At 52.1% G+C, this 461,373-nt stretch carries 450 protein-coding genes, 5 tRNA genes, 5 pseudogenes and 1 riboswitch (1 of these 461 running past the window's edge); of the genes and pseudogenes, 182 read left to right on the forward strand and 278 right to left on the reverse strand.

Annotation, left to right across the window (positions count from 1 at the left end; translation table 11 throughout):
* On the reverse strand, positions 1–193 hold the 5' portion of the coding sequence (locus tag RAL91_RS16490) for a hypothetical protein (RefSeq protein WP_306257348.1). 425 nt of this gene lie to the left of the window's left edge; the window shows 193 of its 618 coding nt (coding positions 1–193); it begins with the start codon at positions 191–193; its stop codon lies beyond the left edge, outside the window.
* A gap of 22 nt (positions 194–215) precedes the next feature.
* Complete coding sequence (locus RAL91_RS16495; RefSeq protein ID WP_306257349.1) at positions 216–722, reverse strand: hypothetical protein; 507 nt, start codon at positions 720–722, stop codon at positions 216–218.
* A gap of 63 nt (positions 723–785) precedes the next feature.
* Between RAL91_RS16495 and RAL91_RS16500 the strand changes: the two genes are divergently transcribed.
* Positions 786–1,046 carry a hypothetical protein gene (locus tag RAL91_RS16500; protein WP_306257350.1) on the forward strand — a complete coding sequence of 87 codons (261 nt, stop codon included), beginning with the start codon at positions 786–788 and terminating at the stop codon, positions 1,044–1,046.
* On the opposite strand, the gene RAL91_RS16505 is transcribed toward RAL91_RS16500, so the two are convergent.
* Genes RAL91_RS16505 through RAL91_RS16535 form a run of 7 tightly spaced genes read right to left on the reverse strand, consistent with a single transcriptional unit; the run spans position 1,043 to position 5,857 of the window.
* Positions 1,043–1,288: a hypothetical protein gene (locus RAL91_RS16505; protein ID WP_306257351.1), complete on the reverse strand. Its 246-nt coding sequence runs from the start codon at positions 1,286–1,288 to the stop codon at positions 1,043–1,045. The two genes, RAL91_RS16500 and RAL91_RS16505, sit on opposite strands and share 4 nt — an antisense overlap.
* Positions 1,285–2,754, reverse strand: coding sequence for a type IV secretory system conjugative DNA transfer family protein (locus RAL91_RS16510; RefSeq protein ID WP_306257352.1), 1,470 nt, complete (start codon positions 2,752–2,754; stop codon positions 1,285–1,287). The genes RAL91_RS16505 and RAL91_RS16510 overlap by 4 nt, the downstream gene beginning before the upstream one ends.
* On the reverse strand, positions 2,754–3,053 hold the full coding sequence (locus tag RAL91_RS16515) for a hypothetical protein (RefSeq protein WP_306257353.1): 300 nt from the start codon (positions 3,051–3,053) through the stop codon (positions 2,754–2,756). The genes RAL91_RS16510 and RAL91_RS16515 overlap by 1 nt, the downstream gene beginning before the upstream one ends.
* Positions 3,037–3,423 (reverse strand): hypothetical protein, encoded by a 387-nt coding sequence (locus RAL91_RS16520; protein WP_306257354.1) that lies wholly within the window; start codon positions 3,421–3,423, stop codon positions 3,037–3,039. The genes RAL91_RS16515 and RAL91_RS16520 overlap by 17 nt, the downstream gene beginning before the upstream one ends.
* Entirely contained in the window at positions 3,420–3,953 is a 534-nt protein-coding gene (locus RAL91_RS16525; protein WP_306257355.1) for a hypothetical protein, read from the reverse strand. The genes RAL91_RS16520 and RAL91_RS16525 overlap by 4 nt, the downstream gene beginning before the upstream one ends.
* Positions 3,954–4,541 carry a hypothetical protein gene (locus RAL91_RS16530; RefSeq protein ID WP_306257356.1) on the reverse strand — a complete coding sequence of 196 codons (588 nt, stop codon included), beginning with the start codon at positions 4,539–4,541 and terminating at the stop codon, positions 3,954–3,956.
* Positions 4,541–5,857, reverse strand: coding sequence for a hypothetical protein (locus RAL91_RS16535; RefSeq protein ID WP_306257357.1), 1,317 nt, complete (start codon positions 5,855–5,857; stop codon positions 4,541–4,543). Before RAL91_RS16535 ends, RAL91_RS16530 begins: the two co-directional genes overlap by 1 nt.
* Positions 5,858–6,360: 503 nt before the next feature.
* Here RAL91_RS16535 and RAL91_RS16540 point away from each other — a divergent pair.
* From RAL91_RS16540 to RAL91_RS16570, 7 genes are all read left to right on the forward strand, one after another.
* Entirely contained in the window at positions 6,361–7,173 is an 813-nt protein-coding gene (locus RAL91_RS16540) for a hypothetical protein (protein ID WP_306257358.1), read from the forward strand.
* A gap of 583 nt (positions 7,174–7,756) precedes the next feature.
* Positions 7,757–8,221 carry a hypothetical protein gene (locus tag RAL91_RS16545; protein ID WP_306257359.1) on the forward strand — a complete coding sequence of 155 codons (465 nt, stop codon included), beginning with the start codon at positions 7,757–7,759 and terminating at the stop codon, positions 8,219–8,221.
* Positions 8,222–8,790: 569 nt separating this feature from the next.
* A complete protein-coding gene (locus RAL91_RS16550) occupies positions 8,791–9,393 on the forward strand; it encodes an antirestriction protein ArdA (RefSeq protein ID WP_306257360.1) in 603 nt (200 codons plus the stop codon).
* Positions 9,393–9,710, forward strand: coding sequence for a hypothetical protein (locus RAL91_RS16555; protein WP_306257361.1), 318 nt, complete (start codon positions 9,393–9,395; stop codon positions 9,708–9,710). The genes RAL91_RS16550 and RAL91_RS16555 overlap by 1 nt, the downstream gene beginning before the upstream one ends.
* A 95-nt stretch (positions 9,711–9,805) precedes the next feature.
* Positions 9,806–11,509, forward strand: a complete 1,704-nt coding sequence (locus RAL91_RS16560) for a ParB N-terminal domain-containing protein (protein WP_306257362.1) — start codon at positions 9,806–9,808, stop codon at positions 11,507–11,509.
* Between the two features lie 114 nt (positions 11,510–11,623).
* The gene (locus tag RAL91_RS16565; RefSeq protein WP_306257363.1) at positions 11,624–11,806 is read left to right on the forward strand and encodes a hypothetical protein; all 183 of its coding nucleotides are present in this window, start codon (positions 11,624–11,626) and stop codon (positions 11,804–11,806) included.
* On the forward strand, positions 11,796–12,092 hold the full coding sequence (locus RAL91_RS16570; RefSeq protein ID WP_306257364.1) for a type II toxin-antitoxin system RelE/ParE family toxin: 297 nt from the start codon (positions 11,796–11,798) through the stop codon (positions 12,090–12,092). The genes RAL91_RS16565 and RAL91_RS16570 overlap by 11 nt, the downstream gene beginning before the upstream one ends.
* 6 nt (positions 12,093–12,098) lie before the next feature.
* On the opposite strand, the gene RAL91_RS16575 is transcribed toward RAL91_RS16570, so the two are convergent.
* Positions 12,099–12,671 (reverse strand): recombinase family protein, encoded by a 573-nt coding sequence (locus tag RAL91_RS16575; protein ID WP_306257365.1) that lies wholly within the window; start codon positions 12,669–12,671, stop codon positions 12,099–12,101.
* 564 nt (positions 12,672–13,235) lie between these two features.
* Here RAL91_RS16575 and RAL91_RS16580 point away from each other — a divergent pair.
* Positions 13,236–14,009, forward strand: a complete 774-nt coding sequence (locus RAL91_RS16580; protein ID WP_306257366.1) for a hypothetical protein — start codon at positions 13,236–13,238, stop codon at positions 14,007–14,009.
* 6 nt (positions 14,010–14,015) lie between these two features.
* Here the strand turns inward: RAL91_RS16580 and RAL91_RS16585 are convergent, their stop codons facing one another.
* A complete protein-coding gene (locus tag RAL91_RS16585) occupies positions 14,016–14,396 on the reverse strand; it encodes a helix-turn-helix domain-containing protein (RefSeq protein ID WP_306257367.1) in 381 nt (126 codons plus the stop codon).
* A 19-nt stretch (positions 14,397–14,415) separates the two neighbouring features.
* Positions 14,416–14,856 carry a hypothetical protein gene (locus RAL91_RS16590; RefSeq protein WP_306257368.1) on the reverse strand — a complete coding sequence of 147 codons (441 nt, stop codon included), beginning with the start codon at positions 14,854–14,856 and terminating at the stop codon, positions 14,416–14,418.
* A gap of 126 nt (positions 14,857–14,982) precedes the next feature.
* On the opposite strand from RAL91_RS16590, the gene RAL91_RS16595 reads away from it, so the two are divergent.
* The 3 genes from RAL91_RS16595 to RAL91_RS16605 all read left to right on the forward strand — a co-directional run bounded on the left by RAL91_RS16595 (position 14,983) and on the right by RAL91_RS16605 (position 16,902).
* A complete protein-coding gene (locus RAL91_RS16595) occupies positions 14,983–15,639 on the forward strand; it encodes a helix-turn-helix transcriptional regulator (RefSeq protein WP_306257369.1) in 657 nt (218 codons plus the stop codon).
* Positions 15,639–16,202 carry an N-acetyltransferase gene (locus RAL91_RS16600; protein WP_306257370.1) on the forward strand — a complete coding sequence of 188 codons (564 nt, stop codon included), beginning with the start codon at positions 15,639–15,641 and terminating at the stop codon, positions 16,200–16,202. The genes RAL91_RS16595 and RAL91_RS16600 overlap by 1 nt, the downstream gene beginning before the upstream one ends.
* Before the next feature lie 310 nt (positions 16,203–16,512).
* Positions 16,513–16,902, forward strand: coding sequence for a helix-turn-helix domain-containing protein (locus RAL91_RS16605; RefSeq protein ID WP_306257371.1), 390 nt, complete (start codon positions 16,513–16,515; stop codon positions 16,900–16,902).
* 108 nt (positions 16,903–17,010) lie between these two features.
* On the opposite strand, the gene RAL91_RS16610 is transcribed toward RAL91_RS16605, so the two are convergent.
* A complete protein-coding gene (locus RAL91_RS16610; RefSeq protein ID WP_306257372.1) occupies positions 17,011–17,427 on the reverse strand; it encodes a hypothetical protein in 417 nt (138 codons plus the stop codon).
* A 166-nt stretch (positions 17,428–17,593) separates the two neighbouring features.
* Between RAL91_RS16610 and RAL91_RS16615 the strand changes: the two genes are divergently transcribed.
* From RAL91_RS16615 to RAL91_RS16625, 3 genes are all read left to right on the forward strand, one after another.
* The gene (locus RAL91_RS16615) at positions 17,594–19,237 is read left to right on the forward strand and encodes a winged helix-turn-helix domain-containing protein (protein ID WP_306257373.1); all 1,644 of its coding nucleotides are present in this window, start codon (positions 17,594–17,596) and stop codon (positions 19,235–19,237) included.
* Between the two features lie 334 nt (positions 19,238–19,571).
* A complete protein-coding gene (locus RAL91_RS16620) occupies positions 19,572–20,465 on the forward strand; it encodes a hypothetical protein (RefSeq protein WP_306257374.1) in 894 nt (297 codons plus the stop codon).
* 407 nt (positions 20,466–20,872) lie between these two features.
* Positions 20,873–22,312 carry a P-loop ATPase, Sll1717 family gene (locus tag RAL91_RS16625; RefSeq protein ID WP_306257375.1) on the forward strand — a complete coding sequence of 480 codons (1,440 nt, stop codon included), beginning with the start codon at positions 20,873–20,875 and terminating at the stop codon, positions 22,310–22,312.
* A gap of 241 nt (positions 22,313–22,553) precedes the next feature.
* Here the strand turns inward: RAL91_RS16625 and RAL91_RS16630 are convergent, their stop codons facing one another.
* Positions 22,554–23,063, reverse strand: coding sequence for a recombinase family protein (locus RAL91_RS16630; protein WP_306257376.1), 510 nt, complete (start codon positions 23,061–23,063; stop codon positions 22,554–22,556).
* 15 nt (positions 23,064–23,078) lie between these two features.
* Positions 23,079–23,618 carry a hypothetical protein gene (locus RAL91_RS16635; RefSeq protein WP_306257377.1) on the reverse strand — a complete coding sequence of 180 codons (540 nt, stop codon included), beginning with the start codon at positions 23,616–23,618 and terminating at the stop codon, positions 23,079–23,081.
* Positions 23,619–23,944: 326 nt separating this feature from the next.
* On the opposite strand from RAL91_RS16635, the gene RAL91_RS16640 reads away from it, so the two are divergent.
* The 5 genes and pseudogenes from RAL91_RS16640 (at position 23,945) to RAL91_RS16660 (ending at position 26,704) form a co-directional block, all read left to right on the forward strand.
* Positions 23,945–24,757: a ParA family protein gene (locus RAL91_RS16640; protein ID WP_306257378.1), complete on the forward strand. Its 813-nt coding sequence runs from the start codon at positions 23,945–23,947 to the stop codon at positions 24,755–24,757.
* Positions 24,754–25,134 carry a hypothetical protein gene (locus RAL91_RS16645; protein WP_306257379.1) on the forward strand — a complete coding sequence of 127 codons (381 nt, stop codon included), beginning with the start codon at positions 24,754–24,756 and terminating at the stop codon, positions 25,132–25,134. Before RAL91_RS16640 ends, RAL91_RS16645 begins: the two co-directional genes overlap by 4 nt.
* The gene (locus tag RAL91_RS16650) at positions 25,127–25,873 is read left to right on the forward strand and encodes a hypothetical protein (RefSeq protein ID WP_306257380.1); all 747 of its coding nucleotides are present in this window, start codon (positions 25,127–25,129) and stop codon (positions 25,871–25,873) included. Before RAL91_RS16645 ends, RAL91_RS16650 begins: the two co-directional genes overlap by 8 nt.
* A 192-nt stretch (positions 25,874–26,065) precedes the next feature.
* Positions 26,066–26,477 (forward strand): annotated as a pseudogene (locus RAL91_RS16655) (VOC family protein).
* Positions 26,474–26,704 (forward strand): YdeI/OmpD-associated family protein, encoded by a 231-nt coding sequence (locus tag RAL91_RS16660; protein ID WP_306257381.1) that lies wholly within the window; start codon positions 26,474–26,476, stop codon positions 26,702–26,704. Before RAL91_RS16655 ends, RAL91_RS16660 begins: the two are co-directional and overlap by 4 nt.
* 207 nt (positions 26,705–26,911) lie before the next feature.
* Here the strand turns inward: RAL91_RS16660 and RAL91_RS16665 are convergent, their stop codons facing one another.
* The 4 genes from RAL91_RS16665 to RAL91_RS16680 all read right to left on the reverse strand — a co-directional run bounded on the left by RAL91_RS16665 (position 26,912) and on the right by RAL91_RS16680 (position 32,271).
* The gene (locus RAL91_RS16665) at positions 26,912–28,354 is read right to left on the reverse strand and encodes an IS1182 family transposase (RefSeq protein ID WP_306257382.1); all 1,443 of its coding nucleotides are present in this window, start codon (positions 28,352–28,354) and stop codon (positions 26,912–26,914) included.
* Between the two features lie 286 nt (positions 28,355–28,640).
* A complete protein-coding gene (locus tag RAL91_RS16670; RefSeq protein WP_306257383.1) occupies positions 28,641–31,442 on the reverse strand; it encodes an AAA family ATPase in 2,802 nt (933 codons plus the stop codon).
* Positions 31,439–31,888 carry a plasmid mobilization relaxosome protein MobC gene (gene mobC / locus RAL91_RS16675; RefSeq protein WP_306257384.1) on the reverse strand — a complete coding sequence of 150 codons (450 nt, stop codon included), beginning with the start codon at positions 31,886–31,888 and terminating at the stop codon, positions 31,439–31,441. Before mobC ends, RAL91_RS16670 begins: the two co-directional genes overlap by 4 nt.
* Complete coding sequence (locus RAL91_RS16680; RefSeq protein WP_306257385.1) at positions 31,885–32,271, reverse strand: hypothetical protein; 387 nt, start codon at positions 32,269–32,271, stop codon at positions 31,885–31,887. Before RAL91_RS16680 ends, mobC begins: the two co-directional genes overlap by 4 nt.
* Before the next feature lie 467 nt (positions 32,272–32,738).
* Between RAL91_RS16680 and RAL91_RS16685 the strand changes: the two genes are divergently transcribed.
* The 9 genes from RAL91_RS16685 to RAL91_RS16725 all read left to right on the forward strand — a co-directional run bounded on the left by RAL91_RS16685 (position 32,739) and on the right by RAL91_RS16725 (position 41,343).
* On the forward strand, positions 32,739–33,761 hold the full coding sequence (locus RAL91_RS16685) for a LacI family DNA-binding transcriptional regulator (protein ID WP_306257386.1): 1,023 nt from the start codon (positions 32,739–32,741) through the stop codon (positions 33,759–33,761).
* Positions 33,762–33,929: 168 nt separating this feature from the next.
* Complete coding sequence (locus RAL91_RS16690; RefSeq protein ID WP_306257387.1) at positions 33,930–35,276, forward strand: extracellular solute-binding protein; 1,347 nt, start codon at positions 33,930–33,932, stop codon at positions 35,274–35,276.
* A gap of 129 nt (positions 35,277–35,405) precedes the next feature.
* Positions 35,406–36,320, forward strand: a complete 915-nt coding sequence (locus tag RAL91_RS16695) for a carbohydrate ABC transporter permease (RefSeq protein WP_306257388.1) — start codon at positions 35,406–35,408, stop codon at positions 36,318–36,320.
* A complete protein-coding gene (locus RAL91_RS16700) occupies positions 36,317–37,132 on the forward strand; it encodes a carbohydrate ABC transporter permease (RefSeq protein WP_306257389.1) in 816 nt (271 codons plus the stop codon). The genes RAL91_RS16695 and RAL91_RS16700 overlap by 4 nt, the downstream gene beginning before the upstream one ends.
* Positions 37,133–37,213: 81 nt before the next feature.
* The gene (locus RAL91_RS16705; RefSeq protein WP_306257390.1) at positions 37,214–38,284 is read left to right on the forward strand and encodes an ABC transporter ATP-binding protein; all 1,071 of its coding nucleotides are present in this window, start codon (positions 37,214–37,216) and stop codon (positions 38,282–38,284) included.
* Between the two features lie 57 nt (positions 38,285–38,341).
* On the forward strand, positions 38,342–39,070 hold the full coding sequence (locus RAL91_RS16710) for an SDR family oxidoreductase (RefSeq protein WP_306257391.1): 729 nt from the start codon (positions 38,342–38,344) through the stop codon (positions 39,068–39,070).
* Between the two features lie 99 nt (positions 39,071–39,169).
* A complete protein-coding gene (locus tag RAL91_RS16715; protein ID WP_306262974.1) occupies positions 39,170–39,370 on the forward strand; it encodes an FGGY-family carbohydrate kinase in 201 nt (66 codons plus the stop codon).
* Positions 39,371–39,656: 286 nt separating this feature from the next.
* Positions 39,657–40,505, forward strand: a complete 849-nt coding sequence (locus RAL91_RS16720) for a sugar phosphate isomerase/epimerase (RefSeq protein WP_306257392.1) — start codon at positions 39,657–39,659, stop codon at positions 40,503–40,505.
* 382 nt (positions 40,506–40,887) lie between these two features.
* Complete coding sequence (locus tag RAL91_RS16725) at positions 40,888–41,343, forward strand: recombinase family protein (protein WP_306257393.1); 456 nt, start codon at positions 40,888–40,890, stop codon at positions 41,341–41,343.
* A 178-nt stretch (positions 41,344–41,521) separates the two neighbouring features.
* Here the strand turns inward: RAL91_RS16725 and RAL91_RS16730 are convergent.
* A pseudogene (locus RAL91_RS16730) lies at positions 41,522–41,668 on the reverse strand (DUF1348 family protein); the annotation flags it as partial.
* A gap of 94 nt (positions 41,669–41,762) precedes the next feature.
* Positions 41,763–42,785, reverse strand: a complete 1,023-nt coding sequence (locus tag RAL91_RS16735) for a zinc-binding alcohol dehydrogenase family protein (RefSeq protein ID WP_306257394.1) — start codon at positions 42,783–42,785, stop codon at positions 41,763–41,765.
* 318 nt (positions 42,786–43,103) lie between these two features.
* Here RAL91_RS16735 and RAL91_RS16740 point away from each other — a divergent pair, with 318 nt between their 5' ends.
* Positions 43,104–44,039 carry a LysR substrate-binding domain-containing protein gene (locus RAL91_RS16740; RefSeq protein ID WP_306257395.1) on the forward strand — a complete coding sequence of 312 codons (936 nt, stop codon included), beginning with the start codon at positions 43,104–43,106 and terminating at the stop codon, positions 44,037–44,039.
* Positions 44,040–44,105: 66 nt separating this feature from the next.
* Here the strand turns inward: RAL91_RS16740 and RAL91_RS16745 are convergent, their stop codons facing one another.
* Together RAL91_RS16745 and RAL91_RS16750 are read right to left on the reverse strand one after the other, a co-directional pair.
* Complete coding sequence (locus RAL91_RS16745; RefSeq protein WP_306257396.1) at positions 44,106–44,792, reverse strand: glutathione S-transferase family protein; 687 nt, start codon at positions 44,790–44,792, stop codon at positions 44,106–44,108.
* Positions 44,793–44,895: 103 nt separating this feature from the next.
* The gene (locus RAL91_RS16750) at positions 44,896–45,339 is read right to left on the reverse strand and encodes a DoxX family protein (protein WP_306257397.1); all 444 of its coding nucleotides are present in this window, start codon (positions 45,337–45,339) and stop codon (positions 44,896–44,898) included.
* A gap of 99 nt (positions 45,340–45,438) precedes the next feature.
* Between RAL91_RS16750 and RAL91_RS16755 the strand changes: the two genes are divergently transcribed.
* Both RAL91_RS16755 and RAL91_RS16760 read left to right on the forward strand, forming a co-directional pair.
* Entirely contained in the window at positions 45,439–45,867 is a 429-nt protein-coding gene (locus RAL91_RS16755; protein ID WP_306257398.1) for a MarR family winged helix-turn-helix transcriptional regulator, read from the forward strand.
* A gap of 447 nt (positions 45,868–46,314) precedes the next feature.
* Positions 46,315–46,647, forward strand: coding sequence for a GFA family protein (locus RAL91_RS16760; RefSeq protein ID WP_306262976.1), 333 nt, complete (start codon positions 46,315–46,317; stop codon positions 46,645–46,647).
* Positions 46,648–46,976: 329 nt separating this feature from the next.
* On the opposite strand, the gene RAL91_RS16765 is transcribed toward RAL91_RS16760, so the two are convergent.
* Positions 46,977–47,858 (reverse strand): LysR family transcriptional regulator, encoded by an 882-nt coding sequence (locus tag RAL91_RS16765; protein ID WP_306257399.1) that lies wholly within the window; start codon positions 47,856–47,858, stop codon positions 46,977–46,979.
* A gap of 132 nt (positions 47,859–47,990) precedes the next feature.
* Between RAL91_RS16765 and gstA the strand changes: the two genes are divergently transcribed.
* Genes gstA through RAL91_RS25115 form a run of 5 tightly spaced genes read left to right on the forward strand, consistent with a single transcriptional unit; the run spans position 47,991 to position 50,593 of the window.
* Complete coding sequence (gene gstA, locus RAL91_RS16770) at positions 47,991–48,614, forward strand: glutathione transferase GstA (RefSeq protein ID WP_306257400.1); 624 nt, start codon at positions 47,991–47,993, stop codon at positions 48,612–48,614.
* A complete protein-coding gene (locus tag RAL91_RS16775) occupies positions 48,611–48,985 on the forward strand; it encodes a nuclear transport factor 2 family protein (protein WP_306257401.1) in 375 nt (124 codons plus the stop codon). Before gstA ends, RAL91_RS16775 begins: the two co-directional genes overlap by 4 nt.
* Positions 48,986–48,996: 11 nt before the next feature.
* Positions 48,997–49,203: a 4-oxalocrotonate tautomerase family protein gene (locus RAL91_RS16780; RefSeq protein ID WP_306257402.1), complete on the forward strand. Its 207-nt coding sequence runs from the start codon at positions 48,997–48,999 to the stop codon at positions 49,201–49,203.
* Between the two features lie 5 nt (positions 49,204–49,208).
* Positions 49,209–50,195 (forward strand): nitronate monooxygenase family protein, encoded by a 987-nt coding sequence (locus RAL91_RS16785; protein WP_306257403.1) that lies wholly within the window; start codon positions 49,209–49,211, stop codon positions 50,193–50,195.
* Positions 50,192–50,593, forward strand: a complete 402-nt coding sequence (locus RAL91_RS25115) for a GFA family protein (protein WP_371932429.1) — start codon at positions 50,192–50,194, stop codon at positions 50,591–50,593. The genes RAL91_RS16785 and RAL91_RS25115 overlap by 4 nt, the downstream gene beginning before the upstream one ends.
* 321 nt (positions 50,594–50,914) lie before the next feature.
* Here the strand turns inward: RAL91_RS25115 and RAL91_RS16790 are convergent, their stop codons facing one another.
* Positions 50,915–51,409, reverse strand: coding sequence for an Rrf2 family transcriptional regulator (locus tag RAL91_RS16790; protein ID WP_306257404.1), 495 nt, complete (start codon positions 51,407–51,409; stop codon positions 50,915–50,917).
* Between the two features lie 118 nt (positions 51,410–51,527).
* On the opposite strand from RAL91_RS16790, the gene RAL91_RS16795 reads away from it, so the two are divergent.
* Together RAL91_RS16795 and RAL91_RS16800 are read left to right on the forward strand one after the other, a co-directional pair.
* The gene (locus RAL91_RS16795; RefSeq protein ID WP_306257405.1) at positions 51,528–51,962 is read left to right on the forward strand and encodes a carboxymuconolactone decarboxylase family protein; all 435 of its coding nucleotides are present in this window, start codon (positions 51,528–51,530) and stop codon (positions 51,960–51,962) included.
* Positions 51,963–51,995: 33 nt separating this feature from the next.
* A complete protein-coding gene (locus tag RAL91_RS16800; RefSeq protein ID WP_306257406.1) occupies positions 51,996–52,526 on the forward strand; it encodes a cupin domain-containing protein in 531 nt (176 codons plus the stop codon).
* Positions 52,527–53,037: 511 nt separating this feature from the next.
* On the opposite strand, the gene RAL91_RS16805 is transcribed toward RAL91_RS16800, so the two are convergent.
* Positions 53,038–53,934: a LysR family transcriptional regulator gene (locus RAL91_RS16805; protein ID WP_306257407.1), complete on the reverse strand. Its 897-nt coding sequence runs from the start codon at positions 53,932–53,934 to the stop codon at positions 53,038–53,040.
* Positions 53,935–54,093: 159 nt separating this feature from the next.
* On the opposite strand from RAL91_RS16805, the gene RAL91_RS16810 reads away from it, so the two are divergent.
* The 3 genes from RAL91_RS16810 to RAL91_RS16820 all read left to right on the forward strand — a co-directional run bounded on the left by RAL91_RS16810 (position 54,094) and on the right by RAL91_RS16820 (position 55,929).
* Positions 54,094–54,786, forward strand: a complete 693-nt coding sequence (locus RAL91_RS16810) for a class I SAM-dependent methyltransferase (RefSeq protein ID WP_306257408.1) — start codon at positions 54,094–54,096, stop codon at positions 54,784–54,786.
* A gap of 68 nt (positions 54,787–54,854) precedes the next feature.
* Positions 54,855–55,511 carry a DUF2306 domain-containing protein gene (locus RAL91_RS16815; protein WP_306257409.1) on the forward strand — a complete coding sequence of 219 codons (657 nt, stop codon included), beginning with the start codon at positions 54,855–54,857 and terminating at the stop codon, positions 55,509–55,511.
* Position 55,512: 1 nt separating this feature from the next.
* Complete coding sequence (locus RAL91_RS16820; RefSeq protein WP_306257410.1) at positions 55,513–55,929, forward strand: DUF6326 family protein; 417 nt, start codon at positions 55,513–55,515, stop codon at positions 55,927–55,929.
* A gap of 173 nt (positions 55,930–56,102) precedes the next feature.
* Here RAL91_RS16820 and RAL91_RS16825 read toward each other — a convergent pair whose 3' ends face one another.
* Positions 56,103–56,228: a hypothetical protein gene (locus RAL91_RS16825; protein WP_306257411.1), complete on the reverse strand. Its 126-nt coding sequence runs from the start codon at positions 56,226–56,228 to the stop codon at positions 56,103–56,105.
* A 565-nt stretch (positions 56,229–56,793) separates the two neighbouring features.
* Positions 56,794–57,114 (reverse strand): Arm DNA-binding domain-containing protein, encoded by a 321-nt coding sequence (locus RAL91_RS16830; protein WP_306262978.1) that lies wholly within the window; start codon positions 57,112–57,114, stop codon positions 56,794–56,796.
* Between the two features lie 893 nt (positions 57,115–58,007).
* Here RAL91_RS16830 and RAL91_RS16835 point away from each other — a divergent pair.
* The 7 genes from RAL91_RS16835 (at position 58,008) to RAL91_RS16865 (ending at position 82,482) form a co-directional block, all read left to right on the forward strand.
* A complete protein-coding gene (locus RAL91_RS16835) occupies positions 58,008–58,313 on the forward strand; it encodes a hypothetical protein (RefSeq protein WP_306257412.1) in 306 nt (101 codons plus the stop codon).
* Between the two features lie 60 nt (positions 58,314–58,373).
* Positions 58,374–59,807 carry a TolC family protein gene (locus RAL91_RS16840; protein ID WP_306257413.1) on the forward strand — a complete coding sequence of 478 codons (1,434 nt, stop codon included), beginning with the start codon at positions 58,374–58,376 and terminating at the stop codon, positions 59,805–59,807.
* A gap of 208 nt (positions 59,808–60,015) precedes the next feature.
* A complete protein-coding gene (locus RAL91_RS16845; protein ID WP_306257414.1) occupies positions 60,016–62,313 on the forward strand; it encodes a type I secretion system permease/ATPase in 2,298 nt (765 codons plus the stop codon).
* Entirely contained in the window at positions 62,310–63,635 is a 1,326-nt protein-coding gene (locus tag RAL91_RS16850) for an HlyD family type I secretion periplasmic adaptor subunit (RefSeq protein WP_306257415.1), read from the forward strand. Before RAL91_RS16845 ends, RAL91_RS16850 begins: the two co-directional genes overlap by 4 nt.
* A 3-nt stretch (positions 63,636–63,638) precedes the next feature.
* Positions 63,639–64,265 (forward strand): ribbon-helix-helix domain-containing protein, encoded by a 627-nt coding sequence (locus RAL91_RS16855; RefSeq protein WP_306257416.1) that lies wholly within the window; start codon positions 63,639–63,641, stop codon positions 64,263–64,265.
* 27 nt (positions 64,266–64,292) lie between these two features.
* Entirely contained in the window at positions 64,293–65,429 is a 1,137-nt protein-coding gene (locus RAL91_RS16860; RefSeq protein ID WP_306257417.1) for an ABC transporter substrate-binding protein, read from the forward strand.
* A gap of 184 nt (positions 65,430–65,613) precedes the next feature.
* Positions 65,614–82,482 (forward strand): Ig-like domain-containing protein, encoded by a 16,869-nt coding sequence (locus tag RAL91_RS16865; protein ID WP_306257418.1) that lies wholly within the window; start codon positions 65,614–65,616, stop codon positions 82,480–82,482.
* A gap of 100 nt (positions 82,483–82,582) precedes the next feature.
* On the opposite strand, the gene RAL91_RS16870 is transcribed toward RAL91_RS16865, so the two are convergent.
* The 5 genes from RAL91_RS16870 to RAL91_RS16890 all read right to left on the reverse strand — a co-directional run bounded on the left by RAL91_RS16870 (position 82,583) and on the right by RAL91_RS16890 (position 89,322).
* Positions 82,583–83,632 (reverse strand): transglutaminase-like cysteine peptidase, encoded by a 1,050-nt coding sequence (locus RAL91_RS16870; RefSeq protein WP_306257419.1) that lies wholly within the window; start codon positions 83,630–83,632, stop codon positions 82,583–82,585.
* Between the two features lie 424 nt (positions 83,633–84,056).
* A complete protein-coding gene (locus RAL91_RS16875; RefSeq protein WP_306257420.1) occupies positions 84,057–84,281 on the reverse strand; it encodes a hypothetical protein in 225 nt (74 codons plus the stop codon).
* A gap of 210 nt (positions 84,282–84,491) precedes the next feature.
* Positions 84,492–85,328, reverse strand: a complete 837-nt coding sequence (locus tag RAL91_RS16880) for a DUF3883 domain-containing protein (RefSeq protein WP_306257421.1) — start codon at positions 85,326–85,328, stop codon at positions 84,492–84,494.
* On the reverse strand, positions 85,325–88,270 hold the full coding sequence (locus RAL91_RS16885) for a UvrD-helicase domain-containing protein (RefSeq protein ID WP_306257422.1): 2,946 nt from the start codon (positions 88,268–88,270) through the stop codon (positions 85,325–85,327). The genes RAL91_RS16880 and RAL91_RS16885 overlap by 4 nt, the downstream gene beginning before the upstream one ends.
* Before the next feature lie 122 nt (positions 88,271–88,392).
* Positions 88,393–89,322, reverse strand: a complete 930-nt coding sequence (locus RAL91_RS16890) for a LysR family transcriptional regulator (RefSeq protein ID WP_306257423.1) — start codon at positions 89,320–89,322, stop codon at positions 88,393–88,395.
* A 386-nt stretch (positions 89,323–89,708) separates the two neighbouring features.
* On the opposite strand from RAL91_RS16890, the gene RAL91_RS16895 reads away from it, so the two are divergent.
* The 9 genes from RAL91_RS16895 to RAL91_RS16935 all read left to right on the forward strand — a co-directional run bounded on the left by RAL91_RS16895 (position 89,709) and on the right by RAL91_RS16935 (position 98,820).
* Positions 89,709–91,046 (forward strand): MFS transporter, encoded by a 1,338-nt coding sequence (locus RAL91_RS16895; RefSeq protein ID WP_306257424.1) that lies wholly within the window; start codon positions 89,709–89,711, stop codon positions 91,044–91,046.
* Between the two features lie 38 nt (positions 91,047–91,084).
* Positions 91,085–92,557, forward strand: coding sequence for an NAD(P)-binding domain-containing protein (locus tag RAL91_RS16900; RefSeq protein WP_306257425.1), 1,473 nt, complete (start codon positions 91,085–91,087; stop codon positions 92,555–92,557).
* The gene (locus tag RAL91_RS16905) at positions 92,554–93,036 is read left to right on the forward strand and encodes a hypothetical protein (protein WP_306257426.1); all 483 of its coding nucleotides are present in this window, start codon (positions 92,554–92,556) and stop codon (positions 93,034–93,036) included. The genes RAL91_RS16900 and RAL91_RS16905 overlap by 4 nt, the downstream gene beginning before the upstream one ends.
* On the forward strand, positions 93,033–93,620 hold the full coding sequence (locus RAL91_RS16910) for a peroxidase-related enzyme (RefSeq protein ID WP_306257427.1): 588 nt from the start codon (positions 93,033–93,035) through the stop codon (positions 93,618–93,620). Before RAL91_RS16905 ends, RAL91_RS16910 begins: the two co-directional genes overlap by 4 nt.
* Positions 93,617–94,753, forward strand: a complete 1,137-nt coding sequence (locus tag RAL91_RS16915; protein ID WP_306257428.1) for an NAD/NADP octopine/nopaline dehydrogenase family protein — start codon at positions 93,617–93,619, stop codon at positions 94,751–94,753. Before RAL91_RS16910 ends, RAL91_RS16915 begins: the two co-directional genes overlap by 4 nt.
* 21 nt (positions 94,754–94,774) lie before the next feature.
* Complete coding sequence (locus RAL91_RS16920; RefSeq protein ID WP_306257429.1) at positions 94,775–95,881, forward strand: PotD/PotF family extracellular solute-binding protein; 1,107 nt, start codon at positions 94,775–94,777, stop codon at positions 95,879–95,881.
* Between the two features lie 88 nt (positions 95,882–95,969).
* Positions 95,970–96,950 carry an ABC transporter permease gene (locus tag RAL91_RS16925; RefSeq protein ID WP_306257430.1) on the forward strand — a complete coding sequence of 327 codons (981 nt, stop codon included), beginning with the start codon at positions 95,970–95,972 and terminating at the stop codon, positions 96,948–96,950.
* Positions 96,947–97,738 (forward strand): ABC transporter permease, encoded by a 792-nt coding sequence (locus tag RAL91_RS16930; RefSeq protein ID WP_306257431.1) that lies wholly within the window; start codon positions 96,947–96,949, stop codon positions 97,736–97,738. Before RAL91_RS16925 ends, RAL91_RS16930 begins: the two co-directional genes overlap by 4 nt.
* On the forward strand, positions 97,735–98,820 hold the full coding sequence (locus tag RAL91_RS16935; protein ID WP_306257432.1) for an ABC transporter ATP-binding protein: 1,086 nt from the start codon (positions 97,735–97,737) through the stop codon (positions 98,818–98,820). The genes RAL91_RS16930 and RAL91_RS16935 overlap by 4 nt, the downstream gene beginning before the upstream one ends.
* 51 nt (positions 98,821–98,871) lie before the next feature.
* Here RAL91_RS16935 and RAL91_RS16940 read toward each other — a convergent pair whose 3' ends face one another.
* The 9 genes from RAL91_RS16940 to RAL91_RS16980 form a co-directional block, all read right to left on the reverse strand.
* Positions 98,872–99,153 carry a DUF1801 domain-containing protein gene (locus RAL91_RS16940; protein ID WP_306257433.1) on the reverse strand — a complete coding sequence of 94 codons (282 nt, stop codon included), beginning with the start codon at positions 99,151–99,153 and terminating at the stop codon, positions 98,872–98,874.
* Positions 99,153–100,847, reverse strand: coding sequence for a GMC family oxidoreductase (locus RAL91_RS16945; RefSeq protein WP_306257434.1), 1,695 nt, complete (start codon positions 100,845–100,847; stop codon positions 99,153–99,155). Before RAL91_RS16945 ends, RAL91_RS16940 begins: the two co-directional genes overlap by 1 nt.
* Positions 100,848–100,850: 3 nt before the next feature.
* On the reverse strand, positions 100,851–102,017 hold the full coding sequence (locus RAL91_RS16950) for an enolase C-terminal domain-like protein (protein ID WP_306257435.1): 1,167 nt from the start codon (positions 102,015–102,017) through the stop codon (positions 100,851–100,853).
* A gap of 2 nt (positions 102,018–102,019) precedes the next feature.
* Positions 102,020–102,463, reverse strand: a complete 444-nt coding sequence (locus RAL91_RS16955; RefSeq protein WP_306257436.1) for a heme-binding protein — start codon at positions 102,461–102,463, stop codon at positions 102,020–102,022.
* On the reverse strand, positions 102,460–103,203 hold the full coding sequence (locus tag RAL91_RS16960; RefSeq protein ID WP_306257437.1) for an SDR family NAD(P)-dependent oxidoreductase: 744 nt from the start codon (positions 103,201–103,203) through the stop codon (positions 102,460–102,462). The genes RAL91_RS16955 and RAL91_RS16960 overlap by 4 nt, the downstream gene beginning before the upstream one ends.
* The gene (locus tag RAL91_RS16965) at positions 103,200–104,279 is read right to left on the reverse strand and encodes an ABC transporter ATP-binding protein (RefSeq protein ID WP_306257438.1); all 1,080 of its coding nucleotides are present in this window, start codon (positions 104,277–104,279) and stop codon (positions 103,200–103,202) included. Before RAL91_RS16965 ends, RAL91_RS16960 begins: the two co-directional genes overlap by 4 nt.
* Before the next feature lie 4 nt (positions 104,280–104,283).
* Entirely contained in the window at positions 104,284–105,114 is an 831-nt protein-coding gene (locus RAL91_RS16970; protein ID WP_306257439.1) for a carbohydrate ABC transporter permease, read from the reverse strand.
* A complete protein-coding gene (locus RAL91_RS16975; RefSeq protein WP_306257440.1) occupies positions 105,107–105,979 on the reverse strand; it encodes a carbohydrate ABC transporter permease in 873 nt (290 codons plus the stop codon). The genes RAL91_RS16970 and RAL91_RS16975 overlap by 8 nt, the downstream gene beginning before the upstream one ends.
* Before the next feature lie 81 nt (positions 105,980–106,060).
* Positions 106,061–107,347: an ABC transporter substrate-binding protein gene (locus tag RAL91_RS16980; protein WP_306257441.1), complete on the reverse strand. Its 1,287-nt coding sequence runs from the start codon at positions 107,345–107,347 to the stop codon at positions 106,061–106,063.
* 129 nt (positions 107,348–107,476) lie between these two features.
* Here RAL91_RS16980 and RAL91_RS16985 point away from each other — a divergent pair, with 129 nt between their 5' ends.
* Positions 107,477–108,223 carry a FadR/GntR family transcriptional regulator gene (locus tag RAL91_RS16985; RefSeq protein WP_306257442.1) on the forward strand — a complete coding sequence of 249 codons (747 nt, stop codon included), beginning with the start codon at positions 107,477–107,479 and terminating at the stop codon, positions 108,221–108,223.
* A 285-nt stretch (positions 108,224–108,508) separates the two neighbouring features.
* Here the strand turns inward: RAL91_RS16985 and RAL91_RS16990 are convergent, their stop codons facing one another.
* From RAL91_RS16990 to RAL91_RS17005, 4 genes are all read right to left on the reverse strand, one after another.
* On the reverse strand, positions 108,509–109,648 hold the full coding sequence (locus RAL91_RS16990; RefSeq protein WP_306257443.1) for a fumarylacetoacetate hydrolase family protein: 1,140 nt from the start codon (positions 109,646–109,648) through the stop codon (positions 108,509–108,511).
* A 113-nt stretch (positions 109,649–109,761) separates the two neighbouring features.
* Entirely contained in the window at positions 109,762–110,196 is a 435-nt protein-coding gene (locus RAL91_RS16995) for a PfkB family carbohydrate kinase (protein WP_306262980.1), read from the reverse strand.
* Positions 110,197–110,271: 75 nt separating this feature from the next.
* Positions 110,272–112,161 (reverse strand): bifunctional diguanylate cyclase/phosphodiesterase, encoded by a 1,890-nt coding sequence (locus RAL91_RS17000; RefSeq protein WP_306257444.1) that lies wholly within the window; start codon positions 112,159–112,161, stop codon positions 110,272–110,274.
* A gap of 117 nt (positions 112,162–112,278) precedes the next feature.
* Entirely contained in the window at positions 112,279–112,803 is a 525-nt protein-coding gene (locus tag RAL91_RS17005) for a molybdopterin-dependent oxidoreductase (RefSeq protein WP_306257445.1), read from the reverse strand.
* Positions 112,804–113,069: 266 nt separating this feature from the next.
* On the opposite strand from RAL91_RS17005, the gene RAL91_RS17010 reads away from it, so the two are divergent.
* Positions 113,070–113,507 carry a DUF1801 domain-containing protein gene (locus tag RAL91_RS17010; RefSeq protein WP_306257446.1) on the forward strand — a complete coding sequence of 146 codons (438 nt, stop codon included), beginning with the start codon at positions 113,070–113,072 and terminating at the stop codon, positions 113,505–113,507.
* Positions 113,508–113,559: 52 nt separating this feature from the next.
* Here the strand turns inward: RAL91_RS17010 and RAL91_RS17015 are convergent, their stop codons facing one another.
* Genes RAL91_RS17015 through pcaC form a run of 4 tightly spaced genes read right to left on the reverse strand, consistent with a single transcriptional unit; the run spans position 113,560 to position 116,369 of the window.
* Complete coding sequence (locus tag RAL91_RS17015) at positions 113,560–114,612, reverse strand: 3-carboxy-cis,cis-muconate cycloisomerase (RefSeq protein WP_306257447.1); 1,053 nt, start codon at positions 114,610–114,612, stop codon at positions 113,560–113,562.
* Positions 114,605–115,216 carry a protocatechuate 3,4-dioxygenase subunit alpha gene (pcaG, locus tag RAL91_RS17020; RefSeq protein WP_306257448.1) on the reverse strand — a complete coding sequence of 204 codons (612 nt, stop codon included), beginning with the start codon at positions 115,214–115,216 and terminating at the stop codon, positions 114,605–114,607. The genes RAL91_RS17015 and pcaG overlap by 8 nt, the downstream gene beginning before the upstream one ends.
* Positions 115,216–115,959: a protocatechuate 3,4-dioxygenase subunit beta gene (gene pcaH, locus RAL91_RS17025; protein ID WP_306257449.1), complete on the reverse strand. Its 744-nt coding sequence runs from the start codon at positions 115,957–115,959 to the stop codon at positions 115,216–115,218. Before pcaH ends, pcaG begins: the two co-directional genes overlap by 1 nt.
* 2 nt (positions 115,960–115,961) lie before the next feature.
* Positions 115,962–116,369 (reverse strand): 4-carboxymuconolactone decarboxylase, encoded by a 408-nt coding sequence (pcaC, locus tag RAL91_RS17030; protein ID WP_306257450.1) that lies wholly within the window; start codon positions 116,367–116,369, stop codon positions 115,962–115,964.
* A gap of 206 nt (positions 116,370–116,575) precedes the next feature.
* Between pcaC and RAL91_RS25120 the strand changes: the two genes are divergently transcribed.
* Positions 116,576–116,992 (forward strand): GNAT family N-acetyltransferase, encoded by a 417-nt coding sequence (locus RAL91_RS25120; RefSeq protein ID WP_371932431.1) that lies wholly within the window; start codon positions 116,576–116,578, stop codon positions 116,990–116,992.
* Here the strand turns inward: RAL91_RS25120 and RAL91_RS17035 are convergent.
* On the reverse strand, positions 116,892–118,589 hold the full coding sequence (locus RAL91_RS17035; RefSeq protein ID WP_306257451.1) for a PAN domain-containing protein: 1,698 nt from the start codon (positions 118,587–118,589) through the stop codon (positions 116,892–116,894). The genes RAL91_RS25120 and RAL91_RS17035 overlap by 101 nt on opposite strands.
* A gap of 74 nt (positions 118,590–118,663) precedes the next feature.
* Between RAL91_RS17035 and RAL91_RS17040 the strand changes: the two genes are divergently transcribed.
* On the forward strand, positions 118,664–119,044 hold the full coding sequence (locus RAL91_RS17040; RefSeq protein ID WP_306257452.1) for a hypothetical protein: 381 nt from the start codon (positions 118,664–118,666) through the stop codon (positions 119,042–119,044).
* A complete protein-coding gene (locus tag RAL91_RS17045) occupies positions 119,020–119,589 on the forward strand; it encodes a hypothetical protein (protein WP_306257453.1) in 570 nt (189 codons plus the stop codon). Before RAL91_RS17040 ends, RAL91_RS17045 begins: the two co-directional genes overlap by 25 nt.
* Positions 119,590–119,992: 403 nt before the next feature.
* Here the strand turns inward: RAL91_RS17045 and RAL91_RS17050 are convergent, their stop codons facing one another.
* From RAL91_RS17050 to gatB, 5 genes are all read right to left on the reverse strand, one after another.
* Positions 119,993–121,216, reverse strand: a complete 1,224-nt coding sequence (locus RAL91_RS17050) for a glycosyl transferase (protein ID WP_306257454.1) — start codon at positions 121,214–121,216, stop codon at positions 119,993–119,995.
* Between the two features lie 12 nt (positions 121,217–121,228).
* The gene (locus tag RAL91_RS17055; RefSeq protein WP_306257455.1) at positions 121,229–122,026 is read right to left on the reverse strand and encodes a mannosyl-3-phosphoglycerate phosphatase; all 798 of its coding nucleotides are present in this window, start codon (positions 122,024–122,026) and stop codon (positions 121,229–121,231) included.
* Positions 122,023–123,822 carry a sugar phosphorylase gene (locus tag RAL91_RS17060; protein WP_306257456.1) on the reverse strand — a complete coding sequence of 600 codons (1,800 nt, stop codon included), beginning with the start codon at positions 123,820–123,822 and terminating at the stop codon, positions 122,023–122,025. The genes RAL91_RS17055 and RAL91_RS17060 overlap by 4 nt, the downstream gene beginning before the upstream one ends.
* Positions 123,823–123,899: 77 nt before the next feature.
* Entirely contained in the window at positions 123,900–124,166 is a 267-nt protein-coding gene (locus RAL91_RS17065; protein WP_306257457.1) for a DUF167 domain-containing protein, read from the reverse strand.
* A gap of 26 nt (positions 124,167–124,192) precedes the next feature.
* Complete coding sequence (gene gatB / locus RAL91_RS17070) at positions 124,193–125,674, reverse strand: Asp-tRNA(Asn)/Glu-tRNA(Gln) amidotransferase subunit GatB (protein WP_306257458.1); 1,482 nt, start codon at positions 125,672–125,674, stop codon at positions 124,193–124,195.
* 203 nt (positions 125,675–125,877) lie between these two features.
* On the opposite strand from gatB, the gene plsY reads away from it, so the two are divergent.
* The 6 genes from plsY (at position 125,878) to RAL91_RS17100 (ending at position 133,943) form a co-directional block, all read left to right on the forward strand.
* Positions 125,878–126,507, forward strand: coding sequence for a glycerol-3-phosphate 1-O-acyltransferase PlsY (gene plsY, locus RAL91_RS17075; RefSeq protein ID WP_306257459.1), 630 nt, complete (start codon positions 125,878–125,880; stop codon positions 126,505–126,507).
* Positions 126,508–126,509: 2 nt separating this feature from the next.
* Complete coding sequence (gene dprA, locus RAL91_RS17080) at positions 126,510–127,643, forward strand: DNA-processing protein DprA (protein WP_371932553.1); 1,134 nt, start codon at positions 126,510–126,512, stop codon at positions 127,641–127,643.
* 214 nt (positions 127,644–127,857) lie between these two features.
* Positions 127,858–130,488 carry a type I DNA topoisomerase gene (topA, locus tag RAL91_RS17085; protein WP_306257461.1) on the forward strand — a complete coding sequence of 877 codons (2,631 nt, stop codon included), beginning with the start codon at positions 127,858–127,860 and terminating at the stop codon, positions 130,486–130,488.
* Between the two features lie 3 nt (positions 130,489–130,491).
* Positions 130,492–132,765: a ribonuclease R gene (gene rnr, locus RAL91_RS17090; RefSeq protein WP_306257462.1), complete on the forward strand. Its 2,274-nt coding sequence runs from the start codon at positions 130,492–130,494 to the stop codon at positions 132,763–132,765.
* A 10-nt stretch (positions 132,766–132,775) separates the two neighbouring features.
* Positions 132,776–133,213 carry a DUF983 domain-containing protein gene (locus RAL91_RS17095; protein WP_306257463.1) on the forward strand — a complete coding sequence of 146 codons (438 nt, stop codon included), beginning with the start codon at positions 132,776–132,778 and terminating at the stop codon, positions 133,211–133,213.
* On the forward strand, positions 133,191–133,943 hold the full coding sequence (locus RAL91_RS17100; RefSeq protein WP_306257464.1) for an NUDIX domain-containing protein: 753 nt from the start codon (positions 133,191–133,193) through the stop codon (positions 133,941–133,943). The genes RAL91_RS17095 and RAL91_RS17100 overlap by 23 nt, the downstream gene beginning before the upstream one ends.
* A gap of 22 nt (positions 133,944–133,965) precedes the next feature.
* On the opposite strand, the gene RAL91_RS17105 is transcribed toward RAL91_RS17100, so the two are convergent.
* A complete protein-coding gene (locus RAL91_RS17105; RefSeq protein ID WP_306262982.1) occupies positions 133,966–134,334 on the reverse strand; it encodes an LD-carboxypeptidase in 369 nt (122 codons plus the stop codon).
* A 317-nt stretch (positions 134,335–134,651) separates the two neighbouring features.
* Here RAL91_RS17105 and rpmG point away from each other — a divergent pair, with 317 nt between their 5' ends.
* The gene (rpmG, locus tag RAL91_RS17110) at positions 134,652–134,819 is read left to right on the forward strand and encodes a 50S ribosomal protein L33 (RefSeq protein ID WP_306257465.1); all 168 of its coding nucleotides are present in this window, start codon (positions 134,652–134,654) and stop codon (positions 134,817–134,819) included.
* A gap of 115 nt (positions 134,820–134,934) precedes the next feature.
* On the opposite strand, the gene RAL91_RS17115 is transcribed toward rpmG, so the two are convergent.
* Both RAL91_RS17115 and RAL91_RS17120 read right to left on the reverse strand, forming a co-directional pair.
* A complete protein-coding gene (locus RAL91_RS17115) occupies positions 134,935–136,329 on the reverse strand; it encodes a PleD family two-component system response regulator (protein WP_306257466.1) in 1,395 nt (464 codons plus the stop codon).
* A 47-nt stretch (positions 136,330–136,376) separates the two neighbouring features.
* A complete protein-coding gene (locus RAL91_RS17120; protein WP_306257467.1) occupies positions 136,377–136,754 on the reverse strand; it encodes a response regulator in 378 nt (125 codons plus the stop codon).
* Positions 136,755–136,915: 161 nt separating this feature from the next.
* Between RAL91_RS17120 and RAL91_RS17125 the strand changes: the two genes are divergently transcribed.
* From RAL91_RS17125 to RAL91_RS17135, 3 genes are all read left to right on the forward strand, one after another.
* On the forward strand, positions 136,916–137,194 hold the full coding sequence (locus tag RAL91_RS17125; protein ID WP_306257468.1) for a DUF3572 domain-containing protein: 279 nt from the start codon (positions 136,916–136,918) through the stop codon (positions 137,192–137,194).
* Positions 137,195–137,302: 108 nt separating this feature from the next.
* Positions 137,303–137,881, forward strand: coding sequence for a hypothetical protein (locus RAL91_RS17130; protein ID WP_306257469.1), 579 nt, complete (start codon positions 137,303–137,305; stop codon positions 137,879–137,881).
* Positions 137,882–137,977: 96 nt separating this feature from the next.
* The gene (locus tag RAL91_RS17135) at positions 137,978–139,279 is read left to right on the forward strand and encodes a DNA polymerase IV (RefSeq protein ID WP_306257470.1); all 1,302 of its coding nucleotides are present in this window, start codon (positions 137,978–137,980) and stop codon (positions 139,277–139,279) included.
* A gap of 19 nt (positions 139,280–139,298) precedes the next feature.
* Here RAL91_RS17135 and RAL91_RS17140 read toward each other — a convergent pair whose 3' ends face one another.
* Positions 139,299–140,048 (reverse strand): sulfite exporter TauE/SafE family protein, encoded by a 750-nt coding sequence (locus tag RAL91_RS17140; protein WP_306257471.1) that lies wholly within the window; start codon positions 140,046–140,048, stop codon positions 139,299–139,301.
* Between the two features lie 105 nt (positions 140,049–140,153).
* On the opposite strand from RAL91_RS17140, the gene RAL91_RS17145 reads away from it, so the two are divergent.
* Complete coding sequence (locus RAL91_RS17145; protein ID WP_306257472.1) at positions 140,154–141,020, forward strand: LysR substrate-binding domain-containing protein; 867 nt, start codon at positions 140,154–140,156, stop codon at positions 141,018–141,020.
* Positions 141,021–141,092: 72 nt separating this feature from the next.
* Here RAL91_RS17145 and RAL91_RS17150 read toward each other — a convergent pair whose 3' ends face one another.
* The 6 genes from RAL91_RS17150 to RAL91_RS17175 all read right to left on the reverse strand — a co-directional run bounded on the left by RAL91_RS17150 (position 141,093) and on the right by RAL91_RS17175 (position 147,981).
* Positions 141,093–142,157, reverse strand: a complete 1,065-nt coding sequence (locus RAL91_RS17150) for an ABC transporter ATP-binding protein (protein ID WP_306257473.1) — start codon at positions 142,155–142,157, stop codon at positions 141,093–141,095.
* A 1-nt stretch (position 142,158) separates the two neighbouring features.
* Entirely contained in the window at positions 142,159–143,688 is a 1,530-nt protein-coding gene (locus RAL91_RS17155; RefSeq protein WP_306257474.1) for a sulfatase, read from the reverse strand.
* Entirely contained in the window at positions 143,688–144,761 is a 1,074-nt protein-coding gene (locus RAL91_RS17160) for an aldose 1-epimerase family protein (RefSeq protein ID WP_306257475.1), read from the reverse strand. Before RAL91_RS17160 ends, RAL91_RS17155 begins: the two co-directional genes overlap by 1 nt.
* On the reverse strand, positions 144,758–145,606 hold the full coding sequence (locus RAL91_RS17165; protein WP_306257476.1) for a carbohydrate ABC transporter permease: 849 nt from the start codon (positions 145,604–145,606) through the stop codon (positions 144,758–144,760). Before RAL91_RS17165 ends, RAL91_RS17160 begins: the two co-directional genes overlap by 4 nt.
* Complete coding sequence (locus RAL91_RS17170; protein WP_306257477.1) at positions 145,603–146,487, reverse strand: carbohydrate ABC transporter permease; 885 nt, start codon at positions 146,485–146,487, stop codon at positions 145,603–145,605. Before RAL91_RS17170 ends, RAL91_RS17165 begins: the two co-directional genes overlap by 4 nt.
* Positions 146,488–146,634: 147 nt before the next feature.
* The gene (locus RAL91_RS17175) at positions 146,635–147,981 is read right to left on the reverse strand and encodes an extracellular solute-binding protein (RefSeq protein WP_306257478.1); all 1,347 of its coding nucleotides are present in this window, start codon (positions 147,979–147,981) and stop codon (positions 146,635–146,637) included.
* Positions 147,982–148,102: 121 nt separating this feature from the next.
* Here RAL91_RS17175 and RAL91_RS17180 point away from each other — a divergent pair, with 121 nt between their 5' ends.
* The gene (locus RAL91_RS17180) at positions 148,103–149,041 is read left to right on the forward strand and encodes a LysR family transcriptional regulator (RefSeq protein WP_306257479.1); all 939 of its coding nucleotides are present in this window, start codon (positions 148,103–148,105) and stop codon (positions 149,039–149,041) included.
* Between the two features lies 1 nt (position 149,042).
* Here RAL91_RS17180 and RAL91_RS17185 read toward each other — a convergent pair whose 3' ends face one another.
* A complete protein-coding gene (locus tag RAL91_RS17185) occupies positions 149,043–149,864 on the reverse strand; it encodes an EipB family protein (protein ID WP_306257480.1) in 822 nt (273 codons plus the stop codon).
* Positions 149,865–150,046: 182 nt separating this feature from the next.
* Between RAL91_RS17185 and RAL91_RS17190 the strand changes: the two genes are divergently transcribed.
* From RAL91_RS17190 to RAL91_RS17205, 4 genes are read left to right on the forward strand one after another with little or no spacing between them, the layout of a single operon-like run.
* Entirely contained in the window at positions 150,047–150,502 is a 456-nt protein-coding gene (locus RAL91_RS17190; RefSeq protein WP_306257481.1) for a RidA family protein, read from the forward strand.
* A 6-nt stretch (positions 150,503–150,508) separates the two neighbouring features.
* Positions 150,509–151,267, forward strand: coding sequence for a glycerophosphodiester phosphodiesterase family protein (locus tag RAL91_RS17195; protein ID WP_306257482.1), 759 nt, complete (start codon positions 150,509–150,511; stop codon positions 151,265–151,267).
* Positions 151,268–151,276: 9 nt separating this feature from the next.
* Entirely contained in the window at positions 151,277–152,506 is a 1,230-nt protein-coding gene (locus RAL91_RS17200) for a GNAT family N-acetyltransferase (RefSeq protein WP_306257483.1), read from the forward strand.
* Between the two features lie 10 nt (positions 152,507–152,516).
* On the forward strand, positions 152,517–152,939 hold the full coding sequence (locus RAL91_RS17205; protein WP_306257484.1) for an HIT family protein: 423 nt from the start codon (positions 152,517–152,519) through the stop codon (positions 152,937–152,939).
* Here RAL91_RS17205 and RAL91_RS17210 read toward each other — a convergent pair.
* The gene (locus RAL91_RS17210) at positions 152,936–153,286 is read right to left on the reverse strand and encodes an AzlD domain-containing protein (protein WP_306257485.1); all 351 of its coding nucleotides are present in this window, start codon (positions 153,284–153,286) and stop codon (positions 152,936–152,938) included. The two genes, RAL91_RS17205 and RAL91_RS17210, sit on opposite strands and share 4 nt — an antisense overlap.
* On the reverse strand, positions 153,283–153,948 hold the full coding sequence (locus RAL91_RS17215) for an AzlC family ABC transporter permease (RefSeq protein WP_306257486.1): 666 nt from the start codon (positions 153,946–153,948) through the stop codon (positions 153,283–153,285). Before RAL91_RS17215 ends, RAL91_RS17210 begins: the two co-directional genes overlap by 4 nt.
* A gap of 129 nt (positions 153,949–154,077) precedes the next feature.
* On the opposite strand from RAL91_RS17215, the gene RAL91_RS17220 reads away from it, so the two are divergent.
* Positions 154,078–154,377 carry a hypothetical protein gene (locus RAL91_RS17220; protein ID WP_306257487.1) on the forward strand — a complete coding sequence of 100 codons (300 nt, stop codon included), beginning with the start codon at positions 154,078–154,080 and terminating at the stop codon, positions 154,375–154,377.
* 95 nt (positions 154,378–154,472) lie between these two features.
* Positions 154,473–155,672 (forward strand): alpha/beta fold hydrolase, encoded by a 1,200-nt coding sequence (locus RAL91_RS17225; RefSeq protein WP_306257488.1) that lies wholly within the window; start codon positions 154,473–154,475, stop codon positions 155,670–155,672.
* A gap of 70 nt (positions 155,673–155,742) precedes the next feature.
* On the opposite strand, the gene clpA is transcribed toward RAL91_RS17225, so the two are convergent.
* The 3 genes from clpA to RAL91_RS17240 form a co-directional block, all read right to left on the reverse strand.
* Positions 155,743–158,166 carry an ATP-dependent Clp protease ATP-binding subunit ClpA gene (gene clpA / locus RAL91_RS17230; protein ID WP_306257489.1) on the reverse strand — a complete coding sequence of 808 codons (2,424 nt, stop codon included), beginning with the start codon at positions 158,164–158,166 and terminating at the stop codon, positions 155,743–155,745.
* 9 nt (positions 158,167–158,175) lie between these two features.
* The gene (clpS, locus tag RAL91_RS17235; RefSeq protein ID WP_306262984.1) at positions 158,176–158,517 is read right to left on the reverse strand and encodes an ATP-dependent Clp protease adapter ClpS; all 342 of its coding nucleotides are present in this window, start codon (positions 158,515–158,517) and stop codon (positions 158,176–158,178) included.
* Positions 158,518–158,876: 359 nt separating this feature from the next.
* Positions 158,877–159,209 carry a phasin family protein gene (locus RAL91_RS17240; protein ID WP_306257490.1) on the reverse strand — a complete coding sequence of 111 codons (333 nt, stop codon included), beginning with the start codon at positions 159,207–159,209 and terminating at the stop codon, positions 158,877–158,879.
* Positions 159,210–159,629: 420 nt separating this feature from the next.
* Here RAL91_RS17240 and RAL91_RS17245 point away from each other — a divergent pair, with 420 nt between their 5' ends.
* The 6 genes from RAL91_RS17245 to speB all read left to right on the forward strand — a co-directional run bounded on the left by RAL91_RS17245 (position 159,630) and on the right by speB (position 166,665).
* Positions 159,630–160,880, forward strand: coding sequence for a D-alanyl-D-alanine carboxypeptidase family protein (locus RAL91_RS17245; protein ID WP_306257491.1), 1,251 nt, complete (start codon positions 159,630–159,632; stop codon positions 160,878–160,880).
* 54 nt (positions 160,881–160,934) lie between these two features.
* A complete protein-coding gene (locus RAL91_RS17250; protein WP_306257492.1) occupies positions 160,935–161,225 on the forward strand; it encodes a hypothetical protein in 291 nt (96 codons plus the stop codon).
* A 231-nt stretch (positions 161,226–161,456) separates the two neighbouring features.
* Entirely contained in the window at positions 161,457–163,376 is a 1,920-nt protein-coding gene (gene speA / locus RAL91_RS17255) for a biosynthetic arginine decarboxylase (RefSeq protein ID WP_306257493.1), read from the forward strand.
* 21 nt (positions 163,377–163,397) lie between these two features.
* On the forward strand, positions 163,398–164,615 hold the full coding sequence (locus tag RAL91_RS17260) for a saccharopine dehydrogenase family protein (protein WP_306257494.1): 1,218 nt from the start codon (positions 163,398–163,400) through the stop codon (positions 164,613–164,615).
* A gap of 23 nt (positions 164,616–164,638) precedes the next feature.
* Positions 164,639–165,808, forward strand: coding sequence for a carboxynorspermidine decarboxylase (gene nspC, locus RAL91_RS17265; protein WP_306257495.1), 1,170 nt, complete (start codon positions 164,639–164,641; stop codon positions 165,806–165,808).
* On the forward strand, positions 165,805–166,665 hold the full coding sequence (gene speB / locus RAL91_RS17270; RefSeq protein WP_306257496.1) for an agmatinase: 861 nt from the start codon (positions 165,805–165,807) through the stop codon (positions 166,663–166,665). Before nspC ends, speB begins: the two co-directional genes overlap by 4 nt.
* A gap of 9 nt (positions 166,666–166,674) precedes the next feature.
* Here speB and RAL91_RS17275 read toward each other — a convergent pair whose 3' ends face one another.
* The 3 genes from RAL91_RS17275 to RAL91_RS17285 all read right to left on the reverse strand — a co-directional run bounded on the left by RAL91_RS17275 (position 166,675) and on the right by RAL91_RS17285 (position 169,229).
* Complete coding sequence (locus RAL91_RS17275) at positions 166,675–167,112, reverse strand: DUF1489 family protein (RefSeq protein ID WP_306257497.1); 438 nt, start codon at positions 167,110–167,112, stop codon at positions 166,675–166,677.
* Positions 167,113–167,241: 129 nt separating this feature from the next.
* Positions 167,242–167,643 (reverse strand): rhodanese-like domain-containing protein, encoded by a 402-nt coding sequence (locus tag RAL91_RS17280; protein ID WP_371932433.1) that lies wholly within the window; start codon positions 167,641–167,643, stop codon positions 167,242–167,244.
* Between the two features lie 764 nt (positions 167,644–168,407).
* A complete protein-coding gene (locus tag RAL91_RS17285) occupies positions 168,408–169,229 on the reverse strand; it encodes a phosphocholine cytidylyltransferase family protein (RefSeq protein ID WP_306257498.1) in 822 nt (273 codons plus the stop codon).
* Positions 169,230–170,114: 885 nt separating this feature from the next.
* On the opposite strand from RAL91_RS17285, the gene RAL91_RS17290 reads away from it, so the two are divergent.
* From RAL91_RS17290 to RAL91_RS17315, 6 genes are all read left to right on the forward strand, one after another.
* Positions 170,115–170,258, forward strand: a complete 144-nt coding sequence (locus tag RAL91_RS17290; protein WP_306257499.1) for a hypothetical protein — start codon at positions 170,115–170,117, stop codon at positions 170,256–170,258.
* Complete coding sequence (locus tag RAL91_RS17295; RefSeq protein ID WP_306257500.1) at positions 170,255–170,989, forward strand: DUF599 domain-containing protein; 735 nt, start codon at positions 170,255–170,257, stop codon at positions 170,987–170,989. The genes RAL91_RS17290 and RAL91_RS17295 overlap by 4 nt, the downstream gene beginning before the upstream one ends.
* Positions 170,967–171,227 (forward strand): DUF3253 domain-containing protein, encoded by a 261-nt coding sequence (locus RAL91_RS17300; RefSeq protein ID WP_306257501.1) that lies wholly within the window; start codon positions 170,967–170,969, stop codon positions 171,225–171,227. The genes RAL91_RS17295 and RAL91_RS17300 overlap by 23 nt, the downstream gene beginning before the upstream one ends.
* 453 nt (positions 171,228–171,680) lie before the next feature.
* Positions 171,681–172,628, forward strand: coding sequence for a tripartite tricarboxylate transporter substrate binding protein (locus RAL91_RS17305; protein WP_306257502.1), 948 nt, complete (start codon positions 171,681–171,683; stop codon positions 172,626–172,628).
* A 1-nt stretch (position 172,629) separates the two neighbouring features.
* Entirely contained in the window at positions 172,630–173,088 is a 459-nt protein-coding gene (locus RAL91_RS17310) for a hypothetical protein (protein WP_306257503.1), read from the forward strand.
* 3 nt (positions 173,089–173,091) lie between these two features.
* Positions 173,092–174,570, forward strand: coding sequence for a tripartite tricarboxylate transporter permease (locus RAL91_RS17315; RefSeq protein ID WP_306257504.1), 1,479 nt, complete (start codon positions 173,092–173,094; stop codon positions 174,568–174,570).
* Here the strand turns inward: RAL91_RS17315 and RAL91_RS17320 are convergent.
* The gene (locus RAL91_RS17320) at positions 174,554–175,456 is read right to left on the reverse strand and encodes a LysR family transcriptional regulator (protein WP_306257505.1); all 903 of its coding nucleotides are present in this window, start codon (positions 175,454–175,456) and stop codon (positions 174,554–174,556) included. The genes RAL91_RS17315 and RAL91_RS17320 overlap by 17 nt on opposite strands.
* A 76-nt stretch (positions 175,457–175,532) precedes the next feature.
* Between RAL91_RS17320 and RAL91_RS17325 the strand changes: the two genes are divergently transcribed.
* On the forward strand, positions 175,533–176,327 hold the full coding sequence (locus RAL91_RS17325; protein WP_306257506.1) for a 5-oxoprolinase subunit PxpA: 795 nt from the start codon (positions 175,533–175,535) through the stop codon (positions 176,325–176,327).
* An 89-nt stretch (positions 176,328–176,416) separates the two neighbouring features.
* On the opposite strand, the gene RAL91_RS17330 is transcribed toward RAL91_RS17325, so the two are convergent.
* Positions 176,417–177,028 (reverse strand): ATP-dependent Clp protease proteolytic subunit, encoded by a 612-nt coding sequence (locus tag RAL91_RS17330; RefSeq protein ID WP_306257507.1) that lies wholly within the window; start codon positions 177,026–177,028, stop codon positions 176,417–176,419.
* A 197-nt stretch (positions 177,029–177,225) separates the two neighbouring features.
* On the opposite strand from RAL91_RS17330, the gene RAL91_RS17335 reads away from it, so the two are divergent.
* Together RAL91_RS17335 and fghA are read left to right on the forward strand one after the other, a co-directional pair.
* Positions 177,226–178,335 carry an S-(hydroxymethyl)glutathione dehydrogenase/class III alcohol dehydrogenase gene (locus tag RAL91_RS17335; RefSeq protein ID WP_306257508.1) on the forward strand — a complete coding sequence of 370 codons (1,110 nt, stop codon included), beginning with the start codon at positions 177,226–177,228 and terminating at the stop codon, positions 178,333–178,335.
* A 17-nt stretch (positions 178,336–178,352) separates the two neighbouring features.
* Positions 178,353–179,189 carry an S-formylglutathione hydrolase gene (gene fghA / locus RAL91_RS17340; protein WP_371932554.1) on the forward strand — a complete coding sequence of 279 codons (837 nt, stop codon included), beginning with the start codon at positions 178,353–178,355 and terminating at the stop codon, positions 179,187–179,189.
* Here fghA and RAL91_RS17345 read toward each other — a convergent pair.
* The 53 genes from RAL91_RS17345 to RAL91_RS17605 form a co-directional block, all read right to left on the reverse strand.
* On the reverse strand, positions 179,179–179,883 hold the full coding sequence (locus RAL91_RS17345) for a hypothetical protein (RefSeq protein WP_306257510.1): 705 nt from the start codon (positions 179,881–179,883) through the stop codon (positions 179,179–179,181). The two genes, fghA and RAL91_RS17345, sit on opposite strands and share 11 nt — an antisense overlap.
* Positions 179,884–180,060: 177 nt before the next feature.
* Entirely contained in the window at positions 180,061–181,593 is a 1,533-nt protein-coding gene (locus RAL91_RS17350) for an acyl-CoA carboxylase subunit beta (protein ID WP_306257511.1), read from the reverse strand.
* A gap of 77 nt (positions 181,594–181,670) precedes the next feature.
* Entirely contained in the window at positions 181,671–182,447 is a 777-nt protein-coding gene (locus tag RAL91_RS17355; RefSeq protein WP_306257512.1) for an ATP12 family chaperone protein, read from the reverse strand.
* Positions 182,440–183,099 carry an HAD-IA family hydrolase gene (locus RAL91_RS17360; protein WP_306257513.1) on the reverse strand — a complete coding sequence of 220 codons (660 nt, stop codon included), beginning with the start codon at positions 183,097–183,099 and terminating at the stop codon, positions 182,440–182,442. The genes RAL91_RS17355 and RAL91_RS17360 overlap by 8 nt, the downstream gene beginning before the upstream one ends.
* A 3-nt stretch (positions 183,100–183,102) precedes the next feature.
* Positions 183,103–184,110 (reverse strand): RluA family pseudouridine synthase, encoded by a 1,008-nt coding sequence (locus RAL91_RS17365; RefSeq protein ID WP_306257514.1) that lies wholly within the window; start codon positions 184,108–184,110, stop codon positions 183,103–183,105.
* Complete coding sequence (crcB, locus tag RAL91_RS17370) at positions 184,107–184,481, reverse strand: fluoride efflux transporter CrcB (RefSeq protein WP_306257515.1); 375 nt, start codon at positions 184,479–184,481, stop codon at positions 184,107–184,109. The genes RAL91_RS17365 and crcB overlap by 4 nt, the downstream gene beginning before the upstream one ends.
* Entirely contained in the window at positions 184,478–185,341 is an 864-nt protein-coding gene (locus RAL91_RS17375; protein WP_306257516.1) for a hypothetical protein, read from the reverse strand. Before RAL91_RS17375 ends, crcB begins: the two co-directional genes overlap by 4 nt.
* Positions 185,342–186,640: a replication-associated recombination protein A gene (locus RAL91_RS17380; RefSeq protein WP_306262988.1), complete on the reverse strand. Its 1,299-nt coding sequence runs from the start codon at positions 186,638–186,640 to the stop codon at positions 185,342–185,344.
* A gap of 30 nt (positions 186,641–186,670) precedes the next feature.
* Positions 186,671–188,110, reverse strand: a complete 1,440-nt coding sequence (locus RAL91_RS17385) for a DegQ family serine endoprotease (RefSeq protein ID WP_306257517.1) — start codon at positions 188,108–188,110, stop codon at positions 186,671–186,673.
* A gap of 283 nt (positions 188,111–188,393) precedes the next feature.
* The gene (gene rplQ / locus RAL91_RS17390) at positions 188,394–188,825 is read right to left on the reverse strand and encodes a 50S ribosomal protein L17 (RefSeq protein WP_306257518.1); all 432 of its coding nucleotides are present in this window, start codon (positions 188,823–188,825) and stop codon (positions 188,394–188,396) included.
* A 107-nt stretch (positions 188,826–188,932) separates the two neighbouring features.
* Entirely contained in the window at positions 188,933–189,949 is a 1,017-nt protein-coding gene (locus RAL91_RS17395; protein ID WP_306257519.1) for a DNA-directed RNA polymerase subunit alpha, read from the reverse strand.
* A gap of 189 nt (positions 189,950–190,138) precedes the next feature.
* Positions 190,139–190,525 (reverse strand): 30S ribosomal protein S11, encoded by a 387-nt coding sequence (rpsK, locus tag RAL91_RS17400; RefSeq protein ID WP_306257520.1) that lies wholly within the window; start codon positions 190,523–190,525, stop codon positions 190,139–190,141.
* Between the two features lie 76 nt (positions 190,526–190,601).
* A complete protein-coding gene (gene rpsM / locus RAL91_RS17405) occupies positions 190,602–190,970 on the reverse strand; it encodes a 30S ribosomal protein S13 (RefSeq protein ID WP_306257521.1) in 369 nt (122 codons plus the stop codon).
* Between the two features lie 187 nt (positions 190,971–191,157).
* Entirely contained in the window at positions 191,158–191,736 is a 579-nt protein-coding gene (locus RAL91_RS17410) for an adenylate kinase (protein ID WP_306257522.1), read from the reverse strand.
* Positions 191,733–193,067, reverse strand: coding sequence for a preprotein translocase subunit SecY (gene secY / locus RAL91_RS17415; RefSeq protein WP_306257523.1), 1,335 nt, complete (start codon positions 193,065–193,067; stop codon positions 191,733–191,735). The genes RAL91_RS17410 and secY overlap by 4 nt, the downstream gene beginning before the upstream one ends.
* Before the next feature lie 89 nt (positions 193,068–193,156).
* Positions 193,157–193,651 (reverse strand): 50S ribosomal protein L15, encoded by a 495-nt coding sequence (gene rplO / locus RAL91_RS17420; protein ID WP_306257524.1) that lies wholly within the window; start codon positions 193,649–193,651, stop codon positions 193,157–193,159.
* A 122-nt stretch (positions 193,652–193,773) separates the two neighbouring features.
* The gene (rpmD, locus tag RAL91_RS17425; RefSeq protein ID WP_306257525.1) at positions 193,774–193,965 is read right to left on the reverse strand and encodes a 50S ribosomal protein L30; all 192 of its coding nucleotides are present in this window, start codon (positions 193,963–193,965) and stop codon (positions 193,774–193,776) included.
* A 30-nt stretch (positions 193,966–193,995) separates the two neighbouring features.
* Positions 193,996–194,544, reverse strand: coding sequence for a 30S ribosomal protein S5 (gene rpsE, locus RAL91_RS17430; RefSeq protein WP_306257526.1), 549 nt, complete (start codon positions 194,542–194,544; stop codon positions 193,996–193,998).
* Positions 194,545–194,607: 63 nt separating this feature from the next.
* Complete coding sequence (rplR, locus tag RAL91_RS17435) at positions 194,608–194,970, reverse strand: 50S ribosomal protein L18 (protein WP_306257527.1); 363 nt, start codon at positions 194,968–194,970, stop codon at positions 194,608–194,610.
* An 11-nt stretch (positions 194,971–194,981) separates the two neighbouring features.
* A complete protein-coding gene (rplF, locus tag RAL91_RS17440) occupies positions 194,982–195,515 on the reverse strand; it encodes a 50S ribosomal protein L6 (RefSeq protein WP_306257528.1) in 534 nt (177 codons plus the stop codon).
* Positions 195,516–195,564: 49 nt separating this feature from the next.
* Complete coding sequence (rpsH, locus tag RAL91_RS17445; protein ID WP_306257529.1) at positions 195,565–195,963, reverse strand: 30S ribosomal protein S8; 399 nt, start codon at positions 195,961–195,963, stop codon at positions 195,565–195,567.
* Between the two features lie 12 nt (positions 195,964–195,975).
* Positions 195,976–196,281 carry a 30S ribosomal protein S14 gene (gene rpsN / locus RAL91_RS17450; RefSeq protein WP_306257530.1) on the reverse strand — a complete coding sequence of 102 codons (306 nt, stop codon included), beginning with the start codon at positions 196,279–196,281 and terminating at the stop codon, positions 195,976–195,978.
* 35 nt (positions 196,282–196,316) lie between these two features.
* The gene (gene rplE, locus RAL91_RS17455; protein ID WP_306257531.1) at positions 196,317–196,874 is read right to left on the reverse strand and encodes a 50S ribosomal protein L5; all 558 of its coding nucleotides are present in this window, start codon (positions 196,872–196,874) and stop codon (positions 196,317–196,319) included.
* On the reverse strand, positions 196,867–197,184 hold the full coding sequence (gene rplX / locus RAL91_RS17460; protein ID WP_306257532.1) for a 50S ribosomal protein L24: 318 nt from the start codon (positions 197,182–197,184) through the stop codon (positions 196,867–196,869). Before rplX ends, rplE begins: the two co-directional genes overlap by 8 nt.
* Positions 197,184–197,552, reverse strand: coding sequence for a 50S ribosomal protein L14 (gene rplN, locus RAL91_RS17465; RefSeq protein WP_306257533.1), 369 nt, complete (start codon positions 197,550–197,552; stop codon positions 197,184–197,186). The genes rplX and rplN overlap by 1 nt, the downstream gene beginning before the upstream one ends.
* A gap of 87 nt (positions 197,553–197,639) precedes the next feature.
* Positions 197,640–197,873, reverse strand: a complete 234-nt coding sequence (rpsQ, locus tag RAL91_RS17470; RefSeq protein WP_306257534.1) for a 30S ribosomal protein S17 — start codon at positions 197,871–197,873, stop codon at positions 197,640–197,642.
* A gap of 10 nt (positions 197,874–197,883) precedes the next feature.
* On the reverse strand, positions 197,884–198,087 hold the full coding sequence (rpmC, locus tag RAL91_RS17475; protein ID WP_306257535.1) for a 50S ribosomal protein L29: 204 nt from the start codon (positions 198,085–198,087) through the stop codon (positions 197,884–197,886).
* 33 nt (positions 198,088–198,120) lie between these two features.
* A complete protein-coding gene (rplP, locus tag RAL91_RS17480; RefSeq protein ID WP_306257536.1) occupies positions 198,121–198,534 on the reverse strand; it encodes a 50S ribosomal protein L16 in 414 nt (137 codons plus the stop codon).
* Positions 198,535–198,578: 44 nt separating this feature from the next.
* The gene (gene rpsC / locus RAL91_RS17485) at positions 198,579–199,277 is read right to left on the reverse strand and encodes a 30S ribosomal protein S3 (protein WP_306257537.1); all 699 of its coding nucleotides are present in this window, start codon (positions 199,275–199,277) and stop codon (positions 198,579–198,581) included.
* Positions 199,277–199,657: a 50S ribosomal protein L22 gene (gene rplV / locus RAL91_RS17490; protein ID WP_306257538.1), complete on the reverse strand. Its 381-nt coding sequence runs from the start codon at positions 199,655–199,657 to the stop codon at positions 199,277–199,279. Before rplV ends, rpsC begins: the two co-directional genes overlap by 1 nt.
* Before the next feature lie 2 nt (positions 199,658–199,659).
* Positions 199,660–199,938 (reverse strand): 30S ribosomal protein S19, encoded by a 279-nt coding sequence (gene rpsS, locus RAL91_RS17495; protein ID WP_306257539.1) that lies wholly within the window; start codon positions 199,936–199,938, stop codon positions 199,660–199,662.
* Positions 199,939–199,947: 9 nt separating this feature from the next.
* A complete protein-coding gene (gene rplB / locus RAL91_RS17500) occupies positions 199,948–200,784 on the reverse strand; it encodes a 50S ribosomal protein L2 (RefSeq protein WP_306257540.1) in 837 nt (278 codons plus the stop codon).
* A 32-nt stretch (positions 200,785–200,816) separates the two neighbouring features.
* Positions 200,817–201,110 (reverse strand): 50S ribosomal protein L23, encoded by a 294-nt coding sequence (locus tag RAL91_RS17505; protein ID WP_306257541.1) that lies wholly within the window; start codon positions 201,108–201,110, stop codon positions 200,817–200,819.
* Entirely contained in the window at positions 201,107–201,727 is a 621-nt protein-coding gene (gene rplD / locus RAL91_RS17510) for a 50S ribosomal protein L4 (protein ID WP_306257542.1), read from the reverse strand. The genes RAL91_RS17505 and rplD overlap by 4 nt, the downstream gene beginning before the upstream one ends.
* Positions 201,727–202,473: a 50S ribosomal protein L3 gene (gene rplC, locus RAL91_RS17515; protein WP_306257543.1), complete on the reverse strand. Its 747-nt coding sequence runs from the start codon at positions 202,471–202,473 to the stop codon at positions 201,727–201,729. Before rplC ends, rplD begins: the two co-directional genes overlap by 1 nt.
* A gap of 18 nt (positions 202,474–202,491) precedes the next feature.
* Positions 202,492–202,800: a 30S ribosomal protein S10 gene (gene rpsJ, locus RAL91_RS17520; RefSeq protein ID WP_306257544.1), complete on the reverse strand. Its 309-nt coding sequence runs from the start codon at positions 202,798–202,800 to the stop codon at positions 202,492–202,494.
* A gap of 67 nt (positions 202,801–202,867) precedes the next feature.
* On the reverse strand, positions 202,868–204,043 hold the full coding sequence (gene tuf / locus RAL91_RS17525; RefSeq protein ID WP_306257545.1) for an elongation factor Tu: 1,176 nt from the start codon (positions 204,041–204,043) through the stop codon (positions 202,868–202,870).
* 71 nt (positions 204,044–204,114) lie between these two features.
* Positions 204,115–206,187 (reverse strand): elongation factor G, encoded by a 2,073-nt coding sequence (fusA, locus tag RAL91_RS17530; RefSeq protein WP_306257546.1) that lies wholly within the window; start codon positions 206,185–206,187, stop codon positions 204,115–204,117.
* Between the two features lie 20 nt (positions 206,188–206,207).
* Positions 206,208–206,678, reverse strand: a complete 471-nt coding sequence (rpsG, locus tag RAL91_RS17535) for a 30S ribosomal protein S7 (protein WP_306257547.1) — start codon at positions 206,676–206,678, stop codon at positions 206,208–206,210.
* 12 nt (positions 206,679–206,690) lie between these two features.
* The gene (gene rpsL / locus RAL91_RS17540; RefSeq protein WP_306257548.1) at positions 206,691–207,062 is read right to left on the reverse strand and encodes a 30S ribosomal protein S12; all 372 of its coding nucleotides are present in this window, start codon (positions 207,060–207,062) and stop codon (positions 206,691–206,693) included.
* Between the two features lie 412 nt (positions 207,063–207,474).
* A complete protein-coding gene (locus tag RAL91_RS17545) occupies positions 207,475–207,783 on the reverse strand; it encodes a hypothetical protein (protein WP_306257549.1) in 309 nt (102 codons plus the stop codon).
* 352 nt (positions 207,784–208,135) lie between these two features.
* On the reverse strand, positions 208,136–212,329 hold the full coding sequence (rpoC, locus tag RAL91_RS17550; protein WP_306257550.1) for a DNA-directed RNA polymerase subunit beta': 4,194 nt from the start codon (positions 212,327–212,329) through the stop codon (positions 208,136–208,138).
* Positions 212,330–212,416: 87 nt separating this feature from the next.
* Positions 212,417–216,559 (reverse strand): DNA-directed RNA polymerase subunit beta, encoded by a 4,143-nt coding sequence (rpoB, locus tag RAL91_RS17555; protein WP_306257551.1) that lies wholly within the window; start codon positions 216,557–216,559, stop codon positions 212,417–212,419.
* Positions 216,560–216,788: 229 nt separating this feature from the next.
* Entirely contained in the window at positions 216,789–217,163 is a 375-nt protein-coding gene (rplL, locus tag RAL91_RS17560; protein ID WP_306257552.1) for a 50S ribosomal protein L7/L12, read from the reverse strand.
* A gap of 59 nt (positions 217,164–217,222) precedes the next feature.
* Positions 217,223–217,741: a 50S ribosomal protein L10 gene (rplJ, locus tag RAL91_RS17565; RefSeq protein WP_306257553.1), complete on the reverse strand. Its 519-nt coding sequence runs from the start codon at positions 217,739–217,741 to the stop codon at positions 217,223–217,225.
* A gap of 325 nt (positions 217,742–218,066) precedes the next feature.
* The gene (gene rplA / locus RAL91_RS17570; protein WP_306257554.1) at positions 218,067–218,765 is read right to left on the reverse strand and encodes a 50S ribosomal protein L1; all 699 of its coding nucleotides are present in this window, start codon (positions 218,763–218,765) and stop codon (positions 218,067–218,069) included.
* 5 nt (positions 218,766–218,770) lie between these two features.
* Positions 218,771–219,199 (reverse strand): 50S ribosomal protein L11, encoded by a 429-nt coding sequence (gene rplK, locus RAL91_RS17575; protein ID WP_306257555.1) that lies wholly within the window; start codon positions 219,197–219,199, stop codon positions 218,771–218,773.
* Between the two features lie 109 nt (positions 219,200–219,308).
* The gene (nusG, locus tag RAL91_RS17580) at positions 219,309–219,839 is read right to left on the reverse strand and encodes a transcription termination/antitermination protein NusG (protein ID WP_306257556.1); all 531 of its coding nucleotides are present in this window, start codon (positions 219,837–219,839) and stop codon (positions 219,309–219,311) included.
* Positions 219,840–219,852: 13 nt separating this feature from the next.
* The gene (gene secE, locus RAL91_RS17585) at positions 219,853–220,050 is read right to left on the reverse strand and encodes a preprotein translocase subunit SecE (protein ID WP_306257557.1); all 198 of its coding nucleotides are present in this window, start codon (positions 220,048–220,050) and stop codon (positions 219,853–219,855) included.
* Positions 220,051–220,210: 160 nt separating this feature from the next.
* Positions 220,211–220,286: transfer RNA gene (locus RAL91_RS17590), tRNA-Trp, on the reverse strand.
* Between the two features lie 23 nt (positions 220,287–220,309).
* A complete protein-coding gene (gene tuf, locus RAL91_RS17595) occupies positions 220,310–221,485 on the reverse strand; it encodes an elongation factor Tu (RefSeq protein ID WP_306257545.1) in 1,176 nt (391 codons plus the stop codon).
* A 111-nt stretch (positions 221,486–221,596) separates the two neighbouring features.
* Positions 221,597–221,670: transfer RNA gene (locus RAL91_RS17600), tRNA-Gly, on the reverse strand.
* 85 nt (positions 221,671–221,755) lie between these two features.
* Positions 221,756–221,840: transfer RNA gene (locus RAL91_RS17605), tRNA-Tyr, on the reverse strand.
* Between the two features lie 434 nt (positions 221,841–222,274).
* Here RAL91_RS17605 and RAL91_RS17610 point away from each other — a divergent pair.
* Positions 222,275–223,096, forward strand: coding sequence for an RNA methyltransferase (locus RAL91_RS17610; protein ID WP_306257558.1), 822 nt, complete (start codon positions 222,275–222,277; stop codon positions 223,094–223,096).
* A gap of 38 nt (positions 223,097–223,134) precedes the next feature.
* On the opposite strand, the gene RAL91_RS17615 is transcribed toward RAL91_RS17610, so the two are convergent.
* From RAL91_RS17615 to RAL91_RS17630, 4 genes are all read right to left on the reverse strand, one after another.
* On the reverse strand, positions 223,135–224,628 hold the full coding sequence (locus RAL91_RS17615; protein WP_306257559.1) for a tripartite tricarboxylate transporter permease: 1,494 nt from the start codon (positions 224,626–224,628) through the stop codon (positions 223,135–223,137).
* A gap of 18 nt (positions 224,629–224,646) precedes the next feature.
* A complete protein-coding gene (locus tag RAL91_RS17620; RefSeq protein ID WP_306257560.1) occupies positions 224,647–225,171 on the reverse strand; it encodes a tripartite tricarboxylate transporter TctB family protein in 525 nt (174 codons plus the stop codon).
* 89 nt (positions 225,172–225,260) lie between these two features.
* Entirely contained in the window at positions 225,261–226,262 is a 1,002-nt protein-coding gene (locus RAL91_RS17625; protein WP_306257561.1) for a tripartite tricarboxylate transporter substrate binding protein, read from the reverse strand.
* Positions 226,263–226,300: 38 nt separating this feature from the next.
* On the reverse strand, positions 226,301–227,842 hold the full coding sequence (locus RAL91_RS17630; RefSeq protein ID WP_306257562.1) for a sulfatase: 1,542 nt from the start codon (positions 227,840–227,842) through the stop codon (positions 226,301–226,303).
* Positions 227,843–227,942: 100 nt separating this feature from the next.
* On the opposite strand from RAL91_RS17630, the gene RAL91_RS17635 reads away from it, so the two are divergent.
* Complete coding sequence (locus RAL91_RS17635) at positions 227,943–228,881, forward strand: LysR family transcriptional regulator (RefSeq protein WP_306257563.1); 939 nt, start codon at positions 227,943–227,945, stop codon at positions 228,879–228,881.
* Positions 228,882–229,091: 210 nt separating this feature from the next.
* Entirely contained in the window at positions 229,092–229,487 is a 396-nt protein-coding gene (locus tag RAL91_RS17640) for a VOC family protein (protein ID WP_306257564.1), read from the forward strand.
* Between the two features lie 53 nt (positions 229,488–229,540).
* On the opposite strand, the gene RAL91_RS17645 is transcribed toward RAL91_RS17640, so the two are convergent.
* Positions 229,541–230,110 (reverse strand): Hpt domain-containing protein, encoded by a 570-nt coding sequence (locus RAL91_RS17645; RefSeq protein ID WP_306257565.1) that lies wholly within the window; start codon positions 230,108–230,110, stop codon positions 229,541–229,543.
* Between the two features lies 1 nt (position 230,111).
* Positions 230,112–230,672, reverse strand: coding sequence for a response regulator (locus RAL91_RS17650; protein WP_306257566.1), 561 nt, complete (start codon positions 230,670–230,672; stop codon positions 230,112–230,114).
* A gap of 237 nt (positions 230,673–230,909) precedes the next feature.
* Between RAL91_RS17650 and glpD the strand changes: the two genes are divergently transcribed.
* Both glpD and RAL91_RS17660 read left to right on the forward strand, forming a co-directional pair.
* On the forward strand, positions 230,910–232,469 hold the full coding sequence (glpD, locus tag RAL91_RS17655; protein WP_306257567.1) for a glycerol-3-phosphate dehydrogenase: 1,560 nt from the start codon (positions 230,910–230,912) through the stop codon (positions 232,467–232,469).
* Between the two features lie 508 nt (positions 232,470–232,977).
* Positions 232,978–233,520, forward strand: coding sequence for a GNAT family N-acetyltransferase (locus RAL91_RS17660; protein WP_306257568.1), 543 nt, complete (start codon positions 232,978–232,980; stop codon positions 233,518–233,520).
* 13 nt (positions 233,521–233,533) lie between these two features.
* On the opposite strand, the gene RAL91_RS17665 is transcribed toward RAL91_RS17660, so the two are convergent.
* Complete coding sequence (locus tag RAL91_RS17665; protein ID WP_306257569.1) at positions 233,534–234,292, reverse strand: NAD kinase; 759 nt, start codon at positions 234,290–234,292, stop codon at positions 233,534–233,536.
* A 460-nt stretch (positions 234,293–234,752) separates the two neighbouring features.
* Between RAL91_RS17665 and RAL91_RS17670 the strand changes: the two genes are divergently transcribed.
* On the forward strand, positions 234,753–235,373 hold the full coding sequence (locus RAL91_RS17670) for a hypothetical protein (protein WP_306257570.1): 621 nt from the start codon (positions 234,753–234,755) through the stop codon (positions 235,371–235,373).
* A gap of 130 nt (positions 235,374–235,503) precedes the next feature.
* Here RAL91_RS17670 and RAL91_RS17675 read toward each other — a convergent pair.
* The 3 genes from RAL91_RS17675 to RAL91_RS17685 form a co-directional block, all read right to left on the reverse strand.
* A tRNA-Thr gene (locus tag RAL91_RS17675) sits at positions 235,504–235,579 on the reverse strand.
* A 127-nt stretch (positions 235,580–235,706) separates the two neighbouring features.
* Positions 235,707–236,309: a flavin reductase family protein gene (locus tag RAL91_RS17680; RefSeq protein WP_306257571.1), complete on the reverse strand. Its 603-nt coding sequence runs from the start codon at positions 236,307–236,309 to the stop codon at positions 235,707–235,709.
* Positions 236,310–236,340: 31 nt separating this feature from the next.
* Positions 236,341–236,919: a nitroreductase gene (locus RAL91_RS17685; RefSeq protein ID WP_306257572.1), complete on the reverse strand. Its 579-nt coding sequence runs from the start codon at positions 236,917–236,919 to the stop codon at positions 236,341–236,343.
* Between the two features lie 252 nt (positions 236,920–237,171).
* Here RAL91_RS17685 and RAL91_RS17690 point away from each other — a divergent pair, with 252 nt between their 5' ends.
* From RAL91_RS17690 to RAL91_RS17700, 3 genes are all read left to right on the forward strand, one after another.
* A complete protein-coding gene (locus RAL91_RS17690) occupies positions 237,172–238,176 on the forward strand; it encodes a hypothetical protein (protein WP_306257573.1) in 1,005 nt (334 codons plus the stop codon).
* 59 nt (positions 238,177–238,235) lie between these two features.
* Positions 238,236–238,583 (forward strand): hypothetical protein, encoded by a 348-nt coding sequence (locus RAL91_RS17695; protein ID WP_306257574.1) that lies wholly within the window; start codon positions 238,236–238,238, stop codon positions 238,581–238,583.
* Positions 238,584–238,658: 75 nt separating this feature from the next.
* Entirely contained in the window at positions 238,659–239,204 is a 546-nt protein-coding gene (locus RAL91_RS17700) for a copper chaperone PCu(A)C (protein ID WP_306257575.1), read from the forward strand.
* A gap of 240 nt (positions 239,205–239,444) precedes the next feature.
* Here RAL91_RS17700 and RAL91_RS17705 read toward each other — a convergent pair whose 3' ends face one another.
* The 4 genes from RAL91_RS17705 to RAL91_RS17720 all read right to left on the reverse strand — a co-directional run bounded on the left by RAL91_RS17705 (position 239,445) and on the right by RAL91_RS17720 (position 243,192).
* Positions 239,445–240,185 carry an SDR family NAD(P)-dependent oxidoreductase gene (locus tag RAL91_RS17705; protein ID WP_306257576.1) on the reverse strand — a complete coding sequence of 247 codons (741 nt, stop codon included), beginning with the start codon at positions 240,183–240,185 and terminating at the stop codon, positions 239,445–239,447.
* A gap of 54 nt (positions 240,186–240,239) precedes the next feature.
* A complete protein-coding gene (gene dctP / locus RAL91_RS17710) occupies positions 240,240–241,283 on the reverse strand; it encodes a TRAP transporter substrate-binding protein DctP (protein ID WP_306257577.1) in 1,044 nt (347 codons plus the stop codon).
* Between the two features lie 89 nt (positions 241,284–241,372).
* Positions 241,373–242,659, reverse strand: a complete 1,287-nt coding sequence (locus tag RAL91_RS17715) for a TRAP transporter large permease (protein WP_306257578.1) — start codon at positions 242,657–242,659, stop codon at positions 241,373–241,375.
* On the reverse strand, positions 242,656–243,192 hold the full coding sequence (locus RAL91_RS17720) for a TRAP transporter small permease (RefSeq protein WP_306257579.1): 537 nt from the start codon (positions 243,190–243,192) through the stop codon (positions 242,656–242,658). The genes RAL91_RS17715 and RAL91_RS17720 overlap by 4 nt, the downstream gene beginning before the upstream one ends.
* A 162-nt stretch (positions 243,193–243,354) precedes the next feature.
* Between RAL91_RS17720 and RAL91_RS17725 the strand changes: the two genes are divergently transcribed.
* Complete coding sequence (locus RAL91_RS17725) at positions 243,355–244,392, forward strand: LacI family DNA-binding transcriptional regulator (RefSeq protein WP_306257580.1); 1,038 nt, start codon at positions 243,355–243,357, stop codon at positions 244,390–244,392.
* A gap of 45 nt (positions 244,393–244,437) precedes the next feature.
* Here the strand turns inward: RAL91_RS17725 and RAL91_RS17730 are convergent, their stop codons facing one another.
* From RAL91_RS17730 to RAL91_RS17755, 6 genes are all read right to left on the reverse strand, one after another.
* Complete coding sequence (locus tag RAL91_RS17730; protein ID WP_306257581.1) at positions 244,438–247,233, reverse strand: DUF2339 domain-containing protein; 2,796 nt, start codon at positions 247,231–247,233, stop codon at positions 244,438–244,440.
* Between the two features lie 239 nt (positions 247,234–247,472).
* Positions 247,473–248,273, reverse strand: coding sequence for an ABC transporter ATP-binding protein (locus RAL91_RS17735; protein ID WP_306257582.1), 801 nt, complete (start codon positions 248,271–248,273; stop codon positions 247,473–247,475).
* Position 248,274: 1 nt separating this feature from the next.
* Positions 248,275–249,114 carry an ABC transporter permease gene (locus RAL91_RS17740; protein WP_306257583.1) on the reverse strand — a complete coding sequence of 280 codons (840 nt, stop codon included), beginning with the start codon at positions 249,112–249,114 and terminating at the stop codon, positions 248,275–248,277.
* Positions 249,111–250,553 (reverse strand): sulfatase-like hydrolase/transferase, encoded by a 1,443-nt coding sequence (locus RAL91_RS17745; protein WP_306257584.1) that lies wholly within the window; start codon positions 250,551–250,553, stop codon positions 249,111–249,113. The genes RAL91_RS17740 and RAL91_RS17745 overlap by 4 nt, the downstream gene beginning before the upstream one ends.
* Positions 250,554–250,621: 68 nt before the next feature.
* Entirely contained in the window at positions 250,622–251,608 is a 987-nt protein-coding gene (locus tag RAL91_RS17750; RefSeq protein ID WP_306257585.1) for an ABC transporter substrate-binding protein, read from the reverse strand.
* 39 nt (positions 251,609–251,647) lie between these two features.
* Positions 251,648–252,349 (reverse strand): GntR family transcriptional regulator, encoded by a 702-nt coding sequence (locus RAL91_RS17755; protein ID WP_306257586.1) that lies wholly within the window; start codon positions 252,347–252,349, stop codon positions 251,648–251,650.
* A gap of 594 nt (positions 252,350–252,943) precedes the next feature.
* Between RAL91_RS17755 and RAL91_RS25125 the strand changes: the two are divergent.
* The 3 genes and pseudogenes from RAL91_RS25125 to RAL91_RS17770 all read left to right on the forward strand — a co-directional run.
* Positions 252,944–253,216, forward strand: a pseudogene (locus RAL91_RS25125) (hypothetical protein); the annotation flags it as partial.
* Positions 253,217–253,251: 35 nt separating this feature from the next.
* On the forward strand, positions 253,252–253,407 hold the full coding sequence (locus RAL91_RS17765) for a thiamine pyrophosphate-dependent enzyme (protein WP_306257587.1): 156 nt from the start codon (positions 253,252–253,254) through the stop codon (positions 253,405–253,407).
* Positions 253,408–253,738: 331 nt separating this feature from the next.
* Positions 253,739–255,976, forward strand: coding sequence for an ABC transporter substrate-binding protein (locus RAL91_RS17770; RefSeq protein ID WP_306257588.1), 2,238 nt, complete (start codon positions 253,739–253,741; stop codon positions 255,974–255,976).
* A 198-nt stretch (positions 255,977–256,174) separates the two neighbouring features.
* Here the strand turns inward: RAL91_RS17770 and RAL91_RS17775 are convergent, their stop codons facing one another.
* The 5 genes from RAL91_RS17775 to RAL91_RS17795 form a co-directional block, all read right to left on the reverse strand.
* Entirely contained in the window at positions 256,175–257,155 is a 981-nt protein-coding gene (locus RAL91_RS17775) for a TAXI family TRAP transporter solute-binding subunit (RefSeq protein ID WP_306257589.1), read from the reverse strand.
* Between the two features lie 525 nt (positions 257,156–257,680).
* Positions 257,681–258,304, reverse strand: coding sequence for a 3'-5' exonuclease (locus tag RAL91_RS17780; RefSeq protein WP_306257590.1), 624 nt, complete (start codon positions 258,302–258,304; stop codon positions 257,681–257,683).
* Between the two features lie 145 nt (positions 258,305–258,449).
* On the reverse strand, positions 258,450–259,493 hold the full coding sequence (locus tag RAL91_RS17785) for a carotenoid biosynthesis protein (RefSeq protein WP_306257591.1): 1,044 nt from the start codon (positions 259,491–259,493) through the stop codon (positions 258,450–258,452).
* Between the two features lie 11 nt (positions 259,494–259,504).
* On the reverse strand, positions 259,505–260,026 hold the full coding sequence (locus tag RAL91_RS17790) for a hypothetical protein (RefSeq protein ID WP_306257592.1): 522 nt from the start codon (positions 260,024–260,026) through the stop codon (positions 259,505–259,507).
* Positions 260,023–262,146, reverse strand: coding sequence for an RND family transporter (locus tag RAL91_RS17795; RefSeq protein ID WP_306257593.1), 2,124 nt, complete (start codon positions 262,144–262,146; stop codon positions 260,023–260,025). Before RAL91_RS17795 ends, RAL91_RS17790 begins: the two co-directional genes overlap by 4 nt.
* A 775-nt stretch (positions 262,147–262,921) precedes the next feature.
* On the opposite strand from RAL91_RS17795, the gene RAL91_RS17800 reads away from it, so the two are divergent.
* The gene (locus RAL91_RS17800) at positions 262,922–263,308 is read left to right on the forward strand and encodes a GNAT family N-acetyltransferase (RefSeq protein WP_306257594.1); all 387 of its coding nucleotides are present in this window, start codon (positions 262,922–262,924) and stop codon (positions 263,306–263,308) included.
* A gap of 111 nt (positions 263,309–263,419) precedes the next feature.
* Here RAL91_RS17800 and thrS read toward each other — a convergent pair whose 3' ends face one another.
* Entirely contained in the window at positions 263,420–265,354 is a 1,935-nt protein-coding gene (gene thrS, locus RAL91_RS17805; RefSeq protein ID WP_306257595.1) for a threonine--tRNA ligase, read from the reverse strand.
* 139 nt (positions 265,355–265,493) lie between these two features.
* The gene (gene yidD / locus RAL91_RS17810) at positions 265,494–265,829 is read right to left on the reverse strand and encodes a membrane protein insertion efficiency factor YidD (protein WP_306257596.1); all 336 of its coding nucleotides are present in this window, start codon (positions 265,827–265,829) and stop codon (positions 265,494–265,496) included.
* Between the two features lie 114 nt (positions 265,830–265,943).
* Between yidD and RAL91_RS17815 the strand changes: the two genes are divergently transcribed.
* Positions 265,944–266,582, forward strand: a complete 639-nt coding sequence (locus RAL91_RS17815; protein ID WP_306257597.1) for a hypothetical protein — start codon at positions 265,944–265,946, stop codon at positions 266,580–266,582.
* A 17-nt stretch (positions 266,583–266,599) separates the two neighbouring features.
* Here the strand turns inward: RAL91_RS17815 and RAL91_RS17820 are convergent, their stop codons facing one another.
* The gene (locus RAL91_RS17820) at positions 266,600–267,049 is read right to left on the reverse strand and encodes an iron-sulfur cluster assembly scaffold protein (protein ID WP_306257598.1); all 450 of its coding nucleotides are present in this window, start codon (positions 267,047–267,049) and stop codon (positions 266,600–266,602) included.
* Positions 267,050–267,260: 211 nt separating this feature from the next.
* On the opposite strand from RAL91_RS17820, the gene folE reads away from it, so the two are divergent.
* A complete protein-coding gene (gene folE / locus RAL91_RS17825) occupies positions 267,261–267,893 on the forward strand; it encodes a GTP cyclohydrolase I FolE (protein WP_306257599.1) in 633 nt (210 codons plus the stop codon).
* Positions 267,894–267,978: 85 nt separating this feature from the next.
* Positions 267,979–268,506 carry a gamma carbonic anhydrase family protein gene (locus RAL91_RS17830; protein ID WP_306257600.1) on the forward strand — a complete coding sequence of 176 codons (528 nt, stop codon included), beginning with the start codon at positions 267,979–267,981 and terminating at the stop codon, positions 268,504–268,506.
* A gap of 10 nt (positions 268,507–268,516) precedes the next feature.
* On the opposite strand, the gene RAL91_RS17835 is transcribed toward RAL91_RS17830, so the two are convergent.
* Both RAL91_RS17835 and RAL91_RS17840 read right to left on the reverse strand, forming a co-directional pair.
* Entirely contained in the window at positions 268,517–269,137 is a 621-nt protein-coding gene (locus tag RAL91_RS17835) for a transglutaminase-like cysteine peptidase (protein ID WP_306257601.1), read from the reverse strand.
* A gap of 141 nt (positions 269,138–269,278) precedes the next feature.
* Positions 269,279–270,097 (reverse strand): PAS domain-containing protein, encoded by an 819-nt coding sequence (locus tag RAL91_RS17840; RefSeq protein WP_306257602.1) that lies wholly within the window; start codon positions 270,095–270,097, stop codon positions 269,279–269,281.
* Between the two features lie 85 nt (positions 270,098–270,182).
* Here RAL91_RS17840 and RAL91_RS17845 point away from each other — a divergent pair, with 85 nt between their 5' ends.
* Positions 270,183–271,019 carry a rhomboid family intramembrane serine protease gene (locus tag RAL91_RS17845; RefSeq protein WP_306257603.1) on the forward strand — a complete coding sequence of 279 codons (837 nt, stop codon included), beginning with the start codon at positions 270,183–270,185 and terminating at the stop codon, positions 271,017–271,019.
* A gap of 112 nt (positions 271,020–271,131) precedes the next feature.
* Positions 271,132–271,563: a CBS domain-containing protein gene (locus RAL91_RS17850; RefSeq protein WP_306257604.1), complete on the forward strand. Its 432-nt coding sequence runs from the start codon at positions 271,132–271,134 to the stop codon at positions 271,561–271,563.
* A gap of 67 nt (positions 271,564–271,630) precedes the next feature.
* Here the strand turns inward: RAL91_RS17850 and RAL91_RS17855 are convergent, their stop codons facing one another.
* Positions 271,631–272,536, reverse strand: a complete 906-nt coding sequence (locus RAL91_RS17855) for a DMT family transporter (protein ID WP_306257605.1) — start codon at positions 272,534–272,536, stop codon at positions 271,631–271,633.
* A gap of 91 nt (positions 272,537–272,627) precedes the next feature.
* A riboswitch (FMN riboswitch) is annotated at positions 272,628–272,800 on the reverse strand.
* A gap of 156 nt (positions 272,801–272,956) precedes the next feature.
* Between RAL91_RS17855 and yghX the strand changes: the two genes are divergently transcribed.
* A complete protein-coding gene (yghX, locus tag RAL91_RS17860; RefSeq protein ID WP_306257606.1) occupies positions 272,957–273,844 on the forward strand; it encodes a YghX family hydrolase in 888 nt (295 codons plus the stop codon).
* Positions 273,845–273,898: 54 nt separating this feature from the next.
* Here yghX and hisI read toward each other — a convergent pair whose 3' ends face one another.
* From hisI to RAL91_RS17895, 7 genes are all read right to left on the reverse strand, one after another.
* Positions 273,899–274,354, reverse strand: a complete 456-nt coding sequence (gene hisI / locus RAL91_RS17865; protein WP_306257607.1) for a phosphoribosyl-AMP cyclohydrolase — start codon at positions 274,352–274,354, stop codon at positions 273,899–273,901.
* A gap of 64 nt (positions 274,355–274,418) precedes the next feature.
* Positions 274,419–274,628 carry a DUF3126 family protein gene (locus RAL91_RS17870; protein ID WP_306257608.1) on the reverse strand — a complete coding sequence of 70 codons (210 nt, stop codon included), beginning with the start codon at positions 274,626–274,628 and terminating at the stop codon, positions 274,419–274,421.
* 140 nt (positions 274,629–274,768) lie between these two features.
* The gene (gene cysE, locus RAL91_RS17875) at positions 274,769–275,581 is read right to left on the reverse strand and encodes a serine O-acetyltransferase (RefSeq protein WP_306257609.1); all 813 of its coding nucleotides are present in this window, start codon (positions 275,579–275,581) and stop codon (positions 274,769–274,771) included.
* A gap of 101 nt (positions 275,582–275,682) precedes the next feature.
* The gene (locus RAL91_RS17880) at positions 275,683–277,812 is read right to left on the reverse strand and encodes a N,N-dimethylformamidase beta subunit family domain-containing protein (protein WP_306257610.1); all 2,130 of its coding nucleotides are present in this window, start codon (positions 277,810–277,812) and stop codon (positions 275,683–275,685) included.
* On the reverse strand, positions 277,812–279,104 hold the full coding sequence (locus tag RAL91_RS17885) for a TRAP transporter large permease (RefSeq protein ID WP_306257611.1): 1,293 nt from the start codon (positions 279,102–279,104) through the stop codon (positions 277,812–277,814). Before RAL91_RS17885 ends, RAL91_RS17880 begins: the two co-directional genes overlap by 1 nt.
* Complete coding sequence (locus RAL91_RS17890) at positions 279,101–279,583, reverse strand: TRAP transporter small permease (RefSeq protein ID WP_306257612.1); 483 nt, start codon at positions 279,581–279,583, stop codon at positions 279,101–279,103. Before RAL91_RS17890 ends, RAL91_RS17885 begins: the two co-directional genes overlap by 4 nt.
* Before the next feature lie 128 nt (positions 279,584–279,711).
* Positions 279,712–280,719 (reverse strand): TRAP transporter substrate-binding protein, encoded by a 1,008-nt coding sequence (locus RAL91_RS17895; RefSeq protein ID WP_306257613.1) that lies wholly within the window; start codon positions 280,717–280,719, stop codon positions 279,712–279,714.
* Between the two features lie 97 nt (positions 280,720–280,816).
* On the opposite strand from RAL91_RS17895, the gene RAL91_RS17900 reads away from it, so the two are divergent.
* From RAL91_RS17900 to RAL91_RS17910, 3 genes are all read left to right on the forward strand, one after another.
* Positions 280,817–281,719, forward strand: coding sequence for a LysR family transcriptional regulator (locus tag RAL91_RS17900; protein WP_306257614.1), 903 nt, complete (start codon positions 280,817–280,819; stop codon positions 281,717–281,719).
* Positions 281,720–281,876: 157 nt separating this feature from the next.
* A complete protein-coding gene (locus RAL91_RS17905) occupies positions 281,877–282,674 on the forward strand; it encodes an enoyl-CoA hydratase (RefSeq protein ID WP_306257615.1) in 798 nt (265 codons plus the stop codon).
* A gap of 187 nt (positions 282,675–282,861) precedes the next feature.
* The gene (locus RAL91_RS17910; RefSeq protein ID WP_306257616.1) at positions 282,862–283,671 is read left to right on the forward strand and encodes a Crp/Fnr family transcriptional regulator; all 810 of its coding nucleotides are present in this window, start codon (positions 282,862–282,864) and stop codon (positions 283,669–283,671) included.
* 2 nt (positions 283,672–283,673) lie between these two features.
* Here RAL91_RS17910 and RAL91_RS17915 read toward each other — a convergent pair whose 3' ends face one another.
* The gene (locus tag RAL91_RS17915; RefSeq protein WP_306257617.1) at positions 283,674–284,171 is read right to left on the reverse strand and encodes a ferritin-like domain-containing protein; all 498 of its coding nucleotides are present in this window, start codon (positions 284,169–284,171) and stop codon (positions 283,674–283,676) included.
* 286 nt (positions 284,172–284,457) lie between these two features.
* On the opposite strand from RAL91_RS17915, the gene RAL91_RS17920 reads away from it, so the two are divergent.
* From RAL91_RS17920 to RAL91_RS17940, 5 genes are all read left to right on the forward strand, one after another.
* Complete coding sequence (locus RAL91_RS17920) at positions 284,458–284,901, forward strand: hypothetical protein (RefSeq protein ID WP_306257618.1); 444 nt, start codon at positions 284,458–284,460, stop codon at positions 284,899–284,901.
* Positions 284,898–285,296 carry a phage holin family protein gene (locus RAL91_RS17925; RefSeq protein ID WP_306257619.1) on the forward strand — a complete coding sequence of 133 codons (399 nt, stop codon included), beginning with the start codon at positions 284,898–284,900 and terminating at the stop codon, positions 285,294–285,296. Before RAL91_RS17920 ends, RAL91_RS17925 begins: the two co-directional genes overlap by 4 nt.
* Positions 285,289–286,422 (forward strand): DUF3618 domain-containing protein, encoded by a 1,134-nt coding sequence (locus tag RAL91_RS17930; protein ID WP_306257620.1) that lies wholly within the window; start codon positions 285,289–285,291, stop codon positions 286,420–286,422. The genes RAL91_RS17925 and RAL91_RS17930 overlap by 8 nt, the downstream gene beginning before the upstream one ends.
* A gap of 61 nt (positions 286,423–286,483) precedes the next feature.
* A complete protein-coding gene (locus RAL91_RS17935; RefSeq protein ID WP_306257621.1) occupies positions 286,484–287,428 on the forward strand; it encodes a YihY/virulence factor BrkB family protein in 945 nt (314 codons plus the stop codon).
* Positions 287,429–287,589: 161 nt separating this feature from the next.
* Positions 287,590–288,738 (forward strand): AI-2E family transporter, encoded by a 1,149-nt coding sequence (locus tag RAL91_RS17940; RefSeq protein WP_306257622.1) that lies wholly within the window; start codon positions 287,590–287,592, stop codon positions 288,736–288,738.
* Between the two features lie 51 nt (positions 288,739–288,789).
* Here the strand turns inward: RAL91_RS17940 and RAL91_RS17945 are convergent, their stop codons facing one another.
* The 3 genes from RAL91_RS17945 to RAL91_RS17955 all read right to left on the reverse strand — a co-directional run bounded on the left by RAL91_RS17945 (position 288,790) and on the right by RAL91_RS17955 (position 291,576).
* Positions 288,790–289,044 carry a GlsB/YeaQ/YmgE family stress response membrane protein gene (locus RAL91_RS17945; RefSeq protein WP_306257623.1) on the reverse strand — a complete coding sequence of 85 codons (255 nt, stop codon included), beginning with the start codon at positions 289,042–289,044 and terminating at the stop codon, positions 288,790–288,792.
* A gap of 165 nt (positions 289,045–289,209) precedes the next feature.
* Positions 289,210–290,289, reverse strand: a complete 1,080-nt coding sequence (locus RAL91_RS17950; protein WP_306257624.1) for a PRC-barrel domain-containing protein — start codon at positions 290,287–290,289, stop codon at positions 289,210–289,212.
* Between the two features lie 495 nt (positions 290,290–290,784).
* Complete coding sequence (locus RAL91_RS17955) at positions 290,785–291,576, reverse strand: alpha/beta fold hydrolase (protein WP_306257625.1); 792 nt, start codon at positions 291,574–291,576, stop codon at positions 290,785–290,787.
* 132 nt (positions 291,577–291,708) lie between these two features.
* Between RAL91_RS17955 and RAL91_RS17960 the strand changes: the two genes are divergently transcribed.
* Genes RAL91_RS17960 through RAL91_RS17970 form a run of 3 tightly spaced genes read left to right on the forward strand, consistent with a single transcriptional unit; the run spans position 291,709 to position 293,942 of the window.
* Positions 291,709–291,945, forward strand: a complete 237-nt coding sequence (locus tag RAL91_RS17960) for a zinc-finger domain-containing protein (RefSeq protein WP_306257626.1) — start codon at positions 291,709–291,711, stop codon at positions 291,943–291,945.
* 8 nt (positions 291,946–291,953) lie between these two features.
* Complete coding sequence (locus tag RAL91_RS17965) at positions 291,954–293,108, forward strand: FAD-dependent monooxygenase (RefSeq protein ID WP_306257627.1); 1,155 nt, start codon at positions 291,954–291,956, stop codon at positions 293,106–293,108.
* Between the two features lie 27 nt (positions 293,109–293,135).
* The gene (locus RAL91_RS17970; protein WP_306257628.1) at positions 293,136–293,942 is read left to right on the forward strand and encodes a heparan-alpha-glucosaminide N-acetyltransferase; all 807 of its coding nucleotides are present in this window, start codon (positions 293,136–293,138) and stop codon (positions 293,940–293,942) included.
* 266 nt (positions 293,943–294,208) lie between these two features.
* Here RAL91_RS17970 and RAL91_RS17975 read toward each other — a convergent pair whose 3' ends face one another.
* A complete protein-coding gene (locus RAL91_RS17975; protein WP_306257629.1) occupies positions 294,209–294,628 on the reverse strand; it encodes a helix-turn-helix domain-containing protein in 420 nt (139 codons plus the stop codon).
* A gap of 73 nt (positions 294,629–294,701) precedes the next feature.
* Here RAL91_RS17975 and RAL91_RS17980 point away from each other — a divergent pair, with 73 nt between their 5' ends.
* The 4 genes from RAL91_RS17980 to merA are packed head-to-tail and all read left to right on the forward strand — an operon-like array spanning position 294,702 to position 297,071.
* Entirely contained in the window at positions 294,702–295,106 is a 405-nt protein-coding gene (locus RAL91_RS17980) for a mercuric transporter MerT family protein (protein ID WP_306257630.1), read from the forward strand.
* Between the two features lie 11 nt (positions 295,107–295,117).
* Positions 295,118–295,408 carry a cation transporter gene (locus tag RAL91_RS17985; RefSeq protein WP_306257631.1) on the forward strand — a complete coding sequence of 97 codons (291 nt, stop codon included), beginning with the start codon at positions 295,118–295,120 and terminating at the stop codon, positions 295,406–295,408.
* A gap of 3 nt (positions 295,409–295,411) precedes the next feature.
* Positions 295,412–295,621: a mercury resistance system transport protein MerF gene (merF, locus tag RAL91_RS17990; protein WP_306257632.1), complete on the forward strand. Its 210-nt coding sequence runs from the start codon at positions 295,412–295,414 to the stop codon at positions 295,619–295,621.
* 19 nt (positions 295,622–295,640) lie between these two features.
* Positions 295,641–297,071: a mercury(II) reductase gene (gene merA / locus RAL91_RS17995; protein ID WP_306257633.1), complete on the forward strand. Its 1,431-nt coding sequence runs from the start codon at positions 295,641–295,643 to the stop codon at positions 297,069–297,071.
* Positions 297,072–297,802: 731 nt separating this feature from the next.
* Here the strand turns inward: merA and RAL91_RS18000 are convergent.
* The 19 genes and pseudogenes from RAL91_RS18000 to RAL91_RS18090 form a co-directional block, all read right to left on the reverse strand.
* The gene (locus RAL91_RS18000) at positions 297,803–298,804 is read right to left on the reverse strand and encodes a hypothetical protein (protein ID WP_306257634.1); all 1,002 of its coding nucleotides are present in this window, start codon (positions 298,802–298,804) and stop codon (positions 297,803–297,805) included.
* A gap of 511 nt (positions 298,805–299,315) precedes the next feature.
* Complete coding sequence (locus RAL91_RS18005) at positions 299,316–299,456, reverse strand: transposase domain-containing protein (RefSeq protein ID WP_306262991.1); 141 nt, start codon at positions 299,454–299,456, stop codon at positions 299,316–299,318.
* A complete protein-coding gene (locus tag RAL91_RS18010; protein WP_306257635.1) occupies positions 299,413–300,189 on the reverse strand; it encodes an IS66 family transposase in 777 nt (258 codons plus the stop codon). The genes RAL91_RS18005 and RAL91_RS18010 overlap by 44 nt, the downstream gene beginning before the upstream one ends.
* Before the next feature lie 233 nt (positions 300,190–300,422).
* A pseudogene (locus RAL91_RS18015) lies at positions 300,423–300,746 on the reverse strand (IS66 family transposase); the annotation flags it as partial.
* Positions 300,747–300,981: 235 nt separating this feature from the next.
* Positions 300,982–301,128 (reverse strand): annotated as a pseudogene (locus RAL91_RS25130) (transposase); the annotation flags it as partial.
* A gap of 226 nt (positions 301,129–301,354) precedes the next feature.
* Complete coding sequence (locus tag RAL91_RS18025; RefSeq protein WP_306257637.1) at positions 301,355–302,962, reverse strand: AMP-binding protein; 1,608 nt, start codon at positions 302,960–302,962, stop codon at positions 301,355–301,357.
* Positions 302,963–303,044: 82 nt separating this feature from the next.
* Entirely contained in the window at positions 303,045–304,676 is a 1,632-nt protein-coding gene (locus RAL91_RS18030; protein ID WP_306262993.1) for an alpha-D-glucose phosphate-specific phosphoglucomutase, read from the reverse strand.
* 11 nt (positions 304,677–304,687) lie between these two features.
* Positions 304,688–306,751: a 4-alpha-glucanotransferase gene (malQ, locus tag RAL91_RS18035; protein ID WP_306257638.1), complete on the reverse strand. Its 2,064-nt coding sequence runs from the start codon at positions 306,749–306,751 to the stop codon at positions 304,688–304,690.
* A complete protein-coding gene (gene glgX, locus RAL91_RS18040; RefSeq protein ID WP_306257639.1) occupies positions 306,748–308,847 on the reverse strand; it encodes a glycogen debranching protein GlgX in 2,100 nt (699 codons plus the stop codon). Before glgX ends, malQ begins: the two co-directional genes overlap by 4 nt.
* A gap of 12 nt (positions 308,848–308,859) precedes the next feature.
* Positions 308,860–310,317 (reverse strand): glycogen synthase GlgA, encoded by a 1,458-nt coding sequence (gene glgA, locus RAL91_RS18045; RefSeq protein WP_306257640.1) that lies wholly within the window; start codon positions 310,315–310,317, stop codon positions 308,860–308,862.
* 1 nt (position 310,318) lies between these two features.
* A complete protein-coding gene (gene glgC, locus RAL91_RS18050) occupies positions 310,319–311,578 on the reverse strand; it encodes a glucose-1-phosphate adenylyltransferase (RefSeq protein ID WP_306257641.1) in 1,260 nt (419 codons plus the stop codon).
* 77 nt (positions 311,579–311,655) lie between these two features.
* The gene (gene glgB / locus RAL91_RS18055; protein ID WP_306257642.1) at positions 311,656–313,857 is read right to left on the reverse strand and encodes a 1,4-alpha-glucan branching protein GlgB; all 2,202 of its coding nucleotides are present in this window, start codon (positions 313,855–313,857) and stop codon (positions 311,656–311,658) included.
* A 33-nt stretch (positions 313,858–313,890) separates the two neighbouring features.
* Entirely contained in the window at positions 313,891–316,290 is a 2,400-nt protein-coding gene (locus tag RAL91_RS18060) for a glycogen/starch/alpha-glucan phosphorylase (RefSeq protein ID WP_306257643.1), read from the reverse strand.
* A gap of 469 nt (positions 316,291–316,759) precedes the next feature.
* Entirely contained in the window at positions 316,760–318,046 is a 1,287-nt protein-coding gene (locus RAL91_RS18065; protein ID WP_371932435.1) for a D-tagatose-bisphosphate aldolase, class II, non-catalytic subunit, read from the reverse strand.
* A gap of 116 nt (positions 318,047–318,162) precedes the next feature.
* Positions 318,163–319,680 (reverse strand): tripartite tricarboxylate transporter permease, encoded by a 1,518-nt coding sequence (locus RAL91_RS18070; RefSeq protein WP_306257644.1) that lies wholly within the window; start codon positions 319,678–319,680, stop codon positions 318,163–318,165.
* A 1-nt stretch (position 319,681) separates the two neighbouring features.
* A complete protein-coding gene (locus tag RAL91_RS18075) occupies positions 319,682–320,206 on the reverse strand; it encodes a tripartite tricarboxylate transporter TctB family protein (protein WP_306257645.1) in 525 nt (174 codons plus the stop codon).
* A gap of 66 nt (positions 320,207–320,272) precedes the next feature.
* Positions 320,273–321,274 carry a tripartite tricarboxylate transporter substrate binding protein gene (locus tag RAL91_RS18080; RefSeq protein WP_306257646.1) on the reverse strand — a complete coding sequence of 334 codons (1,002 nt, stop codon included), beginning with the start codon at positions 321,272–321,274 and terminating at the stop codon, positions 320,273–320,275.
* A 562-nt stretch (positions 321,275–321,836) separates the two neighbouring features.
* Positions 321,837–321,921 (reverse strand) — tRNA-Leu (locus RAL91_RS18085).
* 34 nt (positions 321,922–321,955) lie between these two features.
* Positions 321,956–322,162, reverse strand: coding sequence for a hypothetical protein (locus tag RAL91_RS18090; RefSeq protein WP_306257647.1), 207 nt, complete (start codon positions 322,160–322,162; stop codon positions 321,956–321,958).
* A gap of 262 nt (positions 322,163–322,424) precedes the next feature.
* Here RAL91_RS18090 and RAL91_RS18095 point away from each other — a divergent pair, with 262 nt between their 5' ends.
* Together RAL91_RS18095 and RAL91_RS18100 are read left to right on the forward strand one after the other, a co-directional pair.
* Positions 322,425–324,182 (forward strand): lysozyme, encoded by a 1,758-nt coding sequence (locus RAL91_RS18095; RefSeq protein WP_306257648.1) that lies wholly within the window; start codon positions 322,425–322,427, stop codon positions 324,180–324,182.
* Positions 324,183–324,213: 31 nt separating this feature from the next.
* On the forward strand, positions 324,214–325,737 hold the full coding sequence (locus tag RAL91_RS18100; protein ID WP_306257649.1) for a hypothetical protein: 1,524 nt from the start codon (positions 324,214–324,216) through the stop codon (positions 325,735–325,737).
* 38 nt (positions 325,738–325,775) lie between these two features.
* On the opposite strand, the gene gpt is transcribed toward RAL91_RS18100, so the two are convergent.
* Both gpt and RAL91_RS18110 read right to left on the reverse strand, forming a co-directional pair.
* Positions 325,776–326,282, reverse strand: a complete 507-nt coding sequence (gene gpt, locus RAL91_RS18105; protein WP_306257650.1) for a xanthine phosphoribosyltransferase — start codon at positions 326,280–326,282, stop codon at positions 325,776–325,778.
* 12 nt (positions 326,283–326,294) lie between these two features.
* Positions 326,295–327,038 (reverse strand): molybdopterin-binding protein, encoded by a 744-nt coding sequence (locus tag RAL91_RS18110; RefSeq protein ID WP_306257651.1) that lies wholly within the window; start codon positions 327,036–327,038, stop codon positions 326,295–326,297.
* An 85-nt stretch (positions 327,039–327,123) separates the two neighbouring features.
* On the opposite strand from RAL91_RS18110, the gene sfsA reads away from it, so the two are divergent.
* The 3 genes from sfsA (at position 327,124) to radC (ending at position 329,506) form a co-directional block, all read left to right on the forward strand.
* Positions 327,124–327,834 carry a DNA/RNA nuclease SfsA gene (gene sfsA, locus RAL91_RS18115; protein ID WP_306257652.1) on the forward strand — a complete coding sequence of 237 codons (711 nt, stop codon included), beginning with the start codon at positions 327,124–327,126 and terminating at the stop codon, positions 327,832–327,834.
* Positions 327,835–327,949: 115 nt separating this feature from the next.
* Entirely contained in the window at positions 327,950–328,774 is an 825-nt protein-coding gene (gene map / locus RAL91_RS18120; RefSeq protein WP_306257653.1) for a type I methionyl aminopeptidase, read from the forward strand.
* Positions 328,775–328,786: 12 nt separating this feature from the next.
* Complete coding sequence (radC, locus tag RAL91_RS18125) at positions 328,787–329,506, forward strand: DNA repair protein RadC (RefSeq protein ID WP_306257654.1); 720 nt, start codon at positions 328,787–328,789, stop codon at positions 329,504–329,506.
* Between the two features lie 9 nt (positions 329,507–329,515).
* On the opposite strand, the gene RAL91_RS18130 is transcribed toward radC, so the two are convergent.
* Entirely contained in the window at positions 329,516–331,042 is a 1,527-nt protein-coding gene (locus RAL91_RS18130) for a cryptochrome/photolyase family protein (protein ID WP_306257655.1), read from the reverse strand.
* A 71-nt stretch (positions 331,043–331,113) separates the two neighbouring features.
* Here RAL91_RS18130 and RAL91_RS18135 point away from each other — a divergent pair, with 71 nt between their 5' ends.
* Genes RAL91_RS18135 through RAL91_RS18145 form a run of 3 tightly spaced genes read left to right on the forward strand, consistent with a single transcriptional unit; the run spans position 331,114 to position 332,301 of the window.
* Complete coding sequence (locus RAL91_RS18135; protein WP_306257656.1) at positions 331,114–331,278, forward strand: DUF2256 domain-containing protein; 165 nt, start codon at positions 331,114–331,116, stop codon at positions 331,276–331,278.
* A gap of 43 nt (positions 331,279–331,321) precedes the next feature.
* Complete coding sequence (locus tag RAL91_RS18140; protein WP_306257657.1) at positions 331,322–331,852, forward strand: MbcA/ParS/Xre antitoxin family protein; 531 nt, start codon at positions 331,322–331,324, stop codon at positions 331,850–331,852.
* Positions 331,849–332,301, forward strand: coding sequence for an RES family NAD+ phosphorylase (locus tag RAL91_RS18145; protein WP_306257658.1), 453 nt, complete (start codon positions 331,849–331,851; stop codon positions 332,299–332,301). The genes RAL91_RS18140 and RAL91_RS18145 overlap by 4 nt, the downstream gene beginning before the upstream one ends.
* A gap of 8 nt (positions 332,302–332,309) precedes the next feature.
* Here the strand turns inward: RAL91_RS18145 and RAL91_RS18150 are convergent, their stop codons facing one another.
* The 8 genes from RAL91_RS18150 to RAL91_RS18185 all read right to left on the reverse strand — a co-directional run bounded on the left by RAL91_RS18150 (position 332,310) and on the right by RAL91_RS18185 (position 339,345).
* Entirely contained in the window at positions 332,310–332,465 is a 156-nt protein-coding gene (locus RAL91_RS18150) for a DUF3563 family protein (protein ID WP_306257659.1), read from the reverse strand.
* 103 nt (positions 332,466–332,568) lie between these two features.
* Positions 332,569–334,206 carry a molybdopterin-binding/glycosyltransferase family 2 protein gene (locus RAL91_RS18155; protein WP_306257660.1) on the reverse strand — a complete coding sequence of 546 codons (1,638 nt, stop codon included), beginning with the start codon at positions 334,204–334,206 and terminating at the stop codon, positions 332,569–332,571.
* Positions 334,203–334,892, reverse strand: a complete 690-nt coding sequence (locus RAL91_RS18160; RefSeq protein ID WP_306257661.1) for an XdhC family protein — start codon at positions 334,890–334,892, stop codon at positions 334,203–334,205. The genes RAL91_RS18155 and RAL91_RS18160 overlap by 4 nt, the downstream gene beginning before the upstream one ends.
* Before the next feature lie 3 nt (positions 334,893–334,895).
* Positions 334,896–335,210 carry an XdhC family protein gene (locus tag RAL91_RS18165; RefSeq protein WP_306257662.1) on the reverse strand — a complete coding sequence of 105 codons (315 nt, stop codon included), beginning with the start codon at positions 335,208–335,210 and terminating at the stop codon, positions 334,896–334,898.
* 9 nt (positions 335,211–335,219) lie between these two features.
* Positions 335,220–336,437, reverse strand: a complete 1,218-nt coding sequence (locus tag RAL91_RS18170; protein WP_306257663.1) for a VWA domain-containing protein — start codon at positions 336,435–336,437, stop codon at positions 335,220–335,222.
* Complete coding sequence (locus RAL91_RS18175; RefSeq protein ID WP_306257664.1) at positions 336,427–337,356, reverse strand: MoxR family ATPase; 930 nt, start codon at positions 337,354–337,356, stop codon at positions 336,427–336,429. Before RAL91_RS18175 ends, RAL91_RS18170 begins: the two co-directional genes overlap by 11 nt.
* A 133-nt stretch (positions 337,357–337,489) precedes the next feature.
* Positions 337,490–338,011, reverse strand: a complete 522-nt coding sequence (locus RAL91_RS18180; RefSeq protein ID WP_306257665.1) for a flavin reductase family protein — start codon at positions 338,009–338,011, stop codon at positions 337,490–337,492.
* 122 nt (positions 338,012–338,133) lie between these two features.
* Positions 338,134–339,345: an NADP-dependent isocitrate dehydrogenase gene (locus tag RAL91_RS18185; RefSeq protein ID WP_306257666.1), complete on the reverse strand. Its 1,212-nt coding sequence runs from the start codon at positions 339,343–339,345 to the stop codon at positions 338,134–338,136.
* Between the two features lie 220 nt (positions 339,346–339,565).
* Between RAL91_RS18185 and RAL91_RS18190 the strand changes: the two genes are divergently transcribed.
* The 3 genes from RAL91_RS18190 to rpsD all read left to right on the forward strand — a co-directional run bounded on the left by RAL91_RS18190 (position 339,566) and on the right by rpsD (position 341,974).
* Complete coding sequence (locus RAL91_RS18190; RefSeq protein WP_306257667.1) at positions 339,566–340,390, forward strand: RNA methyltransferase; 825 nt, start codon at positions 339,566–339,568, stop codon at positions 340,388–340,390.
* Positions 340,387–341,184 carry a glutamate racemase gene (gene murI / locus RAL91_RS18195; protein ID WP_306257668.1) on the forward strand — a complete coding sequence of 266 codons (798 nt, stop codon included), beginning with the start codon at positions 340,387–340,389 and terminating at the stop codon, positions 341,182–341,184. Before RAL91_RS18190 ends, murI begins: the two co-directional genes overlap by 4 nt.
* 172 nt (positions 341,185–341,356) lie before the next feature.
* On the forward strand, positions 341,357–341,974 hold the full coding sequence (rpsD, locus tag RAL91_RS18200) for a 30S ribosomal protein S4 (RefSeq protein WP_306257669.1): 618 nt from the start codon (positions 341,357–341,359) through the stop codon (positions 341,972–341,974).
* 131 nt (positions 341,975–342,105) lie between these two features.
* Here the strand turns inward: rpsD and grxD are convergent, their stop codons facing one another.
* Genes grxD through purC form a run of 7 tightly spaced genes read right to left on the reverse strand, consistent with a single transcriptional unit; the run spans position 342,106 to position 347,005 of the window.
* The gene (gene grxD / locus RAL91_RS18205; protein ID WP_306257670.1) at positions 342,106–342,441 is read right to left on the reverse strand and encodes a Grx4 family monothiol glutaredoxin; all 336 of its coding nucleotides are present in this window, start codon (positions 342,439–342,441) and stop codon (positions 342,106–342,108) included.
* 19 nt (positions 342,442–342,460) lie between these two features.
* Entirely contained in the window at positions 342,461–342,694 is a 234-nt protein-coding gene (locus RAL91_RS18210; protein WP_306257671.1) for a BolA family protein, read from the reverse strand.
* Between the two features lie 33 nt (positions 342,695–342,727).
* Positions 342,728–344,938 (reverse strand): phosphoribosylformylglycinamidine synthase subunit PurL, encoded by a 2,211-nt coding sequence (purL, locus tag RAL91_RS18215; protein WP_306257672.1) that lies wholly within the window; start codon positions 344,936–344,938, stop codon positions 342,728–342,730.
* Positions 344,938–345,336 carry a hypothetical protein gene (locus RAL91_RS18220; RefSeq protein ID WP_306257673.1) on the reverse strand — a complete coding sequence of 133 codons (399 nt, stop codon included), beginning with the start codon at positions 345,334–345,336 and terminating at the stop codon, positions 344,938–344,940. The genes purL and RAL91_RS18220 overlap by 1 nt, the downstream gene beginning before the upstream one ends.
* On the reverse strand, positions 345,333–345,998 hold the full coding sequence (gene purQ / locus RAL91_RS18225; RefSeq protein WP_306257674.1) for a phosphoribosylformylglycinamidine synthase subunit PurQ: 666 nt from the start codon (positions 345,996–345,998) through the stop codon (positions 345,333–345,335). Before purQ ends, RAL91_RS18220 begins: the two co-directional genes overlap by 4 nt.
* Positions 345,995–346,231, reverse strand: a complete 237-nt coding sequence (gene purS, locus RAL91_RS18230) for a phosphoribosylformylglycinamidine synthase subunit PurS (protein ID WP_306257675.1) — start codon at positions 346,229–346,231, stop codon at positions 345,995–345,997. Before purS ends, purQ begins: the two co-directional genes overlap by 4 nt.
* A 9-nt stretch (positions 346,232–346,240) precedes the next feature.
* Positions 346,241–347,005 (reverse strand): phosphoribosylaminoimidazolesuccinocarboxamide synthase, encoded by a 765-nt coding sequence (purC, locus tag RAL91_RS18235; protein WP_306257676.1) that lies wholly within the window; start codon positions 347,003–347,005, stop codon positions 346,241–346,243.
* Positions 347,006–347,256: 251 nt separating this feature from the next.
* Between purC and RAL91_RS18240 the strand changes: the two genes are divergently transcribed.
* Positions 347,257–347,583 (forward strand): DUF1476 domain-containing protein, encoded by a 327-nt coding sequence (locus RAL91_RS18240; protein WP_306257677.1) that lies wholly within the window; start codon positions 347,257–347,259, stop codon positions 347,581–347,583.
* A 30-nt stretch (positions 347,584–347,613) separates the two neighbouring features.
* Positions 347,614–348,381, forward strand: a complete 768-nt coding sequence (locus tag RAL91_RS18245; RefSeq protein WP_306257678.1) for an HpcH/HpaI aldolase/citrate lyase family protein — start codon at positions 347,614–347,616, stop codon at positions 348,379–348,381.
* A 4-nt stretch (positions 348,382–348,385) separates the two neighbouring features.
* Here RAL91_RS18245 and RAL91_RS18250 read toward each other — a convergent pair whose 3' ends face one another.
* From RAL91_RS18250 to RAL91_RS18260, 3 genes are all read right to left on the reverse strand, one after another.
* Complete coding sequence (locus tag RAL91_RS18250; RefSeq protein ID WP_306257679.1) at positions 348,386–348,937, reverse strand: alpha/beta hydrolase; 552 nt, start codon at positions 348,935–348,937, stop codon at positions 348,386–348,388.
* Positions 348,934–350,268, reverse strand: a complete 1,335-nt coding sequence (gene purB / locus RAL91_RS18255) for an adenylosuccinate lyase (protein WP_306257680.1) — start codon at positions 350,266–350,268, stop codon at positions 348,934–348,936. Before purB ends, RAL91_RS18250 begins: the two co-directional genes overlap by 4 nt.
* A 96-nt stretch (positions 350,269–350,364) precedes the next feature.
* Positions 350,365–350,727, reverse strand: coding sequence for a hypothetical protein (locus RAL91_RS18260; protein WP_306257681.1), 363 nt, complete (start codon positions 350,725–350,727; stop codon positions 350,365–350,367).
* A 172-nt stretch (positions 350,728–350,899) separates the two neighbouring features.
* On the opposite strand from RAL91_RS18260, the gene RAL91_RS18265 reads away from it, so the two are divergent.
* A complete protein-coding gene (locus RAL91_RS18265; RefSeq protein ID WP_306257682.1) occupies positions 350,900–351,460 on the forward strand; it encodes a cytochrome P460 family protein in 561 nt (186 codons plus the stop codon).
* 50 nt (positions 351,461–351,510) lie between these two features.
* Here the strand turns inward: RAL91_RS18265 and RAL91_RS18270 are convergent, their stop codons facing one another.
* The 7 genes from RAL91_RS18270 to RAL91_RS18300 all read right to left on the reverse strand — a co-directional run bounded on the left by RAL91_RS18270 (position 351,511) and on the right by RAL91_RS18300 (position 360,704).
* A complete protein-coding gene (locus RAL91_RS18270) occupies positions 351,511–352,242 on the reverse strand; it encodes a DUF2259 domain-containing protein (protein WP_306257683.1) in 732 nt (243 codons plus the stop codon).
* Between the two features lie 4 nt (positions 352,243–352,246).
* Positions 352,247–352,927, reverse strand: coding sequence for a ribulose-phosphate 3-epimerase (gene rpe, locus RAL91_RS18275; protein WP_306257684.1), 681 nt, complete (start codon positions 352,925–352,927; stop codon positions 352,247–352,249).
* Between the two features lie 85 nt (positions 352,928–353,012).
* A complete protein-coding gene (locus RAL91_RS18280; protein ID WP_306257685.1) occupies positions 353,013–353,993 on the reverse strand; it encodes a P1 family peptidase in 981 nt (326 codons plus the stop codon).
* Positions 353,994–354,060: 67 nt separating this feature from the next.
* Positions 354,061–355,173 carry a branched-chain amino acid ABC transporter substrate-binding protein gene (locus RAL91_RS18285; protein WP_306257686.1) on the reverse strand — a complete coding sequence of 371 codons (1,113 nt, stop codon included), beginning with the start codon at positions 355,171–355,173 and terminating at the stop codon, positions 354,061–354,063.
* A 303-nt stretch (positions 355,174–355,476) separates the two neighbouring features.
* The gene (gene alaS, locus RAL91_RS18290) at positions 355,477–358,128 is read right to left on the reverse strand and encodes an alanine--tRNA ligase (RefSeq protein WP_306257687.1); all 2,652 of its coding nucleotides are present in this window, start codon (positions 358,126–358,128) and stop codon (positions 355,477–355,479) included.
* Positions 358,129–358,358: 230 nt separating this feature from the next.
* Complete coding sequence (gene recA / locus RAL91_RS18295; protein WP_306257688.1) at positions 358,359–359,447, reverse strand: recombinase RecA; 1,089 nt, start codon at positions 359,445–359,447, stop codon at positions 358,359–358,361.
* A gap of 231 nt (positions 359,448–359,678) precedes the next feature.
* Positions 359,679–360,704 (reverse strand): LacI family DNA-binding transcriptional regulator, encoded by a 1,026-nt coding sequence (locus tag RAL91_RS18300; protein WP_306257689.1) that lies wholly within the window; start codon positions 360,702–360,704, stop codon positions 359,679–359,681.
* Positions 360,705–361,183: 479 nt separating this feature from the next.
* On the opposite strand from RAL91_RS18300, the gene RAL91_RS18305 reads away from it, so the two are divergent.
* Genes RAL91_RS18305 through RAL91_RS18315 form a run of 3 tightly spaced genes read left to right on the forward strand, consistent with a single transcriptional unit; the run spans position 361,184 to position 364,374 of the window.
* Positions 361,184–362,461: an extracellular solute-binding protein gene (locus tag RAL91_RS18305; RefSeq protein WP_306257690.1), complete on the forward strand. Its 1,278-nt coding sequence runs from the start codon at positions 361,184–361,186 to the stop codon at positions 362,459–362,461.
* Between the two features lie 7 nt (positions 362,462–362,468).
* A complete protein-coding gene (locus RAL91_RS18310) occupies positions 362,469–363,467 on the forward strand; it encodes a PfkB family carbohydrate kinase (RefSeq protein ID WP_306257691.1) in 999 nt (332 codons plus the stop codon).
* On the forward strand, positions 363,460–364,374 hold the full coding sequence (locus tag RAL91_RS18315) for a pseudouridine-5'-phosphate glycosidase (RefSeq protein WP_306257692.1): 915 nt from the start codon (positions 363,460–363,462) through the stop codon (positions 364,372–364,374). The genes RAL91_RS18310 and RAL91_RS18315 overlap by 8 nt, the downstream gene beginning before the upstream one ends.
* A 10-nt stretch (positions 364,375–364,384) precedes the next feature.
* Here RAL91_RS18315 and cckA read toward each other — a convergent pair whose 3' ends face one another.
* The 7 genes from cckA to flgB form a co-directional block, all read right to left on the reverse strand.
* Entirely contained in the window at positions 364,385–366,991 is a 2,607-nt protein-coding gene (gene cckA, locus RAL91_RS18320; RefSeq protein WP_306257693.1) for a cell cycle histidine kinase CckA, read from the reverse strand.
* A gap of 121 nt (positions 366,992–367,112) precedes the next feature.
* The gene (gene flhB / locus RAL91_RS18325; protein WP_306257694.1) at positions 367,113–368,174 is read right to left on the reverse strand and encodes a flagellar biosynthesis protein FlhB; all 1,062 of its coding nucleotides are present in this window, start codon (positions 368,172–368,174) and stop codon (positions 367,113–367,115) included.
* Between the two features lie 12 nt (positions 368,175–368,186).
* Positions 368,187–368,948 (reverse strand): flagellar biosynthetic protein FliR, encoded by a 762-nt coding sequence (gene fliR, locus RAL91_RS18330; protein WP_371932436.1) that lies wholly within the window; start codon positions 368,946–368,948, stop codon positions 368,187–368,189.
* 100 nt (positions 368,949–369,048) lie between these two features.
* Positions 369,049–369,315 carry a flagellar biosynthesis protein FliQ gene (gene fliQ, locus RAL91_RS18335; RefSeq protein ID WP_306257695.1) on the reverse strand — a complete coding sequence of 89 codons (267 nt, stop codon included), beginning with the start codon at positions 369,313–369,315 and terminating at the stop codon, positions 369,049–369,051.
* 35 nt (positions 369,316–369,350) lie between these two features.
* Positions 369,351–369,671: a flagellar hook-basal body complex protein FliE gene (gene fliE / locus RAL91_RS18340; RefSeq protein WP_371932555.1), complete on the reverse strand. Its 321-nt coding sequence runs from the start codon at positions 369,669–369,671 to the stop codon at positions 369,351–369,353.
* Positions 369,672–369,683: 12 nt separating this feature from the next.
* Positions 369,684–370,094 (reverse strand): flagellar basal body rod protein FlgC, encoded by a 411-nt coding sequence (gene flgC / locus RAL91_RS18345; protein ID WP_306257697.1) that lies wholly within the window; start codon positions 370,092–370,094, stop codon positions 369,684–369,686.
* A gap of 22 nt (positions 370,095–370,116) precedes the next feature.
* Entirely contained in the window at positions 370,117–370,533 is a 417-nt protein-coding gene (gene flgB, locus RAL91_RS18350) for a flagellar basal body rod protein FlgB (RefSeq protein WP_306257698.1), read from the reverse strand.
* Between the two features lie 207 nt (positions 370,534–370,740).
* Here flgB and RAL91_RS18355 point away from each other — a divergent pair, with 207 nt between their 5' ends.
* Entirely contained in the window at positions 370,741–372,396 is a 1,656-nt protein-coding gene (locus tag RAL91_RS18355) for a flagellar biosynthetic protein FliO (protein ID WP_306257699.1), read from the forward strand.
* 62 nt (positions 372,397–372,458) lie between these two features.
* Entirely contained in the window at positions 372,459–373,166 is a 708-nt protein-coding gene (gene fliP, locus RAL91_RS18360) for a flagellar type III secretion system pore protein FliP (RefSeq protein WP_306257700.1), read from the forward strand.
* Positions 373,167–373,190: 24 nt separating this feature from the next.
* On the opposite strand, the gene RAL91_RS18365 is transcribed toward fliP, so the two are convergent.
* Positions 373,191–374,249 carry a D-TA family PLP-dependent enzyme gene (locus RAL91_RS18365; RefSeq protein WP_306257701.1) on the reverse strand — a complete coding sequence of 353 codons (1,059 nt, stop codon included), beginning with the start codon at positions 374,247–374,249 and terminating at the stop codon, positions 373,191–373,193.
* A 185-nt stretch (positions 374,250–374,434) separates the two neighbouring features.
* On the opposite strand from RAL91_RS18365, the gene RAL91_RS18370 reads away from it, so the two are divergent.
* From RAL91_RS18370 to RAL91_RS18395, 6 genes are read left to right on the forward strand one after another with little or no spacing between them, the layout of a single operon-like run.
* Entirely contained in the window at positions 374,435–375,268 is an 834-nt protein-coding gene (locus tag RAL91_RS18370) for a transporter substrate-binding domain-containing protein (RefSeq protein ID WP_306257702.1), read from the forward strand.
* 27 nt (positions 375,269–375,295) lie between these two features.
* A complete protein-coding gene (locus tag RAL91_RS18375) occupies positions 375,296–375,958 on the forward strand; it encodes an amino acid ABC transporter permease (RefSeq protein ID WP_306257703.1) in 663 nt (220 codons plus the stop codon).
* 10 nt (positions 375,959–375,968) lie between these two features.
* Complete coding sequence (locus tag RAL91_RS18380) at positions 375,969–376,631, forward strand: amino acid ABC transporter permease (protein WP_306257704.1); 663 nt, start codon at positions 375,969–375,971, stop codon at positions 376,629–376,631.
* 9 nt (positions 376,632–376,640) lie between these two features.
* Positions 376,641–377,408: an amino acid ABC transporter ATP-binding protein gene (locus tag RAL91_RS18385; protein WP_306257705.1), complete on the forward strand. Its 768-nt coding sequence runs from the start codon at positions 376,641–376,643 to the stop codon at positions 377,406–377,408.
* A gap of 14 nt (positions 377,409–377,422) precedes the next feature.
* The gene (locus RAL91_RS18390; protein ID WP_306257706.1) at positions 377,423–377,812 is read left to right on the forward strand and encodes a RidA family protein; all 390 of its coding nucleotides are present in this window, start codon (positions 377,423–377,425) and stop codon (positions 377,810–377,812) included.
* A 48-nt stretch (positions 377,813–377,860) separates the two neighbouring features.
* Positions 377,861–378,664 carry an IclR family transcriptional regulator gene (locus tag RAL91_RS18395; protein ID WP_306257707.1) on the forward strand — a complete coding sequence of 268 codons (804 nt, stop codon included), beginning with the start codon at positions 377,861–377,863 and terminating at the stop codon, positions 378,662–378,664.
* Between the two features lie 18 nt (positions 378,665–378,682).
* On the opposite strand, the gene RAL91_RS18400 is transcribed toward RAL91_RS18395, so the two are convergent.
* The 5 genes from RAL91_RS18400 to RAL91_RS18420 form a co-directional block, all read right to left on the reverse strand.
* Positions 378,683–382,306: a hypothetical protein gene (locus RAL91_RS18400; RefSeq protein WP_306257708.1), complete on the reverse strand. Its 3,624-nt coding sequence runs from the start codon at positions 382,304–382,306 to the stop codon at positions 378,683–378,685.
* 118 nt (positions 382,307–382,424) lie between these two features.
* Entirely contained in the window at positions 382,425–383,093 is a 669-nt protein-coding gene (locus tag RAL91_RS18405) for a MotE family protein (protein WP_306257709.1), read from the reverse strand.
* On the reverse strand, positions 383,090–383,554 hold the full coding sequence (locus RAL91_RS18410) for a DUF6468 domain-containing protein (protein WP_306257710.1): 465 nt from the start codon (positions 383,552–383,554) through the stop codon (positions 383,090–383,092). Before RAL91_RS18410 ends, RAL91_RS18405 begins: the two co-directional genes overlap by 4 nt.
* 5 nt (positions 383,555–383,559) lie before the next feature.
* Positions 383,560–384,717: a flagellar motor switch protein FliM gene (fliM, locus tag RAL91_RS18415; protein ID WP_371932437.1), complete on the reverse strand. Its 1,158-nt coding sequence runs from the start codon at positions 384,715–384,717 to the stop codon at positions 383,560–383,562.
* A gap of 12 nt (positions 384,718–384,729) precedes the next feature.
* Complete coding sequence (locus tag RAL91_RS18420) at positions 384,730–385,233, reverse strand: flagellar basal body-associated FliL family protein (RefSeq protein ID WP_306257712.1); 504 nt, start codon at positions 385,231–385,233, stop codon at positions 384,730–384,732.
* A gap of 226 nt (positions 385,234–385,459) precedes the next feature.
* Here RAL91_RS18420 and flgF point away from each other — a divergent pair, with 226 nt between their 5' ends.
* Genes flgF through flgH form a run of 4 tightly spaced genes read left to right on the forward strand, consistent with a single transcriptional unit; the run spans position 385,460 to position 388,781 of the window.
* The gene (flgF, locus tag RAL91_RS18425; protein ID WP_306257713.1) at positions 385,460–386,194 is read left to right on the forward strand and encodes a flagellar basal-body rod protein FlgF; all 735 of its coding nucleotides are present in this window, start codon (positions 385,460–385,462) and stop codon (positions 386,192–386,194) included.
* A 43-nt stretch (positions 386,195–386,237) separates the two neighbouring features.
* Positions 386,238–387,023: a flagellar basal-body rod protein FlgG gene (gene flgG / locus RAL91_RS18430; protein ID WP_306257714.1), complete on the forward strand. Its 786-nt coding sequence runs from the start codon at positions 386,238–386,240 to the stop codon at positions 387,021–387,023.
* 7 nt (positions 387,024–387,030) lie between these two features.
* The gene (flgA, locus tag RAL91_RS18435) at positions 387,031–388,041 is read left to right on the forward strand and encodes a flagellar basal body P-ring formation chaperone FlgA (RefSeq protein WP_306257715.1); all 1,011 of its coding nucleotides are present in this window, start codon (positions 387,031–387,033) and stop codon (positions 388,039–388,041) included.
* The gene (flgH, locus tag RAL91_RS18440; protein WP_306257716.1) at positions 388,038–388,781 is read left to right on the forward strand and encodes a flagellar basal body L-ring protein FlgH; all 744 of its coding nucleotides are present in this window, start codon (positions 388,038–388,040) and stop codon (positions 388,779–388,781) included. The genes flgA and flgH overlap by 4 nt, the downstream gene beginning before the upstream one ends.
* A 64-nt stretch (positions 388,782–388,845) precedes the next feature.
* Here the strand turns inward: flgH and dksA are convergent, their stop codons facing one another.
* Positions 388,846–389,262, reverse strand: coding sequence for an RNA polymerase-binding protein DksA (gene dksA / locus RAL91_RS18445; protein WP_306257717.1), 417 nt, complete (start codon positions 389,260–389,262; stop codon positions 388,846–388,848).
* A gap of 157 nt (positions 389,263–389,419) precedes the next feature.
* Positions 389,420–389,827, reverse strand: a complete 408-nt coding sequence (locus RAL91_RS18450) for a flagellar assembly protein FliX (protein WP_306257718.1) — start codon at positions 389,825–389,827, stop codon at positions 389,420–389,422.
* A gap of 175 nt (positions 389,828–390,002) precedes the next feature.
* Here RAL91_RS18450 and RAL91_RS18455 point away from each other — a divergent pair, with 175 nt between their 5' ends.
* The 4 genes from RAL91_RS18455 to RAL91_RS18470 all read left to right on the forward strand — a co-directional run bounded on the left by RAL91_RS18455 (position 390,003) and on the right by RAL91_RS18470 (position 392,397).
* Positions 390,003–391,088, forward strand: coding sequence for a flagellar basal body P-ring protein FlgI (locus tag RAL91_RS18455; protein ID WP_371932556.1), 1,086 nt, complete (start codon positions 390,003–390,005; stop codon positions 391,086–391,088).
* A complete protein-coding gene (locus RAL91_RS18460) occupies positions 391,088–391,384 on the forward strand; it encodes a rod-binding protein (protein WP_306257719.1) in 297 nt (98 codons plus the stop codon). The genes RAL91_RS18455 and RAL91_RS18460 overlap by 1 nt, the downstream gene beginning before the upstream one ends.
* Complete coding sequence (locus tag RAL91_RS18465) at positions 391,381–391,779, forward strand: hypothetical protein (protein ID WP_306257720.1); 399 nt, start codon at positions 391,381–391,383, stop codon at positions 391,777–391,779. Before RAL91_RS18460 ends, RAL91_RS18465 begins: the two co-directional genes overlap by 4 nt.
* A 174-nt stretch (positions 391,780–391,953) precedes the next feature.
* Positions 391,954–392,397, forward strand: coding sequence for a flagellar protein FlaG (locus RAL91_RS18470; protein ID WP_306257721.1), 444 nt, complete (start codon positions 391,954–391,956; stop codon positions 392,395–392,397).
* Between the two features lie 29 nt (positions 392,398–392,426).
* Here the strand turns inward: RAL91_RS18470 and RAL91_RS18475 are convergent, their stop codons facing one another.
* Both RAL91_RS18475 and RAL91_RS18480 read right to left on the reverse strand, forming a co-directional pair.
* The gene (locus RAL91_RS18475) at positions 392,427–393,185 is read right to left on the reverse strand and encodes an N-acetylmuramoyl-L-alanine amidase (RefSeq protein WP_306263001.1); all 759 of its coding nucleotides are present in this window, start codon (positions 393,183–393,185) and stop codon (positions 392,427–392,429) included.
* Positions 393,186–393,193: 8 nt separating this feature from the next.
* Positions 393,194–393,895 (reverse strand): DnaJ family molecular chaperone, encoded by a 702-nt coding sequence (locus RAL91_RS18480; protein ID WP_306257722.1) that lies wholly within the window; start codon positions 393,893–393,895, stop codon positions 393,194–393,196.
* A 57-nt stretch (positions 393,896–393,952) separates the two neighbouring features.
* Here RAL91_RS18480 and RAL91_RS18485 point away from each other — a divergent pair, with 57 nt between their 5' ends.
* Positions 393,953–394,819, forward strand: coding sequence for a DMT family transporter (locus RAL91_RS18485; protein ID WP_306257723.1), 867 nt, complete (start codon positions 393,953–393,955; stop codon positions 394,817–394,819).
* 59 nt (positions 394,820–394,878) lie between these two features.
* Here the strand turns inward: RAL91_RS18485 and RAL91_RS18490 are convergent, their stop codons facing one another.
* Positions 394,879–396,321, reverse strand: coding sequence for a hypothetical protein (locus RAL91_RS18490; protein WP_306257724.1), 1,443 nt, complete (start codon positions 396,319–396,321; stop codon positions 394,879–394,881).
* Positions 396,322–396,430: 109 nt separating this feature from the next.
* Here RAL91_RS18490 and RAL91_RS18495 point away from each other — a divergent pair, with 109 nt between their 5' ends.
* Positions 396,431–397,060 (forward strand): cupin domain-containing protein, encoded by a 630-nt coding sequence (locus RAL91_RS18495; protein WP_306257725.1) that lies wholly within the window; start codon positions 396,431–396,433, stop codon positions 397,058–397,060.
* A gap of 10 nt (positions 397,061–397,070) precedes the next feature.
* Here RAL91_RS18495 and RAL91_RS18500 read toward each other — a convergent pair whose 3' ends face one another.
* The 4 genes from RAL91_RS18500 to RAL91_RS18515 form a co-directional block, all read right to left on the reverse strand.
* The gene (locus tag RAL91_RS18500; RefSeq protein WP_306257726.1) at positions 397,071–397,568 is read right to left on the reverse strand and encodes a heme-binding protein; all 498 of its coding nucleotides are present in this window, start codon (positions 397,566–397,568) and stop codon (positions 397,071–397,073) included.
* Positions 397,569–397,570: 2 nt separating this feature from the next.
* A complete protein-coding gene (locus RAL91_RS18505) occupies positions 397,571–398,893 on the reverse strand; it encodes a TRAP transporter large permease (protein WP_306257727.1) in 1,323 nt (440 codons plus the stop codon).
* Entirely contained in the window at positions 398,890–399,546 is a 657-nt protein-coding gene (locus RAL91_RS18510) for a TRAP transporter small permease (RefSeq protein ID WP_306257728.1), read from the reverse strand. Before RAL91_RS18510 ends, RAL91_RS18505 begins: the two co-directional genes overlap by 4 nt.
* Before the next feature lie 94 nt (positions 399,547–399,640).
* On the reverse strand, positions 399,641–400,690 hold the full coding sequence (locus tag RAL91_RS18515; protein ID WP_306257729.1) for a C4-dicarboxylate ABC transporter substrate-binding protein: 1,050 nt from the start codon (positions 400,688–400,690) through the stop codon (positions 399,641–399,643).
* Positions 400,691–400,940: 250 nt separating this feature from the next.
* Here RAL91_RS18515 and RAL91_RS18520 point away from each other — a divergent pair, with 250 nt between their 5' ends.
* From RAL91_RS18520 to RAL91_RS18565, 10 genes are all read left to right on the forward strand, one after another.
* Positions 400,941–401,873, forward strand: a complete 933-nt coding sequence (locus RAL91_RS18520; RefSeq protein ID WP_306257730.1) for a TAXI family TRAP transporter solute-binding subunit — start codon at positions 400,941–400,943, stop codon at positions 401,871–401,873.
* A 95-nt stretch (positions 401,874–401,968) separates the two neighbouring features.
* On the forward strand, positions 401,969–403,831 hold the full coding sequence (locus tag RAL91_RS18525; RefSeq protein ID WP_306257731.1) for a TRAP transporter fused permease subunit: 1,863 nt from the start codon (positions 401,969–401,971) through the stop codon (positions 403,829–403,831).
* Between the two features lie 13 nt (positions 403,832–403,844).
* On the forward strand, positions 403,845–404,375 hold the full coding sequence (locus tag RAL91_RS18530) for a cupin domain-containing protein (protein WP_306257732.1): 531 nt from the start codon (positions 403,845–403,847) through the stop codon (positions 404,373–404,375).
* 122 nt (positions 404,376–404,497) lie between these two features.
* Positions 404,498–408,118: a hydantoinase B/oxoprolinase family protein gene (locus RAL91_RS18535; RefSeq protein ID WP_306257733.1), complete on the forward strand. Its 3,621-nt coding sequence runs from the start codon at positions 404,498–404,500 to the stop codon at positions 408,116–408,118.
* 83 nt (positions 408,119–408,201) lie between these two features.
* On the forward strand, positions 408,202–409,224 hold the full coding sequence (locus RAL91_RS18540; protein ID WP_306257734.1) for a metalloregulator ArsR/SmtB family transcription factor: 1,023 nt from the start codon (positions 408,202–408,204) through the stop codon (positions 409,222–409,224).
* Positions 409,224–410,138 (forward strand): methylenetetrahydrofolate reductase [NAD(P)H], encoded by a 915-nt coding sequence (gene metF, locus RAL91_RS18545; RefSeq protein ID WP_306257735.1) that lies wholly within the window; start codon positions 409,224–409,226, stop codon positions 410,136–410,138. Before RAL91_RS18540 ends, metF begins: the two co-directional genes overlap by 1 nt.
* A gap of 253 nt (positions 410,139–410,391) precedes the next feature.
* Positions 410,392–410,769 (forward strand): hypothetical protein, encoded by a 378-nt coding sequence (locus RAL91_RS18550; protein ID WP_306257736.1) that lies wholly within the window; start codon positions 410,392–410,394, stop codon positions 410,767–410,769.
* Between the two features lie 139 nt (positions 410,770–410,908).
* Positions 410,909–413,875 carry a type 2 lanthipeptide synthetase LanM gene (lanM, locus tag RAL91_RS18555; RefSeq protein WP_306257737.1) on the forward strand — a complete coding sequence of 989 codons (2,967 nt, stop codon included), beginning with the start codon at positions 410,909–410,911 and terminating at the stop codon, positions 413,873–413,875.
* 344 nt (positions 413,876–414,219) lie between these two features.
* Complete coding sequence (locus RAL91_RS18560; protein ID WP_306257738.1) at positions 414,220–414,732, forward strand: hypothetical protein; 513 nt, start codon at positions 414,220–414,222, stop codon at positions 414,730–414,732.
* The gene (locus tag RAL91_RS18565) at positions 414,725–416,620 is read left to right on the forward strand and encodes a hybrid sensor histidine kinase/response regulator (RefSeq protein WP_306257739.1); all 1,896 of its coding nucleotides are present in this window, start codon (positions 414,725–414,727) and stop codon (positions 416,618–416,620) included. The genes RAL91_RS18560 and RAL91_RS18565 overlap by 8 nt, the downstream gene beginning before the upstream one ends.
* Here the strand turns inward: RAL91_RS18565 and RAL91_RS18570 are convergent.
* On the reverse strand, positions 416,613–417,221 hold the full coding sequence (locus RAL91_RS18570) for a response regulator transcription factor (protein WP_306257740.1): 609 nt from the start codon (positions 417,219–417,221) through the stop codon (positions 416,613–416,615). The two genes, RAL91_RS18565 and RAL91_RS18570, sit on opposite strands and share 8 nt — an antisense overlap.
* A gap of 274 nt (positions 417,222–417,495) precedes the next feature.
* Here RAL91_RS18570 and RAL91_RS18575 point away from each other — a divergent pair, with 274 nt between their 5' ends.
* Positions 417,496–418,086 (forward strand): FMN-dependent NADH-azoreductase, encoded by a 591-nt coding sequence (locus tag RAL91_RS18575; protein ID WP_306257741.1) that lies wholly within the window; start codon positions 417,496–417,498, stop codon positions 418,084–418,086.
* A 403-nt stretch (positions 418,087–418,489) separates the two neighbouring features.
* Here RAL91_RS18575 and RAL91_RS18580 read toward each other — a convergent pair whose 3' ends face one another.
* The gene (locus RAL91_RS18580) at positions 418,490–419,761 is read right to left on the reverse strand and encodes an amidase (protein WP_306257742.1); all 1,272 of its coding nucleotides are present in this window, start codon (positions 419,759–419,761) and stop codon (positions 418,490–418,492) included.
* A gap of 127 nt (positions 419,762–419,888) precedes the next feature.
* Here RAL91_RS18580 and RAL91_RS18585 point away from each other — a divergent pair, with 127 nt between their 5' ends.
* Positions 419,889–420,950, forward strand: a complete 1,062-nt coding sequence (locus tag RAL91_RS18585) for an extensin family protein (RefSeq protein WP_306257743.1) — start codon at positions 419,889–419,891, stop codon at positions 420,948–420,950.
* Between the two features lie 350 nt (positions 420,951–421,300).
* Here RAL91_RS18585 and RAL91_RS18590 read toward each other — a convergent pair whose 3' ends face one another.
* The gene (locus RAL91_RS18590) at positions 421,301–421,903 is read right to left on the reverse strand and encodes a GNAT family N-acetyltransferase (RefSeq protein ID WP_306257744.1); all 603 of its coding nucleotides are present in this window, start codon (positions 421,901–421,903) and stop codon (positions 421,301–421,303) included.
* Positions 421,904–422,113: 210 nt separating this feature from the next.
* Between RAL91_RS18590 and RAL91_RS18595 the strand changes: the two genes are divergently transcribed.
* Positions 422,114–423,313: a nitrate/nitrite transporter gene (locus RAL91_RS18595; RefSeq protein ID WP_306257745.1), complete on the forward strand. Its 1,200-nt coding sequence runs from the start codon at positions 422,114–422,116 to the stop codon at positions 423,311–423,313.
* On the opposite strand, the gene ettA is transcribed toward RAL91_RS18595, so the two are convergent.
* The 3 genes from ettA to RAL91_RS18610 form a co-directional block, all read right to left on the reverse strand.
* Complete coding sequence (gene ettA, locus RAL91_RS18600; protein WP_306257746.1) at positions 423,310–424,965, reverse strand: energy-dependent translational throttle protein EttA; 1,656 nt, start codon at positions 424,963–424,965, stop codon at positions 423,310–423,312. The genes RAL91_RS18595 and ettA overlap by 4 nt on opposite strands.
* A gap of 247 nt (positions 424,966–425,212) precedes the next feature.
* Positions 425,213–425,701 (reverse strand): fasciclin domain-containing protein, encoded by a 489-nt coding sequence (locus tag RAL91_RS18605; protein WP_371932438.1) that lies wholly within the window; start codon positions 425,699–425,701, stop codon positions 425,213–425,215.
* Between the two features lie 130 nt (positions 425,702–425,831).
* Complete coding sequence (locus RAL91_RS18610) at positions 425,832–426,635, reverse strand: DUF4198 domain-containing protein (protein WP_306257747.1); 804 nt, start codon at positions 426,633–426,635, stop codon at positions 425,832–425,834.
* 150 nt (positions 426,636–426,785) lie between these two features.
* Here RAL91_RS18610 and RAL91_RS18615 point away from each other — a divergent pair, with 150 nt between their 5' ends.
* On the forward strand, positions 426,786–427,988 hold the full coding sequence (locus tag RAL91_RS18615; protein WP_306257748.1) for a HupE/UreJ family protein: 1,203 nt from the start codon (positions 426,786–426,788) through the stop codon (positions 427,986–427,988).
* 110 nt (positions 427,989–428,098) lie between these two features.
* Complete coding sequence (locus RAL91_RS18620) at positions 428,099–429,337, forward strand: MFS transporter (RefSeq protein WP_306257749.1); 1,239 nt, start codon at positions 428,099–428,101, stop codon at positions 429,335–429,337.
* Position 429,338: 1 nt separating this feature from the next.
* On the opposite strand, the gene RAL91_RS18625 is transcribed toward RAL91_RS18620, so the two are convergent.
* From RAL91_RS18625 to RAL91_RS18645, 5 genes are all read right to left on the reverse strand, one after another.
* Positions 429,339–431,462: an ABC transporter ATP-binding protein gene (locus RAL91_RS18625; RefSeq protein ID WP_306257750.1), complete on the reverse strand. Its 2,124-nt coding sequence runs from the start codon at positions 431,460–431,462 to the stop codon at positions 429,339–429,341.
* Between the two features lie 21 nt (positions 431,463–431,483).
* Positions 431,484–432,491: an ABC transporter permease gene (locus RAL91_RS18630; RefSeq protein ID WP_306257751.1), complete on the reverse strand. Its 1,008-nt coding sequence runs from the start codon at positions 432,489–432,491 to the stop codon at positions 431,484–431,486.
* A gap of 10 nt (positions 432,492–432,501) precedes the next feature.
* Positions 432,502–433,452 carry an ABC transporter permease gene (locus RAL91_RS18635; protein ID WP_306257752.1) on the reverse strand — a complete coding sequence of 317 codons (951 nt, stop codon included), beginning with the start codon at positions 433,450–433,452 and terminating at the stop codon, positions 432,502–432,504.
* A 137-nt stretch (positions 433,453–433,589) separates the two neighbouring features.
* The gene (locus tag RAL91_RS18640; RefSeq protein ID WP_306257753.1) at positions 433,590–435,254 is read right to left on the reverse strand and encodes an ABC transporter substrate-binding protein; all 1,665 of its coding nucleotides are present in this window, start codon (positions 435,252–435,254) and stop codon (positions 433,590–433,592) included.
* 449 nt (positions 435,255–435,703) lie between these two features.
* Positions 435,704–436,732 (reverse strand): LacI family DNA-binding transcriptional regulator, encoded by a 1,029-nt coding sequence (locus tag RAL91_RS18645; protein WP_306257754.1) that lies wholly within the window; start codon positions 436,730–436,732, stop codon positions 435,704–435,706.
* 100 nt (positions 436,733–436,832) lie between these two features.
* Between RAL91_RS18645 and RAL91_RS18650 the strand changes: the two genes are divergently transcribed.
* Positions 436,833–438,026 carry a phytanoyl-CoA dioxygenase family protein gene (locus tag RAL91_RS18650; protein WP_306257755.1) on the forward strand — a complete coding sequence of 398 codons (1,194 nt, stop codon included), beginning with the start codon at positions 436,833–436,835 and terminating at the stop codon, positions 438,024–438,026.
* Positions 438,027–438,370: 344 nt separating this feature from the next.
* On the opposite strand, the gene RAL91_RS18655 is transcribed toward RAL91_RS18650, so the two are convergent.
* The 25 genes from RAL91_RS18655 to RAL91_RS18775 all read right to left on the reverse strand — a co-directional run bounded on the left by RAL91_RS18655 (position 438,371) and on the right by RAL91_RS18775 (position 461,239).
* Complete coding sequence (locus tag RAL91_RS18655; protein ID WP_306257756.1) at positions 438,371–438,619, reverse strand: hypothetical protein; 249 nt, start codon at positions 438,617–438,619, stop codon at positions 438,371–438,373.
* Positions 438,620–438,666: 47 nt separating this feature from the next.
* A complete protein-coding gene (locus RAL91_RS18660; RefSeq protein WP_306257757.1) occupies positions 438,667–439,047 on the reverse strand; it encodes a hypothetical protein in 381 nt (126 codons plus the stop codon).
* Positions 439,044–439,244, reverse strand: a complete 201-nt coding sequence (locus RAL91_RS18665) for a hypothetical protein (protein WP_306257758.1) — start codon at positions 439,242–439,244, stop codon at positions 439,044–439,046. Before RAL91_RS18665 ends, RAL91_RS18660 begins: the two co-directional genes overlap by 4 nt.
* Before the next feature lie 11 nt (positions 439,245–439,255).
* Positions 439,256–440,047: a glycoside hydrolase family 19 protein gene (locus RAL91_RS18670; RefSeq protein WP_306257759.1), complete on the reverse strand. Its 792-nt coding sequence runs from the start codon at positions 440,045–440,047 to the stop codon at positions 439,256–439,258.
* Between the two features lie 225 nt (positions 440,048–440,272).
* Positions 440,273–441,142, reverse strand: coding sequence for a hypothetical protein (locus RAL91_RS18675; protein WP_306257760.1), 870 nt, complete (start codon positions 441,140–441,142; stop codon positions 440,273–440,275).
* A complete protein-coding gene (locus tag RAL91_RS18680) occupies positions 441,142–441,579 on the reverse strand; it encodes a hypothetical protein (protein WP_306257761.1) in 438 nt (145 codons plus the stop codon). Before RAL91_RS18680 ends, RAL91_RS18675 begins: the two co-directional genes overlap by 1 nt.
* A gap of 44 nt (positions 441,580–441,623) precedes the next feature.
* The gene (locus tag RAL91_RS18685) at positions 441,624–442,997 is read right to left on the reverse strand and encodes a phage tail fiber protein (RefSeq protein WP_306257762.1); all 1,374 of its coding nucleotides are present in this window, start codon (positions 442,995–442,997) and stop codon (positions 441,624–441,626) included.
* Positions 442,998–443,114: 117 nt separating this feature from the next.
* Complete coding sequence (locus RAL91_RS18690; protein ID WP_306257763.1) at positions 443,115–443,579, reverse strand: hypothetical protein; 465 nt, start codon at positions 443,577–443,579, stop codon at positions 443,115–443,117.
* The gene (locus tag RAL91_RS18695) at positions 443,579–446,014 is read right to left on the reverse strand and encodes a discoidin domain-containing protein (RefSeq protein ID WP_306257764.1); all 2,436 of its coding nucleotides are present in this window, start codon (positions 446,012–446,014) and stop codon (positions 443,579–443,581) included. The genes RAL91_RS18690 and RAL91_RS18695 overlap by 1 nt, the downstream gene beginning before the upstream one ends.
* Positions 446,014–446,601 (reverse strand): hypothetical protein, encoded by a 588-nt coding sequence (locus tag RAL91_RS18700; protein WP_306257765.1) that lies wholly within the window; start codon positions 446,599–446,601, stop codon positions 446,014–446,016. The genes RAL91_RS18695 and RAL91_RS18700 overlap by 1 nt, the downstream gene beginning before the upstream one ends.
* A 3-nt stretch (positions 446,602–446,604) precedes the next feature.
* Positions 446,605–446,910, reverse strand: a complete 306-nt coding sequence (locus RAL91_RS18705; protein ID WP_306257766.1) for a hypothetical protein — start codon at positions 446,908–446,910, stop codon at positions 446,605–446,607.
* 102 nt (positions 446,911–447,012) lie between these two features.
* Entirely contained in the window at positions 447,013–448,038 is a 1,026-nt protein-coding gene (locus tag RAL91_RS18710) for a hypothetical protein (protein WP_306257767.1), read from the reverse strand.
* Positions 448,039–448,058: 20 nt separating this feature from the next.
* Positions 448,059–448,943, reverse strand: coding sequence for a hypothetical protein (locus RAL91_RS18715; RefSeq protein WP_306257768.1), 885 nt, complete (start codon positions 448,941–448,943; stop codon positions 448,059–448,061).
* Entirely contained in the window at positions 448,940–449,272 is a 333-nt protein-coding gene (locus tag RAL91_RS18720; protein ID WP_306257769.1) for a hypothetical protein, read from the reverse strand. Before RAL91_RS18720 ends, RAL91_RS18715 begins: the two co-directional genes overlap by 4 nt.
* A 93-nt stretch (positions 449,273–449,365) precedes the next feature.
* The gene (locus RAL91_RS18725) at positions 449,366–450,817 is read right to left on the reverse strand and encodes a hypothetical protein (RefSeq protein WP_306257770.1); all 1,452 of its coding nucleotides are present in this window, start codon (positions 450,815–450,817) and stop codon (positions 449,366–449,368) included.
* A gap of 434 nt (positions 450,818–451,251) precedes the next feature.
* Positions 451,252–451,722, reverse strand: coding sequence for a hypothetical protein (locus RAL91_RS18730; RefSeq protein WP_306257771.1), 471 nt, complete (start codon positions 451,720–451,722; stop codon positions 451,252–451,254).
* A 343-nt stretch (positions 451,723–452,065) separates the two neighbouring features.
* Positions 452,066–452,482: a hypothetical protein gene (locus RAL91_RS18735; protein WP_306257772.1), complete on the reverse strand. Its 417-nt coding sequence runs from the start codon at positions 452,480–452,482 to the stop codon at positions 452,066–452,068.
* Between the two features lie 84 nt (positions 452,483–452,566).
* Complete coding sequence (locus tag RAL91_RS18740) at positions 452,567–454,612, reverse strand: hypothetical protein (RefSeq protein ID WP_306257773.1); 2,046 nt, start codon at positions 454,610–454,612, stop codon at positions 452,567–452,569.
* 507 nt (positions 454,613–455,119) lie between these two features.
* On the reverse strand, positions 455,120–455,539 hold the full coding sequence (locus RAL91_RS18745; protein WP_306257774.1) for a hypothetical protein: 420 nt from the start codon (positions 455,537–455,539) through the stop codon (positions 455,120–455,122).
* 336 nt (positions 455,540–455,875) lie between these two features.
* Positions 455,876–457,618 carry a portal protein gene (locus tag RAL91_RS18750; protein ID WP_306257775.1) on the reverse strand — a complete coding sequence of 581 codons (1,743 nt, stop codon included), beginning with the start codon at positions 457,616–457,618 and terminating at the stop codon, positions 455,876–455,878.
* Positions 457,619–457,819, reverse strand: coding sequence for a hypothetical protein (locus tag RAL91_RS18755; protein ID WP_306257776.1), 201 nt, complete (start codon positions 457,817–457,819; stop codon positions 457,619–457,621).
* Positions 457,761–458,354 (reverse strand): hypothetical protein, encoded by a 594-nt coding sequence (locus tag RAL91_RS18760; RefSeq protein ID WP_306257777.1) that lies wholly within the window; start codon positions 458,352–458,354, stop codon positions 457,761–457,763. Before RAL91_RS18760 ends, RAL91_RS18755 begins: the two co-directional genes overlap by 59 nt.
* A complete protein-coding gene (locus tag RAL91_RS18765) occupies positions 458,338–458,568 on the reverse strand; it encodes a hypothetical protein (protein ID WP_306257778.1) in 231 nt (76 codons plus the stop codon). The genes RAL91_RS18760 and RAL91_RS18765 overlap by 17 nt, the downstream gene beginning before the upstream one ends.
* A 133-nt stretch (positions 458,569–458,701) precedes the next feature.
* Positions 458,702–460,675: a hypothetical protein gene (locus tag RAL91_RS18770; RefSeq protein WP_306257779.1), complete on the reverse strand. Its 1,974-nt coding sequence runs from the start codon at positions 460,673–460,675 to the stop codon at positions 458,702–458,704.
* Positions 460,676–461,239, reverse strand: coding sequence for a hypothetical protein (locus RAL91_RS18775; RefSeq protein WP_306257780.1), 564 nt, complete (start codon positions 461,237–461,239; stop codon positions 460,676–460,678).
* Positions 461,240–461,373: the final 134 nt, after the last annotated feature.

The raw sequence follows: 461,373 nt of genomic DNA on the forward strand, positions 1-461,373 counted from the left end.
GATGGCGGGCGAACGTTTGGGAAAAATCGGTGAGCACGTCCTTGAACTTGCCGGAATGCAATATCTCCCGGTGCGTGATTTCCGTGAGGTTCCAAACGACCTGAAACTGTGAACCTGTCAGGCTGCGGCCAGTCTTGCTCTCCATTGCGCGTTGAAAGCCAGCCATGTCGTTTTCCGTATTGGTGATGTTCATCTTGTTCTCCTTTGGCTTTTGATTAGCGGTCGCGGCTCAGTCTGCGAGACTGCCCGCGTGGTTGATTTTCCTTTTGATCTGCTTGGCGACGATCTGCGGAACGCTTGAATTCCTGCCTGCTTTTGTCGCGCTTTTCATTGCGCTCATGGACAACATCCAAAAAGCTGCCGAGCTCGGTTTTTTCCCGACCCTCAATTGAGCTCAAACGGCGGGCGTGGTCGTGTTGAACCTCGCGGTGCGCTTGGCGTTTTAAGCTCTGCTGATTGAACCGATCCGTCCCAAACAGCTTAAGAGTATGGTCTTTGGTTTTCGCGCCCGCTTTGTCGATGAGCGTTTTAAGCCGCTTTGCAACGCGGGCGTCATATTCGCCATAGTATTTTTGTGATGTGAGGCGCGTTTCGTTTTTGTAGCGGCTGGTAATTTCATTGGCCTTGTCCCAGTCTCCGGGCTGTCGCAAAATCTGCGCCTGCCTGCGCAAGGCGCGCAGTTCAAATTGCCGTTTTATGTCGTCTGAAGTATCAGAGCACATGCGGAAATATTCCTTCTGCTGTTTTTATTGCGTTGGCGAATCCGTTTGTGGTACTCTCAAAAGGTGAGAAGTTTCAGAGATATAGATGATGTTGACGAGTGGCTGGAACCGATGGATTACAGCGGTTTCTGGTACGCAATTGCGCCGTTTGATCTGGACATCATGACCAAGGAGCATTGTGACCAGCAGATCAGGGAGACCAATGTTTCCGCCGCTGTAGTGCTGAACGTCATGAAGAATTTTGCCCGGCAAGAATTGACGGAAAAACTCGGTCTTGACCACCGCATGCCGACCCCCTGGGTGAAACTGGCAACCAGCCATTAGTCTCTCCCATCCGTTTTGAAGAATTTGATGCGCGGGCAATTGCCATTGCCGGGATGGATGGTGATTTCAGTGCGGAAATTCGTATAAGTGCAGCGCGTATAATGCCGTTCGGCAAACGGATCATTGCCACCATCACTGTAAAAATCATACGACCAGTTGAGATAAGGCGTGCCAAAAACCAGATAGATTGCGACGAGCGCTGCCGGAAAAATCAGCCACGGGAAAAAACGTAAAATGCTCATGACTGCCACCCGTCATACTGGGGCAGTACAACCTTGTAGTCGGGCGGCAATATCTTTCCGCCTTCGTTCGGATTGCCTGACAAATCAGCGGAAAGGGGGAAGAAGTTATTCTGCCGCACTTTCTTGCAATGGAGAGTGGGTTGGCCCGGAATGAATATAATTTGCTGGTCAGCCGGAAGGCTTTGGAGTTGATCAGCGGTGAACAGGCGTTCTTTGCCTAAATTGATTGTTCTTGAAACGTCGGGTTTGCCCGAACTTTCGTTGATGCTGTAACTGACATTCTCAACATCACCGATGGCTTTTGAAATGGTCTCGGCTGCCTGGTTGGTAATTTGCAGATACTGGATGGCGCAATTATCTTCCAAAGTCGCAACTATTTTTACGCCATTTTGACGTTCCAAGTCGGCTTTTGATTGGGCCAGATACAAGACCTGCAATCCGAACGATCTAAAGATCGTGACATTCTTAATGATGTCCTTGGCCGGAGTGTTTGCTACCTCATCGAAAATCAAAATCGTGCGCCCACACTCGCCGGACATTTGGGCATTCAAAAAGGCGTTGAAAGTCAGCCCATAATAAATACTGAGGTTGGCGGCATTTCTGGCATTTTGGCAGACACATACAATGTAGTTTTCTTTCAGCAATTGCTCATGGGTGATGTCCGCATCCTGTCCAATTTCGTGGAGGGGCCCGCCTTCCATGAAGATCGAGAAGGCCGAGAGCGCTGCCAAAATATGCTGGCTGTAATGCTCCGGATTATCGGCGTGCATTTGCAGTATTTGTCTGGCGCGGTTTTTGGTCAGCGGCGTGCCTTCTTCCGCTTCAATCTCGAGCGCGCTGTGCCATAGATCAGGATCAGCAATCAGGCTGGCTATTCCGCCCGGTGTGGCGTTATCGGGGCTGTGTGCCAGCAGGATTAATATCGCAACGATAACAAGCTCTCTTGGTGATTGCCGAAAATAGAAATTGCGGGGTTCGTTATCGGGCTCGTTTATAAAAACCTTGCTGACACTCTCAATTTCCAGCATCAGATTGGGCGAGTTTTCGCGGTGGGCAGCAATCAAATTGCTAAACGGATTGACGCGCACACGATGAGGATAGGCCTTGCCCATCGACCCGCTATCATCAATGACCGCAAAATTGCGCCCGTATTTCAGGCACAAATCTGCGATCTGGTAGGCCACTTCCGGCTTCACATCGTTGATGATCTGCCCCCGTGTGCTATCTGCCAGCAAAGTCAAAATCGCCGATATCGTGACACAAGTGGTCTTGCCTGATCCTGCGCCACCATAGACGAGCCAGGACAGGGTGGTGTTCGGCTCATAGATAGGTGTTTCACCCTCAAGGGTGAGGCCGATCACTCGGCGGATTTCCCGGTTTTCAGCGGCGATCTTCCGCACATCTTTGCGGGTCAGTCCAAACGGGTTTTTAAGATGTCGGAGAACATTTTTGAGGGGCTTTCGCATCACAGCATCCCCGCTTTTTCAAGATCTTCGCGGCTGGCAAGTTTGGCATTGTGGGGCGCTGGCCGGGTAAGCATGTCGTCCCGAACGGCGTCATTCTGCCGTAATTTAAGGGCTGCTGAAATTGCCTTGCCAATCAATCCGGCAGCGGAGAGAAAACAGCAGATGCTTAAAAAGCCGAACGCCCACCAGTGCGGATCAGTGGGGTACACAACGTAACCCACAAAGATCAAAAAACAGCCATAGGCAATCATCAGATTGATCTTTGCAACGTCGCGCCATGAGCTATTGAGTTCTTGCATGTGAGGCTCCTTTTTTCGCTGCGGCGATGCGCGACATGACCTCATCCCGCTTGCGATCAAGCGTCTTATAATCGCCCCAGACGACGTTTCCCTGCTTTGCTGAAATGAGCTCGCGCGAGATGAATTTCAGTTGGCCGACCTGAAATCCGGCAAAGACGGAAATTGCCGTAACGCTTGCTATTGTGATGATTTCGACGGGGTACAAGAGATCACTAAAGGCGACCACAAAACCAATCGAAGCAACCCCGAAGAAAGCAAATGCAAAGCGGAATGGCCGATCCGTATCCACGTGATCCAGGCTTGAAATGGAATAGCTTGTCCGATGCGTTTTGACGGTATCGGACCCGATGCGCACATACCCCAAAATCATTGAAACCTCCCGGCGCAAACGGGAGAGGACAAAGCCGCAAAAAGCTCTGCGTCCAGATTGCGGATTTTAGACGCAGTAATGAGCCGTGCCGAGCCGGCGTAGAGCGCCCATGGCACGCGGTCTTCCAGTTGGACGTTAACAGCGCATTTGCAGGATGATGAGGCGTGTGCCGCCGCATTTTTGAGGCGCGCGTTATATGCGTCTTTCAGTTTTTGATTTTGTTTTTCGATCTGCCCCGCCAGCGGGTTCTGAAACAGAGGTTCCATGATATTACAAAGCTGCTTGCCATCCGGCCCCGCGAAAATTCCGACAATGCTATTGCAATCCGGGGTTGGAACAGGCGTTTGTAGATCTGGTGCATCTTGCTTCGCCGCCAGAACAAGAGCTTGTTCACAGCGCGGCAAAAATCCGGACTTTTCGATTGTGCGTGCGCCAATAGTCTGTCCGCCGATAAAGAGGGCAAACACCCCATATGCAACACCCGTCAAAACCAAACCCCCGCCGCCGGGAAGTGTGTTCAGATCAAACATTTATTGCTCCTGTTTCTTTGCGCCTATTTCCACTTTGCCGAAACGACAGTGAGAAAAAGCGGCAGCACCTAAGGCATCACGCGTGACGCCAAGCGCGGTAATTTCCGATTGGGGAATGCTGGTGAGGTCGGCATAAACGGGGGTGGCAACAGAGTTCTTATTGGCAAGATCGATGCGACGCGTGACCGTTCCTGTGCCGTAATTTACGTAGCACCACTGTCTTTGAATTTTGCCATCGACGACATCATGCGCGGTGGCAAAGGATGTGCCGGTTATGATGACCAGACCGCTATCATTCCATTTTACTTTCTGAAAAAATGAAATGTCTTCTGCATGCGCCAAGGCGTCAGCAAGTTGTTCAATTTCCGGCGCAGGGCGTAATTTCTCGTCCGTCACCCAATCGCCAAACCAGGCATATTTAAATTGCTCGAATTTAAGCCGGGCCTCAAAATGCTTGGCGTCCGCAAAGATAATCACCGCAAATATAAATACGGCAAAAGCCCCAAGCCCGATAATAACGACGGACTGGCCTGCGCGTAAAAGCGCAGACCGTCCTTTCCTTGTCTGTTTCACGGAATGCTCAGCCATCACTCAGCCATCCCGTCAGGTGACAAACCATTCCCATGATCCTTGCGCGGACGCCCGGGTTTGCGCGAGGTCGGGGTATTTTTGGGGGATGTTGCAACCGGGATTGGCCTGTGAGGCGTCTGCCGCAGCGCCAGCAATTGCTCACGAAATTCGTCAACATCATCCCGGCGCTTAACAGTTGGGTTGATGCCATTTTCGGTAATGTACACATGATACAGACGCGCATATGTGATAACAAACAGCATCAAAGGCAGGCCGATTTCCGCGCCATAAACCACAGCAGCGAAAGGCCAATAATAGGCAATGTAGCTGAGCACATCAGCCAGAGAAGGACGGCTTGGAAACGGTGCAGACTGATCTGCTTTGCCCTCGATAGTTTCAAGAACCCGCTGCAATGCCTTACCATGGCCGTTTAAAACCGCATCAACATTGCGAGTGGCGATGGGGTGGCCTTGCAACTCAACAGACCCTTGAAGCTCATTGGCATAAGCCAGCAGAAGGCTTTTGGGGATGGCATTATCGAGAATTGCCCCCTCCGCCACGATCTGCGCATGGTTTTTTTGGAGAACGCTGCGCTTTTCGCGAAAACTCAATTCTTGGCTGTCTAATGTGCTCTGATACTCACCAAGCAATTTATTCATGCGTTCGAGAGATTCTTTGCGCGTAATTTCACCATCGGCCAAAATGTCGGAGATGTTTTGCGCGCGGGTGCTTTTCTCAATCAAAAGCCGAGTGACTGGCCCGGTGCCTGGCTGGCCGCTTTCGCTTAGTGATGCTGAAACGCGTTCACTTTCTGCATGTGCCGGTAAATCGCTTGTAATCGCAGATAGTACCGGGACCGTTTGTGTTGCCTGAATGGCCACTTCATTTTTGGCAGCAGCAGTAGCCGCCATACTGGCGTGATGTTCCTGAAGCTGGATTTCACCAACAGTATCCTGCACATTACCTGTGATGGTTGCCGATGAAATCGCAAAACCAATGGCGACAATCCCGACAATGCTTAAAAATTGCACTCCTTTGAAATTCAAGACACTGAGAACAGTCCCTCGCGTTATCGCAAGATGATTGATCGTATAGGCACAAACCACTGCAATGAGCGAAATAATCAGGCTCAAAAAAAGCGAGAGTGGCGTGGTGTCGCCAAGTATTTTGGACATGGCATTCCACAAAAGGGAAAATTGAAATATCCCTAGAGCTGCGAGCGATAATGTATTGAAACCAATGCCTGGCTTGTTCGGCAGTGCGAAATTTCCACCATTGTCCCCGGTTTCTGAAAAGGGATTTTCTTCTGCGTAGTCAGTCACGTTCCGTGTCATGTCTTGCTCCAGAATTCAGGACGCAAAAATTCATTGCCGCAAACCGCGCGCATGAAAGCACCGCCCCGATTGTTGAGGTTGATAGGGTTTGGTTGATTGAATTAGGTAGGCCGAGAAGTGGTTAGACCAGAGTCCAGCCGATGCCCCGGCAGCCAGGACAAATAAAATATCTCCTCCAGCAACCCCGCCCCCTGCACACAGGGCATGAAATTTGCTCAAGGGCACCCATGTCAAAATCCGCATCCACTAACGCAGTGGCAGAAATTTGGTCAAAGTCTTCCCAATCTATCGCCGGGAATACATCTGCATCAAAACTTGATACTGTTGGCCAGTATCGGGAGATATCCATGTCCATCTTAAAATGTTCCTTCATATTGGCTTTGCTGAACCCGCAGATGTTGACAAAACAATGCGGTCACCCCTCCCCATAAATTAGAAAACCGGGTATGTGAGTGGGGCGTCTTGGGGTAACGGGTAGTTGTGAGCGAAGGACGTTTTAGATAGTGAAGTCGTGGGTTATTGACTGGCAATCAGCCAATATTAGAGAACGCAAAATTCTCTATCGGTACACACGTGATCAAAAACGCAAATTACACATTGGATGGCTAGACGTCTTCCAAACCGCTTTGACGACTGCTGTCGGCAATGATTACGAAAACAATTTCCGCAAAGGGAAAATTTCCGGTGAGAGAGCGGCAGAGATATTTCAGTGGATTGCCGGACAGAGCCAGACGATTGCCGATCAAATAGAAGATGAAATTTTGCGTGCGCGAGAGAAGGATGACGAAAACGTAGAGCCGTCTGCCACATCATGGAACGAATTATTACAACAGCAAGGTCGTTTTGAGAATATCGAGGTTTATCGTCATACACCCGAACTGAACATCGTGCGTTTTGCAAACCCGCAACCACTCAGCGATTTACGCCTGCGATTGACAGACGAATTCCATTTCGAGGTCACACTTGAGGCACCAGGAACATTGGGTGTTCTACAGGGATATAAATCAGATTGGTATCTGTTACCGATCCTGCGAAATGGACATGTTTTAAAGATTACAACTGCGGGTAAAGTCACTATTCCGGAACGCGATAAGGATGGGGGTATCGACCCACTGAGCGAAGACGAAGATGAAGGCAAGCACCGCTTCGTCTTTCTCTGGAGCGCTGAAAACAATATTTTTTTACCTTGGCACAAATGGCCATTTGACAGACCCATTTTACGAAGGCAGCTGGATGAATTCGCGCGGAATTTGTTTTTTTCTCCGAACGCTGATTGGCTGATCTATCGATGCAATCTCCTGATTGGAAAATCATAATAACAACGCGTATGGATTTAGAACGTTCATGACAGGCGTATCTTTGTTTCAAACATTGTGTGATGAGGTTATCACTGACCTTAGAAATTATGCAGTGGAACTGGAAAACGAAATTAATTTTCCTGAGTCTGCACATCTCGCTGTCAATATTTCTGATTCAGATCAGGCAAGTGCCTCGGCGTCATGGAACGCAACAGACGGTTGCTACCAAATCACACTTGACCGCGCCCTTTGTGTTTGGGCATTTGATGTTGCGGTAAATTCCAGCATACACATAGACAGCGATTTCAATTCGAATGTATCACATCGGCTGAACTTATCCGATTACAGCCGAAAGTGGTCTATCGATGAGATAAACAGGAAATCTCGTTTGGCAGAACAGAGACTGCCGCCACATCAAAACGGAGTGTGTCACTATTTGTTTGGCACTGTCTGTCTCGTGATATTCTGCCATGAGCTGGCACATATTTTCAGCGGCCATGTGGACTATCTCAAATCTCGCCGGAAATCCGATTGCGTTCTAATTGACGAGTTGAACATTGCACGGCAATCAGAGAAAGCCACTGGTTTGCCATTGAGATTTTTGGAATTTGAAGCTGATTATACTGGCGCGCGCTGGCTTGTTGAATTGGCTGGCGGGAAACGGTTTTGTCCCAGACTATGGCGTGGTTACACCGTTCAACAAAATCTTGTTATGGGCCTCTGGGCCTTCGTGCTTTTCACGATTTCACTGACAGAAGCAGTCAGTCATTCCGGCTATAAACCCGGTCAATATCCAGAGCCGATGCTCCGATTCACAACAGCAGTTTCTGCAATGAACGGCATATGGAACAAACAGGTTCCAAATGCCGAGTTTCAAGAAGAAATCTTCCTGCCTGTAGCCGATTTGTTACAAGCCTTTGAATCTCTTTATCCGGCAATCGATCATGCCAGGGATTTTGCTGACGCAAATTGGGCGAATGCAATGAAATACAAAGCAGCAAAACTTGCTACCGATCACAAGCAGATGGCGCTCAAACTTGATCCTTACCGGCTCAATTTTATTTGAGTCTATTGTCTCAGCGTAAATGTGTGGCTGTCCGGGCGGGCTCTATTTCACTAGGCGCGTACCTTGCCAAGCGAATCCGAACCAGCAAAGCTGTTTCGTCCCATTCGGGTAACAATCCCTGACAGAAGAAGACCAAATAGCCAGCGCTCCAAGGGTGGTCTCGGTCCCGCGGCTTCGTGCCGCTCCTGCGGGAACACCGGGAACCTTGGCTTACCGATCGACGCGTCCCGCCACCTCAAATGTGGCTCCTGGCAGTCTTCATTTTATGGTGCCGTCGTTGACGGCGTTTCTAAGGACTGTTGGAGGCGGCATATGTGCCGCCGCTTATAGTGATGCCCGGCACACCGGACATGGAAACCCTAGGCCAGCTTACACCGACACAAAACACCTGATCCAATAGCCTAAATCCTCCGGCCCGCTCCATTCACCTCATTGCATTCGGCTCCCGTGTTGTCGGATCGGCTGGCGAGCAGCCGCCGCAAGCGGTGAGGCTTTGGGGCGTTTTGCTTTCGGCACAACCGTCCAAAGAGACGTCGTCCCCGATAAATCGGAGGCGGCTTTTTTCGTTTTTGGACGCTCGCCGCGAGCAAGGTTTCATGTTCGGGGTAGACAGAAGAAAGTCTGAAAACCTCGTTTTTGAAAACCAACAATGCGAGGATAAAATGACCCTGATATTTTATGCACAACCCTATGATATTTCTGCCGAAGGCTTTTACTTTCGATCTGTCGATGAGTATGAGCGCCAAGCGTCAATCTTACGAAACAGCCACGGCCAAAAGGTCGAGGAATTTGAAATTCAATTCATTGACGGCGAGACTATTGACTGTGAGCTTGCCAAAGTCTGGGGCTTAAACCAAACAGTGATTGAGCCGTTCATAGAGGCGGTTGATGACTGGAACACCGACCAGAAAATCCGCTTCATTATTGCGGTTGGAGAATGTGGTTATTCCCACTCTCAACTTAGCGACGATCCCGAAGATATTGAAATCGACATTTACGAACTCGATAGCCTGAAAGAGTTGGCATATCAGTTTGTAGAAGAAGGACTGTTTGGCGACATCCCTGAACGCCTCCAGCACTATCTGAATTATGACGCTATCGCTCGCGATTTGGGTGCCGATTACAGCGAAACAACAATCAACAGCACGAACTTTGTTTACAGGTGCGCGTGATGGCAAATCCATATCGAAAGTATCAAGGTTTTGGGCTTCGTGTTCATAGAGCGGAAACGGCATTTAAAAAGCTGGCACTTGACCATTTTGCAGACATTTACACACGCGGCTTCGACAATTGTTTTGAAATGTATGACGGAGATGCAGTTGTTTGGGCGCTCATGGATAAAGCATCCAAAGAACCAGACCAATATGGGCAAAACCTTCTGACCGAGGGTATTCAGCACATGTTTAACCGAACCTTGGCGGGGCAAAAATACCCTGAAGCTTGGCTGAAAATATATCGAGCAAAACCTGAACAAAATTCATTTCTGTGAGTGATTGCATCACAGGAAAGCGTGACCCCATGCGCACGCTTTCCGCTGATGCAATCACGCATCATTTTATCCATTTATTGAAAAGGAAAACTATCATGGAGTTACAACATATTGACCTAAGCCAACTTAAAACAACAAAATTGAATGTCCGTAAAATCGGCGCAAAAGAAATTGATGACCTTGTGCCAAGCATTCAATCTCTTGGCATTATTCAGCCGCTTTTGGTACGTGCTAATTGTGAGGGCTTTGAAGTTGTCGCGGGACAGCGCCGCTTTCATGCCTTGAGCAAAATTGCCGAATCCGAAGCAGTTGAACCTGTGCCCTGTATCATCATGCAGGAGGGGGACGATGCGAAGGCCATTGAGGCGTCTTTGGCGGAAAACATTGCCCGTCTGCCAATGAGAGAAATTGACCAGTACAAAGCGTTTTCTGCCCTGTCCAAAAAAGGGACAGGCGTTGAAGATATTGCCGCGCAATTTGGAATTACCGACAGGCAGGTCAAACAGCGTCTTGCCCTTGGTAATTTATACGCGCCGATTTTAACCGCCTATGAAAAACAGGAAATAGGCGTCGATACAATCCGCTCCCTAACCTTGGCAACGCCGAAGCAGCAAAAAGCATGGTGGCAATTGTTCAAGAGCGACGAATACGCGCCCCAATTTCACGCGCTGAAAGCTTGGCTTTTTGGTGGGGCGAATATCCCGCTTGAAAATGCGTTGTTTGATGTCGCGGATTATAAGGGGCAGATTGTTTCCGACCTTTTTGGGGAGGAAAGCTATTTTGATGACGCAGAGAAATTCTGGACGCTTCAAAACCAAGCCATAGCCAAGCTGAAACAGGGTTTTCTGGATGAAGGCTGGCAGGAGGTGACTATCCTTGATGTCGGAGAGTTTTATTACAGATGGGATCACGCTGAAACGGATAAAGACAACGGCGGCAGGGTCTATATTTCTGTCAGCAAGCTTGGTGAAGTCTCCCAGCATGTCGGTTATGTCACCCAAAAAGAAGCCAAGCGCAAACAGCAAGAGCTGAGCGGCGAAACGCCCGTTTCCAAAAACGGCGAACTCACCAAGTCCATGCAGAATTATCTGGCCTTGCATCGCCATAGCGCGGTGAGAACCGAACTCCTGTCACATCAGGGCATTGCCCTGCGTTTGGCAGTTGCGCAGATGATTGCGGGATCTTCGCTTTGGAGTGTTCAGGCCGACCCGCAAAAGGCCAACACAGACGCCATTGCCCAAAGCCTTGCAACCAATAAGGCGGAAAGCGTGTTTCAGGCAGAGCGCGGACGGGTGCAGAACCTGTTAGACCTGTCTGGTGACGCGGGCGAACCCATCGTACCGCGCAAAACCGATTGGGGTAAAAGTCCTGATCTTTACGCCATAGTCGCCAAGCTGATGGAACTGGACGATGCCAGCGTCAATCTGGTTTTGACCTTTGTCGTTGCCGAAACCCTGCCAAGCAATTCTGCCCTTGTTGAGATTTTGGGTGAAAAACTGTCGGTGAACATGGCCGATCACTGGCAACCGGATCAAACCTTCTTTGATCTGTTGCGCGACAAGGAAACGCTCAACACCATTGTCAAACAAGTCGCTGGAAAAAGCGCGGCAGACGCGCATGTCGCCTCGACCGCCAAAGTCCAGAAACAGATCATTCAGGACGGCTTGAGCGGCAAGCGCAAGAATGGCAAGCAGGACTGGCAACCGGGTTATATGAGTTTCCCCATGACCGCGTACACCAAAAAGGGCGGCATTGAAGCCATGGACAGCCGCAAAGCCCTCAAGAAGCTGTTTAAATAGCAGCCACCAAAACAAAAACCGCCCGTTGGTTTCGACCAACGGGCGGTTTTACCGCTTTCGCGGCAAATGTCGTTTTTTATGGATTTTTGCCCTTATTTTGAGTTACAATGGGGCATGAGCGAAATCAAAGAAACATCATCATTGGCTGAGTTGACACAGCCTTGCGATCCATCTTCCGACCCAAACTATCTGGTTTGGAAAGAAGCCAAGATACGCAAAGGTCTTGAGCAGTCAAAAGACCGATCAAACATGATTCCCGCCCATAAGGTTTGGGAGACATTCGGCTTTGAACGTTAATTTTACCCCCGAAGCCCTTTCTGACCTTAAACATATTCATACCTACATCGCTGAGTTTGACCCGTCTGCCGCTGACCGTGTCATATCGCGCATTCGTCAGGTCACGCAGATCTTTGAAAACTTCCCGCTTCTGGGGCGCGAGGGACTTGTCAAAGATACGCGGGAGTTCGCCGTAACGGGTTTGCCCTATACGATTATCTACAAGATCACATCACCAACCGACATTGATATCCTGACCGTGATCCATCAGCGAATGCAATACCCTCCAGTAGAGCAAGACGATTAAGACCAATCACTGATGAAGCGTCCGCTCCGGTGGTAAAGCCCGCATTCTGCGGGATAGCGTCCATGGGTGCACTTTCAAAGAGGCCGCCGCGTCTTTGATGGATGTATCAGAGCTACCAATCAATGCTTTTGCATGGCGCACTTGTTCATCGGTAATTTTGGGCGGTCTGCCTAACCGGCTTCCTCGCTTGCGTGCCAAGACCAGCCCTTCAATCGTGCGCTCCGATATCTTGCGCCGTTCCCATTCCGCCGCTGCCGCTCTGCTTTGATATTCGTGATTTCCATCTGCTGTGCTGGTGTCGATGTTCATGTTCATGGCCTTGAATTTGATGCCACGCCGCCGAAATTCCTTCTCATAGACAATCGCGTCATATGTTGTCCTGAAAACCCGGTCTAAATCCCAGACAAGAAACGTATCGCCGCACTGTAGCTTTTGGACGATTTCCTCAAATATTGGCCGTTTTGCCGATACAGCAGACAGCACTTCAACATAAAACGCGTCACATAAGCCTTTCAGCCCCTCAATTTGACGATCAGGCCTCTGCATTTTTGTACTGATCCGAAGATATCCATATATCATGTTTTTCAATGCGTTAGCTACATATAGTCGGTGACAAGCCAACCAACAAAATCGGTCCTTTTTGTGTGATCCTGAATTTGTGAGGAAGCGCCGGGATTGTGTCCAGCCAAGTCCTTGAAATTGCACGATTACAATTCAATTATAACAAAACCAAGGCATAAGAATCAAATTCCACAATATTGACCGATTATGTTGAATAGAAAAGTTAATATATTAAGTAAATATAAACAAGTTTTAGTCATAATGACATTAGTTTTACTTGTACTTTATAGCATGGGGTCAGCAAAGGCACAAAATTCCGGCAATTTAAATGCAGGATTTGTCTTGAATGAAATGACGTCAGATCAACAGATCAGTTATATTGGAGGCACTATAGAGGGATTGGCCTACTCGCGATGGCTGTACGGCGGCAAAGACAACGAGGGTTTTCGATGCGTCCGGAATTGGTTTTACGGAGGGGGCGAAAATAGGTGGCCGTTGATTGAAGCTTTTTTTGATCGTCATCGAGAAAAACAGGTAGCGCCGTTATTGTATATTTTGGTGAAGAAGGAATGCGGAGAATAAGTGGTTCAGTTAATTCAACATTTTGGCAGCAAAGACCATAGTCCGGCAAATGAACGGCGGCAGTGGTTTATCAAAGCGCGCCACGAAAAGCGGCTGCAAGAAGAAAGCACCGATAAACTGAACGATGGCATTTTGGCAACTGCAGCCGAGGCTGTCATGGCAACCCAAATTCAAATTGAAACGTTTCGCGCAAAACTTGATACCTATGATATGGCGACGACCACTGCCCTGATGGAAAATCAAGCTACCCTGGAGGACATTGAAAGGCGCTTGATAGAGATTGAGCAGCGGCTTGAAGGCATTTGGATTCATGCAAATGTAATGGGAGATGGGCGTCGGGTTTTCTTAAATGCTGATCGAACGCAAGCTTATGATGAACTGGGCTCAGAAATCGGCAGTGACGACTATGACTATGCCCTTTTCCCGGAAGATCATTTTGCAATTGATCCATATGTAGATCAGTTGAAGCTGCGGGGAGAATTGCATGGAATGCGCGAGGAAACCTTGGAAGCGCGCGAACGCATCCATGAATTTGACGCGTTGCAAGTTGAGGCGCGTGAGAAAGTCGCAAATGGCGAAATCTCGGAGGCCGATTTAGAAAAACTGGATGCAGACTTGTTGGACGCCATGCCACCAGAAGTTGGACAACATTTGGACGGATATCAGCCGCCGTCACCAGCGCCCGACATGACAGCCGCTTTTGCTGCCAAAGCCATGCCAGCCATGACTTCAGCAACCACAGGCGTTCAGGCTGTTTTCCAACCGGAAATGTAATAGAATTTACGCCGCGTCTTTGTTGCGTTTTTCATCCCACCGGATGATGGAGCGCACAAGGTGAAAAACGCTCTTGCGGATATTCTCGTCCGGTAATTCCATGATCTCCGCCGCCAGCAACAAGCCAACCTTATTCGTGTTCGAAGCTGCCGGATGCTGGTCAGTCTCGCCATAGAAAAAGCCGACAGGCGTATTCAGCGATGCGGCACATTTGCCGATTGCCTCCGCAGTTAAAGGGATTTCACCCGCCTCGTATCGTTGCATTGTCGGGGTTGAAACACCCAGTCTCTCGCCCAGAACCTCTTGCGACAATTTGTTGAGACTTCGTATCTGCCGGACACGAAAGCCCAAGTCGACATTGAATTTGTTTTTCTGTTTCTTTTTCATTGCGGCCCCCATCATCTGATCAGGCGGCAAACGCCTGGCACAGGGGAGTGCCAGACGTTTGCGGGGAAAGCCGACTTGAAAGGTATGACGGCTTTGACAGTGCCGTTTTAACCTTGTGGTATAAAGCGTGGTGCAGTTTCATGCTTGTCCAGTAAAGCCGGAAGATACGATTGAACTCGATCTCAAGCGTGCGCTCGGCAATATAGGCGATTTTGCTCTCTTTGCGGCTGCGGCGCATTTTTCTCAACTCTTTGGATAAGTCCTGTGCTTCCCCCCGGAACAGCTCCAGCATTTCTGTGCTGGCTTTGAAGGGCATATAGTCCGGCACAGTCGTTTCCACTGTTGCGCGTTCGATTTGATCCATTATTTCCTGGGCTACAGCCTCGCCATAGCGTTTTTCAAGCTCTGCTTTCAGCGCCTCATTGTCTTCTTTTTCAGTATTCTTATTAGTATTACTCATAATAAACCCCCGTTTGTCTTAAGTAATTAAATATGTAAATTAATAATATGTTGTACTTTCTACAGATATATGGTTAAAGAATGGTTAATATATAGTAATAATAGAAATTAAATTCCGGTATAGACAATGATTACTAAAGAACAATTACGCGCAGCAAGGGGTTTGGCGGGCTTCGAGCAAAAATTCGTCGCTGAGAATATCGGCGTAGACCCGAAAACTATTTCCAATATCGAAAATGGAAAGGGCAACGTTTCAAGCCCGCATGCTGCAAAGCTCGTCAATTTCTATGAAACGCGCGGCGTCGAATTTACCGATCACAATGGGGTTCGGCAAATCCCGTCGGGTGTTCGGGTCTATCGTGGAAACGCTGAGTTCCGTCAATTCTATGACGATATCTACGAAACAGCCCGGAAGGTCGGCGGCGAGATATGCCTTTACAACGCCGCATCGCACCTTGTCATCGGCGCTTTGGGTGCTGACTTCGTGAAGGTTCAACAAGAACGTATGCTGGCGTTGAAAGACAAGAAGCCCAATCAGTTTAGATACCGGGTCATTTTTGCGGAAGGTGATGGCACATTTTTCGGCGCGTCCTATTGCGAATATCGCTGGATAAATCCCGAACATTTCAATGATACGGCTACCTTTGTCTACGGCGACAAGGTGGGCATTGCCACGTTTGAGAACAACGACGTCATGGTTGTTGTTATCAAGAATGCCGGTTTTGCCGAGTCCCTGAAAAAGCAGTTCAGCTTGCAGTGGCAATTGACGCATGAGCCAAAGTGATGTTCGGGACAATCAAACGCACGCATTTCATGGAGACCAAGAACCAGTTTAATGCACGTGGCATTTGCGCAAAACATAGATTGGTTGAAGTCATCCCAAACCCAAAGGGGATTATTAATCGTGTGTCGCGCATACCCTGGAACTGGATCAACAAGGAACTTTATGATTCTGATGTTTTGACGGCGCGGATCAAAAAACAAAATATGCGTTTGTTTGATTTTGTTGAGGCTGGAAAACAGATTGGCTATTGCATCGCTGTACCCCCGGATCAAAATATTACCAGGACGTTTCTTGCGGCGGTAGGGCCGAAAAATCCGATTGAGATTGAGAATATCGCGCTGTTCCCCGAACATGCCGGCAATGGCAGAGGCCGTAGCGTGATAAATCTCATGATGGGTAAGTTATTTGAAGACGGTCATGATGTCGTGTGTCTGAATACCAGCGAAACAAACTATCCAACATTATCCGCATTTTATGAGCGCATCGGAATGACCAATGTGGGGCAGGATGACATTCCGGACTTCAACATCAGGACGCGTCAGCCAGCATGCATCGTGGCTTGATCTGATTGCTGTATTGCATCATGCGCAAATCCCGCGTTCAAGAGTTACGCCAGAATTTGCGTGTTGCGTAATGGTGCTACGTTGGTAACCGCGCAACACGCACAAAATGCTGCCTATGGCATGGTTTTTCTTGAGCGTTGATCCAAAGATCTGCGATTATCTTTTGATGAGCGAAACAGAAACCATCACCCAACATCACAGAACAATGCGATATTTCCCCATCGCTTGTGCAGATCGGGGGAAAGCCAGCCGAAAGCGATTTGGGGTGTGTAGGCTTTCCTCCGGTTTCATGCGCTTTTGAAGGCCTGAAATGCGACTTGTAGATCAAGATATTGAAAAGCTAATCGGGCAACGCCTAAAGAAGGCGCGCCTCGAGGCTGGTCTGACGCAAGCCGCTCTAGCTGAAAAAATTGGGATCAAATTCCAACAGCTTCAAAAGTATGAGTCCGGCAAGAACAGGATTTCATCATCCAAATTGTTGCAATCCGCTATCACCCTGGATCAGCCGGTTAGTTATTTTTTGTGTGATGCACGCGCAGTTTTGACGGGCAGGCAATTATTATCAGAGCCGCGCAGTTTAGATGATGATGAGACGATTTTTGGTTATGGCCTTATCGTTCATGAAATACGCGACCCCGCATTCAGGCGGTCGTTTATCAATCTCATTCGCCGCCACAACAAAATTGCTGAAATCACCTAAATTGGTTTCAGCCCATCCTGTTTAGCCCCGCGCGCAACAATCTTGAGGCTGTTATCAGGCAGAGGCCGCTGTAACTTAACGGCCTCGACCTACAACGACGCTTCGCCTTCAAAGGCCTGACGCGGGTTCGAAGCCAAGCAATACAAAGGTCATTTTGCCTTCTACGTTGAATTTCTGCACCGTTTCGCCAACCCGCACCGCCGTCAGGCAGCGGTAACGCCCTTTGTCTGCCGCCATGGAGACACACACCTGATTATTATCGGTAATTGCATAGGCACCGGTGCCCTTCCAGCCACCGTTTGTCAGTTCGCCCTCCAAAATGTTGCTCGGGTCATAGAAAAATCGAAACTCTTTCTCCCCAGCTTTGGCAGTTACAACTTTTCCGACAATCAGCTCGGCGATCTGGCCTGCGTTGAGCATTTCGCCACCATTGTTGATCGCGGTTTCCAAATCTGTTCCGGCGAAGGCAACGCCGCCCGCCAAGGCAAAAGCTGTCGCCGTCGCGTATGCTTTCAAATGTGTCACGTCAGTTCTCCAATGTTTCTAATGCGTTATCTGGGCGATTGCCCATGTAGCAGTGTTAGGCTGTGCAGGTTGAGTAAGCTTGATCGAAAGCTGATATTTTCTGACATCGAGGTGACAATCCCCAAAGATCATTGAGAAAAAGATCGGCGAAGGGATAGAGTGACTGATGTATTCTTTTGATGACTTTCAGTTTGACCCCGCTACCGGTGGATTATCGCAGAGTGGGAAACCCATCGCTTTGGAACCCCAAGCCATACGGCTATTGGAAGTTCTGATCCGACACCGGGATCGGATCGTCAGCAAAGAAGACCTTATCGAGGAAATCTGGGACGGGCGTGCCATCACGGACGCCGCGCTCAATACGCGGGTTCGATCTGTCCGCAAGGCCTTGGGCGATGCAGCGACCACCTCCAAATTTATCAAAACATTTCCCAAACGGGGGTTCCAGTTTGTCGCTGAGGTAACAACTGGCGTGGCTGCGACGAAGGCCCCGTCTAACCAAATAAGACGGATTATGATTGTTACTGCACTGGCTCTTGCGGTTGCTACCGTCTTTATTGCAATGACCCTGTTCACCACGAAACCCAAAGCGCTTGCGACGGAAAAACCTTCGGTGGCCGTCGTGCAGTTTGAAAACCTTGATGGGCAAAATGGCGCGCAGTATTTTGTCGATGGATTGACCGACGACCTGATTGCGCATCTTTCGCGCCATCGAGAGCTGTTTGTTGTGTCACGTGCGACGATGTTTTCTTACGCAGAAGGTTCGAACACACCTGTGGAAATCGCGCGCGATTTGGGCGTTGGATATGTGGTGCGTGGGAGCGTGCGTCGAGACGGTGGGCAAGTGCGGGTCAGTGGTGAGTTAATAGATATCGATGCCAACAAGACGATTTGGGCTGAAACCTTTGATCGCAAACTCACCGATATCTTCGCCGTTCAGGACGAAATCAGCCAAGCGATTGCGGGCCAGTTGCTCCCTGAGATTTATGCGTCTGACGCTGTCCGGGTAAGGGACGAACCAACCGACGACATGGGCGCCTGGGACCTATATTTGCGCGGGCGTAGCAGCCAGGAAATTTACTCAAAGGACGCGCAAGAAGATGCGGTGCGTTATGCGCAGCAGGCGATTGATCGTGATCCTGAATTTGCCACTGCATACAGTCTGTTGGCGCGTGCACTCGGCACTATGTTTTTCTTTCAATGGACTGAGAACCCGCATGACACGCTGGTGTCTGCGACCGAGGCTGCCAAGCGTGCCATTGAACTGGACGATCAAGATGCTCAGGCGCATGCGGCTTTGGGCTATCTTTACCGATTTACCGGTGATGCAGACCCAGCCATCGCAAATCTGGAGCGGGCTGTTGCACTTAACCCGAATGACGCCCGCATCCGCTTAGAACTGGCGCACACACTCGATTGGTTTCGGTTCCAAGACCGAGCACTTCCACAAATTGAAATGGCCCTCAAGCTCAGTCCTCGAGATCCGCTGTTGCAAAACATGTATTTCTACAAAGGCCATATTCTGTTCCATCTTGGTCGCCACGAAGAAGCGTTTGAAGCAGCGCGTCAGCTTGGAACAGTCGCGACAAGTAACACGTGGCGCGTTTTCCATCATTTGCTGCGCGCAGCCAACCTTATTGAACTGGACCGAGCTGAGGATGCGTTAGATGCGATAGAGGCAGCGCTGGCCATAAATCCAAAACTGTCTGTATTGGCGATGCGACGACAGTTCGCGGGATCTCGGAACCATCCAGAAAATCGCAGGATTTGGTTGGAGAGTTTGAAGAAAGCGGGATTACCCGATCAATGAGCGAGGGTCGGCAAGGCGGACCTTTATGCATTTCGCAGCATCGTGCAGTTTGGGCTCAAAGCTGCCCATTCCCGCACCACAGTATCCAACGAGATAATCAGAATTGCCTGATCACCTACGGCCCCGAGCAGACTTTGGTGATCTTCGCAGCGGAGGTCCGGTTCGAGCCCTTTGCAGAAGCTCTTCGATCAGGCGGAATGGCATAGATGGGTGCGAAGCGGACTGTACGCTTTTGAATTAGCAAGCGGGCAGTTTGCAGAGAACCTCCAATTAGTGTTTCTTCAACCGTGAATTAGAACTGCAATGTTGCAGGTGCCGATACTGAGGGGCGTTCATGTTTTCTGAATTCTGGAATTGGCTGCTGGGTGTGGTCATCTCTGCCGGCATGATAGGTTTTGTCGCGTATCTATTGCGCGCCACCATAGGCAAGTTTTTTGCCAAGGCTGTTGAGCATCGATTCGAAAAGAAGCTAGAGACATTCAAGGCTGGTATTCGGGACACCGAAAAAGAGTTAGACCAAATTAGGTCGTTCCTGGTCGCTGCCCGCAGAGATCGAGACTCTGCGGTTCAATCGAAGCGGCTAGAAGCAGCAGAAACACTGCTGCGCGCACGTCACGCGGTATCTCAGCTCTCGATGCTCGTGGAGTACATGAAGATTCTTAACACTGAGCAGATACTTAAGGAAGGAGACGATCCGAAAATTGCCGAATTCATGGATGCACTGGCAAAGCCGTTCAATGTCGATGAGAAGATTGCGCTGCTTGGAACAATCGACATGACAATTCCACGGCTATATCTCAGCGACCAGTCATTGAAAAATTTCGACGCATACAAAAGCATCGTCCTCCAAGCCGCAATGATGATGAAGGTCTTCAGCATACCATTGAGTGACAAAGGTGACCTCTTCACAGAAGGTGAACTAAGCAAGATGATAATCGAGCTAGCTCCCATCTCAAAGGCGTCGTTCGACAAGTGGGGCGAAGGGCATGCGTACTACTGGTCTACATATTTCCACGATGAGATCTTGCGAGCACTTCGTCACGAAGTGTCCGGCGCGGATGACAGGGCGCATGATGCGGAATCCGTTGAATGCTTGGCGCTAGATTCTCGTCGCGCGCAGATCAATATCCGCTCATCTTTAGAGCAGACAGGCCTGTCCGATAGTCTGATCAAACCGAACGAAGGCACCGCGGAAAGTTCGGTCGCTGCCAAAAAGGCATCAGAATGACAACTTCTGGATTTGGTGCCATTATCGCTAAACAACTAAAATGGGCTGAAAAAGATCATCGGCCCAATGTCAGCCCCGCTCTGTTCCCGTTCGTTGGTCCCATACGAAAGCTCGCATTCCGCCCAAACTGTCCGTGCCGGAATCGGCCCTTAGCTGCCGTTCATGTGATCTGCAGCGAAAGGCTGCAAGGAGCCCACTTTAACAGATGCTGCGCGATGCACGAAGGTCGGCTTTGGCTGACATTGCGGTGTATCAAGTTAACGTTCGTTTACTTGATACACTTCAAATTTCTGGCGAACCAAGACAAATCAAAATGAGACAATGAAAGGGTCTGTTAGGTAGAACTTGAATGTGCTGGCGGGTTCGGCGAAGGTACAGAAAAGTTTTACTCTATCTTTGGGAAAAATATGGCGCACCCTTCTGTCCTAAAAGAAATTTCACGTTGGTCAATCGAAGCTAAAGACGAGGATAACTCACGCTACTTTTTCCATTTTGATGACGTTTCCGACATCGAGGAGGGAAGAAAAAACTATGTCATTGGGCGAAAAGGAACAGGTAAAACCGCTATCGCCGAATATCTTCATAACGACAAAAATTACAATCAGTTCTCACGATTGCTTTCGTTCAAAAATTTCCCTTTCAATTCGCTGTATAGCCATGCGGATGAATCATATAATCGTCCAAACCAATATATCACTCTCTGGCTGTATGTAATTTACCATTATATTTGCTCAATGCTTGCCGAAAACGAGCAAGTTTGCAGTAGATGCAAATTCGATTTGAAGAAGTCATTCAATTTCGACGTGAAAGGTGCGCTGGCTCGTTCAATGAAAACAATTACAAGCCAAGGCTACAGCCTCAATTTAGCGGGTTTTGGTGGTGGTTTTCAGTCCGACGGAGAGACTGCTGAGTTCGATTACGTAAAAGCCAACGAAACCATGCGGGAATTTATTCTTTCGGTCATAGATGATGGTGAATACTATATTATTTTTGATGAATTGGACGAAGACTACCGAGATGTCCTAAATCCAGATCGCCGCGACTCGTACTTCGAACTTTTAATAAGCTTATTCAAGGCAGTTCAAGTAATAAGAACTGATTTTTCGAATTCTAACACTAACATAAGACCGGTCATATTTCTGAGAGATGACATCTTTGACTTGTGTAGGGATGTTGACAAAAACAAATGGTTGGATCGTGCGGTTACACTCAGCTGGACGGAATCGCAATTGCGCGAACTAGTGCACTTCAGACTTGCACGAGCAATCGAATCAAAAAGCGAAAAGGTCGATGACGCTTTGTCGTCTTGGGATGAGATATTCGCGGTTCGAAAGACGAGCATCGGTGCCAACCGACGTGGAGCAATCGACACATTCAAATATCTGACTAGCCGCACTTTTCTCCGGCCAAGAGATATCATCAGTCATGTAAGGGAGTGTGCAAAAATAGCTCTCTCCAAGAATCATGAGCAGATAAGCAACTCGGACATCAAAGATGCTGCATCGGGTCATTCTGCGTACATGCGAAGGGAAGTCGTGGATGAATTGTTCCCTGTGTTAGACGATGTCGCTGAAGTCCTTGGAGTTTTGTCAAAGATCAGAAAGCCTATATTTACGAGAAAAGAATTCAATGACCGGTATCGCGAGTTTGTTAACCAAAACCCGTCCGCGAAAAAGCCTTTGACTGAGAGTCAGGTCCTAAAGTTGCTGTTCCATTTCAATGTAATTGGAAACATCACTTCTGGGAACCACAGAGTATTTGCCTACGATAGTGACACAAAGACCATGAACATGGATGAAAACATGTGCATCCATAATGGCTTAATACACAGCTTGGACATACTATAGCTGAAGCCCTAACATTTCCACAGTATTAACATAATTTGCCTATCCGTATTTGAAGGCGCTAAATCGGGATCAATTACCGAATGCAGTCATTGGCGTAGCCGCAGCTAAATGTCGCTTTGTCCGCTCAGCTGCCGTTCGTTCAATCTGCAGCGAAAGCCCGCTTCCCGCCCAACTTCGCCGTTTGTTGCGTTGCAATAGGTATGGCCAGAGAATTTTCCCTTCTTGGTAAAGACACTTGAATTTAGAAAAGCTCTATTCCCGATTGGCTTCGCTCATATGGATTTGCAAGAAAACATTGGAGCCCCGTGAACCAAATTTGCGACGGGTCATGACTGCTACGGAAGTGGAAATGAGCCGAGAAAGAATAAATACCGCAGGCGGCAAGATGTGTGTTGTTAAACAACACTACTTGGCAAGGGGGCAAAGCCCCCGTTGCATCCCCGAGTAACGGCATATCTACAGTTGGGTCGATTGTCTCATTGAGTGATTGTAAACCTACATTTCGCGCTTTGAAGACTGCCGCCACACCGAGAGGACGCAGCAATGAACGCCCAACCTCATCCAATCGCCAGATTGTCAGAAGATCGCCAGCATCGAGGGAGCACAAAAGCTTTTTCAGTTTTGGCCACTTGAGCGATGCGCCAGACACCTTCTCTATGACAACCTTTTCGCAGCTAGCCGCCTTTAGAGCATCGCGTTGCGCGTTCGGGCTTTGGACAACTGTTTCAAAAAGGATCGCGTAGGAACGCAAGGCCTTAAAATCTTTTTAGGCCTGCTCTCTTTTACCAGCTTGGGGTGTTGGGTCATCGGGGAAAACCAATGGCCAGAGAGCGTCTAAAAAATCTTGCGAATAACCTCGACCGGTTAGAGCGTGGCGTGCTGCCTCTTGGTCATTTTTGAACCGCTGAGCTTGGTCGAATAATATCGCTTGTGCTTGGTCTGTCGGCATTGCACCCACAATCATCAAGCGCCATGCTGCTTCCACAACATTTATGTTGGAGAACATCAGATAGATACGACGTACTAGGGCTGGCTCGAGGCCTTGAAAGTTTTTTGTTCCTATTGCTCCGCGCAGGGATTCATCCCCTTCAATGACCGTTTTGTTGAAGTCATTCCACATCTGATTGATGAGTATTTTATTGTTTACGGCTAGGAGCTCGTTCTCTCTCCTTTTCAAACCATCGTTCTCTTGTTCAAAATTTCTTCTTTCTTCAATGGCTATCTTTGTTTGGCGATACATGAAGAATGCCGCAACGGCAGCGGCGATAGCAGAAACTGCGGTGAAAAACAGGGCAATTTTATCCATAAAATATTATGTTAGTAAGGCAGAATAAATTACAAGGGCAGAGCGACTATGGAATAAGGGTATTTGAGTTTGTTTGTTGCAAAAGGAAGGTTTTTGCGACGGTGTTTCGTGCCGTGTTATTTCAATGGGTTAGATGTCGCAAAATACCAGATGAATTTTGGGCCCTTATGGGTTTTCATGTGGCCCAGAACGTTTAGAAATTGAATAAATGGTTTTAGGCTCACGGTCCTTTTAGCGACCTTACCGGAATCATTGCGTATTATGAGGTGATCCACTAAAACATATATCAGTCTAGACCTTCTGTTATCATAATTGCTTGGAAGAAAATGACCGTTGTTATCTCATGTGTGAATCTGAAGGGTGGCGTAGGAAAAACCGCCATTGCCGTTAACTTCGCTGCATATTGCGGAAAAAATGGCTTTAAGACACTGCTTGTCGATCTGGACCCGCAAACTAATGCGACGTTTTCATGTATCTCCCCTGAAGAATGGTCCAAACATAGCAAGAAAAAGGGGACAGTTGCCGACCTTTTAGGTGTTCGTAACGGAGACCATGCGGAGGGTAACATTGTGAAAGCAACAGATGTGATTTTGAAAGAGGTCTTTAAGGGGGTAGATCTTGTCCCGTCAAACCTAAGCTTGTTCACGATTGACTTAGATATTGGCGCAAGAACTGCCAGAGAAAATCTCCTCAAAAAGAGCCTTATAGGTGTGATGGACGATTATGATGTCGTAGTTTGTGACTGCCCACCAAACTTGACATTACCAACACAAAATGCGCTAGCCATGAGTACACATTATGTGGTTCCGGTGTCCCCAGATTTTCTATCCAGCTTGGGAATTGCCCTTCTGCTAAGAAGGGTCAAAAAATTCGGAGATGATATGGACGTAGATATTGAGAACGCGGGTATCGTAATGTCTCGAGTAGGGCGAGCGTCGTATTTTAGAGACCAAACTACCGCCGACTTAAAGAAGCAGTTTTCTGGAAGCGTGTTGAAATCGGAGATCAAAGAGCGCTCTGTGGTGACGGAATCTACCGCGAAAAACAAATCAGTATTTCAAATGAATGATGCTAACGCAAAGCGGGAGTTCACCAACTTTTCGGTGGAGCTTCTGAAAAAAGTGGGCCTACTACCATGAAAACACATGAGCTTGCTAAGTCCTTGACTGCATTATCTAAAATATTGCGGAGTGTGCCAAATCAAGAATTGAGCGACTTTGGAAATTTGGTGTCAGCGACAAAGGACGCGCCAAGTGCAGAACGAGGAATTAGCTTGTCCACCCTCGCTGTATTCTCCACCTATGGGAAAAGTGAATGGCAAACTGTCATTGCCGATTTTGACCTTCCAATTGAAATTAGACCGCGGGATGCTGCACGTGATGTCATGGGTAAAATTCTGACTTACTTGGCGGAGAACAGTCAAGAGCGTGACAGAATAGCCCGCAAGTCGTTGAATACGCCAAAAACGACTTCAGAGCTTTCAAACGCACTAAGCTTTTTGCTCAAAAATGACTAGCATTTCAGTCGCATTGCAAGCTAACTATGCAGCGTTTTCTGAACAGCTACCAATTGATTTGCAAATCAATGCTGGTGTATTCCGCGGCAAGAAAAGTTTAGTGGAAAGTTATGCAAGAATAGCGTCCCTTAACGCTCTCAAAATTGATTTAATCGAGCCAAATTTTCCAAAGGGCGCGGCTCAGTTTTTCTTCGAAGCTCATAACGATGCTCTGTTATCCCATGTGAATGCCTGCTTTGGAAGCTGGAGGCCCGCACTTCAGTCGCTGCGAAGTTTCATGGAAAACTCCTTGGCAGCCATCTACTATTTAGATCATCCAGTTGAGTTCTCAAAATGGGAAAAAGACACTTTTCGGATTACTCCAAAAGAGTTGCGCGAGTATGCTTCTTGCCACCCAAAAGCACTAGATATTTGTAACGAACTCGGTCTGAAGGTCGCTCTCGATACTGAGTACGCGACGCTTTCAAAAGCTGTTCATGGATCAAATAGTTTATTCCGAATGACATCGGCAAATGGAAAAACTAATATAGCACAGGCGAGCATCCCTGAGCTTGGCAAGTGGTCTGCTCGTGAGCGTGCAACTGTTGATATCTGTGTAACTTTAATGATTGCAGTCCTCCACGAACATTTGGACGGAGCTAAAATGTCAGGTTTGCGAACAAGCTTGAGCGTTTCTCTGAGACAAAACAGCAGAAAAGCGCTCAAAGAACATTTGGGAATCACTATTCCTAATCCATAGCCGCGAGATATTCACCAATGATGTTTGCGCGCAGATTCAACGGAGTAAAATAGTTGGCTATTGCTCTAATTCGTGATTGCATAACCGGTTTTATGGAACTTGTTGCAAATATCATGGATTTTGCGACAGGCAGGCGTTTCTTTCAAGTTTTGCTTAGGTATGGAATAATATCGGCAATGAATGGAGCGACAGATGGAATTCAAAAAAGGCAGGCTAATAGACCACGTTCATTTGCGCGTTGCCGATTTGAAAAAGAGCGCGGTTTTTTTACAAAGCCATTGCAGAGGTGCTTGGCATTGACGCTTTCAATTCGCAGGACGGATTTTTTACCTGCGATGAGCTGTTTGTCAGTACCGCTGACGGGGAAGTCAGCAAAGTACATTTGGCATTTCAAGCTACCAACCGCGAAACGGTGAAGGCTTTTCACAAAGCCGCGCTTGCCAATGGTGGCACAGATAACGGAGCGGCAGGAGAACGGCATTACCATCCCGCCTATTTTGCTGCCTACGTCCTCGACCCAGACGGTAACAATATCGAAGTTGTTCATCATGGCCCTGCCAAACGTAGTGCCGAGGCAGTTGTTTTTACGGCAGATGACCCATGAGCGGCTTGAAGCGTGTCACGCAGACCATGCCGAAATTGGTCAAAGACGCTCTGATAAAAGAGGGTTTGGAATCGGCTTATGAAGACCGCCCTCCCTATCAGCGTAACGATTATCTTATGTGGATTAACAACGCGAAAAAGGACGACACTAAAGAACGTCGCCTCAAGAAAATGCTCGGCGAGTTGAAGCAGGGAAACGGCTACATGGGTATGAAGTGGTGCGCTTGAAAGTCGCATAATCGGATATGTGGAACTTGTTGCAGATATCATCCAGACCGTGTGGAAACTCTGGTTCTGTTCGACTTTGGTGCGGTTACCTTTGTTTCGGCGTTTCTGACACGTTTTTCCAACTGTTCTTGCCACATGCGTTGTGTAACCGATTTTGTGGCCATATTGGACAACTTTCAACGTGTTTGGCAGCACAAAGATGGCGATTCATACCTGCAGCGCCGCCATTAGTCCTGTCACACCGACAAGTGTGAGCGCCCGCCTGATGTTGTAGGCGAGTGTGGTGAGGCTGAACTCGGCTCGGACGTTTTCCAACCGCCGCATCAGGAAAGCGCCCTGGTTCATCCATTGTTTGATTGTTCCAAACGGGTGTTCAACGCTGTTGCGACGATCATCCATTAACTCTGGGCGGGCAACCAGTCGCTCAGCCATTCGATCCAGAACCGCCTCGTTTTCCAACCGCGATACCCGGCGGAAAGTCTTGGTGCAGCGCGGGCGCAAGTCGCAGGCTCGGCACGCTGCCCGGTTGCAATAGTCGATCTTGATGTTGTCGCGCGATTTGCTTTTGTAAAGCGGGGAAAGTCGTTGATCGTCGGGACAGATATAGTGATCCGCCTCAGCATCATAGCGAAACGCATCCTTGGCAAAGAAGCCTTCACGCACAGCCGGGCCACGTTGCGGTTTGGGCACATGGGGAATGATGTTGGCCGCTTCACAGGCCTCAATATCTTCGATCTTGAAGTAGCCCCGGTCGGCCACAACATCGATTGTCTCGACTTCCAGAAGCGCGCGAGCGGGCTCGGCGGTCTTGGCCAGTAAACCCAGATCACCAACCTGAGTGCATACATCCTGCTCGACAATCAGCTTGTGTTTGCAATCGACTGCGATCTGCGCGTTGTAGCTGACCCCGGCCTTGACCTTGCCCGACTGATAGCGACTGTCGGGGTCGTTCAGCGATATCTGGCTTTCGCCCGTTTCATGCATTTGTTTGAGAAGGGATTTGTGCCGATCCTGTTTGGCTTTCAGCTTCGCAATCTTGTCGGCGACATCTCCAAGGCCATCCGATCCTGCACTACCGGAGTGGCTGGTTGTGTCAGTGCTGTCGCTCTCATCCATTTGTTTTAGATAGGCGTCGAGCCGATCATCAGCTTCCTTGATGGCCTTCGTCAGGCCCGTCTTGGTGAAATTCCGGTCCTTGGCGTTGACCGCCTTGATCCGGGTTCCATCCACCGCCAGCAACTCGCGCCCGAACAGATCGAGTTTGCGGCACAATACGACGAATTCCCGAAACACTTGTTTGAAGGCAGCCCGATTGTCCCGCCGGAAATCGGCAATGGTCTTGAAGTCCGGCTTGAGATGCCGCAGCAGCCAGATCACCTCCATATTGCGACCGCACTCCACCTCCAATCGACGACTGGAACGAACCCGGTTCAGGTAGCCATAGATATAGAGCTTCAGCAGATCGGCAGGATGATAACCGGGTCGACCCGTCGCCTCAGCCTGCACCCGCCCAAACCCAACGGCTTCCAAATCCAGACCATCAACAAACGCGTCAACAAAACGAACGGGGTTGTTCACCCCAACATAATCCTCCACCCGTTCGGGCAAAAGCAACATCTGCGAGCGATCAGTTCCAGAAATATGAGCCATGGCGCAAAATACCACCACCGGCTTTCAGAGGGAATCCCGAATGGGGCGGGTTTCCACACAGTCTGCATCGGTTTTGCGACGAATTGACAGCACTGCAAAGCGCTTATGATAATCAATCGAAAGCACGTAAGAGTGCAGATAAAATGCAATAGCTAGTTATTGTCCGAAGACAACACAACACGATCAACTTGCTTCGACCTTTCCGCCCTCTCTTCCTTGTCAGCTAGCATGTGCAGGGTAAAACTGTCGTTAGCGTCAGTCGAGTCTTCTACAGCTAAGGGGCAAATTATCGCCTTGGACGTAAGACCAGTCCTCTATCGCGCTCCGGCGCACGCTCCTGCTTCATCCTTGGCATGTTGTCGCTATCGCTATAGAAACGGGCGTCATGTTTGTGGCGTGTGAGAGCGACGTAGGTCAGGTGTTTGTCCAGCGTTCGCGACGATAGGACAAATGACCTATCCACGGTTGCGCCCTGGCTTTTGTGGATGGTGGTGGCGTAGCCGTGATCTATAGAGGCGTATTGGCTTGGGAAAAACGTCAGACGACGCGGTTTGTCGCTGTTGGCACCGTCAAGGGTAACAACTATTTTGTCTTTGGTGACTTTTTCAATCGTCGCTAACGCACCATTTTTCACGCCAAGCTCGGTATCGTTTTTGGTGAAGATGATGCGGTCATTGGGGGCAAAGGCGCGCTTGCCATGAGTGGTTTTAAAATAATGCTCATCGACCAGTTCACCGCTTGATTTGCGCGCCATGCGAACAGCCTGATTGATCGCATGTACATCTTTGCGGCGATGGGCGAAGGCCAGCCGTGAGGCACTTTCGCCGCGTGTTTCGATATCAACCATATAATCCTGCACCAACGCGGCAATGGCGTCGTCTTGGCTTTTGGTGGTTTTGACCGCGCCGTGCTTTTGATAGGCATCTATCGCCTTTCCGGTATTGCCCGTTGCCAGATCAAGCGAGGCTTGGCGCTGCCAGTCTGATTTCTGGCGACGAATTTCTGTGAGTTTTGCCGCTCCAATATTTTCGGCAATATCTTTAAATGGAGTTCCGGCATTGATGGGCTGTAATTGTTCCGGGTCGCCTACCAGAACGAGCTTTGCACCATATGTCTTGGTGTGCTCGACAAAACGGCTCATTTGGCGAGTGCCAATCATTCCGGCTTCATCAATCACCAGAACATCGCCGGGTTTTAATTGATTGTATCCGTTCTTCCAGCTCATTTCCATCGAGGCCAAGGTGCGGCTGATAATGCCGGAGGCATTTTGCAGACCATCGGCAGCTTTACCGGACAATGCCGCGCCAAAAACCTGATAGCCTTGTTTTGTCCAAGCCTCATGCGCGGCGGCAAGCATTGTGCTTTTGCCGGTTCCGGCCAGGCCGACAGCGGCGCTTATTCTTTCTGGCTTGAGAATATGATTTATCGCCGCGTGTTGTTCATCGCTCAGGCTTGCCCCATGTAGCTTTTGCAATATCGCGTTTTGGCGTTTGATGGCGTCATGCGTGTGGGCAGGTTTCACGCCATGAGTCTTTTGTTTGGCCATGAATTTTGCGTCATGCGCGAGCCCGCTTTTAAGCCCCTCCATTTCCCGCGTTGAATAAATCGGTAGCGGATCACTTTTGATCTCGACCAGTTCTTTCGAGCGCAAAACCGCATCGGAGGCGGCGCGTAAAGCCAACGGATCATCGATATAATTAGCCAGCCCGCGCAGGATATCACGGCGGTTAAACTCGGACTTTTTATCGGTGATAATATCCAGAATTTTGATCGGCGATTGCCGGACTTGTTGCGCCGTATAGAGTTGGTCTTCTTCGGGCAGTAAAAGCGCTTGGTCGGGATCTGCCAGCAGATCGACACCAGGCACCTGTTCGTTAAGTTCAAAAGCATTCTCGCGATGTAGTTTCGCCAGATGCACCACGTGCTGTTCCTTGAGGGTACAAAACTGTTCCTCTAAGCCGCGTCTTTCACCGAGTTGCCTTTCAATCAGTTTTTGCATCTCCGCCTGGTCACGGATTTTATCGGCTTCTGCGGCCTGTATGTGTTCAGCACGCATAATGTCGTATTTGCCGGAAAGCCTTGCCCAGAGAGCTTTTACACCTGTCGGCAAAAGCGCGACGCGGGATTTAACGATTTTAATCCTGCGCGCCTCTTGTGCTGCCTCCAATGCAGTACGCGCTTGTCTGTGATCACCGACAAGAGCGCGGCGTTTTGATTCAACGGCATCAACTTGTTTCTGAAAGAGTGTTTCTGCTTCTGCATAGGCGGCATCAAACGGAGCGCCCACCTTATCGGCAAAGCGTTCTGTGATATGCAATTGGACAGCATCAACAGAAGGCAGCTTTTTAATATCACCAAGGCGCGCGCGTAATTCTTTGGTCTTCACGCCAAGCCAGCGCGAAAGCGAATAAACTTCGCCCTGACCATCAACCGCAACAAAGCCGCGCCTGTCACCTTTAGCGAGCGCCAAACCATGTTCAGACAAGGCGGCGGCAAAGGCGGCCTTTGAATCAGAGCCCACCCAACAATCCAGCAAAAGGCTTTTTAATTCCTTTGGGTCACGTTGAGCTCTTTTTGCTTGCTGGTGTTCGACTTGTGAGTAATTGAGCTGGTCACGTTCCTCGCTATTCATCAAGCCGCGTGGCATTTGCCAACCATGTTCAAGGAATAGCTCCCGCGACAGCTCTTGTAACTTGCGCTTATAAAGCGAGACATTCAGCGCGCGCATACGGACAATATCAATGCGTGACCACACACAATGCGCGTGCCGTCTGCCTTTCTTTTCATGAAATATGATTGCGCGGGGTTGGCCGGTTAATCCAAGTTTAGATTCAATTCCTGCAACGGCTTGCTCAAATGCTTCGACAGATACATTCTCTGTTTCCGGTGGGCTTAAGACCAGCGAGAACATGAAGTTCTTGCACTTCGTTCCCCGGCTCACCGCATAGGCTTCTGTTAAAGCCTCGGTCAGATCATCAGACACAAATCCAGAAATTTCATGCACGCGGACATGCTCATTCTCACGCGTGTTCAAAAGATGCCGTGCCAATTGCACAGCACCGCCGCGTTCATTGCCCTTTAAAATCAATGTTGCGTCTGCCCGCCAACACCGAGCGCCTGCGTCAGATCAAGCCGCATAGAGCGCACATAGGCATAGGCTTCATTGATCTGGTCTTCGCTCTGCTGATCCAGCAGCAACGTGCCGCAATTGGCTTCATAGGCAAGCTGGTTCAGATTATTGGCAATCCGCGATTGCCCCAATAATCCCAACACCCGGCCTAAAGCCTCCTGATCTTTGACAGGAGCGCGAAGTCTGATCTTGCGCGGCGCGCCATCCCCGCCAAACAGACATCTGCGAATATAGGCGCTCACCGACATTCCCGCCGATAAGTGTTTTAGCTGCTCCATTTCCTCTTCTGTCACCCGAAAACCCACGAACGGTGGTTTTGACGTTTTTGTGTCCTTCTGTGCTGAAACTCCCGGGAATTCCTTGCCAACGGCCTTGTTTTCCTGAAGCTTTTTGCTCTCCCTCATATGGACAGCCTCGGGCGTTGCACACGAGGGCGAGCCTGCTTTTTCGGCTTTGAAGATAGTTCGTCTAAATCAATATTCTCCTGCTTGAGATACTGGTTCCATTCCTCTAAAGTATCCAAAATTGTGTTCGAGGTTTGTATCTCCCCGGGCACCACTTTTCCTAATAAAAACAGTTTGTTATTCGCGGGCGTGTTGCCGCTGAAATTTGTCGAATGAAAAAAGTAAGCACACAGTAAGTGCCAAAACGGGAAGATGCGGGAATACCTTCGGCAGGTTTGTGCGTTGCGGCTTTTGCCTGTGGCTGACGCATTGCAAGGTATCGTACGGGCGAGAAGCAGACTTTCTCTGCGAATTGGATGAACGGCAGCAATGCGGGACAACATGAGCTTGATCCAATTAGATATTTTGGCTCATTGCGATGTTGAATTTACACGGATTCTATTCCATCGGTTTTCTCCAGATTGAACCTTCATAAGACAATTGAGTTGGATTGGTTAGACGACATCTGCGTGGGCATTTGAGTTTTAAAAAATCAATCAATTTGTCCTGACAGCAATAGGCGCGATGGGTGTAAAAGATTAACTGCATAACGATCAAAAGCTTGTCCTACTGTAGGCCTGTTTACCAGGAAAACAGAGAAAACGCGTTTGATTGAGCAACTTTTTGTAACGTCAGTCAGTGCATTGGACGCGAATTTATTTGAAAAATATGGTATATATTTCAGATGGATACGATATTTTTACATAACCTCCCCATTGAAAATACGAAAAATCTAAAAAAAGAATTGACCTGTTAATCGTTTAACTGTTAATCGTTTAACAGTCGGGCGGAAATTCGGAAAGGAGGAAATATGGCGAAGCAAAGAGTGTCGATTAAGCAGGTCGCAGATGCGGCCGGTGTATCGACCGCCACTGTCTCCAACGTATTTTCAGGTAAAAAACCTGTGAAGCCGGAATTGGCTGAACATGTAAGGAAAGAGGCTGAGAAACTAGGATATAGCATTAACAGAGCAGCATCCTTTCTGCGCTCGGGTGAGAGCGGTATTGTGCCAGTTCTTGTTCCTGACCTATCAGATCCCTTCTACACATCGCTCATTACTGAAATTGAGAGCCATGCACAATTGGATGGCTATGAAATTATCGTTGCCAACTCCAAGGACGATGCAGAAACAGAACGTGGTCGTATCTCTGCGCTTATGTCTTGGCAGCCCGAAGGCATGATTGTCGTGCCGGTATCAGACGATGTTCCGGAGCAACTTTTTGACCTGCGCGACAAATTTCCCATTGTTCTGGTTGACCGTGGAACCGAGGTGGAGGGGTTCGACACTATCCGCGTAGACAACGCTGAAGCAGGCGCGCAAGCTGCCGCACATCTTGCTGAACACGGGCACAGGACGGTCTTGATTGTGGCATCCGATATGCGGCTGCATGGTGTTCGAGAACGTAGTCGCGGAGTTGTCGAGACAATTGAAGCTGCTGGCGGCTCTGCAGAGATCGTCGAAGTTGGTCCTGTTCCGAAAGTGGGATCTGTTCATCTTGGCCGCTGGCTTGATGCGCATCAGATGCCGACAGCTATTTTTGCGGTTACCGACATGACAACCTTAGCTACATTGACTTGCCTTGCGGAACGCCAGTTTGAAGTCGGTAAGGATGTCTCGGTCATTGGTTTTGATGACTATCCATGGATGTCGGCACGACGAACACCGATTACGGCAATCAGACAGCCGATAGAGAAGATGGCCAGCAGCGCTTGGACAATGCTGAAGAGTCGTATGAGTAAAGATGATGAGTTTGCCGCGCCAAAACCATTGAAATGTACCATGGAAATTCGGGCTTCGACACAAGACGCTAAGCTTACGGCTGGGATGGCCTAAAACGGCCATGGAGCTGTAACAGCTGTAGACCGCAGTTCAGCACAAAGCTGGGTTCTACAACAACTAAACCGCTAACAGAATGTTCAAACACGGCTTCGGCCGCGGACGATACCGGCTTGTCAAATTCCAGGCCGGATTTCACTAGACGCTTCAACTCAGGAGGAAACAATGAAGCACTTAAAATCAATCAAAATGGGGGCATCGATGCTCACCATGACCATTGCGCTAGCCGCAAGCGGCGCTGTCGCTCAAGACTGGGGCAGTGTACTTGGCGACCATTCCGGCAAGACGCTACGCGTTCAAACCATTCAGGATCCCTTCATCGATGCCTTGAAAGTAATGGGCCCGACTTTCACAGGCCTAACCGGGGCGGAAGTGACCGTGGAGGGCTTCGGATACGACCCGTTACACGAAAAGCAAATCCTTGCCTGCTCGCAGCAGGACAATCAATATGATGTCTTGTTTATCGACGGTATCTGGGTCGGCGAGTATGTCGAAGCAGGCTGCATCGAATCCGTCGAAGAACGCGTTGCTGCCGCTGATCCGGCGATCATGGCAATGGACGACTATATTCCTTCCTTTGCAGGTCAGGCAAATTGGGACGGAAAGCTTCAATGTCTGCCGATAGCGGGCTATTGGCACATGCTGCATTACCGTAAGGACCTTTTCGAAGCGGCTGGCCTGAAAGTGCCAGAAACCTTTGAAGAACTCATGGCAGCCGCCAAGTACTTTGCCGAAGATGACGGTGATCCGGATGTCGCAGGCATGGCGATGAACTTCCAGCGCGGCTCTGCTGCCGGTCAGCAGTTTTTCGAGTGGATCTATTCCGCAGGTGGAAAACCTTGGGAGTCTAACTTCCCCGGCTCTGAAGATGCTTATGCCGACCAGACGCCTTTGTTCAATTCACCAGAAGCCGTCGCTATGATCCAGTTCTTCAAGGATATGGTGCAATACGGACCTCCTGGCGTGGAGCAGTTCGCATGGGATGAACGCGCGAATGCCTTCACTCAGGGTAAAGTCGCCATGATCAACAACTGGTCCGTACGGACACCTTTGTTCATGGATCCCGATATCTCAAAAGTTACCGACAAGTTTGATGTTGCGATGTTCCCTCACGCTGAAGGCGCAAAATCTGTTCCTCCTGTCGGTGGCTGGATCATGTGCATAAACGCACATTCAGAACAGAAGGATGCTGCCTGGGATTACATGCAGTGGTTTGCAAGCCCTGCAACCCACAAAGACTTCGTCAAGCTTGGTGGACCACCCAGCCGTCACTCTGCCATGCAGGATGCTGAGATCATTGCGGCCCAGCCTTGGGTACCAACTCTCTATGAATCCTCTAAAGCGGCATGGTCTGAATTGCGTCCGCGTCATGCGGCGACGTTTGAGATGATTGATGCACTCGGCCTTCAGGTGAACCGTGCCATCGTTGGCGATGCGTCGCCACAGGATGCGATGGACGAAGCTAACGCAAACATCACCAAGATACTGCAACGCGCAGGCCTTCTGGAGTGATGCAAGACTCTGTGATGCGTCCTCCCAGAACAACATAGGTGCATCACAAAATGGAGGAGCCGATCTGATCGGCTCCTCTAACACTTCAAAATCATCCTGCTATCAAGCGGACAATGGAAACACGGTGCCATGGCTGAAAACCTAGCTATCCCACTCACAAAGCCGAAGAGACGGGACGATGAGAGCAAGATCAAGCTTCTGTTCCTCGCACCGGCTGTCATTTATCTTCTGCTGCTGAGCGTCTTTCCGTTTATCTATTCGGTCTATCTCAGCCTCTATGACGCCAAATTAACGCGAATGGACCGCAAGCTATTTATTGGTTTTGAGAATTACGAAAGACTGCTGACAGACCCTCTGTTTCTGAAGGCTGTCCAGAACACAGCCGTCCTGACAGTTGCTTCTATCACGCTTGAAATTATCTTTGGCTTCATCTGCGCAAAGGTCTTCTTGAGTCTGAAGGAAATGCGAACAGGCCAGGTCCTGCGATCCATGGCAATTCTGCCCATGATGATTACCCCAATTTGTGTCGGCCTGATGTTCAGCTACATTCTGAACCCGACACTTGGCATTGCAAATTATCTCTTGTCAGGCGTTGGCGTTGAAGGTCCATCGTGGTTTGGAGACCCCACTTTTGCCCTCCCGACAGTGATCTTGATTAATGCCTGGCAGTGGACCCCATTCATGATGCTGCTGATGCTTGCTGGCTTGGTATCTGTGCCATCCTCGCTATATGAAGCGGCCGAATTGGAAGCGGCAAAATGGCATCATGTCGCACGCTGGATCGAACTTCCAGCGATCCGTGATGTCATTATGATCGGCGTTATCCTGCGCGTAATTGACAACCTCAAGCTCTTTGATCTGGTCTATGTCACCACCCGTGGCGGGCCGGGCGATGCCACTGAATTAGTGACGTTCTTTGCATACCGTCAGGACTTTCGCTTCTTCCAGGTCGGCTACGGCTCGGCAGCGGCGGTAATCATCTTGCTGATATCGATCCTGGTCACAACAATTGCAGTCGCTTACATGCGGAAGGCTCAGCGATGAAAAACGAAAACCTTAGCTGGAAACTAACGGCCGCCTTTGTGATCACCTTCGTGTTCATGGCGCCTATCGTCTGGATGATCCTCGCCGCGTTCAAGACCATTAATGACATCTATGCCATTCCGCCCGTCTGGATCCCTGATTTCTCCTATCTTGACAATTTCAAGCTGCTTCTGAGTGAGAATTGGAAGTTTCTCATGAACTCGACCATTGTGACACTCTTTGCCACATTGCTGTGCCTGGCATTTGCTTTGCCTGCGGCATTTGCCTTGGTCTATTTCAAATTCCAGAAGCAGAACTTTATTGCAGACTGGATTCTATCCACCCGAATGATGCCGCCAATCGCTGCCGCCGTGCCGCTCTATATGGTATTTAACGGGGTTGGAATGCTGGACACCCTTCCGGCACTAATCCTCGTCTATGCCGGGTTCAATCTGCCATTTGCGGTTTGGGTCGCGATGTCCTTCTTCCGCAATATTCCCAAGGAAATCATTGAGGCCGCGCGTGTGGAGGGATGCTCATGGGTGCAAACATTTCGGATTATTGCCCTGCCGCTTGCCAAATCCGGGATCGCGACAGTTGCTACCTTTGTATTCATCTTCGCATGGAATGAACTTCTGCTTTCACTGTTCCTGACGACCCGGGAAGCAAAAACATTTCCCGTCGTAATTTCTTCCTTCTCAACGGTGACAAAGACTTATTGGGAACTGATTTCTGCCGCGACCATTATCCAAATTCTGCCGCCGGTGATCTTCACAATCCTGATGCAAAAACACATCGTCTCTGGCTTGACGATGGGCGCAGTAAAAAATTGATACGAGTAAACAATTGTACAGTTCTACTTGAACAAATTCGTCAATCACACTTTGTACAACGCCTCTGTAAGGTAAATTGAAATGGGCAAAATTAGATTAGAAGGCATCCATAAATCTTTTGGAGAAGTGTCGGTATTGAAGGACATCAACCTGGAGGTTGACGATGGCGAGTTTGTTGTTTTTGTTGGCCCCTCTGGTTGCGGAAAATCGACACTCCTGCGGATGATAACTGGACTCGAAACCGTTACATCCGGGCACGTGTTGATTGACGGTGAGGATGTTACCGAAAACAAACCATCCTCTCGCGGTCTTGCGATGGTTTTCCAGTCCTATGCCTTGTTTCCGCACCTTACTGTGCGGGAAAATGTTGGCTTTGGTCTTCGTATTGCGGGGCTTGCACCTGAAGAGATTGCTAAAAAAGTTGGCCATGCCTCCAGCATCCTGGGACTCGATCCGCTATTGGACCGCAAACCAAGAGAATTGTCTGGTGGTCAACAACAGCGGGTAGCCATTGGACGAGCCATCGTGCGCGAGCCAGCTGCCTTTCTTTTTGATGAACCTCTCTCAAACCTGGATGCAGCTCTCCGGGTTCAAATGCGGATTGAATTGGTCCGCCTTCACGAGCGCCTGAAAACGACGATGATTTATGTTACCCATGATCAGGTCGAAGCCATGACAATGGCAAATCGGATTGTCGTTTTACAAGGCGGAGATGTGCAACAATTTGCGTCCCCAATCGAGCTCTATGATCGTCCGGTGAACAAATTTGTAGCCGGGTTCATTGGATCACCAAAAATGAACTTTTTGGAAGCTAAGCCTGTCGAAGGAAAGGTGATTCAGATCAAGAACGGACCGCAAATTGAAGTATCCAACATTGATCAAGACAAGATAACTGAAACGCTGACTGTGGGCATCCGCCCGGAACATATCATCTATGACCATGACAAAGGTGATCTGAAGGGTGAAATCATTGTTGAGGAACAGCTCGGCAGTGATGCGTTTCTCTATATTGAGGTTGAGAATATCGGCATGATTACGGTCCGTGCGGTCGGGGAGCGTAATTTTCACAACCATGACACTGTATTTCTGAGTTTCCCGCCGGACCGATGTCATGTTTTTGACGCACAAGACCAACGGATCAATACAAATTAAATCTGTGATTATTCGACCAGGCAACGGGCTGGATTTAGTATATCTGAGGAGAACATGATGAGCGAGAGTTTGGCGGGAAAGATCGGGGCCATTACAGGAGCGGCGTCAGGAATCGGTTTGGCGAGTGCCAGAGCTATGCTCGATGCAGGCATGATCGTCGTGCTGATTGACTACGATGCTGACAGCCTTTTGCCCGTGTGTGAAGAGCTGGGACCAAATGCACGTCCGATGGTCCTGGATCTCCTGGACGGCGCTGCTGTGTCGGCCATGCTCCCTGAAATACTGGATCTCGCCGGTGGCTTGGATGTTTTCTATGCAAATGCCGGTGCTTATGTGGGTGGTCCGGTTGCCGATGGAGATCCCGACATTTGGGATCGGGTACTCAATCTCAACAACAATTCGGTTTTCCGCTCTATTCATGCGGTATTGCCGCATATGCTTAGCCAAAAAAGCGGTGATATCATCGTCACATCATCCGTGGCAGGTGTTATTCCGGTCATCTGGGAGCCGATTTATACAGCCTCAAAATTTGCAGTGCAGGCCTTTGTTCATTCTACCCGCCGGCAGTTAATTGAACATGGTGTTCGGATGGGAGCAGTGTTGCCTGGCCCGGTGATAACGGCACTGCTGGATGACTGGCCAAAGGCCAAGATGGAAGAGGCCCTTGCAGCTAAGTCATTGATGGAGGCTTCAGAAGTGGCCGATGCCGTGATTTTCATGCTCACGCGGCGACGGAGTGTCGTCATCCGCGACATTACGATCTTGCCGCACGGACTGGATATGTAGTCCACAAATGATCAGCAATCATGCCGGTATCTCATTGGGTATTGATGTTGCGCGCTAGCTGCAGTGTAGTCGAACAATCCAGCCTAGATTGGAGCAAAGATCGAACGCATTGTCATAAGTGGCAGCGCAGGCAGGAGTGGTGTTATCCGACAGCTTCTTGCGGACACAACGGGTGTAGCAATTGTTGCACCGGACACGGAACAACCTGCCCTTCTAGGCTCAGCGAACTTGGGCAAAGCATTGCTGGCATCCGCTGTGACACCCCTCGGAAAGACCCGATGTGCGAGCTCTACAATATAATATTCGAACAAGTGCAATCGGCCCCAGACAGGCCGCAAAGCATTGAACAAACAACAATGAATAGCTCTGTGTGACCCGATGTTTCAGTAACAAAACCGGCGGTCACAGATCTCTGATTTCGTTGTTTGCACTGAGGATTCATGACTGAAAACCAAAGTAAACCGGAGGATCGAAGTCAATAGCAAGGGCTTTCAAACACAGGAAACGAATGCGCGTTGCTTCTACCAGTGGCAACGGAATTAGCTGATAAAAATACTTTTACAATTACGCTTACGGAGGAATGAAAATGGAAGGATTTGGTGTTCATACCAGCATGTGGACCATGCAATGGGATCGCGAAGGAGCAGAGCGCGCCATACAAGCTGCTGTCGACTATAATATGGATTTTTTGGAAATCGCTCTGTTGGATGCCGCTTCGGTTGACGCTGATCATACCCGCGCCCTGCTGGAAAAACATGAAATGAGAGCCGTTTGTTCACTCGGCCTTCCCCAGCCGGTGTGGCCATCGCACAATCCCGAAGGCGCGGTCGAATATCTCAAACTTGTCTTTGATACCGCAAAGGCCATGGGGGCAGAGGCGGTCTCCGGAGTGACCTATGGAGGAATTGGGGAGCGGACAGACTTGCCGCCGACTGAATCTGAACTATCAAATGTCGCCCGCGCCCTGGACGCTTCGGCCAAATATGCCAAGTCGCTCGGGCTGTTGTTCGGCATTGAGCCTGTAAACCGTTATGAGACGCATCTCATAAATACCGGATGGCAAGCCCGCGACATGATTGAACGTGTTGGATCTGACAACATCTTTATCCATCTGGACACCTATCATATGAACATCGAAGAAAAGGGTGCCGCCAATGGCATACTCGATGCACGTGATCACCTCAGATACATACATCTATCGGAAAGCGACCGTGGCACGCCCGGGGAAGGTTGTTGCGACTGGGATGAAGTCTTCGCAGCTCTGGCCGCCATTGGCTTCAAGGGCGGTCTGGCGATGGAAAGCTTCATCAACATGCCGCCAGAAATTGCCCATGGCCTGTCCGTATGGCGCCCCGTCGCACAGAATTTCCAAGAAGTCATGGATAAGGGGCTCCCATTTCTGCGGAACAAGGCAGCACAGTACCGACTGAAATAGGCGGACAAGATTTAGTTCTGAAAAAAGATATTTAAGCAATTAACAAGTCTGGCGTTCATGTCGGTGATCCCGGATATGAACGTCAACTTCGTGGTGGCTCCAAAACGACGTTGCGACTTCAGCACATATCATTTTGCGTCGATCAGTTGAATTCGCCGCAAAATGCGGTGAGACGGTTTGGGCCTGAAGTGGTCCCGTCTAATTCAGTCTACTGCATTGAATATGTGCTCCACATGCCACTGGCTTTCGGTTGCAACCCTAGTTGTCACATCAAAGTATACCCTGCTGTGACGTCACATAATCTGGCCCGACACCGTAACATCCGGGTTGACATCGACTATTTGTGACACTGTAGCCTTGGGCTTGAACCCAGAGGTGACACATGACAAAAATTGGTTACGCCCGCGTCAGCACGACCGACCAGGACCTGGACTTGCAGCAGAACAAGCTGAAAGCCGAGGGCTACGAAATCATACGGTCTGCAAAGGTCTCGGGTGCCACCCGGGCTGGTCGCGAAGAACTCCAGACGATTATCGAGTTTCTGAGAACCGGCGACGAACTGATGGTCACCCACCTCGATCACTTGGGACGTGATACACGCGCTGTCTTGAACATCATACATGACTGCGAACAACGGGGTGCGTTCGTCACCATACTCGGCCCTCACGTATCAACACGCGGTGAAATGGTCCACATGGTGCTGACAGTGCTTGGCATGGTGGCACCGATGGAGCGCAGGTTCATCAAGGTGCGCCAGAGAGAGGGCATTCAGCAGGCAAAGGCAAACTTCATCTACAAAGGCGGTATACGCCGCATAGACCGTGCGATGGTGCTGTAGATGCACAAGAAAGGCGTCAGTCCGACTAAAATCGCCGGTTCCGTTGGTTGCTCGAGAATGCAGGTACCGCATCGTGGAAGCCCAAAAGACGTAGCTCTGCCCTTCTTGTGCTGTTAGTGGGAAACACGCAAACCTATATCTCACATTCTGGAATTGTAGGGCGGGAGGACTGAGGGTTTTTCCGTTCCAGCGTGTAGGCCGTGGCGACATTGGTGGCGTCACGTGTATTCAAGCCGTCTTCGGCTAGGCGCACCTTTTGCTTTGCGGATTCGCGCGTAAACGGTGGCAATGGGGGGGGGGGCGGGTTTCCATGGAATATGTCCATTTTGGACCAGTTCTCGATGGTGATGATCGAGCGTAGAAGGCGGCTAGGGGTAGAGATCAGCAATCCTGCTGATCTTTCTTAAGAACGATGGCTCCTATTGGGTGTTCATACCAGATAGCGACGCTTTCCCAATCATCCGTCCTGTCTCAACGCGTGCATGCGCCCTTCTGATATTCACAGCTGAAATTTTGCCCATATCTTCGGTTCTCGTGTGCACCATCGTTTCGGAATCTATCATTTTTGCAACGCGTCGCAGGACGTCTCCTTGGATAGGCATCTTGTCTGTTGAATACAGGGATCGGGTGAACATCAGCTCGTAATTGATACGCACACTTTTCCCCATGAACAGGTCAAGATCGAGTTTGGCCTTGGTGCTGGCGACCAAACAAATCGCACCTTCGGGAGACACGATATCAGCCATGACCTCCCAATACGGAATGTTGTTGCTGAGATTCAAAATCAAAGGAACTGTATCATGGCCTAAGGCGACCAGTTGCTCCTTCAAGTTTTTTGAATGGTCGATGACGTGCTGCGCGCCCATTTTGAGGCACCAGTCCTTGCTCTCTTTGCGCGATGCCGTTGCAATGATTTTGCACTTGGACAGCTGGCGAGCGAGTTGAATGGCCATTGACCCAAGGCCCCCGGCACCGCCAATTATCAGGAGTACGGTATTCTCGTCTGTGACTCGGTCAATCTCCAGGCGGTCAAACAGCGCCTCCCATGCCGCAAGTGTTGTTAGCGGAACGCAGGCGGCTTCCTCCGGTGTCAGGCTTGCAGGTTTTGGACCGACAATCCGCTCATCAACGAGCTGCACTTCCGCGTAGCAACCTGGACGGTTGATCTCACCTGCATACATGACCATGTCGCCGACTTTGTATGTTTTGACGTCATCACCGACGGACAAAACTTCACCACAGGCATCCCAGCCCAAGATAAGCGGTTCAGCCAACTTGCCGACAATATCGTGCCGTTCTTTGAAATCCACAGGGTTCAGGGAAATTCCGTCAATACGCACAAGTAGATCTTTGCCTTTGGCAACAGGGATCGGCAGTTCAAAATCAAAGAAGCTTGCCTCGTTGTCGGTGGAGAGGTTTTCAAGGACGCCAACAGCTTTCATTTCATGCTTTCCAATATCTGGGCCGCAACCTTCGCGACGCTTTAGTTCGTCTAGCGCAAACCCGGCAAACTCTGTTCCCTCAAAAAACTAACTGATGAGTTAGATTTTCTAATGGTAAAATCTATTCGAAGTGACTAAATTGTCGGTAAAGAAATGTCGGGTGGGGCCCGCAGCGATACTGTAGTGATTGCCACGTGATAGCGCATTAAGGTCTGTAACATCGTCAGACCAACATCAGCTCAGGCTGTGCAGCCCCCTTCCCGCTGTTGTCAATATCGCGAATTCAACAATTACCTTTTTGGTCTAGGAGATTCATAAATGAGAAAACTGCCACCATTGAATTCGCTGCGCGCTTTTGATGCCGTGGCTCGGAATGGTGGTCTGTCAAAGGCAGCTTCAGAGCTGCGTGTAAGTCCATCTGCCGTGAGTCAGCAAATTACAAACCTGGAAGATTGGATGGGTGTGCGGTTGCTGGATCGGACTTCTAACACGACCAATTTAAATCAGAATGGCTTGCAATTTGCCAAGCATATAAGACAAACATTTGACAAGCTTGAGAACGATGTATCGAAGATTCGTGAAATCAGAAATGATGAGGAAATCAGGCTAAGTATATTGCCATCTTTGGCGTCCAGATGGCTGATACACCGACTGCCTCAGTTCCGCGCCTTGCATCCGAGCTCCCGAGTGATGGTAGAAGCCTCTTTTGATCAGGCTGTCTTCAATCAGCGCGAACTGACACTTGCAATAAGATCGGGAACCGGTTCGTACTCCGGATGCCATGCAATAAAGCTATTCGACGAATATGTGTCCCCCGCTTGCAGCCCGGACTATTGGAACAAACACGCTGTTGCCTTGAAGGACATCGGTAACCGGGCGCTTCTTGCAGATCATACTTTCGGGAGAGAAAACACCAATCTGGATTGGTGTACGTGGATGGCCCGGGAGAACATTCAGACAACTGGCACCCTAGAGCCAAGTCAATTGTTCACGGACAGCAACCTGACAATTCAGGCTGCGGTCAACGGTGAAGGGTTCATGCTTGGCAGGAGCGTTCTTATCGACGAGGAGATCACACGAGGTTCTTTGATCGAACCTTTCCCTAACAAACAGATTTCTGATTGGCCATATTTTGTGGTTTACCCTGACGTGTATCATCCACCGCGTACTGCCCTGAAATTAATCGTCAATTGGCTCCGTGAGCAGGCCGACGAAACGCCAGGAAGTATCAGGCGCAATGTCACGACGGCCTAGAGTTTTCTGGCTGGTAAATCGAACAACGCGAGCGCGCGGCAGCTTATAATATCTAACTGATTTCACTCACCTATCTGGGGGATGCATTCTTCGAGATTCTTGGAGAATCTTGGACAATCTGGAACTTCGCCGCGCGACAAACCGCTCCAGTAGGTTCGGGTAATCGGGTGCAACAGCTTCGGTGACAGATTGTCTGCCATTCAAAGCATGACGCCACCTTCCAACCTTGGAAAGCCCGGAAAGGATGCCGAAATCACCAATTCGATCAAAGGTGTCAAAATACCGGAACACCGGCCCGAACACAACATCGACAAGGCTGAACCGTTCCCCGTCGAAGTAGGCGCCGATGCCCAATTCGCTTTCCAACCGCTCGAACTTACCACGAAGGGCAGCCGTCTTGGCAACAAAGGTCTTTTCGTCCGTTGCAGAGTAGAATCCTGCAATATCGTTCAGCGTGGCCGAACCGAACTCCATCCACGCTCGATGCTGCGCGCGCTCAAGCGGGTCGTCCGGATGCAGCGGGTTCGGTTGCGTTTCTTCGAGATATTCAAGGATCACAGCAGACTCGAAAATCGGCACGTCATTCGCCACCAGAACTGGCGTCTTTCCGAGAGGTGAGATTGCAAGGAACCAATCCGGTTTGTCAGCAAGGTCGACATAGGTGCGCTTAAAAGTAACACCCTTCTCGGAGAGGGAAATCACGGCCCGCTGAACATAAGGGCAGAGATCATGGCTGATCAGATGAAGTTTCATAATGGCTTCCCCCAAACATAGACCAATTTCTCGCGTCCAAAGAACCCAAGCACGCGGGCCTCGCGCTCGGCTAGAACATCGGTCAGATTACTGATCAGCTGTTTCATTGCTTTGCCTCCTTCTGGCTGAATTCTGCGATCAAGGATGGGGATAGGGAACGATTGAGCGCGAACGCTCCATCGCCGAGCATGCCTTGCACGACGGCCAGCAGTGTCAGGTAGGCAGGATATTCCCAGCCGCCATTTTCATAGCCGAACATCCAACCATTACCGGAATGCGCCCATGTCGCCCCAGCAAGGATCGGCACGGTCGCGAGGGCCACCCATCTCGTCTGGACCCCAAGCACGAGAAGGACACCCGCCACGACTTCTGCCGAAAATACCGCGTAGGAAAGCCAGCCGGGTATTCCGATAGATTCAAAAAACTGGGCCGTCCCCGGCAGCGTGAAAACGAATAGTTTCAGGATGAGGCTGTGCGCCAGGAACATGATGCCAAGCGCTAGGCGTAGTAAGAATGTGGCAATGTCAGTGAGCTGTGCCTGTGACATGATGAGTGTCCTTATGTAAATGCAACTGCATCTACATTGACAACAGATGATTGCACTGTCAACCTTGATGCAAATGCATCTATATGGCATATTGATATTATGACTAAACCGGATCGCGCAACTCAGGCCGCATGGGCCACTCTTATGACAACCAGCCGACGGCTCTTTGAGACGGTCGAGGCGGCGCTGAAATCGGCCGGACATCCAACTCTCGCTTGGTATGATGCACTACTGGAGATCGAGAAGGCTGGCCCCGACGGCTTACGCCCTTTCGAACTCAGGGAACTTCTGTTGCTGCCGCAATACGGCACGTCGCGTCTGCTGGACCGTATGGTGAAAGCAGAACTGATCGAACGTCAGGACTGCGACGACGATGGTCGTGGGCAGATCGTGCGCATCGCTAACAAAGGACGATCTCTCAGGCATGCGATGTGGCCTGTCTATGCGCGCGTTCTGTCGGAAGAGATCGGAGCAAAGCTGACCACCGAAGACGCGGTTCAGCTTGTCAGGCTACTGTCGAAGCTTTAAATTCTGATCACGCAAAGAACCGGCTCAAATAGCAATGTAGGCTCCTCCAGGATTCCGGCTAAAACGGTCGATACTGGTGAAAAACCTTCCGATCTTTGATTTTTTGGATCGGTCAGCCAGAATTGGCAGACAAGAAGATGATTAGTGGCTGAGTGCGGTCATTTTCGGCATGGTAGTTCAAGTTGCTTGCGTCATCGAAGCAGATGCGGAGGGAGCCTGATTTGTGTCCACAGGATAGACGCTTTAACAGAGTTTGGTGCGTGCTTGGTCGCCGCAGGTATGGCCTGCCGCCGGTTCAATGCTGCCACAACGCTGTCAGCAGCCTCGATTTATGTCTGCAAAAAGATACGCGAACAAGGGCGTAAAAACTGAATTGGAGGTAAGATCATGATCGAAGGGAGTTGCTGCTGCGGAGCGGTGAAATTCGAACTGTTAGCTGAGCCATCTATGGTAGGTACTTGCCATTGTTCTAGATGCCGTAAGGTAGGTGCCAGTACTATCGCGTTTGTAAAGAAAAACGACCTAAAATGGGTTCGCGGAAAAGAGCACATTCAGCTATTTGAACCAACGTCGCCTTACATTTATGGTCGATGTTTCTGCAAGATATGCGGCAGTTCCCTTGGTGAAATCCTATCGAAAGAAGACAGCTTTCCCATCGCGGCTAACGCACTTGATGGAAACCTCAGTTTGAAAAACCAGTCTCATGAGTTTGTGAGCGAAAAACCGTCTTGGTACGAGATTTGTGACGATGCTCTGCAGAACGATGGACATCCAAATTAGTCTCGACTTCCTTGTTCCAAAGAGAATTTTTAGGGAAAGTCGAAATTGACGAGAAAGATAGCAGAATTGCTTACGTAGGGTTTTGCAGATTGGTGGCGCTGGTGGTCCGTTTTACGACCTCAACGTTCAATACCTCTCTGCTGAAGTGGGAAAGATCAGCTCGCAGGGGGCTTTTTGCTACTATTCCGCATAACTTAGTTGAGTTGTCAGCGTGGCGACCAAACGTAGTTGCTGTCGTCTGAGGGACACATTGGGATAAACATAACGCGCCGGACATCCACAGCGTTCTCCAGACCCCGCGCGAGAATTGCGGACATTTTGGGGCCATGCTACGCGACCTTCGATAGTTGCTCCCAGATTGATTGCGCAACAATTCCAACCTCTTTGTCGCGCTTGCGCATTTGAAACAAGTGAGATTGGCGTTTTTCATAGCCTTCAACATTGAGAGCCACCAAATCACCTTGAGCCAATTCACGTTCGATCATATGGGTCGGAATGCCGCCCCAACCTAGCTTCGCCAACAGAATCTCTTTTTTTGCTGCAAAGTCCGAAACGGTCCAGCGAAGGCCGCCTGGAAGCAGATCCCTGCTTTGAGCAAACTCGCCACTACTACTGTCGGCGACGACCACCTGGGTATAGCTTTGCATCTCGGTGATCGTTTTCACGTGCGAACTTCGCGCGGGCTCAAAATCTGGATGGGCCACCGGCACAATTGTGACCTGTGCAAAGGACAATGCCTCGACCTGATCTACGGGAACGCCATCCATCGCTGCGATGATAATGTCGGCGTCATTTCGTAGCAGTCGTTCAATCGGCCCCCCCATGCTTTCTCGGGACAAACGTATATGAGTGGCTGGGTACTCATTCCTGATAGTGCCGACGATCTCGAGAACTGGCTTCAGTGGAAACGTGGCGGTCACCGCCAAAAACACCTCTGGCTCCTGTTTGGCATTCAGGTTTTTTGCAACGATATTCAGCTCTTTCATTTGCTGCATTACGCGTGTTGCTTGCCGATGAAACACCTCTCCCGCTGGGGTCAGGGTTGGTCTGTATTCTTCACGCGATAGCAAAACGATATCGATATGGGTCTCTAATTTTTTGAGCATGTGGCTAATGGCAGATTGGGATTTGTTCAGCCGCTCTGCAGCGCCTCGAAAGGTCCCCTCAGTGACGATGGCGTGCAGCACAACCAATTGTTCAAATGTTATCACTCGACATGACCTTCCGATTATAATGATTAGTATTATAGATCATCATGGTGAACATTCAATATTATTAATTAGGCATATCTGTTGATACCAGTCCCTAAGTCACAAAGCGAAACCTCAGAAATGGAACCTCTCATGAAACTTCATTACAAACCCGGCGCGTGCTCAATGGCATCCCACATTATCCTGAACGAACTCGGTTTATCGTTCGAACTCGACAAAACAAACACTGAATCCGGCAAGACCGAAATAGGCGAAGATTTCCGCAAAATAAATCCAAACGGCTATGTTCCGGCGTTGATCACCGACGACGGTGAGATCATAACGGAAAATCCTGCGGTACTGCAGTATCTGGCCGATCAGTCGCCCGATGCCGGGCTTGCCCCGCCGAACGGCACGGTGGAGCGCACGCGGCTTCAAGAAGTCCTCAATTTCGTATCGTCAGAACTACATAAATCCTTCGGTCCGTTTTTCTCAGGCAAGGAACTTAGTGACGACGCAAGGCAGAAGGCCGAGGCCAATGTCGGACGCCGCGCAGCACACATCGAACGAATCCTTGCTGATGGCCGCACCTTTCTTCTCGGCGATACATTCACGGTTGCGGACGCGTACGCATTCGTGGTGCTCAATTGGGCGGGTTTTGTCGGAGTGAGCCTGGACGCGCATCCCAAAACCCAAGCTTACGTGGCACGTATCGCTGCGCGTCCCGCCTCTATCAAGGCGATGATTGCAGAGGGTCTCATGGAGCAGGCAGCATGAGCAAGTTTGCCGCCGTATCAGGCGTGCTGAAGACCTACTTTGACGGTCTTTATCACGCCGACATTGAAAGGCTGGGAATCGCGCTTCATCCGAAAGCTATCTACGCAACGGCGGACGAAACTCCTCTTCTGTATCGTACAATGGATCAATATTTCCCGGTGGTGGCGAAGCGCGTATCCCCCGCATCACGCAATGAACCCCGGTGTGATGTGATCGAGTCCATTGAGTTCGCGGGCGAAAACACCTCCTTTGCCCGAGTGCGGTGCTCCATCGGCAAGAAGGATTTTATCGACTGCCTGACCCTTGTGCGAACCGATGGTGAATGGCGAATCATGGCCAAGATTTTCCATTACACTGAACGCGAGTCCTGAAAGGAACCCATATGCCCTATGTAAACATCAAGGTGACCCGCGAGGGCGTCACCACCGATCAGAAGGCCGAGTTGATCAGCGGAGTTACTGACTTGCTGGTCCGGGTTCTCGACAAGTCTCCGGCGACGACTTTTGTCGTAATCGACGAAGTTGCACTTGAGGATTGGGGGGTTGGTGGTCTGCCCGTTGAGAAGTACCGACGCAAAGCGCCGAATTGACCAAAATGTCTATTCGCACACCACTCTGCGATCTATTTGACATCGAACATCCTGTTCTTTTGGCACCAATGGCGGATGTTAGTGGCGGCGCAATTGCCGCCGCTGTGAGCCGGGCTGGCGGTTTGGGTCTAATCGGTGGTGGCTACGGCGACGCCGATTGGCTCGCTCTCGAGTTCGACACTGCGGGCGAAACGCGGATTGGCGTGGGCTTTATCACTTGGTCTCTTACACAACAGCCGCACTTACTTGATCTGGTCCTGGATCGTGCGCCCGCCGCGCTGATGCTGTCGTTTGGTGATTTTCAACCGTTTCTTCGCAAAATTAGGGATGGAAAGACCAAACTAATCGTTCAGGTACAGACGCTGGATCAAGCGCGCGAATGTGTGGACGCTGGGGTCGATGCTATCGTGGCACAGGGCACCGAGGCAGGCGGACACGGCGGTACCAGATCCACATTGCCTTTCGTTCCTGCGGTCGTTGATGTCGCAAAGGATATACCGGTAATTGCGGCTGGTGGCATCGCCGATGGGCGTGGTCTAGCCGCGGCTTTGGCCCTTGGGGCCGCAGGCGTGTTGTGTGGAACCTGCTTTTTTGCCAGTGACGAATCCCTCGCGAGCGAAAATGCCAAACAGGCTGCCCTTTGTGGCAGCGGTGAAGATACCCAACGCAGTTCGGTCTTCGACTTGGCACGGGGCCTAGATTGGCCAGACGGCTGGAACCTCCGCACGATGCGAAATGCCTTCACCAATCAATGGAGCGAGAACATTGGAGGCCTCAGGCAAAACCTTGCCGAGGAGCAAGCCCGTTTTGCCATCGCTCGGGACTTGGATGACACAGACATCGCCCCGGTGATTATCGGTGAAGCTGCTGATCTGGTTCGGGCGATAGAACCCGCGCAAGACATACTTTACAGGATGATTTCGCAGGCTGAAGATCGTTTGCAGCGCACAAGCAGACTTGTTGAGCCAAATAACAAAGGGTTGCGACGATGAAAAAAGTCAAGGGTGGCTGCCTTTGTGGAACAGTCTCATTCGAGGTCGTCAACGCTTTTGAAAAACTGTTTATATGCAGTTGTGATCAGTGCCGCCAAATCACTGGGTCAGCTTTTGCATCTAACTTGTTCGTAAACATCGAAGGGTTTGACTGGCTCGGGGGCGCTGACGATATTTGCAATTACCAAGTGCCCGGGCGGGATATTTCCAAGTCATTCTGCCGGGTCTGTGGGTCCGGCGTTCCCTGGACAAATAGGAACGCAACAAAGATGATCGTCCCTGCTGGATCACTGAGCGCACCGGCTGTCGTTGCCGAACGGGTCAGGGTATTCACCTCAGAACAGCCTGCATGGGCGTCGGATTTGGAACAGGTCACCGCACATGCGAAGTTTCCATAGGCTCTAGTTTCAGAGCTTATCGCTCCCAAATCTCTATCGACTGAAAACAGCACAACAATCTAAACGAAGAAATCATGATAACCTGCCACGTGACCTCCAAATTTGTTCCTTCCAAAAACGCAGGCTTCGAGGTTTGTGCAAAAGTATGGATCCCTCTGTAGAGCGTTTTGGCGGCACACATCATGGATCCTTCCTGCCACACGAGGGGCTAAATGAACTAGCGTTTGCGGCATTTTCATCCCCGTTTCTGGCGGGATACGAAACCTAGCAGGTTGCTGGGCTGGCTTGCGCTGATCTTATCGAGCATTCTGATGGTGCGATTCACCTTAGTTTTTTGCTGACAAAATCTTTCACCGCTTGTTTATTGTGATCGCCTATTTCAACATCTCCATCATCAAGCAGATCCTTCAAGGTCTGGGCCCGCAATGCATCACGCCATAATTTTTCGGCGGCCAGCATGCGGCGCTTAATAAAACAATCGGCTTTGTAGGCACATGGGGCATTAGTCGTAACATCGCCGTTCTGGCGGATTTCCCGGCAGACATAAGCAGGGCCCGGCCCATCTATTGCCTCGACCACATCCAACATTGAGATTTCGTTGGCAGGGCGCATAAGCCGATAACCGCCGCGCGGGCCTGGCAGGGCTTCCGTCACAGCTGCAGCAGTTAGCGCGCGCAGGTGTTTCAAAAGGTAGCTTTCAGAAAGGCCATGCAGTGCTGCGAGATCCTTGCCAGACAAAACTTTGTTGCGGGGCAGCGCGGCAAGAATAACTGCGCAGTGCAAAGCTGCTTCAACACCATCACCTAAACGTCGCATAGAGGCTCCAATTCTTTACATTTTTTCACTTTACATCCTTGGCGTTGCAATGTCTTATCATAGATATAAATTATCCATGATTCGATTTCAACTTAAACCTGACAGTAAGGATCTCCCCATGAAAATGCGTTTCAACGTCGCAAAAGACACACCGCAACTCTACGAGGCTCTAATGTCATTGAATCGTGCGGTTGCCGAAGCGAAGATTGAATCTCGCCTCATACACCTCATCAAGATTCGCGTTTCTCAGATAAATGGCTGTGCCTTCTGTGTCGGTATGCACGTCAAAGAAGCTATCGATGATGGTGTAACGGAAAAAGAACTCCACCTGCTATCCGTATGGCGAGAATCAAGTGCATTTTTTGCGCGGGACAAATCCGCCCTTGCATGGGCCGAGACACTCACTCTGTTAGCGGGCTCTGGCGTTCCGGACGCAGATTTTGACGCTGCTCGCAGCGAATTTTCTGAAACCGAGTTGGCAGCACTCACGGTTGCTGTCGGAACCATGAACCTTTGGAACCGCATCGGTGTTGGCGCGCAGATGCCAGCGTAAGCGAATTCCACACTTAACAGGAGAATTATCATTATGTTCCATAACTGCAAAAACATGCTCCTTTCTCAAACATCCGCCGTAATGCCTGTTGCGAACGGACAGCCTGCGCACGGTATACTTGACCGTTTTCTCAAAAGACTGGCTCGGAGAGCTCTCGTCCTCGCCTTGCTAACAGCTGCTACAATCTCCTCGGCAAGCTATGCCGACACCATCGAAGCGAGCACATCAGGCGTCGAACGACAAATGCTCTATCAATCTACGTTGCCAGATTTCCCAGACCGAATGGTGACGGCGCTGACGATCGAGATTGCACCGGGTGCAGTGGTCGGTCCGCATCGCCATGGCGGATTTATTTATGTCTACATGTTGGAAGGCCGTGTACGCAGCCAAATGGAAAATGAAGAAACTGTAGAATACGTCGCCGGTCAAAGCTGGATTGAAGAAGCCGACGCACTACACATCCAAACCACCAATTCCAGCACAACTGAGTCTGCAAAGTTTCTGGCAGTCGTCTATAGCGATGTTGGTGCCCAGATTACAAAGCCCGAAATGGACAACCATTAGTCTGCTTTTAGGGGTCTCAATTTTGGAGTTGCGGAGTTCTGATTTTCGTCTTTGTTTGATCGGTAAGAAATGAGTGATGCAATTGTTCGTAAGTCCGACGCGATAGACCGGCGATTGCATAGGATCTACCTCGGTGCTTGATCCCAAAGTTTGATGGTGCAATTTTTTCTCAGGAATGGAAGGCAGCGTTATGGGACAAGTGCTGAACGGCAGGAAAGTCTGTGCTGTGTGACTTCATGCGCCGTGCAGCGAGGGGCAGTTCACCCAATATGTTCTGTAAGATGTTTAAAGCGCGCAACCTGGCCAGCTAGGCAAAACAAGGCTTGTTTGTGCCGATGTTTTTGACACTGTAGGTGTGAAGTGCAGGCATTTACAGCGCTGCATCGGCTTCAATGGCTGCATTTAGCGTCTCGTGTATGCAGCCGACTTCCATGCGATTGCACATTCTAAGGCTTACTTGTTGAAAAATTTCGCACTCTGATTGTCAAGCACTCAACACGTGGAATGCGTTTCAATGTTTCGATCCAATGCCTTCTGCTAACAGATCAAAAACCAAGCGGATACGCAGATTTGTTTTAAGCTCTCGGTGGGCCACCAACCAGGTCTCAATGCTGATAGGCTCAAACGCCAAACAGGGGTTTTCGAGTTCTGGATAAACCTCGCCGATCTCGATCGGAAGAATGCCAATCCCAAAGCCTTGCCGGACAAGTTCGAGGGTCAGCGTTGCACTCGACGTCGAAAAATTGAAATTTGCGGTCGTCAGGTTCAGCCCGCGTGACGCCATCAAGCCAAGCCGCAGTTCTGGCTGGTCGAAACCGACAAACTTCAGCCCTTCAAGATCGGCGAGCGTCTTTGGGCGGCCAACTTCGTCGAGGTACTGTTTTGATGCAAAAAGATGCGCCGTTGTGTCCCGGAGCCGTTTCGCAAAAAGGTTCTCATCTTTGGGTCGGGCATGACGGATGGCGATATCAGCTTCACGCCGCCGCAAATCGCTTAACTCATTGGATGCGATTATCTCAATCTGAAGATCCGGCGCTGTTTCACGTAGCTTCTTTAGGAATGGCGGCAGAAAATGCGTCGCCATCAGGTCTGTGGCAGAGATCAGCACATGTCCGGTCACAGCTTGGGATTGGCCGGTTGCGGCAACGGATATGCTGTTTGCCGCATCGCCCATCGTCCGAAAGTGTGCAAGCAACTCCACGCCTGATTGTGTCAGCAAAAGCGCGCGCGAAGTCCGTTCAAAGAGGGTCACACCAAGCGCCTCTTCCAGGCCCGCGACCTGCCGGCTCAGCGTTGGCTGCGTCAGCCCAAGCGCACGCGCGGCTGCGGACAGCGATCCTTCCTCAGCGGTCACGAGAAACGCCCGTGCTTGATTCCAGTCGAAAGCTGATCGTTTCCACTCCATCATTTACGTATACCAAACCAAGAACGATATGCAATTCTGTATTGGTAAATTGCATTCTATAGTTTGCCATCGACCAACTTTAGGCAGGCAAAAGATATGACGCAGCTGGAAAGCAAAAGTCTCAGGCCATCGCACTCCCCTGCGATGGAAAAGGCAATCCCCATGACCTCTCGTCGCATTGGCTCTTGGGAAGTCCTCATTAGCAGGCGACCGCTCTCCTCTGCGGACCTTGCCAGCCGTTACGACGCTGTCTCGGGTAGTTGGGAGCGGACAGCGCGTCGCTTTCAACTGGAAGCCGCGTATCAAGAACCGCTTTTGACCTCTCAGGTCGCAACAGTTCTTAAGCAGGTTGGGCCACAGGCGCGGATCCTTGATTGCGGCATCGGGAATGGAAGCCTGTCGATTGCTCTCGATAGTATTCTGACAGGTCCGGTCGAATACCACGGTATTGATACCTCTGCCGAGATGCTGGTGCAGGCCAGCTCCACGATGCAGCACGCCGGGCTACGCGCGCACCTTAAGCAAGCTGATGTCCTGTCATTGCCTTATGATGATCAGTCTTTTGACGTGGTTATGGCCGCGCATGTCCTTGAACATCTGCCGGATCCGCAACGCGCGCTCAAAGAAATGATCCGCGTTCTAAAACCGGGCGGGATGGTGTTCGTTTGCGTGACGCGGCACTCACTTTTCGGCGTACTTGTCCAATTCAGGTGGCGCACATGGGCGATCACAGAACAACAGGGCGTAGCGTGGCTGCATGATTGTCAGCTTGCCGATGTCGGATACCAACCGGTTTACCTCGGCTCCTGTGCTGGCGTCGCAAGCACGGCCTTTTGGGCGCGACGGCCCCAATGATCTCTCAAAATCGAAAAGTCCCCAAGTTACACCTCGGAAAATCCGAGTGGGTCGTTCTTGGTATAATCTTGGTCTATTCGTTCATTCCGGTTTTTGGCGGGTTGATACGGGTTTTTGAGCTTGCAGGCGGGCCGCAGATCGCACCAGAGAACCCTCGGGCATTGCTTGCTCCGCTCCCCATTACTCTCCACATCCTGAGCAGCATTCTGTTCTGCGTCCTCGGCGCTTTTCAGTTCCTCCCAAGCCTGCGACGCCAACGTCCGGCGGCGCATCGTGTCGTCGGCCGGGTGATTGCGGTGGCGGGAAGTGTTTCCGCGCTTGCGGCTTTATGGATGACGCATTTTTATGTCTTTCCCGAAGCGCTTCAGGGTGCCCCCCTTTATTGGGTGCGGATGGTCTTGGGCACAGCAATGATCGGACTCATCATCTGGGCTGTGATCGCAATCAGATCCCGCAACGTTTTCCAACACAGCGCGTCAATGGTGCGGGCCTATGCCATCGCTCAAGGCGCGTCGACCCAAACCGTTATGGGCATTGCCTGGATCATTGCTGTCGGCTCCGAAGCGATGGGACCCTTGCGCGACGGGCTGATGATCTTCGCGTGGGTGCTCAATCTGCTGGCCGCAGAAATCTTGATCCGGTCAATGCTACGGCCCGCGCAGCGACGGCAAAAGAATTCGCCACTGCCCACTATACCGCCCTCAACACTAAGAAATGAGACTTGAAATGACGTTCCAAAATGGTAATCCCCGTATCCTTTTGTCGGTCCTGTGGATCTTCATTATCCTGAATTTCTTTGCACGCGATATCCATGAGTTGATCCGCCCCGGCATGCTGGAACAGATGATGTCCGGCACAATTGACGGGGTCGTCGTAACGGAAATGTTGATGCTGTTAGGGTGGCTCATGATCGAGATCCCGATCTTGATGACAATTCTCGCGTTGCTCCTTCCACATGCGATTAATCGATGGGCAAACATCGGGGTGGGCCTTTTGACGATGGTCATGATCGTCGTGATAAACCGCGACCCTGACCTCGACAATGTCTTTTTCATGGGTATTCAGTTGATCGCCTTAATTGCCATTATTGGGATAGCATGGCGGCAGTGCGACAATGAGCCGACATACGCAACAACTTCGTAAATGCGAGACGTCTGGCTGCTTTGTCCAGAAGCACGTCTAAGCACCAATAGCTGTTATTCGTCGATCATGCAGCATCCGTCGAATTGGGCTCATAGCCACCAGCAGCCCGATGTGCGCCGTACGGGCCGTTGTGGGCCTCACATGGGATGCTGTGGCAAGGGTTTGGCCTGCAACTATTGGCATCGGGCGTAGAGTTTGTTGATCCAACCATTTTCGGGTTCATCAATAAACATGATAATTTCTTCCAACAGATCTATCGCCATATCACCGGCGATGGCGACTGATTTCTTGTTGAGCATTTCAGTTTTCCTTTCAAAAATTAGGAAAAAAAAAGAGCCCCGAAGGGCCCTTGGAAAATCGCGCTAAACAGCGCGTTGTAGTGTTGTGTTTTCAATTCGCTCGGCGTGGGTAACCCGCCCTCACCTCACTGACTCTCCTTGATAAACTAAATCATGCAATGCCCTTGGCACTGCGGTTTGCTAACACGCCAACTATATGAGATTAAACGCACTTTGTCAACGGAACGTAACTTATAACCCATTGTAACAGATGCGTTTTTCCGGTTGATAACTTTTGTTTTGATTGCCACTGCCAGATCAAATTATCGACGACAATGCTGTTGAAACATGCCCTTTATTGTTGCGTGTCCACAAAACCGTTGTGTCGGAACTTCCGACACGTTCATGAAAATTTTCTGCCTGATAGGTCTGCAAAACACTGACGAAAAGGCCCTCCAATCAGCTCCGTAAAGGTTTGGTGGCAACCGGTAATTCACTTGCCCGGTTGATGCCAATTTCCCAAAAATCCTGGAGTTCATAATGAACACACATCTGCTCATTCGAGCAAAGTCGACAATCGTGTTTTTCAGCGAAAAGACCTGTCTGAACTGGAGCACGTTGGTCGACGCCGTCGGCTTTCATAAGCAAAGGTTGGAGCCACCCGCATTTCGATCTGGCGTTCCTCAACCGGATCATCGCCACTTCGTGCAACTTTCCGGTATTTGATCGCAAGATCGCGAGCCTCTGCCAATGATACTAGTGACAGACCACCCAAGCCCATGTCTCTTCGCCGACCACGCACCATCAACCTGAGCAGCCAAAGTTTTGCTCCAGACGTATCTACCACCAGATACAGCCCATTGCCGTCGGCATACTTGCCAGGTTTGGCCACTTGTCGCACTTTCAGCGCGCTTAGTGCTTTGTCAGGGTGTCAACCAGTTCGCTTAGCCATGGGGTTTCGATAAACCGATATTACCCCACATTCATCCCCACAAAAAAGCTTGCATTGTATAGGATGTTAAAGAACGTCCTTGCACAACAACATTTTTTTATCGTACTGATTCAATTGCTTATTTGCACCCATACTCATCTGCTCGCACTCTAACTGGGCTGCCTTCCTCTCCGCCATTCACCCTTGCAAGCATTTGAGTTACATAAGATTCACATTACGCAGGGAACCGACCGTAAATTCAGCCCCGAAGAAAATCGTTTTGCAAAAGCTGTTTAATCAAACCCAAAGGCAGCAACTGATCATTTTGTTTGCCTCGAGTGGTAATTTTTCTGGATCAAAACTATTCTGATTGCAAGGCGGCCAACCATGTCAATTGTCCGCCATCAGGTGTGTGGATGAGCTGTCTCTCCATTCAAAAAATGAGAAATTGGCGTAAGTGCAAATGCTGTGGCCAGTCGAAATGCTCTGATTTATTACCAATTCAACCCATAATTGATCCTGGATGACTTTAGGTAATTCTATTGTTTCTACAATTTGAGTGTGCTGTTTGACACACACCACCTCAAGCAAAGCCCCATTTTTCACAATCCCGGATTGAATATTAACCATGTTTGCAGAGAAATACACGCATTGGTTGCATTTCAGGGCCAGCAGCAGCGAATCAGCAAGTTATCATTTGACGGCTTAGAATTTCTGCGCGAAAACAGTCAACCCTTTATTAACCAATGCGCATTTCGCGTCTACGCATTGTATCTGAGATTGATGTTGAAAGTTCTGTAGGTGGCATTGGTATGAATCTATTCAAGCTTTGTATTTTTCTGACAGCGCAATGTGTTGCGGCAAGCGCAATGGCAGCCGATCTAAGCACGTTCCAGCACTATGGCGGAGGACAGTGCTTATCCTCCTCGCATTCAAATATCATGAGCCTGCCAGAAGAAGAAATCGTGCGCGTGGTTGAAGAATACTATGATCTTGCAAGCATGGAGCTTGAGTCTTCCACAGTGATTTACTCCAGAAGCCCGGCTTTTGAATGGGCTGGTGAGGCGAAAATCGCATGTGAAACTGCGCTTGGTTATTTTGATGGCAACCATGCTGATACTCAATCCATTCAAAAATGTGATTGCTTTACGCGCAGAATGACGAGCTATCGATGAGTTGGTCTGTAGCGAAAACAGATGTTAGGAGCCTGGCAGCAAACCAGGTTGAGTAGTGTAATGCGTAAGTTTAAAAAGAAATTTCTGTTAGCAGGTGTCGCAGCGTTTGCTGTCGCAGCAACCAACTTCAGCGCGACAGCCTTGTCGCTGAATGAAGCTGTTATGATTGCTGTCGATTCCAATCCGGAAATCGGCCAGGCAATCGCAAATCGCGAAGCTGTTGAGTTTGAACTGAGACAGGCACTTGGATTGTATTTGCCCCGCGTCAGCCTTGAGGGATCGACCGGCATCAGGCGTTTGGACAATCCCAGCCGCAGATTTTCTGGAATTGAGGATGACGCGCTGTATCCCAGCCAGGTGGGTGTTGTTGTAACATATGACATCTGGGATGGCGGGTATCGGAAGTCAGAAGCCAATCGACAGGCAGCACGGGTTGACGGTGCCTCTTTCCGAGTGCTGGAGCGTAGCGAATTCATCGGTCTTGAAATCGCCCGTCAGTATTTTCAGGTCCTGCTTCAGCAAAGGGTTGTGAGAATAGCCCGCGAAAATGTCGGCTTCCATCAACAAACCAACAATAATGTGCGCGACGCAATAGCCAGTCGGCAATTGACCGCCGCAGACCGCCAACAAGCCAATGAGCGGCTTGGTCAGGCCCGCGCCCGCTTAACTGAAGCAGAGGAAGCGCTCTCCAGTGCTGACATTGCCTTTAATGCCTTGGTTGCCGTTCCGCTTACAAATGCATCCATGCCACCGCGTGTGACCGCGGGTGCTCTGCCGGGAGACTTGGCCTCGGCTATCGGCACTGCACGTGTCAACAATCCGCGCATCAAGATGGCTTCAGCAGATGTTGACGCCGCTGCCGCCGTTATCGAGCAATCCAGAAGTGGCAGAAAGCCAAAGCTCAGTTTCGAAGGCAGGGCCACCACCGGCTACGATATAAATGGAACCGATGGTGCCACTCACGATGTGGAGGCCAGGCTGGCTCTTACGTGGTCGATTTTTGATGGCGGCATTAAAAAGGCAGAAGTTCAGGAAAATATTCGGCGCGAAACGGAAACCAGACTTGCCGGGCAACAAGCTTACCGCGAAGTGGAAGAAGCGGTCCGTGTCTCATGGGATCGTATGCACCGTCAGGCTCAACTGGCCAGACAATATGGCGATCAACTGGTAGCATCCACGCAGTTGGTGAATTCCTACCGGGAACAATTCACTGTGAACCAGCGATCTTTGCTGGATGTGCTTGACGCTCAGAATACACGTTTCAATGTACAGGTTTTGTCTGAAACGGCTCATTTCAGTCAGCGTTATGCAGAGTACCGACTTTTGGCGGCCACAGGCGGCCTGCTTGCTTATCTCAGTGTTGAGGCGCCGCATCAGGCTGAGGCCTATGCGCGAAGTCAGTTGAACTCGCCTTCAGCAGATTCCTACCAACCTCGGAAAAGAACGCCGGTCAATTTTAACACTCCCGTGGATTTGACCAAGTTTGTGAACTGATCGGAACTGGTAATCCAGTATCAATGTTCACTTGGGATCAACCGGCCCCTCCCTCCTCCGTATTGATTTCTTGCGTCAATTCGCGCTCCGGACCATTTGCTGCGTCTTGGCCGCAAGTCAGCAGCAGCTGTCTTGAGATTGTTGTTAGCTGGGTAAATACAATGTTTTGTTTTCGTTCCACGAACCGGCCAGACAGAGGGTGTACGAGTTGAGTGCATTGAGAAATCCCGGCGGGAAGCTGAATCCCGGTTCAGAAAGTTCTGAGGCGGCACCAGCGGCACCCGACATTCAAAGTGTACAACGACGACAAGAAACCTCTCTCGACGCCCCTCTTGCGGATGGCCTGAATTGGCCCGCCAGTGAGCCTGCTTTTGATCACACAGCACCGGATTACGATCCGATACTGGCGGCAATTGTATTTCTGGCCCATGAAATGCGACGACCAAGCTCTCGCGATGTCATGTTGGCGGGGCTGCCACTGTCAAATGGCAAGCTGACCGCGGAACTTATTCCCCGCGTGCTGGAACGCATCGGTCTTGCCGCAACTGTCGGCAATGGCACGTTGGATGGGCTTGCAGCCTTTGATATGCCCGTGATCATGGCCGACAAAACAGGCGGAATTGTTGTCTGCGCCGGGCGCAATGCGAACGCTGAATTTGTCGGATTTGACCCCGATAAGGCACAGCGCGTCACGTTCTCCAACCGGAGATTTCCCCCCGCCAAAAAACGGGACTTCCTGCACATAAAACTGCTGGCAGAGGATGTGGAACTTCCCGGCGCAACAGACGATAACAACAATGAGGGCCGTCAAACGCACTGGTTACGGACTGCACTTGCCGGCCATGGCAAAGGCATCGCGAATGTCATTCTGGCGACTGTGCTCATCAATCTTTTTGCAATTGCCATGCCGCTGTTCACATTAAATGTCTATGATCGGGTGCTGCCCAACAAGGCCATATCGACACTTTGGGTGCTGGCCATCGGACTGGCCATCGTTCTGGTTTTTGACCTGATTCTAAAAGTTGTTCGGGGCTCCATTATCGATTTTGTCGGGCGCAACATCGATTTCAGCCTGTCCTCTGTCATGTTTGACCGTGTGCTGAATGCAACTTTGGCTGAACGCCCCACATCCACGGGAGCGTTTGCCAACAGGATTGCTCAATATGAAGTGTTGCGAGATTTTTTTACATCCAGCACCGTGGTCATGTTCATTGATATTCTATTCATGGGGCTTTTTGCATATGTGATCGGCAGTCTGATCGGCTGGATTGTCATATTTCCACTCATTGCGACGCTCATCGCGCTTCTTGTGACAACTCTGATCGGGTTTCGGGCGGGTGCAGCAGTAAAATCCGCCTTGCAGGAATCTGCCGGGAAAAACGCGGTTCTATTTGAAACACTGGCCGCGGTACAGACAGTAAAGGCCACCCGATCGGAAGGGCACTTTCTTAGCCGATGGGAAAATGCAGTTCTGAAATCCTCCGAAACTCAACACAAGATCAAATCGCTGCAATCCATCGCCTCGAATTTTACGGCAGTTGCCGGACAGCTTGCCATGATCAGCATCATTATCGGGGGCACTTACCGCTTCTCTGCGTCGGAAATCAGCATGGGCGCAATCATTGCCTCCATGATGTTGTCAAACCGCCTCATTGCGCCGGTCGCACAGATTTCATCAGCGATTTTGCGCACACGCGGCGCACTTGAGGCCTATCGGGTGCTGGGCCAGGTGATGGCGCTCCCTGACGAGCGGAACAAAGTGAAAAACTTTGTAAATCGGAAAATTCAGGCAGGAAGAATTGATTTTTCCAAAGTCCGCTTTGCCTATCCCGGTGCGAAACAATTTGTGCTGGATCAGGTCTCCTTTTCAGTTGCTCCAGGAGAGAAGGTCGGGATCGTGGGGCGCATTGGCTCCGGGAAGACAACAATCGGTCGACTTCTTGTCGGTTTCTACGAACCCGGTGAAGGCGAAATACTCGTAGATGGCGTTGCGATTGGACAATATCACCCGGCTCATTTGCGAGCACAGGTCGGGTTTGTCCTTCAGGATCCGGAGCTGTTCAACGGGACAGTCAGAGAGAATATTGTTCTGGCAGATCCGACGGCTTCGGAAGAACGGATTATTGACGTTGCAGGCCGGGCCGGCGTCGAAGATTTTGTGTCGCGCCATCCGCTGGGGTTTGACATGCCCGTGGGTGAACGCGGGAATTTGCTATCGGGCGGGCAGCGACAGGCAATTGCTCTGGCAAGAGCCATGCTGACCAATCCAAAAATTCTATTCCTGGACGAACCCTCCAGCTCCATGGACCTGGCGACAGAACGTCAGTTGATCGATCATCTGGCAAAGAGTTTGGCTCCAGATCACACAGTTCTCATTGCGACCCACAGGCACAGTCTTCTGTCACTGGTGAGCCGTCTTATCGTCATTGACAATGGGCGGATCATCGCTGATGGGCCGCGTGATGCTGTATTAGCGCAACTCAAGGCGCGCGGGTCTGCCCAATGAGCGACCCCGACACAGTTTTCGGGCGCTCCGAATATACCAGACGCGCAAGCCGCCTGCCCCGGCGCTGGTCATCGGTGATTATGTTCGTCACCTTGTTCATGATTGCCGCTGTGACATGGGCGGCACTAGCACCCATCGATGAAATCTCGCGCGCAGAGGGACGTGTCATCCCCTCTGGGAAAACCCAAGTCGTGCAAAGCGGCGTTGCCGGAGTGGTTGCTGATATATTTGTGCGCACCGGGCAGCAGGTCAAACAAGGGCAAGTGCTCGTAAGGCTGGATGATACGACAACTTCGTCCTCTGCCGGAGAAGTGGAAGCAAAAGTGCGCGCTTTGAGTGTGCAGGTGGCTCGGTTGCGGGCCGAAGTTGAAGCTGGTTCGCTGGGACGTTTCGTGTGTCCGCCCGAAGTGGCAGCATCTGCGCCGGAAATTTGCGCAAATGAAGAGAGCCTTCAGCAGACGCGCGCGCAAGGACTGCAACAGTCGAAGGATGTTCTAGAGCGCCGAATTGAACAACGGCAACGCGAGTTAAATGAAGCGCTGTCAAATCTCACGCGACTGAATAATACTTTGGTGCTTGCCTCAGAACAGCTCTCCCTGATCGAGCCGTTGGCAGCAAAACAACTGGTCGCCCAATCCGAAATTCTGGCAGCACAACGGGATGTTTCCGAACTCACCGGACAGATTGATGCGATCAACGAAACAGTCGAACGGCTGAAAGCAGCTCTCTCGGAAGCCGATTTGCAGTCCAGCATTGCAGAATCGCAATTTCGCGAACAGGCATTGACCGACCTCACACAACGCCTGGCGGAACTGACCTCGGCCCGCGAAGTCCTTCGTGGCGCTGCAGATCAGGTGACGCGAACTGAAATTCGCTCCCCGGTCAACGGCATTATCAACAATATGGGTGTAAACACGATTGGTGCGTTCATAGCACCTGGAGACAGGCTGCTCGATATTGTCCCTGTATCGGAAAAGCTTCTGGTCGAAGCGCGGCTGAAACCGTCGGACGTGGCCTTTATCCTTCCCGGCCAGTCAGCGAATATCAAGCTGACCGCCTATGATTTTTCGGTTTATGGTGGGCTCGAAGGCCATGTCGAAAATGTTTCTCCAGACAGCATAGTCGATCCAAACACGCGGGAAACCTACTACATTGTGCTGTTGTCGACGGATCAGTCCAAGCTAGATTTCGGCGGACAGGAACTGCCAATTCTACCCGGCATGGTTACGAATGTTGAAATATTGACCGGAAAGAAAACCGTCCTGCAATTCATATTAAAACCCATCAACAAAGCCCGCAACGAAGCCTTGAGGGAACGATAAGGGATGACAGGTAAAGCCAATCTTTCCCGAACTGCACTCCCGTCACTGGAGAATTTTGCGCCGCTGACTGAACCCGAATTTCATACGGTGATGGTCGATAAAAAGCGGCGGGGTATTCGCCTTGAAAGGATATTTTGGGAAACTTTGACCCTTATGGCTGGGGATCATGGCTTGAAACGGGCCGAACTTATCAACAAGATCATTCTGGACAATTCCGGCCAACCTGAAAACCTGGCCAGCCTTCTTCGCTGCTATGTTGCCTATGTATCGGAATCCAACAGAAGCACGGCTGTCGCTCAACTGCAGGAAGCTATCCGACAATTCCAACAAGCACCTGTGGCATCATTTTCAATTGATAGGCACAAGAAACTGCAACAGGTCAATCAGGATTTTGTACGGTTTTTACGTGTCATTTCCGGCAGTATGAACCGGGATATTTCGGGCGATGTCGTCAAACTTGTCCTTGACACTCCATTGGAGCAATTATTTGATCGGCTGTTGGGGACAAGCGATGCTGTGGAATGTGGCTATTCTGTACAAGTTGACGATAGAAAACGCCGAGGTGTTTCGAAAGTGACGGTCGTGTCTGCAATGCATGAGTATGCTTTGGTCGGATTTATACAAAACTGAATGGCGGCACGCATAATGGAAATTCTGATGACATTGTTAAACGCGTTCAACCGCAGCCGACATACTGCGCTCCTGTTACCAAAACTGCTTGTATCGACACTGTTTTTGTCGTTGCTGCTGCTGGGCAGTTGTTCGAACGGAACCGTTTTCACCCAGGATATTAAAGGTAGTGATCAACCCTCCGACGAAACAGTTGGCGCAGGTTCAGTTCTGGTTGGTTTGTTGGCCTATTCCGCACCTATAAATCTGAGCGATGGCTCTGCGAACGCAGTCCAGTTGGCTGGTCGGCTGGCAGCCGAGCAATTATCTGGAGGGCCCGTTACACTGGTGGTTCGCCATTCGCAGGGGGATGCTGCATCTGTTCAAAAAGCTGCAACTGACTTCATTACAGCCGGGGTAGACGTGGTGATTGGGCCACAAAGTGGTGCGTCGGCCGTTGAGCTGGCGAAATTTCTGTCTTTGCAGGAGATACCTGTCCTGTCACTGGCTCAGGCCGCAAATCCCCAAATCGGTTTATATGCAGCCGGCATGAACTATCGCGAAGAAGCTATAGCGACAGTGGCCGAAATGCTCCGTCGCGGTTATAAGACCATCTATATAATCGAAGCCGCTGCCTCTGTGTCGCAAGTCTATTCTCGCCAGCTGAATGAACAGGCAAAACGGGCGGGCTTAACAGTCAAGACGATTGTGTTTACATCCAACTCCGCGCTTCCGCAGACCGTTATTGCAGCGATATCCGCAGATATTTCCCCAACAACTGCCATTGCATTCGCCATCGGACCAAAGCGTGCAAATGACTTTCTGGCAATATTGACGCCGCCTGCCAATACAACAATCAATGTTGTCGGGAACAGCGGCTGGTCCATCCCAAGGTCAGGATTGGACCGGTTACGCGGTGCCTGGTTTCCAACTTTTTCCGGACAACAATTGGCGAGCTTTATTCAGAAATTCCAGAAATCATTTAAAGCGGTTCCAACTCTGGAAAGCATCATTGTTTATGACCTCGTGGTGCTGTCGGGTGCACTCCCGCAATTGGCCGGCGATGCTGCGTTTACCCCTGAAGTTTTGAAGAATGAGCAAGGATTTTCCGGGCAATCCGGAACCTTCGTCTTTACCCCCCTGGGGCGGGCCTCACGAGAATTCATCATCACAACAGTAAATTGAATCTGCTCCAGCGCCAATATCCAATAATTACATAATATATTATGTTTTTTTATTAGGGTTAATGAATCATCTTCGCAAAAGGCATAATATGAAATGCTTTTGATGGTTTGTAAATTTGCATCCGCTAGACCGCCCAACTATCCTTAACAACTGATTAACATTGTCGAGTTGTGTGGAGTTGCGTATGGCCGTGAATAATGATTTAGAGGGTCAATCCTCTTCTGTTGACGCCTTGAACGATGTTTCTGAAGCTGAATGGCAGATAGCTCAGGTTGAGCCTCAGACCGTCACCTCTGATGAGGCAGACGACGCACAGGACCCTGACAGTCAGTCGGCAAGCACGAATTCTGAAGCTGTCTCTGCTGACGACACGCCCCCGGCAATTGTCGAGTTTTCGATTGATGACGAGAATGCCGTACGTCTGCCTGCAGATGCGAATCTCGGCGATTTGCGCCTCAATGGCAACAATCTGGAATTGGTCCAGCCGGATGGCTCCATTTTTGTTATTCTGCAAGGCGCCATTCAGGGCCTGACTATCTATCTGGGAGACGTGCAACTCCCCTCGGAAACAGTTGCGGCCCTCTTCCAGGCCAACAACATACAACCTGCCGCTGGTCCCGATGTGGCCGCAGAACAACCCGCAGAGCAACCTTTGCCGGAAGGCCGCGGAGCCTATCAGGACAGCTCGCAAGGCTCAATTGGCGATGGCATTGGTATTACATCACTGTTGCCACCCACAGCACTTGCGTTTGTAGAACCGGAACAGGAAGAGCTGTTTGAAGGCATTCCGGAGGAAGAAAACGGCGATCCTACGGCTCCACTTTTGGAAGCAGGCGCTGGCGCATTTGTAGACGAGCAAGCACTTTTTGATGGGTCAAACCCCTCCAGCCCTCTGGAAAAGACGTCTGGGAATCTGGCAATTTCAACGGGTCCCAATACCGTCAGCACCCTGTTTATCGATGGCGTTGACGTAACCAATGGCGGCACTGTCACAACAGGTACTTATGGCACGTTGGTGGTCACCGGCTCTCCGTCCACTGGGTATTCCTGGGAATATACTCTCGACGACAACACGACAGACCACCCTGATGACACATCTACCGGATCTTCAGAAGGCATCTCTGACGAATTCACCATCGTCCTGACAGCCAGTAACGGGCTTTCCACAAGTGACACGCTGCAAGTGGATGTGCTGGATGACGGGCCAACAGCCACTGCCGATACCGGCGCGGTCAATGAAGGCGCCCTTTTAACCGTTCTGGTCGGCGATGGTGTGCTCACCAATGATGAAGGCGGCGCTGATGGCCTGGCCTCCACCGCCATTCAAGGTGTCATATCAGCGGTAGGTGTCGATCCCACGGATGATGTCTCTGGCGGTGTTGGCGCTTCTATTCTTGGAGAACACGGCACACTCATTCTGGCAGCCGATGGCTCTTATACCTATCAATCAACAGCCAATGCCATCACAGGCAATGAGACCGATGTCTTCGTCTATACAATCATTGATGGCGATGGTGATCTGTCGACCACAACACTCACCATCAATCTCACTGATGGCACTGTGGTTGCCCCCGATGACGATGATGTCACGGTCTATGAATCCGGCATGGATACAGCACAAACGGCTCCTGATATTGCTGCAAGCAGTGTCACTGGCTCCATTCCAACTGATACAACCGAGACCGATGCCACCAATCAGCTCAATGCAAGTGGCGGATTTCCAGCCATTACCTATGCCCTGCAGACCGGCGACAATGCCGTCACAGCAGGAACCTATGGCTCCATCCAGATCGCAACAAATGGCTCATATGTCTATACGCTGACAGCTCCCGTCACCTCAACGTCTGGTGATGATGGCAACAATACGGAAGTCGCCGAGAGCTTCACCTATGTGGCAACAGATGCAAACGGCAACACATCAACAGGAACCATCACCGTCAATATCGTCGATGATGTGCCAACAGCCACTGCCGATACCGGCGCGGTCAATGAAGGCGCCCTTTTAACCGTTCTGGTCGGCGATGGTGTGCTCACCAATGATGAAGGCGGCGCTGATGGCCTGGCCTCCACCGCCATTCAAGGTGTCATATCAGCGGTAGGTGTCGATCCCACGGATGATGTCTCTGGCGGTGTTGGCGCTTCTATTCTTGGAGAACACGGCACACTCATTCTGGCAGCCGATGGCTCTTATACCTATCAATCAACAGCCAATGCCATCACAGGCAATGAGACCGATGTCTTCGTCTATACAATCATTGATGGCGATGGTGATCTGTCGACCACAACACTCACCATCAATCTCACTGATGGCACTGTGGTTGCCCCCGATGACGATGATGTCACGGTCTATGAATCCGGCATGGATACAGCACAAACGGCTCCTGATATTGCTGCAAGCAGTGTCACTGGCTCCATTCCAACTGATACAACCGAGACCGATGCCACCAATCAGCTCAATGCAAGTGGCGGATTTCCAGCCATTACCTATGCCCTGCAGACCGGCGACAATGCCGTCACAGCAGGAACCTATGGCTCCATCCAGATCGCAACAAATGGCTCATATGTCTATACGCTGACAGCTCCCGTCACCTCAACGTCTGGTGATGATGGCAACAATACGGAAGTCGCCGAGAGCTTCACCTATGTGGCAACAGATGCAAACGGCAACACATCAACAGGAACCATCACCGTCAATATCGTCGATGATGTGCCAACAGCCACTGCCGATACCGGCGCGGTCAATGAAGGCGCCCTTTTAACCGTTCTGGTCGGCGATGGTGTGCTCACCAATGATGAAGGCGGCGCTGATGGCCTGGCCTCCACCGCCATTCAAGGTGTCATATCAGCGGTAGGTGTCGATCCCACGGATGATGTCTCTGGCGGTGTTGGCGCTTCTATTCTTGGAGAACACGGCACACTCATTCTGGCAGCCGATGGCTCTTATACCTATCAATCAACAGCCAATGCCATCACAGGCAATGAGACCGATGTCTTCGTCTATACAATCATTGATGGCGATGGTGATCTGTCGACCACAACACTCACCATCAATCTCACTGATGGCACTGTGGTTGCCCCCGATGACGATGATGTCACGGTCTATGAATCCGGCATGGATACAGCACAAACGGCTCCTGATATTGCTGCAAGCAGTGTCACTGGCTCCATTCCAACTGATACAACCGAGACCGATGCCACCAATCAGCTCAATGCAAGTGGCGGATTTCCAGCCATTACCTATGCCCTGCAGACCGGCGACAATGCCGTCACAGCAGGAACCTATGGCTCCATCCAGATCGCAACAAATGGCTCATATGTCTATACGCTGACAGCTCCCGTCACCTCAACGTCTGGTGATGATGGCAACAATACGGAAGTCGCCGAGAGCTTCACCTATGTGGCAACAGATGCAAACGGCAACACATCAACAGGAACCATCACCGTCAATATCGTCGATGATGTGCCAACAGCCACTGCCGATACCGGCGCGGTCAATGAAGGCGCCCTTTTAACCGTTCTGGTCGGCGATGGTGTGCTCACCAATGATGAAGGCGGCGCTGATGGCCTGGCCTCCACCGCCATTCAAGGTGTCATATCAGCGGTAGGTGTCGATCCCACGGATGATGTCTCTGGCGGTGTTGGCGCTTCTATTCTTGGAGAACACGGCACACTCATTCTGGCAGCCGATGGCTCTTATACCTATCAATCAACAGCCAATGCCATCACAGGCAATGAGACCGATGTCTTCGTCTATACAATCATTGATGGCGATGGTGATCTGTCGACCACAACACTCACCATCAATCTCACTGATGGCACTGTGGTTGCCCCCGATGACGATGATGTCACGGTCTATGAATCCGGCATGGATACAGCACAAACGGCTCCTGATATTGCTGCAAGCAGTGTCACTGGCTCCATTCCAACTGATACAACCGAGACCGATGCCACCAATCAGCTCAATGCAAGTGGCGGATTTCCAGCCATTACCTATGCCCTGCAGACCGGCGACAATGCCGTCACAGCAGGAACCTATGGCTCCATCCAGATCGCAACAAATGGCTCATATGTCTATACGCTGACAGCTCCCGTCACCTCAACGTCTGGTGATGATGGCAACAATACGGAAGTCGCCGAGAGCTTCACCTATGTGGCAACAGATGCAAACGGCAACACATCAACAGGAACCATCACCGTCAATATCGTCGATGATGTGCCAACAGCCACTGCCGATACCGGCGCGGTCAATGAAGGCGCCCTTTTAACCGTTCTGGTCGGCGATGGTGTGCTCACCAATGATGAAGGCGGCGCTGATGGCCTGGCCTCCACCGCCATTCAAGGTGTCATATCAGCGGTAGGTGTCGATCCCACGGATGATGTCTCTGGCGGTGTTGGCGCTTCTATTCTTGGAGAACACGGCACACTCATTCTGGCAGCCGATGGCTCTTATACCTATCAATCAACAGCCAATGCCATCACAGGCAATGAGACCGATGTCTTCGTCTATACAATCATTGATGGCGATGGTGATCTGTCGACCACAACACTCACCATCAATCTCACTGATGGCACTGTGGTTGCCCCCGATGACGATGATGTCACGGTCTATGAATCCGGCATGGATACAGCACAAACGGCTCCTGATATTGCTGCAAGCAGTGTCACTGGCTCCATTCCAACTGATACAACCGAGACCGATGCCACCAATCAGCTCAATGCAAGTGGCGGATTTCCAGCCATTACCTATGCCCTGCAGACCGGCGACAATGCCGTCACAGCAGGAACCTATGGCTCCATCCAGATCGCAACAAATGGCTCATATGTCTATACGCTGACAGCTCCCGTCACCTCAACGTCTGGTGATGATGGCAACAATACGGAAGTCGCCGAGAGCTTCACCTATGTGGCAACAGATGCAAACGGCAACACATCAACAGGAACCATCACCGTCAATATCGTCGATGATGTGCCAACAGCCACTGCCGATACCGGCGCGGTCAATGAAGGCGCCCTTTTAACCGTTCTGGTCGGCGATGGTGTGCTCACCAATGATGAAGGCGGCGCTGATGGCCTGGCCTCCACCGCCATTCAAGGTGTCATATCAGCGGTAGGTGTCGATCCCACGGATGATGTCTCTGGCGGTGTTGGCGCTTCTATTCTTGGAGAACACGGCACACTCATTCTGGCAGCCGATGGCTCTTATACCTATCAATCAACAGCCAATGCCATCACAGGCAATGAGACCGATGTCTTCGTCTATACAATCATTGATGGCGATGGTGATCTGTCGACCACAACACTCACCATCAATCTCACTGATGGCACTGTGGTTGCCCCCGATGACGATGATGTCACGGTCTATGAATCCGGCATGGATACAGCACAAACGGCTCCTGATATTGCTGCAAGCAGTGTCACTGGCTCCATTCCAACTGATACAACCGAGACCGATGCCACCAATCAGCTCAATGCAAGTGGCGGATTTCCAGCCATTACCTATGCCCTGCAGACCGGCGACAATGCCGTCACAGCAGGAACCTATGGCTCCATCCAGATCGCAACAAATGGCTCATATGTCTATACGCTGACAGCTCCCGTCACCTCAACGTCTGGTGATGATGGCAACAATACGGAAGTCGCCGAGAGCTTCACCTATGTGGCAACAGATGCAAACGGCAACACATCAACAGGAACCATCACCGTCAATATCGTCGATGATGTGCCAACAGCCACTGCCGATACCGGCGCGGTCAATGAAGGCGCCCTTTTAACCGTTCTGGTCGGCGATGGTGTGCTCACCAATGATGAAGGCGGCGCTGATGGCCTGGCCTCCACCGCCATTCAAGGTGTCATATCAGCGGTAGGTGTCGATCCCACGGATGATGTCTCTGGCGGTGTTGGCGCTTCTATTCTTGGAGAACACGGCACACTCATTCTGGCAGCCGATGGCTCTTATACCTATCAATCAACAGCCAATGCCATCACAGGCAATGAGACCGATGTCTTCGTCTATACAATCATTGATGGCGATGGTGATCTGTCGACCACAACACTCACCATCAATCTCACTGATGGCACTGTGGTTGCCCCCGATGACGATGATGTCACGGTCTATGAATCCGGCATGGATACAGCACAAACGGCTCCTGATATTGCTGCAAGCAGTGTCACTGGCTCCATTCCAACTGATACAACCGAGACCGATGCCACCAATCAGCTCAATGCAAGTGGCGGATTTCCAGCCATTACCTATGCCCTGCAGACCGGCGACAATGCCGTCACAGCAGGAACCTATGGCTCCATCCAGATCGCAACAAATGGCTCATATGTCTATACGCTGACAGCTCCCGTCACCTCAACGTCTGGTGATGATGGCAACAATACGGAAGTCGCCGAGAGCTTCACCTATGTGGCAACAGATGCAAACGGCAACACATCAACAGGAACCATCACCGTCAATATCGTCGATGATGTGCCAACAGCCACTGCCGATACCGGCGCGGTCAATGAAGGCGCCCTTTTAACCGTTCTGGTCGGCGATGGTGTGCTCACCAATGATGAAGGCGGCGCTGATGGCCTGGCCTCCACCGCCATTCAAGGTGTCATATCAGCGGTAGGTGTCGATCCCACGGATGATGTCTCTGGCGGTGTTGGCGCTTCTATTCTTGGAGAACACGGCACACTCATTCTGGCAGCCGATGGCTCTTATACCTATCAATCAACAGCCAATGCCATCACAGGCAATGAGACCGATGTCTTCGTCTATACAATCATTGATGGCGATGGTGATCTGTCGACCACAACACTCACCATCAATCTCACTGATGGCACTGTGGTTGCCCCCGATGACGATGATGTCACGGTCTATGAATCCGGCATGGATACAGCACAAACGGCTCCTGATATTGCTGCAAGCAGTGTCACTGGCTCCATTCCAACTGATACAACCGAGACCGATGCCACCAATCAGCTCAATGCAAGTGGCGGATTTCCAGCCATTACCTATGCCCTGCAGACCGGCGACAATGCCGTCACAGCAGGAACCTATGGCTCCATCCAGATCGCAACAAATGGCTCATATGTCTATACGCTGACAGCTCCCGTCACCTCAACGTCTGGTGATGATGGCAACAATACGGAAGTCGCCGAGAGCTTCACCTATGTGGCAACAGATGCAAACGGCAACACATCAACAGGAACCATCACCGTCAATATCGTCGATGATGTGCCAACAGCCACTGCCGATACCGGCGCGGTCAATGAAGGCGCCCTTTTAACCGTTCTGGTCGGCGATGGTGTGCTCACCAATGATGAAGGCGGCGCTGATGGCCTGGCCTCCACCGCCATTCAAGGTGTCATATCAGCGGTAGGTGTCGATCCCACGGATGATGTCTCTGGCGGTGTTGGCGCTTCTATTCTTGGAGAACACGGCACACTCATTCTGGCAGCCGATGGCTCTTATACCTATCAATCAACAGCCAATGCCATCACAGGCAATGAGACCGATGTCTTCGTCTATACAATCATTGATGGCGATGGTGATCTGTCGACCACAACACTCACCATCAATCTCACTGATGGCACTGTGGTTGCCCCCGATGACGATGATGTCACGGTCTATGAATCCGGCATGGATACAGCACAAACGGCTCCTGATATTGCTGCAAGCAGTGTCACTGGCTCCATTCCAACTGATACAACCGAGACCGATGCCACCAATCAGCTCAATGCAAGTGGCGGATTTCCAGCCATTACCTATGCCCTGCAGACCGGCGACAATGCCGTCACAGCAGGAACCTATGGCTCCATCCAGATCGCAACAAATGGCTCATATGTCTATACGCTGACAGCTCCCGTCACCTCAACGTCTGGTGATGATGGCAACAATACGGAAGTCGCCGAGAGCTTCACCTATGTGGCAACAGATGCAAACGGCAACACATCAACAGGAACCATCACCGTCAATATCGTCGATGATGTGCCAACAGCCACTGCCGATACCGGCGCGGTCAATGAAGGCGCCCTTTTAACCGTTCTGGTCGGCGATGGTGTGCTCACCAATGATGAAGGCGGCGCTGATGGCCTGGCCTCCACCGCCATTCAAGGTGTCATATCAGCGGTAGGTGTCGATCCCACGGATGATGTCTCTGGCGGTGTTGGCGCTTCTATTCTTGGAGAACACGGCACACTCATTCTGGCAGCCGATGGCTCTTATACCTATCAATCAACAGCCAATGCCATCACAGGCAATGAGACCGATGTCTTCGTCTATACAATCATTGATGGCGATGGTGATCTGTCGACCACAACACTCACCATCAATCTCACTGATGGCACTGTGGTTGCCCCCGATGACGATGATGTCACGGTCTATGAATCCGGCATGGATACAGCACAAACGGCTCCTGATATTGCTGCAAGCAGTGTCACTGGCTCCATTCCAACTGATACAACCGAGACCGATGCCACCAATCAGCTCAATGCAAGTGGCGGATTTCCAGCCATTACCTATGCCCTGCAGACCGGCGACAATGCCGTCACAGCAGGAACCTATGGCTCCATCCAGATCGCAACAAATGGCTCATATGTCTATACGCTGACAGCTCCCGTCACCTCAACGTCTGGTGATGATGGCAACAATACGGAAGTCGCCGAGAGCTTCACCTATGTGGCAACAGATGCAAACGGCAACACATCAACAGGAACCATCACCGTCAATATCGTCGATGATGTGCCAACAGCCACTGCCGATACCGGCGCGGTCAATGAAGGCGCCCTTTTAACCGTTCTGGTCGGCGATGGTGTGCTCACCAATGATGAAGGCGGCGCTGATGGCCTGGCCTCCACCGCCATTCAAGGTGTCATATCAGCGGTAGGTGTCGATCCCACGGATGATGTCTCTGGCGGTGTTGGCGCTTCTATTCTTGGAGAACACGGCACACTCATTCTGGCAGCCGATGGCTCTTATACCTATCAATCAACAGCCAATGCCATCACAGGCAATGAGACCGATGTCTTCGTCTATACAATCATTGATGGCGATGGTGATCTGTCGACCACAACACTCACCATCAATCTCACTGATGGCACTGTGGTTGCCCCCGATGACGATGATGTCACGGTCTATGAATCCGGCATGGATACAGCACAAACGGCTCCTGATATTGCTGCAAGCAGTGTCACTGGCTCCATTCCAACTGATACAACCGAGACCGATGCCACCAATCAGCTCAATGCAAGTGGCGGATTTCCAGCCATTACCTATGCCCTGCAGACCGGCGACAATGCCGTCACAGCAGGAACCTATGGCTCCATCCAGATCGCAACAAATGGCTCATATGTCTATACGCTGACAGCTCCCGTCACCTCAACGTCTGGTGATGATGGCAACAATACGGAAGTCGCCGAGAGCTTCACCTATGTGGCAACAGATGCAAACGGCAACACATCAACAGGAACCATCACCGTCAATATCGTCGATGATGTGCCAACAGCCACTGCCGATACCGGCGCGGTCAATGAAGGCGCCCTTTTAACCGTTCTGGTCGGCGATGGTGTGCTCACCAATGATGAAGGCGGCGCTGATGGCCTGGCCTCCACCGCCATTCAAGGTGTCATATCAGCGGTAGGTGTCGATCCCACGGATGATGTCTCTGGCGGTGTTGGCGCTTCTATTCTTGGAGAACACGGCACACTCATTCTGGCAGCCGATGGCTCTTATACCTATCAATCAACAGCCAATGCCATCACAGGCAATGAGACCGATGTCTTCGTCTATACAATCATTGATGGCGATGGTGATCTGTCGACCACAACACTCACCATCAATCTCACTGATGGCACTGTGGTTGCCCCCGATGACGATGATGTCACGGTCTATGAATCCGGCATGGATACAGCACAAACGGCTCCTGATATTGCTGCAAGCAGTGTCACTGGCTCCATTCCAACTGATACAACCGAGACCGATGCCACCAATCAGCTCAATGCAAGTGGCGGATTTCCAGCCATTACCTATGCCCTGCAGACCGGCGACAATGCCGTCACAGCAGGAACCTATGGCTCCATCCAGATCGCAACAAATGGCTCATATGTCTATACGCTGACAGCTCCCGTCACCTCAACGTCTGGTGATGATGGCAACAATACGGAAGTCGCCGAGAGCTTCACCTATGTGGCAACAGATGCAAACGGCAACACATCAACAGGAACCATCACCGTCAATATCGTCGATGATGTGCCAACAGCCACTGCCGATACCGGCGCGGTCAATGAAGGCGCCCTTTTAACCGTTCTGGTCGGCGATGGTGTGCTCACCAATGATGAAGGCGGCGCTGATGGCCTGGCCTCCACCGCCATTCAAGGTGTCATATCAGCGGTAGGTGTCGATCCCACGGATGATGTCTCTGGCGGTGTTGGCGCTTCTATTCTTGGAGAACACGGCACACTCATTCTGGCAGCCGATGGCTCTTATACCTATCAATCAACAGCCAATGCCATCACAGGCAATGAGACCGATGTCTTCGTCTATACAATCATTGATGGCGATGGTGATCTGTCGACCACAACACTCACCATCAATCTCACTGATGGCACTGTGGTTGCCCCCGATGACGATGATGTCACGGTCTATGAATCCGGCATGGATACAGCACAAACGGCTCCTGATATTGCTGCAAGCAGTGTCACTGGCTCCATTCCAACTGATACAACCGAGACCGATGCCACCAATCAGCTCAATGCAAGTGGCGGATTTCCAGCCATTACCTATGCCCTGCAGACCGGCGACAATGCCGTCACAGCAGGAACCTATGGCTCCATCCAGATCGCAACAAATGGCTCATATGTCTATACGCTGACAGCTCCCGTCACCTCAACGTCTGGTGATGATGGCAACAATACGGAAGTCGCCGAGAGCTTCACCTATGTGGCAACAGATGCAAACGGCAACACATCAACAGGAACCATCACCGTCAATATCGTCGATGATGTGCCAACAGCCACTGCCGATACCGGCGCGGTCAATGAAGGCGCCCTTTTAACCGTTCTGGTCGGCGATGGTGTGCTCACCAATGATGAAGGCGGCGCTGATGGCCTGGCCTCCACCGCCATTCAAGGTGTCATATCAGCGGTAGGTGTCGATCCCACGGATGATGTCTCTGGCGGTGTTGGCGCTTCTATTCTTGGAGAACACGGCACACTCATTCTGGCAGCCGATGGCTCTTATACCTATCAATCAACAGCCAATGCCATCACAGGCAATGAGACCGATGTCTTCGTCTATACAATCATTGATGGCGATGGTGATCTGTCGACCACAACACTCACCATCAATCTCACTGATGGCACTGTGGTTGCCCCCGATGACGATGATGTCACGGTCTATGAATCCGGCATGGATACAGCACAAACGGCTCCTGATATTGCTGCAAGCAGTGTCACTGGCTCCATTCCAACTGATACAACCGAGACCGATGCCACCAATCAGCTCAATGCAAGTGGCGGATTTCCAGCCATTACCTATGCCCTGCAGACCGGCGACAATGCCGTCACAGCAGGAACCTATGGCTCCATCCAGATCGCAACAAATGGCTCATATGTCTATACGCTGACAGCTCCCGTCACCTCAACGTCTGGTGATGATGGCAACAATACGGAAGTCGCCGAGAGCTTCACCTATGTGGCAACAGATGCAAACGGCAACACATCAACAGGAACCATCACCGTCAATATCGTCGATGATGTGCCAACAGCCACTGCCGATACCGGCGCGGTCAATGAAGGCGCCCTTTTAACCGTTCTGGTCGGCGATGGTGTGCTCACCAATGATGAAGGCGGCGCTGATGGCCTGGCCTCCACCGCCATTCAAGGTGTCATATCAGCGGTAGGTGTCGATCCCACGGATGATGTCTCTGGCGGTGTTGGCGCTTCTATTCTTGGAGAACACGGCACACTCATTCTGGCAGCCGATGGCTCTTATACCTATCAATCAACAGCCAATGCCATCACAGGCAATGAGACCGATGTCTTCGTCTATACAATCATTGATGGCGATGGTGATCTGTCGACCACAACACTCACCATCAATCTCACTGATGGCACTGTGGTTGCCCCCGATGACGATGATGTCACGGTCTATGAATCCGGCATGGATACAGCACAAACGGCTCCTGATATTGCTGCAAGCAGTGTCACTGGCTCCATTCCAACTGATACAACCGAGACCGATGCCACCAATCAGCTCAATGCAAGTGGCGGATTTCCAGCCATTACCTATGCCCTGCAGACCGGCGACAATGCCGTCACAGCAGGAACCTATGGCTCCATCCAGATCGCAACAAATGGCTCATATGTCTATACGCTGACAGCTCCCGTCACCTCAACGTCTGGTGATGATGGCAACAATACGGAAGTCGCCGAGAGCTTCACCTATGTGGCAACAGATGCAAACGGCAACACATCAACAGGAACCATCACCGTCAATATCGTCGATGATGTGCCAACAGCCACTGCCGATACCGGCGCGGTCAATGAAGGCGCCCTTTTAACCGTTCTGGTCGGCGATGGTGTGCTCACCAATGATGAAGGCGGCGCTGATGGCCTGGCCTCCACCGCCATTCAAGGTGTCATATCAGCGGTAGGTGTCGATCCCACGGATGATGTCTCTGGCGGTGTTGGCGCTTCTATTCTTGGAGAACACGGCACACTCATTCTGGCAGCCGATGGCTCTTATACCTATCAATCAACAGCCAATGCCATCACAGGCAATGAGACCGATGTCTTCGTCTATACAATCATTGATGGCGATGGTGATCTGTCGACCACAACACTCACCATCAATCTCACTGATGGCACTGTGGTTGCCCCCGATGACGATGATGTCACGGTCTATGAATCCGGCATGGATACAGCACAAACGGCTCCTGATATTGCTGCAAGCAGTGTCACTGGCTCCATTCCAACTGATACAACCGAGACCGATGCCACCAATCAGCTCAATGCAAGTGGCGGATTTCCAGCCATTACCTATGCCCTGCAGACCGGCGACAATGCCGTCACAGCAGGAACCTATGGCTCCATCCAGATCGCAACAAATGGCTCATATGTCTATACGCTGACAGCTCCCGTCACCTCAACGTCTGGTGATGATGGCAACAATACGGAAGTCGCCGAGAGCTTCACCTATGTGGCAACAGATGCAAACGGCAACACATCAACAGGAACCATCACCGTCAATATCGTCGATGATGTGCCAACAGCCACTGCCGATACCGGCGCGGTCAATGAAGGCGCCCTTTTAACCGTTCTGGTCGGCGATGGTGTGCTCACCAATGATGAAGGCGGCGCTGATGGCCTGGCCTCCACCGCCATTCAAGGTGTCATATCAGCGGTAGGTGTCGATCCCACGGATGATGTCTCTGGCGGTGTTGGCGCTTCTATTCTTGGAGAACACGGCACACTCATTCTGGCAGCCGATGGCTCTTATACCTATCAATCAACAGCCAATGCCATCACAGGCAATGAGACCGATGTCTTCGTCTATACAATCATTGATGGCGATGGTGATCTGTCGACCACAACACTCACCATCAATCTCACTGATGGCACTGTGGTTGCCCCCGATGACGATGATGTCACGGTCTATGAATCCGGCATGGATACAGCACAAACGGCTCCTGATATTGCTGCAAGCAGTGTCACTGGCTCCATTCCAACTGATACAACCGAGACCGATGCCACCAATCAGCTCAATGCAAGTGGCGGATTTCCAGCCATTACCTATGCCCTGCAGACCGGCGACAATGCCGTCACAGCAGGAACCTATGGCTCCATCCAGATCGCAACAAATGGCTCATATGTCTATACGCTGACAGCTCCCGTCACCTCAACGTCTGGTGATGATGGCAACAATACGGAAGTCGCCGAGAGCTTCACCTATGTGGCAACAGATGCAAACGGCAACACATCAACAGGAACCATCACCGTCAATATCGTCGATGATGTGCCAACAGCCACTGCCGATACCGGCGCGGTCAATGAAGGCGCCCTTTTAACCGTTCTGGTCGGCGATGGTGTGCTCACCAATGATGAAGGCGGCGCTGATGGCCTGGCCTCCACCGCCATTCAAGGTGTCATATCAGCGGTAGGTGTCGATCCCACGGATGATGTCTCTGGCGGTGTTGGCGCTTCTATTCTTGGAGAACACGGCACACTCATTCTGGCAGCCGATGGCTCTTATACCTATCAATCAACAGCCAATGCCATCACAGGCAATGAGACCGATGTCTTCGTCTATACAATCATTGATGGCGATGGTGATCTGTCGACCACAACACTCACCATCAATCTCACTGATGGCACTGTGGTTGCCCCCGATGACGATGATGTCACGGTCTATGAATCCGGCATGGATACAGCACAAACGGCTCCTGATATTGCTGCAAGCAGTGTCACTGGCTCCATTCCAACTGATACAACCGAGACCGATGCCACCAATCAGCTCAATGCAAGTGGCGGATTTCCAGCCATTACCTATGCCCTGCAGACCGGCGACAATGCCGTCACAGCAGGAACCTATGGCTCCATCCAGATCGCAACAAATGGCTCATATGTCTATACGCTGACAGCTCCCGTCACCTCAACGTCTGGTGATGATGGCAACAATACGGAAGTCGCCGAGAGCTTCACCTATGTGGCAACAGATGCAAACGGCAACACATCAACAGGAACCATCACCGTCAATATCGTCGATGATGTGCCAACAGCCACTGCCGATACCGGCGCGGTCAATGAAGGCGCCCTTTTAACCGTTCTGGTCGGCGATGGTGTGCTCACCAATGATGAAGGCGGCGCTGATGGCCTGGCCTCCACCGCCATTCAAGGTGTCATATCAGCGGTAGGTGTCGATCCCACGGATGATGTCTCTGGCGGTGTTGGCGCTTCTATTCTTGGAGAACACGGCACACTCATTCTGGCAGCCGATGGCTCTTATACCTATCAATCAACAGCCAATGCCATCACAGGCAATGAGACCGATGTCTTCGTCTATACAATCATTGATGGCGATGGTGATCTGTCGACCACAACACTCACCATCAATCTCACAAATGGCACTGATCCAACGGTCACTGCACCCATTACCTTGGTGCTCGATGATGAACATCTGGCGGATGGCTCTGATCCAACGGCTGATGACTTTGCCCAGGACACACTGACCTTCACACCTGGATCAAACGCCATTTCATCTATTGTCTTTGCAGCAGATCTCACCAACCTCACTGGCGGACTGACCTGGACACGGGTTTCCGACACACAGATTACAGGTACCGACGGGGTTGCTGGCCCCACCATTGTCACCCTTGATCTGTCGGTCTCCGGTGATGTGGCAACCGTTACAGCTACGCTCAATGATAATTATGACAGCCATCCAACTGTCAATGTGGACGATCTGCAAGATCTGGGCAGCGTCGGTGTGGTTGCGACAGATACCGGAGCAGCATCCGTAACCGGAACCGTCAATGTCGATGTCTCCGATGATCTGCCTTCCGCGTTTGTCGCGGATTTCGTCTATGCGGATGATGTGACCGGCTTTACTACGGTTGGCAATATTAATTTTGCTGACGTGGCTGGAGCGGATGGTGTTGGCAGTATTGGGTTTGACTTTGTTGAAGGTGCCGCAGCGCTTGACTCTGATGGCAATGCAATCAAGCTGAACGGAGATCCAATCTTCCTGTATGAAGGGGCCGACAGCACAATACTGGTTGGTGCAACCGGGGCCAATGCAACAACTGGCTTGGCCTTCACCATCGATCTGGATCCGGTCGCCGGAACCTATTCCTTCACCATTGATGAAGGCACAATTGCGAATGGCGAGACATCGAGCTTTAGCGATTTGAGCGGTGTAGGTGGTGGCAATAACCCTTTCTTTGCTCTGGGGGCCAACACAGCGGGCGGGAATGACATTCTCATAACCGGAAGTGGCTCGATAAATACAAATGCCAACAATATCGGTATTGGTAGCGGTCAGGATATTGATGCGGGTGAAATCATCCGGTTCGATTTCTTGACAAATATAACTGATGTGGACCCTGTGGTCGTCGCAGGGCCATACTACTCCCTAACCAGTTTTGCTCAGGAAATTGACAAAGTCAGTGGAAATCCGAACAACACAGCTGATTTTACTATAAAACTGATTGATGCAGATGAAGATTCAGATTTCTATGGTGACACTGGAGATACATTCATAACCGACAGTTTTACTGTCAAAATTTACAATGGTAATCCAGCCACCACGGGCGTACTGCAATCAACATTCAATTCGGTGGCAGGTGTAGCTATTGTTATTGGCGTAGATGAGGGCTGGTATTATGAAATTGAGTCGACTACCGCTTTTCAAGCGGTGCAACTAGAAGGCTTAATAGGAACCGACTCCTTCAAAGTAGGCGCAATTTCCATAGAAACGATCAACGCAATTGATCCGTTCACAATGGATGTGGCGCTTACTGGTGAAGATGGCGATGGGGACACAACGACTGGCGAGTTGGAAATCAACTTCCTGCCGCCTGCCCCCACAATCATCGGAACCGAAGGCGATGACAATCCTGTATCAGGCACATCAGGTGATGATTTTCTTCTGGGCCTTGGCGGCACAGATATTCTGACAGGTCTTGCCGGAGAGGATGTTCTGATCGGTGGCTCCGGCAGCGATACGATGACGGGTGGTGCTGATGCTGATACATTCATTATTGGCGCGGATTCGCTTGATCTTGCCATCAACGACGTCATCACGGATTACAGCGAGCCTGACGGAGACGAAATTGATCTGACCGAAATCCTTGGTGGGCTGGGATTGACCAATGCCGATGATCTTGATGCTGATGGTTTTGTCTCAGTCACAGGAGGTCCTGGCACATACACCATCGCGGTGGACAAGGATGGCACTGCTGGAACCGCGTACAGCGCTACCGATGTTGCAACCGTCACAGTTGCTGATGGAACGACCATATCGATCCTGTTTGACGACAACGAAACATCACAGGATGTATTGCTTTAGATCTGAAAACAATCAGGGCAGATGGTCGCCAAATGGCCATCTGCCCTGGAAATTTAAGTCAGATATGAGTTACCTCAGCTGAAAACCCGAAAAAAGTCTTTCAGGAATTGTTTCGGCCGACCTTGCGGTTTGCTGTCTGCACAGCCTTGCTGTCAAAGCCATGAATATAGCTTTTATTGGCCGCAAAGGACATAATAGGCTTATAGTCCCTGAATGCGCCCTGTGTGGCGACCTTATCGCTCAGGCTGTCCAGAATATAAGTTCCGCCATCCAGGTGAACAGCCAGAACCGCATGCAAGACATTGCGTCGCGTGTCCTTGACCACAATGAATTGTAATTGCTCGGGGTTCAAGCCGATCGCCCGCAGCGCCCAAAGCTTGGCAATTGCGAAATCCTCACAATCACCCACGCCCAAAGCAGCAACTTCATTTGGATTGGCCCAATAATCCGCACGGCCAAAGATCTGCTGATCTGACCGATAATCAAGCGCACGGTTTACGGCGCGGTTGATCAATGAGACTCTTTTCAGCGTGGGCAATTTCCGTGATCCCGAGGCAGCCGCTGCCACACCGGTTGCGAGATCAGACCGACAGACCTTTGCAGAACCGATGCATTTTTGACGAAACAGGCCTGTATAGTCGCCTTTACTGACGCTGAGCCAGTCTTTCCGGGCTGGCAGATTTTTGATGTCAATGGCGACTGAACTCAGAACGCCATAATCCCCCGGACCTTTGGGTGTTTGCAAAGGCGCCTTGAAAGCGGGCCTTGCGAGCGGCAGCGGAACACTGGAAGTCCGCGGCAATGATACGGGAATCGGAACCATTGGGGACGGAACGTTGTCCAATGCTGCTTGGAGAACAGGTTCAGGCAATTGTGCAACGGCAGCCATCAGGCTGTATTGCAGTTCTCCAAAAGCCCATTTGATATGCGATTTAAGGGTCCCGGTCTGAACAGGCATTTGAAACTTATTGAGCAAATGCGCATTCAGATAGGAAACAGGGATTGGAAAATACTTATTCCACTGCCCGACTTCTGAGTTTCGCCCATCATCTATCTTTCCAACAGCGGATGAACCTCCCACAGATAGAAAAAGCGCTATGACAGCAGATTTCAGAATTATATTTGATGCAATATCGTTTTTATTTAACATATCAGCTCCCGTCGACACGAGATCAATATATTATATTCAATAAAAACTTAGAAAGTTTTATAACTTATCAAATATTACATGAAAATATAAAATTTTATGTAATTTATACTTCATTTCGAAATTATATGTTTCGAATAAAACTCACAAAACGCTCCTTGAGGCGAGACGGCAACGGACTACCGATTGTAATTGTTCGATCGCATGTATGAGAGAGCGCCGCGTTGAAACCATGTAATCAGATGCATCGCGGACCTTCAGGAGACCAGCACACCCCGACAAACGCTGCGGAACGGCTAGGAGCCGGGAAACAGCTATACTCTGAGGTTTACGTTAGATTTTTTAGTGTTTTGGACGCTCTCTAACGAGCCGATAGTGCATCCCGGAATGAAACCACCAAACCGAAAGTTTTCAATTCTCCTTTTTCTCACTCCTTACAAATATTCAGCACCATCTTGTCAATATTTTTGACCTGCATTGCCCGGCCGATCAATGGCTTCGCTCCGGCTTCTTTGCAACCTGACGGCAATTGATCCACCGCCCTGAGCATATGATTATCAACCCGTTCAATCACCGTCATGATTTTCGCTTCCAATAGCGCAAAATGCTCTGTGACACGCTCCGCCTTTTCAAAACCGTGGATCTCAGCCAAGGCATTCCTCCACAAACATTTCGCGTTCTACCAGTCATCAGGGTCAATTTTGGCGAACTCCCAATAGCCTTCAGTTTGAAAAATACTTGTCTCTATCAGCACTTCGTATTTGCCAGGTCTGACGTCAGACACCGCATTCCACGCTGGCATAGCGATGTTGAGCCGCGCGAAACAGTCTGGATCAGTCTGCACAGTGGCGGCGACAGCAACTCAGTAGAAGCTGGCTTGAAAATTTGTTGCTGTAAGCGAAACATGCGCGTCAAGCGGGGGGCGCAATTCAAAAGCTTTGGGCGCGCGTGAAAAATTCCACAGGCGAAGCAAACACCATTCAGTTCGCCGTTCCTCAGCCACAGCAAGCTCGTTGCGCGAGATATGGAACGGCGTTCGCTCCCACCCTTTGGTGGTCTTCACTTCGATCAGCCGTTGCTTTCCAGCCGCAGTGAAACTGGCAATATCGTACCCGGCACCATCGCCATCCTCTTGCGAGACCCACCGGACCTTACGTGCAAGATCTTGCCGCCCGGTTGCAGTGAGAACGGAACGTTCGTGCAGCAAAACGCGTTCTTCGCCTGCCTTGCCAAGGGCACGGTTGCGTTGGTCTCGCGCTGCCACGTCGAACTTACGTGCAATGTGAAGCATCTGTTCAAGTTCGTCCGGCGGTGGCTGATTGGTTAAAGTTGGCGCAGGTCCGACCCAAAGTTGAGCTTCATCAGCCATACCGTCCAAGGTCTGAGAAAGGAACGTTCGACTGCTCCATTCAGAGTTCAGCAACAACCAGCGCGCCACGGCATCGACAAGGCGGATTTGAAAGTTAAAGGCCGGTTTATAACCTGTGATCCAGTCCTCGCCGAGCCCCTTGAGCACAGCACTGATGTTTTGGTGCTTAAACTCGACTGCCCCTTCCGAACGGTTGTTCAAGAGCGGTAAAAGTCGCCTTCTATGTGCCGTTTTGTTATAAGACCGGCCAGCAATATCATCGGCCAGCATGGCGAAATAGTCCGCGATGATCAGATCGTTCTCAGTATCTGTCCACACCTGGTTGGTCATTGCGAAAGGCTATGGGAAAGTTCGGCTGTTGTCACCAAGGGTATCGTTCGTTCGCTGAATCTATTTCTGATGTTTGTCTCGTGCCATTTTAATGTCTGATATGCAGTCTTCAAAAGCTTCGCTTTGCCATTACAATCCGGGAAGCGGATGCACCCGAGGAAGGGTCCATACTTGCCCCGGCGCTCCACAAGCCAGCCATCCTCACAGCTCGGGCAGCCTTGGTGCGATGCACCGCATTCCGAGCATGCCATCACACTGCGCGCGCTCTTAGGGAGCGGTAGCCCGACACCGCAGACCGAACATGCCGACATTCGATTTCCACACAGCTTCACATGTTCGCAGCGATACCAGCCTGGCCCGCCCTGCCCGGGCATATAGAGTAGGCGCCCCCCGCATTGCAGGCAGGCGTGCGTGCGTTCAGCAGCCTCACGTGGACTGGCAAGGTCGTAATCCGGGTCATCCATCAGTTCCGTGACGAAAGCCGATGGCCGCGCCTCTGAAGCTAAGATGGTCACCGTCTGTCGGGCACGTGTCATTGCGACATACATCACCCGGCGCTCTTCCGCATTGGCGAACGGCTCAGCTTCAGGCGAGACAAGGCTTAGCAGCGGGTCGTCCACGATCATCGAGGGAAAACCCATGCGCGCGTTGTCGACCCCCAAGATGATCACATGATCGGCCTCAAGGCCTTTCGAAGCATGGATGGTTTTAAAACCAATCGAAATCGCCGGGTGCCGCTGTCGCAGACGTTTGAGATCAGGTTCGTTGAACCTGTACCGCCCAAGCAGCAGCACAGATGGTTTTTGATCGCCCACACTCCCTCTTCCCGCCAGAGATGCGAGGGTTTGGTCCAGTGTGCTTTCGGCACTGTCACGGCGGGTCCACGCAATCTGGATAGCCGGCTGGTCCGTTTCGCCAGCTGGAACCACTGTCTTTTTGATTTGGGCCGGGTTGCGCAGAACGAAGCGTCGGGCAGCGAGCGCAATCTTGTCTACGGATCTGAATGTGCGGCCAAGATTGACGCTTCGGTGGACACCGGACGCACCGGCGTAGTGTCCCCCAAATTCATGTCCGAAATTTCGCATGATGTGAATGTCGGAACCCGCAAACCGATAGATCGACTGCCAGTCGTCCCCAACCGCGAAGACCTTCGCATCCGATTGCTGGTTCTTGAGCGCCCGGATGAGGCGCGCGCGACCGGTCGAGATATCTTGGAATTCGTCGACGAGGATGTGGCGAAACGGGCTCTCGTATCGACCGCTTTCCACGTGCGACGTCGCCCGATTGACCATATCCTCGAAATCGATGCGATCACCTAGACGCGTCTGATATTCGCGGAATACCGCAGTAAAAATCTTGAGGAAGGCATCTGCCCTCTTCCCCAGCTTAAGAGAGGTCGCTTTTCTGGAGCAATCATCGACCTGATAGCCGCCATTCTTGAAATGGCGAAGGAAGGTGCCAAGCAGAGATGTGAAACTGTCAACAACCCCGATCTGCGTGACCTGATCATATATCTCTAAGTCCGACATCGGTCGTAACTCTATGTGGGGTGCAAGTTTCTCGGCCAGGGCATCAAGAAGCCGACCCTCTTCGCGCTCCCAGCTATAGGTTTCGACCAAAATCGTCTCATGCTCGGCGTGCACCTTTCGCTTCCAATCCATGCCCGCCAGATATTCATTGCGCTCAATGAACGGAGCGGTGGTTAGCCGTTCTGTACCATCCGCCTCCCGCGTCTTTCGCACCCCGAAATGCTCGATGTAAACACCGCTCTCTATCAGGCGGAAATCTGGGGTGTAGACGCGACGTCCGGTTCCGGTCAGCTTGTGCTCATAGGTCGGTTCGTATTCGTAGGCGATGCCATTCCGGTACAACCAGTTCGCTATGAGGAGTTCCTCAAAACTGCTGACCGTTTCCCCTTTCAGCGTCCGAAGATTGCGGCTTTCGACTTCGGAATACCATTCGTGAGCGGACTTGTAGTCCCAGGGTGATGAGAAGTCGTCGAAGAAGCCTGCGAACCAGCCGATCACAATCTCTGCCACGTCGCCCATGCGACTAACGATGTATCGCAGTATGTCGCGGATCAGGGACAGGAAGGCTTTGTCGTCCGTTGCCGTTTGCGCAAGCGCGGGCTTCTCACCTTCAACGTCACCTATGATCTCGTAGGCCAGCGCATGAAACGTGCGCGTGGCGATAGGCACGCCGCAGCAGGCCTCGATCCGCTCGGACATCTCGGTCGCGGCGTCCCGCGCGAAGGCCAGCAGGAGCAGCTCTCCGGGAGTTCTTATTCCGGCCTTGATCAGGTAGGCGGCTTTCGCGGTGATGACACTGGTCTTGCCTGAGCCAGCGCCTGCCAGAACCAGCGTAGCGTCTTCGTCGACAACCACGGACAGGCGTTGTTCAGGCGTCAATGGGTTGGATTCAACTGTGTCGAAGAGCTCTTTCCATCGGTCGAGTTGCGTGCCGACGAAGCGCTCAATCGCGGCTTCGCGGGTACCCACTGGATCAGCGCCGAACGAAATGATCGGGGCAATTCGGCTCATCGTATCGGCACCTACAGCCGCAGCGGGGAGTTTCGACAAGACCCGCTCAGTCAGTTCCGCGGCCTCTCTTGCCAACGGATCGACGTAGGATGCTGACGGGTATTGTTCGGGGGCGTGCAGTGCGTCCAGGAATTGAAGAAGACGCAGGATGGACCCTTCCTCTCTGGCATATGCCTCAAGGTTGAACCTCGACCAAGCCTTGCCAACTGCTGCGGCAAAGTCATTCGCGGCTGCACCGTATACGGCCGGGAGCACCACCTGCGCGCCACCATTCAGATCGAGTGCGAGAGACGACGAAAGCATCCCGCGTTTCGTGGTGGGCTTGGCGGCGATTTCTTCAAAGTCGACCCAGCTTCGCCTGCCGCCATGAGCAGCAATGCCCGTGTCTTGAAGGCTCAGCATACGCGGAAGCCGACGTAGCGGGTCTCTGAGGAACCCAAGCATAGGTCGCGAAATGAGGTCCATTGACTGTGCTTTATTACGTTTCCCTGAAGTGTAGCTGTTATGCCTCATCGCCCGGGCCCTTATGAGATGTAAGCGACTTTGCGAATAATCTCTTTACTTTCTATGGCGAAAGCCTCGGTCACCAAATTCAGCTGATCACCCATAATTTTTTCATCGGCAGCAAATAATCCCCAGCTATAAGGGATGGGTTGGGCGATGGGCCGGATGGAAACGCCTGAAATCGGCACACCAAATGCTGTGACCGGATCACAGATACCTATTCCCAATCCGGCACGCGCGGCCATGGCCGCGTTGAGAGAAGAATTCGTAACAAACTCAGACGCCGGTTTCACGTTGTGATCATCCAGGGACCGGTTTATGGCACGTCGAATCCGGTAACTATTGCCAACCGTTGCCAGCCGTTCATTGGCAAAAACTGTCATGGACAGCGGTTCCGGGATGTCGTGGGGGCCACCCTCTTGAACCAGAGCGACCAAACTTGACTCAAATCGCTCCAGGCACTCCAGACTCTCATGTTCCAGCGGAAATGCAGAAAAGCCAAGATCGGCTGTCCGTTGTCGAAGAGCATGAACAACCCGTTCAGCGCTGGTCGTTTCAACATGGATGAAATCAGGCAGAACATTCTTGATCCGGGAAAGGATGGAGGCAACCAGCCCTGCTGACATGGTCGGTGTGGCTACAATGTCGATTGCTGCAATTCTGCCATCCCGTATGGCATGAGCGCGATTGGTAAGATGTGTGAGATTGGCAATAACACGCCTGGATTCTTCAAAAAAAACCATTCCCTTCTCAGTGGGTGATATCTTCGGTCCGTTGCGTTCAAACAGATCGAAGCCAACCCGTTTCTCCAGATCCCGGATCATCCGGGTTACGGCTGGTTGGCTGATTTGAAGCATTTGCGCCGCTCCCGTCATCGAGCCACAACTCACGACAGCTGTGAAGGCTTCCAGCGTACGTATATCCGGGCGTTCATTATTCTTTATTGACATATTTGCGAAGCCAAAATTACAATGAGTCATTCTGAAGGCGATAGTATACGTAAAACGTATAGCTGACCAAGAGACCATTGATAAGGGGTAAGGACTGTGTCGATCCAGAACGCAATTGGCACAAAAAAGCACAAGCAGCAGGCCCGCCAGACAAACCGTCTGTATGCAGCATTGCCGCGTGTTCCGGAATCCAACCATCTGGTGAGTGCAGAAAACACCCCAATATCAGAGTGCTCGCCGCATAATTTTTGGTACAAAACTGGTGTCATTGATTGTGTATTGGCCAAGTTGAGTGTCATCCTAAACAGCCATTCAAGCTTTGAATTTCTGAAATCGGAAACATCTCACGCTCGGTTGACATCGACTGGCGATCGGTGTCGGGCGCTTTGACCGGCCCCCTCGCAAATCAGACATTTCGCCGTTTATTTGCGGCGCAAATTTGCTCACTGCTGGGCGTCGGGTTGCTGACAGTTGCACTTTCTTTATTGGCTTTCCGTATCGGTGGCACCACCACAGGCGGCCAGGTGCTTGGGTTCGTACTGGCGTTAAAAATGGTTGCCTATGTATTTCTGGCACCGTTGGCAGAAACATTATCAGCCGGAATACCCCGAAAACGTGTCATGGTTTCTCTTGATTTCGGCAGAATGCTATTGCTGTTGCCAATGGCCTTTGCCACCGAGGTCTGGCAAATGGTAGCGCTGACCTTTGCGTTTTTTGCATTGTCAGCAGGCTTTACGCCGCTGTTTCAATCCGTGATCCCTGAAGTGCTGCCAGAGGAAAATGACTACACTCAGGCGCTTTCCTGGTCACGCATAGCCTATACTCTGGAAGCTGTTCTAAGTCCCGTCATCGCTGCAGTTCTGCTGAATGTGGTTACCGGTGAAGCACTATTCTATGCAGCTGCGCTCGCGTTTATGGGATCGGTTTTGGCACTGGTCTGGGCAAAGATACCCAAAGTCATTTTCGCCAGCCGTAAGGGAACGCTTCTGAAACGGACGGGATACGGACTTTGGGTTCATTGGCACACACCAAGGTTGCGCGGACTGGTCCTTCTCAAATTTGCACTGTCGGTTGCAATGGCCTGGGTGCTGGTCAATTCCGTCGTCTATGCCGGAGCCCGCTTGGGCGATGCAGATAGGTTTTTCCCAATTCTCATGGCATGTTATGGTGCTGGCGCTGTTTTGGGCGCACTCATTGTCCCAAGAATGGTCCGCAAAAGCAGTGAACGCACGACAATGTTTATCGGAACGTTTGGGTTCGCGGTTGCAGGCGCGGCATTTGCGCTGTTACCACCGTTGAGCCTGCAGGCATTGGGTGTGATTTGGGTCGTATTTGGCACAGCTTCGTCTTTGACACTGACCCCTGGAGGACTTGTGATCACCAAATCCGCCACGTCGCGCGATCGGCCAGCCGTGTTTGCAGCGCAATTTTCATTGAGCCATGCCGGTTGGATGGTTGCCTATCCGTTGGCGGGATGGCTGGCGGGCTATACCTCACTGGAACTTTCTCTTCTCATATTGTCGATGATGTGTGCTTCGGTCGCGCTCGCTGCGCTTGTCGTCTGGCCCGCAAATGATCCGCAAGAACGACCACATATCCATCCAGACCTACCCAACAATCACCCTCACCTGATCACGGTGCCCGCCATGGGCGCGCAGCACCAACATGTCCATGCATTTCGCATTGACGATTTACACCCGACCTGGGGCCAGGGGTCAGCCTGATGCTGAACTTTTCCCAAATATTCTGTAGGATGGTTTGAATGCAAGATAAGGACCTTTCGCCCATTGATGCCCGTGGCCTGCCTGCTCTTGAAGCACGGATCAAAGAAGATCTGGATTTTCTGTGCTATCCGGGCACCAGTTGGGTACCGCAGACGGACGGTGTGACAGATGTCGTCATCATTGGCGGCGGCATGTGCGGGATGGTTGCATGGTTGGGGCTTTCCACCGGGGGCATAAAAAACGTTCGTGTACTGGACCGGGCGGCTAAAGGTCTTGAAGGTCCGTGGCTCAACTATGCCCGAATGGAAACGCTTCGGTCCCCAAAGGTGCTGACCGGCCCTGCATATGGGCATGGAGCCTTGACATTTCAGGCCTGGTATCGCGCACAATTTGGAACAGAGGCCTGGCAGAAACTGGACAAAATTCCGCGCGCCATGTGGATGGATTATCTTTCCTGGTACCGTGATACACTTGAGATACCCGTGGAAAATGGCATCTCGGTCGACCATGTGGAACCAGAAGGCGATGTGTTGCGCCTAACAGTTTCCGGCGCACAGACCGGGACGATCTTGACCCGAAAATTGGTGTTTGCGACAGGTCGCGACGGCACAGGCGGTCCGAACATTCCAAAGTTCATTGAAGACTTGCCGCGCCATCTTTGGGCACACAGCGCTGACGAAATTGACTTCCCAGCGCTTCGGGGCAAGCGGGTTGCAGTCATTGGCGTTGGTGCCTCAGCGGTGGATAACTCGGCGGAAGCCCTGGAACATGGAGCCGCGGAAGTGCGCCATCTGATCCGCCGCAATGAAATGCCTACGATCAATAAAATGATGGGCATTGGCAGCTTCGGGTTTACAGCAGGGTTTGCTGATCTGCCTGACGAATGGCGCTGGCGTTTCATGCAATATAGTTTTTCCACACAGACGCCCTCACCGCGCGGTTCAACGCTACGTGTGAGCCGTCATTCAAATGCTTATTTTCATTTCGGAAAGGCCACCACACGCATTGAAAAATCCGGTGATGGTGCAATCATCCATTTTGCTGACGGCACGTCTTATGAGGCTGACTTTGTGATCCTGGGCACGGGCTTTGTCATAGACCCTATGGCGCGAACCGAGTTCGGTGATGTCGCGGGTGAAATCCTTCTTTGGAAAGATGTTTATACACCGCCAGAAGATGAAGAATCGGCAGATTTGGGGCGTTTCCCCTATCTGAACTCTGATTTCACCTTCCAGGAGAGACGATCCGGCACGGTACCCTGGCTGAACAATGTCTATTGTTTCAACTACGGGGCATCAGCCAGTCTGGGCAAGGTAAGTGGTGACATCCCCGGCATCAGTACTGGCGCTGCATGGTTGTCGCGTTCAGTGGCTGCAAAGCTCTATGCTGAGGACGTGCAGACCCACTGGCAGAGAATGCAGGATTATGATTCCCCTGAATTACTGGGCGACGAATGGGACGCGACTGATTTGGCGGAAAGCGCACAGACCCGGGAAGGACAGATCGCATGAACCCCACTGACATGACTATATTAAGTAAGGCTGACCTTCTTCCCGATGGGGATGTTGCGGAAGCTGCGATGAAGCGCGCAAATATCATCAGCCTGTCTCAGGCCGCTGAGGACGCAGTGTTGCGACCAAAAGATTTTGGGGCTTTTGAACACGATTTGCGTGCTGCTCTGGCCGCGCGTGTTGCCCGCTTGTCTGCAGATGACACGCTGGCAGCGCATTATCTTTCCAGTGCTGGTGACAAGGCCATTTTTGCCGATCCTGAAGAAACAGGAAAGACGCATCAATTGGACACAGTGTTGGCATTTGTCGACAAAGTCGCAAATCATACCAGAGACATTGAAGCTGATGACGTGGCGCAGTTGCAGGCGTCGGGTGTAGCAGATGCGGATATTGTACGTCTTTGCGAACTTGTAGCCTTCCTTGCCTATCAGGTTCGGGTCATTGCCGGACTACGGCTTCTGCAAAGGAGCGCTGCATGAGCCAGGTCATACACAAATTTACCCGCAACGTGCCGCATTGGCAGCCCCGTGTTAAGCCGATCAAGCTCGAAGACGCCACCCAGGAGCAACTGGATGCACTTCAGGTTACGCCGTCCAATACGAAGGTTTCAGAATATGTGCTGACATTGGCTCACGACGTTGAAAGCCTGACCGTCAGAACGCCCCTGTTTAACGCCATCATGTATGATCCTGGCGGGATGTCACGCGCGGAGCGCGAGTTGGGTGCATTGGGCGCGTCGTTGGTCAACCGGTGTGTATATTGTGCAGCTGTGCATGCAGACAGGCATGCAAAACTGCAAAAGGATACGGCTGTGACCGACCAGCTTTTTGCTTACGGCGACAAGGCTGAATTGAGCCCCAGAGATCAGGCGATCTTTGACTTTTCCCGAAAATCCGCTGAAGCTCCTCCCGCTGCAGGACCCGAAGATATGGAGGCCTTGCGAAAAGCGGGGCTTTCGAACGAAGAAATTCTTGATCTGATCCTGTCGTCAGCGCTTTTCGGCTGGGCCAACCGGTTGATGCATGTTCTTGGCGATCCCGTGCGCCAGAAAGGCAACTCATGAGTGATGTCAAACGTATAGGCATAGCAGGTGCCGGATCTATCGCGTTTGGCACGGCTGCGCTTTTGCACCAGCAAGGGCATACACCGATGCTGTGGTCACCCTCCGGAGCCGGCACAGCAGGGCTGGAGTCAGCACCACTTTGCGTTGAGGGTGCAATCAAAACAGAATTCAAAGTTGGGATTGCGCAGTCTGCAAAAGACCTGGCGGAGCAAAACGACGCATTGATCATTGCCCTTCCCGCTTATGGCCATAAAACGGTTATGGACGCGCTGGCGCCACATGTGCGCAATGGGCAGCACATTATTATTTCATCGCACGCGTCTTTGGGCGCTGTTTACCTCACACAGGCTTTGGCAGCACGGAATGTCCGCGCGCCAATCACCGCCTGGGGCACCACGGTCATCACAGGGCGAAAGCAAAGCGACACAACGGTCAAGGTCAACACTGTGCGGAGCCTGGTCGATTTATGCACCGTGAAGGACGACGCCGCGAACGTGAATGGTCTGACCTATTGCCAGCAGCTTTTCGGTGATCGCTTCCAGGAACGCGACGGTCTGCTGGCGATTTCGCTCTCCAACCTGAATCCGCAAAACCATTTGGGAATTGCGTTGGGTAACATTACGCGCATGGAACGCGGTGAAGTTTGGAGCCAGGGACAAAACGTGACCCCAAAAGTCGGGCAATTGCTTGAGCAATTGGACCTGGAACGTCTTGCCATCGCCAATGCCCTGGATTTGAAGGTAAGAACGATTTTCGAACATTTTCATCTGAGTTTTCACGTTCCTGTCGCGTCCATTTCGGACATGAACCAGGCGATGCACGCCCAGGGCAATGGCGGCATCGGCCCAGCGACGGCTGACAGCCGCTATGTGACGGAAGATGTACCCTACGGGCTGCAATTGACTGCAGTTCTGGGACGATTGGTGGATCAACCAGCGACACTGCACGAAGCAGGAATAAAGATATTTTCTGCGATGTATGGCCGGGACTTCAGCAATGAAAACAACATATTGAATGCGCTAGAGCTCAATCGCTTCGGCCTAAATGACCTGCAACGAGCAGCCCGTACCGGCTTGCTGCAGGTGACACCTGAACAAGGTGTTCAAAGACTGAATGCTACGGAATCAACCTGACTCAATTGGGAGACATCTGATATGACCAAACTAATTCTCAACCGACGCCGCTTCCTGGGCACCGCCGCCGTGACCGGCGCCGCTCTGGCCAGCCCCGCGTATTTGCGCCGCTCCTACGCCGCAGGCGGTGAAGTGAACATCTGGACCTATAATGACTTCGTCCCGACCGCGTTCAAGGAACAGTTCGAGAGCGAAACTGGAATCAAGGTGAATGTGCGTCTGGTCGATGATCAGGGCAAACAGTTCAATTTGCTTGCTGCAGAAGCGCCTAACCCCACAGTGGACATCATGACTGTCGCGGGACACCGTTTTTTGCAGTTTATTGACAACAAGCTTCTTGCACCATTGGATACTGACCGTCTGAGTAACTGGGGCAACATCAACCCGACATTTTCCGAAAGCGACTGGTCCACAATCAATGGAAACAAATGGGGTGCTCCAATCCTGTCGGGAATGGAAGTCCTGTCTTACAACACCGACCTTGTTGATGCTGAGGAAGCCCAGAGCTGGGATGTTCTTTTTTCTGAGAAGTACAAGCAGAGAACCGCCTATATCATTCAGGATATGATGTCGATTGTCATGCTTAAGCTTGGCTATGACGGCAACATGGTCGCGTATAAGGATGACCCTGAGAAAGCGGCTGCAATTGTTGAAGAAGCCAAACAATTCCTGATCGACAAGAAACCGTTGGTTCGCAAATATTACGACGGTGGTGCAGAAATTCAGCAAATGTTCGTGAACCAGGACATCTCACTTGGTCATAGCTGGAACGGCCCGGCCGCTGCGCTGATCAATGATGGCTTCCCACTTGCGATGAGCATTCCGCGCGAAGGGTCATACGGCTTTGTTTATACTTACAACATCGCCAACAATGCCCCCAATGTGGACAATGCCTACAAGTTCCTGGATGCAATTCTGGCCTCGCCAGAGATTGGCGCATCGATGACCAAGGCGTCCGGGTTTATCTCGACTTACAAAGACTCCTCACAATATCTGACTGATCTTGAGAAGAAGTCGACATCGTTCTCGGATGAGGAGCTGGCTAATCTTCAGTTCTTCCGTGCAGAAGCGAACGATATGAAATACGGGCTTGTTGATCCGGCTGTAGAAGCAATCAAAGCAGCCTAAGCAACAATACCAAATCTGCATAAAATGTCCTTGTTCGCCAATTCTGGCGGACAAGGCGCCCTGATATATTGGCGTGAGGAATTCCCGAATGACAAATGACGCGAGCGCAAACCGCGTTGCCGTGCCACGGAGGAAGACAGACCGCACATTTTGGGGTCGTCTGGCGAGTTGGGCACCGTACCGCTCACTCGTTCGATTGGCGACAGCATCACCACGACGCCAGTTTTGGGTGCTCGCTTCTTTACCGCTTCTGTGGGTTCTGAGCCAGCATTTGGGGCCAATGCTGCAGATGGTACGTGTAAGTCTGACCGATGCCTATCCAGTTGCAGTGGGCGTTGAACAGCACTTCACATTTGACAATTACGTGCGTTTCTTCGGTGAACGTATTTTCTGGCAACCATTTTTCCGAACCCTGACCTTTGCAGGGGTTCTGACTTTCTGCACTTTGATCCTGACATACCCTGTCGCCTACTTTCTGGCGCGCCATGTCAGCCGTAAAAACCAAATGCTGATGCTGCTGCTGTTGCTGATCCCATTCTGGGTCGGCGAAATCGTACGCACATATGCGATCATGATCCTTCTGGGCAACACCGGCGCAGTGAATCAGGCGTTGAAATGGCTGGGCCTGGTCGATGAACCCATCCCGTTTATGTACACAAGTTTTTCCATGGGCATTGGCATCGTCTACCTCACCGCGCTCTATATGCTTTTGCCGCTGTATTCCGCGTTGGAAAAACTTCCCAAGAGCTATAATGAAGCGGCGGCCGATCTTGGAGCTGGCGCATGGACGCGGTTTCGCCGTGTCACATTGCCTTTAACACTCGAAGGAATTTCTTCGGGATGCACTCTGGTCTTCCTGATATCGACAGGCTTTTACGCCACACCAGTTTTACTGGGAGGGCCATCAACCACCGTGTTTTCTGAAACCATAGCAGGCTTCTTCCACAATGCCGGGGACGAATGGCCAACGGGTGCCGCCTTTGCGACCATCATGTTCGTCGCGGCAATATTCCTGACAGGAACATTCCAAAAACTAATGCAGGCTCTACGTAAGGGAGACACAAAATGAATCGCGGCAACCGAATTCTGCTGGCGTGCTCCTATTGGGCCTTTGTTCTGTATGTGTTTGTCCCGTTGCTTCTGATGATCCTGATGGGGTTCAAGGACAGCAAATTTATCGGATTCCCGATCCGGTCCTGGACCCTGGACTGGTATACGGGCGTATTTTCTGATGGCGATGTAGTCTCGACCTTAGGCTATTCTATGGCCATAGCAGTGCTGTCCACCCTGATTTCCGTCGCCGTTGGCACGTGGATTGCGGTTCTGCTTGAAGGTCGCAAATTTTTTGGACGCACGGCCGTTTTCGGGCTGACAATACTACCTGCTCTGATTCCGGGAATTATCTCTGCTATTGCATTTCGAATCTATGCGCGCTGGCTTGGGATAGAACCCGGCATGGGGGCCATTGTGTGGGCGCATGCTGTGCACAATGTTCCCTTTGTGGCACTTGTGGTCATGGCGCGGCTTTCAACATTGCCAAAAAGCCAGATCGAGGCAGCGCGCGATCTGGGCGCCGATCCGGTCATCACATTCATGCGCATCACACTGCCATATTTGGTACCGGCCATTTTGGGAGCAAGCATCTTTTGCCTCCTTCTCAGCTTTGATGATTTTGTCCGCTCGTTCTTCCTTGGCGGTTACGAGCCGACCCTGCCTGTCTTGATCTTCGCCAAACTGAGATCGGGCATGTCGCCCGAAATCAATGCAATCGCGACTGTCGCATTAGTCCTGACAGCTGCATTGGGCATCTGGGCTGAAAGATTTACGCGCCGTATGAACAAGGATTCCAAAATATGACCGGCTCATCTGCACTTGTCCGTATCGAGGGCGTTTCAAAAAACTTTGGTGATGTATTAGCGTTGGACAATCTGACCCTTGATATTGCACGCGGCGAGTTCGTGACCTTTCTTGGTCCCTCCGGCTGCGGCAAATCTACGACGTTGAGAATTCTTGGCGGCTTTGAACGTCCCTCATCAGGTCGCATCATTCTGGACGGTGAAGATGTAACCATGCAGCCGCCGGAAAAACGCCATGTAAATATGGTGTTTCAGGATTATGCATTGTTCCCTCACATGACCGTACGGCAGAATATTTCCTTCGGACTTGAACTGATGGGCATGGACCGCGCAGGCATCGGGCGCCGCCTGGACGAAATCATGGCCTTTCTCGAACTCGATACATACGGCGATCGTTATCCGGGCCAATTGTCAGGCGGGCAACGACAAAGAGTAGCCCTCGCCCGTGCGCTGGCGCCGGATCCGGCGCTGTTGCTGCTGGATGAACCTTTGGGCGCGCTTGACGCAAAGCTGCGTGGACAAGTGCAGCTGGAACTCAAATCAATCCAGCGCCGCACGAATAAAACCTTCTTCTTTGTAACCCACGATCAGGAAGAGGCACTGACGATGTCCGACCGCATTGTTGTGATGAACAATGGCCGGGTGGAGCAAGACGGCACACCGGAAGAGCTGTATTTCCATCCTGCCACCCGATTTGTTGCCGAATTCATTGGCGAAACCAATCTGTTGTCCGGCAAGATGCGTGGCAAGGATGGCGACACGGTGATGATGGACTGGTTCGGCCAGACATTGAGCGGCCGTGCACCAAGCGGCGTTCCAAATGTTGGAGACGCCATTACAGCTTCGGTGCGTCTTGAAAAACTGGGCTTTTCCCACGATCGACCCGCCTCTGCCAATGCCGTACAGGGCAAAGTCGTCGCAAAAACATTTCTCGGAAGTCGCCTGGCGGTGGATCTCGCCGTGGAAGAAGCACAAGGTGCAGTTTTGCGGGCTTTTGTTGACGCGGAAACCGGTCAGTCGATTGGCTCAGACCCTGTCTGGATAGGCTGGGACACTGACAGCATGGCGGTGCTTCGGGACTGACGGGTGTATACCAGCATAATCACCTGAATTTGTGCCTCGAACACGTGCCATTCATCGTTGCTTGCCCTGCCCTGTGATACATTGCCGCAGAAGCGCTTTGTTTGGATCGACCTTGGACGCGTTTCCGACATTGAGGCTGACATAGCTGCGCTGAGCGTTGAGGTGATAGGCATAGGTGTCACCGCCCCCGTACCCCGGCATCCTGCAATGAATTCGTTCCTCGAGTTGCGGTGCCTGTTGTTTGATGATCGCCCCCAACTCAGCCAACCGTTTCGCAACGGCGTAGCCAATCCTCTTGCATGCCCGATACGGTTCGGATTGTCGTGTCTGCATCACCGCGCCTCTGACGCGATTGTGGCCGCGAATTTCTCGGCTATCATAATCGTTGGAATGTTTGTATTGGCGCGCGGAATCCTGGGCATTACTGACGCATCCACCACCCTGAGGCCACCAACGCCGATTACCCTGGCGGTCTTTGCATCTACAACCGCTTCCGGGTCATCCGGGCGTCCCATGCGGCAGGTTCCACAAGGATGCCAGCCGCCGATTGTAAAGTCGCGGATAACTTCATCGAGCAGCGTTTCGTCTGACAATGTCTTTGCAAGATCGAACCCAGGGGCAATAAGCCCCTTCAGTATCGCACGACGCAGAGGTGCAGGCCCATCTGCCAGCAGAGCAGGTAAAGTAGTCGCGAGCCGGTTGAGAAGCGTCGGTTTGCGAACCATCGAGGCCAGCGCTCCGTGACGGGCAGCGAAGGGGTCACAGGCTGCAGCAGTTAGTGCGGGCGAAGCGTATAATTTGGCCATCTGGCGGAACAGGTACCGCATTCTGGACAGGTCCCGCGGATCGTCGAGTAGCGCAAAAAATATGTCGGGATATTCGGCAGGATCGGGCGAGATAAGCTGCAATCGACCGGTGGAAACTGGCTTGTTGATCCATCCGAACAGCGACCCGATGCGACTTCCCATCGGGTGCCAGGCCGCACGGGCGACAGCGACCATGAACATGTCAGCGGGCGAACCTTCGCCAGAACTGAAGCGCAATCCAACATGGACGTGGCGCCGAGGCGTTGCGCCCATTCGGTGACCCGGCTTCAGGAAGGCTGACAGTGCAATTGACGGATGTTCCTGCAAATTGCCTCCCACGCCTCGCAATTCAGAAACTACCGGCAGGCCAAGATCCCGTAGATGACCGCCGGGGCCGATGCCAGAACGCATGAGAATCGCTGGGCTCATCAGCGCGCCCGTGCAGATGATGATCTCGCGTCCGCGCAATTCTTCAGAGTCGGTGGCGACTCCGATCGCATCTTTTCCATCAAAGAGAATGCGGCGAACAGCGGTATCGGCGATAATAGTCAGATTGGGCCGAGCGCGAACAGTGGCGTCAAGGTACCCACGCGCGGCCGAAACACGGCGGGTCCCATCAGAGGAAACTGGCATCGGAAACCAGCCATCACCGAATGTGCCGTTTTGGTCCGAAATGGCTTGAAACCCGGCATTTGCGAATGCGTCGCGCGACGCCTTTGAGAAGCCCGGCCAATCGCCTTCAGGAACACGCGTGATTTTGATCGGGCCGCTTTTGCCATGCAAAGCTGCGTCCGGCGCCTCAATATCCGTTTCGAGATTTCGGAAATAGGGAAGGACTTCATCCCAACTCCAGCCTGTTGCTCCCAGCGCCGCCCACTCATCGTAGTCGTCAGGTGTTCCGCGGTTGGCCAGGAGGCCGTTGATTGAGGACCCGCCGCCCAGCACGCGGGCCTGCTCGTAATTTCGGGCACGATCATAGGCTTCGGGATGGGTGCCGAACCGCGCTTTGAGACCTTTCCAGTGATACGCCCGATTATAGGCGGCCTGATAAGGATACGGATCCTGGATGTCAGCAGGTTCTGCATCGGGGTCAATGTCGGCACCGGCTTCGATCAGAAGAACACGCAAATCTGGCGCGGCAGACAACCTGCTTGCCATGACCGAACCGGCTGATCCGCCACCTACCACGATGTAGTCCCAGGGATCAGAAAAGTGGGACATAGGTCAGGAAAAAATTTGCCGGTCAACCTCGGCGCGGGCCAGGAAGTCTTCGTTCAGCCTCACGCCAAGCCCTGGGCATTTGGGAACAGCCACACATCCATTGGGTTGAATCGTATCAAGTTCATCTGAATAGCCGCATTCAAAAATCGGCGGCAGCGGATTTGCCATTTTTGGATGGACAAGAGCCAGTTCGTAGAAATTGGAGTTTCGGATCGCGGCCATGCAGTGCCGGTGGGCCGGTCCACTGGAGTGTAGTTCGATATCTAAACCGAAAGCTTCAGCCAGGGCAGCCGTTTTCATGACGCCAGTGATGCCCAGATCATATTCCGGATCGGCCCGCAGAAAATCGGTTGCCATTTCGGTTATCCACGGCGTCTTGCTTTCCAGCCCGCGGACATGCTCGGTCAACAAAAGCGGTGTCCGGATCTGCTGCCTCAACATGCGGTGCACATGAGGTGCCTGACCGCAATCGGCTAGAGGGTCTTCGAGCCAATAGTAGCCGTGATCATCGCAAGCGCGTCCGATTTTCAGTGCATCGGCGTATGTGGCGATATGGCTGGCAGGGTCGGTCATTAATTCCATCTTCCCTCCCACGGCCCGAGCCACTGCAGCAATGGTCTCGATTTCCGGTTTTGGGTCCCCATCCGCCCAGCAATGCATCTTGAAACCCCGATAGCCCAATTCAAGACATTGTTCGGCAAAGTCGGCATAGGCTTCGGGAGCGGACAGGCCGCCATTCCTATCGCCGGAAATCGTGCTGGCGTAGGCGGGTAGCTCCCAGCGATAGCCTCCAAGCAGAGTAGCGATCGGCAGCCCGACTTTCTTGCCGAAAAGATCCCACAGACAGATATCAATAGCCGAGTAGCCGACACCAGCCAGATGACGGTGCCGCCGTTTGTAATCCTGGTAAAGCTGTTCCCGTGCAAGACTGTCACGACCGATGAGCGATGCCAGCAGCGGAACTGTCTGACCGGTTACAGCAGCGTGCTTGCCGGAATGCATGGGACAGTATTCACCAACTGTGCCTTCAGCATCATGGATACGGAGGACAAAGCTTTTCAGTGATGCCTGGGCATCCGGATTGTAACCCAAAACTCCGTCGTCGCTGGGGCCAAGGCCTGCAACATCGAAAGTAAAATGAATCAGTTCGACCTTATCGATGCGTGCCATTGTCAATTTCTCCTGTTTAGAATCAGCGCCGTTAGCGCGGCCTCAGCGCAAGCGAGATCACCGCTACGGTCCGCCCCACTTGCACCGACTGCACCACACAGGCTGCTGCCGATGGTCAGCGGCAGTCCACCGGGCAAAATGCCATGGCCACCCGCCTGGTGATACTGCAAGCCAAATGCTGGTTCGCCGGGCGCGACCATCTCCTGAAAAAGATGTGTCGCGCGTTGATGGATCGCTGCCATTTGCGCCTTGGCCAGCGCAAGTTCCGCAGTGATGGGACGAGCTGCATCCATGCGTTTGCCGCAAATAAGCTGACCCGCGTTATCCACCACCATAACCGCTACCGCGATGCCTCGTTCTTTTGCACAGGCCAAGGCGGCATGAATTGCCTTTTCGCTTGCCGAGAGCGACGGGCGCGGCGGCATTTCAACCCAATCCGCGTTCATCGTCGGCATCCATCAATTTGCTGGACAGAGCCGTTCAGATATGGCGGCGCGGCGGTCAGCAGATAGCAAACATGTTGCGCGATTTCGTCCGCGGACGCATAGCGCCCTAGAGCTGAGGCCGATGCGATCATCTTGCGTGCGGCTTTGGGATCCGGGAGCCCAGCTTCGGACCGATCCATAAATTGTCCCTCTATCGGACCTGGACAAAGCACGTTCACCCGGACGCCCTTCTCGCCATATTCCAACGCCACGGCGCGCGTGAGCTGAATAACTGCCGCTTTGGTTGCTGCGTAACAGCCCCGACGGGCATTTGCCCGCGTCCCCGCCTCTGACGCTGTATTCAAGAGCCAGGCATCGCCGCGTTCAGCCAGCAGAGGCAGCATGTGCTTTTGGATCAGGAAGCTGCCAAAAACATTGACTTCAAATGTGTGGCGAAAGTCGTCCAATGTGTGCTCGGCAATTGGCACTGTTGCACCATTGACGCCTGCGTTGTTGAAGACAGCATCCAAACCGTCGCCATGTTCATGAAACGTCTGTGCCAGCGCCATGACGGCTGCCTCATTCGATACGTCCAGAATCTCCTTCCGGTGACCGTTTCCAGGCAACTGTCCGAGCACTGCATCCAGACGATCGCCGTCAATGTCGACCAACACGACCCGATCACCCTGTTCTGCGAGTCGAACCGCCACTGCGGATCCCAGATCGCCAGCTGCTCCCGTTATCAATGCATGCCGCGTCATGTTGAAACATCCTCTTTCAATGGCTTTATGCGCTGTCCGCTTTTGGTGTCGAACAAATGTGCCTCGGTCCAGTCGAACCCGAGACGAACTGACTCGCCTGGCTTTTGCCGGGCATGTTTGTCGGCGCTTGCGTAAACCGACGTCCCGTCGCCAAGCCTTACGATTACCAGTGTCTGTGCACCCTGAGGCTCGACGACTTCCACTTCTCCGGCGAGCCCGCCTTCGGAAATGAAACTCAGAGCTTCCGGTCGTATGCCCAGCATGGCTTCTTTCGGCATATTGGTTGAGATTTCCGCCCCGGACACCGGTCCGCCTGCCGTGGTCAATATGCCGCCCTCAGCACGCGCTGGAATGAAATTCATCGGCGGCGAGCCCATGAACCCGGCCACGAACATGTTCACAGGCTGATCATACAACTCCATCGGCGTGCCGATCTGTTCGATCCGGCCAGCGTTCAAAACGACGATCCTGTCGGCCAGAGTCATCGCCTCGTCCTGATCGTGGGTGACATAAACCGACGTAATCCCGAGTCTTTGACGCAACGCCTTTATCTCGGTGCGCATCTGCACGCGAAGCTTGGCGTCCAGGTTGGACAGGGGTTCATCGAACAGAAAAACCTCGGGGTCGCGTACGATCGCCCGTCCCATCGCCACCCGCTGGCGCTGGCCGCCAGACAGTTCACGCGGGTAGCGTTCAGTCAGGGTTTCCAAACCAAGGAGTCCGGCTGTGTGCGCGATCTTGCTTTCGGATGTGGCTCGGTCGGTCTTCCGAATTTTCAGGCCGAAGCCGATGTTCTCGGCAACCGTCAGGTGCGGAAAAAGGGCGTAGCTTTGGAACACCATCGCCACGTTACGATCGCGCGTTGGCACTTGCGCCAGATGTCGACCGCCTAGAACGATGTCGCCCGAGGAGATCCTTTCAAGTCCCGCGATAGATCTTAACAATGTGGACTTGCCACAGCCAGAAGGCCCCACGAGCACTATGAATTCACCGTCAGCGACATCAACGGAAATGTCGGTCAGCGCTACAACTCCGCCATAAGATTTGCTGACGTTACTCAGCTTTAAGTCAGCCATGTGGTTACCCCTTGACGGCGCCGGCGGTGAGGCCGGTGACGATGTATTTCTGGACGAGAAGGACAAATATCAGAACCGGTGCGAGTTGGAGGGTAGCGGCAGCAAACAGCACGCCCCACTGAACCCCTTCCAGCGACCCTGAAATTTCTGCCAGCACCAGTGGCGCAGTCTTGGCGGCGCTGGATGTAAAAATCAGCGCGAACATGTACTCATTCCACGAAAAAACGACCACAAAGACGCAGGCAGCGACCATACCGTGGACTGAAAGCGGAAGGATGACCTTTGTCAGCCGCTGTATCAGCGACGCACCTTCGACTTCTGCGGCCTCTTCCAGTTCGCGCGGTATTTGATCGATGAAAGCCTTGAGGATCCAGGTCGAGAGGCTGACGAAGAAGGCAGCATACAGAACGATCAGAATCGCGTGTGTGTCATTGAGTTCGAGCCAGTTGATGACCGGAAACAGCGGGATGGTGACCACCAGGGGTGGCAACATCCGAACAAGGATCATAAAAAATGCCGAAGCGGTTAACAGACGCGACTGGTACCGGGAATAGGCATAACCCGCGAGAAGCGACACAATGGCCGTCAACAGCGTGGCGCCTGTCGTGACGATTAGAGAATTGAGCAGACCGTCGAGAAACTCGGGCCAAGCACGAAACAATTGACGGTAATTGTCCAGCGTCGGCGTGAACAGGAACTTTGATGGCACCGCGAAAATGTCGATATGTGTCTTGAACGATGATGAGACCACCATGAAGATCGGGAATGCCGACCAGATGACACCAAGCCCGATGATGAAAACTCGAAGCGCAATTGTCAGGTAGCGTTCAGCCATTGGCCTTCATCCCCTTGTAAAGACGATAGAGGTAGAAGGATGCCACCAGGAGCGAGAGGAACTGCATCGCAATCCCCGTCGCCGCTGCCGGTCCGAAATCGAAATAGCGGAAGGCGGAGCGGAACAGGTAGATGCCAAGCACTTCGGTTAGACGCGCTGGTCCCCCTTCAGTCAGCAGCCACGCTTCGCTGAAAAGGCGCATTGCGAAAATGTAGCGAAACATCAGCGCGATCAGCACTGCAGGTGCAATGATCCGGAATGTAACCAGCCGAAACACTTGCCGCTCGGTTGCTCCTTCAATCCGTGCCGCGCTTTTCAGATCTTCCGGGACTGTCGAAATCGCCGAGTAAAGTATGATGAGTGTGAACGGAAGATGGATCCAGATCGAAAGGATCGCGATCAGAGTCAGCCCCTGAAACGGATTGCGGGTCCAATTGAAATCTATGCCAAATAGCTGTTCAAGAAGATTATTGATTGTCCCGACATCCGGCTCGAATGCGTATTGCCACATAACAACCGCGCTGACTTCGGAAACCGCGTATGGCGCGATGAGGATCGAAAAGATCAGCCCCTTGCCAAAAAATTTGCAATTGAGCGCAAGCGCCAGAAGCATTGCTATGATGAGTTCGGAATAGACCACAACGTTGACGATGACGAAGGTGTTGATCGCGGCACGCCAAAAAATCCGGTCGCTGAAAATCTGTCGGTAATTATCAAGACCGACAAAGGTGGATTCAGCACCCAGGGTGGATTCGGTTAGTGAAAGCCAGGCCACAAAGATCGATGGAATTCCGATCATCAGGATGAGCAGCATCAAGACCGGTGAGACCATGACGACCGGCAACCATCTCCTGTCTTCAAACATATGCTAAATAACCCTGTTTCTGCGGCCGGGAGCCAGCTGTGCGTTTACCGGAACCCGGCCGTCAATCGATATCTTGTGCGTTTATTCAGGCAGCAGCGGTGTCACACGTTCCTGAACCGAATCCATGGCTTCTTGCGGCGTTTTCATACCAAGAAGAACAAGGTCCAGCTCTTCGACGAAGATATCCTGCACCCGCGCCGAGTTGTCCCAGCCCGGCAGAGGGGGACGGGCAACGGCAAGTACCGTCTGTTCGGCTTCGGCATAGGACAGACGCTCGCCCATGCGCGGATCATCATAAGCCGATGGACGCACAGGGCCATTCCCGTTCAGAGCAGCTTTGATTGTGTTCTCCGGTGACGATGCATTTCGGATGAAATCCCATGCAAGATCCTTGTCGTCGGAGTTCTTCGGGATGAACATCGCCCAGAATTCCGTACGTACCGGGGCAACCTTGAAGTCAGACAAGTTCTCTGATGCCGGAAGTGGAATAGAGATAATCTTGCCCGGGTACTGGCTTTCATCCGGATTGTTGTAATTCTTGTTGCGGCCAAATGGAGAAATTGCCATGGCACCACGTCCCTGCTGCATGAAGGTAATGACATCTTCGGTCAGGAAACTCAGATACGTTTCGGGGAGCACACCGTCATTGTAGAGGTCTTCCACGGTCTTCACGGCCGCAATCATCTCAGGGCTGTTGGCTGACAGTTGGAAATCAGACGTCAGAAATTCGCCGTTACTCTGTGCCCGTGCGATATCCGTGATGGTTGTCGGCGTCCGGTCATCAAGCATGAGACCATAGACCTTTGTCCCGTCGTCACGGCTGAATGATAAAGCGCGTGCGACTTCCAGCACTTCTTCAAAGGTTGTCGGCACCTCCAGCCCTCTTTCTTCGAGCAACGCTGTGTTGATATGAAGGGCGGCTGTCGCATGGCGATAGGGAATACCGTATAATTTTCCGTCAATCGTCAAAGCGTCCAACATGCCTTTGGGCAATTCGTCGAAACCTTCGATTGGATCTGACGCAAGATGATCGTCGAGTGGTTCGAACATCTCTGGAAACTGCGGCAAGAAGAAGCGGTTCGCGGCAAAGCCCACATCGACAGACGTCGAAGAAAGACTGGCCTCGCGATACAGACGCTCATGAACCGCAGCGGTGTTGAAAGTCAGCCATTCGATTTCAACATCCTTTTCTGCAGCCCACTCTCCGGCGAAATTACCGCCCGCATCACCGGTCATGGTCGTCTGGTGAACCTTGTGGCCGACAACCGTGAGCGGCTCGGCGCTGGCCTGCGATATGGACAAACACAGCGCGGCAATTCCTGCCAAACTTGACAAGCCTGCTAGAAGAATTTTGGACTTATTCTGCATGTGGTGTTTCCTCCCATTTGCGTAGATGCTTGCGGTAAGTTGATCCATGTTGTAATACACGTCAATGCCAATGGCGGGAAAAACGAACAGTTGTAATACAACAGCGATAACTCGAATGCGACCGCAGATATGAACCCCGAGACGCCCGAACCCGCCCCCAAAAAGAACCGTGTTGAAGTGGTTTATCACGCGCTTTCACGCCTGATCGATGGTGGAGATCTGACGGCTGCTGATCGTCTTCCAACAGAGAATGCGCTTGCCAAACAACACGGTGTTTCGAGGCCCGTTGTGCGCGAAGCCATAGCCAGGTTAGCGGCTGGTGGTCTGGTTCGGACTGTACGTGGCAAGGGTACTTTCGTGCAGCCCGGTCAGGTTATGGAACAAATGAAACTGGCCCCGATCACTTCGATCGACGATCTCCTGGCGTGGCAGGAACTCCGCGTGGCTATCGAGCAGGAAGCCGCGCGTCTAGCGGCTACGAGACGATCCGAAGAAGACCTGAATGAACTGGTTCGATTGCTTGGCGAGATGATGAATAGCCCGGAAATGGATGGTTACGGCGGCGAAGTTGATCACGCATTTCACGTGGCGATTGCTGCCGCTGCCCACAATCCGGCCATTCTCGATGCCCAAATAGCACTTGGCAGGCACATCAAGGGATGGATTTCTGCAGTCCTTAATGTGGAGCCGGCAAACCACGCGAAAAGGCAGCAATATCGGCTGAGCGAGCACGAGGCGATTGTGGACGCAATAAGCGCAAGAAATCCAGAGCGTGCAGCGCAGGCAATACGCAGCCATATTGAAAATGGCAGAACCCGATTTCTGGCGAGAATCTCACAGCTGCCAAGGGGAAATGAAGCTGGTGAAGATCGCTAGCTGAGACTTTGGGCAGAGGCTAAATCTACCTTTCGCGGTAACATGGATCGTGTTGGGGAATATTGGGCACATCGCCCGGTCTTGAGTTGCGGTACCTGTTGTTTGATGATCGCCCGGACACTCAGCAGTTTTTCGCGCCGTCCGTCGTCGTCGAGTTGGTCAAAATAGTCCGAGGGCGTGGTGGCCTCATAAAGCATCGAAAAAATTTCCCTCCAGAATCTCGGGTCTGAACTCGGGAACCGGCGAACTTGGCTCGAACTTCGCTGGGCGAAATCACTCGTTTTCCTATATCAATTTGCGTTTCGAGAGGTTCTGCATAAGGGCTCGAACCCCAAAGGTCCATTCAGCACATTTTGTTGAAAGGTTCACTGTGTTGCGAAGCGTCCCTAAATCAGCATTGCTGATGGAGACCACATCATTGAGTTTGTGGGTGAAGCCTTCGCCAACAACATCTCGATCCTTTGTCGGAGCAAAGAGTGTGCCGAGAAACAGAACCAAACCGTCCGGATATTGGTGATGTCGACCAATGGTCTGCGTCACCAGGTCTTGCGGATCACGGCTGATCTGGCTCATGGATGAAAGCCCTTCAAGTTCAAAACCGTCCTCGCCGCTTACCGTCATCTGGAGGTCCATCTGGCGGACATCATCCAGATCATATTGTTCATCGAACAATCGGATGAATGGCCCGATGGCGCATGAGGCGTTGTTGTCCTTGGCTTTTGAAAGCAATAGGGCGGACCGCCCTTCAACATCGCGCAGATTGACATCATTGCCCAATGTGGCCCCCACGATACGTGCCGCTGATGAAACCACGAGGACTGCCTCCGGCTCGGGATTGTTCCATTTGGAAATCGGGTGGAGGCCCACCTCCGCACCATAACCGACGGATGAAAGCACCTGTGCCTTCGAAAAAACTTCAGCATCGGGTCCAATGCCAACTTCCAGATACTGGCTCCAAATCCCTTCACGGATGAACGCTTCCTTGATTTGTTGCGCTTGTTCCGAACCTGCTTCCACATTGTTCAGGCTGGTGCCGATGAGGCCGGTAACACGTTCGCGAATGGCCAACGCCTTTGAAGGATCACCTGCCGCCTGCTCTTCAATCACGCGCTCGACCATGGAATTGGCAAACGTGACCCCGCAGGCTTTGACCGCCTGCAAGTCGCATGGAGCAAGCAGGTGGGATTGAGATGGATCACCCGGCGAACGCCCCAAAAAGTCCTCAAGGGACCCAAGAGTGGTGCCGGACGCGCTGCGCACATAGCCCAGCGGGTCTTCCATTTCGCAAATATCACGAACCAAAGGCGCATCGGCCGATGTTATGTCCACCAAATGATTGTCCCGCAGAGTGACAACACTGGGCCCCTTCGCATCTGCGTCCCACACACGTCCCAGAAAGGTGCCATTTTGAGGAAAATCATTCATGTCTACTCCAGTCATTTTTCATCCAGATTTGCGCTCTCTCGCCTGATATCAATACGACCTTATCAGGAACGTCGCTGCAAAAACAACGTAGCAATCAACGCTTACGCCCTCGCCTACTTGAGCTTACCAAAAAGCATCTGAACGTCCTGATGGCGGCACAGATCCGTGCCCGGCGTCATGACAGCAGCGGCCCCGGCAGCCAGACCAAGCCGGAATGCCTCGGTCACTGGCTTGCCCTGAGACACCCCCCAAATCATGGCCCCGACAAAGCTGTCACCGGCACCAACCGCCGAACGCACTTTGACTGCAGGTGACGGCAGTTGAACAACACCGTCGGCATGCGCCAGAAGCGCACCATCAGAACCAAGGCTCACAACAAGGTTCTCAACCACGCCCCTGGCAATCAAAGCGGTAGCAACCTCGCGCAGACCGGTTTCATCAAGCTTATGGCCTGCGTATAGTTCCAGTTCGTGTTTGCTTGGCTTGGCAAGATAAATGCCGCCATGCGCAAATGCTTCATGGATCGGCTCTAACGGCTCGGCACGCAGCTTTGTTCTGGTCTATGGCGGGAGTTAATTGAGAGGTTGAATTGGGTTCAGGCCCTGGTCAGAAACGGATGCGTTTCATGCTGTATCCCTGATCTCATTCTGGGAAGAATGACCAATTTGAAAGAGATAGGTCTCAAGTTTTTCCATGGGCAGCGGATGGGAGAGATAAAAACCTTGCGCAAACTCGCACTGGTTCCGAATGAGCAATTCCATCTGTTCGTTGTTTTCAACGCCTTCTGCAACAACATCGATATCAAGCGACTTGGCAAAAGCGAGTATCGAAAGAACAAGCTTTCTCTTTTTTTCATGCAATTCGGCGTCTTTGATGAAGGATCGGTCAATCTTGATGCGGTCCAGTGGAAGCTCGGCAAGCGAAGCCAGATTGGAGTAGCCTGTCCCGAAATCATCAACCGCAAGTTTGACACCAATATCGACAAGCGCCGAAAAGACCTTATCCGATGTAGCCCGGTTTCCGATGAACACACTTTCGGTAATTTCGATCTCGACACGATCCGACGACAGGCCAGTTTCATCGAGGATGGCCTTCAGGTAGGAGGGCAGCCCAGAATCCTGAAAGCTCTTACCGGACAGGTTTATGGCAAATCTCAAATCAGGTTGTATTGACAGCAGATCAACGGCGTCAGAACACGCTTTTCGCAAAACATATCGGTCGAGCCCGAGTATCAGATCACTGCGTTCTGCAAGTGGTATGAACTCAGATGGCGCAATGATGTTACCATTCACGGGATCACGCCACCTGACCAGGGCTTCCAGCCCTGTGATCTGGCCAGTCGCGAGCCTGAATTGCGGTTGCCAGACAATGAAAAGCTCATTGTTTTTCATGGCAGATTGCAAACGACTTTCCAGCTTGGAGCGCGTATTGACCTGACTTAGAATCTCACTGGAGAATCTGACAACCCTGCCGCGCCCTTTTCCTTTGGCTGCGTACACTGCGTGATCAGCATTCTTGAGCAATGTTTCAAGGTCTTGACCATCTTCTGGAAAACTGGCTGTACCAATGCTCGCGCCAATTCTAAGCCGGTGTGTCTCAACTTCGACATGCTGATTAAGCGCGTCAGACAATTCTGCAAACAGGGCGTGCGCATCATCCTTTTCTTCACATGAGACGATGATCGCAAACTCATCCCCGCCAATGCGACAGGCCCTGACATTGGGCGTCTCAGCAAACCTCAGAAGCGTGTCACCCACGGCTTCCAGAACCTGATCTCCAATGTGATGGCCATAAGTATCATTAATGCCCTTGAAGTGATCCAGATCAATCAGTGCCACGCTGACGCAATGATTGTTTCTCTGTGCTTCCTTGAGAAAAAATTGCCCGTTGAGCGACATCCAGTTCCTGTTGTGAACGCCTGTTGTCTGATCATGTGACGCAAGATATCTGACGGCAGCCAGGACTTCGTGGCGATTGACCAAAAGAAGCGCAGAACCGATTGAAACTACCGAGAGTGCCAGCAACGAGGCAATGATCTCCCACCACAATTCCCCCAATATGGATTGCAGATGGGCCAATGCTGTATTTGTGTCAGTTCCGAACGAGTAATAATACTCGTTCATTTGCTTCTCGATTTCGCTGATCTCGTTCTCAATGCGCAAAAGCGTTGGCGGATCAAATGGCAGTCCGTTGGCAAGAACCACATCTATGGCTTCGATTTGTCGTGCTATGCTGTCCACCAATTCGCCATATTCTGGAAGACTTCTGATCGTCTCATCGCGGTTCACCCGGACGAAGCGGATGTAGGCCAGGTCATTGGCTTCAGACAGCCGCTCAAAGCTCTCCTGGTTTGCGGGCGCAAGACGGGCGCCAGCAGCCGCATCTCCCAGAGCTGTGGTATCCCGCAGCATTATGTGAAGGTCACGAATGGAATAAAAACCGTAGTTCGGCAACTCGCTGCTGACCTGGCGCAGTGTTCCTGACACAACCATAATCACAAACAGGCAGGCCAAGGCTGCTCCTAAAGAAGCGCCAATTTTGGCAGCAAGCCGTCGCCTGCGTGGAACGCCGGATTTGCTGACATCTTTTGGAAATTTCTTTAAAATACGAACCTCCAACCCTTGAGAAATTTATTGCATGTGCTCAATGGACGTGATCGCCCAGACCCAGCGACGTTTGTGGACTGGCGTATCGTATTCAGGGTGATCCAAAATTGGATAGACCAGACGAACCGGCCCTTGGGTGCGAAGGGTCAAGGGCTTCCCATTCTGACGCGTTGCCAACAGCAGCGGACCGTCTGTCCAATCCGATCGCGGGATGGTTTGTGTGTAATTATCTGTTGCTCTCACCAGAACCTCTTCGGCATCATCAAGGCCGACCTTTTTCAGGAAGTCACGAAACAGAATGCCTTCAAAAACCAATTCGCCTTTTTCCCATGGCGAGACGGTTGTTACACGCATCAGACCGATTGCTTCCAATTCCGCAACTGACACATCAATTGTGCCATCGTCCCCAACCACTGTAACGGTTGTGCCCGGTAATGGAGCGCTCTCCGCGACCGCCGGTTCAATGGCGCTCACAGACCCTGGCACTGCGCAAACCGCCACAGTCATTGCAGCCAGTGTGAAAGTACAAAATGTCCTGATCGAACGCATGCGGTCTCCCTCGCAGGTTTTTTTGACGCCAGAAAGTTCACGTCTAGGGAAGACAAATACGCGCCTGTTGTTAAAGAACAGGCTCGTAAAGAGCGTTAGCAGAGACTTAATGTGAAGCCGAAAAATGCCAAGTAAATAGGCGGTTAGGACGTTCACCTGTTCCAGTTGCATGTAACTGCAAAAGCGTTTTTGAAACCGTACGTGGTGCAAGCCATAAGAGGTGTCGCACTATTGCGCACCTCCATCGTTTAACTTTATCATGTCTCATGGCCAAGAAAGTACAGCTCAAGACCCAAAAAAACGAGGCCAGCGTCCAGGCCTTTATCAGCACGATAGAGGATGCAGGTCTGCGTGCAGACAGCAAACAGCTTCTCACGCTGTTTGAGGAAATCACAGGCGTTGCCCCCAAAATGTGGGGTGGCTCCATCATCGGGTTTGGCGAATACACCTATTACCGCTCCAATGGAGATCAGGGCACTTATATGGCGACCGGCTTCAGCCCACGAAAAAGCGGACCGACCATCTACATAATGCCGGGCTATCAGAACTATGACGCCATGCTGCAAAGGCTTGGCCCATACAAGCTTGGCAAATCCTGTCTTTATCTGAAAAGCCTTGAGAGCATTGATCTGGATTGTTTGAAAGAACTAATCGAGACCGGGCTGAATGTTCTGAAAAAAGGCCACGCAACCAGCTTTGATTGAATACCGCATTTAAAAAGTCCTGATTGCGCCGACCGATCCGGTTTGATCACGCTCAACACGCGTGCCCCATACCGGACACCTGCCCCGTCAAACGATTGGCGGTTTTCAAAGCACAGGCTGTGGCTTCGCACATGTTGGGCAAGATCATCCATTCTAATGCCCAGGCGCTTCCAGAGCGTTCCTGTTCATGAACCAGCGCCTGATGCATGGCCGAAACTTGAACCGCATTGAACCGGGCCAGTGTCACAAGCGTTTCTGCTGCAATCGGATTTTGCTTGTGAGGCATGGCGGAAGAACTGCCGCCGCCCTTCAAAACCACATCATCAATGCCCTGCTGCGCCATCAGGCAGAAATCCTGCCCCATTTTGCCGAGCGTACCGGTGACCATTGAAAGCCAGTTTGCATATTCGACCAGATTATCACGTTCCGTGTGCCACTGTTTTGCAGGATTGCCGAGTTCAAGGGAAGCGGCCATGTCGTCTGCAATTGCGACCGCTTTTTCACCAAACACATGATTGGTTCCAACCGCACCGCCCAGTTGCAGAACGCAGATCGCCGAATCAATTTTTTCCAACCGGATCAGGTGCCGCTCCAACGGGGCCTGCCAAGCCCTGACGCGGTCGCTTACACTGATTGGCAGCGCTGCCTGCATGCGTGTGCGTCCCATCATGCCGTTCTGACCATAGGCGTGAATCAAACTCTGCAGAAATTCATTTAAAGCGCTGATATCAAGGGCGAATTTCTTGTTTATACCTTTAAGGCTAAGCGCCAGCGCTGTGTCTAAAAGGTCTTGGCTGGTCGCACCGAAATGAACATCTGTTTGATTCGGATCGCCAATATGGGTCTTGAGCTCACGGACAAATGCAGGAACCGCAAGGCCATCAATCACCGTCTCCGTGCGGATCTTCTGCATGTCCGGCTTGAAGGACCGACATCCGGCAATGATCGCAGAAGCGCTTTTGTTGTCTATCAGACCCTGCGCGCCAAGCGCGTCTGTCAGAGCAATTTCAAACTGGCAGAAATGCGCCAGAAAAGCTTCGCCGGAAAACGCTGTCGAAACAGCTTCATCCCCCAGTAACTCCCCGAGTAAGGCATGCTCAAACATCAAAAAACACGGTTTCCAGCGCGCCCTGAAGATGTATGTCAAACAAATAGCTGTCACCCTCCCGGCCCGCAAGCAACGTCTCTCTGCGCTTTGGGTCGGTTATGCTGGCCAGCACAGGATCAGCAGAATTCGCTTCCGGTTCATCTGCAAAGTAAAGCCGCGTCGAAAGACCCAGATTAATGCCCCGCGCAACGATCCAAAATGAGATATGGGGTGCCTGCATCCGCCCGTCAGAGGCCGGCACGGATCCCGGCCTGATGGTGTCAAAGGCAAAATATCCGGTTTCCAGATCAGTCGGCTGACGCCCCCAACCTGCAAACTCCGGGTCTGCTGTGCCACGGGTCTCCTCAGGACTGTTATAGAGACCCTCTGCATCCGCCTGCCAAGTCTCAATCAGGCCGTCTTTCACGATATCATTCGCCCCATCAAAAATCCGCCCACGGATGTGAATGCGCTCACCTTTGGTTCTGTCTGAGAGCAGACGAAGACCCGGATCTTCAGCGTAGACACCGGAAATACCGACAAAATTTGGGGTGCAGCCAATATGAACATAAGGACCGGCGGTCTGTGATGCGCTTTCCTTCAAAAGGAATGAATGTGCCATCAATTGCCCTCCATCCGGTTTTCAAACAAAGTGGATTGGCGCCCGCGCAATATCACATCCAGTCGATAGGCTCTGATATCCATCGGCACTGTATGCTCCATATCCAGACGTGCGGTCAGTTGATCAATCGCCTTCGGATCATTGATTGCATTGACGATGGGGCACAAAACAATATGAGGATCACCCTCAAAATAAATTTGCGTAATCAGGCGCTGCGCAAAGCCACTGCCAAACAGGGAATAGTGGATATGGGCCGGTCGCCAGTCATTGCCGCCATTAGGCCATGGATAAGGCCCGGGCTTGATGGTTCTAAACGCATAATAGCCATTCTCATCTGACAACAGCCGTCCACAACCGCCAAAATTAGGGTCCAGCGGCGCCAGATAACTGTCATTCTTATGCCGATAGCGCCCGCCCGCATTCGCCTGCCAGACTTCCAGCAAAGCGCCAGGCACGCCCTGGCCATTTTCATCCAGTATGTGCCCATGCACAATAATACGCTCACCAATCGCGCTTTCACCCGGCTTGGCAAAATTCTGGATCAAATCATGATCCAGCGCCCCAAGTTCGTTCTGTCCGAAGACAGGCCCTGTGGTCTCAGACAAGGACTGCTCCAGCATCACCAGCTTTTGTTTCGGTGATCGCAAAATGGTGCTGCGGTATCCGGGTGTAAAAGCATCCGGATGCCAATGCCGGTCACGCTGGTTGAAGCCAGACAAGCCCTCCTCCCCGGATTTTGGCATGTTCAGCCCTCCTCAGCTGCCGTATCGGTCTGCTCAGCGTCCATTTCAGCGAACGTTTGTTTGACAATTTTGATAGCGCGGTTGGCCGCTGGCAGACCGGCATAAATGGCAACATGCATCAGTGCTTCGCACACATCATCCTTGCTGGCTCCGGTATTTGCGGTTGCCCGCACATGCATGGCTACTTCCTCGTCATGTCCGAGCGCCGCCAGCAAGGCAATGGTGACGATTGACCGCTCACGCGGGTTCAACTGCGGACGCGACCAGACATGCCCCCAGGCAGTCTCTGTGACCAATTCCTGAAACGGCGCATCAAGCGCCGTTTTGTCAGCCTCGGCCCGGTCCACATGGGCATCGCCCAGAACCGCACGACGAACCTGCATGCCAGTGTCGTATCGAAGTGATCCCATTTCCTGCCCTCAAACCTTTTCAATACTGTCTGCAATTCTGCAGAGTATATGGTGACACATTAGGCTCAGGGTTTCATATGATAAAGGCTGTTTATAAACAGCAGCGGCCGAACCCCACGCATTGTGCAGTTACAAAGGCGAAAAACACCAAATCATGAAAACACGGCTCACCAACAGCTGCACATATCAAGCCCCTGCAAAGCGTATTGGACCAGACGGAGCTGTTCCCAAGCGACATGCTGCCAGACATGATCGCTGATTTCCTGTCATCAGATGACAGCAATGACATTTGGATCACTTGCGAGTTGGACGGCACTCCAATCGGCTTTTGCTATGCCACCCCGGAGGCATTAACTGAAAGGACCTGGAACATGCTGGCAATTGCAGTTCTGCCTTCCAGCCAAACCCGTGGTGCGGGCAGCGCACTGACAAACCATCTCGAAAAACGGCTCCGGCAACGCGGCAACCGAATTCTCATTGCCGACAATACATGTCCCAATCCGGAAGGCCTGGTTCCTCCAATTATCGCTGCTCAAAAAACCCCGCTACCGTGCCAGCCCCACCTTTCACGTATGCGCCCGGGCGATCAAGCAAAACACATTGGCCTTCCTTGTAGTCAATAGCTTCGCATTGATCTGACTGCACGCAAATCTGCAAACAGTCCTTTGCATTCTCAGTGGTCACACGCTCAAAACTGCCATCGAGCTGGAACGACATATCCTCAAGTAAATAAGTCCTGATAGGCAGGGTCGATAAACGCATGTAGCGCTGCGAAATACGCCGAACGACCGTGTCAGCTTTGGAATTCCTCACGAGATCTCCGACGGGCCAATCCTTGAGAAAACAAACCTGGTTCCAGCGATCATAGGTTACAGCAATACAATTGGAGCCTGCAGCTTCGCACTTGTCCAAACACTCAACCATCGAAACATCATTGTGCCGCTCAAGGTCCTCACTATCATCCATCAGAAGATCAAATCCGGAGAACATACGAAACTCGCGGGCGTAGACCTCAGAGAGTGACGACATGTCTTCTTGGCCCAATGGATCAACTGATGCCAACGCCGAGTTGGCATTTACCCGCGGCAGATCATCAATCATGGTGCCAGGATGATATGCATAGATAGCCGGCAACGGGATTGTTCCTCCCCAAGCCTCATCAGATACATCAGATGGATGCTCGATTGAGTTTTCAGGATAACTTTCAACTAGTGTGGCAGCAACACCAGTGCCATACCACTCGTCGCCCTCAATTTCTTTTGAGACCGACACGATGCAATAAATCTCGTAATATTTGCTGCCAGACCAAAAAGGGCCAGACACTCCGAGAAGAGACCCATCCGTACCAATTTCAAATTCAACATCCAGTTGATCCACGAACCAATTATTTTTCAGATTCTCTTCTTTGTCGTCATCCAGATATAGGCTGCTATTTATAGTCAGTTGATAGTGTTCTGGAGCAGTAGGCGTGGTTGCATAATAGCTGTCCTTCGGAGGAAATGTGGCCAGAGTATTTGCACATATGTTGCGGATCAGGTTAGGCGCTGCCTTGCTGTTTACCTCTGGATATTGAATTCCAACTATCCTGACATCTGATAGAATTGCGTCGCCAACATGTTCAATCCAATACATGCGCTCAGCAGGGGTTTGGAGGATCATGGACAACAGGAAGTCCGGTAGAATAACCTCCCTGCGTTCCTTTATCTGATTGATACTAAACAGCTCTGCAGCAACTTGAATGGCCGAATTATAGGCTTCCACAACGACTTCCGTGCGCTGACTGCGTCCAGGTGGTAAATCGAGCGAAGGCCCATGAAAGCCTAATCGCGCCCCGGCGTGCATGTTGCGTTCCACCTGTCTTGTAAGGTCAGTCCCTTGTACATTACCACCGGCGATAAAAATGAGTGCACAAGCGGAAGCGCAACCATCGCCGGGCAAGATGGCAGTGTCGATATTGGCCGTCCAAATCATATCGAGCACTTCAAGGGCGACTGAAAGATCTCCACCTTCAGGGCTATCAAGGCATAAAGTGAGCGGTTCATATCCCGCGCCGTCAGCAAATTTTTTAAACGCTCCAAGATCCCGAGCGTCTATTTCACCCGTGAATTTGGCATCACAAGCTTCGGTATTTGGATAGGTAAGTTCACCTGCAAGTGTTGACCGCATGAATGTTAGACCACCGCATACCACCAACAATCCAATAATTATCAAGCGCAGCATCTGCTCCCCTCCTTGCTTTTCAACGTAAGCGGGTCTTATGCTAATCGTATTGCCTAAGCACGCAAGGGATTGTTATGCTCATACGACTTTTGATTGTGTCAGTAATCGCCTTGAACAACATGATAAACATCGCTGTAGCGGATGATTATTACTACATTTTGGCTGCTGAACGATGGCAATGCATAGCCAATAATGCTGAAGGTTATTTGCAGTCACAACGACGCGGTCTGATCTACATCGCTGTTGATCATTGTCCAATCATACCCGCCGATCCCATCCGGGCTGTGTCGCGAAATGAGAACCCATCGTTTGGTGTATCTGACGCTGCACAGTTTGATATGCTGCTGACATTTTCAATCGCCGAGTTCGAATGTCTGATCAACCAGGAAATTCCCCAGACCGCGAAAGCTCTGACGCTTCTCTATGACCAGTGCAAGATAACGGTTGGAAACTGAACGTGGAACTAAAAGACAAAATCGACCTTGGCTTGAAGATTTTTGCTGCTGGCATAGCTGCATTTGGCGTCTGGAAGTTTTTTGCTGACCAGGCTCTGACAAGAGACTTAAGCGCACGTGCTGAAAGTTTACGTGTCGTTCGCGATTTTTCTGGTTCTTCTATGATCGACGCGCGTGAAGAACTCACCAGGTTTTGGCGAAACTATCCGGAATTCATCTCATCGACCGATGAACACAATGTTGTTTCAAACCGCGAGTATCGCGGCTTTGTCAGATCTGCCATGAAGACCTATTCCGGTGCGGAGCAGCTATCAACCGCGTTGTTTCGCCTAAACGACTATTATGAAACATTGTATCTGTGTCGCCTTTCCAACATTTGTGACGCACAACTGTTAGACACTTTTCGCTGCGATACAGCGGTAGCCCACCAAAGATATTACGCAGACTTTTTCAACGAGTTGAATCGTGCGATTGGCGGTGATGATTTCGGGGTTTCCTTGGCAAGCTATGCGACGTCCTGTGGTGAAGAAGAAGCGAAAGACTGAGGGATTTTTTGTGTTTCAGGCCTGAACCCAAATAGAGAAATCACGTCGGACAAATGATCAAGTATTTTAGAATCTGCAGACCAAATACGGTTCCCGATAAAACCAACAAAATCCCCATACGAATCCCTCAAATATCTGAACCACCAACAGCATAAATGGCGCATGCTAAACTACGTTCAGCTTCTGCGTGACGCCCAAACGCAGCCAACAGGCGCCGCCTACCCTGCATGGTTGGAACAGACCAAATTCAGCCAGACAGTGTGGATGAATCAGGCTCGAACCACCAGATGATCAACGCCAGTTTTGCGGCAGTAGGCTTAGTCCTGCCTTTTCCTGCCGGTGATAATGGCTTAGCTCTTTACGCCCCTGACGAGAAAACAGACACCGTGCTGCAATCCGCTCCTTAAGCCCTATAATCCATGCCATCAGCTGCGACGGCCTCAAGCAGATGCCTCAACAAGTCCGGATCAGCGGATTGAATGCGGCTCCAATTTGGAATGAAGGGTGTTTCCATGGGGTTTTCCAGGAACATGTGGCCCGCTTCCACAATGTTAGCCGCGAAGAGTTCCACAGCTTCCTCTTCCTGATGGCGATCAATCGAAAGGCCGTTGATTAGCGCATCATTGTAATACATCTCGATCAGATCAAGCGCAGTCCGATAGTAGGTCGCCTTGATGGTTCGAAATGTCTCCTGATTGAACACCACGCCATCGGTTGCCAGCTTGCGGAACAGAGCTTTTGAAATATCCGTCGACATGCGCGACAGGCCGCGAGTGGCATCATCTTTGGACAAATCCTGATGCTTGTGATCATACGCGTCAGAAATATCGACCTGGCACACAGATCGGTTTGAAAGATTGCGCCAGACCTCTGACAGAACACCAATTTCCAGCCCCCAGTCGGATGGAATGCGGATGTCAGGCAATATGCTGGTTCGCATGGCAAATTCGCCCGCCAGCGGATAACGGAAACCCTTCAGATATTCGATATAATCCTGATGACCACAAACCTTTTGAATGGACAACAGCAATGGCGATACCAACAAACGGGTGACGCGGCCATTCAGCTTGCCATCGGCGATACGCGGATAGTAGCCCTTGCAGAATTGATAGGGAAAAGCAGGATTTGTGACCGGATAGATCAGCCGCGCCAGCATTTCCCGTGAATAAGTAATGATGTCGCAATCATGCAGGGCAACCACATCTGAATCCTGCGCTGCAAGCGCATAGCCGATGCAGTACCAGAAATTCCGCCCCTTACCGGCTTCCTTGGGCGCAAGACCAGCTTCGGCCAAATGATTGTGTATGGCTTTCAGACGCGGACCATCATTCCACAAGATATCGAACCGTTGCGGCAGGCGCGAAAAGTATTTCTGCGCATACCGGTATTGTTCTTCAGTGGCCTGATCAAGGCCGATTATGATGCGGTTGATGTAGTCGGCACCAGCAAGTTCATCGACAATTTTGGCAAGCGCCTCGCGTTCCAGCTCTGAAAACAGAGAAGGCAGAATGAGGGTCACTTTTCGCCGGGTTGCAAACTCCCGAAGCTGGCGTTCCATTTCCTCCAACGGCACGCGGGTCAGGTTATGAAGCGTCGCAACGCTGCCATTTTGATGAAAGTCTGCCATTTGATCTCCTGCTTATTCGTTGTTGGCAAGTAGTGTTTTTATAGTTTCATTCCAGCCGCGAGGTCCCGGCGCTACAGCACGAATGATCGATCCGCTAGCCTCTCCATCAAGGCGCGGAATACCCTTGTGGTCTGGATTTGGAATGATCACGCCAAGGTCCGCAGCTTCAAGCATGGCAATGTCATTTCCAGCGTCACCCAACGCTATGGAATAGGCCCGCTGATTTGCCCTGTGATAGCGCTTCTGTATCTCCAGCATTTGGCCGGCCTTGTTGCCACCAAATGACAGGGAAATGAAGCGCCCTCCTTGCTGGACCACCAGCCCCTTTTCCTGCAACTGATAGCTGAAGGCGTCAAACGCCTGATCATTTCCAGACCATAGACCCGGCTCTGAAAAATAGCGCTGTTTGGCCAATTCAGAATTTTGAACCGAAAGACCGGTGCGATCTGCCACTTCTTGCGCAGACCAGTCAGAAAATCCGGTAAACCCTGCCCGAACATCGTTCGGCAAATCCGAGAGTAAATCCAGAATTTGCTCATAATCGGTGGCTGCATTCCCATCCGGGTTCCCGGGTGCCAGCAAACCGGCGCCATTTTCGACGATTGCTTCACAGTGTTGGAAACCCAGCGTCTGACGTAGCGGAAATATTTCTGCCGCTGTTTTGCTGGAGGCCAGGATCAGCGGAATCCGCCGCTCCCGCAGCAATGCAAGCGCGTTGTCCGCTTCTGCATATGAATAGGTCTCATGATCCAGCAGCGTGCCGTCCAGATCACTAAAGACGATCATATTGGCGGCATTAGCGGGTTTCAAAATTTTGTGGACCGGTTCGTGATCCACCGGCATTGATAAGGTGCCAGCTCAATCACATCGCCATAGGCTTTGGTTGTTTCTCCGGACAGCAAATCTGACCATTCTTCGCCGCCAATGAGGTTTAGCGACATGGCGGGAATCGAAACCGTCTCATCCGTTACATTATGGATGGCGAACAGGCTCTGCGAGCGATCCAAGCTCTGGCGCCAGAAACCGAAAACACTTTCCCCAAGCTGCAAGGTAAACTGGGTCGCATTGGGATGAAAGGCTGGCTGTTTTGATCGTATCTGAATGATCTGTTTCATGGCGCTGAAAACGCGTGCGTGAATGCTGGATGCGTCCTCAAGCGCGTCAAGAAGATCAGGATAGTGCCAGCGGTGACGGTTGATCGCCCGGTTCACTCCTGTTTTTTCCACGCCCTCATGATCATTCGATGTCGCCAGCAATGAATGAATGTAAAACCCTGGAATACCCTCAAGACCCATTGCGATGGTCTGACTGCACAGGAACCGTTCAACATTCCACTGGTCTTCGCCCTTGACCGTGCCTTTCAGGGCATCAAAGAGAGCGATGTTGATTTCATAGGGTCGCGGACCCCGATCAGCGGTTTGCCGCATGCTGACAAGGCCGCCAAAACCCTCAACGGTTTCGATTACACTATCAATTTCAGCATCATCCAGAAGACCCTCAGCGGGACGCACGCCAATACCATCATGGGAGGCCGTAAAATTGAAATAAGTGCAGCCCATTTGCGCGGGTGGCATCGTCATCTGCCAGGCGCTGAGATGACGGGACGTGCCATTCAGCAAAGCGTGCAACAACAAGGGCGGCAGTGAAAAGTTATAGACAACATGCGCTTCGTTGCGATTGCCGAAGTAACTCAAATTTTCAAAATTCGGGACATTTGTTTCGGTGATCAGGATCAGCGAATTTTCGTTGTAATCCGCCAATAAACGCATCAGCCGAACAACTTCGTGGGTCTGATTCAAATGAATGGACGAGGTGCCGACTTCCTTCCACAAATAGGCAATGGCATCCAAACGAAGTGTCCTCACACCCTTTGAGATATGGAATCGCAGCACGCGCAAAAACTCAAACAGCACCTGCGGATTGCGGAAGTCAAAATCCACCTGATCATGGCTGAACGTGCACCAGACATGTTTTGGTCCGTTGGCTGTTTCCACTTCCCTCAGCAAAGGCTGTGCTCTCGGCCGGGTAACAGCGGATAAATCATCGTCTGGTGAGGCTTCAAAGAAGAATTTGTCATAGGGTTCATGACCCAGCAAATACTCATGAAACAGCCCGCTCTGACTGGAACAGTGATTGATGACCAGGTCAGACATGAACCGGAAATTCTGGGAAATACGTTCAATATCCTCCCACGCACCCAGCGCGCTGTTGACCGAATAATAATCCGTAATCGCAAATCCATCATCAGATGTGAAAGGGAAATACGGCAGGATGTGAACCCCGGATATGCTGTCCTTCAGGCGGCTTTCAAGGAAATCACAAAGCAGATCAAGCGGCTTGTGCTCGCCGTCTGTGAATGTGTTGCCATAGGTGATGACATAACTGTCTTGCTCACTCCAAAGCGTATTTGCTGCCATTCTGGAACGTTGCCTCGGCAAATCGCCATCAGGCCAAAAGGCCAGCAGCGCCTGATCCAGCAATGCCTGCTGGTCATGCTCGGGGTAGATTGACCCCAACAATTGCAGCAATCCCTCTCTGAGTCGCTTGGGAAACTGCTTCGACGACCCGGCAGATGAAGCTGGTGGAGTGACGTTAAAATTTTCCATAAGAATTTTTACCGCACCGCAGCATTTTTGCAAGTGGCAGAATCTGAAATCAGACTATTGAAGAGCAAACGCAGCACTTAACCGCGGACTTGAACCAGCTTGTTTCGGTCCTTGAGGCCCTTGATGATGGAGAGTGAACTTTTGGCCACTCCCATTTCCTTTGCCAACAGCTTTATGACCGCCTTGTTGGTTTTGCCATCTTCTGGAACCGTTGTGATGTAAACACGAACCAACCACGAGCCATCACCCTGTTCTTCCACCGTAATCCGGTTTGACGAAGCTTTCGGCGTCACGCGGACAGCAAACGGATTGCCGACCATCGTCGACCAATGCGGTGCGGACATGAGCGACTCAGTAATTTGCGGCAGGCTTATTCAATTCCGATTTTCTGACGCAGCAGATCATTCACAGCTTTCGGATTTGCCTTGCCACCGGTGGCTTTCATCACCTGCCCGACAAACCAGCCAAGAAGACCCGGCTTTTCCTTGGCCTGCGCAGCCTTATCCGGGTTGGCAGCAATAATGGCATCAATCTCGGCTTCAATGGCACCCAGGTCAGTAACCTGCTTCATGCCGCGGCTTTCAACGATTTCCGCCGGGTCACCGCCTTCTGTCCAGAGTATCTCAAAGACGTCCTTGGCGATTTTACCAGAAATCGTGTCATTGGAAATCAGATCAATCATGCCGCCAAGCTGTCCGCTTGAAATCGGGCTTGCGTCGATGGACTTGCCTTCTTTGTTCAGCCTGCCGAACAATTCATTGATGACCCAATTGGCTGCAATCTTGGCATCACGCCCCTTGGCAACGTCTTCAAAATAATCACAGGACTGACGCTCGACCACAAGAATATCAGCATCATATGGCGTCAAACCGTAATCATTGATGAAACGGGCCTTCTTCTCATCCGGCAATTCCGGCAGATCAACCGCCAGCGCGTCGACATAGGCCTGATCAAATTCCAGTGGCAGCAGATCGGGGTCAGGGAAATAGCGATAATCATGCGCTTCTTCCTTGGAACGCATGGAGCGTGTTTCACACTTTACGGAATCGAACAGGCGCGTTTCCTGATCAATCTTGCCGCCATCTTCCAAAATGGCAATCTGACGACGTGCCTCATATTCAATGGCCTGTCCGGCAAAGCGAATGGAGTTGACGTTTTTGATCTCGCAACGTGTGCCAAATTCCCCGCCCGGGCTGCGCACGGACACGTTCACATCGGCCCGCAGATTGCCTTTTTCCATATCCGCATCAGAGGTACCAAGATAGCGCAGGATCGAACGCAGCTTGGCGATATAGGCCTTCGCCTCATCGGAGGAGCGCAGATCAGGCTTGGAAACAATCTCCATCAGAGCAACGCCGGACCGGTTGAGATCCACATAACTCATCGATGGATGCTGATCATGCAGGCTCTTTCCCGCATCCTGCTCCAGATGCAGCCGCTCAACCCCGATTTCAACCGGGCCATCGGGCATGTCCAGATGGATGATCCCTTCGCCGACAATCGGCTGATCGAATTGCGAAATCTGATAGCCCTGCGGCAGATCGGGGTAGAAATAGTTTTTGCGCGCGAACACGGAGCGATTGTTGATCTGGGCTTTCAGACCAAGCCCGGTTCGAACGGCCTGACGCACACATTCTTCATTAATGACGGGCAGCATGCCGGGCATAGCCGCATCAACCAGGCTGACATGATCATTCTGCTCGCCGCCAAAGGCTGCGGCTGCGCCGGAAAACAGCTTTGAATTTGACAACACCTGCGCATGGACTTCCAGTCCAATAACAACCTCCCAGTCGCCGGTTGCACCGGGAATGAACTTTTTTGGGTCGGGTGTGCGTGTGTCTATCAAACTCATTTTACGTGCTCGCCTGCATCATCTCTGTGTTGGTTTCAGTTAAAGGAACCGGCTGGCAGAGACAAGTGGTCCAATAGCCGATAAGCTTAATTTATTAAGAGCGATCAATGGCTGTGTTGCTTTGAAAAAATTCTGTCACTTGCCCCACGGGCACAAAAACGGGCATGATTGCCGCAAGATGACATGTACCGGGAAGCACCTTTATGCCTGATCCAATCAACTGGGCTTTGTCCTGGCCATTCTTTCTGGCAGCACTTGCATTTGGCTATCTTCTGGGCAGCATTCCCTTTGGCTATCTCCTGACCCGGTTTGCCGGCCTTGGAGATGTCAGAAAAATCGGTTCCGGCAACATCGGCGCAACAAATGTTCTGCGCACCGGCAGCAAGAAGCTGGCGGCAATGACCGTGCTGGGCGATGCCCTGAAAGGCACGGTCGCTGTCCTGATCGCCTTTCGATTTGGCATCGATGCAGCCGTTCTGGCGGGACTAGGCGCTTTTCTGGGGCATCTTTTCCCGGTCTGGCTGAAATTCAAAGGCGGCAAAGGCGTTGCGACTTTCATTGGCATCTCGCTTGGCCTCTATTGGCCCTCAGCCCTTGTTTTCGCAGCGTCCTGGCTGATACTCGCCTTCATAACGCGCTACTCCTCGCTGTCTGCCCTCATCAGTTCCATATTGGTCATCATCTTCACTGCCTTCATGGGGCGTTGGCAATATGCTGAACTTTATGCACTGCTGACCCTGTTGTTGTGGATCAAGCATCACCAGAATATCGGTCGGTTGCTCAAGGGGACTGAAAGCCGGATTAGTGGCGCCAAGGCCACCGATAAGAAGTGAGCCTGTTCGACGACCCGTATGAACAGGGAATTGCGCTGACCGATGAACAGCGTCTGCACTGGCTGCGTCTTATTCGCAGCGAGCAGGTTGGCCCTTCTACCTTTCGCGATCTCATCAATCATTTTGGCACAGCTGAACAGGCAATCGACGCCCTGCCCGATCTGGCAAAACGCGGTGGCGCCGCAAAACGCATCCGCATTGCCGAACTCAAACACATTGAAACCGAACTTGAACAGGCTGCAAGGCTTGGCATCAAACTGATTGCCATGGGCGAACCGGACTACCCATCTTGGCTGCGTGCCATAGACGATGCACCGCCGGTGATTCTGGTGAAGGGCCATTTGTCCGCACTCGAAAAACCGATGATTGCTATCGTCGGCGCACGCAATTGCTCCATCATCGGTCGAAAAATGACCGTGAAGCTGGCACGTGATCTGGGTCAGGCGGGCTATTGTATTGCCTCAGGCCTTGCCCGTGGCATTGATGGCGTTGCCCACGAAGCAGCGCTGGAAACCGGGACAGTCGCGGTTCTGGCGGGTGGTCTGGACCGTATCTACCCATCGGAACATGAATCACTTTCAGAGCAAATCACAGCAACAGGCTGCCTTCTCAGCGAAAAGCCTCTTGGCTGGACGGCGCGCGCGCAGGATTTTCCGCGCCGCAACCGCATTGTATCCGGCCTGTCACTCGGCACAATCATTGTGGAAGCTGCAAGACGTTCGGGCTCGCTTATTACCGCAAACCTTGCCTTGAAGCAGAACCGCGAAGTCTTTGCCGTCCCCGGGTCCCCGCTCGATCCAAGAGCGGCAGGGCCGAACCAACTCATCAAACAGGGCGCCACTTTGGTAACCGAGGCAAAAGATGTGCTGGATGCCTTACGCCCGCTCCACGGCACTGCCCATCCAGCGCCACCAGCCATTGGGCTACAGGAAAGCCCGACAGAAGAAGTCCGGGACTTATCTGAGACCGACCGCAGTTTGATCATAGATGCACTGGGCATGGCACCTGTCGAAACCGATGAGCTCATTCGTGTCACGGGTATATCCGGCGGTGCGGTCTATCTGGTTTTGCTAGAGTTGGATCTTGCGGGACGATTGGCCCGTCACCCTGGAAATAAAGTCTCATTGGTCGAATAAATTGGTCCTGAAAATACGACTGCCGTGCTAGCAATCCACCACTGGTAGCAAGGACTTTTGAATCATTTTAGAAACAATCTTTGTCTGCTGTAATGTCACTTGGGACTTGACCAATCGGTTTCTTCCGACCATGTGACAAGCGAACATTCGTTCAAACAAAGGGCGTTCTCTCAGCTTCGCCTCTAAGATTTTTGCGTAACAGACAGGCACTTTCATGGATCTGGTCATCGTTGAATCGCCCGCAAAGGCGAAGACCATCAACAAATATCTCGGCTCAAATTATCAGGTACTGGCCTCTTACGGCCATGTCCGCGACTTGCCTGCGAAGGACGGTTCGGTGCTTCCTGACGAAGAATTCGCCATGAAATGGGAAATTGATGCAAAGGCCAAAAAACGCATCAGTGAGATCGCTGCCGCTGTCAAAGAGTCTGACCGTCTGATCCTCGCGACCGATCCGGATCGCGAGGGCGAGGCCATTTCCTGGCATGTTCTGCAGATCCTGAAGGACAAAAAGATCCTCAAGGACAAGCCGGTCGAGCGCGTCGTATTTAACGCCATTACCAAAAGCGCCATTCTGGAAGCCATGAAAAATCCGCGCGAGATAGATGTCGATCTGGTCGAAGCCTATCTGGCACGGCGCGCACTGGATTATCTGGTTGGCTTCACCCTGTCGCCGGTATTGTGGCGCAAACTGCCTGGTGCACGATCTGCAGGCCGTGTTCAATCTGTGGCGCTGCGCCTTGTCTGTGAACGGGAAATGCAAATTGAGGTCTTCAAACCGCAGGAATACTGGTCCATTCAGGCAGCTCTGAAAACCAGTTTCCGCGAGGATTTGAAAGCCCGTCTGGTGGAGTATGAAGGCAAGAAAATTCAGCGTCTGACGATTGACGGCGCTGATGAGGCCAACACCATCAAAGCCATGTTGGAAACAGCAAGCTTCACGATTTCAAGCGTTGAGGCAAAACCGCATAAGCGTAATCCACAGCCACCTTTCACAACGTCTACGCTGCAGCAGGAAGCCTCTCGAAAACTCGGCTTTTCCGCATCGCGCACCATGCAGGTGGCGCAACGCCTGTATGAAGGTGTGGATATTGGCGGCGAAACCACCGGTCTCATCACCTATATGCGAACAGATGGCGTGGACATGGCACCAGAGGCCGTTGCCGAAGTCAGATCGCAAATCGGTTCGGAGTTCGGCAGTAATTATGTGCCGGAAGTCCCGCGCAAATATTTTACCAAAGCCAAAAACACTCAGGAAGCGCATGAGGCGGTTCGTCCCACTGCATTGGCCCGTCACCCGGCAGAAATGTCGAAAACCCTGGAGACCGATCAGGCACGGCTTTATGAGCTGATCTGGAAGCGCACCATGGCCAGCCAGATGCTGTCTGCCGAAATGGAGCGCACCACGGTTGATATTCTGGCAAACGGATCCGGCAAAAGCGCAACAGTGCGCGCAACCGGAACGGTGATGCGTTTTGATGGCTTCCTGAAACTTTATCAGGAAGGCCGTGACGATGATGACGAGGAAGCGGAAGGCCGCCTGCCGGCTGTTAAAGTTGGCGAGGACCTGACGCGCGACAGCATCGCCGCCAGTCAGCACTTCACTGAGCCCCCCCCGCGCTACACTGAAGCCACGCTCATCCGCAAAATGGAAGAATTGGGCATTGGCCGCCCGTCGACCTATGCATCGACCCTCGCCGTACTGCGCGAGCGCGATTATGTTGAAATGGATCAAAAGCGCCTTGTTCCTCATGACAAGGGCCGCATCGTCACCGCATTCCTGGAAGGTTTCTTCAAACGCTATGTGGAGTATGACTTCACAGCGCAACTGGAAGAACAGCTTGATCGCGTGTCCGATGGAAAGCTGGACTGGCGCCAGGTCCTGAATGATTTCTGGGGACAGTTCTCAGCCAGCGTTGATGATATCAAGGAACTGCGCATTACGCAGGTTCTGGATGCGCTCAATGAACTGCTCGGACCGCACATTTTCCCGGAAAAGGAAGATGGATCTGATCCGCGCAAATGCCCGACATGTGATGATGGTCGCGTCAGCTTGAAGGTTGGTAAATTTGGCGCTTTCATCGGCTGTTCAAATTACCCGGAATGCCGTTTTACCAAGCAATTGGGCCAGGCTGGCAAGAATGATGGCGAAGCTGAAAACGCCATTATCGAGCTTGGAAAAGACCCGGAAACAGATCAGATGATCACGGCCAGAACAGGCCGTTTCGGGCCGTATGTGCAATTGGGAGAAGAAGCCAAGCCCAAACGTGCCAGCCTGCCAAAAACCTGGTCATTGCAGGCCATGGATCTGGAAAAAGGTCTGGCGCTGTTATCTCTGCCGCGCCCGGTGGGCGACCACCCGGAAACCGGTAAACCGATTGTGGCCGGCATTGGTCGTTATGGCCCCTTCGTGCTCCATGATGGTGCATACGCCAATCTGGAAAGTGTCGACGAAGTGTTCTCTGTCGGGATCAACCGGGCGGTTGCAGCGATCGCCGATAAGGCTGCCAAGGGACCTGGACGGCGGGGCGCTGCTGCTGCATTGAAGGAATTGGGTGAGCACCCGGATGGTGGCAAAATAACCGTTCATGAAGGGCGCTATGGCCCCTATGCCAAATGGGGCAAGGTCAATGCGACTTTGCCGAAGGGCAAGGAGCCGGAGGCTGTCACGCTGGAAGAAGCCATAGAGCTGGTGAATGAGCGCGCAGCCAAAGGCAAAAAGAAACCCGCCGCCAAGAAAAAACCAGCGGCCAAAAAACCTGCAGCGAAAAAAGCCGCAGCAAAAAAACCGGCAGCAAAGAAGAAAGCCGCACCCAAAAAGACAACAGCGGCCAAGGAAGACTGATCATTGGCCAAAAAGAGCAGCTCAGACTTTGATCACCTGCCAAGCAAGGATGATGTGCTGCGCTTTGTTGCCGACAATCCCGGCCGTTCCGGCAAACGGGAAATTGCCAAAGCGTTCAATATCAAGGGCGCTGCCCGAATTGGCCTGAAACGTCTTTTGTCAGAAATGGCCGAAGATGGCAGTCTGGTGCGCCGGCGCAAGAAACTCAGCCGCCCCGGCGAAGTGCCATCGGTCACGGTTCTGCATATTTACGGACGTGACGAAGACGGGGAATTGCTGGGCAAACCGGCCAGTTGGGATGAAGCCGAAGATGGCCCGCCCCCACTGGTTTTGCTGACACGCGGTTCCCGCGACAAAGGCCCCGCACCGGGCGTTGGTGACCGTGTTCTCACCAAGCTGACACCTGAAAACGATGCGGCTTCAGGCCAGCCAACCCATACCGGTAAGGTGATCCGTGTTCTGGAAAAAGAGCGTGGTCCGACCCTGGGCATTCTGGGATTTGACGGTGAAGGAAATGCGCGCCTGATCCCGATTGATAAAAAGCAGAAGGAAATAATGGTCCACGCGGACGATGCCGCCAAGGCCAAAAAGGGCGATCTGATCTCCGTCCGCATTGACAAGCCTGCTCGCCATGGACTGCCAATCGCACGCATTCTGGACGTCATTGGCGATATGACGAATGAAAAGGCGGTCAGTGCCATAGCCCTGCACGCTCATAACATTCCGCACACTTTCCCTGAACGGGTCCTGGCTGACGCGGACGCTGCAAAACCTGCGCCTTTGAAGGGCCGTGAAGACTGGCGCAAGGTTCCGCTGGTCACCATTGATCCAGCCGACGCCAAAGACCATGATGATGCGGTCTATGCCGAGACAGACACTGATCCAGCCAACAAGGACGGCTTTGTTGTAACAGTCGCCATTGCTGATGTTTCCTGGTATGTGCGCCCTGAAGCTGCGCTCGATAAAGAAGCCCTGCTGCGTGGCAATTCGGTCTATTTTCCGGACCGCGTTGTTCCCATGTTGCCAGAGCGGATTTCAAACGATTTGTGCTCCCTGCGCGAAGGCGTCGACAGGCCAGCACTTGCTGTCAAAATGATTTTTGACGCTGCGGGTCACAAAACAACACACAGCTTTCACCGCATCATGATGCGGTCCGCTGCACGCCTGTCCTACCAGCAAGCACAAAGCGCGGTTGACGGGCAGACCGATGACAAGACAGCGCCCATTATCGACACCATTTTGCAACCGCTCTGGAACGCTTACAGCACGGTTTTGAAAGGCCGGGAAAGCCGCGCGCCCCTTGAGCTGAATCTGCCAGAACGTAAAATTCTGCTGAAAGACGATGGCACTGTAGATCGGGTTCTGGTTCCTGAACGGCTGGATGCACACAAGCTCATCGAAGAATTCATGATTCAAGCCAACGTAGCGGCGGCTGAAAGTCTGGAAGCCAAAAAATCACCTCTGGTTTACCGCGTGCATGAAGCGCCATCACTGGACAAGCTGGAGACCTTGAGAGAGTTCTTACGCTCACTTGACATCAATTTGAGCAAGGGCGGCAATCTCAGGCCACACCATTTCAACGATATTCTAACGCGCGTTGCCGAAACAGAGCACGAAACCGTGGTCAATCAGGTGGTGCTGCGCTCGCAAAGTCAGGCAGCCTACAGCCCTGCAAATCTGGGCCATTTTGGCTTGAACCTGCGGCGCTATGCTCATTTCACGTCGCCCATACGGCGCTATGCGGATCTGATCGTCCATCGCGCTCTGGTCAGCGCTTTAGACCTTGGCGAAGGAGGGCTGCAGCCCGGTTTCGAAACCCGCCTTGTAGAGATTGCAGCAGATATTTCTGCCGCCGAGCGCCGCGCGATGCTGGCTGAACGCGATACGATTGACCGCTTGATTGCCGCCCATCTCTCTGGTCAGATCGGAGCCCGTTTCCACGGCCGGATTGCTGGAGTTACCAAGGTTGGCCTCTTCATCAAGCTGGATGATACCGGCGCAGACGGCTTTATCCCGATTTCAAAACTCGGCTCCGACTACTTCTTTTTCGATGAAGCCCAACACTCTCTGATTGGGGAAAAAAGCCGCGAGCGCTATCGCATTGGTGACCTGGTTGAGGTAAAGCTTGTTGAAGCCGCTCCGGTTGCAGGCGCGCTCCGATTTGAAATGCTGAGCGAAGGCACTAAGTCTGGAGGGCCAATGAACCATCGCCCCGGACGCAAGCAGAAATCCCGCCGCAAAAAGCCCAGCACAGCGCCACGACGTGGCCGTAGATAGTGGAGCAGATATGAGCAGTGTAGACATCACAACCCCGGCTCAGCCAGGTGCTGATCAAAAACGTGCTATCTGGCCTGCCATGCGCAAAGGTCTGGCGGGAAAATGCCCGAATTGCGGAACCGGAAATCTGTTCTACAAGTATCTGAAAGTGAACGACAATTGCAGCCATTGTAACGAGGAACTGCATCATCAGAGAGCCGACGATGCACCGCCCTATTTCACCATTTTTATCGTTGGCCACATCGTCGTAGCGGCCATGCTGGTATTGGAAAAGCTGTATCATCCGGCCATATGGATTCACATGTCGCTTTGGCTCCCGTTGACCATTTTGTTGTCCTTCTGGATTCTTCAGCCCATGAAGGGCATGACCATCGGCCTGCAATGGGCCAATCGCATGCATGGCTTCGGTGGTGAAGAAGAGGCTGATGGCACAATCTGGCAGGACTGACACCCCCTCTGGAGAGAGCAACGCTGCCCACTCCTACCCTGTCATAAAACCAAAACCTGCAGGTACTTTGCTGATCCTTGATGAGCAGAACGGCCGCCCACACGTTCTCATGGGGCGCCGCCATAAGGCCCATACATTCATGCCGGACGTTTTTGTCTTTCCTGGCGGTCGTGTGGATCGCCCCGACAATCATGCCCCATTCCACAGCGATTTAACCAAACCGACGCTTGAACGTCTGATGGCCTCCGGGTTGAAGAGCCTGGCGACACACAGGCGTGCCCGCGCTTTTGCTTTAGCTGCCATCCGAGAGACATTTGAAGAAGTTGGAATGTTGATTGGCAATCCAGTGACGGAAGACACCAAAGGAACAAATTCCGTTTGGGCCCCGTTTTTGAATCACAAACAGGTGCCAAATCTGGCACCCTTGCGCTATGTGGCCCGCGCAGTTACGCCTCCGGGCTTGGTACGCCGTTATGACACCCGTTTTTTTACAGCAACCCGTTCGGCAATCAGCCTGGAACTGAAGGATATCCCGACGGATGAACTGAATGAATTATCATGGATTCCATTGGATCAGACCGATGGCTATGAGATGCCCCGAATTACACAAATGGTGCTCAATGATGTGTCAGAGCGTATAACTGCCGAAGGCACAATCGCACTGCACGATGATCATGCTGTGCCGGTCTATACCGCCCGAAATGGCAAACATCGCCGCGATATGGCGTGAGTAAATCCGTATTGTTGACGTTTCAGATAGAGCGCAACCGGTTGACTGTCAAAATGCCATGCTCGGCGTCGAGCGTGGTCGGAAAGCCCATCGGAATACGCTGCGCGCCAACACCCTGCTTCCACAGAGCCATCTGCAGGATTGTAACATCACTGAAGCCCACCAGAAATTTGGAATCACGCTGCGCGCAGTCGAAATCCAGACGCTCGGCAATCCGGTAAGCCCCCTTGCCGCCACCTGTTGCAAACATCGCTCTGACCTGTGGGTCATTCAGCGCTTCGTTGAAATCAGACGAACGCTCATCATCTGTTCCGGCCGGATGGTTGAGCTTGTTATAGGCATGTCGCCCGACACTTCGACATCCTCGCGGTTTGGCGCGCTGGCCGGCGATACAAACCGGATTTTGTCACCGGGCTCTAATGAGCGCTACATCACAATTTGGTGCTGTGTGCTTCGAATCATGGGCAATGCTCCCACCTCTGGAATCTTCTGTCCGCTGCAGGCGCTGTTTTTGTGTTGATAGCGTAATCAGACCCGTTCGGACGCCATAGGAAGGTGTCTCAAAAGCGAAATTTATGACATTGCGTAATAAATGTCTGGTTTGTGCCTGACAGACCACTCGCCCGCTTGACTTTCTGTACTTTATGAGTAGTTTGCGCGCTCAAAGAGGCGGTACTGCGCCCGATAGCATTTCCAAGGAATGAGAACATGGCAAAGGCCACCACCATCAAAGTTCGTCTCGTGAGCACAGCTGAAACCGGCTATTTCTATGTCGCGAAAAAGAACTCACGCACAATGACTGAAAAGCTGACGCAGCGGAAATATGATCCCGTTGTTCGCAAACACGTTGAATTCAAAGAAGCCAAAATCAAATAGCTTCTTCTGCCTCAGGGCGGAGACCAAATCGTAAAACACCGCATGATTGTCATCCTGCGGTGTTTTTTGTTGTCCGGAATTTGTTGAATTACCTGGCTAGACCAAGACGGATACTCTAGGCCGCCTTGGAAATCACCTGATTGCGACCGGCTTCCTTCGCACGGTAAAGCGCTTCATCGGCGCGTTTCAGCATGGCGTCGGCAGAATCCTTGCGCCCCTTGAATTGGGTAATTCCAAAACTGGCCGTAACCGTAATCTGCGAGCCATCATCATTGATGATGAACGGCACGGATTCAATTTCCTTGCGCAGACGTTCAGCCGCTAAAAACGCCACATCCAGCTCAGTCTCTGCCAGAACGCAGACAAATTCCTCGCCACCAAACCGGCAGGCCAAATCCGAGCCGCGCAAGCTACGCCTGATGCGATGCGAGATTTCTTTCAACACCACATCACCAACCGCATGGCCATGAACATCATTGATGGATTTAAACTTATCAATATCCATGATCATCACCGACAGATCACGTTTGTAACGCAATGACTGGTCGATCAAAGTCGACATTTGTCGTTCTAAAAACCGTCGGTTCTGCAATCCTGTCAGCGGGTCGATGACTGCAAGCTCGAGTGTGTTTTCTACTTCCAGACGCAACTCGCGCAACATGCGGTGTCGATACACTTCACGGCGCATCCGCGCAGCAAGCTCTCGCTCTGGATATGGCGCGACAACATAATTGGTTGCCCCTAGATCAAAGCTGCGCTGCAGGCGTTTCTCATCTTCAGGCTTACCGACAACCAGTGTCGGCAAATGACGGTGTTGCAGGGGTGCCTTTAGCTGTGACAGAAACGAAAGAGGATCTGACGAACTGACACCAAGGGAAACAACAACAGCATCCCAGTCGCTGGAACTGATCGCCGCTATAGCCGCCACCTCAGTAGTGACTGTCTTGATGCCCTGTTCAAATGAGAGGCTTCTGAAGATTTTATCTGCCGATGTCTGATCATCATCAAACACCAGAACCTGACCATTGCGGCCATCATCAAAGGATTCGTCAACCTCTTCGAAATTATCGCCCTCACTGGTCGCATCAGCATCCTTGCGAAACGCATTCATGCTGTGGGTGCGCATGTCTTCAAGGGTCTGCTTCTGAGACGCCAGATTGCGAATTCGGCTGATAAGCGCCACATCATTGACCGGCTTGGACAGAAAATCATCGGCTCCCGCATTGAGCCCTTTGATACGTGAGGCCTCATCCTGCAACGCGGTCAGGAGAATAATGGGAATGTCACGCGTAAGCGGATCAGATTTCAGGGCACGGCAGGTCTCAAACCCGTCCAGACCCGGCATCACAATATCCAGCAACACCACATCAATGGGATTGTTGCGGCAATATTCAAGCGTGTCCAACCCCGCCGAAAGGGTTTTCACGGAGTAGTATTCAGCTGTAAGGCGGGCAGAGAGAAGCTTCAGATTTGCCTGAAGATCGTCAACGGCCAAAACACGTATCGACATAGTCGTATTCTGTTTCTACTTAAAAAGTGGCCACCCGGACAACACCACTAGTCGTTTTCGACTGGCAGGTGTTGGGAGACAACATCCAAAAAATTAGCGACTGAGATCGGCTTGGAAAGATATGCCTCACAGCCAGCTTCACGAATTCTGTCTTCATCCCCCTTCATCGCAAATGCGGTGACAGCAATCACCGGAATTTTGCACAACTCGTCATCTTCCTTGAGCCATTTGATGACTTCCAGTCCCGAAACCTCGGGCAACTGAATATCCATCAACACAAGATCCGGCCTATGCTCTCTGGCCAGTTCGAACGCTTCCATCCCATTGCGACTTTGCAACGTGTTGTAGCCATGGGCTTCCAGAAGATCGTTGAACAATTTCATGTTCAGCTCGTTGTCTTCTACAATAAGAATATTCTGTGTCATCAATTATCCAAATAATTCCCTAAGGTTACCTAAACAGCCCGCTGGATTATTGCGGCTTTTGCGGATCGTGCTAGACTCGGGACTCAATTCGTCAAGCCAACGACCTCTCAGATACCAGAGTTTCCACCACAACACCCGATTTTATGAAAGGTGCCTCAATCTTGCACGGCAAAGACACAGAATTTGCGGAGGCATTGGCCATTCAGGCCCTTGGACATTTGGCCCAGGATAAGGAAGTTCTGGAACGATTCCTGTCTGTGACAGGCCTTGCCCCTGAAAAGATTCGGGAAGCCGCCGCTTCGCCGGGTTTTCTTGCAGGTGTTCTGGACTATATGATGCAGAACGAAGCACTTTTGCTGACCTTTTCCGTAAACAACAACATCGATGCCGAAGCAATTATGGCGGCTCATCGCCAACTCAGCGGACCCGTTCCCCAATAGACTACTCCACAGGAGACCTGAATCATTCTACCCGAAAACACACATAAACAACTGAAAAGTATAATTTTTTCAGATCGCCCCTTGATTGTTTGCGATGTGGATGAGGTGGTGCTGCACTTTGTGCGCCCGCTGGAGGCGCATTTTGGCAGGCATGGCTATGGCTTCAAGGAAGAAAAATTTAAGCTGACGGGAAACATCCACGCCTTGGATGGCGGGGCGGATGCACCCGATGAAACCGTCTTTGCCATGATACACAGTTATTTCGAGGTCGAAGCCCACAGTCAATTGCCGATAGATGGCGCGGTCTCCGGACTGAACCGGCTTTCAGAACACGCCGACATTTTGTTTCTGACAAATATGCCCTTTCAATATCGCGATGCACGAATCAAGTGTCTTGCAGGCCACGAACTGCACTATCCCGTCGTGACAAATACCGGGCCCAAAGGCCCAGCCCTGGCACATATCGAGGAACAGTCATCTGGTCCCATCTGGTTTCTGGATGACAGTCCGGAGCACCTCCACTCAGTCGCAAAAACCGCGCCCAATGTGAATCTGGTTCATTTTGTTGCTGACCCGATATTTCTGGAATTGGCCGACAACGTTCCCTCAGTTCAACTGAGAACCCGCTTTTGGGATGATACCCACACCTTGATCACCTCATTCCTGACACGGACTGACGCACGGTAAAGGTTCAATCAGGTCTTGAGCTGAAAAATAATGCTCGGATAAACGTAATTTGGAGCTATTGTCAGAACCCTCCAATCAGGTGAGCTGCGTTCCAAAATGACCATTGCTGCACTATGTCGGACCTGTTTTGCTGTTGAGCCGGTCTCAAACGAAGGCGAAAGGCCGCGCTGCAAGGCGTGCGGCAGCCCGCGCATGGTGGCCCATACAGAATTGCTTGATCTGACCATTGCGCATGTTGATTGCGATGCCTTCTATGCCTCCGTTGAAAAGCGTGACCGCCCGGAAGTGCGTGATCAGCCGGTCATCATCGGCGGTGGTCGGCGTGGCGTTGTATCGACCTGCTGCTATATGGCTCGTACCTTCGGCGTACGATCGGCCATGCCCATGTTCAAGGCCACCAAACTGTGTCCTGACGCGGTCATCATTCGCGGCGATATGGAAAAATATGTCCGCGTCAGCCGCCAAATTCGCGCGCATATGGATGATCTCACGCCCGCCGTGCAACCCATTTCCATCGATGAGGCTTTTCTGGACCTGACCGGCACGGAAAGGCTGCACCATGCCAGCGCCGCTGAAACCCTGGCGCGCTTTGCCCGGATAATTGAACAGGATATAGGGATCACCATTTCGGTTGGTCTCAGCCACAACAAGTTTCTGGCCAAAGTTGCCTCTGATCTTGATAAGCCACGCGGCTTCGCTGTGATCGGCAAGGCTGAAACGCTGGATTTCCTGGCACGGCAGAATGTCAGTCTCATCTGGGGTGTCGGCAAGGCCATGCAGAAAAAACTGGCAGCCGATGGCATCCACACAGTCGGACAGTTGCAGACCATGGAGGAAACCGTTCTTGGCAAACGCTACGGCTCCATGGGATTGCGTTTGGCACAGCTGTCCAAAGGCAAGGATAGCCGCAAAATCGAATCGCGTGGCGGCGCAAAAAGCGTCAGTTCAGAGACAACTTTCAACGCCGATCTTGCCACGACAAATGACCTGCATCCGATTTTGCGCGGGCTTGCCGAAAAGGTCTCCGCCAGATTGAAAGAGAAGAACATTGCTGGCCGAACCCTGGTTCTTAAACTCAAAACCACCGACTTCAAGCAACGAACGCGCAACCGCGCTTTGGGTGACCCGACCCAGCTGGCCGACCGGATTTATAGCGAGGGCGTTTCTCTGCTAAAGCCTGAGCTGGACGGCACACGCTTCCGGCTGATCGGCATCGGCGTCTCGGATCTGGTCGATGGCCACTTGGCGGATCCTATGGATCTGGTCGATCACGGCGCCAAAAAGCGCCGTGCAGCAGAATTTGCCATGGACAAAATACGTGCCCGCTTCGGAAAACATGGGGTCGATCTGGGCCTGACCTTCAAGGCCAGAGAGCCAAAATCCAAAGACAGATCATAAAAATGCCCAACAAGGTGCCTCAGCCAAGGCCGGATAGCCCATCCCAAAGCAGTTTCGCACCGGCAAAGCCCAGAAACACATAGGCTATATTGGCAAAAACGCGTTGATTGACGAGACCGTGCAATCGAAAGCCCAGAAAAACGCCTGCAATCAGAAACGGAATCAGCGTAGCACTGGTCTGAAGCGTATCAGCGGTAAACTGGCCCATTGCCATATATGACAGTGTCTTCAGAAAATTCAGGGCGAAGAAGAAGACGCTGTTGGTGCCGACAAATTCTGACTTTTCCATATTCTGCCGCAACAGATAGCCCTTTACCGGCGGCCCGCCGGCATGCGCGACAAAACTGGCAAACCCCGAGACAGCACCGAGGCTGAATACCGCCACCGAACCGGTTTCCTGCCGCGCCGCGCCCCTGGTTTTTGACACAACAAATTGCGCAGCAAACAAAAGTGCCATCGCACCAACCGCGAGTTTCAGAAATGCCGGATTCATCCATTGAAAGGTAAAGGCCCCCAGCGCGAGCCCCAAAAAGGCCCCCGGCAACATGGACCACACGATTTTGCGCGACCATGAGGCGCGATACTTCCAGATATTCGCACAATCTATGATCAACAGGATCGGCATCATGATGGTCACCGCCACTTGCGGCGTATGAAACAGAGACATCATGGGGACGGCCAATACGCCCAGTCCCCCGGCAAATCCACTTTTTGAAATGCCAGTCAGCAGAACGGCTGCCGAAGCCACAAGATAGAATTCAAGGTTCATGCATCGACCAATCAACGGGAAGACAATCAGATGCTGCAATAGACCTTGTCTATAAATATTGGAAACAGTTATATATGATCATTAAAAACTGTTTTGGAGATTTTAATGGCAATTGATTTTGGCTGGCTGGAAAGCTTCGTCATCTCAGCCGAGACGTTGAATTTTTCTGAGACGGCGAAAAGACGCGGCACAGTTCAATCAGCGGTCAGCACACACATTGTCAGATTGGAAGAAACCATCGGACAACGCCTGTTTGACCGCAAACGCGGCCAATCCATGCAGCTTACGGCGGAAGGCGAAGCGTTCATTGTCTATGCAAGGCGCATCCTCAATCTGGTGGATGAAGCGGTAGACAGTCTGAAACAGGATCAGACCCGCTCAGTCATCCGTCTGGGCACCACCAGCACACTGGCTGTGTCGGTGCTGCCAAGCGTGCTGGAAGAGATTGCAGGGCAATTCCCAAAACTGCATGTGGAAGTGTCCTGTGGCAGAAGTGCAGAGACAATCGCCCGGTTTGACAATGGCGAGCTGGACATTGCCTTCATTGTCGATCAGGGCAAGCGCCCCGGTCGCCTGTTCGTCCAGAACATTGATCTGGCCTGGGTGTCGGGCCCAAATTTCAGGTTCGACCCGAATGAAAGCATCCCTCTCGCCTTTCTGACGGATGGACGCGATCTGCGCCGGTTTGCCATGAATGCGCTCGATAAAGCCGGTCAAAACTGCCACATCGCGCACACCAGTCCGGACCCGATTGGCGTTCGTGCACTGGTCGCTGCAAACCTTGCCTTAACCGTCATGCCGACCCTTGCCGCAACACCGCCCCTGAAAACCCTGTCTCTTGATGACGGTTTGCCGGATATCGGCCAATTGCCCTTGGCAGCCTATCAACGCATTGGCGTCAAACGCATAGAGGTGGAAGCCTTCGGCAACTGCCTTCAGGCCCACACAGATCGCAGCCGCAATGCGTTATAGCCGCACTTTACGTGAAATCGGCACGGCAACAAGCAACCCGGCCATGGGTTTGTCCACAGACGCTAAGGCCAGTCAGAGACGCTTTTCGCTGTCCGGATCGAAGAAATGCAGCCGCGAAAGATCAGGAACGAGGGTCACACTATCGCCAGTACCCACATCAAGTCGCGTGCTTGACGTTACGCCCATGGGAGACCCGTTGACATTGACCACCAAAAATGTCCGGTCACCGGTATTTTCCTCAGAGATGATTTGGCCTTTGAAGCCACTTGGTCCGGCTCGGCTCAGCGTAATGTGTTCCGGACGAAACCCCATCACCACAGGACCTGCTTGTAACTGGGCAGCACCAAGCTTCAAGCGCATATCTTCATAGACAAACTCTCGGACAGTTCCCCCCGCAGTAATCTCGCCCTCGACAAAATTCATCGGCGGTGACCCGATAAAAGACGCCACAAAGCGGTTGGCCGGTTTGTCGTATAGTTCAAGTGGCGCGCCAAACTGCTCCACCTTGCCATTGTTCATCACAATCACCCGGTCTGCCATGGTCATGGCTTCAATCTGATCATGGGTCACATAAACCGATGTGGTGCCCAACTGGCGCTGTAAATCGCGGATTTCGGCACGCATCTGAACCCGCAGCTTTGCGTCGAGATTCGACAGTGGTTCGTCAAACAAAAACACTTTTGGCTGACGCACAAGCGCCCTGCCCATGGCAACGCGCTGCCTTTGTCCACCGGACAATTCCCGGGGTTTGCGCGCCGCAACCGGCTGCAGGTTCAACATGGCAATCGCCTTGTCGATGGCCTCGTTAATGTCGTCCTTGCTCCAATTGGCAAGCTCCAGAGGAAAGCGGATATTCTCGGTCACCGTCATATGCGGATAAAGCGCATAGCTCTGAAACACCATCGCAATGTCCCGCTCACGAGGTGTGCGGTCACTCACCTCTTTACCATCAATCAGAATTTGTCCGCTGGTGCTGGTTTCAAGACCGGCGATGATGCGCAACAAGGTAGATTTGCCACATCCGCTTTCGCCAAGAATGGCAACAAATTCGCTGTCCTTGATGGCTGCATCAATGCCGTGAAGCACCTCCACGTCGCCAAAGGACTTTCGAATGTCTTTTAGATCAAGTGTTGCCATCTCAGATGTCCTGCCCATTAGGAATTGCCAAACGTTCAAAGGCTTCGGGCGGTGCCTTGGAAGCCTGCATGAGGTGCGCCATAATGGTTACGAGCTGTTGCTCCACATCGTCGTTCAAAATTGGTACTGTCTGGCCGGGATCAACCTTCAAATCGTAAAGCGCCGTTTTGCATTCCACCATCGCACCTGGCCCGTGAGAGCGATACCAGCCGGGGCTGTCCTGCACCTTAAAGCGCAGCACTTTCCAGCCCTGCGCGAACTCCAGATCATCAATTAATTCAGAAGCTTGCAACTCTTCCCGCGAGAAGGAATGCAACATGTGGTTTGGCATCAACGTGTATTGAAACAGCGGCTGATCCATCATGTTTTCTGGATAACGGAAATAGGTATGATGCCCATCGGTGAGATTCATCGCACCGCCAAAATAGCCAAAAATCAGAGCATCATGGTTCTTGGCACCCGCATCCGCTATCAGCGGCAGGACAGACCGACCGGTCGCACCATCAAGGCTCGGCGCTTTATGGGCTTCGCAGAAAGTCGCAGCTAAATCAGGTGTTTGCGTCAATGCGTTGCGGCGTTCACCATCACACTCCGAATGATCAGGGTGGTGAACAAACAGGGGAATATGGGCAATCTCGGAAAAACAAGGCATCTTGTTTTTTGCCCACCACTCATGCTCTCCCAAAAGGAAACCGTGATCCGTGGAAACCACCAGCATGGTGTCTTGCCACATATCATGGGCATCCATGAAATCCAGAACTCTGCCAAGTTGCTCATCGCAATGGGAAATCAGCGCCATGTAATTGCGCATCATCTCGTCATTTTCAGGCGACTGGCCCTTATAAGGCGCATAAGGCGGCCAGTCTCTTATCTTGCCGTCATAATCGGATTTGAACTTCTGCCGATGTTCCTCGGGTGCAAAAAATGGCTCATGAGGATCGAAGGTCTCAATCTGCAGGAACCAGTTATCCGCTTCCCTGTTCTTGTCCAGAAAAGCGCAGGCAGCATCGAAGCATTGGGTCGATGGGAATTGTCCCGTCTGCTCTAAATGCGCCCGGTTGGCCATATAGTGAAACGGCAGTGAATCGGACTTGGCGTCAAACTGATCGGCATGATAACGCGCTTCCCAATCTGCCACAGGAGCTGCAGCTTCCCCCTGCCACTTATCGCCTTCCTGGCCTCGGAAATGCTCATAGCTGGAATATTTGGTGTGGTAGTTGCCCGCCCCTTCCTCAAAATAGTGGTAGTGGTCGGTAATGAGGTGCGAGTAGACGCCAGCATCCTGTAATTTCTCAAACACGGATTGATCAAACGGCTCCATCGGACCCCAGCTTCGATGCATGAAGCTGAGACGTCCCGTCTGAATGTCGCGGCGCGCAGGCATGCAGGGCAGACTGCCAACATGATGCTGCTCAAATGTCACCGATTTTTCTGCCAGTCGTTTGAAGTTCGGTGTGCTGAACAATTGCGAGCCATAGCACTCAAGAAAATGCCGGTTCAGGGAATCGAACAGGATGAAAACTGTCCTCATTATGCGCTCTCACTTCGGGTCAATGCTTTCGACTTGAGCGAAATATCCAATTGATAATCGCGATGTTCGCCGGGTTTCAAAAACCCCATTTCATTCGCCGCACGCGCTTCACTGCGGCTGCGTTTTCCTGCAGTGCATGGCTCCAAACCGATGCCATAGGTGCCTTGCCCCGTCATGCGCAGCAATTGGAAGAACGGCAAAGATTCCTGTTGAAACCGGAGGGCCAGTTCAAGGCCATTTTCAGGATTTGAAACAGTGCAGATGCCAGCCGCCCGGTCTTCATCCATGGCAAAGACAGACAAGCCGTTATTCTGGTCCAATTGAGGTTCGGGAAATGCATCCAACGGATCAGTCTGCCCCCAGACATGCTGCGCATGTGGCAAATCGATTTGGCATCCTTTTGCAACCAGCGGATGGCCAATGTTGAAATGATACAGCATCATATGGCTCATCTCGGTGGGGCCGCGATTGACCACGCGGTCATGCATGGAAATCTCCGTGCTGCCCAGCGGCACTTCAATGCGTCGCCGCAGTTTCAATGTGCCGTGAAACTGCATTGTCTGAACAATTTCGCCTTCGCACCAAAGGTAAGGATGTTCTGCGTCCTCTTCAAAACCATATGAGATCAATCGGGCCGGCTGGTGCGCGCCATGTCCATGCAGCGGATAATCAATTTCCCTATTCGGATAAACGCCCTGATCTGCCAACAAGTCTGTTTCAGGCTGGCGAATATGATCGAAGCCACATGTGCTCAAAAACCCGTTATTGGCACGCAAAAACCCCTGCCCCTTGTCAGATGACGGATTCAACAGCCACGGGGCTCTGTAACCATTCGCGCAATGCCACGAGACGGTCACACCGTTGATCGCCAATCGCCCCAGATCAAATCCACGGTCCACAACAACTTCAAGCTCAAGCCCGCCACCAGAGCGAAGCTCAAGTACGCGAACACCACGTTCCGCACCATCAGACAGAGTGACCAGGCGGATATCGGCATAAGCTGCCAGGTCTGCATGATATGTGCGCAACCGTGTCAAATCCGGCGTGCTGACTGGAAACCCATCACCACTCATTTGACGGCACCGGCTGTCAGGCCCTTGACAATAAAGCGCTGGCCAAAGATGAGAGCTATCAGCGCCGGAATGGCTGACAACACAGAGGCAGCCGCCATTTGCGTGTATTTGATCTCTTCTTCCTGAACATATTTTGCAATTGCGACCGGCACAGTGGCGGTTTTGTTGTTGGTCAGGGCCAGGGCCACCGGAAACTCGTTCCAGCTGAAAATGAACACCAGAACGGCTGTGGCAACAATGCCGGGCATCATCACGGGTACGATGACCCGGCGCAGCAATGTCAAGAACTTCGCGCCATCGACAAAGGCAGCTTCTTCCAGCTCTCTCGGCACTTCGCGGAAGAACGAGATCAGAAGCCATAAGGCCAATGGCAGATTCAAAGTGGTGTGCGCCAGGGTCAGTGCGACCAGATCAATACTCACATTAACGGTTCGGAACAGCTCATACCAGGCACTGGCGAGAGAGACAGGCGGCACAAGATTGAACAACATGGCCCACACGAGAAACGCGTTGAGGACCCAACGCGGCCAGTTCATCCGCAACAACGAATATCCCGCAAGAAAGGCAATCACAATGACAAGCGTGGTGCTGACACTGGCCACAATGAGACTGTTGAGAAAATTCTGCGGATAGGTTGATCTGCGATCAAACAGCACTTCGTCAAAATTATAGGAAACCGGCGAAAACGTAATATCGCCCATCAGCAGCACGATCTGCGTCTTGAAAGCAGACAACGCAATCCACACAAAAGGCCCAAGCGTAATGATAACCGCCGCTATCATGGCCACATGCAGCAGAACCTTGTCTGTTGGCATGCGCCGTTTGGTTTGGACAATATCGCTCATCGCGTCGCCTCCCGTCGGTTCTGCAACTGCAGGGCAATCGCGATGATCAGAGCAACAGAGAATATCACAGCCACTGAGATGGCAGAGCCATAGCCGGGATTATCCTGCAGAAAGAAGCGCTGATATATGGTGAAACTGATCACTTCAGTCGCTGTCCCCGGTCCTCCCGATGTCAGCAGAAACACCTCATCAAAAACCTTGAAGGCAATGACAGCGCGGAAAATGAAAGTCATGAAGATCGCCGGCCATAGCAGCGGCAGGCTGACACGACGGAATTCCTGCCATGCGGTTGCGCCATCAACCTTGGCGGCTTCCGACACATCTTTTGGCAACCCCTCGACCGCGGCCAGCAGCAGCAGAAATGAAAACGGCGTCCAGTGCCAGATATCAACCACAATAACCGAGGCCAGCGCCAAATGCGGCGATCCCAGCCAGTCAACAGCCGGTATACCCAGTAAATCGAGCCCCTGATTGATGATCCCGAACTGGAAATTATACATCAAGCGCCATATGGCGCCGATGATGATACCCGGGATAAGAATAGGCAGAATGAAAAGCGTTCGATAGAGCCGGGAACTGTGTCCAAGCGATGAACAGGCAATCGCCAGTGCCAGTCCCAATAACACCTGACAGCTTGTCGCGACGACGACCAGAATGAGTGTATTGACAATGCCCGCCTTCAGAAGCGGATCATCCCCAAGGGCTGCGTAATTCTCCAGACCAACAAATTCCCGCTGCACAACACCGCCGGACCAGGAAATGTCCATAAAACTCAGAAAAATGAGGTTCGCAACCGGCAACACAGCCAGAGCCAGAAAGACGACAACTGCTGGAAACAATGACCCGTATTTGGGCATCCAGCCTAATTGGACAGAAGTCATAGCATTCCGGCTTTCTTGTTGAGAATTGCGTACACCATCAGGTCAAACACGCTGCTAGATCACGTGTTGCATAAGAGTGATTGCTGTACAAACGGAGAGCCCCGCTCCTGCATAAATGCAACGAACGGGGCCTCCGGGGAGGATCTGCTATTTCAGATCGGGCAGATTGCCAGTCTTGTAACCGGCGTCTGACAGAACTTTTGCCATATCTTTCGCCATGGAATTGAGCGCATCAACAACCGTGATTTCACCGGCAACCGCACGGTTCAATCCCAATTCCATAACCGCTGCAATTTCAGCACCTTCAGGAATAGTCCAGAGGCCTTTTGCCTGTGGAGAAGCTGTCCGCATGGCCATCATGTACCTGTTCTCAGGCTTTTCAGCGAAGTCGGATTCATAGGCTGCTGCACTCACAGGGGCACCGCCAAGTTCGGCATACGCAATCTGTGTTTCCGGCTTCTGGAACCATTTCAGGAACTCCAGCGCGGCCACTTTTTGAGCATCGTCCAAATTCTTTGGAATGCCGGCAAGCCAGTGACCCAAAGCAGGTGTCGAATCAAAGCCTTCAGCATGTGGCAGCGTTGCGAAATCAATCTTGCCCGGTACGATGGATTTGTTCGGATCATCCATCTGTGCCCAGGCCGCCACAGGCAGCACTGCATGCACGGCCTTTCCAGTTGCCAGGAACTGAATCAGATCGCCCTGTGTCAAACTGGCTGTGTTTTGCGGTCCAGCCTCTTTGGCAAGTTGCACATACATTTCCAGAGCTTTGCGACCAGCTTCACTGTTCAGCGTCACAAAGAAGTCGCCATTTGGTTCATCACGGAAGAAAGAACCGCCATAGCCGTTGATGTAAGGGAAAAAGTCCCAGGTAACGGAGACAGTTCCGCGGCTGGCACGTTGTACAATGCCGTACATTTCCGGTGGATTGTGGAACATTTTGGCATTCGCCAGCAATTCGTCAAATGTTTCCGGAGCAGACAGGCCCTTCTCGTCATACAGATCTTTGCGATAGAACATCAGGGTGATGTTGGGATTGACCGGAACAGTCAGAAGATCGCCTGTTTCCCGGTTCACAGTCTTGTTCTCAGCGTCGAACCAGGGCGTATCTCCATAGGTGTAAACCTGCGGGTCCAGTTCAAAATCCGGATCAATGTTCTTCAATGGCTCAAGAAAGCCACCATGATACATCTCGGGGTAGAAAATCCCGTTCACGATCAAAAGATCGAATTCACTTTTGTCAGAGCGAACAGCATTGCGCTGCTTTTCAAGACTGCCAGCATAGGGGTTGACGTCGAGAGACACCGTATTGCCGGTCTCGTCTTCATATTCCTCAACGATTGAGGCAAAGCCTTCAAGCCATGGCGACTGGTTGATCACCACATTGATTGGCGGTTGCGATTGTGCCGCAGCTGCCAGAACGCCCATTCCGAGCACTGCCGCTGTGGATGACGCTACGGCAAATGATTTGCCGAAAACTGATCTGATACCCATTCTTATTTCCTCCCGAAAAGAATTACAGGCCTCATCATCACACCACGAGCTAGAATAACAAGCTTCTTTATGTTTGATTTATATAACTTTCAGGAATAGGTAGGAGGCAGGGAGACCATCAGTGATACATTTACGGCAGCTCAAGCATTTCCTGACCGTGTTCGACCATGGCAGCTTTCTTCAGGCGTCCCAGAGCGCAAATATCAGCCAACCTGCTATCAGTAAAAGCATTCATTCCCTGGAGCAGCACTACGGCGTTTTGCTGTTCAAACGCTTGCCGCGTGGCGTCGAGCCCACAACATTTGCCATTGCCCTGGAGCAACATGCCAGACGCATCCTGCTGGACTTTGAGCGCTCGAATTACGAGATGTCCATTATGGCGCAAGGCTCACTTGGACTGGTGCGCATTGGTGTCGGCAGGTCTTTCATCCGCAGCGTCAATGATGCCATTTTAGACCTTCACGCCCTGCATCCGGGCATCGATTATTCGGTGATGACCGACCATGCAGATCGCCTGCATCAGGCACTTCTCAGCAATCGGATTGATCTTTATGTCGGGATGGTCAACCGGGTGATGCATGACCCGTCCTGCCTGGTTGAAAGCATTTTTTCTGATAAATATGTCGGCCTGTGCAGTGCCGATCATCCCTTTGCAGGCAAATCGGTTTCCATTGACGATCTGCTGCTTTACGACTGGATTGTCCCGGAAATTGAAGAGGCCGGTCGAACCGCGCTTGAAGCCTATTTCGCACATCGCAAAAAGCCGAAACCAACCTTCAAAATTGTCACGAACTCAAACGAAATTGTCTATCAGAGCCTGCGACAAACCCGTCTGCTCAGCGTTATGCCGGAAGGCAGCCATTATGAGACGCAGTTTGAAGATCTCGCGCGTTTTTACCCAATCGATTTCGAATTTGAGCGCAATGTCGGCATCGTGCGGCGACAGAATTTCTCATCCAGCCCGCTAATCGAAAAATACATTCACAACCTGCAGGTCAGACTGATCTCACTAAACCAACAAACGCCAGATACGCGGCAAAAAATGTCGGTTAATCCGTAATTCAGTTACACGAACTTGCGTCCAGAACGTCAAGCTGGGTCAAGTCAGCTTTCAAAACCATGTCGCCGTAATCCATAGTGATATTCCGGCTGATGCCATTGTCATGCATGTCAAAACTGGTCACATAATTCGGCAGTAATTCGCCGCTTGCACCCAGATCAAAATAGCTGATTGTGACAGGCCAGAACGGTGATTTGGCAAGTTCATCAACCGATAAGACACCCTCCTTATCAGATTCTGACAAACGGTCCTGCGCGCCAATGAGACTGGTCGCGTCAAACACCTCTTTGCCCTTCTCTGAACCATCAAAAACAAGATGCTGGACGATTTTCTCACCGTCGATAGCCGCATTGATCAGTTTTTCAAATTGCTGGCTGGGAAAGACCGCGCTGCCGGGGAATGTCATGTCTTCCTCTTCGGGAAATGTCAGATCAACCGCGATTTTATTATTTTTGCGATTGGCGACGCCCCTCACTTCATCCACCTTGTTGTTGTTCACAAAATTGGAGGATGCAAAGCTGAAGGAACTGCCATCTGCTTCTTCAAATGTCGTTACGCGAAAATCCGTGACAGCCGATGTTCCATTTTTTTCACCCAGACGTGTGACAAAGCGGTATTGCACGGCATAACCGTCACATTCAGACCCGGTCAATTCAAACACCATGCGCCCCGACACATCTGAAATTGACGTCGCATCTTCCGCTTCGATCAGGGAAATGTCGTAAACAGCACGATGGGAAACAAGCGTAACGGCTTGTGCGGGCAGGACACCTGTAACGACGATCGACAAAATGACGATCGGCTGGAAAAAATTCCGTTTCATCGCAAGAAAATCCTGTGTTGTTTCAATATTGCGGCGCGCCGAACCATCATAGTGCGAGGGACTCACCCAAGAATTAACTGTGGATCGCTTTGCCACCCTGTGACAAGTTAAAATCTGAACAGGCTAGCCGCCTGACCCGGCGACCCAACGCCCAACAATTTTAGAGAGCCACGGATTGATTTATGTCGATTGAAGACCGCCTTGCAGAAATGAACATCACTCTGCCAAACGCAGCAGCACCCGCTGCAAACTATGTCCCCTTCGTCATCAGCGGCAACTACCTTTATGTGTCCGGCCAGATACCCATTGGGCCCAATGGCATAGAATATATCGGAAAGCTTGGCGAAAATGCGAGCATTGAGGATGGCCAGGCGGCTGCGAAACTGTGCGCTATCAACATTCTGGCACAGGCAAAATCAGCACTTGGCGAACTGGAAAGAATTATCCGTCTGGTAAAACTGGTTGGATTCGTAAATTCCACATCCGATTTTGTGGATCAGCCCAAGATCATCAACGGCGCCTCTGACTTTATGGTCGCAGCCTTGGGTGACCGGGGTGCCCATGCCCGTTCAGCTGTCGGTGTCGCGGCCCTGCCCTTTGGCGTGGCCGTTGAAGTCGAAGCCATCTTCGAGATTTAGCCGACAGTGATTGACACAGCTTCCCTCTTCAAAGACCCCATCGCCCATCGCGGCCTGCATGACAAATCGCAAGGTCGGGTTGAAAACTGTGAGAGCTCTTTTCAGGCTGCAATCGAGGCAGGCTTCGCCATCGAATGTGATGTACGCCTGTCCGCAGACAATCAGGTTGTAGTCTTTCACGACGATACACTGGGCCGCGTGACACAAAACAAGGCAACGGTCCGGGATTTGTCGGTCGCCGAATTGAAAAAAATCCCGTTCAATGACGGGCCTGATCGCATTCAGACCTTGCAGGAGTTGCTTGAACAAGTGTCTGAAAAAGTTCCACTCATCATTGAGTTGAAAAGCCAGTGGGATGGCGATGAAGGCCTCCCGCTCCGGGTGTCTGAAACCATCGGAACCTATTTCGGCCCGGTGGCCACCATGTCTTTCGATCCGGCTCTGGTGAAAGGCGTACAAAACTGGCTGCCCCATGTGCCGAACGGCATTGTTTCAGAACATTATCGGGACATAGAAGAGTGGCGTTTTCTCAGCCGGTTCCAGCGGTTCAAACTATCCAAAATGCTCCACTGGCAGCAGTCCAAACCCGACTTCATCTCTTACAATATCAACGATCTGCCAAGCCGGGCGGTCTCTCTGTTTGAAAACCTGATGAGTGTTCCGGTCATCTGCTGGACGGTCCGAACGCCTGAACAGGCAGCCAAGGCGGAAAAAATTTGCGATCAAATCACATTTGAGGGTTTTGATCCCCGATCAACGCCATAGATAAGAGCTATGGATTCCAATTCTGAAAAAACCGAGCTGCCGAACAGCGTGCGCCTTCTCTCCTCCCTGTCTGATATTGACCGGTTGCAATGGGATACCTGTGCCAATCCGGGCTGGTCCAGCACCAGACCGCTTGATTCAAAACCTCAGGAGATCCCCTATAACCCTTTCCTGTCATACGATTTTCTATCGTCGCTGGAAGAGTCAGGATCGGCATCTGATAGCTCTGGTTGGTATGCACGCCATCTGGTTCTGGAGAAACCAGGCGATGCGCCCCTGGCTGTCGTCCCCGCCTATCTGAAGACCCACAGTCAGGGCGAGTATGTCTTCGATCATGGCTGGGCGGACGCATATGAGCGCGCTGGCGGCAGTTATTATCCAAAATTGCAAATGTCAGTGCCTTTCACGCCGGTCACAGGCCGCCGCCTGCTGATCGCCAATCAATCCAGTCAATCCGTGCACAAACAGATCGTAGCGCTCCTGGCCGCAGCCATTCAACAGGTGACGGTGCAGTTTGAAGCCTCATCAGCGCATCTCACATTCCTGACAGAACAGGAATGGGAGGCCTTGTCAGACATGGACTTTCTGCGCCGCACCGATCAGCAGTTTCACTGGCAAAATAATGGCTACACAACATATGATGATTTTCTGGCCGCCCTATCCTCATCAAAGCGCAAAGCATTGCGCAAGGAACGGCGGCGGGCGCTCGAAAACGACATCGAGATTGAATGGCTCACCGGATCAGACCTGAAAGAAGAGCATTGGGATGTCTTCTTTGACTTTTACCTTGATACTGGCAACCGCAAATGGGGAACACCCTATCTGACGCGGCAATTCTTCTCACTGATTGGCGAACGTATGGCCGACCGGGTGTTGCTGATCATGGCAAAACGTCAGGGCCGATATATTGCAGGGGCACTGAATTTCATTGGCTCCGACACGGTATACGGTCGCAATTGGGGCTGTCTGGAAGATCATCCATTCCTGCATTTTGAGCTCTGCTACCATCAGGCCATTGATTGGGCCATCGCCAATGGCTATCAAACAGTGGAAGCTGGCGCACAGGGCGCACACAAACTGGCCCGCGGCTATGTGCCAACAACCACCTACTCCGCGCACTGGATTCCGAATGCCGGATTCCGTGATGCCGTGGAACACTATCTGGAGCAGGAACGGCTTCATGTGAAAATGGAGCAACAGGCCCTTTCTGCGCACGCGCCATTCAAAAAGTCTGATTGAGGAATTCCACATGACCGCCTACGACCCGGACAATATTTTCGCAAAGATTCTGCGTGGCGAACTGCCCTGCCAGAAGGTCTATGAAGACGACAAGACCTTCGCCTTTATGGACATCATGCCGCGCGGCGACGGTCATGCGCTGGTTCTGCCAAAGACCGCATCGCGCAATCTGCTGGACATTGATGTAGCAGATCTGGCGGCTGTCATGGCCACGGCTCAGAAACTAGCCAAAGCCCAAAAGATAGCTTTTGCAGCAGATGGCATCACACTGCAGCAATTCTCGGAAAGCGCAGGCGGTCAGGTGGTGTTTCACACCCATGTGCATGTCATACCGCGTTTCGAAGGCGTTGCGCTGCGCCCACATACCGGCGAGATGGCAGACATGGATTTGCTGACACAACATGCCGAAAAAATCCGCGTTGCGATCTCTTAGATAAACAGAGCGGCCAGCAACACCGCTTCAGCAGCCACCACACCGGCCAGAATACTCTTACGGCACAGCCAGAACGCAGCCATGCCAATTGCTGTTGCGCCAAGGCGCAGCAGCATTGATGTCTCGCCCAATGGCCCGCTGGGGAACAGAATAAGTTTGGAAATGACGCCTGCAATCAGCGCAGATGCGACAGCTCTGACCCACAGCAACAGATCGGAATCATCGCGCAACGCGCCGCCCACAAATACACCCAGCCAACGCCACATATTTGTTGGCAAAGAGCCTGCCAGCAATATGAAAACATAGGGCCACCACCAGGCGTCCACACTGAAAAATGTCTGGTTCATCCCCGCGCTGCCCGCTTCTTGATCTGCTTGTCCACAAGGAACGCAAGCGTGCCTGCCAGCAGGCCTGAGAACAGCAGGTCCAGCTGAACGCCTGTCATGTAAATCAACGGACCGAAAATCAAACCGAACAGCAACGCAAACCGATCTGATGGCAGCTTTGCGGCCGCTGTCAAGGATGTAAGAAAGTAGATCGGCGTCAAAAACAGCAAAGCTGCCCGCCAACTATCAGATAATTCTCCGGCCACGATGAAGCTGAGGATCGTCACCAATGTGTTGCAAACAGTCAGGCTGGAAGCAAATCCAATAAAGAACGCTCCACGCCCTTCCCTCGGGATATCGGGCATACGGTTCATGGTCACAATCCAGGCGGTAATGGCCACAAATTGAGACATCAAAACCAGAGAAAGTCTGGTGCTCTGGGGGCCCCGAACCACAGGCACCCAGGCCGCCACCATGGGTGTCAAGCGCACAGATGCCAAAGCAACAGCCAGCGCAACCAGCCCAATACTGGTGCCGGCAGCCAATGCCCCGGCCAGAACCACCTGACTTGGCAGCGCCCAGATGACTGCGGTGCTGAAAGCCGCTTGCGTCACACTCAGTCCAGCTTCCTGGGCAAGCGCGCCAAAGCCGACATAGCTCATCATCAAGATGAAAGCTGGCACGGACACAATGCCTTTCAACCCTTGGCAATACCAATGAAAACGACTCAATTGGCGGGCTGAATCAGGCTTGTCGGCTGAATTTTTCTGTTCGAACGACTCCATTTTCCTGCGATAGCACGGGAACACCTGTTGCGCATAGAAAACCAGTCTGCGTTGCGCTTAAAATGCTGTGTTCAAATCAACCGTGATAATTTTTGGAAAATGGCTCGCGGAACAAAACAAACCAAAATCCCTTCAGGACCTGCTGAGCCAAAAGAAGCAAATGGTAGATTTGTTTACTCCTCCGCTGACGACCAATCACAAGGTAATATGCGGTATCAATTGATCCATCATGGTGCCTGCGTACGTTTGCTGATCCTGATTCCAACATCATTGTTCTCCTCATTTACGAAGATGCAAATTCACCACAGACACCGCTTCTCTGCTTGAAGATCCCCTTAAGAAACGCTTGTCTTTTTCCTCTGATTATCTCCAATAAGGGTTGATCTCTTGAGAACCGATGCAATCCGGCGTCTACTGAAACCATGATTTACGAATTTTCAAATTGCACGCTTGATCTGGCTCGCCATGAATTGGTTCGAAATGGAAAAATTGTTCACGTTGAGCCACAAGTATTTGATATTTTGGCTCTTTTCACCGAAAATGCAGGCAGCCTGATCACGAAAGACCACCTGATTGCAGATGTTTGGCAAGGGCTTTCAGTGTCCGATTCCACCATCAGCGCCCGGATGAATGCCGCACGCAAAGCCATTGGAGACAATGGCAAAGATCAAAGGATCATAAAAACTGTGCCAAGGCGGGGTTTCCAGTTTATCGCCGAACTGGAGCTGTCGCACAATCAATCTGCAGTACCAAAACCAGATACCGATCTGGCAGAGCAGAACATTCGATTTGTCAATTCCAGGGGCGGTGTCAAGATTGCCTATGCGCGCTCGGGACGTGGGCCGGGCCTGATCCGTGTGGGCCATTGGCTGTCACATCTGGAACTTGATTGGCAAAGCCCGGTCTGGCGCCCATTTTTGGAAGAACTTGGCAAAGCCCACACGCTATACCGCTATGATCAAAGAGGCACGGGGCTTTCCAGTCGTGAATTTGATGGGGTGGGAATTGATGAGTTTGTGGATGATCTGGCAGCGGTTGCAGATGCAAATCAGCTTGAAAAATTCCCAATATTTGCCGCATCTCAAGCCGTACCCGTTGCAATCACATATGCCGCAAAATTTCCTGAGCGCGTCAGCCATCTGATCCTGTATGGCGGCTATGCAGAAGGGCGAAGCTTTCGCCAACCTTCCCAATGCGACGTGGATGAACAGACGGTATTAAGTTTGATCAAAGCTGGATGGGGCCAGCCAGAGCATACATTCGCAAAGGCCTTTACATCGCTCTTCATGCCCGATGGCACAACGGAGCAGATTGATAGTTTCACCAGAATGCAACGTGAATCGGCCTCACCGGAAACCGCTGTGAGGCTTCGCAAGCTGGTTGACCGGTTTATGGTGCGAGATCTCCTGCCCGAAATCACGACGCCTACATTGGTTGTGCACGCTCGTGGTGATGTCATCCACCCAATCGATCAGGGACGCATTCTGGCAAGTGAAATACCCGGTGCGCGTTTCGTCATGCTGGACAGTAACAATCACATCCCCGTGCCTCAGGATCCGGAATGGAAAAAACTGATGCAGGTAATTGAACAGTTCCTCGGCGATGGTTTCCTGGGAACGTGAACGAAAAAAGCCGCATCTGAAAAACAGATGCGGCTTAAACAGATATCCTCAAAACAATCCCCGCCCCGGATTACTTTGCCGGAAGCGGCACCTTGGGAACAGACCCTGCCCCGCCGCCAGGCTTTTTACCAGTCGATTTGGCTTTCGACGCGCTGCGCTTCTTCGGCTTGGCTGGCACGGCTTCTTTTTTCGGCTTAACGGGTGCGTTCTCAACAATTTCCAAATCAAGAACAGTCTTGCCGTCATCATCAGTCTTGGTATCGACTTTGACCCGACCGCCCTTTTGCAGGCCGCCAAACAAAATTTCCTCAGCCAATGGACGCTTGATGTTTTCCTGAATGATGCGTGCCAGAGGCCTGGCCCCCATCAGCCCATCATAGCCGGCATCTGCCAGCCACGCGGTTGCGGTTTCAGACAATTCAAACGTCACGCCGCGATCTTCCAGTTGAGCTTCCAGTTGCATGACGAATTTGTCGACAACTTTGTAGACAACATCGCGCGGCAAGCTGGCAAACGGAATAATCGCATCAAGCCGATTACGGAACTCAGGTGAAAAGAGCCTGTTGATGGCCTCTTCATCATCACCTTCACGCTTGGTGGAACCAAACCCGATGGCATTTTTCGCTGCTTCCGAAGCACCTGCATTGGTAGTCATGATGATAACCACATTGCGGAAATCAATCTGTTTGCCATTGTGATCGGTCAGTTTGCCGTGATCCATGACCTGCAGCAAAATGTTGAACAGATCCGGATGGGCTTTTTCCACTTCATCAAGCAGCAACACACAATGCGGATTTTGATCCACACCATCTGTCAGCAATCCACCCTGATCAAATCCGACATATCCTGGAGGGGCACCAATCAGCCGTGAAACTGTATGGCGTTCCATGTATTCAGACATGTCAAACCGCAGCAACTCAACGCCCATAAGGGATGCCAATTGCCGCGCAGCCTCGGTTTTACCGACACCGGTTGGACCGGAGAACAGATAATTGCCAATTGGCTTTTCCGGATCACGCAATCCGGCACGGGACAGCTTGATGGCCGAGGAAAGCGCTTCCATCGCCGCATCCTGTCCGTAAACAACCCGCTTCAGATTGGTATCGAGGCTTTTCAGAGCCTCTGAATCATCCTTGGACACAGATTTCGGCGGTATCCGCGCCATTGTCGCAATCGTGTCTTCAATCTGTTTGACATTAATCGTCTTCTTACGACGGCTCCGGGGCACCAGCATTTGCGACGCACCGGTTTCGTCGATGACATCAATTGCCTTATCAGGCAGCTTGCGATCATTGATATAGCGCGCAGACAGTTCCACTGCCGCCTTCAGAGCATCATTGGTGTAGCGCACCTTATGATGATCCTCGTAACGTGACTTCAGACCTTTCAGAATGTCGATCGCGTCCGGAATGCTCGGCTCGTTGACATCGATTTTCTGGAACCGGCGCACCAAAGCGCGATCCTTCTCGAAGAATTGACGATATTCCTTATAGGTGGTCGATCCGATGCACCGCATGGCGCCAGCCGCCAGAGCCGGTTTCAGCAAATTGGACGCATCCATTGCCCCGCCAGAAGTCGCCCCGGCACCGATAACCGTATGAATTTCGTCAATGAAGAGGATTGCCCCATCATATTCTTCAATCTCTTTCATCACCTGCTTGAGGCGCTCTTCAAAATCCCCGCGATAGCGGGTGCCTGCCAGAAGCGTGCCCATATCAAGTGAGAACACGGTTGCAGCCAGTAACACTTCCGGCACATCGCCATCGACAATGCGCTTGGCAAGTCCTTCTGCAATGGCTGTCTTGCCAACACCGGGGTCGCCCACCAGCAGCGGATTGTTCTTCTGTCGGCGGCACAGCACCTGCACAACACGTTGCACTTCGCTGTCACGTCCGATCAGCGGATCAACCTTGCCATTGGCAGCCTTTTCATTGAGGTCCACACAATAGGCTGACAATGCGTCAGGCGTTTTTTTGTCTTCCGCCTCTTCAGACTCGACCGTTGTCGCATCTTCATCCTCAGCGCCGGTAACCGGGCGTGGTTCAGACATGCCAGGCCGTTTGGCAATGCCGTGACTGATATAGTTCACAGCATCATAGCGGGTCATATCCTGCTCTTGCAGGAAATAAGCCGCATGGCTTTCCCGCTCGGCAAAAATAGCCACCAGAACATTGGCCCCGGTCACTTCTTCGCGACCGGAGGATTGAACATGGATGACAGCACGCTGAATGACACGCTGGAAGCCCGATGTGGGCTTTGTATCCACATCCGCATCAGCAATAAGATTGCTGAGTTCCGTGTCGATATATTCCATCAGATTGCGGCGCAGCAGATCAAGATCCACCCCGCATGCACGCATCACAGCGGCCGCATCTGCATCATTCGTCAGCGCATGAAGCAGATGCTCCAGCGTTGCATATTCCTGACGCCGCTCATTGGCCTGAGCCAGAGCGTTGTGGAGAGCTTTTTCCAGACTTCTTGAAAAGGACGGCAAGTTAAATCCTCACTTCTTTTCCATAACACATTGCAGCGGATGCTGGTGCTTTGCTGCAAGGTCCATAACCTGCGTCACCTTGGTTTCTGCCACCTCAAAGGTGAAGACACCGCATTCGCCGACGCCATTTTGATGCACATGAAGCATGATCATTGTGGCTTCTTCCTGATTTTTATTGAAGAAACCTTGCAACACGTGCACGACGAATTCCATCGGTGTAAAATCATCGTTTAGAAGCAAAACCCTGTAAAGGCTTGGCTTTTTAACTTTCGGCTTTGTTTTTGTAACAACGACGGTACCGGAGTCATTGTCACGATCATCATCAGAGCTGCCGCGATTGGGATTGGACATAATAAAATCGCTGCTGTTTATCGTGGGTCGCACAAAATGCACTGTTTTTCGGATACGCATTGGCTTCCGGATTTCTGGTTCGCTGACAGAATACCATCGGTCAGCTTTCTTGTCTGAGTCAAAACGCATTAAATCCGTTATTCTGCTATCGAGAGCGTACATGGTTTCATGAAGGCATGCCAAGGGTCTGTCTGAGACATTTTGGCAGACGGCATCAGCCTGCTTCACAGAGCTAGTAATATAGGGGTCAGGCGTCTGATTAAAAGGACCCCGGCAACGCAAAAAGCCAACCCCTGGGGATTGGCTTTTCAAGACCAGCCCAAAGGCTGGCCAAATCGCGTTGTAAAGCGGGAGGCGCCTTACTTGTTGATACGTGCGAAAGCAGTTTCAACAGGGCTGTACATGGTTTTGGACAAATCCATGAACATTTCGCCAAGCTTGTTCATTTCGCTGACGTGAGCTTCATAGGCGTTCTTTGCGTAGTCGCCCTGAGCTTCCATGAATTTGTCAAAGCTTTTTGCGCCGAAAACTTTTTCCGCAGCCTGTGTGCCGTCTTCAAAAGACTTTTTGGTATATTCTGCTGTCTCGGTAGCAATAGCCTGGACTGATTTGGAAACGTCAGACAGATTTTCTGTCGCTTTTTCCATGTTTTCTTTTGCCTGTTTCTGGATGTCGTCAATGTTCTGCATCATGATGAATGGTCCTTCTATCGCAGTGAATGTTCGTTCCTGACCACACATATATGCAGCGCAACATAAAATGTCCAGTGGTTTTTGTGCAGCGCACAAAAATTGTTTTTCAGGCGCTTTGCACGTCAACAAATCCGCCATCTCCACGTCAGATTTCCCGATGCAATCCGCGATGAATGCAACCCGAATCAGGAAAATTTTGAAAGCTTTACGGTTTCGTAACCCTGTTTTTCTTAAATTGATGAAAATTTGAATGATCTCGCAGCGGAATAGCGTGTTGCCATGATTGGGCCATTTTGATGGGACCATCACTGGCCCGAACAAACACACAAATTTCTGACTGCCAACAAATGGGTGCAAGTCGTGCAAGTGTATATGTACTCCCGGCTAATTAACGCGACCAAGAGTCTTGGAATCACAAGTATGGGAAAAGCAATTTTCGCAGCATTTCTGATCAGTCTGACAGCCTCTCTATCGGTCACAACCACAGCAAATGCCAATGCGAAATATGCTGGAATCGTGATTGATGTGAAGTCCGGCAAGACGCTTTACGCGGACAATGCTGATAATCTTCGCTATCCTGCCTCTCTGACCAAAATCATGACCCTTTACATGTTGTTTGGAGAACTGGAAGCCGGTCGCGTCAGTCTGAACACCAGGATGAAAGTGTCGAAACGTGCTTCAGGACAGGCGCCTTCCAAGCTTGCTCTGAAACCAGGCAGCACAATCCGGGTAAAGGATGCCATCAGCGCGCTGGTCACCAAATCGGCCAATGATGTTGCGGTCGTCATTGCAGAGCACATTGGCAAAACTGAGAGCAAATTTGCAATCAAGATGACCAAGGCCGCCCGTGACATCGGCATGAAAAAGACAACCTTCAAAAACGCGTCAGGCCTGCCAAACGGCGGGCAACGCACAACGGCCCGCGATATGGCCCGCCTCGGCATGGCCATTCAGGATCGTTACCCGACATACTACAAATACTTCTCGACCCGTTCTTTCTCCTACAAGGGCAAGAAATATCGCAACCACAACCGCCTGCTTGGAACTGTTAAAGGCGTTGATGGCATCAAAACCGGCTACATCCGCGCCTCAGGCTTCAACCTGGTGACCTCCGTCAAACGCGATGGTCGTCACATCGTGGCCGTGGTCATGGGTGGGCGCACAGGCAGGTCCCGTGATGCCCATATGAAAAACCTGATCGGACGTTTTCTGAAATCGGCAACAACGGGCCGCCGCGTCACACCATTGCTGGCAAGCCGTAAAGTGCCACTGCCCCGCGCTCGTGCAGTCGCAGCAGCAGCAGCAGAGGGAAATCTCATCCCGCAAATTCGTCCTGATGAAATTGTGACGGCAAGCGTGACACGTACTGCTTCGGCTGATGAACCTGAAATTGGAAGTGCTGACGATTATAGTAAAACGGATATCACTGACGGTTGGCAAATCCAGATTGGTGCTGTTCCAAGCGAGGAAGCTGCCAACATCCTTCTGGGGAATGCCATGAATGTTGGCACCAGCTATCTGCGTGGCAAGGTAGCGTTTACGGAGCCGGTCATCAGCCGCGGACAAACTCTACACCGTGCGCGTTTCGCCGGTTTTACCAATAAGAATGCCGCGCGTAAGGCTTGCAACTATCTTGAAGCCAAGGACTTTGCCTGCCTCGCGTTACGTTAGTATTTATAGCCTTAACGGGCTCCCTTTGAGTGTATTGTGTACAGGGATTAGAAGATGCTTCTCGACGAAACCTATCCATTGGCGTCCAGTCAACCTCATGCAGCAGCGCGGTCTCTAAGCGCCGGCATCGAGAAAGTCTATGATCAGGCCACCGCACTTGAAGTGCCAAGGTTCAAACTGGCGGGGCTGAGACGCAAGCCTGGCGACATGCTGAACTTCCTGCGCAGCCACGGAGCCCGTGCAAGGCGCCACACGATGCCAGTCAAATACCTCGCTCTGGATTGTTATACCCCTGATGGGTCGATGGCGGTTGAAGTCAGTTTCGGCGACAGCAGTTCCGAATAAGGGTTCACCCTGAACCAAATGCGGCATTCCGCCCCAGAAAAGATCCCAGACCACATCAAAGCCCGGCTCCGTCCGGGCTTTTTTACATACCAATCAACCTTCCAAATTGCAGATTGAGAAAGAAAAGACTGGCGCACCAGAACGGATTTCCGTAGTGCACATTTTCTGACTGTCACGCTTTTGATGTAAGTACGCAAAGTCAACACAATCGTTCGCTGGGGGAACTTGTTCATGTCACCTTCCGGAAATTCCGGCACCACTACAGATACTAAACTGGATGGGCCACACACAATCTATGGTTTCGAGCGCTGGGGCCATGATCTGCTGACCGTGCTTGAAAATGGGGATGTAGGTCTGCGGAATCCACTCAAGCCCGACACGCCCCCCATCAGCCTGCCCTCGATCATTCGTGATCTCGACCAGCGCGGCATCCATGCGCCAATGTTGCTCAGGGTCAGTTCCTTTCTTGAAAACGAAATCCGGGGCATCAACCAATCATTCGCTGCGGCAATGGAAGACGCTGGCTACCGCGGCAAGTACCGTGGCGTTTTCCCGATCAAGGTCAATCAACAGGCTCAGGTGATCAGACAGATTGTCGACTTTGGACGGCCCTACTCCTTTGGTCTTGAAGCCGGGTCAAAGCCCGAACTGGTCATTGCTCTGGCTCAGTCGCTGGAGAATGACGCTCTTGTCGTGTGCAATGGCGTCAAGGATCTGAAATTTATCAAGCTTGCAATTCTGTCGCGCAAACTTGGGTTCAACACCGCCATCGTCCTGGAAAGCCCCAAAGAGCTGGAGCTGGTGATCAAGGCCTATGAAGAGCTTGGTGTCGAACCGCTTTTGGGCGTGCGGGTGAAACTCTTCAACCGCATCGGTGGTGACTGGGCTGAAAGCTCTGGTGATCGCTCCACATTTGGAATGAACACCGATCAACTGATGTCGGTCATCGATCGCCTGCGTGAAGTCGGCTTGCTGCATTGTCTCAAGTTTCAGCACTCACATCTGGGCAGCCAAATCCCCGATGTTAATGATGTGCGCCGTGCCGTGGTTGAAGCGTGCCGCTACTTTGTAGAACTGACAAAGGAAGGCGCACCTTTGACCCATCTGGATCTGGGCGGTGGCTTGGGTGTGGATTATACAGGCGAGAAAAGAGCCTCAAAGAGTTCGATCAACTATTCGGTCATGGAATATTGCGAAAACGTGGTCGAAGCAGTTCGATACGCAATGGATGGCGCCGGTCTGGAACACCCGACCCTGACCACTGAAAGCGGCCGCGCCATTGTGGCAACATCGTCCATGCTGATTTTCAATGTTCTGGAAGCAACATTGTATGACAGGGTCACAAACAGCGCAGCGGAGAGCACAGACCATCATTATGTGAATGATATGGCCGTGATTGAAACCTATCTGGAACCAAGGCGTCTTCAGGAATGCATCAATGATGCAAGCTTCTACCGCAATGAGCTGCGGAACCTGTTCATGCGCAATGCAGTTGATCTGCGCCAGATGGCACGCGCAGAGCGCATCTATCTGTATTTGATGTCACGCATCAAGCTAATGGCCCAGGAGGCTGATAATTCGCCCGAGATCGACGAACAACTGGACGCACTTGCAGATATTTACCACTGTAATTTCTCGCTTTTTCAGTCTCTTCCCGACGTTTGGGCTATCGACCAGATACACCCCATTGCGCCCCTTCAAAAGCTGAATGAAGAGCCGAATCGGCGCGCAATCCTGTCAGACATCACCTGTGATTCCGACGGTAAGATTGACGAATTCATCCTGGCAGACGGCCTGTCACCAGCCCTGCCGGTCCATGACTTAACCGAAGGAGAGCCGTATTATCTCGGCGTATTCTTTGTCGGAGCCTATCAGGAGACGCTGGGGGATCTGCATAATCTGTTCGGCGATACAAATGTTGCAACTATTGAGTTGCGTGAAGACGGGCATTTTGATCTGCTTCAGGAAGTCGAAGGGGATACAATTGCACAGGTTCTGTCCTATGTAGAATTTGATCCGAAAGACTGCGTTGATGATTTTCGTAAGTTGCTGGATCGGGCAACATCACAGAACCGGTTGAAAACTTCTGAGCGCAAACTGCTCATCGCCACCTACCGTGAAGCAATCAACAGCTATACTTATTTCGAGTAATTCCGGCTTGGAGACCCAGACATGAAAAACCTAACTGGCAATACCTTGGTCATTGGTGCAGGTGGCGTATCGTCCGCTGCCGTCCATAAAATGGCGATGAACCCGCAGATTTTTAAAAAAATCACATTGGCGAGCCGCCGGAAATTCAAATGCGAAGCCATCGCCGAGGCTGTCAAAAAGCGCACAGGCGTCTCGATTCACACGGCAGAAGTCGACGCGATGAATGTCTCAGCCGTGGTTGAACTGATCAAAGGCTCCGGTGCCGATCTACTGGTCAATCTGGCCCTTCCCTATCAGGATCTGAAATTGATGGATGCCTGTCTGGAAGCTGGCATCCACTACCTCGACACGGCCAATTATGAGCCGGAAGACGAGGCAAAGTTCGAATATCATTGGCAGTGGGCCTATCAGAAACGGTTTGCAGAAGCGGGCCTGACAGCCATTTTGGGATCCGGTTTTGACCCCGGTGTCACCTCCGTCTTCGCCACCTGGCTGAAGAAACACAAGCTGGATACAATCAGCCTGATTGACGTTCTGGATTGCAATGGTGGCGACAATGGCAAAGCGTTTGCGACCAACTTCAATCCCGAGATCAACATTCGCGAAGTCACAGCAGATGCCAGGCATTGGGAAAACGGCGATTGGGTCACCTCGCCTGCCATGACCCACAAAGTGGCGTTTGATTTTCCCGCTGTTGGCACACGCAATATGTATCTGATGTATCACGAAGAACTGGAAAGCCTGAAAACCCATTTTCCAGAGGTCAAGCGCGCACGCTTCTGGATGACCTTCGGTGATGCCTATATCAACCACGTCACCGTGTTGCAGAATATCGGCATGACCTCCATCGAGCCTGTTGTGCATGAAGGCGTTGAAATCGTTCCGCTTCAATTCCTCAAGACGGTGCTGCCGGACCCCTCTGATCTGGGCGAATTGACGAAGGGTAAAACCTGCATTGGCGATATTGCCACCGGACAGAAGGATGGCAAGGAACACACGTTCTACATCTACAATATCTGCGACCATGAAGAATGCTACGCGGAAGTGGGCAGCCAGGCTGTCAGCTATACAACCGGTGTACCGGCCATGATCGGGGCTGCCCAGATGATCACGGGAACCTGGTTGGAACCTGGCGTCTGGAATATGGAACAGCTTGATCCTGATGGCTTCATGGACATGCTGAACACCCAAGGCCTGCCCTGGCAGGTTCACGAGCTGGACGGTCCCGTCGACTTCTGATGGCAGATACTGTGGCCCCAATCATGCAAACGCAGGCAGGCGATCCGGGCAGTTTTGCCCGGTTCGATTTAAGCCGCGTTCCCAGCCCCTGCTTTGTGGTGGATGAGGTTGCCATTGAACGCAATCTTGCCATCCTGGCAGATGTGGCGGACCGCAGCGGCGCCAAAGTCTTCCTGGCATTAAAAGCATTCTCCATGTTTGAACTGGCACCGCTGGTTGGCAGATATCTGTCCGGCACCTGTGCCTCTGGCGTTCACGAGGCCCGTCTTGCGCATGAAAAATACGGCGGAGAAGTCGCGACTTTTTGTGCCGGCTACAAATCAGATGAATTCGACCAGATCATTGCCTATTCCGACCACATCATCTTCAATTCACCCGCACAGAAGACCCGGTTCGAAGAACAAATACACGCCAGCGGAAAACCTGTGCAAATTGGTTTGCGGATTAATCCTGAACACTCTGAAGGCGAAATCCCCAAATATGATCCCTGTGCACCCTGCTCGCGTCTGGGCACTCCTGTTTCGCAGTTGGATGAGACTGCGCTCGCCGGCATTGACGGGCTGCACATGCACACGCTCTGCGAACAGGGCTTTGAGCCATTGCAGCGCACATGGGATGCCATTGAAAACCAGCTCAGTGGCTGGTTGCCAAATTTGAAATGGATCAATTTTGGCGGCGGGCATCACATTACCCGAGCCGATTATGACCGCGAAGCGCTCATCAGTTTCATCCAGAAGATACGCACACGCTATGGCATTGATGTCTATCTGGAACCCGGCGAAGCCGTGGCGCTGGACGCCGGTATACTGGTTGGAGAAATTCTGGACCTGCCGCAAAACGGCATGAATCTGGCAATCAGTGATCTGTCCGCAACCTGCCACATGCCCGATGTCATCGAGGCCCCCTATCGACCTGCACTGCTGGGCGAAGTGGAAGCTGACGCCGGGACGAGCTACCGCATTGGTGGACCTTCATGCCTGGCGGGCGACGTGATCGGTGATTACACTCCGGCAGAACCGTTTCAGATCGGCGCTCGCATCGCTTTTCTGGATCAGGCCCATTACTCAATGGTCAAGACCAACACCTTTAACGGTGTTCCCCTGCCTTCAATCGCAGTATGGAACTCCAACAGCGATGAATTGCGGATCATTAAGCAGTTTGGTTACAATGATTTTCTGGAGCGTTTGTCTTGATTGACTTTATGGACAGTGAACTGACCGGCGAAGAGCGCGATCCGAAATCATCACGATTCACCATCATTCCCGTGCCGCTGGAACGCACGGTTTCCTATGGCTCCGGCACGAACAACGGACCAGACGCCATTCTGGAGGCCAGCAACGAACTGGAGCGTATCTGCCAGATCGGGGATATGGTTCTTGAGCCCTGCCAGCTTGGCATCGATACACAACAGCCTGTTGATTGCTCCGGTTCCATGCCGCAAATCATGGAGGCCATCAGCCAGCGCACCAGCGATGCAGTTGCTGGTAACAAGCTGCCTGTTGTTCTGGGCGGCGAGCATTCTCTTTCCTACGGCGCGGTGATGGGCGTTCAAAAGGCTCTGGGACGCCCAATTGGTCTGGTTCAGATCGATGCTCATGCTGATCTGCGCGTCGCCTATCAGGGCAATAAACACTCTCATGCATCTGTCATGCATCTGCTGGCAGAAGAAAATGTCCGCCTGGCGCAGTTTGGCGTGCGCGCGCTCTGCCGTGAAGAAATGCAAAGCCGACAGGACAACAATGTGTTCCATGTGGATGGCGAAGCACTGGTGTCAGGCAATATCCATGAGGTCAGCCTGCCGGATGATTTTCCGCAGGACATCTACATTTCATTTGATGTCGACGGTCTTGATCCTTCCCAAATGCCCGCAACCGGTACACCGGTTCCCGGTGGCCTTGGATATTATCAGGCGCTCCATTTGGTCGAACACGCGCTGGAGGGCCGCAATTGCGTGGGTCTGGACGTGGTGGAACTGGCACCTGATGGCAATCCGGCCTGGGATTTTACAGCGGCACAGATCGTTTATCGACTGATGGCCGCAACACTTTAGGCCCAGCGTCTAAAGCAGCCCCAATTCGAGAAGCTCATTGCGCATCTCATCCGGCATATCCTTCAGCGCCTGCGCATCTTCCGATAAATCCGCGGGCACATCTTCGGCACGAAAGTAACGCCACCCCTGAAAAGGCCGTTTGGGTTGCCATTGGGTTAGCCTGACAATCTGCTCCATAACCAGATCACAGCGGCTGATACCTGCTGAATCGGTAAACGGCCGCACATCCAGCAAACGCTGCCGCGCCTGCACATTGCCTTTGATCACCCAATAGAGCGATCCACCGTCCAGTAACTCATCGCGCCGTTTGGGCATCATACGGGTTGTGTGTGCATGTTCAGGCTCAATGCCGGCCTGCTTTGCAAGCATGGCCCGATGTGCAATCCAGCGATCCAGATCGTCAATGGATTCAGCGCCAACACACAGTTTGATCAGATTGAGTGGCATGCGGCTTCTAATACCCGTTCAAGTGAGGAGCGATTGGATAATCTCCGATAGACACAGCATACATGTCATCCACTCGCAACAGAACCTGTTGAAAGCCAAAACTTATCCACTGCACACTACAAACGGCGCTTAGCTCTTCTCCATATCAATCGGCAGGCCAGCTTCCGCCCAGGCCGTAAAGCCGCCACCCATGTGAGCAAGCCCTGTCATCCCCATATCCTGCAGAGTTTTCGTGGCAAGCGCGGAGCGCCATCCGGCAGCACAAAACAGCACAAAACTGTCATTCTGGCTGAAAACATCGCGATGATAGGGGCTTTCAGGGTCAGCCCAGAACTCAAGCATTCCGCGTGGTGCATGCACAGCGCCATTGATCCTGCCGGAGGCAGACAATTCTCTGACATCACGGATATCAATTAATACGGGTGGATTTTTGCCTGCTATGAGGTCCTGAACCTGTGACGGGGTCAGCGCTGTGATTTCAGCTTCCGCCTCAGCGACCAGATCAGCAACTGATTTGGTAAATATTTGCACGCGATACGGGCCTGGGTTAAATTCCTCGAGCCCAGAACCTAGTTCCTAAAGACTGATTTGATAAGAGTCTATTGTGCAGCAATAGCAGCAGGGTCAGAAACAGACTGAGTGCCATTATTACTCACAAGAAAAAACACCAGTAATACGCATGCAGAGACACCTAAGGTCCAACGTGCGGCGCCCCAACAAGACGCTCCATTCTGTTGATACATGTTTTGATCTTCTATTGAAAACAGGATCATCACGAACTCACACCAGCCCCCCAAGGACAGTGATTATTGCGATGCAGCACGTCATTTAGACTTTTTTAACTTTCGGCGCAAGGGGGATTTTTCAACACATGATTTCAAGTGTGAGTGAACAAATTATTAGGGGGCGGTTTGGCTGGAAGACAATAGACCATCTTGCAGCACACCGGAGCGCCGCGTGTTGCAACTTCCGTATTGAAGGTGCTGCAAGATGGTTTACGGGTTGATGGCAAGCCTTGATGTCTCGCCATCAAACAGACTGTTCTACTTCACCTTTTTGCGTGCGATCGTAAGATCAGGTTTTCCCGCAGTGGAATTTGCGGTAGCAGAAACTTTTGGCTTCTCCGCTTTGGGTTTTCGGCTCTCCTTGTTCCCGCGGATGTTGTTTCCTTTGCCCATATTCTGTCCTTCCAATATGCAATGATCGGGTGCCGGGATGGCGAAACGATAACTGCGGTTGTCCGCCGATTGCCTTATGAAAGGCGTGCAGCGGTTAGCGATATTGTATCCAATGGGTCAGCCTTGGTTGATGGCCTTGGCTGCGGCTTCGTCCAGGGCCAGTTGCTGTCCGCGCGAAACGGTCGTGATCGGGGATTGGAATTTGGCGTTTGCGGCGGCAAAATCTTCGGCTGTGTCAATCTCATTCCAATTTAACCCGCCAACATCAAGCGCGTGAAAAACAGTTCCCGCCGTCACCAATTGTGCATAGGCGGCCTCATAACAGTCCTGATGATGCGCCGGGATTTTCATTCTCTTAGCAAGTTCGGAAAACAGCAGCGATCCGGCCCGGGCACTGATCTTCTCTATGCCGATGGATTCACCGATAGCCGTCTTTGAATCTACAGATTTGCCAATTTCAAGCACGCGCATCTGATCGTCGGCAAGAACCTTCACCTCGTCGTTTTCCAATGCGGTATTTCGATCAATGCAAAGCACGTTTGGCAGATCACTATCCATGAGGAGGCGCAGGATTTTGACGTCAAACACTACATCGGCATCAAACTTGATGAATTCTGAGCCCCCGACTGCGGTGGATGCCAACATCAAAGAATAGGCCGTACCGGTATCTTGGTACATCTCATTGAAAACATAACTGATGCGGATGCCCCGAAAAGTCTTGCTGACGAATTGCCTGATCTGATCGTCTTGGTGCCCCAACACCAGAACAAATTGGGAAATACCGGAACTCAGGCAATTCCGGATTATCCGTTCAAGGATGGCAGACCCGCCAACAGACAGCAGGCCTTTAGGACAATCATCCGTCAGAGGGCTTAGGCGTGATCCAATGCCAGCCGCCAGAATGACAGCCTTGGGCGCGCGTTTGTTTTCTTCTGTCATTGTCGAATGTATCCCTTTGTTTGGCAGTCAATGACTGCGCTATTTCTGTGCGGGAAATTTTCGGTCGGCAGTGATAGTCATCCCCTGCTCCGCGGCCCGGTAGAGACCACAATTCAACTTGGAAAATACAGCCCCACCAGCCAGGGCTTCTGCCGCATCATTCAGAAATTGAACGCTTGTGACCAAAAACCAGGAAACGCCCCATGATGAAGATCGGTCACAAATGTTGTGACCCGCATAAGCCAGGAATTAGCGTTAAGAGGCAAGAATTAGCGTTAAGTGGAATGTCACGCTGAGCCCGATCACAATCAGAGGTCGCAAAACGGCCAAGCCCAGATTCATATATTGTGACGTTGAATTTTGACAGGTTCAATTGAGAACCAATTGAGACAATTCAAACTTCAAGATTTAAATTGAACCACAAAATCTCTGGCGCTTCACGCGTCGAATATCCTTGCAAGGGTAAGGGTCCGCCCCCTCAATAGCAAGGGCTAAGTGTTTTCGCTGCTTGTTTGCACAACCGGGAGTGGTGTGAATTAACCGCCGAGAGCAGGCCTAAACTGGAAGCTTTTTCCTTCGGTATTTCTGCTTTTGGTGTCTGGCCGCAAGGTATGTGTGTGCGGCAGTCGGGGTATGGCGCCAAATCAGTCACTTGACAGTTTCACAATTTTTACCAGTGTTCTTCTTAGCCATGACAGCTTGTACTTTGGGACACCGGGGCATCTCCGACGGATGAATTTGTTCGTGTTTTTCTACTTATGATAGTTATTGCGATTTCGTTGTTTGCTGCCGGTTGGGTTTTCTGTGCCTCTCTGCTTGATCATTCAAAGATTGCGGAATGCCGTTCACCTGTAAGCGCAGCCGTGGCTTCTCTGGCCAGAGAAAATGCAGCGAACACTTGGTGCGTATAATTTTACCGGCAAATGGGCACCAATCACGCCAAGTGACAGTTTCACACAGAATATTGCACTGCACACAAGCGAAGACAGCTTGTGTTTTGCGGCTTCGGGCGGCATCTTCGCCCGATGAACATATTGCCTCAACTCCCCTTCATGGATGTCATCGCCATCTCCTGGTTTGCAACTGCCTGGGTCGTCTATGCCTATTTGCTTGACCATTCGAAGATCGCTGAAAAAACGCTGTCTGCAGCGATGGATAAACAGCGTGAATTATGGATGAAGACAATGCTGCAACGCGAGTTGCGCATTGTGGACACGTCTATCATGGCTGGCCTGCAACAGGGCACGGCATTCTTTGCCTCGACATCCATTTTTGCCATTGGTGGCACCTTTGCCCTGCTGAATGGTGCTGAAGAGGTGCTGGCGATTTTCAGTCACCTGCCCTACGCCATTGAAATGACCCGGGCAGAATGGGAAACCAAGATACTGGGCATGCTGTTGGTCTATGCCTATGCCTTCTTCAAATTCGGCTGGGCTTACCGCCTGTTCAACTATGCCTCAATGCTGGTCGGTGCCGTACCTGCCAAGGAACACGCCGGAACAGAATATGCCAAGACGGCCGTCCAAAGCGCTGCTGAAATGACGATCCTCGCCGGCATTCACTTCAACCGCGGTTTGCGCGCCTTCTTTTTCGCCATGGGCTTCCTCGGCTGGTTCCTGGGTCCGGAAGTCTTCATAATCTCAACAACTCTTGTGCTGCTGGTTTTGTTGCGAAGGCAGTTCTATTCCGCTTCGCGCCGTGCAGCCTTCACAAGCCTTCGGGCAAGCGAGTCATTTTATGGACCAGAACAATCTGATTGACGCCAAAATTCTGGAATTGATTGAACAGCGTGGTGCCGACAAGACAATTTGCCCATCAGAAGTGGCCCGCGCATTGGCAGGCAGTGATGAAAAGAAATGGCGCTTGTTGATGAAGCCCATCAGGACCAGAGCGGTTTTGCTCGCCGAACAGCAGGAAGTTGCCATCAGGCGCAAGGGCAAGCTGGTTGATCCCCAAAATTTCAAAGGGGTTTACCGACTTGGCAACTTCTCCAAGTGACGTGCCCGTCTATTATGGCATTGCACCATACACGCCTGTCAGATTGCAGTTTGGGCGCATCTCATCATGCATGAAACAAGCTTTGATTACCCCAATAGAAAGCGTTTGATACTCAAATGCTTTCCTTGCCGATCTGGGAGATCGTCGGGCGGGCAAATACGTTCAAGGGATCACACGCCATTCGCATCCCTTGATGATCTGGTCAGCTGAGTGCCTGCCTGACATGATGCAAGCGACACGATAAATTTTGAACACAACAACCTGATCTGGTTTCTGTGCCAACATGAAAAACTCATCAATTCATACGAAAAAACCAGCGAAAAATAACCAAAACCGCTCAATTCCGGGATTTCGTAAATGCATGAAATGCATATCAGACGCCCATAAATATGCATTGGACGTCATGCAATGCATGAGTGACACTAAATTCAGGATAATAGAGGAAGTGAGATCATGAAAAGTTACAAACGATTTTCAAAATTTGGTGTGTTCCTTTGTGCCGGGGCAGCAGTTGCAGTAACAGCTGGCACTGCGTTCGCTGAGTTTCCAGAACGAAGTGTAAAAATAACTGTTGGTTTTGGGCCTGGCGGCGGCGTGGACACAATTACAAGAGCCGCTTCAGATGCTCTTTCTGAATCTCTCGGACAGTCGGTTGTCGTCGACAACCAGCCCGGTGCCGGTGGCGCACTTGCATTGACTGCTCTTCTTGCAAAACCAGCTGACGGATACGAACTGGCCGCGGCAATCACGACCACGGTTTCCTTTGATCCGCACACGACCGATCTGGCCTATGATATTGACTCGTTCGACTATATCGGAGCTTTCGGCGTATTTCCCGAGGCAATTGTTGCCCTTCCATCAAAGGGTTGGGACAGTTTCTCAGACATTATTGCTGCAGCGAAAGGAGACCCTGACGGATTGAACTACGCATCAACAACTTCGCTTGATCGCGTTATCATGGCATCCATCGCGAAACAGGAAGGTGTCACAATAAAGCCGGTTCCGACCAAGGGTGGCGCAGAAGCCGTCGCCCAAACGCTCGGTGGACATGTGGATTTTGCTTACAGTTCGGGCACCTATTATGCTCAGGCAAAAGCGGGTGATCTTGCGGTAATGGCCGGTCTTGGCCAGGATCCTATCCCCGGTTTTGAGGATGCACCGACCCTGTCAAGCCTTGGCTATGACATTTCAAGCGTCAACATGGTTGTGTATGTTGCACCAGCAGGGCTGGACGACGAGACCAAAACAATCCTTGTGAATGCATTCAAGGCGGCTGCGGAATCAGAGACAGTCCTTGAAATTCTGGCTGGCAGAAATATGGGTAGTTTTATTTTGACCGGTGACGAATTTGAAGCGCAAATCCGCGCGCAGAGCGATCAATTCAAAGCAGCGCTTGAATAGGATGAAACCTGGCAACGGTCCAGAGCGAATTGGGTCTGAACGAAAGTTCAGGCCCATTTGCGAATTTGCAATTGTTTTTTCCCTTGGCTTGATCTGCCTCACTGTCATCATCCCCGGTGGCACACAGGAAAGCGACAACTTTGGTTTGTCACCAAGAATGGTCCCCGTTGCGACCATTGTCATTATCCTCTGCTTCGCGGTGATCGGGCTGCTCATTAATCTGACTCGGCCCACAAAGTCTGCCGTACCAGCCAGTGACGGGTTGGCTGGTGTACTGCTTCTCTGCGCCGCGACACTGACAGGAGCGTGGGCAATTCATCAATTTGAGCTGTTGGCAGGAGGAACGATCCTGGTCTTTCTGACTGCGCTGGCGGTTGGGATGCGGAATGTCCTGTATCTTTCACTCATGGTCGGAGCAGCTCTGTTGTTGCTGTCTTTCATAAAATGGGCGGGACTCTGAACTTTGGAAACATTCCTTCAGGGGGCAGCTGATGCACTCCAGTTTTCATCAGTCATCGCGGTCATTGGTGGTATCTTTCTTGGCTATGTCGTGGGTGTTCTTCCCGGCCTGAGCAGGCCCGCTGCATTATCGGTTGCGGTTCCAATTACCTATGCAATGTCACCGATAGCCGCAATTGCTTTTCTTGTGGGTGTCACAAAAGCAAGCGCAGCGGGCGGTGCAACCGGTGCAATCCTGTTGAACACCCCCGGCGAACCAAGTTCAGCTGCGACAACATTCGACGGCCATCCCCTGGCCAAAAAGGGCGAAGCGACGCGCGCGTTGAAGGTCGCTCTGTATGCATCTGTTTTCGGCGATCTGGTTGCCACCGTCGTACTGATCCTCCTGGCCGCGCCACTCGCGAGTTTTGCCCTGAAGATGGGGCCAGTCGAAATGGTCTCTGTCATGATATTTGCGCTTACATTCATTGCAGCTCTGTCTGGATCATCGCTGACGCGTGGCGTCATTTCAGGTGTTTTCGGTTTGTTTCTGGCAACCATCGGACTTGATCCGGAAAGTGCGACCCCACGCATGACATTTGGAATGATCGAGCTGTTTGATGGCATTCCTCTGATCGCCGCGACAGTCGGCATGTTGGCTTTCACAGAAATGATGGTTCAAACACAAACCATGTTTGCTCAACGCAAATCTGGTGCAAGTGCCACCCGATTTGCGCCAGAGACCAACAAACGCTTGAGCCGGGCCGACATATTTCGTGTTTTTCCGGTTACCTTGCGCGCAACCGGGATTGGAATAGGTGCAGGTATTTTGCCCGGTCTGGGTCCAACCATCGGTGCATTTCTATCCTACGCCATTAACAAGCGCATGGCCAAACCGGGCGACTGCTATGGCGAAGGTGACCTGAAAGGGGTGGCAGCAACTGAAGCCGCCGACAACGCCGTCCTGCCGGCCAGCCTGATCCCCCTGTTTGCCATCGGCTTGCCCGGAAGTGTCTCTGCCGCTATTCTGGTCTCGGCATTCATGCTCCACGGCGTTCAGCCTGGGCCACTGGTGTTTGAACAACATCCCCGCCTGATCTACGGCATTTATGTCTCGATGATTGTAGCCAGCTTTGTGATGCTTATCGTTGGACGCCTTGGTCTGACCCTGTTTGCCAAAGCAACGCGCCTGCCGCTGATAGTGATCATTCCTTTCGTAATACTCTTTTGCGTTGTGGGAACCTATCTTCAGAGGGATACGATTTTCCCTGTACTCGCCATGCTGACGCTGGGCGGAGTTGGATTTGTCATGCAGCGCTATGGCTATTCGGTCATCACATTCCTGATCGGGTTCGTGATTGGGCCGCTGTTTGAACTGTCTTTGCGGCAAGCCCTGATCGTGACAAACCATTCAATTTCGCAGATTGCGCAACATCCCATCGCAATGGTGTTTCTGGCAGCATCCGTCTTCGCCGTTTTTTTCTTTATCAAACGAAAAGCTTAGCCTCCTGTTCGCAGATTTGAGCAAGTACACTCACAAATCCGCTCATGCTTTTGGGTTGATAGCGTTTTGGGTTCCAAAGAGCAGAGACTTCAGCGGAAGTATGACACAGACCGGAATGTATCGGCACGACATTCTCACCATGGAAAAAATCCCGTGCTGAAGACGAGACGATAGCTATACCATGCCCGTCACGGGCAAGCGCCCTGAGGGTGTGAGTGCTGTCGCTTTCAAGAACAATTTCAGGTCTGACCCCGTGTGCAAGAGCGGCCTGTTCAAACAGGTGCCGTGTCAGAAATCCACGCCGCATAATCAATAATGGCGTATCCGCTACATCTTCAATGGTAATTGAGGTCCGGTTCCGCAAATTATGGTCGGGTGGCAGAACCGCAAGCAATTGCGCATCAAACAAATGCTGTCCGGCAACCAGATGGTTGATGCCCAGATTGGCAACGACAAGATGGGCTGCACCATGCTCAACCATTTCGATCAGCTTGTCATTATTGCCTTCGTTCACAACAAATCTCACGCTGGGATTTTGGCCCCGAAATTGCGCCATTGCGGGCGAAAGCAACCAGGCGGTTGTCTGTGGTGATGCCCCTATGCGAAGTGTGCCACCACCCAGATCTCCCTGATTTGACGCCCGGTAGGCCAAATCAGACGCTCGTTCCAGAAGCTCTTTCGCCTGTTCAGCCAAATCAAAGCCTTCTGCAGTCAGTACCAATCGTTTTCCAACACGATGGAACAGATCGACACCCAATTTGCGCTCCAACGCCTGAATCTGCCGTGAAAGCGCTGGCTGGCTCAGGTTCACTTCGTGAGCGGCATTGGTGATGTTCAGGCGGGCGGCAACCACGACGAAATTTCGAAGTTCTCTCAGTTCAAGCATTAAACCCATCCATGCACGTGTCGCATATAAACGACGATTGTAGATGCATTGGACACACAAGCCAACGGGATAGACAATGCTGACAATGAATGCTTCAACAAAAAGACTCTGCCTTGATGCAGATATGGGTGAGAGCTTTGGTGTCTATCGCCACGGCAACGATGCAGAGCTGATTCCGCTTATAACATCGGCAAATATCGCTTGCGGGATGCATGCGGGCGACCCAAGTGTGATGGCCCGAACCGTAGAGTTGGCGATTGCCCATGGAACATGCATCGGGGCTCATCCCGGATTCAACGATATTTGGGGGTTTGGTCGCCGTGAGATGAATATGCCGACCAAAGACATCGAATACCTTGTGACCTACCAGATAGGGGCATTGCAGGCCATTGCGGGCGCAAAAGGTGCGACTGTTGACTATGTCAAGCCTCACGGGGCGCTGAACAACATGGCGCATTATGATCCGGAAATTGCCTCCGCAATAGCACGCGGCATCCGAGCTGCCGATCGAAATCTGATCTTTGTCGCGAACTGTCTTTCAGAAATGGTGACCTCTGGGCAAGATCAAGGCCTGCGAGTGATCCATGAGGCCTATTGTGACCGGCAGTATCTGCCAAATGGCTGTTTGATGCCCCGTGCCATGAAAAATGCTGTGATTAGTGATCCCGGGATTGCCGTGGAACGCACGCTTTTGATGCTGGAAAGACAGGAATTGGAAGCTTTTGACGGTACGAAACTAACCACCCCCATTGAGACATTCTGCATTCATGGGGATGAGAGTTCAGCGCTCCCAATTGCAAAAGCAATTCGCAAAAGCTGCGAGAAGAACAACATCCCGACCGCCACGATTGCGGACATGGCAAGACCATAACCAAGGCCATAGGTCCTTAATGTAGCTGCACAAATGCAAAGCGCCCAATGATGCATGTTTCGCTCACTGGGCGCGGATCAGTTCAATGCCTATTTAATATCAGCTTCAGTCTGTACGATTTGACCGGCAAGACCGTAATCAATCGCTTCCTGCGCGCTCATCCAGTAATCCCGGTCAGTGTCTTCCTCGATCTGCTCGATCTTCTGGCCGGTCGCATCCGCAAACATTTTATTGAGTCGGTCACGCATCTTGATGATTTCACGGGCCTGAATTTCAATATCACTGGCAGCACCACCGGCTCCACCGGATGGTTGATGCAGCAAAAAGCGCGTATTCGTTGTCGCGAAGCGGTTTTCTTTTGGCACTGACACATAAATCAGGGCACCGGCACTCGCGACCCAACCAGTCCCCAGGATATTCACTTTCGGTTTGATGAAGCGGATCATGTCATGGATCATGTCGCCGGACTCCACATGTCCTCCGGGCGAAGAGACAATGACGAGAATTGGATCATCTGAAGCCTGTGCCAAAGCCAGCAGGCGCGCTGAAACGTCCCGCGCCATCTCCTGTGAGACCTGGCCGGTAATCAGAACTGTGCGGGCCTCAAACAAATGTTTGTCAACAGAAGGCGACTTTTCCTTGTCATCTTCGTTCTTCGTGTCGTCATCATCCAGTCGGGCAGGTATTTTGGCGTGGGTCATCTGGCGGTTCCGTTCTAAAGGCGAGGAAATTCTTTTGTCCGATATGGCACTTGGGTGGCATGGAAACAAGTGAAAGATCGTTCAACCGTCCCGCAGGCCAACAAACCACCAACTTGTCATCATGCAGGTTACAAAACCATTGCACCCACGTTCCAGCCGTGTAGTTTTACAAAAAATGTAACGCTTAGGATGAAACAATGGATGTAAAAGCAGCTGTCGCCTTCGAAGCAGGCAAACCTTTGGAAGTCACAACGGTTCAGTTGGAAGGTCCGCGGGCCGGCGAAGTGCTGGTCGAGATCAAAGCCACCGGCATCTGCCATACAGATGAATTCACAAGATCCGGCGATGATCCAGAAGGAATTTTCCCGGCGATATTGGGGCACGAGGGCGCTGGCGTGGTGGTTGAAGTTGGTGCCGGCGTCACGTCTTTGAAGCCAGGCGACCATGTCATTCCTCTTTACACACCGGAATGTCGTGAGTGCGAGTATTGCCTTCATCCCAAGACCAATCTTTGCCAATCCATCCGCACAACACAGGGTCAGGGCCTGATGCCGGATGGAACATCGCGCTTCTCCATCGATGGCACGCCAATCATGCATTATATGGGCACCTCAACATTCGCCAATTACACGGTGGTGCCTGAAATCGCGCTGGCAAAAGTACGTGAAGACGCACCATTTGAATCCATTTGCTATATTGGCTGCGGCGTCACCACCGGTATAGGCGCTGTTATCAATACGGCCAAGGTGGAGCCAGGCTCCAATTGCGTGGTTTTCGGCCTTGGCGGCATTGGCCTGAACGTCATTCAGGGGTGCAGGCTGGCCGGTGCCAACATGATTGTTGGCGTCGATATGAACAACAGCAAGAAGGAATGGGGCGAGAAATTCGGCATGACCCATTTCGTCAATCCCAAAGAAGCCGGAGATGATCTTGTATCCCATCTGGTGGATCTGACAGGCGGCGGGGCTGACTATTCATTTGAATGCATCGGCAACACAAATGTCATGCGACAGGCCCTGGAATGCTGCCACAAGGGCTGGGGCGAATCCATCATCATCGGCGTTGCCGGTGCCGGACAGGAAATCTCAACACGGCCTTTCCAGCTAGTCACCGGACGTTCATGGAGAGGCACCGCATTCGGCGGCGCACGCGGGCGCACGGATGTGCCAAAAATTGTCGACTGGTACATGGATGGCAAAATTCAGATTGATCCAATGATCACTCATACGATGCCCCTTGAAGACATCAACAAGGGCTTTGATTTGATGCATTCTGGAGAATCCATCCGCAGCGTTGTCCTCTATTAGGAAACACCATGCCCGATATTAAACTGATTGAAGAGCGCCGCGCACACGGCGGCGCTCAGCGCGTCTACAGCCATTGGAGCGATGCGTGCCAATGCACCATGACCTTCGCAGTCTTCCTGCCACCGCAAGCGCTGGATGGCCAACCATGCCCGACCCTGACGTTTCTGTCCGGCCTCACCTGCAGCCATGCCAATGTCATGGAGAAAGGTGAATACCGGGCATCAGCAGCGCATCACGGCATTATAATCATCTGTCCGGACACCAGCCCGCGCGGTGATGATGTTCCAGATGAAGATGTCTATTATTCCGGCAAGGGTGCGAGCTACTATTTGAATGCCACACAGCCGCCCTATGCCACACACTACAATATGGAACGCTACATTACCGATGAGCTGCCGAACCTCATCTCTGAGCATTTTGCCACAAGCGATTCAAAAGACTCAATCTTCGGCCATTCAATGGGCGGACACGGCGCCCTGACGCTGGCGCTCAAGCATCCTGCGCTCTATCGGTCAGTCTCGGCATTTGCACCCATATGCAATCCCATGAACAGCCCATGGGGCACACACGCTTTTTCGGAATATCTCGGCGCGGACCGGAATTCCTGGCGTTCATCGGATACAGTCGCACTGATAGAGGATGGCCACCGTGTTGAAGACATCCTGGTTGATCAGGGTCTGGGCGATGAATTTCTGGAAAACCAGTTAAAGCCGGACGCCTTGCAAGCCGCCTGCGCATCGGCGGGAATTCCCCTCACCCTGCGACAGCATGAAGGCTATGACCACTCCTATTATTTCATTTCAAGCTTCATGAAAGACCACATTGATTGGCACGCAGAGCGGCTCACCCGCTAGGGTGTTTGTGTCTTTCCAGGCATAAAACAAAATAGATATAAAGGCCGATAAACAGGAACATATAAAGTTCCTGCACTTCGCTGTGGCGAATGCTGCCAATATGTGCCTCCAGGCTATCCAGACCAAGCCGTTCGGGTAACCGGGACACGACAACCAGAATGCTTGTTGGAAGGAACAGAACTGTTGGCGCATAGGCACGCAGCCCGGCAGGTACAAACCGCATGAAGAGGTTTGGAAAAATCGGCAGCAACAAACCACCCAAAATAATAGCCAACTCCAGAATAACCCTCGGTTTTTCGTTAAACCAGGAGCTGATATTATGCAGATTTGTCTCCTGCTGTTTGTTCACTTCCAGAAACACACCATCGGCTTCCCAGCCAAACAAATGTTGCCCGTAACTGGCTTCTTCCAGCGCAATGTAAAGACAAACGAGGGCGGAGAATATTGCGAACGCAATTCCCAGTTTGTTTTTCTGTTTCCAGAACCAGTAGAGCAGCCGCAGTGCTAATAGAAAGCCTGCAAGACCAAGGACGATATGCAGCAATTCAACAAGGCCATCTTCGCCAGTCGCAACGGCCCTGTACAATGACGGACTCGTTGCCGCAACGAACAGAATAATGAGGTATGAAACCAGCGGAATCCAGATGTAAAACAGACTGACAAACAAAGAGATTTTCAAAGGATGTGCGCGCATTGAGCCAGCCGAAACGGTAAAAAATGTATTTAACCGGCTACCCGCTCAATTGCAATAAGGTCAAGGCACCCGCCTGTCGAGCCGCGACTCTATCCCGATCTGTTCATAGTAGCGCAAAATGCGGCAAATATCAGTAGATCCTTAGTCCGCCTGACGTCAAAAAGGCGGGAGAGCTGCTTACAGCGGAATATTGTCGTGTTTTTTCCACGGATTTTCCAGTTGCTTGCCGCGCAACAGCTTTAGCGCACGGGACACGCGCCGACGCGTGGAATGCGGCATGATGACATCATCAATGTAGCCCCGTTCAGCCGCCACAAATGGCGACAGAAACCGGTCTTCATATTTACGGGTGTGCTCAGCAATACGTTCAGCATCCGCAATATCCTTGCGGAAGATGATTTCGACGGCACCCTTGGCACCCATGACGGCAATTTCGGCACTGGGCCAGGCATAATTCACGTCGCCGCGCAAATGTTTGGAGGCCATCACGTCATAAGCGCCGCCATAGGCCTTGCGCGTTATAATCGTGATTTTTGGAACCGTGGCCTCGGCATAGGCAAATAACAGCTTTGCCCCATGCTTGATCAGCCCGCCATATTCCTGAGCGGTTCCCGGCAAAAAGCCCGGCACATCAACAAAGGTAACAATGGGAATGTTGAAACAATCGCAGAACCGCACGAACCGCGCGGCCTTGCGGCTGGCATCACTGTCCAGCACACCCGCAAGAACCATGGGCTGATTGGCTACGATTCCAACAGACCGCCCTTCCATACGGGCAAATCCGACAACAATGTTGGCGGCGTGCTTTTCCTGCACCTCAAAGAAATCCGCATCATCAACTGTTTTGGTAATGAGTTCCTTCACGTCATAGGGCTTGTTCGCATTATCGGGAAGCAGCGTGTCCAGCGACAGCTCGAGCCGGTCCGGATCATCCTGCAAGGGCAATTCGGGCAATTCGGCTGTGTTGCTGGCAGGCAAAAAATCCACCAGACGCCGTATTTCCAGCAACGCCTCCACATCATTGTCAAAGGCTCCATCCGCAATGGATGATTTTGTGGTGTGAATCGATGCACCGCCCAATTGTTCTGCGCTCACGGTCTCATTGGTAACGGTTTTCACCACATCGGGACCGGTCACGAACATATAGCTGGTGTCGCGCACCATATAGATAAAATCAGTCATGGCAGGCGAATACACATCCCCGCCGGCACATGGCCCCATGATCACTGAAATTTGGGGAATGACGCCGGATGCCAGCACATTCCGCTGAAACACTTCGCCGTAGCCGGCAAGTGCCGCAACGCCTTCCTGAATGCGGGCACCACCAGCGTCAAACAGGCCGATAATAGGCGTTCTGTTTTTCAGCGCCATATCCTGAATTTTGGTGATTTTCTGCGCGTGTGTTTCCGACAGTGACCCACCGAAAACTGTAAAGTCCTTGGCAAAGACAAAAATGGGACGGCCATTGACCGTGCCCCAACCGGTCACCACGCCATCTCCGGCAATTTTGCTGTCTTCCATGCCAAAATCTGTACAGCGGTGTTGCACGAACATGTCGTACTCTTCGAAGGACCCCTCATCCAGAAGCACTTCAAGACGTTCGCGTGCTGTCAGCTTTCCTTTGGCGTGCTGTGCGTCGATGCGCCGTTGACCACCACCAAGCCGCGTAATTTCGCGACGGGCTTCCAGTTCAGCCAATACAGATGTCATGAATATCCCGCTCTCGTCTCGTCACTGCCTCAATTATCAAAAGCAATACCATGCAAGACGACAGTCAGAGAAGATAATCATTCGTCGGATAAGGCCGCTGCCGCCATATGGGCGACATCAAACTCGTTTCTGCGGTACATCCGTCTGGCCTGAGCTTCCTCGTCGGAGCCCCACTGGGAAACATTCCAGTCTTCATCCACATGAGCTGCCTGCCAGGCCGCATCAACCGAAAGAACATTTTTTGCTACAGCCAGTGCAATTAAAACCGATCCGGCAATGGATGTCATGACCTGCAAACCGGCCAGACATAATGGATCTTTTTTGTAGGCACTGATCAGCTCAGAGATGCGCGCGACGCTATCTTCTGGCTGTTCCACATACATAATCCCTTCGGCCAATAAAAACCGGGCCTGATGCCGCGTTTTGAAATGATCCAGAAGCGGGTCCCAGTGCTGGCTCTGCAACGCAACAAGCTCTTCGGGTTGCCCGGCCCTGTAGAACAGAAGATCGGTTTTCGCGAAGTTGGAAACTTCCTCGGCAACAGGATCAAGCGCAATCGCCACGCCGTCAATTGCCGAATTCGCCAATCGCGTAAACGGCATCGTAGCAGGGTTGATACTGTCTTTTTGAGCGTTCCAGTCTTTTGCCAGTCCATTGGCGAACGCTTCATTTTTGACAGCAAGCGGATTTTTGCCGGGCGTTCGCGCCGAACGGCCATCCAGCAAAAGATGATACGCTCCATCGCGCTCTGCCATTGTCGCTTCCTTGTAGAAGCGTTTCGGCAATTGTGGCGCCGAATGCACTTGAGCGCGTTTAACCGGGTCTGTCTCTATTGGATCCAAAGTATCAGCCATTTAGTCCAGTCAGCAAAAAGTTACGAAGGTCAGGAAAGCTGTCAAACAAATGACTTGCGCCAGCCTGCTTCAACGCTGGTTGATCATGATAGCCCCAGGTCACTCCCAGAGCTGTAATTGAGGCGTTTCGCGCCATTTGCATATCAAAGCTGGTATCGCCGATCAATGTGGTGACACTGGCGTCCAAACCGGTTTCATTCAAAGCCTGATGAATCATCGCCGGATTGGGTTTGGACGGTGAATTGTCAGATGTCTGTATGGTTACAAACCGGTCCTGCAGATCATGCAGCTCCAAAAGCGCATCCACGCCGCGTCGGGACTTGCCCGTTGCGATGCCAAGCAGAACATCATCTTGCGCAGCCAAAGCCTCGATACAGTCCTTGGCCCCATCGTAAAGTGGTTCGTGATAATCGGGGTTGCCACGCAATTCAAAAAAGCTCTTTCGATAGGCCGCAACCATATCTTCAATCGGATGCTCTGCATCCGTCAGATCAGCCATGGCCTCATGCAGCGAGCGACCAACGATCGACAAGGTCCGCTCACGGGACGGTGGCTGTAAATTGACGGCAGTGAAAGCGCGCTCCATGGCAGCTACAATCATGTGCTGGCTATCGACCAGAGTTCCGTCACAATCGAACAAAATCAGCCGCATGGGTTAGAATTCATCCTCTTCCAGCATTCCGTTTTGTTCATCAAATCCAAGCAGATTGAAGGTTTGCTTGATGTGTGGGGACAATGGCGCTGTGATGTCGAGGACCGGAATGCCCAAATGTGGCGCAGGGTGCGGAATGATAATGCGCTGGGCATGCAAATGAAGCCGCTTCTGAATTCCGTTCGGAAGCTCCCAATTTTCAATATCAAAATATTTCGGGTCACCAATAATGGGCGTTCCGATGTATTGCGTATGAATGCGCAACTGATGCGTTCGGCCTGTCACCGGCTTCAGTTCCAGCCAGGACAGCCGATCACCCGCCTTCTCAATCACCCGGTAATTGGTCACGGCATGATCAGCATCGGGCTCTCCGTGACGCGCAATGCGCATCCGGTCGCCATCTTCGGTCGCCTCTTTGAGCAGATGCGTGGAAATCCGCGCCTCATTTGGGCGTGGAACGCCTTTCACGATAGCCCAATAGGTTTTCTTCGTATCACGATGACGAAAGGACTCCGCCATGGCTTTGGCCGCGGCACGTGTCTTGGCAATCAGCAGCACCCCCGTCGTGTCCCTGTCGAGGCGATGCACCAGACGCGGCTTTTGTCCCTTTTTATCCCGAAACGCTTCCAGCATCCCGTCAACGTGGCGGTTGATGCCGGAACCGCCCTGCACCGCAAGGCCGAAGGGCTTGTTCAGCACCATGACGTGCTTGTCATCATGCAGAATGAGAGAGCGCAGAAACGTCGCGTCATCTTCCCGCCAGGCAGCTTTGGACTGGCCCAACGCCTGATCAGGAGCGGCTGCACCAGTAAGCGGTGGAATACGCACCATCTGACCTGCCAGAAGCCGGGTAGAGCTCTTCACCCGCCCTCCTTCGACGCGAACCTGCCCTGAGCGCAGCAATTTTTGCAACTGGCCGAAACCAACGCCTGGAAAATGCGTTTTGAACCACCGGTCGAGACGCATATCAGCCTCGTCAGCATCTACTTTTTTCATTTGAACAGCGTTCATGCAAAAGCCCTTATCAGCCTGGCGCCCGCAAGCACCGCTACGAAACACACAAGCAGCTTGCCGATCATATAAAGCGCGGCAATACCGCCCTCCCCACGTTCCCAAAGATGAAGCGTTTCAAGTGAAAATGCCGAATAGGTCGTGAAACCACCAAGCAGACCCGTCAGCAGGAACAGGCGCATTTCGTCAGAGCTGCCCTTCAGCAACAGAAAACTCGCCGCAGCCCCCATAAGAAATGAACCAACAACATTCACAAACAAGGTCGGCCACGGATAAACGCCTCCGACCATTCGGACAATCAGTAAACCGGCCCCATAGCGCAAGGACGCTCCCAATGCGCCTCCCAGCGCGACTGCAAGAAAGCCCGTCATGACGGTAAAACGCCGAAAATCCAGCCTTCCTTATGTGCTACTGGCACCTTGGGCGGGTAAGAAAACAAATCGGGATTATATGATAAGGCCCTCAGCGCCGCAGCAGAAATCACCGCATCTGCTTCGTCCTGAATGCTCATCTCTGGCGGGCTGCCGGAATGAAAATAGGCAAGTGTGTTCGCAATGGTCGCACGATCATAAGCGCGCTTCATTCCGGCCATCTGGTAGAACAGACTGGGATAAATTTCGCACAGAACCACATTCGCGTTGTCAATCGGATCAAATGGCCAGATTGCAATTCGGGGATCATTGACAGAGCGCAACGTGTGAAACATGCGCATTCCGGCAAAGGATCCAGGGCCGACCTGCTTGGCCCCCATGCAATGATAGATACTAGCCGGTTTGGGTGAGAGCTGACGCTCTGTCTCGCGAAAACGATCAAACCGGAATTCCGGACCCCGATACCGATCGCACAAAATGTAAGGCGCAAAGTCGGAGCTCAGATTGCGGATCGCGGGTCCTGCATAATAATGTGCGTCACCCGAGCAGATCGATTCAACCAGCGCCCACAACTCTTCGACCGATTCGACCTGTTGGCGATTTTCCGGCAAGGGCCCTTCATCCGGCCAGGGAACAGAAAAACAGAAATCCATTCCAACCAGAGTACGCTGGTCAGCACGTGCCAGTTTGCTCAAGAGGTTCTTGATAACCACCCGACCCCAATTCTTGGCATCTGGCAGCCGCAAAAGAACAGGCCCCGTATCTGACTGGCTATCCAGATAGGCAATCTGAATTCCACGCTGGCGCTCACCCATAGCGCCAGACCAGTCAATAGCCAAAAACCTGTCAAACCGGTTCATTCAGTCCTCGTCGTCTTCCTGTTGTGTGCGGTCCTGCCGCAGTTTGTTCCAGTAGTCCAGCCGTTTTTGAAGGTCTCTTTCAAATCCGCGCGGCACCGGTTGATAAAATTGTTCACCCTGCAATGCATCAGGAAGGTAGGCCTGCCCGGAAAAGGCATCTGGCTGATCATGATCATACAGATATCCGCCACCATAGCCCTCTTCTTTCATCAGCTTGGTGGGGGCGTTCAGAATTTGCTTGGGCGGCATCAGCGAGCCATTGGCCTTCGCCGTCTTCATGGCCAATTTAAAGGCCGTATAGACCGCATTCGACTTGGGTGCTGTCGCAAGATAGATCACGGCCTGGGCCAAGGCCAGCTCACCTTCAGGACTGCCGAGAAATTTAAACGAATCTCGCGCTGCAATGCATTGCGCCAAAGCCTGAGGATCGGCAAGCCCGATATCTTCCGATGCCATACGCACAAGCCGCCGCGCCAGAAAGAGCGGATCCTCTCCGGCATCCAGCATGCGGCACAGATAATAGAGCGATGCCTGCGGGTCAGAGCCGCGCACAGATTTATGCAGCGCCGAGATAAGGTTGTAGTGCCCGTCTTCGCTCTTGTCATAAATTGGGGCACGGCGCTGAAGCACAGTCTGCAGCATCGCCGCGTCAAACATCTCATCTGCGCCAGCCGCGCGCCAGACCTCCTCGGCAAGACTGAGAGCGGCACGGCCATCGCCATCAGCCATCCGTATCAGTGATGATCTGGCCTCTGCGTCCAGAGGCAATGTCTGATCAAGGAACCCTTCAGCGCGGATCAACATGGCACCAATGGCTGCATCATCCAGAGCTTTGAACACAAGAACCTGTGCGCGAGACAACACCGCTGAATTAAGCTCAAAAGACGGATTTTCGGTTGTCGCCCCAATGAGCGTAACCGTACCATCTTCCATAACCGGCAAGAACGCATCCTGCTGCGCCCGGTTGAAGCGATGAATCTCATCAACAAACAGAAGCGTGCCCTGACCGGTGCTCCGTTTGTGCCGAGCCGTTTCAAAAATCTTTTTCAAATCGGCAACGCCGGAAAAAATCGCCGACAACTGCACAAAGTGCAAATCCGTTTCATCTGCCAGCAAACGTGCGACGGTTGTTTTTCCGGTACCGGGAGGTCCCCAGAACACCAGCGATCCGACACGCCCGCTACGCAGCATCCGTGTCAGCGTCCCTTCAGAACCTACAATGTGGTCCTGGCCAACAACATCGCCAAGGCTGGCTGGTCTCAACCGGTCGGCAAGAGGCCTTGGTGCATCCTCTCCCATTCCGGCCGCATCAAATAAGGACGACACAGACTACCCGCCAACAGAAAAGCGAATGACTCTGCCATCGCGATCCAGCTTGAAACGCCAGACAGAACCGGCACGGCGTGCACGCCGTGCAAGTTGATCGGCACTTTTTATTTTACGATCATTCAATTCAAGGATCATATCACCCGGCCGAAACCTGTATCGCGCGGCAGGCGAGCCCCGTTTCACGGACAACACAACAACGCCGGAATTTTTGAACGAACCGATTTCCTGCGCAAGCGCCGGCGACAAATTGGCAATCGTCGCGCCGGTTAGCGGTGTGCGCCCGGTCAACAATTGTTCATCGCGCGGCACGGTTTCTGGTGGCGCTTTCATGATCAGATTAAACCGGTGACGTTTCTTGCCACGACGGGTTACGAATGAAACCTCATCGCCAAGACGCCGCGTAGCAAGGCGATATCCCAGTTCATCGGGATCTGACAACCGTTTGCCTTCCATCCGAACCAGTAAATCACCGACCCGAACGCCTGCCTTATCAAACGGCCCATCATCAACGATACCAGTAACCAATGCCCCTCTTGGCAAGTTCAGCCCCAGACTGTCGGCAATGTCTGCAGTGACGGGCTGAAACGTCGCGCCCAGCCATGGCCGCTGTACGATGTCGCCCATGTCGGACGCCGCAACGACGACATTCACCATGTTTGACGGAATTGCAAAGCCGATTCCGTTTGATCCGCCGGAGCGCGAGAAGATGGCCGTGTTAATGCCAACCAAATCACCCTCAACATCCACCAGCGCGCCGCCGGAGTTGCCGGGATTGATGGCAGCATCCGTCTGGATGAAGAATTGATAGTCAGTCACACCGACACGCGTTCGGGCCAATGCTGAAACAATACCGCTGGTTACTGTTTGACCGACCCCAAACGGATTTCCGATGGCCAACACGAGATCACCCACCTCCACAGCGTCACTGTCGGCAAATTCCAGATATGGAAAAATCTCACGGCGCCCATCAAGATCGATCCGCAAAATAGCCAGATCAGTCCGTTCATCCTTCAACATGATCTCGGCTTCAAATTCACGCTTGTCAGCCAGCACGACCTTGATGGTGCTGGCATCCTTGATCACATGATTATTGGTGACAACAATGCCGCTTGGGTCAACGATCACACCGGAACCGAGGGAACTTGTTTCCCGCTGTCTGGGCGCACGTGAGCCAGGAGCAGACTCACCAAAGAAACGCCGAAAGAACGGATCATTACCGAACGGCGACCGCGGCCGCTGGCTGATCATTCGTGTTGCATAGACATTGACCACAGCGGGCGCAGCACGTTTGACAATCGGCGCGAAGCTGAGGCGCATCTGTTCCTGGTTCTGCGGTACCGTTTGCGCAAAGGCTGGCGTGAACGGTGACACAGAAAAATGGACAACGGCCAGAACCGCAAAAGCTGAAAGACTGCTGATGAAGCGGTGATGAAGCGACATGATATTTTCCCAAACTGAGGTCAAAGAACCCTAACGAAGTGAGTCTGTCCTTTCCTGCCAGACAAGGCAAAGAAAAAGGCGGCACAAAGGCCGCCTTTACACAGTTTTGCCGAAATCAAATGCGGCTTCCGAACCTGCGTTGAGCGGCTTCGGTTTTTTATTGCGGCAGTCGCACACTTACGTCGCGCCAAGCCTGTTTTTGGTAAATCAGGGCGTTGCACCGGCGCAGAAACCGGCAGACCGTGACCTAGCCTTCGCGACCCAGCCTTCGACCCAGCCTTAATCAGGCAGCTACGGTCTCAGAAGCAACTTCTTCGCTTTCAGCGCGCGCACGATCTCCAGCACCTTTGGCGTCAACATCGCGGTCAACCAACTCGATAACACCAACCGGTGCATTGTCACCAAAGCGGAAGCCCGCCTTGAGAACGCGGGTATAGCCACCCTGACGGTCTTTGTAGCGCTCAGCCAGAGTGTCGAACAATTTGCCAACGGCACCCAAATCGCGGATCTGTGCAATTGCCTGACGACGGGCATGCAGATCGCCGCGCTTTGCAAGCGTGATCAGTTTCTCAACAACCGGGCGAAGCTCTTTCGCCTTTGGCAGAGTTGTCACGATCTGCTCATGAGTGATGAGCGACGCGGACATGTTAGCGAACATCGCCTTACGGTGGCTGGATGTACGATTGAGCTTGCGACCTGATTTGCGGTGGCGCATGGCCCTCTCCTCTTTCTAACGCCCCGGACTTGATGAGGATCCGTTGTGGATCCTCACTTGGTTTCCGGGGACTTCTTAAATTAAGCGGCTTTCACCGCATCTGGTTCTTAGTATTGATCTTCGAAGCGCTTAGCCAGATCATCAATGTTCTCAGGCGGCCAGTTTTCGACTTCCATTCCAAGATGGAGGCCCATGCCAGCAAGAACTTCTTTGATCTCGTTCAGCGACTTACGACCAAAATTCGGCGTCCGCAGCATTTCGCTCTCGGTCTTTTGAATCAGGTCGCCAATATAAACAATATTGTCGTTCTTCAGGCAGTTTGCAGACCGAACAGACAGTTCCAACTCGTCCACCTTTTTCAGCAAGGCAGGGTTGAAGGCCAGTTCCGGTGCCTGATCTTCGACAACCTCTTTCTGAGGCTCTTCGAAATTCACAAAGATAGACAGCTGATCCTGCAGGATACGAGCCGCGAATGCGACAGAATCTTCAGGCGAAATTGAACCGTCAGTCTCGACAGTCATCAACAGCTTGTCATAATCCAGAACCTGTCCCTCGCGGGTGTTCTCGACCTTGTAAGACACTTTGCGAACAGGAGAATAAAGACTGTCAACCGGGATGAGACCAATTGGTGCATCTTCAGGGCGGTTACGCTCTGCAGACACATAGCCCTTCCCGGTATTCACAGTGAATTCAATGCGGATCTCGGCATCTTCGTCCAAAGTGCAGAGAACCAGATCCGGGTTCAGAATTTCGACATCGCCAACGGTCTGAATATCCGCAGCAGTTACAGCACCAGGGCCCTGCTTGCGAACGGTCATCCGCTTGGGACCATCGCCTTCCATCTTCACGGCAATGGCTTTAACGTTCAGGACAATATCCGTAACGTCTTCGCGCACACCTGGAATTGATGAAAATTCGTGCAGCACGCCATCAATCTGGACAGCTGTAACAGCGGCACCCTGGAGGGATGACAGAAGAATGCGGCGCAGGGCGTTGCCGAGTGTCATGCCAAAGCCACGCTCAAGAGGCTCGGCTACGATAGTCGCTACACGGAGCGGCTCGTCACCGGGCTTAACTTCAAGCTTGGTCGGCTTAATCAGTTCCTGCCAATTTTTCTGGATCATATCACAATCCTTTCTCGGCCAGTTCAAAGGCCTTTTTCAGCACCGAAATAGCATCCTGTCGTCACAGGTTGGTTTCGGCAAATTTGCTTCTCGGCTACGGCATCAATTCCAACTGTGGGATTGGAACGACCGGCCAGAAAACACCAGATGGCTGCAGGGACTCGCCCAGCAGCCACAATGCGGTAAACTCTAAACGCGACGTCGTTTAGGAGGACGGCAACCATTATGCGGGATAGAAGTTACATCCCGAATTGTGGTTACTGTAAAACCAGCAGCCTGCAGAGCACGCAAAGCTGATTCACGGCCGGAGCCAGGTCCGCGCACTTGAACCTCAAGGGTCTTCATGCCGTGTTCCTGCGCCTTTTTGGCAGCATCTTCACTGGCAACCTGCGCAGCATAAGGGGTCGATTTACGAGACCCTTTGAAACCCATTGTACCGGCAGAAGACCACGAAATTGTGTTGCCCTGTGCATCGGTAATGGTGATCATTGTGTTGTTGAACGTGGAATTGATGTGAGCCACGCCGGAGATAATGTTCTTTTTCTCGCGGCGACGCACGCGTGCTTCTTTAGCCATTTGGTAGTCCTTTCGATCTCAGCACCGCCGTAAACCAGCGGCTCCACCGAACAATCCGAAGAATGTCAGTAATTAATTATTTCTTTTTACCGGCAATTGCCTTGGCCGGACCCTTACGGGTGCGGGCATTGGTATGGGTCCGTTGACCACGTGTCGGTAATCCACGACGATGACGCAGACCGCGATAGCAGCCCAGATCCATCAGACGTTTGATATTCATAGCCCGCTCGCGGCGCAGATCACCTTCAACCATATAGTCCTGGTCGATGGATTCACGAATCTGCAGAACTTCCGAATCGGACAGTTCGTTCACCCGGCGTTCCACCGGAATGTTGACCTTGGTCACAATTTCCCGAGCTTTCGCGGCACCAATGCCGTGAATATACTGCAGGGCTATGACCACGCGTTTGTTGGTCGGAATGTTGACGCCAGCAATACGTGCCAAAACCGTCTCTCCTTAATGGATCATCAGAACTGTCGCTGATGAAGTAAATCTGCTTCCATTAGAACGAACATGACCACCTCGGCCCCGGTTTTTCCGGCCCCAATGTGGTCAGTCATTCAATGTATTTGCGGTTATCTATAGGAGTTGGGACCGAGTCGTCAACCGCCAATTCCTAATAGATGACCCGTTACGCTATCTCTTTCAAGACCGTCTCGATTGACGCCCTTACTTCGTCCATGGATTGCATACCATCGACGGAACTAAGCAATCCTGTTCCGCTATAATAATCAATCAATGGCTGTGTCTGCTCACGATACACTGACAAACGCTTGGCAAGTGCTTCAGCATTGTCATCCGCGCGCGGACCGCCTTCTGTTTCTTCAGCCCGCTTGACAATACGGTCCAGAAGAATTCCTTCGTCAACGGCAAGTTCAATCACCGTATCCAGTCTCAAACCCTTTTGCTCCAGCATTTCATCCAATGCTTCAGCCTGGGCAACTGTGCGCGGAAATCCATCAAGGATGAAACCCTTTGCACAATCCGGTTCATCAACCCTGTCCGATACAATACCGACGACAACTTCGTCGGATACCAGATCGCCACGGTCCATAATTTCCTTGGCCTGAAGGCCGATTGCTGTCTTGGCTGCAACTGCAGCCCTCAGCATGTCCCCGGTAGACAACTGGGCTATGCCGTGTTGTTCCACCATGAACTGTGCCTGGGTCCCCTTACCTGCCCCTGGAGGCCCCAGCAATATCAATCTCATCTACGTTTTCCCCCGCGCAACTTCGACTTTTTGACAAGCCCCTCATATTGGTGCGCGAGCAAATGGCCCTGCACCTGAGAAACCGTATCCATGGTTACGCTGACCACGATCAAAAGGGAAGTCCCACCAAGGTAGAAGGGAACGCCGGTAGCAGAAATCAAAAATTCAGGAAGAAGACACACAACAACCAGGAATATGGCACCGACCACAGTCACACGGGTCAGAACATAATCAATATAGGTGGCCGTGCGCTCACCCGGACGGATGCCCGGAATAAAGCCGCCATGACGCTTCAGATTATCTGCTGTATCTGCCGGATTGAACACGATGGCAGTGTAGAAGAAACAGAAGAACACGATCATGGACGCGTAGAAAATCATGTAAAGCGGCTGACCGTGGCCAAGCCAGGCAGCAACAGCGTTCAGCCATTCAGGCCCGGTTCCGCTTGCAAAGCCTGCAACAGTCGTCGGCAGCAACAGAAGCGATGACGCAAAGATCGCCGGGATCACACCCGCTGTGTTCAGTTTCAATGGCAGGTGAGACGAATCACCCTGGAACATACGATTGCCCATTTGCCGCTTGGGGTACTGAATGAGCAGACGCCGCTGCGCCCGCTCCACAAAGACGATCAGCATGATTGTGGCAATAGCCAAAACAATAATGATCAGAATGAGTAACGTTGAAATCGCACCCTGACGGCCAAGCTCCAGTGTGCCGGCAATAGCGCCTGGCAGGCCGGCAACAATGCCAGCAAAGATGATCAGCGAAATGCCATTACCAATGCCGCGCGCGGTGATCTGTTCACCCAGCCACATCAGGAACATTGTACCCCCCGTCAGGGAAATGATCGTCGACAGCTTAAAGAACCAGCCTGGATCGGTAACAATATTGGTACCGCCCTCAAGCCCGGCTGCAATACCATAGGACTGAAGCACTGCCAGAAAAACCGTGCCGTAACGGGTATACTGGTTGATCTTTTTCCGGCCCTGCTCGCCCTCTTTCTTCAATTGCTCCAGTGTTGGAACAACTGTCGTCATCAGCTGAATGATAATCGAAGCGGAGATGTAGGGCATGATGCCGAGCGCAAAAATTGCCATCCGCTCAACAGCACCACCGGAAAACATGTTGAACAGACCGATGACACCCTGCTGCGCCTGATCAAAGGCCGCGGCAAACGCATCAGGATCAATACCTGGCAATGGGATGTAGGTTCCAAGCCGAAAAACAAGCAACGCACCCAGTGTAAACCAGATGCGCTTCTTGAGTTCAGTTGCTTTGGAAAATGCGCCAAAATTGATATTTGACGCGAGTTGTTCAGCTGCTGAAGCCATTCATTTTTCTCCAAACACCGCCTAAACAATTCCGGGCTCGCGACAAGAAGAAAGAATTGCCTTCGGCCTGGCTGTCAAACGGGGTTTTATCAGGCGTCGCCACCAGTCTCTTTTGCGTCGGATTTTGTCTCAATGATTGTGACAGATCCGCCAGCTTTTTCTACCGCTGCAAGCGCCGGTTTTGAACCGCCAGCAACTGCAAGCGTAACTTTGCTTTTCAACTCGCCACCGCCAACAAGGCGAATACCGTCTTTTACACGGCGTACCACGCCTGCTGCAATAAGAGCATCCGCGTCTACAGTGTTGCCTGCTTCCAGCTTTCCAGCATCAATTGCTGTCTGAATGCGGCCCAAAGACACTTCGTTGAATTTCTTTGAGAAAATATTGTTGAAGCCACGTTTCGGCAAGCGCCTGTGAAGCGGCATCTGACCGCCCTCAAAGCCCTTGATGGATACACCACTGCGGGACTTCTGGCCCTTGACGCCACGTCCGCCGGTTTTACCCTTGCCGGAACCAATGCCACGTGCGACGCGCATCCGGTTCTTTACAGCACCATCATTGTCCTGAAGTTCATTGAGTTTCATCGTTTCAATTCCAGACTTGCCGCGACACTGACGCCTTCATATCGGCTGATATCGTGTGGCAGATATCGAGGTTCAAGCCACCAATTTCAAGGCGACCATGATTATTGTTTGCAACGTTTAGCCTACTCGACCACCCGAACCAGATGGCTGACCTTGCGGATCATGCCCCGGATAGCGGGTGTATCTTCAAGTACAGACTGGCGTTGCATCTTGTTAAGGCCAAGACCCACAAGCGTTGCGCGCTGTTCCTGAGGACGCCGCAATGGGCTTCCCGTTTGAACAACCGTAACAGTATTTTTCTTGCTATCAGCCATGATGGCCTCCACTCAATTCTATTGGGAAGCCTAAGCTTCCGCCACTTCGCCGCCTTCAGCCGGTGTACGGCGAGACTGCAATGTTGATACCTTGATCCCACGACGAGAGGCCACGCTGCGCGGGCTGTTCTCATTCTTGAGAGCTTCGAAGGTTGCCCGGATCATGTTGTAAGGATTTGACGTCCCAACAGATTTCGCAACAACATCCTGAACACCCAGGGTTTCGAAAATCGCACGCATTGGTCCGCCAGCAATAATACCGGTACCGGCAGGTGCCGACCGCATTGTCACACGTCCTGCTCCGTGACGACCGGATGCATCATGATGCAATGTCCGACCTTCGCGCAGCGGCACACGGATCATGCCGCGTTTCGCAGCTTCAGTCGCCTTGCGGATTGCCTCGGGAACTTCACGAGCCTTACCGTGACCAAAGCCAACACGACCTTTCTGATCACCGACAACCACCAAAGCGGCAAAGCCGAAGCGACGGCCACCCTTGACCACTTTGGCCACACGGTTGATGTGTACAAGCTTATCGACGAATTCGCTGTCGCGCTCTTCACGATCTCTGCCAGCCATGTTCACTCTTTCCAATTCTGTGGGAACCAGTCCCAGTTAGTATCAATCAGGCCTTAAACAGCCTTAGAATTCCAGGCCACCTGCACGGGCAGCATCTCCAAGCGCTTTCACGCGACCGTGGTAGATGAATCCACCGCGGTCAAACACAACCTGCTTGACGCCAGCAGTGGCTGCACGTTCTGCAACCAGCTTGCCAACGGCTTCAGCCGCATCCTTGTCAGCGCCGGTTTTCAGACCGGAGCGCAGCTCTTTATCCAAAGAGGAAGCCGCAGCAAGTGTCTTGCCAGCCGCATCATCAATGATCTGAGCGTAAATGTTTTTAGACGACCGGTGTACGCTCAAACGCGGACGACCAGTTGAAGTCTTGTGAAGCGAACGACGAACACGGGCGCGACGACGTTCAAAAAGTGTCATATTCTTTGCCATGATATCAGCCGCTACTTCTTCTTGCCTTCTTTGCGGAAGATGTATTCATCCGCATATTTGACGCCTTTGCCCTTATAGGGCTCAGGCGGACGATATTTGCGAATTTCAGCCGCAACCTGACCGACCTTCTGCTTGTCTATGCCAGACACACTGATTTCAGTGGGCTTTGCACAGGCAATCTGAATGCCTTCAGGAATTTCATACAGAACTTCGTGGCTGAAGCCGAGCGCCAATTGCAGGTTCTTGCCCTGCACGGCTGCACGGTAACCAACACCGTTGATCTGCAATTCTTTTTTGAAGCCCTCTGTAACCCCAATCATCAAATTCTCGATGATTGTGCGGGACATACCCCACATGGCACGCGCCTGGTTAGAACTATCAACCGGCTTCACTTCAATGCCATCATCACCCATGGATGCAAGTACCTTATCAACCAATACGGCTGACAATTCACCCTTGGGGCCTTTGACGTTGACCTGCTGGCCATCAATCGTGGCTGTTACCCCCGTAGGGACCGCCACTGCTTTTTTACCAATCCGAGACATCTGACTTACCTGTCCAATTCCCGTTAAACTTCACGACCATGCCAGTGTCTTAGAAGACGCGGCACAATACCTCACCGCCAATATTCTGGGTCCGTGCTTCATGATCGGCCATCACGCCACGCGGCGTAGACACGATAGAAACACCCAGTCCATTAGCAACCCGGGGAATACCATCTGCACCGGCGTAAACACGACGGCCAGGTTTGGATACCCGTTCGATTTTCTGAATAACAGGGTCGCCATCAAAATATTTCAGTTCGATCTGAAACTCCGATTTACCCTTGTCGTACTCAACTTCACTATAGCCACGGATGTACCCTTCAGACTGAAGCACATCCAGAACACGTGCACGCAACTTGGATGCAGGTGTTGAGCAGGAGCTCTTACCGCGCATCAGAGCGTTGCGAATACGGGTCAGCATATCGCCGAGTGGATCAGACATTGACATGACTGTTTCTCCTTACCAGCTGGACTTGACGAGGCCAGGCACTTTGCCGGCGGAACCAAGTTCACGCAGCGCGATACGCGACATTCTCAATTTACGATAGAAACCACGCGGACGTCCGGAGACTTCGCAGCGGTTACGAACACGAGTTTTAGATGAATTGCGAGGCAATTCAGCCAACTCCAAATGGGCCAGAAACCGTTCCTCAGCAGGAACACTCTCATCCCGTGTTTTCGCCTTGAGGGCAGCACGCTTCGCAGCATACTTGTCCACCAGTTTACGGCGATCATTATTCTTTTCAACAGCGCTTTTTTTAGCCATGCGTCTTAGTCCTTAGCGACTCGTTTCCAAATCCCTTACTTAGGGAATGGAAAGTTCAATGCCTTGAGCAATGCTCGTGCTTCATCATCATTATCTGCAGTTGTACAGACAATAACGTCCATGCCCCAAACCTGCTCCACCTTGTCGTATTCGATTTCGGGGAACACGATATGCTCTTTAATGCCCATGGCAAAATTGCCATTTCCATCAAAGCTCTTCGGGTTCAGACCACGAAAGTCACGAACGCGTGGCAGTGCGATTGTTACCAACCGATCCACAAATTCATACATTCTGGTCTTACGAAGGGTGACCTTCGTACCAAGGGCCATGCCATCACGAACTTTAAAGCCAGCGATAGATTTACGAGCTTTTGTAATAACAGCCCGCTGACCAGCGATCAGTGAAAGATCCTCGGCAGCTGCCCGAACCTTCTTCTGATCACCAACACCTTCGCCGATGCCCATATTGATCACGACTTTTTCAAGCGCTGGAACCTGCATTGGGTTCTTGTAACCAAACTCTTCAATCAGTTTAGCGCGAATAACGTCGTTGTAATGCCCTTTAAGCCGGGCTTGCGTTGCAACATCAGCCATCGATCATTTCTCCGGAACGCTTCGCAAAGCGAACCTTCTTGCCATCATCATTTGTCTTGAAACCAACACGGGTCGGCTTGCCATCCTTGGGGTCTTCCAATGCGAGATTGGACAACTGGATAGCTGCTTCCTTGTTGATAATACCGCCTTCAGTGTCCTGTGTCTGACGCTGATGCCGCTTCACCATATTAATACCGGTTACGAAAGCACGGCCATCTTTTGGTACGACCCGGATAATCTCGCCACTGCGACCCTTATCCTTGCCGGTCAGAACCACAACGCGGTCGCCTTTTTTCAATTTAGCAGCCATTAGAGCACCTCTGGCGCGAGCTGGATGATTTTCATGTGGTTCTTGGCGCGCAGTTCGCGTGGGATCGGACCAAAAACGCGGGTGCCAATTGGCTCCTTGTTATTGTTCACGATCACAGCTGCGTTTCCGTCGAAACGGATTACGCTGCCATCGGCACGGCGCAGATCCTTACGGGTCCGCACAACAACAGCTTTCAGCACGTCGCCTTTTTTAACACGGCCCCGTGGAATAGCCTCTTTAACGCTGACGACAATAATGTCGCCCACGGATGCATATTTGCGCTTGGAACCACCAAGCACCTTGATGCACTGCACACGACGTGCGCCGGAATTATCGGCCACCTCGAGGTTGGTTTGCATCTGAATCATAACTGGCTGCCTTTATGTTGTTGAACAGCAATTTCCGACTGCTGAACGTTCCAGTTGTTTGCTCCCGGTGAAATCAAAATCGCCTGCTTAAGCGTTTTCGACCACAATCCAGGTCTTGTCTTTCGAAATCGGCTTGGTTTCCTCAATGGATACCAGTTCACCGGTTTTGCGCTGATTAGTCTCATCATGCGCTTTATACTTTTTGGACCGACGCACAGTCTTTTTCAAAAGTGGGTGCGTAAAACGACGCTCCACTTTGACAACTACTGTTTTGTCGCTTTTGTCGCTGACAACGACGCCCTGCAAAATACGTTTTGGCATCGAGGCCTCCTTAGCCTACCGCAGCAGCGGCACGCTTTTGCGTGGCTACTGTATTAATCCGCGCGATATCCCGGCGTAACTGCCGAAACCGTGCTGTGTTCTCCAACTGTCCCGTCGCACGTTGAAAACGCAGATTGAACTGCTCTTTTTTCAACTTAACGAGCTCATCAGCGAGCTCGTCGACGGTCTTAGTTGCCAAATCATCTGCCTTCATGGCTCAAACCTTCACCAAATTCTCTAGTCTCGGCTATTCGCCGATACGCTGCACAAAACGGGTCTTGATCGGCAGTTTTGCTGCCGCCAGACGAAACGCTTCGCGCGCAACTTCCGGTGTTACACCGTCAATTTCAAACATGATCCGACCCGGCTTTACACGGGCGGCCCAATAGTCCGGCGAACCCTTACCTTTACCCATACGGACTTCGGTAGGTTTGCTGGATACTGGAACATCCGGGAAAATACGGATCCAGACACGGCCTGCACGCTTCATATGACGTGTCATTGCACGACGAGCAGCTTCGATCTGTCGCGCTGTAATACGCTCTGGTTCCAATGCTTTCAAGCCAAAAGCACCAAAATTCAGATCTGTTCCGCCTTTTGCAAGACCGTGGATACGGCCTTTATGCGCTTTGCGGAATTTTGTTCGCTTCGGTTGCAGCATAATTGCCTGCCCTCGCTCTTATTTCTGTATCTTCGACCCAGCGCTTACGCTGATGGTCGACGACGATTTGCTTCAGGACCTTCGTTCATACGACGCTCGGACGCCATGGGATCGTGTTCCATGATTTCGCCCTTGAAGACCCAAACCTTAATTCCAATGATACCGTAGGCCGTAGAGGCTTCGTAGGTTCCATAATCGATATCAGCACGCAGCGTATGAAGCGGGACCCGCCCCTCACGATACCATTCAACACGAGCGATCTCGGCACCGCCAAGACGACCGCCACAATTGATCCGGATGCCTTCAGCGCCAAGGCGCATGGCATTTTGAACAGCACGCTTCATGACACGGCGGAAAGAAGCACGACGCTCCAACTGCTGAGCAATCGACTGAGCGATCAAATTCGCATCAACCTCTGGCTTGCGCACTTCAACAATGTTGAGATGCACATCAGACGTGGTCATTGCGCCGATCTTCTTGCGCAGTTTCTCGATGTCTGCACCCTTCTTGCCAATCACAATGCCTGGACGGGCGCTGTAGATGGTGACACGGCACTTTTTGTGCGGACGCTCGATGACGATTTTTGAAACAGCAGCCTGTTTCAATTCAGCTTCCAAAAACTTGCGAATGCGCATGTCCTCATGAAGCAGAACGCCATATTCACCAGTGTTGGCGAACCAGCGTGAATCCCATGTCCGGTTGATGCCGAGGCGCAGGCCAATCGGGCTTACTTTATTTCCCATTAAGCTGTCTCCTCAACTTCACGAACAACAATCGTCAGATTTGCAAAAGGTTTTATGATGCGGCCAACCCGGCCACGAGCACGTGGCTGCCAGCGCTTCATAACGATGCTTTTACCGACATAAGCCTCAGACACAACCAGCGCATCTACATCAAGATCGTGATTGTTTTCAGCGTTTGCAATTGCGGACTCAAGCCCTGCCTTCACACTGGAAGCGATACGACGGGGCGAGAAAGAGAGTTCGGCCAAAGCCTTTTCAACCTTCTTGCCGCGGATCGTTGCCGCAACCAGGTTCAGTTTCTGGGGGCTGACGCGCAGATTGCGTACGACCGCTTTCGCCTGGCTGTCACCCAATACGCGTTCGCGTTTTGACTTACCCATGATTACTTCCTCTTCGCCTTCTTATCGGCGCCGTGACCGTAATAAGTGCGGGACGGAGCAAATTCGCCAAATTTATGGCCAATCATATCTTCCGAAACCTGCACCGGAATGTGCTTATGACCGTTGTAAACGCCAAAGGTCAGACCAACGAACTGCGGCAAGACAGTGGAGCGACGGCTCCAGATCTTGATCACGTCGTTGCGACCCGAAGCCTGAGCTTTCTCGGCCTTTTTCAACAGATATCCGTCGACAAACGGACCTTTCCAAACAGAACGTGCCACTATGAACCTCTAACGACCTTTGCGCGCATGACGCGAGCGCAGAATGAATTTATCAGTCGCTTTGTTGCGACGTGTCTTCTTGCCTTTTGTCGGCTTGCCCCAAGGCGTAACCGGATGACGACCACCCGATGTACGACCCTCACCACCACCATGTGGGTGATCGACCGGGTTCATGGCAACACCACGAACACTTGGACGACGGCCCAACCAGCGGGATCGGCCGGCTTTACCAAGGCTGATATTGCCGTGATCCGGGTTTGAAACCGCACCAACTGAAGCGATACAGGCAGATGGTACACGGCGCTGTTCGCCTGAATTCAGACGAATGACAGCATAACCGGAATCACGACCAACCAATTGCGCATAAGCACCGGCTGAGCGAGCGATCTGACCACCCTTACCAGGCTTCATTTCCACATTGTGGATAATGGTTCCAACAGGCATGGCACCCAATGGCATGGCGTTGCCAGGTTTCACGTCTGCTTTTTCGCTGGCAATAACCTTGTCACCAACCTGCAAACGCTGTGGTGCCAGAATATAGGCCTGCTCACCATCGCTATATTTGATCAGCGCGATGAAAGCGGTGCGGTTTGGATCATATTCCAGACGCTCTACAGTCGCTTCAACGTTCAGTTTCGTGCGTTTGAAATCAATCACACGATAGGTACGCTTGTGACCACCACCACGACGGCGTGATGTAATGCGACCTGTATTGTTACGACCACCGGATTTGGAAAGTCCCTCAGTCAAAGTTTTGACTGGTTTACCCTTCCAAAGGCCGGACCGATCCACAATCACCAGCTGGCGCTGGCCCGGTGTATTCGGTTTGAACTTTTTCAATGCCATTGTTCTTGCCTATTCCCTTGTCGCAACCCGGCCTAAAGACCGGTCGTTACGTCGATGGTCTCACCGTCTTTCAACGTGACGACTGCTTTTTTCACGTCAGACTGGCGACCTTTGATACCGCGAAAGCGTTTGACCTTGCCCTTACGGACAAGTGTGTTGACCTTCTCGACCTTCACACCAAACAGTTTTTCGACTGCAGATTTGATTTCTGGTTTCGTCGCTGTCGGTGCCACGTTGAAAACAACTTGATTATGCTCGGAAGCATTGGTTGATTTCTCGGTGATAACCGGGCTGACGATAACGTCATATGCGGACAGCTTGATCATTTGAAACGCTCCTCAAGTGCACCAAGTGCAGCCTTTGTCAGAACCAGAACGTCACGACGCAGAATGTCGTAAACATTAATGCCCTGTATTGGCAGCACATCGAGCTGCGCAATGTTGCCGGCAGCACGTGCGAAGTTTTCATTCACCTCTGCGCCGTCAATCACCAATGCGTTGCTCACACCCAATTCCTTCAGCTTAGCTGTCAGAACCTTTGTCTTTGCGTCGGAAAGATTTGCATCTTCCAGCACGATCAACTCGGAAGCCTTGGCTTTTGTAGACAAAGCATGTTTCAGAGCCAGCGCCCGAACCTTTTTCGGAAGATCCGTTGCATGGTCACGAACAACGGGACCAAATGCACGGCCACCAGAACGGAACTGAGGCGCCTTTTTATTGCCGTGACGCGCGCCGCCAGAGCCTTTTTGCTTAACAAATTTCCGTGTCGAGCCAACAACATCACCACGGTTCTTCACCGCATGCGTGCCAGCACGACGCTTGGCCAGCTGATAGCGGACCATACGGTGCAGAATGTCAGTGCGTGGCTCAAGACCAAACACGTCATCTGCAACAGAGACGGACCCCGCATCGGCGCCATCAAGTGTTTTAACAGCGAGTTTCATTATTCTGCACTCTCTTCGCTAGCTGGCGCTTCTGCAGGCGCTTCTTCAGCAACAGGAGCCGTAGCGGATGCGCGAATGGCAGCCGGCATTGGAGCCTCAGCAGGAAGTGTGCGCTTGATCGCGTCAGAAATCATGATCCAGCCGCCCTTGGCACCGGGAACAGAGCCCCTTACCAGGATAAGTCCACGGTCTGCGTCTGTCTTTACGACAACCAGGTTCTGGGTGGTCACACGCTCAGCACCAAGATGGCCAGCCATCCTCTTGCCTTTGAAAACCTTGCCCGGATCCTGACACTGGCCGGTAGAACCGTGTGCCCTGTGGGAGACTGATACACCGTGAGAAGCACGCATGCCGCCAAAATTGTGACGCTTCATCGCACCGGCAAAACCTTTACCGATCGATGTGCCCACAACATCCACATATTGTCCGGAGACAAAATGGTCAGCGGTGATTTCTGCACCCACATCAACCAAACTGTCTTCGCTTACGCGGAATTCAGCCACACGACGCTTCGGCTCAACATTAGAGGCAGCAAAATGCCCCCGAAGAGCTTTCGGCGTGTTTTTAACCTTGCGGGTACCAACGCCGAGCTGAAGGGCTGTATAGCCATTCGACTCCACTGTACGTTGAGCCACAACTTGGCAATTGTCCACTTTAAGGACAGTTACCGGAATGTGTTCCCCAGCGTCGCTATAGACGCGGGTCATACCCATTTTTTGTGCGATAACACCAGAGCGCCTGGTCATCTTCATTCCCCCGCCGCTTTAAAGCTTGATCTCGACGTCGACACCGGCCGCAAGGTCGAGCTTCATAAGCGCGTCCACTGTCTGCGGTGTCGGGTCGATGATGTCGAGAAGACGCTTATGTGTCCGAATTTCGAACTGTTCGCGACTTTTCTTGTCGATATGAGGTGAACGGTTCACCGTGAATTTTTCTATGCGTGTCGGCAGTGGTACTGGGCCACGCACCTGAGCACCTGTGCGCTTAGCTGTGGAGACGATTTCTTTCGTCGACACGTCTAGCACGCGGTGGTCGAACGCCTTTAGGCGAATGCGGATGTTTTGACCGTTCATGGATCTGTCCTTTGAAGACCTGCCCCTTGGCTTTAGATGCCGGGCAGGTCCGAATGGCTCTTAAGTATTATTCGATGATGCTTGCAACGATGCCGGCACCGACGGTACGTCCGCCTTCACGAATGGCGAAGCGCAGGCGCTCTTCCATTGCGATTGGCACGATCAGCTCGACATCCATTTCGATGTTGTCGCCAGGCATGACCATTTCTGTACCTTCTGGAAGCTGAACAACACCGGTCACATCCGTTGTACGGAAGTAGAACTGTGGACGGTAGTTGGTCAGGAATGGTGTGTGACGACCACCCTCTTCCTTCGTCAGAATATAAGCTTCTGCCTTGAACTTCGTGTGTGGCTTAACCGTACCAGGCTTACAAAGAACCTGACCACGCTCAACATCTTCACGCTGAACACCACGCAACAAAGCACCAATGTTGTCACCAGCCTGGCCACTGTCCAGCAGCTTGCGGAACATTTCAACACCGGTACAGATCGATTTCTGTGTGTCACGGATGCCAACGATTTCAATCTCGTCACCAACCTTGATAACGCCACGCTCAACACGGCCCGTTACAACCGTACCACGACCGGAAATCGAGAACACATCTTCAATCGGCATCAGGAACGTCAGATCAATCGGACGTTCCGGCTGAGGAATGTAATCATCCACAGTCTGCATCAAAGCGCGAATGGCATCTTCACCCATCTTCGCATCGCCGCCCTCAAGAGCAACAAGCGCAGACCCCATGGTCACTGGAATATCATCACCAGGGAATTCGTACATGGACAACAGTTCACGGATTTCCATCTCGACGAGCTCAAGAAGCTCCTCATCGTCAACCTGATCAACCTTGTTCATGAACACAACAAGAGAGGGAACACCAACCTGACGGGCAAGCAGAATGTGCTCGCGGGTCTGAGGCATTGGACCATCTGTTGCGGACACAACCAAAATGGCACCATCCATCTGAGCGGCACCAGTGATCATGTTTTTTACATAATCGGCGTGGCCGGGGCAATCAACGTGCGCATAGTGACGCGCTTCCGTTTCATACTCAACGTGAGCCGTGGAAATCGTAATGCCACGGGCCTTCTCTTCTGGCGCGCCATCAATCTCATCATAAGCCTTGAATTCACCAAAAAACTTGGTAATCGCTGCTGTCAACGTTGTCTTGCCGTGGTCAACGTGACCAATCGTGCCAATGTTCGCATGTGGCTTATTGCGTTCAAACTTTTCCTTGGCCATCGGAACTTCTCCGTATTTCGAGCCACCTTGGTGGCAATTTCTGATCTTTGTTTAAGTGAACCGCGTAAGGCTTACGCGAACTTTTCTTGCACTTCTTTAGCGACCTGCTGAGGCACTTGCTCATAATGGTCAAACTGCATGGTGTACTGAGCACGTCCCTGGCTCGATGAGCGCAGATTGTTCACGTAACCGAACATGTTTGCCAAAGGAACCATGGCACTCACGACTGTCGCAATTCCGCGACTTTCCGAGCCGGTAATCTGACCGCGGCGTGAGTTCAAATCGCCGATAATGTCACCCATGTAGTCTTCTGGGGTCACAACCTCAACGGACATGATTGGTTCCAGAAGAACTGCACCAGCTTTTACAGCACCTTCACGGAACGCAGCACGCGCTGCGATCTCGAATGCCAGAACGCTGGAGTCAACATCATGGTAAGCACCATCGATAAGTGTTGCTTTGATGTCGAGCATCGGGAAACCGGCAACCGGACCAGATGACATGACACTGCCAACACCCTTTTCAACGCCCGGGATATATTCGCGAGGAATATTACCGCCGACAATTTTACTTTCAAACACGTAACCTGATCCCGGCTCGCCTGGTTCGAAAATAATCTTGATGCGCGCAAACTGACCGGAACCGCCGGACTGTTTCTTATGGGTGTAGTCAATTTCAGCAGCGCGGGTAATAGTTTCACGATAGGCCACCTGAGGTGCACCAATATTCGCTTCAACCTTGAATTCACGCTTCATGCGATCAACGATAATGTCGAGATGCAACTCGCCCATTCCGGCGATAATTGTCTGTCCGGATTCTTCATCAAGCTTCACGCGGAAGGAAGGATCCTCAGCAGCAAGACGATGCAGGGCAGCGCCCATTTTTTCCTGGTCAGCCTTGGTTTTAGGCTCGATCGCAATTTCGATCACAGGCTCTGGGAATTCCATACGTTCCAGAATAACCGGCTTGACAGGATCGCACAGTGTATCGCCCGTTGTTGTATCCTTCAGACCAACGATGGCAACAATATCACCGGCATATGCCACTTTGATCTCTTCACGTGAATTGGAGTGCATCTGAACCATACGGCCGATACGCTCACGCTTGTTCTTCACGGAATTGAGCAGAGTTGAACCAGTTTCCAGCTTGCCGGAATAAATACGGCAGAAAGTCAAAGAGCCGTATTGATCATCCATCAGCTTGAAAGCCAGCATTGAAAGTGGAGACTCGTCGCTGGAGTTGCGTGTTATAGGCTCATCGGTCTTGGGATCAATACCAGCAATCGCAGGCACATCAACCGGACTTGGAAGATAGTCGACAACGGCATCGAGCAAAGGCTGAACACCCTTGTTTTTAAATGCCGTTCCGCAAAGGATTGGAACAAACAAATTGTGGATTGTTCCGGCCCGGATCAGGGATTTGAGCTTCGCATTGTCAGGCATATCGCCTTCCAGATAAGCTTCCATGGCTGCTTCTTCAGCTTCCACAGCAATCTCGATCAGATTGTCACGATACTCAACAGCCTGATCAAGCATGTCTTCTGGAATTTCACCATAAACATATTCGGCACCAAGCTTTTCTTCTTCCCATGTGATGCTGCGCATTTCAACAAGATCGATAACACCAAGGAAATCGTTCTCAGCGCCGATTGGCAGCTGGATAGGCGCAGCAGTTGCACCAAGACGCTCTTTAACCATCTCAACGGAGCGGTAGAAGTCAGCACCGATCTTGTCCATTTTATTGACAAAGATCATGCGCGGTACATTGTATTTGTCAGCCTGACGCCAGACAGTTTCTGTCTGCGGCTCAACACCGGCATTGGCATCCAGCAATGCAACAGCACCATCAAGAACACGCAAAGAACGCTCTACTTCAATCGTGAAGTCAACGTGTCCTGGTGTATCAATAATGTTCAGAAGCTTGCCATTCCAGGAAGTGGTGGTCGCAGCTGAGGTAATCGTGATTCCACGCTCCTGCTCCTGCTCCATCCAATCCATGGTGGCCGCGCCATCATGGACTTCGCCAATTTTGTGGCTTTTACCAGAGTAATACAACACACGCTCGGTGGTAGTTGTCTTACCCGCATCAATATGGGCCATAATGCCAAAGTTGCGGTAGTCTTCAATCTTGTGACTGCGAGTCATGACGGAAAGTCTCTCAAAAATTACCAGCGATAATGGGAGAACGCTTTATTAGCGTCAGCCATTTTATGCGTGTCTTCGCGCTTCTTAACAGCAGAACCACGATTGTTAGCTGCATCCAGCAATTCGCCCGAAAGACGATCAATCATGGTTGTTTCGTTGCGCTTGCGTGCAGCAATTATCAACCAGCGAATAGCCAGCGCCTGACGGCGCTCGTTACGAACTTCAACAGGAACCTGGTAGGTAGCACCACCAACACGGCGGGAGCGAACCTCAACCTGAGGCATTACGTTCTCAAGAGCCTGATGGAAAAGAACAACAGGGTCCTGGCTCGTTTTTGCGCTCATGATATCCATGGCACCGTAAACAATGCTTTCAGCGGCGGACTTCTTGCCGTCCTGCATAACGCTGTTCATGAATTTGGAAAGAACGACATCTCCGAATTTCGGATCAGGAATGATATCGCGCTTTTCAGCTCTGTGACGACGAGACATATCTATGCCCTCTTATTTCGGACGCTTAGCGCCATATTTGGAACGGCGCTGCCTACGGTCTTTGACGCCCTGTGTATCGAGAACGCCGCGAATGACGTGGTAACGAACACCGGGCAAATCCTTCACGCGGCCGCCACGGATCAATACAACGGAGAATTCCTGGAGGTTGTGACCCTCACCTGGAATGTATCCGATGACTTCAAAACCATTGCGCAAACGAATCTTTGCAACTTTACGCAAAGCCGAGTTCGGCTTTTTTGGAGTGGTTGTGTACACGCGGGTGCATGAACCCTGTTTCTGAGGGTTTGCTTCAAGCGCTGGAACTTTGTTCCGCTTGACTGGCGCCTTGCGTGGCTTCCGGATCAACTGGTTAATCGTTGGCATGCCGTCTCTCTCAGCCGTTCGGCTTAAAATCTCTAACAGATGACTGGATATCGGATCCACGCCCCGGCTTGCGTATAAACATACACAAAAGCCCCATTCCATCCGCGAGGATGGTGGAGCCGGCTAACCAGAGGACCACAGCTAAGCCGCGGTCATGAACCCGTATTTTCAGTCGCTTATATAAGACAGTGTTTAAAACTTTATCTTTGGCGCGTCGCCGCAGACTGTGTGTTTCACGACCTGTCTTCTTATGGCGCGAAACATATGGCCATCACCGTCACGCGTCAAGTCTAATCTGGGGACTTTTTTCGACAGCCACAAAAACCCTGAAACTTGCTGAATCATGCGAAAAACAGGGCAATGATTTGCAGAAATTGCGTGGCCAAATCGAAAACTGCGATTGTCGTTCCGTTTAGTCCAGTTCCGTCCCCGATGACGCATAGATAATGGCCGCCACTTCGCCGGCAACAGCCCGTTCGAAGGCCTCTTCAACCTCCTCATCGATCATAGATTCGTCAACAATGCCGCCCTTTTGCCAATCGATTCCCTGCCAGCCTTCATTTGCCATGTACTCAGCGGCCAGTGACACTGCCATGTCCAGATCGTCGGCCTGTAGAAAGATTTGAAATTCATACTCAGGCTGGTCCTTTGGCCCGGCTTCACCAACCAGGGTTTTGTGAACTCCGCCCTCACCGACGACAACGTATATATCTTTACCCATTCCAGTTTCTTCCAAGATTTGAGATCATTTGCTGCGCTTCTAATGGCAAGGGACCCGAAACTCAACGTCGGAGTTTTTAAAAAAGGCGCCGCATTAATCAACTATTCGCACACCCAAAGCGTATTGAGCCTCATTCAATTCGGCTGCCCGACATCGACCGGGAAATAAATGCGGCATTTGTCTGATGTCTGTTGCCGGGTTTACGTCAGGGTTAAATGAAATCGCCTGGAAGCTGGCATCTGGATTGGATGTGACACGTTTCTCCTGTCAATCCTGATTGCGCTGCTGCAAACAAAAAGGCCGCCAAACAAGTTTGGCGGCCTTTTCAATCTTCGCGCGGTCTGGAAGCTGGTTAGAGACCTTCAGCAGCTGGTTCTGCAGCCGCTTCGGCAGCAGAGGCCAGAGAAGCCTTCTTACGCTCATCCAAAATCAAATCATCACGGCGACCTGCAATGATTTTCATGCGGTTCATAGCACCGCCTGTACCGGCCGGGATCAGACGACCCACGATAACGTTCTCTTTCAGGCCTTCCAGCGTATCAGCCTTGCCGTTCACAGCAGCTTCGGTCAGGACACGTGTTGTTTCCTGGAACGAGGCAGCAGAAATGAACGACTTCGTCTGCAGGCTGGCCTTGGTGATACCAAGCAGAACCGGGCTGGCCGTTGCAGGCGTTTTGCCTTCGTCAACCAGCTTTTCATTGTTGGTCTCAAACTCGATACGGTCGACCTGCTCGCCATTCAGATAGTCGGCATCATTGGCTTCAGTCACTTCGACCTTCTGCAGCATCTGACGGACAATCACCTCGATATGCTTATCGTTGATGACAACGCCCTGCAGTCGATAGACATCCTGAATCTCATTGACGAGATAGGAAGCCAGTTCCTCCACGCCCTTGATCGCCAGAATATCATGCGGTGCTGGCAGGCCATCCATGATGTAATCGCCCTTTTCAACCACATCACCATCCTGCAGATGGAATGGTTTGCCCTTCGGAATAAGGTATTCCTGTGGCTCCATGGTCTCATCAAGCGGCTCAATCACAATACGACGCTTGTTCTTGTAGTCGCGACCAAAGCGGATTGTACCGCCAATTTCGGCAATGATGGCATGATCCTTTGGACGACGCGCTTCGAACAGTTCGGCCACACGCGGCAAACCGCCGGTGATGTCCCTTGTTTTCGCACTTTCCAGCGGAATACGAGCCAAAACATCGCCGGCCTTGACCGATGAACCTGGATCAACTGACAGAACAGCATCCACAGACAATTGATAACGGGCTTCACGACCGCGGTCGAGTTTGTAGACCTCACCATTCTTGTCTTTCACAGTCATGGCTGGCTTAAGATCGCCACCCTTTGAACTGCTGCGCCAATCGGTCACAACACGCTTGGTGATGCCGGTTGCCTCATCCGCATTCTCCGACACAGACAAACCGTCGACCAGATCTTCATACTCAACCACACCACCAACTTCGGTGAGAATTGGGCGTGTATACGGATCCCATTCAGAGATACGCTGACCGGATTTGATTTTGTCGCCATCGTCAACATGGACACGAGCACCATAATTGATGCGGTGAACCGCGACTTCCGCGCCCTGCTCATCGGTGATGAGCACAGACATGTTACGACCCATGGCAATCAACTTGCCATCAGAATCGCGCACAACATTGCGGTTACGAAGGCTGATAGTGCCGTCAAAGTTACTTTCGATGAAGGAACTATCGACCACCTGTGCCGTACCACCAATGTGGAAGGTACGCATGGTCAACTGTGTGCCAGGCTCACCGATAGACTGAGCTGCGATCACGCCGACAGCTTCGCCCATATTGACGGTTGTACCACGCGCCAGATCACGTCCGTAACACGCACCACATACGCCAACTTTGTTCTTACAGGTCAGAACCGAACGGATTTTCACTGACTGGATACCAGCAGTTTCAATCATGTCCACTTCTTTTTCTTGGATCAAAGTGTTCTGCGGCACAACGGTTACGCCGTCCATGGTGATCACATCAGCAGCCGTTGTACGGCCCAATGTGCGCATGCCCAAAGTCGCTACAACCTGACCGGAATCCACCACGGCCTGAACGGTCAAACCGTCGTCGGTTCCACAATCTTCCTTGGTGATGATGCAATCCTGCGCAACATCCACGAGGCGACGGGTCAGATAACCGGAGTTGGCTGTTTTCAGTGCCGTATCCGCAAGGCCTTTACGAGCCCCGTGGGTGGAACTGAAATATTCCATCACGGTAAGGCCTTCTTTAAAGTTGGCGATGATCGGAGATTCAATGATCGAGCCATCCGGACGCGCCATCAGACCGCGCATACCAGCCAACTGCTTCATCTGCGCGGGTGAACCACGTGCACCGGAATGCGACATCATGTAGACCGAGTTCATCGGCTTCTGACGTCCGGTTTCTTCATCCATCTGAACCGATGAGATGCGTTTCATCATCTCGTCAGCAACTTTGTCGGTACATTTGGCCCAGGCATCTACGACTTTGTTGTATTTCTCGCCCTGGGTAATCAGACCGTCATTATATTGTTGCTCATATTCCTTGGTCAGCAAGCGACTTTCTTCCACGAGACCTTTTTTGGTATCGGGAATAACCATGTCATCCTTACCAAAGGAAATGCCGGCCTTGAATGCGTTGCTGAAACCAAGCTGCATGATGCGGTCACAGAAGATAACACTCTCCTTCTGACCGCAGTGGCGATACACCACATCAATCATGCCGGAGATTTCTTTCTTGGTCATCAGGCGGTTGCATGTGTCGTAAGGCACATTGTGATGCTTCGGCAGAAGATCACCAATCAACATACGGCCCGGCGATGTCTCGTGAATTCCGGAGACGACATTGCCATCTTCATCAGCTGTCAGGAAACGACCCCTGATCTTGGAGTGCAGCGTAACGACACCATTGTCCAGCGCGTGCTGAACTTCGGCAATATCGCCAAACGCCATGCCTTCACCCGGCTCATTGTCAGACTGAAGTGACAGGTAATAGAGACCCAGAACAATATCCTGTGACGGCACAATAATCGGCTGACCATTGGCAGGATGCAGAACATTGTTGGTCGACATCATCAACACGCGTGCTTCCAACTGCGCTTCCAGCGACAGCGGAACGTGAACGGCCATCTGATCGCCATCAAAGTCAGCGTTAAACGCGGCACAAACCAAGGGATGAAGCTGAATAGCCTTACCTTCAATCAGAACAGGCTCAAATGCCTGAATGCCAAGACGGTGAAGCGTTGGGGCACGGTTCAGCATGATCGGGTGTTCGCGAATAACCTCGTCCAGAATATCCCAGACTTCGGGCCGCTCTTTTTCAACCAGCTTCTTGGCCTGTTTCACCGTGGATGAATAGCCCTTTGCGTCCAACCGCGAATAGATGAACGGTTTGAACAGCTCCAGCGCCATTTTCTTCGGCAGACCACACTGATGCAACTTCAATTCCGGTCCCACCACGATGACGGAACGTCCGGAATAATCCACACGCTTGCCGAGCAAGTTCTGGCGGAAACGGCCTTGCTTGCCTTTCAGCATGTCGGAAAGGGATTTCAGTGGACGCTTGTTGGTACCCGTAATGACACGACCACGACGGCCATTATCAAACAGCGCATCAACAGCCTCCTGCAGCATCCGCTTTTCGTTTCGGATGATGATGTCCGGTGCACGCAATTCCATCAAACGCTTCAAACGGTTGTTCCGGTTGATCACGCGGCGGTAAAGATCGTTCAAATCTGATGTCGCAAAGCGGCCACCATCAAGCGGCACCAATGGACGCAGATCTGGCGGAATAACAGGGACGACAGTCATGATCATCCATTCCGGACGATTGCCGGAATCAATGAACGCTTCGATGACTTTAAGACGCTTGGCCAGCTTCTTCGGCTTCAACTCTGTGGTTGCTTCGGAAATCTCAACGCGGATTTCCTCGCTGAGACGCTGCAGATCCAGGTTCATCAGCATTTCACGAATAGCTTCAGCGCCGATCATGGCTGTGAACGCATCGGGACCATACTGATCCTGTGCTTCAACCATTTCGGTTTCAGACAGAAGCTGACGCTCTTTCAATGCGGTCAGACCAGGTTCGATCACGACGTAATTCTCAAAATAAAGAATCCGCTCGAGATCCTTCAAGGTCATGTCCATCAGCAGACCAATGCGTGATGGCAGTGATTTCAGGAACCAGATATGGGCGACCGGCGCAGCAAGCTCAATATGGCCCATACGCTCGCGTCGCACACGAGACAGCGTAACTTCAACACCACATTTCTCGCAAATAATGCCTTTATACTTCATCCGCTTATATTTGCCGCACAGGCATTCATAGTCCTTGATAGGGCCAAAAATGCGCGCGCAGAACAGGCCATCACGCTCCGGCTTGAATGTCCGGTAGTTGATGGTTTCTGGTTTTTTGATCTCGCCGAACGACCAGGAAAGAATTTTCTCCGGGCTGGCGATAGAAATCTTGATCTGGTCAAACGTCTGTGCGGGCGCCTGAGTGCCAAAAACGTTCATCACATCCTGATTCATGGATTTCTCCTTTAGAGCGGCTGATCAAGTCCATTCCAATCAGCCTAAAAAACGGTACGTACAACAAGTCCACTTCGCGCGGCGGAATTACTCCGCCGCGTCGATCTGCGGTTGTTCATCATTCTCGGCACTGAGATCTTCCAGTGTGTTTTGCAACTCCACATTCAGACCCAGTGAACGCATTTCCTTGACAAGCACGTTAAAGCTTTCCGGAATACCCGCCTCAAACGTATCGTCACCGCGTACAATGGCTTCGTAAACCTTTGTACGACCGGCCACGTCATCGGATTTGACGGTCAGCATTTCCTGCAGGGTGTAGGCAGCGCCATAGGCCTCAAGTGCCCAGACCTCCATCTCCCCGAAGCGCTGGCCACCAAACTGCGCTTTACCACCCAGCGGCTGCTGGGTCACAAGCGAGTATGGTCCAATCGAACGGGCGTGAATCTTATCATCCACAAGGTGATGAAGTTTCAACATGTAGATGTAACCCACAGTGACCTGACGATCGAACTGGGTTCCAGTACGCCCATCATACAGGGTGCTTTGTCCAGATCCGTCCAGCTTGGCTTTTTCCAGCATGGTCACCACATCGGGCTCCCGTGCACCATCGAACACTGGTGTTGCCATTGGCACACCGCGTTTCAGCGTTGTGGCCAGTTTCAGCACCGAAGCATCGTCCAGATCAACAATGTTGTCATTCTGGGCGTTCTCGCCGTAAATATCTTCCAGCATGTTGCGCAAAGGCTTGATATCGCTGGTTTTCTGGTAATCACGAACCTGTTCGCCAATCTGCAGACCAAGCCCTGCACAGGCCCAGCCAAGATGGGTTTCCAGAATCTGACCCACATTCATCCGACTTGGCACGCCAAGCGGGTTGAGCACGATATCGACCTGTGTACCATTTTCCAGATATGGCATGTCTTCGATCGGAACGATGCGGGATACAACCCCCTTATTGCCGTGACGACCGGCCATCTTGTCACCTGGCTGCAGCTTGCGCTTCACAGCCACGAAGACTTTGACCATTTTCATCACACCCGGTGGCAACTCGTCACCACGCTGCAATTTGTCAATCTTGTCGAGGAAGCGTGTTTCCAGCTCTTTGCGGCTGTCATCATACTGCTCTTTCAGAGCTTCCAACTCGCCCATGAGCTTGTCGTCTTCGACAGCCAGCAACCACCACTGAGACCGTGGATACTCATCCAGAAGCTCATCGGTGACTTCCGTGCCTTTCTTGAAGTTCTTCGGTCCGGCAACAGCAGTTTTGCCACGGATCATATCTGACAGACGGCTATAGACGTTCCGGTCTAAAATGGCCTGCTCATCATCACGATCTTTTGCAAGCGTTTCAATCTGCTCGCGTTCAATCGCCATGGCACGTTCATCTTTTTCGATGCCGTGACGGTTGAAAACACGCACTTCCACAACGGTTCCGGTCACACCTGGTGGCAAACGCAAGGATGTGTCACGCACATCAGATGCTTTCTCACCAAAGATCGCACGCAGAAGCTTTTCTTCCGGTGTCATCGGGCTTTCACCCTTTGGCGTGATCTTGCCGACCAAAATGTCGCCCGGATCCACTTCAGCACCGATATAAACGATACCTGCCTCATCAAGGTTTTTCAGCGCTTCTTCCGAGACGTTCGGAATGTCACGTGTGATTTCCTCAGGGCCAAGCTTCGTATCACGTGCCATCACTTCAAACTCTTCCAGATGAATGGAAGTGAACACATCATCACGTACGATGCGTTCGGAGATGAGAATGGAATCCTCGAAGTTGTAACCGTTCCACGGCATGAATGCGACGAGCACGTTCTTGCCAAGAGCCAGATCACCCAACTCGGTAGATGGGCCATCAGCGATGATGTCACCCTTCTTCACCTGCTCGCCAACTTCCACAAGCGGACGCTGGTTGATGCAGGTATCCTGATTGGAGCGCTGGAACTTCATCAGACGATAAATATCGACACCTGATTTCGACGGGTCCAACTCTTCTGTCGCACGGATCACGATACGGGTTGCATCCACCTGATCCACAACACCGGTACGGCGCGTGGTAATGGCAGCACCGGAATCGCGCGCAACGACAGCTTCCATGCCGGTTCCCACAAACGGAGCCTCGGCTTTCAGAAGCGGCACAGCCTGACGCATCATATTGGAGCCCATCAAGGCCCGGTTCGCATCATCGTTTTCCAGGAATGGAATAAGCGCAGCGGCAACAGACACAAGCTGCTTCGGCGACACATCCATCAATGTCACAGCGTCCGCTGGCATTGACAGCACATCGCCTGACTTGCGGCATGTAACCATTTCGTTGATGAAACTATTATCATCACTCAAAAGCGCGTTCGCCTGAGCCACAACATGCTTGGCCTCTTCCATAGCGGAGAGATAGATGACGTTGTCGGTGACCTTGCCATCTTCCACTGTGCGATATGGGCTCTCGATAAAGCCATATTTATTGACGCGCGCAAAAGTGGCCAGTGAGTTGATCAAACCAATGTTTGGCCCCTCTGGGGTCTCAATCGGGCAGATACGTCCATAATGGGTCGGATGCACATCGCGCACCTCAAAACCGGCACGCTCACGTGTCAGACCACCTGGTCCAAGCGCCGAAAGACGGCGCTTATGGGTGATTTCAGACAGAGGATTGGTCTGATCCATGAACTGGGACAATTGGGAAGACCCGAAGAACTCACGCACAGCTGCCGCAGCAGGCTTGGCATTGATGAGATCCTGAGGCATCACCGTGTCGATTTCCACAGAGGACATGCGCTCTTTAATGGCGCGTTCCATCCGCAGCAGACCAACCCGGTACTGATTTTCCATCAACTCGCCAACGGAGCGCAGGCGACGGTTGCCAAGATTGTCAATATCGTCAATCTCGCCTTTGCCATCACGCAAACCAACCAGCGTTTTGACAACTTCCAGAATGTCATCCTTGCGCAGAACACGAACCGTGTCTTCAGCATCCAGATCAAGACGCATATTCATCTTCACACGGCCAACCGCAGACAAATCATAGCGCTCTGAATCGAAGAACAGCGAGTTGAACATGGCTTCCGCGCTTTCCATGGTGGGCGGTTCGCCCGGACGCATGACGCGGTAAATATCGAACAACGCAGTCTCGCGGCTTTCATTCTTGTCAGCAGCCAGCGTGTTGCGGATGTATGGACCCGCATTCGCATAGTCGATGTCCAGAACGGGCACGTCATTGTAGCCCATCTCTTCCAACAGAACGAGGTTCTCTTCGGTGATCTCATCACCGGCTTCAATGAAGATTTCGCCGGTTTCCATAGAGACGATCTCTTCAGCAATAAACTCACCGATCAGATCTTCATTGCTAACCTTGAGCGCCTTGACGCCCTTCTCTGCCAAATCGCGTGCGGCGCGCGCAGTCAGCTTCTTGCCTGCCTCAACGATCACTTCGCCGCTATCAGCATCAATCAGATCAACAACAGCTTTGGTGCCGCGCATCTTGGAGGCGTCAAACGGCTTGCGCCATCCATCCTTGATGCGGCTGAAGGTGATGATGTTGAAGAACGTATCGAGAATTTCTTCACTATCCAGACCAAGCGCAAACAAAAGCGTCGTGGCCGGAATTTTCCGACGACGATCAATACGCGCATGCACGATATCCTTGGCATCAAACTCGATATCGAGCCAGGAGCCACGATAAGGAATAATGCGGGATGCGAACAACAGCTTGCCAGATGAATGCGTCTTGCCTTTGTCGTGGTCGAAGAACACGCCGGGTGAACGGTGCATCTGGGAGACAATCACACGCTCTGTGCCATTGACAACGAAGGTACCATTGCCGGTCATCAGCGGCATGTCGCCCATGTAGACATCCTGCTCCTTGATGTCCTTGACCGACTTTGCGCCTGTGTCTTCGTCAATATCAAACACGATAAGGCGCAAACGCACCTTCAATGGCGCAGCAAAGGTGATGCCGCGCTGACGGCACTCTTCGACGTCATATTTTGGCGCTTCAAATTCGTACTCGACAAATTCCAGAAGCGAAGAACCGGCAAAGTCAGAAATCGGGAAAACCGATTTGAAAACCGCCTGGAGCCCTTCTTCAGGTCGTTCTCCGGGCAATTTATCTGCCTGAAGAAACTGATCATACGATGCCTTCTGCACCTCGATCAGGTTTGGCATGCTTGCCACTTCGCGAATGGAACCAAAGAATTTACGAACTTGTTTGCGACCTGTATAAGTCTCAGCCATTTGGCACCTCATGTCGTTCTAAAAACATATGTCGTTTCAGACACTTGTTCAAAAATCCCGCTCAGATCAGCAACTCTGCGGGCCTTCAAAACAATTGTCTCTCTTGCACATTCATCCGCGCCTTGCGGAAGCCTGCGCCAGAGACGCGTAAAAGCGCTTTCAAAAAAAAGCGCTTTCAACAGATCAAATCCGGACCGCAAGCGGTCCGGATTCAAATATAACTTCGAACTTATTTGAGCTCGACAGTCGCGCCAGCTGCTTCCAGCTTGGCTTTGATTTCTTCAGCTTCGCCTTTGGCGGCAGCTTCTTTAACAGCCTTAGGAGCAGACTCAACGAGATCTTTTGCTTCTTTGAGGCCCAGACCAGTGATGGCACGGACTTCTTTAATCACGTTGATTTTCTTTTCGCCTGCTGACATCAGCATGACGTCAAATTCGTCTTTCTCTTCGACAGCATCTGCATCGCCACCACCTGGAGCTGCTGCAACAGCAACAGCTGCGGAAGCGGAAACGCCCCATTTTTCTTCCAGCATCTTGGACAGCTCAGCTGCTTCCAGAACACTAAGGCTCGACAGGTCTTCTACGATTTTTTCAAGATCAGCCATTTTTCAATTCTTTCAAGTTTATGTTGGTTTGAACCAAGAGAGTTAATTTGCATTCGGCCTTACGCCGCTTCGTCCTTGCTGGCATATGCTCCAAACACACGCGCCAATTGACCGGCAGGTGCGTTGATGACCTGTGCGATGCGGGTTGCAGGTGTATTGATCATACCCACAAGCTTCGCACGCAGTTCATCAAGCGACGGCATGGAAGCAAGAGCTTTCACACCAGACGCGTCCAGAGCTGTAGCTCCCATTGTGCCACCAAGAATGACAAGCTTGTCATTCGTTTTGGCAAAATCGGAGGCCACTTTCGGCGCTGCTACCGGATCTTCTGAGTAGGCAATCAGGGTTGGCCCCTGAAACAGATCCGCCATTTCGGCAGCGTCAGTACCTTTAAGAGCAAGCTTGGCAAGACGGTTCTTTGCAACTTTGACGGACGCACCCTGATCACGCATCTGATTGCGCAAGGCAGTCATCTGGGCCACGGTGAGACCGGCATAATGAGCTACAACCACGCTGCCTGATGCGTTAAACACATCACCCAGCACGGATACCATTTCGGTTTTTTCCGCTCTATCCACTGCGTCTCTTCTCCATTTGACCTCTTGGGCGAAAATCGCCAAGGGGCCGGTTACGTTTGCCACCTCAGAACCTTTTGCAAGGCACTGATGCGGCGCGATATCCTGCCCCCTTGCAATACGAAACAGGCCCGTATTACGAAGGTCCGTTGGTTCAAACCAGTCAGGTTCCAAACGGAACCGGAAAACCGGTTATTCCCTATCTGTGCGGGCGATTTTTAAACCATCACATTCTTGCAAATGATCTGGCACCAGCAGTCTCGGACAGGTTGCCATCTTTGCAGATGACCACCCCGCCAGCGAACCGGCAGGGAATTCTCAGTATCCGTTAAGCGTTGGAAACGCTTGTAGGATCAACATGAATGCCAGGCCCCATTGTGGAGGTAACGGCAAAACGCTTTACAAAAGTGCCTTTGGCGCCACTTGGACGTGATCTGGACACTGCTTCAGCCAAAGCCTGGATGTTCTGAAGGATCGCTTCTTCTGAGAAAGAGGCTTTGCCAACACCGACATGCAGGATTCCAGCTTTTTCAACGCGGAACTCAACAGCACCACCCTTGGCAGCTGCAACAGCCGCCGCAATATCCATGGTCACTGTGCCAACTTTAGGGTTTGGCATCATGCCACGTGGGCCAAGGACCTTACCCAGACGTCCAACCAGCGGCATCATGTCCGGCGTTGCGATGCAACGGTCGAAATCAATCTTGCCTTTCTGGACTTCTTCCATGAGGTCTTCGGCACCAACCACATCGGCACCGGCTTCACGAGCCTCGTCGGCTTTTGCGTCTTTCGCAAAGACACCAACCCGGACATTACGGCCCGAACCATTGGGCAGATTACAGACACCGCGAACCATCTGGTCAGCATGCCGTGGATCAACGCCAAGATTCATCGCAATCTCGATGGTCTCGTCAAACTTTGCATTTGCATGCTGTTTCAGAAGCTTTACCGCTTCTGAAAGATCATACAGTTTGTTGCGGTCAACAGCTTCACCGTTGTTGCGAACTCTTTTACCTGATTTAGCCATTGTTTCTACTCCGCAACCTTAAGACCCATTGAACGCGCAGACCCGGCAACCATTCGCATGGCGGCATCGATGTCATTTGCATTCAAATCTACCATCTTCGCTTCGGCGATTTCACGCACGGCAGCGCTCGACACAGAACCGGCAGACGACTTGCCTGGCTCTCCGGAACCTTTTTTAAGATTGGCAGCCTTCTTCAACAGAAATGAGACCGGAGGGGTCTTCATTACGAATGTGAAAGACTTATCCTGGAAAATAGTCAGGATCACCGGAATCGGCTGTCCCTTTTCCATTTCCTGTGTCTTGGCATTGAATGCCTTACAGAATTCCATGATGTTCACGCCGCGCTGACCAAGTGCCGGGCCAATAGGCGGCGACGGGTTGGCTGCGCCGGCTGGCACCTGAAGTTTCAGATACCCGGCAATTTTCTTCGCCATAGTTCACTCCATATCATGCCGGACAATCCGGCGTTGGGTGTTCGTGGTTCGGAGTAATCTGATGTGGCGCATCAGACTCGCCTTCCACGACTTCAAAAACCAGATCAGCTTAAAGCTTTTCGACCTGATTATACTCCAGCTCAACCGGCGTTGGCCGGCCAAAGATGGAAACTGCTACCTTGAGCCTTGCACGCTCTTCATCGACCTCTTCAATATGGCCGCTGAATGATGCCAAAGGCCCATCGGATACACGCACTTGCTCGCCGATTTCAAAACTGATCGACGGCTTGGGACGCTCAACACCTTCCTGAACCTGCTGCAGAATGCGCATGGCCTCTGCTTCAGGGATTGGCATTGGTTTGTTTGCAGACCCCAGAAAGCCCGTCACCTTCGGTGTGTTCTTGATCAGATGAAAGGCTTCATCCGTCAGATCAACCTTGGCAAGAATGTAACCGGGGAAGAATTTGCGCTCTGCGTCCACCTTGCGGCCGCGGCGCACTTCCACAACTTTCTCAGTCGGAACAACAATTTCTTCAAACTGCTCTTCAAGCCCGGCAGAAGCAACACGCTCCATAATGGCGGCAGCAACCTTGTTTTCAAAGTTGGAATAGGCTTGGACAATGTACCAGCGTTTTGCCATGAAATCTTTTTCCCTAGCGACCCAGAGTCAGAAGCAAACCAACGCCCCAACCCAGGACCTGATCGGCTAGAAAGAAGAAGATCGCCGCAAGGAAAACCATAATGAAAACCATCACTGTTGTAATGATGGTTTCACGGCGCGAAGGCCATGTCACTTTGGAAACCTCAGCACGGACCTGCTGAATAAATGTAAAAGGATTCGTTTTTGCCATAAAGCGCGCTCAAATAGACCAAGCGCGCTAGCATTAGGCCGGCGCGCTTATGTCATGACTAAGGTCAACGTTGATGACCGCCATATAAGACAGCGGCCTGGAAGATACAAGCGAATAATGCCACCGGGTTGCCGCAGCACGCTTCGCTTGTATCAGGTTTTGGCAGGGGCAGCAGGATTCGAACCCGCGACCTACGGTTTTGGAGACCGTCGCTCTACCAACTGAGCTATACCCCTAAGGTCGTTTTTCTAATCGATTCTTATTCGATGATGCTTGCAACGATGCCGGCACCGACGGTACGTCCGCCTTCACGAATGGCGAAGCGCAGGCGCTCTTCCATTGCGATTGGCACGATCAGCTCGACATCCATTTCGATGTTGTCGCCAGGCATGACCATTTCTGTACCTTCTGGAAGCTGAACAACACCGGTCACATCCGTTGTACGGAAGTAGAACTGTGGACGGTAGTTGGTCAGGAATGGTGTGTGACGACCACCCTCTTCCTTCGTCAGAATATAAGCTTCTGCCTTGAACTTCGTGTGTGGCTTAACCGTACCAGGCTTACAAAGAACCTGACCACGCTCAACATCTTCACGCTGAACACCACGCAACAAAGCACCAATGTTGTCACCAGCCTGGCCACTGTCCAGCAGCTTGCGGAACATTTCAACACCGGTACAGATCGATTTCTGTGTGTCACGGATGCCAACGATTTCAATCTCGTCACCAACCTTGATAACGCCACGCTCAACACGGCCCGTTACAACCGTACCACGACCGGAAATCGAGAACACATCTTCAATCGGCATCAGGAACGTCAGATCAATCGGACGTTCCGGCTGAGGAATGTAATCATCCACAGTCTGCATCAAAGCGCGAATGGCATCTTCACCCATCTTCGCATCGCCGCCCTCAAGAGCAACAAGCGCAGACCCCATGGTCACTGGAATATCATCACCAGGGAATTCGTACATGGACAACAGTTCACGGATTTCCATCTCGACGAGCTCAAGAAGCTCCTCATCGTCAACCTGATCAACCTTGTTCATGAACACAACAAGAGAGGGAACACCAACCTGACGGGCAAGCAGAATGTGCTCGCGGGTCTGAGGCATTGGACCATCTGTTGCGGACACAACCAAAATGGCACCATCCATCTGAGCGGCACCAGTGATCATGTTTTTTACATAATCGGCGTGGCCGGGGCAATCAACGTGCGCATAGTGACGCGCTTCCGTTTCATACTCAACGTGAGCCGTGGAAATCGTAATGCCACGGGCCTTCTCTTCTGGCGCGCCATCAATCTCATCATAAGCCTTGAATTCACCAAAAAACTTGGTAATCGCTGCTGTCAACGTTGTCTTGCCGTGGTCAACGTGACCAATCGTGCCAATGTTCGCATGTGGCTTATTGCGTTCAAACTTTTCCTTGGCCATCGGACCGGATTTCCTTGCAACTTTCAGGTGACACAGGCCACCGAATTCTTGTTCTAGGCTGCCTATCAGCCTGTATCTCAAACCACAACTGCAATCCTGCAATCTGGCATTTGGAGCGGGTAGCGGGAATCGAACCCGCGTCTTCAGCTTGGAAGGCTGTTGCTCTACCCCTGAGCTATACCCGCCTGTCGTTCAATATAAACTGCCGATCAGCGTTATCTGCAGTTCAGCGTCGTTTGCAGTTCAGCATTATCTGCCGACTTGATTTGATGGTGGAGGGAGCTGGATTTGAACCAGCGTAGGCATAGCCAACGGATTTACAGTCCGCCCCTTTTAACCGCTCAGGCATCCCTCCGAAATCAAACACTGTCCAGACCGGCATTCATAGTAGTTTGTCTGCGAGCCAAGACAAAAACGCCCGCAATTTCTCGCAGGTGCTTCGGTGGCCGTCGTTATGCAGATGCTGATACGACATGTCAACGCAGGATTCTGTGTGAACAACGCTTTTTTGCACTTATATGCAATCGGTCAACTGCCACGCCGAACGATCTGCTAAAGTGAACCGTCCTTGCGGTCCTTTTGCCGGCCTGAACCAGCCGGACTGCGCGCTCTGCCAGACGTGTTCTGCCAGACTTGTATTACAGACCAATAACCAAGACCATTTACAGGCTGGTTGAAATTCGCGATATGAAATCAGCGGTCTGTCTACCGGTGTCTTTCAATTGAGCCGCCATATCTGTCACACTGTCCAGACCGGTCACACACCAATGAGCAAAGCACCTGCATAAGATGAGCAAACCTTTTTATAAAAAGCCTCACAAAGGCGACCGCAAATCCAGGAGCGCCCCCAAGACCCAAAGCGACAAGTTTCGCGATATGGAGGGGCCAGTGTGGCTTTATGGATATCATGCTTGTGAAGCAGCGCTCAGAAACAGCAAAAGGCAAATCCGGCAGGCCAGCATCACAAAGAATATGGCAGACCGCCTTCAGGCAGAATCAGTGCCCTTGCCGCAGGAGTGGACGGAAGTGCGCCCGAGAGATCTGGATGGTCTGGTCGAACGCGATGCTGTGCATCAGGGCATTGTGCTCGAAACCGAACCGCTGGATCAGCCAACGCTTGAGGAAGTACGACACCATGATCTGGTCGTTGTGCTGGATCAGGTCACAGACCCGCATAATGTCGGAGCTATTATCCGCTCGGCCTGTGCCTTGGGTGCAGGTGCTGTGGTGACAACATTGCGCAATGCACCCCATGAAACAGGGCTTCTTGCAAAAACAGCATCAGGCGCTTTTGAACACGTCCCATATATTCAGGTCACCAATCTGGCTCGCGCTGTTGAGGAAATGCAGGCATTGCAGTTTTCCGCTATAGGCCTGGACAGTGAAGGACCAATGGATCTGCTTGAGACGACAAAGCGTCAGAACGCGTCCAAAATTGCATTGTTGCTGGGCGCTGAAGGGCGTGGATTGCGCCGCCTCACCCGCGACCTGTGTGACGATCTTGCCCGGCTTGATATGCCGGGGCCGATCAAAAGCCTGAACGTTTCAAATGCGGCAGCCCTGTCTCTGTTTGTCTGTCGCCAGTCACTCAACGGGCAAAAATCAGACTAGGAGCGGCGGACGAGGAGCGGCAGGCTAAGAGCAGTCCTCTAAACACGGCGCAACAGCCTGTTTTTCCAGCCTTTGGGACACAACATCCAGACGATCAGCACCAGATTGATTGCCAAGATCGTTGCGGCAATGGGGCGGTCGATAAAGAAGCTGTAGTCATTTCCGGAAATCACCAGCGAACGCCGGAAGTTACTCTCTGCAATCGGCCCCAGAACCATGCCAATCACCATCGGTGCCAGCGGATAATCATAGCGCCGCAGAACATACCCGATGGCGCCGAATGCCAGCATGACCCAAAGATGAAATGTGGAGCTTTCCAGCGAAAACACGCCGAGCACACATAGCAACGTAATAAACGGCAGCAGATACTGCTTCTTGAATTTAATGCAGGCGACAAAGAGCGGCGTCAGAAAAATGCCCGCAAAAAACAGAACGACATTGGCCGACATATAAGCCAGAAAAATTCCGCCCACGACATCCTGATGCTGTTCAAACAAATTTGGACCAGGGAAAAAACCCAATATGATCAGGGCTCCCATCAGCACAGCTGACGTAGCGTCGCCCGGAATGCCCAATGACAGGGTCGGAATAAGCGATCCACCAACTGTGGCATTGTTGGCCGATTCCGTGGCGACAATGCCGTCTTCAAACCCGGTGCCAAATTTCTCAGGCGTTTTGGAAGATGACCGGGCAATGGCATAGGCGGTAAAGGATGAAACCACGCCCCCTGCCCCCGGCAATGCTCCCAGGAACGAGCCAATGGCCGAGGAGCGGACAAGATTCACCCAGCGACTGAGGACAATCAAAGCAGAATTCAGCGATGGGCGAACCCAGGGCACATCCGGATTGCGTGAAAAGAAACCGGCCTTGATCTGAACAATCACTTCGGAGATCGCAAACAGACCAACAACCATAGCAACAATGTGAATGCCGCCGAGAAGCCCATTGACCCCAAAGGTGAAACGCAAATCATTGGCAAACTGATCATAGCCAATGGTGGAAATCAAAAGACCAAAAGCACCTGTCATGATGCCTTTCGACGTCGCTTCATTGGACACAAGCGCGATCACCAACAGCCCGGTCAGCGCCAGCGCGAATGTCTCCGGAGGTGCGAATTCCAAAGCAAACCGCGCCAGAAGCGGTGCCAGAAAGATCAGTACAATTCCGCCCAGAACACCGCCAAGCGCGGAGGCTGAGATGGCAATGCCAACCGCATCCTTGGCACGCCCTTTTTGCGCCATTGGATAGCCGTCCAGCAAAGTAGCTGCGGCCAGTGGCGTTCCGGGAATACGCACCAAAATGGCGGAAATCGCTCCGCCACAAGAGCCACCAACATAAATGGCAATGAGCAGCCCCATCCCCGCCACCGGCTCCATATGAAAGGTAATCGGCAGTAAAAGAATGATGCCCATCAAGGGGCCAAGCCCCGGCAGAACACCAATTAACAGGCCCAGCAAGGTTCCCACCAGGACTGCGAAAACCGCGTCCATCGTGAAGAATAACTGAATGCCCTGGAAAAGTGGTTCAAGCATCAGTGTCTGTTACCTGCGCTAAAACGGAGCAATTTCAAACACCCCGGCTGGAAGCACGACATTCAACAAACCGCCAAATACGTAGGCCGAAACATAGGATATGCCGACCGACAGACCCAGCAACAAAAACACATTGCGCACATTCAAAAGAGCAAACAGACTTGCCAGCAATAAGGGGGTCGCAATGTGATAGCCCAACGGGCGCATGGCAAATATGTATAAAGCCAGAAACACGAGTGCCACAAAACTGCGTAGCGCCAACCCACGCTCCATTGGCGTTTCGTCTTGTTCGCTGGCTTCGGAACCACTTGCATCCGGATTGGCGCCAGAAAGCCGGAAAGTCTGTACGATCTGGAAAACGGCCAGAACAATCAGCACGATTGCCAGAACCTCCGGCACGAAAGCAGCATTATACTGCATGCTGCCGCTTGCTATGTCCTTTTCAACCAGATCCGTGTTGGTTTGCCAGAACACAATCGCAGCAACAACCAGGAAGAATATTGGTGCAATTAAACGTCCCGGACTGATAGGAATTCTGGTCATCATGTGTCCTGTTTGGCGTGCCAGTTAAAACTTTGTTGGCCCGCCGCCCAGATTATCTGGTGCGGCGGGCCAACATTCGGGAGGAGCCATTAATTCGCGGCTTTGACAGCCTCTTCTTCCCAGGTGATGGCATCCTTGGCCGATTCCAGCTGTGCCCGGGCACTATTACAAACATCACTATACTGGTCCGGAGAATACTCGGTCAGCACAAAACCGGTTGCTTCGATTTGAGCCCGAACTTCCGGATCATTGATTGTGGCTTCCATCGCGTCACGCAGAACAGCAACACGGTCTTCTGGTGTGTCTTTACGAACCAACCACCAGTTCCAGCCCATCGGCGCAAGACCTGAAATGCCCAGATCAATTCCAAAATCCAAGGCTCTGTCAGCGCCGTCATAGGTCCGCTGCACCGACTCAAGTTCGCTGAGCGTCACAAGAATTTTCAAATTATCCTTGTTGGCATTGTAAACACCCGGATTGACGACCAGCCAATCCAGCACACCCGACCGCAGATCTTTCATGCCAAGTTCAATGTCGTCATAGGGAACCGGACGAGAGACCAGATCAAGTGTTTGCAGCACTTTGGCTGAAACCATGTGCGGCAGCGACAATCCGTTGCCATTGTAGGCTGTTTTGCCAGGGTTCGCCTTCAGATATTCTATGAAGGTCGGAAAATCGGTGAACCGCTCCTCAGTGGGGCTGATTGCAATCGCAAAGGCGTTGGACGTGGCCGACCACAAAGGTGTGAAATCATCACATCCCCAGTCTGCCCGCCCGAACATTGGTGAAATCACCAATGGCGCAACATAGCCATCAAAAATCGTATAGCCGTCTGCCGGGGCTGCCAATGCGGTGTTGAACGCTTTCACGCCGCCAGCGCCTGGTGTTGCCACCACGGGTAATGGTTGGCCAAGACGCTCTGACATGCCTTCGGCAATCATCTGGCTCACACCATGCGCAGCGGTGCCAGGTGCCCATGGAAAGATGTTCTGGATTTTACGTTCCGGAAATTCCGCAAATGCTGCGCTTCCCGCAAGTACGACTGCGGCGATGGTCGCCACACCCAGTGAGAATTTGGATTTAAGTGTCATATCTTCCTCCTTTAGATTTTCTGTCATGTCATTATTCGTTAAGCGCCAGCGGACGCCGCTGTTTCCACCCGTGCGTCAAGGCCGTACCAGCCATAGGCTTCTTGCGGTGTGTCGAGCTCTGCCAGGTGTTTCATCATCGCGGCATACAATCTGGTCTCGACAGTTTGGTCGCGAATTTTGGTTTTCTGATCTGGATCAGACGCCAGATCATAAAGGGCAAATTCCGCCTCATCGAAGCCCAGCCCGTCATTCATGGGCACGCGTTTTGCGTCTTTCTGAGCTTCTATCTTCAGAAGCGGGAGCCCCTTGGTGAAGTCAAAACCGGCAGATAATTCTGCTGTCTTCAGTTCCTTGTTCGTGAAGGGTGCCGTCATGTGCTGAGGGTTGAGCGTATATTCATACAGCCCGTCTGCTGTCGTATCCGGCGGATAGTGGAACATCACATATCGACCATCGGTCACACCAATAGCCCCGCCAAATATACCGAACAGAACTTCGCGGTCCTGTGGCGCGGAGCCCATAAGGTCCAGCAATGATGTGCCAAGCGTTTCAGGCGGCTTTTCAAGCCTGAAGCAATCCAGAATGGTCGGCATGATGTCAGGTGTCTGCGTCAGCTGACTGCACCGTGTTCCGGCCTTATCCGCATGATCTGGATGATAGAACATCATCGGGATGTGAGCGATTTCCTCATAGTAAGGCATCCGGCATTTGCCCCACCATTGATGCTCTGACAGTAGAAACCCGTGATCCGTGCTCATGATCAGGGCTGTATCCTTCCACAAATCATGCGCGTCGAAATAGTCCAGCAGTTTACCGAAATAGGCGTCACACATCCGCACCAGAGCCGCATAGCTGGCGCGTATTTCGGCTATTTCGGAATCGCTTTCATCAACCGGTGCGTATGAGGGCCAGTTCAGGACACCGCCGTCATGGTCGCTGTCTCCTGCCCGGCGATATTTTTCCGGTGCATGGAATGGCTCATGTGGATCAAAGGTTTCGATCTGCAAAAACCAGTCATCTGCGTCCCGGTTATGGTCCAGAAACTCAAATGCGGATTCAAAACATTTTGGTCCGGGAAGCTCTTCCTCTTTCTGCATGAACTCAAGATTGACCGCGTGGCGGTTCTTCCATGAGTTGCGATCAAAATTATAGTGCTTCGGGTTAAAGGTGCGCTTGAACTTGTCGGTCGGCGGATCAAGCAAAACCTTCCAGGAATCATATTCCTGCCCGCGGATCATGTCCCACGAACTGTAGCGTGTGTGGTAGCCTGCACCACCATCTTCAAAATAGTGATAGTGATCGGTGATTAACCGGGAATGCGTCCCTGATTGATCCAGCATTTGGGCAAAGGAATTGTCGTAGGGCTCAAGAGGTCCCCAACTGCGATGCATCATACTCAAACGCCCGGAGTGCAAATCCCGCCTTGCTGGCATGCATGGAAGGCTGCCAACATAGTGTTTGTCAAAGGTCACAGACCGTTTGGCAAAACGCTCGAAGTTTGGCGTGTCACTTTTTGGACCGCCATAGCTTTCCAAAGCCAGACGGTTGAGTGAATCGAACATTACGAAAACAAATTTCAAACGCTCCTGCCTCCCCTAGTCCAGAACAACGGTTTTGACCGCTTTTTTGAAAGTTAGGCGGATTTAGCAAGAACTTCCAATAGCAATAAATGCAGAAGCCATGACAAAATATCATGACTCTTCATTCCTGTGGTGGCATGGTGCCGGCATGCAGTTTCTTTTCTCCAGACGATTTCAGCATTTTCGATCCACTTATGATGCCGGCAATCTGCGAATTGCCGCAGAACAAGCTGGCGTGTCTCAACCCGCCCTTTCCAAAAGCATCAAGGATCTGGAGAATCATATGTCGGCCAGATTGTTTGAACGTACGTCTCGTGGGGTCATTCCAACCAAGGCGGGGCGAATCCTGAATCGTCACCTGCTGAATATGGAGCAGCAGGCAAGATACGCCGAAATCGAGGTGGGAGGATTGTTACAAGGGCGCGGCGGCAGCATTCGGCTTGGCGCCGGATTGGTCTGGGCTCAAAGCCTTGTGCCACATGCACTGGCCGAATTTCACCAGCAATTCCCGAATGTCCGGCTTGAGGTTTCCAATGCCATCTCAAACATACTGGTGCCGATGCTCATTCAGGGCACATTGGATCTGATTGTCTGTGAATTGACCGAAACCAAACTGCCAGATGAGTTTCAAATCGGAGCGTCATGGACCACAAGACGATGCCCGTGGGTACGGTCGGGCCATCCGCTCACCCAAAAACCCGAAATCAGTTGGCAGGAATTGGCCGAATTTGGCTGGGTCGGCCATGCGTCTGACAGGAATTTGAAGGAAAAAATTGCATCAAAGTATCGCCAGATTGGCTGCGCGCCGCCACAGATCGTCATGGAAACCTCTTCTCTCTCCTCCATGATGCAGATCATAAGCGAGACGGATCTCGTGGCGGTTCTGGCCGATCAACTGGAGGGCGACGCCCTGTCCCGTGATCTGGTACGCCTGCCAATTTCTGAAGATAGCTGGAACATGGAAAGCGCCGTCATGTTTCGATCGGAAGTGAGTGACATCAAACCATTTCGCTGGCTGATTGACGAATTAAGCCAGTAGTCCCGGATGACGCCTCGTACAGAAATCACCAGGCTTGCCATCTCCGCAGGATCTTCGTGCTTGAGAAATGCGCGAACCTGCAATGCCCCGTCGACAGATGTTTTGCGCTCGTTGCGATACATATGCAGAAAGTTTTCGAAGAATATGCTGTCAAATGGTTGTGGAGTTTCCTAAAGTCTCGCCGGTTATAAGAGCCCCCGGAGACTTAAAATGCTTGTTTCTTCCCTTGACCATGTAAACATCAGAACGGGCAAATTGCAGCCCATGATTGACTGGTACACGAAGTTCCTGGGCCTGAAAAACGGGCCTCGTCCTGATTTCGGTTTCCCCGGTGCATGGATGTATCTGGGCGACCTTCCCATTGTGCATATGGTTGTTGTGGAAGGTGATGGCGGTGCCGGATCGGAACAGGAACTGAAGCTGGAACACTTCGCGTTTCGGGGGAACTCCTGGGCGGAATTCAAAAACCTACTGGAGACCAACGGCGCGCCGTACAAGCTTGTAACGATAGAAGAAGTTGATATTCTACAGTGCAATATTTGGGATCCTGACCAGAACCACATTCATGTTGACTTTGCGCTCTCTGAATCCGGAGCCGTCACATAAGGCGCACGCAGGTAGGCTCAGACCGCCAGGACAGCGTCACAACGCTGTCTTGTTCAGGATGCTTTCAATTGTTGTGCCTTGGTGGTTGCAACAATGGTCTGTGTGATGCTGGTCAATTCTTCGCAAAGTTTTGATGCCAGACTGTCCGCGCCGGATTCCGCACCTTCACGGTGCATTGCAGCAATTGCATTGATGTGCTGCTCTATCAAAATCGGCGGAGCGCTGGCCAGGGTTTCATCATCTTCAAAAATCATGCAGAGGCTGGCCGCAACAGTCGCGACATAGGGACTGCCAAATGTTCCTGCCTGCCCTTTCAGATCGTGCGCTGCTCGAAACAGGGGCGCAGCAATTTCCGGGTCCATAAGGCCCTCAGAACCTGCCTCCTCAATGAGATCCGTCCATGCTTTCTGAAGTCGGGCAATATCCTTCGCCATCCATTCTGCGAACTGAGGCTCGAGCTTTTTCAACTCGCGCTCGGCCCGCGCGACCGGGTCTTCAATTGGCTTGCCATGCTCCTGACGCAGAGGTTTGACCTTGTCCTTAAGCTTGTTGGGTGGCTCAATAATCTCGTGAGCAGATTTTCCGGAACCCATTTGGCGGGACGGCACATTTGTATCTGTCATATTATGCTACCGATTTCTCGCTTCGGGGTTCAATTATACTGTTTACTTTAGTCACTTTATGTTCGCTTTCACCCTTGCCCCTGCGTTCTTCCGCATCCTGAGCCAAACTGCCAACAATACGTCTGCGGTCTGGACCAAAAAAAGTTCCGGTCCGAATAAAAGCTCTGGGTGAGACAACTGAGACAACGATGCGTTGATAGAGCGCATTGGCCGAAATCGGCTTACAGACAAACTCTGTGACACCAGCATCCCGTGCTTCTATGACGCGTTTTTTATCGGAATGGCCGGTGATCATGATAATCGGCGCATAAGGGTAATGGCTGGATTCAGTATCACGCATCATGCGTGTCAGTTCCACACCGTTGAAGACGGGCATAGCCCAATCAACAATAACAAAGTCCGGAGCGCTGGATTGAAACAACTCAAACCCCTCGGCACCGTCTTCTGCTTCGATAACTTCACGGACGCCAAATCCCTGAAGCAGCATCCGAACAACGCGCCGAATATGCGCGTTGTCGTCAACAATCAGGCACCGTAGCGCTGTCAGATCAACCGGTTTCATTCATAAAGGGACTTTCATTCCCCGTTGTTCAACGGAAGATAGAAATACGTCAACAGGTATTAACAGTCCGTTAGACGCGTCTGAATCTGGCGCTACAAACAGCGGATAACTTAAGGTTTTCGCATCCGATTATACAACTGCTTCAGGATAGAGCCCAGTGAAAGCGCTTTCGATTTTCTTCGTTTGACACTCATATAGCTTCGATTTATGACGAGCATAGTATGGAGAAACCGTTTCATGACTGAACAAAATACCGCCATTCTCAACGACACTACGCAAGCAACCCTGGACCAACCTTATGATGTGTTCATTGTTGGCGGGGGCATCAATGGCGTTGGAATAGCGCGGGATGCTGTTGGCAGAGGCTTTCGGGTCGGCCTTGCGGAAATGAACGATCTGGCATCGGGAACATCGTCCTGGTCGACCAAGCTGATCCATGGCGGATTGCGCTATCTGGAACACTATGAATTTCGGCTGGTTCGCGAGGCTCTGATGGAGCGCGAAACCTTGTGGGCCATGGCGCCTCATATCATCTGGCCACTCAGATTTGTGCTGCCGCACCATAAGGACACGCGACCAGCTTGGCTGATCCGTATTGGTCTGTTTCTGTATGACAATATTGGTGGCCGCAAAAAACTGCCCGGCACGAAAACACTCAACCTCAAGCAGGACCCGGCCGGACAACCGCTGAAGCCACATTTCCAGAAGGCTTTTGAATATTCCGATTGTTGGGTCAATGACGCCCGGCTGGTTGTGCTGAATGCACGCGACGCGGCGGATCGGGGAGCCGATATCAACACCGGCACCAAAGTCGTCTCACTACAGCGCGCAGATGAGCTATGGCAGATAGGTCTTGAAGACAAATTGACCGGGAAATCCTGGCAAGTTTCCGCGCGCTGCGTGGTGAACGCTGCCGGACCCTGGATTGACCACGTGCTGACGGGTGCCCTTGGCTACAATGATGCCCACAATGTGCGTCTGGTGCAGGGCAGCCACATCGTTATAAAACAGAAATTTACCGACCCACGCGCCTACTTCTTTCAAAACAATGATGGCCGCATCTTCTTTGCAATTCCCTATGAGCAGGATTTCACCCTGATCGGCACGACGGACCGGGATTATGATGGTGATCCCAAATCAGTTGCCATCACAGAGGAAGAAACCGACTATCTGCTCAGCGCGGCAGCCGAATATTTCAGCGAGCCGGTGCGCCGGGATGATATTGTATGGACCTATTCCGGTGTCAGACCGCTTTACGATGATGGCGCGTCGAAGGCACAGGAAGCCACACGGGATTATGTACTGAAAAGCGAAGGCGCTGAAAACGAACCGAAGCTGATCAATATTTTTGGTGGAAAAATAACCACTTACCGGCGGTTAGCTGAATCGATGCTTGAGAAGATTGAAGACGCGATCGGAGCTAAAGGCGCATCCTGGACGAAAGGCGCGACCCTGCCCGGCGGTGATTTTGATGCACTTTCATTTGATGATGAGTTGGCAAAATTGCAAAGGGACTTTCTTTTCCTTGAGCCAACCCACGCCTGGCGGTTGTTCCGCCTTTACGGAACGCGTGCACGCGCCATCCTGGGCAGTGCAACAAAGCTCGATGATCTGGGTCAGAATTTCGGCGCCGACCTGACGGCGGCAGAGGTGCGCTACCTGATCAGTCAAGAATGGGCGCGCAATGCTGATGATGTGTTGTGGCGGCGCACAAAACGGGGCCTGATTATTCAGGACAAAGCCGACATTGCACGGCTGAATGAGTTCATGAAACAGGAACTGTCGGGCAACACTTAAACGTTGCTGTCAGACACGCCGCAGACCAGATATGATGGCGTGCGCGCGCCGATATCTGTGACGCCGTCGATAATTGCAAGTTGCAAAGCGTGCCATAAATGGGGTCCGCCAGCCCGCATCATTGATCACTGTATCACGCCATTCTGTGCGCCCATCCCGTGGCTGAACTGATAAATTGTGGTCCCACAGTTGGATCCCAGGCGCATGCTCCCGTCATTGAAGGACACGCCCTGCCTGATCCAGAAGCTCAATATGCATGGTGTGCCCCTGACCGTGAACAGCTTCCAGAAAGTTACATCAACCACACAAGGGGATCGCGTCTTGAAGAATCTCAATAGTCCGACAGCCATCGTGACTTGCCTTTTTGAGTTGCTGCGACATCGTTTGGCAGGTTTATTCCTGTGCAAGGCCGACGCTTGACACGCAGGCGTGATGATTCCGTATAAGCAAGAAATGCTCTCTTCATCTCAGAATTGAAAACTGTCAGAAATCAGGTTGCTACACTCTTATGCTCAAAGCCCCGGCAAAAACTTTTGATCTGGAAACAGAGCGCACAATAATGCGGCCACATACATTGTCAGATTTCGACGATTGCGCAGCCATGTGGGCCGATCCGGCAGTAACGCTTCATATTACCGGGCAGCCAAGCACCCGACAGGAATCATGGGCCAGACATTTACGCAACATCGGCCATTGGTCGGCATTGGGGTTCGGCTATTGGGTGGTTCGCGAAAAATCCACCGGATTATTTTGGGGAGAAGTTGGATTTGGAGACTTCCAGCGCACAATTGAACCGCCCCTGGATGCGGTGCCGGAAATGGGATGGGTTCTTTGCACCGCCGCCCATGGCCAAGGTGTGGCAAGCGAAACCGCGACGGCGGCCTGTGCGTGGGGCGACCAGTATTTTTCAGGGGACAAAACAATATGCATTATCGCGCCGGAGCATGCAGGGTCTGTTGCTGTTGCCATAAAACAGGGCTTTGAGCACAAGCACATAACCTCTTACAGGGCAGAGCCAACGCTCATAATGGAACGCCAAAAGCCAGCATGACCTGCAAGCAAATTTAATACTGGAATTGCTCGGCCAAAATTCGCTCGTCCCAGGAATGATCCGGGTCGAACAAAATACCGCATCGGCTGGTATTGTCTTCCCAAGCCACAACACGCTTTACCGATTTGAATTCAGTATGGTCGGCCACCGCATTCACCGGACGCCGGGCCGGGTCCAGCACATCAATGGTCAGCTTCGCCCGATTCGGCAACAACGCACCACGCCACCTGCGCGGCCTGAACGGGCTTATCGGCGTCAAGGCAAGCAACGGCGCGTTGATAGGCAGAATGGGGCCATGAGCAGATAGATTATAGGCTGTACTGCCCTGCGGCGTTGCCAGCAATATTCCATCACAGATAAGCTCAGGCAGTCGAATGCGTTCATCAACCGAGATCTGCAACTTCGCCGCCTGATAGGATTGGCGCAGCAGCGAGACTTCATTCAACGCATAGGCACGCTCTACCTCGCCCCCTGGAAGCGTAACCTCCATCACAAGCGGATTGATGAAAGTCGACACGGCTTTTTCAATGCGTTCGTCCAGCTTTTCAGCGGCAAACTCATTCATCAAAAAGCCAATGCTGCCCCTGTTGAGGCCATACAGCATTTTTCCTGAATTCATGTAGGTGTGAAGTGCCTTGAGCATGCTGCCATCACCGCCCAGCACAACAATAACATCAGCCTCTTCCGGCGGGACAGATTTGTAGTGTTTCTGCAGTTCGGTCAGCGCCTCTTGCGCCCCGTCTGCATCGCTCGCTTCAAAGGCGAATTTCATGCCGCGTCCCAACTCACTCACTTACAGGATCGCGGCATGACACAAAGTGCAGCGCTATTTGTCAATTAGAGTCTTGCGAAGATCGCCTAGAGCAAAATGCTCGTCAATGCCATCACAGTCCATAGCGCAACCGCACAGCCAAATCCAAGGGCGTAGCGGCGGTCAAAGCAGGTGTCAGATTCAAGACAATTCATGGGTTAAACCTCCATTTGTTATGTCTACGACCTTACAGAGTGTTCGGATCAAGAGAAAATCAAATGGATGTGAGCGGCTGGTTACCTCATCACAGAATGACCAATTCAAAGCCAGGCGTTGAAATATTGAACCAGGCCAACACGGAAAAACATACGGAATCCGTTAACGCTCGCTTAGCCAACTCCCTCATCTTCCAGGAACGAAATTACGATGAGCACATTTACCGGTTGTATGAAATGTTTCATCAACCGACAAAGGGAATACCATGACCATTCAGAAACGTAATCACAGCATTCCTCTCCTCGCACCCTTCGCTGCAGCGATGCTTTTTGCAAGTGTCAGCAGCGGTGCCATGGCGCAATCTTTAGACGCAGACGTTTCAACCGATGACGGCGTCAGCGCCTCTGTAAGCGCCGGTGGCACAGGCGCCGACGCCTCAGCAAGCACCGGTGGCAGCAATGGCGGCACGAATGCTTCAGCCAACGTCAGCACTGGAGGTACCAATGCCGACGTGAATGCCGCAACCGGTGCGGACGGCACGAATGCAAATGTCAACATTGGCGCTGCAGGTGCAACTGGTGACGTAAATGTTGGAACAGGCGCAGATGGCACAAATGCCAACGTCTCAGTCGGCGTGGGCAACGCCACTGGCGACGTCAATGCAAGCACTGGTGGCGGATCTATAGAGGCAAATGTCTCTGTCCAACAGGCTAATGAAATCGGTTCATTATCGAATTTGAACAGCCAGCAGATCAGTGCGACCCTCACAAGGCTCGGCTCGTCGGAAACCGCTATTCTGCGCCAGAAATGCGACTCCATACTCGCCGCTCCATCCAGCTATTCTGCAGAAGCGGTGCAGGTCTGCAAAGTGATTATTGCCCTCTAAATTCCGGTACAAACCAAACACCCTATCGCTTGGGCGGCGCGGCAAACAGCTACGCCGCCCAAAGCTGTAATCGACACAGCAACGGCGACTCTCTCAAGCGACGCGTGCAACAAATTTGCATTTAGGAAAATGGTGCCGGCACCAGGATTCGAACCCGGGACCTACTGATTACAAATCAGTTGCTCTACCAGCTGAGCTATACCGGCGACACAGGCGATCAACGCCTTTAGGGAGTCACTCTGCTAGTAGAGTAACTTCGCTAACGAAGCGCTTCCTAAGGGAAAATGCTGGCTCTGTCCAGCGCACTTTTCAGCTTTCTCACACCATGATTTTTCAGCTGTCCGGGCGTGTCAGCTGAAACACCGCATCCACCACCGCATAATCCCTGTAACCAAGTCGGGCAATGGGCTTCAAAAGGGCGGTATCCAGCAGGCCGTCGACCAGGCAGGAATCATCAATATGGATGCCGACAACCTGCCCGATTACCATGGTGTAGCTGGCCTCCTGCCCGCTCCGGTCCACCAGCGGTTTGACTTCCAGGGTCTCACATTCCATCACAACCGCGGCTTCCTTGATCCTTGGCGCATCAATCAGATCGCATGGCACTGGCGTCAACCCGGCACGCTCAAACTCGCTGACACCATGTTCAAGCGGTGCTGAGGAGGCGTTCATGGCGTCTTTCAGAGCATAGGTGGCCAGATTGCAGGCAAATACGCCCGTTTCCTGCGCATTGCTGGCGCTGTCCTTCATGCCATCAGAGGAAAACATGACGATTGGCGGCCTGTCACACAGCGCATTGAAAAAACTGTAAGGCGCCAGATTGTGGCGGCCTTTGGCATCCTGCGTGGAAATCCAGCCAATGGGACGTGGTGTCACAATCGCCTTGAAGGGATCATGAGGCAGTCCGTGATTCTTCTTGATCGCGTCGTAGAACAATATCTGGGCTCCAGGTTCAAGTGTATTCAGGTCAAGTCGACCAATGGGTTGTGATGTCTGACACGTCCGGACGTGCGCGTTCTACCGGGCCTTCTTGCGGTGTGCCTATGTGAAAAAAGCCCGCAATGCGCTCTGTTCCTGTCAGCCCGAGCTTTGCGCAAACCTTTGGATCATAGGCCATCCAGGCTGACAGCCATTGTGCGGAAAAACCGAGCGCATTGCTGGCATGAAGCAGGTTCATGCCCACCGCACCTGCCGCAAGCTCCTGCTCCCAAAGCGGGATTTTGGGATGCTCAACTGCCGTTGAGACCAGAACCACGATCAGCGGCGCCTTCGTAAACGTCGTGGCGGTCTTGTCGATTTCGGCTTCGGTCAGGGTGCGTCCCTCGTCCTGCGCAATGGCTTTTTGGCGCGCAACGCAAAAATCGCTCAAGGCCTGGCGCTCGGTTCCAGTAACAAGAATAAACCGCCAAGGCGCCAACTTACCATGGTCCGGTGTGCGTGACGCCAGTGTTAAAATGTCATTGCATTGCTGTTGGTCGGGGCCAGGCCCACTCAAATGCGCAGAGGGAATCGTGCGCCGAGATGACAGATACGTCTTCAAATCCATACAAACTCCTGAAAAGACCGCTCAACTTGACTGATGAAGCACAGCTTAAAACCCGTTGCGGTGCAGAAATCAATATAAGCAGGCTGACAGGAAACCAGACGCACTTTCAAAATGCGGCTGAACACTGTATTCACAGATGAGCGGAAAAGGGCTGAACAGGTCATCAAAAGGCCAATGTGTAAAGCCATTTAGGGTTCGGACCGTCCATTGATCTGGATCGGCGAGATAACAGTATAAATTTGCAAGGGTTTCATGAAAACGCTGCCATACGTGAAATTGGTTACACTTTGTCGCATTGTGCTGGCCGCTCTCTTTATGAGCGCCACAGCCTCTGCCGCATTAGCTCAAAATGCCCCGCTTCCAAGGGCAAAACCGGGATCCGGGGCCGCTGATATCAGTCCGGGGCAAAGTCTGCTGAATGTCTTACCCCAGATTCTGGGCGCGCCGGACATGAGCAACATTCCCGAAATGCCGCCGGTGGATCTGGATGCAGGACCAGCTCAGGCCAGACTGGTTGCCAAGCTGGTGGAAGATGGCGAGCCGATTCCCTTTGGCGTGACCTGGCGCATTTACGATCAGGTGCCTGATACAGCCGGAGCCTATCCGCTGGTGGCCAGCGGAAAAGGCGGCGATTGGGCGCAAACCCTGCAACCTGGCAATTATCTGGTCCATGCGGCCTATGGCAAGGCGTCCTCAACCGCCATGCTGCGCCTTGACGGACAATCCGTCACAGAAACCGTTATTCTGAGTGCCGGTGGGCTACGTCTGCAGGCGCAGTTAACCGGAGATGTCAACATTCCAGCCGACAAGGTGCGCTTTCGCATAACCGAGCGCGATTCTGAAACCACAGATGAAAGACTCATAGTGGAAAACGCTCGTTCCGGCTTGATCCTGCCTCTGAACGCCGGAACATTTCGGGTCGAAAGCCTGTACGGAAATGCCAATGCCAATGTCAGTGCAGACATCACAGTTGAAGAAGGCAAATTAACGGATGCAACCCTTTATCACCGCGCGGCAGAAGTGACACTGAAACTTGTCAATGATTCCGGAGGCGAAGCAATTGCAAACACCAGCTGGACGCTGCTCTACCCCAATGGCGAAGTGATTGCCGAGACCGTCGGAGCCTTTCCGGAATATGTTCTGGAAGAAGGCGATTATGCAGTCGTTGCCACTCATGAGGGCACACCTTACAACCGCAACTTTTCAGTTGAGGCTGGTCGCCACCGTGATGTGGAGGTTCTGATATCAGCCGAGTGAATGCTCGGCTAACTCAGATACAGGTTACAGCAAAAGTGCATTGGCTTGGAAACATAAAATTGATGTGGATTCGCATCGCCTGTGTATGTGCCATCATGTTTGCAGCTTTTGCACATCAGCCTGTTGCAGCGGGTGAAGGCAACACGAAGGTTTCCGAATACGCCCTGCCGGATGGCACCATTCTCAGCCTTTGCATCTATATACCAGCGGGCGAAAACGGCACTGCCGGTCCGTCCTGTGAATTCTGCCGTATTGCCGATGCGGCAATCGCCGCCCCACCCTGCGGAATGTCGCTCGCAGTCGCGCGAACAATCGAAAACCAAAGGCTGAAAGTTGCGGCAACAAATCTGCCGCGCGCCATTTTCCAGCCCGCCACCCCCCTTCGCGGTCCTCCAACAGTTTCTTGAATTTTCAAGAGCTGAAAAGCTTTTCAGAACAACAAGCTGACTGCTTTCTTAAATTCTACATCTTTGGAGATTATCGTGTCTTTTATCAAAATTGCTGCGTTTGCCTTGGTGGCAACGCTTACACAAAGCCTGCCCTCCACCGCCCACAGCTTCACTATCGGTGAGCTCGTTATTGATCACCCATATGCCCGCGCCACGCCGCCAAACGCCAAGGTGGCCGGAGGTTATCTGACCATCACCAATAATGGTGATGAAGCGGACCGGATTTTTGGTGCCAGCACCGATTTTGCCGAACGCGTGGAAATCCACAAAATGGCAATCGAAAATGACGTCATGAAGATGAGCCCTGTTCCTGAAGGCGTGGAAATTCCAGCCCGTGGGTCCGTCCAGTTGATGCCTGGTTCATTCCACCTCATGTTCATGTCAATTTCTACACAGCTCAACGAAGGTGACGTGCAGAAGGTCACATTGGAATTTGAAAAAGCGGGCAAGGTGGAAGTTGAGCTGAGCGTGGAAGGCTTCAAACGCCGCAGATCGGAAGACATGCATAAAAAGAAAGGCATGTCCGACGAGAAAGCCATGAATGGCGACATGAAAATGGACCACAAGGCCGCTGAATAGCGTTCTGACATGAAAAAACCGGCGCATATCGCACTTGGCTTGCATTGGGTTCATGTGGCCGGTCCATGGTCAGGTGAGGGCCCCGTCGCCCGGAGATCCGATAATGAAACAATTAGGCCGTGGGGCTAGGAATTTCCGCCACTTCCACGGCCAAAAATACGTCAATGCCGCTGCACTGCTCCACAGTGTTGTAGAGCTCCCCATAAGCTCACGAAGCTTCAAGAGTTACAAAAACACGCTTTAGCCATTGATCGTTCCACCATCAATGTTGATGTTCTGACCTGAGACATAAGATGCGGCGTCGCTGATCAAGAACATGATAACCGAGGCAACTTCTTCCGGTTCGCCGAACCGCTTCAGCGGAATTTCCGCTCTAATTGCGTCACCCCGATCAGCCAAAACACGATCAGGCATGCCAGTCATAATAATGCCTGGACAGATGCAATTGACGGTGATGTTGGGTGCGAAACGGCGGCAAAACGCACGTGTAAGCCCTTTGAGGCCAGCCTTGGCGGCGGTGTAGGAATAGTGATCAAACGCTCCACGATTAGCGGCAAGTGAGCTTGTCATGACGATTTTGCTGGTGTGCGTTTTCGGTGCCAACTCTGCAAATGCAAGGCTCATATTTTTGGAATTGGTAAGGTTATGCGCGATAGCCCGTTCCCAGACAACCGCATCATTTGGATCCTCGATATCGGGTTCAAAAACGCCTGCAAGATTGACCAATCCGATCAACTCGCTTGGCGCGTGGGCCAAGACGTCTTTGCATGTTGCAAAATCGGAAAGCTCGCTATGTATTCCAACGACCTTCGAAGCACCTTCGCCCAACTCACGGACAAGACTGTCAATTTTGGATTGGTTCGGATCAACTATGAGAATATCGGCTTCAGCCCTAGCCAGTTGCCGCGCCAACGCAGTACCAATGCCCCCTGCTCCGCCAGTGACCACGACTGTTTTTCCTTTGAGAGTGTCAAAAAACATAATGAACCTTACTTGCTGCGTGAAATGGGGGCACAGCTATGCCCCCATCTTGCTCTAATTGGATAGCGCGTGAGACGCAGCAATTGCCGCGCTTGCATCTGCTATTGCAGCATTCAGACTATCGACCCAATCTGTGCCGTACTGATCAGAATACCAGCCAAGCATGTGGTCTTTGCCAGCTTCAAAAGTTGCCTTTTCTTCCGCAGTAGGAACATAGACGGTTCCGCCAGCGTCGATGAAAGCCTGCTGTGCAAGCCCATCTTGTTGCTTGTTGAAGTTGGTTTGAACTTCGGCCATCTGAATCACACCATCAATGACAAGCGCACGAAGATCATCTGGAAGGCTCTCAAGGAAGCCCTGATTCATCCAGTAGAAGCCAGCAAGGTATGCATGTTCATCAAGAATAGCATTTCCAAGATGTTCGTTCAGCTTGTTGGAAACAACGTCAAGAGCTGCATTCTTGGTGCCATCGACAACGCCTGTGCCAAGTGCTGTGTAAAGTTCGCCCCAGGCAACCGGTGTCGGGTTGCCACCCAGGAAACGCACAAACTCAGCCTGTAGTGGAGACGGAATGGTTCGAATTTTCACACCCGCAAGATCATCACGATCATGGATGACGGCATCAGTGGTATAAAAGGAACGCCACCGCCCGGTATTTGAAGCGGCCATCAGACGGATGGAGCCTGTTTTGGCAAGAACAGCATCGCGCATTTGACCAAGAAATGGCCCATTCAAAACCGCTTCTGCCAACCGGTCATCGGTCAACATGTAAGGCACGTCCAAAACTTGCAGTTCAGGAACGAACGGAACAATGCCGCCCAGTGATGTGTGTGTCAGCTCGATGGTCCCGAGTTGAACACCTTCCATGGCTTCTGAGAAACCACCCAGCTGACCTGCCGGATAGATTTCTACAGCAATGCGGCCATTTGAGCGGCTTTCGAGATAGCTTTTTAAAAACACGCCAGGAACATGGTCGTCTGAATTATCTGTCGCTGGGCCTACATGGGCATATTTCAGTGTGAACTCTTGTGCAGATGCAGCTGTAGCTCCCACCGCAAATGCCAATCCGCAGGCGGCAATGGTTGAAAGTAGCTTCATGATCTTCCTCCCTTTAGAAGATTTCTGGTTTATTCCACCACGCAAAGGCTTGCGTGGCTTCCCAGATGTTTGACCGATGTCGCCACCGGCTAGTAAAGTCCCAGAAGTCTTGGGACCGTTAATGCAAGTGCCGGAATAAACGTCACTGCAAGGATTACCGAAAAGTGGATTGCGTAATATGGCAGCATTTCTCTGGCGATTTTTGAGACAGGCACACCGGATATGCTGGAGCCGACAAACAGCACCAACCCAAGTGGCGGCGTTGCCAAGCCGATGGTCAGGTTGATCGACATAATGGCCGCGAGATGCAGAGGATCGACCCCAAAGTTCATCAAGGCCGGTCCCAGTAGCGGAGCCAGAATGATGATTGCAGGTCCGGAGTCTAGAAACATGCCGGTCACAAGCAGCAATACGTTCACCAGCAAAAGAATAACGATAACGTTGGAGGACACCTCAGGCAGAAACTCTGCAACCTTTACTGGCAACTGAGAGAGTGTCGTTGCATATCCAAATGCGGCTGCTGCACCCACGACGATCAATATGCTCGCTGACGTGACGCCGGTCTCGGCCAGTATCCTGGGCAGATGAGACAGCTTCAAACTGCGGGTGAAAAAGAAGCCAACGCACACCGCATAAATCACCGCAGATGCGGCGGCTTCCGTTGGCGTGAACACGCCACTGACAATGCCACCCAATATGATAACGGGCGTCATCAACGGAATAATTGCATCTTTAAAGGCGATGGATGCTTGCTTGACTGTCGCTCTGCGTTCTGCCTTTGGAAAGTTTCTTTTTTTCCCGATATATGCGGTCACGGCCATCAGCCCGAGCGCCATGGTCAAGCCCGGAACAATGCCCGCCGCAAAGAGTGCAGCCACCGACACATTCATCACATAGGCATAGACTATCATAATGATGCTTGGCGGAATGATCGGCCCGATAACCGAGGATGCCGCAGTCACAGCAACTGCAAACCGGCGTGTGTATCCGTCCCGCTCCATTGCTGGCACCAACATTGAACCAAGCGCCGATGTGTCTGCAACGGCCGACCCGGACAAACCAGCAAACAAAACACTCGACAAAATGTTCACTTGTGCCAGACCGCCGCGCAAATGGCCCACCAGCACTTTGGCGAAATCAACCAGGCGAATGGTGATCCCCCCAGTATTCATGAGATTTCCGGCGAGAATGAAAAGCGGGATGGCAAGCAGTGGAAAGGAGTCGATTCCAGAGTAAATTCTACGCGGCAATGTCTGCAGGAAAACCATTTTGTCATCGACGATGAAACCCGCGATCGGCCCACCAATCAATGCAAAGGCAACCGGCACACCAAGGCCGATGCAAATGAGCAAGACGATGCCAAATGTAGGGCTCATTCCTCACCCTCACCTTCTGCAGTGACGGTTTCATGCGACCTGGTCAGTTCGCCAAGAATGTGCTCGACAGAAATGAGAGCAAAGCCAAGCCCTGCAAACGGGACGGCGATTGTCACAAAGAACATCGGCATTTTGAAACTGGCAGCCAATTGTCCCCATGCGTTCAAGGCCAGTAGAAATCCGTAGTAAACCAGGAACCCGGAGATCAGCAGACAAATCGTCGCTATCAATACCCGCAATGCCCGCCCGGCACTTCCAGTCAGGGCATCCGGCAGAATATCGATTGCCACGAGATCACGGCGATGCAATGCGACGACCGAGCCAACGCATGCAAGCCAGATCATGAGGTAGCGTGCAACTTCCTCGGTCCACGCCAGAGAGTCGTTCAAAACGTAGCGCCAAAAGACACCGGCAGCCACAACGCCGGTCATAACGAGAACTAATGATCCGCTAGCGAATAGAAGTAGCCGCGCCAAATACCGATTGAGGCAGGCGAGCCCACCGTGCAACGCAATCATCAATTTATTCTCCATTTTGTAAACCTTTACATTTTTACTTTCGATCGGCAAGCGCGTATTTTCGGTAGGTCAAATCGATCTAACCCCCTGTTTCAAGCTGTTCCCAAGCTATTTTATTGAAATTCTTGAGTGAATCGTGCTAGCTACTGACGCAAAGACCGTGATGGGAAAAGATAATTGCGTAAACCTTTACAGTTTAAATCGACCAAACCAAACGTCAGTATTTTTGACGTGGCGGAACTGGCGGGTCTTTCAACTGCGAGCGTCTCGAGGGTTATAAATTCGCCGGACAGCACAAAAGAGAAGACGCGCATTGCGGTTCAAAACGCCGTTAGGCAGCTTGGTTATATTCCCAATGGCGCAGCCCGCGCTCTATCGAGCCGAAACAGCAAGGTTATCGGTGCCATTATTCCAACGATTGATAACTCGATCTTTGCGCAAGGTATTCAGGCCTTGCAGTCATACCTGATGGGCAAGGGATATTACCTTCTGCTTGGGTCGAGCAATTACGATCCGGATCAGGAGTTTGATCTTTGTAGGAATTTCCTCGTTCAGCAAGTTGCTGGTATCATCATGATGGGTGATACCCATCATCCAGAATGCGTCAACATGCTGGCACGTGAAGAAACGCCGTTTGTTAATACAGGAACCTATTCGCAAGATGGCGCTCATTGCGTGGGTTTTGACAATGCAAAGGCAGCCTCCAGGGCAACAAGATATCTGCTTGATCTGGGTCACACGGAATTTGCCATGATTGCTGGCGTGACAAAGTTTAATGACCGCGCCATCAACCGGGTGAACGGTGTCAAAGATGAGTTGGCTCGTTCCGGTGTTTCCCTGGATGAAAGCAGGATAATTGAACGACCATATGAAATCGATGCGGGTGGTTCTGCGTTAAAAGAACTCATGCGCCAGCCCGCCCCACCGACCGCAATTATTTGCGGTAACGATGTTCTGGCAACGGGGGCTATCCTGGCAGCGGCACGGGAAGGCATCAACATCCCTGACGACGTTTCCATCATCGGCTTTGATGACCTGGTCATATCTCGACATCTGTCCCCTGCCCTCACAACAATTCAAATCCCCACTGAGGAAATGTGGTGCCGGGCAGCTGACATGCTTCTGGATTTGCTGAAAGGAAAAGATGGGCCCTCTGCTGTAGAGATTGATTTCAGCTTGATCGTTCGTGAATCAACGGCTCCGCCACGGCCTTGATCTGCTCATAATTGCCATTCCCATAAATTGCCGACAAAGCTGGGCCTATATCTGACCTCGCAAGTCTGAACCCTCCGGCTTTGCCTCCGCCGCTTTGTCGGGCGTCAGCAAACGCTGATAGACCATCCCGATCAGCAACAGCACACCACCAAGCCCGATGAATGACAAAGCGCGCCAGATGCCAGTCAGGTTCGACATGTCGATTAGAAAGGCTTTGCACGTGACCAGCGCGATGATGCCACCGGACATCATCCGGCAGAAACGCCAGTTACGCAGCATGCCCAGCGCCAGCAGTGCAAGCCCGATCAAAAGCCAGACGGCCGAATAGGTGTAGAGTTCCACATCTCCGGTTGGACCGGTCGCCAGATTTTGCGGATGAAAGACCAGCCTGATGCTAAAATTCACCCACAGGAAGAACAGCACCGCACTGAGACCGAAGAGTGTGTTGATGTAGAGTTTGGGCCGCCTGCCCATGCTGCGCCAGGCCAAAACCCCATACAGGATGGCTGGCATAAGATAGGAGAACACCAGCTTGTTCCAGAAAATACTACTCCCCACCGCTGCATTGGTGAGCATCGGATTGTAGGCAAACATCAAATTGCTGATTGCAAACAAAATCCCCAGCCCGCCAAGAACGGTAGCCGATTCGCGCAATATCACGCTTTTTTCTGTGCGTTTGATCTGCAGCAAACCGAGCGCAACACCACCACCAATGAGGGTTAAAAGTGCACTTTCTTCCAGCGTATCGATGGGGCCGAAAAGATCGGAGGGATCCAGCGCATGAAGTGCAATCACTGCAATGGCAGCAGTCACCGCTGAGACAGCGCAGACCTCCATGGCATCGAGCCAATTATCGCGCTTCGTAGCGCCCAGCAGTATGGCCGCATAGACAAAGGCCGCCGCCGGAACGGCATAGCCGACCAGCAACCAGTTGAAGATTGGGGTGGTGCCCAGAGCATCGCCAACGATGAACGGGTCCCACAAAATGCGCAGCACCCACAACAGCACCATCGCCACTGCCATGGGCCGCAATGCAGGCATGGCCCGCTGGCTGTAGCACCACGCCAGAGCCGGAGCCAGCAAGGCAACGGTGACGGTCAGCACCCACCCGGACAGAAGAATCCAGATTGCAAGAATGATCGAAGCCAGCGCGGCAACAGCGTAAAAGTCCAGCACTCGGGCTCGGAACCCGGTGGTTTTGGGCAGGTTTCTAAGCAGCCATTCCATGCTTCCCAGAAAAAACACAGCCAACGCCAGCGCCAGCAAACCGAAGGACAGCGATGATGCAACCACATCAAACCTGAGATAGGACACCAGCAGCAGAACCGCTGGCGCAAAGGTTCCGGCAAAGGCAAATTGCAATTTGGACCGGGTTCCAATAATGCCGCGCAATCCGGCACCGGCAAACAGGAAAATCAGCACAGCACTGAGCAGCGCATAAAGGCGCACAGCCTCGGTTAATCGCAATTCCGGCGGCACAGACCAGACGCCCAATGTCGGATTATAGATCTGGCCAAGGGCATCCAGCGCATTGCCCGGAAGGTTCCAGCCAGCATGGCTGAAAATCGCCATGCCGCTGGCGAGATAAGCCAGAATCCGCAGCGCAGAATACTGGTAAGCGACAGCCAAGGCCAAAGCACCAAGGCCCACCAGAACAAGGGCTGAGAACCCGTCAACCGGGCTTTGCAAGATAACAAACAGGAACAGCACAAACGGTACGACCAGTGCGCCGAATGCCGCCCAGTCAACAGCCACACGCAGATCAGGCCTGGCGGCATAATGGCTGACGACAAACACAAACAGCACCAAACCAAGTGTCAAACTATCGTAAGCCGTCAGAATCCAACGCTCGCCGGCACCGGCTTCAAGCACCATTACAAGGCCGATAAAACACAGACCAGCCGTTGCTATCAGCGCAAGCCAGCGCCAGACTCTCACACGCGCGACACCGAAGGCCGCCACACCGACCGCAAGTGAATAGCCACCAAGCCCTGCAATGTTCGGCTGCTCGGCACCAATCAGAAACGGAACGGCAAAACTGGCCACAAGTCCTAATGCGGCAAGCATTGGACCATGCAGCAATGCTGCCGCCATGGTTGCCAGCGAAACCACCGCAAGCGCGACAAATGTCAGCGCCGGGGAGAAGAACCCATAGAGCTGATAAGCCGCGTAAATTGCGGCAAACATGGCAATCGTTCCGGCCGCTGTCAGCACGGCGGGAATATCTGCCGTCGGAAAACTGGACAGCGAGAAGCGGGTGCTATGCCGCCTCGCCCATTCTCCCAATGCGCATAACAGCAGCCCAAGACCTATACCAAGCGCAATACGCACTTGTGGCCCAAGCAAGCCCTGCTCAATGGAGTAGCGTGCCAGCAGCACGGTTCCAAAAGCCAGCACCCCGCCCCCAAGCCAAACAGTCCACTTGGCACCAACGGTCTGCTCCATATCAGTGTCGGCTTTGCGAATTTGCGGGCTCGGAATTGCGGCGCTGACGGTTTCAGGTTTTGGCGTGAGCTCGGAATTCGGCTCGGGCGCAGTTTCACTTGTCTGAAGGGCTTCGACCGGCGGCACGTCTTGTTGTGAAAGGGCGGCATCTTGTTTTTCGTCAGTGGCAACGCTCAAAGCTTTGTCGATGAGGTCAGGCGCTTCAACATTGCTCGTTGAAGCGCTCGCGGCTTGCGGATCTGCTTCATACCGCTGAATCCGTTTGTCCAGCGCCGTTACCAGCGTTGTCAACTCTGCCAGCTTCCGCCTCGCGTCACTGACTTTCGCCAAAGCAACGAAAGCAACAACTGCTCCAACAAACATAAAAATCAGCGTGATAACAAGAAGGAAGAGCATTTTGTGAATCCCGCCCCAGAAAGCTTTGGGGACACTGTATTAGGCGTCAGTTCAACACAAATAAAGCAATATTGTGTTTGTGAATTGGAGATTGCTGAGGATCAAGCCAACACCATCAACCGTCCAATCCAACCTAAATACACGCCAACATCACGTGCCCGGCCTCGGGCATCGGGCTACAAGACACACTCGATCATCAGCAGGTGATTTCCTGAATAATTCGGTCTTTCTGGTAAACTCTACAAATTCTCTGCGGGCACTGCGTTTGCCGTGATCGTTTTTGTGACCTCTTCTTCGAGGCTGTCGAGAATGAGCCTCTCATAGTGTACAAATTTTTCGTCGGTCACTGATCGAGGATGCGGCAGGTCAATTTCAAATACGTTTTTGATCCGCGCGGGTCTGGCTGAAAAAAGCGCGACACGGTCCGACAATAAAATGGCTTCTTCCACCGAGTGCGTCACAAACAGCGTCGTCTTGTGTGTGCTCTGGTGGATACGGGTCAGATCATTGATCATCCGGCCCCGGGTTTGGGCATCCAGCGCTCCAAAAGGTTCGTCCATCAACAGGATTTCGGGGTCGTAGGCAAGCGCACGCGCAATGGCCACGCGTTGCTTCATGCCGCCAGACAGCGATTCCGGATAGGCATTTTCAAATCCCTGGAGTCCGATCATCGAGATCAACTCCGCAACACGCCGGTCTTGTTCAGCCTTTGGAACGCCTGCAATCCGCAAGCCATACGCAATGTTCTTTGAAACCACCTGCCAGGGAAACAACAAATATTCCTGAAAAACGATCCCCCGATTGGCGCCTGGTCCCTCGATAGGAACATCATTCAAGGTCAGCGATCCCGCGGTCGCCTTTTCAAATCCTCCCACCATGAACAAAAAAGTTGATTTCCCACAGCCAGATGGTCCCAGCAGTGAAACAAACTCCCCCTCCATCACATCAAGAGTGATATCCTCAATTGCCTTAACTTCTTCTGGCGTCCCGGGATTGAAATGTTTTTCAACATTTTTGGCTGAAATCTTGATCCGGCCCATTTTATAAATCCTTTGAGGTTGCGACACCCCATTTTATGACCGTTCGACGTTCGATAAATCCGAACAGAACACGTTCCAGCGTAACGCCAATCAGGCCAACAATAATAAGGCCGGCAAACATCGCTTCTGAATCCAGGAACGTGCGCGCATCAAAGATCATAAACCCGACGCCATATGCGGTAGATGCAAATATCTCTCCGGCGATGACGGCCCGCCATGCCCGCCCTAACGCGAGTTTGTGACCTGCAATAAGATAGGGCATTGTTGCCCCCAGCAGTACAGTTGTCAGGATTTGCCAGCGTGAGGCTCCGGCGGTTTGAGCCGCCCAAATCATGCGTTGAGGAACACTTTGCACACCGGCGGCTGCCGTGTAGATGATCGGAAAGCACGCGCCGGTGACAACCACAACGATCACGGTCTTCAATCCAAGCCCCATCCACAGGATAATGACCGGTACAAAGGCAATATTCGGGATTACCATGAACATTGAAATGATCGGATTAAGCCACGCATAAATGGCCCGGTTCATCCCCATGATGAGGCCAATTGCAGATGATACCAACGCAGCCAGGAAGAAACCAACGAGCAAGGCCAGCATGGTCATTCCAACATGGCGCAGCAAAAGAAAGTCGGGCGTTGCGCCTTTACCCGGACCGGTCATTTCGACTAGCCGCACCAAAACGGCAGATGGCGCAGGCATGAGCAACGCGTTCACACCACTCAATCGCACCGCCACTTCCCAGATCGCACCAAACAGCAGAATTGCGACAAATGGTGTCCATTTGTTGCCACGTAGCAAAGCAATTACGGGGTTTTCGATTTCCACAGATGACTTGCTCATGCCGCATCAACAGGTTTGGGTGCCGGTGTTGCACTTGCGCTGCGTTTGGTCGCAACCGCCTCGCGGCCACCAAGTTGATCAATCAGGACCTGCTGATCCGCCTTGGCTGCGCGATCTGTGGCTTCTGGATCGAGTATGCCATTCAGTTGCGTCCTAAACTCGCGCAGAACACCGGAGAACTCTGGCTTCAGGGCAAGATTGGACAGCTCTTCCGGATCCTCTTCCAAATCGTAAAGCTCGGGCGCAAATCCGACATAGTGAATGTATTTGTAGCGTCCGCGCCGGATCATGTATTCTGCTGAACGAGCTGCGGTGGCGTGATACTCGCTAAAGATTGGGCGCGACATATCGTCAGGCAGGTTCGCAATCTCGATCAGTGACCGACCAGGGCGGTCCTCAGCAGGCTCAAGCCCGGCATTGTCAAGAGCAGTCGGAAAAACATCGAGCAGCTGGACTGGAGTGCGGCAAATTTCGCCTTCGGGAATGCCTGGTCCTGCGATGATCATCGGCACCTGTACGGATTCATTATACATGGTGGACTTGCCCCATTGCCCACGCGCACCCAGGCTTTCTCCATGGTCAGACAGGAATATGACGCGGGTCGTTTTATCAAGGCCGGTCTCTTCCAGCACAGACAGGATTTGCCCCACACAATCATCGATAAAGCTGACAAGCGCATAGTAAGACGCTATCGCCAGCCGCCGATGCTCATCAGAGGTAAAATAGTTGTCCCAAAGGTAGCTGTTGTTAAAATCACGCCACCAGCCGGTCTGATCCGTGCCGTCATCAGGGCGTTGTTTGGGAAGCGGCATGTCGGCAGGATCATAAAGATCGAAGAACTGTTTCGGTGCCACAAGCGGGTAATGGGGGCAGATGAAAGACACGAATGTAGCCCAGGGCTGATCCGATGATCCGGCAGCCTGCTGCTCCAGCCAGTCCTTTGCACTGTCACGAATGTCGCGATCATATTGAGTGTACTCTGTTTCGCCGGGACCAAGATTGTCAGCCATATCGCGGCATTGGGGACGCGGCGACGGGGGATCACGGACAAGACCCTGTGTGTCACCACCAGCATGGATATGCATCGGCAGAATCTGTCGATCAAATCCCGTTGACGCGCGATCATCAACATAATGCAATTTGCCAATTGATGTGGTTTCGATCCCCGCGCCCTGCAGACGATGCCCCCAGCTTTCAACATGCCCGTCATAGGCAATGCAATTGTCCCAATAGCTGGTCTGATGGGGATATTGGCCCGTCGCAAGCGCAGCGCGTGCGGGAACACAGATTGGCGAATTCGTATAGGCGCTGTCAAACCGGGTGCCGCGCTGCGCAAGCCGGTCAAGGTTTGGTGTTTTCGCAATTGGGTGGCCGTAACAACCGAGCGCATGACTGCTATGCTCATCATCCATGATGATCAGCAGATTTGGGGTATCCATGAATGCTCTCCAGTGGTCACGTCGTCAGATAGGACAGCCCGGGTGATTATGCCGGGCCGCCAAATGGATCAGTTCATTTCAGCGACGATTTCCAGTGCTCTTGCATGAACATCGGGCAAAAGTGCCGCCGCAAAATCTGGCATATCACCAGAAAGCTTGCCAGCTGCGGACAGGCTTTCAAAAACACCCTGGAACACACGAACTTTCCGTTCCGGATCAAACGATGGTGTGTAATCGAAATCGGCGAGCCCCATCTTCAGGATATCGGCCGTCAGGTCACGTCCCCGTTTTTGCATGCCAACTTCCAGAAGCGCTGCAGCCCGGTCCGGATCTTCAGCAAAAATCTGCTGAGCCTCAATTGTGGCCGCGACAAATTTTGCGACAAGCTCAGGATTCGCATTTGCAAATGCACGGTTGGAAACCCAACTTGCCTGACCTTCATTGGCGCCGGAGAAATTCATCATGATCCGTCCAAAACCTTTAGCCACGGCGATTGACGTGGTTGGCGCAAACCAGATGCCCGCTTCCACCGATCCGGCTTCTATGGCTGCCAGAATGGCACCGGGAGACGTATTCAGGATCTCAAAATCGTTGAGCGAACACCCGTTTTTCGCGCACCAATCATTCAGTGCCCGATAAGACCCTGAGCCAATTTTGGTCGCAATGCGCTTGCCTTTGAGATCGTCAATAGTTTGGATTGGCGAGTCTTTGGCCACAATAACCTGTGCATATCCGCCGTCTGTCGACACGGCTGTGCCGATCACTGCGACCAGGTCTGTCTTGCTAAGAAGCGAGGTCAAAGGGGTTTCACCAACGCTTCCAACATCAACAGATCCGCCGATCAGGGCTTCGGTTACTTCGACACCGGTTTTCATCGGTACGACTTCCAGCTCCAGCCCGTATTTTTCAGCAATTCCGCTTTCAATCAGTACAATGTCCCAATTTGACGAACGTGAGCTCATGCGGATCGTTTCCGCCCAAGCCGGTAGCGCCATTGTTGCAGTGACGGCAAGCGCCACCGCAGCCGTTAGAGCAGTGCGTATTGGATGTTGCATTTCTAGTCCTCCCAGTGGATCGATTGTTGATTTACCTTGTCAGAGTTTGTCTCCGTGCGTGCGCTTGCGGCTGATGGCGTAGAGGCTGGCGCGCAGAATGTGTTCTTTCATTGCGCGGGCTGCTGCATCTGAATCCTGACGGCAAATTGCACTCAGAATGTCCGCGTGTTCTGTTTGAGATTGCCGTCGTTCGTCCAATTGCGAGAACCGCGCGCGTTGGAAAGGAGCCGTTTGAATGCGCACGATACGTGTTGCCGCCACCAGGCTGACATTGCCGGACAGCTCACCGATTTTGTCATGGAATTCACGATTTGCAGATGAGTAGCGTTCGGGGCCGTCTGCGTTGACGGCCGCATCACATGCTTCAAACAATTCCTGAAGATCGACCATTTGCGACAGCGATGCGCGCATCGCAGCCTTACCGGCGGCCAACGCCTCTAATTCGGCGGCTGCCTCAAACGCCTGGCCTATGAGTTCAGGATCTGAAGGCACGACCACCGCGCCGCGCCTTGGTTTGATTTCCACAAGCCCGGCCGTAGCAAGCTGACGAAGCGCCTCGCGCACCGGCGTTCTTGAAACCTTGAACCTATCGGCAAGTTCTTGTTCGTCCAGCCGATGATTAATTTCGATCTCACCGGAAAAAATTTCATCGGCCAGAACACGGCGAATGGAGTCTGCGAGAGTCGCCTTGTCTCCCGAAAACCCCTCATCTGGCTCATCTTGTATTTTATATGCTTCCATGTCGCATAAATTGCATACTAAAATTACAATAGTCAACTCTTATGTATACGAAGCGGTGTCTTCTGTGACTGCACTTGGCAGGCAAAATCAGCGGCGACTCGTGTGGCCTGCACTCGTTGGAAATACGCGGCAAAATCAAACACCCGTTGAAAAGGCCGCTGTGTGTGATGCGTTGTTCAGTTGAACCCTGTGCCCATTTCAGAGAATTGAAAAAGCTCTCATTTTCAGTCCAGACTCCCAACCGCAGAGGTCGAATGTTGGCGTGCCAAAACAGCGCAGAAGGCGGACCTCCTTTAGCGTCTCTGACGATCACCTCAGCCATTGTTCGCATAACCGAACCGAAAGCTGGCTCGCTTGCGGATTCGACGCCTGGACAACAATTTATCGTGTTCGTGCGACCCTTGCGCCGTCAGAAGAAATCATCTTATCGTAAAATATTACGACGAGGATTGCGTGAACGAGATCCCTTAAAGAATTGTTATTGCAGTATATTAGGTACTTGGGATTTTAACCCAAATGCTTGATGTGTGGTCCTGCAAACAGGCCCGACAGTCACGCGCAATGTGCGTTGAATTGAAGACTTGGCAGCAAGGTATGGCAGCATGTTCGGGCGTGGCCATTGGCGGCGCCAGGGCCGAAAAAATCGGCGCGCTGGTCGTGACAACATTCAAGGCCATGGGTTTGGTGCCAGACGACCACACTCTTGGTGCGGGTGTCCTGGGAAGATCAGGCACTCCGATTGCAAGCTGGTTCATGAACGAAGCCGACGTGTTGACAGCCCTGGGAGCCAGTTTTTCAAACCACACCGGAATTGCGCTGAAGCAAAACATTATTCAGGTGGACTACGACCGAATGCAGCTTGGCAAGTTTCACGCCGTGAATGGCCGGTTTGGGAGACAGATTTGCACAATCCGTCCTTTTCAGCCCTCGCAAGACTCTGTGGCGGACATGGTGAAAAGGTCACCAAAACTGAAGACATCGGGCCTGCCATTGAGCGAGCCCTCGCAGTCAATGGCCCTGCATTGGTGGAAATCATGAAGGATGCGGAGTTGGTTTAGGCCACGACGTGTATCTGATGGATGCACTCGACCTAGGGTGCTGCCCTTTATGGGTGATCCAGAGGGAATTGAGCGCATCCTCATCAACAATCCGGCTACTCTCCATGGGTTTGATGCAAGAGAATCACGATGTCGCGAAGCCTGCGTTTCCAATTAGAAATACGGATCTCGGGAAACGACCTGTCAATATACTGATAGTTGGCGTGTTCAGCCGTGTTTACGTGTATAGCTTAACAAAGAATTTTCTCTAATTTCTGGACATCAGTTGTTCAATCAGCAATGTACCATTTTGGTTTTTGAGGAATGTATCGAAAATCGCCTCGGGGGGACTATGAACAGTAAGACGCAATTGTCATTAATTTCGATTTTATTGGTAATTTGCCAATTCTTTTTCGTAGTTTCATCCCAAGCTCAAGAGACAACTCCCTGGACGATTGCAGTGGTTGGTCCAATGTCGGGAGACAGTGCGCAATTAGGCCGAGCCATGGTGGAAGCCGCACAAATTCGGGTCGATGAAGTTAATGCCGACGGCGGTGTGAACGGACGTCTCGTTGAATTGAAAACATATGACGATGAGAACTCAGCCACCAAGGCTGTTTTGGCCGCAAAACAAATCGCATTGGATGACAATAACCTTTTGGTCATTGGGCACCGAACCAGTGGTGCATCGATAGCGGCTGGGCCCATCTATCTGGAAAATAAGATTCCGGCCATATCAGGAACAGCGACAGCAGACGCACTCACGGTTGGTAACCCCTGGTACTTCCGCGTGACCTACAACAATGGCTTTCAGGCAGATTTTATAGCGAACTACATTAACAGCGTCCTTGGCTATAAGACCGCAACACTCGTCTCAACCAACAGTGTTTATGGTCGATCGCTGGCGAAGGCTTTTGTAACGGCTACAGGGAAACTGCCGCTAGAAATCAAACGCGAATTCACGGTCGATGCGAAGAGCCCTGATATTGATCTTGATATGGCAGACATTGTTTCAGAACTGTCATTGGCACCTGACAGTGGCATGGTGTTTCTTGCGATGAATGCCGCCAATGCGGCTCACTTCGTGCGTGAAATGCGAAATTCCGGCTTCACTCTGCCTATCTTCGGTCCGGACTCCATCAATCAGCAGTTTCCAACCTATTTTGAACCAGACCCAATTCTCAAGACGCGTCCGGGAGATTTCACCGACCAGATTTACGCCACGACATCCATGATCTGGGATGTTGCCAATGAGAATGCTGTGAACTTCCGCGCCAAATTTCGAAACAAATATGGCCATAATCCGGATTCCGGCAATGCGTTATATTACGACGCCGCCAGCGTGGCTATTCACGCGATAGAAAATGCGGAGATTTCCGGGACGGATATCATTCAGGATCGTGACGCCATTCGAAGCTTTCTCACATCAATTGACAAACCTATTGAGGCGTTTGATGGGATAACCGGGAACATCTATTTCGATGACAAGGGCAACGCCATAAAATCTGTCCCTGTCGGGATATTTGAACTTGGAGAATTCATTTCGGCACCAATTCAGCTACAGCCGGTCCTAAATCCGGTTATGGTGCCAAACTTCTCCGAAAAGCTCGAATCCAAGGATATTATTCCCTACGCAGACGGGTACATGAATTCGGCCCAAATCGTCTATTTTGGGGTCGATATAAATGAAATCAGCAACCTCAACACGGCTACCGGGAACTACACATTAGATTTCTTTATCTGGTTCCGATACCGAGGCGATCTGGACTTATCGAAAATTGAATTCAGCAATGCGGTAAGCCCGATCCGCTTGATCAACCCGATCTGGTCCCGCGAACGCAACAGTATGCAAATCCAGACGTTTAAAGTCAGGGGAACATTCCACGGCGACTTCCAGTTCAAAAATTATCCATTTGATAAACAGAATATCGTTTTGGAAGTTCGGCATCGCGATCTGACCAGCGAAAGTTTGAGGTTTGTCACAGATAATCTTGGGATGAGGTTGACCGGGGAAGGCGTGACACTCCTGTCCAGACTTCACGAGGAAGACGTTTTCCGGTCTGCCAAGGGCTGGCAAATGACCAACGCCCAAATTTATCAGGATGTTGTCAAAACGGCTTCAACCCTCGGTGAAACCCGGTCATTCCAGGGAGAGACTGCGGTAAACTTCTCAAAAATGAAAATGGAAATGGAAATTTCGCGCAAGCTGACCAGCTATAGCACAACTATTATGTTACCGATGGTCATCCTGTTTGTTATCGGACTATTGCTGTTCGCTGTTCCCATTCGCGAAATCCCGCCCAGATTGAGTGGCGGCATTCTGGTTTTGGTTACCGTGTCGCTGTTGAGAGCCCGGCTATCTAACGATCTTCCAAATATCGGCTATCTCGTGGCAATTGATTATATCTTTTTTGCTTTGCAGATTGTCATGTGGTTCTCGATCGCCGTTAGTGTCCTGGTATTTTGGGTAAACGAGCGAAAATCCGAGGTTTTGGCAAGTCGTTTAAACATCATAGGTGCGTCGCTGTATCCCTTGCCGATTATCGCGGTCGGTATCTATATTTGGTGGAGCGTTTCCTTTGTAGGGTAGACCCCGGAGTAAGATCCGGGGTTCCTTTAAATGTTGTATGAAGGAACCCACAATCTCTCTACCGACTTCTGGAATCATCGTTCACGCTCTTCCGGGAAGAAGAAACGGCAAAACAGACCAGGCCTAAACCTGTGTGTTATTGAAATGGGCGAGACCTAAATTTCGGACAAAAATCCCTGAGATGTTCAATCCCGAAACCTAAAAACCCGCTTCTTTGTAATAACGTATCGCACCGGGATGCAGTGGCGCTGAAAGACCATCCTTGATCATTTCTTCTTCTTTAAGATTACCCAAAGCCGGATGTAATCTGCGGAAGCGTCGCATGTTTTCAAATACCGATTTGGTCACTGCATAGACCACATCGTCAGGCACTTTAACTGAAGTGACAAGCGTAGCGCCCACACCAAACGTCTTCGTGTCATTTGGATTTCCCTGATACATACCGCCTGGAATAATTGCGGTTCTGTAATAGGGATTTTCGCTGATCAAAGCATCAACTTCTGGGCCCCCAACCTCAACCAACACGGTATCGCATTCCGTGGTAGCTTCCTTGATCGATCCGCTGGGATGGCCGACCGTAAAGACCATTGCATCAATTTTGTTATCGCACACCGCGCGTGCCTGTTCTGATGATTTGAGTTCGGTCACAAGAGAGAAATCACTGATTTTAATTCCCTTGGCCGCCATCAAGACATCCATGGTGCCACGGGACCCTGATCCAGGATTCCCGATGTTAACGCGTTTTCCAACTAAATCTTCGAACGATTTAATTCCCGAATCTGCCCGGGCAACCAAAGTGAACGGTTCCGGATGCACTGAAAAGACAGCTCTCAGCTCTGTGTCAGGGGTATCTTCCTCAAACTTGGAAGTTCCGTTCAGGCTGTGGAATTGCCAATCTGACTGAGCGATACCAAAGTCCAGCGTAGCAGCGCGGACCGCCTTGAGATTGTAAACTGACCCACCTGTGGACTCGACCTCGCACATGACACCGTGGTCAGCGACACCGCGGTTTGTAAGCCTGCAAATTGCCCCTCCAGTTGGAAAATAAACACCGGTTTTCCCGCCGGTTCCAATCCGAATTGTCGTTTCCTGTGAAAGAACTGCTGTTGCTGATGTCAAAACTGACAAAACGCCAACAATGATACTTGATGTGATACGACGCATTTTTTTCCCAACCATTCTGCCGTTTTTTATATAATCAACGGCGCATTGTTATCATTCAGTTCAACGCGTTTTTTTGGTGTTCGTCAACTATCGAAGCTCAGGGCTATGGGTCGCTTCGCCCTTGCGCCCAAAACGTTGGCTGAATTGGGCTCATTGTAGTTAAGCGTGATGGTCTCCAATTTGAGTTCAGTCTTCTCATATGGCTCAGACTGCCGCTTTAACCTCATTGCTGAAAAATCGGCCATGCCGGAATTTGATTTTTTTCAGCCGACCATGTTCCCATTTCCATGACGCGACTTTCGTTCTTCCCGCATTGCGTTGGTTTGGATTGTTCGGACAAATTGGCGGTGAAGAGATGACTCATCAAAAAACAAACTTGTTTTGAAATTTTTGAATGACAATCTGTGAAACAGCAAACCAACCAGAACATCAGAATGCCTTTTCGGTTTCGGGTATATCTCGTTCTGTCGTTTGAGGTCCTGAGATGATGCCAAACCTGGCCCAGTCGGTCATTGGCGGAGTCTATCCGTGCCCTGTCGGCTATCCCGAATACAAATTATCAAACGCGTTGGACTGCAACTTTCCTTCTCTCAAAAGGTGTTGCACGGTATAGGCGACGGATAACGCATCGTCGCGCGCGTCATGCCCCTTTAACGGCGGATGATCGACATCAAAATAGTCGGCTAGTTTGTTACTGGGCGTCCGTGCCAAATCCTCAACCGGCATACCCGCCGCCAGCAAGAGTTTGACGGCATTGTCGAACCGGTTTGCCGGGATAGTCGGTTCAATGCCGGCCACATAGCAACTGATCGCGAGCATATTCAGCTCGTCCTTGCCCCAGGACCAGAAGCGAGCGCCTTGTGAGAATCTGTCGATGCGCGCGAGAGCTTCCGACAATGAAATACCCTCAGCATCAATATTCTCCTCAGTGATTCCGGTCAGTTTTGTGAAAAATGGATCAAGCGCATATCTGTTGCCATTGCGGTCAATCGGCACAACATAGACCATGAATGTATCCAGAATTGGGAAATCTCCCTCCAACCCCAGTTTTGCAGCACCGATCTGGGCAATAACTGGATCGGGATCGTCAGCGGCGCACCAGAACCGGCGCTGTGAACCTTCAAGACACAGAAACTCACAGTCGAAAAGAATTGCTGTTCTCATGATGTTGGTGTCCAAGGTTCATTGGCCATGTCATCCGCAATATGAGTGGAGTGCCCTGCAAGGGCAAGGCTGGTTCACTCTGCCGTCGGTGGCACTGGTTTCAAATTGGCAACATCTGCTTTGAACGCCTATTCCGTTGAAGAACTCATTGATCAAAGTTTTGTGGTTCAGGTTGTTTCCATCCGCTCGCATGCGTCCTCGGCGCGGTCACTATGCTCGGACAGGATCGCGTTGGAAGAGGTGCCGGCCTCCCAGACTCTATCCCCGGTTTTTCATCTGAGGTTCTGCCATTGGGCCGGCGCCTCGTGGACCTGGGGCTCTGGATACGCGTTCGCGACAGCGGAGGTCTGAGGGCGAGGATAAGGCCCAAGAGCAACACAGGCACGAGTGTCAGCGACGTGATGAGAGCCACTGATGAAAAGATGTTCTGAACCGCTGTCCCTGTGGCCGTCAGAGCGGGGTCGTGATCAACAATTGGATTGAGCAGATACTCACCCGCAAAGCAGCTATATATCAGCGGAATTGCTACCCAGTAAGAGCGATCCGCCACGATATCGGACCGTTCGGATGGTGGATTGTCTTTCAGCAAAATTGCGAAAGCTTGAAACATGCACCAGGTGACAAGGAACCACCCGACGTAATTGGAGACCGGAACGCCAAGATAGGCGCCGCCGTCGATCCATATCCACCGGCCTTCGACAGTGGCCCGCAACGGGTCCATGCTGAGATCCCAAAGCACCATGAGACCCGCCGCAACCAGTGGCACCTTATAGGCCGCATTGCGCGGCAGGGCGGCGGTGCGGATACCCAGCATCAAGGTTGCCATCGACCAGGACGCGTAGCCCATAAACAGATAGGCTGGCAGTACAAATACCGGGACATGGCCCAGGAATGGCGACATGATGTCAGTGTAATGGTAGCGCCCGAATGGCACGCCGGTCATCACGCTGAGCGTCTCGAATGCCCAGCCAACGACAAACACAACCGCCACAAACCGGAGAATGGCAGACCGGCCATAGCGATGCCCGCAATGCCAAACGAAGAAAACAGCCAGTGCCAGCGCCACGACCGCAGGAGAATAGGTTTTTGTGGCACCCCCGTTGCCCCCCAGCGCATAGGCCGCGTTTCCAGCCCAAGCCAGGCAACCAAGCAGGACCAAGCCTTTCGAATTTCCCCACCCCTTACGCATTGGCCTCATTCTCACAGGTCTTTCTTCTTAAAAACAAGGGACAGACTATGCAGGTCGGCACCGTGACCCTCGGGCTGCCGCCATTCGTCAACGGCAAAGCTATCCTTGCCGGTGAACGCGATAACCAGTCGTGACAGATGTGCACGGCCATCAAAATCCTGAGTGGTGCTGGACAAAAGCTCAATGGTTTTCCCGGACTGTTTCCCACGATACTGCACCGTCTCCTCCATACCGCTGGCGCGAAAACCGGCGACCACACGCCCGCCTCTCAGCCAGGTAATGCGCAGGACAAAGCGCGACCGGCGCACTGCGACGGCGCAGACACCGGCAATGTGCAGCGTCTCTGATCCGGCCTCAGGCACAACTTCCACCTGGCACCGCGTTCGGCGTTGTGGCTTGTTTGCGGCGGTTGTCAGCACACCGTTTCCTTCCCAAAGGCCCGAAAATGTGGCTGTCAGGCTTTCCGCCGCCAATGGGCCTGTCAGCCAAAATCCCAAAAACAAAATGCTGATGTGCTTCCAAATGCGTTTCATAGACGAGACCACTTCATCAGGGCGGGCAGAAAGGCGAGGTCCGCGATCAGGGCCAACAGGAACACCGCAATTGCCAGTCCTCCGAATTCTTCCACTGTTGGCAAATTCGCGCCAAATGCCCCGAAAAGACCACCCACCAGCACCATAGAGGTCACGACAACCGGGGGCGTCACGTCCTGCATCGCACGCACCAGACGCTGCGGTTCAAACGCCGAAGTCAGCCGAAAGCGGTTCATGACGTGAATGGTGTCGTCCACAGCAATTCCAAACGCGAGCGTCATTGCAATACCGGCGGCGAAGGAAACCCCCAGTCCGGTTGCTCCAAGAGCTGCACCAACCAAAGCCACGGGCAGAATATTCGCGGCTAGGGCAAGCACACCGGCTTTGACGCTCTTCAGCCACAAAGCAATGATCAGACCCACCGCGCCAATCGCGAACAGAAGGCTGAGACTGAGGGCACGGATCATGTCTTTGCTGACGAAGGCTGACATGACTTCCGGCCCTGAGACCTGCACAGAATTTGCCCCGGACGCTCTGGAGATGGTGGATAGTTCAACCTCAATCTGAGCTGTCAACGCGCGTGTTTGCGCCGAATTTTGATAATGAAAGGGAACTGTCACGATTGTCTGATCGGCCTCTATACCCTCCAGCCTTTTCCGAAGTAGCTCGGGAAGTTGCCCCGTCAATTCTGTAAGTTCCATCCCGGATGTTGCCGCCATATCAGCGATGGTCGCGATCGAAAATGGCGTCAGTTCCGGGGCCGCCGCCTCCACCCTGGCCGAGACGGTGCGTGCCATTGTAACGGGGTTTTCGCCAGCAAGATCGACAGTGATCTGCAGCGTCGAGACGGCTCCGAATGAGCTCTCGATGTCCTGCATCGTTTGCACTACGGGATCGGTTTCGCGCAGGTTTTCATAGAGAGAAAACCGGGTGTCCGCCAGGATGTAGGCAACACACGCGACCACGGTCAGAAGCAGTCCTGTCACTGCGACCGGACGATCCGCGGCAATGCCGAACCGTGCCAGCCAGAACCAATTGCAAAACCGCCGAGGCGCACCGGATGATGCCTCAGCCAGTCGCTCCCGGCCCAGGAGAAGCAAGGCAGCCGCCCCCAGTGCTGTGTTCGCCAAGAGCACACCGCAACTGGCTGCCAGAACCGCCAGAGCGCCACTTGTGCCCATCTGCGATATGGCGTCAGAGCCAGACAGCCCTAACGAAAGAAAGGCGATGGCTGTTGTGAGAGACGTCAGCAAGACGGCAGGTCCAATGCGCAACAACGTTTCTAGGATAGGACGCACTGAAGAGCTGCGAAGCATCGTGCGTTGTTCCATGCCCAAATGTACGGCGTCGGACAGACAAAGCGCCAACACCAAAACAGGAAGAGCAACAGAGATCACGTTGATTTCAGCGCCCAGCCAGCCCAGTGCGCCTACTCCCCAAAGCAAGGCGGTCCCGGCCGACAGAAGCGTTGTCACGGCAACCCACCAGCCGTTAAGCGCAATGACCGCAACCAAAATTCCGAAGATTGCCCCCACCACATTGAGGCGCACAAAATCCTGCAACAGATACGTGCTTGACCGGTCCAGCGCGACGGGAAGTCCTGTTAACCTGTGGCTTATTCCAGGTTCCGCAAGGCGCATTGTGGCCAGCGCTTCGATCCGGGCAATCGCCATGCCATCCGTGGGTCCGATAACCGTGATCAATGCGCTCTGGCGATCCAGCGTCAACACACGCGACAGATCTGGCTGCACCGCATGTGCTTCGCGCCACGTCCGGGTGGGGTCTCCCGGCAGGCCTTCCAGTGTCAGAGCACCTTGATCCGCTGTAGGAATGGGAACCGAAAAAGGAGAATAAACAGCATCAATGCCCTCCATCAGTTGCAGATCCAAAGCAAGATCGATCAGGGCTGCTGTTGACGTTGGCGCGGCCAAGTCCTCACCCTTTACCAGGATCAGAACCCCGTCTGCCGCACCATATTTTTCCAGATATGTCGAAAAGTCGTCGTAGCGTTCGCCACCGCCGCTAAAAATGCGATCCAGACCATGGTCAAACTTAAGGCGCACAACTCCGTGCGCCGCCAAAAGATCAATCAAGATGAGAACAAGCCACAGTGCGGCCACTCCTAAAATCTTGTTTTTTTTGAATGGCTTAGCTGAACGCAATAACTCTTGCTTTCCCCATGATCCATTATCATGCACGAATGAAAGATTACTGGCAAATATCCCAATTCAACGATGCCACTCTACAAGTCCTGGTGCCGGTGCCGGGCTGTTGTTGGCCAGACCTGTAGAACATCTGCAGGAGTTTGGCCGGATTGGCGTTTTTCAACGGAATAAACTCTTGGCAATAGGTCGCAAGTCAGGTGTCCAATGGTAGTTGGAGCTGGACGTTGTCTTGAACGATTTATACGCGGGTCTGATCTCATGACCGCCAGAAAGTCACAATGAAAATCAGACGGTTTTTGTGGGCCTTGCAGCGTTAGCCATATGCGCTGTCACCGGCTGGCTGGCATAAAACGACGTCACTGCTGGGCCATGGTGAACGCAATCTGGGTCCTGGGCGGAAACGGGTTTGCCTCTTGGCGCCATCGTTCTCCAACCGCCGCCGCAAAATCTGATCCATGGACGTGGTCGGGCGCGCCTGCACTGCGATTGAGCAACTGACGCGAGACGAAAGTCTCGACAATTCTGGCTGCATGCATACTTGAAGCGGAGGGCATCGTTGCTTCTTTCGCCTGATCTTCACATTGCAGCTCTTTTGGGAGGTTCAATTCATGATCTGCATGAATTTACTTGGCAGCCGCCCCGTTCTAAATTGGGGCGTAATTTCCAGTAGGTTGAGATGAAAAACCACATGAATTTTTCCAGCCTGGGTCCAGACGACCTGCCGCTACTAATGGCAATACCCGCAGGGCTTTTCGACAACCCAATGGACCCGGCGCAAGCTGCGGCGTTTCTGGCCGATCCGCTGCATGAACTGGTACTGGCCTTTGATGGAGATCTGGCCGTTGGAATGGCGTCTGGCACCGTTCTCCTCCACCCGGATAAACCGCCTGCAATGTTCGTCAACGAGGTCGGCGTGCGCGAGAGCCATCTGTGCCAGGGTATTGGGACGGCCGTCACCAAAGAACTGTTCGCTATCGCACGCGCACGCGGCTGCAAAGGTATCTGGCTGGGGACCGAGCCCGACAACGCCCCTGCCCTGGCGCTTTATCGCAAATTGGGAGGGGACGAAGTACAAGGCGTCTATTTCGGATGGGAAGGCGCACTCGACACCAATTAGGCTTCCCCTGCCTTTCCCAAGCCCAATCCGCATTGACTGTACGGTCAACCGACGAGCAACGCATTCGGCGCCTAAAAAACCCGGCTATAAACCGGGTTTTTTATCTTCAATTCATTTGGCTTTTAGTCTTGCCAAATCCGGCGGAGTTGCTTCCTGCACAAAACTCTCTATCGCTTCTTCCAAAGTCATGACCGTTTGCTGTTTGGAGCCGATCCGACGAATGGACACGGTTCCCTGTTCAGCCTCTCGGCCACCTAGCGCGATAATGGCAGGCACTTTGCCAAGACTGTGCTCGCGAACCTTGTAGTTGATCTTCTCATTGCGCAAATCCGCATCGACGCGCAGGCCTGCGGCACGCATGGCTTCACGCACTTTCACAGCATACTCATCAGCTTCTGATGTGATGGTTGCAATCATGATCTGCAACGGCGCCAGCCACAGTGGGAAGTGACCGGCATGATGCTCGATGAGAATGCCTGTAAAGCGCTCCAACGAGCCAAAAATGGCCCGATGCAGCATGACTGGAGTGTGCTTCTCGCCATCGGAGCCGATGTAGAAGGCACCCAACCGCTCCGGCAGGTTCAAATCCACCTGCAACGTGCCGCATTGCCAGTCCCGGCCAATTGCATCACGCAAAACATATTCCAGTTTGGGGCCATAAAAGGCGCCCTCACCCGGGTTCAGCGTATAGGCATCGCCAGCCGCTTCCACGGCGGTTTTCAATGCCGCTTCCGCTTCGTCCCAAACTTCATCAGTCCCGACACGCTTTTCGGGACGATCCGAGAATTTGATGCGAATATCGGTAAACCCGAAATCGGCATAAATCGACAGCAACAGATTGTGGATCGCCAGGCATTCCTGCGTGATCTGATCATCCGTCACAAAAACATGCGCATCGTCCTGGGTGAACGAGCGAACCCGCATCAGCCCATGCAGCGCACCTGATGGCTCGTAACGATGCACCTTGCCAAATTCACTGATTTTGGCCGGCAGATCGCGATAGGATTTCAGCCCGTTCTTGAACACCTGAACATGGCCAGGACAATTCATCGGCTTCAGCGCAAACACGCGCTCATCCGGTGTTGTCGTGGTGTACATGTTCTCGCCGAATTTTTCCCAGTGACCAGAAGCTTCCCACAGGCTTCGGTCAAGCATATCCGGCGTGTTCACCTCATCATAATCAGCACCATCGTTTCGGCGACGCATATAATTGATAAGGTTCTGAAACAGGCTCCAGCCTTTTTCATGCCAGAAAACGGACCCGGGACCTTCATCCTGGAAGTGAAACAGATCCATCTCGCGGCCGAGCTTGCGATGATCGCGTTTTTCCGCTTCTTCAAGCCGTGTCAGATAGGCTTTCAGATCTTTTTCATTGTTCCAGGCGGTGCCGTAAATCCGGGTCAGCATGGCATTATCACTGTCACCGCGCCAATAGGCTCCGGCCACTTTCATCAGCTTGAACGCCTGCCCGATCTGGCCGGTAGACACCATATGCGGCCCCCGGCACATATCGTACCAGTCACCCTGATGATAAATATTGACGTCTTCGCCCTCAGGAATCGCGTCCAGCAATTCCACCTTGTAGCCCTCGCCCAAATCAGCGAATGCCTTGGCGGTATCTTCGCGGGACCAGACCTGTTTGGTGAAACGCTCATTGCGCTGGATGATCTCTTTCATCTTGGCTTCGATCTTCGGCAGATCGTCCAGCGTAAAGGGTTCATTGCGCGCAAAATCGTAAAAGAAGCCATCTTCAATGACGGGCCCGATGGTCACTTGGGTACCAGGATACAGTTCCTGCACAGCTTCGGCCATCACATGCGCCGCATCGTGGCGGATCAGATCCAGGGCACGCTCATCGTCACGGGTGACAATTTCGACAACAGCGCCATCATGCAACGGATCGGTCAGGTCTGTGAGCGTGCCATCCAGCACCATCGCAACAGATTTTTTTGCAAGGGATTTTGAGATATTTTCGGCCAGATCCAGCCCTCTGGAACCATCGTCCAAAGACCGTTCTGAGCCATCGGGTAGTTTTACGGAAATCATTATTTGTCTCCTGCTCACTCTCTGCCAACGAATGCAGGTAAGCCGTTTGTGTTAAATTACGCGGGCGGTTTAGCGCGAGCGCATGTGTGATGCAAGTATTTGCCTGCAGATCTGAAGAGACGCCGTTTCCGGCATCCGCTCAGTCCAGTCGGGTCGCCGGGTCAATATGACGGCCTGTCCAGCGCCCATAACGCCATGGCAGGTACCAGACCGCATTAGCTGGAAGTCTTTCAGGTGCCGGATCATGGCCCGATGCCCCAAACGGATTACACCTGCAAAACCGCGCCAATGTCATCCACCCGCCTGCCCACAATCCAAACCGGGAAATGGATTCAGTTCCATAGGATGAACAGGTCGGCGCGTAACGACAGGATGAACCCAACAGTGGCGAAATCACTTTCTGATAGAACGTGATCAGCCCCAGTCCCACATATCTCGGCCATTTTCGGGGGGAAAAAGTGTCAGATTTATTCATTATCAGCGGGCCTGAAGACCCGTTCCATCTTGTCTGTTGCAGAAAATCACGGCATTCTAGAGTTCAATTGATTCATCAAATGGTTCCATACGAACACAACATGCTCTGGATCCCATGACACGTCGCCAGCTTAACATACTCATCCCTGCGGTCGGCATTGCCATTATAATTGGCATTGTCTGGAACTGGCTGGCTGGCAATACCGGTAAAATGGTTTACGTCCTGACACCCGCCGATTCAGATGACTCTGCCCGCATTGAAAGACTGATCACCGAGCCAATCGAACAGAAACTGGAAGACGCGGGAGGCGTGGGGGAGATTCAGACATACAATGTGGCGGGCCTGTCAGCCATCACTGTTGAAGCCGGAGCCTTTGGAATATCCATCGATGGCCTGACCCAAAAGCTGACGGAGTTGATCCCGCCCTGGACTGTTGAAGAGTTGACCCTGCGCCCCTCGATTATTGGTCTCGACAAGAATGATGTCGTCCACGTTTTCAGAATTTACAATGATGTCTCTGATGAACGCCTGATGCAAACCGCAGCAAACCTTCTGATCGGCGAATTGAAGAATATTGATCTGAGAGTATTTGCCAATCCACTCAACACGGAATCAGCCGCAGATGAACAGACCTATGTGGCTTTGGGCGCTGTCGATGAGGAACCGTTTTCAGATATGGTAGAAAGCATCCAGAACCGCATTCCTCCAGAGGTTTATCTAAGCGCGCACTACGAAGTCTCGTCCCATTTCTGACTGCGCCTGAAGACCAACTAAGCCCGCGCCTTGATCTTTCGATCCGCTTCAATCTGGTCGAGTGCATCCACCACCGCGTCAAACACCAGCAAGGTGGAGGCATGGCGTGCGCGATAGTCTCGAACCGGCTCAAGAAACTTCAATGCCTCAAAACGCCCTTCCGGCGGTGGTGCGCCTTCTTTCATCATGGCATACATCGTGGCTTTCAAACTGCGCAATTCATCCGCGGTCGCACCAACAATATTGGCGGCGACGATTGAAGCAGATGACTGGCCGAGCGCGCAGGCCTTGACCTCTTGCGCAAAATCCGTGACCTGCCCCGCATCGACCTTCAAATCCACGGAAATGGTAGAGCCGCACAATTTGGAATGGGCTTTTGCCGAGGCATCAGGCGCGTCCAGCGTTCCAATGCGCGGAATATTTCCGGCAAATTCCAAAATCTTTGCGTTGTAGATCTCGTCAATCATCGTGAATAATGCCTATTCTCGCTGGTACGACTTCAAAATTGATGACATTGCGTGTCAGTATATAGGTTGCTTTGAGCAAATTGTCAGTCATTCAGCTTGCCTCTGTTCTGATATGCCTTATCTCCTTGCAGCAGGGTCGACTGGCTGAAACTGGCTGGAATGGCCTATATTAAGGGAAATCCAATCCCGGCTTGCCGATCAGGAGTTTAAAATGGACGCAATTCTTGGGCCACTCAAAAAGGCCACAACTGCCGAGCAACCGGCTCGTTCGCGCCCCACGCGCGAACAGGCGGAAGAAGCAGTGCGTATACTGATTGCCTGGGCCGGAGACGACCCCTCGCGCGAAGGCGTCCTCGACACGCCGAAACGCGTGGTCAAAGCCTATGAGGAATTTTACCGAGGCTATAATGAGAGCCCTCAGGACGTTCTGGCGCGCACATTTGAAGATGTCGGCGGCTATGATGATATCGTCATTGTGCGGGACATCCCGTTCTACTCCCATTGCGAGCACCATATGGTGCCATTCACCGGCAAAGCCCATATTGGCTATTATCCGGTTGAGGGCGTCGTGGGCCTGTCAAAACTGGCGCGGGTCACAGATGTATTCGCCCGCCGCATGCAAACGCAGGAAAATCTGACGGCGCAGATTACAGATGCCATCGACGACGCTTTGCAACCGCGTGGTGTCGCCGTTCTGCTGGAAGCGGAACACATGTGCATGTCCCTGCGCGGCGTACAGAAACATGGCGTTTCAACTATCACAACGCAGTTCAAAGGCGTGTTTCGGGATGACCCGAACGAGCAAACCCGCTTCCTGACACTGGTGCGCGGCAAGTCAGCCTGACCATAACTCATCCATTGCGAATGCAGGTGGATTTGCAAAGCAAATTCGCCTGCTTCATAACGGTTTCTCACTCAGGGAGAAGCCGATGCCAGTTTACGAACTTGATGGTCAATCACCGGAACACCCGGGGTCAGACGACATCTGGATTGCCCCCGATTCACACATCATCGGCAACGTAAAACTGGGTCCGAAAGTCGGCATCTGGTTCGGTGCTGTGTTGCGCGGTGACAATGAGCTCATCATCATTGGCGAGGGTACCAATATTCAGGAGCACACCATGGTGCACACTGATCCTGGGTTTCCTGCAACGATTGGAAAAAACTGCACCATCGGACATCGTGCCATCATTCATGGCTGCACGATTGACGACAATTCCCTAATTGGAATGGGGGCGATTGTTCTGAACGGCGCGCATATCGGCAAAAACTGTCTGATTGGCGCGGGGGCACTCATTCCCGAGGGCAAGAACATTCCCGACAATTCACTGGTCGTCGGCATGCCAGGCAAAGTCATCCGCACCCTCACCGATGATGATGCTTCAAAGCTGACCGCTTCAGCGCTGAATTACCAAAAAAATGCCAAACGGTTTTTGAGCGGTTTGAAGCAAGTCTAGAGTTCTGGGCTCAATCCGTACTCGCAGTTTCCGCCAGAAGATGGTCGTCGCTCCTGTCGGCAACAGAAACCCATTTGCCCGCATGTTTGCTGGATTGGCGTTTGAGATAATTGTAAGGCGTTTCTGTCCAATGCTTGATCAGCGCTTCCTGATTATCCAGAACGAAATCTCCCCGATCTGTACGCACGGTCAGGACCGCGTGGCCACCGCCGTCAATATCGCGAACAACAGTAATCAGCAGACTGCCTGCGGGCCAACCGGCCTGTATAAGGTGATGCCGCTTCAACAGGACGTAATCTTCGCAATCGCCATATTGATCCGGAAATGCCCAAACCTCTGGAACTGAATAAAGCTCAATGTCCGTAACCGGCTGAACCGATTGGTTGACCATATGGTTGATCTGAATGAGTTCGTCCCAACGCTCCTGCGTCAATGCCATAGCCCGATCCTGGCTGACCTGTGAGCGACACTCCTGCGGATTGGCGCGACAGAATTTGACGTGGCCAATTGGGGGTCGGGTTTTGCCCGTCACCGCCATAAAAGCAGAGTTTACATCTCTGGCATCAGAATGTTCAATCGCAGTGAAAGCGACGATAAAGCCAAACAATAGGGATCGTTTCAAGTATTTCATGGACTCTGACCTCAATTTCAATCAAGATCAGAATACAGTCCATGATTTTACATCACGCCAAAAATCAGATGTACTTTTAAATCTAATTTATTGATAATTTTATTTAAATTTATAACATTGTTTTAACCACAAAATATGTGGTTAGCCGTCGCGACCGCCCTCAAATACAGTAAGGTGCTGGATCCGTTTTTCCGATGTCACCAATGGAACAACATTAAAGTTGGGAACCGGAACATCAGCGACAGGTTCAAAACTGTCTGTGTAGCGCTGAGACAGGACAGGTTCGTACTGGGTGTGACGCCGCCCAAATTGTCGCTCAATCAGAGCCTGCAATTCGGCAATACCATGCGGAATATCAGGATCAGCAATGCCGCCAAGCCCATGAAACGGTTGCGCAGTGGATGGACGCAACGAGACATGGTGCGTGGAAACCGAGTGTCCGGCCAGTTCCAGCATTGCAGCTTTATTGCCTGCGCTTATGATTCTGGCGGACAGGATGCTGTTTCGTACAATCGGATCGCGTCCCAACCAAGCTGGCTCGTCAAGTGTGACGCAGGCACCAATAAGCCGCGCGCAACTGCCAGCAATTTTCTTGAGCGGCAATACAATCCATTGCTGCTCAACAGCACGGCCCTGCGCACTTGTTCCCAGAATTTCTGCTTTGAAGATGGTACCTTTTTCGGCCACCTGAGTCAGGGCGATCTGCATTTTTCGCCGATCCAGATCGGCGAAATGGGCCAACGGCCTCTGTCCTTTCAACTCCCGACGCGCATTCTGACATAACAGCGTGCCTGCAAGACGGTAGTAAAAGCGACCATTGGCGTTGCGTTCCAGCAGGAAAACCTCTGGCAAAATACCGCGAATATCGCCGGGATGAATGTCAGCACGCGCTGGAGCAGCCAACGCCCCGCGCTGTCGATCCCAATAATTGAACAAGGCGCAAATTGTCGGATGGTTCATAAAAAAGCGTTCTATCCTGAAAGTGTGCAATGGCTAACAATGTCTTAACAGGATTTCTAAAGCTGTGTGGGGGCAGATCGGCAATATGGTTAATGCGGCTCCGATCTGTGGATTACCGGTCAAAGCCCTGCCCTCATTCGGCATAGCGGGCTTTGTATTCCGCCGGTCAGAGGCTAACTATGGCCCCATGGAGAATCAACAAGACACCCCGCCCGCGGACAGCACCCGCGCCATCAATGCGCCGAATGTCATCATTGGTCTGACGGCGCTTTTCATTGGCATTCACGCTGGCATCGGCCTTTTGTCCGAGCAAAGCTACGTCAATGTACTTATCCGTTTTAGCTTCATTCCTGCCCGGTATGGCGGACTTCTGGAACTGCCCGGCTCACCCTATTCCGAGTGGATCAGCCCTTTAAGCTATGCACTGCTTCACGGCAGTTGGCTTCATGTTCTGACAAATTCCATCTGGATGTTGGCGTTTGGCAGCGCATTGGCATGGCGCTTTGGCACAAAGCGATTTTTGCTGTTCTCCGCTGTATGCGCAGTTGCAGGTGCAGGTGTGCATTTTCTGGCACATCCAGAATCATTGACACCAACCGTAGGTGCATCTGCGGCAATTTCGGGGCATATGGCAGCCGTTGGGCGCTTCGCGTTCAGCGCAGGCGGCCCTCTTGCCCGGTCTCCCTTTCAGCGCAGTAAAACCGATTTTCTGCGCCCTGCCGAGCCCTTCTCCGCTGTGCTTCGCAACCGATCCGCGCTGACCTTTATCGGGATCTGGTTTGCAATGAATCTGCTGTTCGGACTGACCGGTGGTGGCCTTGGTGATGACGGTGCGCGAATCGCATGGGAAGCCCATCTGGGTGGGTTTCTGGCTGGCCTTTTGCTGTTTCCAATCCTTGATCCCGTCGCTCGGAAAGGCTGAATTTCCTTGCGAAACACTCGGAAAGGTTGCGTGACTTGCTCATTTTGACATTTCGTCGCACAATTTGCGTCCAGCTCGCTTCTGGCGACACAAAGAGAGACGGGAGGACGACATGACAATTGCTTCTATTTTAGGTTCCAAAGGCAGAGATGTATTTACAATCACCCTGCCCCAGACACTTTTGGAGGTTTGCTCCACACTGCGCGAACACCGCATCGGTGCAATTCTGATCGTGGACGACAAGGGCAAACTGGCTGGCATCCTGTCTGAGCGCGATATTGTACGAAGGATAGCGGAACATGGACCCGATGCGCTGCAGGCCGATACGTCGGAATGCATGACATCAAACGTCGTGACCTGTTCCCTTCAGGACACCATCCAGACGGCGATGGCCCGCATGAGCGAGGGCCGCTTCCGCCACATTCCAGTTGTAGAGAATGACGAACTGGTGGGAATGGTCTCTATTGGCGATCTGGTCAAACGGCGCATTGCAGACGCTGAACGCGAAGCCGAAGATCTGAAGAATTACCTCTACGCCAGTTGAGGCCAGGATATATCAACTGATGGATTATACGCGACGGGTCAGACAACAAGACCCGTCGTGCAAATGCTTAGCGGCCCAACGAGCGCTTTTGTTCGCGCGTTTCCTGCCGCAGGATATACATGCTGGCACCAACTATGAGCGCCGCCCCTATCCACAAATTGCCGGTTGGAACAAACTGGAAAGCTAGCCAGCCAAAAAGCACGTTCAGCGGCAGCTTCAAATGATCAAAAGGTTGCACATAGGAGGCATCTGACACCGCATAGGCACGTGTCAGAGCCAATTGGGCCAGCGCTGTCAAACCACCGGCCAGCAGGATCAGCCAGAACGCCGTGCCAGTTGGCACCACAAAGCCTTCAACACCTGCGAAAACCGCATTGATCGGTGTCAGCAATACAAGCAGATAGGCGGTCACTGTATCGGGTGCTTCGGTCTTGGTAAGGCGTTTGGTCAAAAGCGAGACAAAGGCCCAGAGCGCTGCAGCTGCGAGTGGATAGAGGGCTGCAACGGTAAAACTGTCGGACCAGGGCGCAAGGATGACCATTCCGCCGGCAAATCCAATCAGTGTAGCAAGCCAGCGCTGCAGGCTGACGCTTTCTCGCAAAAACAGAGACGCGCCAATCGTGACAAAAAACGGCGAAGTCATGATAAGGGCAATTGCCTGCCAGATCGGCACAGATTTAAGGCCGAGCACCCAAAGCTGAACGCCCGCAGCGGCTGCCAGAACCCTCAGGATATGCAGCGCAATATTCTCGGTCGCAAAGCTCTTCCAACCCAGCCGCGCCAACCATGATCCGCCAAATATCAGAGCAATGGCATATTGCCAGAACGCCACGGATGAAGATGGCAATCCAAAATGCATCGCAGCGCCCTGCACTGAAATATTGACGAGCGCGAACAGAACGCCTGCAAAAATCATATAGGCCGCGCCGATGAGGGCAGGTGAAGCTCCGTTCTTGATGAGCAATTGATTCATTACGTCTTTCCCCGTTTCTGAACAGAATCAGGGCGCGCAAGAGATTCCATAAGGCACACTGCGCCCGCAATGGACGCACCGATCCTTCAATCTCCGTTCTCTTCCATCCGGACTTTAACCGTCGGCTCCGGAATCACACCGGATCTGCTGACACTTTCGATCTGGTAAAACCTGATCAGAAAGCCGCTCGCGGGCTGGTGCCGATTAAATTTCAATCTGCACATCACCGCCGGTGGGGAATTTCACCCCGCCCTGAGAACTGTCCACATTAATGCGAACAGCGCCTGTTTAGCGGAAAGTGTTGTGCGGAGCGAGTCCTTATGTACTGGTGCTGACGGCCCCTTCCTGACCAATTTGTAAATTGATCTTTCCCTGCGACAGTCTAACGTAGGGTTGTACCCGTCACTTTAGGAGGCCATCATGGTTCGCATGACAGCAAAAGACTTCGATCAGGAACTTCTTGATCTGTATGACTATTATGCCCACGGAAAAATCACAAAGCGCGAGTTCCTGGATCGTGCTGGAAAATTTGCAGCGGGCAGCGTTACTGCTGCGGCTCTGCTGACAATGCTCAGCCCACAATACGCTCTGGCTCAGCAGATTGCTCCCGATGACAGCGACATCACAGCGGAATACATCGAGTACCCTTCCCCAAGTGGCCATGGCAGCGTTCGCGGTTATCTGGTCAAACCCGCTAATGCAGAGGGTCCACTTCCGGCCGTTCTGGTTATTCATGAAAACAGAGGGTTGAACCCTTACATTGAAGATGTTGCGCGGCGGGCAGCGAAAGCGGGCTTTATGGCTCTCGCGCCCGATGGTCTGACCTCCGTCGGCGGCTATCCCGGTACTGAAGACGAAGGGCGCGAATTGCAGCGCACAGTGGACCGCGAAAAGCTGATGAATGACTTCTTCGCAGCCTATGAACATCTGGCAGGCCATGATGACAGCACTGGCAAGGTTGGCGCGGTCGGCTTTTGTTATGGCGGCGGCGTGTGCAATGCGCTTGCGGTTGCCTATCCGGAACTGTCAGCGTCTGTGCCGTTTTATGGCCGCCAGGCTGCGGCAGAAGACGTGCCAAAGATACAGGCGCCTTTGCTGCTGCAATATGCCGAATTGGACACACGCATCAATGAGGGCTGGCCAGCCTATGAAACTGCATTAAAGGAACACGGCAAAACCTACACAGCCTATATTTATGAGGGCGTAAATCACGGGTTCCACAACGACACCACACCGCGTTACGACGAAGCGGCGGCAGAACTTGCCTGGAGCCGGACAATAGAGTTCTTCAACACGCATTTAAGCTAAGCGTTAAAATGTCGTCCATCGGCCAGACTGAAAAATCCGGTCGATGGCTGACTGTCAGTCTGATTTATAGACTTCTGAAGGATCGAAGTGCCGAATTGTATCGGTCGTGACCAGACCGGCGCTTCCATCAGCTCCCAGATCTACATCCCGGTAGAAACATGAAATGCGACCGGTGTGGCAATTGGCGCCGCTTCCAGCTGTTGTGACGCTGATCAGCAAAACATCCTGATCACAATCCACCTGCATCCGCTCAACATATTGCGTATGGCCACTGGTTTCGCCCTTGACCCAGAGTTTCTGGCGGGAGCGGCTCCAATAGGTGGCAACGCGTGTCTCAATCGTTTTTGCAAGCGCATCTGCATTCATATGCGCAACCATCACGACACGGCCAACAGCATGGTCGCTGACAACACAGGTAATCAGACCATCTGAACCGAATTTGGGAGCGAATTCCCCGCCCTCTTCAAGATCGTCAATGGAATCTGGTTCGTGAAATTGTGATGAAGGCACGAATGATTACCTTTCACCCAACCCGACGAGTTAAGAGCCGGGCAAGGAAACAGCCGGAACCGGACTATTCCAGATCAATGTCCAGAATAGCCATTGAGAAATTATAGGACCGGTCACCATCCTCATCATCCAGATAGATCACGCCGAGAAACTCATCCACAAGATACAATTCCAGGGAATCAGTCTTACGTGGACGTGCGCGCACCTGAAGGCTCGGATTGGCAAATTTTGACTTGAAATAGGCGTCAAGTTTCTGAATTTCATCGGCGTTCATGACGCGGCTTCCTCTGTTTTATCAGCAGATTTTATGGCAATTTAAGTGCGCTGTTGATGGCATATAGATCAGACAAAAGAAAGGGGTCAGGCGTGCCTGTCAGTGGTTTTCAAAGTTTTTCAACACACGAATTTGAGCGATCAGACCTGTCGCTCTGCCAGGATTTGATCCATTGATCTGGAGGGCTCCGAACAGCCAGCAGCACCAACGACTTTCGCGGGAACGCCTGCCACTGTTGTGTTTGGCGGCACTTCGCTCAGCACCACCGAACCTGCCGCAATGCGCGAACAATGACCAATTTTGAAATTGCCAAGGATTTTTGCCCCGGCACCAATCAGAACACCATGTTCAATCTTGGGATGGCGATCGCCGCCTTTTTTGCCGGTCCCGCCCAGCGTGACATCCTGAAGAATAGAGACATCGTCACCAATGGTAGCCGTTTCTCCAACCACCAGCCCGGTGGCGTGATCCAGAAAAATCCCTTTGCCCATCCTGACCGCCGGATTGATATCTGTCTGGAAAACGGCTGATGCCCGACTTTGCAAATAGAGAGCAAAATCACGCCGCCCCTTCCCCAACAACCAATGGGCCAAGCGGTGGGTCTGTATGGCGTGAAATCCCTTGAAGTACAGGACAGGTTCAATAAACCGCTCACAGGCCGGGTCGCGATCATACACTGCGCCCAGATCAACCCGAATAATATCTGCCAGACCGGGTTCATCGTCCAATGCCTGCAAAAACGCTTTGCGTATCAGACCACCAGGCATCACCTGATGATCCAGACGATCCGCAATGCGCCAGATGATGGCTTCTTCCAAAGTCGCATGGTTGAGAACCGTGCTGTAGATAAATGGAGCCATATCGGGCTCATGCGCCACAATAGCCTCAGCTTCCTTGCGCAAAGTATCCCAGACAGGATCAATGCTGGGTAGCTTCTGTTTTGCTTCCGCCATGGCGTTTTCCAATACAGTGAAACAATCGGCACACCCGCACAGGGGCGCATCCTGTTCTAGCGAAAGTGGGTTACGGAAACAAGAATAACAAGGTGGACTGATCAAGTGGTCATTTTATCAATCACATTTTTCAAAATGCACGAGACATTGTTTTGAAAATTGTTCCACGGAAGACTACCGCAAAATGTAATGGAGCCGGTTGAAAAGACACTGCCGCCGCCAGGCACATCGAAATAGATCATGTCGGCGCGAATCATGCTTTGCGCAGGTGAGCCTGACCATGTTGTCAGATGTGTCAATTGTTCCTCCGGCACAAGAATGAAATCCTCGCCATGTCCGCCGGAACTGGCAAGGATCACCGCATCGTCAGGCGTGCCCAGCCTTGGTTCTGCCCGATCCAGCTCAAACCCTGCAGCACCACCGCCACTGAAACCGAAATCACCAATAATTGTGCTGTCGACCCCTTCAAAAACCCACTCATATTGAGCATCGAAACAGGCGCGCTGATAGCCGATACCGTTGAATTCACCCTGAGCGGAAAACCCGACCCCGCACAGCATTTGCGGCGGACGGCCGTTGCGCCGCCAAAGACCGCCATAGCTGCCATCAAATGCATTGTAATACTCGCCCGGTTCTGCAGCCCAGGCTCGAATTCCATCTTCGGCTCTGCGAATTTCCAGAATGCCGGAGTTTTGCTTGTGCGCTACAATGCGCCAGTAAAATCCATTGCCCCCAAGATAACAGAAATGGCCACCGTCATCGCGGTAGTTCTGCAATGCGTCAAGCGTTTCCAAAGTGTGGTATTCCGGGTGGCTGCCGGTTATCACACAATCATAATTTTCAATCGCCGCAACGCCTTCATCATGAAGTTCCTGATCAGTAATCAGATCAAAATCGATGTTTTGACTGTGCAACCAGGAAATCAAATGACTGTCGGCCTGCAAATGTCGAAGACCTGACCCCTCGCCGCTGCCAAATGTCAGATAACCCGGCCTGAGATTAAGCAATGGCCTCAAATGCGAGGCGTGGCAAATACCAGAATTGTCTGAATGGAAATTATAGGTGGAATGACCATAGGCCGGATATTCTGCCGGATTGTATGGGTAGGCCTTCCAGTCCGCGACGCGCTCCTGCCACGATGGATCATAGCCAGGCCGCGCATGATTGCCATAAATCACATAGGTGAAGGTGGACACCAGAACGCAGAGTTTTGCCGTCGGCTTTCCGAACGGAGCGCAGACGAAGAACGGCATTGCATCTTCATAAATGCCCGACTTCATGCGCATGACATAAACGCCAGACGGTAGATCATCTGGAATTGAAAAGCTGAAACTTGTATCCCACTCGAAATCGTAGATGTCCGTCTCGTGGAAATGAATGGCACCATAATGCCCCGGCGCGTGCCGCCAGCACATTTCTTCACTGTTCCAGTTTGAACCGGTCACCGCGCGTGCTGGGAAATTCCTGATGAGGCCATCAAGCTTTCTGGAGCTGGTTTCTATAATGCGGGTTGTTGATATGTCCTGCGAAAAGTCCCATTGCAGCCGTTCTTCATCACCAAATTGCAAAAACGGCGCTTCAATTTTCCCGTTGAAATGATCTGTATGGGCTTTGCCTTTCATGCAGGCAGCAATCGAGACCCTTGCGGTCATTTCCTTGGGCAGCGCGTCCACGCAAACAGAAAACGAATTTTCGTCTTTTTTCTGGCTCTTGCCGGGCGTCCACTGGGTCAGTTGAATCGTCGATGATACGGCATCAAAACGCGCTTCTACACAGACCCAGTGGTTCACCGCTATCTTGTGTGTGCTGACGAAGCGCTGTTCACCGATGCGCAGACAAAGAACACCATCATCAAGCATCAATGCCAATTGCCCAACACTGATGATGATTTGCGGGACTGACTTCATCAATGTTGGGAACAGCGTCGCACCGAGTTGAAAACCGGTTTGTGGACGACAGTCAATCGCCTGATCCGTGATTACATATGATCCGCTGGCAAACGCCTGATCGCCGGCCTCAAACGCAATGGGCTCAAAGAACGCATCCTGAGGCCATTCGACAATACCCTGACCGTCAGGGTTCGGATCCGCACTGATAGATCTGGTCAGCCATGCTCTAACCGGTTCATTGGTCTGCGATGAAATCTTGAAATCGATTGTTTCACCGGGTCGGACGGATAGCCGGTCAGTATAGCCAATCAAGGGGATGAGTTTGCGGGAATCTGACACCATCAGAGCCTTTCGCCATAGACAAGGTTCGGCAGATAGGTGACCCATTCGGAGAAGAAGACGAGAATAAAAATCATGAGAATGTATGGGATAAGAAGCGGCAGAACACCAATTGAAATTTGCTCAATTGAGACTTTTGATATGCGTGCAGCGACGAACAGATTGACGCCAATGGGCGGGGTTAAAAACCCGATCTCGCATGTCATGACAGTGAAGATGCCAAACACGATCGGGTCGATCCCGAGACTGGTGACGAGAGGAAAGAACACGGCGGTAAAAATAATGATCTGCGGAATGCTTTCCAGCCACATCCCAACAATGATGTAGAAAATACCGATCAGCAGCAGCACCAGCCATGGATGCTCCTTGATTCCCTGAAACAGGCTCAAAATACCATCGGGAATATCAAACAGCGTCACCAACTGGCCAAAGGCCTTGGTCGACCCCAGTATGAAGAGCACAGTCCCAATGACAATGGCCGTGAATTTGAAGGCCTGAAACAGCTTTTCCCAAGTCAGTCCTTTGTAAATGAACAAGCCAACGAACAGGCCATAGGCCACAGCAACCGCCGCGGCCTCTGAAGGGGTAAAGATGCCTGCGTAAATCCCGCCAAGAATGATAACAGGCGCAAACACGGCCCATTTGCCATCCCAAAGAGCCTGTAGCAATGGCCCCCAGGTAAAGCGCTCTCCGGTCCCGCCATAATCATTGCGCACAGCCACAATCACAACAACCACCATCAGCATCAGGCCCAGCAGCAGACCCGGAAGGATACCTGCCAGAAACAGGCGTGGAATGGATTCATCCGTTACCAGAGCGTAGATGATGAGAAGATTGCTGGGCGGAATCATACTGCCCAAAGCACCGGCGGCAGCGGCAATGGCACCGGCAAATCTGGGCTTGTATTTTTCTTTCGTCATGGCCGGAATGGTGATGGAACCAATCGCCGCTGTCGTGGCTGGCCCAGAGCCGGAAAGCGCTGCAAAAAACATGCAGGCAACCACGGTTACAAGTCCCAGCCCGCCCTTATAGGCACCAACCAGACGTTGGGCGATGGTCACCAGCCGCTGTGACATGCCCCCCTGCTCCATCAATTGCCCTGCCAGAACAAAAAGCGGAATTGTTACTAGTGGAAACGGCTCAAACGCTGTCCAGGCCGCCTGCGCCATCAAGGTCAGGGGAATATCGGCCATCAAGATGCCAACGACCGTTGCGATACCCGCCGCAAATGGAATGGGAACGCCAATTGCCAATGTGAATACAAAGACAAGCGCCATTAAAATAGGACCGCTCACAATGGCAATCCTTTCCAGCCGGTCTGACCCCAACGCCAATAGACCTGCGCCATTCGGAAGACCATCAGACAAAAGGCCATTGGTATCATCATCTGCACCCAGCGTTGCTCGATGCCAAGGCCCGGCGTCTGGTAGGTCACTGCAAACAGCAATTGCGTGTAGATCGTGGTTTGCACCACCATGAAAACAAGAAAGCTGAACCACAGAACATCAGCCAGAACCACGAAAGCAACCTGCGGTTTTCGTGGCAGCGCATTGATCAGCATGGTTATTCGTATGTGTGATCGGTCACGAATGGCCATGCTGGCGCCAAGATAGACCGCAAAGATCATTCCATAGACTGCAGTTTCTTCCGCCCACACGGCAGCAGTTGAAAAGAAGTAGCGCAGCACCACCTGCAGCAAAACGCTGCTGACCAGCACCACCAGACAAAGGGTGCACATCACCTCTTCAAATCGACGATCAATTTTGGAAAGCATAAAAGTCGCCCTGATAAAGTCGAGCTGCTGTGCAGAACCATCCGGAAATTTTTTAAGACGATGGCAAGATGTGATGAAAGGGGGAAGCGCGGTTTGGCCCCGCGCCTCCAATTTATACGCGTGACGCTCTAGTTCGCAGCCGCGCGAATTTCACCCAGCAATGCTTTGAAATCATCGCCTTTTTCCGACGCGTAGCGGTCCTGAACACGCAGTCCGGCGGCAATGAAGTCAGTGCGATCAAACTCGGCAGTCTGCATACCACCCTGACCTTCAGTGGTCAGGAATGTCCGTATTTCGTCAATTTGAGCGGACATTGTTTCCTTTTGAAAGATCCCGGCTTCCTTGGCGGCACGCATGACAGCATCTTTCTGCGCATCATCCAGCTTCGACATCAGCCGGTCGCTGGCTAATAAAGGCGAGAAATAGGTGAAATGCTCAAGGGCGGTGAAATGGGGCATGATTTCGTAAAATTTCTGAGACTTGATAAAGGATGTTCCATTATCAGCACCCTCAACAGTACCGGTCTGAAGCGCCGTTGGTGTATCGGCCCAAGGAAGCGGAATCGGCGCTGCACCAAATTCAGTGAACGTATCAATCATCACCTGATTTTTAGGCACCCGAACCTTCAAACCCTTCATGTCTTCCATTTTGGTGATCGGATTGCGTGAATTGTAAAAATCACGATCGCCGACAAAGCCATAGGACAACAGATGTACCTTCGTGGCCTCATAAAGCTGTTGGGCAAATTGAGAACCAACCTCACCTTCCAACACCCGATAGGCATGGTCCTTGTCCTCAAACACATAAGGCAGCACGAAGGCGTCGATCAGGGGAAAATGCGGTGAGATATTGTTGCCGGCAATGATATACATATCGACAGTGCCAAGCTGCATGGCCTTAAAGGCTTCATCTTCCGTCAACAACTGCGCACAACACCGGATTTTCACATCTATTGTGCCGCCCGAATACTCTTCTGCCAATTCCTCAAACTTGCTTGCAAGAAATCCATATGAGCTGGTTTCAGCCGTTGCGTAGCCCAAATTGATGCTGACATCAGCGGCTTGAGCGGCACCCGCAAACATTGCGACACCTGTCAGCGCTGCCAGCGTGCTCCGAAGCTTCCTGTTCAACGTCATGATAATAAGTCTCCCGGTTAAAACTGGGGAGAGTGTGGCCGATGAAAGCAATCGTGTATAATATCAATTTTGGTGTAATTGATACGGAATTGATATCATGAAATTCGGCCTTCGACACATCCGACACTTTGCTGCGGTTGCGGAGGATTTGCATTATCGCAAAGCGGCTGAACGATTGAATATAGCCCAGCCTGTCCTCACCCGATCAGTCCAGCATCTGGAAAAGGAACTGGGCGTCGTCCTGTTTGATCGCACCAACCGGTCAGTCAACCTCACCTCGGCAGGCAAGGTCTTTCTCCAGGGGTGCCAGGTAACGCTGGCAACGATGGAAGGGTTGGTCTCACAAACCCTGAAAACGCATAGCGGTGAGGCTGGCCATTTGCGCATCGGTTACACGGATTTTGCAATCAGTGGCGAGTTGCCGAAAATCCTGAAAAGTTTCCGGCAATTATATCCGGACATAAGTGTAGAGCCGCTGCATGGAGTAACATCAAGCCAGCTTGATTTAATCAAGACCGACAAGCTGGATTTTGGCTTCGTGACCGGACCGATAAACCATGAGGATCTGGAAACACAAACGGTGCAGGAAGACAAATATGTTGCTATTCTGTACGACAATCATCCGCTTGCAAAACGGTCATCACTGTTGCTGTCTGAACTGGCCGATGAGGATTTTGTCTTAGGTACGCCGAGCGCCTGGCAACATTTCCACGATCATTTGCACCGCATCTGTCGTGGAGCCGGGTTTGTTCCCAAAATGGTTCAACATGCCTACAATTCCGAGGGTATTTTTGGGCTTGTCGCCTGTGAAATGGGCATCTCCATTCACACCAGTTGTGCCGAGAACTATCTTCGCAAGGGCCTTATCTTCAAAAAAATCCGAGATGTATCGGACACAATCAAAACAATTTCCATCTGGAGAAACGACCCGGCATTTCCGGCCAGGAAAGCCTTTGCCGACTTTCTAAAGCAGTACCCGGTCAATGCGACACAGCATTAGCAACGGCGTCAGAGCGCCCGCAGCTGTTGATGGATCAGAAAAAGGCTCAGCGCTTGGGTTAAACCATTTACATTTATTGAAATGCAATTGAAACCAGTGACCTCGGCAGACCTGAACTCTGGCAGACCTGAATTCAATCATTTTAAAAAGCGATGACATGACCAAAGAAGACACTGCCCCTTGCATTGACCTCAGCGTCGCCCAACAACTAGCGACCATTCGCATCTGCAACCCTGCGCACCACAATGCGATGACATTGGACATGTGGCAGGCCCTTCCCGCGCGCATGCAGGAGGCCGATCGAAACCCGGATGTGCGCGCCATCATACTACGCGGTTCGGGCGACACCGCCTTTGTCTCGGGCGCAGATATTTCCGAATTTTCAGACCTGCGCGCAAGGGGTGCCCCGGCCCGCGCCTATGACAAGGCCAACAGCATTGCATTCGCTGCCATCAGAAACTGCAGTAAACCAACCATCGCCATGATCCAGGGCGCATGTATGGGCGGCGGTTTTGGCATAGCTGCAGCCTGCGACCTGCGCTACGCAGCGACCAATGCAACTTTCGCCTTACCGGCAGCAAAGCTCGGCATTGGATACCCGGTTGATGCCATGCAGGACATTGTGTCCGCTGTGGGAAACAGCGCTGCAAAGGAATTATTCTACACCGCGAAAACCATCAATGCAGAGGAAGCCCAAAGACTGGGATTTCTGAACCAGGTTTTTGACGAAGATGAGTTGGAACCCAACACACGATCTGTCGCCGAACGAATTGCCAATGGCGCACCCCTCACCTTGGTGGCCGCAAAGAAAGCCATCTTGGCTTCGCAAGACCCTTCAGAGCAGAAACTGAAGGAGGCCGTCCAAGCGGCTGAAGCCTGCTTTGACAGCGCCGATTATGAGGAAGGCGTGAATGCTTTCCTGAACAAGCACAAAGCGCATTTTGTTGGTGAATGAGCTTCAATCGGTTCGAGAGTTCGGGTTCAGCCGACAGCCAGCACACAGCTTTGGTTTGACATGTGAATCATGGTGTTCAAATTGGTTGATGAGGCGACGACAACCCAAGGGGCAAAAAAGCCCATAAGTTCTACATTCCAATCAAGATAATTGCGAGCAACGACCAATGCCTGTTATACGCTAAGCCATGAGTAAAAATTATGAAAGCTGCCTGATCAGCCGCCTGTCGCGGTTCGTGACACTGACTGACCATGAATGTGAGTTTATCGCTGAATTGGAGAAGGACGAACAGCCACGTTCAAAGGGCCGCCCTGTTGTCAATCTCGGCCAAGCGACTGACGGCATTATGGTTCTGAAATGGGGCTGGGCGGTTGTGAAAGCCGATAGCTCTGACGGCCGAAGCCAAATCCTGCGCGTGTATCTGCCTGGCGAAGTTATGGGCTTGGCGGAGTTAGGGTCGTCCCATGCCAATCACCGGATTGTTATGCAGACAGATGGCGCAATATGCCCTTTTCCCCGCAAAGGCCTTGCCCCTTTGCTGACCGATTATCCCCGATTGGCAGCGTTGTTAATGTCTGTCGGGAGCCTGGACCAGATTGCCTTGCGTCACCACGCAAGTTGCCTTGGTTCGATGGATGCGACCCGAAAGCTGAAATTCTTCCTGCTGCAACTGCGATCTCGTCTGGAAGTGGCAAATGCCGGACTGGGAAATCGCTTCCAGGTACCGTTCAGTCAGGTCGAAATTGGGCAAGCTGTTGGATTGACGTCGATCTATGTGAACAAGCTTCTGAAAACCTTTGTCGAAGCCGAAGAAATCGAGATTGATCGCCCATATGTCAGGCTTCTCGCCCGCGAGCAGTGGGAAAAAGACACTGAATATGTAAATGCCTTTGTCAGTATGGACACATCGTGGTTTCCACCCGCAACGCACGCCCCCGAAAGTGTCCGTGAAGGTGGTCATAAAACCGGCTCGGAAAAGAACACCGAGCCGGCATAAGCTTAAGCCATAGCGTCTTTATTGATCCCGCCGGTCGCGAGTTCGGTCATTGTACGGTCACCATCATAAGAGGCATCCAGACAGGATTTCAAAGCTGTCACATCCTCGCGCAGATCAAGACGACCTGCAAAGGCCGCAAGGCAACCATACCCGGCAATAGCGTAGTGAACGAGCCGTTGGTACTGTGTGATAATCATCGCATCCTTAGTCGCCTCATCACCGAAACTCTCATTCAGTGCATGTGCGCGCGCTTCTTTCACAAGCCCTTCCATGCCCTTGCAATGCTCTCCGGTCGCGCTTTCATCGTGACGCCCGGCAATCTTCTCCAAGGCTTCAATGCCGTCCAGAATACCAGCGGTGCCTGCCTTTAACGCCTCGGACAGGCCTTTGTCTGTTGCTGCCTCAGCCATTTCCTGTGTGACATCCAGTGCCTGTTTGTTGGCGCTGTAAATATCCTTGAGTTGTTCCAAATACAGGTCTTCTAATGTGTCAATGCTCATGTTCGATCCATTTCATAAAGAGATCTCAACTTATCGCAGACAGGTACAATCAACAGGGCTGATTGGGGTCGGGCCGCTCCATAATTGGCAAATGCTAAACCAGATTAGTGTCAGAGCGCCCCCGTCGGTCATTCCAGTCCCTAAGTTAGGCAGCGGAAGGAGCGTTCATGTTCGCTCCACTACCGAAGGAACGTCCCATGCATAGTGTCTTCTACCTAATTGGACTGATCGTCGTCATTTTGGCCGTCATCGGTCTCATATTCTAAATCTGAACTGGAGAACTAACATGTCTATCCAAAAGACACCCGAAATCGGCCAGAAAGCACCAACTGGCGGCAAAGTAAAACAGACTGCAGCGGAAATGGCTCAGCAGGCAAAAGAGTCGGTCGGCAATGCTGCCAAGGCATCTGTCGCTGATGAAGTTTCCGGCGTTGCATCCGCGTTGCGCACAGCAGCAGATGAAATGCGCAGCGGATCCCCGCAAGAGCGCACTTTTGGTCAGATCGCCGAAGGTTTGGCGGACGCTTCCGACGCGATGCGTGACAAGGATCTCAGCACCATGGTGGAAGATGTAAGCGCATTTGCCCGCAAAAACCCTCTGGTGTTTTTAGGTGGTGCAGTCCTGATCGGCTTTGCCGCATCACGGTTTGGCAAAGCGTCGGACAAGACGCAGACAGCCTCGCACCCTACCCCGACCCGCTATGAACCAACCGCTGGAGACATCTCATGAGTGACAAGAATACAAACAAGAGTGCCGGTGGCCTCCTGTCAGATGCAATGAACAATGTCAGTGGTCTGGTCCGCAACGAAGTAGATCTGGCACGGGCCGAAATCAGCGAAAATCTATCGCGCGCAGGTGTCGCAGTCGGATTGATTGCTGGTGCCGCTATCATCGCTTTAGTGGCCCTGAATGTCCTGACAGGCGCTCTGGTCGCAGCGCTGACCGAAGCCGGTCTAAACGCGGCATGGGCCGCGCTGATCGTCGGTGCCGTGTTCGGTATTATCGCCTATGTCCTGTTCGGCAAAGGCATCAATGATCTGAAACTCTCAAGCCTTGCACCCACACGGACGGTCAAAAACCTCCAGCGCGATGCAGCAGCCGTAAAGGAAGCCTACGATGACTGATACAACACGCACCCCCAAGGAAATCGAACGCGAGATTGAAGAACAGCGCTCTGACCTGTCATCCAATCTGGAGGATTTGCAGGACAAATTCTCTATAGACACTGTGGTACATCAAATCGCTGACCAGTTCCGCGAACACGGCGGCGATATGGGCCGCTCAATCTCAGAGCAGGTCAAGGCAAATCCAATTCCGCTTGCTTTGACCGGAATTGGTCTTGCATGGATGATGTTCGGCAATTCGCAAAAAACTGTATCTGACAACAGGGCATCAAGTCACGATTACGCCGGCACGGACGTCGTAGCTCCTCCTGCGCGGCTCAATCAACGGCACCCGCAATCGCCGCCGCCCGCTTACAGGTCCTCAGCACATCAGGGACCGTCCTGGTCTCACGATAATGCAAATGAGCCTTCCACATCGGATCGCTTTTCCGACACAGTCGCGACGACCAAAGACCAGATGTCCAAACAAGCGGCAGCTGTAAAAAATGAAGTATCGTCGGCCGCTTCGTCCGTTTCGGATGCAACTTCGGCAGCCGGGGACAAGATGGCCGATGTGGCGTCCTCCGCGAAATCAAAACTGGACGCAGGCGTTGACGCCGCCAAAAGGGGTGTCTCTTCGGCAGGTAACAGGATTGCAGAAGGCACAGAGGCGTTGTCCGATGAAGGTCGCCAACGGGTTATCGCCGCACGTCGGAAGGCCATCGAATTCCGCCATCAAACAGCGCGTTCGGTCAATCAAGGGGCAGATGCCGCCGCCGATTTTTACGATCGACAACCTCTTGTCATCGGAGCACTGGCACTTGCTGTTGGCGCGGCTCTGGGTGGTGCATTGCCACGGACCAAGACGGAAGACAATTTGATGGGTGCACAAAGCGATGATCTCATCAATGAAGCGGAACGGATTTTCGAGGAAGAAAAGTCGAAAGTCATGTCCGTTGCGCAAACGGTGACGGATGAAGCCAAAGATATCGCTTCAGCAACCAAAGCCGATCTTGACAGCGGTGCACCGGGACAGAAAACCGCCGGACAAGCTGTAGGCGAGAAAGCAAAATCTGCAGCCACTCGGGTAGCAGATGCAGCCAAAGCCAAGGCACAAGACGAAAACCTTGGAAAACCAAAGATCTGATGATCATCGAAAGAGGGCCAACTGGCCCTCTTTCGCGACATTCACTCCGAAAGGGCGTCCCATGGCACGCGGTCGTAATGCTGAAACACCCGTCGAAATCCCACCCACAGGCTGGAAAGACACCGCGCTCCGCGTCAAGGACCAGATTACGTCTGATAATGTGGGCTTGATCGCTGCTGGCGTCGCATTTTACGGACTGCTCGCTCTTTTTCCGGCTATCACAGCGATCATTGCAATAAGTGGTTTGCTCGTTGAGCCAAATGACATTGTGGAACAACTAGATTCTCTGTCCGGCCTCATGCCGGCGGAAGTCATTTCAATCATCACAGATCAGGCAACCGCAGTCGCGGGATCGCGCGAAGGGGGGTTGGGACTGGCTGCCGTTTTGGGCGTGTTAATTGCGCTTTATTCCGCATCAAAGGGCATGGCCAGCCTGATGCAGGGGATCAATGTAGCCTATGACGAAGCGGAAAAACGTGGCTTCATCAAGCTCAAGCTGGTGACAATCGGGCTCACCATCCTGTTGATTGCAGGTCTCCTGATTGCGCTTTCGACAACATTGGCATTGCCAGTACTTTTGGCTTTTATCGATCTGGGCCCGGTTGTCGAGGCACTCATCACCGCAGCCACCTGGGGTGGGCTTTTTGCCCTGACGATAGTGGGTCTGTCAGTGCTCTACCGATATGCGCCCTCACGAGATGAGCCCGAATGGAAATGGGCGTCCGTTGGTGCCGTTGTCGGTTGTCTGCTGTGGATCATTGCTTCCGCTGGATTTGCTTTCTATGTCAGCAATTTCGGCTCCTACAATGAGAGTTTCGGCACGCTGGCCGGGGTCATCGTATTGCTGATGTGGCTGTGGATATCCGCCTTTATCATCCTTCTTGGGGCCGAGTTGAATTCAGAATTGGAAGCTCAGACAAGAGTGGATACCACTGTCGGGGCAGATCAACCCATGGGCGAACGGGACGCAGTGAAAGCCGACAATCTCGGCGAGACGGCGAGATGAACGCCAGTGTTCGCAACAGATACTTGATGACTACGGCAATCGATCTGCATGATTTCGGTCCGTGTAACGGCCTGAAGTCGCTCAGCAGATCTCAGACACAAAGGTCAATTCACGTCCCCTTGTTTGCCTTCATCAGACTTGATGAAGCAGGAGCCTTATAGATGGCCGCAGATGTCACCCCGGATGCGGCTCAACAACATATTGCACCGAAGGCTTCGCCAAAGGTTCTGGCGGTTGGAGCACTTGGCCGTCTGGAAATCCCAATCATTGGTATCTTCTGCATCATGTTGCTTCAGACGATGGTCTGGGCCAGTGTTTTCCTGATACCTGTTACAGCGGCCTTCCTTGGATATTTCGTTCTTAACAGACCACGACGCTGGCTGGAAAATATAGGCGTTCCTCCGATTGTATCAGCGTCGCTGTTCACTGCTATTCTCACAATTCTGATCGCCATGCTGCTTGTCCAACTCAGCGCACCCGTGGCCCAGTTCATTGAAGATCTGCCTTCGCTGATGGAGGAGATAAAGGAGAAACTCTCCGCATCCGGCGGAACCCTGGAAGCAATCAACGATGCCACAGTCGCAGCAGAACAGATCATAACGGAGCAGGATGAGGAGACTGTTTCGGTCGAAGTTGTCTCAAATACTGGTTTTGTTGCGACCTTGTTCAGCATGGCTCCGGGGTTTTTGAGCCGCATTTTGTTCACGCTCATCCTACTGTTCTTCCTGGTCGCGTCAGGAGATATGTTTCTAACTAAGACTGTTCAGAGCTTTGACCGGTTTCGCGACAAACGCAGAGCTGTCGAGGTGCTTCATTCCATCGAAGACCGGTTGGGATATTATCTGGGTGGGATCACCTTCATAAATATTGGCCTTGGGGTAGCGGTCACTATCGCCATGTATTTATGGGACATGCCCAGCCCGATCGTCTTTGGGCTGATGGCTTTCGCCCTTAACTTCGTACCGTTTCTGGGGGGCTTGATGGGCGCAAGTGTCGCGGCTGCGGTTGCGTTTGTAAGCCTTGACGGGACTTGGGCAGCGATTGGTGTATTCGCAAGTTATATCGCTATGACGTCCATTGAGGGACAGTTTATTACACCGCTGCTCATTTCACGTCGAATGCGGCTAAACACGACTGTGGTATTTCTTTCGGTCGCATTTTTCGCATGGATTTGGTCAGTTATGGGGATGGTTGTAGCACTTCCGATTTTGATCGTGATCAAGATCGCTTGCGATGAGACCCAGTCCTTGCGCACACTTGGCCGATTTTTGGGCGACGTGGATGATGACGAGAAGCCGATCCGCGGATAAACGAGGCGAGACCTGACAGGCACAAAAGTGGCGCGCCTGTCAGGTCGAACTTTAAGTTCTGCTGCGGATCATCCGCACTGTGAAGATCAACAGACAAGCACCTGCTGCGGCAACTATCAGCTGCCCGATCCAACCGCCAAGCGTTGTGCCAAGCACTGCGATCAAAATCCAGTTGAGCACCACTGCGCCAAGAATACCCAGAATGATATTCATCAGCAGCCCCTGATCCGTCTTCATTATTTTTTCGGCGATCCAGCCTGCCAGAGCTCCGATGATCAACGAACCGATCCAACCTATTCCAGTCATTAATTTCATTCCTTTCGAGCCTCAAAATTTGAGGCGTGATAAAAAGCGTTTGTGAATACGCGCTATTTTGTGGATGGAAAACGCGCAGAGAGCCCAAAAGGTTGCAAAAAAACTGCCGCCAGAACTTTGGCGGCAGTTCAATTGCGTCACCTGAATGGGACAGTTCTAGCTGTCGAGAAGGTCTGAGATCAGGCTGTCGCCATCCGTCAGAATAACTTCGCTTTCATTATACTCAGGCATGCCTTCCAGCTCTGCTTCAGACGTTTTAGGCAGATAGACTGCACCATCACGCACCCGCAGACGGTCGATAGGCAGTGCGATTTCCTTTTCGCCCAGACCCAGGAAGCCGCCCATACCAATGATCACGACAACAGTTTCGCCGCGTACACCAACATAGTCGATCTCGCCGACGTCTTCGCCACCTTCACTGATCACATTCATATTGATCAGGTCAGTCGTACGCATTTGGCTGATTGGATTTGCTGTCATGTTCGCACGGTAGTTCTGACGATCTTCGTCAGTGACCATCCGGCCTTCCTTGTCAGCATTGTAATCCTGTACGTCGATCATTGCTTCACCCTGCTGCACATTCACAGCAGCTTCAGCATTCTGCGTAACGTTCACTTCGGCTTCCTGTTCTGCAGCCAGCACGTTCACATCAGCACTACCGGCTTGTTCAACATTCACATTGGCGTCAGACTGTTCAACTGAGATGTCGGCAGCCTCTGCCTGGTTGATCTGAACATCTGCTTCTGCCGCTTTGACACGGATTTGCGGCTCGGATTCCTGAATGGTGATTTTTGGCTCAGGACGCACAAAGCGCACAACAGGTGCTGGTTGGGACACATTGACCTGAGGCTCGGCACTGTCTACATCGACAACTGGCTTTGGAATGCGAACCGTAACGATCGGCTCAGGAATAACCACCGTGATGACCGGCTGGCCCTGCTCAATCGTGATGATTGGCGCGACCTGTTGAACAGTGACAGTCGGTTCTGGAACCACAACTGTGATTTCTGGCTGTGGCTGCTCAACAATGACTTCAGGCGCTGCCTGATCGACCGTTACAGTTGGCTCACCAACAGTAACGTCAACGGTTGCGTCTTCCTGCTCGATGACAATCTGGCCGCCTTCAGTTGGCACCACAGTTTCGTTTGTGTCAGTTGCTGTTTGCGCAAAGGCGCTGCCGGCTACAAATGCGCTAAACGCAACTGAGCTCAACAATGTTTTCATAGTCGTTTTCATCTTGTCTTCCTTGATGATGACCGATTCGGCCCCGCGCACGCCATGTGTTGAGCACAGCATGTAACAAATGGTCCGTCTCGGTGAGTTTACCAGCACGCGCTAACTGTCGGATGCCCGCGTATCGGACGGCCGTATATTTGCGTTTTGCGCGCCGTCACTGGGTGCCTGAATCTGCGGAAACGCCGATCCTTGTAGCTGCGAGGATCATATCAAGCTGCGACAGGCAGGTGTGGTGCACTGCACTAATCTCTGACAAGTATTGAGCAATTTTCTGGCCGCTTTTGGCTGCTTTTGGCTGCTTTTGGCTGCGCACCGCCCATCACCGGCTCAGCGCTGTGCTCTCAAGGAGAGATTTGTTGACAGGCGTGCTGGTCTGGATGCCAGAGACGCGCTTGGCGCACGGGACTATCGTTCTGGGATCACCCTATGGCCCGGTTTCGGCACAACAACCGCGTTCTGCCGGTCAGCCTTCGCGGAGCGGAACCGTTTCGGCGCTTAATGCTGCGCCAGAAACTCTAATACGCCCGCTTTGAAAACCTTGTCACCCACCGCAAGCTGATGATCGCGGCCGGGAATGTCGAGGAATGTCGAACCCGGAATCAAAGCTGACAAATCCTCACCGGAACCGGAGATGTCATCTTTCGTACCCACTGCGACCAGCGACGGTGGCCTCAATTCGGCAATTTCGGTTTCAGACACAAGCTGGCGTGTGGACACCATGCAGGCTGCCAATGCTTTGCGGTCACTTTTGGTGGAATCCGCAAACAATCGGAAACGCTTGCCCACATCATCGGTGATATCATCCGCGTTCTCGGCCAGAAGTGCGTCAACAATGGGCTGCGAAGCGCCGACGCCTGTCACCATGCCCATGCCAAGACCGCCAAAAACGGCTGAACGCACTCGCTCAGGATGCGCTAACGCCAGAAAAGCGGTGAGCCTTGCGCCCATGGAATACCCCATGACATGCGCCTGGTCGATGGACAGATGGTCCAGCAGGCCGCGAGAGTCCTCTGCCATTTTTGCAGCAAAGTAAGCGTCTGGATCATAAAGTTTTTCGCTGCCGCCGTGACCGCGATTGTCTAGCGCAATAACCCGGTATCCAGCGCCGGTCAGTGTTGTGACCCAGGATGGATAGACCCAATTGACATGCGCATTTGAGGCAAATCCATGAATCAGAAGAATGGGCGTGGCCTGAGCCCGCACATCAGGTTTTGGCGGAAGATCGAAATACGAAATCGTCACATCGGAATGATCAAACTTCGCCATTGGCATCTTGTTCAGGTTCATTTACCTAGCCCACTCTTAAATTCATCCTCTATCTCCTCCTCAATACCCATTTCCCCCTACCCTTTCCAGTCGGAACCTTTTATGGTTTGAAAAATCGATTTGGCGCACCCACACGGACGGAGCTTTGTCACTATGGCAGACGCGGTTACCCCTCACTTTCACAACACAGATGGTGTTGAAGCAATAACCATCGGCGTGAAGGAATTCATGTGCATTGGTGCCCAGCCACCGCAAGATCATCCGCACGTGTTTCTGGATATGGGAGATGATTCCGAGAAAGTCTGTCCCTATTGCTCAACGCTGTACAAACATGATCCGGACCTTGGCGCGACTGAGAGCAAGCCGACCGGTATGCTTATCAGGGTTTAGAGCCCGTTTTGAGCGAACCACTTTCTGTTCTCATCATTGGTGGGGGGATTGGTGGTCTGACAGCTGCTCTTGCGCTTTCGCAGGCAGGGTTCCGCGTTTCTGTTTTTGAGCGCGCGAAAAACTTCCAGCCCATCGGTGCAGGCTTGCAACTGTCTGCAAATGCCCTGTCGGTTCTGGAAAAAGTCGGCCTGACCATGCGCGGCAAAAATGGCATAGACATCGCCAACACAGAGGTTCGGGATGGCAGTTCCGGAAAGCTGATTTCCCGCATAGCGACGCCAGACAACAACAACACGCTCGTTATTTCACGACCCGACCTGCAAGCAACCCTGCTGCAGGCTGTCATGGCCGATGCGAACATCGAACTCAACACGAATGCAGAAGTGGTAGACATGCTGGGCGGCAAATCCGTTGCGTCGCTGACCCTGTCAAATGGCACAATGCATAGCGCAGATGTGCTGATCGGAGCTGACGGTGTCTGGTCGCAGACGCGCCGAATGGTCAACTCCGCACGCCCTGATTATTCCGGCCGTATTGCCTGGCGTGCAACCATGCCCTTGTCAAACGTCCCGAAAAATATCAGCCGCCACACTGTGACATTGTGGTTGGCAAAGGGCGCGCATCTGGTGACTTATCCAATCGCAAATGGGGCATCCTTCAACGCTGTCGGGATCATTCAGGATGGCTGGCAGGCGGAGGGCTGGACCGAGAAGGGAAATATGGCCGAACTGGCCCTGGCCTTTTCCGATTGGCATAGCCCGGTGCAACGCCTTCTCCAGTCGACAGATACCTGGCAGAAATGGGCTTTATGCACTGTTGATCCGACGATGAACTGGACCAAGGGCCGTATGGCACTTCTGGGCGATGCCGCCCATGCTATGGTGCCATTCATGGCACAAGGTGCCGGAATGAGCATTGAAGACGCATGGGTTCTTGCGCGCCAGTTAGGCAAAGCCAACCGGAACACTGTGCCGGAAGCTCTGGTGGCCTATCAGGCAGAACGTCAGGACCGGGTCACGAAAGTCTGGGAAACCTCGATGCAACAGGGCAAGATTTATCATCTCAGCGGCCCTATGCGTCTCAGCCGCAACCTTGTCATGCAAACGGGTGGAAACCTGCTGAAAAATCGTTACAATTGGATTTACGACTGGCGGGCGAAATAAACTGGCGGGCGAAATAAAGGAGTGAAGATGCATTCAATCAATCACGCCGGATCTGCCCTGCAAACAGCAACAGAGGAAAATCGTGCTGATTGCGAGACCGGAATGAGCTATCCAGCTCTGAAGCGACGTCTCCCCCTCATTGATGTGATGCGTGGCATCGCACTTATTTCCATGATCATTTACCACGCCAGTTGGAACCTTGATGCGTTTGGTTTCACGCAGTTGGGCGTTCTCAGTGCACCGGGGTGGATTGCATTCGCAAGGGCCATTGCAGGCAGTTTTATTGTGCTGACAGGCATCTCGCTCGTGCTGGCAGATGCCGCTGGCCATGGACCGCATGCAAAGCTGAAGCGCATTGGAAAGGTCGCCCTTGCCGCTGCGCTGGTCTCCATAGCAACTTATTTCGTTTTCCCTGATGCCTTTGTCTATTTCGGCATTCTGCATCACATCGCTTTGGCTGGCTTGCTGGCCTGGCCGCTGATGCGTCTGCATTGGCTGGTGATACTCGCCATCGCAGTCGGCATCGTGTTTGTAAATCAAACGATTGCTGTTGAATTTGCAGATACACGTTGGCTTGCATGGATCGGCATCAGCCAATTTGTGCCGCCTACCAATGATTATGTGCCCGTGTTCCCATGGTTCGCAGTTGTTCTGGCCGGAGTGCTGGCAGCCCGTCTGATCCTCACAACACCGGCCTTACAAAACCAGTTGGCTGCGCGACCGTCGTGGTCGTCGCCATTCATCTGGATGGGACGTCACAGTCTGCTGATTTATCTCATCCACCAGCCCATCCTGTTTGGATTGACGTCATTTGCCTACAGCCTTAAGGGGTAGACCCCAGTTGTGGTGTCCACGAAACTTGTTCAGTCGTTTTGAGCTCTTGAGACTGGTTGGTGAGGCAGCTTGTACAGGCTTTTGGAGTAGGTCCTTCTGCCCACCTGGATCATATCCTTCACCGGATTTGCAACCCTTGAATTTGCGAATGAATGAGTCGAAACCGCCGGTCAAATCCGGACATCGATCCTGAGCATTCCAATGTCCAATATGCCTCACGAGTTGACGTAAGCGTTTCCACTGCTAGCGATATTGACGCCCGATATTCAGCGCACTTCGAACAAGCTCTCAAGGATCGGGCATTCGGGAACGTCTCCTTGGCTGCATTCTGCCGCCATACCTACAAGAGCCTTTTCCAACATTCGAAGACCTTTGATTTTTTCGCGCACAGAAGCCAGATGCTCAACCGTCAAACTATGCACCTCTGCGCAGGTGAAGTCTTGCCGGTCAACCATTTCCAGCAATGCGCGTATCTCATTAATGCTGAAGCCAAGGTCCCGCGATGTCTTGATGAACGAAAGCCGCTTGAGCTGGTCATGATTGTATTGGCGGTTGCCACCTGTCGTGCGATCTGGCTTCGGCATGATGTTGATGCGCTCATAGTAGCGGACCGTTTCAATATTCACTCTTGTGCGCTTGGACATCTCGCCGATTGCGTAGCCTCGCGCGTTTGTGATGTCGGACACAATAATACCTCTTGCTTCTGTAGTTACTACAGATCGTATCTTACAGCATGAAACTTAAATTGCGAGTGGTTACATGACCGACACAACAGAACTTGTAGAGAATCAGGCAGGTGCCGACGGCAGAAAGACGCGCATGATTGCAGCCGGTGGCATCCTTGGCGCGATCGCAGCCTCGACCTGCTGTATTGTTCCGCTGATCCTGTTTAGCTTGGACGTGTCTGGAGCCTGGATTGGTAATCTGACAGCACTTGAACCGTATAAACCAATCTTCATTGCTCTCACACTTGGGTTTCTCGGCTACGGCTATTGGATGGTTTATAGCAAGCCCAAGGTCTGCGCAGACGGCAAATCCTGTGCACGGTCGCTTCCTAACCGTGTGGTCAAATCCACTCTTTGGGCATCAACCATCCTGATCGTGGTCGCAATTTTCTGGAACTGGATTGCCCCAGTCGTTGCCCCCATTCTGCTTGGTCTATGAAAGGACATCCCATGAAACTCACAACTTCCGCTCTGGCACTGATTGGCTTCATGACCGCCTCCCCTGTTTTTGCCGCTGAGCAAACAGTGACATTCTCGGTTCCCGGAATGTACTGCGCAAGTTGCCCCTTTATTGTTGAGGCCGCGATGGGTGGCGTCGAGGGGGTCATAAAAGTGACTGCGGATTCCAAATCCCGAACGGCACAAGTTGTCTTTGATGATGCCATTGCCGGCGTGGAAGATATCGGGATTGCCTCTAGCTCTGCGGGTTATGAGGCCAAGCTTCTGGGTTCGGGCTCGTAAGCTATGAACGATAAATCGCTCTTGAAAGTCGGTGTCGTCGGGACTGTTGTTGCCGCTCTTTGCTGCTTTACGCCCATTCTTGTTTTTCTGTTCGGCTTCGTCGGCCTGTCTGCGGTTGTTGGCTATCTGGACGTGGTTCTACTGCCTGCCCTAGCGGTTTTCGTCTTAATCACGCTTTACGCACTTTGGCGCAAACGCGCCCAAATAATTTGATAGTCAAAGGAAGAACTTCATGAGCGATTGCAGTGAGTCAAAAAATCGAAACAACAGCTACGACCTCGCTGTCATTGGTGCCGGCTCCGCTGGATTTTCAGCTGCGATTACCGCAGCCGAAGACGGCGCGCGGGTCGCGCTCATCGGGTACGGAACCATCGGTGGCACTTGCGTCAACGTTGGTTGCGTGCCTTCGAAAGCGATGATCCGCGCGGTAGAAATACGTCACTCAGCCAAGAGGGCTAAACGCTTCGATGGTGTGGAAGCAACAGCACAAGTGACCGACTGGGCGGCCATGGTGGCCCAGAAGCAAACCCTGGTGGATGATCTGCGCGCGGCAAAATATGTGGATGTCCTGCCAAACTATCAAGATGTGAACTATATTGAAGGCCGTGCAAGTTTTCTGAAGGATGGGTCCCTGCTTGTCGGGGACCGCACCATACGCGCGCCAAAAGTCATCATCGCAACCGGTTCGACGCCGCATGTCCCCGACATTCCTGGATTAGACGGCATAGACTGGCTGGACAGCACCTCTGCGCTCGAGCAGGAACAGCTCCCTAAATCGTTGATGGTAATGGGCGGCGGCTATATCGGCGTTGAGATCGCTCAGATTTTTGCGCGGGCAGGCGTCGATGTGACCATCGTAACGCGTCGAGGGTTGCTGCCCGATGCGGAACCGGAAGTCAGCGAGGCCCTGACGCAAGCCTTTGCCGATGAAGGCATCAAAGTGCTGGACGGCCTGTCATATACCAAGTTCGAAAAGTCGGGCGAGACTGTCGTTCTGCACGCCGCACGTAATGGCGTTGCGGTCAGGATTGAAGCCGAGAAGCTCTTGCTGGCGACGGGTCGTGTCCCAAACACCAGCTCTTTGGCTCTCGATGTCGCCGGTATCGATACAAATATGCGAGGCGGGATTGTTATCGATCCGCAAATGCGCAGCTCCCGGGACGGAGTTTATGCAACAGGCGATGTGACCGGGATTGATCAGTTCGTTTATATGGCAGCCTACGGCGCAAAGCTTGCTGCCAAGAATGCGATGAACGGAAACACACTGAGCTATGACAACAGCGTAATGCCTGCTATCGTTTTCTCTGACCCGCAGGTCGCAAGTGTCGGTCTTACCGAGACAGAAGCCAGGTCTGCTGGTCATGACGTGATCACTTCAGTGCTCGGTTTGGAACATGTGCCACGTGCGTTGGCGGCCCGCGACACGCGCGGGCTGATCAAGCTGATTGCGGATAAGGAGACCAAGAAGCTCCTGGGAGCACATATCATTGCGCCGGAAGGGGCAGATAGCATCCAGACGGCAGCAATGGCGCTTAAAATGGGTATGACCTACGACGATTTGGGCGCAATGATCTTTCCCTATCTCACGACAGTGGAGGGCTTGAAGCTGGCCGCACAGACCTTCGAGAAGGATGTTGCGAAACTCTCCTGTTGTGCTGGATAGGCTGTTTGCTTTGTAAGCGTGTGGTGAACCCGACCTTGATTGGCTTGCGACCTTCGTGAGAGTCTTCGCACGATCACCCGTATCGACGAACTTCTCCCCTGGCGTTACGCTGCTCAAGCAGCGTAACTGGCAAATCCTTCACCTCGCCAGTGCGGGTTCGCCGGACGGTCACACTGCTGAGCAGTTCTCAAACGTATCAACGGAACCCTGTCAGCGTGTTTGGCAGGGTTTCGTTGCGAATGGGCAAGTGTGCAGCTTTAACTCACGGCATCAACGACAGGGCAGTTGAAGGGGACGTTGTTAGAATTTGTTTGGCCTCCAAACAAATTGGCAATCCAGCATGCCATGCGTTTGCAACGAATAAAACGGTTGCATCAGAGAAATTTATTATCTTCTCTACAGCATCGAATTTATCGAGTTTGAAGACCAAAGTCGCGAACTCGTTTGGTATTTCAGTGGGTGCACGCCGCCCATTGAACTCTGCTACCCAAATATAGTGTTCGAAACCAACTACTCAACTTGGTGAAATTTGGTTTTTTCAAGTTGGTTGGGAATTGCGAAAAATTTTGCCCAAGTTTTTACTGACATCCAGTGGAGCCAATACACGGTCGTTATGATCGATCATCGTCATTTGTTCGCCGAGGCGAAACCGTTGAAATGTAATTCATATCAAAAATGCGCAAGGTTCTTTTGATTTGCGCGGGTGAGTTCTCAGTTGTCACAAGGAGCGGTTAAAACCGGGCGAGTAACATTTTGACTGTCGAACCGAGTGATCGGGATGAAGTTATTGATTTTACTGGTTGTGTCCAGGCAAAATAGACCTGCCCATCCGCGTACGCCATGCGCGGAAAATTGATGCTGCCGCCTGCTTGATTTTGCATCATGACTTGAGTTGCCCCACAGCCTGTTCCCGGCCAAGCCCGACATACCAGAAGAGCTTCGCCATCGTCACGCAATTCTACCCAAGACACCAACGCCGATCCATCGTCCAGCTGAACAATATCGACGCGGCCTGAAGCCTCGCCCAAGTCAACACGGCTGATACTCTCGAATTGTTGCCCAGCATCTTTCGAGAACGCCACTTGCACCATCGGAGCATCGTTGGCTGCAGTGTACCATGCCAAAGCCACCCGTTCACCGTTCGCATCGATGCTTGGACCATTGACCGGGCAACCTGCAATTTTCCAGCCATCTTCATGGATTGTCTTCGGCTTGCTCCATTTGCCATTGCTGAGCCGAACCACCGAAATATCACGAATTTCCTGAGCTGTTCGGTCACGGTAAGCGACCAAGACGGCACCGCTTTCGGTAATCGCTGCAGCCGTTTGGCAACAACTACATGTGCGAATATCCAATAAAGCGTCCTCTGATAAACTGCCATCGGATCCAATCGTTGTCGTCCGCAATTGCATGGCGTTGGTAAACGTTTCACTCTTGGACACATTTCCGTCGGTTTCATAAGCACGACCATCCAGCCAAACAGCCATTAGCAGATTTTGTTTGGTGGGCAGCAGGGTTACAAAACCATGTTGTTGCTGACTGCGATCGCTGTGGGGAACGATTGGGGCACGCCAAGAGCGTCCTTTGTCAGACGAAAGAGCAACATTAACATTATAGTCAAAGGAGGAACTGCCGTTTTCAATCAGCCAATGCACGGCCATCGTTCCGTCATTGAAGGCAGCGACCGACGGATAATCAGCCCAATTGACAAACAGTCTGTCGGTTTCAATCACAGTTACGGGTGACGACCAGCCTTTGTCGTTACCGATGGCAGTTTTCACCGCATATCCATTATCCGCAAGTTCTGTCCAACTTGCTAAAATGCGTCCGCTGCCAATGTGGAACATGGAAGGTTCTCGGGCACCCTGCGAAACTGGCAAATCGACATCTGTCACAGATGAAAACACTTTGGGTTGTTCATCTGCAGGGCCACAAGCTGAGAGAAGGATCAGGGCGGCGACTAATATTGGATTTCTCATGATTGGCCCCATTTCAGTTTGAATTCGTCAGCTCCAAGAGAATTTGGTTAGCATCGATACTAGTCTACCATAATTCGGTCAGACCGTTGCCGACTAACGGAGCAAGACTGTTGAAGCTGCCAATCAGGAACTCTCCGTTGCGGCTTCGCAAGAGTTCCTGGCTGCCTATGCGCAATTTTTCACTGATTACGATTCTGCTGGAACAGAATTAACCGTGAGCGTTCGGCGAGCCCGCCCTATCGCAGATCATCGGCGTCCGGTACGCTCAGGTCTGAGCGTACCGCCAAGGCATCAGTTCGTCCAGACGGGTGATCTTGTGGTCGGCGATGCGGCCGAGGACATCGGTCAGCCATGCTTGCGGATCAACGCCGTTCAGCTTGGCGGTTTCGATCAGGGTGTAGGCGATGGCGGCGGATCTGCCTCCGCGCTCTGACCCGGCGAAGAGCCAGTTCTTCCTGCCGATGGCTATCGCACGCATGCCTCTCGGCGGTATTGTTATCCAATTCCAGGAAGCCGTGGTCGAGATAGGGTTTGAGCCGCTTGATGCGGGTGATCGCATAGCGGATGGCCTGCGCCAACGGTGTTTTGCCGGAGATACGGACGAGTTGGACGCCGAGCCAGGTATCGAGATCATCAAGGACCGGCTTGACCTTGGCCTGTCTCAGTCGCACCCGTTCATCCGGAGGCGATCCACGCGCCTCTTTCTCGACCGCGTAAAGCTCAGCGATGCGCCGGATCGCCTCTTCGGCGATGGCGGAGCCTTGGGATTGTTGCACATCAACGAACTTGCGCCGGATATGCGCCATGCAGGCAACCTCGTGGATACGGCCTGAGCGATAAAGCTCCTCGAACCCGGCATAACCATCGGCGTGCATCCAGCCGGAATAGTCCTTGAGGTGGCGGATTGTACGTATGCCCTTGCGGTCGACGCTGAACTGATACCACGCGGCCGGGGGTGCATCTCCAACCCATGGGCGGTCATCTCTCGCGTATGTCCAGAACCGCGCGGTTTTTGTCCTGCCTGACCCCGGAGCCTGCATTTTGACTGGCGTGTCGTCGGCGAAGATCGCCTGCCCGCGCAGAACATGGCGGCCACTTGCGTCGGCCAGCGGCTCCAGCAGCGCCGCTGATTTGCCCACCCAGTCCGCAAGGGTTGAACGCTCAAGATTGATCCCCTCGCGTTCGAATATCTGTGATTGCCATACAACGGCAGATGATCGGTATATTTGTTGACCAGCACATGGGCCAGAAGACCCGAACCGGGACGACCTCGCTCAATCGGGCGCGACGGCAATGCCGCCTGTGTGATCCGCTCGCAGCACGAACAGGCCATGCGCGGACGCACGATCCGATTCACCACAAAGCGACCCGGAACATATTCCAGTTCCTCGGTGACATCCTCGCCAAGACGCTTGAGCTTGCCGCCGCAGGAGGCGCAGGCATCGCCCGCCTCCAGAACTGTCACATTTCGCGGGAGATGATCCGGCAGCGGCTTGCGCTTTGGCTGCCGCTTCTCTTCGATATCATCGGGCGAGGGCTGTGGCGCCGGCATCTCCGCCGCTCGCGCGATCTCTTCCTCTTCCAGCGTCAGCTCAAGCTGGTCGAGGCTTTCCGAGCGTGAGCCGAACTGGTGACGGCGCAGGCCAGCCAGTTGATGCTTCAGCTTCTCGATCAGAAGATCGCGGCTGCCAGCCAGACCTTCGTCTGCGCGGGATCCGGGATCATGCGCTCAGACCCCGCGCCAGCCGCCCCACCATGTCCGGATCAAAGGCGCCGCTGAGCGTCAGCCGATGGCCTGATGCAAGAGCGATCTCGATCCGGCTGTCGCTGGCGGAACAGACCGGCGCCGCCGGGACACTGACCCCAGCCGGCGCCACCTCGACCGGAAGGAACGCTGTTGCATCCCGACCAAGACCAAACCGCGGATCGCCGCGCCAAAGGAACACCATGTTCGCGTTGAGGCCATGCCGACGCGCCACTGCGGCAACCGACGCGCCCGGCTCAAGCGTCTCGGCGACAACCCGCCGCTTGAACGCCTTCGAATAACTCCGCCGCTTGCTTTTACGATGATCCGCCAAGAGTAAGTGTCCGCGTAAATTAAGCGGACACCATCGCCCGCAATCACGCGAAGATTCGCACGCCGTTCATAAGGCAATCAAGGTCGGACAGACCGGACGCTTACTTTGCTTTCCAAAGGTTAGGCGATTTGCTTTGCCCGGAAACAGGCATTCGCCAAGCCGCAGAAATCCGCAGACTCGGGTTCGGAACCTTCGTTCAACACCTTTGAAATCAATGGCCCTGATCCTACGCAGTAGCAAGATCCTGAATGGCCAGGTAATCGAGTTTTCCGGTGCCAAGCACAGGTAATGCGTCAATTACGACGAATTTCTTTGGCATCATGAGTTCTGGAACACCATTGATCTTGGCCCATTTCACAAGGCGCTTTATGTCAGGCTCAGGCATGTTTGTCACAAGCACCAACGCCTCTCCCTTGGTCTTGTGATCCACAGCCACCACTGCGTGATCATGATCCGGCCAGACCGCGCCAATATTCATTTCCACGGCACCCAGCGACACCATTTCGCCACCGATTTTGGCAAAACGTTTGGCGCGGCCCTGAATGGTCACAAAACCATTCTCATCCACCTCCACAATATCGCCCGTATCGTGCCAGCCGGCAGTCGTTGGCTCCAAAAGACCCGGTGCGTCATGGCGCATATAGCCGCGCATGATGTTTGGGCCTTTGACATGAAGACGTCCGCCGGTTTTCAAACCCGGAATAGGCTCAATGCGATACTTCATGCCGGGCATCATCCGGCCCACTGAGCCATCCTTGTGGTGTTCCGGCGTATTGGCGCAGATCACCGGGGCACATTCTGTTGCGCCATAGCCTTCCAGCAGCCACAGACCAAACTTGTCCATCCACAGCTTGCGGGTTGAATCCTTGACGCGCTCTGCACCCAGAACCACCAGTGTCAGATTGGCAAAATGCTCTTTGCTGGCCACCCGGCCCCACCCGGCCATAAACGTGTCCGTCCCCACCAGAATATCACAACCAGACGCTTTGACCTCTGCCGGTATCTGCTTGTAGTGCAATGGCGAGGGGTAAAGGTAAGTCTTCATGCCAACCACAATCGGGGCGATTAGTCCCACTGTCAGGCCAAAGGAATGGAAGGCCGGAAGCGGGCTGAAAATCGAGCGGGTCTCATCAATATTCTCAACCTTCAAAAACTGCTCGCAATTGGCCAGCAGGCTCATATGGCTAAGCGCAACGCCCTTTGGCAATCCTTCGGAGCCTGACGTAAACAGCATGACGGCTGTGTCGCTCTGCACCACGCGCCTGCGTTCAAAGCGTTTACGTGCCCATCTTGCACTCAGAACGCCCCGTATCTTGTCAAATTTCGTGATGCTGGCGCGTAGATCTTCCGTCCACAATATCTGAACATGCTCTTTCAGACCCGCGATGAGGTCTTCAAAGCCTGCCTCTTCGATGAATTTACGAGACGTGATCATCGTCTCCATCCGCGTGGTTTTGCAGGCAGCAATCAGGTTTTTCAATCCAGTGGAAAAGTTCATCATGGCTGGCACACGGCCAATGCCCTGCAGTCCGAAAAAAATCGTCGCCAAACCGGCTACATTGGGCAGCATCAGGCCAACCCGTTCGCCCGGAGCCGTATGTTTTTCAATTTTGTGGCCGATAATCGTCGCCCCAAGGATCAAGCGATCATAGCTCAAAGGCGCGCGTTCTGTATCCTCAACCACAAACCGATCACCACCAAGGCGGTCGCGCGCATCCAGCAGCGCCTCAAACAAAGTCTTGTTCCAGGCCTCCGCATTGAGCGGAACATCCACTGTCGACGGACTGTCCTTGGTCATAGGCGCAAGCGCAGATATCGCTCCCGACTGTTTCATCAACTCATCACTCGATATATCTTAAGGAATCGCATTGTGAACAGGAAGATGGTGTTTTGCCAGACAGATAGCAAGCAGAAGACTATGTCATCACGTTTGGCGCGTCCCTGCCAAGCCGTTCTTTCAGGCCCGATATTTCTTGCGCCGCATCCCTGACTGAGCGCAAGGCTTCCTGTGTGTCTTTGGCATGATCTGTTCCCTGCGGCGCATATTGCTCCAGATAAAGCCGCAGTGTCGCGCCCTCAGTCCCTGTACCAGACAGGCGGAAAACAGCGCGGGCATCACCGGCAAAGACAATCCGGATACCCTGATTGTGGCTGACCGATTGATCAACCGGATCATGGTAGGAAAACTCATCCGCGTGCTTCACGGTCTGACCGGCAAATGTCTGACCGGCAAGACCCGGGAGTTTTGCCCGCAAATCACTCATCAATTCATTGGCTGCATCTGCCGGAACTGCTTCAAAATCATGGCGTGAATAGTAATCACGACCATAGGTTTCCCAATGATCATTGAGAATTTCAGACGCTGACATCTCCCGCTCGGCCAGAATATTCAACCATAGCAAAATCGCCCAAAGACCGTCCTTCTCCCGCACATGATCTGATCCGGTTCCGGCGCTTTCCTCGCCACAGATCGTGACTTTACCAGCATCCAGAAGATTGCCGAAGAACTTCCAGCCGGTTGGTGTCTCGTAACTGCCGATCCCCAGCCTGGCGGCCACACGGTCACTGGCGGCACTGGTTGGCATCGACCGCGCGACACCCTTCAAACCCGTTTTGTACCCTGGCGCCAGATGCGCGTTGGCAGCAAGAACCGCAAGACTGTCTGAAGGGGTGACATAAGTACCGCGTGCAACAACCATATTGCGATCGCCATCGCCATCGGAAGCAGCGCCAAAATCCGGAGATGCATCGGACATCATCAAATCCATCAATGTCTTGGCCCAGACGGGATTTGGATCAGGGTGCCCGCCGCCGAAATCCTCCAGCGGAACACCGTTGATAACGGTGCCGTCCGGTGCACCAAGCTCGCCTTCCAGAATGGCTTTTGCATAAGGCCCAGTCACCGCATGCATGGCGTCAAATCGCATCGTAAATCCGGAAGCAAACATTGCGCGAATTTTGTCGAAGTCAAACAGGCTCTTCATAAGCGCCGTATAGTCCGACACCGGATCAACAATTTCAATTTCCATCGCGCCAAGTGTCTGCTTGCCGATCTGGCCGAGGACAATATCTGGTGCGCTCAGGGTTTTATAGGATTGCAGAGTCTTGGTCTGTTCCAGCATTGCATCTGTCACACTTTCGGGTGCCGGGCCGCCATTTTGAATGTTGAATTTCAATCCAAAATCCTCATCAATCCCGCCCGGGTTATGGCTGGCCGACAGGATCAGCCCACCATCTGTCTTGTTCAGGCGGATCAGATGAGACGCGGACGGCGTGGACAGCAATCCGTTCTGTCCAACGATAGCTTTGACAGCGCCATTGGCCGCGGCCATCTTCAAAATTGTCTGGATTGCCTCGGCGTTGAAGTAACGCCCGTCACCACCAATCACAAACGTCTTGCCCTCAGCCCCCCCGATGGCATTGAAAATCGACTGGACAAAATTCTCCAGATAATGCGGCTCCATGAATATGCGAGTCTTCTTGCGAAGCCCGGAGGTGCCGGGTTTCTGGCCCTCAATCGGCTGTGTGGACACAACATCAATGGTCACTGGATCAATGGTCACTGGCATTCTCCTTCTGTGTGTTCGCCCGGCGCGCTGCGCGCACCATCTTTCATCAGTTTTGCAATTCTTAAAAGACTGTCATGCGTTTCCAGCGCTTCAACCGGAATCTTGCACCGGCGTCGCCAATTGGGATGTTCGTCAATCGTGCCGGGCAAATTTTGCGCCTCAGCTTCTCCCAGCACGTCATCCAGTTGAACGGAGATCATGGCAATTTGCGAGCCCGCAAGTGCGCTGTGCACACACGCTTTCAAATGGTCGAATGAGCGTTCATTGATGGCTTCATCGTCAGATGTACTCTGCCAGTCGCAAAGACCTGCGATTTCTTTTTGCCTTTGAGATTTTGCGTCCGACACACCGTTCGCGTCAATCCAGCCAAGCTTCTGCCACCAGTCTATATCGTGCCCTTCAAAATACCCTTTGAGGGTGGGCGTGTCGTGAGTTCCAAAACAGGCAAGACTGGCCGGGCGGAGTTTGTCGGGACGGTTGATCTGACCTGCTTGATTTTTTTCATACTGTAAAACCGAATAGCTATAGAGCCCGCGCGCGCGCATGGCCTCTCGAAAACCATCAGGCACCAGCCCCAAATCCTCGCCGATGACCACTGTGCTGGCACGCTCCGCTTCAATGGCGACCACCGCCAGCAAGGATTCAAATGGCTGTTTTATATAGCCGCCGGGACTGCCATCATCCGGTATCCAGTAGCTGCGGTTCATCCCCAGCACATGGTCAATGCGCAGCACACCGCAGTGACGCATGGTCTGCGCCAAAATATCTCGCAGCGCCTGATAATTTGTATCCGCCAGCTTGCGCGGCGCAAACCCTGCCAGATCCCATTTTTGACCGGCAGGACTCAGGAAGTCAGGCGGTGCGCCAATGGAAACACCATCGGCCACTGTGTCCGTCTCGCACCATGTTTCCGCCGCCCCGCGCCTTGGCCCTACGGCAAGATCAAGATAAAGACCAAGCGCCATGCCACTGTCTCTGGATGCGTCTTGCGCCCGCGCTAATTGCGTAAATGCGATCCATTGCAGCCACTTGTGAAACCGCTTCGCGGTTTCCGGCACGTCTGCGCCGGAACGATCCGCCTGTTGTATCTCTAAGGGCCAATCACGCCAGTCAGCACCAAGAACGTCACTCAGGGCTTCAAAGCTGGCAAACCGATCCAATGCCCTGCCCTGTTGCTGGCAAAACAGTTCAAAATCAGCTTTGGCAGAGGCCTCAGCCTCCGTCTCGAAGAGCTTGTATAATTCCTGCAACAGATTGCCATGCGCACGATAATGCTGCTGATAGTCGATAACCGGGCCGGAAGAACCTGCATTGCCAGCATTTTGCAAAACAGCCAGCGCGGCCACACAAGTCTCCAATCCGGGAATCTGATCTGCCGCAATATGCGCCGTGTTCAAAAATCCGCGGTGAGACGGTGAGTACGGACTGATCGTGTCACGCTCTGCCCAGCCGATAGAGTGAACAGGATTTATACCAAGGAACGCACCGCCCATACGGCCAATAGTAACAGCGGTACCGGCCAGATCCCGAAAATCTCCCAGCCCGCTCGTCTGGTCGGAATGAAGGCCGTAAAGGGCTGTATTAAGGCCCCAGATGCGGGACTGCCCGGTTATGGTTTCAAGAGATGGCGCCCCGCGCGGAGCCGCAATCACACGGACTTGCTCGCGTGCCTTATCTGGCCCCAATAAAAGGGTGTGAATTCCGGAAACGAGCGGCGGAAGCCGGAAATCGGTGCCGGACCGACCTTCAAATGAAATCTCTTGCGCCCCTTCAAGACGCAGGCTCCATTCAACATTTTCTGGTAACGCAAAATGCGCAGGTTCCCCTGAAACCACAATCACTTCAACGGGGTAGTTGCGCGCTGCGCGCGCCTGTCTGATATCTTTCAGCGCAGACCGGATCATCGCACCATCATCAAGTTGCAGACCATTTGCCCGCAAGAGTGCCAGCTTAGTCTCTTTTGCTGTGAATTGCTGTTGCCCGCCAAGATCGACAAATTCCGGTAGAATGCCGAACAGTCTCGCCAACTCATTCAGGGCGTCATCAGCCGTCACCAGGAGCCCTCATTGGGTTTGGCAACCAGGGCGATAACAGACCGTCCTTCGCAGGCAATGGTCCGATCCTTCGCCTGACAGTATGGAAACACATCAAGGGCTGCCGTATCTATAGCGCAGACCCAATGCTGCCCCTCTGGTGTCTCCGGCAAAGTCACTTCACTGGGCTCATCTTCGCGATTGAAAATCAGCAATACGACGTCGCCATCGCTTTCCGTAGGTGGAGCTTCCGCAGAGCATCGCAACGTCAGGCAGAATTGCGATAGTCCGGGGTCCCGCCATTGCAGCGGCGCACCATGAAAATTAGTCCACTCCACATCGGGATATCCGTCCTTGGAACGAGTGGCACCATGCAGGAAACGATTTTGCCGCAAGCATTTATGGTCACGACGAAACTGCGACAACTCACGTGCAAAATCGAGCAACTCCGTATCAGTTTTGCTCCAGTTGATCCAGCCGATCGCATTGTCCTGACAATAGGCATTGTTGTTGCCTTGCTGAGAATTTCCGATTTCATCACCCGCCAAAAGCATGGGTGTGCCCTGTGACAGAAACAGGGTTGCCAGCATATTTCTCTGCCGCTTGGCGCGCCGCTTGCGGATGAGCTCATCATCCGTTTCACCCTCGACACCACAATTATCACTCAGATTTGCATGATGGCCATCGGCGCCATCCTCGCCATTGGCAAGATTATGCCGTTCATTGTAGCGGGTGACATCGGCCAGCGTGAAACCATCATGTGACGTGACGAAATTCAGCGACGCCCATGCTCTGCGTCCATCCTTGTCAAACTCACCGGCAGAGCCAAGCAAGCGTGCACCCAGTTCCTGAGCACTGTGCTTGTCTCCACGCCAGAAACGACGGACCGTATCGCGAAAGCCGTCATTCCACTCTGAAAACTCCGAAGGGAATTGGCCAAGACGGTAACCACCGGGACCAATGTCCCAGGGCTCTGCGATCAATCGCACATCCGACAGGACCGGGTCCTGTCGCAGCGCATCAAAGAAACCGCCCCTGCGATCAAAACCATGATCCTCACGCGCCAGTGTGGTTGCCAGATCAAAGCGAAACCCGTCAACGCCCATCTGCTGAACCCAGAAACGCAGACTGTCCATCACCATGCGCAGCACAAGGGGATGCGCCACATTCACCGTGTTGCCGCAGCCGGTATCGTTGACATAATAACGCGGCTGACCGGAAATCAGCCGATAATAGGAAGCATTGTCGAGGCCGCGATAGCAAAGTGTCGGCCCACGATGATCACCTTCTGCAGTGTGGTTATAGACAACATCCAGAATGACTTTGATGCCATGGGCATGGAATTTCCGCACCATGTTGCGAAAGCCCAACAGCCCCTGAGGACCAAAATAACGTGGCTCCGGCGCAAAAAACCCGATGGTATTATAGCCCCAGTAATTGCGCAGACCCCGAGCCACCAAAAACCCGTCATCGAGGAAGGAATGAACCGGCAGCAACTCAATTGCCGTCACACCAAGCTTTTGCAAATGCTCAAGCATGGGCTCCGAGGCAAGCCCTTCATACGTGCCCTTCACGCTTTGCGGTACCGCCGGGTGCTCCTGTGTCAGACCCTTCACATGAGCCTCATAGATCAGCGCATCTTCCCAGTCACAATCAGGCCGCTCTTCAATCCGCCTGAACAATTCAGGATCTGAGACAACCGATTTTGGAACAAAAGGCGCGCTGTCATTGGCATCAAATGACAGATCCAGCTTGGGCGATTTGGGATCGTAACCCAGTGTCACGGAACTGTTGGTCCAGTCGCCCCTCAATTCGCGCGCATAGGGGTCCAGCAGAAGTTTGTTGGGATTGAACCTGTGCCCCTGCTCCGGTGCATAGGTGCCGTGCGCCCGAAACCCGTAAAGGGTGCCGGGTGACAGCCCCGGCGCATAACCATGCCACACATGACCTGTACGCTCCGGAAGCGGAACACGCGCAGTTTCGACCGCGCCACCTTCTGAAAAAATACACAAATCCATTTGCGTGGCATTGGCCGAGAACACGGCAAAGTTCGTGCCATTGCCATCATGTCGCGCACCAAGATGGTTCGGCGATCCTGCAAGAAGTTCAATCGTCATATTCAGATTTCTTTACTCAAAATCGGCAAGCTCTTTGTACAGATCATAGTAGACTGACGCAGAGCGATCCCAACCCACCGGATACTTCATTGCGGCCAGCACCATCTGTTTCCAGACCGCCTGATCTGCAAACAGATCGCAGGTTCGGTGAATGGCATCGGCCAGTTGATCCGCATTGATCGGAGAAAATACAACACCGGTCGCACGTTTTGATTTCAGATTTGCAGCATTAGCGTCCACGACTGTATCCGCTAACCCACCCGTCTTTGCGACAACCGGCAATGTACCATAGCGTACACCATATAATTGTGTCAGTCCGCAAGGTTCAAAACGCGAGGGAACCAGAATAGCATCACTGCCTCCCTGCAACACATGCGACAGTTTTTCATCATAGCCGATAATCACGCCAACAGACCCGGCATAATCTTTAGCGGCCTTGGTAAAACCGGCCTCAAGGTCCTTGTCGCCAGATCCCAGAAGAGCCAGCCGAGCGCCACGCCCAATCAGGACCGGCAACGCTTCCAGCAGCAGATCAAGACCTTTTTGCGATGTCAGGCGGCTGACCACGCAAAATAGCGGCGCCGTTGGGTTGGAAGTCAGCCCAAAGCGCCGCTCAATAGCCTCACGGTTTTTCAGGCGGCGCTTCAGACTGCGCGTGGAGTAAGGTGCCACAAGGTCGGCGTCTGTCTGTGGGTTCCAGACCTCCAGATCTATCCCGTTGAGAATACCGCACAGATCCTGCTGACGGGCCTGCAGCAAACCTTCCAGTCCCATGCCGAATTCCGGCGTCAGCAGCTCATATGCATAGGTCGGGCTCACAGTTGTGATCTTGTCACTGAGCGCAATGCCAGCTTTGAGGAAACCCAGTTTTCCATAATATTCAATGGCTTCTGAATGAAACAATTCATCCGAGAGGCCAAGATCAGAGCAGACAGACCTGTCGAAAAGGCCCTGAAACGCGATGTTGTGGATTGTCATCACGCAACGCGGCACGGTCACGCCAACACCTTCCATCTGTTCTTGTTTGAGATAGGCCGGTATCAGCCCGGCCTGCCAATCATGCGCGTTGATGACATCCGGTTTCCAGCCTTTGATACCATTCAGGCCAATTCTGGAAGCAACGAAAGACAGCGCTCCAAACCGAAAATGATTATCCGGCCAATCTATGCCTTTAGCATTGAGGTAGATACTGCCGGGACGGTCATACAGATGCGGAGCATCCAGCAGCAACATGTTGAGACCTTCGGCATGGACCGACACAATGCGTGCCGGCCCGCCAAAAAGGTCGGGATATTCCTCAACCACGTCGCCCGAAGCAAGAACTTTGGCCAGAGCCGGATAGGCCGGCAGCAGAACTCTTACATCAACCCCATGGTTCTCAAGAACCTTGGGGACAGCACCAATCACATCTGCCAGACCACCGGTCTTGACGAATGGCGCACATTCGGAGGCGACGAACAGAACATCCATATTACAGATCAAGCCTGTCAATCATTGGCTGGGTGATCAGGCAGACACCACCCTCTGAGCGGCGGAACCGTTTTGCATCAAGCTCCACGTCTTCTCCGACAACCAGTCCTTCGGGAATGGAGACACCTCGATCGACCACAACATTAGTCAGTTGTGCATTGCGACCGATATTGGCGTAAGGCAGAACAACAACACCATCCAGCCTGGAATAGGAATGAGTTTTGACCCCTGTGAACAACAGGCAGCGATTCAACTGTGAGCCGGAGACCACACAACCGCCCGACACCATGGACGAGAGTGCAAAGCCTTTGCGACCCTCTTCATTGTGAATGAATTTGGCAGAAGGCACCAGTTCTGAATACGTCCAGATCGGCCATGAATTGTCATACAAATCAAGCTCTGGCGTGAAATCCGTCAGATCAATATTGGCCTGCCAGAAAGCATCCACCGTTCCCACATCGCGCCAGTAAGGCATCGTCTGATTGGCGCTTCGCACACATGAGCGGCTGAATGGATGCGCAACCGCTTTTCCACCTTTCACGACAGATGGAATGATATCCTTGCCGAAATCATTGCTGGAGTCCGGATTTTCCGCATCCTTGCGCAGCAGATCAAACAAGAACTCTGTTTCAAAGACATAGATACCCATGCTGGCAAGCGCCATATCGGGATGTCCGGGCATTGCGGGGGGATCTTCCGGTTTTTCGACAAAATCCAGAATGACATCATTGTCATCCACATGCATGACGCCAAAGCCACGGGCTTCCATACGCGGAACTTCAATACAGCCAACCGTCACATCTGCACCGCTCTCGACATGATGTTTGACCATCAGCGAATAATCCTGCTTGTAGATGTGATCCCCTGCCAGAATGATCATGTATTTCGGCGCATAGCTCTCGATAATATCGATGTTCTGGGTCACAGCATCAGCTGTGCCCTTGTACCAGTTTTCCTGATCAAGGCGTTGAGATGCTGGCAGGATATCGAGGGATTCATTGCGCTCGGCACGAAAAAAGCTCCAGCCACGCTGCAAATGGCGGATAAGACTATGGGCCTTGTACTGGGTCGCAACGCCAAGACGCCGCATGCCCGAATTGACCGCATTGGACAATGCAAAATCGATGATACGCCCCTTGCCACCAAAATAAACAGCCGGTTTTGCCCGACGTTCCGTCAGTTCCTGCAAGCGACTGCCGCGTCCGCCTGCCAAAACAAACGCCATGGTCTGTTGCGCCAGTCTTTGGGATTCATTGTCCATTTTGTGCTCCTCCACTTTTTGATCTTCGTGTTTTCAAGGGTCTGAACCCAACTCAATCTCCCAACCGGGTTCAGACGCTAGCTTCGTTCAAGTTCAAAGAATATGGTTGTCAAAGGCGGTATCGTAATGCTGATGGAATGTGCTTGCCCGGACGTGCCAATCGGTTCGGAAACCACGCCGCCAAGATTGCCGCGATCTCCACCACCATAATGACGTGAATCCGAATTGAGCTTCTCAATCCATCGCCCTTCATTTGGAATCCCCACACGGCGCGCGCTGCGCTCGACCGGTGTGAAATTGGACACCACCAATACAGGCTGCGACGCATCCTCGCCACGGCGCACCCAGACGAACAGGGATTCTTCAGCAGCGTCGCCTTCCATCCATTCAAACCCGTCTGGTTTGCAGTCCTTCTGGTAGAGCGACGGGCTCTGAGTATAAAGCGCGTTCAGATCGCGAATGAGGTTCTGGATCCCTTGATGCCCCGGATCATCGAGAAGATGCCAATCCAGGCTGGTATTGTGGTTCCATTCCTGACTCTGGGCGAATTCATTGCCCATAAAGAGCAGCTTCTTGCCCGGATGCCCCCACATGAACCCGTAATAAGCGCGCAAATTGGCAAAACGCTCTGACAGATCCCCCGGCATTTTGGACAGAAGCGAACCCTTGCCATGCACCACTTCATCATGACTGATGGGCAGGACAAAGTTCTCGCTGAAAGCGTAGTGCAGACCAAACGTCATCTTGTGATGATGGTATTTTCGGTGGATCGGGTCTTCTGACATGTAGGTCAGCGTGTCGTTCATCCAGCCCATGTTCCATTTGAAACCAAAGCCGAGACCACCATAATTGGTGGGTGCGCTGACACCGGGAAATGCTGTCGATTCTTCCGCGATGGTCATGATTCCGGGAATTGCGCCATAAGCGGTTTCATTCATGACTTTCAGGAAATCAATCGCTTCAAGGTTTTCACGGCCGCCATGCACATTTGGCACCCATTCGCCTTCCTTGCGCGAATAATCCCGATACAGCATGGACGCAACGGCATCCACCCGCAAACCATCAATATGGTGCTCCGTCAGCCAGTAAGCTGCATTCGCTACCAGATAATTTCTGACTTCAAGCCGGCCATAATTGAACAGCAGCGTATTCCAGTCGGGGTGAAACCCTTCGCGGCGATCCGCGTGTTCGTAAAGTGCGGTTCCGTCGAACTGGCCAAGACCATGCTCATCTTCCGGGAAGTGACCGGGAACCCAATCAAGAATAATGCCGATATCCGCCGCATGGCAGGCTTCCACAAAAGCGCGGAACTCTTCCAAAGTGCCGTGGCGAACGGTAGGCGCAAAAAGACCAATCGGCTGATAGCCCCAGGATCCGTCGAATGGAAACTCGGTGATCGGCATCAGCTCAATATGGGTAAAGCCCATATCCTTGACATAATCGACCAGCTGAACGGCGTGCTCATAATAGGAAAGCGGTCTGTTTTCCTCTTCCGGCACGCGCCGCCAGGACCCCAGATGCACTTCGTAAATGGAAATTGGCTGATCTATGGAATGGCGCATCTCGCGCTTTGACATCCAGCCCTTGTCTGCCCATTCATGGCCATCAAGCGCCCGCACAATCGATGCCGTTTTCGGGGCATGTTCAGAACCAAATCCAAACGGGTCGGCTTTCTGGGGCAGAAGCTGCCCGTGACTGTCCATCAATTCAAACTTGTAGGGTTGCCCGTCGCCAATGCCGGGCACAAATATTTCCCAAACACCGCTTTGCCCGCAACGGCGCAGAACATGGGTCCTGCCGTCCCATCCATTGAAATTTCCAACCACGGACACACGGCTTGCATTGGGTGCCCAAACTCCAAAATGAGTTCCCGCCACCCCTTCATGGGTCATGACATGAGCGCCCAGCGCATCCCAAAGACGGGTGTGGCTGCCTTCATTGAAGAAATAAAGGTCCTGCTCGCCCAGGACCGGCCCGAACCTGTATGGGTCATCACTCACCCATACATGCCCGGCCTTCGTGAAACGCAGACGGTATTCAAAACGGCCTGTACGCTTCGGAACGACGCCCGAGAAAACGCCATCGGGACTGCCTTGCGGGGCCAACGCGACAAGCTTTGTAAGCCCGTCTGAATCCAGAACATCAACAGCGTCTGCACCCGGCATGAACACACGGACAACCATTTGCCCTTCATGTGAATGCAGACCAAGCACCGAAAACACATCACCATGTGTTCCAGAGGCAACTGCGCGGATTTCGTCCGGATTTATATCAATCATTTCCTGCCCTAAAGCGCGCTCTGTTCAGGGTCTTTATGACCCGGTTGCAGAATGCACATTCCATATTTCGTCAGCATAACCTGATATTGTGCGGTCTGACGAGAACCAACCCACGCGCGCCGTATTGAGAATGGATTTGCGTGTCCAGCTTTCTGTATCAACGAAGTCGACATCAATCTGTCGCTGCGTTTCAAAATAACTGTCGAAATCGCAGGTCACGAGGAAGTAGTCGTGCTCGTACATGCGCCGCACCAGAGAAGCGAACCGTTTTGGCTCTTGCGGAGAGAAAACGCCATCAGAAATCTGCCCAAGAACACGGGACAGACGCGGGCTGGCTTCAATCGCGTTGCAGGCAAAATCATGTTCGTCCCGCCGGGCCACAACTTCTGCCGCAGTCAGGCCAAACAGATAGAAATTCTCCGCCCCGACCCGTTCCCGAATTTCCACATTTGCGCCGTCCAATGTGCCGATGGTCGGCGCACCGTTGAGGGCGAACTTCATATTACCGGTGCCGGAGGCTTCTTTACCGGCGGTTGAAATCTGTTCGGACAAATCTGTCGCCGGTATCAGGAATTCCGCCATTGTGACGTTGTAGTTTTCCGGATAGACGATCTGCAGGAATTTCGACGTCACCGGATCCTTGTTGATGACCTTGGCCACATCATTGATGAGATGGATGATCTCCTTGGCCACAACATAACCCGGTGCCGCCTTGCCACCGAAAATCTTGATTCGCGGCGTCCAGTTCCCGTTCGGATTGTCCCGAATTTCATTCCACAACGCCACTGTTTCCAGCAGGTTCATCAATTGACGCTTGTATTCATGAATGCGCTTGATCTGCACATCGAACATGGCGGACGGGTCAAGTGACACGCCATCCCGAGCCTTCAACCAGTTTGAAAGACGGTCTTTATTCTGCTGTTTCGCAGTGCGAAAATCCTGCTGGAACCCAGCATCATCTGCGAATTTTGCCAAACCATCCAACTGTTCAAGATCATCCGGCCAGGTCCCGCCAATGCTGCGATTGATGAGGTTTCGCAAAGGCGGATTGCAGGAATACAGCCAGCGCCGGGGCGTAACCCCATTGGTCATATTGGTAATACGGTCGGGATAAATGGCGTGCAGGTCCGAGAACACAGTTTCCTTGACCAGTTCACTGTGCAAAGCCGAAACGCCATTGACCTTGTGAGCCATGATGAAAGCCAGTTCACCCATTTTGACAGAGCCATCTTCGATGATCCGAACGGACCCGTCTGTAGCCTTCACATGCGCGTCTTCAATCAGTTCGATGATGCGATGGTGGCGTGGCAAAACGCGTGCAAACAGCCCCTCATCCCAGCGTTCCAAAGCTTCTGGCAAAAGGGTGTGGTTGGTATATCCAAGGCATCCTCGGGCAATCTCGATTGCTTCTGCAATTGACAAACCATGCTCATCCGCCAACAGCCGCACCAATTCTGCACCAGCCACCGCCGGATGAGTGTCGTTCAATTGAATGGCGACCTTGTTGGCCAGATCACGCAAATTATGACCCTCCGACAAAAAGCGGCGCAGCAAATCCTGGATGGAAGCCGCTGTGAAGAAATATTCCTGTTTCAGGCGCAATTCCTTGCCAACAGGTGTCGTGTCATCGGGATAAAGCACGCGGGAAATGGTACGCGCCAAAGCCTCTGGTTCGGTCGCGGCCAGATAATCACCTTGATTAAAGCTTTCCAGATCAAACAGACGGGTGGGCTTTGCGGCCCAAAGACGCAACGTATTCGCCCACTTCCCTTTCCAGCCAACCACCGGCGTATCATAGGCAGACGCCAGAACGGTTTCACCGGGATGCCACTTTGCGCGGCCATCAGACTCTTTTACATAGCCGGAAAAGCCAATTGAATAGCTGACTTCTGGACGTTCAAATTCCCAGGCATGGCGCTGGGCAAGCCAGCCTTCCGCTGTTTCGACCTGACGCCCGTCTTCAAAATGCTGCTCGAACAAACCGTGTTCGTAGCGAATGCCATAGCCATAGGCTGGAATACCCAGCGTCGAAAGACTGTCCAGAAAACAGGCGGCCAGCCGCCCAAGTCCGCCATTACCCAAAGCGGCATCCGGCTCATCGGCAACAACCGTTGCATAGTTCTGCCCAAGCGATTCCATCGCTTCTTCAGCGATTTCATCAACCCTGAGATTGACGGCAACATCCTCGATCAGACGCCCGATCAGAAACTCCATGGACAAATAATAAACCCGCTTGCCCTTGGCTTCATAAGTGGTGCGTGTGCTTTCAAACCAGGGATCGACAACCAGATCACGCAGGGTCAGGGACAGCGACATGCGCCAATCATAGACCGATGCGTGGCTCTCATCCTTACCGAGGGAATATTTCAAATGGCGCAGAACTTCTGCACGAACTGTTGCCACATCAATTGGCTTTGTATCTGTGATGTTCATTCTGGTACTCTGGTGTCTGTGCCGGAAGGCTGAGGAATATTGGGGTTTGTCCAGGATCGGGTATTCGCATATCCAGTTGATCTGTCTGCTCACACTGAGCTAACCCGAAAAACGCCTGCAAAGTCCGATCAGCTACATAGCTGCTGTTGCCTCAAAAAGCTTGCAGTTTTTCAAATATTTGGGATTGCACACCTGCGACATACTGTCGAGCCGACTCACCTCCCTGCAGGAACCGAAATTGAGGAATTGCCCTTACCCTGGGCATTTGCTCAGACACTAACAGGAGAGTCCCATTTTCACAATCCCAGATTTTGAGGAAATGACTCCTGCTCCACAGCAATCCGAGCGCATTTTGCGGGAATCCGCAAAGCAGCCTGAGTCAAATTAGCTTCCGCAACACCCAAATTCACGTCAGGTACCGGTTTAAAATAGGTTTGGGATCCGGGCCTGGATGGATCGGTGGGTGCACTCATCGCACACATGCTGCAGAATATGGAGCCAATGCACAGCGAATTGCTGCAATTGCCAATGATCTGGCATCTGGCTGCACCTTGCCAGCAACCACATCTGCATAGTGCCGCGGTAGGAACTGGCTAACCAGGGGATCGGGCAAATCCATTCCTTCAAGGCAGGCCAACAGGTCTTCAACAGCCATATTGGCTGCTTTATGGGTCCAATAGTACCGAATCCTGTCCGAATAGGAAAAATGCCGCTGCATGAACTGGCTTGTTTCAGCGCCGTGATAGTAAGCATTCCAGTCATTCGGCATGGCGAGCATGACCCGCTCCATTGTGCGCGGCAGACTTCCAGCCTCATAGTCCGGTACAAGTACACCGGCGATCTGATCCAACCCGTAAAACGCCTCCCGCAATGCAAAGGTCAGACCCGGCCCAACCTTCAGAATACAGAACCCGCCATCGACAAGGTCTGCCAGGGCATCTGCTGTCTGGTAGTCGGTTGAATGCGCTTCAAAAACCACCGACCCGAACTCCTGTCGCCAGGCTGAAAGCTGTTCAGCGGCCTCCGGCACAAATGCAATCACATTCGTATGGCCAAACTCGACGCCGGGTTGCACGACCAGGCCGACAACGCGCTTGAAAGCATCATCAAGACCACGTTCTGCAAAAGCAATCCTGTGCTTTTCAATGGTATCAGCTGCATCCTGCGGACGGCTGACCTCCACTGTCTCCAATTTCTCAGAGGCCCCACCAGGAACAGGCACCTCGGTTCCAACAATATAGGCGGGACCGGGATATCCCCCGGCTTTTGCGCCCTCCTCTGCCGCCTTCGCCAATGCAGCTGCACGTTCGGCAACAATGGGAACCGGTAAGGGTACGGGATCATCTGCACAGGACATGCTGGCATCGAGGTGGATTTTCCCAAAGCCAGCTGCTGCGTATTGTCTTGTCATGACGATTGCCTTGGCCATCGCGTCTAAAGTTGGCATTTTACGCCAGGGATTGGGGCCAAGATGGTCTCCGCCCAGGACAATCCGATCAACCGGGAAACCGAGTTTCCGGGCAATAGACATTACAAAGTCATGGAAGTCTGCCGGGGTCATACCCGTATAGCCGCCATCCTGATTAACCTGATTACAGGTCGCCTCAATACAGGCAAAAGAACAGGTCTCTTTAGCCTCTATGAGAGCGGCCTCAATCACCATCGGATGCGCACTGCATACCGATGTCATACCCGCCGGTTGGCCAGCATTCGCCTGACTGTGCAAATCGAACAGATAATCCAGAGCTTTGGTCAATTTGATTCCAACATCATAGTTTTGAAAATTTACCTGGTGCAGTTGTATCGAGGTGAACTGTGAAAAATGTATATGCAATCTGAAACAAAAACACAGGCCGCCTGCTGACTTTGTAGCTACGCCTTCTTTGAAGTCTCATCCCTGCTGCGACCGAACATTATTTTCCACAAAGGTGTCTGGCTTAGAATCATAAGCACAAAGGCTGTGGTCAAAACCAGAGTGATGGGATTGGACACGAATGACCAAAAGAAATTCCCGAAATCCTGTCGTGCAGAAATCATGGCACGGCGATAGTTGGAATCCATCATCGGCCCCAGAATGACTCCCAGAATAACCGGACCGACCTGAAACCCGTAAGTCTTCATGAAATAGCCAACCACCCCGAACAAAAGCATCCAGTAAATATCGATGGGATTGTTCTGGATCGCGTATGTACCAACCGCACTCAGTATAATGATCAGTGGAATCAGAACAGCTTTTGGACATTCAACGATCTTTGTAAAAACGCGGATGCCGGTCAGGCCGAAAATCAGCAGGAAGATGTTTGCAAGCGTCAGGCTACCGACAATAAACCAGAACAGATGCGGTGTTTCGATCAGCAAAAGCGGGCCCGGCCTGAGGCCATGAATGAAAAGCGCACCAATAATGACAGCAGTCACCGCATCACCGGGAATACCAAGGGTGAGCATTGGTATATAGGCCCCGCCAACGGCGGCATTATTGGCAGCTTCCGGCGCGACCAGCCCTTCGCGGCACCCTTCACCGAATGGGCGCTCCGGGTTCTTTGTGGCTCGCTTGGCATCGTCATAGGCCAGCAGCGCGGCAATATCCCCGCCGGTCCCCGGAAGCGCGCCAATGATAGTACCTATTCCTGATGCACGCATGGCAAGCCAGAAATACTTCTTCACATCTGAGAAGCGCGGAATAATTCGGTCGATTTTCTGTTTGATGGCAGGCACGTCGAGTGTGTGCAACTGCACCAGCGCCTCGGCAACACCAAAGAAGCCAATCATTGCCGCCACATAGGGAATGCCGCCCATCAGCGTTATGGTGTTGAAGGTAAAACGTCCTTCAGCTGTCATCGGGTCAAGTCCGACCATGCCAATCAACACGCCAAGCGCTCCGGCGAAGACGCCCTTGGCAAAACTTTCACCGGACAAAGTGCCCACCAGAAGAATGCCAATCAGGCCCAGCAACAGATAATCGCGAGACTGAAACATCAGGGCGAATTCTGAAATGAGTGGCGCAAACAGCGCCAGCGCCAGAATTCCGATAAAGCCGCCAAACACCGACATGACCGTCGTCAGCCCGATCGCCTCACCGGCCTCTCCGCGCTTGGCCAGCGGATAGCCTTCAATTGCGGTAGCGATGGCTGAGGGCGCGCCTGGAATGTTCAAAAGTATTGCGGTTCGGGAGCCACCATAGACACCACCGAAAAACACGCCTGATATCAGCGCCAGCGCTTCATTGACGTCCCATTTGAATGTGAACGAAATCAGGATTGATGCTGCCATGGTCACAGACAGACCCGGAATTGCGCCAACATAGATGCCAGAAAGGGTCCCGGCTCCCGTCAGGAACAACAGCCATGGATCACTCCAGGCAATCAGAAAATACCCAAACGCCTCCGCCATATCAAAGAAGGCCCCTCAGCAGCGTTCCCTGCGGAAGAACCACCTGGAAAACTTCTCGGAAAATAACGTAGATCGTGGCCAGCGCGAGCGCGGTCAAAAGCAATGTGACAAATACATTCTTGCGCCACAGATACTGGAAAGCAGCCAAAAGAAAAATCCCGGAACTCAGCAAAAAACCGAACCAGGGCATGAGAAGCAGATAGCCCAGAACAAGTGCGATGAGAACGATGTGATGAAGCGAAACCACTTCGGTAAAAAAGCGCTTTGTGACGGAGCCATCGCTTGTATCAGGAGCGCGCGTATTGAGTGCCGAAAGCAGGATCAGCAGACCTGAAACAACAAGCGTTCCAGAGGCAAGCATGGGAAAAACACCGGGTGTCGTCTTGCCGGTAAAGCCGGAAATTTCGTAAGACTGCCAAAAGGCAGCCACCGAGAAAACCAGGATAACAAGTGCAAAAACCAGCTCACCGGGTCGACGTCGTCCGGCATCCCCGTCCACGGTTTGCGGCGCGTGATCAGTCGCCATGGAAATCCCCCCAGAAGGAGTCAGAAGGAACCAGCGCAGATGGTGAAATCTGCGCTGGTTGATCTGTTATGGACGCGGAATGCCCAATTCTTCAGGGCTGACTTTGGCAACGCCGGTGTCCTGAAGTGCCCAGGCTGTAACCTGTTGCCATTTCACGAGGAACTCAGCGGCCTCTTCGCCCGAAATATTCATGATGATATTGCCACGGTTACCCATCAGCGTTTTGAACGCTTCACTCTCGGCAGCCGTTTTGAAGGCAGCTTCAAGGGTTGCTTTCACATCATCAGGCGTATCCCCGCGCACGAAGGCACCGTAAAACGGACCCCATGGCAGGAATTTTGCCATTTCAGGGATCGCATCTGTAATCGCCGGCGCATCAGGAAGCGTGTCGACAGGCTCTGTGTTGACCACTGCCAAAGCGCGCATTTTGCCCGCTTTCACCTGTTCTGCCGCAGCTGAAATGCCTGATGGCATGAAATCAACTTCGCCGCCAAGCATTGCGGTCAGGCCGGGGCCTTCACCATCATACGGAATGGCGGTTACTTCAAATGGAGCCGAATTTGCAATCAGCGCAGCAATAGTGCTTGGCAGACCACCGGGACCGGTTGAACCCATATTCACAGCGCCGGGGTTGGCAGCAATATCTGCCATCAATTCTTGCATGGTCTGATATTTTGAATCAGCTGCAACCACAATCACAGCAACGCCGCGCCCAAGAATATTAACCGGGTGGAAGCTGGAATAGTCGAGCTTGGACACACCCATCACCGGGTGCAATTGAGGATTTTCAGCACCATAGAGGAACGTGTAACCATCGCCAGGAGCCGCGGCCACATAAGCCGTGGAAATCGCGCCCGCACCGCCGGATTTGTTCAATACAACAACTGATTTGCCAAGTGCTTCCTCGACAGCCGGATTTACAGCGCGTGCCACAGTATCAGTAGCGCCGCCTGCGCCCCACATGACAACACCCAGAAGCTCACGCTCAGGGAAATCCTGTGCGGAGGCAACTCCGCCAGCAACCATCAGCGCCGCAACAGCGCCCATCAATTTCATGCTAATTTTCATTCTGTTACTCCCTATGCAGTTCCACCGCATCAGCTTCTTTTACCAATAGCAGGTCATGCAATTTGCAACGCCTGCTACACTTATAGCTGGCAGAGTTGGCAGCAACAGGCAATGAATATTCTCTAGCTGGCAGAGTTGGCAGCAACAGGCAATGAATATTCTCGGACTTTTTTGCATTCCTCTGCAATTCGGCTGGGACCAGAATGAGAAGAATTGAGCGGATGGCGATCATATTTCGCCTGCAGGTAGAATCAGGCCGCGCACCTCCCGAAAGAATTGCAGAAACAATGTTTCCGCTCATCAAAACTTTGGGAAATGCTGCATTTCATGATGCAGATGAGCGACGCAATCCAAAACCTGAACCAAGACGCTCGACCGAGCGTCCGGCGCGTATGTGCTGCCCCATCGGAGGCGTTTGCGCAGCAAACTGTCGTGAGATAAATGAGGGTGCGGGTAAGAGAAACAAACTCGAACCTGAGCCAAGACGCTCGACCGAGCGTCCGGCGCGTATGCGCCGCCCCATCGGAGGCGTTTGCGCAGCAAACTGTCATGAGATGAATGATGGTGCGGGCGGGGGGACTTGAACCCCCACGGCCTACGGCCTCCGGATTTTAAGTCCGGTATGTCTACCATTCCATCACGCCCGCATTCTGCAAGCCGTAAACCGGCTGTCATTCGATTTCAAGCGCCTTTTGGCGCGAAATTCTGGCTCGCTTGTCGCCAGTTCATCAGCAATGGGTAGGCCGCCAGCACCAGACCACTGACAGCATTTGCATCAGCTACCAACTCCGACACCGGAAATCCGTCTAAAGCAACGCCCTTGGGTGTCCAGAACCGAACGATTGTTGTGTGCGAGCCAACGGATATTCTGCACACTCTGGATGACACAGTTTTCCCACATCAAACAGAGGATCGATTTTCAGAACAGACTTTGGAATGATCGGGATTCACTTCAAAACAAAACGTTAAAAAAATCAATTTTATTAAGTAAAACAGATATATAGAAAATTTTTAAAAATCATAATTGACTTGAATCCTTGACTCTCCGGCTCAAAGATACAACCGTAGATCATTTAGGCTGTATTTGAACTGAAGCATATTGATTTCTTGATCGTATTTGCGCCCTGAAATCATGTAGGGAGTACAGATTATGCAAGTAAGTTTATCTGGTATTGCATCAATTTTGAGTTACGAAGAAATCATCCTGACTGCTTATGATGATGGTTATGGAATACTCACCATAGGCGCCGGACATACTGGCAAGGCGGGCACTCCAAAGCCAAAAAAAGGTATGAAGATTGATTTGGTCGAAGCTTTCAATATCTTCCGCCAGGATTTAGAGAAATTTGCGAGACAAGTGCGTTCTGAGATCGACGTAGCACTGAGCCAAAATCAGTTTGATGCGCTTGTTTCCTGGCATTTCAACACCGGTAAAATTTGGGACTCAACCCTGACCAAAAGGCTGAATACCGGCGATTACAACAGCGTTTCTGAGGAAATGGCACGTTGGAAATTCGCTCAGGGCAAACTGTCAAACGGGTTGGTGAACCGTCGCAAGCACGAAATTGCTATTTTTGCTTCTGGTGATTATGGTGAACGCCCGGTGGTGGTGCGCCAGTCAAAGGGTGCAAAAGTAAAAACGCTTTCGCCAGCGGAAATCGCAGTCTTAATGGGAGATGTTCCCGATACTGACGAAGAAAAGACAATCGAGCAGTTGCTTGCAAATCCCAAATCCAAACTGTTGCCGCAATATCGTCCCCGGCAGTCTGAAGCGTTATCACGCCAGACCATGGAGCTTTATGAACATCTAATTCCGATTGAGGATCGCAATGAATCCGTAAGCGTGTTGGGCGTCCGTGGATATTATGAGAATTCCCTTGGTAAAAAGGGCGCCAATGATCGCGGACTTTACGACGACGCCATATTCATAATTGAGCCGGATGGTGTTCATAATTTCAATGCCAACACCGATCCCTCACGTTTTCGCAAGGGCATTGCCCAGCTCAAAGCGCGGCAGGCCTTACGCTACATTCCTGGGCCTCATGGCTACAATCGAAAAAACGGTCCCTATCCTGCATTCCGTCAGGATTCCGAATGCACGGTCAACCGTGATGGAACTGGTGAGGATACGGGAATTTTCTGGATCAATCTTCATCGCGGCGGCTTGACCGGTACGTCAAGCGCAGGATGCCAGACCATACCTCCGCATCAGTGGAATGAATTTCGCACATTGTTGAACACACTGCTCGAACGATATGGGCAGGAAACGTTCCAATATGTGTTGCTCGACGAGGCTGATGTTCCAGATGAAGTGCCGGGCGCTATCAGCGTGACCGCGCCGAAAACAATCCCGGTCTCATCCAAGATTCAACCAGATATGCCTACGGGAGACATTGCAATGCCGACAAAAGACACCACTGAAGTGATGAATGTTTTGCAGGAAGCACTTGAATTGGCAGCACGAATTCGATCTCTGCGAACCGGAGCTGATATCGACCGTGCAGCATTGGGCAAGGGCGCGATTGGGGATGGGAAGGTCGACCTCAATGACGCATTTGCTGTATTGGCAGCTTTGTCGGGCGATGGAAAAACCGACCCGGCAGACCTTTTGCGCGGGGCCAAAAAACTCACTCCGATCAATGGTGTGCTGGGTCAGACTGTCGGCAAATTGTTGAATGGCAAAAAGACCGGCATCGGCTTGATAGGTCTGGTAGCGACCAGCCTGGTTTCAATTTTTGCTCCCGAGCTCAATTTGGTGGGAAATGCCGCCCAAACGGCCGTTGAAGTTGCGCCGACGGTCTTTTCCAAAGCCAGCGATGCAGCCACCACGCTGTTTGGCGGCACCTTTGCCTGGGGTGTGCTGGGCAAAGTCGAGAAATGGTACCACCACTTGAAAGCTGCCCGGTAAGGCAAGTACCAGCTAGAAGGGAGATTTTATTGTGGCCACCAAAAGAAAACCCAAACAGGCAGTTGTTGTCATACACGGCATGGGTGAACAGATGCCAATGGAAATGGTCAACAGCTTTACGGATGCCGTTTGGGTTCAGGATCCCGACCTGGTTGCCCGGTCAGAGCCTGATCCAAATACTGGAGACACCCGCACCCAAAATGCAATCTGGAGCAAGCCCGATCGCCGAAATCGCAGTCATGAGCTTCACCGATTGACCACCGAGTCGGATGTGAGTGGACGTCGAACCGATTTCTTTGAGTTCTATTGGGCTCACCGGATCCATGGGACAACACTTGATCAGATTACATCCTGGGTAGTTGATCTGTTAATACGCAATCCATTCAAGCGTGTGCCAAGGGATGTCTTGAGCGTCTGGCTGCTGATGTGGTTTCTGACCCTTGTTTTCGTCGCCGGCACGATTTTGGCGGCCGCAGGTATTTTCGAGACGGTCGATGATCCAGGGACAAAAACGGTGATGTTGGCAATGCTTGGGCTGATCAGCACAGCACTTTTTGGATGGATAAAACAGACAGTCCTCATCAAAATTCTTGGTGATGTCGTTCGATACACCAAAGCGAAACCTTTGAATATTGCCCGCCGCCAGGAGATACGCGAGAAAGGCGTTGAACTTCTGGAAACTCTGATGGGTGTTGAAAATGACCCACAGGGATCGGGACGGCCCAAGAAAAAACCACCCTATGATCGCATTATTGTGGTGGCCCACTCGCTGGGAACAATCGTTGCATACGATGTTCTAAGCCTTGCGTATGCCCGGATAAACCAGCGACTGGACGCAAAGAAAGGAGCCGAAGGTCAAACGTCCATAAAAGCATTCGAGACCAAGATTTCCGGTCAGATAAGCCAAATGGAAAACGGTCAACCCGGCCAACTGGACATTGATGAATTTCAGGCAGATCAAGCACGTGCAGCTGCGGAATTAACAGCGCTCGGTTCGCCATGGGTTGTCAGCGATTTTGTAACACTCGGCTCGCCACTTACACACGCTGAATTTCTGATGTCCTATGATGAGGATGCGCTCATCAACGCCCAGACCGTGAGGCAATTGCCAACCTGCCCTCCTCAGATGGAATTTGATGTCAGGACGCAACAGAAGCATTTCACATATTTGCCGAGATACGCGAGCATAGAAGAGGACACACGCATGCCTCATCACGCGGCGCTTTTTGCTTTCACAAGATGGACCAATATCTACTCACCCCGAAAGAACTTTCTATGGGGCGATATCGTTTCGGGACCTGTAGGCCAACACTTTGGATTGAGTGTAAAAGACAAGAAAACCGGAGAAACCCAAAGACTGTCAGGTATCCGCGACATTGCAGTTTTGCCTGAACGCAAGAGCGATGGAACTCCCAAGGACGGACTGCATGTGCCGTTCATGACCCATGTGAGTTACTGGAACATGAATGCGAATGCTGGCGAAGTGTCACCCAACTCTCCAACACCGCACCACATTCAGGTCCTGAGACGCGCAATTAATCTCCTGCGGACATAAGAGTACCAGGAACAATTCTGAAGCAGGCTCTGCTCCAGCTATTCAGCACCCTTGGCGATAGGTGGCTGGAACGTGTAGCCCATATCCCACGGAAAATAGATCCAGGTGTCCTGTGATACTTCGGTGATAAATGTATCAACCAGAGGGCGGCCTGCAGGTTTGGCGTAAACGGTGGCAAAATGCGCTTTTGGCAACATGTCGCGCACCACTTGTGCGGTTTTGCCGGTATCAGTCAGATCATCGACCACAAGCACACTAGAGCCATCACCGGCTTCAAGATCAATCACAGCCTGAGATACGCCTTTGAGAACCTGCAGCTCAGACTGGTTCTTGTAGTCGTGATAGGACGCTACACAGACAGTCTCGATCATTCTGATATCAAGTTCGCGGCAGATAATGGCTGCTGGCACCAAACCGCCACGGGTGATGCAGACAATGGCCTTCCACTCTCCTTTGGCCGCCAGGCGCCACGCCAAAGCGCGTGCATCGCGGTGAAACTGGTCCCAGGAAACCGGAAACGCCTTGTCTGATTGCGGGCTGCTCATTGCTTAGGTCCTTCAGGCTTTGCCGGCATGGATGCCGACCAATATGGATTCAAGTTGTTGTGCAGCTTCCGCCAACCTGTCTGCATTGCGACTGCGCAACACCAGGCTGGTCTGAAATTTGCCATCACGTTGATAGGGGTAACTGCCAATCGACACATCGGGAAAAGCATCCTGCAAGGCAGACAGCGGCTGTGCCACTGCACCCTCCCCCATGCCTGCCTCAATCGTTTCAGAATGCACCACCTGTCCCGCTTTGAGGCGCGGCACGACATCATCCATCATGGCCTGCATGATGGAAGGCACACCCGCCATCACGAAAACATTGCCAATATTGAAACCCGGAGCCTTTGAAACCGGGTTCGCAATCAGCTCTGCACCTTCGGGAATGCGCGCCATGCGCAGGCGCGCTTCAGTGAGGTCCGACTTCTCATAGCGCTCCAGCATCGCGTCAACGGCTCGCTGGTCCACATCAATTGGCACATCAAAGGCGGCAGCCACGCTGTCCGCCGTTATGTCATCATGGGTCGGGCCAATGCCGCCTGTGGTGAACACATAGGTGTAACGGGACCGCAAAGCATTGAGGGCTGCGACAATCTCTGCCCGCTCATCGCTGACAATCCGAACCTCTTTCAGATCAATGCCGACTTCGGTCAATCGATCAGCAATATAGCCGACATTCTTATCCTTGGTCCGGCCTGACAGAATTTCGTCGCCAATGACCAGAACTGCGGCAGTGGAGATTTCACTTTCGGCCATATGGGACCTGTTCCTTTGAGGCTTTGACAATTTGTGTTTGCGCTGTCTATCTCACACGCGAATAAGGAACAAGGTATTGCAGCCCATGAAATTTGCCAGCCCATTGATAGAAGGAACTTTGATCAAGCGCTACAAGCGGTTTTTGGCTGACATCAAGCTGGATGACGGCTCTGAAATCACCGCCCATTGCGCCAATCCGGGCGCCATGCTTGGCCTGAAAGAACCCGGCCAACGTGTGTGGCTGTCAAAATCGGACAATCCCAAGCGCAAGCTGGCTTATTCGTGGGAATTGACCGAAGCGGACAACACCATCATCGGCATCAATACAGCCCGGCCAAATGCCCTTGTAGAAGAGGCCATCAACAACGGCACGATTGCTGAATTGCAAAACTACAAAACCCTGCGGCGTGAGGTAAAATACGGCACGAACAGCCGCATCGACATATTGCTGTCTGACGCGGGAAAGCCGGATTGCTATGTTGAAATCAAGAATGTTCACATGCTGCGCACTCCACGACTTTATGAATTCCCGGATTCCGTCACTGCACGCGGCGCAAAACATCTTGTGGAAATGACAGATATGGTGGCCGAGGGGCACCGTGCAGTCATGGTCTATCTGATCCAGCGGGATGATGGTGATCGGCTGAGCTTTGCCGCAGAAATCGACCCCAATTATGCAAACGCCTTGGCGAATGCACATAAGGCGGGCGTCGAAGCCATTGCCTATGTCTGCAAGCTGACGCCTGAGCGCATTGAAGCTTATCGACCCGTACCGGTTGAGATACCGAAGGGTTGATTCCCGATCAATTAATGTACATTTTGGAAGCGACCCGACAGTTCCCATTTTGCAGCCATGACGATTTCATGCCATGGAGCTGCCCACAAGCTTGAGACGAAGGCAGAGCGACGCCATGACGACCTATGTAAATGCCAATGAGGCGCCCAAGCGCAAAAGCGGACAGATCCGCCTTTATGATGAAGACGGCTTTGCAGGCATGCGCGCTGCAGGCCAACTGACGGCACAATGCCTTGATCTTGTTGGCGAACTGGTAAAGTCCGGTGTCACCACGCAAGAGCTGGATGATTTTATTTTTCAGTTCGCGCTGGATAATAATTCTGTCGCCGCCACGCTGAATTATCGCGGTTACACCCATTCAAGCTGCATCTCGCTCAATCATGTGGTCTGCCATGGCATTCCGGGCGGTAAGGCGTTGAAAGATGGGGATATTCTCAACATCGACGTCACACTGATCGTGGATGGTTGGCATGGTGATTCAAGCCGCATGTATGTGGCAGGAAACACCAAACGGGCGGCCGAGCGTTTAATTGATGTCACCTATGAATCTCTGATGCGTGGAATTTCAGCCACGGTGCCCGGTAATACCACTGGCGATATCGGCCATGCCATTCAGGCCTATGCTGAAGCACAGCGCTGCACCGTCGTTCGCGATTTTTGCGGCCATGGGCTGGGACAATTATTCCATGACGAGCCGAACATTCTGCATTATGGCCGTCGTGGCGAGGGTGTGGAATTACGACCCGGCATGTTCTTCACCATTGAGCCGATGATCAATTTGGGCCGACCCCATGTAAAAGTCCTGTCAGATGGCTGGACTGCAGTCACACGGGACCGATCTCTGAGCGCCCAGTTTGAGCATTCAGTGGGTGTGACGGAAAGCGGCTGTGAAATCTTCACCACATCACTTTCAGGTCTTCACAAGCCCAACTTCGCATAGCAAGGTGGCGGCATGAGCCAGCCGTCTGACACACCTACGCAAAGCAGTGGAACACCTGCAAAAGTGCACCATGCAGGCCATCGTGACCGATTGCGTGCCCGCTTCCGCGAGGCTGGTCCCGATGCACTGGCAGATTATGAAATACTGGAACTGCTGCTGTTCCGCTCCCTGCCCCGCCGCGACACCAAGCCGATTGCCAAAGATCTTTTGTCGGCTTTTGGCTCGCTCGCCGGTGTGTTTGGCGCCACGGAAAAACGATTGACCGAAATCGACGGCATTGGAGAGAGTGTCGCGAATGATTTGAAGGTGTTTCACACCCTCGCGACACGGCTTGGAAAACACGCATTGCAGCAAAAACCGTTGCTGTCTTCATGGAATGCGGTGCTGGATTATTGCCGCACTGCAATGGCTTATGAGGAACGCGAACAGTTCAGGGTTTTGTTTCTCGACAAGAAAAACCACCTGATCGCCGATGAAGTTCAGCAACAGGGCACCGTAGATCACACGCCGGTTTACCCGCGTGAAGTGGTCAAACGGGCTCTGGAACTCTCGGCCACAGCGTTGATCCTGGTTCACAATCACCCCTCAGGTGATCCGGCCCCATCGCAGGCCGATATTGAAATGACGGCCAAAATTGCAGAAATTCTGACGCCGCTAAATATCCTCATGCATGATCACATCATCATCGGCAAACACGGCCATGCCAGTTTCAAAGCATTGAACCTGCTGTAATCTGATCCGTTATGCACCGGTCTTTTCAAAAAAGGCAGCGGCATCAGCCTCTATCTGACTGCGCTTGCTATCATCCATCTTGCCCAATGTGGCATACATCATTGCCATACGGCGGTTGCCTTTCAGATGCGCTTGATTCTCTATCAGAAAATTCCAGTACAAATAATTGAAAGGACAGGCTTTTTCCCCATTCTTGACCGAAGGGCTAAACGCACAATTCTTGCAATAATCGCTCATCTTGTTGATGTAGGAACCGGAAGCCGCATAGGGCTTGGACCCGAGCAGTCCACCATCGGCAAACATCACCATGCCATGGGTGTTTGGCAGCTGAACCCATTCATAGGCATCCGCATAGACCGCCAGATACCATTCATTGATCTGCGCTGGTTCAACACCGTATAGCAGGGCAAAATTACCGGTGACCATGAGCCGTTGAATGTGATGTGCGTAGGCATGATCGCGCGTCTCTTCCACAACCTGTCGAACACAGTTCATCTCGGTGTCTGCAGACCAGTAGAATTCCGGCAGATCGCGCTTTGCCTTGAGAAAATTCGTCTGCGCGTAATCAGGCATTTTCAGCCAGTAGATACCGCGCACATATTCGCGCCAGCCAATAATCTGCCGAATGAAGCCTTCTACTGCGTTCAGTGGTGCCTCGCCTGCATGATGGGCTTTTTCAGCGCGCTCACAAATTTCCATCGGAAGCAGCAGACCGGCATTGAGCGCAGGTGCAATCAATGCATGGAACAAGGTCGGTTCGCCCTGTTTCATAGCGTCCTGATAATCGCCGTAAAGCGGCAATCGCTCTTTTATGAAGCGATCAAGCCCCCGCAACGCCTGTGTTCGCGTAACCGGAAGGGAGAAACCTTCAAGCCTGCCAAAATGCCCCGCGAACCGATCAGCCACCAGTTCCAGCACATCTTTTGTAATGTCATCTGCCTGCGGATTGTAGGGTGCGGGCAATTCCATATCTTTCGGCAGGCTCTTGCGGTTTTCCTTGTCGAAATTCCACTGTCCGCCAATCGGATCATCGCCTTCCATCAGAAAACCGGTTTTGCGCCGCATCTGCCGATAGAAATACTCCATCCGCAATTCCTTGCGGCCATCTGCCCAGGCCTGAAACTCGTTGTGGGAGCAGATAAAGCGGTCATCATCGCGGATTTCAACATCGATCCCCAGCTCTGTTTCCCAGTTTCTCATGGCTTCCAGAACCCGGAACTCACCAGGCTCCGTTACAACCACTTTGGAAACACCAAGCTCGTCCACAGCACGGCCCAACTCCGCACCGAAAGACCCCGCATTGTTGTCATCGTCCAGTTTTGTGTAGCGGACCGTAAATCCCCGATCCTCAAGCTCGCTGGCAAAGTGCCGCATGGCGGAAAACAGAAAAGCTATTTTCTGTTTGTGATGAGCAACATAGCCGGCCTCTTCAGCGACCTCGCACATGAGAATAATGTCATTTTGCGGATCAGCATCACGCAAGCTGGACAGTGAGGGCGTCAGTTGATCGCCCAGAACAAAACGCAGAACAGCCATAGACGAATGTTTTCCCTTTTGAATTCACTGACCTATTTAGGGTCAGAAGTTCAAAAGGAAACGAACATCCCTTGGCAAAGCAAATTCGAAAAGCCGATCTGCCCCAAAAAGACTGCGTTCATTGCGGCCGCCCGTTTCAATGGCGCAAAAAATGGGCAAGAAGCTGGCCCGAAGTGCGCTATTGTTCTGACGCCTGCCGACGCAAAACGAAGGAATTGCAGGTGTTGAAAAATTGACGGAACCGTACTATATTTAAGACGGAACCGTTAGGAGTTCATAATGCCCGCTGACACTCAATCACAAAACAAGACCAGATCGAAGGATCAGACTTCGGCTTCACCAGCAAATGGTAGCAAGCGCAAGCCGGTCAAACCACCATTGGGTGATCAGGCTGCTCTGCAGTCTTTCGGCGAAAATGTTATCTCGCTGATTTTGACGGACAGCATAGAAGCCAATGTTAATCTTGGGCAGGCCATTCGAAACGGCGTAACCAAATCCATCATTGAAGAGCGCCCTGCCCTTATCAAGAGCATGGTGGAAGGCGGCGTGCTGCCGCGCTCAACGGTGGAAGATGCAAAGAAGAGCCAGAAGGACACGCTTTCCCCGACAAACTCTGAACGAATTGTCAGAGTGCTGCGCATGCGCAAACAGGCTTCTGATGCATTGGGAGAAAACCGGGCAGACGGATGGATGGACAAGCCCAACAGAAATTTTGGCGGCAGTTCGGCCATTCAAATGGCCAAGACCGAAGCTGGCGCCCGTGCCGTTGAGCAGTTTCTGCTTCAGTTAACGCACGGTTTCAACGCTTGATCGTCTGGCGCATAGCCAACAGGAAATTCAAAACGCTCAGTGGCTTCGGTGGCCTGTATGCAGGAGGCCGATGGCACAAACAGGGAAGCCCGGTGGTTTACACGGCCGAGCATCCGGCCCTGTCAGCCATGGAAGTCCTGGTACATATGAATATGGATATGGATGATCTGCCGGATTACGTGCTTCTGGAGATTTTCATACCGGACGATCTGTCTATCGATGCGTTTCAGGTAGATCCGTCCGACACACAGATGTGTCTGGATCACGGAATTTCCTGGTTGAGCGCTGGCAAAAATGCAGTTGCTAAAGCGCCTTCAGTGCTGATGCCAAAAAGCTACAATTATCTCATTAACCCGCAGCACGAAGACGCAGCTCGCATAGCGATCCAGGGTGAGCAACCGTTTGTATTTGATGGTCGCCTCACACCTGCTACAGGATCGCTGGATTAGGCCTTAGTTCAGTAGTTCGTGAATTTTCCAGAATCGATTTCACGCTGGCGCCGTTCCAGATCGTAGATCGAAACGGAATCATTGAGATAAGCGCGAGCGGCAGATTGATGATCGAAGGGGCGAAACACTGCGCCAATTCGGGAGATTGATGATTTAAATGACATGGTTGAGTTCCTTTCCTTCCCTATATAGGGACCTGCAGGACAGACAGATGTGCAAACTTTGCATGGATGCTATGTGCAATTGAGGTGACATGCGCGGTTTCAGCTAATCGACAAATCGACCGCCCGCCTGTTTCATCTGTTCCGGCGTATCCAGATCGAATGACACTGCCCTGCCAATTTCAACCTCATGAACAAATTCAGCATATTCACCAATGAGATGACGCGCCCCGGTATCCCCCTGTATACCGGTCAAAGCATCCAGAAACCGGGCCGACCAAAGCACGGGATTCCCACGTTTTCCGGCATCCGTGGGCACGATGATGTGCCGCCCTTCTTCCGGGTCAAATGCTGCGGCGAGCTGTTTTACAATGTCTTGTGAGATGTGAGGCATGTCGCCCAACAGCACCAACACAGCGTCGGGTCGGGTTTCACGCGCCGCCAGCGCCTGTATTCCGGTTCGCAAAGACGTTGAGAGGCCCTGATCGAATTCAGGATTGAACAGGATCTCCGCAGTCACGCCCTCAAGCGCGGCAACAACTTGCTCGGGTCGCGCCCCAGTCACGACAGTCAGATCATCCCCCAACGCCCCGATGGCAGCATCTGCCACATGGCGAACAAGTGGCTTGCCTTCCACCTCCGCAATCAGCTTGTTGTTGGGCCCCATGCGCTTGCTCTGACCGGCTGCCAACAGCAAAGCAGCTATTTTTGGCGGCTTGTTCATTGGTACAGTCTCCAATTGGCGCGGTTGAGGTCGGCTGACGATCTCCATCAACAATCCGCCAACACCCATCGCTGCTATGTCTGATGCGCCCACCGGTATACCGGCCAGAATTCGGTTCAACACCCAATCAAACCCGTTCTCAACGGGTGAGCGTGCGCAACCAGGCGCACCAATCACCGGCGTGCCCTCAAACTCGCCGAGAAACAGCAGATTGCCCGGATCGACCGGCATGCCCACATAGTCAACCGAACCACCGGCAAGACGCAGCGCCTGTGGCAAGACATCCTCAGCATCGATCATGGCTGAAGCTCCAATCAGCAAGATCAGATCACAGTTGCGACCCGCCAGAGACCTGATGGCTTCTGCTACTTGCCCGACATCATGAGCCGTGCGAATTTCATCGACCAGAAAAGACGCACTCGGCTTCAATCGCGTTTCAAGAACTTTGCGGGTTTTATCAAGAACACCGTCTTTCAATGTCGGCAGACGCGTTGCCACCAGTCCCACTTTAGCGGCCCGAAACGCCGTCACAGCCAAAGCAGTGTGGGCTGCGATATCAAGACAGGCTTTCAAAGACTGACCCGGAACCGCAAAGGGAATAATCTTGACCGTACCCACCATACGCCCTGCTTCAACCGCTGTATAAGGTGGCAAGGTTGCAACGGTGAGCGATGGATCAAGACCATTGATCTGATTGATCAAATCCACATTGGGAACAAACAGCCCGGACTTGGTTGCAAACAGATTGGCGCGGCCGGTAAACGGCATATCCACACGCACATGGTCGCCGCACACCGCCTTTGCCAAAGCATGAGCAGCTTCGTCTTCATGAACATCGTCAGCATCCAGTTTTGCAACTGTCACGCTGACATGGTTCCTGGCAATCAACGCACCAATGTCAGCTTCCGTCAGCAAGCGGCCCTTCTTCAGGCGCACAGGCTTGCCATTCAGCTCACCATCCATAGAATGAGCCAGCAAAGTGCCCAAGGCGTCCGAAGGGGAAAGATCAATCAGTTTCAAAAATCATCGCCCTTGCGCAAAGCACAAATAATCTGGCCCAGAATGGCCACAGCAATTTCAGCTGGCGACGCCGCGCCGATATCAAGACCAATCGGCGCATCGATCCGCGCCAATTGAGCGTCCGAAATCCCTTTTGATTTCAACCTGTCCACTCGGGAACCATGAGTTTTGCGGCTGCCAAGGGCGCCGACATAAAAGCAGCCGCGCCTCAGGGCTGTTTCCAGGGCAAAATCATCGATCTTGGGATCATGCGTGACAGCGACCAACGCTGTGTAGCTGTCAATCATGTTGTCGGTCAGAACATCCTGTGGCCATTCAGGTAGCAATTCCACAGAAGGAAACCGATTCGGTGTGGCAAAGGCGGTGCGCGGATCAATGATCGTCAGATCAAAACCGCATTCCTGCACCATCGGCACAAGTGCCTGGGAAATATGGACAGCCCCAATCACAACAATGCGTGGTGCAGGCAAATCCACATTCAGAAAGAATTCCTGCTCGCCAATAGTCTCCCGCCCGGATTTTTCAGAACGAAACCGCGTTTTGGCGGCTGCAGCAAGTGGGTCATTCTCTTCCAGACCATCCGGGAACATCAAACGGCCCTCGCCGCTCGTCAGATTGTGCACTAGAATAACAGCACGCCTGTTGGCGCGGGCAGCGTTGATTTCAGAAAGCAGAGCTTTTTCCATGATCTAGCTCACCTGATCCACGAAAACGCGGATCTTGCCGCCACAAGACAGGCCGACCCGCCATGCAGTCTCATCAGCAACACCAAATTCGAGCATTTTGGGTGTCCCGCTTTCAATGACCTCGATGGCCTCTGAAATCACTTCACCTTCAACACATCCACCAGAGACTGAGCCCTCAAAGTTTCCTTCAGCATCAATCACCAGATGGCTGCCGGTGGGCCGGGGTGCTGAACCCCAGGTATCAACCACGGTTGCAAGCGCAATACGCCGTCCTTCCGCAACCCAGTTTTCTGCCGTTTTCAGTATATCCGCATCCATCCGGGTCTCCTATGCAGCTTTCTTAAGCCACAGTTTGGGGTTGTTTTCGGCCCGTGCCAAGGGCTGCGACAAACAATGACACAAATCTGAAACAGCATTCAGCGAATGTATGGGCCGGAACTGATCCACAAATGGCAACATGGTTCGCACGCCACTTGCTTTCGCTTCAAAACCGTCAAAGCGTAACAACGGATTCAACCAGATCAACTGACGGCAGGACTTTTGAAGCCGCTGCATTTCAAAACCAAGGTCTTCGTCACTGTCGCGTTCCAGCCCATCGGTGATGAGAAGCACTATTGCTCCCTGTCCCAACACCCGGCGGGACCAGTGCTGGTTGAAATCGTGAAGTGCAGTTGCAATACGCGTGCCGCCGGACCAGTCGGACACAAGCGCACCGCTGGCTTCCAACGCCTCATCGGAATCCTTGTGCAGCAGTGCTCGGCTGATATTCGTCAAGCGTGTTCCGAACACAAAGCTGTCCACCCGGCGCTGGCTGTCGCCAAGCGCATGAAGAAAATGCAGGAACAGACGTGAATACTGTCCCATAGAGCCCGATACATCGCACAGCGCCACGATTGGGGGCACAATTTCCCGCCTTTGCTGAAAGGTCGGTGACACCCACTCACCACCCGTGGCCAGACTGGCGCGCATCATACGGCGCATATCCAGTCGCGATCCGGAATGGCTGTTCCGAAAACGCCGCGTCTTCACTTTTGCAACCGGTAAAACCATGTCCGAAACAGCCCGCCTGGCCTCGGCCAGTTCATAAGCTGTCATTTGCGCAAAGTCTTTGGTGACCAGAACCTCTTCGCGTGACAATGTCTCGGCTAAGTCCAGTTCAACTTCGACCGGTAAGTCCACCTCACTGTGATCACCCTGCTGCATCATAGCCTGCGCAACCCGTGCCGCGGCTGCAGGGTTCTGCGGCGGCGTTTGTGCATCAGTCTTCGACACACTGTGCCACACATTGCCTTGGCTTTCTTGTGAGCGCCAGAACAACTCAAAAGCCGTTTTAAATATTGCATGATGCTCGTTTCGACTGGCAAACACACTGTGCAGGACCCAATACAAATCGTCGCGTCTGTCTGTTCCGGACACCTCAACCGCGCGCACGGCATCCACAATCCGGGATGGTCCGACAGGCAAGCCTGCCCGGCGCAACAGACGTGCAAAATGAACGATGTTGTCGGCAAAATGCCCAGTATCGGTGGCAACCCTAGCGGACATCCTTGGCATCTCCCGCCCCACTTTCAATGTCCTTCAGGATATGCGCAGCCCGCTCACCATGAACGGCTTCAATGTCGTCCTGATACTTCAAAAGCACACCCAGCGTATCCGACACCGTTTCCAGATCAAGCGCTTCCCTGTTCAGTTCAGTCAGTGCAGTGGCCCAGTCAATGGTTTCCGCGACACCGGGGTTTTTGAAGAGATCTGCGTCACGGCGCAACCGCTGAACAAAGGCGACTATCTCTCTTGAGAGCCTCTCATTAGCACCTGGAACCCTGTTGGAAATAATCTGCAATTCTCTTGCGGCATCAGGATAGCCAACCCAATGATACAGGCACCGCCGTTTCAGCGCGTCATGGATTTCCCGCGTCCGGTTCGTCGTAATGATGACGATTGGCGGATGATCGGCCTTGATGGTGCCCAATTCGGGAATGGTGATCTGAAAATCCGACAGGATTTCAAGAAGATAGGCTTCAAAGGCTTCGTCAGCGCGGTCCAATTCATCGATTAGCAATACCGGTGCAGCAGTCCCAGCGGATTCCAAAGCCTGCAAAAGCGGGCGCTTGATCAAAAACCGCTCGTCAAACACGCTTTTGGCAATTGATGACTTGTCAGTGCCACCGACAGCCTCAGCCATGCGAATTTCCAGCATCTGCGCAGCATAATTCCATTCGTAAACAGCTGCGGCAACGTCGAGACCTTCATAACATTGCAACCGTATCAGCGGTCTGCCCAATTGCGCCGAAAGAACCTTTGCAATTTCGGTTTTACCAACCCCGGCCTCACCTTCCAGAAACAAAGGGCGCTGCATTTTCAATGACAAATAGAGGACTGTTGCAAGCGACCGGTCGGCCACATAGCCGGCGCGGCCCAGAACTTCGTGGGTTTCGTCAATGGATGAGGGCATATCTTCGGTCATAAAGGAGCGTGTCCTGCGCGACGCGTCTGAATTTGTATGAGCGATGGTTATGAAGCATGATCAGCCGGACTGTAAATATCCGACAATCTTCACCTTTGGCGCTGGAACACTTATCGACGAGAGAGACAACACATCAAAGTGCGTGGTATCCCCGGTCCCGATAAATCAATCCCGGACCATCCGTACCGGAAATGATGGCGTGTACTGCGCCGAACAACACGGAATGTGTTCCCACTTCGACAAAATTTTGCAGCCGACAATCCAGCGCTGCCAGACACCCTGGCAGGACAGGCGCATCTGAAGCCGTTTTGTCTATCTTGAGCCCCTGAAACCGATCTTCATTTGGGTCCGCACTCATTCGCCCGGCAAACAAATCAGCCATCGCCTGATCCTGCGCCGACAGAATGTTGACGCAGAACCCGCCATTGCGCTTGATCGTTTCATTGCTGCGCGAAGCCCGGTTTACGCAAACCAGAACAATTGGCGGAGCATCAGACACTGCGCTGAAGGCTGTCACAGTCAGACCGGCGGTTCCCGCGTCGCCTGCTGTGGTCACAATATGCACGGCGGAACCGACACGGCTCATGGCTTCGCGAAACTGATCCTTGGAAACAGTCTCCGACACTGCGGGTTGGATGGGTGTGATTGCGGTCAAAACGGCCTCTGGGATATGATCCATTGCATGTAGGGCAAAATTATTAAGAAGACCACATTTCTGTCTGTTCGGAGATACAAATCGGGCTCGATCATGAAACGATCGAGCCCGATAACTTACTGTTAGGCCATCGCTTTTTGCAGGTTTTCATCGATCTTGTCGAGGAAACCTGTTGTCGAGAGCCATTTCTGTTCAGGCCCGACCAAAAGCGCCAGATCCTTCGTCATGAAACCGCTTTCTACTGTGTCAACGCAGACTTTTTCCAGTGTCAGGGCAAAGTCGGCAAGCGGCTGATTGTCATCCAGCTTGGCACGATGTGCCAGACCGCGTGTCCATGCAAAGATGGAAGCGATTGAGTTGGTGGATGTTTCCTTGCCCTGCTGGTGTAGGCGGTAATGGCGCGTCACGGTACCGTGCGCAGCTTCCGCCTCAACAGTTTCACCATCCGGTGACATCAACACAGATGTCATCAGGCCAAGGGAACCAAAGCCCTGGGCAACAGTATCGGACTGCACATCACCATCATAGTTCTTACAGGCCCAGACAAAACCACCGGACCATTTAAGAGCAGACGCCACCATGTCATCGATCAGACGGTGTTCATACACAATCTTCTTTTCAGCAAAGGCTTCGGCAAATTCAGCCTGAAACACTTCTTCAAACAAATCCTTGAAGCGGCCATCATAAACTTTCAGAATTGTGTTCTTTGTTGACAAATAAACCGGCCAACCGCGTTTCAGGCCATAATTCAACGAAGCACGTGCGAAGTCACGAATGGAATCGTCCAGATTATACATGCCCATAGCGATACCGGCAGACGGGAAGTCGAACACTTCATGTTCAATCACCTTGCCGTCTTCGCCTTCGAACTTCATGGTCAGCTTGCCTTTGCCAGGCACACGGAAATCGGTTGCGCGATACTGGTCACCAAATGCGTGACGGCCAATGACCATAGGCTGTGTCCAGCCCGGCACCAGACGCGGTACGTTTTCACAGATGATCGGCTCACGGAAGACAACGCCACCCAGAATGTTCCGGATTGTGCCGTTTGGTGAACGCCACATTTTCTTCAGGCCAAATTCTTCAACACGTTCTTCATCAGGTGTAATGGTGGCACATTTGATACCGACACCATATTCCCGGATCGCATTGGCTGCATCAATGGTAACCTGATCATCGGTCTCATCACGGTATTCCATACCCAGATCATAATATTTCAGATCAATATCGAGATAGGGATGAATCAGCTTGTCTTTGATGAACTGCCAGATGATACGTGTCATCTCGTCCCCATCCAGTTCAACAACCGGATTGGCAACCTTGATTTTAGCCATGTTTGATTTTCCTTAAGCTTACGGGCCCAACGCCTCGACCGCATGCAATAATTCGGTCTGGCGACATAAAATGTGTGAATACGGCGTTCCTATAGCACCGTCTTCCCTGCGCCGAAAGACCTTCGAAAGTGTAATTATTCATTCGCATCTCCTCTTGCCAAGAAAGCAGCATCGCTTTAGCAAATCCAAACTTCCACTTGCCCATATGACGGGAAACCTAATGGCCGGGACTAATTCAAAAGCAAAAATGATAACCGGCGGCCCAGCGATTATTCTGGTGGAGCCACAACTGGGTGAGAATATCGGAACGGCAGCCCGTGCGATGGCAAATTTTGGATTGTCCGAATTGCGCGTTGTCAATCCACGCGATGGCTGGCCCAGCGAAAAGGCCAAAAATGCCTCTGCGAAAGCGGATCATGTCATCGACAACGCACAGATTTTTGACACAGTCGAAGAAGCCTTGTCGGGGCTCAATTTGGTTTACGCGACAACGGCGCGCCCTCGAGACATGTTTGTGTCAGTCAGCGGACCTGAAGCCGCTATGAAAAACGCCCGCGAACACGTAGCAAGCGGCCAGAATTGTGGCATCTTGTTCGGGCGTGAGCGAACCGGCCTGACCAATGAGGAAGTGGCTCTGGCCGACGAAATTGTGACCTTTCCCGTCAATCCTGCCTTCGCCTCGCTCAACATCGCTCAGGCGGTATTGCTGATGTCTTATGAATGGATGAGGACCGGCAATGAGGCAGAACCCCTTCAATTTGAGGCGCTCACTGCGCCCCAGGCTCGCAAAGAAGATTTGATTGGGTTCTTTCAACATTTGGAAGGCGCACTGGAAGCCGCCAATTTCTTCCGCCCGCCCGAAAAGAAAGCCCACATGGTGAGCACATTACGCGCACTCTTTCAAAAAGCCCGTTACAGCGAGCGCGATGTCACCATCCTGCGCGGCGTCGTTGGTGCATTGGAAGGACGCAGAACCCGCAACACCCCGCGTCGCCAGGCTGCAGAGGCGCAAATTGCGGATGCTAAAACAGACGAACCAGAATGAGCAACACCCGCATTCTCGTTGTTGATTCAGGTCTGGGCGGACTGTCTGTTGCACATGCCATACGCCAGCAACTTCCATCTGTATCAATGACATATTGCGCGGACTACGCAGCCTTTCCCTATGGAAATTGGGAACAGAATGATCTGCGGGTTCATTTGATTAACCAGATCTCAAAATGGATTGATGATTGCCAACCGGACGCAGCGGTGATTGCCTGCAACACTGCATCCACCTTGATACTGCCTGGTCTGCGCGCCAGATTTGACATTCCCTTTGTAGGCACAGTTCCAGCCATCAAACCGGCTGCCGCCATCACAAAAACCAAAATGGTCAGCATTCTGGCCACGCCCGGAACCGTTGCACGCGATTACACCCGTTCCTTGCTGACCGAATTTGCCAACGGCATTGACGTTGCATTGATTGGCAGTCCAAATCTCGCCAGTCTGGCAGAACAATGGTATCTTGATGGTGCGTCACAACAGCTACGCGCTGCAATCAGCCATGAACTGGAACCCTGTTTCAAGCAGGCATCAGATAATGCCAGAACAGACAGTGTTGTGCTCGCCTGCACCCATTTTCCGCTCTTGAAATCTTTATTGCAGGAACTGGCCCCCTGGCCCGTTCACTGGCTTGACCCCAGCAACGCGATCGCCCGTCAGGTCAAAAAAATTCTTGGTAACAAAAGCGTTGTTGGTGACCGCGGAACCTTTGATGTTCTCAGCAGCCAACCGGGCGGCGAAACCCGTGTGCTGACAGTGTGGCAAAAGCTTTCATCACAACCGGGTTCGGCTTGACAGGCCAAGACTGAATGACTACACAACGCCTCATATGCGGGGTCTTTGGCCCCGTATTTTTGTTACGCACCTGTGGGAGAAGTGAGCGCTTCGCTTTTTCTCCCTGTCGGCAAGGCCAAAATCCTTGCAAAGGAAGGCGCGTTTCCTTGAAACACTTTGAACAGGAAACACGATGAGCAAGCGCAATTCGTCTAAATACAAAATTGATCGCCGCATGGGCGAAAATATCTGGGGTCGTCCGAAGAGCCCGGTAAACCGCCGCGACTATGGCCCAGGCCAGCATGGTCAACGCCGTAAAGGCAAACTCTCTGATTTCGGCACGCAGCTGCGTGCTAAGCAGAAGCTGAAAGGTTACTACGGTAACATCACTGAAAAGCAATTCCGTCGCATCTATGCAGAAGCGACACGAGTGCGCGGTGATACATCGGAAAACCTGATTGGTCTTCTGGAAAGCCGTCTGGATGCGATTGTCTATCGCGCCAAATTCGTACCAACTGTTTTCGCTTCACGCCAGTTCATCAACCACGGCCACATTCGGGTCAATGGTCAGCGCGTCAACATTCCTAGCTACCGCGTAAAACCGGGCGACGTCGTTGATATCCGCGAAAAGTCCCGCGAAATGGTTATGGTTCTGGAAGCAACCGATCTGGCTGAACGCGATGTGCCGGAATATCTGACCGTTGATTACGGCAAGATGGCTGCACAATACACCCGCATCCCACTTCTGGCGGACGTACCCTTCCCGGTCGTCATGGAGCCAAACTTGGTGGTCGAGTTTTACTCACGCTAAACGCCAGCTTCATAGATTTTTTAAAACCCCGTCCATTGTGGCGGGGTTTTTTGTTGGGGCATTTTCTTAAAAAAAAGCCGCAGCAGAAAACATGTCCTGCTGCGGCTCAAACTAGAATTATCTAAAAGAAATCAGGCTGTTTCGCGGATTGTTATTCCGGCAGCTTTCAAATGGTCCTGAAGCTCTTTGGCTTGGAACATTTCCCGGACAATATCGCAGCCGCCCACAAACTCGCCCTTGACGTAGAGCTGGGGAATTGTGGGCCATTGGGCATAGTCTTTGATGCCTTGGCGCAACTCGTCATTTTCCAGAACGTTGATGCCCTTGTAGTCCACACCCAGATAATCCAGAATCTGGACCAATTGGCCTGAAAAACCGCATTGCGGGAAATTGGGTGTGCCCTTCATGAACATCACCACGTCGCTGGATTTTACTTCGCTGTCAATCCAGCTGTTAATATCACTCATAGAACTGCTCCTGTTCTTTTCATTCGGGTGCGCTGGTCTGAAGAGCAAGGGCGTGCAATGCGCCGCCCATATTGCCCTGCAGCGCCTGATAAACCATCTGGTGTTGCTGAACACGCGATTTGCCACGAAAACTCTCTGACACGATTTCGGCGGCATAATGGTCGCCATCGCCCGCAAGATCGCGAATTGTAATATTCGCATCCGGAAGGGCGGCTTTAATCATGACTTCAATGTCATTGGCATTCATTGGCATATACGGCAATCCCCTTACCTTCGATGCGTGACTTTACGCCTTTGTGCCGGACATGTAACCCGGCAACCAGCTTTCATGCGTCTGTTTCAACGTTTCTACGGATATGGAGCACTTGTCAGCAAGTTTCAATTCCTGACCACCAACTATCCCGATCCGGTTGGCCGGAACTTCAGCATCCGCGGCGCTGGACAGTACAGCATCCGCTTTTTGCGGGCTGACTGTCAGCACATAGCGCGCCTGATCTTCTCCAAACAGACTTTCGGCGCTGGTGGACTGTAATCCGGCTAAATCAGCACCCTGCCCGCCTGCCATCGCCATTTCAGCAATTGCGACCAACAAACCACCATCGGAGATATCGTGACAAGCGGTCACAGAGCCATCAAGAATTTGTGAGCGAACAAAATCTCCATTGCGGCGCTCCACGGCCAGATCGACTTTGGGCGCGGGACCTGCTTCCAGACCATGAACTTCACGCAAATAGATGGATTGTCCCAGATGGGTGCCGGCCTCACCTATCAGAATGATAACATCGCCCTCATGGGCAAAAGCCAGCTTTGCCATTTGGGTCCAGTCGGCCAGAAGACCAACCCCACCAATGGTTGGTGTGGGCAATATGCCTTCCCCATTGGTTTCATTGTAAAGCGACACATTGCCTGAAACGACCGGGAATTCCAATGCACGGCAGGCTTCGCCGATACCCTCAATGGCCCGCACAAACTGGCCCATGATTTCAGGGCGCTGCGGATTGCCAAAATTGAGATTATCTGTGACAGCCAAAGGCGTTGCGCCAACAGCGGTCAGATTGCGCCAGGCTTCCGCAACCGCCTGCTTGCCGCCCTCAAATGGGTCCGCCTCACAATAGCGCGGTGTCACGTCACTCGTCATCGCCAATGCTTTTTGCGTGCCGTCCACACGTACAACACCGGCATCGCCACCGGGCAACTGCGCCGTATTGGCCTGTATGAGGCAGTCATATTGCTCGGTAATCCAGCGTTTTGATGCCATATCCGGTGAGCCGATAATCGTTTTCAACGCCTCAATCGGATCGGCTAGCAGAGGTATGTCTTCAAGCGGGGCAACAGGTTGTGGGGCAACCCAGGGGCGGTCATATTCCGGTGCTTCATCGCCAAGTTTCTTGATTGGCAAATCCGCCATCAACGCACCATGGTGATGAATCTTGAATCTCAGATCAACTGTGGTTTCGCCAACAATGGCGAAATCCAGCCCCCATTTGGTGAAAATAGCTTCGGCAACAGCCTGCTTGCTGGGCTCAAGAACCATCAACATGCGTTCCTGGCTTTCCGACAGCATCATCTCATAGGCGCTCATGCGCTCTTCGCGGCAAGGCACCTTATCCAGATCCAGCGTGATACCAAGATTCCCACTGGCGCCCATTTCCACCGCTGAGCAGGTCAGACCGGCAGCGCCCATATCCTGAATGGCAATCACAGCACCGGTGCTCATAAGTTCCAGGCAGGCTTCAAGAAGGCATTTTTCCGTAAAGGGATCGCCGACCTGAACGGTTGGGCGCTTTTCCTCGATCTGATCATCAAACTCGGCAGATGCCATAGTGGCACCGCCGACCCCATCGCGTCCGGTCTTTGCACCCAGATACACAACCGGAAGGCCAACGCCTTCTGCCTGAGAGGTGAAAATGCCATCACGGTTTGCAATCCCAAGGGCAAACGCATTGACCAGAATATTGCCATTATAGCGGGCGTGAAAATTTACCTCGCCGCCAACTGTGGGAACACCGAAACAATTGCCATAGCCGCCAACACCGGCAACCACACCGGCAACCAGATGGCGTGTCTTGGCGTGTTCCGGCGCGCCAAAGCGCAAGGCATTCATGGCGGCCACAGGCCGCGCGCCCATCGTGAAAACATCGCGCAAAATACCGCCAACACCTGTGGCAGCACCCTGATAGGGCTCAATGAATGAGGGGTGGTTGTGACTTTCCATTTTGAAGACAGCAACCTGTCCGTCTCCAATATCCACGACACCTGCATTTTCGCCAGGACCATAGACAACGCAAGGGCCGGTAACCGGCAGCGTCTTCAGCCATTTCTTTGAAGATTTGTAGGAACAGTGCTCGTTCCACATGGCTGAAAAGATGCCAAGCTCTGTAATGGTTGGCGTGCGTCCTGTCAGCTCAAGAATATGCTCATATTCTTCCGAATTAAGGCCATGGCTCTCTACCATCTCCGAAGAGATGGGGGCATTATTATCGAATGTAGGTAACATCAGCTACAGGCCTGTGATCCACTGGTCCAACGTTTCAGATCCGCATTGATACGCGCAGCTTGTGCGCCCTGCATCAACGGACCATAGGCCGATATGGTGGCCTGGGACTTATTCTTATCTGTTGCTTCAACAATCAGGAGCGGCTTGGCTTCAAGATCATTCTTCGGCACCAGAAGAATTCTGGCACGGTTAAACACCGGATTAACATCGCTCTCGGCTGCATAATCGGAAAAACCGGAAGCACCGGCTCCAAACCAGCATTTGCGAATTTGGTCACTGACAAGGTTGGCAAGTCCGTATTTCGGACCGGGGCCACGCTCATAGGTCTGGGTATCCAGACAACCGGACAGCGGCAAGGTCAGCAACAAAGCAGTAACGGAAAGCGCAACTCGGGTCATGCTGCCTCCAACAGGCTGGTGAAAACGCCGCGTCCGGAAACGCCGCCATGAAGTTCTTCAATCAGATTTTCCGGATGGGGCATCAGGCCCATCACGGTACCGGTATCATTCATAATTCCGGCAATATCGTTTAATGATCCATTGGGGTTGGTTCCATTCGCATAGCGAAACACCACACGATTATTGCTTTCCAATGTGTCCAACGTGCGCGCATCGGCAAAGTAATTGCCATCATGATGCGCAACGGGACAGGCAAAGACTTCACCCTGTTGATACTGGCGAGAAAACAAAGTGTCCGCATTGCTGGTTTCAAGCTGAACCACCTTGCAGACAAAATTCAGACCCGCATTGCGCATCAGTGCGCCCGGCAACAATCCGGACTCCGTCAGAATCTGAAACCCGTTGCAGACGCCCAGAATTCTGGTTCCGCGCGCCGCATGTCTTTGCAAATCTTTCATGACAGGAGAGCGGGCTGCAATGGCACCGGACCGAAGGTAGTCACCGTAGGAAAAGCCGCCAGGCAGCACAATCAGGTCAACATCAGGGATGGTCGTTTCCTGATGCCAGACCAGCGCAGGCTTCTGACCGCTGATATCTTCCAGTGCCCTGATCATATCCCGATCGCGATTGGAGCCTGGGAAAACGAGAACTGCTGATTTCATAGGTTAATTTCGAAGTCCTCAATCACAGTATTGGCAAGCAGTTTTTCACAAATGGCGGTCAGTGTTTTCCGGGCTTCATCAGCGCTATCGGTGTCCAGTTCCACGTCAAAGATTTTGCCCTGACGGACTGACTGAATGCCCTGAAAAGACAGCGCATCCAATGAGCCTTCAATCGCATTGCCTTGTGGATCAAGCACACCGTTCTTCAGCGTAACGACTACACGAGCTTTCATAAATCAGACCTATTTAACCAGAACCGGGCCAGAGCCGTGGGGCCGTTCATTATCATTGAGAATTCCAAGGCGACGGGCAACTGTCTGGTAGGCTTCCAGCATTCCGCCCATGTCACGACGAAAACGATCCTTGTCCATCTTTTCCTGTGTCTTTGCATCCCAAAGACGACAGGAATCAGGCGAAATCTCATCCGCCAGAATAATGCGCATCAGATCGCCTTCCCAAAGCCGTCCAAATTCGATCTTGAAATCAATCAGCTGAATGCCTGCTCCCATAAACAAGCCAGCGAGGAAATCATTGATTCGAATAGCCATCGACATCATGTCGTCAATTTCGGGCGGAGCCGCCCAGCCGAAAGCTGTTATGTGCTCTTCGGAAACAAGCGGGTCGTTCAGTTCATCATTCTTGTAATAAAACTCGATGATGGACCGCGGTAAGGCTGTGCCCTCTTCCAGACCGAGCCGGGTTGCAATGGACCCGGCAGCCACGTTGCGCACGACCACTTCCAGCGGAATGATTTCCACTTCGCGGATCAGCTGTTCCCGCATATTCAAACGCTTGATGAAATGGGTCGGGATGCCAATGCGATTGAGGTTTTCAAAAATATGCTCGGAGATGCGATTGTTGAGAACGCCTTTGCCATCAATCACTTCGTGTTTTTTGGCGTTAAAAGCGGTCGCATCATCTTTGAAATGCTGAATAAGCGTTCCAGGTTCCGGGCCCTCATAGAGGATTTTTGCCTTGCCTTCATAAATACGGCGACGACGGTTCATATGGCTGTAACCTGTGAGGAAAAAGAGGTGGATACCATTCAGATACCCACAAAGACAACTTTGCCAAACACTAAAGGAAACACAGGCCAGTTACAATCACCCGGCAGCAAATGCCCCGACTTCACCGGCTGTATTTTCAAATTTTTCCATCATTTTCCATCTTTGTCTCTTGCGGTGGATGGTACGGCAACGATATGCACAATACGCAATCCTGAGATTGCACCGGAATTCCTGCCGCAGAGAGAATCAATATGACGACTTTTGATCGACGCAAAGACGCCTATGAGAGTAAATTTGCCCATGACGAAGAGCTTAAGTTCAAGTCAGAAGCGCGCAGAAACAAGCTTCTGGGCATGTGGGCAGCAGAAAAGCTGGGTTTTGCGGAAGAAAAAGCCACAGAATATGCTGGTGCCGTAGTTGCCTCAGATTTTGATGAGCCAGGCGACGAAGACGTTTTCCGCAAAGTGCGCGCCGATTTCGATGCGGCTGAAATCGCCGTATCTGACCAGGAATTGCGCGAGAAAATGGTGCTCCTTATGGGTGAAGCCGTTCAGCAGATCGAAGCCGCAAAAAAGTAACAACAAACCAATCTGGCTGGTGATTGCGCGATGGCACAGGATTTTGTATCCGAACTGAAATCCGGCAAGGAAATCATCGCGGGCTGGTGTGGTATTCCGAACGGGCTGATGGTTGAGGCTCTGTTGAACGCCGGATATCAGACTGTGACGCTGGATATGCAGCACGGTTTTCACGATATCTCCAGCGTTCTGACCTGTGTAGCCTCGGCCAAAATGATGGGCCAGCGCCTGATTGTCCGCATTCCTGTTGGCGAATGGGGCACCGCCAGCCGCGCGCTTGATATGGGCGCTGCAGCTGTGATTGCGCCCATGATCAACACTGTTGATGATGCACAGGCATTTGCGGCTGCCATGAAATTTCCACCTGTCGGTGGGCGCAGCTGGGGCCCAGGCAGAGCCATGCTGGTCTCAGGCCAGCGGGACCCGAACACCTATTTGTCCTCGGCCAATGATAACACGCTCGCAATTGCGATGATCGAGACCCGTGAAGCCCTCGACAATCTGGATGCCATTCTTGCAGTACCAGGGATTGATGGTATTTTCGTCGGCCCCTCGGACATGTCCGTCACCTTTTCCGACGGCGAGGAAATCAATCAATTTGGCGACCGCAGCGTTGGTGTGATTGAAGAGATTGCCACGCGCACGATCGCAGCCGGCAAAATTCCCTGCATTTTTGCGATCCTGCCGAAGCATCTCAAATTGGCGCGATCATTTGGCTACCAATTATGTGCATTGAGCACTGACAGCGGCGTGATTGCACGTGGTGCAGCGGAGCTTTTGTCAGAAATAGACGATTGAAGCGCTAAATCCGGGTCAAAAATTTGGACAGGGCCATAAGCCCTTCAGGCCATGGACCATGGCCACTTTCATCATTGATGTGCCCTTGTTCTCCTGCGTCTATCAGCAACGACCCAAGATCAAGCGCGGTTTCCTCCGCCCTTTGATAGCTGCAATAGAAATCATTCCTGCTGGCCACCATCAAAGATGGAAAAGACAGTGGCGCAGTGGAGGCTGGCAGAAAACCGTCGGTTTCCGGTATCAACTCCTGAACTGTGGTCAAATCCGGCATCGCAACAAGCATTGCGCCGACGACATTTGCATCTGACAAATGTGGTGCAGCATGGGTCAGAGCAGCCGCACCAAGACTGTGAGCAATCATAAAGACCGGCCTGTCAGCCGATTTCGCAGCAGCTACTATGTTGTTGGTCCAGGCATCCCGGTCTGGCGCCAACCAGTTTTCCTGATCAACGATCCGAGCCGTTTTCAGCTTGCTGTTCCAGCGCCGGTACCAGTGATTTTCTGTACCGCCGCCAAGACCAGGCAATATCAAAATGTCGAGTTCGCCAGTTTTCACGCAGCATCACCAAAGACGCGTTTGAAGATCGTATCCACATGTCTTGTATGCGTCGCCATATCAAACTCTTTCTCGATCTGCTCGGCGCTCAGCGCTTTGCCGACATCCTCATCCTGTTTCAGCTCCTGCATGAACTGATCCGCCGCCACCGGTTTGCGTGCCTGATAATTATCCCAGACCTTCATGGCGTTGCGCTGAACCAACCGATAGGAATCTTCACGAGACAGACCAGCCTGCGTCAGTGCCAGCAAAATGCGCTGAGAGAAAATCAGGCCACCCATAGCTTCTGCGTTGGCGAGCATGCGTTCTGGATAGACAAGCAATTTATCAATCACACCGGTAAGCCGCGCCAGCGCGAAATCCAGCGTGATTGTCGCATCCGGGCCGATCATACGTTCAACCGAAGAATGGGAGATATCCCGTTCATGCCACAACGCGACATTTTCCATGGCAGGCAGCGCGAAGCTCCGTACCATTCGGGCAAGCCCCGTCAGGTTCTCGGTCAGCACCGGGTTGCGCTTATGGGGCATGGCTGAAGAGCCCTTTTGACCAGGGGCAAAATATTCCTCTGCTTCCAGAACCTCAGTGCGCTGAAGATGGCGGATTTCTGTGGCCACACGTTCGATGGATGAGGCTACAACGCCAAGAGTGGCAAAGAACATGGCATGTCTGTCACGCGGGATGACCTGTGTCGACACAGGTTCCGGTGCCAGCCCCATGGCCTGCGCAACATGTTCTTCAACTTCCGGATCGATATGGGCAAATGTGCCGACCGCCCCGGAAATCGCGCAGGTGGCGATTTCAGCGCGCGCTGCGACCAACCGGTCACGGCAGCGCGCAAACTCAGCGTAAGCGCCGGCCAGTTTCAAGCCAAATGTCACAGGCTCTGCATGAATTGCGTGCGAGCGCCCGATGCAAACAGTCATCTTGTGTTCAAAAGCACGTTTCTTCAATGCAGCCAGCAAAGCGTCCATATCGGCCAGAAGCAGATCTGCTGAACGCGTCAATTGTACATTGAAACAGGTGTCCAAAACGTCGGAAGAAGTCATGCCCTGATGAACGAAGCGCGCATCGGGGCCGACAATTTCAGCCAGATGCGTCAGGAACGCGATGACATCGTGCTTCGTTTCACGCTCGATCTCGTCAATGCGTGCAACATCGAATTCAGCTGCACCACCCTTTTCCCAGATGGTCCGTGCAGCGCTTTCAGGAATAACACCAAGCCGCGCAAGCGCATCACAGGCATGCGCTTCAATTTCAAACCAGATGCGGAATTTTGTTTCCGGCGACCAGATTGAAACCATATCGGGTCGGGAGTAACGCGGTACCATGAATAAGTCCTGTTGTTTGAAGGGAGTCGCGCCTTCCTATCAGAGCAAGCGGTCCGCCTCAATTACCAGAACGCTTTTTATGACGATTGAATCAGTTTAGCCTTCATCCCACTCGCAATTGTCGAACGAGCTGTAATCCAGCAGACGCTCTGTAGTCCCGGCGCGGGCAAGCCGCGAGCAACCTTCCACTGCTTCCTCGCTTTCGAACACCCTGACTTTGCCGGTATCATTTGCAACCGGTGACGACGCGCACAACTGGTCCTTGTCATTCAATAAGCCCCTTACCTCAGCGCCGGCATCGGCTTCTGCTGTGACAAAAAAATTCTGACCGCTCTGATTTTCAATGCATATCTGCGAAGCGAAAATATCGCTTTCCTCTGGAGGCAACAGATATGGATAAACAGCGTAAATGAGCAGCCCGATAATGACCGCCGTGAGCGCGAGAGCAATCCAGCGCATGAGCAATACCTTTCATCCCTGCTGTGACGAAGTCAGCATGTGTCGAAAGCTCAATGACTTCAATGCAGTTGAGGCCGTAACACACGAAAGTGATTATGAGTGAATTTGCCGTGTCTCAATGAGCAGTAACGTGGTGCATGGCGTATTCCCGCCTCAGCTAGGGAGAGATGTAATGAGCCTGAAAAAAATCGGCCTCACCACAACGGCCGTCGCACTTGCATTAGGTATCGGATTTACAGCAACACTGTCTGTCGGACAGATGCCACCATTTGGCAATGAGGAAGACACAAGCTACGCAACGGCACTTTGGCAAGAAATGCTGGATGCAAATATGGCAGGAGAAGGTGCTATCCGAGCATTTCCGTATGAGGGCGTCGAGCCACATGGATTTGTTCTGGAAACTTTCTACACCAAAGCCACTATTGACGGCCACACCGGCGACCTTGTGATCAAGCGCAATTACGGTCCCGAAGGCGTATCCGTGGAAGAAGTGCAAGACGATGCCACCAAACATCTGGCTGCCATCACAGTTATGTTTAAGCGTGAAAACGGCTATGATTCAGATAACAAAGACTGGTTCTGGGCCAAATATCTGCCAGATGGATCGCTCGATAAAAACCCGGCAGGCATGGAGTTGGCCGGACGTGTAGCAAAAGGCAACGAAGAAGCCGGGTGCATTTCCTGTCACGTGGCAGAAGACGATTATCTGTTTACGACCAACCACATCAAGTAAAAACCTTTGACAATATGACCCCGTTCAATTGGGGTCATATTGTCAGCGCCTTACCAGACTGTCTCGGTGGTGAATGCCAGATAATTACCATCAGGGCCTTCAAAGCCTGGTGTATTCATGACAAGCATGATGGCCAGGGCAATTCTTCCCCCCGGCAGTCTGTGTGCATAGACCTGATCAATCCGGTAATCCAGCGGACAGCCTCTGCTGGTTGGAATTCGGGTATCTTCATGCAGAATTTTAACACTACCGGGAACAGCCAACAAAAGACGAAAGCCGTAAGTCGTCCCGAAAACGGCACAATTATCACCCGCAGACAGCTCAAAGGTATCGAGTTGAACTTCAAAGGGCGTGCCAGATGCCATTGTAGATTTGACCGGTATGAAGCGCACATTCTTGGGATCTGCCGACACTTCGCTGGAAGGATTATGGGCAACCAGCACACCATTGCTGGATTTTACCCCATATTGCGACAGCAAAGCCGATGCCTTTTGCTGGGCAGAAGCGCGCGCCTGATTGGGCGAGGATGAATCTTCTTGCAGCACAACATCAATCGGGGTTCCAGAGACCCAGGAATCTGTTTTCACATCGACAATGGTGATGCTGGCATAAGCAAAGCCCGAGCCATCCTGAATGCCGTACTGCTCGAAGGCGAAGTAAGCACCATCATCGGAAAAACCGGTCGATCCCAGTTCTGCCAGATCAGCAGCAGACGCTTCTGAAACCATCAATCCGGCAAAAACGGCGATGAGATGTTTGAAAAGTCGCGTGGAAGACATCATGAATTCAATCCTTTCCTGCAGCCTGTGCAGCAGCGCGAATGGCGCTGATATTGGCACGGTAGCCTTCGACCCCCGCCCCCTTATACACCGCTGAGCCTGCAACAAAAACATTGGCGCCCGCTTCTGCGACAAGCGGTACGGTTTCGGGCGTGATACCGCCATCGACCTGAATATCGATGTCGCGATCCCCCACCATGGACCGGATGCGGCGCACCTTGTCAGCTGTTGCCGGAATAAAAGCCTGACCACCAAAGCCCGGATTAACAGTCATGACCAGAATGAGGTCAAGCCGATCCAAAACATACTCCAGAACCGATTCCGGCGTGCCTGGATTGAGCGACACACCGGCCTTTTTGCCCAATGCTTTTATAGCCTGTAGCGACCGGTCGAGATGTGGACCAGCCTCGGCGTGCACTGTAATAATATCGGCACCGGCTGCTGCAAACTGCTCCAGATAAGGATCGCAGGGCGCGATCATGAGATGCACATCCACCACTTTTTTGGTTACAGGCCTCACGGCTTCCACCGCGATTGCTCCAAATGAAATATTTGGCACGAAATGACCATCCATCACATCTACATGAACCCAGTCACAGCCTGCTTCATCAATGGCGCGCACCTCTTCGCCAAGGCGGGAGAAATCCGCAGCCAATATGGAAGGGGCAATCAGCATGGGACGGCTCATGAGAAAATCCTGGGTTGTAGGACAAAATACTGGATAATTGGCGAGTTAGCACAGGGGACAAAAACAGACAATGTGCCGGGCCCTGTCATAGATCGAACTTTGCTTCCCAACTCGGCAGCGTATCGTCGGGCCGGCTGGTTGTGTTGTAGACCGCTATGGCGATTGCCCGGGCCATTGTGCTGGCAGCGGCTGCATTCAAAAGGATCAGGTCCGTGACTGGCCGTTCCTCTGTTGACAATCCGAACACCACATCGCCATCCATCGGCGTATGGCAGGGCCAGATAGCACGGGCATATCCGTCATGAGCGCTCATTGCCAGCCGCTTTGTCTGGCCCCGGTTCAGTTTGGCGTTTGTTGCAATGACGCCAATCGTGGTGTTTTCAACCGCAGTCAAGGCTCTGTTCTGTGGCTTCTTGACCCTGACTTTGGCCAGGCTTGGCGTGACATCAGCTGTGCCGAGACCGCCAAATTCACGATCCAGTTCAAAGGGCGCTGCCCAAAAATGCGGGCCCGTTCCCATTGTTACCTGCCCGACCGCATTGACCGCGACATAAGCGCAAACAAGCACGTCATCCGGCAGGCGCATTTCGGCATAGCCAAACCCGCCACGCAGATTGGCCGTGGTGGCACCCAGTCCGGCCCCAACCCCGCCCAACAAGAATGACTCATCAACATCGCGAATCGCTTTGCGGCCAAGGGCCGAATAGGGGGACTGGGCCTGCCAGTCTTTTCGCCCGCCATTGCCAAGATCATACAGAATAGCTGATGGAACGATTGGCACCGTCTGATCGCCCACTGGAAAGCCCCGCCCCTGTTGGCGCAGCATATCTGTCACACCACCTGCGGCATCCAGACCAAATGCTGAACCGCCAGACAGCACGATTGCATCAATATGGGTGACGGTGTTTTCCGCTGCCAGCAGATCAGTCTCGCGCGTGCCGGGTGCAGCGCCCATCACATGCACCGCAGCCAGCGTTGGACGCGCGCACAAAAGCACGGTGACCCCCGTGCGAATGTTGGCGTCATCTGCATGTCCGACAAGAATTCTATCAAGTGCTGATTTCATAACAGCAAGCATTCACAAAAATGGCCTGGATTTGCAACCGGGCCATGCAGCAAAAGTTGACCTAAACTTAGTTTATCTGCTTATAAGTCCCATCAGACCATTCGTACAAAACATAGCCTGGCAGGGAAACATCGCCTTTGCCGTCAAATGCAAGACGGCCCAGGACAGTTGCAAATTCGCCAGTATTCAAAGCCTCACGCGTTGCATCATAGTCAGTCGAACCGGCTAATTGAGCGGCTTGAGCCCAGGCCTGAATGGCAGCATATGTATAGAGCACGTAACCTTCTGATGTTTTTCCAGCGTCGTTGAGGTCTTTGACCACATTTGCAGCTTCAACATTGTCTTCCGGATTGGGAAGGAACGTCATAAGAGCCCCTTCCCCGGCTTCACCGGAAATGCCCCAGAAATCATCTGTCATCAGTGCATCGCCGGATATCAGGACAGTGTCCAATCCCTGTTCACGCATCTGCCGGACGATAAGGCCAGCTTCGGTGTGGTAGCCGCCGACATAAAGCACATCAACGGCTTCTTGCTGCAGCTTGGTGACAAGTGCGGAATAGTCCCTTTCACCTACATTGTAGGCTTCATAGAGTGCTGGTGTGCCACCGGAAGCTTCAAAAGCCGCTTTGGTTGCATCAGCCAATCCTTTGCCATAGACGGTTTTATCATGGACAAAGGCGACGTTCTTGTCAGCAAAATTTGCACTTAGATAGGCGCCGGCAGCGGCCCCCTGCTGATCGTCACGACCGCTAACGCGATAGGTGCCACCATCAGCGCTTCCTGGACGCTCATCCGTCAGTTTCGGATTGATGGAAGCTGGTGATATCTGGATGATCTTTTCTTCAAAATAGACCGCCGATGCCGGGATTGATGAGCTTGAGCAAAAATGACCTGCAACAAACACAACCCCCAAAGCGGACATCGTGTCGGCCACGGCAACTGCCTGTTTCGGGTCGCAGGCGTCATCACCAATTTCCAGAACGATTGGTTCGCCAAGCACACCACCCGACGCATTGATATCGGCAATCGCCTGTTCTGCGCCGATGCGCATTTGCTCACCAAAGGGCGTATACTGACCCGTCATTGGACCAACTATTGCAATTGAAATCTCTGCATTGGCTGGTGAGACAATTGTCAAGCTGGCCGCCAGAGTAATTGCTGCAAAAATTGTGTTCTTCATTCCGATACACCCCTTGGAACAAACAGGAAATTTTGCTTGTAATATGAACCGCTTACGCACTCGCTCCGAATATTCAATCGCAATTCTTGGACAATTGGTAGGGCTGGTTTGGAAAAACTTGGCGCGCACCAAACCACCACTGATCACAAGGAGCAGGTATCGACAAATGGCCTGTTTCTGCGTTGTAGCAGCGACAGAAGCGAGCGCTTCGTCACCAGACAAGTGACGACACACATAGCTTCCACTGAGCCAACGTCGTAAAGTCGCCACAATATGATCCAGATTGGCGACAGCGCGGCGGTGTCAGCTCAATGCAGCTTCAACTGCAGTGAGTGCCTTATCCGCATCTGCGCCATTGGGACCACCTGCCTGCGCAAGATCGGGCTTCCCGCCACCGCCCTTACCACCAAGTTCAGCTGCAACAGTCTTGACCAGATCAACCGCACTGAAACGTTCGGTCATGTCGGCAGACACACCGACCGATGCGGCCGCCTTGCCATCTTCTGCGACCGCAATCAGAACGACAACAGAGCTGCCGAGTTTCTGGCGGGCCTGATCAACCAGTCCGCGCAGGTCTTTTGGCGAGACGCCCTCAACCACCCGGCCAAGATACTTGAAGCCGTCCTTCTCTATGGCAGCATCAGACAGACCGGTCAGAGCCAGCTTGGCACGCGCATCGCCGAGCTCCTTCTCCAGCCTTTTGCGGTCAGCCAGTAAGGATTCAACGCGTGTGACAGCGTCTGCCGGTGTTGACTTCAACACGTCAGCCACATCCCGCAAGCGTTGTTCCTGCTGCTTCAGATGGTTTCTGGCAGCCACCCCGGTGAAAGCCTCAATACGCCGTATACCCGAAGCAACAGCGCCTTCAGAGGTAACAGCAACCAAGCCAATTTCACCGGTATTGCCGACATGGGTTCCACCGCACAATTCCGCTGAGTAGGTTTCGTGCTCCGCATCCGGCTCGCCATTGAGCCCCATCGAAACAACGCGGACCTCATCGCCATATTTCTCGCCAAACAGAGCCATGGCACCCGCCTCAATAGCATCATCCACAGCCATCAAACGGGTGGTCACGGGCGCACTCTGCAGAATAATATCATTGGCGATGGCTTCCACCTTGGCCATCTCCTCATCGGAGACACCTTTTTGATGGGAGAAATCAAACCGCAGACTATCCGGCGCAACGCGGGAGCCTTTTTGAGCCACATGAGGCCCAAGCACGCGGCGCAGAGCCTCATGGATCAGATGAGTTGCTGAATGGTTTTTGCGGATATCGGACCGCCGCGCATTATCGACCTGCAATGCGGCACTATCGCCAACAGAGATGGAGCCGCCCTTGCCAATTTTCCCCTTGTGAACAAACAGGCCACCAGCCTTCTTCTGCACGTCGCTGACAGAAATTCCGATTTTGCCTTCAACCAGAATAGTGCCTGTGTCGCCCACCTGCCCGCCGGATTCGGCATAAAATGGTGTCTGGTTGAACACCAGTTGCACTGTGTCGCCCGTGTCGGCCGTGTCAACTGACGCGCCATCCTTGATGATGGCCATCAACTGGCCCTCCGCCCGTTCCTGCTCATAGCCCAGAAATTCTGTGGGAGCCAACGTCTCGGACAGTTCCAACCACACGGTTTCGGTGGCTGCATCGCCGGAGCCCGCCCAATTGGCACGTGCCAGAGTTTTCTGCTCGGTCATGGCAACGTTGAAAGCGTCGGTATCAACGCCGATCTCACGGGCCCGCAAAGCGTCCTGTGTCAGATCAAGCGGGAAGCCATATGTGTCGTAAAGTGTGAACGCCGTGCGGCCATCAAATGTATCACCAGCCTTAAGGTCCAGGCTCGCCTCATCCAGCAATGTCAGACCGCGAGACAGGGTTTTGCGGAACCGGACTTCTTCCATCCGCAAAGTTTCCGTAATCATGGCTTCTGCACGCTGCAATTCCGGGAAAGCCTGTCCCATTTCACGAACCAGAGTGGGCACCAATCTGTGAATCAACGGATCTTCTGCACCCAGCAGACTGGCATGACGCATGGCACGGCGCATGATGCGGCGCAGAACATAGCCACGCCCTTCATTGGACGGCATTACGCCATCAGCCAACAAAAAGCTGGTTGCGCGCAGATGATCAGCAATAATCCTGTGACTGGACTGATGATCCGCGTCGGCTGCAACACCTGTTGCCTCTACGCTGGCAGCAATCAGAGCTTTGAAAAGATCAATGTCGTAATTGTTGTGGACGCCCTGCAGCACGGCTGCAATTCGCTCCAGTCCCATGCCTGTATCAATGGAAGGTTTTGGCAAATTAACGCGCTCATCCGGCGTTGTTTGCTCATACTGCATGAAGACCAGGTTCCAGATTTCAATAAACCGGTCACCATCTTCTTCGGGACTGCCCGGAGGTCCACCCCAGATATTCTCTCCATGATCATAAAAGATTTCAGAACAGGGGCCACACGGACCGGTATCGCCCATTGCCCAGAAATTGTCATGAGTCGCGATGCGGATGATCTTCTCATCCGGTAATCCGGCGATCTTCTTCCAAAGATCAAAGGCCTCATCATCCTCATGAAAGACTGTGACAAGCAATTTGTCTTTGGGCAGGCCGTACTCGCCGGTGATCAGCGTCCAGGCATGGTGGATCGCCTGCTCTTTGAAATAATCACCAAATGAAAAATTACCCAGCATTTCAAAGAATGTGTGGTGGCGCGCCGTATAGCCCACATTGTCCAGATCATTATGCTTGCCGCCTGCACGCACGCATTTCTGTGACGTCGCTGCGCGCGGCACTTCCGGCTTCACTGCGCCCGTGAAATAATCCTTAAACTGCACCATGCCCGCATTGGTGAACATCAAAGTCGGGTCATTCAGCGGCACAAGCGGACTGGACGGCAGAACCTTATGGCCGTTTTTCTCAAAAAAATTGAGGAATGCCGAGCGGATTTCGTTGACGCCAGCCATAGGACTACTCTCATTTGCTGCGAAGAGGCGCACAAACCCGTCGGAATTGCCTTTCGGCCCCCAACCGGATCATGCGCATCCTTCTGAAGATCAAGGATTGTTTAGATCGACGGGTGTTTTAGCGATCCGGTGAATATGTGTCCATAGGGGTATGAAAACCAGATGTTTTGCTTCAAACAAAAAAGCCGCCTGAAACAGGCGGCTTTAAAAGTCTGAACGTTTGAAAAAGCCTATGCGCTCAACGCACCATCATCTTTCTCGTCATCAGACCTTGGATCGTCTTCCAGAAGTTTCTCGGCAATCAGGCCTGCATTCTGGCGGATCGCTGTTTCAATTTCCTGAGCAAGGTCCGGGTTTTCTTTAAGAAACTGCTTTGAGTTTTCACGGCCCTGCCCCAGACGCTGACTGTCATAAGAGAACCAGGCACCGGATTTATCGACAATCCCCGCCTTCACACCCAGATCAAGCAACTCACCAGTCTTGGAAACACCTGACCCATACATGATATCGAACTCGATCTGCTTGAATGGTGGTGCAAGCTTGTTCTTGACCACTTTGATACGGGTCTGATTGCCCACAACCTCATCACCATTCTTGATCGCGCCGATACGGCGAATATCGAGGCGTACAGACGCGTAGAATTTAAGGGCATTACCACCCGTCGTGGTTTCCGGACTGCCAAACATCACACCGATCTTCATACGGATCTGGTTGATGAAAATAACCATGGTGTTTGATTTTGAAATTGAGGCTGTCAGTTTCCGCAAGGCCTGGCTCATCAAACGGGCCTGCAGGCCTGGCAATGAATCACCCATTTCGCCTTCAAGCTCCGCGCGCGGCGTAAGGGCTGCAACAGAATCGATCACCAGCACATCGACCGCGCCGGAGCGCACCAGCGTATCGGCGATTTCGAGCGCCTGCTCACCGGCATCAGGCTGTGAAATCAGAAGATCATCCAGATTAATGCCCAGTTTGCGTGCATAGATCGGATCAAGCGCATGCTCAGCATCGATAAAAGCGCACACGCCACCAATTTTTTGCGCCTCTGCAATCGTGTGCAGCGCCATGGTTGTTTTGCCCGATGATTCAGGACCGTAAATTTCAACAATACGCCCGCGTGGCAGGCCACCAACACCCAGTGCAATGTCAAGACCAAGGCAACCTGTGGAGATTGTCTCAATCTCGACCACATTGTCCTGACCCAACCGCATGATTGAACCTTTACCGAAAGCGCGCTCTATCTGCCCGAGCGCTGCATCCAATGCTTTTGTCTTATTATCCATTCCGTCTCCATCGACGACTCTGAGCGAATTGATCATTTGACCCTCTTTGTTTCATGCAGACGCTGTTGTTGCAATTGCCAATAATGTACATGTTTTGTTCCATATTGGCAATGGCGTTTTATATGATTGATTATTAAAAGCTATTTAATACATGTTCTTTTTTTGTTCGGCCTGATTTTGGCAATCAAAGGTCTCGGGAATTGTCGTTCAACATAGCGCGCATGAAGAATCAGTTCCTATCATATCCGGGCATTGCGACACTCTGTGTCAGCGCGTTGGAGCCGGTCCCGTTGAATCGCGCACAACCAGTTCCACCGGCCATACAGTTCGCTGCGGCGTCTCATGCGGCAAGCGCACATGTTGCAACAACATTTTGCTGATCTCGGTCCCTGCCTGACGGATAGAGGACCTGGTCGTTGTCAAAGCCGGATGCATCTGTTCCGCCTTCAAAAAGGGCAACACATCATCATGCGCGATCAGCGACACATCGGTTCCGATACTTTGCCCATTGCTGACAATTGCACGGGACGCACCCAGCGCCATCAAAGTACTGGAACACAGGATCGCCGTCGGCGGATCAGACAAATTCAAAAGGTCTTGCGTAAAGCTGAAACCGTTTTCCTCGCTCATATCACCATCGCACAGAAGCTCTGGATCAATCGCCACCTCGCGTTCAGCCAGTGCCTTACGATATCCAAGTTCCCTGTGGCGGGCGAACATCATGGCATTGGGGCTGTAGTTCAAAAGAGCAATGCGACGATGACCAAGATCAAGCAGATATCGGGTTGCCTTCAGAAAGGCGCCCTCATTGTCAATGTCCAGAAAGGCATAAGAACCAACTGCATCTGATCGACCGTGCAGGATGAATGGGAATTTGAGGTCCAGAAGATCCTCCACCCTGTGGTCCTGAATGCGCGGTGATGAAAGAATAATGCCGTCCACACGCCCGTCGCGGACAATACGGCGATACGCCTCGCGCTCGGTCTCCCGTTTGGTGACAGACACCAGAAGATCAATGTCTTTCGTGCCAAGATGCTCGCCAACACCGGCAAGAAACTCTACGAAATGGGGATCGAGCAGCAGATTCTGATCCGCCGTCAGCAGCATGCCGATTGTACCGGCACGGCCTGTGGCCAATCGCCTGGCGCTGGCATTCGCGCTGTAGCCAAGTTCAACGGCCGCGTTCTGCACCCGCAGTCGCGTTGCTTCCTTGACTTCCGGGTAGCCATTCAATGCCCGGCTGACGGTGGTCTGGGACAAGCCAAGATGTTCGGCCAATTCACGTAGGTTCATGATCTCAAATATTCGGTTTCGCAAAGACGTGAGACAAGATACAATTGTCATGCCTCACAAGATCGCAGCTTTACAGATTAAATTCAAAGCGCTTTCAATTCGTCAGTGGAAAAGACCAGAGGCAATTCGTCAACCGTGAAAATGTGCTGCAACGCAATAATGGCTGAATTCTGCCTGTTTAATTCGATCAACTCCGGCATCGGGTATCATTTTAAAAAAATACGCCCATCATTTTCCAATTCAAAGCGCTTTAAAACCTTCCACGATGCGATGAGGCACCATGACCCACAGTTCCCGCATTGCACTCCCAAGTCTGAGCGCTTCCCTGAATTGTTACAAATAAAGCCGCAATACAATCTCCCAATTCACCGAAGAGCATTGTATAGAAAATGCTCAATTATCTGATCCGGTGCGCAATGATTGTTCGCGCAGATACAATTCATGCTGAATGAATTGGCTGGCTTTGAGAGGAATGGTGCATGAGATTTCACAATAGATTTTTGGTAACAGCAGCTATTTTGACGTCGGCTTTTGGAACTGTCAGCGCTTCCCATGCCGTCGATCTGTCTATTGTTACGGGCTGGGAAGGCCGGGACCTGCAAATCCTGCGCGCCAATCTTGCGGTTTATGAAGACCGCACCGGCAATAAAGTCGAAATTGTCCCATTGCCACGTTACACAAATGATCAATTCGAGCGCTATTCGCTGTGGCTGACAGCCCAGAACGAAGAGATCGATCTCTACATGACGGACAGCACTTGGGCGCCGCAATTATCTGAACACTTTCTGGACATGACATTTGCTGCAGAAAACGTCATTCCCAACCACTTTCCGGTGACAATCGAGTCGCAGACTGTGGATGGAAAATTGTTGGCCCTTCCGATTTATGCCGAGGCAACAGCCCTGTATTACCGCAAGGACCTGCTGGAAAAGCATGTCGCCTTCGTACCGGCAAGCTGGTCCGAGATGGTTGACACCGCACGCAGCATTCAGGAGGCTGAACGTGCGGGAGGCAATCTGGAAATGGTGGGCTTCGTATTTCCCGGCGCACTTGGTGAAGACCTGACCGCGACGGCTCTGGAGTGGATCAAATCCCATGGTGGGGGGCAGATTGTCGAGCCAGATGGTACAATTTCCATCAACAATACCAGGGCTGCCGAAGCTTTGAAGATTGCACTGTCCTGGATTGGCGACATTGCGCCGCTTGCGGTCCTTGAATACACAGAGGAAGATGCCCGCAAAGTTTGGGATGCAGGCAATGCTGTGTTTTTCCGAGCTTCATCTGATGAATTCGCCCGCAGCAAAGCGGAAAATGCCCCGCTCAAAGATCTGTTTGAAATGACAAGCCTGCCCATCGGTCAGGGAGGGTCCAGCCCGGCTGCAACTCTGGGCGGCTGGAATGTGGCTGTATCGCGTTACACACCGCATCCCGAAGAGGCAACGGCGCTTGCGCTGTTCCTGGCCTCAAGCGATGTGCAGGAACAAAGAGCCATTCAGCAGGGGAAACTGCCAACCATCGTCGCTCTTTACAATGATATTGATGTCACAACCCAACAGCCCGGTATCAGGCGCTGGAAGGGCATCTTGGAAAATGCAGTGCAACTGCCTGCAGCTGCCACCAAACACAATTACAATGTCGTCAACAGTGAGTTCTGGACCGCGGTTCACAATACACTGTCAGCAAGCGGTTCAGCTGAAGAAAATGTCACGATCCTGGAACGGCGCTTAAAGCGTGTCAAAGGGGCCAACTGGCGCTAGCAGAAGGGTGGCTTCGGATATCGAGAAGGACCCGATTCCAGTATCTTTCTGCGTTTTTGGCGGCGCTTTGATCGATCGCATCGGCACATTTAAAACCGCGTTTCATTCAGGGCAGTCGCATCCAGGGCACTGGCAACAGACCGTTGGCGGTGTGGCCGCAAATGGTGCAAGACATCTGGCACATTTCGGAGCCAAAGTAATTTTCGCAACCGTCTTTGCCGATGATTTTGATGCCCGGACTGTGCGCAATCGCTTGCTTGATGACGGACTGATAATCGTTCCGGACTGCATCATTCCCGGCGGTGCGACCCCCACATATACCGTCATGCATGACCCGTCCGGTGATGTGATTGCGGGCCTTGCCGATATGGCGCTGCATCAGCATATGGATGAGGCCTGGGCCCGCAACGTCGCCATGGCTGGCTCAGAAAGCACTCACTGGATTGCCGATACAAATATCGCACCGGCGGCTCTTACCGAACTGGCGCAGTTAAAGGGCAACAGGAAATTGTTCCTGATGGTGGTCTCACCAGCCAAAACCGCTGGATTGATGCCCTTGTTGCGCCATTTGGACGGCATCATCTGCAATCGACAGGAAGCTGAGGCTCTGGCAGATTCAATTTTCCCTGATGCGCCCTGCGCTGCCAAGGGACTTGCTGCTCTTGGCATACCCCTTTGCATTGTCAGTGATGGTGCCAAAGCCAGTGCTCTTGCCTGCAGAACACCAGACCGCTCCTTGCAACTGACGCTGAAAACGCCTTTGCCAATTGCAGACGAGACAGAAGCTGGACCAAAGAAACAATTTCGCATGACCGGCGCTGGCGATATGTTCGCTGCAGCCTGTCTTTTTGCATTATGCACCAAGACTGCTATAGCGCCCGGAAATGTTCTCCGGCATGGGCATGCCGCTGCAAGGCTTGCCATGATGGAAGAGGATTCCTGCCCGACAATCTGTTGGCGCGCAGTAACCGACGCAGCAGACCAAGAAAGCAACAATAATGACTAAAAGCCTGTCTCAGCTCCTGCAGATATCAAAACCCGTCGCTGCGGCCCTGGCCGCTGGAAAACCGGTTGTTGCCCTTGAGTCGACTATCATCACCCATGGCATGCCATGGCCGCAAAATCTGGAAACAGCACAGGCTGTTGAACAAACGATCATGGATGAAGGCGCTGTTCCCGCGACCATCGCGGTGATGGATGGAACCATACGGGTTGGCCTTTCATCAGATGATCTGACGCGGCTGGCAAAGTTAGATGATGTTCGCAAATTATCCCGTGCGGACCTTGCCCATGCACTGGTTCTGGAACAGCCCGGCTCAACAACCGTGGCAGCCACCATGCTGTGTTCACAGCTCGCAGGTATCAAAGTCTTTGCAACCGGCGGATTGGGTGGCGTGCATCGCGGTGTCTCTGAGACAATGGATATTTCTGCAGATTTGGGTGAATTCCTGAAATCATCAGTGACTGTGGTCTGCGCCGGAGCCAAAGCCATTCTGGATGTTCCAAAAACGCTGGAGTGGCTGGAGACGCTGGGCGTTCCGGTGCTCTCATATGGCACGGATAATTTTCCAGCATTCTGGTCCCGCGACAGCGGCCTTGCCTCTCCCTTGCGACTGGATACGCCGGAACAAATTGCTGATTTTATTCGGACCCGCGCTGTTTTGGGACAGGAAGGCGGACTGGTGGTCGCCAACCCGGTTCCGGCAGAAGCAGAAATCGACAGGACAGATCTGGAGCCGCTGATTTCACAAGCGCTGGCTGAAGCCAGCGCTGCAGGCATTGGCGGCAAGGAGGTCACGCCCTATCTTCTGCAACGTATTTTTGAATTGACGGACGGGCGCAGCCTGGAGACCAATATTGCGCTGGTCAAAAACAATGCTGTATTGGCCGCAAAAATTGCAGCTGCCCTGTAATGATTATGGGCTAAGCTTCGTCCAGCACTTCCTTGACGGCCGTTGCCAGCTGTTTCAGTGAAAACGGCTTAGGCAGGAATGAGAACTTATCGCCTTCATCAAGATTCTTCGCAAAGGCGTCTTCGGCATAACCTGACACGAAAATGATTTTCAGATCCGGCTGGGTCTCGCGCAATCTCTTCAACAGGGTTGGGCCGTCCATTTCCGGCATCATGACATCGGAGATCACCAGATCAATCTGATCATCAATCTCGTCGATTAACTCCAAGGCTTCGGTGCCCGTGGAGGCCTCATGGACCTTGTATCCGCGAGATGCCAACGCGCGGGCGGCAAACGCCCGCACAGCTTCTTCGTCTTCTACCAGCATGATAGTGGCTGAACCGGTCAGGTCTGCATGTTCAGGCGCTTTCTTGACTTCTACAGGCTGCTCTTCGCCCTCTTTTTCCACATAGCGGGGCAGCATGATGCGGAATGTCGTTCCCTTGTCCACTTCACTGTCGACATAGATGAAACCATCGGTCTGTTTGATGATGCCATAAACCGTGGAAAGCCCAAGACCTGTCCCCTGCCCAACATCCTTGGTGGTGAAGAAGGGTTCAAACACCTTTGACACCACTTCCACAGGCATTCCGGTTCCGGTGTCAGACACCTCAATCAGAACAAATTCAGCGGCAGGAACTTCTGAATGGCCCAGGCGCCCAGCTTCATCTGCCAGCATATTGCGTGTGTTCACCTTGACCGTGCCGCCCTCCGGCATGGCGTCTCTGGCGTTCACAGCCAGGTTCATGATGACCTGCTCAAACTGGTTCAGATCGGCTTTAACAGGCCACAAATCACGGCCATGACGCACTTCCAGCGACACTTTCTCTCCTAACAGACGATCCAGCATGACCGACACTTCACTCATGACATCGCTCAGTTGCAGAATTTGCGGTCGCAATGTCTGGCGGCGCGAGAAGGCCAGCAACTGCCGCACAAGGCCAGCGGCCCGATTGGCATTCTGCTTGATGTTCATGATGTCCTGGAAGGACGGATCAGACGGCTTATGGCTGTTCAGCAACAAATCCGAAAAGCCGATAATGGCGGTCAGCACATTGTTGAAATCATGCGCCACACCACCGGCCAACTGGCCAATGGCCTGCATCTTCTGACTTTGTGCAAACTGCTCTTCAAGTGTGCGTTGTTCGGTGGTTTCAGAGGCAAAGATAATGGCCGCTTCATTGTCATCATTGGCTTCAACACCGCTGACATAAATCTTGGCTGAATGATCGCCCTCACCGTCCAGCGTCACTTCAATGGGCTCAATACCAGAGCGGCCATTGATCGCGGCTGTCAGTGCCGCGCGCAAATTGGGCCTGTCACGTTCAACGACGCTGTTGACGAGATCAACCTGCCGACCCTCGACAAATTCCGGGCCAAACAGCCGTACAAAGCGCGCATTGCAGCGGCCCAGACGCCTGTCGCGGGTCACCGAGGCAATGGCAATGGGGGTATTGTTGAAGAAACGTGAGAACCGCACTTCCGCCGCACGCAACGCATCAGAGGCATCACCACTTTTCGCCCGGTTGATCACGACACTGCGCGATGCGCCCAGTACGCCTTCTGCGCTTTGCGGCACATGGTGTACCAACCGTACGGGAACACTTCGACCACTGGCATCCATAAGGTCGAGGTCTATTGTTTCGCTCGCAGGTTTGATCAGCGTTCCATTGGCCGCCAACAAATGTCCCGCAGCCTGATTGTCCACCAGATCAAACAAATGCAGATCTGATGGGCGAACCTCCGCAATATCCAGTTGCAGCCACTCAGCCAGTGTCGCATTGAGATAGGCAAGCCGTCCATCTGGATTGATTGACAGAAAACCAACAGGCGCATGATCAAGATAGTCAATCGCAGTCTGAAGTTCCTGAAAGATGTTTTCCTGTGACTTGCGATTGTTGCTGATGTCCGAAACCCGCCAGACCTGTAAGGGCTGACCAGCCTCATCGGTGGGAAGCGGTCGGACCTGAACATTGTACCAGAACCCGTTTTCCGCGCGCATGGGAGCGATTTTCCCAGTCATCCCATTTGCGGCGCTCAGGGAAACAGGGAGGCGAATCTCCTCATCAGCGGCCTGATTGGACTGAATGACCTGCCCCAGCCGGAAAATCGCATCAGCCGCATCCGGATCACGGCTGAAAATGGTCTCGACACTGCGCAGAGCGGCATCATTGTCAGCACCGGTCAGTTGTTTGTATGCCGGATTAGCGTAGACGATCCGGCCAACATTATCGGTGACACAGATACCTTCGGACAATGTGTCGACAAACTGGCGGGACAATTTGTTTTCCTCAGAATCTGTGTTCTCGCCGACAACGCCAAGCGCCCACAGAAACAGGCAAAGAATGCCCAATGTAGCAAACATGCCCAGAAAGCCCATGACCAACTGGTCGGCATATTCCTGGGGAACATAGAACAGCCCGACCACACAGACGATCAACAAAACAACCACCAGCGTCAGCCGCATGATGCGTTTTTGACCGAGTTCGGTCGCACCTGCTGATCCCGCCTGGCTGTAGTGTTCAGAATTTTTGTTTGAACGAGAGTCTGTCACGACAATCCGGGCTTTGTTATTCATGCAGGCATATCAGTGGCTCATTGGCAGTTTTCAATGAATCACAACGTTATAGAGACTTATTTGCAGATGCCCGCTCTGTCACGAAATTTGTGCAGTTTGGGCGTGTTTCACCAATCTTGGATCATTTTTTGTTCAAGCGCATCACGAAGCCAATGACCTCGGCAACCGCCTTATAGTGATCCTCCGGAACCTGATCGTCGATCTCCACTGTCGCGTAAAGTGCGCGCGCCAATGGCGGATTTTCAACAATTGGCACGTCAGTACTCTCAGCCACTTCACGAATTTTGAGAGCCACCGAATCAATACCTTTGGCCACACAAATTGGCGCGTTCATGCCTTCTTCATAAGACAGAGCCACCGCATAGTGGGTCGGGTTGGTAATGATGACTGTTGCTTCCGGTACGCGCGACATCATTCGGGCTCGGCCACGTTCCATGCGTAGCTGCCGAATTTTTGCCTTGATCGCCGGATCACCTTCCGAATCCTTATGCTCATCACGCACCTCTTTGAGCGTCATCTTCTGCCGTTCAAAGAATTGATGTTTTTGCCACATGAAATCCAGACCGGCGATAACAGTCATCAGCAGCAGAGTGATCAGCAAAAGCTTGACAGCCATGTCATGAAACAGCGGCAGAATTGCCACTGCAGGGCTGATCAGCACACTTTCCAGGCGATCAAGTTCCGGCCAAAGCGCCGCCATGATGAGCACTGACACAAGGCCAAGCTTGGACATTCCCTTGGCAAAATTGACCAAAGCTTCCGGGGAGAACAAACGCTTTGCGCCAGCCAGAGGTGAAATTTTTGACCATTTTGGCTTAAGAGGATCTATCGACCAAACAAGTTTGTGCTGAACCAGATTGCCAATTGCTGCCGCAAGTACCAGAAGAAGAAACGGGACTGCAAGCGCGGTGGCAAGGTCACGCCCGGTTTGCATCCACAAGCCGGCCATGGCGCCCCGATCGAGGGAAAGAGTATGCGCATTGGACAGATAGCCACGCAGCAATCCGCCAAGGTGAGCTGCGCTGATGGGCGCCAAAAAGGCAATCATCAGCGTTACCATCAGCAGCACAAACCATGTGTTGACCTCCTGGCTCTTGGCAACTTCCCCGCGTTTGTGGGCATCTTCCAGCTTTTTGGCGGTGGGGTCTTCGGTTTTTTCTGATTTATCCGGTTGATCAGCCATAGCCCCTCCTTTCTATTGCGCCAGAAATCGGCCGAGCAGCGTGGCAAAATACTCGTGATAGACCGCCATCATTGTGCTCAGGAGAAGTGCCAGAAGCACAAATCCAAGCAGAATGGATGCGGGCATTGCGATGAAGAAAATCTGGATTGCCGGCATCAATCGGCTAAGCACGCCAACACCCACATAGAATATCAGGCCGAACACCAGAAATGGTGCCGCCATACGAACGCCCAATGAAAACGCGTCCGACATGGACATGACAGCCATCATGGCCATGTCGCTGGTCGGAGGAATGATTCCGGGTTTAAACAGGATGTAACTATCGTGAATAGCCGCTATCACCAAGTGATGCATATCAGTGACGAACACCAATGTAACTGCAAGCACGCCTAAAAAGTTGGCGAATAAAGCACCCTGAATTCCCTGTGTCGGGTCAACACTTTGTGCAAGTCCCAATCCCATCTGGTTGGCAATCGTGCTTCCGGCAACGGAGGTCGCCATAAGAATCATGCGAACGGTCAGGCCGATGAACAGACCGATCAGAACTTCCTTGATCATCGGCACCAAAGCACCAATCGGCCATGTTTCCGCAGCAAATCCCGGCAATTCCACCAAGGGCACCATGAGCAATGTCAACAACAGCGCAAAAGCAAGCCGTATGCGCGTTGGAATACCATTTTGGCCAAAGCCTGGCAGCAGCATCACCAGAACGCCGACCCGCGCGAAAACAAGCATGAAGCGATAGGCCAGATCAGGAGCAAGAGAAATATCCACCTAGGCCGAACCTTGCGAGCGCAAAATCGGTTGTTTTGAGTGATCAAAAGCGGATTCGGGTTGGCTGGCTATCATACCGGATCATCCAGACCCGGCATCACTAACGTCCAGCGACAATATGATCGGCGACCCTATCCATGAAGCTGTTAAGCGTCTGGCCCATAAACGGCATGGCGATCAGCATAGCCACAAAGATGGCAATGATTTTCGGTACGAATACCAGTGTCATTTCCTGAATTTGGGTCAACGCCTGAATGAGTGCAATAATGACCCCGACACCAAGACCAACCAGCATAACAGGTGCACTGATTGCCAACAGTGTCGTGATTCCATCACGGGCAAAATCCAGCACTTCCGGTCCGGTCATATCAGCTTCTTTCAGGTTACCAGGTCAAATGCCATTCAGATCGGCATCCGCATAATTTCTTCATATGCGGAAATGACTCGGTCCCGCACGGAAACCATAGTCTGCAGTGCAAGTTCCGTTTCTGCAACAGCCGTTACCATTTCAACCATATTGGCAGTTGGTTGACCGGTCGCAAATGCCATGCTGGCCTGTTCGCCTGCCTTGCCTGTTTCAGCAACATCTGTCGCCACCTGCGATACCATAGAGGCGAAGGAATTATCCGCCGAAGGCGTAATTTCCTGGGCCTTGGCAGGCAATTGACTGACGGACTTCGAAGCGGCGGAATAAGCGTTTACAGCCCCCAAGGCGGTGTTGATAGCCATTACAAATTAGCCCCTCAGGATATCGAGCGTACGCTGCATCATCGTGCGCGTACTTTGGATAACATTCAAATTGGCTTCATAGCTGCGCTGAGCTTGTCGCATATCCACAGTCTCAATCAGAGTGCTGACATTGGGCAGTTTTACATAGCCTTGATCATTGGCTGCCGGGTGACCAGGCTCAAACCGCGTCTTGAATTCTGAGCGATCCTGGCGAATCGGACCCATTTCCACAACTGAAACACCGGTTTCCCGATCCAATGCAGTTTTGAAACTTGGCATTTTACGCCGATAGGGATCAGCGCCTTGCGTCGTTGCCGTGCTATCGGCATTTGCAATGTTTTCAGCAATTATGCGCATACGCCCGCTTTGGGCGCGCAATCCCGATGCTGCGACTTTCATAGAGTCCAGGAAGTCCATGCAAAATTCCTTTCAAAGTTTCTCATCGACCAATGGCGATTCGGAAAAGGCCCATAGTCTTGCTGTAAAGCGATGTCGCGGCCTGATAATCGAGTTGGTTGGACGTGACTTTCATCATTTCTTCTTCCAGAACCACTTCGTTTCCCAGTGGCGTGATCTCAAATGGCGTATCGATGCCAGAGCTCATGGAGGTTTTCAGTGGTGCCATAGCTGCCGAAATATGCTCTGGATGCGTTGTCGCTGCGATCGGTGTCATCTGTGAGCCACGCTCGGATGCCGCGCTGGCCATTTGTCCAAAATCCGGCTTTTTCAAATCCCGCACGCGATAGCCTGGCGTATCAGCATTGGCTACATTTTCGGCCAACAGGCGCTGTCGGGATTCGTGCCAATGCATCTTCGATTTCAGGGCCGAAAGAATGCTTATATCACCCATTCCCATGACTGGCCCTCATGTCCAAATGCCTCGTGTGCTTCGCAAATTAGTTGATGAAGTATTAATGAGGCAGGCATGGTTAACAAAACCTTAACCCCCTTAACAATTTCCTAACTGTGTTGGCTGCATTCTGCCGCAATTAGATAGCAGGATTCTCGGCGTGGAATGGCGTTTGCGCCGTTTCGATGCTGGATTAGAAGTTAGGGGCGCATAATGCGTGAGTATTTGTTGCAGTTCATGGGCGAAGAAGCGGCCATGGGTGTGCAGTTCATAGTGGCACTTTTGGCAGTTTTGATGCTGTTTGGTGTTTTTGTTTGGTTTTTGCGCCTGATCACAGGCAAAGGCAGGCGTAAAGTCGTATCCCAGGACAGTCGCCTGGCCATTCTGGATAGAACCCAGATCGACGACACCCGCAGTCTTGTGCTGGTGCGGCGTGATGAGGTGGAACATCTTGTCATGATCGGGGGGCCCAGTGATGTGGTCGTCGAATCGAATATCGGCCAATACGCCGATGAGAACGACAGACATTCAGAACATCCTCTTCCCGGCCATGAGATTGCGCGGCGCGTGATTGCACAACGCCCTTTGCGCACAATGTCGCTCACCGGCTCTGCAGCAACTGTTGCTGAAAGCATCGGCCTTGCAGCGGCCAGCCGGCCAGAAGTTTCCCTTGCACCACCACCACCAGCGCCTGAAAACAGCACGGTTCACGAAGAACCATCCTTTGAAGCTGCTGAAGCTCAGCCGGAAATTGTGATTGAGCCTCAATCCGCAGAAGAAGCGCATCCGGTTGTGATCCCTCCCGAACCACCTCAGCCAGACGTGCCAGTTGAGCCTGAAGCACCTGCGCCGGCGCCAGTTATTGCTGCGGCTCCTGTCGCCGCGCCACCTGTAGCACCTGTTCCTATAGAACCTGCTCCTGCGGAACCTGCCCCCGCAGTTATGGCGCCCGTAGTTTCAACGCCTGCGGCAGCAGTGCCAATAACAGAAGTGCCTGTAACAGAAGTGCCCGTATCAGAAGTACTTGCACAGGTTCCCGAAATGGTGGCCCAACCTGCACCGGCACCAGAGCCCGCACCTCTGCCAGCACCCGAACCGGTACAAAACACAGAGCCAGTGCCGGCACCTCAACGGGAAGCGGCTCCCCAACCCGTTCCGCTGCCTGTCCCCGTTCCTGCAGAACCTGTGGCTGCAGTTCCTGTATCAGCTCCCGTTGCGACCCCGGTTGCTGTAGCTCCTCTGGCACCAATCCCTTCCCCCGAACCAGCAGCGATGGAGCCAGCACCAAAATACGTGCCACAACCGGCACCAGTTCTCACAGCACCACCACAGCAAGCGCAGCCCGTGCCTGCTCCTGTGCCTGCTCCAGTACCTGAGGCAAACACCAGAGACTTATCTGCAGAAATGGAAAACGCGCTCATGCAGGAGCTGGAACAGGCGCCCTCAAACCTGTCACGCGTCAACCATGTGGCCCGTCAGGAACAACCAGCCATCAGTACACCAGCTGCAAGGGAGGCGCCTGCACCAACGGTTACGCCGCCAGCAGCCAACCAGACACAGCAGGATATCGATCTGTCTGCAGGTCTTGCGGAGGCAATGGGTCTGGAACCCGAGGCACCAGCCAACCCGCAATACAGTGAAGCGCAAAGAGCACAGGACGATTTGGCGCTTGAGGATGCAATTGCTGGAATGCTCATCAATGATCAGCCGCAAAATGGCACTACTGACCCTGCAGAAAGTAGCGTATATTCGGCGTCAGAATCAGTGCCAGAAGGCCCTGAACGGCCTGTCGATACAACACGACCGGGCCGGGTTGATGACGAGATGAGCCGATTGCTTCAGGAACTGGCGATACCAAGCCGCGCATAAGCAACTTCCAATCGTTCTTTCGAGCAACCAGGGCCATTCGGCCCTGGTTGCTCGGCCTGATCGTGAGCACGGCTGCCAGCACTGCTTTTGCCCAGGACATCTCTATCGGCTTCGGTGACGGTACCGGGGTCAGCGAACGTGCGGTTCAAATTGTCGCGCTCATTACTGTTCTCAGCCTGGCACCCTCCATTCTTGTCATGGTCACCAGTTTCACCAGGATTGTGGTGGTCTTGTCCCTGTTGCGGTCCGCTATTGGCCTGCAGACCGCACCACCCAATTCAGTGATGATCAGCCTTGCGCTGTTCCTGACTGCCTTCATCATGGCTCCGGTCTTTGAGACAGCCTATAATGAGGGCGTTGAACCGCTTATTCAGGGCGAATTGGAGTTTGCGGAAGCATTCGAAGCAACATCAGCCCCATTTCGCACCTTCATGTTGTCGCATGTCCGGGAAAAGGATCTGCAATTATTCGTAGATCTGTCACAGAGTGACGAACCGGCGACGCCAGAAGACGTAAGCCTGCGCGTTCTGGTACCCTCATTCATGATAAGCGAGCTCAGGCGGGCTTTTGAAATTGGGTTTCTGATCTACCTGCCATTTATCATCATTGATCTGGTTGTTGCCTCGGTGCTGATGGCAATGGGCATGATGATGCTGCCACCCGTCGTTATCTCGCTGCCCTTCAAACTGATTTTCTTTGTGTTGGTGGATGGATGGAGCCTGCTGGCAGGTTCACTGGTGGAAAGCTTTCAGACACCAATACCCATATAAGTCGGCACAAAACGGTTTGCGCAATCACCAGACCTGCCCACGGGCCGCAACCCGTTCCTTGCGGTCGATCACATCACCGCGCATAAGAATCACATGATCAAGCATGTTTGAAACCACACAGGCATGGTTGGGGATAATTCTCACCTGTTGACCAACCTCAAGGTCAATCGGTGCGGTACTGATAATGCGGCCATGCTCTTCGCTCAACTGATCAACAACTACATCTTCATAGCCAACAACATGGCCATATCCTTCAAGCCCCAGCAGATCTGACGTCAGCACTTTGGAGCCGGCATCAATGATGGCCCGGTTCGGGGTCGGGACAGAGACGACCGTCGCAAGAACAGTAAGCGCACAATCGGAAATGTCACATGTGCCGCGCGCAACGAGCGAGCGATCATTATAGGCATAAGTTCCTATCCGATATTCCGTTGCGACAGGCATTTGATGAGCCTGCCACATGTCAGGTGAGCCACCGGATGAAATGATTCCGACCTTGAGACCACCGCCTTCAATCAGATCGATTGCCGATGAGAGCCATTCGGCAACCTGATCGGCGCGGCCAACAGGCGGATAGGTCATGAGACCGGCAAAGCACAGCCTGGGAGACGCCGCCACTGCAGCCGCCAGATCCGCTGCCTGCTCCGGGGTGGAGACACCACACCGATCCGCACCCGTGTTACATTCAATCAGCACCGGCAGGGGCTGTGGCGCATCAGCAAAGCCCGCGCTCAGACCATCAATGACCGCTTGACTGTCAGCCACGACAGATAAGGTAACGCGTTCTGAAAGCGCGCGTAATCTGGCAACTTTCTCAGCGCCCATGATGTTGTAGGTAATGAGGATATCGCCAACCGCTCCACCTGCCACCATTGCCTCTGCTTCGCTTACCTTCTGGCAGGTGAAGCCGATTGCACCCTGAGCCAGCTGATATTGCGCAAGGGCCGGCAATTTATGGGTCTTGATATGCGGCCGAAGGCGCAGATTGTGCTGATCGCAATAACGCTGAAAATCACGAATATTTTTCTCCGCGATATTCAGGTCTACCAGAACGGCTGGCGTATCAATTGGGAGCACGTTCATGTCTGTCTTCCTTCAGCCTGTTTCCACGCAGCCACAGCAGCTTTGTTGAATTACGCATGTCTTTCAGCAGCTTGCCATTCATTTTCCCAACAGTGTTGACAAAATCATTTCCCTTCGTCAACGTTATTCCACAATACAGATATTAATTCCAATATAATGGAATAACGCCAGCAAGGAGAGAAAACATGCTGAGAAGTCTGTCTAAATATGGAATCGCCGCAGCTCTGCTATGCGCATCAGGAAGCATCGCATTTGCAGATAAATTGCAGGATGTACTTGATCGCGGATATCTGATCGCCGGGTCAGGAAGCACCAACGCGCCCTGGCACTTTAAGGACGAGAACAACGATTTGGTTGGTTTTGACATCGACATGTTGCGTCTGATCGCAAAAGGTCTGTTCGATGATCCGACCAAAGTCGAGTTCGTCAATCAGTCCGGGGATGCGCGCATCCCCAATCTGGCGACTGACAAGGTGGATGTTGCCTGCCAGTTCATGACTGTCACCGCAGGTCGCGCCCAGCAGGTCGAATTCACTATTCCCTATTATCGCGAAGGTGTTGGCCTGATGCTGATGGCCAATGGCGACTATAAAAGCCACGATGAACTTCTGGCTGCGGGCGACGATGTGACCGTTTCAGTTCTGCAGAATGTATATGCCGAAGAAATGGTGCATGCAGCCCTTCCCGACGCAAATGTTGATCAATATGATAGCGTTGATCTGATGTATCAGGCGCTGAATTCAGGCCGCTCTGCAGCGGCCGCAACCGATCAATCCTCGCTGAGCTGGTTCATGGCCCAAAACCCGGATAGGTATCTGGATGCTGGCTATGGCTGGAACCCGCAAAGCTATAGCTGTGCTGTGAAGCCAGGTGACCAACGCTGGTTGAACTTTGTGAACTCTGTACTGCATGAAGCCATGACCGGTGTTGAATTCAACACCTATGCGGCATCGTTCAAACAATGGTTTGGCGCTGAATTGTCTCCGCCGCAGATCGGATTCCCGGTAGAGTTCAAGTAACAGATCAACGAATTTCGAGGGCGCTCGGTGGAGTACGATTTCAACTTTGCAGCGGTATGGCGGGACTTTGATCTGCTGATGGCAGGTCTTGGATTGGGATTGATCCTGGCCGTTATATCCATTGCAATCGGTTGTCTGATTGGTCTGCTGGCTGCCTTCGGAATGTTGTCGAGGAACCGGATCATCCGGTTCGCCTCGACGGCCTATGTATCAGCAATACGGAACACACCAATTCTCGTGCTGATCCTGTTTACCTTTTTCGCTTTGCCACAACTCGGCATCCGCTTTGGCAAAATTGAATCTTTCATTATCACGCTATCAGTCTACTCGGGCGCATATCTCACAGAGGTTTTCCGGGCCGGTCTCATAGCCCTGCCCTCCGGATTGCGCGAAGCCGGCCTGTCAATCGGGCTGACAGAGTTCCGCACCAAGCTCTACCTCATCGTGCCGGTGATGTTTCGCAATGTCCTGCCGTCACTCAGCAACAATTTCATTTCGCTGTTCAAAGACACTTCACTTGCCGCCGCAATCGCGGTGCCTGAACTGACATTCTACGCGCGCAAGATCAATGTGGAAACATTTCGGGTGATTGAGACCTGGCTGGTCGCGAGCCTTCTATATGTGGTTGCCTGCTATGTCATCGCCGCGATCCTGAGACGGATCGAAACACGACTTGCGATTCCAGGATAGGGCTTGAGCGATGGAACTCATTCAAGCATCAGAAGCCATATGGGGCGCACGCTGGCCAATCGTGGAAGGCATAGGAAACACACTCTTCATTTCACTGATTTCAATTCTGGTCGGCACCATTCTGGGCGTTGTGGTGGGGCTGCTGCTGACATATGGCAGTACATTCATTCGCTTTTTCGTGCGCCTGTATTCCGACTTTCTACGCGGAACACCCGTCTTTGTGCTGATCCTCGCCTGCTTCTACATTCTGTCTGTCATTGGCATTCAACTGACGGCCATTCAGGCAGGTATTTTTGCGCTAACACTGTTTTGCAGCTCACATGTTGGAGAAATTGTACGTGGCGCGCTGCAGGCTATCCCACGCGGACAAACCGAAGCTGCCAAATCGGTTGGACTGACGTTCCGCACAACATTCTTCTCTGTCCTGTTACCGCAGGCCCTGAGACAGATACTGCCCACATGGGTCAACACAGCCACAGAGATCGTCAAAGCGTCCACATTGCTGTCGATCATTGGCGTCGTGGAATTGCTGCTCTCCGTCCAGCAGGTGATTTCCCGAACCTATCTCAGTCTTGAACTCTATTTCTTCGCCGGTTTCATGTTCTTCCTGATCAATTTTACGATTGAGAAGATCGGGCGATTTGTAGAGCGCAAAGTCGCAATCCCCACTTAAGGTACCCTGATGTCTGCTCCGGTCCTGGAAATAACAAACCTGCACAAACGGTTTGGCGACTTGGAAGTGTTGAAAGGCATTGATCTGACGATGCACAAGGGCGATGTCGTCAGCCTGATCGGCTCCAGCGGATCAGGTAAGACCACGCTGCTGCGTTGCGTCAATCTGCTGGAACAGTATGAAGATGGAACTGTGTCAATTGGCGGAGAGCAGATTGGCTACACCGTGAAAAACGGCAAGCGCACGCTGCTGCCGGAAAAGCAGATCGCACGGCAAAGGGCCATGACCGGCATGGCCTTTCAGCATTTCAATCTGTTTCCTCATATGACCGCCATTGGCAATGTGATGCTGGGTCTTATCAAAACCCGTGGCATGGACAAGGATCAGGCATATTCCACAGCTGAGAAATGGCTGCAAAGGGTTGGAATGCATGAAAGGCGCGACCATTTCCCGGGACAGCTGTCAGGTGGTCAGCAACAACGGGTGGCCATAGCCCGGGCAATCGCAATGAACCCGCAATTGATGCTGTTCGATGAGGTCACGTCTGCGCTGGATCCCGAATTGGTGAATGAAGTTCTGTCAGTGGTCCGCGACCTTGCAAATGACGGCATGACCATGCTGCTTGTGACCCATGAAATGCAGTTTGCCCACGATGTATCAAGCAAAGTTATCTTCATGCAGGACGGAACTATCGGTGAGGAAGGTCCTCCGGAGAAACTCTTCAAACACCCAAAGTCAGAGCGACTGGCTGCGTTCCTCAAGAGCTCAAAATTCTGATAAGGAAGACAATAATGACAATCAAACGGTACGGAGTTGACGAAGCTAAGGGATCCGGGCAGCAAAAGTTGCCATTCGCCAAGGCAACGAAAGCAGACGGTTGGCTGTATGTCTCAGGACAAACACCAATGGTGGATGGCGAGATTATTGATGGCGGCATTGTTGCGCAGGCAAATCAGGCCATCCGCAATATGATAGAAATTCTTGAGACGGCTGGTTACACGACGGCAGATATTGTCCGCATTGGAGTCTGGCTGGATGATTCCAGGGATTTTTGGAGCTTTAACAAGGTCTTTGCGCAGTATTTTGGAGACCACCCCCCTGCACGCGCCTGCGTACAGTCGGCTATGGTGGTTGATTGCAAAGTCGAAGTCGATTGCATTGCTTACCGCAAGACAAGCTGAATTCTACAACCTATACTGTATGGGGCTGAATTCGATAGGGAGAACGTGTTGCCGCAGACACCAGCAACCACAACAAAGAGCCGTGCCAGAGGGCTGGAACGGGCTTTTGCCATTATTCACTATCTGCATCTGGGCAAAGAGCCCAAGCGGCCGATTGAGATTGCAGTTGGCATGGAAGCGCCGAAATCATCGGTCTATGAATTGGTTGGCATCCTGACCAGCCTGGGTGTTCTGGAACGGACAGACACTGAAGGCCGCGTGTTTCTGGGCCGCAAGCTGCACCATTGGGGATTGAGCTACATCGAGAATTTCGATCTCACCCGATTTGCCCAGCCCATGCTTGAATTCATAACAGAGAAAACCAGAGAAACCTCGCAACTATGCATGGTTGATGGTGACAAATATACGGTCGTCATGATGAATGAAGGCAGTCGGCAGTTTCGCATCAGCGCCGATGTCGGTCAGCGGATTCCCCTTCCCTGGACGGCCTCCAGCCGCCTGCTTCTGGCTCATCTGTCAGATGCAGAAATTCTGGACTTTGTTCCTGATGAGGATTTCGTTCTGCCGGATGGTTCCACACTGGAAACACAGGATTTCATCAGCAGTATCAGATCTGCGCAGAACGATAGTTTCTTCTCATTTGACAGCCTGGCCGACACATACACCCATTGCTTTGCAGCCCCCGTTTATGACGGCTCGGGCCAGTGCATGAGCACGTTATGTCTGATCGCACCAAAGCAGGATGCGACGTCGAATTTTCAGATGTATCGGGATGTACTTACACGGGCCGCAAGCGATCTGACCAACGCATTGAAATCAGGACCTGAACAGAACATTCAGGCAGCTGAATAGAATGCTGAGCGGTGCCGCTTAAACGGCGCCGTCCACTGCAAGACCTTCTTCGTTTTGCATAGTGGCGTCCCGCGACGGACCGTCCGGAGAATCCGTGCTCCGCGCTGCCAGCCTGCCATCGGGTGGTGCAATATACCGTCTGCGATAATCGCTCAGGAACGAGCGCATTGCGTCTGATGTGGTAAGCTGCTGGGAAACAGTTCGGAATTCCAATCCCTGACCTTCCAGAGGGGTTGTCACCACATCGAAGGCACCTGCATCTTCGCTATCGCCCATTTTCTCCGCAAATTTTCCGCGCAAACGTTGCTGCCCAAGACCATCTCCGGCCAGGGAGTAGCCAATTCCGGCTTTCAGGACAGCCTGTCGCTGGAGCGCAGCCAGAGGCCCTTCATCTGACCAGCTATCGGCGGCAACGCGTTCATAGGATTCAGCTGCGGCCTGCCAGTTTTGGGCGTCCCATTGGATGTCCCCAATCAGACGCTCTGCGTCATTTCCCTGCAAATTCTTGACCAGCGTCACCGCCAAATCCGGCTTCCCGGTGTCGGCAAGGGCTTTCGCTTCAAGAAGACGCCTTTGACGATCAAGCAGATTGGGGAGTTGAGCCTGCTGCGTCCGCCGTATGGCTTGAAGTGCGCGATGTGGCTCTTTGTTGAGAATATGGACGAAAGCAAGATCAGCGGCGATTTGCGCACGTGCAGTGCCACGCAGGCGGTTATCAACCTGATGAGCAAGCAGTTCGGTTGCCTGTGACAGCAGATCAACATCGATCAGACGTGCGGCCAGCTTGCGCACCATCTCGTCACCTTTGACGCCAATGGGCGTCAACTCGCGGAAATCATAGTACAGCGCCAATGCCTCTACAGGGTCCAGTGCGGAAGCACCTCCGTGAAGAAACAGATCTTCAAACCGACCGTTAATGTCATCCTGCAAGGAGCGCGTTGTCTCCGACTTCCTGTCAACCAGAACCGCTGATTTCATAGTCTGGAACGATTTACGGTACTGGGCATCATCTGCGTAAAGTCTGGAAAGAAGACGCAGGCTTTTCAACTCAATCTCGTCACCGCGCCAACGCAATGAAAGTCCGGCGAGTTCCCGCAGGACATCTTCACTGGAGATTTGACCGCTCTGATGAAGATGCTGCAACGTCAGGAAGTCAACTTCGGCGCTTTGTGGCCTTTGGCCCAGCGCCTTTGCCTGAGTCCATGACCGCATGGCGCCTTCAGTATCACCCGCCTGCATGGCAATGCGCCCACGCAACAGAAAATATCTTGCAAGATGACCGGATGTCAAAGCACCAGGATTAATCTCTGTTAAGAGCGTGTCGGCAAAGGCCCGGTCATTATACTCCAGGGAAGATTCAGCGGCGGATAGCAGGAAATTGTGTTGAACCGTTGGTGGGTAGGCGCCCAGAACCACACGCCCGCGCTTGATATTTTCGTAACTGACATCCCACTCCCGCATATCAGCTGCAGCAATGGTACGCCAGAAGGCTGCATCTGCGTTATCTTCAAGCCGTCGATGTGAGAGAATACGGCCCGCCTCATCAGAGCGTTGGGCCATTGCATTCGCAGCAGCATTCAACATCAGATTGGCAGGATCATTTTCAAACGAGGGCTGCTCGGTCATTGCCAATCGGATCATACCGATGGCTTCATGAGGCATGTTGTTGGCCAGGTAGAACCTGGCTGCTTCCAGGCGCAAAGTCGGGCGTTCACTGTGCTCGGCCAAGGCCACACGCCGAAAAATGGCGTCCGCCGCCCGGCGATAAGGCTCACCCGGTTCCGAGCGAGCACTCAGCAAAGTTCGCGCAAACGAAATCGTTTCATTGTCAGATACATTGCCGCCCAAGCGGTCCGGCGTCAGCTGAAATCCCCGACTTTGAGCCTTCGAGGAAAGTGACAAGCCGGTTTCCCGGCCAAACAGTGCGTGATCAGATGCAGAACTCACTTCAAGATCATCAATTCGCGATGTAACAGCAAGACCGTGAGTGGTGGCAAGGAAGCCCAACTCAGCAAATTGTTGTCCGCGCAACAGGCTTTGGCTTGGTCCAAAACTTGTGACGACTGTCAGGACATCACCCACTGTTTCATCATAGATCTCATGGACGCGCCCAACTGCATTGAGAGGCACTTTGATCTGCGCCAGACCTTCTTTGTCAACAATCGGATTCAGGGTCAGTGCAAGGCTGGGCTCATAAATTCTATCGCCCAGGGACATAATCCAATCTGTTCCGCTTTTCGACAGATTCGTAAATAAGGGGCGCGGCAGGTTGAGGCGAATAACAGTCATGTCGCCAGAGATAATCTGGGTCATGTTGGCGTCAAAACTGTCAGCAACAGATTTTGCCAGACCCAGTTCTATCGGCTCAATGCTGTCAAATACAATCCATAAGATGTTTGCGCGGCTGAACATTGCGGCAGCAACATCTTCCCGGTACTGGAATGCAAACGTTGCTGTGCCCTCATTTACTGTGGCATCAACGATCATGACCGATGAATCATCAACGTCATCATCCCGAAAGCTGGCTTCCGGTACAGGACGCGGAGGCGCTTGCTGGCGCTGCTGTTCGCCCTCATTGGGTTCAAGCATTGCTTCTGAAGGGTTATATGTGGCCGACTCGATAACGACTTCAGCGAGTCGCTCCTGTCTATTATTGTGGACGCCCAACGACGCCTCACGTGCCGGATCCAACTGAGTGGCGTTCACGTCCATCACGCCCTTGGATTCCGAGACCTGACTGGCTCCATCAGGTGTATTTGGAACGTCCGAGCCAACATTACCCCCGAGCAATGCTGTTTGCGGGCGACCAGCATCATCAAGCCCGGTCAGCGCTGAGCCCGCCTCCGATTTAGGTGTGGTGACATCCATCACATAGACTTCACCATCACGAAACGCCCGCACATCTGACATGTCATCCACAGTCAGAACAACGTTCAGCTTTTCGTCCAGCACAAAGCTTTCAGCATGTTCGATCCCCTTGGGCAGATTGGTCGTGATATCCGTAAGGTCCAACGGAGCCGCAGTATCGAAGTTGATGGCAACATTTTTTCCGTCGCGCACAAATGCAGCGTTGTAACCAGTATTCCAGCCAAACGACAATCTGGTGAAGCTTGGGTGTCTGCCCACGCGCATCTCCACCCGGGGGCGTAACACGCCGACAACACCGGCTTGCTCAGCTGCGCGGGCGGCCTTGAAAGCACGCTCCGCGCGCTCAGCAAGCGCACGGACCACATCCTCCGGCAGAGTTGGTGGCAAGCCAACCCATCCGCCAGGAAGGAAGTCGACAAACAGCTTCTCACCCGCTTCCTGAATGTTTATGCGCGTGCCCCGCGTCAGGGAAAATCGCAATCCCTTGCCATTGGGATCAAGCCGCGCGACGCCAACATAGTCTTGCAAAGTAACTGCGATTGAATCAATGCTGGTTTCAACATTGTCTTCAAACTCGATAACCATAACATTGTTATTGGAGGAGGATGTGTAGGATGGAACCAGGTTTTCGCCATCAAAAGTGACCACCATGCGTCCGTAGCCGGCGCTGTTTTCCGCGACAATAGAAGCCGGCATCGCAAACAATGGCGACAGGCCGGAAAGAAAAAACAGGATCACCAACGACGTTCGCCGAAGCCAGACTCTCATAAACATGCGGACACCGATCAGACTGCAACTCAGACAGACAATATCTGTCAGTAGGTCGAGTATAGCGGTTCTTCTGTTAAAGAGAGGTTACATTAACCGTCGAAACTGTAGCGTTTACGGGGCTTTAGCCGCCAATTTTGGGAAGTTGGTCAATGCCACTTGGTGTATCCCGGCGTCCCACTTTTGCCATTTCGATGGTGAGCCGTTGCGCAGCTTCCGGGTTCATACTCGCAAGAACAGACGCCATTTTTCGCGGATTCATGGCAAGTACGACATCAATCAGGACATCCATCTGAAGGCGATCGAAGATGCGGGCAGCTTCTTTGGGCTTCATGGTTTCATACATCGTCACAAGCCCGCGCAATTCCTCCTTGCGCGCGCCCAACTCAGCCTCGGTCGCGGCCTGCAGGCGTTGTTCCAAAGCCTCCAATTGCCCAATGCGGCTCTCCAAACGACCTTCCGCTGCTTCAATGAGGTTTTCGCGAAGTTGCAGTTCCTCTTCGCGCTGCATCAGCTCTTTGCGCCGACCGCGCAAGCTTTCAAGGATTGACAATTCAGTGTTACGGGCCGGCAGACCTTCTACAATGGATGCCTCCATACCCGGCACCATGGTCATATCACCAGTCGCGTCTGCCTGATCTGCCCCAGCTTCAGCTTCCTGCGCAAACACATTCGTTGTGCCAGCAAATTCTTGCCACACAGATCCTGGCAAGTTTATAAAACCCAGAAACTTAAGCGCCAGCATTGCTGAGCATGCCACCATCAGGATTGGCAACAGACGGACATCTTTCATTGCTGTGCTCTTGCAGACAGGCGGAGAGCAGATTCACGCAGATTGGCGAAAGCCGGGCTGACCGCAACAGAGGCTGTTTCCGATTTTGATCCTGTCGCAGCCAGTTGCTCAGCTTGTTCGCGTATAGTGGCTTTGGGCGCAGCCGGGATTGGAACACCGGCAGCCCCAAGACGAGAGAGCGCTGTATTGCTTCGCTCTGTTGCCTGATCAAGCCGCCCGGTCATTGTTTCTGCTTCCATCAAACGTGCCTTCAGCACAGCATCGGAAGTTTCGGCCATCGCCCGCAACTCCTTCAAGGCGCGGTCCGCCAGAGCAGAGCTGTTTATCAACTCCTGCACCGTGGCGCGCATGATGTCTTCTTCATCACGAAGACGTTTCAGACGTCTGTTCAGCACAGCAGCATAACCAATGGTAACAACCAAAAGAACGGAAACCAGGATATCAATCGCAAGGCCCATCATAGAATTTATCCAACCTCAGAATTGGTTTGTGCTGCATTCTCAAACGCTGCAAGGGACATTTTAGGACGTTTCAGACTACGTGAAATTTTCAGCGAAATAGCATCGTCAATCCGCCCCATAATACCTTTTGTCAAAGCAGCATCGCCGCATTTGATTTCAATCGGATCCTGAGGCGAAACATCAAACATGACCGTATGGCCAGGTTGCAGCGCCATGACATCGCGCAACGACATTTCCTGTTCCACCAGAACAGCGTCCACTTCGATTTCCGCAGCGTAGACCTCAGAGGCCAGATGGCCCTCCCAGATCGCATCACGCCCGAATTTCTCACCCATGAACATCTGCAGGAGCAGATCTCGGATTGGCTCAATTGTGACATAAGGCAGCAGCATCTGCACGCGGCCACCGCGGTCTTCCATATCCACCCGCAACTCAACAAGAATCGCTGCGTTGTTGGGGCGTGTGATGGCCGCAAAGCGCGGGTTCGTTTCCAACCGTTCCAAATTGAGTTTCACAGGCGTCAACGGTTGAAACGCATTTTCGGCATCGCCCAGAATAATCTCTATCAGTTTGCGAACGATGTTCATTTCAATCGTCGTGTAGGGACGCCCCTCCACGCGAACAGCCTGCATACCCCTACCACCGCCCAAAAGGGAATCTATGATCGAGTAGATCAGGTTGGAATCGACAGTGATCAGCCCAAAATTATCCCATTCCTCAGCGCGGAAGACAGACAGGATTGCTGGCAATGGAATTGAATTCAGATAGTCATCAAACCTGACCGAAGATATTGACTCCAAAGAGACTTCGACGTTATCAGACGTGAAGGTACGCATGCTTGAAGTGGTCAAACGCACCAGACGATCAAACACAATCTCCAGCATCGGAAGACGTTCATAGGACACCAGCGCGGAATTGATCAGCGCGCGTATGCCGTTTTGTTCGCCCAGCACACCGTCATCCGGCGAAAAGCCGAGAAGATTGTCTATTTCTTCCTGGTTGAGAATGCGCTCCGCGCCACGTTTGGTAGGCGCATCGTCCTCGCCCTTATCGACAAGATCGGCCCAACCGCCCTCTTCACCACCATCTGCTTCAGCGCCCTGTTCGGTCAGCGCCTCATCCCAGTCGGACATATCATCTTTTTTTTGGGCTTTTTCTTCCATAACCAGCAGACCCTATTGGATCAGAATTTCCTTAAACAGAATGTCGTTGATTTTGGCTGGGTGAATTGCCAACTCGATGCGCCTCTGCAACTCTTCTTTCAGCAAGAAGATGCCAGCAGAACCTTCAAGGTCACTTGTCCGCAACTCCCGCAGATAGACCTGAAAGGCATCAAGCACACGTGGCATGAAGGGTTCGATCGCCTGGAGAGTGGCTTTGTCGGCAACTTCCAGTGACACGGACAGTTTCAGAAACTGAGCGCGTTGCTCCACTGATGAAAGGTTAACGGTTAAGTCGGGCAAATCCAGAAAATAAACCCGCTTCGGTGGCTGAGGCGTATCCGCAGTCATCGACGATCCACCATCGAACACACCCATCATATAGGCACCGCCGCCGCCCAGCAGAAGCACAACAGGCACCGCAATCATAAGGATCTTCTTGAGTTTACCGCCCTTTGGGGGTGTTTCCTCATTACCTTCTTCTGCGTCATCAATAGCGTCGGCAGTAACGTCGCTCATCAGATCTGAGTCCCCAATTGCATCCTTTTGTTTATGCGTAAAAAATCGTTAACAAAGTCTTTATGGTAAACGTCGATCGGCAATTTTTGCCGAGCAAATATGGCAACTTGCACCATTTTGCCGGGTTAAAAAGCCAATCTAAAATCTAAGTCATTGATTTTAAACAATTATCTATTTGGCACGATTTTCGCTTAAGAAAAGGTGAACATGTGCTTGGGGGTAACAAATGGAAAACGCAGAACTCATCGGTCTGTCACGGCAAACTGCCCTGAGACGACAAATGGATGTTGTCGCCAATAATCTGGCGAATATCAGCACCAGCGGGTACAAGGCCGAGCGCTCCCTGTTCTCCGAATACATCATGCCGGTGGCCGAAGCGACCAGCTTCGGTATGGGAGATCGTGATCTGTCATATGTCTGGGATCGCGGGACAATGACTGACTTTGCATCCGGTTCTGTCAAACTCACCGGAAATCCGTTGGATGTTGCGCTGTCTGAAGATGCATTCTTCGTGATCGAAACCGAAGCTGGCCTGCGATACACGCGCAACGGAGCATTCCAGATCAACCCGGAAGGGTTTCTCACCAACAGTGAGGGCATGCCCGTCCAGGGTGAAGGCGGCCCCATCACCTTTAACAATGACGAAACTGATATCAGCATCGCAGCAGATGGAACGATCTCCTCCAGCGCGGGTGTGAAAGACAAGCTGCAGGCTGTCACATTTGACTCCCCTCAATTGCTGTCACGTGAAGGCAACAGCCTGTTCGCTGGTGAAGGCGCAAATCCCGCTCAGGCAGCATTCACGCAAGGGGCGCTTGAGGGTTCCAACATCAAGGGTGTGACCGAAATCACCGAGATGATCCAGGTCAGCCGTGCCTACCAGTCACTCGCCAACATGTTGAAACGGATTGATGACCTGCGTCAGGGCGCAGTTCAAAAGCTTGGCAGCGTTCAAGCATAAAATGATGATCTCAGGCACAAACGGTACGGTTTAGGAAAGAGTTATGAAAGCCCTCAGCATCGCAGCCACAGGAATGTTGGCCCAGGAATTGAACGTAGAAGTCATTTCCAACAACATTGCTAATATGCGCACGACCGGCTTCAAACGCAGCCGCGCCGAATTTCAGGACTTGCTATACCAGAACCTGCGTCGCCCTGGCTCCAGCACATCCGACGCTGGAACCATGGTTCCAGCGGGCGTGGAAATTGGGTCTGGTGTCAAGACCACAGCCACTCCGCGTATCATGTCTCAAGGCAGTGTCCAGGCCACCGAGCGCGAATTGGATGTTGCCATTCGTGGCGAAGGTTTTTTTACAATTACGCTTCCTGACGGTCGGACTGCCTATACCCGAGACGGTTCTTTTGAGCGGGATGCGACGGGCACCATCGTCAATGTGAATGGTTACACGGTGGGAAGTGGCATCGTCATTCCGGAAAACTCACGCGGGGTAACAATTAATTCGCAAGGTGAAGTACAGGCGTTTTTAGACAATGACGTTTCGGCAACAACGCTCGGCACAATTCAGTTGGTCAATTTCACCAATAAGGTCGGATTGGAAGCGATTGGCGACAATCTGTATTTGGAAACGGATGCCAGCGGAACAGCTCAACTTGGAAATCCGGAAGACCCCGGATACGGGAATTTGATTCAGGCGCATCTGGAAATGGCAAATGTGAACGCCGTCACCCAGATATCGGACCTCATTGCCGCTCAGCGTGCCTATGAAATGAATTCACGGGTTATCAAAGCCGCTGATGAAATGCTCTCTTCCACCGCAAACTTGCGCTAGGTTCGACATGAAAATTATCTACTGCCTCCTCAGTCTCCTTGCCGCCACCCTCGCCTCACTTGTGTCAATCAGTGTCGTGCGTGCAGAGAGCATCGCCGTTCTGAAGCCCGTCGTGACTGTTGCCTCGGAAATCGTGACATTGGGCGATCTGTTTCACGATGCTGGTCTGTATTCTGAAACCGCCGTTTTTCGGGCGCCGGATCTTGGTAAGAGCGGGACGGTGGATACCCACACAGTGACGATGGCAGCTGCCCGCGCCGGTTTGTCTGATGTGGATGTTGCAGGTATTCAGGAGGTTGAGGTTCGGCGCGAGGCGCGCATGATCACCTCGCAGGATATCAGCGTCATCCTTCAACTGGAAATCGCAAGGCGGCTCAACATCGCAAACTGGGAAGACATTTCCATGCGGTTTTCAGACGCAATCTGGTCCGTCCCCGCTGATGCCTTGTCAGCAGAGCCTGTCAGCATTGTATCCCTCAATCTGAGCAGCCCGCTAACCAGCCAGAACGGCCTCAGCCGGTTTGAAGTGCTTCTGAGCATTGATCAGGGCAACCGCCAGCAGAAACACCGGCTGCGCGGAACCGCATTGCCTATGAGTGAAGTCACCGTACTCACCCGTCCCATTGCCCGTGGTGAAGTCATTCGCCGCGGTGATCTGGAAACCCAGCGCGTGCCACGATCCCGCGCCCAGCGCATGGAGCCAGCTTTCCCTGACAATCTGATCGGCTTTGAAGCGCGCCGCGCCATGCGCCCTGGCGTTCCGATTTCCGCAAATGATGTGCGCCCTCCAACTCTGGTGGCCCGCAATGATCGGGTCGTCATCGAATTGCGCACCGGTCGCCTTGCAATTTCTGCCGATGGCCGGGCGATGGAAGCCGGTGCCGAAGGTGACACAATCAGCGTGATCAATTCCCATTCCAAACGCGTGATCGATGCCAAGGTGATTGGCCGTGGCCGCGTTGAACTGAAGCTCCGTAAACCAACAAATCTTGCAAATCTGAGAGAGGTCGCCCAATGACCCGTATTTTTCGAAACCTGGCGACGCTCGCCCTTGTCTCCACAGCCCTTGCGGCCTGCGGCACTGCGGATAGACTGGCACAAATCGGCCAGGAACCGCCATTGTCAGCCATTCAGGATCCAACAACGCAAATCGGCTATCAGCCGGTTCAAATGCCGATGCCAACGCCGACATTGGCCCAATACAGCCCCAATTCATTGTGGCAGTCAGGGCGCAGAACCTTCTTTGATGATCAGCGCGCCGGACAAATTGGCGACCTGGTTACAGTGCTGGTCAGCATTACGGATACGGCGGCTATCGCCAACAGCACCGAACGCGCACGCAATGGCAGCCAGTCGATGGGTGCATCAGGCGCTGTAGGAAGTCTGTTGAATAAAGTGTTGCCAAGCGGTTCGGAGGCTTCAGCCGCCATCGATCTGTCCGGCACTGGAAGTTCCAGCGGCAGCGGCACCGTGAACCGGTCTGAAACCCTGAGCACGCGCGTTTCTGCGGTTGTAACCCAGGTACTGCCAAACGGGAATCTGGTGATTGAGGGCAGACAGGAAGTTCGCGTCAATTTCGAAGTTCGCGAGCTTATAGTGGCCGGTGTTGTAAGGCCGCAGGATATCGCAGCGAACAACACCATACCATCAGAGAAAATCGCCGAAGCGCGCATTTCATATGGTGGCCGAGGTCAAATTACAGATGTTCAACAGCCTCGCTACGGCCAGCAGGTGCTGGACATCGTTCTTCCATTCTAGCAATAAAAGGGCGCTCTCACACAGGAGAGCGCCCTTTTATAACTGTTCTGGAAAAACAACCGGGTTAATCGTCGCGATAAACACGTTCCCGACGCTCATGGCGTTCCTGTGCCTCAACGGACATAGTTGCAATGGGACGGGCATCCAGCCGCTTCAGAGAAATACGTTCGCCGGTTTCTTCGCAATATCCATAACTGCCATCTTCGATACGCGCGAGAGCGGCATCAATTTTGGAAATCAGCTTTCGTTGACGATCACGGGCACGCAGTTCAACGGCACGATCAGTTTCCGAAGAGGCGCGATCCGCCAAATCCGGGTGGTTTGAATTTTCCTGCTGGAGAGTATCCAACGTTAACTGGCTTTCACGAAGAATATCTTCTTTCCAGTCATTCAACCTACGTTTGAAATACGCCTTTTGGCGGTCATTCATGAAGGGTTCGTCCTCAGATGGACGATAATCAATATCAGCAACTGCAGACATTCGCTTGACCTTAATTCTAGCCCCGATTGGCCGGACTATACCTATAGGTCTTTTCGGAAACAACAGGATTGACGATTACATTAACTTTAAGTTTTCACTTGTCTTAAGCCGCTGTTATTGAACGATAATTTCCAACATAAATCAAAAATTATACAACTTAAAGTCCACGTTTTGCCAATTCAACACGCACGCGTAGATCGATTTCACGCAGAATCGGATCAAGGCGATCATCGCCAGTCTTTTGTAAGTCGGGCAGTCGCTCTTTCAACTCCACAAGGCGTTCTGCAATGTCATCGCCGCCCAAAAGCGCTGCTTGCAGCTGTGACAGATCCTTCAACAGGGAATGCCCTTTTGCCGTCGCCCTACGCTCAACTGTATCCATGTCGGATGATTGGAGCGAGAGCAAAGCTCCCAGCGAGACGCCCTGTTGCGCAGCCGTGCCACCAACATCTCTGGCAGAACTGGCATCGCTTGTGTCACCAATTGAGAAGGACAAGCCACTGCTTTTGGTTTTGGCGCGCATCGGGGCGGAACCGGGTATGAGCCCATAAGCGTCAATGCGCATCGCAAATCCTAATGTTAGCAAGTTGTTAAGTATTTTTAACGATTATCCTTAACCAAGAGTTAAAGTTATTCATTGGATCGCATTTATGGCCCAAAACTGGAAAATGAGGCACAGATACTGCTCTCAAGCCATGCCGTCTTCCGGTCTGTGGCTGCGCATAGTCCTGTCCGTTGCGATGCTCAGCATCGGGATGACGCTTTTGATAGGCTCGGCTGGCGCTGTCTCGCGAATCAAGGATATTGCCGATTTCGAAGGCGTTCGCGAGAACCAGATGATCGGATATGGTCTGGTTGTCGGTCTGAATGGGACCGGAGATTCGTTAAATAACTCGCCTTTCACACGTCAAAGCCTTCAATCCATGTTGGAACGGATGGGCGTCAATACTGTTGCCGAGGAGCTTCGGACAGCAAATGTAGCGGCCGTTATGGTGACGGCAAACCTACCTTCGTTTGCAACGCCGGGCACGCGAATTGACGTCAATGTCAGCGCGCTTGGTGATTCGGCAAGTCTGCAGGGCGGAACACTCCTCGTGACCCCCATGATGGGTGCCGACGGGCAGACATACGCAATAGCCCAGGGGTCTTTGGCCATTGGTGGTTTCGCTGTGCAAGGCGATGCAGCGTCTTTGACACGCGGTGTACCAACATCAGCACGCATTTCAAACGGGGCGCTGGTGGAGCGTGAAGTCGGCTTTGAACTGGCAACACTTGAGACGCTGCGCATTGCTCTCAGAAACCCGGACTTTACCACTGCGCGACGTGTCGCTCTGGCCATCAATGATCTCATGGGGGAGCCTATTGCTGAACCCAAAGATCCGGCCACCGTTCAGCTGTATCTGCCCAAAACATTCAACGGTAATATTGTGGACCTGATTACCGACATCGAACAATTGCTCATTGAACCGGACTTGCCCGCCAAGGTCGTCATTGATGAAGACACTGGCGTCATTGTCATGGGGCGTGAGGTGCAAATTTCAACGGTTGCGGTGGCCCAGGGAAACCTGACGGTCATGGTCAGCGAATTTGCTGATGTATCACAGCCTGCGCCTTTCAGCGACGGACAAACCACGGTCATTCCGAACACAGAAATAACTGCTAACGAGGAAATAGAAGCTCAATTGGCCGTGATCAGCTCCGGTGTTTCCCTGCAGGAACTCGTGGACGGCCTGAACATGCTGGGCATCGGCCCAAGAGATATGATCTCAATTTTGCAGGCTATCAAAGCAGCAGGCGCCCTACAGGCAGAAATCGAGGTCATGTAATGGATAGTATTACTCCAACGGCTGCCCAACAGCCTCGCATTCAGACCCTTCCAGTGCCCAACAACCCAATGCGGGAAAAAGCGCAAGAGTTTGAGGCTGTCTTTTTGAATGTCATGCTGGCTTCAGCATTTGAAGGGCTGGGCGAGGACGATGAATTCTCCAGCCAGGCATCTGATACATGGCGCAGCATGCAAGTGGAGCAATTTGCCAAAGCGATTTCGGAAAGCGGCGGCATCGGCATCGCTGATCAGATTTACGCTGAACTACTGCAAATTCAGGAGCAGGCAGAGCAATGACGCCCCCCAACAATTGCGACATGACAGCTTTGATCAGTAAGCTCAGCGCTGTGCTGGATCAGGAAACCAAATTGGTAAACTCTGGAGACTTTGACGCCTCATTTGCCCTGCAGGCGGAGAAAAACCAGTTGATTGCGGACTTCCAGTCTCAGGTCGGCCAGTTGGACAAAGGAACCAAATCCGGGTTGGCCGACGCATTTAAAGACCTGAACCGCCTGCTGAGCGCCAACATGTCGGCACTAGGGATGGCACGTGATATAAGCACTGGCATCATCAAACGCGTTGCGGATGTGGTGAACGGTCCACGCGCAACCAACTCCTATGGTTCAAACGCTATGAAGCCAACAGGGCCATTGCCAGCCAGACGCGGCATTGCGGTCGACAAAGGCTTCTAGGGTCCGAATCCAGATCAAAGATTCTGATTCCTTTAGTGATGCCTGCAAAAACCGTTAAAGTTTTAAGAACATTCACGACTAAATCCTAAAACTCCCTGTGTAAGTTCACCAATGGCGGAGTGTCAGAAGCGCTCCCGTGCCATTGGAAGAAACCAACCCATGGAGGGTCCAATCATGGACATCTCATCAAGTATAGTCGGCGCACCGCCTCCCCTTGCGGTGACAACACCTGCCAAGGCTCCCGCGCGTGAAAGTGTGCCTCCGGTCGAAACAGAAACCTCACGACCCAAAAGTGTTCCGGCAGAAACGGCCGCTGACAAAGCAGGCGAGCGCCGGGATGACAAGACGGCGGCCAAGGCCGACAGAGATTCAATCGGTCAGGAAAAAAGTTTCAATTCGGAAGCAAACAGGCCGCAAGTCGATCGCTTGTTTGAAGTGGAACCGGAGACGGAGACCCTGGTCTATAAAGCCGTCGATCCCGATGATGGAGATGTTGTCCGTCAGGTGCCTGAGGATATCATCCTGAAACTGCGGGCCGCCTATAACGGTAGCCAACAGTCGCAGAATCCAGAAGATATAGCAGCGAAATTGTCCGCGCCGTTTGATCGCATCGCATAATTCCAATGCTTTAAGCTCTCGCAGGCGCTCTAAGACTGGGCCTGCAGGGCTGAGAGCAATTCATGCAATGTGGCGATTGTAGACTGATCAGCAATTCCATCTACCAATTCAGGCCGAAAATGGCGCTGAAAAGCGCGAACGACTGCGCATGTCAATTCACAAAAGCGCCCAGTTTGCGGACAGCCATACCCATAAAGCTGAAACATCGCCTGCAAAGCAGCGACTGGCTCACCTTGGTCTCCCAGCTGAAAAAAGCGTCCGTCTCCCAGAGGTTTAGGCGCTGAGAAATGGCCGATTCCATTCTCGGCAAAATAGGGCCATGGAAAAAACTCGCCCGGATCCTCCTTGCGATCAGGCGCAATATCTGAATGCGCAAGCACGTGTTCGGGACGTATGTTGTGCCGAGGGATAATTTCCTGGCAAAGACCTTTTACCGCCTCAATCTGAACATCCGGGAAGGCGTGATACCCGTAATTGTGGCCTGGATTGGCAATTTCGATACCAATTGAACACGAATTGATATCAGTTATCCCCTGCCAGCTTGCAACCCCGGCGTGCCACGCACGCTGCCATTCCGAAACCAGCTGAAGGATCTGGCCATCCTGATGAACGTAATAGTGGCAGGAAACCTGAGACGTCGGGTTTTGCAGCCATGACAGGGCCTGATCATCGTCCGGCATTCCGGTATAATGCAAAATCAGCAAATCGGCTTGTTGACCGTCCGGCCTTGGCCCGAAATTTGGCGAAGGAGCAAGCGTCGCAGATGCATATTCGGGTATGGAAAGCATCGGATCGGTCACGAGCTTCTCATCCGGCCAATCTGCTCCCATGCCAGATTGATAGCAGCCATTCTGTCATTTGCGATTGCAATGAATTCCGGCGGCACACCTCTGGCAATCATTCGATCAGGATGGCATTCAGAAACCTTGGTGCGATAGGCCTTCTTGATGTCCTGAAGATCCATGTCTGGAGACACACCAAGCACCTGGTACGGATCTGCTTTTCCCAAATCAACATGACGCAGTTCAATGGCTTCATAGGCAGAACTGTCAAAACCGAATATTTCGGCAACGTGCTGCAAAAAGGCGCGCTCCCCCTCATGCAACACACCATCGGCCTTGGCGATGTGAAACAGACCATCCATAATGTCTTCAAGGGTTTGCAGATCTTCATCATACAAGCGGGCGATGCGTGCAGCATATGCTTCAAAGCCTGCAGTATCTTGTTTAGCAAGGTCAAACAGCCGCGCAACATTCGTCCGCTCCGCCTGAGGGATCTCAAACAGATCGCGGAAGGCATGGATCTCGTCCAGTGTCACAATGCCGTCTGCTTTTGCCATTTTGGCGGACAGAGCTATCATGGCAATAGAAAACGCAGCCTGACGCCGTGCCTTGGGATCAGTCAGCCCTGATATGGCTTTGGTAATGCGGTCAAGAAACGCACCGCCGGCATCGACGCTGCTTTCCACCCACTCTTGCAGTGTTAGAAAAATACCCATACCCACCGTTTAAAGTATTTTTCCCAAAACGAAAACGACCATCCTATGCCCACGCCAATGTCCACCGAAAAAACTGGCCTGGGGCTTTTGCTCGGCCTTGTTGGCGTTGTTGTATTTGGCGGCACACTGCCATTTACCAGCTTGGCAGTCGCGGATATGTCACCCTCCTTTGTGACCTATGGTCGCGCAGTCGTGGCAGCTGGTTGTGCACTGATTCTGCTTTTGATTATGGGGCGCAGGCCATTTGTGAAGGCAGATTTCCTGCCGCTTTTCATCTCGGCCTTGTGCCTGGTCATTGGATTTCCGTTTTTTATGGCCCTTGCGATGACAAATGTGCCAGCCTCTCATGGCGGCATTGTGTTGGGGATTTTGCCAATTACGACAGCGTTGTTCTCTGCAATTTTGAACAAGGAACGGCCAAGTGTCTGGTTCTGGATACTCAGTCTGATTGGATGTGGTCTGGTTATCACCTTCGCCCTGCGCGATGGGCCAGACGGCATTGGGCCGGGAGATGGCTGGCTGCTCGCCGCGGCACTTTTTGCGTCATTTGGCTATGCAATATCCGGCCAATTGTCGCGCAGCATGCCAGGTTGGGAGGTCATTAGCCGTGGGCTGCTTCTGTGCCTGCCACTTTCAATTATTGGCAGTATTCTGAGCTTCCCAGATGCGATAGGCAGCATCTCGACATCAGCCTGGATCGGCTTTGCTTATGTCAGCCTGTTTTCCATGTTCATCGGGTTTGTTTTCTGGAATGCAGGGCTGGCTCTTGGCGGAGTTGCACTTGTGGGGCAAACCCAATTGTTGCAGATATTTGTAACTTTGGTGCTGTCTCAACTTGTGCTTGGAGAAGCTGTCGGACCCGAGGCATGGCTGGTCGCAAGCCTGATTGTCTGCATCATCTTTTTTCTGAAGAAAACGCGCTAATCATCTGAATTGAATCCTGGCTTCTTCCGGACTGAGCGTTGGAAATATCCAACTCAGCGCTACCCCGCGGGCGCTGGAAACCAGCCCGTAAGAATAATGAACATCACAGAGAATACGGCATAACACATCAGCGCATAGACCCCGTTCCAGCGCCAGGTCAGCGTGGTTGGCGGAATATTGGTAACGCTGGAAACCAACAGGGTTGCTGATGCATTTGGTGAGGCTGTCATACTCATGGCCCAACCGGCCCCCAGTGCAAACACAATGAGATTTGGATCTGCTGGCAACACCGGCAATGCGTTGATGATGGCGCTTAGAAACACCACGATCAATATCGGGGACAACGCAATTTGGCCGCCCAGACTGATCAAAACCGGTAGGGCCATCAGGAACAGCCAATCCGGCATGTCCACCCGTTCAAGAGAATGCGCAACCAAGCCCACGGGTGCCAGTTTTGCCGCAGCCTCGCCAATGAAACCCGCCGCCCCCAGCATGAACGCACTTCGGCCCATGCTGATGGAAGAATGGGACAGTATGTTCCAAACAGTTGTGATGGTCGACGTCACAACGCGTTTACCGTGTGCGTTGAACTGTTGCGCAAAAATCCAACCGACCATTAACATTGGCGCAACCAGCATCAAGGCAATTGCTGCGGACACACCGGAGATCAGAAAGACACAAAAGGTCAATCCAATCAGCAGCGCGCAGACGACCCCGAATCGGAGGGCAGATTGAACAGGTAATCCCTGCGTTTGAGCCACCGACGGCAACTGAACATTGCGCCAGCGCAGCCGATCTTCAAATCGGCCGATCAGGATCATGACAATGGCCGCCCCGATGCCGAGAGCAATTGTGGTGGATTGATCAACGGCTGGGAAAGTTGTGAAGAGCACCGCCTGGGTCAACGCAGTGGGAGACCACATGATCATCCAGGAGAAGCCTCTGAGCAGAGCGGAAATCTGCTGTTGCTCGGCGCGTCGAACCGCTTGAGGATCGTCACTGGCTTTTCTGGCGCCCCGCTGAATCAGCGGCGTCAAAAGGCTGACGGCACCGAAATTCAGCAATACACCCATTAGGTGGCCGCCAACCGCCAAGCCATAATAGCGCCGACCACGCGGCTGACGTGTTGTGTATAGACCCAATTCCAGCACTGAGCCGGAACGCTGCGCCGCCTCTTTCAACAAAGTCACCAGATAGATGAACGCACCAAAAAAGGCCGCCCTGTCCAGTGCGAGTAGAATTGCCGGCATATCGTGATTTCGCAGCACCAGCCCGACCGCCAATGCCACGGCGAGCAGTGTCAGCAACCATTCCCGCAGCTTGAAACGGGATACGATGCAAAAGCACAAAGCGAGAAACGCAAAGCGTGCAATCACAAGCCCTGTCGATGAACCCAAGAACTGATGCGCCAGCGTTGACAAGGACAGGACCGCAAGTACGATTGCTGCGATCGCGCTTTTCTCAAGCGTTTCACCATCGATCTCTGGAATTGCTGACGTCATTTTGTCATCCGGCATCGTTTATCAATATCAGCGCAATTCCTGAAACCCTGACCCTAAAAACTTGGCACTCAAAATTTGGCACTCAAAATCTAGTATTGGAATTCTGGCAATGACCAAACTGTTTATGTCTCTCTACCGGCATTCTTTTACGCCGCATGATCGGTTCGAAACGCCAGATTGTCATCAGGCAATCTGGGTGGATAGTGGCAGTGTTGATGTTAGCGGACATGCCGTTTCTGCAGGTGAAGGACATTATGTGGCTCCCAATGACATTATCAGCGCAACCAAATCCAGCAAATTCATCCGTTTGGAAATTGCGGCCTCGGAAAGCAGTTCTGCCGCTCCGGGGCCATCGGAAATGGTGTTGCGCAGTGAACTTATGCTCGACACCGGCCCTGTCTTTCTGCGGCTGGACCAGGTGACCTTTCCGGCCAAGGCCCGCGCTTACCGCCACATTCATCCCGGTCCTGGCATCAGATATCTGATTTCTGGTGCGCTTGAAATCAAATCAGACACACACACTGACATCATGCAGCCCGGTCAGGCCTGGTTTGAGGACGCCAATTCGCCGGTTCAGGCCACTGCACAGGACATGGATACATCGGCTTTTGTCCGTGCCATGGTTCTGCCGCTAGCCTATGAGGGCAAACCTACGATCAAGCGGCTGAATGCGGACGATCTGCAGAAACCTGCGCTGCAAACCAATAAGCGTTTTTTTGACCAACGCATTATTCTGTAGCCTACAAAAATCAGTTGGCTCCCTTCTCAACATCAGACAAATAGGATCGCGTCCAGTCAGGATCGATTGAAACAGGTTCTGAGGCAAAGCCAGCGCTATGGATCGCGCCGATTGCACAATATTCATCTTTCTCGGACGTATCGCCACTAATGCCCACAGCGCCAATCGTGTAGCCTTCCTCATCTTCAATCAGCACCCCACCCGGCACGGGAATGAATTTTCCGTCAGCGGCTGTTGCCAGAGCACTTTGAAAAGCAATGCGTTGTGACAATCTGTCCCTGATCAGCCGACTGGAAATACCCATGCCCAATGCCCCTGAGGCTTTGCCAAGGGCAATGCCAAAACGCAAAGTTCCAGAGCCATCGTCGCTTTTGCAGGCAATCACCTTGCCACCAACATCCAGCACCACAACTGTGAGCGGATGCATGTCTTTCTCCCTGCCGATAGCAAGGGCTTTGTCGACAATGTGTGCAGCCTTTTCCAGCGGCAGGACGGTTTTCAACTTCATGATCAGCCTCTCATCAAATCTGGCAGCCAGGTCACGATCTCCGGGAAGATCAGCAACAGGGCAATGGTAACAACATCAGCCACGAAAAACAGCGCAATCCCCCTGAACACATCGGTCAATGGGATATCGGGCCGAACCCCATTAACAACGAAACAATTCAATCCAATTGGCGGCGTAATCAGGCAGACTTCTGCCATTTTTACAACGATGATACCGAACCAGATTGAGTCAAACCCAAGCGCAATCACCGCCGGATAAACCACCGGAAGCGTCAGCAGCAGCATGCCGATTGCATCCATGAACATGCCCAGTACGGCATAGGCCAGAAGAATGCAGATCATGATCACCATAGGGGATGCATCCAGTCCGATGATCCACTCGGTAAAGGCTTCCGGAAGACCGGAGAAACCAAGAAAGCGCACAAAGATCAACACGCCCCAGATAAGCGAGAAGATCATGACCGTCAGCTTGGCCGCTTCCATCAGCGCATTTTTCATCGTGTGAATTTTGGTGCCGCGCGCCAGCGCAAGAACAAAAATCACGAAGGCACCCAGCGCCCCGGCCTCGGTTGGCGTGGCCCAGCCATTGTAGATCGCCGACATGATGATGAAGACAACAATGACAATCGGGGAAATACCTGGAAGCGTCATAACACGCTCCTTCCAGGAATAGCCTGATACCGATGGCCCCGCATCAGGTCGGTACAACGCCCAGATGATGATGATTGCAGCATAGACCAGAGCAGACACGGCACCTGGCAGGAAGCCAGCTAGCAATAATTCGCCAACAGATTCTTCCACGATGATTGCGTAAATAATCAAAATAGCGGATGGCGGAATAAGGGACGCAAGCGTGCCACCGGCAGCCACCACACCCGCTGCCAGCCGTTTGTCATAGCCGTATTTCAGCATTTCAGGGATGGCAACACGTGAGAATACTGCAGCTGTCGCGGTTGATGCGCCGGAAACGGCAGCAAAGCCGGCTGTTGCAAAAACGGTTGCAACGGCCAATCCACCAGGTACCCAACCGACCCATTTGCGGGCGGCATCAAACAATTGCTGCGTCATGCCTGCATGGAAGGCAATAAAACCAATGAAAATGAACATCGGCAACACGCTGAGCGCATAGGTGGAGGATTTGGAGTGCGGGATGGTCCCCACAATGCCTGCTGCCGGGCCCCAACCCAGCAATTCCACCAACCCTAAAAGACCGACAATGGCGGCGGCAAACACAACGCGCACGCCAATCACCACAAACAGAAACAGCAGGCCAAGACCAATCAGGCCAACCAGGAACGGGTCGTCAAAACCAATACCGATAATCATTTGTCTGACTTTCCGTCTGTCACATCCAGATCAGAAGTACCGTCGCCCAACACGTCATGAATCTCTTCACGCGCGTGTTCGGCAGCATCCATAATTTTGGCGATTCCAATCGGCTCCAGCTCCGGACGCAGGAACAGTCTGAACGATCCAGACAATTGGATCAGAAGGCGCAAAAACCAGAAAGAAAATGCGATGGGCACCAGCAATTTTGACGGCCAGACGTGATATTCGGCGTCAATGGTGGTGTCGCCAAGCTGATAGGCACGCAGGAAATGACCCCAGCTGTACCAAATCAGGACGCCGATGATGCCGAGGGCTGCCAGCGTTCCCAGAATTTCAGCAAACCAAAGGGCCCTTCCCTGCAGCTTGCCAATCAGCAACTCCATGCGGATGTGAGCGCCAAGCCGCTGACAATAGGCCGCGCCCAGAAACGCCATGCTGGCCATCGACAACTCAACGAGATCGATATAGCCCGCAATTGGCGAATTGAGCACTGAGCGTAGAAATATCTGGGCAGTGCCAAGCAGCATCAGCATGAGAATTGCAAAGGCCGCTATCAGGTTCAATGAATCTTCAAAGGGGGACAATTTGCGATCTGCGGTCGCAATTGCGATACCGGCGCTGTCCGAGGGCGTGGCGGGGGAAACGGTCACGTGCCACCTCTATGTCTGGGTTTAGATCGAACAAGGACGGCGCATAATGCGCCGTCCTGATGAATCGTAACCAGGGTAGAGACCCTGGAAATGCCTATTTGGCAGCTTCAGCTTCTTTAGCGTAGGCAAAGACAGCGTCAAAAACGCCTTGGGCGTCGAATTTGTCTTTGTTGGCTTCAATCCACTCGTCCCAAACCGGCTGACCGGCGACTTCCCGGAATTTGGCAAGCTGTTCTTCCGAGTAAACAATTTTTTCCATTGTCTCTTCAAAGATCGGAAGATTTTTTTCGTCCTGAGCTGCGTAGGATGCAAGCTCGGTGTCCATCACAAGATCACGATTATCCATCAGGAATTTCTGATATTGCGGTGGCAAAGCATCGTAGGATTTTTTATTGAACACCCAACCGCATTCAGACGTGCCTGGTGCCAGATTGCTGGTGTACCAGTCGGCTTCGTCAGAGATTTTGAAAGCCACGTGAGCGTAAGTGTACGGGAACGCCGCTGCATCCAGCGCGCCGCGCTGAAAAGCTGTCGAGGTTTCACCGGCAGGCAATGTCTGCTTTACAGCGCCCAGTTTTTCCATGGCCGTACCAAGCCCGCCTCCGGCACGCACCCGAAGACCGTCCCATCCCTCAAGGCTTGTTGGCGCAGGGCCTTTTCCAAGAATTTCGTACTGTGGAAGCAAGCCGGAGACATATGGCATGGCGTTCCATTTTTCCATGTCAGCAATAATTGCCGGATGTTCAAACATCTTTGAACGCACATATTTATCAATTTGCGGATCCCCTAGCGGCAGGAATGGCAGTGAAAACACCATCCATGCAGGGTTTTTACCCGGATGATAGAAGTTGCAGATGGCGGCGCCCTCAAAGGCATTCAGTTTGATTCCGTCCAGGTTTTCGCGATTGCTGGACAATTGTGCACCATAGAAGATTTTGATCTCAAAATTTCCATCGGTCTCTTCCATGGCTTTCTTGGCCATGGCTTCCATGCCATCGGACAACGCTCTTGGATTGCCCCACATGGAGATTTTCCAGAATACTTTTGGTCCGTCAATCATGGCTGCATTTGCAGCACTTGTGGTCACCATTGCGGCTGCAGCTGCAGCCATCAAAAATTTGGAACCTGTTCGAAAATAGCTCATAATGATCCTCCCAGTTTATCATTTTGTGCGGTTCCTGAATTGAACCCCAACAACCAATTTCAGGGACACTATGGTTGATTTCGAAATATTCAGCAATAAATAAACGGTATTTTCCTGTAATTATCAAAATTGTCGATTTTTCTTGCACCGAACTGACCGGTTCGGTTAATGCTAGAGAAACACTGGCTTTCGACAAGAGCTTCATTGCTCTTTCAATCACACTCGTGATCATCAACTGGGAGGATGAATTATGCATTTCACATCACTTATCCGGACTGCAGCGATAGCCGCTGCCATGGTCCTGACCGCAGGTTCAAGCTATGCAAATGAATTGCGCATCGGCACGGCAAGTCAGGGCGGTGCATTCTATCCGGTGGGTCAGGCAATCTCGTCGCTGGTCAATAATTATGCCGATGGTCTGACCATGGTCCCGGTCGTAACAGCTGGCTCTGTCGGCAATCCGCGCCTGATCAACAGTGGCGAGGTGGATATTGCCATTACAAACAACAATCTGTCTGTTCTGGCTAACAAGGGCGTTGGTCCTTACAAAAAAGCAGGCGCAATGAACTTGCGGGCCATTGGCTCGCTGCATTTCAGCATTCTGCATATGATGACACTGGACGGGTCTGACATCAGCACCATTGCGGATCTGAAAGGCAAACGGATTGCAGTCGGTCCTGCCGGTGGCGGAACCATTCCATTTCTGGGACAAGTGCTTGGCCTTGCGGATCTGACAATCGATGACATTACGCCGAGCTTCCTGTCTTATGGGGACGGTTTCAGCCAGTTGGCTGACGGCAATGTTGATGCAGCCTTTGCGCTGAGTGGCTACCCAGCCGGTGCTGTCATGCAGGCCCAGGCCAACAAAAAACTGAAGTTCATTCCGATTACCGAAGAACAGATGGCCACAGCCTTGGGAAAATACCCCAACTACAATGAAGTGGTCGTTCCAATGGCAACTTATGGAACAGACACTGATGGCAGAGTGCTTGGCGTCAACAACATGCTGATCGTCGATGCAGGCATGGATGAGGACGTTGCCTACAAGATCACAAAGGCAATCTACGACAATATGAATGAATTCCGGGCTGAAAATGCCTATGCGAAACAGATCGTTCCAGAAGCATCGCTGGAGCTGAAAATTCCGCTTCATCCAGGTGCAGCGAAATACTTCGCTGAATAAAAGCCCTCATCTGACCAACCAACATTTCTTGCGGATGAAAGCCTGTCTTCCATCCGCAAGAATTTATCAGGCTCCTGACGGAATGGAATGACGCCATGGACAGACTGTTCAAACACGCGATTCTGATCGTGGCATTTGTGGTCGGGCTGTTCCATCTGCTGAACGTTGCTGGCCTTCTCGTTCTGTCGACCCGGGACATCCGCGTATTTCATCTGATGATGATGCTCGTCCTGCTGTTCCTCACAAACCCCACCCTGCCAAGATTTGAAGACGCGTTTTTTGACAAGATAGTGCGCCTCGGCCTTGTGTTCCTCAGCTGCGCCACGAGCCTTTACATAATGTCGCGCTGGAAAGACATTGCCATGAGTGGCGGTGAAACCGAGGCGCTGGATGCCTGGGTTGGGCTGCTGCTGATTGTTCTGGTATTGGAGGGCGCGCGACGAGGCGTTGGCCTGGTGCTGTCAATTATCTGCCTCGCCTTTTTTACCTATCCATTCTACAGCGAATTCCTGCCCGGCGCACTGGCCAGTCGCGGCTACAGAGTCACGCGCATGTCGGAACTTCTGACCACCACCTCTCAGGGTATTTACGGCATCCCGTTGGGCGTATCAGCCACTTACATCATACTTTTCTCGATCTACGGATCATTCCTGAGCGTCTTTGGTGCTGGCGACTTCTTCTTCCGTCTTGCCAACCGGCTGACTAAAAACATGCGAGCGGCAGGCGCAAAGACCGCGGTCATCTTCAGTACATTGCTTGGCATGATTTCCGGCTCCGCCGCAGGCAATGTTGCAGTGACAGGTACCTTGACCATTCCGATGATGAAGAAGGAAGGCTACGCGCCGCATCAGGCCGGTGCCATTGAAGCTGTCGTATCGACCGGTGGACAACTCATGCCACCAGTTATGGGTGCCGCTGCTTTTATCATGGCCGAAATCGTCGGCATTCCATATTCCGACGTCATGCAAGTTGCGATTATTCCCGCATTGCTGTTTTTTACCTCACTGTTTTTCGTGGTTCATTTACGCGCTGCCAAGAGCAATATCCAGCCGCTGGAACAGCCAGAAGACGATGATGAACCGCTCTGGATGATCATCGTCAAAGGTGGCCAATACATCATTCCATTCGGCACGCTTATTGCCATGATGCTGAACGGGTTTTCGCCCTTCAAAGCGTCATTCTATTCCATTCTGGTGTTGCTGGTTTTGCATGTTGTCTGGGAGCGCCGCATTTCATTCGAGATGGTGCGCAAATCGGCAGAAGCCATTACCGAAGGGGCCAAAAGCGTTATTCCAATCGCGATTGCCTGTGCCGCTGCCGGCATCATTGCCGGCACACTTGGCACCACCGGCCTTGGTTCCAAAATCTCCGGTCTGATCATTTCAGCTTCCGGAGGATTCACATTCCTGGCCTTGGTGTTCACCATGCTGACCGCCATTATTCTGGGTATGGGTCTGCCAACCACGGCGGCCTATCTCATTCTGGCAACAGTGGTTGCCCCCGCTCTTGCGAAAATGGGCGTGCCTTTGCTGACTGCCCATTTGTTCGTATTTTTCTATGGCTGTGTGTCCACCATAACGCCTCCGGTGGCATTGGCGTCCTATGTGGCAGCGGGCATAGCTAAAGCCAACATCAACAAGGTTGGATGGACGGCCTTTGCTTATGGCATCACCTGCTACATTCTCCCCTTCATGTTCTTCTACGGCCCTGCGCTGCTGATGCAGGGACCCTGGAGCGAGATTGTATTGGCGGTTATCAGCGGCGGCTTTGGTGTTTTCTGCATTGCCGCCTTTGTGGTTGGGCAGTTCCGTGCACCGCTGATCTTGCCAATGCGTGTGCTTGTTGGCTTGGCTGGAATTGCTTTGCTGCATCAAGGAATTCTCACTGATGCTATCGGCCTTGCAGCCATAGCTGTAGTCTGGACACTCACCAAACCTGCTCAAGTTTTGAACACCTAGAAAGGAATTGTCCATGTCGCAGAAATTCAGACGCGTCGTTACCGGCCATGATGAGAACGGCGTCGCAACCGTCATTTCTGATGAGGAGGCAAGCTGCATTCTGAGCCGCCCAAACCGCCCCGGCGTCACACTGATTAATCTGTGGATGAACGACAAGACACCGGCGGCAATGGAACTGCATGGTGACCCGGTCACCGGGCCCCTCATCCTGCATCCTCCGAAAAATGGCTCCGTGTTTCGCATTGTTCAGTTCGATCCGGAAGATCCGGAAGTTTTGGCTAAACTGGATGGAAAGTCAGCCTTTGCCGAAATGGGTGCGGGCGCAAACATCGTGGAAAATGCCCGCCATCCCTTTATGCATCGCACGGATTCGCTCGACTATACGGTGGTTCTGAGCGGCGAAATTTACATGATGATGGATGAAGACGAGTATCTGCTGAAGGCAGGCGACACAGTTGTTCAACAGGGTACGAACCACGCCTGGTCCAATCGCGGCACCGTACCATGCCTGATCGCATTCATTCTGGTTGATGCTGAAAAATAGGCGAAAGCCAAGCTTACGCATACCGGTTTGGAACACACCGATCAGCGCTGCCAGACTTGCCGCTGCGCATGAAAAAGCCTAGGCCATAGACCCTGTGGGTCTGACAAAGGCAAGAGGCATCAATGAGCGGCAAGACATTTGGAAAATGGGACTTCTGGATCGATCGCGGCGGCACCTTCACCGACATCGTGGCCCGAAAACCCGATGGATCGCTGCAAGCTCACAAGCTGCTTTCCGAAAATCCCGAGCAATATCGTGATGCTGCCATACATGGCATTCGAGAGCTCATGGAAGTCGCGGCCAACGACGCCATCCCCGCCGATCAAATAGCCAATGTAAAAATGGGAACAACGGTTGCCACCAACGCGCTGCTGGAGCGCAAAGGTGAGCGCACTTTGCTGGTGATCACCAAAGGGTTTCGCGACGCATTGGAGATTGGTTACCAGGCCCGCCCTGACATTTTCGCAAGAGAAATCATCAAGCCCGAATTGCTTTATGAAGCAGTTGTGGAGGTGGATGAGCGTATTCGGGCCGATGGCGCGGTTGAAAAGGTCCTTGATCAGGCCAGCGCCCGGCAAGATCTGCAGTCTGCATTTAACAGCGGCATCCGCTCAATTGCGATTGTGCTGATGCATTCCTGGCGCGCGCCAGAGCATGAGCAGTTTTTAGCCGATATCGCCCGGGACATTGGATTTTCTCAAATATCCGTCAGCCACGATGTGTCGCCCTTGATGAAACTGGTTGGACGCGGAGATACCACAGTGGTGGACGCATATCTGTCGCCGATCCTGCGGCGTTATGTGGACCAGATTGCAAGCGAGTTGAATATTGGCGCTGGCGACACACGACTGATGTTCATGCAGTCCTCCGGTGGCCTGACAGCTGCAGACATGTTTCAGGGAAAAGATGCAATCCTGTCCGGGCCTGCTGGCGGTGTGGTTGGCGCGGTGGAAACTTCGGCGCTGGCGGGACATCACAAGGTCATTGGCTTTGACATGGGTGGCACATCAACCGACGTCTCACATTATGACGGACAGTTGGAGCGCGCTTTTGAAACTGAAGTCGCCGGCGTGCGCATGCGCGCACCGATGATGATGATCCATACGATTGCCGCAGGCGGCGGGTCCATTCTGCATTTCGACAAGGGCCGCTTTCAGGTCGGGCCTGATAGTGCCGGGGCCAATCCTGGACCGGCCTGCTATCGGCGCGGTGGTCCACTAACGGTGACCGATGCAAACGTAATGCTTGGCAAATTGCGACCAGAGTTCTTTCCAGCTATTTTTGGCGAAACAGCGGACCAGCCCTTGGATATTGAGGCCGTCCGAACAGGCTTTGAAACTCTTGCAAACGAAATCGGTGATGGTCGCTCTGGGGAGGAAATTGCGGAAGGGTTTTTGCAGATCGCCGTTGAAAACATGGCGAACGCAATTAAGAAAATTTCAGTTCAACGCGGCTATGATGTCTCGGACTACGCCTTGACCTGCTTTGGCGGGGCTGGCGGCCAGCATGCTTGCGCCATTGCCGACACGTTGGGCATGGAAACCGTGATCGTCCATCCATTCTCCGGAATTCTTTCCGCTTATGGAATGGGGCTGGCGGACATTCGTGCAAACCGTAATAAAACCATTGCCTTGGAGTTGAACCCCGACTCTGAATCAGAACTTGAAGTTGCTCAGAAATCACTTGAACAACAGGTCCGCAATGAGATGATCCGGCAAGGCGTGGAAAGCGCCGAAACCCAAATCAACAGTTTTGCCCACATCCGTTATGATGGAACGGACAGCGCCATTCCCGTTCGCTTGACAAACAGCGACCAGATGCGTTCGGAATTCGAGACAGCCCACAAAAAGCAATTCGGCTTTGTTTTTGAAAATAAAATTCTGGTTGTCGAGTCCCTTGAAATCGAAGGCGTTGGCGGCGGTGCAGAAATCGACGAAGCCGATCAACCATTGTCAGAACAATCTGCGCAGATGGACCGGCAATTCGATGTCTTTGTCGGCGGCGCGATACAAAGCACAGGTATTTATCCGCGCGCCAACCTTGCTCATGGAAACAGCATCAAAGGCCCTGCCCTTATTATCGAACCGCATCAGACCATTATGGTCGAACCGGGCTGGACGGCCCAAATCAATATCAAGAACCACGTCATTCTGAACCGCACCGACAAGCTGGATCGCGGCTTTGCCATTGGAACCGAAGCAACCGACGGCGGCGCGGATCCGGTTCTGCTGGAAATTTTCAACAATCTGTTTATGTCCATCGCCGAGCAAATGGGCGTAACGCTGCAGAACACGGCCTATTCGGTAAACATCAAAGAGCGGTTGGATTTCTCCTGTGCTGTGTTCAGTGGCGTGGGCAGCCTGATTGCCAATGCTCCACATATGCCAGTGCATCTGGGCTCAATGGACCGGTCGGTCGAGACTATTATTCGGCTCAATAAAGGTGCGATCAAACCTGGAGACGTGTTTGCACTCAACGCCCCTTACAATGGTGGCACCCACCTCCCGGATATTACGGTCTGCACACCTGTTTTCGATGAAACCAACAGCTTTGTCCGCTTTTGGGTCGCCAGCCGCGGTCACCATGCCGATGTCGGCGGGTCAGCCCCGGGTTCCATGACACCGCTTGCCACCAATGTGGATGAGGAAGGTGTCCTGTTTGATAATTTCAAACTGGTCGATCAGGGAGCGTTTCAGGAAGAGGCTCTGGTCCGCTTGATGACAGACCACCCCTACCCCGTTCGCAACATTGTCCAGAATGTTGCAGATCTGAAAGCTCAGATCGCGGCCAACGAAAAGGGCGTGCAGGAACTTGCGAGAATGGTGGATCAGTTCACGCTTCCGGTCGTGGAAGCCTATATGCGCCATGTTCAGGACAATGCAGAAGAAAGCGTGCGCCGGGTTATTGAGGTGCTGAAGGATTCCAGCTTTGAATACAAAACCGATCAGGGCGCTGTCATCAAGGTCAGGATCACGGTAGATCGGGAAAAGCGCGAAGCCACCGTTGATTTTACCGGAACAAGCCCGGTGCAGGAAACCAATTTCAATGCACCGGAACCTGTGACACGTGCCGCCGTATTATATTGTTTCCGCGTGATGGTGGATGGAGACATCCCGATGAATGCGGGCTGCCTGAAGCCCCTCAACATCATTATTCCGGATGATTGCATGCTGCGGCCAAGCTACCCCGCTGCCGTTGTGGCGGGTAATGTTGAAACCAGTCAGCATGTCACCAACGCCTTGTTTGGTGCGCTGGGTGTGATGGCCGCGTCACAAGGTTCCATGAACAACCTCACCTTTGGAAACGACATCTACCAGTATTACGAAACAATCTGCTCCGGCTCTCCTGCCGGGCGCGGCTTCAATGGCACATCCGGGGTTCATGTCCATATGACCAATTCGCGGCTGACAGACCCGGAAATTCTGGAATTCCGTTTTCCAGTCTTGCTGGAAGATTTTCATATCCGCAAGGGGTCGGGTGGAAAAGGCAAATGGACAGCGGGCGATGGCACAAAACGCACAATTCGCTTTTTGGAAGAAATGGACTGCGCCATCCTCTCCTCTCACCGAACCATTCAGCCCCATGGGCTGGAAGGCGGCGCGCCGGGAGAACTGGGAAGCACCTTTGTGAGGCGGCTTGATGGACAGATTGAAGAACTGAAAGGCTGCGACCAGACCATATTGAAAGCCGGAGAAGCGGTCACGATTATCACGCCCACGGCCGGTGGTTTTGGGGAAAGCTGATCACTACCTGCCAACTAAGGCTTGCACCCCAAATTGAAATGACCTAAAGATATAAAGATATTGTTATATCATTTGGAAAGACGATGCGGGAACCGAAAACAATTGGGTTGGATCAACTGGTGGAAGCGCTGCGCGGCGCTGGCGAAACCACACGATTGCGTCTGTTAGCCCTGCTGCAAAGCGGTGATCTGACGGTCAAGGATTTGACGCAGATTCTCGGTCAGTCCCAGCCTCGGGTGTCTCGTCATTTGAAGCTGCTGGTGGAAGCCGAATTAATCGAACGCTTCCCCGAAGGCTCCTGGGTCTATTACCGCCCGTCAAAAAGCGCTGTTGGCCTGACCACACAAACCTTGCTGGAGACGCTCAACCCTTCAGACGGTGTTCTGCAACGGGATCAGGAGCGGTTAGCCGAAGTCAAATCCCGCAATGCGGAAAGTGCGGCACGCTATTTTGCCCAAAGTGCGCAACACTGGGACAAGATCAGAAGTCATCACATATCAGAGCAAGCTGTTGAAAAAGCCTTGCTGGAGCTTGTCGGCGAAAAACCGTTTGGTACGCTTTTGGATGTGGGAACCGGCACCGGTCGTATGCTGGAACTCCTGCAAAATCATTATGCCGATGGCGTTGGCATTGATTCCAGTCTGGAAATGCTGGCCGTCGCGCGCGCCAATCTGGACGCCAGTGGCACATCCCATGCGCAGGTCCGTTTTGGCGATATTTTCAACCTGCCCGTAGCCCGCAACACATTTGATGTTGCAGTGGTCCATCAGGTTCTTCACTTCCTTGATGATCCAGGACGGGCTATAAAGGAAATTGCACAGGCATTGCGTCCGGGTGGACGCCTGCTGATTGTTGATTTCGCGCCGCATGAACTTGAATTCCTGCGCAACGAGCACGCCCACCGCAGGCTTGGGTTTGACGAAGCGCAAATCGCAAATTGGGTCGATGAGATCGGTCTTGATCTTATCTCAACGACGCATCTGGCCCCTGAAAAGCCACGTGCCGAAGCCTTGACTGTCAATATCTGGCTTGCGCAGGATCCACGTATTCTAATGGCCGGTGACACAGCCAATGCCCTATCAACCATCAATCCGGAAACAGTCTGATGTCCATTGTAGCAAACCTTCGATCCCATCAGAAACGCGCCAAACGCATTTCATTCGAGTTTTTCCCGCCCAAATCGGATGCAGGTGAAAAACAGGTCTGGTCGGCAATCAACCGGTTGAGCCTGTTTGGCCCATCCTTTGTGTCCGTCACATATGGTGCCGGTGGCAGCACCAGAGAGCGCACACACCGCACAGTTGCTGAACTCGCGAAAAACGCATCCATGCGCCCTGCTGCACATTTGACCTGTGTCGATGCGACGAGAGACGAAGTCGATGCCGTGGTGGATGGCTACGCCAAAGCTGGTGTGAAACACATTGTTGCCTTGCGCGGAGATGTACAAAACGGTGAAAGCCATTTCGTCCCCCACCCGCAAGGATACCAGAACGCGGCTGATCTGGTGGGAGGCATCTCGAAACGTGGTGATTTTGAAATTTCAGTCGCCGCCTATCCTGAACGCCACCCGGACAGCCCTAGCTGGGACCATGAGCTGGACAATCTGAAACGGAAGGTTGATGCAGGGGCTAACCGCGCCATTACGCAATTCTTCTTCGACAATGATCTGTTTGAAGCCTTTGTCGAGCGGGCGCGGGCAGCGGGAATTTCAATTCCAATCGTCCCGGGTTTGCTCCCGGTCTATAAATTCTCACAAACCCGCTCTTTTGCAGAGCGTTGCGGCGCTAACGTACCGTATTGGCTAAAACTTGCCTTCAATGGTCTGGATGATGATCTGGACACACAAAGACTGGTCTCTACCGCTATCCTTGCCGAGCAGGTTTTTGATCTGGCCGAACGCGGTTTCGAGGATGTGCATTTCTACACATTGAACCGCTCGGAAATCGTGTTTGCGGTGTGTCATTTGATGGGCCTTGGCCCGGAACTTCAGGCCGTGGAAACCGATACTCAGGCGGCCTGATATCCAATCACGTTCAAATTTGAAAACAGTGAAAATGCCCAACCGCTTTTCTGTGCTTTGATCTATTAGATCGGCAGCACTTAAGCGGCACCTCCCAATTTTCTGGCTGAAACGACAAACCTGCTTCTCATCAACTTGAGATCAGGCGCGTTTGTGCCGCCCACACCATCCGGACTGACCCATCCGGGGGATATTGCAGGACGCTGTCATGGTCCACTCTGGTTTTGGGGGAAAACCAAAAATGGAAAAGATCATGAACAAATCAAAATCCACAAGCGCCATACTGGCACTGGCGGTCGCTTTGCCAAATTTCATCACGCCAGTGATTGCAGCGCAAAACACCGGCGCAACTGTTATGCCTGTCGCGGAAAAGCGTGTAGCGCCAACGCAGAAAATGCAGACCAAGAAGGCAGAGCCTGCTGAACTCAAAAAAATGCTGAACGAGGAACTTGAGAGAATGACACCTGCTGAAAAAAAGCAGATTGGTCAGGCAAGGATCAACCAGCTCAAAGCTCTTACCGGAGATGAGATCGCACGCGGCGGATGCTTTACACAAGGTGTCGGTTGTCAGGGAACCAGTGGTTTTACCAGCGGTGTGCTCTGCTGCGTGATCATAAGGACCGGTATCTAGCCATTCCCTTTGACGATTTATGCGCCGCCGAAAGACCGCAAGCAGTTTTATTGCCGGCGCATGAAATCCTCTTGGCTCGTTGTGAGGTCAGGCGTCTTGGCGCTGGCCGGGCGAGCGTACCAAAAACCTGGACAAGAAGATGACCTCCCAAAGCAATGCTGAGAATGTGAGTTTCGCAGAATGTGAACGACACGCATCATGGGAAGTTTTTTTTGACGATGCATTTGCCAGCTCATCTGCGCAGGAACGCTATTCGCTACCTGGGGAAGGACGTGAATTCGCCCACGTTGCATGGCCGCTCATTGAGCTGTCGGCAAAACCAATCGGTCAAAAAATCACAGAACTTTGGCGACTCGAGATTATTGCCCCCGAAAACATAAGCTCCATTTACGCTGCGATGGTCGCCACCCTTTGGGAGAGTATTTTTTCCAAGGTGTCGCGTTGTATTGTCATGGAATATGCCGCCGCGCAATCCACTGGCCTGCTTGATACAGACAGCGGCAGTGACAGCTACGCGATGTTTGCTGAATGCCTTCAGGATACGGAGTTTTCTGAAGCGCTCTTGAAACGCAATCCCCACCTGTGTGAATTGACGAGTGTCATATGCCAGAATTGGCGTTCCGCTTCATTGGAGTTTCTTGAGCATCTACATGCTGATTGGGGCACTCTCAAGCACCATTTCTCCTGTGCGCCTGACGATAAAATCACGTCCATCCAATCCTCATTGGGCGATACGCACCGCCACGGACGATCTGTTAAGATTGTTGAATTCAGCAGCGGGCAGAAACTGGTCTATAAGCCACGCAGCCTGGCAGTTGAGGTGCATTACGGGCGTTTTGCATCCTGGTTCAACACCGCTGCTGGCGAAGAAATGATACGCTATGTTGATGCGTTGAATATGGAGACACGCGGCTGGTGCGAACACATTGATCATCTGCCTGTTTCAGATGCAGATGGTCTTGCAGACTACTTCAAGCGGCTTGGGGCATTAATGGCCGTAGCGCGCGTGCTGGGGCTAACCGACCTGCACAGTGAAAACCTGATTGCACAGGGCGATTGGCCCGTCATCATTGATCTTGAGACCCTGTTTCACCCGTTGGCTGGAGACCTGCGTCCGGATGACACCCAACCACCCGCCTCAAAAGCTCTGCGCAAAATCCATGACAAATCTGTTGCCGCAACAGGGCTCCTACCCATTCGCAAGGCCTTGTCGAATGCGCCTGACAAAGCAATCAATCTGGCTGGAATGTCCGACACGGCAGGCCAGAAGACACCATTTGAGGTGCCAATGTGGCACAATGCCGGATCCGATGAGATGCGGCTGGTGGAAGAGCATCAAACACTGACAGGCGACGCCAATGTCCCGGTGCTGGATGGTCAGAGAATCTCTCCCGAGCGGTATTTGGCACAGGTAATGGAGGGCTTTCGTAAAGCATATGCCATTCTTGAAGATAATCGGGAGACGCTGCTGGCAGCAACAGGCCCGCTTGCAGACTTTGGTGACGACCCGATACGCGTCGTCATTCGTGCAACCCAAACCTATTTGTTCCTGTTGGCTGACGGATCACATCCTGATCTTCTGGAAAGTCGGGAAAAGAAGGAGAGCTGGTTCAGTAATGCGCTAAAGGAAGCAAACCAGTCTCATATTCTGACAACACTGCGCCAGTCTGAAATGGCCGCCCTTTGGCGCAATGACGTTCCCTATCTTGAAACAACGGTGAACAGCCAGGATATCATGACATGCGACGGTCAGTTGATGGAACAAATTTTGCCACGGACGGGCCTGGCAATCACCCAAGAGATTATTGCCGAATTGGGTCCTGAAGATCTGCACCGCCAATGCTGGTTGACAGAAGTCGCATTGACGACGGCGGATCACCCGAAAGGGTTCCCGATTGCATCTACGAACAGCCACTCCTCCGGAAAGCTGCCTCAAAACGGCGTTCAAGAAGCTGCATTGGCGATCGCGCATCGCGCCGCAATGGATATTTGCGAGCACGCGATTATCACAGATGGACATGCAACATGGATGACTGTGCAGGAAGGGAGCGGTGGCGCTTTAACAGCCCAGTTAGCCGGTCTTGATCTGTATAGCGGCCTGCCGGGCATTGCTCTGTTTCTATCACGTGCCGGCCGCGTGCTTGATGATGCGCATATTCAGACAGTTGCGAAGGCAGCAGCATGTGAGCTTCTGTCTGCACTCTCCTTGCAAAAAAACACCGAGATGACAGTTGGCGGTTTTTCCGGAACCGGAGGCTTGTTTTTTGCGCTTCACATTTTGGCCAATGAACACCCCGAGCTTGAGTGCGCTAAAGCCAGTCAGCAGATATTGTCGAACATCACCACCGTGGGGCTTTCTGCAGCATCTTTGGAATTGGTTGACGGTCTGGCAGGGCTGCTGCTCGGAGCCGGGCATATTCAATCCAGTGGCCCACTTCAAAGATCGATCTGCTACGAGATAATAAACAGGCTTGAGCAGGCGATTGAGAACAGGGGGTCAGTTCATCAGCTATTTGCCGCCACAGGAATGGCACATGGTGTTGAAGGTTTGCAATTCGCATTGGCCCGATCAAGCCAAAATAACGACCACGAATTAAAGGTATTATGCGCTAACGCTCTTGGTCTGCTCAAGGAGCATGTACCAGCCGCGCCCGAATTTGAACTGAAAAACATCCAGGAAGCGCCAATTGCATGGTGCAACGGTCTCACCGGAAATCTGTTCGCAAATGATGTAAGCGGGCAGGAACACGCGGAAACAATCGCTCGGGAACTGACTGCAAGACTGGAAGCGCAAGACTACTCAGATGACAGCCTGTGTCACGGTGCGATGGGCGCCCTTCAGGCACTACAGCATATGGTGCCCGCTCTGCCGGACGGCAATGCAGGCGAAATCGGAAGGCTGACAGAAATCGTCCTGACACGGTTGATGAAGAATGGCGCACAATGCGGCACCATCAATGGCGTTTTTTCCCCTGGCCTGATGGACGGCATGGCAGGCATCGGCATGGCAGCGTTGGGTATTGCAAACCAGCAGCCAACATCAGTGATACCACTCATGTCATACAATTCCGCGCCAAGAGCAACCAGCCGAGCGATAAGGCCATGAGAGTATCAATCATCATGATGTTAGCGGTTTTTTGGGGCCTGGTAACCATTACAGCGGACAAACAGGCAGGGGCAGCGGCCTGCAATCCCCTCACGGTCACGAGCAGCGGCACGGCAACGTCGCAGCGTATAGCTGTACGCAATGCAAAAGTATCGTTGATGGCACAATTGGAGGATCTTTATCCAGGCGAGTTCAGATCAAGAATGATGGGACCAGTTGAATATGACTGCAAGAACCCATTATTGTGGCGGTGCGCGGCCAAGGTGAAAATCTGCAACTAGCGGATTGGCAATCCGCCACCTTGTTAAATCAGGGCCTGCACTCAATTGGGAAGCGTCTGTGACATGAGCATCCAAGCCCCCGTATTGCGGCTGAAAAGACCGTCTGAAATGCAGCCCTTCCGGTGGTCTGTTTTTCTGTTTTCACTTTGTGTGTCCGGTTCAGTCATGTTTGTGGTCGGGCTCACCATGGACAATGGGTTACGCGTGTTCGGCATCGGAATTTCGTCCTGGTTCGACTCCTTGTGGGACTCGTTTCTCGGCATTTTTTTCGCGACCTTCATTGCACCGTTATTCTGGCGCATTGGACTGGTCACATTTCCGCAATATCTGCTGGGCGCTTTTGCCTTGGCTGCGCCCATAACAATCGTATCGGTCTTGGTACTGTCGCGGTTTTATGATGTCAGAATTGAAGTGCCGGGGATTAATTCTTCAGCGTTTCCCGATCAATCATTCGCTATTTCCGCCTATGTCAGGCTTATCCGCGCCGTTGTATTTATTCCTGTTTTTCTCTGGGTGTTTTACTGGGTTTTTCACATTTGTTTTGGAATGGCGCCCAAGAGCTTCAAGCATGACTGAATACGGCAAAAAAGCAGCGTCCATACGGTTTTCTCCGCAACTTCCCAAGAAGATATTTCTTCTCAGCCAGGCAGACCGTCCTGCTGAAATTAAACTGGCGCTACTTGAATCAGCGGTTTTTGACGGTTGGATAGGTATGTTGATTAACATCAACACGGCCATATTTGTCGGGTTGATTGCCGTCACCGCAGGATTTGGCCCAATAGCTTCACTGACATTTTTGACCGTGCAAATCATATTCACGATTATCGGCACCGTCATTTTGCTGTTCCTGCAAATTCGGCAGCAATCCAATCGTGCGGTTCAATCAAATATCGCGGAGCGGCTGATCATCTTTGCAGATTTGCTTGTGATGTTCGGTTGGGGATTTTGCATATTGTTGTTCATGTCGCCGCTGATCTATGAGCGCATGCTTCTGATCATAGTCTTGACGACGGCTGCGGGCATCGGCTCAGCGACTTTGAATTCGCGGCTTCTGCCTGCATTGATTCTGGGCCGCATCATTCTTTTTCTGCCCAGCATTGCGTATTGTTTCTGGGAGCAGCCCCCGTTCTGGGGCCTTCTGATTTGCACCTTGCTGTTTGCAACAATTGTTTCGATCGGCATTGGCTACGCCATCCACATTCAGCACCTCAACGAAGCCAATCTTGCCTACAAATTGCGGGAAACCAGCGTGTTGCTTGAGCAACAATCATTCGCATTGGAGCGTTCGCTTTCCCAGGAAAATCAAGCGCAGGAGCGCGTGCTTAAGGAGACAAAACTTCGGGAAAGCTTTTTGCACTCGATCAGCCATGATCTCAGCCAGCCATTGAGTGCCCTTGGTCTCCACCTCAACAATCTGGCACATCAGCGCCTGCCAAGGGTTGCCGACGCTTCGACTGCTGCTGCCCAGCAGTGCCTGCGTTCGGCAAAGGGTCTTATTGAAAGCGTTTCGCAGTTGGCGTGGATCAAGGAAAACCTGCCTGCCCCGAAGCTTGAGAGTACAGATATTCATGCTCTGATCAGCAGGCTTGTGGACGAGTTGCGTCCGGTTGTCGAAGATGCAGGGTTGCAACTGACATATGTGCCCACATCGGTATTCGTGCGCGCTGATCCGGAGTTCCTGGAGCGGGTTCTGCGCAATCTCGCTTACAATGCGGTTCAATATACAGCCAAAGGGCGGATTTCAATTGGTGTCCGGCGACGCCCGGGAGGATTGGCTGAGATCATCGTCGCCGATACTGGACTGGGTATATCGCCCGGTGAGCAACAACACATATTCAACGCATTCTATCAAATCGATGATCTCAGGGTGCGCCAATCCGGCAATGTCGGGCTGGGGCTTTCCATCGTCAGCGACTTGGTGAGCGCAATGCATGGCCGAATAACGCTTCAAAGCCACGAGGGCAAAGGCTCCCGATTTGGCGTTGTACTGCCTCTAGCTGCAGACACATCACAACTCCAGAGACAGGAATCCGAGGGTTCAGCAGCCGTCACAAACAGCGCCAGTTTGACCAAACAGCGTATATTGCTGGTAGAAGATAGCCTGCAGTATCAAACCAGCATCGCGGCCATGATTCAAAGTCTTGGTTACAACGTCGAAATCATTGGCGATCGATCTGAGATCATGGGCGTTTCGGATGACCAGCTGAAAAACTGTGATTTTCTGATTGTGGATTTTGATTTGGGTGGGGGCCTGACAGCTTTTGATTTCCTGGCCCGGAGCTCCTCAAATCTGATGCCAAAATGTGTGATCATTTCGCAATATGCCAATCCAGACATGATACTTCACATCAAGGACCAGGGCGGGCGCTTTCTAAAGAAGCCATTTATGTCGGAAGACCTGGCAATGGCCTTGCGTGTTGTTGAAAAAAGCTGGCAACGAAACGACGACAGCACTGTCAGCTAAGCCCGTGCGAACGCGCAAAATCTATCGCTTCAATACGGTTTGCGACATCGAACCTTCGATAGATATCTCGCAGATGGGACTTTGTTGTTTCCGGTGAGATTGTCAACAGCCTTGCGACTTCCTTGTTTGACAGGCCCTTTGACACGAGAACGAGAATCTCCAGTTGCCGGGGCGTCAGTTCAAACCGTTTCGCCAACAAGGTGGTGGCAGGCGTCACATTGGCTGGAATCTTGCCGTTCAAAAGCGATGAAACAGCATCGACCAGAACGAGTGGATCCACTGCTTTGCTAAGAAAAAGATCTGCACCTGCATCCAGGGACTGACTCTCGTCAGATGGATTGATAGAGGCGCTCACAATGAGTATTTTGCAGGCTGGCAGATCGCCGGATAACTGCGCTATGAGGTCCGGCACATTGCATCCCGGAACATAGAAATCCATGATGACAAGATCGGGGCTGTTCGCAGAATCCTGCAACGCCTTCAATAACTCGCCAGCTTCATCAAAAGCCTTGCAGTCAATTTCATCGCTAATTGAGCCCAGCAAGAGCTTTAGTCCCGTCAAAAACAGCTTGTGGTCATCGAGCACAAAGACGGATTTCATAGCAGTACCTTTGGTCAAAATCGGAAAATCAAATCAAGTGTATTGCCCGTACTGGAAGTAATGCCTTCTAAACCAGGCACGGTCCAGTTGGAATGGAGCTTGAGCTTCTAGAGCATGATTTGGCAATATATAGGCAGACCATCACTTATTTCGAAGACAGTACAGACAGATTGTTTCCATTCAAGAGACAATGTGTTGCGTCGCGCAAGTATTCCAAAATGCTGGCAACAGCCCCAATTGCCTTTCATCGCAATTCACCGATGAAGGCAATAAAATGAAAAACACGATTTTGGAAGTCAACGCCTCTGCCCGCCATGAAGGATCAGTCAGCAGACAACTCGTTTCAGAGTTGGTACAGTCTTTTGGTGAAACGACTGCTACACAAATCATTCGCCGCGACGTTGCATCCGGCATCGCAATCGTAAATGATGACTGGATTGCAGCCAGCCAAACACCAAAGGAAGCGCGCACGAAGCAGCATGTTTCGGCGCTGGATATGTCAGATGCACTCATTGAGGAGATCAGGCAGGCTGATACATTGGTGATTGGTGTTCCGATATATAATTTTGGAATTCCGGCCAGTCTCAAAGCTTGGATTGATCAGATTTGCCGTGCCGGAGAGACCTTTTCCTACACCGAGAATGGGCCTGTTGGCCTGCTATACGGCAAACGCGCCTATTTGATCATAACATCAGGTGGTGTGGTCAGTGGATCTGATCTGGATTTTGCTACAAATTACATGAAGCATGTTCTTGGGTTCATTGGCATACACGATGTGGAAATCATCGCCGCAGATCGCCTGATGTTCGAGAGTGAAGAAAAAATCTCTGCTGTTCGAAAGACAATCCAAAGCATTGCCGCCTGACTTCATACCATGGCGGTGTTGGATAAAGAAAAGGCCGGGCGTTTTGCCCGACCTTTTCCGCCCAGACTATGGGAAACCCTTTATAAGGCGCCCCGATGCGGAGTAGCTATTGCTGCCTAGACGGCACCCAGCACAATAGCCCCGATAAATAGAAACGCGGCACACAGAAGAGCAAAATTGGTTGCTCTTAACGCATTTGACTTAGTCATCTTTCAATCCTCCGCTGTAAAGCGTGAGACGAAGTTTTTGCCAAATCAGCCATATTGAAAAGAAAAAAATGTGCTGCACTGCGAAGAACACAAATTGAGGCCTCGATATTTCGCCTCTACCGCGTTGCGGCCCTTGAACTTTTCCCGGTCAAATTATGCAAGATCGTCTTCTATAAGACCATCAAAAAAGGGCATCACAAAGCCCGCCAAAGATAGTCAGCCGCGCTTAATAATCTGTCTTCCTGGCCCGATTTGCCCACGAGTTGAAAACCAATCGGCAGTGCTGATTCGGTTTGATAAGCTGGCAGATGAATGCAGGGCACGCCCATCAGCGTCAAAAATCGATTGAATATGGATGTACCTGTGCTGTTCAGGGTTTCAGGCGCAACATCTGGAGCAGAGGGCGTAATGATCACATCCACTGTGTCCTGTGTTCTCGCAAGTGCCCGACGCGCGCGCTCTGCAATCTGCTGTGCCTCCAGATATGCGGTTCGGGTGACAAAACGGCCCTCACTCAAACATTCCATGAGGACCGGGCTGAGCTTGTCAGGATGCACATCCATTTCCCAGGCAAGCGCCCGGCAACCTTCGTAATCATGAATGGTCTTATGGGCATCAAATGCCTGGCTGTACAAATCCGTCCAGGCAATTGTTGTGGCGTTGACACCTTTCGAAACCCAGGCTTCGGTCGCTTTTGCAATAGCTTCTTGAGCATCAGCCGATGCCTCACCCCAAACATTTGGCTGTAAAATGCCCAGATTCAGCGGTTTATCCGGTGTTCTCAATGGCTCTGCTGACTGCATGAGCGCGGACCAGAAGAGATGCATATCAGGCACCGAAGGCGCATAAAGGCCAAGGGTATCCAGGCTCCACGAAAACGTTTTGGTGCCCACTGTTGGTAATGCATCAAAGCTTGGTTTAAAGCCGAAAGTGCCGCAATAGGCTGCAGGGCGGATAATGGAACCACCAGTTTGCGTACCAATTGCAAATGGCAACATGCCTGACGCCACTGCAGCGGCAGACCCGGAAGACGAGCCCCCGGGAGTATGATTGAGATTTTGGGGGTTACGGGTTTTGTTTGGTTGCAGAAAGGCAAATTCAGTGGTGACCGTCTTATGTGCTACCTGCCCGCCAGCGCGTTTCACAAGACGCACAATGGCCGCATCTGCACGCGGTTGATGCCCTTCATAAATGGTGGACCCATGTTGTGTTGGCAATTCTGATGTATTGATAATGTCCTTCGCACCAACCGGCAGACCCAACAAAGGCAAATCAAAATTGCGGCCCACATCGGCAAGCGGAATTTGCGAGGTAAAAGCCTTGATATCCGGGTCTTTTTCAGCAATAGAAGCCGCACCTTGTGCGATCAAATCCTGAATATCGGATTCGGTAGCACGACCATTTGAACGATGGCCGTTCAATGCAGTCAGCGAGTATGTCTGATTGGGTTGGAACTTCGTAAGCATAGTCAGATGGCTTTCTTCGCGTGATGTAAGCGGCGGACGCAATTGTCGTTAAAAAGACGCCTTTTGGCCACAAATGCAAGCCAAACGAATTATGTAAGATCGACAAGCGAAAGTGAATCACCTCGGCATGCAAAAGAAGACGGCCCTCACACGACTGCTGCTGACCGCAATCCTGCTATCCTCTGCAATCGTGATCGTGGATGAACCAGCGGCTGTCGCTCAGCAGACTGGCGAGCGCGGCAACTCTGTGATTGGCATCTTCAAACGCTTGAAGGGAGAGATCAATGGAGTCCGCGGCCAGAGGCCAAAAAGCCAACAAAAAGCCGCAGCGGCAAAAAGACCTTCAGTCAGCGCTCGCATTTCCGGTCCCGTCCCCCGTCCCCGCCCCAATCTGGGATCACGTACACGGGCTAAACTAAACGCCAATCCAAGCTCAAATTTAAGCCAGGTCTCCAAAACCAGGAAATCTGGAAACAGTCTTGGCCAACGACTTTCTGCACTTGCCTTTGCGCCCCAACGTCCGCCTCAACCTCTGACGGGGGTCAAACCAAAAGCAAAAACAGTCGCTCCGGCACCGCGCAAAAAAATTCGCAGAAAACCATTGGAAAGACTTGCGGCGGTCAGGCCCGTTCTGCCGAAAAGAACCAACAAAACAAGAGTGGCTGCACCACTGGTTTTGACAAAAGTTTCGTCATCCGCACTGCGCAGTTCTTGCCCCAAACGGCAATTGGTTGGATTAGCCGGCATCCGTGCTCCTCAAACTGTTAAGCTCTATCCTCAGGCGAATGTTCAGCGAACTGTTGGGCTGGCGACTGCAAAGTGGGTGGAGACCGTTGTTCAACCGGCAGCCAGAAAGCATTTTGGCAGTAACATTGCGCAATTGCGTGTTGCGGCCTCGTTTGCATGCCGCAGCCGCAATGGTGTGAAAGGCGCAAAACTATCCGAACATGGTTACGGCAATGCAATTGACATAAGCGTCTTCACGCTAGCCAACGGCAAAAAAATCAAAGTTGCCAGCGGTTGGAATGGAAAGCGGGCAGAACGTCGGTTCCTAAGGGAAGTCAATGCTGGCGCTTGCCAATATTTCACCACGGTTCTGGGGCCGAACGCGGATCGTTATCATCTAGACCATTTTCACCTGGACCTCGGCAAACATGGCAAATCTGGCACCTACCGACTGTGCAAGTAGGACCCCCGTCTGATCGTCATCAGGACAATTGAATATCCGGGCCGGTCAGCCAAAACTCAAACGCCCCTCACTTGATCAACAACCAAACCACAATTCGGGCTTCGACTTTTTCGACTTTGTCATAAAGAGCCTGAATCTAAATCTCAACTTTGATCAGCAAGCGCTTGAAGCGACTCAGAAAATCCGGCCGCCGCATGGGCACACAATTCGACATTCGGATTGGCCCCCCAGGGATCGTCACGCCCTCGTTTCGCATTTACGGGTCAAAATTTTACTTTGGCAACACGGCCCGATATCGACTGGATGAAAAGAGCTCGACCACCTGCTGGAAACAAATAGCCAAACTCACCTCAGAGGGGCTTGAACAGCAATTCCACATCGCCCGAATAGTAAGGCTGGTAAGTTTGGGACAGAACGGGGCTTTGGGCTGAAAACTGATAGCCAATACGGCTACACAATTTTACTGCATCCTTGTTATGCGCGAGATGCTGGATGCTCATATTTGTAACGCCGAGGCCTCGAGCCCGTTGCTCAGCGGCCACTAACAGACGACTTCCGACACCGCATCGGCGCCAGCCTGGCAACACAGCGAGTGCATCAATGTAATAGGTTCCCGCCGATTGCTGTTCGAGAGCAACAAAGGGCCACGCAAGGTCCGGCAAATTGGCTGGATCTTGGTTTATCTCCTCATCGGGTTGCTCCACAATGTATCCCAGCATCATGCCGACCACCAAACCTTCGGCCTCGGCGACCAAAGCATTGCGGTAGGAAAATCCCCCCACGTCGCGAGAAACCCTCGCCTGCCCCACATCCAGCGCCGATTGCCCGGGCTCCGCCATGTTACTCCAAAGCAGGTTTGGAATGCCCTCACCTGCAATATCTATCAGCCTGGCCATGGCGCGCGCATCCTCAAAACAGGCAGGCCGTATCGTGTATTCTTTCGCCGTATTCATTTGTGCATCTTTCGCTTGCGTCGCTGACGGTTGGCAAACATCAGGAGTAGAGATTCCAACTCAACCAGCAGACCGGGTTTTCACAACTGTTACGCGGCAGGTTTCGAATAAGGGTTCAGCAAAAGCGAAGTCTCATCAATTTAAAGAAATTGCGCTCACAGCACAGCAAGTGCAATAGCTCACCCCTTGAACCCGATATCAGGAAGATTCATGGGACCCAGCATCACAATACTCGCGCTTGGCTATGTCATGAGCCAATTTTACCGCGCGTTTCTGGCGGTCCTTGCAGATGATCTCAGCAATGATCTGGGTGCCACGCCAACGGAGCTGTCGCTGGCATCCGGCGCATGGTTTGTCATGTTTGCGCTGGCGCAGTTCCCTGTGGGAATATGGCTTGACCGGTTCGGCCCACGACGGATGACAGCGGCACTCTTCACCTTTGGCGCAGGAGGCGGCGTTCTATGGCTAGCCCTTGCCACCACACCTGAGCACCTGATTGGGGCAATGGGCCTGATTGGAATTGGGTGTTCACCGGTGCTGATGGCGCCGATCTTCATATTTGCCAAAGCATTTCCAGCCGTGCGTTTTGGTCTTTTGTCAGCTTGGTTTGTTGCATTTGGCTCCATTGGAAATGTTGCCGGTGCAAAGCCGCTGGAACTTCTGGCCACTCAGTTTGGCTGGCGGTCCGTCATGTTCGGTTTGTTTGTACTGACCATCGCAATTGGTCTTGCCATTTACCAGTTTGTCAAAGATCCGGTTCGGGAAACCACAGGCGACAATCCGTCAGATCGCGGCTCATTCCTCACGCTCTTGAAGTTGAAAGCTCTCTGGCCAATTTTTCCAATTATGGCCGTTGTCTATGCCATCCCTGCCGGGCTCAGAGGTTACTGGATCGCGCCCTATTTGTCGGATGTCTACGGTTTGGACTCAGCGGCAATCGGAACACTCACCTTGTGGATGGCACTTGCCATGATTGCCGGTAGCGTTGCATACGGTCCGCTCGATCGTTGGTCACCATCCCGCAAATGGTTGAATGTCTGCGGTGGCGCAATTGTGATTGTTTGTGTGTTTGTACTTGCAATCTGGACCGCTTCAAGCCTGTACCTGACCACCGCGATGCTTATTTTATGCGGATTTGCAGGTATGGGATATCCGGTGTTGATGGCCCATGCGCGCCAATTTTTCCCACCTCATGCGGTCGGACGTGGCGTCACGCTGCTAAATTTCTTTTCTGTCGGCGGTGTCGGTGTCATGCAATGGACGACAGCAGCCATCATTCGCGATGAAACCATTCAGAACACACCAATTCACGCATTCCAGACCTTATTCTGGTTTTATGCTATCTGCCTGACTTTGGTTCTGGCCCTCTATCTAGCCGCCAAAGAGCGGCCAGAAGACGTTGCGGTCTAGCGGGAAAATGGCTTGTATTTGATACGACGTGGATTTTCTACGGCGTCAGCTCCAAGACGACGCTTCTTATCTTCCTCATAGTCAGCGTAGTTGCCTTCAAACCACTCCACATGGCTGTCCCCTTCAAAAGCCAGCATGTGGGTCGCCAGCCGATCAAGGAACATGCGATCATGGGAAATAACCACGGCGCAACCGGCAAAATCTTCCAGCGCATCTTCAAGTGCGCCAAGGGTTTCGGTATCAAGGTCATTGGTTGGCTCATCGAGCAGCAAAACGTTTGAGCCTGATTTCAGCATCTTTGCCAAATGCACGCGGTTGCGCTGACCACCAGACAAAGACCCGACCCTTTGTTGCTGGTCACCACCTTTAAAGTTGAAAGCACCAACATAGGCACGGCTGTTCATTTCATGCTTGCCCAGTTTGATAACTTCGTCACCACCGGAAATTTCTTCCCAGACATTCTTGTCCGCGTCCAGCGTGTCGCGTGATTGGTCGACATAGCCAAGCTTGATGGTTTCTCCCAATCGCACAGTGCCAGAATCAGGCTCCTCCTGCCCGGTAAGCATACGGAACAAAGTGGTTTTACCCGCGCCATTGGGGCCAATAACACCCACAATGCCGCCCGGAGGCAGATTGAATGACAAATCATCGATCAGCAGCCGCTCACCATAGCCTTTGGAAACACCTTCCATCTCAATAACGATCTGCCCCAGTCGTTCACCGGGCGGAATGAGAATTTGGGCTTGCCCCGGCTTGCGAGCTGCACTGCGTTCCACCAACTCATCATAGGCTTTGATACGCGCCTTGGATTTGGTCTGACGTGCTTTCGGACTGGCTGCTATCCATTCCCGTTCCCGCTCCAACGCGCTGTGACGGGCTTCATCTTCACGCCCTTCCTGCGCCATACGCTTGGATTTGGCATCCAGATAGGCAGAGTAGTTGCCCTCATAGGGAATACCATTGCCACGGTCGAGTTCCAGAATCCAGCCAGTCACATTATCAAGGAAATACCGATCATGGGTGATGATCAGTACAGACCCCTTAAAGGCGACAAGATGTTTCTCCAGCCAGGCTACTGTCTCGGCGTCCAGATGGTTTGTCGGCTCATCCAGCAGCAACAAATCCGGTTCTGCCAACAGCAACTGGCAAAGAGCAACCCTGCGTTTTTCACCGCCGGAGAGATTTTCTACGGAAGAATCTCCCGGCGGGCAGCGCAGAGCTTCCATCGCCATTTCGACCTTGCTGTCCAGATCCCAAAGATCCTGGGCATCGATCATGTCCTGAAGCTTGGCGCCTTCATCAGCGGTCTCGTCAGAATAGTTCATCATCAGTTCGTTGTAGCGATCTATGATCGCCTGCTTCTCTGCAACGCCTTCCATGACATTGCCCAGAACATCCTTGGATTCATTCAGTTCCGGCTCCTGGGGCAGATAGCCAATTTTTGCACCCTCTGCTGCCCACGCCTCGCCCGTATAGTCTTTGTCCAGACCAGCCATAATGCGCAACAAGGTCGACTTACCGGAACCATTTGGTCCAAGCACACCGATTTTCGCATCCGGGTAAAACGACAAGTGAATATTGTTGAGCACCTTCTTGCCGCCGGAATAGGTCTTTGAAAGCCCGCTCATATGATAGATAAATTGCCGCGCCATAGGGCTGATCGTTCCTTCAATGTCGATTGAGATTTGAGCACCTTCTACGACAGATCGCCATGTGCTCGCAATTACTGATAGCCGGATTTGTTAAGTTTTTACAGCAGCAAAACTTATGCGAACACCATCTGTTTTGAACACCAGACAACAAAAAAAGCCGCCAGCACCGGGAGGTGCTGGCGGCTCACATTCTATTCAGTCGACTGCAGGGCGAGAGGGGGAGTTCGTCCTGAGACCGAATACAATATTACATGGTTGGGAGAAGTACTTTGTCGATCACATGAATGACGCCGTTTGAGGCTTCAATGTCTGCGGTCACGACAGTTGCATCATTGATCATGACGCCGTCCATTGCGTTCACATCAATTTCCGAACCCTGAACAGTTGCGGCCATCATTTCCTTGCCTGCAATGTCCGCGGCCATCACTTTGCCGGGCAGAACATGGTAAGTCAGGACAGCGATCAGCTTGTCCTTGTTTTCCGGCTTCAGAAGATCTTCAACGGTACCAGCTGGCAGTGCTGCAAACGCTTCATCTGTCGGTGCAAACACTGTAAACGGGCCTTCGCTTTTCAGCGTATCCACAAGATCGGCAGCCGTAACCGCGGCAACCAGAGTTTCAAACGAACCAGCATCGACGGCAGTATCGACGATATCTTTGCTGTGACCTGCAGCGTGAACGGACGCGCTGAATGCGAGTGCGAAAATGCCGGCCATTACAGTTTTAAACAGTTTCATTTGGAATGCTCCCTGAGCAATTGAGTTTCAAAATTTAACATCAAGCGCTTGATGTGGGAGTTACGCAGGTCATTCCGTTACAGATTACATTCAGTCAATTAACTATTGTTAATGTTGGGTTTTCTAAAGCTCAGTCTGCCTGCAATCGAAAGCTGAGAGAGGCCCAAAGGCTTTGCCAAACAGGGATACGGCCATTCACAGCCTCCGCAGACTGCTTTGGATCAATCGCTTCCATCTGCACTGCGCTGACAAGAAAAAACCCGCCGCTATCGATCAGGATGTCAGCAATACCATTTGCGTCGCTGCGCGTTAGACGCCTGGAAACAGACCCATCAATGTTGCGCTGAAACGTAGCGATCTGAATGTTCTCCAAAGGAAGCCCGGATCTCAACAACTGCACTTCCAAACGCTCACGACCTGGCTCAAAAGGAGAATTCATCGCAACAAGTTCAATCGGCAAACCGACCGCTTGGTCGGCGCTGGAACCGTCAGATTTGTATGGCCCAACCTGAACGAGGGATTTGGCAAACCGGGTATAGTTTTCTCTGAAATTCTTTGATGGCAAGCCGCGCTCTTTATGCGTGTCCAGCACCCAATCCAGTCCCTCATAATCCAGAAATTGCTGAAATTTTTCTGGACTTGCATAGGTCAGGCCCTCAATTTTGGACTGATATGCGATGATTTGAAGGCCAGGGTCCTCGATGCGCATTTGAAGGGCAGGATTATCGCCAACCCGGCTTTCCACTGGTTTGGTCGAACCGCCCGCAGTTATGGTGAATCGCTCAAATCTTGGCGGAAGATATGAATAGGTACTGCCTGAAAGGTCCTGCCCGACATTCAAAGTGGCAGTAAATCCCTCTCCAACTGCGATTTGTGACGTATCAGGTTCGATCCAGAATTCATGCGCTAGCGTACCCTCAATGGATGCAGTCATGATTCCAACTATCGAGAAAACACGAAGAAGACGAAATTTGATTGCAGAACGCGCTACGCAGTGCATAAGATTTTTACTCCAGAGGCACCTGGCCTCAAATTGGTTATTCCGGAACACAAAATGCTAAAATTTCGACCTGCTGCTTACACAATGACACACAAAATTAAGCTCATCCTAGCCAACAAATTCAATCCATATTCCCGACTTTATATCAATCTAGTGCCTGTAATACTGGTTCTCCTAATTACAATTGCATCATTTACGGCATTGACCGGCACTGCCCGCGCTCATGAAATTCAGCCGGCCATTGCTGATCTTGTCTTTGCTCCGGATGGTTCCGCGTTTGAGCTTGATATTGCACTTAACCTTGAAGCAGCACTTGCTGGCATCGGGTCAGAACATGAAGACACGGACCAATCGCCCCAATCGGAGCAATACAACACGCTCAGGGCGCTTTCAGCAGATGATCTGCAAGCGCGGGTCGCTGCAAATCGTGAAGCATTTCTGGGTCAAATTACAATTTCCGCCGATGAAAATCCCCTTGAGACATCAATCGACAACCTGTCGGTGCCTGACATTGGAGACCTTTCGGTACCTCGTATCTCGCGGCTTAAATTAAAGGGTGAATTGCCTGCCAATGCGCAAAACATGACAGTTTCATGGGATGAGTCGCTGGGCGCAATTGTGCTACGCGGGCCATTAAGTGACAATGGCGAAGGCTATACCGGCTACCTGCAGAATGGCGCCACCAGTGATCCCATATCAATCCGGGGCATCACCTCCCAGAGCACGTGGCAGGTAATATCTGATTATGTTGTTATCGGCTATGCCCATATCATCCCCAAAGGGCTGGATCATATTCTGTTTGTGATCGGATTGTTTCTGCTCAGCACACGCCTGTCGCCGCTGTTCTGGCAGGTCACAGCCTTCACGCTGGCTCACACCATCACTCTGGCATTGGGGATGCTTGGACTTGTCACGGTTCCTGCCAGTATCGTTGAGCCGCTGATCGCCGCTTCAATTGTCTATATCTGCGTCGAAAACCTGTTCATGAATCATCTGAGCAAGTGGAGACCCTTTGTCATTTTTGGGTTCGGCCTTCTGCATGGTCTCGGCTTCGCCAGCGTTCTGACCGAAATCGGCCTTTCCCGATCTCACTTCGTCACAGGGTTGATATCGTTCAATATCGGCGTCGAACTTGGCCAGATCAGTGTTATTCTGCTTTGCTTTCTGGCTGTTGGCTTTTGGTTCCGCAGCAAGGATTGGTACAGAGCGGTGATTGTCATTCCAGGGTCACTGATCATCGCAGCGATAGGAGCTTACTGGTTTCTGGAGCGCACAGTGTTGGCCTGAAGGACTGGCAAACCTGTCACTGAAGCAGGTGAAAAATCGCATCTGCGTGACTGGACATTTTCCGAATTGAAGCGCTTGATGCGGCGAAATGACATGAGTCACAGGCCGCAATGCCACTAGCCCTGCTCCCCCTTCTCATTGCTGCGGGCATTTTGCTCGCCGGCAACGGCCTCCAAGGCACGCTCATTACCTTGCGTGGAACCTCGGAAGGCTTTTCAGCACTTGATATCGGGCTGATTGGCGCGAGCTATTCGACCGGTTTTCTGCTGGCCTGCATCTATGCACCGCGTCTTCTTCAATCAGTCGGCCATATCCGAACTTTTGCGGCACTGGCAGCATTATCAGCGGTCTGCACCCTGTTAATGGTCCTCGCAATTGACTCCATTCTTTGGGTCGCGCTGCGATTTGTCATGGGTTTTTGCTTTTCCGGGCTGTTCACAACGGTTGAAAGCTGGATCAATTCAAAAGCAAAAAAACAAAACCGAGCCCGTGTCCTTTCGCTCTACAGGATGATTGATCTGCTTGCTGTCACCGGCAGCCAGTTTCTGATCCCGGCCTTCGGCGTCATGAGTTTCGCGATCTTCTCCGTGGCGGCCATGCTGTATTGCCTGTCCATCGTGCCAATTTCCCTGTCGGACAGATCAAGTCCTAAACCACCTGAGAATTTCAAATTTGATCTAAAGGCCATTTGGGCGATTTCGCCATTGGCATGCTTCGGCTGTTTTACCATCGGCCTTACCAATTCTGCCTTCCGAAACATCGGGCCACTTTATGCACAGGATGTCGGGTTTGATGAAACGGGCATCGCTTTGTTCATGAGTGTTGGCATTGCTGGCGGCATTTTGCTGCAATATCCGTTGGGCTGGCTGTCCGATAGGTTCAACCGCCGCATGTCTCTCATGATTGCGACCTGTGGCGCCATAGCAGCCAGTATTACCCTGTCCGCACTCGGCACCACATCGCAAACGGGTAGCCTGATCGGCATTTTTGCCTTTGGAGCATTTGCCATGCCCCTTTATGCCTTGTCCGCAGCTCATGCCAATGATCAGGCTGAAGATGACCAATATGTGCTGGTGGCTGCCGGGTTGATGTTTTTCTTTTCGGCCGGCGCTATTGGTGGCCCGTTCTTTGCAGCCGTGTTTGCCGAACAATTCGGCTCACCGGCGATATTTGTCTACACAAGCCTCATGCATGGGATGCTGGTGGTGTTTACGATTGTTCGCTCGCTTGCAAGACCCGGCCTGTCACCAAAGCCCGACAGACGGTTCGTGGCACTGATCAGAACATCCCCGCAATTCCTGCGGCTGGCCAACAAAACCGCAAAACCGCCGAAAGAACCCAAAAGCTGAATTACTCAGCTGGTTCCAACTCGCCGGATTCCTTGTCGCTGCTCCCTTTGTTGCGAAAAACCGGGAGCATATTGTTCAGCGTTTCTTGGCTCAAATGGCACAGAATCTGGTGCCCGCGCAGCTGTTCTTCATCCTTGAATACCGTTCGGACCGGCGGAACTTCCGTATCGCATAATCCATCAATCTTGTACTGGCACCGGGTTGAGAAAGGACACCCTTTTGGCGGATTAAGCGATGATGGTAATTCGCCCTGCAGCACAATTTTTCGCTTCTCGATAGACGTATCGGCCACAGGAACTGCCGACAACAATGCTTCGGTGTAAGGATGATAGGGAGGCGAAAAGATTTCATCCGTGCTCCCCTGCTCCATTATCTGCCCCAGATACATGACAATAATGTGGTCTGCGAGATATCTGACAACCGATAGATCATGACTGATAAACAACAGGGTTGTGCGATGATCACGTTGAATGTTCATCAACAACTCTGTCACTGCAGCCTGTACAGACACATCCAGGGCCGACACAGGTTCATCCGCAATTACCATAGATGGATTACCCGCAAACGCACGCGCGATGCCAACCCGTTGCTTTTGACCACCTGATAATTGCCTTGGTCGGCGTTTGGCAAAATCGCGGGGCAACTTGACAGTATCAAGGAGCTCCATGACCCGGGCTTCAACCTTCGCCGGATCCTTCTCAACGCCGAATTTTCTGATGACACGTGATATCTGGCGGCCAATCGTATGGCTGGGATTCAGCGTATCAAAAGGGTTTTGAAACACCATCTGCAGCTTCGAAATTGTGTCGGCTGTCCGATCCTGAACTGTCAAACTTCCAAGCTCCACATCCCCGAACTGGATGTTGCCGGACGTGGCATCTTCCAGCCCCATCAACACCTTTGCAAATGTCGATTTTCCACAGCCGGATTCGCCAACAATGGCAACGGTTTCGGCTTCTCTTGCATGAAAACTGATACGTTCATTGGCCTTGACAGTACTTGCCTCACCTCCAAAGAGGAACAGACCTCCCCGTTCGACCCGGTAATGTTTCTGAAGTTCATGTATGTCCAGAACCACTTCGCCTGGCAAAACGGCATCACGCACAATGACGGTCGCTTGTTCAGCCTCCCAATCAATTTCACGAAACTTCACACATCGGGCAAAGTGATTTTTGCCTTCGTCCGTTTCTTCCAGCGCAACAAGCTCCTGGTCACAACGCCCTTCCTCAAAAAAATCACAACGCGGCCCAAAATAGCAACCAGTTGGTCTTTCATGCGGCAGCGGCAACTGCCCGCGAATAGGTACAAGAGGTTTGCTTTTCTTATCAGCACCCGGCAGCGGAATAGAGTTGAAAAGACCCCGCGTATAGGGGTGGCGCATTGCGTCAAACACATCACCGATATCACCAATTTCCACAGCCTGACCGGAATACATAACTGTGAGCCGCTCACAGGTCTCCAGAATGAGTCCCAAATTGTGTGAGATGAAGACAAGAGACGTGCCGAATTCAACCGCAATATCACGAATAAGTTCCACTATGCCGGCTTCCACAGTCACATCCAAAGCAGTTGTTGGTTCATCCAACAAAAGCAGTTTCGGATTTGACAAAAGCGCCATCGCAATCACAACACGTTGCTGCTGTCCGCCAGAAATCTGGTGCGGATAGGAGTTCATGATGCGCGATGGATCGGGCAATTTCACCTTTTCCAACATTTGCAAGGCTTTCACCTTTGCATCTTCGGCGCTCATCCCGTCATGAACCATCGGCACTTCTGCCAATTGGTCTGAAATCTTCATGGCCGGGTTCAGGGAGGCCATCGGCTCCTGATACACCATCGCAATTTGCGACCCGCGAAGCTTTCGCAATTCTTCTTGGCTCATGGCAGTCATGTCACGACCATTGAAAAGAATTTTGCCGCTTTTGATGTAACCGTTAGTGCCGAGATATTGCATGATTGCAAGCGCAACCGTGGATTTACCGCAACCGGATTCACCGACGATGCCATGCGATTCATTCGGCATAAGTTTGAGATTGAAATCGATGACAGCCGGAATTTCACCAGCCCTCGTTTTATACGAAATGCACAAATCCCTGCATTCAAGAACCGGGGTAACGTTATCCATTATTCAATCCTCACCCTGTTCCTAGTCTTTTAGGCTGATTTCACGGAGACCATCAGCCAGCAAGTTAAAGCCGAGGATCAATGAGGACACGGCAAGCGCCGGCACCAGCAGCATGTATGAGAATTTCCAGAGCATCGCGACCCGCGCCGACTCTCGGATCATGAGCCCCCAATCGGGATCAGGCGGCTGCAGGCCAAGGCCGAGAAAGGTCAGTGTTGTGATGGCAACCGTTGTATAGCCAAGCCTTAGGCAGGCATCCACAATCAATGGACCGCGTACATTGGGGAGCAGTTCAACCAGCATGATGTATAATGGATGCTCGCCCCGGGTTTGCGCCGCATACACGTAATCGCGGGTCTTGATGTCCAATGTCAGTCCTCGAACAATGCGCATGATGGCAGGAGCTGATGCAAATGTGACTGCGATCACAATGTTGAAGCCGGATGGTCCCAGATAGTTCAAAACAACAATGAACAACACCATGACCGGAAAAGACAAAAATACGTTGCCAATGAACGAGATCGCTTCATCCCACCACCCTGAAAGATAGCCGGCGATCAAACCAAACACGGTGCCGATCACATACGCAACAGCCGTGGCTGACACACCCCAGATAAGAACTCTCTGGCACCCCCAAATCATGCGGGAGAGAAGGTCTCGTCCTTTAAAATCACTACCCAGAATAAAGAAGGTATCTTTCTTCTCGGTCCAGGGAGTTGCGAAAGGTGCAATGGGCTTGTTGGGATCTATCAAAGGCAGATAGGGCGCAGAAACCGCCATGATCAGCCAGAAAAATACAAGCGTAAGCCCAACAAGCGCAACCGTGGATTCACGGAAGGCCCACAGGCAAATGACATAAAGCGCAATGGTGGCCGGGATGGCAGGCAGCAGAACCACATCACCGAAACCAAACATCACGTAAAGCGTTAATGGAACCCACATGATCGCAAACAGAGCCAGCATGAGTTTTGGTTTCGCCAACCGCTCAAAAACAGAGCGTTGCGGCATTTGAAGATCTGCAACAGCCATGATTTTGTTCCTAACTGAACCGAATGCGAGGATTGAGGAACATGTAGCCGATGTCCGAGATAATCTGGGACAGGACGGCGACCATAACAGCAACCAGGGTGCAGGCCTGAACAACTTCAACATCGGGAAAGAGAGCTGCTTCAAGCAACATTTTGCCGAAACCGTCATATTCAAAGAAAACCTCCACAACAACCACACCGGATAGCAGCCAGTTAAGCTGCAGCACGATGATGGTGAATGGCGCGATCAGTGCGTTGCGCAGCGCATGTTTCATGATCACCCGCCGGTACGGCAGGCCCTTCAAAATGGCTGTCCTGATATATTGCGAGGTCATGACTTCTGCCATCGATGCCCGCGTCATCCGCGCGACATAGCCAAAATCATAAATCACAAGTGTGAGCACAGGCAGCACAAGGGCTTTCCAATCAAAGCCCGAGATCATGGCAGATTTAGCCGGAACCAACCCCAGGCCGAGTGCCAGAAAAACCGTCAGCAAAATGGCGGTGGCGATTTCCGGAATGCTTGTGAAAAATACCGAGATGAAAGAAACCGTGCGATCCTGCACAGATCCCTCTTTCATCCCAGCTAACACACCCAGAACAAGTGACAACGGGATCATCAGCGCAAACACCCAGAACGCAAGAATTCCGGTCTTTTTCAATTTGTCCCACAACAGGGGACCAACCTCCCGGTTTTTCTCTTGGGAAAACCCGAAATCACCTTTTATGACTGCACCAATCCAGTTGGAATAACGTTCATAGAAGGGAACATTGAGTCCCTTTTTTTCGAGCCAGGTTTCATAACTGGCATCGGTCAACGCACTCACGGCAAAGCCACCAAGCTCTTGAACGGCAAGACGCTTTTTGAATTCGGGTGTGTCAAATATCACAAACAGGATGAATGAAGCGGTCAGCATGATGAGGATCATCTGCAGGATACGTTTCAATAATAATTTGGTCATTTTGCCTGGAAATTGCTCCAATGGCTCACGTTAAACTGGCCACGGCAGGACCATCGATTGATGCCAGGCGCTGACGACCAGCGCTGATGAAAAGAGAGGCCGTGCAGGTTTCTGCACGGCCTCTGGGCATCCAGCAACTAAGCTTTCCAAACCTTGTTGAACAAATGAAACTTCGTCGGATGCATGGCAACGCCATTTACGCTGTCATTTACAATGGAGTAGAGCGGCCGGTAAAGTGGAATACAAACGATCGCGGCATCCTGCATAATCTTCTCCACCTTTTCCATTTTGGCGCGGCGCTCCTCCACATCAAGAGTAGCTTCTGCATCATCCAGAGCTGCATCAAATTCAGCGCTTGCAAAATGGGTTTCGTTCCAGGGAACGCCGGATCTGTATCCCAATGACAAGACCATAGTTCCCAGTGGACGATGGGTCCAGGAAGTGGCCCCAAAGGGAGTCTTGTCCCAGATTTCCCAGTATTTGGACGCAGGCATTACATTGATATTGAGCTTAATTCCGGCATCTTTAACCTGATCCCTGACAGCTTCCACAACCGTCTGATGCCAGGGGCCATCGGTATTCCCGATATCAATGGTCAATTCAATCCCGTCAGCGTAACCGGCCTCTGTCAAAAGCGCCTTTGCACCTTCGACATCCCGTGCCGGAACCGGAAGATCAAAATGCTCGGGATGGATAGGCGCAACATGATAATTGGCTCCAATATCGCCTCCTTCAGAATATACCAGTGGCTTCACGGCCGCATTATCAATCGCCATCAAAAAAGCGCGACGCACACGAATATCATCAAAAGGAGCCTGATCAACCTGCATGCGCAAGGTCAGCGTTTGCGACGTACGCGCGGTCAAGATTGTGCCTTCGATTGCCTTCGCAAACTCCAGTTGCTCGACACCAAACTCAATGATCGTGTCCACGTCGCCGCCAGAAAATGCGATCAGCGAGTTCTCAGCTGAGAAGTTGTAATAGTGAATCTCGTCAAGATAGACCTTACCTCCCCAATAGTCATGATCGGCTTTCTTTTTGAGGATGCACTTTTCCCCGACCACCAATTCAACCAGTTCATAAGCACCCGTTCCAATAGGATTGTCGGAAAAAGGAGCTTTGAAACTTGGATGCACAATCGAGGTTGGATAGTTGGAAAGATCTTCCGGCACTGACAGAACAGGCTTTTGAAGATTAAACCGGATTGTATGGGAATCCAGTATCTCAACGGATCCCTCCACCATCGCTTTCTTCTCACCGACGTCTTCCAGCATTGCGGAAATGGAAGACAGGCCAATATTTGCAGAACCAAGATCCGGGTCCATCCAGCGTTCAATGTTAAACTTCACATGCTCCGCAGTAAGCTCATCTCCATTGTGCCATTTCACACCCTTGCGAATTGTGAAGGTCCAGGTTTTCAGATCATCTGAAGCTTGCCAGCCATCCGCTAACATAGGTCGGGTAATATTGTCGGTGCCGGTCAGGGTAAGAAACTCCAGGGTATGTCTTGTCTGGTTTGACATCTCCGACCAAGAGTAGGTCGCTGGATCATCCATTTTCTGGACTTCCATACCGACCTTTAATATGCCGCCTGTTTTCGCATTTGGGTCGTCAGCAGCAAATGGCATATTGCCATGCCCAGCGGCCTCTGCAGGCTGGACAAGCCCTGACATTGCATAGGCACTGCCAGCTGAAACGCCCAACAACGTGGCCACGCGCAGAAATGCGCGCCGGTCCATACGACCGTCATCCATCATCTTCTGCGCTTCTCTAACTTTTGGATGCAATTGATTACTGCTCATGGATTTCCTCTGGACTTCGTAAGAACATAAAAAAAAGCGAGGCCGCCTGTTTACGGACCCGCACTAAAATTTCTGAACCAGGATTTCAATCGAAACCTGTCATGACAGACTTCATTTCCCGATACCGGGTAACAAGCCTCATGGCTGTACAGTTCATAACAAACTCTTCTAGTGGCCCATTCGCCCCTTAGTACTATAAGTGCAACCTTGTGCAGCAAAGTCAACCGTCCAGTGTAGCCACAGGGTCGCACGAACCAAAGCGCCACATATCAATTTTTCATGCTTTTATTCAGAAGGTTAGACGTCAAATGTGAATCTCTCTATGAGGATCCAATCTATTCAAATCGCGACATAATGGGTCAATCGATGTCGTTTTTGCATAAAGCGTGTGCAATTGGGCGAGTGACTGTCCAGTCGGAATGAAATCTGCAAGACAGCCTCGCGCCGCGTCACGCCAAATCAGGAATGTTTGCAGGCGTCACGATCTGCACAGTAGAAAAGCGTCCCGCTTCGGTTTTAAATTTTGGCTTATGGAAGGTGATGAATCCGGCAAACGCCTGTCTCATATCTTTGTTAAGATCATGCACAATGACAGCGCTGATGCGTCCCTCAGATAGTAGCATACGGTTTTCTTCATCAAGATCATGCCCGATTACAACAGGTTCTGGCACATCAAGTTCATTAAACGCCTCGAGAATTGCTCTATTGCCACCTCCCGCTGAATAAAGACCGATAATCTGATCGCCTCGCTCCAAAAGCTCTGTCACCTGTTTTTTTGTAGCATTCGATTGACCGTATCCACCGCTTATTTCTACAAAATCCAAATCCGGCCGCACAAGCAATATGGATTGCCTGAAACTGGCGATACGATCAGCTTCGCCACTAAAATCGCTGTGACTTATGGTCAGGAGAATAGTGCCGCCATGAGCGGTCACGAAACGCGACATCAAGTATGAGGCAGTCTCTCCTGCGCTGATGTTATCCATTCCTGCATACGCTATGCGAGTACTGTCAGGAATGTCTGTCACCAATGTTGCTGTGGGAATATGCTGGTGCCGCAGCGCCCCGATGGCTTCACAAATTTCTGGCAGATTCTTGGCTTTGAGAAGCACACCCTTACTGCCGTTAAGGCCGATCCGTCTTAGCCGCGCAACCAACTCCGGTGTTGTCCACGTCTCCCGAAAGTGAAACCGCGGACGAACCAATGCTGGCAGAAAACTGGCAATCTCCGCCTCTACCGCATTACGTACGATCTCGGCAAATCGATCGGGTGCCTCAACCACAACATCGATCAGAAACCGCTCACCGGACAAATTCAGGCTATCCTGGAGTCGTTCCAATTCTTCAACCGCGCGCAGAACGCGCAGACGCGTCTGATGCTTCACTTGCGAACGATTGTTTAACACCCGGTCGACCGTTGCAGTGCTAACGCCTGCCTGAACCGCTACTTCCTTCACAAGAAACCTATGTGATCCCAAATCAAACCTCGATTCAAATTGATGGTTTTTTGATGGTTTTCAGGAGTGGGTGCATGAAACACAATCTGTATTCTGTAAAGAGAGTTTGGAGGAGACCAGCATGTCAGGCCCACAAAAACAAAGCTATGCCCCCCGCGCCGCTGATTGGTACACCAAACAAGGTGCCAGTCTGGAGGAGTTCCTGGAATCACTGGAAGGCAAAACTGTTAAGACCGATGCACCAAATGCGGTAACAATTGAGAGCGACATTCCAATTTACCGTTCACATGAATTGCGGGAGTTGTTCGGTGCTGCTGAGGGTCGAAGACAAGTGCTGGCAGAGCTGGGCCAGGTCTTGTTTCAGGGTGCAGGCACCTTCGTCATCCAAAATGCCTATGAGGATATGGGCGTGCTTGATGCTGCAAGCGAGATCTTCAATCAGATCATAGCGCGCGAGAAAAGCTCAGGCTCAGGAGGCGATCATTTTGCAAAAGCTGGAGCAAATGATCGCATCTGGAATTCAATGCAGAAACTCTGTGAAGCAGATCCAGCTACATTTGTAAGCTACTACGGCAATGACATGGTTGCCTTGGGGTGTGAAGCATGGCTTGGGCCTAACTATAAAATGGCATCCCAAGTGAACCTCGTCCGGCCTGGCGGTGAAGCACAAGATGCGCATCGGGATTACCATCTGGGGTTCCTGCCCGCAGAACAGGCGGCAAAATACCCACCGCATCTGCACCACATGTCGGCAGCCCTCACCTTGCAGGCTGCAATTGCCCATTGTGACATGCCAATTGAAAGCGGGCCGACAAAATTACTACCTTTCTCGCAGCGCTATGGTGCCGGCTATGTCGCCTATACCCGGAACGACTTTCGTGAGGTTTTTGAGGACCGCTGTGTCCAGCTCGCATTGAAAAAGGGCGACCTGCTATTTTTCAACCCTGCATTGTATCACGCAGCAGGCGCGAACAGGACTGCCGACATTGCAAGGATGGCAAATCTGCTGCAGGTCTCCTCAGCTTTTGGCCAACCAATGGAAACAATCGATCGGACTGGTATGTGCAAGCGTATATATCCTGTCGTGAAGGCCGCAAAAGAGACAGGCAGACTATCAGCGCACGAAATAGAAAACGCCATTACCTGCGCAGCAGATGGCTATGCATTCCCCACGAGTCTGGACAACGATCCTCCAACAGGAGGACTTGCTCCACAAACACAGAAAGCACTTACTCTGCAGGCTCTCGATGAGAATTGGGACAGTGAAAGCTACAACAAGGCGCTGCTGGACCAAGAAAGCCGGCGTCACACATAAGTTTCCAAGCCGGGCTGCTGATACAACTGCGCCCCGGACTTGAAAGTGCAATTTATGCATAGCTGCCGCGTTTAAACTGCACTGGTGAACAGCTCAGTGAGCCATTAGTTTTGTCGGAGAAATGGAGATAAGTCTATGACTTCGATAAAACCAAACTTCATGAACATATTTTTTGCTGGCGTTCGCGCCGGCCTGGCGACAAATCAAGGACGCAAAATCAACCAGCGCGACCTTGATGTCTTGGGTGTAAATCTGCCCAAAAACTAAAACGCAAAAAACCCGCGACCATATTTGGGACTTCCAAATATGGTCGCGGGTTTTTTAATGCGGTTTTCGGGGCAGGATTAGTTTTTGAACAAGACGCCAATTTTTTCCCATGCGGTGATAAGTCCGATCAAAAATGCAGCCGCTCCCAGCATGACTCCAAATGCGCCCTTCCACTTTGCTGCCTGCATCTTGATATCCGCCATGTCCGATTTTAAGGTACCAATCTCAGCCTTCATATCTGCAGTCGCAGAGCGGCTTTCATCCATCATGGTCTGCATCTGTTGAGACAGCAGCGCCAGTTGTACGTCAATCAATTGTTTGTTCATCCTGATAAATCCAACGCATCCTGAATAAAGCCGTTTCGTCTTGATCTCTAGAGACCTAGCTTTGGGAAAAACCTCTCAAAAGGTCTCATCAGGAAATAGGCACCAATCATTACCATCATGATCTCACCCAGTTCAGATGACAAAGGGTCAGTACTTCCCCAGCCGAAAACTTTGTCCCACAGCACAACCTTCCAGAGATACGCGACGAACGGGAATGCAATAGCTGGCCTGATCCAACGGGTCAGCGCTCTGCCCTGTTCTGCGATCAACAATTTTTGTTGCGCTTCCAACTGGCGAATCCGCAGATCAGCTTCAAGCTTTTGTTCATCGGATTCAGCCTGTTTCTTTGCCAGATAGGCATCCTTCAAATGGCGCCCAATTCGGTCCAGAGCTCCGCCTGCAACCCAACCTGTTATCTGCGCAATCAAAGTTTTTCACCAACTGGCGTCGTGGTGATGAACCGAAGGCCGATATTCAGTAGGCCCACCAGCAGGATGAGCCATCCCGCACTTTCGGGTGGAAGCACCGAACGCCAGTCAAATACATCCAGGAATGCCAAAAGCTCACAAACCAATGGCAGCGTGGCTACGGCAGTGTTTACAATGATAGTACGAAATCCCTTCACGGGCTTATCTCCTATAAAAAAAGCCGCCCAATGAGAGCGGCCAAACGGATTCGAATTGATTGATGCATGCCCGGTGGCGCGCTTGACGGTAACTTTGGCGGCGGCACAGCCGGAATCTCCACCATAGGCAGCGACGGGGTTGTTAGGGCCTTCAAGGCAAAGTGGAAGGCATCCCGTGTTTGTGGTCCGCTGATTCCGTCCGTTTCGAGGCCCCTGTCAGACTGAAATTGCCAGATGCCGGATGGACCGACCCGATAGCCAAGATAAGCCAGCGCAAAACCATCATAGTATCGCAACCGATCAGTGTAGCCATTCAGACCACCATTTATCAGTCGTGTGATGGCTTCAATGTTGTTCGTATCCGCATATTTGTTCAGATCGCGGGACGACCAATAATAAACCGATGCGAGAAACGCCCACGGGAAGTCTGCAATGATTTCAGGATTGGCCTCGAAATCAGGACCGTAAGCATCACGCTTGCGCATCCACCGGGTGAAAGCCTTGGTATTAGAACGCCCTGTCAACTGTATAAGGCCCCGGCCCCTGAATTTACGGCCGTCACCTTTGAATACGTTGCCAAGGTCCTTGCGCCCCTCATAATTCTCACCAGTCGCGTATTCAATTGTCGTGCGAAAGTGAGCACTTTCGTGAGCGATCTGGGCAAGGAAATGCACAGCCCGTTCCGGACGATCAAGTTCAAACTCAGCCGCGTGCTCCTGCATGCTGGATATCACGCCGTCAACGATCCTCTGGTTGGCGTTCTTGCCAACAACCTCTCGGATTTGATCACTTATCAAAAACATTGGATTTCCTTCGTTTGTAGATGATCCTGCAAAATATAGACACTGAAGCAAGACCGATTCGCCGCTACCGCTGGCTTGATGGTTTGGAGACAATAACAAAGGGCTTTGTCCGATAAGGCACTGAGAATGATAGAGATGTCACATGTTGTGTCTGAACATTGCTGTAATTGACAGTGGGGTCAGGACAGCGGGTAATCCAATGGATGCCAGTGCAATCGATTGAGATCATGACAACCTCAGTTTTCCAGGGTTACCCTCTATTCCATCTGCATTTCCGTCACCGGCGCCACTCCTATCAGAATCCTCGGAATTTGCCGGAACAGCACCAGAACCTGCGGTTGTTGATCCGCCGGAAATGTCTGCAGACAGATAACCGGAACCGCCGCCACCGCCGCCACGAGCACTTGATCCTGCCCCAGAACGGTTGGCTCCGCCACCAAAAAAACCACCACCACCACCACCACCACGCTGGCCGCTATACCCCCCCTGCAGCGCGCTACCCTCAACTCCCCCGGAATTTCCGCCAGCCTGCCCGCCCACGACCTGTGAGCCGCCTCCCGCTATTGGTGACCCTCCACTGGCATCTGCACCAGAAGTCCCTCCGCCAGCTCCCCCCAGTGATGCTCCGGTTGTGCCCGCACCTGCTCCGCCACCACCACCAGCTAGGATCTTTGCATTAGCTTGAATTTCCAAAGTTTGAAAAATGCCTGAATAGCCACCACCACCAGAGCCTGATGATGCTGCGCCGCCACCGCCACCGGGTGCAAGCGCACCAGAAACATTATATCGACCGCCACGCCCAACCACCAAAACATATTCCCTAGTGTTTAGGAAAATAAGCATACCACCAGAGAACCCGCCACCTCCCCCAAATTTTGAAGAGTTTTCACCGCCGCCACCGCCGCCACCCCAAAGTTTGAGCGAAGCCGAAAAGTTGCCGGTGGGCTTGATTATCCATGTGCCAAAAGTGTCAAGTTCAAGAGACCCGTCAACATCAAGATCCCACGTAGACTGACCAGAGTGAGAGGGTGAAATATTGAATACACGTGAACCGCCGCCGAGAGAAGAAGACAGCATTCCTTGAGCCGCAAACATCAGGTATTCCCTCCGATTATCCATGCCGCCACTTCTGTATCAGAACCAAGCCCAATGGTTGCCATTTGACTAGCTACTAATGCATGATAGTGTATGTATTCTTCTGCATTTTGCCATTTTATCGAAGCGGCAAATCGTTCTGTTGAATGTTCAATTACATTGATTGCAACGAGAACAACTAAATCTTTAAGGTATAGATACAGCGGCCCGAGACATAATTGCCTGCGCGTCAGCGGACAGTCATTCGGATCACCCGAAGCATCAGAAAGTGTGGAGAGCGAGCATTGGTAAATCTCTGTCATAATATCAGTTAGTTGCGGTGTCGTTGCCCCTGCGCCACGCTTTGAAAGCGACAAAATATCACCATTTCGCAGGTCGGCAATTTGCGTACCATCAAACGTTTTCACTGCGAGCTTAAATCCGCCAAACTTAGTCAAGATCATGTCCTGTCTAGTCTGGGCGTCTAAATATCGTGTACCCATCAGCTAAAATCCTGTCCTGGTGTGAGAATCTGAATTGAAACGCCATCGAATGAAAAGCCTGAGATAACATCAATTCCTGTAGCGGTTGCCGTGAGTGTTGGAGCTGTGCCGCCCGGCCAGTCATATGCAGAGTCCCACGCCAAAGTTCTCGATCCAGTGCCATCTTGAATGATTTTGAATAGGTAGGTTGCGCCCGCCGTGATTATAGCTGGCGCTGCCATTGTGCGGTTGCCACCAAGCGTAATTTGATGGGCATTTTTCGTTCCTGTCGGCGTAATCGTTGCGCCATCCGACAGTGTTTCAATGCTCGATGCCTGAAGGGCTGAGAACGTTTGAGCCACATCAGTTTTGGCGGTATCCGCATCGTAAGCCTGAACCGATACGTTGACAGCTGCGGATATCCGAGCATCGGAAGATGTGTTAAAGTCTGTCAGGTCAGACGCAATATGTGTGTGGACCGACGGTGTAAATGTAGCCGGCACCCCCGTCAGTCCTGCCCATGGTGCAACATCTGCGGCATCTGCCGCGTCAACCTTGCCATTATTGTTGCTGTCATAGGTGGCCTTGATCATGTCGCCGCCGCCGGGAGCAATAGTGGCAATCGCCGCCGCAATCTTCGCGGGACTGACAACACCTTCTGTGATTCCGGTACCGGCTTCCCAAATGCTGACATCCTGTGCAGAACTGGCAATTCTTGCATCAGATGCGGTGTTAAAATCATCAACGTCAGTTGCAGTGTGTGAGTGGGTTGCAGGCGTGAAACTGGCGGGAATGCCCGTCAGACCACTCCATGGTGCAATATCTGCTGTAATGGCTTCATTGACTTTGCCATCACCGTCCGTGTCGTAAGTCGCTTTGAACATATCGCTACCAGCGACGGATTGAAGCGCATAAGTATCGTCAGCAAATGCCTTGGTGACAGCATCTTGCTCAGCAACCGGATCTGCAACATTGCCAATCCTGTTCAACCGCGCATCAAACAGCCCACTGCCATCCAAGGCGCTATCCGGCAGTGTCAGAGAGCGCGACAATCTGTGCCATAGACGGTAAATCTGTCGAACTATTGCATCCAAGGCGCCTTCAAAACCTTCAGCGCGAAATGTATTGATAGTTGTGAGGTCTGTATTTTGCTCAAGAGGTTCTTCCCGAACAATTGAAATTCGTTGTCCCGCAGCAGGCGGTGTCAGGAAAGTGACGCTGGCAATCTGGGCTTCGATCCCGACGGAATAGTCGGTGGCAATCGTTTGAGTAATGTCATCCAGATAGACGGCAAGGTAGGCTTCATCCAGAAGTATCACATTTGAAAGAGTGTAGACCTCGCTCACCCCGTCCCCGACCCATTGCTGGAAATTCTTTGATACGGTTTCTGTCATTGCTTCTTTCCATAAAAAAAGCCGCCTCGCGGCAGCTGTAAAATTTAATGAATTTTGTTGGTAATGAGTGTTTCACACGGTCCCAATTGTGAACCGTTCAAGTCATGCAACGCTGAATCATGAGGTCGCAAACCCCCGTCCAAAACTCGCAGCGGATCTGATGATGGGCGAAATGAATGCCAGTCCAGCGCCCTTGGATTGGCTTCTCGCATCATACCGCCGCTGCTGGGACTGATGCTCAAGATTATTCGCCTGAATTTGTCCGCCATAACGTATGGCCTGCAGGTCCAGATCACTTTCAGCAGCAGCGCTTTCAATAAAATCCAGCGTCGATCCATCGACCTGAAATCCACTGGCAGAAGCTGAGGCCACCTGTTTTGCCGCCAGGCGTTGTGCACTTTTCTGGTGTTGAGCTCCTTCATAGGAGGTCTTGTCACGCTCAAGCAAAGCCTGGCGCTTCAACAAATCTGCATTGGCCTGCGATTGCGCCGCCATGGCCTTTTGTTGTTGATATCCCGATACGCCCTGCATGGCTCCACCAGCAAGAGTTATCGCAGCGCCAATTTCCATTGGTCCACACATTATGGTTCTCCTTCTACACCCAACAAAACCGCTCGGATGGTCGCCGGATACATTCTATTTGTTGCAAATAGGCAAGTGCCACCATTCCGCCAGCTATCCTGGCTGGGAACAGAAAAGACGCCGCTCATAAGTGGGTGCGTACTGTCTAGGTTGTCTGTCATGGCTCGCGCCGTAATTTCTTCAATGCGTGCAGCTGTTCCGGCGCTCAATCCGGCGGTTTCAAGAACATCCACAGCAACCGAATTGATTGTCTTTCTCCGCCCAAGAGCGGTCCCATCCTGGTTGCCGACCTGCGGCAGACGCAGGGTCTCACCATGCGATTCATATCGTAAACCGATGGTGATTTTTGAGGCTGATATATCTTTGGGTAACGTAACCATCCCACCAGCCACAACAATGTCTCCAAGATCAAGCCCGTCAGCTAAGACGCCTACAGACTCGCCTTCAAGGTGATTGGCACCGCTGATCGAGATGGTGGAAGAGCCGGTATATTGCAGGGCACTGTCGGCAAAAACACCATCTTCAACAGCGTTGCCATCTTCCCAATTACTGAAATACTCAATGTGGCGTACTGAATTGCCATTTATGGTTCGACGGACCACAAGCCAGGTCTGATCGGCTGTATCGCCGGCGATGGTCTCAACCGATTCCACAATGCCAACCGCATCGGCAGAACCGCCCGCAAGTTCAAAGGGGGTCATTCCGGCCACCTGCTGCGCTTTTTCAAGTGCCGTCACTGCCAATCTGCCATCTTCTGTCACGGCATACAGCAGACCTTCTGGCGAAGCTTGCCAGCTCAACTCTGTGATCTTCGCATTCAACAGGTGGTTTGAAAGGATCGATAATTCCGGCGTGCGATAGCCATTATTGTTGAAATCGTAGAAAAACTCATGAATTGACTTGCGTGAGGCTTCAACAAAGAATGCAGTTTCGCCAACAAACACCGGTTCAATGCCTGCGCATTTTTCCTGGGTTTCCCGCCGCTGTCGCTTGTTTTCATTGGTAATGGCACTGTTGCCATCATTGGCGCGAATGGTCCGCGTTGCGCCAGAAGTGCCAACCAGCAAATCAAACCCCTCGGCCACCCATTGTATCTGGTTTAACTGACCACCATTCATGGTCATGTTCAGCGCGTCGGTATCCTCAGTTGGGGAACTGATGCCCATATTATCATAATCGCCTGTCTGGCTTGACCAGAGCGTACGCGGATAGGAGGTAGAAGCAGCAAATGTAAGCCGGTCTTCAAAGAACGCAATCTGCTGTGGCCACCCCAATGCGTCCGACCATTGAGAGAGTTTCCAGCGGCTGAAGGAATCCGTATCAGGCAGGCACCTGCCATACATCCGCACCAGGATTTCCGTAGTGGACGTCACATTTGTTATCTGGCACCAACGGGTAATCCCGTCAGAGCCTGTAACCTGTAACGAACGCCCGACATCGCCCGATTGAAAGCCGGTATCATTGTTAATTCCATCGGTAGAAGAGGCGGTGATCGTAAACGGCGTTTGATCATCGCCTGCCCTGTTGATAAACCACTCAGCAAATCTTTTATCTGTTTCGTTTTCAGCTGCTGTAATCGTCAGGCGATAGTATCGAAAGGCAATCGTATTATCGAAATCAAAGTGCCGTATTTCGTGACGCCCCCAACCCGTCTCATTTGATCGACTATCCAATGCAACCCAGGTGGAGTTGTCGTTAGAACCATGAAGTTTGAATTCTGACGGCGCTTGATTTGGGACAACATCGTCCGCCTGCAAACTGTATGAATCGCTGACTTCAGCATTTCCGCCGCCAAGATTGATAGTGATTGTGGAAACAACACCGCCGCCCTGCGCCCAATCCGTTTTAGGATTGAGATCGAACAAATCTGATTCACTTGAACCACTCGATGTATAAGTGCCAGATGACAACGCGTTCCGCGCGCTTGGTGTCAGAACTGTCTGACCGTCGTGAGCATCCAGATAGGGTCCATCTTTGGAAACATAGTCCGAAAGTGTCCAGTTTGTTTCAGACAGGCGGCGCAGGATTTTTGGCGGATACCCCTCGCATACAAGATACAATTCATCCCCGGCACCGGCAGATCTGATGTTTGACAAATCTGCTTCCTGATAAGGAGTCACCACTTCAACAGGCACATCGGCAACCTCAACCCGGCCACCATTCGTCCAAAAACGAATATATTCTTCTCCAAATTCCAGAATGTAACTTTGCGATGTCGAAAACTCGAACTTGCCCAACCGCACTTGCTTGGCACTGTCCTTGACCTCGCCGGCAAACAACGTACCCACACGCCGCCGCACGCCGCCCTCCTTCATCACCTGCCAGTTCAATGCGCTCACCAGCCCCGCCTGATAATGATCAAGGTCGGTTCGCCCCTGCAATCGGGGTCCCAGTTCACCGCGCGTAAAATTGGCCTGAATAGGATAAACACTCATCAGCCGCGCACCAGAATAACGTTGTTCTGATCCAGATCTTCCTGAAATTGCTCCAGTGCATCAATCCGCCGTGCCTCCCGCAGTGTGTGTTGATATGTTTGCTCCGCAATCTGAGCGTAAGAGCTTTTTCCGGTCAGCCAATGGGCCATTTTGGCCGCCAGTTTTGCGGCAACCACATCCACAAAAAGCGTATCCCAAAGCCCGGTGGTTGTTACGCGCTTGATGTAACGCAATTTCAACGGCGCAATCGCGTCAGTCAAAATGGCCTCGCCTTCCAGCTCATAGGGTATCAAAGTGCCATTCAACGCCCCGTCTTGCCGCAGCGCCATCATGCGCAGACAATCGCCCGGCAACTCATATTTGTAGCGCCAGCGCCATGCCGGCACCTCAACACTTGCAGCAAGCTGCACCCGCACCAGCGCAAAGTTCCATGCAAATTTCCGCATTTCACTGTCCCGCGTCTGGCCAAAATTCCGGCAAAACCAAAGCCGCACACTCGTATCTTCACTGGGTGACGACACCGGCGCTTCATGAAGCATATCCAGCGCCATGTTCCAGATATCAATTTCAGCGACACTTGAAGGCATCAGCTAGTCTCCCTTCCCGGCAAGTTGGGCCTGCAATGCGCAGATTTGTGCTTGCAGAGCGGCAAACCCGGATTCTTCAGGCATGTTCGAAGTAACGGTCTCATCCACAACAGGCTTCACCGGTGGCAGTGCATCAATCAAAGCGTTCCGCTGCACCTGCAGCAAATCAGTTTTGCCGGTCAATGCTTCCAAACGCGCAGTGCCATCTATCACGCGGCGGAAATGCGCCGCACGGGCCGTATCCGTCTCACGCGCAATCAATTTCATCAGTTGAGCGGTTTTAGGCGCCAACTTTTCTGATTTAGCCATTTTGAAATCTCCAATAAAAAGGGGCCGGCAAAATGCCGACCCCATCTGGTTCAATGATCTGAAAACCGTCATTCCCAGCCAGGTAACCACGTCAAAAGCGTATCAGGCGTTGACCACCAATTGTGCCAGTCGAATGTTTTTACGGTTATAGACCCGGTCCCAATTGGTCGCGTTTTCCAACTCGGCCCAAGAGGGGGAAAGGGCTGCAACACTGCCGCTGGTGAATTTCACACCACGCGGATGCAGCAGCGCATGACGGCGCGTATGCACAGTGTCCTGACCGCCGCCATTTCCAACAGCCGGTTCCCGGTCCGTTTCAAACGCCACCAGATCAGCTCCGGCCCCGTCGGCAAAGGCAAACGCGCCCCGGCCAAACAGGTAACAAGTATAGGCCGGAGAATTGCTTCCAGCCGTCACCGGCATGCGGTCATCCACCACCACTTCCATACCCTGGAACATGGCAATTTCAGTGGCGTCAGACGGTTTGATGAATTCAATCTCATCATTATCCGCCATATTCACATACACGGCAGAATGCACAGCAATGGCTGCAAACTCATCCATATAGTCACCCATCGTCACGCGGGCGCGGCGCACCGCAGCGCCGGAAATGCGGTTGGCTGCTGTGATGGAACCAGAAACAACATCACTGTAAATCGAATAAGTCATGTCGTCGCTGTCATTGGCCGCATTGTCAGCAAACACGCCTTTGGTTGAGGCAATCAGAGCGCCCTGTTCAGCAGATTCCCACCACGTCGCCATGCGGCTCAAAATCTGCTGCACCGGGTCTTTCGCCCGGCCGGTTGCCACCATTCCGGCAACATCCATGCTCGACCAGGATTTGTGCCAGAAATGCTTCACTGCCTGGTCCTTGTCAGCAGTTACCTTGTCTGGCGTTGCACTGGTATTGGGATCATCGGACATAATGTCCGGCTCACCCCGCCCCAGATCATCCCAGAACGGCATGTTGATCACAGTGCCGCCAGCATTCATCTGGCTCTGCACATTTTCAGGCGGCGGAACCACAATTCCGGAGCGCAACAGTCGGTTTCGCTCCGGATAGTCTTCCTGCATATAGTTGAGATAGACCTCGGGTGTAATGAGGTCAGCGATTTGTGTCTGTGCCATAAATAGTGACTTTCCTTAAATCAAAGGCCCCAATTGGCCGGGTCTCTGCCCGCCGCCAAAATGAGAGACCTTGCACGTCTTGGATCGTTGCGCTGAAGTTCAGATTGCTGAGTGAGATTCTGGTCTTCTTTGGCAAAGGGATTATCAGCAGAACTGCTGCCCCCCAGTGCCAAGCCACCGGATGAACCGAACAGTTCCCGCCCCACATTGGCCATCGCCTTGGCAATGGCCGGATTGAGAATAATGCCCTGCGGCCCAATCATGCCCGCAGCTTCAAACCCGTCCAGAAGCGTGTCTCCGCCCAACTCACGAATGGCCCTGTCTGCCAGCGCCACCTGCTCATTGAATTGCGGCGTTCCCTGCTGCGCATTCCAGTCTTTTTCAAGCTGGCTTGTGGCAGCAATCGTACGCTCTTCCAACTGGGCCACATGGCCATCCAGACCGGCCTGATAACCACCAACGGTCTCATGAACATAGAAGTCATGAAGGCCCTTGGCCTGTTCAGCAGAAATGCCATATTTATGCGCGGTTTCTGCAAATTTACCTGCAAATTCCGTGTCATATGGCAGATCTTCCGGCATGTCTTCAGGTGGCGTCAGCGCGTAGCCAGACGCTTCCCTCGGACGGCCCAAACGCTCATAAAAAGCGTCATTCTCACTTTGCGTTGCATCCGGCCCTGGTTTCTGGAACGATTTTCCGATCAAACTTTCGGAATTGCGCGCCATTTTCACAAGGCTTTCAACATCTTTCACCCCGGCATTTTCAATCCATTCGCGGCTGCCTTCTGCCTGAAGACCGTCAAAAGGAGTTGCAGCACTTGCAGCGGTCGCAGATCCGTTGTCACCGCCCATGCTGTTTGGAGAACGGCCCTGCCCGGCGTGACCGGAAGCTGTTTCGTCCATCATAAATCACCCTCTTCTGTGTTGGTGAGTTGCTCTTGCCTTGCCGCATCCTCCAGCGCTTGCTGAAGTTCACGAGGCATCCGCAGATGGTGGAGAATTCGTGCCATGACGAACCTCTTACCCTCTGCAAATCTCAAATCCGCGTCCGGCGTATCCGCCGGTGAAACGCGGTAATATCCTGTGTGGTTGGCCAGATCGGTCAAAACCAGATCCCGGTCCTGCTGGGCGGCATTGCCTGCCACCAGCACACGTTTATAGGCACCGGCCAGCAACAGCCGCGCAACAGCGCTTCTGCGCAAGCCGCGTGCAAACAGCGCACGCAGTCTGAACATAGTGTTTCCTGTCAGGTTTAGGGGGTATGGCGCGCTATAAAGCCAGCACCAGACAATCCATTCACACGGCAAAAACGCCGCTGAATGGGTCCGTTATTGGGCGTGCCCTGAAGGCAGCGCCCCATTGCTGGCAGTTCGTGCCAGACTGTAAGCAATCACATCATCCGTACGTGGCCCAAAGCTTTGCTGCAGCTCAGTGTAATGTTGCTTCAACTCCGCCTCACGCGCCCGGCGATCTGTCGGCGTTCTATCGCCAGCCTGGGGCACTTCAAACCGCGCCGCCACCTGGCTTGCCCAGCGTGGCGGGATCATTTCAATGGCAGGCTCCGCAATCCCAACCTCCCGCTGCGCCGCTTCATGATAGAACAAAAACACATCCATCTCCTCTGCATCCACCGCCTCATTGGCATCAAAGGCTGCATCAAACCGTGCCTTGCGGTTGCTTAAATCAGAAGACAGCAACACCGCCTCTGACGGCTTGGTTCGGCGCATGTCCAAAATGTCTCTGGCACGCTCTGCCGCTGCTGCCAGCACCTTCGGCGTCATGAGTTCAGCAAGCTTCTCATGCGGCGCTTCAAGGGCTGTTGTGCCGTCAGCAATGCCGAACAACTCAGCATCCTGCAGCAAATGCAGTCCTGCCGTTGCATTGGAAATGATGCCGGCTTCCAACCGGTCATCCACAAAGGTCTGATAGGCCTCCTCCCCAAGCAAATCCCGCACTGCCTTGGGGTGGCCATACCGGTCCCACACAGTCGAGACTTTCCCGACCTTAACATCTTCCAGATCTTGCTTCTGTTTGCGCTGCACATCAAAGCGCGCCAGCCGCTCAGCTTCTGCCTTGTCCGCCTCCTTGCGTCCATTGAAGCCAACTATCTCAGCCGTAAGGATCAACCGCCCATCATCGGGCATATCGTTCAGATAGCCCTCTTTGATCGGATTCAGCTTTGGCCGTGGGCGCGGTACTGGCGGCTCAACGGGCGCTTGTTCATTGTTTGTTCTATATCCAACAACCGCATTTTCCATTGCTGCCGCTGCACTCAACGGTATTGACTTATTGTTTTCCCCAGATGGAAACCATCCACTCAATTTTCCACGTACGCCATCCGGCAACAATGCCATATCAACGTTCGGCAACCGAAAATCGTTATCATATGAACCCGTAAACTCACCTTCGCGGTTCAAAACATCAGTGAAGATTTCATTAATTGCTGAAGAACTGTCGGCGGCACTCGGCAGATACTCTCTCAGGTGCCCACCAATCTCATCATTACCAATGCCACCTATGTGTTGTTGGTCGCTGTTTTCTGGTTGAGGTTTGGGCATTGGTACATTTTCAAGCCTAGTGTCGACGGGCCTCGGCACCGGAATAGGAACCTCAGCTGGATCGACTGTCGGAGATGGGACATGTCCTGGCAACAAATCAAGCCCAAACCCTTTGTAATTTGGGAACCCTCCCGAAAACGTTCCGTTTTCATAAAGCTCCCGCATCCCCAACAAGACATCTTTCGGCTCTTTCCCCATAGCTTTCAAAAGTGTCGCAGCCACACTATTGCTGTTTTGAGGATTCAACCATGCCCTGTAATGCAGGTCAGCTTCATTAATTTTGGTACCCGCTTCCATTGCTTGCAGACGAAGCCTTGAAATCTCTTTGGGACTACCATTGAACAAACGCACAGGGTTCTGCGCATTGTTCCAAAAACGAGTTGGTATGTGCTGCCAGAACAAAATTCTATCGCTGGAGTCAAAAGGTGCCCCAAAAGTCTTCGTTTGTCTTGTTTTAGCATCTGTAGCAAGCCCATTCATTTCCCACATTTGTCTGCCGTGCTCGTCAAACCCGGCAATTAGAATATGTCGATAAACCGTCTGCACAGCCGCACCTGACCTGCTCTGATATAGTCGTATGGGAAGTTCAGCAATGTAAATGGAATGCTGACCGTCTGATATGGATTGAGGATAATACGGACGGATTGAATTTTCATTCATTCTGACAATTCTCCACGCAAGCATAACGTGACCGGTTTATAAAACTCACCCAAATCCGAACCGTAGTCATAAATAACAGTTCTATTTATACATGAACTTACAATTCCGTTTTGAATTTCATATTTTACTGTATAAAATAACTCCGTAAGGCTTACTACATTATAATTGTCCAAAATATGATAAACTGTTACAGAAAATTTACATTGTATATCACCAATATTTTCTCTTTGTATCATTAGATATCGGATGAATTCAGAAAAAGGCTTTCGCAAAAATTCTTTACCGCTGCCTTGATAGTATATATCAAAATTTTCGATGATATACAGCTTCAAATCATCTTCTCTTGAGCAGTTTCGTGACGTGAAGTCAGAGGCGAATGGTTCGGGCCGTTCATGAGCATAACCAAACGAACCAACACCGAATGTCGCAACAGCGAAAAGCAGTAATATTTCAAAAAATTTTGACAAGATAATCTCCTTTTATGACTATTGGTCGAATAATTCACGCAATTATCAAATATTTTTACCACGATCGACGTTTTAAACTTGCTCATAATTACGTTGAAAGTGGGTCAAAAACGACGAGAGAACTGGTAAAAAAACTCCACGCGGCCTCCTTAGATCTTAAGGCCAAATTCAATATCCACGCGGCTACAGCATCGATGCCGGTCTCACGTTTCGGTTGGCCATGATGGTGCGCTCACTTGTCTTCAAGTGTGAATAAAAGTCGAAATTGCTTGGGTCACAATTGTGCTCTCACTTGTCTTCAAGCGTGTTCAGAATTAAAATTTAGAAATTGACTGCGGAAGTTCTAAGATGCCGCCGCATCATCGTATACGTCACACTCTGCCAGAAGCTCCGCCCGCAATTTCGAATCATCCACTCCGCTATAGACACCGGTTGCAATATCTCGCACGTGGGTTTGGGCTTCAACCACTGCAGTGGTTTCGTTGCCATATCTGAACAGCAGATAATCATTGAACCACGTTAACAAGAATCTCTCCTCTGGGGCAATGTGTCCATCCACATATGGGCTGCCCCAGACCGCAACGACCTCTGGTCGGCTGACCATATCTTCCAAGATCGTCAGTACAAGGCTCAACGGAGCGAGCGGGATATCGGACGAGCGACGTCGCGAGCGATCAATTTTGGCCGTCTTCGTCAATTCATCAATATCCCGATACCACTGATACTGGTCCAACTCGGTAAACATGGTTTTGTCAGTCATAACAGCGCTCCTTGGGAAACACGCAAACAGCATCAAACAATGCGCAATTTATAGCATATGGCACCGGATACTGAGTTTCAAAGGTCAAAGCGTCCCTGTTGCGTGACCCTGCCCTGAAGGCAGCGCCCCATTGCTGGCAGTTCGTGCCAGACTGTAAGCAATCACATCATCCGTACCTGGCCCAAAGCTTTGCTGCAGCTCGGTGTAATGTTGTTTCAACTCCGCCTCACGTGCCCGCCGGTCAGTTGGGGTGCCATTGCCAGCCTGAGGCACTTCAAACCGCGCCGCCACCTGGCTTGCCCAGCGCGGCGGGATCATTTCAATGGCAGGCTCCGCAATCCCAATCTCCCGTTGCGCCGCTTCATGATAGAATAAAAACGCATCCATCTCCTCTGCATCCACAGCCTCATTGGCATCAAAGGCTGCATCAAACCGTGCCTTGCGGTTGCTCAAATCAGATGACAGCAACACAGCCTCAGACGGCTTGGTGCGGCGCATGTCCAAAATGTCTCGGGCGCGCTCTGCCGCTGCTGCCAGCACCTTAGGCGTCATCAGCTCCGTAAGCTTCTCATGCGGCGCTTCAAGGGCTGTTGTGCCGTCAGCAATGCCGAACAACTCAGCATCCTGCAGCAAATGCAATCCCGCCGTTGCATTGGAAATGAGGCCCGCTTCCAGCCGGTCATCCACAAAGGTCTGATAGGCCTCCTCCCCAAGCAAATCCCGCACTGCCTTGGGGTGGCCATACCGGTCCCACACAGTCGAGACTTTCCCGACCTTAACATCTTCCAGATCTTGCTTCTGTTTGCGCTGCACATCAAAGCGCGCCAGCCGCTCAGCTTCTGCCTTGTCCGCCTCCTTGCGTCCATTGAAGCCAACTATCTCAGCCGTAAGGATCAACCGCCCATCATCGGGCATATCCTTCAGATACCCTTCTGTAATTGGATTCAACTTTGGCCGTGGACGCGGAGTTGGAGGCTCGATGGGCAATTGTTCATTGTTTGTTCCATTTGCGCTCTCCATCTGACTTCTACGCCTGTCAAATCCTTTCCTGACTCCATGGGGCAGCAAATCAATATCCTGCCCCATGGCGGCTTCAAAACCGGCGCTTTGACCCGCTGTTGTAACAAGCGCATGCGCTTTATTGACTCGATTGAATGCAGTGCCCCCTTGCAATTCAGCCATAGTCTGGCCCGGCACCGCTTCAGCAGCGCTTTGGCGCGCGTCTACGGCCTGCCCGTAAATAGGGCCCATATTGAAAGGCTGTAATTCGCCATTCTCATCAACAAGTTCCCACGGCCCTGTCTGTGAATTAAGCCCACTTAAATCAAGCTCACTTTTAGGAATTTCAAGTCCTTCAACATCCAGATCATTCGCGTCAGAATAATCTTCAAACAGCTCAATAATGTCATCAACAACAATCGCTTTGCCATTGGCCTGTCGGGTTTGGATTTCCCGAACCATGTAAGACGTGAACTCCCGACCCGCAGCATCTCCCAGATACCCGCCAACCAAAACACTGACGATTGCCAGTGGCACACCAACCAATGCGCCAACACCTGTTGCCGAAATTGCAGCCCCAGCCGCCATACCAGCAGCCGCACCACCCGCAGCAGAACCGCCAATGCCACCAACATAGGCAAACAGCAATTGTTCCGCTTCTGGTGTTCTGTCTTGCTCAATCAGTTTTGAAGATTCTTCAACAACCTGCGTAAATTCCACAACATCGCCGATTACACCAACGGCCCGCAATACATCGCCAGGTTTGGGCGTGCCCAGCAAATTCTGGCGGCTATTGGACCCACCCTTATCATCTGCACCAATCTCGGGCTGTCCAGCTTGCGAAGCTTTCAATGCCTCTCTTTCGGCTTGAACCCGTGCACGGTTGGCATCTCTGAATGTTTTTACTTCATTGCGAGGGTCGGGGTAGTCCCCGGTTTTCCACACTTGCTTGGACTCTCTCACTTGTTGAGCAGCTTCTCCACGATCGCGGAACTCAGCAGAGATCGACTCCAGCACTCTAAAATTTTCGCGAATGCGCCCGGTGTAGGCATTATAGACTTCATTGGTCATACGACCCTCAAGCAGTTCCGTACGCAAAAAACCGAACACGCCCCGATGTGGGGCCAACATTCTCGTGCCGACACGTTTTCTCTCGGTTATGAAAAAATTTACCAATTTTTTGTCACCAGACAAAAGTTGAAACTTGCTATTCGGATGGTCCATTAGGCTGTGCTTCAAATGTAGTCTGATCGAAGCATCTCCCATCCCTTTGCCACCCCCTACCTCTTTGTAGGGGGTTTTTCTGTCGGGATCGGCTTCATTCAGTTTCTCGACGGTAATGTCGGGTTCTGAAATGTCTTGTCCATTTTTTTTCATCCATTTCTTGAAGTCTTTGCTCAGATGGGATTCTTCCATTTCCTCTCTAATTACAGAGGTTACAACTATCTTGTCCCCCTTACTGAAAACTCTGTTCCATGCTTCAACCCCACCAGCAGTGTAAAGTTGTTGAAGGAAATTAACGTCGACATACAGATAAGTGCCGTTGCCGACAATTGTGTTTCGATTGGCCATGATGATGCGCTCACTTGTCGTCAAGTGTGAAAACAAAGGGAAGTATAAAGGTGAAAGAAACCGGTCCTAAGTGGAGCCCGCTCCATCATCATAAATGCTGTCATCAGCAAGCAATGTGGCCCGAAGTTTCGGATCATCCACACCGCCATACGCACCATTTGCCAAATCTCTCATGTGGTATACTGCTTCAGACAAAGCTTGTGTTTCATTGCCATACTTGTGTTTGATGTACTCACGAAACCACATCAAAAGAAACTTTTCTTCAGGTCCGATCTGCCCATCAGCAGGCGCGCTGGCATAGGCCGCAAAAACCTCTGGTCGGCTTGTCATTTCCTCCATAATTGTCAACACGAGGCTAACGGGCGCTGGTGGAATTTCAGACAATAGGCGTTCCATACTTTTGAATTTTGAATGCTTCGCCAATTCATCAATATCCCGATACCACTGATACTGGTCCAGCTCGGTAAACATGGTTTTGTCAGTCATAACAGCGCTCCTTATGAAACACGCAAACAGCATCAGACAGTGCACAATCTATAACACGTGGCACCGTATGCTGATCTTCAAAAAAATTGTTTGTTTGTTAGAAATTGCAGGTTGAATTCCGCCTTCTGGCAGGCCAGGAATTCTCAGAATCGGGTGATCGATTAATCAGAAAAGGTCAAAGCCTTTTCGGTCACCAATATCGCATTAAAAGCATTCTCATTTGAATTGTACTTTCAATTTTCCGCTGCATTCTTTCTATAATCTTGCAAAAATCTGGCCAAATGAGGGCCGCTAGGTGTGAATTCCAAGAAGGACAAAGCAGATACTTGGCGACAGCTAATCCCTGCCAACCGGCCTCACCCGCCAGCCCGCCCCTGCAGCCATCGCCGCCAGCGCGGGCGACCCTTCAACTGCCTGCGCGCCCTCACCCACAGCTTTTGCAGCAGCGCCGCCCGCCTGCGCCATCTGCATGGCCTGCATCATCTGCTCCATTTGCGCAGCCTCCTCGCGGGCAGCCGCCAATTCCTCTTCGGTTTTAAACATGCTGGCGGGCGCACCAAACACTTTGCGCGCCGTATCCAGCATGGTATCAGCGTCAAATTTTTCCAGAATTTTCGGGTTCTGCTTCAGTTGCGCAATGGTTGCGCCAAACTCCAGCGTACGTTGCATACCGGTTACTTCGCCAGAGCGGCGCATCCGGTCCAGCGGTGTGTCCATTTGCACCGCAATATCGCCGCCCTGCATCGTGTCCGGCACCGCCAATGGCTGGTCTGGCTCAAAGGCACCCCGGTCTGCCAGATATTGCGTTTCAACATCCACCAAACGGGCAATCCCGGTATAAAGTGATGCGGCAGCAGGCCCCAGCAACTGGCCTTTTTCCTCGGCACGGATCAATGCTTCCGTCGCTGTCATGGAAGGTGAATTGATCAGCAATTGCCACAAATTGACATAAAGGCTTTCTTTGATCTGTTCACGCTTGATGTTCAAAATACTTTCGGCAAAATCCGGACGCGGGGCTGTGACAATCGGTTGCACCAGCAGCCGCCCTTCTGGCGACATCAGACCGGGATTGTTCTTGCCGGGGTTGAGGTTCACACGCCCAAACCCGTCATCAATGCTGGCGGTTGGCGGGTTCACTGCCTGTTGCGAGGCCATCAGCGCATCTTTGGAAAGAGCATTCAGGCTTTTCACCTCGGCCAAAGCCAGCGCCATCGGCCCTTCCGAATAGGCTTCATGGCCCATCTGGTTCCAGTGATACACCACATAGGGAAATGCATTGAAGCCGCCTTCATGCAGCACATGCTTGGTGCGCCGTTCAAAATAGAACTCCGCCCAGGCCGCATTGCGTCTGGAGTTTAGGCCTGATCCGCGCTCAGCCCGCGGCAAAACTGCATGCACCAGTTCAACCATCCGGTCGCGGGTTTTGGCATCCGCCGCCTTGGCACGGATATCAGCAGAGCAGCGTTCACCCCATTTGGCCACGCATTGCGCCGCCGTTTTGGTAAAGCACCGGAAATTAGTGTCCACGACCCCTTCATAATTGGTTGCCAGATAGCTCTCCGACAATTGCACATAACGATAGGACATGGGTGCATCTGCGCCCCGTTGCAGATTTTCGCTGACAAATTGAATGCCCGTGCCAAGCGCCCACATGGCCCGCAAGGCTGATTTGTGAGACACCCAAAAGCCGGTTTGCGGGTTGTTGCGCATCTTGTGCAGATAATTGGCAAACCGGTCGGACCATTCCTCGGTTTCCTGATCCACATCGTCGGTCATGGCGTCAACACTGGCAATGCCATGCCAGGTTTCCGATTGCGGCGTTATCAGTGACATAAAGCCCGCCACACCCCGGTCCACGGCCCAAAGGCTGGTTGTATCGTAAATGGCGCGCGCACGATCAGGCCCTTTCGGGCCACTCGCCCAGCCATCTATCTGGCCTGCACCATTGTTGAACAGCCGGTCAAAGCGATCCACATTCGGCAATGCATAATTGGCAACATCCAGCCAGTGTTGCTCCCATTGGGAACGGTCTTTGGCCAGCGCCGCCTGCCTGTCCAGCAGGTCTTCCACCACGCCCATCTAGGCGCTCTGTCCCAGCAGTGTTGCCCGGCTTACATTCTTGCCAAAACCTGTATCCCCCAGAGCCGATGTAAACACCGATCCGGCAGCACCCTTTGCATTGCGCGCACGGCGGCGTGCATCCTGAACCAGAGACGCCTCTTCATCGCGCTTTGGTGCCGTTGGCAGTGGTTTTGGTTTCGCAATTTTTGGTTTCGACATGCACATGTTTGAAAGTCTCCGTAAATCGGCTCAACAGGCGAAGCGTCTGCTTCAGCCGGTCGCGATGCCATGCAAATAAAATGAAAATTTCGCCGTCCCGGCCAAGGCCGGACAGCCGCCCTTCTTCCACCGCGCCAATGGCTTTCAGCCAGCGATGCGCAGTGCTGTGCTCGGCAATGGAACGCGCCTCGATGCGTGTAACGCCACTACTTAGCCAGCCGGGCAACAACGTGTCGCCCACCCAGCGGGTCAGATCGCCTATAATGTAAGGACTGTCCTTTGTGCCGAACGCCCAGGCATTCAGCGCATTGCCAGCAAGGGTAATGGCATCAAAGCCAAACACCATCACCGGCATGCCCTTCCAATAGGCCACAAAACTGGTTCCGGGCCGGGTGCAGATATAACCAATTTCCCGGGCACTGATACTGGCTGGCAACTGGCAGAAAACTTCTCGCTGATCGCCCGGTCTCAACTTGCCCGCAATATAGGAAACATCGCGCACATTGGCTGGCCCCACCTCAAATCTGTGGGGCAAGCGCAATCACCGCAGCCAGCGGATAGGCCACAAGGGTTACGTAATACAAATGGGCCGCATTTCGTCCTGCTTCTGCTGCATAACGCAGCCAGTCAGCCCCAAGCCCAGCCAGCACCAGCACAAACGCAACTGCATGGCCCCAGGCAATCGCCGCCAGCGCAATCAGCACCGCCGCAACAACCGACAGGACAGCCGAAATCGTGTCATGAAACATGAAATTATCCTTCTATCATTGTGAATTTTTAAATTTGATACGGGACAGCGCGGTCCGGCACAATCAGCAGTCAGAAAATTGATGGACTAAGGTCTGGCCAAGGTCTGGCCAAGGTCCGTGCCGACCACGCCCCTCATTGCGCGCGAGATCCGGCTGGCGCGCCATCATCAGGCCGAAACACCCGATTGCTGGCAGTTCGTGCCAGACTATAGGCAATCACATCATCCGTGCGTGGCCCAAAGCTTTGCTGCAGCTCGGTGTAATACTGCTTCAACACCGCCTCACGTGCCCGCCGGTCGGTTGGGGTGGCATTGCCAGCCTGAGGCGCTTCAAACCGCGCCGCCACCTGGCTTGCCCAGCGCGGCGGGATCATCTCAATGGCAGGCTCTGCAATCCCAATCTCTTTTTGCGCCGCTTCATGGTAGAATAAAAACGCATCCATCTCTTCAGCATCCACCGCCTCATTGGCATCAAAGGCTGCATCAAACTGTGCCTTGCGGTTGCTCAAATCAGGAGACAACAACACAGCCTCAGACGGCTTGGTGCGGCGCATGTCCAAAATGTCTCTGGCACGCTCTGCCGCTGCTGCCAGCACCTTAGGCGTCATCAGTTCCGTAAGCTTCTCATGCGGCGCTTCAAGGGCTGTTGTGCCGTCAGCAATGCCGAACAACTCAGCATCCTGCAGCAAATGCAGTCCTGCTGTTGCATTGGAAATGATGCCGGCTTCCAATCGGTCATCGACAAAATTCTGATAGGCCTCTTCCCCAAGCAAATCCCGCACAGCTTTGGGGTGTCGATACCGGTCCCACACAGTCGAGACTTTGCCGACTTTGATATCCTCCAGATCCTGCGCCATTTTTCGCTGTACATCAAACCGCGCCAGCCGCTCGGCTTCTGCCTTGTCTGTCTTCTTACGCCCATTAAAGCCAACCATCTCCGCCGCCAGGATCAACCGCCCATCCTCAGGCATATCCTTCAGGTAACCTTCTGTAATTGGGTTCAGTTTTGGCCGTGGGCGCGGAAGTGGTGACACCTCCGGCAATTGTTCATTGTTTGTTCCCTCAACCAATTGATCAGAAACCACTTTTGAACGTTGCTCCAATGCCCGTCCGACACCCGGCAAAAACTCACCAATATCAGCAGTTCCAATTCTTCTGATCATCTCGCTCTCACCGACACGATTAAGCGCTGAGTTCTGCTTCTGGTAGCTTGCAGGCTTAATCAAATCATCAATGTCGACCGGATTGCGAAAGCCCTGCCTGTCACTGGTAACAGGGGTTGAGCGTCGAATTGGCGTTTGCGGTAAAGGGATCGCTTGATTATCTTCGTCAACCATCCCTTCAACAACGGTAGCAGGAGTTGACCCGCCCCCACCATCAACTGGAAACGTCACGTCAGATGGTATCTCATCAAACAGGCGCCGACTTGGCTCAGAAAGTTGAGCTGCTACATCATCCAGCGCTTCGTGGGTTGCCTTTATACGAGCGCTGATTTCAGGTCCATCGCGGCTGTACAAGCTGCGCTCATCAACAGAGAGGAATTCCAGCTTCGTTTTCTCCGGCTCGATTCCCTGAGATGTGTCTTCTTCAGTTCCATCAATTATCAGATCAACTCTCACGCCATCTTCAATCAGCTGAAACCGTGTCGCTTCATCCAGGCTCTTAATGTATTTCCCGACATCCCTTATGTCCTCAAATTCAAAACCCGCAATTTCACGAGAAATGATGAAGGCGACCAGTTCCCAAGGATGATCATCGCTTGGAACTATTGATCTCACATAACCCAGTTTCTCTGCTCGTAATCTGTGATATTCGTCCTGATGACTGCTCAAGTCTCTGTATGAGTAATGTTTTCCAGTCGTAGCAAGCAAAAATATTTCTGCATATCTTTCAGGAGTATCAACTATTGCACCAAGAAGCGCGCCAGCCACACCACCCTTCCCGATAGGGTTTTTCCTCATACTTTTCAGTAATGACAGACCCGATGTAACGGTTTCCTTGGTGTCCACAATCCGCGATAAAACAGATTTCTCTCCTCGAATTACATTCTCAATCTCAAGCAGTGCCTTTGAAAAATTAACTTTAAATTCAATACCGAAGTTTTCCATCTAGCGCTTCCAAACAATACTGTAGTTCGGGCCGGTGACTCCGTTTAAATTGAATATCTGTCCGAAGCCAATGCATCCACAATTCGGAACTTCACATGTCTCAATCGTTTCATGTCCTCCACCATAGGAAAATAATATCTTTTCTATTTTATCTACGTCTCCTTCAAAACCAATTATATCTATTTTTCGTGATGTCATCACGTAATTCAAGTAATGCTTCAAAATATGATGGCCCACATCAAATGACGCATCGTTAATCCAACTTGGTAAAATTCCATGGACTGCAAGTTGGTTTATCTGTTCTTTTTCTGCATCAAAATCTATTATAATTGACGCGCTGGATATACGAATTATAAATCCAGATTCTGTTTTGGTTAGATACCGTACTGGATCAAATAAAAATTGATCCCCCAAATTGTCATAATCTTGAATTGGCAAGTCGATACCAAAAAAATATGGGTCTTTGCATGCAGGCTCCTCTTCAGTACCGGTTGCTTCACCATATGCCGGCGACGCGGCAATCAGCATGAAAAGCGAAATCAATTTGCTGAATCTGCGTATCATTTCTGCGGCCCTTTCATTAACAAATTCAGTTCTGATGTTTCAGCCGAATACAAGATCCTACGCTTCAGCTTTGGCTATCTGTAGGAGGGCGATGAGAAGTCACATTTAGTCGGTTTCGTTCGGCCTTGCGGCTT

Source organism: Pararhizobium sp. IMCC21322, from assembly GCF_030758295.1.
GTDB lineage: Bacteria > Pseudomonadota > Alphaproteobacteria > Rhizobiales.

What these genes read in the sequence shown, in the direction of transcription:
- RAL91_RS16495 (WP_306257349.1), bottom strand. Translation starts at nt 722, where the DNA reads ATGTGCTCTGATACTTCAGACGACATAAAACGGCAATTTGAACTGCGC.
- RAL91_RS16505 (WP_306257351.1), bottom strand. Translation starts at nt 1,288, where the DNA reads ATGAGCATTTTACGTTTTTTCCCGTGGCTGATTTTTCCGGCAGCGCTC.
- RAL91_RS16510 (WP_306257352.1), bottom strand. Translation starts at nt 2,754, where the DNA reads ATGCGAAAGCCCCTCAAAAATGTTCTCCGACATCTTAAAAACCCGTTT.
- RAL91_RS16515 (WP_306257353.1), bottom strand. Translation starts at nt 3,053, where the DNA reads ATGCAAGAACTCAATAGCTCATGGCGCGACGTTGCAAAGATCAATCTG.
- RAL91_RS16520 (WP_306257354.1), bottom strand. Translation starts at nt 3,423, where the DNA reads ATGATTTTGGGGTATGTGCGCATCGGGTCCGATACCGTCAAAACGCAT.
- RAL91_RS16525 (WP_306257355.1), bottom strand. Translation starts at nt 3,953, where the DNA reads ATGTTTGATCTGAACACACTTCCCGGCGGCGGGGGTTTGGTTTTGACG.
- RAL91_RS16530 (WP_306257356.1), bottom strand. Translation starts at nt 4,541, where the DNA reads ATGGCTGAGCATTCCGTGAAACAGACAAGGAAAGGACGGTCTGCGCTT.
- RAL91_RS16535 (WP_306257357.1), bottom strand. Translation starts at nt 5,857, where the DNA reads ATGACACGGAACGTGACTGACTACGCAGAAGAAAATCCCTTTTCAGAA.
- RAL91_RS16555 (WP_306257361.1), top strand. Translation starts at nt 9,393, where the DNA reads ATGGCAAATCCATATCGAAAGTATCAAGGTTTTGGGCTTCGTGTTCAT.
- RAL91_RS16560 (WP_306257362.1), top strand. Translation starts at nt 9,806, where the DNA reads ATGGAGTTACAACATATTGACCTAAGCCAACTTAAAACAACAAAATTG.
- RAL91_RS16565 (WP_306257363.1), top strand. Translation starts at nt 11,624, where the DNA reads ATGAGCGAAATCAAAGAAACATCATCATTGGCTGAGTTGACACAGCCT.
- RAL91_RS16575 (WP_306257365.1), bottom strand. Translation starts at nt 12,671, where the DNA reads ATGATATATGGATATCTTCGGATCAGTACAAAAATGCAGAGGCCTGAT.
- RAL91_RS16585 (WP_306257367.1), bottom strand. Translation starts at nt 14,396, where the DNA reads ATGAAAAAGAAACAGAAAAACAAATTCAATGTCGACTTGGGCTTTCGT.
- RAL91_RS16590 (WP_306257368.1), bottom strand. Translation starts at nt 14,856, where the DNA reads ATGAGTAATACTAATAAGAATACTGAAAAAGAAGACAATGAGGCGCTG.
- RAL91_RS16595 (WP_306257369.1), top strand. Translation starts at nt 14,983, where the DNA reads ATGATTACTAAAGAACAATTACGCGCAGCAAGGGGTTTGGCGGGCTTC.
- RAL91_RS16600 (WP_306257370.1), top strand. Translation starts at nt 15,639, where the DNA reads ATGTTCGGGACAATCAAACGCACGCATTTCATGGAGACCAAGAACCAG.
- RAL91_RS16605 (WP_306257371.1), top strand. Translation starts at nt 16,513, where the DNA reads ATGCGACTTGTAGATCAAGATATTGAAAAGCTAATCGGGCAACGCCTA.
- RAL91_RS16615 (WP_306257373.1), top strand. Translation starts at nt 17,594, where the DNA reads ATGTATTCTTTTGATGACTTTCAGTTTGACCCCGCTACCGGTGGATTA.
- RAL91_RS16620 (WP_306257374.1), top strand. Translation starts at nt 19,572, where the DNA reads ATGTTTTCTGAATTCTGGAATTGGCTGCTGGGTGTGGTCATCTCTGCC.
- RAL91_RS16625 (WP_306257375.1), top strand. Translation starts at nt 20,873, where the DNA reads ATGGCGCACCCTTCTGTCCTAAAAGAAATTTCACGTTGGTCAATCGAA.
- RAL91_RS16635 (WP_306257377.1), bottom strand. Translation starts at nt 23,618, where the DNA reads ATGGATAAAATTGCCCTGTTTTTCACCGCAGTTTCTGCTATCGCCGCT.
- RAL91_RS16640 (WP_306257378.1), top strand. Translation starts at nt 23,945, where the DNA reads ATGACCGTTGTTATCTCATGTGTGAATCTGAAGGGTGGCGTAGGAAAA.
- RAL91_RS16645 (WP_306257379.1), top strand. Translation starts at nt 24,754, where the DNA reads ATGAAAACACATGAGCTTGCTAAGTCCTTGACTGCATTATCTAAAATA.
- RAL91_RS16650 (WP_306257380.1), top strand. Translation starts at nt 25,127, where the DNA reads ATGACTAGCATTTCAGTCGCATTGCAAGCTAACTATGCAGCGTTTTCT.
- RAL91_RS16660 (WP_306257381.1), top strand. Translation starts at nt 26,474, where the DNA reads ATGAGCGGCTTGAAGCGTGTCACGCAGACCATGCCGAAATTGGTCAAA.
- RAL91_RS16665 (WP_306257382.1), bottom strand. Translation starts at nt 28,354, where the DNA reads ATGGCTCATATTTCTGGAACTGATCGCTCGCAGATGTTGCTTTTGCCC.
- mobC (WP_306257384.1), bottom strand. Translation starts at nt 31,888, where the DNA reads ATGAGGGAGAGCAAAAAGCTTCAGGAAAACAAGGCCGTTGGCAAGGAA.
- RAL91_RS16680 (WP_306257385.1), bottom strand. Translation starts at nt 32,271, where the DNA reads ATGTTGTCCCGCATTGCTGCCGTTCATCCAATTCGCAGAGAAAGTCTG.
- RAL91_RS16685 (WP_306257386.1), top strand. Translation starts at nt 32,739, where the DNA reads ATGGCGAAGCAAAGAGTGTCGATTAAGCAGGTCGCAGATGCGGCCGGT.
- RAL91_RS16690 (WP_306257387.1), top strand. Translation starts at nt 33,930, where the DNA reads ATGAAGCACTTAAAATCAATCAAAATGGGGGCATCGATGCTCACCATG.
- RAL91_RS16695 (WP_306257388.1), top strand. Translation starts at nt 35,406, where the DNA reads ATGGCTGAAAACCTAGCTATCCCACTCACAAAGCCGAAGAGACGGGAC.
- RAL91_RS16700 (WP_306257389.1), top strand. Translation starts at nt 36,317, where the DNA reads ATGAAAAACGAAAACCTTAGCTGGAAACTAACGGCCGCCTTTGTGATC.
- RAL91_RS16705 (WP_306257390.1), top strand. Translation starts at nt 37,214, where the DNA reads ATGGGCAAAATTAGATTAGAAGGCATCCATAAATCTTTTGGAGAAGTG.
- RAL91_RS16710 (WP_306257391.1), top strand. Translation starts at nt 38,342, where the DNA reads ATGAGCGAGAGTTTGGCGGGAAAGATCGGGGCCATTACAGGAGCGGCG.
- RAL91_RS16720 (WP_306257392.1), top strand. Translation starts at nt 39,657, where the DNA reads ATGGAAGGATTTGGTGTTCATACCAGCATGTGGACCATGCAATGGGAT.
- RAL91_RS16725 (WP_306257393.1), top strand. Translation starts at nt 40,888, where the DNA reads ATGACAAAAATTGGTTACGCCCGCGTCAGCACGACCGACCAGGACCTG.
- RAL91_RS16735 (WP_306257394.1), bottom strand. Translation starts at nt 42,785, where the DNA reads ATGAAAGCTGTTGGCGTCCTTGAAAACCTCTCCACCGACAACGAGGCA.
- RAL91_RS16740 (WP_306257395.1), top strand. Translation starts at nt 43,104, where the DNA reads ATGAGAAAACTGCCACCATTGAATTCGCTGCGCGCTTTTGATGCCGTG.
- RAL91_RS16745 (WP_306257396.1), bottom strand. Translation starts at nt 44,792, where the DNA reads ATGAAACTTCATCTGATCAGCCATGATCTCTGCCCTTATGTTCAGCGG.
- RAL91_RS16750 (WP_306257397.1), bottom strand. Translation starts at nt 45,339, where the DNA reads ATGTCACAGGCACAGCTCACTGACATTGCCACATTCTTACTACGCCTA.
- RAL91_RS16755 (WP_306257398.1), top strand. Translation starts at nt 45,439, where the DNA reads ATGACTAAACCGGATCGCGCAACTCAGGCCGCATGGGCCACTCTTATG.
- RAL91_RS16760 (WP_306262976.1), top strand. Translation starts at nt 46,315, where the DNA reads ATGGTAGGTACTTGCCATTGTTCTAGATGCCGTAAGGTAGGTGCCAGT.
- gstA (WP_306257400.1), top strand. Translation starts at nt 47,991, where the DNA reads ATGAAACTTCATTACAAACCCGGCGCGTGCTCAATGGCATCCCACATT.
- RAL91_RS16775 (WP_306257401.1), top strand. Translation starts at nt 48,611, where the DNA reads ATGAGCAAGTTTGCCGCCGTATCAGGCGTGCTGAAGACCTACTTTGAC.
- RAL91_RS16780 (WP_306257402.1), top strand. Translation starts at nt 48,997, where the DNA reads ATGCCCTATGTAAACATCAAGGTGACCCGCGAGGGCGTCACCACCGAT.
- RAL91_RS16785 (WP_306257403.1), top strand. Translation starts at nt 49,209, where the DNA reads ATGTCTATTCGCACACCACTCTGCGATCTATTTGACATCGAACATCCT.
- RAL91_RS25115 (WP_371932429.1), top strand. Translation starts at nt 50,192, where the DNA reads ATGAAAAAAGTCAAGGGTGGCTGCCTTTGTGGAACAGTCTCATTCGAG.
- RAL91_RS16790 (WP_306257404.1), bottom strand. Translation starts at nt 51,409, where the DNA reads ATGCGACGTTTAGGTGATGGTGTTGAAGCAGCTTTGCACTGCGCAGTT.
- RAL91_RS16795 (WP_306257405.1), top strand. Translation starts at nt 51,528, where the DNA reads ATGAAAATGCGTTTCAACGTCGCAAAAGACACACCGCAACTCTACGAG.
- RAL91_RS16800 (WP_306257406.1), top strand. Translation starts at nt 51,996, where the DNA reads ATGTTCCATAACTGCAAAAACATGCTCCTTTCTCAAACATCCGCCGTA.
- RAL91_RS16805 (WP_306257407.1), bottom strand. Translation starts at nt 53,934, where the DNA reads ATGATGGAGTGGAAACGATCAGCTTTCGACTGGAATCAAGCACGGGCG.
- RAL91_RS16810 (WP_306257408.1), top strand. Translation starts at nt 54,094, where the DNA reads ATGACCTCTCGTCGCATTGGCTCTTGGGAAGTCCTCATTAGCAGGCGA.
- RAL91_RS16820 (WP_306257410.1), top strand. Translation starts at nt 55,513, where the DNA reads ATGACGTTCCAAAATGGTAATCCCCGTATCCTTTTGTCGGTCCTGTGG.
- RAL91_RS16825 (WP_306257411.1), bottom strand. Translation starts at nt 56,228, where the DNA reads ATGCTCAACAAGAAATCAGTCGCCATCGCCGGTGATATGGCGATAGAT.
- RAL91_RS16835 (WP_306257412.1), top strand. Translation starts at nt 58,008, where the DNA reads ATGGCAGCCGATCTAAGCACGTTCCAGCACTATGGCGGAGGACAGTGC.
- RAL91_RS16840 (WP_306257413.1), top strand. Translation starts at nt 58,374, where the DNA reads ATGCGTAAGTTTAAAAAGAAATTTCTGTTAGCAGGTGTCGCAGCGTTT.
- RAL91_RS16850 (WP_306257415.1), top strand. Translation starts at nt 62,310, where the DNA reads ATGAGCGACCCCGACACAGTTTTCGGGCGCTCCGAATATACCAGACGC.
- RAL91_RS16855 (WP_306257416.1), top strand. Translation starts at nt 63,639, where the DNA reads ATGACAGGTAAAGCCAATCTTTCCCGAACTGCACTCCCGTCACTGGAG.
- RAL91_RS16860 (WP_306257417.1), top strand. Translation starts at nt 64,293, where the DNA reads ATGACATTGTTAAACGCGTTCAACCGCAGCCGACATACTGCGCTCCTG.
- RAL91_RS16865 (WP_306257418.1), top strand. Translation starts at nt 65,614, where the DNA reads ATGGCCGTGAATAATGATTTAGAGGGTCAATCCTCTTCTGTTGACGCC.
- RAL91_RS16870 (WP_306257419.1), bottom strand. Translation starts at nt 83,632, where the DNA reads ATGTTAAATAAAAACGATATTGCATCAAATATAATTCTGAAATCTGCT.
- RAL91_RS16880 (WP_306257421.1), bottom strand. Translation starts at nt 85,328, where the DNA reads ATGACCAACCAGGTGTGGACAGATACTGAGAACGATCTGATCATCGCG.
- RAL91_RS16885 (WP_306257422.1), bottom strand. Translation starts at nt 88,270, where the DNA reads ATGCTGAGCCTTCAAGACACGGGCATTGCTGCTCATGGCGGCAGGCGA.
- RAL91_RS16890 (WP_306257423.1), bottom strand. Translation starts at nt 89,322, where the DNA reads ATGTCAATAAAGAATAATGAACGCCCGGATATACGTACGCTGGAAGCC.
- RAL91_RS16900 (WP_306257425.1), top strand. Translation starts at nt 91,085, where the DNA reads ATGCAAGATAAGGACCTTTCGCCCATTGATGCCCGTGGCCTGCCTGCT.
- RAL91_RS16905 (WP_306257426.1), top strand. Translation starts at nt 92,554, where the DNA reads ATGAACCCCACTGACATGACTATATTAAGTAAGGCTGACCTTCTTCCC.
- RAL91_RS16910 (WP_306257427.1), top strand. Translation starts at nt 93,033, where the DNA reads ATGAGCCAGGTCATACACAAATTTACCCGCAACGTGCCGCATTGGCAG.
- RAL91_RS16915 (WP_306257428.1), top strand. Translation starts at nt 93,617, where the DNA reads ATGAGTGATGTCAAACGTATAGGCATAGCAGGTGCCGGATCTATCGCG.
- RAL91_RS16920 (WP_306257429.1), top strand. Translation starts at nt 94,775, where the DNA reads ATGACCAAACTAATTCTCAACCGACGCCGCTTCCTGGGCACCGCCGCC.
- RAL91_RS16925 (WP_306257430.1), top strand. Translation starts at nt 95,970, where the DNA reads ATGACAAATGACGCGAGCGCAAACCGCGTTGCCGTGCCACGGAGGAAG.
- RAL91_RS16930 (WP_306257431.1), top strand. Translation starts at nt 96,947, where the DNA reads ATGAATCGCGGCAACCGAATTCTGCTGGCGTGCTCCTATTGGGCCTTT.
- RAL91_RS16935 (WP_306257432.1), top strand. Translation starts at nt 97,735, where the DNA reads ATGACCGGCTCATCTGCACTTGTCCGTATCGAGGGCGTTTCAAAAAAC.
- RAL91_RS16940 (WP_306257433.1), bottom strand. Translation starts at nt 99,153, where the DNA reads ATGCAGACACGACAATCCGAACCGTATCGGGCATGCAAGAGGATTGGC.
- RAL91_RS16945 (WP_306257434.1), bottom strand. Translation starts at nt 100,847, where the DNA reads ATGTCCCACTTTTCTGATCCCTGGGACTACATCGTGGTAGGTGGCGGA.
- RAL91_RS16950 (WP_306257435.1), bottom strand. Translation starts at nt 102,017, where the DNA reads ATGGCACGCATCGATAAGGTCGAACTGATTCATTTTACTTTCGATGTT.
- RAL91_RS16955 (WP_306257436.1), bottom strand. Translation starts at nt 102,463, where the DNA reads ATGAACGCGGATTGGGTTGAAATGCCGCCGCGCCCGTCGCTCTCGGCA.
- RAL91_RS16960 (WP_306257437.1), bottom strand. Translation starts at nt 103,203, where the DNA reads ATGACGCGGCATGCATTGATAACGGGAGCAGCTGGCGATCTGGGATCC.
- RAL91_RS16965 (WP_306257438.1), bottom strand. Translation starts at nt 104,279, where the DNA reads ATGGCTGACTTAAAGCTGAGTAACGTCAGCAAATCTTATGGCGGAGTT.
- RAL91_RS16970 (WP_306257439.1), bottom strand. Translation starts at nt 105,114, where the DNA reads ATGGCTGAACGCTACCTGACAATTGCGCTTCGAGTTTTCATCATCGGG.
- RAL91_RS16975 (WP_306257440.1), bottom strand. Translation starts at nt 105,979, where the DNA reads ATGTTTGAAGACAGGAGATGGTTGCCGGTCGTCATGGTCTCACCGGTC.
- RAL91_RS16980 (WP_306257441.1), bottom strand. Translation starts at nt 107,347, where the DNA reads ATGCAGAATAAGTCCAAAATTCTTCTAGCAGGCTTGTCAAGTTTGGCA.
- RAL91_RS16985 (WP_306257442.1), top strand. Translation starts at nt 107,477, where the DNA reads ATGAACCCCGAGACGCCCGAACCCGCCCCCAAAAAGAACCGTGTTGAA.
- RAL91_RS16990 (WP_306257443.1), bottom strand. Translation starts at nt 109,648, where the DNA reads ATGAATGATTTTCCTCAAAATGGCACCTTTCTGGGACGTGTGTGGGAC.
- RAL91_RS17005 (WP_306257445.1), bottom strand. Translation starts at nt 112,803, where the DNA reads ATGCGTTCGATCAGGACATTTTGTACTTTCACACTGGCTGCAATGACT.
- RAL91_RS17010 (WP_306257446.1), top strand. Translation starts at nt 113,070, where the DNA reads ATGGCCAAGAAAGTACAGCTCAAGACCCAAAAAAACGAGGCCAGCGTC.
- RAL91_RS17015 (WP_306257447.1), bottom strand. Translation starts at nt 114,612, where the DNA reads ATGTTTGAGCATGCCTTACTCGGGGAGTTACTGGGGGATGAAGCTGTT.
- pcaG (WP_306257448.1), bottom strand. Translation starts at nt 115,216, where the DNA reads ATGGCACATTCATTCCTTTTGAAGGAAAGCGCATCACAGACCGCCGGT.
- pcaH (WP_306257449.1), bottom strand. Translation starts at nt 115,959, where the DNA reads ATGCCAAAATCCGGGGAGGAGGGCTTGTCTGGCTTCAACCAGCGTGAC.
- pcaC (WP_306257450.1), bottom strand. Translation starts at nt 116,369, where the DNA reads ATGGGATCACTTCGATACGACACTGGCATGCAGGTTCGTCGTGCGGTT.
- RAL91_RS17035 (WP_306257451.1), bottom strand. Translation starts at nt 118,589, where the DNA reads ATGCTGCGCTTGATAATTATTGGATTGTTGGTGGTATGCGGTGGTCTA.
- RAL91_RS17040 (WP_306257452.1), top strand. Translation starts at nt 118,664, where the DNA reads ATGCTCATACGACTTTTGATTGTGTCAGTAATCGCCTTGAACAACATG.
- RAL91_RS17050 (WP_306257454.1), bottom strand. Translation starts at nt 121,216, where the DNA reads ATGGCAGACTTTCATCAAAATGGCAGCGTTGCGACGCTTCATAACCTG.
- RAL91_RS17060 (WP_306257456.1), bottom strand. Translation starts at nt 123,822, where the DNA reads ATGGAAAATTTTAACGTCACTCCACCAGCTTCATCTGCCGGGTCGTCG.
- RAL91_RS17065 (WP_306257457.1), bottom strand. Translation starts at nt 124,166, where the DNA reads ATGTCCGCACCGCATTGGTCGACGATGGTCGGCAATCCGTTTGCTGTC.
- gatB (WP_306257458.1), bottom strand. Translation starts at nt 125,674, where the DNA reads ATGAGTTTGATAGACACACGCACACCCGACCCAAAAAAGTTCATTCCC.
- plsY (WP_306257459.1), top strand. Translation starts at nt 125,878, where the DNA reads ATGCCTGATCCAATCAACTGGGCTTTGTCCTGGCCATTCTTTCTGGCA.
- topA (WP_306257461.1), top strand. Translation starts at nt 127,858, where the DNA reads ATGGATCTGGTCATCGTTGAATCGCCCGCAAAGGCGAAGACCATCAAC.
- RAL91_RS17095 (WP_306257463.1), top strand. Translation starts at nt 132,776, where the DNA reads ATGAGCAGTGTAGACATCACAACCCCGGCTCAGCCAGGTGCTGATCAA.
- RAL91_RS17100 (WP_306257464.1), top strand. Translation starts at nt 133,191, where the DNA reads ATGGCACAATCTGGCAGGACTGACACCCCCTCTGGAGAGAGCAACGCT.
- rpmG (WP_306257465.1), top strand. Translation starts at nt 134,652, where the DNA reads ATGGCAAAGGCCACCACCATCAAAGTTCGTCTCGTGAGCACAGCTGAA.
- RAL91_RS17115 (WP_306257466.1), bottom strand. Translation starts at nt 136,329, where the DNA reads ATGTCGATACGTGTTTTGGCCGTTGACGATCTTCAGGCAAATCTGAAG.
- RAL91_RS17120 (WP_306257467.1), bottom strand. Translation starts at nt 136,754, where the DNA reads ATGACACAGAATATTCTTATTGTAGAAGACAACGAGCTGAACATGAAA.
- RAL91_RS17135 (WP_306257470.1), top strand. Translation starts at nt 137,978, where the DNA reads ATGACCATTGCTGCACTATGTCGGACCTGTTTTGCTGTTGAGCCGGTC.
- RAL91_RS17140 (WP_306257471.1), bottom strand. Translation starts at nt 140,048, where the DNA reads ATGAACCTTGAATTCTATCTTGTGGCTTCGGCAGCCGTTCTGCTGACT.
- RAL91_RS17145 (WP_306257472.1), top strand. Translation starts at nt 140,154, where the DNA reads ATGGCAATTGATTTTGGCTGGCTGGAAAGCTTCGTCATCTCAGCCGAG.
- RAL91_RS17150 (WP_306257473.1), bottom strand. Translation starts at nt 142,157, where the DNA reads ATGGCAACACTTGATCTAAAAGACATTCGAAAGTCCTTTGGCGACGTG.
- RAL91_RS17155 (WP_306257474.1), bottom strand. Translation starts at nt 143,688, where the DNA reads ATGAGGACAGTTTTCATCCTGTTCGATTCCCTGAACCGGCATTTTCTT.
- RAL91_RS17160 (WP_306257475.1), bottom strand. Translation starts at nt 144,761, where the DNA reads ATGAGTGGTGATGGGTTTCCAGTCAGCACGCCGGATTTGACACGGTTG.
- RAL91_RS17165 (WP_306257476.1), bottom strand. Translation starts at nt 145,606, where the DNA reads ATGAGCGATATTGTCCAAACCAAACGGCGCATGCCAACAGACAAGGTT.
- RAL91_RS17170 (WP_306257477.1), bottom strand. Translation starts at nt 146,487, where the DNA reads ATGACTTCTGTCCAATTAGGCTGGATGCCCAAATACGGGTCATTGTTT.
- RAL91_RS17175 (WP_306257478.1), bottom strand. Translation starts at nt 147,981, where the DNA reads ATGGGTATCAGATCAGTTTTCGGCAAATCATTTGCCGTAGCGTCATCC.
- RAL91_RS17185 (WP_306257480.1), bottom strand. Translation starts at nt 149,864, where the DNA reads ATGAAACGGAATTTTTTCCAGCCGATCGTCATTTTGTCGATCGTCGTT.
- RAL91_RS17190 (WP_306257481.1), top strand. Translation starts at nt 150,047, where the DNA reads ATGTCGATTGAAGACCGCCTTGCAGAAATGAACATCACTCTGCCAAAC.
- RAL91_RS17200 (WP_306257483.1), top strand. Translation starts at nt 151,277, where the DNA reads ATGGATTCCAATTCTGAAAAAACCGAGCTGCCGAACAGCGTGCGCCTT.
- RAL91_RS17205 (WP_306257484.1), top strand. Translation starts at nt 152,517, where the DNA reads ATGACCGCCTACGACCCGGACAATATTTTCGCAAAGATTCTGCGTGGC.
- RAL91_RS17210 (WP_306257485.1), bottom strand. Translation starts at nt 153,286, where the DNA reads ATGAACCAGACATTTTTCAGTGTGGACGCCTGGTGGTGGCCCTATGTT.
- RAL91_RS17225 (WP_306257488.1), top strand. Translation starts at nt 154,473, where the DNA reads ATGATTTACGAATTTTCAAATTGCACGCTTGATCTGGCTCGCCATGAA.
- clpS (WP_306262984.1), bottom strand. Translation starts at nt 158,517, where the DNA reads ATGTCCAATCCCAATCGCGGCAGCTCTGATGATGATCGTGACAATGAC.
- RAL91_RS17240 (WP_306257490.1), bottom strand. Translation starts at nt 159,209, where the DNA reads ATGATGCAGAACATTGACGACATCCAGAAACAGGCAAAAGAAAACATG.
- RAL91_RS17245 (WP_306257491.1), top strand. Translation starts at nt 159,630, where the DNA reads ATGGGAAAAGCAATTTTCGCAGCATTTCTGATCAGTCTGACAGCCTCT.
- RAL91_RS17250 (WP_306257492.1), top strand. Translation starts at nt 160,935, where the DNA reads ATGCTTCTCGACGAAACCTATCCATTGGCGTCCAGTCAACCTCATGCA.
- speA (WP_306257493.1), top strand. Translation starts at nt 161,457, where the DNA reads ATGTCACCTTCCGGAAATTCCGGCACCACTACAGATACTAAACTGGAT.
- RAL91_RS17260 (WP_306257494.1), top strand. Translation starts at nt 163,398, where the DNA reads ATGAAAAACCTAACTGGCAATACCTTGGTCATTGGTGCAGGTGGCGTA.
- nspC (WP_306257495.1), top strand. Translation starts at nt 164,639, where the DNA reads ATGCAAACGCAGGCAGGCGATCCGGGCAGTTTTGCCCGGTTCGATTTA.
- RAL91_RS17275 (WP_306257497.1), bottom strand. Translation starts at nt 167,112, where the DNA reads ATGCCACTCAATCTGATCAAACTGTGTGTTGGCGCTGAATCCATTGAC.
- RAL91_RS17285 (WP_306257498.1), bottom strand. Translation starts at nt 169,229, where the DNA reads ATGACAGAAGAAAACAAACGCGCGCCCAAGGCTGTCATTCTGGCGGCT.
- RAL91_RS17290 (WP_306257499.1), top strand. Translation starts at nt 170,115, where the DNA reads ATGCAGCGAACACTTGGTGCGTATAATTTTACCGGCAAATGGGCACCA.
- RAL91_RS17295 (WP_306257500.1), top strand. Translation starts at nt 170,255, where the DNA reads ATGAACATATTGCCTCAACTCCCCTTCATGGATGTCATCGCCATCTCC.
- RAL91_RS17300 (WP_306257501.1), top strand. Translation starts at nt 170,967, where the DNA reads ATGGACCAGAACAATCTGATTGACGCCAAAATTCTGGAATTGATTGAA.
- RAL91_RS17305 (WP_306257502.1), top strand. Translation starts at nt 171,681, where the DNA reads ATGAAAAGTTACAAACGATTTTCAAAATTTGGTGTGTTCCTTTGTGCC.
- RAL91_RS17310 (WP_306257503.1), top strand. Translation starts at nt 172,630, where the DNA reads ATGAAACCTGGCAACGGTCCAGAGCGAATTGGGTCTGAACGAAAGTTC.
- RAL91_RS17320 (WP_306257505.1), bottom strand. Translation starts at nt 175,456, where the DNA reads ATGCTTGAACTGAGAGAACTTCGAAATTTCGTCGTGGTTGCCGCCCGC.
- RAL91_RS17325 (WP_306257506.1), top strand. Translation starts at nt 175,533, where the DNA reads ATGCTGACAATGAATGCTTCAACAAAAAGACTCTGCCTTGATGCAGAT.
- RAL91_RS17330 (WP_306257507.1), bottom strand. Translation starts at nt 177,028, where the DNA reads ATGACCCACGCCAAAATACCTGCCCGACTGGATGATGACGACACGAAG.
- RAL91_RS17335 (WP_306257508.1), top strand. Translation starts at nt 177,226, where the DNA reads ATGGATGTAAAAGCAGCTGTCGCCTTCGAAGCAGGCAAACCTTTGGAA.
- RAL91_RS17345 (WP_306257510.1), bottom strand. Translation starts at nt 179,883, where the DNA reads ATGCGCGCACATCCTTTGAAAATCTCTTTGTTTGTCAGTCTGTTTTAC.
- RAL91_RS17350 (WP_306257511.1), bottom strand. Translation starts at nt 181,593, where the DNA reads ATGACATCTGTATTGGCTGAACTGGAAGCCCGTCGCGAAATTACGCGG.
- RAL91_RS17355 (WP_306257512.1), bottom strand. Translation starts at nt 182,447, where the DNA reads ATGGCTGATACTTTGGATCCAATAGAGACAGACCCGGTTAAACGCGCT.
- RAL91_RS17360 (WP_306257513.1), bottom strand. Translation starts at nt 183,099, where the DNA reads ATGCGGCTGATTTTGTTCGATTGTGACGGAACTCTGGTCGATAGCCAG.
- RAL91_RS17365 (WP_306257514.1), bottom strand. Translation starts at nt 184,110, where the DNA reads ATGAACGCTGTTCAAATGAAAAAAGTAGATGCTGACGAGGCTGATATG.
- crcB (WP_306257515.1), bottom strand. Translation starts at nt 184,481, where the DNA reads ATGACGGGCTTTCTTGCAGTCGCGCTGGGAGGCGCATTGGGAGCGTCC.
- RAL91_RS17375 (WP_306257516.1), bottom strand. Translation starts at nt 185,341, where the DNA reads ATGAACCGGTTTGACAGGTTTTTGGCTATTGACTGGTCTGGCGCTATG.
- RAL91_RS17380 (WP_306262988.1), bottom strand. Translation starts at nt 186,640, where the DNA reads ATGGGAGAGGATGCACCAAGGCCTCTTGCCGACCGGTTGAGACCAGCC.
- RAL91_RS17385 (WP_306257517.1), bottom strand. Translation starts at nt 188,110, where the DNA reads ATGTCGCTTCATCACCGCTTCATCAGCAGTCTTTCAGCTTTTGCGGTT.
- rplQ (WP_306257518.1), bottom strand. Translation starts at nt 188,825, where the DNA reads ATGCGCCACCGCAAATCAGGTCGCAAGCTCAATCGTACATCCAGCCAC.
- RAL91_RS17395 (WP_306257519.1), bottom strand. Translation starts at nt 189,949, where the DNA reads ATGATCCAGAAAAATTGGCAGGAACTGATTAAGCCGACCAAGCTTGAA.
- rpsK (WP_306257520.1), bottom strand. Translation starts at nt 190,525, where the DNA reads ATGGCTAAAGAAGCACGCGTGCGTCGCCGCGAGAAAAAGAACATTATC.
- RAL91_RS17410 (WP_306257522.1), bottom strand. Translation starts at nt 191,736, where the DNA reads ATGAGATTGATATTGCTGGGGCCTCCAGGGGCAGGTAAGGGGACCCAG.
- secY (WP_306257523.1), bottom strand. Translation starts at nt 193,067, where the DNA reads ATGGCTTCAGCAGCTGAACAACTCGCGTCAAATATCAATTTTGGCGCA.
- rplO (WP_306257524.1), bottom strand. Translation starts at nt 193,651, where the DNA reads ATGAAACTCAATGAACTTCAGGACAATGATGGTGCTGTAAAGAACCGG.
- rpmD (WP_306257525.1), bottom strand. Translation starts at nt 193,965, where the DNA reads ATGGCTGATAGCAAGAAAAATACTGTTACGGTTGTTCAAACGGGAAGC.
- rpsE (WP_306257526.1), bottom strand. Translation starts at nt 194,544, where the DNA reads ATGGCTGGCAGAGATCGTGAAGAGCGCGACAGCGAATTCGTCGATAAG.
- rplR (WP_306257527.1), bottom strand. Translation starts at nt 194,970, where the DNA reads ATGGCAAAGAATATGACACTTTTTGAACGTCGTCGCGCCCGTGTTCGT.
- rplF (WP_306257528.1), bottom strand. Translation starts at nt 195,515, where the DNA reads ATGTCTCGGATTGGTAAAAAAGCAGTGGCGGTCCCTACGGGGGTAACA.
- rpsH (WP_306257529.1), bottom strand. Translation starts at nt 195,963, where the DNA reads ATGTCAATGTCTGATCCACTCGGCGATATGCTGACCCGTATTCGCAAC.
- rpsN (WP_306257530.1), bottom strand. Translation starts at nt 196,281, where the DNA reads ATGGCTAAAAAAAGCGCTGTTGAAAAGAATAATGATCGCCGTAAACTG.
- rplE (WP_306257531.1), bottom strand. Translation starts at nt 196,874, where the DNA reads ATGGCTGATGTTGCAACGCAAGCCCGGCTTAAAGGGCATTACAACGAC.
- rplX (WP_306257532.1), bottom strand. Translation starts at nt 197,184, where the DNA reads ATGGCTGCTAAATTGAAAAAAGGCGACCGCGTTGTGGTTCTGACCGGC.
- rplN (WP_306257533.1), bottom strand. Translation starts at nt 197,552, where the DNA reads ATGATTCAGATGCAAACCAACCTCGAGGTGGCCGATAATTCCGGCGCA.
- rpsQ (WP_306257534.1), bottom strand. Translation starts at nt 197,873, where the DNA reads ATGCCAAAACGTATTTTGCAGGGCGTCGTTGTCAGCGACAAAAGCGAC.
- rpmC (WP_306257535.1), bottom strand. Translation starts at nt 198,087, where the DNA reads ATGAAGGCAGATGATTTGGCAACTAAGACCGTCGACGAGCTCGCTGAT.
- rplP (WP_306257536.1), bottom strand. Translation starts at nt 198,534, where the DNA reads ATGCTGCAACCGAAGCGAACAAAATTCCGCAAAGCGCATAAAGGCCGT.
- rpsC (WP_306257537.1), bottom strand. Translation starts at nt 199,277, where the DNA reads ATGGGAAATAAAGTAAGCCCGATTGGCCTGCGCCTCGGCATCAACCGG.
- rplV (WP_306257538.1), bottom strand. Translation starts at nt 199,657, where the DNA reads ATGGGTAAGTCAAAACGCGAACGCGTATTGGGTGACAGCCAGGCGAAA.
- rplB (WP_306257540.1), bottom strand. Translation starts at nt 200,784, where the DNA reads ATGGCATTGAAAAAGTTCAAACCGAATACACCGGGCCAGCGCCAGCTG.
- RAL91_RS17505 (WP_306257541.1), bottom strand. Translation starts at nt 201,110, where the DNA reads ATGATCAAGCTGTCCGCATATGACGTTATCGTCAGCCCGGTTATCACC.
- rplD (WP_306257542.1), bottom strand. Translation starts at nt 201,727, where the DNA reads ATGAAACTCGCTGTTAAAACACTTGATGGCGCCGATGCGGGGTCCGTC.
- rplC (WP_306257543.1), bottom strand. Translation starts at nt 202,473, where the DNA reads ATGACCAGGCGCTCTGGTGTTATCGCACAAAAAATGGGTATGACCCGC.
- rpsJ (WP_306257544.1), bottom strand. Translation starts at nt 202,800, where the DNA reads ATGAACGGTCAAAACATCCGCATTCGCCTAAAGGCGTTCGACCACCGC.
- tuf (WP_306257545.1), bottom strand. Translation starts at nt 204,043, where the DNA reads ATGGCCAAGGAAAAGTTTGAACGCAATAAGCCACATGCGAACATTGGC.
- fusA (WP_306257546.1), bottom strand. Translation starts at nt 206,187, where the DNA reads ATGACTCGCAGTCACAAGATTGAAGACTACCGCAACTTTGGCATTATG.
- rpsG (WP_306257547.1), bottom strand. Translation starts at nt 206,678, where the DNA reads ATGTCTCGTCGTCACAGAGCTGAAAAGCGCGATATCATTCCTGATCCG.
- rpsL (WP_306257548.1), bottom strand. Translation starts at nt 207,062, where the DNA reads ATGCCAACGATTAACCAGTTGATCCGGAAGCCACGCAAGGCGCCAGTC.
- RAL91_RS17545 (WP_306257549.1), bottom strand. Translation starts at nt 207,783, where the DNA reads ATGGGTAAAGATATATACGTTGTCGTCGGTGAGGGCGGAGTTCACAAA.
- rpoC (WP_306257550.1), bottom strand. Translation starts at nt 212,329, where the DNA reads ATGAATCAGGATGTGATGAACGTTTTTGGCACTCAGGCGCCCGCACAG.
- rpoB (WP_306257551.1), bottom strand. Translation starts at nt 216,559, where the DNA reads ATGGCTGAGACTTATACAGGTCGCAAACAAGTTCGTAAATTCTTTGGT.
- rplL (WP_306257552.1), bottom strand. Translation starts at nt 217,163, where the DNA reads ATGGCTGATCTTGAAAAAATCGTAGAAGACCTGTCGAGCCTTAGTGTT.
- rplA (WP_306257554.1), bottom strand. Translation starts at nt 218,765, where the DNA reads ATGGCTAAATCAGGTAAAAGAGTTCGCAACAACGGTGAAGCTGTTGAC.
- rplK (WP_306257555.1), bottom strand. Translation starts at nt 219,199, where the DNA reads ATGGCGAAGAAAATTGCCGGGTATCTGAAACTTCAGGTGCCAGCCGGC.
- nusG (WP_306257556.1), bottom strand. Translation starts at nt 219,839, where the DNA reads ATGGCAAAACGCTGGTACATTGTCCAAGCCTATTCCAACTTTGAAAAC.
- secE (WP_306257557.1), bottom strand. Translation starts at nt 220,050, where the DNA reads ATGGCAAAAACGAATCCTTTTACATTTATTCAGCAGGTCCGTGCTGAG.
- tuf (WP_306257545.1), bottom strand. Translation starts at nt 221,485, where the DNA reads ATGGCCAAGGAAAAGTTTGAACGCAATAAGCCACATGCGAACATTGGC.
- RAL91_RS17610 (WP_306257558.1), top strand. Translation starts at nt 222,275, where the DNA reads ATGAGCAAACCTTTTTATAAAAAGCCTCACAAAGGCGACCGCAAATCC.
- RAL91_RS17615 (WP_306257559.1), bottom strand. Translation starts at nt 224,628, where the DNA reads ATGCTTGAACCACTTTTCCAGGGCATTCAGTTATTCTTCACGATGGAC.
- RAL91_RS17620 (WP_306257560.1), bottom strand. Translation starts at nt 225,171, where the DNA reads ATGACCAGAATTCCTATCAGTCCGGGACGTTTAATTGCACCAATATTC.
- RAL91_RS17625 (WP_306257561.1), bottom strand. Translation starts at nt 226,262, where the DNA reads ATGACACTTAAATCCAAATTCTCACTGGGTGTGGCGACCATCGCCGCA.
- RAL91_RS17635 (WP_306257563.1), top strand. Translation starts at nt 227,943, where the DNA reads ATGACAAAATATCATGACTCTTCATTCCTGTGGTGGCATGGTGCCGGC.
- RAL91_RS17640 (WP_306257564.1), top strand. Translation starts at nt 229,092, where the DNA reads ATGCTTGTTTCTTCCCTTGACCATGTAAACATCAGAACGGGCAAATTG.
- RAL91_RS17645 (WP_306257565.1), bottom strand. Translation starts at nt 230,110, where the DNA reads ATGACAGATACAAATGTGCCGTCCCGCCAAATGGGTTCCGGAAAATCT.
- RAL91_RS17650 (WP_306257566.1), bottom strand. Translation starts at nt 230,672, where the DNA reads ATGAAACCGGTTGATCTGACAGCGCTACGGTGCCTGATTGTTGACGAC.
- glpD (WP_306257567.1), top strand. Translation starts at nt 230,910, where the DNA reads ATGACTGAACAAAATACCGCCATTCTCAACGACACTACGCAAGCAACC.
- RAL91_RS17660 (WP_306257568.1), top strand. Translation starts at nt 232,978, where the DNA reads ATGCTCAAAGCCCCGGCAAAAACTTTTGATCTGGAAACAGAGCGCACA.
- RAL91_RS17665 (WP_306257569.1), bottom strand. Translation starts at nt 234,292, where the DNA reads ATGAAATTCGCCTTTGAAGCGAGCGATGCAGACGGGGCGCAAGAGGCG.
- RAL91_RS17670 (WP_306257570.1), top strand. Translation starts at nt 234,753, where the DNA reads ATGACCATTCAGAAACGTAATCACAGCATTCCTCTCCTCGCACCCTTC.
- RAL91_RS17685 (WP_306257572.1), bottom strand. Translation starts at nt 236,919, where the DNA reads ATGGATTTGAAGACGTATCTGTCATCTCGGCGCACGATTCCCTCTGCG.
- RAL91_RS17690 (WP_306257573.1), top strand. Translation starts at nt 237,172, where the DNA reads ATGAAAACGCTGCCATACGTGAAATTGGTTACACTTTGTCGCATTGTG.
- RAL91_RS17705 (WP_306257576.1), bottom strand. Translation starts at nt 240,185, where the DNA reads ATGTTTTTTGACACTCTCAAAGGAAAAACAGTCGTGGTCACTGGCGGA.
- dctP (WP_306257577.1), bottom strand. Translation starts at nt 241,283, where the DNA reads ATGAAGCTACTTTCAACCATTGCCGCCTGCGGATTGGCATTTGCGGTG.
- RAL91_RS17715 (WP_306257578.1), bottom strand. Translation starts at nt 242,659, where the DNA reads ATGAGCCCTACATTTGGCATCGTCTTGCTCATTTGCATCGGCCTTGGT.
- RAL91_RS17720 (WP_306257579.1), bottom strand. Translation starts at nt 243,192, where the DNA reads ATGGAGAATAAATTGATGATTGCGTTGCACGGTGGGCTCGCCTGCCTC.
- RAL91_RS17730 (WP_306257581.1), bottom strand. Translation starts at nt 247,233, where the DNA reads ATGCTCTTCCTTCTTGTTATCACGCTGATTTTTATGTTTGTTGGAGCA.
- RAL91_RS17735 (WP_306257582.1), bottom strand. Translation starts at nt 248,273, where the DNA reads ATGGGCCGGATCAAGATTTCAGCCAAAAATGTTGAAAAACATTTCAAT.
- RAL91_RS17740 (WP_306257583.1), bottom strand. Translation starts at nt 249,114, where the DNA reads ATGAGCAAGTCATCTGTGGAAATCGAAAACCCCGTAATTGCTTTGCTA.
- RAL91_RS17745 (WP_306257584.1), bottom strand. Translation starts at nt 250,553, where the DNA reads ATGGATACCCCAAATCTGCTGATCATCATGGATGATGAGCATAGCAGT.
- RAL91_RS17750 (WP_306257585.1), bottom strand. Translation starts at nt 251,608, where the DNA reads ATGCAACATCCAATACGCACTGCTCTAACGGCTGCGGTGGCGCTTGCC.
- RAL91_RS17755 (WP_306257586.1), bottom strand. Translation starts at nt 252,349, where the DNA reads ATGGAAGCATATAAAATACAAGATGAGCCAGATGAGGGGTTTTCGGGA.
- RAL91_RS17770 (WP_306257588.1), top strand. Translation starts at nt 253,739, where the DNA reads ATGAACAGTAAGACGCAATTGTCATTAATTTCGATTTTATTGGTAATT.
- RAL91_RS17775 (WP_306257589.1), bottom strand. Translation starts at nt 257,155, where the DNA reads ATGGTTGGGAAAAAAATGCGTCGTATCACATCAAGTATCATTGTTGGC.
- RAL91_RS17780 (WP_306257590.1), bottom strand. Translation starts at nt 258,304, where the DNA reads ATGAGAACAGCAATTCTTTTCGACTGTGAGTTTCTGTGTCTTGAAGGT.
- RAL91_RS17785 (WP_306257591.1), bottom strand. Translation starts at nt 259,493, where the DNA reads ATGCGTAAGGGGTGGGGAAATTCGAAAGGCTTGGTCCTGCTTGGTTGC.
- RAL91_RS17790 (WP_306257592.1), bottom strand. Translation starts at nt 260,026, where the DNA reads ATGAAACGCATTTGGAAGCACATCAGCATTTTGTTTTTGGGATTTTGG.
- RAL91_RS17800 (WP_306257594.1), top strand. Translation starts at nt 262,922, where the DNA reads ATGGCAATACCCGCAGGGCTTTTCGACAACCCAATGGACCCGGCGCAA.
- thrS (WP_306257595.1), bottom strand. Translation starts at nt 265,354, where the DNA reads ATGATTTCCGTAAAACTACCCGATGGCTCAGAACGGTCTTTGGACGAT.
- yidD (WP_306257596.1), bottom strand. Translation starts at nt 265,829, where the DNA reads ATGAATAAATCTGACACTTTTTCCCCCCGAAAATGGCCGAGATATGTG.
- RAL91_RS17815 (WP_306257597.1), top strand. Translation starts at nt 265,944, where the DNA reads ATGACACGTCGCCAGCTTAACATACTCATCCCTGCGGTCGGCATTGCC.
- RAL91_RS17820 (WP_306257598.1), bottom strand. Translation starts at nt 267,049, where the DNA reads ATGATTGACGAGATCTACAACGCAAAGATTTTGGAATTTGCCGGAAAT.
- folE (WP_306257599.1), top strand. Translation starts at nt 267,261, where the DNA reads ATGGACGCAATTCTTGGGCCACTCAAAAAGGCCACAACTGCCGAGCAA.
- RAL91_RS17830 (WP_306257600.1), top strand. Translation starts at nt 267,979, where the DNA reads ATGCCAGTTTACGAACTTGATGGTCAATCACCGGAACACCCGGGGTCA.
- RAL91_RS17835 (WP_306257601.1), bottom strand. Translation starts at nt 269,137, where the DNA reads ATGAAATACTTGAAACGATCCCTATTGTTTGGCTTTATCGTCGCTTTC.
- RAL91_RS17840 (WP_306257602.1), bottom strand. Translation starts at nt 270,097, where the DNA reads ATGAACCATCCGACAATTTGCGCCTTGTTCAATTATTGGGATCGACAG.
- RAL91_RS17845 (WP_306257603.1), top strand. Translation starts at nt 270,183, where the DNA reads ATGGTTAATGCGGCTCCGATCTGTGGATTACCGGTCAAAGCCCTGCCC.
- RAL91_RS17850 (WP_306257604.1), top strand. Translation starts at nt 271,132, where the DNA reads ATGACAATTGCTTCTATTTTAGGTTCCAAAGGCAGAGATGTATTTACA.
- RAL91_RS17855 (WP_306257605.1), bottom strand. Translation starts at nt 272,536, where the DNA reads ATGAATCAATTGCTCATCAAGAACGGAGCTTCACCTGCCCTCATCGGC.
- yghX (WP_306257606.1), top strand. Translation starts at nt 272,957, where the DNA reads ATGGTTCGCATGACAGCAAAAGACTTCGATCAGGAACTTCTTGATCTG.
- RAL91_RS17870 (WP_306257608.1), bottom strand. Translation starts at nt 274,628, where the DNA reads ATGAACGCCGATGAAATTCAGAAACTTGACGCCTATTTCAAGTCAAAA.
- cysE (WP_306257609.1), bottom strand. Translation starts at nt 275,581, where the DNA reads ATGGCGGAAGCAAAACAGAAGCTACCCAGCATTGATCCTGTCTGGGAT.
- RAL91_RS17880 (WP_306257610.1), bottom strand. Translation starts at nt 277,812, where the DNA reads ATGGTGTCAGATTCCCGCAAACTCATCCCCTTGATTGGCTATACTGAC.
- RAL91_RS17890 (WP_306257612.1), bottom strand. Translation starts at nt 279,583, where the DNA reads ATGCTTTCCAAAATTGATCGTCGATTTGAAGAGGTGATGTGCACCCTT.
- RAL91_RS17895 (WP_306257613.1), bottom strand. Translation starts at nt 280,719, where the DNA reads ATGACGTTGAACAGGAAGCTTCGGAGCACGCTGGCAGCGCTGACAGGT.
- RAL91_RS17900 (WP_306257614.1), top strand. Translation starts at nt 280,817, where the DNA reads ATGAAATTCGGCCTTCGACACATCCGACACTTTGCTGCGGTTGCGGAG.
- RAL91_RS17905 (WP_306257615.1), top strand. Translation starts at nt 281,877, where the DNA reads ATGACCAAAGAAGACACTGCCCCTTGCATTGACCTCAGCGTCGCCCAA.
- RAL91_RS17910 (WP_306257616.1), top strand. Translation starts at nt 282,862, where the DNA reads ATGAGTAAAAATTATGAAAGCTGCCTGATCAGCCGCCTGTCGCGGTTC.
- RAL91_RS17915 (WP_306257617.1), bottom strand. Translation starts at nt 284,171, where the DNA reads ATGAGCATTGACACATTAGAAGACCTGTATTTGGAACAACTCAAGGAT.
- RAL91_RS17920 (WP_306257618.1), top strand. Translation starts at nt 284,458, where the DNA reads ATGTCTATCCAAAAGACACCCGAAATCGGCCAGAAAGCACCAACTGGC.
- RAL91_RS17925 (WP_306257619.1), top strand. Translation starts at nt 284,898, where the DNA reads ATGAGTGACAAGAATACAAACAAGAGTGCCGGTGGCCTCCTGTCAGAT.
- RAL91_RS17930 (WP_306257620.1), top strand. Translation starts at nt 285,289, where the DNA reads ATGACTGATACAACACGCACCCCCAAGGAAATCGAACGCGAGATTGAA.
- RAL91_RS17935 (WP_306257621.1), top strand. Translation starts at nt 286,484, where the DNA reads ATGGCACGCGGTCGTAATGCTGAAACACCCGTCGAAATCCCACCCACA.
- RAL91_RS17940 (WP_306257622.1), top strand. Translation starts at nt 287,590, where the DNA reads ATGGCCGCAGATGTCACCCCGGATGCGGCTCAACAACATATTGCACCG.
- RAL91_RS17945 (WP_306257623.1), bottom strand. Translation starts at nt 289,044, where the DNA reads ATGACTGGAATAGGTTGGATCGGTTCGTTGATCATCGGAGCTCTGGCA.
- RAL91_RS17950 (WP_306257624.1), bottom strand. Translation starts at nt 290,289, where the DNA reads ATGAAAACGACTATGAAAACATTGTTGAGCTCAGTTGCGTTTAGCGCA.
- RAL91_RS17955 (WP_306257625.1), bottom strand. Translation starts at nt 291,576, where the DNA reads ATGAACCTGAACAAGATGCCAATGGCGAAGTTTGATCATTCCGATGTG.
- RAL91_RS17960 (WP_306257626.1), top strand. Translation starts at nt 291,709, where the DNA reads ATGGCAGACGCGGTTACCCCTCACTTTCACAACACAGATGGTGTTGAA.
- RAL91_RS17970 (WP_306257628.1), top strand. Translation starts at nt 293,136, where the DNA reads ATGCATTCAATCAATCACGCCGGATCTGCCCTGCAAACAGCAACAGAG.
- RAL91_RS17980 (WP_306257630.1), top strand. Translation starts at nt 294,702, where the DNA reads ATGACCGACACAACAGAACTTGTAGAGAATCAGGCAGGTGCCGACGGC.
- RAL91_RS17985 (WP_306257631.1), top strand. Translation starts at nt 295,118, where the DNA reads ATGAAACTCACAACTTCCGCTCTGGCACTGATTGGCTTCATGACCGCC.
- merF (WP_306257632.1), top strand. Translation starts at nt 295,412, where the DNA reads ATGAACGATAAATCGCTCTTGAAAGTCGGTGTCGTCGGGACTGTTGTT.
- merA (WP_306257633.1), top strand. Translation starts at nt 295,641, where the DNA reads ATGAGCGATTGCAGTGAGTCAAAAAATCGAAACAACAGCTACGACCTC.
- RAL91_RS18025 (WP_306257637.1), bottom strand. Translation starts at nt 302,962, where the DNA reads ATGAAACAGTCGGGAGCGATATCTGCGCTTGCGCCTATGACCAAGGAC.
- glgX (WP_306257639.1), bottom strand. Translation starts at nt 308,847, where the DNA reads ATGACGATTGAACTTCTTGCAGGATCGCCGAACCATCTTGGTGCGCGA.
- glgA (WP_306257640.1), bottom strand. Translation starts at nt 310,317, where the DNA reads ATGGATGTTCTGTTCGTCGCCTCCGAATGTGCGCCATTCGTCAAGACC.
- glgC (WP_306257641.1), bottom strand. Translation starts at nt 311,578, where the DNA reads ATGGACAATGAATCCCAAAGACTGGCGCAACAGACCATGGCGTTTGTT.
- glgB (WP_306257642.1), bottom strand. Translation starts at nt 313,857, where the DNA reads ATGATTGATATAAATCCGGACGAAATCCGCGCAGTTGCCTCTGGAACA.
- RAL91_RS18060 (WP_306257643.1), bottom strand. Translation starts at nt 316,290, where the DNA reads ATGAACATCACAGATACAAAGCCAATTGATGTGGCAACAGTTCGTGCA.
- RAL91_RS18070 (WP_306257644.1), bottom strand. Translation starts at nt 319,680, where the DNA reads ATGGCGGAGGCGTTTGGGTATTTTCTGATTGCCTGGAGTGATCCATGG.
- RAL91_RS18075 (WP_306257645.1), bottom strand. Translation starts at nt 320,206, where the DNA reads ATGGCGACTGATCACGCGCCGCAAACCGTGGACGGGGATGCCGGACGA.
- RAL91_RS18080 (WP_306257646.1), bottom strand. Translation starts at nt 321,274, where the DNA reads ATGAAAATTAGCATGAAATTGATGGGCGCTGTTGCGGCGCTGATGGTT.
- RAL91_RS18095 (WP_306257648.1), top strand. Translation starts at nt 322,425, where the DNA reads ATGCAAGTAAGTTTATCTGGTATTGCATCAATTTTGAGTTACGAAGAA.
- gpt (WP_306257650.1), bottom strand. Translation starts at nt 326,282, where the DNA reads ATGAGCAGCCCGCAATCAGACAAGGCGTTTCCGGTTTCCTGGGACCAG.
- RAL91_RS18110 (WP_306257651.1), bottom strand. Translation starts at nt 327,038, where the DNA reads ATGGCCGAAAGTGAAATCTCCACTGCCGCAGTTCTGGTCATTGGCGAC.
- sfsA (WP_306257652.1), top strand. Translation starts at nt 327,124, where the DNA reads ATGAAATTTGCCAGCCCATTGATAGAAGGAACTTTGATCAAGCGCTAC.
- map (WP_306257653.1), top strand. Translation starts at nt 327,950, where the DNA reads ATGACGACCTATGTAAATGCCAATGAGGCGCCCAAGCGCAAAAGCGGA.
- radC (WP_306257654.1), top strand. Translation starts at nt 328,787, where the DNA reads ATGAGCCAGCCGTCTGACACACCTACGCAAAGCAGTGGAACACCTGCA.
- RAL91_RS18130 (WP_306257655.1), bottom strand. Translation starts at nt 331,042, where the DNA reads ATGGCTGTTCTGCGTTTTGTTCTGGGCGATCAACTGACGCCCTCACTG.
- RAL91_RS18140 (WP_306257657.1), top strand. Translation starts at nt 331,322, where the DNA reads ATGCCCGCTGACACTCAATCACAAAACAAGACCAGATCGAAGGATCAG.
- RAL91_RS18150 (WP_306257659.1), bottom strand. Translation starts at nt 332,465, where the DNA reads ATGTCATTTAAATCATCAATCTCCCGAATTGGCGCAGTGTTTCGCCCC.
- RAL91_RS18160 (WP_306257661.1), bottom strand. Translation starts at nt 334,892, where the DNA reads ATGGAAAAAGCTCTGCTTTCTGAAATCAACGCTGCCCGCGCCAACAGG.
- RAL91_RS18165 (WP_306257662.1), bottom strand. Translation starts at nt 335,210, where the DNA reads ATGGATGCGGATATACTGAAAACGGCAGAAAACTGGGTTGCGGAAGGA.
- RAL91_RS18170 (WP_306257663.1), bottom strand. Translation starts at nt 336,437, where the DNA reads ATGTCCGCTAGGGTTGCCACCGATACTGGGCATTTTGCCGACAACATC.
- RAL91_RS18175 (WP_306257664.1), bottom strand. Translation starts at nt 337,356, where the DNA reads ATGACCGAAGATATGCCCTCATCCATTGACGAAACCCACGAAGTTCTG.
- RAL91_RS18185 (WP_306257666.1), bottom strand. Translation starts at nt 339,345, where the DNA reads ATGGCTAAAATCAAGGTTGCCAATCCGGTTGTTGAACTGGATGGGGAC.
- RAL91_RS18190 (WP_306257667.1), top strand. Translation starts at nt 339,566, where the DNA reads ATGGCCGGGACTAATTCAAAAGCAAAAATGATAACCGGCGGCCCAGCG.
- murI (WP_306257668.1), top strand. Translation starts at nt 340,387, where the DNA reads ATGAGCAACACCCGCATTCTCGTTGTTGATTCAGGTCTGGGCGGACTG.
- rpsD (WP_306257669.1), top strand. Translation starts at nt 341,357, where the DNA reads ATGAGCAAGCGCAATTCGTCTAAATACAAAATTGATCGCCGCATGGGC.
- grxD (WP_306257670.1), bottom strand. Translation starts at nt 342,441, where the DNA reads ATGAGTGATATTAACAGCTGGATTGACAGCGAAGTAAAATCCAGCGAC.
- RAL91_RS18210 (WP_306257671.1), bottom strand. Translation starts at nt 342,694, where the DNA reads ATGCCAATGAATGCCAATGACATTGAAGTCATGATTAAAGCCGCCCTT.
- purL (WP_306257672.1), bottom strand. Translation starts at nt 344,938, where the DNA reads ATGTTACCTACATTCGATAATAATGCCCCCATCTCTTCGGAGATGGTA.
- RAL91_RS18220 (WP_306257673.1), bottom strand. Translation starts at nt 345,336, where the DNA reads ATGACCCGAGTTGCGCTTTCCGTTACTGCTTTGTTGCTGACCTTGCCG.
- purQ (WP_306257674.1), bottom strand. Translation starts at nt 345,998, where the DNA reads ATGAAATCAGCAGTTCTCGTTTTCCCAGGCTCCAATCGCGATCGGGAT.
- purS (WP_306257675.1), bottom strand. Translation starts at nt 346,231, where the DNA reads ATGAAAGCTCGTGTAGTCGTTACGCTGAAGAACGGTGTGCTTGATCCA.
- purC (WP_306257676.1), bottom strand. Translation starts at nt 347,005, where the DNA reads ATGAACCGTCGTCGCCGTATTTATGAAGGCAAGGCAAAAATCCTCTAT.
- RAL91_RS18240 (WP_306257677.1), top strand. Translation starts at nt 347,257, where the DNA reads ATGACGACTTTTGATCGACGCAAAGACGCCTATGAGAGTAAATTTGCC.
- RAL91_RS18245 (WP_306257678.1), top strand. Translation starts at nt 347,614, where the DNA reads ATGGCACAGGATTTTGTATCCGAACTGAAATCCGGCAAGGAAATCATC.
- purB (WP_306257680.1), bottom strand. Translation starts at nt 350,268, where the DNA reads ATGGTACCGCGTTACTCCCGACCCGATATGGTTTCAATCTGGTCGCCG.
- RAL91_RS18260 (WP_306257681.1), bottom strand. Translation starts at nt 350,727, where the DNA reads ATGCGCTGGATTGCTCTCGCGCTCACGGCGGTCATTATCGGGCTGCTC.
- RAL91_RS18265 (WP_306257682.1), top strand. Translation starts at nt 350,900, where the DNA reads ATGAGCCTGAAAAAAATCGGCCTCACCACAACGGCCGTCGCACTTGCA.
- RAL91_RS18270 (WP_306257683.1), bottom strand. Translation starts at nt 352,242, where the DNA reads ATGATGTCTTCCACGCGACTTTTCAAACATCTCATCGCCGTTTTTGCC.
- rpe (WP_306257684.1), bottom strand. Translation starts at nt 352,927, where the DNA reads ATGAGCCGTCCCATGCTGATTGCCCCTTCCATATTGGCTGCGGATTTC.
- RAL91_RS18280 (WP_306257685.1), bottom strand. Translation starts at nt 353,993, where the DNA reads ATGAAATCAGCACTTGATAGAATTCTTGTCGGACATGCAGATGACGCC.
- RAL91_RS18285 (WP_306257686.1), bottom strand. Translation starts at nt 355,173, where the DNA reads ATGAAGAACACAATTTTTGCAGCAATTACTCTGGCGGCCAGCTTGACA.
- alaS (WP_306257687.1), bottom strand. Translation starts at nt 358,128, where the DNA reads ATGGCTGGCGTCAACGAAATCCGCTCGGCATTCCTCAATTTTTTTGAG.
- recA (WP_306257688.1), bottom strand. Translation starts at nt 359,447, where the DNA reads ATGATCAATTCGCTCAGAGTCGTCGATGGAGACGGAATGGATAATAAG.
- RAL91_RS18300 (WP_306257689.1), bottom strand. Translation starts at nt 360,704, where the DNA reads ATGAACCTACGTGAATTGGCCGAACATCTTGGCTTGTCCCAGACCACC.
- RAL91_RS18305 (WP_306257690.1), top strand. Translation starts at nt 361,184, where the DNA reads ATGAGATTTCACAATAGATTTTTGGTAACAGCAGCTATTTTGACGTCG.
- RAL91_RS18315 (WP_306257692.1), top strand. Translation starts at nt 363,460, where the DNA reads ATGACTAAAAGCCTGTCTCAGCTCCTGCAGATATCAAAACCCGTCGCT.
- cckA (WP_306257693.1), bottom strand. Translation starts at nt 366,991, where the DNA reads ATGAATAACAAAGCCCGGATTGTCGTGACAGACTCTCGTTCAAACAAA.
- flhB (WP_306257694.1), bottom strand. Translation starts at nt 368,174, where the DNA reads ATGGCTGATCAACCGGATAAATCAGAAAAAACCGAAGACCCCACCGCC.
- fliQ (WP_306257695.1), bottom strand. Translation starts at nt 369,315, where the DNA reads ATGACCGGACCGGAAGTGCTGGATTTTGCCCGTGATGGAATCACGACA.
- flgC (WP_306257697.1), bottom strand. Translation starts at nt 370,094, where the DNA reads ATGGACTTCCTGGACTCTATGAAAGTCGCAGCATCGGGATTGCGCGCC.
- flgB (WP_306257698.1), bottom strand. Translation starts at nt 370,533, where the DNA reads ATGGGAATGGGTGATATAAGCATTCTTTCGGCCCTGAAATCGAAGATG.
- RAL91_RS18355 (WP_306257699.1), top strand. Translation starts at nt 370,741, where the DNA reads ATGCGTGAGTATTTGTTGCAGTTCATGGGCGAAGAAGCGGCCATGGGT.
- RAL91_RS18365 (WP_306257701.1), bottom strand. Translation starts at nt 374,249, where the DNA reads ATGAACGTGCTCCCAATTGATACGCCAGCCGTTCTGGTAGACCTGAAT.
- RAL91_RS18370 (WP_306257702.1), top strand. Translation starts at nt 374,435, where the DNA reads ATGCTGAGAAGTCTGTCTAAATATGGAATCGCCGCAGCTCTGCTATGC.
- RAL91_RS18380 (WP_306257704.1), top strand. Translation starts at nt 375,969, where the DNA reads ATGGAACTCATTCAAGCATCAGAAGCCATATGGGGCGCACGCTGGCCA.
- RAL91_RS18385 (WP_306257705.1), top strand. Translation starts at nt 376,641, where the DNA reads ATGTCTGCTCCGGTCCTGGAAATAACAAACCTGCACAAACGGTTTGGC.
- RAL91_RS18390 (WP_306257706.1), top strand. Translation starts at nt 377,423, where the DNA reads ATGACAATCAAACGGTACGGAGTTGACGAAGCTAAGGGATCCGGGCAG.
- RAL91_RS18400 (WP_306257708.1), bottom strand. Translation starts at nt 382,306, where the DNA reads ATGTTTATGAGAGTCTGGCTTCGGCGAACGTCGTTGGTGATCCTGTTT.
- RAL91_RS18405 (WP_306257709.1), bottom strand. Translation starts at nt 383,093, where the DNA reads ATGAAAGATGTCCGTCTGTTGCCAATCCTGATGGTGGCATGCTCAGCA.
- RAL91_RS18410 (WP_306257710.1), bottom strand. Translation starts at nt 383,554, where the DNA reads ATGATGGGCCTTGCGATTGATATCCTGGTTTCCGTTCTTTTGGTTGTT.
- fliM (WP_371932437.1), bottom strand. Translation starts at nt 384,717, where the DNA reads ATGGAAGAAAAAGCCCAAAAAAAAGATGATATGTCCGACTGGGATGAG.
- RAL91_RS18420 (WP_306257712.1), bottom strand. Translation starts at nt 385,233, where the DNA reads ATGAGCGACGTTACTGCCGACGCTATTGATGACGCAGAAGAAGGTAAT.
- flgF (WP_306257713.1), top strand. Translation starts at nt 385,460, where the DNA reads ATGGAAAACGCAGAACTCATCGGTCTGTCACGGCAAACTGCCCTGAGA.
- flgG (WP_306257714.1), top strand. Translation starts at nt 386,238, where the DNA reads ATGAAAGCCCTCAGCATCGCAGCCACAGGAATGTTGGCCCAGGAATTG.
- flgA (WP_306257715.1), top strand. Translation starts at nt 387,031, where the DNA reads ATGAAAATTATCTACTGCCTCCTCAGTCTCCTTGCCGCCACCCTCGCC.
- flgH (WP_306257716.1), top strand. Translation starts at nt 388,038, where the DNA reads ATGACCCGTATTTTTCGAAACCTGGCGACGCTCGCCCTTGTCTCCACA.
- dksA (WP_306257717.1), bottom strand. Translation starts at nt 389,262, where the DNA reads ATGTCTGCAGTTGCTGATATTGATTATCGTCCATCTGAGGACGAACCC.
- RAL91_RS18450 (WP_306257718.1), bottom strand. Translation starts at nt 389,827, where the DNA reads ATGCGCATTGACGCTTATGGGCTCATACCCGGTTCCGCCCCGATGCGC.
- RAL91_RS18455 (WP_371932556.1), top strand. Translation starts at nt 390,003, where the DNA reads ATGCTCAGCATCGGGATGACGCTTTTGATAGGCTCGGCTGGCGCTGTC.
- RAL91_RS18460 (WP_306257719.1), top strand. Translation starts at nt 391,088, where the DNA reads ATGGATAGTATTACTCCAACGGCTGCCCAACAGCCTCGCATTCAGACC.
- RAL91_RS18465 (WP_306257720.1), top strand. Translation starts at nt 391,381, where the DNA reads ATGACGCCCCCCAACAATTGCGACATGACAGCTTTGATCAGTAAGCTC.
- RAL91_RS18470 (WP_306257721.1), top strand. Translation starts at nt 391,954, where the DNA reads ATGGACATCTCATCAAGTATAGTCGGCGCACCGCCTCCCCTTGCGGTG.
- RAL91_RS18475 (WP_306263001.1), bottom strand. Translation starts at nt 393,185, where the DNA reads ATGCTTTCCATACCCGAATATGCATCTGCGACGCTTGCTCCTTCGCCA.
- RAL91_RS18480 (WP_306257722.1), bottom strand. Translation starts at nt 393,895, where the DNA reads ATGGGTATTTTTCTAACACTGCAAGAGTGGGTGGAAAGCAGCGTCGAT.
- RAL91_RS18485 (WP_306257723.1), top strand. Translation starts at nt 393,953, where the DNA reads ATGTCCACCGAAAAAACTGGCCTGGGGCTTTTGCTCGGCCTTGTTGGC.
- RAL91_RS18490 (WP_306257724.1), bottom strand. Translation starts at nt 396,321, where the DNA reads ATGACGTCAGCAATTCCAGAGATCGATGGTGAAACGCTTGAGAAAAGC.
- RAL91_RS18495 (WP_306257725.1), top strand. Translation starts at nt 396,431, where the DNA reads ATGACCAAACTGTTTATGTCTCTCTACCGGCATTCTTTTACGCCGCAT.
- RAL91_RS18500 (WP_306257726.1), bottom strand. Translation starts at nt 397,568, where the DNA reads ATGAAGTTGAAAACCGTCCTGCCGCTGGAAAAGGCTGCACACATTGTC.
- RAL91_RS18505 (WP_306257727.1), bottom strand. Translation starts at nt 398,893, where the DNA reads ATGATTATCGGTATTGGTTTTGACGACCCGTTCCTGGTTGGCCTGATT.
- RAL91_RS18515 (WP_306257729.1), bottom strand. Translation starts at nt 400,690, where the DNA reads ATGAGCTATTTTCGAACAGGTTCCAAATTTTTGATGGCTGCAGCTGCA.
- RAL91_RS18520 (WP_306257730.1), top strand. Translation starts at nt 400,941, where the DNA reads ATGCATTTCACATCACTTATCCGGACTGCAGCGATAGCCGCTGCCATG.
- RAL91_RS18525 (WP_306257731.1), top strand. Translation starts at nt 401,969, where the DNA reads ATGGACAGACTGTTCAAACACGCGATTCTGATCGTGGCATTTGTGGTC.
- RAL91_RS18530 (WP_306257732.1), top strand. Translation starts at nt 403,845, where the DNA reads ATGTCGCAGAAATTCAGACGCGTCGTTACCGGCCATGATGAGAACGGC.
- RAL91_RS18535 (WP_306257733.1), top strand. Translation starts at nt 404,498, where the DNA reads ATGAGCGGCAAGACATTTGGAAAATGGGACTTCTGGATCGATCGCGGC.
- RAL91_RS18540 (WP_306257734.1), top strand. Translation starts at nt 408,202, where the DNA reads ATGCGGGAACCGAAAACAATTGGGTTGGATCAACTGGTGGAAGCGCTG.
- metF (WP_306257735.1), top strand. Translation starts at nt 409,224, where the DNA reads ATGTCCATTGTAGCAAACCTTCGATCCCATCAGAAACGCGCCAAACGC.
- RAL91_RS18550 (WP_306257736.1), top strand. Translation starts at nt 410,392, where the DNA reads ATGAACAAATCAAAATCCACAAGCGCCATACTGGCACTGGCGGTCGCT.
- lanM (WP_306257737.1), top strand. Translation starts at nt 410,909, where the DNA reads ATGACCTCCCAAAGCAATGCTGAGAATGTGAGTTTCGCAGAATGTGAA.
- RAL91_RS18560 (WP_306257738.1), top strand. Translation starts at nt 414,220, where the DNA reads ATGAGCATCCAAGCCCCCGTATTGCGGCTGAAAAGACCGTCTGAAATG.
- RAL91_RS18565 (WP_306257739.1), top strand. Translation starts at nt 414,725, where the DNA reads ATGACTGAATACGGCAAAAAAGCAGCGTCCATACGGTTTTCTCCGCAA.
- RAL91_RS18570 (WP_306257740.1), bottom strand. Translation starts at nt 417,221, where the DNA reads ATGAAATCCGTCTTTGTGCTCGATGACCACAAGCTGTTTTTGACGGGA.
- RAL91_RS18575 (WP_306257741.1), top strand. Translation starts at nt 417,496, where the DNA reads ATGAAAAACACGATTTTGGAAGTCAACGCCTCTGCCCGCCATGAAGGA.
- RAL91_RS18580 (WP_306257742.1), bottom strand. Translation starts at nt 419,761, where the DNA reads ATGCTTACGAAGTTCCAACCCAATCAGACATACTCGCTGACTGCATTG.
- RAL91_RS18585 (WP_306257743.1), top strand. Translation starts at nt 419,889, where the DNA reads ATGCAAAAGAAGACGGCCCTCACACGACTGCTGCTGACCGCAATCCTG.
- RAL91_RS18590 (WP_306257744.1), bottom strand. Translation starts at nt 421,903, where the DNA reads ATGAATACGGCGAAAGAATACACGATACGGCCTGCCTGTTTTGAGGAT.
- RAL91_RS18595 (WP_306257745.1), top strand. Translation starts at nt 422,114, where the DNA reads ATGGGACCCAGCATCACAATACTCGCGCTTGGCTATGTCATGAGCCAA.
- ettA (WP_306257746.1), bottom strand. Translation starts at nt 424,965, where the DNA reads ATGGCGCGGCAATTTATCTATCATATGAGCGGGCTTTCAAAGACCTAT.
- RAL91_RS18605 (WP_371932438.1), bottom strand. Translation starts at nt 425,701, where the DNA reads ATGAAACTGTTTAAAACTGTAATGGCCGGCATTTTCGCACTCGCATTC.
- RAL91_RS18610 (WP_306257747.1), bottom strand. Translation starts at nt 426,635, where the DNA reads ATGACTGCATCCATTGAGGGTACGCTAGCGCATGAATTCTGGATCGAA.
- RAL91_RS18615 (WP_306257748.1), top strand. Translation starts at nt 426,786, where the DNA reads ATGACACACAAAATTAAGCTCATCCTAGCCAACAAATTCAATCCATAT.
- RAL91_RS18620 (WP_306257749.1), top strand. Translation starts at nt 428,099, where the DNA reads ATGCCACTAGCCCTGCTCCCCCTTCTCATTGCTGCGGGCATTTTGCTC.
- RAL91_RS18625 (WP_306257750.1), bottom strand. Translation starts at nt 431,462, where the DNA reads ATGGATAACGTTACCCCGGTTCTTGAATGCAGGGATTTGTGCATTTCG.
- RAL91_RS18630 (WP_306257751.1), bottom strand. Translation starts at nt 432,491, where the DNA reads ATGGCTGTTGCAGATCTTCAAATGCCGCAACGCTCTGTTTTTGAGCGG.
- RAL91_RS18635 (WP_306257752.1), bottom strand. Translation starts at nt 433,452, where the DNA reads ATGACCAAATTATTATTGAAACGTATCCTGCAGATGATCCTCATCATG.
- RAL91_RS18640 (WP_306257753.1), bottom strand. Translation starts at nt 435,254, where the DNA reads ATGAGCAGTAATCAATTGCATCCAAAAGTTAGAGAAGCGCAGAAGATG.
- RAL91_RS18650 (WP_306257755.1), top strand. Translation starts at nt 436,833, where the DNA reads ATGTCAGGCCCACAAAAACAAAGCTATGCCCCCCGCGCCGCTGATTGG.
- RAL91_RS18655 (WP_306257756.1), bottom strand. Translation starts at nt 438,619, where the DNA reads ATGAACAAACAATTGATTGACGTACAACTGGCGCTGCTGTCTCAACAG.
- RAL91_RS18670 (WP_306257759.1), bottom strand. Translation starts at nt 440,047, where the DNA reads ATGTTTTTGATAAGTGATCAAATCCGAGAGGTTGTTGGCAAGAACGCC.
- RAL91_RS18675 (WP_306257760.1), bottom strand. Translation starts at nt 441,142, where the DNA reads ATGTTTGCGGCTCAAGGAATGCTGTCTTCTTCTCTCGGCGGCGGTTCA.
- RAL91_RS18685 (WP_306257762.1), bottom strand. Translation starts at nt 442,997, where the DNA reads ATGACAGAAACCGTATCAAAGAATTTCCAGCAATGGGTCGGGGACGGG.
- RAL91_RS18690 (WP_306257763.1), bottom strand. Translation starts at nt 443,579, where the DNA reads ATGTGTGGACCAATGGAAATTGGCGCTGCGATAACTCTTGCTGGTGGA.
- RAL91_RS18695 (WP_306257764.1), bottom strand. Translation starts at nt 446,014, where the DNA reads ATGAGTGTTTATCCTATTCAGGCCAATTTTACGCGCGGTGAACTGGGA.
- RAL91_RS18700 (WP_306257765.1), bottom strand. Translation starts at nt 446,601, where the DNA reads ATGCCTTCAAGTGTCGCTGAAATTGATATCTGGAACATGGCGCTGGAT.
- RAL91_RS18705 (WP_306257766.1), bottom strand. Translation starts at nt 446,910, where the DNA reads ATGGCTAAATCAGAAAAGTTGGCGCCTAAAACCGCTCAACTGATGAAA.
- RAL91_RS18710 (WP_306257767.1), bottom strand. Translation starts at nt 448,038, where the DNA reads ATGGCACAGACACAAATCGCTGACCTCATTACACCCGAGGTCTATCTC.
- RAL91_RS18715 (WP_306257768.1), bottom strand. Translation starts at nt 448,943, where the DNA reads ATGATGGACGAAACAGCTTCCGGTCACGCCGGGCAGGGCCGTTCTCCA.
- RAL91_RS18720 (WP_306257769.1), bottom strand. Translation starts at nt 449,272, where the DNA reads ATGTTCAGACTGCGTGCGCTGTTTGCACGCGGCTTGCGCAGAAGCGCT.
- RAL91_RS18735 (WP_306257772.1), bottom strand. Translation starts at nt 452,482, where the DNA reads ATGACTGACAAAACCATGTTTACCGAGTTGGACCAGTATCAGTGGTAT.
- RAL91_RS18740 (WP_306257773.1), bottom strand. Translation starts at nt 454,612, where the DNA reads ATGTTGGCCCCACATCGGGGCGTGTTCGGTTTTTTGCGTACGGAACTG.
- RAL91_RS18745 (WP_306257774.1), bottom strand. Translation starts at nt 455,539, where the DNA reads ATGACTGACAAAACCATGTTTACCGAGCTGGACCAGTATCAGTGGTAT.
- RAL91_RS18750 (WP_306257775.1), bottom strand. Translation starts at nt 457,618, where the DNA reads ATGGGCGTGGTGGAAGACCTGCTGGACAGGCAGGCGGCGCTGGCCAAA.
- RAL91_RS18755 (WP_306257776.1), bottom strand. Translation starts at nt 457,819, where the DNA reads ATGTCGAAACCAAAAATTGCGAAACCAAAACCACTGCCAACGGCACCA.
- RAL91_RS18765 (WP_306257778.1), bottom strand. Translation starts at nt 458,568, where the DNA reads ATGTTTCATGACACGATTTCGGCTGTCCTGTCGGTTGTTGCGGCGGTG.
- RAL91_RS18770 (WP_306257779.1), bottom strand. Translation starts at nt 460,675, where the DNA reads ATGGAAAACTTCGGTATTGAATTTAAAGTTAATTTTTCAAAGGCACTG.
- RAL91_RS18775 (WP_306257780.1), bottom strand. Translation starts at nt 461,239, where the DNA reads ATGATACGCAGATTCAGCAAATTGATTTCGCTTTTCATGCTGATTGCC.